Source organism: Thiothrix litoralis, assembly GCF_017901135.1.
In the GTDB taxonomy this organism is placed as follows: Bacteria; Pseudomonadota; Gammaproteobacteria; order Thiotrichales; family Thiotrichaceae; genus Thiothrix; species Thiothrix litoralis.
Genome location: NZ_CP072801.1, coordinates 457487 through 918859, shown reverse-complemented (window position 1 = coordinate 918859; position 461373 = coordinate 457487). Strand labels below are relative to the sequence as shown.

The 461373-nt window shown below is 53.1% G+C and carries 433 protein-coding genes, 6 tRNA genes and 6 pseudogenes (2 of these 445 only partly in view); 201 read left to right on the top strand and 244 right to left on the bottom strand.

Features of this window, described 5'->3' with window-relative positions:
* Positions 1-648 carry the 3' end of a TRZ/ATZ family hydrolase gene (locus J9253_RS04420; RefSeq protein WP_210224534.1) on the top strand. Its footprint begins 660 nt before the window's first position, so 648 of the gene's 1308 nt are visible here — the last part of the coding sequence; its start codon lies off the left edge, out of view; it ends in the stop codon at positions 646-648.
* Positions 649-651: 3 nt separating this feature from the next.
* Here the strand turns inward: J9253_RS04420 and J9253_RS04415 are convergent, their stop codons facing one another.
* Genes J9253_RS04415 through J9253_RS04405 form a run of 3 tightly spaced genes read right to left on the bottom strand, consistent with a single transcriptional unit; the run spans position 652 to position 3169 of the window.
* Positions 652-1341: an SGNH hydrolase domain-containing protein gene (locus tag J9253_RS04415; RefSeq protein WP_228291503.1), complete on the bottom strand. Its 690-nt coding sequence runs from the start codon at positions 1339-1341 to the stop codon at positions 652-654.
* Positions 1332-2678 carry an IS4 family transposase gene (locus tag J9253_RS04410; RefSeq protein ID WP_210221796.1) on the bottom strand — a complete coding sequence of 449 codons (1347 nt, stop codon included), beginning with the start codon at positions 2676-2678 and terminating at the stop codon, positions 1332-1334. The genes J9253_RS04415 and J9253_RS04410 overlap by 10 nt, the downstream gene beginning before the upstream one ends.
* A 23-nt stretch (positions 2679-2701) precedes the next feature.
* Entirely contained in the window at positions 2702-3169 is a 468-nt protein-coding gene (locus J9253_RS04405; RefSeq protein WP_210223470.1) for an acyltransferase family protein, read from the bottom strand.
* 87 nt (positions 3170-3256) lie between these two features.
* Here J9253_RS04405 and ubiG point away from each other — a divergent pair, with 87 nt between their 5' ends.
* Positions 3257-3967 carry a bifunctional 2-polyprenyl-6-hydroxyphenol methylase/3-demethylubiquinol 3-O-methyltransferase UbiG gene (gene ubiG, locus J9253_RS04400; RefSeq protein WP_210223469.1) on the top strand — a complete coding sequence of 237 codons (711 nt, stop codon included), beginning with the start codon at positions 3257-3259 and terminating at the stop codon, positions 3965-3967.
* A gap of 3 nt (positions 3968-3970) precedes the next feature.
* Positions 3971-4546 (top strand): hypothetical protein, encoded by a 576-nt coding sequence (locus tag J9253_RS04395; RefSeq protein ID WP_210223468.1) that lies wholly within the window; start codon positions 3971-3973, stop codon positions 4544-4546.
* On the opposite strand, the gene J9253_RS04390 is transcribed toward J9253_RS04395, so the two are convergent.
* The 3 genes from J9253_RS04390 to J9253_RS04380 all read right to left on the bottom strand — a co-directional run bounded on the left by J9253_RS04390 (position 4543) and on the right by J9253_RS04380 (position 7063).
* Complete coding sequence (locus tag J9253_RS04390; protein WP_228291502.1) at positions 4543-5202, bottom strand: 2OG-Fe dioxygenase family protein; 660 nt, start codon at positions 5200-5202, stop codon at positions 4543-4545. The two genes, J9253_RS04395 and J9253_RS04390, sit on opposite strands and share 4 nt — an antisense overlap.
* Positions 5203-5303: 101 nt before the next feature.
* Positions 5304-6284 (bottom strand): tRNA 5-methoxyuridine(34)/uridine 5-oxyacetic acid(34) synthase CmoB, encoded by a 981-nt coding sequence (cmoB, locus tag J9253_RS04385; protein ID WP_210223467.1) that lies wholly within the window; start codon positions 6282-6284, stop codon positions 5304-5306.
* The gene (locus J9253_RS04380) at positions 6281-7063 is read right to left on the bottom strand and encodes an SDR family NAD(P)-dependent oxidoreductase (protein WP_210223466.1); all 783 of its coding nucleotides are present in this window, start codon (positions 7061-7063) and stop codon (positions 6281-6283) included. The genes cmoB and J9253_RS04380 overlap by 4 nt, the downstream gene beginning before the upstream one ends.
* A 146-nt stretch (positions 7064-7209) precedes the next feature.
* Between J9253_RS04380 and purH the strand changes: the two genes are divergently transcribed.
* A complete protein-coding gene (purH, locus tag J9253_RS04375; protein ID WP_210223465.1) occupies positions 7210-8796 on the top strand; it encodes a bifunctional phosphoribosylaminoimidazolecarboxamide formyltransferase/IMP cyclohydrolase in 1587 nt (528 codons plus the stop codon).
* A 55-nt stretch (positions 8797-8851) separates the two neighbouring features.
* On the opposite strand, the gene J9253_RS04370 is transcribed toward purH, so the two are convergent.
* The 6 genes from J9253_RS04370 to J9253_RS04345 all read right to left on the bottom strand — a co-directional run bounded on the left by J9253_RS04370 (position 8852) and on the right by J9253_RS04345 (position 13318).
* Positions 8852-9211 carry a hypothetical protein gene (locus J9253_RS04370; RefSeq protein ID WP_210223464.1) on the bottom strand — a complete coding sequence of 120 codons (360 nt, stop codon included), beginning with the start codon at positions 9209-9211 and terminating at the stop codon, positions 8852-8854.
* 87 nt (positions 9212-9298) lie between these two features.
* Positions 9299-10030, bottom strand: coding sequence for an arginyltransferase (locus tag J9253_RS04365; protein WP_210223463.1), 732 nt, complete (start codon positions 10028-10030; stop codon positions 9299-9301).
* A 3-nt stretch (positions 10031-10033) separates the two neighbouring features.
* Positions 10034-10738, bottom strand: a complete 705-nt coding sequence (locus J9253_RS04360; protein ID WP_210223462.1) for a Crp/Fnr family transcriptional regulator — start codon at positions 10736-10738, stop codon at positions 10034-10036.
* 116 nt (positions 10739-10854) lie between these two features.
* Positions 10855-11511: a Tll0287-like domain-containing protein gene (locus J9253_RS04355; protein WP_228291501.1), complete on the bottom strand. Its 657-nt coding sequence runs from the start codon at positions 11509-11511 to the stop codon at positions 10855-10857.
* A 126-nt stretch (positions 11512-11637) separates the two neighbouring features.
* Positions 11638-12960, bottom strand: a complete 1323-nt coding sequence (locus J9253_RS04350) for a hypothetical protein (RefSeq protein WP_210223461.1) — start codon at positions 12958-12960, stop codon at positions 11638-11640.
* 82 nt (positions 12961-13042) lie between these two features.
* Positions 13043-13318 (bottom strand): DUF3817 domain-containing protein, encoded by a 276-nt coding sequence (locus J9253_RS04345; RefSeq protein WP_028488841.1) that lies wholly within the window; start codon positions 13316-13318, stop codon positions 13043-13045.
* Between the two features lie 223 nt (positions 13319-13541).
* Here J9253_RS04345 and petA point away from each other — a divergent pair, with 223 nt between their 5' ends.
* The 4 genes from petA to J9253_RS04325 all read left to right on the top strand — a co-directional run bounded on the left by petA (position 13542) and on the right by J9253_RS04325 (position 16461).
* Positions 13542-14147, top strand: coding sequence for a ubiquinol-cytochrome c reductase iron-sulfur subunit (petA, locus tag J9253_RS04340; RefSeq protein WP_051543114.1), 606 nt, complete (start codon positions 13542-13544; stop codon positions 14145-14147).
* The gene (locus J9253_RS04335) at positions 14144-15046 is read left to right on the top strand and encodes a hypothetical protein (RefSeq protein ID WP_210223460.1); all 903 of its coding nucleotides are present in this window, start codon (positions 14144-14146) and stop codon (positions 15044-15046) included. Before petA ends, J9253_RS04335 begins: the two co-directional genes overlap by 4 nt.
* A complete protein-coding gene (locus J9253_RS04330) occupies positions 15046-15906 on the top strand; it encodes an alpha/beta hydrolase (RefSeq protein WP_210223459.1) in 861 nt (286 codons plus the stop codon). Before J9253_RS04335 ends, J9253_RS04330 begins: the two co-directional genes overlap by 1 nt.
* 90 nt (positions 15907-15996) lie before the next feature.
* Entirely contained in the window at positions 15997-16461 is a 465-nt protein-coding gene (locus J9253_RS04325; RefSeq protein WP_210223458.1) for a peroxiredoxin, read from the top strand.
* A gap of 136 nt (positions 16462-16597) precedes the next feature.
* Here J9253_RS04325 and J9253_RS04320 read toward each other — a convergent pair whose 3' ends face one another.
* Genes J9253_RS04320 through J9253_RS04310 form a run of 3 tightly spaced genes read right to left on the bottom strand, consistent with a single transcriptional unit; the run spans position 16598 to position 20371 of the window.
* A complete protein-coding gene (locus tag J9253_RS04320; protein WP_210223457.1) occupies positions 16598-17323 on the bottom strand; it encodes a cytochrome b/b6 domain-containing protein in 726 nt (241 codons plus the stop codon).
* On the bottom strand, positions 17310-18059 hold the full coding sequence (locus tag J9253_RS04315) for a 4Fe-4S dicluster domain-containing protein (RefSeq protein ID WP_210223456.1): 750 nt from the start codon (positions 18057-18059) through the stop codon (positions 17310-17312). The genes J9253_RS04320 and J9253_RS04315 overlap by 14 nt, the downstream gene beginning before the upstream one ends.
* Before the next feature lie 11 nt (positions 18060-18070).
* Positions 18071-20371: a molybdopterin-containing oxidoreductase family protein gene (locus J9253_RS04310; protein ID WP_210223455.1), complete on the bottom strand. Its 2301-nt coding sequence runs from the start codon at positions 20369-20371 to the stop codon at positions 18071-18073.
* Positions 20372-20625: 254 nt separating this feature from the next.
* Between J9253_RS04310 and J9253_RS04305 the strand changes: the two genes are divergently transcribed.
* On the top strand, positions 20626-21027 hold the full coding sequence (locus J9253_RS04305; RefSeq protein ID WP_210223454.1) for a NifB/NifX family molybdenum-iron cluster-binding protein: 402 nt from the start codon (positions 20626-20628) through the stop codon (positions 21025-21027).
* A gap of 4 nt (positions 21028-21031) precedes the next feature.
* On the opposite strand, the gene J9253_RS04300 is transcribed toward J9253_RS04305, so the two are convergent.
* The gene (locus J9253_RS04300; protein WP_210223453.1) at positions 21032-21499 is read right to left on the bottom strand and encodes a hypothetical protein; all 468 of its coding nucleotides are present in this window, start codon (positions 21497-21499) and stop codon (positions 21032-21034) included.
* 204 nt (positions 21500-21703) lie between these two features.
* Between J9253_RS04300 and J9253_RS04295 the strand changes: the two genes are divergently transcribed.
* From J9253_RS04295 to J9253_RS04275, 5 genes are all read left to right on the top strand, one after another.
* The gene (locus J9253_RS04295) at positions 21704-22936 is read left to right on the top strand and encodes a TsoY family (seleno)protein (RefSeq protein WP_210223452.1); all 1233 of its coding nucleotides are present in this window, start codon (positions 21704-21706) and stop codon (positions 22934-22936) included.
* A gap of 162 nt (positions 22937-23098) precedes the next feature.
* Positions 23099-23746: a peroxiredoxin gene (locus J9253_RS04290; protein ID WP_210223451.1), complete on the top strand. Its 648-nt coding sequence runs from the start codon at positions 23099-23101 to the stop codon at positions 23744-23746.
* A gap of 156 nt (positions 23747-23902) precedes the next feature.
* On the top strand, positions 23903-24298 hold the full coding sequence (locus tag J9253_RS04285) for a DUF6858 family protein (RefSeq protein WP_210223450.1): 396 nt from the start codon (positions 23903-23905) through the stop codon (positions 24296-24298).
* A gap of 1 nt (position 24299) precedes the next feature.
* Complete coding sequence (locus J9253_RS04280) at positions 24300-25274, top strand: SLAC1 anion channel family protein (protein ID WP_210223449.1); 975 nt, start codon at positions 24300-24302, stop codon at positions 25272-25274.
* Between the two features lie 77 nt (positions 25275-25351).
* Positions 25352-27019 carry a glutamine--tRNA ligase/YqeY domain fusion protein gene (locus J9253_RS04275; RefSeq protein ID WP_210223448.1) on the top strand — a complete coding sequence of 556 codons (1668 nt, stop codon included), beginning with the start codon at positions 25352-25354 and terminating at the stop codon, positions 27017-27019.
* A gap of 196 nt (positions 27020-27215) precedes the next feature.
* On the opposite strand, the gene J9253_RS04270 is transcribed toward J9253_RS04275, so the two are convergent.
* Entirely contained in the window at positions 27216-28109 is an 894-nt protein-coding gene (locus J9253_RS04270) for a formylglycine-generating enzyme family protein (protein ID WP_210223447.1), read from the bottom strand.
* Positions 28106-28555: an endonuclease domain-containing protein gene (locus tag J9253_RS04265; RefSeq protein ID WP_210223446.1), complete on the bottom strand. Its 450-nt coding sequence runs from the start codon at positions 28553-28555 to the stop codon at positions 28106-28108. The genes J9253_RS04270 and J9253_RS04265 overlap by 4 nt, the downstream gene beginning before the upstream one ends.
* Before the next feature lie 409 nt (positions 28556-28964).
* Here J9253_RS04265 and J9253_RS04260 point away from each other — a divergent pair, with 409 nt between their 5' ends.
* On the top strand, positions 28965-29231 hold the full coding sequence (locus J9253_RS04260; protein ID WP_210223445.1) for a BrnA antitoxin family protein: 267 nt from the start codon (positions 28965-28967) through the stop codon (positions 29229-29231).
* 38 nt (positions 29232-29269) lie between these two features.
* Here J9253_RS04260 and J9253_RS04255 read toward each other — a convergent pair whose 3' ends face one another.
* From J9253_RS04255 to guaB, 6 genes are all read right to left on the bottom strand, one after another.
* Complete coding sequence (locus J9253_RS04255; RefSeq protein WP_210223444.1) at positions 29270-32365, bottom strand: formylglycine-generating enzyme family protein; 3096 nt, start codon at positions 32363-32365, stop codon at positions 29270-29272.
* A complete protein-coding gene (locus J9253_RS04250; protein WP_210223443.1) occupies positions 32366-33331 on the bottom strand; it encodes an AAA family ATPase in 966 nt (321 codons plus the stop codon).
* The gene (locus J9253_RS04245) at positions 33328-34836 is read right to left on the bottom strand and encodes a trypsin-like peptidase domain-containing protein (RefSeq protein WP_210223442.1); all 1509 of its coding nucleotides are present in this window, start codon (positions 34834-34836) and stop codon (positions 33328-33330) included. The genes J9253_RS04250 and J9253_RS04245 overlap by 4 nt, the downstream gene beginning before the upstream one ends.
* Complete coding sequence (locus J9253_RS04240) at positions 34836-35159, bottom strand: trypco2 family protein (RefSeq protein WP_210223441.1); 324 nt, start codon at positions 35157-35159, stop codon at positions 34836-34838. The genes J9253_RS04245 and J9253_RS04240 overlap by 1 nt, the downstream gene beginning before the upstream one ends.
* A 349-nt stretch (positions 35160-35508) precedes the next feature.
* Entirely contained in the window at positions 35509-37086 is a 1578-nt protein-coding gene (gene guaA / locus J9253_RS04235) for a glutamine-hydrolyzing GMP synthase (protein WP_210223440.1), read from the bottom strand.
* 57 nt (positions 37087-37143) lie between these two features.
* On the bottom strand, positions 37144-38604 hold the full coding sequence (gene guaB / locus J9253_RS04230) for an IMP dehydrogenase (protein ID WP_028488014.1): 1461 nt from the start codon (positions 38602-38604) through the stop codon (positions 37144-37146).
* Positions 38605-38750: 146 nt separating this feature from the next.
* On the opposite strand from guaB, the gene J9253_RS04225 reads away from it, so the two are divergent.
* Entirely contained in the window at positions 38751-39134 is a 384-nt protein-coding gene (locus tag J9253_RS04225) for a hypothetical protein (RefSeq protein ID WP_210223439.1), read from the top strand.
* A gap of 67 nt (positions 39135-39201) precedes the next feature.
* Entirely contained in the window at positions 39202-40404 is a 1203-nt protein-coding gene (xseA, locus tag J9253_RS04220; protein ID WP_210223438.1) for an exodeoxyribonuclease VII large subunit, read from the top strand.
* On the opposite strand, the gene J9253_RS04215 is transcribed toward xseA, so the two are convergent.
* The 11 genes from J9253_RS04215 to J9253_RS04165 form a co-directional block, all read right to left on the bottom strand.
* Entirely contained in the window at positions 40397-41398 is a 1002-nt protein-coding gene (locus tag J9253_RS04215) for a hypothetical protein (protein WP_210223437.1), read from the bottom strand. The two genes, xseA and J9253_RS04215, sit on opposite strands and share 8 nt — an antisense overlap.
* 30 nt (positions 41399-41428) lie before the next feature.
* Positions 41429-41505 (bottom strand) — tRNA-Pro (locus J9253_RS04210).
* A gap of 50 nt (positions 41506-41555) precedes the next feature.
* Complete coding sequence (locus J9253_RS04205) at positions 41556-41936, bottom strand: MerR family transcriptional regulator (RefSeq protein WP_028488011.1); 381 nt, start codon at positions 41934-41936, stop codon at positions 41556-41558.
* Complete coding sequence (locus J9253_RS04200) at positions 41914-42222, bottom strand: integration host factor subunit alpha (protein WP_028488010.1); 309 nt, start codon at positions 42220-42222, stop codon at positions 41914-41916. Before J9253_RS04200 ends, J9253_RS04205 begins: the two co-directional genes overlap by 23 nt.
* Before the next feature lie 15 nt (positions 42223-42237).
* A complete protein-coding gene (pheT, locus tag J9253_RS04195) occupies positions 42238-44625 on the bottom strand; it encodes a phenylalanine--tRNA ligase subunit beta (RefSeq protein ID WP_210223436.1) in 2388 nt (795 codons plus the stop codon).
* 13 nt (positions 44626-44638) lie between these two features.
* Positions 44639-45658, bottom strand: a complete 1020-nt coding sequence (gene pheS, locus J9253_RS04190) for a phenylalanine--tRNA ligase subunit alpha (RefSeq protein ID WP_028488008.1) — start codon at positions 45656-45658, stop codon at positions 44639-44641.
* A gap of 116 nt (positions 45659-45774) precedes the next feature.
* Positions 45775-46134: a 50S ribosomal protein L20 gene (rplT, locus tag J9253_RS04185; RefSeq protein WP_028488007.1), complete on the bottom strand. Its 360-nt coding sequence runs from the start codon at positions 46132-46134 to the stop codon at positions 45775-45777.
* 17 nt (positions 46135-46151) lie between these two features.
* Positions 46152-46352: a 50S ribosomal protein L35 gene (gene rpmI / locus J9253_RS04180; protein ID WP_028488006.1), complete on the bottom strand. Its 201-nt coding sequence runs from the start codon at positions 46350-46352 to the stop codon at positions 46152-46154.
* Between the two features lie 85 nt (positions 46353-46437).
* Complete coding sequence (infC, locus tag J9253_RS04175) at positions 46438-46965, bottom strand: translation initiation factor IF-3 (RefSeq protein ID WP_038140393.1); 528 nt, start codon at positions 46963-46965, stop codon at positions 46438-46440.
* A gap of 4 nt (positions 46966-46969) precedes the next feature.
* Complete coding sequence (gene thrS, locus J9253_RS04170; RefSeq protein ID WP_210223435.1) at positions 46970-48898, bottom strand: threonine--tRNA ligase; 1929 nt, start codon at positions 48896-48898, stop codon at positions 46970-46972.
* A gap of 50 nt (positions 48899-48948) precedes the next feature.
* A tRNA-Val gene (locus J9253_RS04165) sits at positions 48949-49025 on the bottom strand.
* 100 nt (positions 49026-49125) lie between these two features.
* On the opposite strand from J9253_RS04165, the gene J9253_RS04160 reads away from it, so the two are divergent.
* Positions 49126-50127, top strand: a complete 1002-nt coding sequence (locus J9253_RS04160; protein WP_210223434.1) for a GDP-D-glucose phosphorylase 1 family protein — start codon at positions 49126-49128, stop codon at positions 50125-50127.
* Between the two features lie 77 nt (positions 50128-50204).
* Positions 50205-52094, top strand: a complete 1890-nt coding sequence (gene htpG, locus J9253_RS04155; RefSeq protein ID WP_210223433.1) for a molecular chaperone HtpG — start codon at positions 50205-50207, stop codon at positions 52092-52094.
* 154 nt (positions 52095-52248) lie between these two features.
* Here htpG and J9253_RS04150 read toward each other — a convergent pair whose 3' ends face one another.
* Positions 52249-52992, bottom strand: a complete 744-nt coding sequence (locus J9253_RS04150) for a sialate O-acetylesterase (protein ID WP_210223432.1) — start codon at positions 52990-52992, stop codon at positions 52249-52251.
* Positions 52993-53072: 80 nt separating this feature from the next.
* On the opposite strand from J9253_RS04150, the gene tsaD reads away from it, so the two are divergent.
* The 3 genes from tsaD (at position 53073) to J9253_RS04135 (ending at position 55699) form a co-directional block, all read left to right on the top strand.
* A complete protein-coding gene (gene tsaD, locus J9253_RS04145; RefSeq protein WP_210223431.1) occupies positions 53073-54074 on the top strand; it encodes a tRNA (adenosine(37)-N6)-threonylcarbamoyltransferase complex transferase subunit TsaD in 1002 nt (333 codons plus the stop codon).
* A gap of 91 nt (positions 54075-54165) precedes the next feature.
* On the top strand, positions 54166-55434 hold the full coding sequence (gene glgC, locus J9253_RS04140; RefSeq protein WP_210223430.1) for a glucose-1-phosphate adenylyltransferase: 1269 nt from the start codon (positions 54166-54168) through the stop codon (positions 55432-55434).
* Between the two features lie 70 nt (positions 55435-55504).
* Complete coding sequence (locus J9253_RS04135; RefSeq protein WP_210223429.1) at positions 55505-55699, top strand: hypothetical protein; 195 nt, start codon at positions 55505-55507, stop codon at positions 55697-55699.
* A gap of 63 nt (positions 55700-55762) precedes the next feature.
* Here the strand turns inward: J9253_RS04135 and J9253_RS04130 are convergent, their stop codons facing one another.
* From J9253_RS04130 to J9253_RS04120, 3 genes are all read right to left on the bottom strand, one after another.
* Positions 55763-56920 carry a GNAT family N-acetyltransferase gene (locus tag J9253_RS04130; protein ID WP_210223428.1) on the bottom strand — a complete coding sequence of 386 codons (1158 nt, stop codon included), beginning with the start codon at positions 56918-56920 and terminating at the stop codon, positions 55763-55765.
* Between the two features lie 162 nt (positions 56921-57082).
* Positions 57083-57280 (bottom strand): Alvin_2107 family globule sulfur oxidation protein, encoded by a 198-nt coding sequence (locus tag J9253_RS04125; protein WP_028487893.1) that lies wholly within the window; start codon positions 57278-57280, stop codon positions 57083-57085.
* Between the two features lie 46 nt (positions 57281-57326).
* On the bottom strand, positions 57327-58448 hold the full coding sequence (locus J9253_RS04120; RefSeq protein WP_210223427.1) for an anthranilate phosphoribosyltransferase: 1122 nt from the start codon (positions 58446-58448) through the stop codon (positions 57327-57329).
* A gap of 153 nt (positions 58449-58601) precedes the next feature.
* Here J9253_RS04120 and J9253_RS04115 point away from each other — a divergent pair, with 153 nt between their 5' ends.
* Positions 58602-59045: a tetratricopeptide repeat protein gene (locus J9253_RS04115; protein ID WP_028487891.1), complete on the top strand. Its 444-nt coding sequence runs from the start codon at positions 58602-58604 to the stop codon at positions 59043-59045.
* Positions 59046-59048: 3 nt separating this feature from the next.
* Entirely contained in the window at positions 59049-59459 is a 411-nt protein-coding gene (locus tag J9253_RS04110; protein WP_210223426.1) for a hypothetical protein, read from the top strand.
* 321 nt (positions 59460-59780) lie between these two features.
* Here J9253_RS04110 and panD read toward each other — a convergent pair whose 3' ends face one another.
* The 4 genes from panD to J9253_RS04090 all read right to left on the bottom strand — a co-directional run bounded on the left by panD (position 59781) and on the right by J9253_RS04090 (position 62211).
* Positions 59781-60161: an aspartate 1-decarboxylase gene (gene panD / locus J9253_RS04105; RefSeq protein WP_210223425.1), complete on the bottom strand. Its 381-nt coding sequence runs from the start codon at positions 60159-60161 to the stop codon at positions 59781-59783.
* A 50-nt stretch (positions 60162-60211) separates the two neighbouring features.
* Positions 60212-61078, bottom strand: coding sequence for a pantoate--beta-alanine ligase (gene panC, locus J9253_RS04100; protein WP_210223424.1), 867 nt, complete (start codon positions 61076-61078; stop codon positions 60212-60214).
* Between the two features lie 11 nt (positions 61079-61089).
* Entirely contained in the window at positions 61090-61899 is an 810-nt protein-coding gene (gene panB, locus J9253_RS04095; RefSeq protein ID WP_210223423.1) for a 3-methyl-2-oxobutanoate hydroxymethyltransferase, read from the bottom strand.
* A 75-nt stretch (positions 61900-61974) separates the two neighbouring features.
* On the bottom strand, positions 61975-62211 hold the full coding sequence (locus tag J9253_RS04090; protein ID WP_210223422.1) for a hypothetical protein: 237 nt from the start codon (positions 62209-62211) through the stop codon (positions 61975-61977).
* A gap of 176 nt (positions 62212-62387) precedes the next feature.
* On the opposite strand from J9253_RS04090, the gene J9253_RS04085 reads away from it, so the two are divergent.
* Positions 62388-63344, top strand: a complete 957-nt coding sequence (locus J9253_RS04085) for a helix-turn-helix domain-containing protein (protein WP_210223421.1) — start codon at positions 62388-62390, stop codon at positions 63342-63344.
* Positions 63345-63346: 2 nt separating this feature from the next.
* Here J9253_RS04085 and J9253_RS04080 read toward each other — a convergent pair whose 3' ends face one another.
* Positions 63347-64327, bottom strand: a complete 981-nt coding sequence (locus J9253_RS04080; RefSeq protein WP_210223420.1) for an MBL fold metallo-hydrolase — start codon at positions 64325-64327, stop codon at positions 63347-63349.
* Positions 64328-64456: 129 nt separating this feature from the next.
* On the opposite strand from J9253_RS04080, the gene rfbA reads away from it, so the two are divergent.
* The 17 genes from rfbA to J9253_RS03995 all read left to right on the top strand — a co-directional run bounded on the left by rfbA (position 64457) and on the right by J9253_RS03995 (position 80618).
* Complete coding sequence (rfbA, locus tag J9253_RS04075) at positions 64457-65341, top strand: glucose-1-phosphate thymidylyltransferase RfbA (RefSeq protein WP_028487883.1); 885 nt, start codon at positions 64457-64459, stop codon at positions 65339-65341.
* Complete coding sequence (gene rfbC / locus J9253_RS04070) at positions 65338-65886, top strand: dTDP-4-dehydrorhamnose 3,5-epimerase (protein WP_210223419.1); 549 nt, start codon at positions 65338-65340, stop codon at positions 65884-65886. The genes rfbA and rfbC overlap by 4 nt, the downstream gene beginning before the upstream one ends.
* Positions 65883-66758, top strand: a complete 876-nt coding sequence (rfbD, locus tag J9253_RS04065) for a dTDP-4-dehydrorhamnose reductase (protein WP_210223418.1) — start codon at positions 65883-65885, stop codon at positions 66756-66758. Before rfbC ends, rfbD begins: the two co-directional genes overlap by 4 nt.
* On the top strand, positions 66755-67825 hold the full coding sequence (gene rfbB, locus J9253_RS04060) for a dTDP-glucose 4,6-dehydratase (protein ID WP_210223417.1): 1071 nt from the start codon (positions 66755-66757) through the stop codon (positions 67823-67825). Before rfbD ends, rfbB begins: the two co-directional genes overlap by 4 nt.
* A complete protein-coding gene (locus tag J9253_RS04055) occupies positions 67825-68781 on the top strand; it encodes a class I SAM-dependent methyltransferase (protein ID WP_210223416.1) in 957 nt (318 codons plus the stop codon). The genes rfbB and J9253_RS04055 overlap by 1 nt, the downstream gene beginning before the upstream one ends.
* A complete protein-coding gene (locus J9253_RS04050) occupies positions 68778-69248 on the top strand; it encodes a glycosyltransferase family protein (RefSeq protein WP_210223415.1) in 471 nt (156 codons plus the stop codon). The genes J9253_RS04055 and J9253_RS04050 overlap by 4 nt, the downstream gene beginning before the upstream one ends.
* On the top strand, positions 69245-69718 hold the full coding sequence (locus J9253_RS04045) for a glycosyltransferase (RefSeq protein WP_210223414.1): 474 nt from the start codon (positions 69245-69247) through the stop codon (positions 69716-69718). The genes J9253_RS04050 and J9253_RS04045 overlap by 4 nt, the downstream gene beginning before the upstream one ends.
* Positions 69715-70998 carry an oligosaccharide flippase family protein gene (locus J9253_RS04040; RefSeq protein ID WP_210223413.1) on the top strand — a complete coding sequence of 428 codons (1284 nt, stop codon included), beginning with the start codon at positions 69715-69717 and terminating at the stop codon, positions 70996-70998. Before J9253_RS04045 ends, J9253_RS04040 begins: the two co-directional genes overlap by 4 nt.
* A gap of 8 nt (positions 70999-71006) precedes the next feature.
* Entirely contained in the window at positions 71007-72317 is a 1311-nt protein-coding gene (locus tag J9253_RS04035; RefSeq protein WP_210223412.1) for a hypothetical protein, read from the top strand.
* Positions 72314-72772, top strand: coding sequence for a DapH/DapD/GlmU-related protein (locus J9253_RS04030; RefSeq protein WP_051542646.1), 459 nt, complete (start codon positions 72314-72316; stop codon positions 72770-72772). Before J9253_RS04035 ends, J9253_RS04030 begins: the two co-directional genes overlap by 4 nt.
* Positions 72773-72774: 2 nt before the next feature.
* Positions 72775-73701 carry a glycosyltransferase family 2 protein gene (locus tag J9253_RS04025; RefSeq protein ID WP_210224531.1) on the top strand — a complete coding sequence of 309 codons (927 nt, stop codon included), beginning with the start codon at positions 72775-72777 and terminating at the stop codon, positions 73699-73701.
* Positions 73701-74528 carry a glycosyltransferase gene (locus J9253_RS04020; protein ID WP_210223411.1) on the top strand — a complete coding sequence of 276 codons (828 nt, stop codon included), beginning with the start codon at positions 73701-73703 and terminating at the stop codon, positions 74526-74528. Before J9253_RS04025 ends, J9253_RS04020 begins: the two co-directional genes overlap by 1 nt.
* 327 nt (positions 74529-74855) lie before the next feature.
* Positions 74856-76256 carry an undecaprenyl-phosphate glucose phosphotransferase gene (locus J9253_RS04015; RefSeq protein WP_210223410.1) on the top strand — a complete coding sequence of 467 codons (1401 nt, stop codon included), beginning with the start codon at positions 74856-74858 and terminating at the stop codon, positions 76254-76256.
* 15 nt (positions 76257-76271) lie between these two features.
* Positions 76272-77360, top strand: a complete 1089-nt coding sequence (locus J9253_RS04010; RefSeq protein WP_210223409.1) for an acyltransferase family protein — start codon at positions 76272-76274, stop codon at positions 77358-77360.
* Between the two features lie 54 nt (positions 77361-77414).
* Positions 77415-79604, top strand: coding sequence for a GumC family protein (locus tag J9253_RS04005; RefSeq protein WP_210223408.1), 2190 nt, complete (start codon positions 77415-77417; stop codon positions 79602-79604).
* A gap of 64 nt (positions 79605-79668) precedes the next feature.
* The gene (locus tag J9253_RS04000; protein ID WP_210223407.1) at positions 79669-80127 is read left to right on the top strand and encodes a CopD family protein; all 459 of its coding nucleotides are present in this window, start codon (positions 79669-79671) and stop codon (positions 80125-80127) included.
* Positions 80124-80618, top strand: coding sequence for a hypothetical protein (locus J9253_RS03995; RefSeq protein ID WP_210223406.1), 495 nt, complete (start codon positions 80124-80126; stop codon positions 80616-80618). The genes J9253_RS04000 and J9253_RS03995 overlap by 4 nt, the downstream gene beginning before the upstream one ends.
* Here the strand turns inward: J9253_RS03995 and J9253_RS03990 are convergent.
* Genes J9253_RS03990 through ilvB form a run of 4 tightly spaced genes read right to left on the bottom strand, consistent with a single transcriptional unit; the run spans position 80593 to position 84620 of the window.
* Positions 80593-81354, bottom strand: coding sequence for a heparan-alpha-glucosaminide N-acetyltransferase (locus J9253_RS03990; protein WP_210223405.1), 762 nt, complete (start codon positions 81352-81354; stop codon positions 80593-80595). The two genes, J9253_RS03995 and J9253_RS03990, sit on opposite strands and share 26 nt — an antisense overlap.
* Positions 81355-81361: 7 nt before the next feature.
* Positions 81362-82372: a ketol-acid reductoisomerase gene (ilvC, locus tag J9253_RS03985; protein WP_028487867.1), complete on the bottom strand. Its 1011-nt coding sequence runs from the start codon at positions 82370-82372 to the stop codon at positions 81362-81364.
* A 44-nt stretch (positions 82373-82416) separates the two neighbouring features.
* The gene (gene ilvN, locus J9253_RS03980) at positions 82417-82911 is read right to left on the bottom strand and encodes an acetolactate synthase small subunit (RefSeq protein ID WP_210223404.1); all 495 of its coding nucleotides are present in this window, start codon (positions 82909-82911) and stop codon (positions 82417-82419) included.
* Between the two features lie 8 nt (positions 82912-82919).
* On the bottom strand, positions 82920-84620 hold the full coding sequence (ilvB, locus tag J9253_RS03975) for a biosynthetic-type acetolactate synthase large subunit (RefSeq protein WP_210223403.1): 1701 nt from the start codon (positions 84618-84620) through the stop codon (positions 82920-82922).
* Positions 84621-85030: 410 nt separating this feature from the next.
* Here ilvB and J9253_RS03970 point away from each other — a divergent pair, with 410 nt between their 5' ends.
* The 3 genes from J9253_RS03970 to J9253_RS03960 are packed head-to-tail and all read left to right on the top strand — an operon-like array spanning position 85031 to position 87193.
* Complete coding sequence (locus tag J9253_RS03970) at positions 85031-86386, top strand: tyrosine-type recombinase/integrase (RefSeq protein ID WP_210223402.1); 1356 nt, start codon at positions 85031-85033, stop codon at positions 86384-86386.
* Positions 86387-86420: 34 nt separating this feature from the next.
* Complete coding sequence (locus J9253_RS03965) at positions 86421-86696, top strand: type II toxin-antitoxin system TacA family antitoxin (protein ID WP_210223401.1); 276 nt, start codon at positions 86421-86423, stop codon at positions 86694-86696.
* On the top strand, positions 86693-87193 hold the full coding sequence (locus J9253_RS03960) for a GNAT family N-acetyltransferase (RefSeq protein WP_210223400.1): 501 nt from the start codon (positions 86693-86695) through the stop codon (positions 87191-87193). The genes J9253_RS03965 and J9253_RS03960 overlap by 4 nt, the downstream gene beginning before the upstream one ends.
* A 35-nt stretch (positions 87194-87228) precedes the next feature.
* Here the strand turns inward: J9253_RS03960 and J9253_RS03955 are convergent, their stop codons facing one another.
* Entirely contained in the window at positions 87229-88380 is a 1152-nt protein-coding gene (locus J9253_RS03955; RefSeq protein WP_210221241.1) for an RNA-guided endonuclease InsQ/TnpB family protein, read from the bottom strand.
* Between the two features lie 141 nt (positions 88381-88521).
* On the opposite strand from J9253_RS03955, the gene J9253_RS03950 reads away from it, so the two are divergent.
* On the top strand, positions 88522-88695 hold the full coding sequence (locus tag J9253_RS03950) for a hypothetical protein (RefSeq protein WP_210223399.1): 174 nt from the start codon (positions 88522-88524) through the stop codon (positions 88693-88695).
* A gap of 124 nt (positions 88696-88819) precedes the next feature.
* Here the strand turns inward: J9253_RS03950 and J9253_RS03945 are convergent.
* From J9253_RS03945 to J9253_RS03935, 3 genes are all read right to left on the bottom strand, one after another.
* Positions 88820-88896 (bottom strand) — tRNA-Met (locus tag J9253_RS03945).
* 69 nt (positions 88897-88965) lie between these two features.
* Entirely contained in the window at positions 88966-91293 is a 2328-nt protein-coding gene (locus J9253_RS03940; RefSeq protein WP_228291500.1) for a coiled-coil domain-containing protein, read from the bottom strand.
* A gap of 111 nt (positions 91294-91404) precedes the next feature.
* Entirely contained in the window at positions 91405-93804 is a 2400-nt protein-coding gene (locus J9253_RS03935; RefSeq protein ID WP_210223398.1) for a DNA internalization-related competence protein ComEC/Rec2, read from the bottom strand.
* A gap of 51 nt (positions 93805-93855) precedes the next feature.
* Here J9253_RS03935 and J9253_RS03930 point away from each other — a divergent pair, with 51 nt between their 5' ends.
* Positions 93856-94380, top strand: a complete 525-nt coding sequence (locus J9253_RS03930; protein ID WP_210223397.1) for a DUF2062 domain-containing protein — start codon at positions 93856-93858, stop codon at positions 94378-94380.
* On the opposite strand, the gene lolD is transcribed toward J9253_RS03930, so the two are convergent.
* Genes lolD through J9253_RS03915 form a run of 3 tightly spaced genes read right to left on the bottom strand, consistent with a single transcriptional unit; the run spans position 94366 to position 97544 of the window.
* A complete protein-coding gene (lolD, locus tag J9253_RS03925; RefSeq protein ID WP_028487861.1) occupies positions 94366-95046 on the bottom strand; it encodes a lipoprotein-releasing ABC transporter ATP-binding protein LolD in 681 nt (226 codons plus the stop codon). The genes J9253_RS03930 and lolD overlap by 15 nt on opposite strands.
* Entirely contained in the window at positions 95039-96304 is a 1266-nt protein-coding gene (locus J9253_RS03920; protein ID WP_210223396.1) for a lipoprotein-releasing ABC transporter permease subunit, read from the bottom strand. The genes lolD and J9253_RS03920 overlap by 8 nt, the downstream gene beginning before the upstream one ends.
* On the bottom strand, positions 96297-97544 hold the full coding sequence (locus tag J9253_RS03915; RefSeq protein ID WP_028487859.1) for a lipoprotein-releasing ABC transporter permease subunit: 1248 nt from the start codon (positions 97542-97544) through the stop codon (positions 96297-96299). The genes J9253_RS03920 and J9253_RS03915 overlap by 8 nt, the downstream gene beginning before the upstream one ends.
* A 60-nt stretch (positions 97545-97604) precedes the next feature.
* Here J9253_RS03915 and J9253_RS03910 point away from each other — a divergent pair, with 60 nt between their 5' ends.
* On the top strand, positions 97605-97865 hold the full coding sequence (locus tag J9253_RS03910) for a hypothetical protein (protein WP_210223395.1): 261 nt from the start codon (positions 97605-97607) through the stop codon (positions 97863-97865).
* A 5-nt stretch (positions 97866-97870) separates the two neighbouring features.
* Here J9253_RS03910 and J9253_RS03905 read toward each other — a convergent pair whose 3' ends face one another.
* A complete protein-coding gene (locus J9253_RS03905) occupies positions 97871-98260 on the bottom strand; it encodes a type II toxin-antitoxin system VapC family toxin (protein ID WP_210223394.1) in 390 nt (129 codons plus the stop codon).
* Positions 98260-98505 (bottom strand): AbrB/MazE/SpoVT family DNA-binding domain-containing protein, encoded by a 246-nt coding sequence (locus J9253_RS03900; RefSeq protein ID WP_210223393.1) that lies wholly within the window; start codon positions 98503-98505, stop codon positions 98260-98262. The genes J9253_RS03905 and J9253_RS03900 overlap by 1 nt, the downstream gene beginning before the upstream one ends.
* Before the next feature lie 152 nt (positions 98506-98657).
* Here J9253_RS03900 and parE point away from each other — a divergent pair, with 152 nt between their 5' ends.
* The 3 genes from parE (at position 98658) to J9253_RS03885 (ending at position 102794) form a co-directional block, all read left to right on the top strand.
* Positions 98658-100556, top strand: a complete 1899-nt coding sequence (parE, locus tag J9253_RS03895; protein ID WP_210223392.1) for a DNA topoisomerase IV subunit B — start codon at positions 98658-98660, stop codon at positions 100554-100556.
* On the top strand, positions 100553-101020 hold the full coding sequence (locus J9253_RS03890) for an MEKHLA domain-containing protein (RefSeq protein ID WP_210223391.1): 468 nt from the start codon (positions 100553-100555) through the stop codon (positions 101018-101020). The genes parE and J9253_RS03890 overlap by 4 nt, the downstream gene beginning before the upstream one ends.
* 91 nt (positions 101021-101111) lie before the next feature.
* Positions 101112-102794: a hypothetical protein gene (locus J9253_RS03885; protein ID WP_210223390.1), complete on the top strand. Its 1683-nt coding sequence runs from the start codon at positions 101112-101114 to the stop codon at positions 102792-102794.
* Here J9253_RS03885 and tadA read toward each other — a convergent pair.
* The 3 genes from tadA to J9253_RS03870 are packed head-to-tail and all read right to left on the bottom strand — an operon-like array spanning position 102771 to position 103786.
* Positions 102771-103361, bottom strand: a complete 591-nt coding sequence (tadA, locus tag J9253_RS03880; protein ID WP_210223389.1) for a tRNA adenosine(34) deaminase TadA — start codon at positions 103359-103361, stop codon at positions 102771-102773. The two genes, J9253_RS03885 and tadA, sit on opposite strands and share 24 nt — an antisense overlap.
* Before the next feature lie 12 nt (positions 103362-103373).
* Entirely contained in the window at positions 103374-103568 is a 195-nt protein-coding gene (locus J9253_RS03875) for a hypothetical protein (protein ID WP_210223388.1), read from the bottom strand.
* Positions 103565-103786: a hypothetical protein gene (locus tag J9253_RS03870; protein ID WP_210223387.1), complete on the bottom strand. Its 222-nt coding sequence runs from the start codon at positions 103784-103786 to the stop codon at positions 103565-103567. The genes J9253_RS03875 and J9253_RS03870 overlap by 4 nt, the downstream gene beginning before the upstream one ends.
* A 179-nt stretch (positions 103787-103965) precedes the next feature.
* Here J9253_RS03870 and J9253_RS03865 point away from each other — a divergent pair, with 179 nt between their 5' ends.
* The gene (locus tag J9253_RS03865) at positions 103966-105336 is read left to right on the top strand and encodes an ISNCY family transposase (RefSeq protein WP_210222466.1); all 1371 of its coding nucleotides are present in this window, start codon (positions 103966-103968) and stop codon (positions 105334-105336) included.
* Positions 105337-105411: 75 nt separating this feature from the next.
* On the opposite strand, the gene J9253_RS03860 is transcribed toward J9253_RS03865, so the two are convergent.
* Positions 105412-106632: an RNA-guided endonuclease InsQ/TnpB family protein gene (locus J9253_RS03860; protein ID WP_210223386.1), complete on the bottom strand. Its 1221-nt coding sequence runs from the start codon at positions 106630-106632 to the stop codon at positions 105412-105414.
* Between the two features lie 173 nt (positions 106633-106805).
* On the opposite strand from J9253_RS03860, the gene J9253_RS03855 reads away from it, so the two are divergent.
* A protein-coding gene (locus tag J9253_RS03855; protein ID WP_228291401.1) for an ISNCY family transposase occupies positions 106806-108279 on the top strand; the annotation gives its coding sequence in 2 pieces (ribosomal slippage) (positions 106806-107269 and positions 107268-108279; 1476 coding nt in all).
* A gap of 323 nt (positions 108280-108602) precedes the next feature.
* Entirely contained in the window at positions 108603-108977 is a 375-nt protein-coding gene (vapC, locus tag J9253_RS03850; RefSeq protein ID WP_210223385.1) for a type II toxin-antitoxin system tRNA(fMet)-specific endonuclease VapC, read from the top strand.
* Here vapC (J9253_RS03850) and tilS read toward each other — a convergent pair.
* The 13 genes from tilS to J9253_RS03785 all read right to left on the bottom strand — a co-directional run bounded on the left by tilS (position 108912) and on the right by J9253_RS03785 (position 124350).
* A complete protein-coding gene (gene tilS, locus J9253_RS03845; RefSeq protein WP_210223384.1) occupies positions 108912-110198 on the bottom strand; it encodes a tRNA lysidine(34) synthetase TilS in 1287 nt (428 codons plus the stop codon). The genes vapC (J9253_RS03850) and tilS overlap by 66 nt on opposite strands.
* Before the next feature lie 9 nt (positions 110199-110207).
* A complete protein-coding gene (locus tag J9253_RS03840) occupies positions 110208-111161 on the bottom strand; it encodes an acetyl-CoA carboxylase carboxyltransferase subunit alpha (protein WP_028487855.1) in 954 nt (317 codons plus the stop codon).
* A gap of 71 nt (positions 111162-111232) precedes the next feature.
* Positions 111233-112003 carry a ferredoxin--NADP reductase gene (locus J9253_RS03835; protein WP_210223383.1) on the bottom strand — a complete coding sequence of 257 codons (771 nt, stop codon included), beginning with the start codon at positions 112001-112003 and terminating at the stop codon, positions 111233-111235.
* Positions 111972-113606 (bottom strand): NAD(P)/FAD-dependent oxidoreductase, encoded by a 1635-nt coding sequence (locus tag J9253_RS03830; protein WP_210223382.1) that lies wholly within the window; start codon positions 113604-113606, stop codon positions 111972-111974. Before J9253_RS03830 ends, J9253_RS03835 begins: the two co-directional genes overlap by 32 nt.
* Before the next feature lie 79 nt (positions 113607-113685).
* Positions 113686-113776, bottom strand: a tRNA-Ser gene (locus J9253_RS03825).
* Between the two features lie 53 nt (positions 113777-113829).
* Complete coding sequence (gene csrA, locus J9253_RS03820) at positions 113830-114030, bottom strand: carbon storage regulator CsrA (RefSeq protein WP_210223381.1); 201 nt, start codon at positions 114028-114030, stop codon at positions 113830-113832.
* A 274-nt stretch (positions 114031-114304) separates the two neighbouring features.
* Positions 114305-115537, bottom strand: a complete 1233-nt coding sequence (locus tag J9253_RS03815; protein ID WP_210223380.1) for an aspartate kinase — start codon at positions 115535-115537, stop codon at positions 114305-114307.
* Positions 115538-115570: 33 nt separating this feature from the next.
* Complete coding sequence (gene alaS, locus J9253_RS03810) at positions 115571-118183, bottom strand: alanine--tRNA ligase (RefSeq protein WP_210223379.1); 2613 nt, start codon at positions 118181-118183, stop codon at positions 115571-115573.
* Complete coding sequence (locus J9253_RS03805) at positions 118180-118620, bottom strand: regulatory protein RecX (protein WP_210223378.1); 441 nt, start codon at positions 118618-118620, stop codon at positions 118180-118182. The genes alaS and J9253_RS03805 overlap by 4 nt, the downstream gene beginning before the upstream one ends.
* Positions 118620-119666, bottom strand: coding sequence for a recombinase RecA (gene recA, locus J9253_RS03800; RefSeq protein ID WP_210223377.1), 1047 nt, complete (start codon positions 119664-119666; stop codon positions 118620-118622). Before recA ends, J9253_RS03805 begins: the two co-directional genes overlap by 1 nt.
* Positions 119667-119873: 207 nt before the next feature.
* On the bottom strand, positions 119874-121130 hold the full coding sequence (locus J9253_RS03795; protein ID WP_210224529.1) for a replication-associated recombination protein A: 1257 nt from the start codon (positions 121128-121130) through the stop codon (positions 119874-119876).
* A gap of 17 nt (positions 121131-121147) precedes the next feature.
* The gene (gene lolA, locus J9253_RS03790; RefSeq protein WP_210223376.1) at positions 121148-121783 is read right to left on the bottom strand and encodes an outer membrane lipoprotein chaperone LolA; all 636 of its coding nucleotides are present in this window, start codon (positions 121781-121783) and stop codon (positions 121148-121150) included.
* A gap of 17 nt (positions 121784-121800) precedes the next feature.
* Positions 121801-124350: an FtsK/SpoIIIE family DNA translocase gene (locus J9253_RS03785; protein WP_210223375.1), complete on the bottom strand. Its 2550-nt coding sequence runs from the start codon at positions 124348-124350 to the stop codon at positions 121801-121803.
* A gap of 116 nt (positions 124351-124466) precedes the next feature.
* Between J9253_RS03785 and trxB the strand changes: the two genes are divergently transcribed.
* From trxB to J9253_RS03755, 6 genes are read left to right on the top strand one after another with little or no spacing between them, the layout of a single operon-like run.
* A complete protein-coding gene (gene trxB / locus J9253_RS03780) occupies positions 124467-125429 on the top strand; it encodes a thioredoxin-disulfide reductase (RefSeq protein ID WP_210223374.1) in 963 nt (320 codons plus the stop codon).
* A 9-nt stretch (positions 125430-125438) separates the two neighbouring features.
* Complete coding sequence (aat, locus tag J9253_RS03775; protein WP_210223373.1) at positions 125439-126188, top strand: leucyl/phenylalanyl-tRNA--protein transferase; 750 nt, start codon at positions 125439-125441, stop codon at positions 126186-126188.
* A gap of 23 nt (positions 126189-126211) precedes the next feature.
* The gene (locus J9253_RS03770) at positions 126212-126865 is read left to right on the top strand and encodes a YceH family protein (protein WP_210223372.1); all 654 of its coding nucleotides are present in this window, start codon (positions 126212-126214) and stop codon (positions 126863-126865) included.
* A 33-nt stretch (positions 126866-126898) separates the two neighbouring features.
* A complete protein-coding gene (locus tag J9253_RS03765) occupies positions 126899-127780 on the top strand; it encodes an AAA family ATPase (RefSeq protein WP_210223371.1) in 882 nt (293 codons plus the stop codon).
* Positions 127777-128469 (top strand): 7-cyano-7-deazaguanine synthase QueC, encoded by a 693-nt coding sequence (gene queC, locus J9253_RS03760; protein WP_210223370.1) that lies wholly within the window; start codon positions 127777-127779, stop codon positions 128467-128469. The genes J9253_RS03765 and queC overlap by 4 nt, the downstream gene beginning before the upstream one ends.
* 21 nt (positions 128470-128490) lie before the next feature.
* Positions 128491-129075, top strand: a complete 585-nt coding sequence (locus J9253_RS03755) for a Uma2 family endonuclease (RefSeq protein WP_210223369.1) — start codon at positions 128491-128493, stop codon at positions 129073-129075.
* Between the two features lie 187 nt (positions 129076-129262).
* Here the strand turns inward: J9253_RS03755 and J9253_RS03750 are convergent, their stop codons facing one another.
* A complete protein-coding gene (locus J9253_RS03750) occupies positions 129263-129511 on the bottom strand; it encodes a hypothetical protein (protein ID WP_210223368.1) in 249 nt (82 codons plus the stop codon).
* Between the two features lie 240 nt (positions 129512-129751).
* Between J9253_RS03750 and J9253_RS03745 the strand changes: the two genes are divergently transcribed.
* Both J9253_RS03745 and J9253_RS03740 read left to right on the top strand, forming a co-directional pair.
* Positions 129752-130099 (top strand): element excision factor XisH family protein, encoded by a 348-nt coding sequence (locus J9253_RS03745; RefSeq protein WP_210223367.1) that lies wholly within the window; start codon positions 129752-129754, stop codon positions 130097-130099.
* Positions 130084-130422 (top strand): XisI protein, encoded by a 339-nt coding sequence (locus tag J9253_RS03740; RefSeq protein WP_210223366.1) that lies wholly within the window; start codon positions 130084-130086, stop codon positions 130420-130422. Before J9253_RS03745 ends, J9253_RS03740 begins: the two co-directional genes overlap by 16 nt.
* Here the strand turns inward: J9253_RS03740 and J9253_RS03735 are convergent.
* Positions 130419-130895: a DUF3368 domain-containing protein gene (locus J9253_RS03735; protein WP_210223365.1), complete on the bottom strand. Its 477-nt coding sequence runs from the start codon at positions 130893-130895 to the stop codon at positions 130419-130421. The two genes, J9253_RS03740 and J9253_RS03735, sit on opposite strands and share 4 nt — an antisense overlap.
* On the bottom strand, positions 130895-131149 hold the full coding sequence (locus J9253_RS03730) for a UPF0175 family protein (protein WP_210223364.1): 255 nt from the start codon (positions 131147-131149) through the stop codon (positions 130895-130897). Before J9253_RS03730 ends, J9253_RS03735 begins: the two co-directional genes overlap by 1 nt.
* A gap of 169 nt (positions 131150-131318) precedes the next feature.
* Here J9253_RS03730 and J9253_RS03725 point away from each other — a divergent pair, with 169 nt between their 5' ends.
* Positions 131319-132323: an IS481 family transposase gene (locus J9253_RS03725; RefSeq protein WP_210223363.1), complete on the top strand. Its 1005-nt coding sequence runs from the start codon at positions 131319-131321 to the stop codon at positions 132321-132323.
* Positions 132324-132365: 42 nt separating this feature from the next.
* Entirely contained in the window at positions 132366-132638 is a 273-nt protein-coding gene (locus tag J9253_RS03720) for a cold shock domain-containing protein (RefSeq protein ID WP_210223362.1), read from the top strand.
* Positions 132639-132843: 205 nt separating this feature from the next.
* Here the strand turns inward: J9253_RS03720 and J9253_RS03715 are convergent, their stop codons facing one another.
* From J9253_RS03715 to J9253_RS03695, 5 genes are read right to left on the bottom strand one after another with little or no spacing between them, the layout of a single operon-like run.
* A complete protein-coding gene (locus J9253_RS03715; protein ID WP_210223361.1) occupies positions 132844-135669 on the bottom strand; it encodes a valine--tRNA ligase in 2826 nt (941 codons plus the stop codon).
* A gap of 48 nt (positions 135670-135717) precedes the next feature.
* Positions 135718-136068, bottom strand: coding sequence for a hypothetical protein (locus J9253_RS03710; protein WP_228291499.1), 351 nt, complete (start codon positions 136066-136068; stop codon positions 135718-135720).
* A gap of 12 nt (positions 136069-136080) precedes the next feature.
* Positions 136081-136509 (bottom strand): DNA polymerase III subunit chi, encoded by a 429-nt coding sequence (locus tag J9253_RS03705; RefSeq protein ID WP_210223360.1) that lies wholly within the window; start codon positions 136507-136509, stop codon positions 136081-136083.
* An 8-nt stretch (positions 136510-136517) separates the two neighbouring features.
* On the bottom strand, positions 136518-138005 hold the full coding sequence (locus J9253_RS03700) for a leucyl aminopeptidase (RefSeq protein WP_210223359.1): 1488 nt from the start codon (positions 138003-138005) through the stop codon (positions 136518-136520).
* 51 nt (positions 138006-138056) lie between these two features.
* Positions 138057-138776 (bottom strand): class I SAM-dependent methyltransferase, encoded by a 720-nt coding sequence (locus J9253_RS03695; protein WP_210223358.1) that lies wholly within the window; start codon positions 138774-138776, stop codon positions 138057-138059.
* Positions 138777-138985: 209 nt separating this feature from the next.
* Between J9253_RS03695 and J9253_RS03690 the strand changes: the two genes are divergently transcribed.
* Genes J9253_RS03690 through J9253_RS03680 form a run of 3 tightly spaced genes read left to right on the top strand, consistent with a single transcriptional unit; the run spans position 138986 to position 140498 of the window.
* Positions 138986-139510: a hypothetical protein gene (locus J9253_RS03690; RefSeq protein ID WP_210223357.1), complete on the top strand. Its 525-nt coding sequence runs from the start codon at positions 138986-138988 to the stop codon at positions 139508-139510.
* A 15-nt stretch (positions 139511-139525) separates the two neighbouring features.
* Positions 139526-140116, top strand: coding sequence for a DUF1007 family protein (locus J9253_RS03685; RefSeq protein ID WP_210223356.1), 591 nt, complete (start codon positions 139526-139528; stop codon positions 140114-140116).
* Between the two features lie 7 nt (positions 140117-140123).
* Positions 140124-140498 (top strand): YchJ family protein, encoded by a 375-nt coding sequence (locus tag J9253_RS03680; RefSeq protein WP_210223355.1) that lies wholly within the window; start codon positions 140124-140126, stop codon positions 140496-140498.
* A 10-nt stretch (positions 140499-140508) separates the two neighbouring features.
* Here J9253_RS03680 and J9253_RS03675 read toward each other — a convergent pair whose 3' ends face one another.
* The 3 genes from J9253_RS03675 to J9253_RS03665 all read right to left on the bottom strand — a co-directional run bounded on the left by J9253_RS03675 (position 140509) and on the right by J9253_RS03665 (position 145234).
* On the bottom strand, positions 140509-141483 hold the full coding sequence (locus tag J9253_RS03675) for an alpha/beta fold hydrolase (RefSeq protein ID WP_228291498.1): 975 nt from the start codon (positions 141481-141483) through the stop codon (positions 140509-140511).
* Positions 141375-144017: a bifunctional lysylphosphatidylglycerol flippase/synthetase MprF gene (gene mprF, locus J9253_RS03670; RefSeq protein WP_210223354.1), complete on the bottom strand. Its 2643-nt coding sequence runs from the start codon at positions 144015-144017 to the stop codon at positions 141375-141377. The genes J9253_RS03675 and mprF overlap by 109 nt, the downstream gene beginning before the upstream one ends.
* Positions 144018-144082: 65 nt before the next feature.
* Positions 144083-145234, bottom strand: a complete 1152-nt coding sequence (locus J9253_RS03665) for an RNA-guided endonuclease InsQ/TnpB family protein (RefSeq protein ID WP_210221241.1) — start codon at positions 145232-145234, stop codon at positions 144083-144085.
* Between the two features lie 414 nt (positions 145235-145648).
* Here J9253_RS03665 and J9253_RS03660 point away from each other — a divergent pair, with 414 nt between their 5' ends.
* The 7 genes from J9253_RS03660 (at position 145649) to vapC (J9253_RS03630) (ending at position 151995) form a co-directional block, all read left to right on the top strand.
* Positions 145649-146434, top strand: a complete 786-nt coding sequence (locus J9253_RS03660) for a hypothetical protein (RefSeq protein ID WP_210223353.1) — start codon at positions 145649-145651, stop codon at positions 146432-146434.
* A gap of 19 nt (positions 146435-146453) precedes the next feature.
* Positions 146454-147374: a cytochrome d ubiquinol oxidase subunit II gene (locus tag J9253_RS03655; RefSeq protein ID WP_210223352.1), complete on the top strand. Its 921-nt coding sequence runs from the start codon at positions 146454-146456 to the stop codon at positions 147372-147374.
* A 9-nt stretch (positions 147375-147383) separates the two neighbouring features.
* The gene (locus tag J9253_RS03650) at positions 147384-148850 is read left to right on the top strand and encodes a sensor histidine kinase (RefSeq protein ID WP_210223351.1); all 1467 of its coding nucleotides are present in this window, start codon (positions 147384-147386) and stop codon (positions 148848-148850) included.
* A complete protein-coding gene (locus tag J9253_RS03645; RefSeq protein WP_210223350.1) occupies positions 148843-150273 on the top strand; it encodes a sigma-54-dependent transcriptional regulator in 1431 nt (476 codons plus the stop codon). Before J9253_RS03650 ends, J9253_RS03645 begins: the two co-directional genes overlap by 8 nt.
* A 196-nt stretch (positions 150274-150469) precedes the next feature.
* On the top strand, positions 150470-151183 hold the full coding sequence (locus J9253_RS03640; protein WP_210223349.1) for a YfdX family protein: 714 nt from the start codon (positions 150470-150472) through the stop codon (positions 151181-151183).
* A 216-nt stretch (positions 151184-151399) separates the two neighbouring features.
* The gene (locus J9253_RS03635; RefSeq protein ID WP_210223348.1) at positions 151400-151597 is read left to right on the top strand and encodes a type II toxin-antitoxin system VapB family antitoxin; all 198 of its coding nucleotides are present in this window, start codon (positions 151400-151402) and stop codon (positions 151595-151597) included.
* Positions 151594-151995, top strand: coding sequence for a type II toxin-antitoxin system VapC family toxin (vapC, locus tag J9253_RS03630; RefSeq protein ID WP_210223347.1), 402 nt, complete (start codon positions 151594-151596; stop codon positions 151993-151995). Before J9253_RS03635 ends, vapC (J9253_RS03630) begins: the two co-directional genes overlap by 4 nt.
* A 6-nt stretch (positions 151996-152001) precedes the next feature.
* Here the strand turns inward: vapC (J9253_RS03630) and J9253_RS03625 are convergent, their stop codons facing one another.
* Positions 152002-152754: an RNA methyltransferase gene (locus J9253_RS03625; RefSeq protein ID WP_210223346.1), complete on the bottom strand. Its 753-nt coding sequence runs from the start codon at positions 152752-152754 to the stop codon at positions 152002-152004.
* A 72-nt stretch (positions 152755-152826) separates the two neighbouring features.
* Here J9253_RS03625 and J9253_RS03620 point away from each other — a divergent pair, with 72 nt between their 5' ends.
* Complete coding sequence (locus J9253_RS03620) at positions 152827-154194, top strand: sodium-dependent transporter (RefSeq protein WP_210223345.1); 1368 nt, start codon at positions 152827-152829, stop codon at positions 154192-154194.
* A gap of 114 nt (positions 154195-154308) precedes the next feature.
* Here J9253_RS03620 and J9253_RS03615 read toward each other — a convergent pair whose 3' ends face one another.
* Together J9253_RS03615 and smpB are read right to left on the bottom strand one after the other, a co-directional pair.
* Entirely contained in the window at positions 154309-155658 is a 1350-nt protein-coding gene (locus tag J9253_RS03615) for an alanine/glycine:cation symporter family protein (RefSeq protein ID WP_210223344.1), read from the bottom strand.
* Between the two features lie 104 nt (positions 155659-155762).
* The gene (smpB, locus tag J9253_RS03610; RefSeq protein WP_028487958.1) at positions 155763-156245 is read right to left on the bottom strand and encodes an SsrA-binding protein SmpB; all 483 of its coding nucleotides are present in this window, start codon (positions 156243-156245) and stop codon (positions 155763-155765) included.
* 117 nt (positions 156246-156362) lie between these two features.
* Here smpB and J9253_RS03605 point away from each other — a divergent pair, with 117 nt between their 5' ends.
* Positions 156363-157406: an AAA family ATPase gene (locus J9253_RS03605; protein ID WP_028487957.1), complete on the top strand. Its 1044-nt coding sequence runs from the start codon at positions 156363-156365 to the stop codon at positions 157404-157406.
* A 39-nt stretch (positions 157407-157445) separates the two neighbouring features.
* On the opposite strand, the gene J9253_RS03600 is transcribed toward J9253_RS03605, so the two are convergent.
* From J9253_RS03600 to J9253_RS03555, 10 genes are all read right to left on the bottom strand, one after another.
* Positions 157446-158417 carry a bifunctional methionine sulfoxide reductase B/A protein gene (locus J9253_RS03600; protein ID WP_210223343.1) on the bottom strand — a complete coding sequence of 324 codons (972 nt, stop codon included), beginning with the start codon at positions 158415-158417 and terminating at the stop codon, positions 157446-157448.
* 100 nt (positions 158418-158517) lie between these two features.
* The gene (gene acnB, locus J9253_RS03595) at positions 158518-161121 is read right to left on the bottom strand and encodes a bifunctional aconitate hydratase 2/2-methylisocitrate dehydratase (protein ID WP_210223342.1); all 2604 of its coding nucleotides are present in this window, start codon (positions 161119-161121) and stop codon (positions 158518-158520) included.
* A 28-nt stretch (positions 161122-161149) separates the two neighbouring features.
* Positions 161150-162454 (bottom strand): citrate synthase, encoded by a 1305-nt coding sequence (locus J9253_RS03590; RefSeq protein ID WP_210223341.1) that lies wholly within the window; start codon positions 162452-162454, stop codon positions 161150-161152.
* A 68-nt stretch (positions 162455-162522) separates the two neighbouring features.
* On the bottom strand, positions 162523-163398 hold the full coding sequence (gene sucD / locus J9253_RS03585) for a succinate--CoA ligase subunit alpha (protein ID WP_210223340.1): 876 nt from the start codon (positions 163396-163398) through the stop codon (positions 162523-162525).
* Positions 163395-164564, bottom strand: a complete 1170-nt coding sequence (sucC, locus tag J9253_RS03580; protein WP_028487952.1) for an ADP-forming succinate--CoA ligase subunit beta — start codon at positions 164562-164564, stop codon at positions 163395-163397. Before sucC ends, sucD begins: the two co-directional genes overlap by 4 nt.
* A gap of 111 nt (positions 164565-164675) precedes the next feature.
* On the bottom strand, positions 164676-166112 hold the full coding sequence (gene lpdA / locus J9253_RS03575) for a dihydrolipoyl dehydrogenase (RefSeq protein ID WP_210223339.1): 1437 nt from the start codon (positions 166110-166112) through the stop codon (positions 164676-164678).
* A gap of 11 nt (positions 166113-166123) precedes the next feature.
* Entirely contained in the window at positions 166124-167350 is a 1227-nt protein-coding gene (odhB, locus tag J9253_RS03570; RefSeq protein WP_210223338.1) for a 2-oxoglutarate dehydrogenase complex dihydrolipoyllysine-residue succinyltransferase, read from the bottom strand.
* A gap of 249 nt (positions 167351-167599) precedes the next feature.
* Positions 167600-169693 carry a polyribonucleotide nucleotidyltransferase gene (gene pnp, locus J9253_RS03565; RefSeq protein ID WP_210223337.1) on the bottom strand — a complete coding sequence of 698 codons (2094 nt, stop codon included), beginning with the start codon at positions 169691-169693 and terminating at the stop codon, positions 167600-167602.
* A gap of 187 nt (positions 169694-169880) precedes the next feature.
* On the bottom strand, positions 169881-170150 hold the full coding sequence (gene rpsO / locus J9253_RS03560; protein ID WP_028487948.1) for a 30S ribosomal protein S15: 270 nt from the start codon (positions 170148-170150) through the stop codon (positions 169881-169883).
* Between the two features lie 91 nt (positions 170151-170241).
* The gene (locus tag J9253_RS03555; RefSeq protein WP_210223336.1) at positions 170242-171984 is read right to left on the bottom strand and encodes a SulP family inorganic anion transporter; all 1743 of its coding nucleotides are present in this window, start codon (positions 171982-171984) and stop codon (positions 170242-170244) included.
* Between the two features lie 162 nt (positions 171985-172146).
* Here J9253_RS03555 and J9253_RS03550 point away from each other — a divergent pair, with 162 nt between their 5' ends.
* Both J9253_RS03550 and J9253_RS03545 read left to right on the top strand, forming a co-directional pair.
* A complete protein-coding gene (locus J9253_RS03550; RefSeq protein ID WP_210223335.1) occupies positions 172147-172899 on the top strand; it encodes a hypothetical protein in 753 nt (250 codons plus the stop codon).
* A gap of 19 nt (positions 172900-172918) precedes the next feature.
* Positions 172919-173386: a c-type cytochrome gene (locus tag J9253_RS03545; RefSeq protein WP_210223334.1), complete on the top strand. Its 468-nt coding sequence runs from the start codon at positions 172919-172921 to the stop codon at positions 173384-173386.
* 21 nt (positions 173387-173407) lie between these two features.
* On the opposite strand, the gene J9253_RS03540 is transcribed toward J9253_RS03545, so the two are convergent.
* The 10 genes from J9253_RS03540 to J9253_RS03495 form a co-directional block, all read right to left on the bottom strand.
* Positions 173408-174541, bottom strand: a complete 1134-nt coding sequence (locus tag J9253_RS03540; protein WP_210223333.1) for a YeeE/YedE family protein — start codon at positions 174539-174541, stop codon at positions 173408-173410.
* A 112-nt stretch (positions 174542-174653) separates the two neighbouring features.
* A complete protein-coding gene (locus J9253_RS03535) occupies positions 174654-175331 on the bottom strand; it encodes a cytochrome b/b6 domain-containing protein (RefSeq protein WP_210223332.1) in 678 nt (225 codons plus the stop codon).
* Positions 175331-176134 carry a 4-hydroxy-tetrahydrodipicolinate reductase gene (gene dapB / locus J9253_RS03530; protein WP_210223331.1) on the bottom strand — a complete coding sequence of 268 codons (804 nt, stop codon included), beginning with the start codon at positions 176132-176134 and terminating at the stop codon, positions 175331-175333. Before dapB ends, J9253_RS03535 begins: the two co-directional genes overlap by 1 nt.
* Entirely contained in the window at positions 176134-177297 is a 1164-nt protein-coding gene (dnaJ, locus tag J9253_RS03525; RefSeq protein WP_210223330.1) for a molecular chaperone DnaJ, read from the bottom strand. The genes dapB and dnaJ overlap by 1 nt, the downstream gene beginning before the upstream one ends.
* Positions 177298-177375: 78 nt before the next feature.
* Positions 177376-179298 carry a molecular chaperone DnaK gene (gene dnaK / locus J9253_RS03520; protein WP_210223329.1) on the bottom strand — a complete coding sequence of 641 codons (1923 nt, stop codon included), beginning with the start codon at positions 179296-179298 and terminating at the stop codon, positions 177376-177378.
* Between the two features lie 105 nt (positions 179299-179403).
* On the bottom strand, positions 179404-179949 hold the full coding sequence (gene grpE, locus J9253_RS03515) for a nucleotide exchange factor GrpE (RefSeq protein ID WP_210223328.1): 546 nt from the start codon (positions 179947-179949) through the stop codon (positions 179404-179406).
* Positions 179950-180055: 106 nt separating this feature from the next.
* Positions 180056-180922, bottom strand: coding sequence for a thioredoxin (gene trxA, locus J9253_RS03510; RefSeq protein ID WP_210223327.1), 867 nt, complete (start codon positions 180920-180922; stop codon positions 180056-180058).
* 6 nt (positions 180923-180928) lie between these two features.
* On the bottom strand, positions 180929-182530 hold the full coding sequence (locus J9253_RS03505) for a DUF945 family protein (protein ID WP_210223326.1): 1602 nt from the start codon (positions 182528-182530) through the stop codon (positions 180929-180931).
* A gap of 60 nt (positions 182531-182590) precedes the next feature.
* Positions 182591-184147: a murein biosynthesis integral membrane protein MurJ gene (gene murJ / locus J9253_RS03500; RefSeq protein ID WP_210223325.1), complete on the bottom strand. Its 1557-nt coding sequence runs from the start codon at positions 184145-184147 to the stop codon at positions 182591-182593.
* 82 nt (positions 184148-184229) lie between these two features.
* Positions 184230-185060: an SGNH hydrolase domain-containing protein gene (locus J9253_RS03495; RefSeq protein WP_210223324.1), complete on the bottom strand. Its 831-nt coding sequence runs from the start codon at positions 185058-185060 to the stop codon at positions 184230-184232.
* Positions 185061-185171: 111 nt separating this feature from the next.
* Between J9253_RS03495 and J9253_RS03490 the strand changes: the two genes are divergently transcribed.
* Both J9253_RS03490 and nhaR read left to right on the top strand, forming a co-directional pair.
* On the top strand, positions 185172-188057 hold the full coding sequence (locus J9253_RS03490) for a UvrD-helicase domain-containing protein (protein WP_210223323.1): 2886 nt from the start codon (positions 185172-185174) through the stop codon (positions 188055-188057).
* A gap of 3 nt (positions 188058-188060) precedes the next feature.
* Positions 188061-188960, top strand: coding sequence for a transcriptional activator NhaR (gene nhaR / locus J9253_RS03485; RefSeq protein WP_210223322.1), 900 nt, complete (start codon positions 188061-188063; stop codon positions 188958-188960).
* On the opposite strand, the gene J9253_RS03480 is transcribed toward nhaR, so the two are convergent.
* The 7 genes from J9253_RS03480 to J9253_RS03450 all read right to left on the bottom strand — a co-directional run bounded on the left by J9253_RS03480 (position 188961) and on the right by J9253_RS03450 (position 194729).
* Positions 188961-189416 (bottom strand): tellurite resistance TerB family protein, encoded by a 456-nt coding sequence (locus tag J9253_RS03480; RefSeq protein WP_210223321.1) that lies wholly within the window; start codon positions 189414-189416, stop codon positions 188961-188963.
* A 20-nt stretch (positions 189417-189436) separates the two neighbouring features.
* Entirely contained in the window at positions 189437-190477 is a 1041-nt protein-coding gene (locus J9253_RS03475) for a DUF475 domain-containing protein (RefSeq protein ID WP_210223320.1), read from the bottom strand.
* Between the two features lie 88 nt (positions 190478-190565).
* On the bottom strand, positions 190566-191144 hold the full coding sequence (locus J9253_RS03470) for a TerD family protein (protein ID WP_210223319.1): 579 nt from the start codon (positions 191142-191144) through the stop codon (positions 190566-190568).
* 37 nt (positions 191145-191181) lie between these two features.
* Positions 191182-191760, bottom strand: a complete 579-nt coding sequence (locus tag J9253_RS03465) for a TerD family protein (RefSeq protein WP_210223318.1) — start codon at positions 191758-191760, stop codon at positions 191182-191184.
* Between the two features lie 25 nt (positions 191761-191785).
* Entirely contained in the window at positions 191786-193000 is a 1215-nt protein-coding gene (locus tag J9253_RS03460) for a TerD family protein (protein ID WP_210223317.1), read from the bottom strand.
* Positions 193001-193010: 10 nt separating this feature from the next.
* The gene (locus J9253_RS03455; RefSeq protein WP_028487927.1) at positions 193011-193613 is read right to left on the bottom strand and encodes a TerD family protein; all 603 of its coding nucleotides are present in this window, start codon (positions 193611-193613) and stop codon (positions 193011-193013) included.
* Positions 193614-193703: 90 nt separating this feature from the next.
* On the bottom strand, positions 193704-194729 hold the full coding sequence (locus J9253_RS03450; protein ID WP_210223316.1) for an ATP-grasp domain-containing protein: 1026 nt from the start codon (positions 194727-194729) through the stop codon (positions 193704-193706).
* 132 nt (positions 194730-194861) lie between these two features.
* Between J9253_RS03450 and J9253_RS03445 the strand changes: the two genes are divergently transcribed.
* The 8 genes from J9253_RS03445 (at position 194862) to J9253_RS03410 (ending at position 202499) form a co-directional block, all read left to right on the top strand.
* Positions 194862-195206: a hypothetical protein gene (locus J9253_RS03445; protein ID WP_210223315.1), complete on the top strand. Its 345-nt coding sequence runs from the start codon at positions 194862-194864 to the stop codon at positions 195204-195206.
* Positions 195199-195987, top strand: a complete 789-nt coding sequence (locus J9253_RS03440; RefSeq protein WP_210223314.1) for an IS4 family transposase — start codon at positions 195199-195201, stop codon at positions 195985-195987. Before J9253_RS03445 ends, J9253_RS03440 begins: the two co-directional genes overlap by 8 nt.
* A gap of 141 nt (positions 195988-196128) precedes the next feature.
* Positions 196129-197262 (top strand): trypsin-like peptidase domain-containing protein, encoded by a 1134-nt coding sequence (locus J9253_RS03435; RefSeq protein ID WP_228291497.1) that lies wholly within the window; start codon positions 196129-196131, stop codon positions 197260-197262.
* A gap of 15 nt (positions 197263-197277) precedes the next feature.
* Positions 197278-198618, top strand: a complete 1341-nt coding sequence (locus tag J9253_RS03430) for a VWA domain-containing protein (RefSeq protein ID WP_210223313.1) — start codon at positions 197278-197280, stop codon at positions 198616-198618.
* Positions 198615-199721 (top strand): phosphoribosyltransferase domain-containing protein, encoded by a 1107-nt coding sequence (locus tag J9253_RS03425; protein ID WP_210223312.1) that lies wholly within the window; start codon positions 198615-198617, stop codon positions 199719-199721. Before J9253_RS03430 ends, J9253_RS03425 begins: the two co-directional genes overlap by 4 nt.
* Positions 199718-200452 carry an HAD family hydrolase gene (locus J9253_RS03420; protein WP_210223311.1) on the top strand — a complete coding sequence of 245 codons (735 nt, stop codon included), beginning with the start codon at positions 199718-199720 and terminating at the stop codon, positions 200450-200452. The genes J9253_RS03425 and J9253_RS03420 overlap by 4 nt, the downstream gene beginning before the upstream one ends.
* Positions 200449-201528, top strand: coding sequence for a cysteine protease StiP family protein (locus J9253_RS03415; RefSeq protein ID WP_210223310.1), 1080 nt, complete (start codon positions 200449-200451; stop codon positions 201526-201528). The genes J9253_RS03420 and J9253_RS03415 overlap by 4 nt, the downstream gene beginning before the upstream one ends.
* Complete coding sequence (locus tag J9253_RS03410; RefSeq protein WP_210223309.1) at positions 201525-202499, top strand: HpcH/HpaI aldolase/citrate lyase family protein; 975 nt, start codon at positions 201525-201527, stop codon at positions 202497-202499. Before J9253_RS03415 ends, J9253_RS03410 begins: the two co-directional genes overlap by 4 nt.
* Positions 202500-202522: 23 nt before the next feature.
* Here J9253_RS03410 and J9253_RS03405 read toward each other — a convergent pair whose 3' ends face one another.
* Both J9253_RS03405 and J9253_RS03400 read right to left on the bottom strand, forming a co-directional pair.
* Positions 202523-206338, bottom strand: a complete 3816-nt coding sequence (locus tag J9253_RS03405; protein WP_210223308.1) for an HAD-IC family P-type ATPase — start codon at positions 206336-206338, stop codon at positions 202523-202525.
* A gap of 131 nt (positions 206339-206469) precedes the next feature.
* Positions 206470-207237, bottom strand: coding sequence for an IclR family transcriptional regulator (locus tag J9253_RS03400; protein WP_210223307.1), 768 nt, complete (start codon positions 207235-207237; stop codon positions 206470-206472).
* A gap of 198 nt (positions 207238-207435) precedes the next feature.
* On the opposite strand from J9253_RS03400, the gene J9253_RS03395 reads away from it, so the two are divergent.
* The 3 genes from J9253_RS03395 to J9253_RS03385 all read left to right on the top strand — a co-directional run bounded on the left by J9253_RS03395 (position 207436) and on the right by J9253_RS03385 (position 212273).
* Entirely contained in the window at positions 207436-209682 is a 2247-nt protein-coding gene (locus J9253_RS03395; RefSeq protein WP_210223306.1) for a phosphoketolase family protein, read from the top strand.
* Complete coding sequence (locus J9253_RS03390; protein WP_210223305.1) at positions 209679-211001, top strand: four-carbon acid sugar kinase family protein; 1323 nt, start codon at positions 209679-209681, stop codon at positions 210999-211001. Before J9253_RS03395 ends, J9253_RS03390 begins: the two co-directional genes overlap by 4 nt.
* 90 nt (positions 211002-211091) lie before the next feature.
* Positions 211092-212273: a pyridoxal-phosphate-dependent aminotransferase family protein gene (locus tag J9253_RS03385; RefSeq protein ID WP_210223304.1), complete on the top strand. Its 1182-nt coding sequence runs from the start codon at positions 211092-211094 to the stop codon at positions 212271-212273.
* 46 nt (positions 212274-212319) lie between these two features.
* On the opposite strand, the gene J9253_RS03380 is transcribed toward J9253_RS03385, so the two are convergent.
* From J9253_RS03380 to J9253_RS03370, 3 genes are read right to left on the bottom strand one after another with little or no spacing between them, the layout of a single operon-like run.
* A complete protein-coding gene (locus J9253_RS03380) occupies positions 212320-212748 on the bottom strand; it encodes a protein YgfX (protein ID WP_210223303.1) in 429 nt (142 codons plus the stop codon).
* A gap of 6 nt (positions 212749-212754) precedes the next feature.
* Positions 212755-213492 carry an S-methyl-5'-thioinosine phosphorylase gene (locus J9253_RS03375; protein WP_210223302.1) on the bottom strand — a complete coding sequence of 246 codons (738 nt, stop codon included), beginning with the start codon at positions 213490-213492 and terminating at the stop codon, positions 212755-212757.
* Positions 213493-213495: 3 nt separating this feature from the next.
* Positions 213496-214050, bottom strand: coding sequence for a hypoxanthine-guanine phosphoribosyltransferase (locus tag J9253_RS03370; protein ID WP_228291496.1), 555 nt, complete (start codon positions 214048-214050; stop codon positions 213496-213498).
* A 184-nt stretch (positions 214051-214234) separates the two neighbouring features.
* Between J9253_RS03370 and J9253_RS03365 the strand changes: the two genes are divergently transcribed.
* Positions 214235-215011 carry a hypothetical protein gene (locus tag J9253_RS03365; RefSeq protein WP_210223300.1) on the top strand — a complete coding sequence of 259 codons (777 nt, stop codon included), beginning with the start codon at positions 214235-214237 and terminating at the stop codon, positions 215009-215011.
* Positions 215012-215043: 32 nt separating this feature from the next.
* On the opposite strand, the gene J9253_RS03360 is transcribed toward J9253_RS03365, so the two are convergent.
* The 7 genes from J9253_RS03360 to J9253_RS03330 form a co-directional block, all read right to left on the bottom strand.
* A complete protein-coding gene (locus J9253_RS03360; RefSeq protein WP_210223299.1) occupies positions 215044-216060 on the bottom strand; it encodes a quinone-dependent dihydroorotate dehydrogenase in 1017 nt (338 codons plus the stop codon).
* 42 nt (positions 216061-216102) lie between these two features.
* Positions 216103-216990 carry a protease HtpX gene (htpX, locus tag J9253_RS03355; RefSeq protein ID WP_210223298.1) on the bottom strand — a complete coding sequence of 296 codons (888 nt, stop codon included), beginning with the start codon at positions 216988-216990 and terminating at the stop codon, positions 216103-216105.
* 73 nt (positions 216991-217063) lie between these two features.
* The gene (parC, locus tag J9253_RS03350) at positions 217064-219301 is read right to left on the bottom strand and encodes a DNA topoisomerase IV subunit A (RefSeq protein ID WP_210223297.1); all 2238 of its coding nucleotides are present in this window, start codon (positions 219299-219301) and stop codon (positions 217064-217066) included.
* Positions 219302-219334: 33 nt separating this feature from the next.
* Complete coding sequence (locus J9253_RS03345; RefSeq protein ID WP_210223296.1) at positions 219335-219751, bottom strand: type II toxin-antitoxin system VapC family toxin; 417 nt, start codon at positions 219749-219751, stop codon at positions 219335-219337.
* The gene (locus tag J9253_RS03340) at positions 219738-220007 is read right to left on the bottom strand and encodes a hypothetical protein (protein ID WP_210223295.1); all 270 of its coding nucleotides are present in this window, start codon (positions 220005-220007) and stop codon (positions 219738-219740) included. The genes J9253_RS03345 and J9253_RS03340 overlap by 14 nt, the downstream gene beginning before the upstream one ends.
* A 150-nt stretch (positions 220008-220157) precedes the next feature.
* Positions 220158-221237, bottom strand: coding sequence for a prephenate dehydratase (pheA, locus tag J9253_RS03335; RefSeq protein WP_210223294.1), 1080 nt, complete (start codon positions 221235-221237; stop codon positions 220158-220160).
* Complete coding sequence (locus J9253_RS03330; protein WP_210223293.1) at positions 221234-222397, bottom strand: phosphoglycerate dehydrogenase; 1164 nt, start codon at positions 222395-222397, stop codon at positions 221234-221236. The genes pheA and J9253_RS03330 overlap by 4 nt, the downstream gene beginning before the upstream one ends.
* A gap of 203 nt (positions 222398-222600) precedes the next feature.
* On the opposite strand from J9253_RS03330, the gene J9253_RS03325 reads away from it, so the two are divergent.
* Together J9253_RS03325 and J9253_RS03320 are read left to right on the top strand one after the other, a co-directional pair.
* A complete protein-coding gene (locus J9253_RS03325; RefSeq protein WP_210223292.1) occupies positions 222601-223689 on the top strand; it encodes an RNA-guided endonuclease InsQ/TnpB family protein in 1089 nt (362 codons plus the stop codon).
* A 149-nt stretch (positions 223690-223838) separates the two neighbouring features.
* Positions 223839-225311: pseudogene (locus tag J9253_RS03320) on the top strand (ISNCY family transposase).
* A gap of 274 nt (positions 225312-225585) precedes the next feature.
* On the opposite strand, the gene serC reads toward J9253_RS03320, so the two are convergent.
* The gene (gene serC / locus J9253_RS03315; RefSeq protein WP_210223291.1) at positions 225586-226671 is read right to left on the bottom strand and encodes a 3-phosphoserine/phosphohydroxythreonine transaminase; all 1086 of its coding nucleotides are present in this window, start codon (positions 226669-226671) and stop codon (positions 225586-225588) included.
* Between the two features lie 7 nt (positions 226672-226678).
* Positions 226679-229288, bottom strand: a complete 2610-nt coding sequence (gyrA, locus tag J9253_RS03310) for a DNA gyrase subunit A (protein ID WP_210223290.1) — start codon at positions 229286-229288, stop codon at positions 226679-226681.
* Between the two features lie 214 nt (positions 229289-229502).
* On the opposite strand from gyrA, the gene J9253_RS03305 reads away from it, so the two are divergent.
* The 3 genes from J9253_RS03305 (at position 229503) to J9253_RS03295 (ending at position 231347) form a co-directional block, all read left to right on the top strand.
* Positions 229503-230612: a cytochrome-c peroxidase gene (locus J9253_RS03305; RefSeq protein WP_210223289.1), complete on the top strand. Its 1110-nt coding sequence runs from the start codon at positions 229503-229505 to the stop codon at positions 230610-230612.
* An 86-nt stretch (positions 230613-230698) separates the two neighbouring features.
* Positions 230699-230956: a ribbon-helix-helix protein, CopG family gene (locus J9253_RS03300; protein ID WP_210223288.1), complete on the top strand. Its 258-nt coding sequence runs from the start codon at positions 230699-230701 to the stop codon at positions 230954-230956.
* Positions 230931-231347, top strand: a complete 417-nt coding sequence (locus tag J9253_RS03295) for a type II toxin-antitoxin system VapC family toxin (protein ID WP_210223287.1) — start codon at positions 230931-230933, stop codon at positions 231345-231347. The genes J9253_RS03300 and J9253_RS03295 overlap by 26 nt, the downstream gene beginning before the upstream one ends.
* On the opposite strand, the gene J9253_RS03290 is transcribed toward J9253_RS03295, so the two are convergent.
* A complete protein-coding gene (locus tag J9253_RS03290) occupies positions 231336-231722 on the bottom strand; it encodes a hypothetical protein (RefSeq protein ID WP_228291495.1) in 387 nt (128 codons plus the stop codon). The two genes, J9253_RS03295 and J9253_RS03290, sit on opposite strands and share 12 nt — an antisense overlap.
* Positions 231723-231769: 47 nt before the next feature.
* Between J9253_RS03290 and J9253_RS03285 the strand changes: the two genes are divergently transcribed.
* Positions 231770-232198, top strand: a complete 429-nt coding sequence (locus tag J9253_RS03285; RefSeq protein WP_210223286.1) for a hypothetical protein — start codon at positions 231770-231772, stop codon at positions 232196-232198.
* 8 nt (positions 232199-232206) lie between these two features.
* Positions 232207-232914, top strand: a complete 708-nt coding sequence (locus J9253_RS03280) for a DUF599 domain-containing protein (RefSeq protein ID WP_210223285.1) — start codon at positions 232207-232209, stop codon at positions 232912-232914.
* Here J9253_RS03280 and J9253_RS03275 read toward each other — a convergent pair.
* Entirely contained in the window at positions 232911-233837 is a 927-nt protein-coding gene (locus tag J9253_RS03275; RefSeq protein ID WP_210223284.1) for a LysR family transcriptional regulator, read from the bottom strand. The genes J9253_RS03280 and J9253_RS03275 overlap by 4 nt on opposite strands.
* A 158-nt stretch (positions 233838-233995) precedes the next feature.
* On the opposite strand from J9253_RS03275, the gene J9253_RS03270 reads away from it, so the two are divergent.
* The 6 genes and pseudogenes from J9253_RS03270 to J9253_RS03245 form a co-directional block, all read left to right on the top strand.
* On the top strand, positions 233996-235417 hold the full coding sequence (locus tag J9253_RS03270) for a form I ribulose bisphosphate carboxylase large subunit (protein WP_210223283.1): 1422 nt from the start codon (positions 233996-233998) through the stop codon (positions 235415-235417).
* Positions 235418-235451: 34 nt separating this feature from the next.
* Positions 235452-235808: a ribulose bisphosphate carboxylase small subunit gene (locus J9253_RS03265; RefSeq protein WP_210223282.1), complete on the top strand. Its 357-nt coding sequence runs from the start codon at positions 235452-235454 to the stop codon at positions 235806-235808.
* A 129-nt stretch (positions 235809-235937) separates the two neighbouring features.
* A complete protein-coding gene (locus J9253_RS03260; protein ID WP_228291494.1) occupies positions 235938-236198 on the top strand; it encodes a hypothetical protein in 261 nt (86 codons plus the stop codon).
* Between the two features lie 31 nt (positions 236199-236229).
* Positions 236230-237042 carry a CbbQ/NirQ/NorQ/GpvN family protein gene (locus J9253_RS03255; RefSeq protein ID WP_210223280.1) on the top strand — a complete coding sequence of 271 codons (813 nt, stop codon included), beginning with the start codon at positions 236230-236232 and terminating at the stop codon, positions 237040-237042.
* Positions 237043-237063: 21 nt separating this feature from the next.
* Entirely contained in the window at positions 237064-239406 is a 2343-nt protein-coding gene (locus J9253_RS03250; RefSeq protein ID WP_210223279.1) for a VWA domain-containing protein, read from the top strand.
* 64 nt (positions 239407-239470) lie between these two features.
* A pseudogene (locus J9253_RS03245) lies at positions 239471-239686 on the top strand (HVO_A0114 family putative DNA-binding protein); the annotation flags it as partial.
* Between the two features lie 2 nt (positions 239687-239688).
* Here the strand turns inward: J9253_RS03245 and J9253_RS03240 are convergent.
* From J9253_RS03240 to J9253_RS03230, 3 genes are all read right to left on the bottom strand, one after another.
* Positions 239689-240078, bottom strand: coding sequence for a type II toxin-antitoxin system death-on-curing family toxin (locus J9253_RS03240; protein ID WP_210223277.1), 390 nt, complete (start codon positions 240076-240078; stop codon positions 239689-239691).
* Positions 240075-240299: an AbrB/MazE/SpoVT family DNA-binding domain-containing protein gene (locus J9253_RS03235; protein WP_207251415.1), complete on the bottom strand. Its 225-nt coding sequence runs from the start codon at positions 240297-240299 to the stop codon at positions 240075-240077. Before J9253_RS03235 ends, J9253_RS03240 begins: the two co-directional genes overlap by 4 nt.
* Before the next feature lie 90 nt (positions 240300-240389).
* Positions 240390-241313 carry a LysR family transcriptional regulator gene (locus J9253_RS03230; RefSeq protein WP_210223276.1) on the bottom strand — a complete coding sequence of 308 codons (924 nt, stop codon included), beginning with the start codon at positions 241311-241313 and terminating at the stop codon, positions 240390-240392.
* Positions 241314-241479: 166 nt separating this feature from the next.
* Between J9253_RS03230 and J9253_RS03225 the strand changes: the two genes are divergently transcribed.
* The 3 genes from J9253_RS03225 (at position 241480) to J9253_RS03215 (ending at position 246099) form a co-directional block, all read left to right on the top strand.
* Complete coding sequence (locus J9253_RS03225; RefSeq protein ID WP_210223275.1) at positions 241480-242859, top strand: ribulose-bisphosphate carboxylase; 1380 nt, start codon at positions 241480-241482, stop codon at positions 242857-242859.
* A gap of 87 nt (positions 242860-242946) precedes the next feature.
* A complete protein-coding gene (locus J9253_RS03220; RefSeq protein WP_028488883.1) occupies positions 242947-243750 on the top strand; it encodes a CbbQ/NirQ/NorQ/GpvN family protein in 804 nt (267 codons plus the stop codon).
* A gap of 93 nt (positions 243751-243843) precedes the next feature.
* Positions 243844-246099: a nitric oxide reductase activation protein NorD gene (locus J9253_RS03215; RefSeq protein ID WP_210223274.1), complete on the top strand. Its 2256-nt coding sequence runs from the start codon at positions 243844-243846 to the stop codon at positions 246097-246099.
* 110 nt (positions 246100-246209) lie between these two features.
* Here the strand turns inward: J9253_RS03215 and J9253_RS03210 are convergent, their stop codons facing one another.
* The gene (locus tag J9253_RS03210) at positions 246210-247541 is read right to left on the bottom strand and encodes an Lcl domain-containing protein (protein WP_210223273.1); all 1332 of its coding nucleotides are present in this window, start codon (positions 247539-247541) and stop codon (positions 246210-246212) included.
* Positions 247542-247764: 223 nt separating this feature from the next.
* Between J9253_RS03210 and metG the strand changes: the two genes are divergently transcribed.
* Together metG and J9253_RS03200 are read left to right on the top strand one after the other, a co-directional pair.
* Positions 247765-249798 carry a methionine--tRNA ligase gene (gene metG / locus J9253_RS03205; protein WP_210224524.1) on the top strand — a complete coding sequence of 678 codons (2034 nt, stop codon included), beginning with the start codon at positions 247765-247767 and terminating at the stop codon, positions 249796-249798.
* Positions 249799-249826: 28 nt separating this feature from the next.
* The gene (locus J9253_RS03200) at positions 249827-252088 is read left to right on the top strand and encodes a DUF349 domain-containing protein (protein ID WP_210223272.1); all 2262 of its coding nucleotides are present in this window, start codon (positions 249827-249829) and stop codon (positions 252086-252088) included.
* Here the strand turns inward: J9253_RS03200 and J9253_RS03195 are convergent.
* The 6 genes from J9253_RS03195 to J9253_RS03170 all read right to left on the bottom strand — a co-directional run bounded on the left by J9253_RS03195 (position 252057) and on the right by J9253_RS03170 (position 258566).
* Positions 252057-252977, bottom strand: a complete 921-nt coding sequence (locus tag J9253_RS03195) for a recombination-associated protein RdgC (protein WP_210223271.1) — start codon at positions 252975-252977, stop codon at positions 252057-252059. The two genes, J9253_RS03200 and J9253_RS03195, sit on opposite strands and share 32 nt — an antisense overlap.
* A 57-nt stretch (positions 252978-253034) precedes the next feature.
* Positions 253035-254153, bottom strand: coding sequence for a DUF1501 domain-containing protein (locus tag J9253_RS03190; RefSeq protein WP_210223270.1), 1119 nt, complete (start codon positions 254151-254153; stop codon positions 253035-253037).
* 48 nt (positions 254154-254201) lie between these two features.
* A complete protein-coding gene (locus J9253_RS03185; protein ID WP_210223269.1) occupies positions 254202-255491 on the bottom strand; it encodes a DUF1800 domain-containing protein in 1290 nt (429 codons plus the stop codon).
* 90 nt (positions 255492-255581) lie between these two features.
* Positions 255582-256601: a hypothetical protein gene (locus J9253_RS03180; protein ID WP_210223268.1), complete on the bottom strand. Its 1020-nt coding sequence runs from the start codon at positions 256599-256601 to the stop codon at positions 255582-255584.
* 9 nt (positions 256602-256610) lie between these two features.
* Complete coding sequence (gene metA / locus J9253_RS03175) at positions 256611-257696, bottom strand: homoserine O-succinyltransferase MetA (RefSeq protein WP_210223267.1); 1086 nt, start codon at positions 257694-257696, stop codon at positions 256611-256613.
* Positions 257697-257717: 21 nt separating this feature from the next.
* The gene (locus tag J9253_RS03170; protein WP_028489155.1) at positions 257718-258566 is read right to left on the bottom strand and encodes an ATPase; all 849 of its coding nucleotides are present in this window, start codon (positions 258564-258566) and stop codon (positions 257718-257720) included.
* Between the two features lie 87 nt (positions 258567-258653).
* Here J9253_RS03170 and dusB point away from each other — a divergent pair, with 87 nt between their 5' ends.
* The 3 genes from dusB to J9253_RS03155 are packed head-to-tail and all read left to right on the top strand — an operon-like array spanning position 258654 to position 260503.
* The gene (gene dusB / locus J9253_RS03165) at positions 258654-259661 is read left to right on the top strand and encodes a tRNA dihydrouridine synthase DusB (RefSeq protein ID WP_210223266.1); all 1008 of its coding nucleotides are present in this window, start codon (positions 258654-258656) and stop codon (positions 259659-259661) included.
* Between the two features lie 42 nt (positions 259662-259703).
* Positions 259704-260027, top strand: coding sequence for a type II toxin-antitoxin system prevent-host-death family antitoxin (locus tag J9253_RS03160; protein ID WP_210223265.1), 324 nt, complete (start codon positions 259704-259706; stop codon positions 260025-260027).
* Entirely contained in the window at positions 260024-260503 is a 480-nt protein-coding gene (locus J9253_RS03155) for a hypothetical protein (protein ID WP_210223264.1), read from the top strand. Before J9253_RS03160 ends, J9253_RS03155 begins: the two co-directional genes overlap by 4 nt.
* Positions 260504-260505: 2 nt before the next feature.
* Here the strand turns inward: J9253_RS03155 and J9253_RS03150 are convergent, their stop codons facing one another.
* Positions 260506-263253: a 2-oxoglutarate dehydrogenase E1 component gene (locus tag J9253_RS03150; protein WP_210223263.1), complete on the bottom strand. Its 2748-nt coding sequence runs from the start codon at positions 263251-263253 to the stop codon at positions 260506-260508.
* A 102-nt stretch (positions 263254-263355) separates the two neighbouring features.
* Between J9253_RS03150 and J9253_RS03145 the strand changes: the two genes are divergently transcribed.
* The 3 genes from J9253_RS03145 (at position 263356) to hflD (ending at position 265641) form a co-directional block, all read left to right on the top strand.
* Positions 263356-263814 (top strand): NUDIX hydrolase, encoded by a 459-nt coding sequence (locus J9253_RS03145; protein ID WP_210223262.1) that lies wholly within the window; start codon positions 263356-263358, stop codon positions 263812-263814.
* 1 nt (position 263815) lies between these two features.
* A complete protein-coding gene (gene mnmA, locus J9253_RS03140) occupies positions 263816-264928 on the top strand; it encodes a tRNA 2-thiouridine(34) synthase MnmA (RefSeq protein ID WP_210223261.1) in 1113 nt (370 codons plus the stop codon).
* Between the two features lie 77 nt (positions 264929-265005).
* On the top strand, positions 265006-265641 hold the full coding sequence (gene hflD, locus J9253_RS03135) for a high frequency lysogenization protein HflD (RefSeq protein ID WP_028489161.1): 636 nt from the start codon (positions 265006-265008) through the stop codon (positions 265639-265641).
* An 18-nt stretch (positions 265642-265659) separates the two neighbouring features.
* On the opposite strand, the gene pyrF is transcribed toward hflD, so the two are convergent.
* The 6 genes from pyrF to aroA all read right to left on the bottom strand — a co-directional run bounded on the left by pyrF (position 265660) and on the right by aroA (position 271789).
* A complete protein-coding gene (gene pyrF, locus J9253_RS03130) occupies positions 265660-266346 on the bottom strand; it encodes an orotidine-5'-phosphate decarboxylase (RefSeq protein ID WP_210223260.1) in 687 nt (228 codons plus the stop codon).
* Positions 266347-266363: 17 nt separating this feature from the next.
* Positions 266364-267512 carry a tetratricopeptide repeat protein gene (locus J9253_RS03125; protein ID WP_028489163.1) on the bottom strand — a complete coding sequence of 383 codons (1149 nt, stop codon included), beginning with the start codon at positions 267510-267512 and terminating at the stop codon, positions 266364-266366.
* Positions 267513-267580: 68 nt separating this feature from the next.
* Entirely contained in the window at positions 267581-267886 is a 306-nt protein-coding gene (locus J9253_RS03120; RefSeq protein WP_210223259.1) for an integration host factor subunit beta, read from the bottom strand.
* A gap of 140 nt (positions 267887-268026) precedes the next feature.
* A complete protein-coding gene (gene rpsA / locus J9253_RS03115) occupies positions 268027-269694 on the bottom strand; it encodes a 30S ribosomal protein S1 (RefSeq protein WP_028489165.1) in 1668 nt (555 codons plus the stop codon).
* Between the two features lie 122 nt (positions 269695-269816).
* Positions 269817-270470 (bottom strand): (d)CMP kinase, encoded by a 654-nt coding sequence (gene cmk / locus J9253_RS03110; RefSeq protein ID WP_028489166.1) that lies wholly within the window; start codon positions 270468-270470, stop codon positions 269817-269819.
* Positions 270467-271789: a 3-phosphoshikimate 1-carboxyvinyltransferase gene (aroA, locus tag J9253_RS03105; RefSeq protein WP_028489167.1), complete on the bottom strand. Its 1323-nt coding sequence runs from the start codon at positions 271787-271789 to the stop codon at positions 270467-270469. The genes cmk and aroA overlap by 4 nt, the downstream gene beginning before the upstream one ends.
* A gap of 128 nt (positions 271790-271917) precedes the next feature.
* On the opposite strand from aroA, the gene J9253_RS03100 reads away from it, so the two are divergent.
* Complete coding sequence (locus tag J9253_RS03100; RefSeq protein WP_228291493.1) at positions 271918-272868, top strand: alpha/beta hydrolase; 951 nt, start codon at positions 271918-271920, stop codon at positions 272866-272868.
* Here the strand turns inward: J9253_RS03100 and J9253_RS03095 are convergent.
* Positions 272843-273718, bottom strand: coding sequence for a prephenate dehydrogenase (locus J9253_RS03095; RefSeq protein WP_028489168.1), 876 nt, complete (start codon positions 273716-273718; stop codon positions 272843-272845). The genes J9253_RS03100 and J9253_RS03095 overlap by 26 nt on opposite strands.
* Positions 273715-274845 (bottom strand): histidinol-phosphate transaminase, encoded by a 1131-nt coding sequence (gene hisC, locus J9253_RS03090; RefSeq protein WP_210223258.1) that lies wholly within the window; start codon positions 274843-274845, stop codon positions 273715-273717. Before hisC ends, J9253_RS03095 begins: the two co-directional genes overlap by 4 nt.
* 171 nt (positions 274846-275016) lie before the next feature.
* Between hisC and J9253_RS03085 the strand changes: the two genes are divergently transcribed.
* From J9253_RS03085 to J9253_RS03065, 5 genes are read left to right on the top strand one after another with little or no spacing between them, the layout of a single operon-like run.
* Complete coding sequence (locus J9253_RS03085) at positions 275017-276345, top strand: SWIM zinc finger family protein (protein ID WP_210223257.1); 1329 nt, start codon at positions 275017-275019, stop codon at positions 276343-276345.
* Between the two features lie 2 nt (positions 276346-276347).
* Positions 276348-277892 carry a DUF5691 domain-containing protein gene (locus J9253_RS03080; RefSeq protein WP_210223256.1) on the top strand — a complete coding sequence of 515 codons (1545 nt, stop codon included), beginning with the start codon at positions 276348-276350 and terminating at the stop codon, positions 277890-277892.
* 16 nt (positions 277893-277908) lie between these two features.
* Positions 277909-279003: an ATP-binding protein gene (locus tag J9253_RS03075; protein WP_028487467.1), complete on the top strand. Its 1095-nt coding sequence runs from the start codon at positions 277909-277911 to the stop codon at positions 279001-279003.
* Between the two features lie 10 nt (positions 279004-279013).
* On the top strand, positions 279014-281275 hold the full coding sequence (locus J9253_RS03070) for a DUF5682 family protein (protein WP_210223255.1): 2262 nt from the start codon (positions 279014-279016) through the stop codon (positions 281273-281275).
* Positions 281265-282431 (top strand): VWA domain-containing protein, encoded by a 1167-nt coding sequence (locus J9253_RS03065; protein WP_210223254.1) that lies wholly within the window; start codon positions 281265-281267, stop codon positions 282429-282431. The genes J9253_RS03070 and J9253_RS03065 overlap by 11 nt, the downstream gene beginning before the upstream one ends.
* Positions 282432-282461: 30 nt before the next feature.
* Here the strand turns inward: J9253_RS03065 and J9253_RS03060 are convergent, their stop codons facing one another.
* The 6 genes from J9253_RS03060 to J9253_RS03035 all read right to left on the bottom strand — a co-directional run bounded on the left by J9253_RS03060 (position 282462) and on the right by J9253_RS03035 (position 287042).
* Entirely contained in the window at positions 282462-283808 is a 1347-nt protein-coding gene (locus J9253_RS03060) for a DEAD/DEAH box helicase (RefSeq protein WP_210223253.1), read from the bottom strand.
* Positions 283809-283815: 7 nt separating this feature from the next.
* Positions 283816-284301 (bottom strand): CYTH domain-containing protein, encoded by a 486-nt coding sequence (locus tag J9253_RS03055; protein WP_210223252.1) that lies wholly within the window; start codon positions 284299-284301, stop codon positions 283816-283818.
* The gene (locus tag J9253_RS03050) at positions 284301-285269 is read right to left on the bottom strand and encodes a beta-ketoacyl-ACP synthase III (RefSeq protein ID WP_323128869.1); all 969 of its coding nucleotides are present in this window, start codon (positions 285267-285269) and stop codon (positions 284301-284303) included. The genes J9253_RS03055 and J9253_RS03050 overlap by 1 nt, the downstream gene beginning before the upstream one ends.
* Entirely contained in the window at positions 285266-286294 is a 1029-nt protein-coding gene (gene plsX / locus J9253_RS03045) for a phosphate acyltransferase PlsX (RefSeq protein WP_210223251.1), read from the bottom strand. Before plsX ends, J9253_RS03050 begins: the two co-directional genes overlap by 4 nt.
* Before the next feature lie 70 nt (positions 286295-286364).
* Positions 286365-286559: a 50S ribosomal protein L32 gene (rpmF, locus tag J9253_RS03040; RefSeq protein ID WP_210223250.1), complete on the bottom strand. Its 195-nt coding sequence runs from the start codon at positions 286557-286559 to the stop codon at positions 286365-286367.
* Between the two features lie 6 nt (positions 286560-286565).
* Positions 286566-287042 carry a YceD family protein gene (locus J9253_RS03035; protein ID WP_228291492.1) on the bottom strand — a complete coding sequence of 159 codons (477 nt, stop codon included), beginning with the start codon at positions 287040-287042 and terminating at the stop codon, positions 286566-286568.
* Between the two features lie 147 nt (positions 287043-287189).
* Here J9253_RS03035 and J9253_RS03030 point away from each other — a divergent pair, with 147 nt between their 5' ends.
* A complete protein-coding gene (locus J9253_RS03030) occupies positions 287190-287819 on the top strand; it encodes a Maf family protein (RefSeq protein WP_210223248.1) in 630 nt (209 codons plus the stop codon).
* A gap of 35 nt (positions 287820-287854) precedes the next feature.
* Here J9253_RS03030 and aroE read toward each other — a convergent pair whose 3' ends face one another.
* Positions 287855-288688 carry a shikimate dehydrogenase gene (gene aroE / locus J9253_RS03025; RefSeq protein ID WP_210223247.1) on the bottom strand — a complete coding sequence of 278 codons (834 nt, stop codon included), beginning with the start codon at positions 288686-288688 and terminating at the stop codon, positions 287855-287857.
* Positions 288681-289688 carry a porphobilinogen synthase gene (gene hemB, locus J9253_RS03020; RefSeq protein WP_210223246.1) on the bottom strand — a complete coding sequence of 336 codons (1008 nt, stop codon included), beginning with the start codon at positions 289686-289688 and terminating at the stop codon, positions 288681-288683. Before hemB ends, aroE begins: the two co-directional genes overlap by 8 nt.
* 130 nt (positions 289689-289818) lie before the next feature.
* Between hemB and J9253_RS03015 the strand changes: the two genes are divergently transcribed.
* The gene (locus J9253_RS03015; protein ID WP_210223245.1) at positions 289819-291360 is read left to right on the top strand and encodes an ATP-binding protein; all 1542 of its coding nucleotides are present in this window, start codon (positions 289819-289821) and stop codon (positions 291358-291360) included.
* Position 291361: 1 nt separating this feature from the next.
* Here J9253_RS03015 and pgl read toward each other — a convergent pair whose 3' ends face one another.
* Genes pgl through gnd form a run of 3 tightly spaced genes read right to left on the bottom strand, consistent with a single transcriptional unit; the run spans position 291362 to position 294962 of the window.
* Complete coding sequence (gene pgl / locus J9253_RS03010) at positions 291362-292018, bottom strand: 6-phosphogluconolactonase (RefSeq protein ID WP_228291491.1); 657 nt, start codon at positions 292016-292018, stop codon at positions 291362-291364.
* Positions 292018-293517 (bottom strand): glucose-6-phosphate dehydrogenase, encoded by a 1500-nt coding sequence (gene zwf / locus J9253_RS03005; RefSeq protein WP_210223244.1) that lies wholly within the window; start codon positions 293515-293517, stop codon positions 292018-292020. Before zwf ends, pgl begins: the two co-directional genes overlap by 1 nt.
* Positions 293514-294962, bottom strand: coding sequence for a decarboxylating NADP(+)-dependent phosphogluconate dehydrogenase (gene gnd / locus J9253_RS03000; protein ID WP_210223243.1), 1449 nt, complete (start codon positions 294960-294962; stop codon positions 293514-293516). Before gnd ends, zwf begins: the two co-directional genes overlap by 4 nt.
* Before the next feature lie 121 nt (positions 294963-295083).
* On the opposite strand from gnd, the gene J9253_RS02995 reads away from it, so the two are divergent.
* Both J9253_RS02995 and J9253_RS02990 read left to right on the top strand, forming a co-directional pair.
* Positions 295084-295863, top strand: a complete 780-nt coding sequence (locus tag J9253_RS02995; protein WP_210223242.1) for an ATP-binding cassette domain-containing protein — start codon at positions 295084-295086, stop codon at positions 295861-295863.
* A gap of 68 nt (positions 295864-295931) precedes the next feature.
* The gene (locus J9253_RS02990) at positions 295932-296702 is read left to right on the top strand and encodes a hypothetical protein (RefSeq protein ID WP_210223241.1); all 771 of its coding nucleotides are present in this window, start codon (positions 295932-295934) and stop codon (positions 296700-296702) included.
* A gap of 14 nt (positions 296703-296716) precedes the next feature.
* Here the strand turns inward: J9253_RS02990 and J9253_RS02985 are convergent, their stop codons facing one another.
* The 4 genes from J9253_RS02985 to J9253_RS02970 all read right to left on the bottom strand — a co-directional run bounded on the left by J9253_RS02985 (position 296717) and on the right by J9253_RS02970 (position 301973).
* On the bottom strand, positions 296717-298276 hold the full coding sequence (locus J9253_RS02985; protein WP_210223240.1) for a methyltransferase regulatory domain-containing protein: 1560 nt from the start codon (positions 298274-298276) through the stop codon (positions 296717-296719).
* Between the two features lie 31 nt (positions 298277-298307).
* Entirely contained in the window at positions 298308-298796 is a 489-nt protein-coding gene (locus J9253_RS02980; protein WP_210223239.1) for a hypothetical protein, read from the bottom strand.
* Positions 298797-298891: 95 nt separating this feature from the next.
* Positions 298892-300265, bottom strand: a complete 1374-nt coding sequence (locus J9253_RS02975; RefSeq protein WP_210223238.1) for a leucyl aminopeptidase family protein — start codon at positions 300263-300265, stop codon at positions 298892-298894.
* A 10-nt stretch (positions 300266-300275) separates the two neighbouring features.
* A complete protein-coding gene (locus J9253_RS02970) occupies positions 300276-301973 on the bottom strand; it encodes a hypothetical protein (protein ID WP_228291490.1) in 1698 nt (565 codons plus the stop codon).
* A 144-nt stretch (positions 301974-302117) separates the two neighbouring features.
* On the opposite strand from J9253_RS02970, the gene ndk reads away from it, so the two are divergent.
* From ndk to bamB, 7 genes are read left to right on the top strand one after another with little or no spacing between them, the layout of a single operon-like run.
* Positions 302118-302549: a nucleoside-diphosphate kinase gene (gene ndk / locus J9253_RS02965; protein ID WP_210223237.1), complete on the top strand. Its 432-nt coding sequence runs from the start codon at positions 302118-302120 to the stop codon at positions 302547-302549.
* A gap of 29 nt (positions 302550-302578) precedes the next feature.
* Positions 302579-303682 (top strand): 23S rRNA (adenine(2503)-C(2))-methyltransferase RlmN, encoded by a 1104-nt coding sequence (rlmN, locus tag J9253_RS02960; RefSeq protein ID WP_210223236.1) that lies wholly within the window; start codon positions 302579-302581, stop codon positions 303680-303682.
* A 6-nt stretch (positions 303683-303688) separates the two neighbouring features.
* Complete coding sequence (pilW, locus tag J9253_RS02955; protein WP_210223235.1) at positions 303689-304426, top strand: type IV pilus biogenesis/stability protein PilW; 738 nt, start codon at positions 303689-303691, stop codon at positions 304424-304426.
* A 17-nt stretch (positions 304427-304443) separates the two neighbouring features.
* The gene (locus tag J9253_RS02950; RefSeq protein WP_210223234.1) at positions 304444-305505 is read left to right on the top strand and encodes a RodZ domain-containing protein; all 1062 of its coding nucleotides are present in this window, start codon (positions 304444-304446) and stop codon (positions 305503-305505) included.
* 2 nt (positions 305506-305507) lie between these two features.
* On the top strand, positions 305508-306794 hold the full coding sequence (hisS, locus tag J9253_RS02945; protein WP_210223233.1) for a histidine--tRNA ligase: 1287 nt from the start codon (positions 305508-305510) through the stop codon (positions 306792-306794).
* 31 nt (positions 306795-306825) lie between these two features.
* Positions 306826-307452 carry a YfgM family protein gene (locus J9253_RS02940; protein WP_028487565.1) on the top strand — a complete coding sequence of 209 codons (627 nt, stop codon included), beginning with the start codon at positions 306826-306828 and terminating at the stop codon, positions 307450-307452.
* A 10-nt stretch (positions 307453-307462) separates the two neighbouring features.
* The gene (gene bamB / locus J9253_RS02935; protein WP_210223232.1) at positions 307463-308623 is read left to right on the top strand and encodes an outer membrane protein assembly factor BamB; all 1161 of its coding nucleotides are present in this window, start codon (positions 307463-307465) and stop codon (positions 308621-308623) included.
* On the opposite strand, the gene J9253_RS02930 is transcribed toward bamB, so the two are convergent.
* Both J9253_RS02930 and J9253_RS02925 read right to left on the bottom strand, forming a co-directional pair.
* A complete protein-coding gene (locus J9253_RS02930; RefSeq protein WP_210223231.1) occupies positions 308597-309235 on the bottom strand; it encodes a uracil-DNA glycosylase family protein in 639 nt (212 codons plus the stop codon). The two genes, bamB and J9253_RS02930, sit on opposite strands and share 27 nt — an antisense overlap.
* Entirely contained in the window at positions 309232-310431 is a 1200-nt protein-coding gene (locus J9253_RS02925; protein WP_210223230.1) for an iron-containing alcohol dehydrogenase, read from the bottom strand. The genes J9253_RS02930 and J9253_RS02925 overlap by 4 nt, the downstream gene beginning before the upstream one ends.
* 64 nt (positions 310432-310495) lie before the next feature.
* Between J9253_RS02925 and J9253_RS02920 the strand changes: the two genes are divergently transcribed.
* The 3 genes from J9253_RS02920 (at position 310496) to J9253_RS02910 (ending at position 314831) form a co-directional block, all read left to right on the top strand.
* Positions 310496-314143 carry a hydantoinase B/oxoprolinase family protein gene (locus J9253_RS02920; protein WP_210223229.1) on the top strand — a complete coding sequence of 1216 codons (3648 nt, stop codon included), beginning with the start codon at positions 310496-310498 and terminating at the stop codon, positions 314141-314143.
* Positions 314144-314215: 72 nt separating this feature from the next.
* Positions 314216-314467: an AbrB/MazE/SpoVT family DNA-binding domain-containing protein gene (locus tag J9253_RS02915; protein WP_210223228.1), complete on the top strand. Its 252-nt coding sequence runs from the start codon at positions 314216-314218 to the stop codon at positions 314465-314467.
* Entirely contained in the window at positions 314457-314831 is a 375-nt protein-coding gene (locus J9253_RS02910) for a type II toxin-antitoxin system VapC family toxin (RefSeq protein WP_210223227.1), read from the top strand. Before J9253_RS02915 ends, J9253_RS02910 begins: the two co-directional genes overlap by 11 nt.
* Positions 314832-314864: 33 nt before the next feature.
* On the opposite strand, the gene arfB is transcribed toward J9253_RS02910, so the two are convergent.
* The 5 genes from arfB to J9253_RS02885 are packed head-to-tail and all read right to left on the bottom strand — an operon-like array spanning position 314865 to position 321224.
* Positions 314865-315275, bottom strand: coding sequence for an alternative ribosome rescue aminoacyl-tRNA hydrolase ArfB (gene arfB, locus J9253_RS02905; RefSeq protein WP_210223226.1), 411 nt, complete (start codon positions 315273-315275; stop codon positions 314865-314867).
* 1 nt (position 315276) lies between these two features.
* A complete protein-coding gene (locus J9253_RS02900) occupies positions 315277-316974 on the bottom strand; it encodes an AAA family ATPase (RefSeq protein ID WP_210223225.1) in 1698 nt (565 codons plus the stop codon).
* Positions 316971-318293 carry a restriction endonuclease subunit S gene (locus tag J9253_RS02895; protein WP_210223224.1) on the bottom strand — a complete coding sequence of 441 codons (1323 nt, stop codon included), beginning with the start codon at positions 318291-318293 and terminating at the stop codon, positions 316971-316973. The genes J9253_RS02900 and J9253_RS02895 overlap by 4 nt, the downstream gene beginning before the upstream one ends.
* The gene (locus J9253_RS02890; protein WP_210223223.1) at positions 318286-319920 is read right to left on the bottom strand and encodes an HsdM family class I SAM-dependent methyltransferase; all 1635 of its coding nucleotides are present in this window, start codon (positions 319918-319920) and stop codon (positions 318286-318288) included. The genes J9253_RS02895 and J9253_RS02890 overlap by 8 nt, the downstream gene beginning before the upstream one ends.
* Entirely contained in the window at positions 319914-321224 is a 1311-nt protein-coding gene (locus J9253_RS02885) for a type I restriction endonuclease subunit R (protein WP_210223222.1), read from the bottom strand. The genes J9253_RS02890 and J9253_RS02885 overlap by 7 nt, the downstream gene beginning before the upstream one ends.
* 37 nt (positions 321225-321261) lie before the next feature.
* Here J9253_RS02885 and J9253_RS02880 point away from each other — a divergent pair, with 37 nt between their 5' ends.
* The gene (locus tag J9253_RS02880; RefSeq protein ID WP_210221796.1) at positions 321262-322608 is read left to right on the top strand and encodes an IS4 family transposase; all 1347 of its coding nucleotides are present in this window, start codon (positions 321262-321264) and stop codon (positions 322606-322608) included.
* Here the strand turns inward: J9253_RS02880 and J9253_RS02875 are convergent.
* Entirely contained in the window at positions 322537-323178 is a 642-nt protein-coding gene (locus J9253_RS02875) for a type I restriction endonuclease (protein ID WP_228291489.1), read from the bottom strand. The two genes, J9253_RS02880 and J9253_RS02875, sit on opposite strands and share 72 nt — an antisense overlap.
* 169 nt (positions 323179-323347) lie before the next feature.
* Here J9253_RS02875 and J9253_RS02870 point away from each other — a divergent pair, with 169 nt between their 5' ends.
* Positions 323348-324496, top strand: a complete 1149-nt coding sequence (locus J9253_RS02870) for an ISAs1 family transposase (RefSeq protein ID WP_210221251.1) — start codon at positions 323348-323350, stop codon at positions 324494-324496.
* Positions 324497-324518: 22 nt separating this feature from the next.
* Here the strand turns inward: J9253_RS02870 and J9253_RS02865 are convergent, their stop codons facing one another.
* A complete protein-coding gene (locus J9253_RS02865; protein ID WP_210223221.1) occupies positions 324519-324947 on the bottom strand; it encodes an RNA-guided endonuclease InsQ/TnpB family protein in 429 nt (142 codons plus the stop codon).
* Positions 324948-324999: 52 nt separating this feature from the next.
* Here J9253_RS02865 and J9253_RS02860 point away from each other — a divergent pair, with 52 nt between their 5' ends.
* Together J9253_RS02860 and J9253_RS02855 are read left to right on the top strand one after the other, a co-directional pair.
* On the top strand, positions 325000-325488 hold the full coding sequence (locus J9253_RS02860; RefSeq protein WP_210223220.1) for a hypothetical protein: 489 nt from the start codon (positions 325000-325002) through the stop codon (positions 325486-325488).
* A gap of 18 nt (positions 325489-325506) precedes the next feature.
* The gene (locus J9253_RS02855; RefSeq protein WP_228291488.1) at positions 325507-326892 is read left to right on the top strand and encodes an IS4 family transposase; all 1386 of its coding nucleotides are present in this window, start codon (positions 325507-325509) and stop codon (positions 326890-326892) included.
* Here J9253_RS02855 and J9253_RS02850 read toward each other — a convergent pair.
* The gene (locus J9253_RS02850; RefSeq protein WP_210221817.1) at positions 326856-327809 is read right to left on the bottom strand and encodes an IS110 family RNA-guided transposase; all 954 of its coding nucleotides are present in this window, start codon (positions 327807-327809) and stop codon (positions 326856-326858) included. The genes J9253_RS02855 and J9253_RS02850 overlap by 37 nt on opposite strands.
* 263 nt (positions 327810-328072) lie before the next feature.
* On the opposite strand from J9253_RS02850, the gene J9253_RS02845 reads away from it, so the two are divergent.
* From J9253_RS02845 to J9253_RS02825, 5 genes are all read left to right on the top strand, one after another.
* Complete coding sequence (locus J9253_RS02845; RefSeq protein WP_210223219.1) at positions 328073-328264, top strand: hypothetical protein; 192 nt, start codon at positions 328073-328075, stop codon at positions 328262-328264.
* A gap of 45 nt (positions 328265-328309) precedes the next feature.
* Positions 328310-329791, top strand: a complete 1482-nt coding sequence (trpE, locus tag J9253_RS02840; RefSeq protein WP_210223218.1) for an anthranilate synthase component I — start codon at positions 328310-328312, stop codon at positions 329789-329791.
* A gap of 14 nt (positions 329792-329805) precedes the next feature.
* A complete protein-coding gene (locus J9253_RS02835) occupies positions 329806-330390 on the top strand; it encodes an anthranilate synthase component II (protein WP_210223217.1) in 585 nt (194 codons plus the stop codon).
* Between the two features lie 76 nt (positions 330391-330466).
* On the top strand, positions 330467-331048 hold the full coding sequence (locus tag J9253_RS02830) for a Uma2 family endonuclease (RefSeq protein WP_210223216.1): 582 nt from the start codon (positions 330467-330469) through the stop codon (positions 331046-331048).
* On the top strand, positions 331045-331476 hold the full coding sequence (locus J9253_RS02825; protein ID WP_228291487.1) for an RDD family protein: 432 nt from the start codon (positions 331045-331047) through the stop codon (positions 331474-331476). Before J9253_RS02830 ends, J9253_RS02825 begins: the two co-directional genes overlap by 4 nt.
* Before the next feature lie 9 nt (positions 331477-331485).
* Here J9253_RS02825 and J9253_RS02820 read toward each other — a convergent pair whose 3' ends face one another.
* Positions 331486-332031 (bottom strand): NUDIX hydrolase, encoded by a 546-nt coding sequence (locus J9253_RS02820; protein ID WP_210223215.1) that lies wholly within the window; start codon positions 332029-332031, stop codon positions 331486-331488.
* A gap of 60 nt (positions 332032-332091) precedes the next feature.
* Here J9253_RS02820 and der point away from each other — a divergent pair, with 60 nt between their 5' ends.
* Positions 332092-333513 (top strand): ribosome biogenesis GTPase Der, encoded by a 1422-nt coding sequence (der, locus tag J9253_RS02815; RefSeq protein ID WP_210223214.1) that lies wholly within the window; start codon positions 332092-332094, stop codon positions 333511-333513.
* Between the two features lie 44 nt (positions 333514-333557).
* Here the strand turns inward: der and J9253_RS02810 are convergent, their stop codons facing one another.
* The 3 genes and pseudogenes from J9253_RS02810 to J9253_RS02805 all read right to left on the bottom strand — a co-directional run bounded on the left by J9253_RS02810 (position 333558) and on the right by J9253_RS02805 (position 335538).
* Positions 333558-334490 carry an RNA-guided endonuclease InsQ/TnpB family protein gene (locus J9253_RS02810; RefSeq protein ID WP_228291486.1) on the bottom strand — a complete coding sequence of 311 codons (933 nt, stop codon included), beginning with the start codon at positions 334488-334490 and terminating at the stop codon, positions 333558-333560.
* Between the two features lie 83 nt (positions 334491-334573).
* Positions 334574-334618: pseudogene (locus tag J9253_RS21265) on the bottom strand (hypothetical protein); the annotation flags it as partial.
* A 182-nt stretch (positions 334619-334800) separates the two neighbouring features.
* On the bottom strand, positions 334801-335538 hold the full coding sequence (locus J9253_RS02805; protein ID WP_210223212.1) for a TSUP family transporter: 738 nt from the start codon (positions 335536-335538) through the stop codon (positions 334801-334803).
* Between the two features lie 114 nt (positions 335539-335652).
* Between J9253_RS02805 and J9253_RS02800 the strand changes: the two genes are divergently transcribed.
* The 10 genes from J9253_RS02800 (at position 335653) to J9253_RS02755 (ending at position 349233) form a co-directional block, all read left to right on the top strand.
* Complete coding sequence (locus tag J9253_RS02800; RefSeq protein WP_228291485.1) at positions 335653-336858, top strand: NnrS family protein; 1206 nt, start codon at positions 335653-335655, stop codon at positions 336856-336858.
* Positions 336859-336860: 2 nt separating this feature from the next.
* Entirely contained in the window at positions 336861-338057 is a 1197-nt protein-coding gene (locus tag J9253_RS02795) for an efflux RND transporter periplasmic adaptor subunit (protein WP_210223211.1), read from the top strand.
* On the top strand, positions 338054-341191 hold the full coding sequence (locus tag J9253_RS02790) for an efflux RND transporter permease subunit (RefSeq protein WP_210223210.1): 3138 nt from the start codon (positions 338054-338056) through the stop codon (positions 341189-341191). Before J9253_RS02795 ends, J9253_RS02790 begins: the two co-directional genes overlap by 4 nt.
* 103 nt (positions 341192-341294) lie before the next feature.
* Entirely contained in the window at positions 341295-342350 is a 1056-nt protein-coding gene (locus J9253_RS02785; protein WP_210223209.1) for a thioredoxin family protein, read from the top strand.
* Between the two features lie 142 nt (positions 342351-342492).
* Positions 342493-343053 carry a GspH/FimT family pseudopilin gene (locus tag J9253_RS02780; RefSeq protein ID WP_210224517.1) on the top strand — a complete coding sequence of 187 codons (561 nt, stop codon included), beginning with the start codon at positions 342493-342495 and terminating at the stop codon, positions 343051-343053.
* Positions 343050-343532: a type IV pilus modification protein PilV gene (gene pilV / locus J9253_RS02775; RefSeq protein WP_210223208.1), complete on the top strand. Its 483-nt coding sequence runs from the start codon at positions 343050-343052 to the stop codon at positions 343530-343532. Before J9253_RS02780 ends, pilV begins: the two co-directional genes overlap by 4 nt.
* Positions 343529-344521, top strand: coding sequence for a PilW family protein (locus tag J9253_RS02770; RefSeq protein ID WP_210223207.1), 993 nt, complete (start codon positions 343529-343531; stop codon positions 344519-344521). The genes pilV and J9253_RS02770 overlap by 4 nt, the downstream gene beginning before the upstream one ends.
* The gene (locus J9253_RS02765) at positions 344518-345084 is read left to right on the top strand and encodes a pilus assembly PilX family protein (RefSeq protein ID WP_210223206.1); all 567 of its coding nucleotides are present in this window, start codon (positions 344518-344520) and stop codon (positions 345082-345084) included. Before J9253_RS02770 ends, J9253_RS02765 begins: the two co-directional genes overlap by 4 nt.
* 2 nt (positions 345085-345086) lie before the next feature.
* Complete coding sequence (locus J9253_RS02760) at positions 345087-348782, top strand: pilus assembly protein (RefSeq protein WP_210223205.1); 3696 nt, start codon at positions 345087-345089, stop codon at positions 348780-348782.
* Positions 348783-348792: 10 nt separating this feature from the next.
* The gene (locus J9253_RS02755; protein ID WP_210223204.1) at positions 348793-349233 is read left to right on the top strand and encodes a type IV pilin protein; all 441 of its coding nucleotides are present in this window, start codon (positions 348793-348795) and stop codon (positions 349231-349233) included.
* Positions 349234-349263: 30 nt separating this feature from the next.
* Here J9253_RS02755 and dsbD read toward each other — a convergent pair whose 3' ends face one another.
* Positions 349264-351165: a protein-disulfide reductase DsbD gene (dsbD, locus tag J9253_RS02750; protein ID WP_210223203.1), complete on the bottom strand. Its 1902-nt coding sequence runs from the start codon at positions 351163-351165 to the stop codon at positions 349264-349266.
* A gap of 156 nt (positions 351166-351321) precedes the next feature.
* On the opposite strand from dsbD, the gene J9253_RS02745 reads away from it, so the two are divergent.
* The 5 genes from J9253_RS02745 (at position 351322) to J9253_RS02725 (ending at position 355195) form a co-directional block, all read left to right on the top strand.
* Positions 351322-351777, top strand: a complete 456-nt coding sequence (locus tag J9253_RS02745) for a universal stress protein (protein WP_210223202.1) — start codon at positions 351322-351324, stop codon at positions 351775-351777.
* A 10-nt stretch (positions 351778-351787) separates the two neighbouring features.
* Positions 351788-352675 carry an AEC family transporter gene (locus tag J9253_RS02740; RefSeq protein ID WP_210223201.1) on the top strand — a complete coding sequence of 296 codons (888 nt, stop codon included), beginning with the start codon at positions 351788-351790 and terminating at the stop codon, positions 352673-352675.
* Positions 352676-352774: 99 nt separating this feature from the next.
* Positions 352775-353452: a thioredoxin family protein gene (locus tag J9253_RS02735; protein WP_210223200.1), complete on the top strand. Its 678-nt coding sequence runs from the start codon at positions 352775-352777 to the stop codon at positions 353450-353452.
* Complete coding sequence (locus tag J9253_RS02730; protein WP_210223199.1) at positions 353436-354419, top strand: TolC family protein; 984 nt, start codon at positions 353436-353438, stop codon at positions 354417-354419. The genes J9253_RS02735 and J9253_RS02730 overlap by 17 nt, the downstream gene beginning before the upstream one ends.
* Positions 354416-355195 carry an efflux RND transporter periplasmic adaptor subunit gene (locus tag J9253_RS02725; protein ID WP_210223198.1) on the top strand — a complete coding sequence of 260 codons (780 nt, stop codon included), beginning with the start codon at positions 354416-354418 and terminating at the stop codon, positions 355193-355195. Before J9253_RS02730 ends, J9253_RS02725 begins: the two co-directional genes overlap by 4 nt.
* On the opposite strand, the pseudogene J9253_RS02720 reads toward J9253_RS02725, so the two are convergent.
* The 3 genes and pseudogenes from J9253_RS02720 to J9253_RS02710 all read right to left on the bottom strand — a co-directional run.
* Positions 355196-355414: pseudogene (locus J9253_RS02720) on the bottom strand (HVO_A0114 family putative DNA-binding protein); the annotation flags it as partial.
* Between the two features lie 46 nt (positions 355415-355460).
* A complete protein-coding gene (locus tag J9253_RS02715) occupies positions 355461-356612 on the bottom strand; it encodes an RNA-guided endonuclease InsQ/TnpB family protein (protein WP_210221241.1) in 1152 nt (383 codons plus the stop codon).
* 95 nt (positions 356613-356707) lie between these two features.
* Positions 356708-356887 carry a hypothetical protein gene (locus tag J9253_RS02710; RefSeq protein WP_210223196.1) on the bottom strand — a complete coding sequence of 60 codons (180 nt, stop codon included), beginning with the start codon at positions 356885-356887 and terminating at the stop codon, positions 356708-356710.
* A 67-nt stretch (positions 356888-356954) separates the two neighbouring features.
* Here J9253_RS02710 and J9253_RS02705 point away from each other — a divergent pair, with 67 nt between their 5' ends.
* Positions 356955-358019 (top strand): GIY-YIG nuclease family protein, encoded by a 1065-nt coding sequence (locus J9253_RS02705; protein ID WP_210223195.1) that lies wholly within the window; start codon positions 356955-356957, stop codon positions 358017-358019.
* A gap of 27 nt (positions 358020-358046) precedes the next feature.
* Here J9253_RS02705 and tumE read toward each other — a convergent pair whose 3' ends face one another.
* The 3 genes from tumE to mtgA all read right to left on the bottom strand — a co-directional run bounded on the left by tumE (position 358047) and on the right by mtgA (position 359435).
* Positions 358047-358427 carry a toxin TumE gene (gene tumE, locus J9253_RS02700; protein WP_210223194.1) on the bottom strand — a complete coding sequence of 127 codons (381 nt, stop codon included), beginning with the start codon at positions 358425-358427 and terminating at the stop codon, positions 358047-358049.
* Complete coding sequence (tumA, locus tag J9253_RS02695) at positions 358414-358644, bottom strand: antitoxin TumA (RefSeq protein ID WP_210223193.1); 231 nt, start codon at positions 358642-358644, stop codon at positions 358414-358416. The genes tumE and tumA overlap by 14 nt, the downstream gene beginning before the upstream one ends.
* Positions 358645-358709: 65 nt before the next feature.
* Positions 358710-359435, bottom strand: coding sequence for a monofunctional biosynthetic peptidoglycan transglycosylase (gene mtgA, locus J9253_RS02690; protein ID WP_210223192.1), 726 nt, complete (start codon positions 359433-359435; stop codon positions 358710-358712).
* Positions 359436-359520: 85 nt separating this feature from the next.
* On the opposite strand from mtgA, the gene J9253_RS02685 reads away from it, so the two are divergent.
* From J9253_RS02685 to J9253_RS02675, 3 genes are read left to right on the top strand one after another with little or no spacing between them, the layout of a single operon-like run.
* Entirely contained in the window at positions 359521-360447 is a 927-nt protein-coding gene (locus J9253_RS02685; RefSeq protein WP_210223191.1) for an ABC transporter ATP-binding protein, read from the top strand.
* Positions 360444-361217 carry an ABC transporter permease gene (locus J9253_RS02680; protein WP_210223190.1) on the top strand — a complete coding sequence of 258 codons (774 nt, stop codon included), beginning with the start codon at positions 360444-360446 and terminating at the stop codon, positions 361215-361217. Before J9253_RS02685 ends, J9253_RS02680 begins: the two co-directional genes overlap by 4 nt.
* Positions 361214-362467, top strand: a complete 1254-nt coding sequence (locus J9253_RS02675) for a TIGR03862 family flavoprotein (protein WP_210223189.1) — start codon at positions 361214-361216, stop codon at positions 362465-362467. The genes J9253_RS02680 and J9253_RS02675 overlap by 4 nt, the downstream gene beginning before the upstream one ends.
* Here the strand turns inward: J9253_RS02675 and J9253_RS02670 are convergent.
* The gene (locus J9253_RS02670; protein ID WP_210223188.1) at positions 362436-364706 is read right to left on the bottom strand and encodes an NADP-dependent isocitrate dehydrogenase; all 2271 of its coding nucleotides are present in this window, start codon (positions 364704-364706) and stop codon (positions 362436-362438) included. The two genes, J9253_RS02675 and J9253_RS02670, sit on opposite strands and share 32 nt — an antisense overlap.
* A gap of 209 nt (positions 364707-364915) precedes the next feature.
* On the opposite strand from J9253_RS02670, the gene aceK reads away from it, so the two are divergent.
* On the top strand, positions 364916-366661 hold the full coding sequence (gene aceK / locus J9253_RS02665) for a bifunctional isocitrate dehydrogenase kinase/phosphatase (protein WP_210223187.1): 1746 nt from the start codon (positions 364916-364918) through the stop codon (positions 366659-366661).
* 48 nt (positions 366662-366709) lie between these two features.
* Here aceK and fusA read toward each other — a convergent pair whose 3' ends face one another.
* Complete coding sequence (fusA, locus tag J9253_RS02660) at positions 366710-368746, bottom strand: elongation factor G (RefSeq protein WP_210223186.1); 2037 nt, start codon at positions 368744-368746, stop codon at positions 366710-366712.
* A 120-nt stretch (positions 368747-368866) separates the two neighbouring features.
* On the opposite strand from fusA, the gene recG reads away from it, so the two are divergent.
* Positions 368867-370951, top strand: a complete 2085-nt coding sequence (recG, locus tag J9253_RS02655) for an ATP-dependent DNA helicase RecG (protein ID WP_210223185.1) — start codon at positions 368867-368869, stop codon at positions 370949-370951.
* Between the two features lie 228 nt (positions 370952-371179).
* Positions 371180-372653, top strand: a pseudogene (locus J9253_RS02650) (ISNCY family transposase).
* A gap of 192 nt (positions 372654-372845) precedes the next feature.
* On the opposite strand, the gene J9253_RS02645 reads toward J9253_RS02650, so the two are convergent.
* The gene (locus J9253_RS02645) at positions 372846-374060 is read right to left on the bottom strand and encodes an RNA-guided endonuclease InsQ/TnpB family protein (RefSeq protein WP_210223184.1); all 1215 of its coding nucleotides are present in this window, start codon (positions 374058-374060) and stop codon (positions 372846-372848) included.
* A gap of 164 nt (positions 374061-374224) precedes the next feature.
* Here J9253_RS02645 and J9253_RS02640 point away from each other — a divergent pair, with 164 nt between their 5' ends.
* A complete protein-coding gene (locus J9253_RS02640) occupies positions 374225-374827 on the top strand; it encodes a Uma2 family endonuclease (protein WP_210223183.1) in 603 nt (200 codons plus the stop codon).
* A 15-nt stretch (positions 374828-374842) separates the two neighbouring features.
* Positions 374843-374968 carry a hypothetical protein gene (locus J9253_RS21100; protein WP_266097370.1) on the top strand — a complete coding sequence of 42 codons (126 nt, stop codon included), beginning with the start codon at positions 374843-374845 and terminating at the stop codon, positions 374966-374968.
* Positions 374969-375002: 34 nt separating this feature from the next.
* On the opposite strand, the gene J9253_RS02635 is transcribed toward J9253_RS21100, so the two are convergent.
* The 5 genes from J9253_RS02635 to J9253_RS02615 all read right to left on the bottom strand — a co-directional run bounded on the left by J9253_RS02635 (position 375003) and on the right by J9253_RS02615 (position 379210).
* Entirely contained in the window at positions 375003-376703 is a 1701-nt protein-coding gene (locus J9253_RS02635) for an AAA family ATPase (RefSeq protein WP_210223182.1), read from the bottom strand.
* A gap of 97 nt (positions 376704-376800) precedes the next feature.
* Positions 376801-377196 carry an HRDC domain-containing protein gene (locus J9253_RS02630; protein WP_210223181.1) on the bottom strand — a complete coding sequence of 132 codons (396 nt, stop codon included), beginning with the start codon at positions 377194-377196 and terminating at the stop codon, positions 376801-376803.
* A 203-nt stretch (positions 377197-377399) separates the two neighbouring features.
* Positions 377400-378197 carry a formylglycine-generating enzyme family protein gene (locus tag J9253_RS02625; protein ID WP_228291484.1) on the bottom strand — a complete coding sequence of 266 codons (798 nt, stop codon included), beginning with the start codon at positions 378195-378197 and terminating at the stop codon, positions 377400-377402.
* Positions 378198-378386: 189 nt separating this feature from the next.
* On the bottom strand, positions 378387-378926 hold the full coding sequence (locus tag J9253_RS02620; RefSeq protein WP_210223180.1) for a toll/interleukin-1 receptor domain-containing protein: 540 nt from the start codon (positions 378924-378926) through the stop codon (positions 378387-378389).
* Positions 378927-379003: 77 nt separating this feature from the next.
* Complete coding sequence (locus J9253_RS02615) at positions 379004-379210, bottom strand: hypothetical protein (protein ID WP_210223179.1); 207 nt, start codon at positions 379208-379210, stop codon at positions 379004-379006.
* Between the two features lie 130 nt (positions 379211-379340).
* Between J9253_RS02615 and J9253_RS02610 the strand changes: the two genes are divergently transcribed.
* Entirely contained in the window at positions 379341-381128 is a 1788-nt protein-coding gene (locus J9253_RS02610) for a PHA/PHB synthase family protein (RefSeq protein ID WP_210223178.1), read from the top strand.
* Here the strand turns inward: J9253_RS02610 and pncC are convergent.
* From pncC to J9253_RS02590, 4 genes are read right to left on the bottom strand one after another with little or no spacing between them, the layout of a single operon-like run.
* Positions 381125-381601, bottom strand: coding sequence for a nicotinamide-nucleotide amidase (pncC, locus tag J9253_RS02605; RefSeq protein ID WP_210223177.1), 477 nt, complete (start codon positions 381599-381601; stop codon positions 381125-381127). The genes J9253_RS02610 and pncC overlap by 4 nt on opposite strands.
* Positions 381602-381603: 2 nt before the next feature.
* Positions 381604-382548 (bottom strand): S49 family peptidase, encoded by a 945-nt coding sequence (locus J9253_RS02600; protein WP_210223176.1) that lies wholly within the window; start codon positions 382546-382548, stop codon positions 381604-381606.
* A complete protein-coding gene (locus J9253_RS02595; RefSeq protein WP_228291483.1) occupies positions 382545-383222 on the bottom strand; it encodes an HAD family hydrolase in 678 nt (225 codons plus the stop codon). Before J9253_RS02595 ends, J9253_RS02600 begins: the two co-directional genes overlap by 4 nt.
* A 1-nt stretch (position 383223) precedes the next feature.
* Complete coding sequence (locus J9253_RS02590) at positions 383224-384180, bottom strand: RluA family pseudouridine synthase (RefSeq protein ID WP_210223175.1); 957 nt, start codon at positions 384178-384180, stop codon at positions 383224-383226.
* Between the two features lie 540 nt (positions 384181-384720).
* On the opposite strand from J9253_RS02590, the gene J9253_RS02585 reads away from it, so the two are divergent.
* Positions 384721-388026, top strand: coding sequence for an Rne/Rng family ribonuclease (locus tag J9253_RS02585; RefSeq protein ID WP_210223174.1), 3306 nt, complete (start codon positions 384721-384723; stop codon positions 388024-388026).
* Positions 388027-388043: 17 nt separating this feature from the next.
* On the opposite strand, the gene J9253_RS02580 is transcribed toward J9253_RS02585, so the two are convergent.
* On the bottom strand, positions 388044-388523 hold the full coding sequence (locus tag J9253_RS02580; RefSeq protein ID WP_210223173.1) for a low molecular weight protein-tyrosine-phosphatase: 480 nt from the start codon (positions 388521-388523) through the stop codon (positions 388044-388046).
* 88 nt (positions 388524-388611) lie between these two features.
* Here J9253_RS02580 and J9253_RS02575 point away from each other — a divergent pair, with 88 nt between their 5' ends.
* Entirely contained in the window at positions 388612-390471 is a 1860-nt protein-coding gene (locus J9253_RS02575; RefSeq protein WP_210223172.1) for a 3'-5' exonuclease, read from the top strand.
* On the opposite strand, the gene J9253_RS02570 is transcribed toward J9253_RS02575, so the two are convergent.
* The 3 genes from J9253_RS02570 to J9253_RS02560 all read right to left on the bottom strand — a co-directional run bounded on the left by J9253_RS02570 (position 390468) and on the right by J9253_RS02560 (position 393104).
* Positions 390468-391481, bottom strand: coding sequence for a potassium channel family protein (locus tag J9253_RS02570; RefSeq protein WP_228291482.1), 1014 nt, complete (start codon positions 391479-391481; stop codon positions 390468-390470). The two genes, J9253_RS02575 and J9253_RS02570, sit on opposite strands and share 4 nt — an antisense overlap.
* A complete protein-coding gene (locus J9253_RS02565) occupies positions 391478-391810 on the bottom strand; it encodes a hypothetical protein (protein WP_210223171.1) in 333 nt (110 codons plus the stop codon). Before J9253_RS02565 ends, J9253_RS02570 begins: the two co-directional genes overlap by 4 nt.
* 142 nt (positions 391811-391952) lie before the next feature.
* Entirely contained in the window at positions 391953-393104 is a 1152-nt protein-coding gene (locus tag J9253_RS02560; RefSeq protein ID WP_210223170.1) for an RNA-guided endonuclease InsQ/TnpB family protein, read from the bottom strand.
* 214 nt (positions 393105-393318) lie between these two features.
* Here J9253_RS02560 and J9253_RS02555 point away from each other — a divergent pair, with 214 nt between their 5' ends.
* Together J9253_RS02555 and J9253_RS02550 are read left to right on the top strand one after the other, a co-directional pair.
* Positions 393319-394182, top strand: coding sequence for a hypothetical protein (locus J9253_RS02555; protein WP_210223169.1), 864 nt, complete (start codon positions 393319-393321; stop codon positions 394180-394182).
* A gap of 145 nt (positions 394183-394327) precedes the next feature.
* Positions 394328-396265, top strand: a complete 1938-nt coding sequence (locus J9253_RS02550) for a peroxidase family protein (protein WP_210223168.1) — start codon at positions 394328-394330, stop codon at positions 396263-396265.
* Here the strand turns inward: J9253_RS02550 and J9253_RS02545 are convergent.
* The 8 genes and pseudogenes from J9253_RS02545 to J9253_RS02515 all read right to left on the bottom strand — a co-directional run bounded on the left by J9253_RS02545 (position 396243) and on the right by J9253_RS02515 (position 405611).
* A complete protein-coding gene (locus J9253_RS02545) occupies positions 396243-397016 on the bottom strand; it encodes an HAD family hydrolase (protein ID WP_210223167.1) in 774 nt (257 codons plus the stop codon). The two genes, J9253_RS02550 and J9253_RS02545, sit on opposite strands and share 23 nt — an antisense overlap.
* 84 nt (positions 397017-397100) lie before the next feature.
* A complete protein-coding gene (locus J9253_RS02540; protein WP_210223166.1) occupies positions 397101-397805 on the bottom strand; it encodes a Crp/Fnr family transcriptional regulator in 705 nt (234 codons plus the stop codon).
* A 73-nt stretch (positions 397806-397878) separates the two neighbouring features.
* Entirely contained in the window at positions 397879-399636 is a 1758-nt protein-coding gene (cydC, locus tag J9253_RS02535; protein ID WP_210223165.1) for a thiol reductant ABC exporter subunit CydC, read from the bottom strand.
* The gene (cydD, locus tag J9253_RS02530) at positions 399633-401393 is read right to left on the bottom strand and encodes a thiol reductant ABC exporter subunit CydD (protein ID WP_210223164.1); all 1761 of its coding nucleotides are present in this window, start codon (positions 401391-401393) and stop codon (positions 399633-399635) included. The genes cydC and cydD overlap by 4 nt, the downstream gene beginning before the upstream one ends.
* A 94-nt stretch (positions 401394-401487) precedes the next feature.
* The gene (locus J9253_RS21095) at positions 401488-401610 is read right to left on the bottom strand and encodes a hypothetical protein (protein ID WP_266097369.1); all 123 of its coding nucleotides are present in this window, start codon (positions 401608-401610) and stop codon (positions 401488-401490) included.
* A 130-nt stretch (positions 401611-401740) separates the two neighbouring features.
* Positions 401741-402100, bottom strand: a pseudogene (locus tag J9253_RS02525) (AAA family ATPase); the annotation flags it as partial.
* 137 nt (positions 402101-402237) lie between these two features.
* The gene (locus tag J9253_RS02520; protein ID WP_210223162.1) at positions 402238-403926 is read right to left on the bottom strand and encodes an AAA family ATPase; all 1689 of its coding nucleotides are present in this window, start codon (positions 403924-403926) and stop codon (positions 402238-402240) included.
* Positions 403923-405611 carry an AAA family ATPase gene (locus J9253_RS02515; RefSeq protein WP_210223161.1) on the bottom strand — a complete coding sequence of 563 codons (1689 nt, stop codon included), beginning with the start codon at positions 405609-405611 and terminating at the stop codon, positions 403923-403925. The genes J9253_RS02520 and J9253_RS02515 overlap by 4 nt, the downstream gene beginning before the upstream one ends.
* A 450-nt stretch (positions 405612-406061) precedes the next feature.
* On the opposite strand from J9253_RS02515, the gene tnpC (J9253_RS02510) reads away from it, so the two are divergent.
* Entirely contained in the window at positions 406062-407474 is a 1413-nt protein-coding gene (gene tnpC / locus J9253_RS02510; RefSeq protein WP_210223160.1) for an IS66 family transposase, read from the top strand.
* A 279-nt stretch (positions 407475-407753) separates the two neighbouring features.
* Here the strand turns inward: tnpC (J9253_RS02510) and J9253_RS02505 are convergent, their stop codons facing one another.
* The 3 genes from J9253_RS02505 to J9253_RS02500 are packed head-to-tail and all read right to left on the bottom strand — an operon-like array spanning position 407754 to position 410432.
* Complete coding sequence (locus tag J9253_RS02505; RefSeq protein WP_456121743.1) at positions 407754-408698, bottom strand: IS4 family transposase; 945 nt, start codon at positions 408696-408698, stop codon at positions 407754-407756.
* On the bottom strand, positions 408613-409098 hold the full coding sequence (locus tag J9253_RS21425; RefSeq protein ID WP_456121742.1) for an IS4/Tn5 family transposase DNA-binding protein: 486 nt from the start codon (positions 409096-409098) through the stop codon (positions 408613-408615). The genes J9253_RS02505 and J9253_RS21425 overlap by 86 nt, the downstream gene beginning before the upstream one ends.
* 23 nt (positions 409099-409121) lie before the next feature.
* Entirely contained in the window at positions 409122-410432 is a 1311-nt protein-coding gene (locus J9253_RS02500) for an IS4 family transposase (RefSeq protein ID WP_210223159.1), read from the bottom strand.
* Positions 410433-410615: 183 nt separating this feature from the next.
* On the opposite strand from J9253_RS02500, the gene J9253_RS02495 reads away from it, so the two are divergent.
* The 3 genes from J9253_RS02495 to tnpC (J9253_RS02485) all read left to right on the top strand — a co-directional run bounded on the left by J9253_RS02495 (position 410616) and on the right by tnpC (J9253_RS02485) (position 412820).
* Positions 410616-410918 carry a hypothetical protein gene (locus tag J9253_RS02495; protein WP_210223158.1) on the top strand — a complete coding sequence of 101 codons (303 nt, stop codon included), beginning with the start codon at positions 410616-410618 and terminating at the stop codon, positions 410916-410918.
* Between the two features lie 119 nt (positions 410919-411037).
* Positions 411038-411220: a PIN domain-containing protein gene (locus J9253_RS02490; RefSeq protein ID WP_210223157.1), complete on the top strand. Its 183-nt coding sequence runs from the start codon at positions 411038-411040 to the stop codon at positions 411218-411220.
* A 103-nt stretch (positions 411221-411323) separates the two neighbouring features.
* The gene (tnpC, locus tag J9253_RS02485) at positions 411324-412820 is read left to right on the top strand and encodes an IS66 family transposase (RefSeq protein ID WP_228291480.1); all 1497 of its coding nucleotides are present in this window, start codon (positions 411324-411326) and stop codon (positions 412818-412820) included.
* Positions 412821-412985: 165 nt separating this feature from the next.
* Here tnpC (J9253_RS02485) and J9253_RS02480 read toward each other — a convergent pair whose 3' ends face one another.
* The 4 genes from J9253_RS02480 to proV all read right to left on the bottom strand — a co-directional run bounded on the left by J9253_RS02480 (position 412986) and on the right by proV (position 417113).
* Positions 412986-413636, bottom strand: a complete 651-nt coding sequence (locus J9253_RS02480; RefSeq protein ID WP_210223156.1) for a class I SAM-dependent methyltransferase — start codon at positions 413634-413636, stop codon at positions 412986-412988.
* A gap of 160 nt (positions 413637-413796) precedes the next feature.
* Positions 413797-414810 carry a glycine betaine/L-proline ABC transporter substrate-binding protein ProX gene (proX, locus tag J9253_RS02475; protein ID WP_228291479.1) on the bottom strand — a complete coding sequence of 338 codons (1014 nt, stop codon included), beginning with the start codon at positions 414808-414810 and terminating at the stop codon, positions 413797-413799.
* Positions 414811-414835: 25 nt separating this feature from the next.
* Positions 414836-415918: a glycine betaine/L-proline ABC transporter permease ProW gene (proW, locus tag J9253_RS02470; RefSeq protein ID WP_210223155.1), complete on the bottom strand. Its 1083-nt coding sequence runs from the start codon at positions 415916-415918 to the stop codon at positions 414836-414838.
* A 1-nt stretch (position 415919) separates the two neighbouring features.
* The gene (gene proV, locus J9253_RS02465; protein ID WP_210223154.1) at positions 415920-417113 is read right to left on the bottom strand and encodes a glycine betaine/L-proline ABC transporter ATP-binding protein ProV; all 1194 of its coding nucleotides are present in this window, start codon (positions 417111-417113) and stop codon (positions 415920-415922) included.
* 204 nt (positions 417114-417317) lie between these two features.
* Here proV and J9253_RS02460 point away from each other — a divergent pair, with 204 nt between their 5' ends.
* Positions 417318-418352: a porin gene (locus tag J9253_RS02460; RefSeq protein WP_210223153.1), complete on the top strand. Its 1035-nt coding sequence runs from the start codon at positions 417318-417320 to the stop codon at positions 418350-418352.
* A 93-nt stretch (positions 418353-418445) separates the two neighbouring features.
* Entirely contained in the window at positions 418446-418949 is a 504-nt protein-coding gene (locus J9253_RS02455) for a MarR family winged helix-turn-helix transcriptional regulator (protein WP_210223152.1), read from the top strand.
* 1 nt (position 418950) lies between these two features.
* Here the strand turns inward: J9253_RS02455 and J9253_RS02450 are convergent, their stop codons facing one another.
* Positions 418951-419916 carry an ABC transporter ATP-binding protein gene (locus J9253_RS02450; protein ID WP_210223151.1) on the bottom strand — a complete coding sequence of 322 codons (966 nt, stop codon included), beginning with the start codon at positions 419914-419916 and terminating at the stop codon, positions 418951-418953.
* Positions 419916-420653, bottom strand: coding sequence for a peptidoglycan editing factor PgeF (pgeF, locus tag J9253_RS02445; RefSeq protein ID WP_210223150.1), 738 nt, complete (start codon positions 420651-420653; stop codon positions 419916-419918). Before pgeF ends, J9253_RS02450 begins: the two co-directional genes overlap by 1 nt.
* A gap of 143 nt (positions 420654-420796) precedes the next feature.
* Between pgeF and J9253_RS02440 the strand changes: the two genes are divergently transcribed.
* Positions 420797-421948: an RNA-guided endonuclease InsQ/TnpB family protein gene (locus J9253_RS02440; RefSeq protein WP_210223149.1), complete on the top strand. Its 1152-nt coding sequence runs from the start codon at positions 420797-420799 to the stop codon at positions 421946-421948.
* 66 nt (positions 421949-422014) lie between these two features.
* Here the strand turns inward: J9253_RS02440 and J9253_RS02435 are convergent, their stop codons facing one another.
* The 3 genes from J9253_RS02435 to rluD form a co-directional block, all read right to left on the bottom strand.
* Positions 422015-422368, bottom strand: a complete 354-nt coding sequence (locus tag J9253_RS02435) for a DUF5615 family PIN-like protein (protein WP_210223148.1) — start codon at positions 422366-422368, stop codon at positions 422015-422017.
* Positions 422369-422370: 2 nt separating this feature from the next.
* Positions 422371-422610, bottom strand: a complete 240-nt coding sequence (locus J9253_RS02430; protein ID WP_210223147.1) for a DUF433 domain-containing protein — start codon at positions 422608-422610, stop codon at positions 422371-422373.
* A 71-nt stretch (positions 422611-422681) separates the two neighbouring features.
* Positions 422682-423623 carry a 23S rRNA pseudouridine(1911/1915/1917) synthase RluD gene (rluD, locus tag J9253_RS02425; RefSeq protein WP_210223146.1) on the bottom strand — a complete coding sequence of 314 codons (942 nt, stop codon included), beginning with the start codon at positions 423621-423623 and terminating at the stop codon, positions 422682-422684.
* A gap of 63 nt (positions 423624-423686) precedes the next feature.
* Between rluD and J9253_RS02420 the strand changes: the two genes are divergently transcribed.
* The 6 genes from J9253_RS02420 (at position 423687) to J9253_RS02395 (ending at position 428205) form a co-directional block, all read left to right on the top strand.
* Positions 423687-424484 carry an outer membrane protein assembly factor BamD gene (locus tag J9253_RS02420; RefSeq protein ID WP_210223145.1) on the top strand — a complete coding sequence of 266 codons (798 nt, stop codon included), beginning with the start codon at positions 423687-423689 and terminating at the stop codon, positions 424482-424484.
* 117 nt (positions 424485-424601) lie between these two features.
* Positions 424602-425234 (top strand): outer membrane beta-barrel protein, encoded by a 633-nt coding sequence (locus J9253_RS02415; protein WP_210223144.1) that lies wholly within the window; start codon positions 424602-424604, stop codon positions 425232-425234.
* 49 nt (positions 425235-425283) lie between these two features.
* Positions 425284-425976: an outer membrane beta-barrel protein gene (locus J9253_RS02410; RefSeq protein WP_210223143.1), complete on the top strand. Its 693-nt coding sequence runs from the start codon at positions 425284-425286 to the stop codon at positions 425974-425976.
* 14 nt (positions 425977-425990) lie between these two features.
* Positions 425991-426611 carry an outer membrane beta-barrel protein gene (locus J9253_RS02405; RefSeq protein WP_210223142.1) on the top strand — a complete coding sequence of 207 codons (621 nt, stop codon included), beginning with the start codon at positions 425991-425993 and terminating at the stop codon, positions 426609-426611.
* 92 nt (positions 426612-426703) lie between these two features.
* The gene (gene rpe, locus J9253_RS02400) at positions 426704-427402 is read left to right on the top strand and encodes a ribulose-phosphate 3-epimerase (protein ID WP_028487627.1); all 699 of its coding nucleotides are present in this window, start codon (positions 426704-426706) and stop codon (positions 427400-427402) included.
* Positions 427403-427533: 131 nt separating this feature from the next.
* Positions 427534-428205, top strand: coding sequence for a phosphoglycolate phosphatase (locus J9253_RS02395; protein ID WP_210223141.1), 672 nt, complete (start codon positions 427534-427536; stop codon positions 428203-428205).
* Between the two features lie 192 nt (positions 428206-428397).
* Here J9253_RS02395 and J9253_RS02390 read toward each other — a convergent pair whose 3' ends face one another.
* Entirely contained in the window at positions 428398-429423 is a 1026-nt protein-coding gene (locus tag J9253_RS02390) for an RNA-guided endonuclease InsQ/TnpB family protein (protein WP_210223140.1), read from the bottom strand.
* Positions 429424-429883: 460 nt separating this feature from the next.
* Between J9253_RS02390 and uvrB the strand changes: the two genes are divergently transcribed.
* The gene (gene uvrB / locus J9253_RS02385) at positions 429884-431908 is read left to right on the top strand and encodes an excinuclease ABC subunit UvrB (RefSeq protein ID WP_210223139.1); all 2025 of its coding nucleotides are present in this window, start codon (positions 429884-429886) and stop codon (positions 431906-431908) included.
* On the opposite strand, the gene J9253_RS02380 is transcribed toward uvrB, so the two are convergent.
* The 8 genes from J9253_RS02380 to crcB form a co-directional block, all read right to left on the bottom strand.
* Positions 431855-432307 (bottom strand): hypothetical protein, encoded by a 453-nt coding sequence (locus J9253_RS02380; protein ID WP_210223138.1) that lies wholly within the window; start codon positions 432305-432307, stop codon positions 431855-431857. The two genes, uvrB and J9253_RS02380, sit on opposite strands and share 54 nt — an antisense overlap.
* A 66-nt stretch (positions 432308-432373) precedes the next feature.
* The gene (locus J9253_RS02375; RefSeq protein WP_210223137.1) at positions 432374-433282 is read right to left on the bottom strand and encodes a selenium metabolism-associated LysR family transcriptional regulator; all 909 of its coding nucleotides are present in this window, start codon (positions 433280-433282) and stop codon (positions 432374-432376) included.
* Between the two features lie 265 nt (positions 433283-433547).
* On the bottom strand, positions 433548-433751 hold the full coding sequence (gene ccoS, locus J9253_RS02370; protein WP_210223136.1) for a cbb3-type cytochrome oxidase assembly protein CcoS: 204 nt from the start codon (positions 433749-433751) through the stop codon (positions 433548-433550).
* 43 nt (positions 433752-433794) lie between these two features.
* On the bottom strand, positions 433795-436224 hold the full coding sequence (locus tag J9253_RS02365; protein ID WP_210223135.1) for a heavy metal translocating P-type ATPase: 2430 nt from the start codon (positions 436222-436224) through the stop codon (positions 433795-433797).
* A gap of 20 nt (positions 436225-436244) precedes the next feature.
* Positions 436245-437069 (bottom strand): FixH family protein, encoded by an 825-nt coding sequence (locus tag J9253_RS02360; RefSeq protein WP_210223134.1) that lies wholly within the window; start codon positions 437067-437069, stop codon positions 436245-436247.
* A gap of 6 nt (positions 437070-437075) precedes the next feature.
* The gene (gene ccoG / locus J9253_RS02355) at positions 437076-438476 is read right to left on the bottom strand and encodes a cytochrome c oxidase accessory protein CcoG (RefSeq protein ID WP_210223133.1); all 1401 of its coding nucleotides are present in this window, start codon (positions 438474-438476) and stop codon (positions 437076-437078) included.
* A gap of 117 nt (positions 438477-438593) precedes the next feature.
* Positions 438594-439865, bottom strand: coding sequence for a serine--tRNA ligase (gene serS / locus J9253_RS02350; protein WP_210223132.1), 1272 nt, complete (start codon positions 439863-439865; stop codon positions 438594-438596).
* 76 nt (positions 439866-439941) lie between these two features.
* The gene (crcB, locus tag J9253_RS02345) at positions 439942-440316 is read right to left on the bottom strand and encodes a fluoride efflux transporter CrcB (RefSeq protein ID WP_210223131.1); all 375 of its coding nucleotides are present in this window, start codon (positions 440314-440316) and stop codon (positions 439942-439944) included.
* Positions 440317-440404: 88 nt separating this feature from the next.
* Here crcB and J9253_RS02340 point away from each other — a divergent pair, with 88 nt between their 5' ends.
* Genes J9253_RS02340 through glcF form a run of 3 tightly spaced genes read left to right on the top strand, consistent with a single transcriptional unit; the run spans position 440405 to position 444200 of the window.
* Positions 440405-441874 carry an FAD-linked oxidase C-terminal domain-containing protein gene (locus J9253_RS02340; protein ID WP_210223130.1) on the top strand — a complete coding sequence of 490 codons (1470 nt, stop codon included), beginning with the start codon at positions 440405-440407 and terminating at the stop codon, positions 441872-441874.
* Between the two features lie 13 nt (positions 441875-441887).
* Entirely contained in the window at positions 441888-442961 is a 1074-nt protein-coding gene (glcE, locus tag J9253_RS02335) for a glycolate oxidase subunit GlcE (protein ID WP_210223129.1), read from the top strand.
* Positions 442962-444200 carry a glycolate oxidase subunit GlcF gene (gene glcF / locus J9253_RS02330; protein ID WP_210223128.1) on the top strand — a complete coding sequence of 413 codons (1239 nt, stop codon included), beginning with the start codon at positions 442962-442964 and terminating at the stop codon, positions 444198-444200.
* 3 nt (positions 444201-444203) lie between these two features.
* Here glcF and ispD read toward each other — a convergent pair whose 3' ends face one another.
* From ispD to J9253_RS02305, 5 genes are all read right to left on the bottom strand, one after another.
* Entirely contained in the window at positions 444204-444920 is a 717-nt protein-coding gene (gene ispD, locus J9253_RS02325) for a 2-C-methyl-D-erythritol 4-phosphate cytidylyltransferase (protein ID WP_210223127.1), read from the bottom strand.
* The gene (locus J9253_RS02320) at positions 444910-445242 is read right to left on the bottom strand and encodes an FtsB family cell division protein (RefSeq protein ID WP_210223126.1); all 333 of its coding nucleotides are present in this window, start codon (positions 445240-445242) and stop codon (positions 444910-444912) included. Before J9253_RS02320 ends, ispD begins: the two co-directional genes overlap by 11 nt.
* Before the next feature lie 78 nt (positions 445243-445320).
* Positions 445321-446601 carry a phosphopyruvate hydratase gene (eno, locus tag J9253_RS02315; RefSeq protein WP_210223125.1) on the bottom strand — a complete coding sequence of 427 codons (1281 nt, stop codon included), beginning with the start codon at positions 446599-446601 and terminating at the stop codon, positions 445321-445323.
* Positions 446602-446619: 18 nt separating this feature from the next.
* Entirely contained in the window at positions 446620-447453 is an 834-nt protein-coding gene (gene kdsA, locus J9253_RS02310; RefSeq protein WP_028488213.1) for a 3-deoxy-8-phosphooctulonate synthase, read from the bottom strand.
* Entirely contained in the window at positions 447450-449105 is a 1656-nt protein-coding gene (locus J9253_RS02305; RefSeq protein ID WP_210223124.1) for a CTP synthase, read from the bottom strand. Before J9253_RS02305 ends, kdsA begins: the two co-directional genes overlap by 4 nt.
* 109 nt (positions 449106-449214) lie before the next feature.
* Between J9253_RS02305 and J9253_RS02300 the strand changes: the two genes are divergently transcribed.
* The 4 genes from J9253_RS02300 (at position 449215) to J9253_RS02285 (ending at position 453118) form a co-directional block, all read left to right on the top strand.
* Complete coding sequence (locus J9253_RS02300; protein WP_228291478.1) at positions 449215-450300, top strand: polysaccharide lyase; 1086 nt, start codon at positions 449215-449217, stop codon at positions 450298-450300.
* A gap of 20 nt (positions 450301-450320) precedes the next feature.
* The gene (locus J9253_RS02295) at positions 450321-452651 is read left to right on the top strand and encodes a mechanosensitive ion channel family protein (protein ID WP_210223123.1); all 2331 of its coding nucleotides are present in this window, start codon (positions 450321-450323) and stop codon (positions 452649-452651) included.
* 19 nt (positions 452652-452670) lie between these two features.
* Positions 452671-452745, top strand: a tRNA-Arg gene (locus J9253_RS02290).
* 145 nt (positions 452746-452890) lie between these two features.
* Positions 452891-453118 (top strand): hypothetical protein, encoded by a 228-nt coding sequence (locus J9253_RS02285; protein WP_210223122.1) that lies wholly within the window; start codon positions 452891-452893, stop codon positions 453116-453118.
* A gap of 71 nt (positions 453119-453189) precedes the next feature.
* On the opposite strand, the gene J9253_RS02280 is transcribed toward J9253_RS02285, so the two are convergent.
* Positions 453190-453522, bottom strand: a complete 333-nt coding sequence (locus tag J9253_RS02280) for a hypothetical protein (RefSeq protein ID WP_210223121.1) — start codon at positions 453520-453522, stop codon at positions 453190-453192.
* 163 nt (positions 453523-453685) lie between these two features.
* Here J9253_RS02280 and J9253_RS02275 point away from each other — a divergent pair, with 163 nt between their 5' ends.
* The 5 genes from J9253_RS02275 to J9253_RS02255 all read left to right on the top strand — a co-directional run bounded on the left by J9253_RS02275 (position 453686) and on the right by J9253_RS02255 (position 456541).
* A complete protein-coding gene (locus tag J9253_RS02275) occupies positions 453686-453919 on the top strand; it encodes a Uma2 family endonuclease (protein ID WP_323128874.1) in 234 nt (77 codons plus the stop codon).
* Between the two features lie 123 nt (positions 453920-454042).
* Positions 454043-454486, top strand: coding sequence for a hypothetical protein (locus tag J9253_RS02270; RefSeq protein ID WP_210223119.1), 444 nt, complete (start codon positions 454043-454045; stop codon positions 454484-454486).
* Positions 454487-454489: 3 nt separating this feature from the next.
* Positions 454490-454861 (top strand): toll/interleukin-1 receptor domain-containing protein, encoded by a 372-nt coding sequence (locus J9253_RS02265; RefSeq protein ID WP_210223118.1) that lies wholly within the window; start codon positions 454490-454492, stop codon positions 454859-454861.
* A gap of 1 nt (position 454862) precedes the next feature.
* Positions 454863-456071 carry a multidrug effflux MFS transporter gene (locus J9253_RS02260; protein WP_210223117.1) on the top strand — a complete coding sequence of 403 codons (1209 nt, stop codon included), beginning with the start codon at positions 454863-454865 and terminating at the stop codon, positions 456069-456071.
* Positions 456053-456541, top strand: coding sequence for a SixA phosphatase family protein (locus J9253_RS02255; RefSeq protein WP_210223116.1), 489 nt, complete (start codon positions 456053-456055; stop codon positions 456539-456541). Before J9253_RS02260 ends, J9253_RS02255 begins: the two co-directional genes overlap by 19 nt.
* A 4-nt stretch (positions 456542-456545) precedes the next feature.
* On the opposite strand, the gene ychF is transcribed toward J9253_RS02255, so the two are convergent.
* From ychF to lolB, 7 genes are all read right to left on the bottom strand, one after another.
* Positions 456546-457640, bottom strand: a complete 1095-nt coding sequence (ychF, locus tag J9253_RS02250; protein ID WP_028487672.1) for a redox-regulated ATPase YchF — start codon at positions 457638-457640, stop codon at positions 456546-456548.
* 12 nt (positions 457641-457652) lie between these two features.
* On the bottom strand, positions 457653-458228 hold the full coding sequence (gene pth, locus J9253_RS02245) for an aminoacyl-tRNA hydrolase (RefSeq protein WP_210223115.1): 576 nt from the start codon (positions 458226-458228) through the stop codon (positions 457653-457655).
* Positions 458229-458327: 99 nt separating this feature from the next.
* On the bottom strand, positions 458328-458948 hold the full coding sequence (locus tag J9253_RS02240; RefSeq protein ID WP_210223114.1) for a 50S ribosomal protein L25/general stress protein Ctc: 621 nt from the start codon (positions 458946-458948) through the stop codon (positions 458328-458330).
* Between the two features lie 88 nt (positions 458949-459036).
* Entirely contained in the window at positions 459037-459993 is a 957-nt protein-coding gene (locus tag J9253_RS02235) for a ribose-phosphate pyrophosphokinase (protein WP_210223113.1), read from the bottom strand.
* Positions 459994-460021: 28 nt separating this feature from the next.
* A tRNA-Gln gene (locus tag J9253_RS02230) sits at positions 460022-460096 on the bottom strand.
* A gap of 7 nt (positions 460097-460103) precedes the next feature.
* Positions 460104-460985 (bottom strand): 4-(cytidine 5'-diphospho)-2-C-methyl-D-erythritol kinase, encoded by an 882-nt coding sequence (gene ispE / locus J9253_RS02225; RefSeq protein ID WP_407701784.1) that lies wholly within the window; start codon positions 460983-460985, stop codon positions 460104-460106.
* Positions 460967-461373 carry the 3' portion of a lipoprotein insertase outer membrane protein LolB gene (gene lolB, locus J9253_RS02220; RefSeq protein ID WP_210223112.1) on the bottom strand. 229 nt of this gene lie beyond the right edge of the window, so 407 of the gene's 636 nt are visible here — the last part of the coding sequence; its start codon lies beyond the right edge, outside the window — the gene reads right to left on this strand; it ends in the stop codon at positions 460967-460969. Before lolB ends, ispE begins: the two co-directional genes overlap by 19 nt.

Genomic DNA, 461373 nt, shown 5'->3' with positions numbered 1-461373 from the left:
ACCGCTTTCGAGGTCGGGCAAGCCCAAGAACAATCCGGGATGCGCCCCCTTGAGCGTCTGGAAAAACTTGGCCTGCTCGACAAACATTTCCTCGCCGTCCACATGACCCAACTGAGCGACGCAGAAATTGCTTTACTGGCGCAAAAAGGCACGCACGTTATCCATTGCCCGGAGTCTAACCTGAAGCTTGCCAGTGGTTTTTGCCCGGTCGCCAAACTGACGGCTGCCGGGGTCAACGTCGCGCTGGGCACAGACGGCAATGCCAGTAACAACGACCTCGACATGCTCGGCGAGATGCGCACGGCCGCCCTGATTGCCAAAGCCGTGGCACAAGATGCCAGCGCTATCCCCGCGACTCAAGCCTTGCGCATGGCAACCATCAACGGCGCGAAAGCACTGGGGTTGGATGCCGATATTGGCTCACTGGAAGTCGGCAAATTCGCCGACATGATCGCGGTTGACCTCGGCACACTGGAAGCCAGCCCTTTGTACGACCCGGTTTCACATCTGGTATATTGCACCAGCCGCGAACAGGTCACGCACACGTGGGTGGCAGGCAAGGCGCTAATGGCAAACCGCCAATTGACCACACTGGATACAACCGCCCTGATTGCCAAAGCCCGCGACTGGCAACAAAAAATCAGCTAATCATCACCGATCCTGCTTCATTGTTTCAAAAGCAGGGCGTAACATTTCTGTCAGCAACAAAGCGCCGCTGGCGGAAAGATGATTATCATCAACATACACTGCCTTTCCTTCGTGGGCAATACGACACTTACCATCTATTCTACAAAGGTACGGAAGCGGATCGAGTAAATGAACACCATATTGTTGGCTTAAGTATTCAAAGAACATGTGTAAATTAGTCGCATTTTCAGAATGAGGATTATCGATCCATACATCTGACTGATTAGCAGCGTGGAGCGCTAGCCATCGAGGTATCTGCCTATCCATAGAGGGAACTTGCAACACAATCCAGACTCTTTTACCTTTAGAAACTAACATAGAAACAGCCTTTTCCATCCCTTCTTGAAAAGCACTCATAGAATCAAGGCTATTACTGGAAAATAAACCTGATCTAATATACCCATCCCAATTTCCTGCTAGAAATATGTTTTTTATAGATTTTTCCTCAATAACCCGTAACATTGACAAGTCAAATTCTTCGCGTTTTTCGTTTGTTGATGACGAAGCCTGAGAAAATTGTACGCTGATTAAAAAAGGAGAGGAACTTGATGATGCCTGAATTCCTTTTAATGCATATTGATCAGCTAACATATTAAAAACTGGAACAATAGAGTTAGCATGACTCCCTCCTCTAACCCATCTCTTTATACACAAATCAGTCCTTCCCCCAATTCACTAGCCATCTGAATCCCATAAATACAGTCCAGCACCCTTGAGTAGCCCAACCAGATACTTTTAGCTCCCGGTTCGCCATCGCATTTTCTGCCCAGAAAGCCCCCCAGTTCTGCCAGATTGCGGATCACTTGATTGAGGGTAGGTATGCCATCGGGCAGTGCTTTTTTGCCGAGCCGGAAGGATACTTTCCATTCCAGCGGGTCAAACACCAGCTCAGCCGGAAGTTCTGGGCAGGTACGCCCCAACCGCATCAGAAACATAATCCGCCAGGCCACCATGATGTAGAGCGCGAGGGCTTTTTCGATGCGCTCTTTAGTGTCCAGTTGCAGTTTTTCGACGCGACAGCCAACTTTCAGGACATCAAAAAACATTTCGATTTCCCAACGCGCCCGATACCAGTCGATGAGTTCACAAGCGGCATCGGCGGTCTCTACACAACGGTTGGTGACTAAACGCCAAATGAGGGGCGATTTTCCGGCGGGTGGGTTGATTTCTTTGGCTTGAACCAAGGTCAATAGCATCGGGTGCTTGCTCTTGGGACGCAGGGTATAACGTAACACCTTGATTTCCTGTACCACTTTGCGGGCTTTTTCACCCTGCTTGCGCGGTTTGGTAAAGGTGATGCGGGTCAACGCCTGTTGTTGCTCAATGGCATCCCACAGTTTGAGGTCATCTCCTAAGGCACGGTTATGTTGCGCCCGTATCAGCAGGTCAGCCGGGTAATCCAAGGCTTGTGCCCGTTTGAGCAAGTCGTAAAAGTCGCTTTCACGGTCGCCCGTATAGATGAGCCGGTGTCCGGGGCAGCGTGCCGCCAGTTCGGCTACCCGTTCATACCCTTCGATCCAGCGACGGCTTTCTTTGATGCTGGGGTTCGCTTGGTCGGCGGCTTTGCTCAAGCCCCGTGACCACATCCACGTATCGGTGATGCCCAACGGCAGGCGTTCCGGGGTGATACACAAGGTCGGATGCAGGTACATCCCGCGTTGCTTATCGTAGGATAACCGCCCCAAGCCCTCGGTTTCCTGTCCATTGAAGTCCAATTCGGTGGTGTCTTGAATGCACAGGATAATCTTCGAGTCTTGTTGACGGATTCGGCACTCTGTCGCTTCAAAGTGGGATGCCATCAAAGCATCATGGCTCACCGCCTCATTCCAGAAGAAACGGTACGTCGCCAAGGTACTTGACCAACTCTGGCAAGCCTTGGGGAGGCTGGATTGGGGCGCTTTCAGCATGGCATTGAGAATATGGGCGGCGCGTGTTTCGAGGCGCTTGTCTCCCAAATCAAGATCGGTGAGTTCGCTAGATGACCAGTTCATAGGTGAAAATTGCTTATCTTACATCAGCTTGGGACTTGTGTATAAGGAGATGCTCCCAATGACCATAGATCTAGCAAAGGATTCGCATCGACTGTTGGGGCAAAATAGTTTCTTGAAGAATGCCAAATACTCATATTAGGTATCATCAAGACAGTTGCTGCCACATGCCGTCCCAAGAGTTTAAAATCCTCTGGGAGTAATACAAACCAACTCAAGCCCACCGTCCCTATCAACATAACAGCCAAGGCAGGCAAGATACGTCGGAATCGGCGCAAGTAAAATGTGCGAAAAGAAAATTTGCCTTCCTGAATTTGCCGTAAGATGATGCCTGCAATCAGAAAACCTGAAATCACAAAGAAAATATCGACACTAACAAAACCACTTGCAAAACCCGGCACACGGGCTTGAAACAACAATCCTGCCAACACCGCGATTGCCCGCAAACCATCAATATCAGGCCGATAGTACGAAAGCCCCGTCTTTGCTACCATGAGACACCCCAGACACCCACTGAAAAATTTCTGGCCAACAATACCGCACATGAACAAGTGAAATCTATATTTATCAGGAAAAACTTGATGATGAACACAACACCCAATGTCGACCCCAATGAAATCCGTAAGTTTGAAGACCTTGCCTGGCGCTGGTGGGATCGCGACAGCGAATTCAAACCGCTGCACGACATCAACCCCTTACGCCTGAATTACATCGACGACCGCGCCCCCTTAAATGGCAAACAGGCCATCGACATCGGCTGCGGCGGCGGCATCCTCGCTGAAAGCATGGCACGGCGCGGCGCACACGTAACCGGCATCGACATGGGCGCAACCCCGCTCGAAGTCGCCGAGTTACACGCCCTCGAATCACAGGTCGACGTCACCTACCGCCAGATCAGCGCCGAAGTCATCGCCGCCGAAGCCCCCGAGCAATTCGATGTCGTGACCTGTATGGAAATGCTGGAACACGTCCCCGACCCAGCGTCAGTGATTGCCGCGTGCGCAAAGCTGGTCAAACCGGGCGGTGATGTATTCTTTTCCACCATTAACCGCAACCCCAAAGCCTTCGCACTAGCCATACTGGGGGCAGAATACATCATGAACATGCTGCCCAAAGGCACGCATGAATACGCCAAATTCATCAAACCTTCTGAATTAGAACGCTGGGCGCGTTCCGTCGGGCTGGAACTACGCAATATCTCTGGTATGACATACAATCCGCTGTTCCAGAGTTATCGTCTGGGAAAAGATATCGACGTGAATTACCTGATGTATTTTAAGAAGGAAATCTGATTAATGCTTGATGCTAAACGACTAATTGGCTTTTTATTAGTCTTGTTCATGATCAATGGCTGTGCTGTTAAGTATGACAACGTAACACTTGCCCAAGATGGCAGCCCGCGCCTGCAACAACTAACCCCTGAGATGAAACAGCGCATTGACGAATTGACCACCGCGCTGATTGCCCTTGACCCCAGCATCATCGACCGGCAGGAAGCACAATCCGTTGCACACGATGCGTTCGTGTACCCTATGTACCTCGCCAACGACTGGGGATTAACTTGGCCGCCGGTCATCCACAATACCTTGCGTAATTCCAAGCAGCGCAAAGCGGGTTTATGTGTCGACTGGGCACGGGCGATGCGGGCAAAAATGCGCACCAAAAACCTGAAAACCTTTGACCTGTATTGGGGTGTGGCTTACAAGGGCAACCCATGGCGGGAACACAGCACCCTGATTGTCACCGCCAAAGGCAAGCCGTTCAAAACGGGCATCCTGCTCGACCCGTGGCGCAATTCTGGCGACCTGTACTGGAATACGATTGAAAAAGATCTCCAATACCCTTGGAAATACTTTGAAGGCCCCGGTTAAACCTTCGCCTTATGGAAGGTCAGTACCAGCACATCCCGCCACGCGGGCTGTGTTGGGTCTGCTGGGCTAATTTCCGTGACACCGTGATACACCGCGTGATCATTCACCAACACCAGATCCCCCGCCTGTTCCAGCGTCCCTTCCCCCAGGGGGTGCATCGTATTGTCGTAAATACGGCTGACACCACCGCTGATATTGTGGCGATCCATCATCATGATCAGGATATATTCCGCACCATCCTTATGAACCCCCTCAGGCGTCGGCTTACCTTGCTGATCCGGGCGAGCAATAATGCGGAACTGGTGAGCCTGAATCCGCCATAACTCCGTAGGACTACGAGAAAATTGCTGCGTCGACCAGCGGATAATTTCTGTCAGCACGGGATTATTCAAAGTCGTTGGCAACCAACCCCGAAAGTGACGATTAAAACCACCGTGAACACGGTTGTAATGGCTACTTTGATAATGTGGCTCATGAGGAAGAACCTCCAACTCATTATCTTTCCAATGAAAAACAGAATAGCGCCGATAACGGTAATTACCACCATCCCGTAAATAGGGGTCGAGCAACAACCCACTCCAACTTTGGCGGAAGCGCTTGTAGGCTTGTCCCATCCGACAAGTCAATTGTTGCTGCAAGCGATTGGTTTCTCCCATCGCGAACATAAACCCAGGTTTTTGCAATAGCGTATCCACTTGGCTCACTTTAATTTCAATGCTTAATCATATTGTAATTTAGTGATATTCCCTTGACCAGATCACGCAGGGGTATTGGCGATAAGCGTCGCACGCCGTGGGGCGGGATACCTCTCCACAGTACGGCAACTATCTAATGGATCAAGGAAATCAGCCAATGACTCCCCCTTACTCCAATCAGTGCAACGTTGTTCCTGCGTACTGGTAAGCGTCACATCAACCACACGAATATGGGTGAAACCCAATCGTTTCAACCACAACGCCAGCATGGGCACGGATGGGATGAACCACACATTACGCATCTTAGCGTAACGGTCATGCGGCATTAGCGCCGTATGCTCATTCCCTTCCACCACCAGCGTCTCTAATACCAATTCGCCACCGGCACGTAAGGCGCGGCGCAATTCCTGCAAATGCCCCAGCGGATCACGCCGGTGATACAACACACCCATCGAAAATACCGTATCGAAACCCTTCTGGCGCAAATCTGGCAAGTCTTCACTCTTCAAAGGCAGCATCCACACCGGGTGATGTTCCCCGGCATAACGTTTCACCAACTGAAATTGCGTCAGAAACAGCAAAGTCGGGTCAATGCCAATCACCGCCTCAGCACCTGCACCGTGCATACGCCACAGGTGATAACCACTGCCGCAGCCCACATCTAATACCAAGCGCCCTTGCAACGGACTCAGGTGCGGCACTATCCGCTCCCACTTCCAGTCAGAACGCCATTCCGTATCCACCTCAACACCAAACAGTTCGTAAGGCCCTTTACGCCACGGAATCAACGCTTGCAGGGATGCCAGCAGTTGCGCACGGGCAAGCGCATCCACCTCCGTTGCTGCACCAATTTGCACCGCACGACTGTTGAAGTCCACGTTATCGGTCTGCAATAGCGGCGCATCAACCAAGGCTTGCTGCCATTCCTGCCATTTGCCGTGCGCCTGTTGCCCGGCAGCTTCCAGTTGCTGTGGCAAACGATCCAGCCAAGGCGCAAGGCGTGAGCCTTCTAGAAAAGGGTATAAGGAATCGGTATCAGTCACATTTCCCCCGCCCACTGTGCATCCGCAGGCTGGCGCTCGAATACCACATGTTCACCGGTACGCTTACCCGCATCAGCACCCAGGAAAAACAAATAAGGCGCAACCAGTGCTTCCGGGCGTGCCACGCTATTGGGGTTTTCGCCGGGGAAATTCAGGGTGCGCATACTGGTGCGTGCTGGCCCCGTATCCACGGTATTGACGCGGATAAAATGTGCCGGGTCTTCATGTTCTGCCGCCAGAATATCGCAGAAGGCATCCATCCCCGCTTTTGCCACACCAAACGCACCGTAAAAGGCTTTATTAGATTCATGGCTAGCGTACACCAGCGCCGGGTCAGCGGACTCTTGCAGCAACGGCAAGCAGGCAGTGGTTAACAGGAAATTAGCGTGCAGGTTCACCATGATCATTTTCGACCATAATTCGGTGTCGTAATGGCTGAGCGGCGTAAAGGTGGAAAGCCAAGCCGCGTTCAGCATCAGCCCATCCAAACGACCCATTTTTTCACGGATAGTCTCCGCAAGGTCATAATAATCCTTGGCTGTTGCACCCTGCATATCCAGCGGGTACAAGGCTGGTTCAGGGTAGCCTGCATTAACGATTTCGTCGTAGGTTTCTTCCGCGCGGCGTACTTCCTTGTCAAGCATGACAATGGTTGCACCGTATTGTGCACAGGCTTTGGCAATCGCCTTGCCCATACCTGCGGCGGCGCCCGTTACCAGAATCACACGCTCTTTCAAGGCATTTTCGGATGGCACATACGCCAGTAAATCTTGCTGCATTCCTGTCTCCGCTGGGGGTTCAAGCTGGAAAAAGGCAGAGTTTAACGCTTATCGGCGCGGGGGTGTAGGGCAAAATGTTGATGTATGACAAGCGATAGTTGTATTGCTACAATAACGGGTTTTTCCACCCCCTGAGACCCCATACGATGACAACTGCCTCCAATCTGCCTGTCACCCGCGCTTTATTGAGTGTTTCTGACAAATCCGGCGTCCTCGAATTTGCCCGTTTCCTGCACAGTCAGGGGGTACATCTTCTGTCTACTGGCGGTACTGCCAAGCTGCTGGCGGATAATGGCGTGCCTGTCACCGAAGTTTCTGACCATACCGGCTTCCCGGAAATGATGGATGGGCGTGTCAAGACCCTGCACCCTAAAATCCACGGCGGCATTCTGGCGCGACGCGGCATGGATGATGTGGTCATGGCAGAACATAATATCGGGCGCATCGACCTAATCGTCGTCAACCTTTACCCGTTTGAATCCACCGTTTCCAAACCCGGTTGTACCTTTGAAGATGCCGTGGAAAACATCGACATTGGTGGCCCCACTATGGTTCGCGCCAGTGCGAAAAACCATGCGCACGTCACTATCGTCACCGAACCCGGTGATTACGCCCGCATTCAGGCTGAAATGGAAGCCAGCGCAGGTTGTGTCACCCCTTCTACCCGTTTCGACCTAGCCATCAAAGCGTTTGAGCATACCGCACGTTACGACGGCATGATTGCCAACTACTTCGGCGCACGGGTCGGCACAGCCAGCCATGAACAACCCGCCACCTTCCCGCGCACCTTCAGCCTGCAAGTCGAAAAGAAGCAGGATTGCCGTTACGGTGAAAACAGCCATCAAGCAGGCGCGTTCTACGCCGAATACAATGCCCCGGCAGGCAGCATTGCCACCGCGACCCAGATTCAGGGCAAGGAACTGTCTTACAACAATATCGCTGACACCGATGCGGCGCTGGAATGCGTCAAGCAATTCGACGGTGCACCGGCTTGTGTGATCGTCAAACACGCCAACCCTTGCGGTGTGGCCGTCGGCGCGAACTTGCTGGAAGCCTATAACCGCGCTTACAGCACTGACCCTGAATCCGCCTTCGGTGGCATTATCGCCTTCAACCAGCCGCTGGATGGCGAAACCGCCAAAGTCATCGTCGACCGCCAGTTTGTTGAAGTGATTATTGCACCGGGCGTCTCCCCTGAAGCCGTTGCAGTCGTAGCTGCCAAGAAAAATGTGCGCCTGTTGACTATCGAGCAGTGGAGTGGTGAAGTTCCCGAGCGTCTGGATTTCAAACGGGTAAACGGCGGCCTTCTGGTACAAACCGCTGACCTTGCGTTGCTGGATGAACTGAAAGTCGTGTCTACCCGCCAGCCCACTGAAGCGGAATTATTGGATCTGCAATTTGCCTGGAAAGTTGCCAAGTTCGTCAAATCCAACGCGATTGTCTACGCGAAAAGCAATATGACGATCGGCGTGGGCGCAGGACAAATGAGCCGTATCAACTCAGCGCGGATTGCAGGCATTAAAGCCGAACATGCGGGGCTGGTCGTACCGGGTTCAGTGATGGCATCGGATGCGTTCTTCCCGTTCCGTGACGGTATCGACAGCGCAGCAGCAGCAGGTATCAAGGCGGTGATTCAGCCGGGTGGCTCCATGCGCGATGAAGAAGTCATTGCAGCAGCAAACGAGCATGGCATGGCGATGGTGTTTACTGGGATGCGCCATTTCCGCCATTAATAAAATCAATAACAAGGTGGGGGGGGTGAATGATTTCCCCTCTACTTTTAAGCCATCAGAACGGTGCGTGGAAAAGCTGGCGGATGCCTTTTTTCATACGCTCACTCGCCGTTTCGGACTGGTGTTGCGTAGCAGCGAACACTTCGCGAGGGGTATAGCCAAAGGTTTCATTGAACATGGCGAAGTCGATCCTGAAGCTTTCGCCTTCCACATAATAAGACAGCAACTCTACCAGAGGCATTTCCCGGTCATTGTGTGGCCTAACGGTTTTGATGAAACCTTGACGGCTTAGTTCAGTCGTGGCTTTGATCAGGCGCTTGCGGTTATTTTCATCCACTACATGCCAGACAATCAAACCACTTTCAGGTGTTGCTTGATCATGATCAATCGCATTCAGGGTAAATGTCTTAATCATCGTTGTATTCCCGTGACCCGCCAATAGCAGCAAGCTATCATAAAATTTATGAATGATACAGTTTTTTAATGAACCAACGATGAACAACTATGCGCCTGCGGGTGGTAATCTCACCCAATTGCCATTAAGCAAACCCTCAATGGGCTGGAAGCGGGTTTTGTAACACATTTTCGGGGACTCGGCGATCCAGTAACCGGGGTAAACAAACGCCAAACCACGCTGGCGTGCATACTCAATTTGCCACAACACTGCAAACGTTCCCAAGCCCCGAGCCTCCCCGGCTTCAGGGTCGAAAAAGGTGTAAACGGATGATAGCCCGTTTTTCAATTCATCTACTGCTGCAACCGCCAGCAGGCGCTGATTATCCCAAAATTCGACCAGCGCTGTCTTACACCAGTCAGCCAGCAGAAAACCGGCAAACGTTGTAATGCTATCGGTATCCATGCCACCGCCTGCATGGCGCTGGCCGATATAGCGACGGTACAAGTCATGGTATTCGGGTTTGAAACGGTAGCGGTGAATAATCACCTGCAAATCTTGATTGTGTTGCAGGTTACGCCTCTGAGAACGGTTGGGCTTGAAATCGTTAACCGGGATCCGGCTGGAAACACAGGAACTGCAACCTTTACAATGCGGGCGGTAAACATCCGTCCCACTACGCCGGAAGCCGCTGTCCAGCAGCCGCCCGTACAAGTCGGCCGTCATGTGGTAACACGGGTCAACCAGCAGGTTCACCGCTTCACGATCAGGCAAATAAGGGCAAGGATGCACAGCGGTGATGTACAGGTTAAGGCTTGCTTCCGCTGACATCCGGTTCATGACTTAGCAGCTCCCATTAGCACAAACGGCTTTACGCAAGCCATCAACATTTTCCAGTTGGATACTGCCGCGCTGTTCATTGAGAAAGCCCTGACGCTTCCAGTCAGACAAAAAGCGGCTCACGGTTTCAATCGTCAAGCCCAGCAATTCACCCACTTCTGCCCGCGAGAGCGGTAACGGAACCCAGCCACCGTTATTGTTTTCACACCAGCGGATCAGGAAAGAGGCTAGGCGCTCAGCGGCTTTTTTCGCCCCCAACTCCAGCATCATGTCTTCAGCCTCACGCAAATGTTGAATCCAGCGCTTCATCATGGTGTTTTCAATTTCAGCGTTTTGTTTTTTCAGCTCCGTCAGTTCAGCCAGCGGCAAACGGCACACTTCAATTTCACTCAAGGGGATGGCGGTATGGTTATAAGATTCCCCGGCAAAACCGTCGAAACCAAACAAATCGCCAGTACGCAGCACCCGCACAATCTGGGTACGCCCATTCGGCAGGGTTTTAATCAGCTTAACCAAGCCTTTGCGCAAGGTGAAGGCATTCAGGGAGGCATCCCCCTGATAGTAAACCGTTTCATCGGCAGCATAAGTCACCACAGACGGCTGAAACGCCTGTATTTCAATCAAACGATCCATCGGCAATTGGGCAAAAATGCTCAAATGCCGGATCTGGCAGGATTGGCAGTGTCCCCTGCCTTTAAGATTTGACATACCCTCTCCTTAGTTTTGTGCTTCCGCCACGGTCAAACGGCCAGTGTCAATATTACTGTGTTCGACCTTGAGAACAAAGACTAAGTGTATGGAGAGGGTATAGCAAGAAGCCAGCGTTACTGCGTGAGATTTTTCACAACAACAAATGCACCGCGCAAATCACCGGCATTGTAACCTGTGGCTTTGTCTTCAGGGTACAATTCAGTCAATTTGGCTGTTACCGCTGGGCTAAGATCTGTGCCGTGGCACTTCAGGCATACTTCAGCCGTCGGGATAGCTTTCATGAAACGGAATTCACCGCCCACGACTTCAGCATGAGCCAGCGTTGCCGGGTCTGCACCAGCGGCTTTCTTGGCTTCAAAATCATTCAGCACGGCGGTTTGCCATTCGTTGGGCTTGCCCATGACCGGGTTGCGGTTTTTCAGGCTGACACGGCTGACTTGCAGACCTTTTTCCGCAGAGACTGCCTTGGCAATTTCTGGTGCTCGGGTATTGCAAATACTCATCGCTTCTACTGGGCCACCGGCTTTCATGGCGGCTTCCAGTTCACCCTTGAGTGTGCCGCCCAAAGCTTGTACGGCTGACTTGGCTTCTTCTGTCAGGGCAGCCTGATCAACCGCTGGGGCAGCCGCTTGCTGTGCAGTCGGAGCTACTTGCTGTGCTTGTTCAGCCGCTTTTGGGGCTTCTGCCGGAGCTTCAGCTTTCTCGGCTTTTTCGCCACATGCGCTTAGCAATACTGCCAAGCTAACCATTACTACATACTTGTTCATCATGATACCTTTTAGAAAAACAACCTAAAACATTGCAAACAAACTGCCTAAAGCGCGGCTTGCTTGCATTGAAAAAAATCAAAAATTATCCACTATCCCAGCTTCATCCGGGATGAACAGCAGGTTAATTCAGTGATTGTGATGCTCATGCCCGCTATCCAAACGCCACTGGTATTGCAGCATAAATTGGTCAAACGTTTTGTTGACGGCTTCAGTACGCCCATCGCCATTGGTGTCTTCACCCACATCAACATTATTATGCGCAATCTCCAACCGTAGTTGATGCTGTTTAGCAGCCTGCCATGTTGCTGCAACTGTATTGCGCTTCATGTCATTGAAATAGCTGGTCTGAGTCGGGAATGGTGCAACACTGGGGCGACGCGCCTCATGCGTACCGCCTACCCGTTCATGGCGCAAACCTACCTGCCACTTTGGCGCAATCTGGTACGTACCTTGTACCGAATAAGCGTCTACATGCAAATCACGGGGCTGCCCCAGCAAATTCGGTTTGTCCTCATGAAAATTGAGTGTCAACGCCTTGTTCTGGTAGAGGTATTCCCCCTCAACCTTGAAGTTGCCCACGTCGCCAGCTTTACCAGCAGCGTGTGCATACGCTGCACTGGCACTCCACATCTTGGCCTTACCACTCAGCCCGTGGTCGGCCTCGTTAATGCCGGGGTGGTATTGGTGTAATTCCTGATGCTGGCTGGATTTCAGGTAAGACACCCCGCCGCTCAGGGTATTTTTCTCATTCAAGTCTTTTTCTGCCTTGAGGTAAACATGCGAAACTTGAGGGAAATCAGGCTTTTCCGGGAAATTGATGTCGGCGATTCCACCTTTACTGGTAAGGTAAGCAGTGACGCTCGCTTCCTTGGCAGCGACGCCACGATTACCGCCATCCAACAGCTCCACGCCTGTTGTCAGGTGCGTTCCCGCAACGTCTGGCTGCCATTCCAGTTGTATCCCTTTTTCGACCAAACCGCCATCCAATAACATCTGCATTGGCAGGTTTTGCTGCACAAAATCAGCCTCATGCGGGTGGATATTGTTCGCGCCAAAAGCACTCAACAACTTGCCCGCTTTGATGCTGGTATTGGCGGGCAGGTGGTAACGTGCCCATGCTTCTTCCAGCTCAGCCTCACCTGTTTCCGGCAGGATCACCCCCTTGATACTCCCATCCAGCTTGTCGCTGGCTTCCCAAGTCAAACCAGCCTCGATACTGCGAAGATGTAACCCTTGTTCCAACCCACTGCCGTGCGAATGGCCTTCATGTCCTGCCCCGCTATCGCTGTGCACGTTGTAAATACCAAGGGCTTCTGATGCGTAATTGCCTGCATCACCGCCTTCCGAATCACCATACAGCACAGAATCAACATACAGCATGGGTTCAAGCTCCAGCGCTGAAGCATTCGCCGATAACAGCAATAAACCTGAAGCGATTTTTCCTTTCATTTTTCCACTCTCTTATTTGCAACCAAGTTGCGCTTTATAGCATGGAAAAATCGAAAAAGGACTTGCGATTTCGCAATCGATGTCAGAGTTTGCGAGGTTTCAACACTTTGTGCTCAAACACAAAACTGCCGAAGGGAATGAACGCAGCAAACAAGCCCATCCCCAGTTGTGACACATTCAGGTGCTTGCCCGCGAAAAAAGCCAGCAGGGTCACGACATAAATGATGAAAGCTGCACCGTGGATGGAACCCATCAGTGTCACCGCTTCAGGATAACCAAACAAACGTTTGGCAGGAACAGCCAGAAATAGCAGCAATAACAAGGTACTGCCTTCCAAAATAGCAATTTTACTCAACATAAGAACTCCCATTAGCCCTGATTAAACGTTCAGAGTGCAGATTTTCCGAGTATTTTACGTTGATTTTTCTAAATATGTGCAAAATCAAAGCATACGCTCATGACAAAAATCAATCGAAAAAATCTTTGCACCAGTTTGCCATTTTTCAATGCGGGTGATGACGTAACTGAGTAGTTTGCTTGGTTATTACCTTATTTACAGCATTTTCTGGAGCCTTTTGCACATGACAACTATTGCCATCAATGAATTCAACCCGACACGTCGCCGCCTGCTGGTCGCGGCTACTTCCGTCGTCGGAGCCGCAGGCGTAGCCGCTGTTGCTACCCCTTTTATTTCCTCATGGCAGCCTAGCGCCCGTACCCTCGCGGCGGGCGCTCCCGTGGAAATCAACATCAGTAAAGTAGAGCCGGGGCAATTGCTGCGTGTTATCTGGCGCGGCAAACCCGTTTGGGTCGTGAATCGCACCGATGAAATGCTGGCAAACCTGCCGGGTAACGATGCCAATTTGCGCGATCCCTCCTCAGAGGTTGTCGGACAGCAACCGGCTTACGCCCAAAATGCACACCGTTCCATCAACCCGAAATATCTGGTACTGGTCGGCATTTGCACCCATTTGGGCTGTTCCCCTACCTACCGCCCGGAAGTTGCGCCCGAAGACTTGGGTGCGGAATGGAAAGGCGGCTGGTATTGCCCTTGCCACGGTTCACGCTTTGACCTTGCCGGGCGGGTTTACAAAAACGTCCCTGCTGCGACCAATCTGGTTGTACCGCCTTATTACTTCAAGGATGACTCCACCTTGTTGGTCGGCGAAGACGGGAAACTTGCATGACATTATCCAGCAGCCAATCGCTTGCGCTTGCTGGTATTGCATGGGCAAGCGCCTTGCCCGCTCATGCGCTGGAATTGCGCTACGGCAGCGGTGATTTCGACATGGGCATGGCTGCCCCCTTGGTCAGCATGGATGCCACGCTGTCCGTGGATACTCTGACCCTCGCCGAGCCGCATAAAAATCTGGGTGATTCGCGCCTGTATTACCAGTTCCGCGCCGATTATTTCGATTCGGATACGGTCAACAAAATGACAGACTTTTCTAGCCTGCCGTTACGCACCAAACTCCCCGGCGTCAACAGCAGCCTTACCGATCTGGTGGCGGATAACACCCCGTTACCCGTGCCTGCGGATTACCGTATCCACGGCCTGAATGTGGATGTGGGCATGGGCTATGATATGGTCAAAACCCCCAAAGGGCATATTGGGATGGGCGTAAATACCGGCGTTAGCACACCTTTCATGGAAGTGCGCAACTTCAAGCTGGCGACCGCCAACTTCGTCATGGATGCGCTGGATACCTTTGACACCGACATTACCACTTACAAAGCCGGGGTCAGCGTGCAAGGCAGTTATCAAGCTACCCCCTGGCTGGAAGTTGCTGGTGGCGCATCCCTCAACCATCAAACCGGGGAAATGGATAACGGCATCATCGGCTCAGGCATTGATATGGAGGGCACTTATCGCACCGTCGAAGTGTCCGCCAAAATCAGACCAGCAGCATTACTGCACCAGCCGACACTGAAAAATGCTTTCATCAGCATCGGGCATACCCAAAGCCGCTGGGATTACGATAGCGCCGAGGTGACTACCCCGGTCGGTGCCTTCAATGTTCCCGGCGTGATGGATGCAGACTTTGAGCATTCCAGCACCTTTATCGGCGCGGGTTACGACTTCTGATGACCTTGGCGTTGCTAGCCGTCGGGGTCATTGCCCTGTTCATGCTGGTGATCCACTGGGGGTTCCGCGCACCGCGCCAACGGGAACAGGGAACCCCGCAGGATCACGGCTTTGCCTTTGAGCAGGTGTGGATTCCCAGCGTCGCGGGCAAACGCTTGTTTGCGTGGTTCCTGCCTGCCGGGAATGCCGAGCAAACCATCATTATCCTGCACGGCTGGGGCAGCAATGCGGAATTGATGTTACCCATCGCCGCGCCTTTGCGCCGCGCAGGTTTGAACGTGCTGCTGTTGGATGCGCGTAACCACGGGCAAAGTGACGCACACAGCTTTTCTTCCCTGCCACGCTTTGCCGAAGATTTAGGGCACGCTATCGACTGGTTGCAAACCACGCACCCGCAAGCCTGTAGCAAGCTGGCGTTGTTGGGGCATTCGGTGGGCGCTGGGGCGGTGTTGCTGGAAGCCTCGCGGCGTGCTGACATTAGTGCCATTATCAGCCTTTCCGCTTTTGCGCACCCGGAATGGGTTATGCGCCGCCATTTGCAGCAAATCAGGCTACCCGGTGCAATCATCTGGTTGGTGAATCGCTATGTCCAGTGGGTCATCGGTCACACGTTCAGTAGCATCGCCCCCATTAGCAGCATCTGCAAAATACACTGCCCCTTGCTGTTGGTGCATGGCACGGCTGATCAGGTTGTCCCTCTCGCTGATGCGCACGCCATGCTTGCCCATTGCAGCCGCGACAACATTTCCCTGCTGGAAGTAGCAGACGCCGGGCACGCATCCGTCGATAAAATAGAGCAACATGCAGCGGACTTGCTGGTGTTCTTGCAACGCGCCGGTTTCAACGTCTCGGCCGACTAAAAACCCCATCGCGCACCTCCGCATTCGTCCACGGAAGCTAGGTCTTATACAATGCGGCGAATTCCCCTGTCTGTATACGGAGATTCCCTGATGTTACTAACCAACCAGCCCGCCCCTGCTTTCAGTTCCCCCAACCAGCACGGCGATACTGTGTCACTGGCCGATTTTGCAGGCAAACAACACGTCGTGCTGTACTTCTACCCGAAAGACGACACCCCCGGCTGTACCATCGAAGCCAACGAATTCACCGCACTGGCGGCTGAATTTGCCGCGCATGACACCGTTGTGATCGGCGTGAGCAAGGATGATTGCGGCAGCCATCAGGCATTCATTGAGAAGTTTGGCTTGAAAGTGGATCTGTTAGCCGATACTTCTGGCGAAGTCTGTAACGCTTACGGTGTGTGGCAGGAAAAGGAAAAGAACGGGGTGAAAAAGATGGGCATTGTGCGCTCCACCTTCGTCATCAACAAGGCGGGAATGCTGGTCGAAGCGCTGTATCAGGTTAACCCACCGGGACACGCCCAAGCCATGCTCGATGTGGTGAAACAGCTTTAGGATGTTTCCCTTTTTTCGCCGCCCTACGCCGCGCCTGACGCATATCTACCTTACGGCTCAGGGTGGCGGGGAAATTGTACTCAACAGCCTGATCAAAGCTCACCACCCCAATCAGGCTAATCCGAAAAATCCCGGTTCAGACTTTCCCTTCGCGCTGCAACTCCGCATACCACAACGGATTATGATGCTTGATGAAAGCCACTTCCGCCTCACCCGACTTCATTGTTTCCAGCGATTCCGGCTCCTCCACCACGGCGAAATAAATATGCGCCACCAGCCCCAGCAACACCAGCAGCACCGCCGCCACATGGATCACCAATGCCCAGCGGAACGCCAGCCCAAACAGTGCTGAACTCGAAAACTCAAACAGCATCGGTGCAAAGAACAGATACAACCCGGTCACAGCAATCCCCACCGAACAGACAATAATCATCGTTCCCAACAGCCGCTGCGCCCCATTGTAACGCCCCTGCGGCGGCACGGATTTGTTCTTCAACAAGCCAAACAAATGCGCCAGCGTAATGGTCATGGAACTCAAATCCGCAATGGCCGCTTTCGGCGTCAGTACCAGCACGTTTTTCAGGAAGGGCAGCACCACCCGCTTGAAATTCAGCAGCGCATAGAGTGCAATCACCCCTGACCAGACAATGCCGCCAATCGCGTGCATCAAGGCCAGATTGTCATTGCCACCCAACAGGTTCTGCATGAACGTCGGCCAGAACGCCGGAGCCAGCCGCACAAAGTCACCGGAGATAATCCCAAACCCGGTCAGCACCAGCGCCAGCCAGAAAAAAGCGTTGAACCAGTGGATGAAAATCACATCTTTGGTGCGAACCTTGATGGTCGATTTAGTGCTGTTCATGGCTACTCTCCTTTGCACTCACATCTTTGCGGCGGTCGACCAGTTTCTTGATACCTGCGCCGAGGAATACCGCCATCATCCCGCCGATACCGATCGTACCGAGCGGATTCACAATGTTTTCAATCGCCTTACCTGCCAGATGACGCTCTTTCAGTTTCGGCATCACGTCGGCAGGAATCGCCTTGCCAGCGGTGTAGTAATAATGGTTGGGGCCGATGTTGACCTCATCCGTCACCAAACGCTGCCATTCCTTTTCCTGCAACAGTTTGGAAACCTCGGAGTTCGGGTCATTGGCATCGCCGAAAATCAGCGCATGACCCACACAGGTCTGCACGCAAGCAGGCTGCAAACCCTTGTCGATACGCGGCTGACAGAAAGTGCATTTGCTGATGGTGTTAGTCACAGGGTTTAACCAACGGGCATCATACGGGCAAGCCGGAACGCACAACTCGCACCCGGAACAAGTGCTGTCGTCCACCAGCACAATGCCGTCTTCACGTTTCCACGACGCGCCGGAGGGGCAAACCTCGACGCAAGGCGGGTCGTCACAATGCTGGCAACGTCCGGGAAAAACCTGTAATTCTGGCATCCCTTTATCGTTCAGGTATTCGACCTGTTTGACCCAATCGCGGGAATAGCCCAGCGGGGTATCCCACTCGGCACGGCAGGCGACTTCGCACGCCTTGCAGTCGATACAGCGGGTGGTATCCGCCAGCATGACATATTTCGCAACCATGATATTTCTCCTTATGCCTTGCTGAGCGTGACCATGGATGTGCCCATGGAAATGCTGCCAATGTGTTTTTCGCGGGTGTCCGAAGCCAGCAATGAATCTGACAAGCCTTTACCGACCGCCGTGGTCATGCGCTTGTCCCAGTGACCAAAACCGTGCACCGTGAACACCGTATCCGGGCGGATGCGGGGCGTGACCTTAGCCTTGATCTTGCCGCCGCGCCCTTTGGTGTCCTGCACATCCACCATGTCGCCGTTGGCAATGCCGAGTTTTTCAGCCGCTTCGGGGTGTATCCACAACACGTTTTCCGGCATGAAATAGTTTAGCCAGATATTGTCCTGAGTACGCGCATGGGTGTGGTAGCCGACCCGCCCGAAAGTGAAATGGAACTGCCCCTCTTGAGGGCGTGGCTGCTCCTCCCACTCAATCGCGTCTTCCATGCCCAAGGCTTTCAACTGGCTGGGAATCAACTCGACCTTGCCGCTTGGAGTCGGGAAGACTGACTTACCGCCGTTTTCACGCGGGAAGTTGATGGCCGGGTCAGCAGGTTTTTTGATGATGCCTTTTTCCCTCAGTTCAGCCAGCGAATACCCGGCTTTTTTCAGGCGGTCATCCAGCATGTCGGCGACGGTTTCGTGTGGGAAATAGGCTTCCAGACCCATGCGCTTGGAGAGTTCCTTGCAGATGTCCCACGAACCTTTGGTGCCGTGCAACGGCTGCATCGCCGGTTCGCGCAGGGCAATGAAACCTTCGCGTGCGCCGCCAATTTGCAGGTCATCGTAGCGCTCCAGATAGCTGGCTTCCGGCAGCAGGATGTCGGCGTAGCTGTTCATTTCGTTGGGCATCACGTCGGCGGCGACGTAAAAATCCATGTTCACCAGCGCTTTGCGCACGGTGTCGTAGTCGGTGCTGTTGGTGAAACCGTTACCGCCTGCGGTCAGCAGTGCCTTGAGCGGATACGGGTCTTGTTCCGCCATCGCCCGCCACATTTCGTTGGTAAGGCCGTATTGCGGGTTGGCGAGTGGCCAACGGCCTTGTACGCCTGCACCGTCGGCGCGTTGCACCTTGCCTTCTTCATCGGTAGCGAAGGGGTTTTGTGCGAAATCGAAATCGCCGCCGGTTTCGCTGCGAGCTACGTGGGCGTGCGGGAATTCCGGCAGATCAATTTCCGGCACTTTGATGGTTTGCGGGGTGAAAATGCCGCCCTTGCGATCCCACACCCCGAACAGCGTGTTGAGGATGGTGATACTCATGCCAGTGCCGAGATCGTTAGCGCTGCGGGTAAGACGGCGCGGGCTGTAGACGAAGACGGCGGGGGCTTTCTGCGCCATTTCCAGGGCAATACGGCGCACGGTTTCTGCCGGGATGGTGGTGATTTCTTCCTGCCATTCCGGGGTGTATTTCTCGACCCTAGCGGTCAGTTCATCCAGCCCGTCAACGTATTCAGCAACAAACTGCTTGTCGTACAGTTCACCTTTAATGACGGTATGAATCAGCGCCAGCAGGAAAGCGTGGTCGGTCAACGGGCGAATAGCCAGCCATTCGTCAGCCTTGGAGGCGGTCACGGTGTAACGCGGGTCGGCATAAACCACTTTCGCGCCATTGGCCACCCCGTCGATCCAGCCGAGGGTTTCGCCGTTGTGCAGCGATTCGGTGACGTTGCGCCCCATCATCAGGAAGTATTTGCAGTTTTCCAGATCAATGGTTTCGTTGCCGGTCAGGTTGCGCCCGGTAATGACCGTATTGGAAACACCACGCGGCCCACAGCACAGGCCGAAAACCGGGCTGGTGGTATTGGGTGTGCCGAAGGCGTGGGAAAGGCGGTGATAAGGCTTTTCCCACGTACCGTGACCGATCATCACCAGCGCCTGCGGGCCGTATTTTTCCTTGACCTTATTGAGCTCGTGCGCCACTTTGTCGAGTGCTTCGTCCCACGGAATCGGTCGCCAGTTGTTGTCACCGCGAGCACCGACACGTTCCTGCGGTTGTTTGAGACGGTTGGGGGCAAACGCGACCTGAATACCGGCGTTACCCTTACCACACACGACGCCACGATTGAGCGGGTGCTCCGGGTTACCGTCAATCTTGAAGGCTTTGCCGTCGCGGGAACGTACTTTCAGCCCGCAGCGCCAGTAGCACATGTCGCAGAAACCCCAATGTTCCTCGTAATCTTTCAGGGTTTCGAGGTCATGGGGTGCGTTAATGCGTGCTTGCGCATCAGTGGTGAGGGCAGCGGCAGATAATGCGGTAGCGCCCGCCATGCTTTTCAAAAAACCACGGCGCGAAACACTACCCGGCTTGTCAGGGTTGTGCACAATTTACTCCTAGCGAACTGTTTAGCGGTTGTAATATGGTTATTTTGCACTGATACAAACCCCAGTACTTTGATCAACTTCAAATAATGCACACTATTCATTTGACTTAAATCAAATAACCTATGGTTTTCTGAGAAAAATTGAGAAAAATCAATCGAATCATTCAATTCCAGATTTTGCTTTTGATCAATGCCGTGCTGCGGCATAACCTAGTAAGTTAATCGGAATTGAATAACCTTAATGAGGCAACTCCCATGAATATTGGTCCACTAAAAATTGGTGTCAGCAGCCAGAACTTCCGTACAGTTACCGGTCATGCAGGCAAAGGTCGGCGTTTTATGGTGTATGAAACCACTAATGCTGAAGAAATACTGGAAATCGGGCGGCTGGATTTACCCAAGGAAATGTCATTGCACGAATGGAACGGTCAGGGCGAACACCCACTGTTTGATCTCGACATCCTGATCACGGGCAGTTGTGGCGACGGTTTTATCCGCAAGATGGGCAGCCGTGGCGTGCAGGTCAGAGCCACTTCCGAAACTGATCCGATCACAGCAGTCAAAGCCTTACTGGCTGGCACTCTGCCGGAAGCGGCACCACATGATCATGCACACCAGCATGGTGATGACGATCATCACCATAGCCAGCCTCATTAAACACTCAGAAATGCTGTGCCAACGTGGCTTCATCGTTAACGAACAGAATTTTCTCGACCTTGCCTGCCTTCACTTTCAGTAAGGTAACGTGATCCTTCTGGCGCGGCATGAAGGCCGTGTCCAGAGCGTCATGCGCCAGCAAAATGCTGTAAGGACGTTCCTGCATTTTGGGAATGGCAAACATTTGGGTGATCATGCTCGGCATCCCGCTGATGTCAGCCAGGAAATAGGCTTTTTTACTATCGAGAAAAGCCTTGTCCTGTTTAAGCAGGTAAGTATTCACCAAATCAGACGCAGGCTTTTCAATCGTAAATAACAAGGTCTGTACATCTGCGGCGACCGTGACCGCTTTATCGTGCTGATCTTTCAGCGTAATCGTGGGCAGACTATCACCCACCTGCAATTCTGCCGCGAACACGCCGCTATTCATGCCAAGGCACAACAGTGCCACTAATAATAATTTCTTCAACATAAAAACCTCTAAAATCTAAGGATTAACATTAACAGTGGATAAGCAGCAAGCATGGGGCTTATCCGACTGTATTGCTTTGATATTTTTTAAAAATTCACGCTTTTGTTGCCTATTCATGGGTAGTTTTGCGATTTTACAAAACAACGTCGATTGGAAAAAATTATTATTCCCACATCTTTGATTTTGTGACTGGAGAACATAGACATGTTCAAATTACGCAGTAAATTAGGGGAAGAGTATTCCCCTCTCTATTTTCTATCCGCATTAGGGGCAGGTGGTGCGGTCATTACCTTCTTCATGTACCTGATGTTCATGACCCCGCACGAGGGTTTGCCGCTACCGACATGGGAAACCCTGCAAGCCATCCTTCAGGGCAACAACCCTGTGATGCAGACATTGGTAGTCATATCCATGTTGGGTGTCATCCTGCTTGCGCTGCTGCATGTGCGCCTGCTGGTGTGGAACATCCGTGAATACCAGTATTTCAAGCGCACAGAAGCCTTTCGCAAATTGATGAGCAGTAATGCGGAAGTGCAATTGATGGCGATTCCCTTGACGCTGGCCATGACCATCAACGTCGGCTTCATCGTCGGGGCACTGTTTGTACCGGGGCTGTGGTCTGTCGTGGAATACCTGTTCCCGCTCGCCATCCTCGCGTTTGGTATCGTGGGCTGGTACGCCGCCCGCATTTTTATCGACTTCATGAGCCGGGTGTTGGTGACAGGCCATTTTGATTGTTCCAGCAACAATAACCTGAGCCAGATGCTGGCGATCTTTGCCTTTGGTATGGTGGGCGTTGGCTTTTCGGCATCCGCCGCGATGAGTACCGTTCCGCTCACTTCCGGGATTGGCTTCATGCTGTCACTGCTGTTCATCAGTACGGCGGGGCTGTTGGCAGCCACCAAACTGATCCTGGGTTTCCGAGCGATGTTGGAATACGGGATTGATCGTGAATCTTCGGTGACGCTGTGGGTCATTATCCCCATCATCAGTGTCAGCGGAATCGCGCTTTACCGTCTGTCGATGGCCATGCACCACAATTTTGGCCTGCATATTGAACCCATCCAGAGTCTTGGCTTGCTCAGTGTCCTGATCAGCGTACAAATACTGTTTGCACTGCTGGGCTACGTGGTGATGAATAAAATGGGCTATTTCAGCGCTTATGTGTTCGGCAAGGAGAAAAGTGTTGGTTCTTTTGCCCTGATTTGCCCCGGAGTAGCGGGTTATGTGCTGGGCTTCTTCTTCATTCACATTGGCTTGGTGGGCACTGGCTTACTGGCAAAGAACTCGCTGGCCTACTTCTTTCTGCTGGTTCCGCTGGTCGTGTTACAGATCCAGACCTTGATGACAATGTTCAACCTCAACAGCAAGTTGTTGACACGGGAAAAGACGGTTCAAGCCTACCCTGACGTTTCCAGTCGGCCAGAAAACGGCTGACATGAAAACAAAAAATAGATCGTTTCGATTCAATTATTCCATTTTACAAAAATATCAGCATTTAATAATATGCTTATCAACAACAGTGAAATGCCTGAAACCCAGAGCATCGCCACTGGATATTCTTCACCTGAAACATTTGAACTAACAAGGAAACAAGACATGGAAACGACAAACACAACACCTTCAATGCCACGCATCAACGAACCTGCGCCAGCTTTTGAAGCCCGCACCACGCACGGTGTCAAAAATCTGAATGATTACAAAGGCAAGTGGTTGGTACTGTTCTCGCATCCGGCGGATTTCACCCCGGTATGTACCACTGAATTCACTGCATTCGCCAAGCGCCATGCGGATTTCCAGAAGCTGAACTGCGAACTGTTGGGTCTTTCCATCGACAGCTATTACAGCCACGTCGCATGGGTGCGCAACATCAAGGAAAAATTCGGCGTTGAGATTAAATTCCCGATCATTGAAGACCTGAGCATGAACGTTGCCCGCGCTTACGGCATGATCCACCCCGGTGCTGGGGATACTTCAGCAGTACGTGCGACTTTTATCATTGACCCGAATGGCATCATGCGGGCAATGGTTTACTACCCGATGACCAATGGGCGTTCCATTGATGAGTTTTTGCGGCTGGTCGCTGCCCTGCAAACCTCTGATGAACATAAGATCGCCACACCAGAAGGCTGGCAGCCAGGTGACAAAGTTATCGTTCCGCCACCACAGGATGTGGACGCTGCCGAAGCTCGCATGAACGAAGGCTACGAATGCACTGACTGGTACTTCTGCAAGAAGAGCTTGTAATTTATACTTGAGACATTGAACTCATCTTACTCAAGCCCGCTTACCCAAAGCGGGCTTTTTTAATACTTGACTACTTTACTTTGTTATTTCTCAATGCTTTACCCTCTGACAATCTTTATACTTTTACCTTACGTTATGAACCTTTAGGAAGTACCTATGAAACAGACCATGCTAATGGAAAAATACCCGATCTACACGTTGGAAATCGGTAAAGACGAAATTGCCCACAAGACGATGGATGCCATTCTGGACTACTTCCTCGCCAAGATTGATGCGCACCCGATTGCTCAACGTATCGCCCTGTTTGACCATTACGCCCACACCAAAGCACTGGGTGACAAGGGTGAAATCAACCCTGAGATTCTGGATGCCCGTGATGTGGTCTTCTGCTTCGGTCAGAAACTGCCAACCCCACAAATGCTGGCTATCCGCCCGCGTTCCATCGGTGTGGCAGAAATGGCTGACAAATTCGTGATCAGCTTTTTGGAAACACCCATGCCGCACGCTAACGAAGCGATGGAAGCCTGGGTCAAAGGGCTGGCTGCTGTCTAAGATGGAAAACACACTGGCACAACCGCAAAGCCGTCTGGCTTTTTTCCCCGTCTCGTTCTTTTCAGTCATCATGGGCTTGTCTGGTTTAACCATTGCGTGGGAAAAAGCCCAGCATGTGTTCAACGTGGATTTAGGCATTAATGTGTGGCTGGTGACATTCACTGCCAGCGTCTTTGGTCTGTTGTTGTTGCTTTACCTTGGCAAGGTTGTGCGTCACCCGCAAAGCGTTACTCAGGAATTGTCACACCCGGTCAAACTCAGCTTTTTCCCGACGATTTCAATCAGTTTGCTGCTGCTTGCGACCGCCTTGCAGGGGTTGAACGTCAGTTTTGTCTTGCCGGTGTGGGCAGCCGGGGCGCTGTTGCATCTGGTTTTTACGCTGTATGTGGTGAATAAATGGATGCACCATGCCCATTTCCAGATTCAACACATTAACCCGGCGTGGTTCATCCCGGCGGTTGGTAATGTGGTCGTGCCGATCACTGGCGTGACCTTGGGTTATGTCGATGTATCGTGGTTTTTCTTCAGCGTCGGCATGTTCTTTTGGCTGATTCTGATGACGCTGGTGTTTAACCGCATGATCTTCCATCAGGCGATTGATGCGTTTTTGCTGCCGAGCCTGTTTATTTTGATTGCGCCCCCTGCCGTCGGCTTTATTGCTTATATGCGGCTGGAAAATGAGCTGGATGCGTTTGCGCGGGTGCTGTATTTCTTTGGGCTGTTCCTGACGATGCTGTTGTTCAGCCAGTTCGGGCGCTTTGCCAAATTGAAGTTTGGCCTGCCGTGGTGGGCGTATTCGTTCCCTTTGTCAGCCATCACCATTGCCAGTTTTGTGATGTATGAAAAGTCGCACGTAGTCGCGTACCAGTGGATAGCCAGTGGTTTATTGGTGTTGCTGACGGTATTGGTGACGTTGTTGGTGGTATTAACGCTCAGGGCAGTTTTCCGCAACGATGTTTGCAAGCTGGGGCATTAACATTCAGGGGATGCTGGACATCAGCGGTGCTTAATAGTCTAATTCCTGCATTGCAATAATTGACAAGAACTACCCCCATGAGCGAAGAAACCAGCAAACCCCTTAATTTTATCGAGCGTATCGTCAAGGAAGACCTCGCTAGCGGCAAAACCCCCGCCATTCGGACGCGGTTCCCCCCCGAGCCGAATGGCTATTTGCACATTGGCCATGCCAAATCCATCTGGCTGAACTTCGGTCTGGCACAGAAATTCGGCGGCAAGTGCAACCTGCGGATGGATGACACCAACCCCGAAAAGGAAGACGAGGAATACGTCGAGTCCATCAAGGCTGACGTGCAATGGCTGGGCTACCAATGGGATGGCGAGGTGCATTACGCCTCCGATTATTTCGAGCAGTTGTATGACTGGGCGGTGCACCTGATCGAAGCGGGCAAGGCGTTTGTGTGCGACCTAAACGCCGAAGAGATGCGCACATACCGGGGCAACCTGACCGAAGCGGGCAAAGATAGCCCGTTCCGCACCCGTTCCATTGAGGAAAACCTTGATCTGTTTGCGCGGATGCGTGCCGGGGAATTTGCCGATGGCAGCCGTACCTTGCGTGTCAAAATCGACATGGCATCGCCCAATATCAACCTGCGTGACCCGGTGATTTACCGCATCAAACGCGCTACCCATCACCAGACCGGCGACAAATGGTGCATTTACCCGTCCTACGACTACGCACACGGGCAAGGCGACGCGCTGGAAGGTATTACACACTCGGTGTGTACGCTGGAATTTGAAGTACATCGCCCACTGTACGACTGGTTTATCAATAACCTGCCTGTCCCCGCGCAACCGCACCAGTACGAATTTTCACGCCTCAACGTCAATTACACCATCACCAGCAAGCGCAAGCTCAAGCAACTGGTGGATGAAAAGCACGTTGACGGCTGGAATGACCCACGTATGCCCACCGTGTCGGGGATGCGCCGCCGGGGTTACACCCCCAAAGCCATCAACGACTTCTGCGAAATGGCAGGCGTGACCAAGGTCGAAGGCGTGGTCGATGTGGGAATGCTGGAATTCGCCATCCGCGAAGACCTGAACGAGATTTCGCCGCGTGCCATGTGTGTGTTGCGCCCGCTCAAAGTCACCCTGACCAATTACCCGGAAGACCAAGTGGAAACCATGACTGCGCCGGTACACCCGCAGCATGAGGAAATGGGCACGCGTGAAATGCCGTTCTGCCGCGAGGTTTTCATTGATCAGGACGACTTCCTCGAAGAAGCCAACAAGCAATTCAAGCGACTGGTCTTGGGCAAACGGGTACGCCTGCGTAACAGCTACGTGATCGAAGCCGACGAAGCCATCAAGGACGCTGACGGCAATATCATCGAAATTCGCGCCCGCGTGATCGAAGGCACGGTCGGTAACAACCCGGAAGATGGCGTGAAACCGAAAGGCGTGATCCATTGGGTATCAGCGCGTGACAATGTGGACTGCGAAGTACGCTTGTATGACCGCCTGTTCAACGACCCAGCACCGGATGCGGGCGGCAAGAACTTCCTCGATTCCATCAACCCCGGCAGTCTGGAAATCCTCAGCGGCTGCAAGGGCGAGATTGGGTTAGCGCAAGCGACGTTGGAAGACCGTTATCAGTTTGAACGCGAAGGGTATTTTGTGTTGGATTCCAAGTACTCCACCGCCGAGAAGCCGGTGTTTAACCGGGTGATTGGGTTGAAGGATACTTGGGAGAAGAAGTAGAAGCCTCTCATCTCCTACGCCCCCTCTCCCGGCCTTCGGTGATGACTTGCTTGAAATTGCTTAGGCCGTAGGGGATTTTCATCGGGTGCTCGTGAGGTTACGCGTTTATGGAGGGAGTTTAGCACAAGGCCGCTCCCGGCACTGCCACGGTCTGGCGCGGCTTCCCGCCACGCCTGCCCGCGTCAGAGCCGTCCGCTCACTTTTTCCCTTGGGGCGCACCGCGCCCTGCGGCTCCGCCGCCCTGCTGGGCTGGCTGTAGCTCAAGACCTAGGGCAAGCCGGAAGCCAATGCCGTTGTCACGGTAAGCGGGATCGTCCCTGAGACGGATGGCAGAACGCACGCCCCCGCCGATGCTGTCCCACGAACCGCCGCGAACGACGCGCTCAACGCCTGCTTTATCGCCTCCGGCGATACCCTCCGGGTCTATAACCGGCGAAGCCGTTAATTTTTCTTGCCACACATCCTGACACCATTCCCACACGTTACCGTGCATTTGGTATAAGCCCCAAGCGTTGCAGGGGTAGGTTTTTACGTCAACCGTTGATTTTTTAGCTTTATCATCATAGCCAGACTCGCTCCATTTGCCCGAATAATTTACTTTGTCCAGCGTCAATTCTTCGCCGAAGTTGAACGGGGTTTGAGTTCCGGCGCGGCAGGCGTATTCCCATTCAGCTTCCCATGGCAGGCGCACGCTTAAATCGGGGTGGATTTGGTTGAGTTTGTCGAGGAAGGTTTGGGTATCGTCCCAGCTTACTTGTTCGACAGGACGGTTATCGCCTTTGAAGCTGCTGGGGTTTGCACCCATGATGGTTTGCCACAAGACTTGGGTGACAGTGGTTTCGGCGAGCCAGAAGCCTTTGCTGAGGGTGACATGGTGCAAAGTTTCATCTTCCCAACGACCTTCTTCAGCGCCTTCTTCTCCACTCCCGTCGGGTGAACCCATCTGGAAAGTGCCGGGTGGAATCCAGCGGAAGGCGTGGCGCACGTCTTGGTAGGTGAAGGCTTGCCATAGGCCATAGCGGTCTTCGCCCCAGTCGGATGCCCAAGCGTAGGGGAAGGTGGGTGGGGAGAGGTGGTTGCGGTAGGTCATGAGAAGACCCTCACCCCAACCCCTCTCCCAGAGGTAGAGGGGCTAAGAGAAGATGTGGATTCTTGCTCCCCCTCTACCTCCGGGAGAGGGGGCTGGGGGGTGAGGGTCTTCAACACTAGGTGGATTTTATCTAAAACGCTTGGCATGGATTCTTCGATTTCAGTATTCCAGAAACGCAGAACTCGGAAGTTCTGCGCAGTAAGAAATTGGGTACGGATTTGGTCATATTCTGCCTGATCAGCTTCTACATGGTGGATACCATCCAATTCCACAATGAGCTTTTCCGTCCGGCAGACAAAATCCACAATGTAGTGACCGATAGCATACTGGCGATGAAACTTGTAACCATCCAATTGGCGATTCCGCAATTGCTGCCATAAACATTGCTCTGCCGGTGTTTGCTGTTGCCGAAGCAGACGGGATTTCTCACGGTTTGTTGTCGTCATGGCCTTCTACTTCTTAGCCCCTCTACCTCCGGGAGAGGGGTTGGGGTGAGGGTCTTCGGTCATGCGGTGAGCGTTCACGGGGCATCCACCCCATTACTAGCGCACCGCTGACCTTGCTTTTTGCTTACGGCGAACCGCAAGGCAGGATGACGATCTGTTATTACGGATGGCAAAACGCACATTTATCACCCAGTGTTATCATACCGCCAAGGCGGCTTCCATTGCCACTTGCACCAGCGTATTATGTAACTACACTTTTGTAAGGATTAAGTGATGGAGTATCACTTCAGTTGGCGTGATGCCAAAGCAGAAATCAATCTGCGCAAGCATCATGTTGATTTTGAAGACGAAGTAACCCACATTCACATTATATCAGCGCGAAAAGCCACCAAACACGAGAGGAAGTTTTATGAAAACCGAGGCAGATAAGGAATGGGAACATCTGGTGAATATGCCAGATGAGGACATCGACTTTAGCGACATCCCCAAAACAACAGCGGAGATGTGGAAAAATGCCGAAGTTGGCAAGTTTTATCGCCCTGTGAAGAAGCAGGTTACGGTTAGGATTGATGCTGATATTTTGGCGTGGTTGCAAGCTGATGGGGCTGGGTATCAGACGCGGCTGAACCAATTGTTGCGAGAGGCAATGCTGCAATCTCTAAAAAAGGCAGCCTAATTTAAAAAAAACGGCTCAGATAATGAAAAACTTGTGCTTCATTTTTTCTTCCTGAATAAATTCGTCAAGCCTTTAACTACTTCGCCAAAACGCTCTGCTGGGGTGGGTTGGTCTATGTCATCCACACTCAGCCCCCCTTGTGGACGCTGGCTTTCCAGCCATTCATTCATTTCTTTACTGGAAAGCACATCATGGGTCGGCACCGCCAAACCGCCGCTCCCGACGCTGCCACGGTCTGCCGTGTCGCCCGCGCCACGTCTGCCCGCGTCCCCGTCGTCCGCTCTTTCCTGTGTTACGGCTCCGCCGCCCTGCTGGTCTGGCCTGAGCTCAAGACCTAGGGCAAGCCGGAAGCCAACGTCGTGGCCACGGCCAGCGGGATCGTACCTGCCACGGATGGCAGAACGCACGTCCCCGCCGCTGCCGTCCCACGAACCGCCGCGAACGACGCGCTCAACGCCCGCTTCAAGACCCTCCGGGTCTACTGTCGGCTCCGCCGACATTTCCTGTTGCCACCAATCCTGACACCATTCCCACACGTTGCCGTGCATTTCATACAAACCCCACAGATTGGCTGGAAGGGATTTGACGGGAACGGTCTTCTGTCTATATAGACCTTTTTTGCCGTTGGCGTAGGGATAATTTCCGTCGTAATTCACCTGTTCTGGGGTGATATTATCGCCGAAGGAAAATACGCTGGAAGTTCCCGCACGGCAGGCGTACTCCCATTGCGCATCCGTCGGCAAACGGGCATCCAGTCCGGGAATAAGCGCTTGAAGTTGGGTAAGGAATTTTTGTGTGTCTTCCCAATTGACTTGTTCGACTGGGTGATTAGCACCGTCCACGTAAATGGATTTGCCGTCTATTGTGACCGCTCCGTTGAAGTGGCTGGGGTTATTGCCCATGACCGCTTGCCACAAGGCTTGGGTAACGGTGGCGTCTGCCAGCCAGAAGCCTTGGGTTAGGGTAACTTGATGTTGGGTTTCTGTACCTTTTAGTGATTCATGGGGTTCACGCTCTGCTTCGTCTGGTAGGGAACCCATGAGGAAGGAGCCGGGTTCGATCCAGCGGAAGCGCTGGGTAATCCCTTTTATGTTGAGATCGGCGTAGAGACCATACTCATCAAACCCAACACCCTCATTAGCATTGCATACCCATTGACCAGCAAACCCATTACCAGAACGTGAATATTCACCTGCCCCCCAAAAGAATCGGTAAGACTTGCCTGCGAACGGCATCACCGCTTCCAAACCTGTCGGGGTGCGGATAATGTCAGATGCCCAACTGGGTTTGGCCAACGGCGTTATCACCAGCTTTTCCAAACCCGTATCCAGCGTTACCGCCTGACCTTGCAGATGATAAATTCTCACCCCCTGCCCCACGTCTTGTAACCGGAACCGAGAAGCCTGTTCTGCCTGAATCATTAGCGTGTCATGACGCATTTCAAACTCAGCCAAACGCGCCCATGTGACTAAAGCCGTCGGTTCAAGATTGGTTTCCCGAACTTCTAAATATTCACCCCGCTGTATCAACCCATAACGCCTTGGCTCGACCCGCTGCCGCACTACCGCCAACACTGCATCCGCGTCATATGCGGCTGGTACCTCCCCGCCATCACGCAACTGCTCATGGTATGCCAACCCCTGCAAGGCATTAGCGTAACTATCGCGATAAAATGCCTTATCCGCAGCATCTTTACCCAACCGCTGCAAATGCCGCTGCGCAAACTGCGCCATCCCCTCATGCCCGCCCTGCCCCGCAAAACTGCGCGTAAACCGCACCATGAATTGCTCTGCCCACGCGGCCTCTTCCAACGCAAACGCGGTCAGCGGTTTGGTATTTAACACCGTTTCCGCCCACACTGCCGGAAACTGCCCGATATGCTGCTGGCGAATCAGTGCCAACACCTGCCGCTGCAAACTGACTGGCTCTTGCCGGAATAGTGCCTGATACGCCGCCCGCTTTTCTGCTCGCAAGGTCATCGCGGTATAGCCCCACACCACATCCGAGTGCAGATACACCGCTGCTTCCACGCCACTATCCGCCTGAATCGCAGGCAAACACCCCAAAATAGCCCGCAACAATTCCGGCTCAACATGCACCGCTACCGACAACAAACCCAACACCCGCTGCACATGGCTGGCATGTTCTTGCTGTTGTGAATTAGGCTTTTGCGGCTGAAAACGACTCAGCTTCCCCCACGGTATTTGATCCAGCACTGCTGTAAAAGGCGCGTATTGCTGTGCAGGTGACACCGGGCTTAACACCAGCGGGCGGATGCCTTGCCGCGCTAATTGCTGGGCAAAGCGCAACCAACCTTGGCACACTACACTGCCTTGCGCACTGAGTTGACCCAGATCGCTGATCACCAGCACCACACTGGGGGCTTTCAAGGGTTGCCACGCTTTCACGGCTTGTTGCTGATCAAACCAATCGTAATAACGCCCACCCGGCTGATCTTCCAATACGCGAATGTCCAAACCATTTTTGCCCTGTTTACGGGTGAGCAAATCACACAAATCATGCGCATCTTGCCAAAACGGTAACAGGCGTTTATTCAAATCCAGCAATACATACACCCGTCCAGCGGGTAACACTTTTGAACGACGCGGGATACGCTGCAAGGCTTGCAAGCGGGCAACTTGCTGCACCAATCGGGGAACATCCAGCTTTTGCCCCAAGGGGTAGGTCAAGGCTTGGCGCAAAAAAGGCACTAACCGCTGTTGCGGCACAAGTGGCTGATGCGCTAGCGGCTCGCCCTGTTCAAGCGGGCGTAAATCTGCTGCTGACAGCGGCTCGACACCGCGTAAACAATCGGGTAAATCATCGTCCGGGGTATCAGGATCAGCGTATTGTTCGCGGTGTTTGAGGGCATAGAACGCTTCGGGTGGGCGCGTTATTGCAGCGGGTTCGTCATCTTTCCCTAGTTGCGGATGCAGCGCCTCATCATCTTGTGAATCAGGCTTGGAATCGCTCTTACCTCCGCCACCAATAGCAATCTTGAGGTTTACGTCAGCTTGCGGCTCTAACCATTCATAGCCCAGTATCTGTGCTGCCAGTTGTTTGTCAGCGGGCGTATGACAACGCCGCATCCAGCGTAACAGGTCAGCACGGCTGGTCTGGCTGGTGGGCTGCATTCAGATTGCTTTCCTGAGTACAAAATCACGAATATCGTCGAGCAATGACTGCTGGTATGCAGTACGCGCCTCATTTTGCAGACCGACATCCGTCATTTCGTGCAACGCGGTCAGCAGATCGAGGTATTCCGCCAAACCTGCTTTCACCATGCCATGTTTCTCGGCTTCATCACGGTCTTTTTTGAGTTCTTGGGCAGCGTAACGTTTGATGGCCTGGCTACATTGCGCATTGCTGACATGCACATCGGCACGTTCGATCAACCAATCTTCAAAACGGTTTTCTTCCACTTTCAGGGATAACACCAAACAACGCCGCAAGAATGCGGGCGGCAATTCGCGTTCGTCATTGGTGGTAATGATCACTAATGGCGGCTGTTGCTGCGGCTCACTGCCAACCGTTTCACCTAGCATGGGGACTTCAAAGCCACCGTTACCCAACACTTCCAATAAGCTATTGGGGAGCGAAGGTTCGGCTTTGTCGATTTCATCAATCAGCAATACGATGCCCTTGTCCAAACTTCCATCGTCGGAGACTTGTGGGAGATAAACTTTGTGGCGGCAATCGTTGTACTGTTTGGCGGCACTGTTCCAACCGAATGCCCACCACAATACACCGGGGTTGAGATAGTGCGCGGGATTTAATCCACTCCCTTTACCACCGGATTGGGCATCATTCAACCGAGCCACAGGGTCGTAACGCCACAGCAAATCTTGCCCTTCGGTATTGATATTGATGACTTCGGCGACAAACTTGCGCTCCAACTTGGCAGCAGCAGCGCGAGCCAGATAGCTTTTGCCCATACCGGGTTCGCCTTTCACCAACAATGGGCGACGGGTTGCCAACGCCATTTCCAGCGCAAACGCAGAAGGCTTATCCAACAGGTAATTGCCACCTTGCCATGAACCACAGGTTTTGAAGTCGATGATGTCGCCGGGGTGGAAGGTTTTTAGGGTTGAGGTTGTCATGCGCTATACCCGTGTTGTTGCAGGATGGTAAACAGATCTTCCATTTTGGCACTCAAAGCCAGTTCCAATTTCAAAGTTGCATCCATATCCACTTCGCCGTAATGAATAATGGGCAAATCGGGCAAACAGTCACCTGCATTCAATGCCTGACAATAAGACAGATTGCTCAAGGGATTACCTGTCAATGCGTCATCGCTACGATTCAACTCAAAACGATGTAACTGGTTCAAATTCCTATTCTGACGTTGCTTGATTTTCTCATTCAGCTTCCATAGTTCAATGGCATTGACCACCTTGGGTGCATCCTTGCCATTAACCCCCTTGAAAATGATCTTGGTAGCCTCATTTTTGAAATCATCTTGTTCCCAACCTATTTCACGAGTAAAAACAGAGGCATCTATCGAATACCTTCCTTTCAACTCACCATCCTCAGCCGTCGTAAAATCAGGGTTAGTCTCATACAGCGGGGCAAGATGAAGCTCGGAAGCCATTTTTGAATAGACCGACAACTTGATGTAACTTTGTCGGGCAACCAAGCTGGTAGAGGCCATCAGGCTGGCAAACAGGCAAAACAATGTTCGGACATTTTCCAAGGTATCCTTGCTGATATCCTGCTTAAGAACACTGGAACTGGTTTGCAACAGCCAATCAAACAACGCCAAACAATCCTTGTCGAAAAGCGCAAACAGTTTTTCATACACACTATCCGGCGTAATGTTTGGCTGCGGTATCGGTAATTTTGCCGCCAACGCCTGAAATAGCTTGCCCTGCCTCATGTCACACAGCAATTCGAGAATTTGCTGTTTTTGTCCATCAAAAAATTGCTGGATGGCGACGGCGTTATCATCCAACCCTACCGCCTGACGAAAACCCAAATCCTTGTCTGCCAACAAATAAGGAATAGAAACCGCCTGTAACTGCTTTTCCATCCATAAGTTATGCACGGTGATCACAGCCTGTAGCTGCCCACTCTCCAGACTGAACACAGGTGCACCTGACATCCCGCCCCACCCAGTATCAACCAACTCTTTCGGAACTTGATCTCGACCGTAAGTATCTGCCAACGTGAGATTGAAAGTCGGATCACTCAAATCAACCCCAAACTCACCCGTGGCATCTTTGAGTTGAGACTGGTTAATTTTGGGGTAGCCCGCACTCTCCCAACGCTTACAACTAGCCACCTTGCTTACCGCCAGTTTCGGTAAATCCAGAAGATGCGCCTTTAGCAAATCAGGCATAACACACGCCAACACAGCTACATCATGCTTAGCCCAAATCACATCCGTCATTTGTGCCTTACATGGAGAGTTTTCCTTGGATAGTTTTGTCCATTCCAACTGAATAGGCTGACTCTTATCCCGCTCCGCAAACTCAACGACATGATGAGCGGTAAGAATCAGGCCATCAGCAATAACATATCCAGTTCCCGTCCTTTCCCGCTGCTTCCCATGTTTATCCTGATCAGTCCGAAATACGGTGATTTTGACGATCGGGTAAGGGTTCATTAGCTATCGCCACCCACCTGAGCCAACGGTGACTTGCCATCTACGGCTGGTTTACTGGTATCCACAACTTTCAATGTGAGCTTGATCTTTTGGGTGACAGCATCCTTGTACTCGCCACTGGCTTTGGTATCCGCATCCAATACCCAAAACCTGACTTTCCCACCTGCCTCACCTGCCACTTTTTTTTCAACGACGGTTTGCAGTTCCACTTCCACATTATCAATATTAAAACGTAAGTCATGCCCATCACCTTCGCGCTTGGCAAGGTTCAATTCTCCTCGTAATGCTTCCAGCACTGCTGCCAGTTCAAGTTTCTGCCCCATCTTCATTTCTCCAGCCCGTAAAAATTATTTTTATTTATAACGGCTGAACAAAGGATGCGCAAGCAATAATAACTTGAAGTTGACACTACTCACCGTCAAGGCAAGGCGATGAATACCTAAGGAGCGTGCACGAAACAACTTCCCAAAGAGGGCGTATGCAATACGCCCCTACAAAGACCATCCGCTGTAGGGGCGTATTGCATACGCCCTCTTCACGGTTGCGCCGAGTCAGGGATGTTGTTCGTGCATGTTCCTAACCATCATCGCCTTCCGCTACCACTACGACTAACACTCACCGTCTCTTACTCCCCCTCTACCTCCGGGAGAGGGGGCTGGGGGGTGAGGGTCTTCACTCCCACTCAATCGTAGCCGGTGGCTTCCCTGAAATATCATAAACCACCCGAGAAACCCCGCGTATTTCATTGATAATTCGACGAGAAAGCAGATCCAGCAACTCATAAGGCAAATGCGCCCAACGCGCCGTCATGAAGTCAATCGTCTCCACCGCCCGCAACGCAATCACGTAATCATAACGGCGACCATCGCCCGTCACACCTACCGACTTCACCGGCAAAAACACCGCAAATGCCTGCGAAGTCTTGTCATACAAGTCATGCTTGCGCAATTCTTCGATGAAGATGTGGTCAGCCAGACGCAGCAAATCCGCGTATTCCTTCTTCACTTCGCCCAGAATCCGCACACCCAAACCGGGGCCGGGGAACGGGTGGCGATACACCATTTCTGGCGGCAAACCGAGCTCCACACCCATCACGCGCACTTCGTCCTTGAACAATTCGCGTAACGGCTCGACCAGCCCCAGCTTCATGTTTTCCGGCAAGCCACCCACGTTATGGTGCGACTTGATCAAATGCGCCTTGCCGGTTTTCGCGCCCGCTGACTCGATCACATCCGGGTAAATCGTGCCTTGCGCCAACCATTTCGCATTGGTCAGTTTGGAAGACTCCTCATCGAAAATATCAATGAACAACCCGCCAATGATTTTGCGCTTCTTCTCCGGGTCAGTGACGCCCGCAAGGGCTGACAGGAAACGCTCCTCCGCATCCACACGGATGACTTTCACGCCCATGTGTTCGGCGAACATGGCCATCACCTGATCGCCTTCGCGGTAACGCAACAGGCCGGTATCCACGAACACGCAGGTCAATTGCGTACCAATCGCCTTGTGCAATAACGCCGCAACCACCGACGAATCCACCCCGCCAGACAAGCCTAGCACCACCTCATCCGAGCCGACTTTTTCGCGCACCAGACGGATATTTTCGTCGATGATATTCGCCGTCGTCCACAAACCTGCGCAGCCGCAAATGCCCTGCACAAAACGTTGCAAAATGCGCTTGCCTTGCTTGGTATGGGTCACTTCCGGGTGGAATTGCAGCGCGTAGAAATGCCGTGACTCATCCGCCATCCCCGCAATCGGCGCGGAATCGGTGCTCGCCATCAGCGTAAAACCGTCCGGCAACGTGATAACTTTATCGCCGTGCGACATCCACACGTCCAGCAAGCCAAAGCCATCCGGGGAAACGTGGTCTTCGATTTCGCGCAATAATTCGGTGTGACCCCGCGCCCGCACTTGCGCGTAGCCAAATTCACAGTGGTCAGAGGTTTCCACCGTGCCACCGAGTTGCACCGCCATGGTTTGCATCCCGTAGCAAATGCCCAGCACCGGCACGCCCAGCGTGAACACATTATCCGGGGCTTTCGGCGACTCATTGCCCGTCACAGACTCAGGGCCACCGGAAAGGATAATCCCCTTAGCACCGAAGTCGGCGACGGCTTGCGCCTCCACATCCCACGGGTAAATTTCGCAGTAGACGCCCACTTCGCGCACCCGCCGCGCAATCAACTGGGTATATTGCGAACCGAAATCAAGGATCAATACACGATCCGCATGAATATTCTGTGTCATAAAAACTCTCTTGCTCCCCTCGCCCCTTGAGGGAGAGGGGTTGGGGGTGAGGGGTACTTACACCCGGTAGTTTGGCGATTCTTTGGTAATGGCCACGTCATGGACATGGGATTCACGCATACCTGCGCTGGAAATACGCACGAATTGCGGCTTGGTGCGCATTTCTTCCATATCCTTGCAGCCCACATAACCCATGCTGGAACGTACCCCACCCATCATCTGGTGGATAATCGGTGCCAGTGGACCTTTGTAAGGCACACGGCCTTCGATACCTTCCGGCACCAATTTGTCAGCAGCGTTTTCAGAGCCGTCCTGGAAGTAACGGTCGCTGGAACCTTTCGCCATCGCGCCCAAAGACCCCATGCCACGGTAAGATTTGTAAGAACGCCCTTGGAACAATTCCACTTCGCCCGGCGCTTCTTCCGTGCCCGCGAACATGCCGCCCAACATCACGGTATGCGCACCCGCTGCCAAGGCTTTGGCAATGTCGCCGGAATAACGGATACCGCCGTCAGCGATCAAGGGTACACCCGTGCCTTCCAGCGCTTTCGAGACGTTCATGACCGCAGAGATTTGCGGCACGCCTACGCCCGCGACGATACGGGTCGTGCAAATAGAACCGGGGCCGATGCCGACTTTCACCGCATCCGCACCCGCTGCAACCAGCGCCAACGCTGCTTCACCCGTGGCAATATTGCCGCCAATGACTTGCACTTGTGGGAAGTTTTGCTTTACCCATGACACGCGATCCAAGACGCCTTGGGAATGCCCGTGCGCGGTATCGACGATGATCACGTCCACGCCTGCCTCGACCAGCGCACGTACCCGGTCTTCTGTGCCATAGCCTACACCGACGGCTGCACCGACCAGCAATTGACCTTGGTCATCCTTACAGGCATTCGGGAAATCGGTGGATTTCTGGATGTCTTTTACCGTGATCAAGCCACGTAACTGGAATTTGTCATTGATCACCAGCACTTTTTCAATACGGTGCGTGTGCAGCAATTTGCGGATTTGCCCTTTGCTTGCACCCTCTTCCACCGTCACCAAACGCTCTTTCGGCGTCATGATCGTGCTGACAGGCTCATCCAGCTTGGTTTCAAAGCGCAGGTCACGTCCGGTAACGATACCAACCAAATCTTCACCAATCACCACTGGAACGCCAGAAATATTGTTGGCACGGGTCAAAGCCAACACGTCACGGATGGTAGCATCAGGTCCAACGGTTATCGGGTTTTTGATAATGCCACTTTCGTATTTTTTTACGGTACGCACCTGGTCAGCTTGCGCCTGAATGCTCATGTTTTTATGGAGGATGCCCATCCCCCCTTCCTGGGCGAGTGCAATCGCCAAACGGGCTTCTGTTACCGTATCCATCGCTGCCGATAGCAAGGGGATATTCAAGGTAATCTCGCGAGTCAGGGGAGTCCGCAAATTGGCATCAGCGGGCAAAACGGTGGAATGGGCTGGAATCAAGAGAACGTCGTCGAAGGTAAGAGCTTCCTGAAGGATACGCATGGGGCTTATGTCCATCTGTGAGAAAGAAGCACCTCATTATAGAGTTTGACCTTGAGTCGGTAAACTGCTATCAATACCCCTCAGAGTAATTCAAGCAATTTGATTTATCTCATTGACGTAATCTAGGAGAGGAGGAACCTATTTTGATGAACTTAAAAACACTGTTTGCTGTTACAGCACTGTCCCTAATGACTGCTACTGCTATCGCTGCTGATGACAAAAAAGCAGATAAAGCACCAAAAGAAGACAAAGTTGAACTGAAAGCCAAGGTCGATGCTGACGTCAAAGCGGCTATTGAAGCGGCTGGCACTGCAAATACTGCTGCCAAAAAAGCCGGATTTGAATGGTATTGGGACGATGCAACGGCTTCCGAACATCTGGACGCTGCCATCAAGGCAGCGAACGATGGCAAGAAAGATGATGCCATGAAAATCGCCAAAGCCGTTGAAATTGCTGGCACGCAAGGTTTGGAACAAGCTGAGAAAGCCAAAAATGCTGGCCCTGTCGCAGCACCAGAAGCGAAAAGCTAAATACTTTTCACAAAGCCAGTTCAAAAAAAGCCGGGCAATGTCTCGGCTTTTTTTATACAGTGATGTTATGCAAACAGAACGTATCATCCTCAGTATTTCCCAACTCAACGCCGAAGTTGGCCAGTTGCTCTCGCAAGGCTTCCCTGCCTTGTGGGTGGAAGGCGAAATCTCCAACTTTATCCGTGCCTCGTCTGGTCATTTATACTTCAGCCTGAAAGATGCCAGTGCCCAAGTGCGTTGCGCCATGTTCAAGGGACGCGCCTCAACCTTAAAGCTTGCCCCCAAAAATGGCCTGAAAGTATTGGTACGCGGCAAAGTCGGCCTTTACGAACCACGCGGCGAATACCAGTTCATCATCGAGCATATGGAAGATACCGGGGTGGGCGTATTACAACGCCAGTTCGAGGCACTTAAACGCCAATTACACGCGCAAGGTCTATTTTCCAGCGAACACAAACAGCCACTCCCCGCCTTCCCACGCTGTATTGGGGTTATTACCTCGCCTACTGGTGCGGCGATCCGCGACATCCTCAATGTACTGAAACGCCGTTGCCCACAAATTCCCGTGATGATTTACCCGGTGCTAGTACAAGGCGAAGGCTCCAAGGAACAGATTGTTAACGCCATTCGCCAGGCTGACCGCGAGCAACGTTGCGATGTACTGATTTTGACGCGCGGCGGCGGTTCGATCGAAGACCTGTGGTCGTTTAATGAGGAAGTGGTGGCTCATGCCATCCACGCTTGTTCTTTGCCGATCATCAGCGGGGTCGGGCATGAAATCGACTTCACCATTGCCGATTTCGTCGCCGATCTTCGCGCCCCTACCCCATCAGCAGCAGCGGAATTGGTCAGCCCGGATATGGCGGCGCTGCAAACCCATACTCAACGGCTATTCTCCCAATTACAGCGCAACCAGCAACGCCGTTTACAACTCGCGGGCGAACACCTGCGTCGCTTACGGCAGCGCCTTGAAAACCAGCGTCCTACCAATCGCTTACAACAAAAAGTTCAACGGCTGGATGAACTGGAGATGCGTTTGCAAGCGGCTATCCAACGTTACTTTGGGCGGCGACATGACAAGCTGCAAATTCAGGCGGGAAAACTTCATGCACTCAGCCCACTTGCGGTGCTGGAGCGGGGTTACGGCATTACCCGCATGGCAGAGTCTGGGCAAGTGGTACGCAATACCAACACCTTACGGCTGGGCGAAACGGTTATCACCCAAATCAAGGATGGCCGTTTCGAGAGCATTGTCACCAGCGTCAGATAAGCTGATCCCAATTCGCAGCACGGGTTTGCCAGAATTTCCAGGCGGGTGATGCTTGGCAATGCAGCAAACGCCCGTCGCAAGCACTAATGCTGATGTCGAACTTACCCGATTTCATGCCCACCAGTGCTGGGGCAAACCAGTGCGTTTCCAGCTCGGCGAGGGCTTGTTCCCAATGGTGCAGATCGTCAGTAACGCTGGGGATGTGCAAGTCTTCAAGGATGATCGCGTAGTTGCCTGCGTCGACCTGACAGTCAGCGAACGTGGTGACGGGGTGATACGGGGTGTTAGTGGCTGAAGCCATGACTTCGGCGGTTGTGCTTGAGCCGAGAAATCCCCCCCAGCCTCCCTTTTGCCAAGAGGGAAGTGAAGAACTGGATGCCCCCCACAGCCACAGGGCGTTGACGGCGGGGATTTCACTGGTGTGCAGCAGCATCTGGATTTCATTCAGCAAGCGATGCCAGTAGCGTTTGTCGCCTTGGGGTAGTAGCGCGAAAATGCTTTGTCCGAGGGCTTGCGAGAGCGGCACAGTGCACAAGGGTGTTGTGCCCTGCACCCTTTCACCTAGCAAATACCAGCGTTGCGGGTGTTTTGCCACCAGTTGCAGACCATCTTCTGCCAGATGGCTGTTCAGCAAGGTCAGCAAGGTTGCCATTTCCTGCTCAGTGAGGTGCGGCAAGCTAGGTTGCATGACCACGCTATCCTGCCCACTTTTTAACAATACCGGGTCAGCACACAGCAAGGCTTGCGGTGGTGGCACGCCAAAGTCGAGTAAGTAGCGGCAATAGGCAAAAGGAAGTTCGGTATCAGCGGGATGTCCGGCTTGGTGGAACAAGGTATTTTCTAGCCCTTGCACAGGCAAGGTCTCGACAGTGGCACCAGCACACAAACGCAACAAGTTTTCAGCGACAGGCTGAAAGGCAAAATCTTTACGCCAGAGTGCGAGCGGCTGAAATAAACCGGGTAGGAAGAAATGAATGTGGGACTTGTTTGGCAAAACCAATAACATTGATTTGAAAAGAATAGTTGGTCGGGACGATAGGATTCGAACCTACGACCCCCACACCCCCAGTGTGGTGCGCTACCAGGCTGCGCTACGCCCCGACCGAAGGGATGAGAGCATACCGTAATCGTCTGGTAAGCTCAAGCTTAAATCAGCATTTAAGGATATACAAAATACGTTCCAGCTCTTCTACCAAAGGTGCAACGTCGTGTCCGTTGACCACAATAGGCTCCAATGGCAATACTGCTGCTGGTGGTGTATGCACCTCGTCCAGCAATTTCTGACGCGCACCACTGATGGTATAACCCTGTTCATACAACAAGGCGCGAATCTGACGAATCAGCAACACATCTTCACGCTGATAATAACGGCGGTTACCCCGCCGTTTCATCGGCTTGAGGGAAGGAAACTCCTGTTCCCAATAGCGCAATACGTGCGTTTTCACGCCGCACAAGTCGCTGACCTCACCAATGGTGAAGTAGCGCTTGCTCGGAATGGGTGGCAATTGGCTATTGGGCGTTGTTGCTTCCATATTCCTCTACCCGTTGCTTAAGCTTTTGCCCCGGACGGAAAGTAACCACACGTCGTGCTGTTACCGGAATTTCCTCGCCCGTTTTGGGGTTACGCCCTGGACGCTGGGTTTTATCACGCAACATAAAATTACCAAACCCAGATAATTTTACGTTCTTGCCTGTTTCTAAGGCATCACGGACTTCTTCAAAAAACATCTCGACCAAATCCTTGGCTTCGCGCTTATTCAAGCCCAATTCTTCAAACAGATGTTCAACCATGTCTGCTTTGGTTAATGTTGTTGTCATGCACTTTCTCCCTGTTTAACGCAAAATTGCGCCGACTTCTTCCTGAAGCGAGGCAACCACTGCGTCGACGATCCGATTGATTTCTGCGTCCTCAAGCGTGCGCGAAAAGTCTTGCAAAATCAAGCTTAAAGCTACGCTTTTTTGACCTTCCTGTATGCCTTTACCCGTGTAGACATCGAATAAATAATAAGACATTAGTTGTGGAATTGCTGCTTTTTTCACAGCATTTTCCAAAGCAACCGCTAACGTATCTTCCCTGACCAACAAGGCCAGATCACGACGAATTGCTGGGAATTTGGAAACCGCCTGATACTTTGGCAGCGCCCGCTGCATCAACAGCGCCATATCCAGTTCAAACAGGTAAGTCGGTTGTTCCAGACCAAGCTGTTCCTCGATCCGGGGATGCAACATACCCATCCAGCCAACCACCGCATTATCCGTCATGATTTCCGCTGACTGACCGGGGTGCAATGCCGCATGGGCAACCGGGGCAAAATGGAAGCGCGAGCCGCTCACTTGTGCCAGCAAGGTTTCCACATCCCCTTTCAAGTCGTAAAAATCGACGGATCGGTTCACCTGTCCCCACTGTTCCGGGTAAAGATTTCCGGTCAATACCCCAGAAAGCATGGTTTTTTGCTGCGGCTTGCCGTCTTCGCCTTGGAAAAACGCTGGGCCGATCTCAAACAAACGCACCCGGTTTTGCTGGCGGTTCAGGTTATAAGCCACCGAACGCAATAAACCTGACCACAGCGTGCTGCGCATGACGCCCAAATCGGCTGAAATCGGGTTAGCCAACGCAATGCTCTCGGTGGTTGGTGCCAGCGTCGCTTCCATTTTGGGGTCAACGAAACTGAAGGTCACTGCTTCCTGATAACCACGCGCCACCAATAACTGCCGCAAATGTTCACGCTTGACAGCCGTTTCGCTGGGCTGGGTAATGCGCGGCGCACGCGGACGCAATTCCGCCGGGATCGCATCGTAACCACGTACCCGCGCCAACTCTTCGATCAAATCTTCTTCGATATTCAAATCGAAACGTGCCAAAGGTGCTTGCACCTGCCAACCGGCATCACTCTGGCTGAATTCGCAGTTCAGACGTGCCAGCACGCCTTCGACTGTTGCTGCATCCATCGTCACACCGAGTACGCGGCGGATGCGTTGCGGGCGCAGCAAAATGGCTTTGCGTTGCAGCAAGCTGGGGGCTGCAAGGGTATCCACCACGGTTCCCACTTCCCCACCACAGATGTCCACGATCAGTTGGGTAGCACGTTCCATCGCCTTGACCGGCATATCCGGGTCGACACCACGCTCGAAACGGGCAGCAGAATCGGTTTGCAGGCCATAGCTACGTGCCTTGCCCATGATTTTGTGCGGGCGAAAATGAGCGCTTTCCAGAAATACATTACGGGTAGCATCCGTCACCGAGGTTGGCTCGCCGCCCATAATGCCTGCCATTGCTACGGCTTTGTCAGCATCGGCAATCACCAGCGTGTCGTCACGCAAGGTGGCGGTTTGTCCATCGAGCATTTTCAGGGTTTCGCCAGCTTTGGCGTAGCGCACCACAATGCCGGATTGCAGCGTATCGAGGTCGAAAGCGTGCATCGGCTGACCGAGTTCCAGCAACACGTAGTTGGTCACATCCACCGTCGCGGAAATGCTACGGATACCCGCGCGGCGCAGCTTTTCCTGCATCCAGATCGGCGTGGTAGCTTGCGGGTTGATATTGCGGATAATGCGCCCGACGTAACGTGGGCAAGCATCTGTTGCCTGCAAATCAACCGGGAAGGTATCGGTATGTTGGGGCGTCTGTGCGGGGATTTCCGGCACGTTCAATGGCACATCCATCACCAGCGCGGTTTCACGCGCCACGCCGATCATGCTCATGCAATCGCCACGATTGGCGGTGATGGCCAGTTCGATGACTTCATCGTTGAGCTTGAGGTAATCGCGGATGTCCGCACCGACAGGCGCATCTTCCGGCAATTCCAGCAAGCCATCGGACTTGTCAGACATGCCCAGTTCGGTGGAAGAACACAACATGCCGAAGGATTCTATCCCACGCAGCTTGCCCTTTTTGATCTTCAGATCCGCACCGTCGGGTAATGGCAGCACTGCGCCGATTAATGCCAACGGCACTTTCAGGCCAGCCCGTACATTGCTAGCACCACAAACGATTTGCAGGATTTCGCCCTGCCCGCCATCCACTTTGCACACGCTCAGCTTGTCGGCGTCGGGGTGTTTTTCACGCTCCAGCACATGGCCAACCACGATGCTGGTAAAAGCGGTCGCTACCGGGTCGCGGGATTCCACTTCACAGCCAGACATGGTGAGTTTGTCGGCAATGGCATCCAGCGTCTGCGGCGTATTAATCCACTCACGCAGCCATTTTTCACTGACTTTCATAAGGTTACTCCGTTCAGCCGAATTGCTTTAAGAAACGCACGTCGTTATCAAACATCACGCGTAAGTCATTGATCTCATAGCGCAGCATCGCCAGGCGTTCAACACCGAAACCGAAGGCGAAGCCTGTGTATTTTTCGCTGTCGATGCCGACGTTTTTCAGCACATTGGGGTGAACCATGCCGCAGCCCATGACTTCCAACCAACCTGTGCCTTTGCACACCCGGCAACCTGCACCACCGCAATGCACGCACTGGATGTCAGTTTCCGCCGAAGGTTCGGTGAACGGGAAGAACGTCGCCCGGAAACGGGTCGGCAATTCATCCACTTCAAAGAATGCTTTGAAGAAGGCTTCGAGAATGCCCTTCAAGTCAGCAAAGGTCACATCTTCATCGACCATCAAGCCTTCCACCTGATGGAACATGGGGCTGTGGGTCATATCCGAGTCACAACGGTAAACCCGACCCGGCGAGATAATACGCAGCGGTGGCGGGTTGTTTTCCATGTAACGGACTTGCACGGATGAGGTATGCGTGCGTAACAGCAAACCACTGTCCATGTAAAAAGTGTCGTGCATCGCACGCGCCGGATGCGACTCCGGGATATTCAAGGCGGTAAAGTTGTGAAAATCGTCTTCAATTTCCGGGCCTTCTGCCTGACTGAAACCCAATTGTGCGAAAATCTCGCTAATGCGTTGAATGGTCAGGGTAACGGGGTGAAGGCTGCCGGTATCCATGCGTCGCCCCGGCAAAGTCACGTCGACTTTTTCGGCTTGCAAACGGGCATTCAAAGCTTCAGCTTGCAGACTTTGCTTGCGGTCATCCAGTGCCAGCGTCAGGGCTTGTTTGGCCGTGTTGATCTCAGCACCCGCTGCTTTGCGCTCTTCATGCGGTAACTTACCCAGTTGCTTGAGTTGCTCGGTCAACAAACCTGTCTTGCCTAGATACTGCACACGCACCTGATCCAACGCGGCGAGGCTGACGGCTTGCGAAATCTGCTCATGGGCTTGGCCCATCAGTTCCAGCAAACTTTGCACGACGATTTCCTTTATTTGTGGGGTTATCGGTAAAAAGCAAAAGGCGGGGAAAGGTAAAAAACCTTCCCCGCCTTGCTCACCCGCTTACGGGTATTTTCAGCGCATCTTAATGCAGCTTAAGCAGTCAGGGCAGCTTTTGCCTTTTCTGCAACTGCACCAAACGCAGCGATGTCATGGACGGCCAAATCAGCCAGAACCTTACGGTCAAGACTAATGTTAGCTTTCTTCAGACCATTCATCATGCGGCTGTAAGACAGACCGAACAGACGAGCACCGGCATTGATACGCACGATCCACAGAGCGCGGAATTGGCGTTTCTTTTGACGGCGGTCACGGAATGCATATTGGCCAGCCTTGATGACTGCCTGATGCGCAACCCGATAGACCCGGCTGCGGGCACCGTAGTAGCCTTTTGCCAGCTTGAGGATTTTCTTGTGACGGGCATGTGCCGTTACACCACGTTTAACTCTTGCCATGTTTCAAATCCTCCTGATTATGCGTAGGGCAACATTTTTTGCACATTAGCGTGATCCGCAGCCACAACAAAGTTGTCGCCTGAACGCAAATGACGCTTACGCTTGGTGGATTTCTTGGTCAAGATATGACGCAGGTGTGACTGCTTGCGTTTAAACAAGCCACTGCCGCTCTTCTTGAAACGTTTGGCCGCAGCACGGCTACTTTTCATCTTAGGCATCTTGGTCTCCTTTTCATAAGGTAGATAAAACATCCTGCAAGAGTGCCTTGCCTTAACAGGATGGTGTTCCGGTGTTGTATTAAAACTAAACCACCGGTTTCTTTTTCGCGCCGAGCATCATGACCATTTGACGGCCTTCGAGACGTGGGAACTGTTCGACAACCGCCAGTTCTTCCAGCTCTTTCTCAACGCGCTTGAGGACATCCATCCCCAGCTCTTTGTGGGCCATTTCACGACCTTTGAAGCGCAGGGTGACTTTAACTTTATCGCCCTCTTCCAGAAACTCTTTGAGCTTACGCAGTTTGATCTGGTAATCGCCTTCATCCGTCGCCGGACGCATCTTGATTTCCTTGACCTGCACTTGTTTCTGGTTCTTACGGGCTATTGCGGCTTTTTTGCTTTCATCGAAACGGAATTTGCCGTAATCCATAATGCGGCAAACCGGCGGCTTCGCATTGGGTACGATTTCCACCAGATCGAGTTCAGCTTCAAAAGCCATTTCCATTGCATCACGCAAGGAAACGACACCGTGATTTTCACCTTCCGCATCAATCAGACGAATCTTAGGTACATTGATGTCGTCATTAATACGATGTTCTTTTTCGAGAGCGATAAGTTTAATCCTCAGATAGTAATAAGCGCCGCGATGCAATTTCGGCCGTCAGACGTTGTTGGACTTCCACCAATGGGAAGGTTCCCAAGTCTTTACCGGAACGTGTGCGCATAGCTACAGATTGTGTTTCCACTTCGCGATCCCCAACTACCAACAGGTACGGGACACGCTGCATAGTGTGTTCACGGATTTTAAAGCCAATTTTTTCATTTCTCAAGTCTGCTACGGCGCGGATACCCGCTTGCTGTAGCTGCTTGACTGTATCTTGCACGAAATCAGCCTGTTTGTCAGTGATATTCATCAAGACAGCTTGCACTGGTGATAACCACAGCGGGAATTTGCCTTCGTAATGCTCAATGAGGATGCCAGTAAAGCGTTCCAGTGAGCCAAACAAAGCGCGATGCAACATAACCGGACGTTTACGGGTATTGTCTTCCGCCACGTAGGTCAGGTCAAAACGCTCGGGCAAACTCATGTCAACCTGCAAAGTACCACACTGCCAGTCACGCCCGATGGCATCACGTAATACAAATTCCAGCTTGGGGCCGTAGAACGCGCCTTCGCCCGGAAACAGTGTGTATGGCAAGGCCATGCTTTCCAGCGCATCACCGAGTGCGTGTTCGAGAATATCCCAACTTTCATCCGAACCGATGCGGTTCTCTGGGCGGGTAGACAGTTTGATGTGGACATTTTCAAAGCCAAATTCTTTGTAAATGTCGAGCACCAGCGCCACTACGTCTTTGCACTCTTGCGCCATCTGGCCTTCGGTGCAGAAGATATGGGCATCATCTTGGGTGAAATGGCGCACACGCATCAGGCCGTGCAACGCACCGGAGGGTTCGTAACGGTGTACCTTGCCAAATTCAGCCATACGCAGCGGTAGATCGCGGTAACTTTTCAAGCCCTGTGAAAACATCAACATGCCACCGGGGCAGTTCATGGGTTTCAGGGCGAAAACGCGCTCGTCTTCGGTGGTCGTGGTGAACATATTGTCACGGTAATTGAACCAGTGACCGGAGGTTTCCCACAGGCTGCGATCCATCACGTCCGGGGTGTTGACCTCGACGTAACCAGCGCGTTGCTGACGTTGGCGCATGTAACCAATCAGTTCCTGGAATAATGCCCAGCCTTTTGGATGCCAAAATACTGCACCGGGCGCTTGTTCGTCGAAATGGAACATATCCAATTGACGACCCAGTTTGCGGTGGTCGCGCTTTTCAGCCTCTTCCAACATGGTCAGATAAGCTTGTAGCTCTTTCTTGTTAGGCCATGCGGTGCCGTAAATGCGTTGCAGCATTTCATTTTTGGAATTGCCGCGCCAGTAAGCGCCCGCAACTTTCATCACCTTGACAGAGGGAATTTTGCCAGTGCTGGGGACGTGTGGCCCACGGCACAGGTCGATGAAATCGCCTTGGCGGTAGAGTGACAGCGTTTGGTCGGCGGGAATGCTTTCGATGATTTCCGCTTTGTATTTTTCACCCATGTTCAGGAAGAAGCTGATGGCTTCGTCGCGTGACAGGGTGCTGCGCTCGACCGGGATGTCCTGTTTGATCAGATCTTGCATCCGCGCATCAATCGCCACTAAATCTTCAGGCGCGAAGGGGCGTGAGGAAGCAAAGTCGTAATAGAAACCGTTTTCGATCGTCGGACCGATGGTGACTTGCACATCCGGGAACAGTTGTTTCACGGCTTGTGCCATCAGATGCGCAGAGGAATGTCGGATAACATCCAAGCCTTCGGCATCTTTCACGGTAATAATACTGAGGGAAGCATCTTGGGCAATTATGTGGCTGGCATCAACCAATTCGCCATCAACTTTTCCTGCAAGCGTAGCTTTAGCAAGACCTGCGCCGATGTCGGCAGCAACTGCTAGTACAGATAAAGGGGCTTCGTAGGAACGTTGACTTCCGTCAGGGAGGGTAATAACTGGCATATTGTGCTCCAGTGGTGACCTATACGAGGGATCACATGGTTATATAAAAGTGGTAGGCGTAATTGGACTCGAACCAACGACCCCCACCATGTCAAGGTGGTGCTCTAACCAACTGAGCTATACGCCTGTCGCTGAAGGAGGCAGATTATAGCGATAATCTAGGGTAAAGCAAGATTTTTTTGCGAAGAAAGGGCTGTTACACTATAAAAAACCTGCAAGGATCTTTCATGTTCATCGCCCCTGACCTCCTCAGTTTCAAAACCCACTTCGCCACTGGCCTGAAAAACATGCTCACCACCGATGGCTTGGGTGCTCTCATTCTGGTACTTGCCAACAGTATGCAAGACCCGGAGTTGTTTGAACTACTACAGGACGACCTGCGCCGTAACTTCGACGAACTGCAAGACCGGCAAGCCACTGGCCCAGAAGACGATCTTTCGGTCTTCACTGCCCTTACCACCACGGGCATCCAACAGTTTTCCGGGTGGGAACATCACGCCCTTGAACCTTGGGAGTTAGTGGTAAACCCACTACGTTCGTTGCGCCCGGCGCGGGTTTCCAGTGAGGTTTTCAAGGACATTCACCAGCCGTTTGCCCCGGACAAATTCCACTTCAACAAACCATTCCTGCGCCCGGAAATCTTGTGGGAAGGTGACTGGCATGGCTCGCCACTACGAGTGTTGTACAACAAGTTTCCGTTCGCACCCTGGCATTTGCTGGTCGTGCCCGAACCGGCGCAAACACTGCCGCAATTCCTGAGCCAGACGCACCACGCCCGCATGATGACGCTGGTTGCCGAACAAGCCAGCGTGCTGCCGGGGCTGGGCATGGCGTTCAACAGCCTTGGCGCTTACGCTTCGATCAATCAGTTGCATTTTCAGGGCTTTGTGCGCGAAACACGCCTCCCGGTGGAATTACCGCGCTGGCAACACCGTGGTGGGGACGAAGCCTACCCGCTGGAATGCTGGCATACCGCTTCGACGCAGGATGCATGGCAAATGATCGAGTCCCTGCACCAAGCCAAGCAGCCGTATAACCTGCTGTATCGGGCGGATGGCTGCTATATCCTACCGCGCAAAGGTCAAGGCAGGGTGGAACTGCCAAACTGGGCGCAAGGCATTGCCTGGCATGAAGCCTGCGGGGTTTTCACCTTGGCTGAGCGGCACATGCTGGAGGGAACAGGCGCTGAAATTTCCCAACAATTGGGCAAACTTCACCATCAAGGCTAAGCATTACCCTTGAAATCACGCCATGTTCCCCCATCTTGCCGACATTGAATGAACATAGATGTGAGGAATAACAACCCATGACGGCAACGACCAACAAAGAAAACATGCAATTTCAGACCGAAGTGAACCAGCTTCTGCACCTGATGATTCACTCGCTGTACTCCAACAAGGAAATTTTCCTGCGCGAACTCATCTCCAACGGTTCGGATGCCTGCGACAAGCTGCGTTTTGAAGCGATTGGCAATGACAGCCTCTACGAAAATGACAGCGAACTGCGTGTAGAAGTCGAGTTCGACAGCAAGGAAGGCACTATCACCGTGCGAGACAACGGCATCGGCATGAGCCGCGACGAAGTTGTCACCAATATCGGCACGATTGCCAAATCCGGCACCAAGGAATTCCTCAGCAAACTGACCGGCGATGAGAAAAAAGACTCACACATGATCGGGCAGTTCGGGGTCGGTTTTTATGCCTCCTTCATCGTTGCGGATAAAGTCACCCTGACGACTCGCCGTGCCGGTGCTGCGGCCTCTGAAGGTGTACGTTGGGAATCCGACGCGCAATCCGGTTACTCATTGGAACAAGTCGACAAAGCAACGCGTGGCACTGAAATCGTCCTGCACCTTAAGGAAGATGAAAAGCTGCTGGCAGACGGCTGGCGTTTGCGCAATATCATCCGCCAATATTCTGACCACATCCCGCTGCCGGTGAACATGTACAAAACCGAAGCAGGCGAAACCAAAGATGAATGGGAAACCGTCAACAAAGCCAACGCGCTGTGGACTCGCCCCAAGTCCGAAGTCACGGCAGAGGAATACCAGGAATTCTACAAGCACGTTTCCCACGACTGGGAAGACGCGCTGGCGTGGAGCCACAACCGCGTCGAAGGCAAATACGAATACACCTCGCTGCTGTACCTGCCTGCCAAAGCGCCGTTCGACCTATTCGAGCGCGATAACACCCACGGCCTGAAACTGTACGTGCAGCGCGTCTTCATCATGGAAGACAAGGAATTCAAGCTGATGCCACGCTACCTGCGTTTCGTGCGTGGTGTGCTGGACTCCAACGACCTGCCGCTGAACGTGTCGCGTGAAATCCTGCAAGGCAACAAAGTCATCGAGAACATGAAAAATGCCTCGGTGAAAAAAGTCATCGGCTTGCTGGAAAACATGATTGCCAACGAACCCGACAAGTACCAGAAGTTCTGGAAAGAGTTCGGCAAAGTGCTGAAAGAAGGCCCCGGCGAAGACTTCAGCAACCGCGAGCAAATCGCCAAGCTGCTGCGTTTCTCCTCCACGCTGGATGACAGTGCTGAGCAAAGCGTTTCCCTGCCCGACTACATCGCCCGCATGAAGGAAGGTCAGGACAAAATCTACTACATCACCACCGACAGCCACACTGCCGCGAAAAACAGCCCGCATCTGGAAGTCTTCCGCAAAAAAGGCATCGAAGTGCTGCTGCTCTCCGATCGCGTAGACGAATGGCTGGTACAGCATTTGATGGAGTTTGAAGGCAAATCGCTGCAATCTGTCGCCAAAGGCCAGCTTGACCTGTCCGCCCTCGAAACCGAGGAAGACAAAAAGGCACAGGAAAAAGTCGAAGCCGAAGCCAAAAATATGGTCGAACACATCAAAACAGCACTGGGCGAAAAGGTCGGTGAAGTACGTGTTTCCCACCGTTTGACCACTTCCCCATCCTGCATCGTGTTGAATGACCAAGATATGGCACTCTACATGCAGCAACTGATGAAGCAGGCTGGCCATGAAATGCCCGATACCAAACCTGCGTTGGAAATCAACCCGACGCATCCCCTGCTCCAACGCATGGAAGCTGAAACCGACGACGAGCGTTTCAGCGAATGGTCAAGCATCCTGCTGGATCAAGCAATTCTGGCCGAAGGTGGACAATTGGATGATCCGGCGGGCTTCGTCAATCGTCTGAATAAGCTGATGCTGGCGATGAGTTAAGAGGGTGTCGTGAACCCCCGGTTTGCCAAAATCTGGTGAAATCGGGGGTATCCCGCCAACACGACGATCCGGCTCTCAAACTGGTGATACGATTGGTGCAGATGGCGCTGTCGTTCGCCTTGCTGAATAATCGCTCGGACTACCCACCCCTCCACTATTTCATGTGCTGGATATAAGCTTTAGCAAAACGCTTCCCCAATTCCATCTGCCCGATAGCGTTGTAATGGATGCCATCAGCCTGTTTACCCAAGCCATCGGTAGACACCATCAACGCACGCGGCAATTCACGTTGCGCGGCTTGCTGCTGTTGACGCACGGATTTGATCCCGGCGGCGTAGTCAGGGTGTTCCAGATTCACCTGCCCGTAAAGGAACAGGCTATCAGGCGCTTGCAAGTCTTCACGCAAATGCGTCACCAAGGTGTCAAAACGCTTGCCGTATTGCTGGGCAACACTGATATTGCTTTGCGCATCGCTTTCACCCTGCATCCACAAGATAGCGTCGACCTGCCCTTCCCCTTCGGCCTTTTCCGCAAAACCGACCTGACGCAACAAGCCTTTGTACAGCGCCTGCCCCGGCTGCCACTGCTGGATCAGACTGCCAGAAGCCGCCTGTTTGACCAGAATAATAGTATCCTTGGGGAAAGCCCGTGCCACATCGTGGGCAAAGCTGACTTCGGGGCCAAACCACGCAAATTTTGCCAGCGGGTGTTCGCGCCCCTGATAGAAATATTTCACATTGGCGGGGGTGGTTTTGTAAGTCGCGGGTAACTCGCTGACCTTGCCGCGCCCCATCATATTGGATTGTCCGGCGAGAATAATCAGCCGATCTTTTGCCCAAACAGTAGGCGTCTGCGCGAGCAGCAAGATAGCCAGTAACGGCGTCCAGAATAATCGCATGTTTCCAGTACCTTGTTTTGTCATGGCGCGACTTTAGCATATATACTGCCGTTCATCCTCATTAACCCCTGAAGACCCTTATGCGCGTGCTTGGAATTGAAACCTCTTGTGACGAAACTGGCGTCGCCCTTTATGACACTGACAAGGGGCTGCTGGCGCATCGCCTGTTCAGCCAGATTGCGATGCACGCCGAATACGGTGGTGTCGTGCCAGAACTCGCCTCCCGCGACCATATCCGCCGGGTATTGCCCCTGTTACGCGAAGCGTTGGCCGATGCTGGCATGAGCATGAGCGATATTGACGGCATTGCCTATACCGCAGGGCCCGGATTAATCGGTGCATTGCTGACGGGTGCGTCGATTGCACGCTCAATGGCATGGGGCTTGAACATCCCCGCTGTGGGCGTACACCACATGGAAGGCCATTTGCTCGCGCCGATGCTGGAAGAAAACCCGCCCGAACTGCCCTTCGTGGCCTTACTGGTTTCCGGCGGGCACACCATGCTGGTGGATGTGCCACGCATTGGTGAATACCACATCCTCGGTGAAAGTGTCGATGATGCAGCGGGCGAAGCTTTCGACAAAACCGCCAAGCTGATGGGGCTGGATTACCCCGGCGGCCCCTTGCTGGCAAAACTCGCGGAACAGGGGCGCGACGGCATTTACAAATTCCCGCGCCCGATGGTGGATCGCCCCGGCTGTGATTTCAGTTTCAGCGGCCTGAAAACCTTCTCTCTGACCACTTGGCAAAAGTCCGATCAGACCGAACAAGACAAAGCCGATATTGCGCGGGCATTTGAAGAAGCGGTGGTGGATACGCTGTTCATCAAATGCCGCCGCGCCTTGGAACAGGCCGGGCGCAAACGGCTGGTGGTGGCAGGCGGTGTCGGTGCAAATCAACGCTTACGGGCACGGCTGGCGGAGCTAAAAGCGCAAGTGTATTTCCCGCGTCTGGCGTTTTGCACAGACAATGGCGCAATGATTGCGTATGCCGGAGCCTTGCGCTTGCAAGCCGGGGCGAATGAGGCAGCGGTGATCAATGCACGACCGCGCTGGCCATTAACCGAGCTGGCAGCGATTTAAGAGCAGATTTATTGACCCGACGTAATGAAAGTGTAGGCAATGCAGCGTACAGTAGTCAGCATCACTCACTGACGTCTGGAGCGCATAATATATGACAACCAATAATCCCCGCTTTGTCAGCCTGCTAACGCGGGAGACTTTAGCTTTAGTACTGGCGGGCGGACGCGGCTCACGCTTGTATGAACTCACCGATCGCCGCGCCAAGCCTGCGGTGTATTTCGGTGGCAAATTCCGCATTATCGACTTCCCCCTCTCCAACTGTGTCAATTCTGGCATCCGCAAAATCGGGGTATTGACCCAATACAAAGCGCATTCCTTGATCCGCCATCTGGTGCATGGCTGGTCAAACTTCCGCACCGAACTCGGTGAATTCGTGGAAGTGTTACCCGCCTCCCAACGTACCACCGGCAACTGGTACGCCGGGACAGCCGACGCCATTTACCAGAACCTCGACATCGTGGAAACCTTGCGCCCCAAATACGTACTGGTGCTGGCAGGCGATCACGTTTACAAAATGGACTACGGTGAAATGCTGGCGTACCACGTCGAAAAAGGCGCGGACATGACCGTGGCTTGCGTGGGTGTTTCCCTCGAAGAGGCCAAAGGCTTCGGGGTGATGACCGTGGACGATAACAATCGCGTGGTGGCTTTCGATGAAAAGCCAGACAGCCCACAACCGATGCCAGGCTCAGACGATACCGCGCTGGCGTCGATGGGCAATTATATTTTCAACACCGATTTCCTGTTTGAGCAATTGCACAAAGATGCAGAGAATAAGGAATCCAGCCGGGATTTCGGCAAGGATATTATCCCTTCCATCATTGCCGAACACGCGGTGTATGCCTACCCATTCCGCGATCCTGTCACTGGCAAACAGCCCTACTGGCGCGATGTGGGCACGATAGATGCTTTCTGGGAAGCCAATATGGAATTGGTGTCGGTCGAGCCTGAACTGAATTTATATGACGAAACCTGGCCTATCCTCACTTACCATCGCCAACTGCCCTCTGCCAAATTCGTGTTTCAGGATGAAGGCCGCGAAGGCAAAGCGCTGGATTCGGTCGTTTCCGCCGGTTGCGTCATTTCCGGAGCAGCCGTGATCAATTCACTGCTATTTTCCAATGTCAAAGTACACTCTTACAGCACGGTGAAAGAGACAGTGGTATTGCCGGAAGTCCAAATCGGGCGGAATTGCCGCATCAGCCGCGCGGTCATCGACCGGGGTTGCCAGTTGCCAGAAGGCACTATCATTGGTGAAGACCGTGAGCTGGATGCCAAGCGTTTCCGCGTAACCCCCAACGGTATTACGCTGGTCACGCCGGAAATGTTGGGGCAGAAAGGTTCTGCCAGCGTTGGTTAGTAGCGGCTAGCGCAGCAAACTTTTAAAGTCCTTTGCTGCCCACCGGGGCTGGGTTTACCCTGAACCGGCGGTGCAGCATCCTGTTCAACCTGTGCAAGCGGGCAATCTGGTCGGACTGTTCCGAATGAAGCCACGTTCTTGCTTGATGCCTTTGAGCTGCTTTTGCAAGTCGAATGCACTGATGTTGTTACGTATCCAACCCACGCCCGGCACGGGAATAGAACACCACTCGGCGGTTTCCGCATTGGCTGCATTCCAGATTTAGGCGTGAGTGACAACAGGGAAATAGCATGAAAGGTGGGAGATACACCACCAACGGATAGATTAGCTAAAGACACTTATATCCCCGACCTGAAGGACGGAGCTTTACGCGATATTGGTAATATTGGTAAGCGGTTTTTACTAGCTGCATGGTATGTAGTAAGGGTTTGCTCAACGCACGCGGTGTACTGAGGTGGAAGTTGACCATTTTACGGCGTTCCGCCCATAAATGGTTAATCATCGGATGATTGGGGATGGCACACGAATCCATCCACGCCAGCGGGGTGTCATCCAGCGTGCGGTAAATATTTTCCAATTCCAGCAATACACCGGGCGAATACGCGGCATAGGCCTCGTGGTAAGCAATTTTGAGCGCGTAGCTGCCTTGGGTAGCACTGGTCAGGTTGAGTTTGATGGCGATGGTTTGCCCATCCAGCAGCATTTTCAGCATCATCAACTGACCGCGTGCCGCCGCATTGCGGATCAGGTCTTCCGCAAAATCGCGCTCCCCCTGATGGCAGCTCATCGCGGTCAATGCCTTGCCTTTCCAACCACGCTCTTCCAGATGCAAAAAATCATTGATCCAGTCGCTCAAGCCATGGTTTTGCCCCGGCAACAGTGCCTGAAATTCCAGTTCACCGAGATCTTCGAGGCGGCGACGCAAGCGGCTATACTCCTTGAGTTTCTTCTTGCGCTGATGCGTGGACACATAGTCTTCACCGGAAGCACCCGCTTTCAGCAAGGCGCGTTCCCATGTATCGCGTTCATTCACCAACCCCCCATGTTGTTGGGCAAACAACCGCAAGTGATGCGCAAACTCACCTTCCGCCGGAACCTTGTTCAGCGAAAACGCCAGCGCACCGGAATGGTCACGCAACCACGCAAATAATGCTTGAAAGGCTTCAGCAGCATGGCGCTGGTGTACCAGCGGCGTACCCAAGGGGCAATGGGGGTGCAGCCAGTTCAACCAATGACAGGCGGGAAACTTTTGGTAAGTTTGCTCCTGTACCAGTGGGAACAGGCCAATCAAGCGCGAATGCGCGGTATCTGCCCACACCAGTAATACTGCTACACGGGGATTTTTAGCAGCCAAGGCTTCCAGCGCTGGCAGCAGTGCCCAACTTTCATAAAACACGTTGGGTTCAAGCGATTGGCGTGTGAGTACATCCCAAGCTGGGACAATATCACGCAGTTCACGTGTAGCGGTTACAAGTTGCGTAGTCAAAACGAATACCCGTTTATAGTTATTGAATTAACATATGAGGGTGATTGTGCGCTTAATGAGAAAGATCGTTTAAGCCAATACCAGATGAACGTAGCAAAATCAGCGACAACAAAAAAGCGGGTCAAGCCCGCTTTTTTGTATCTTCACCAGAATGGGAAACGCTTAGGCAGCGAGCCACTCTTTATAGGCTTCCATGTCTTTTTCTTGACCGGCCGCATAACCTGCTTCATAGGCTTCAGTCAGACGCTGCTCTTCACGCATGGGGTTCAGCAGGTAGCCACCTTGCCAGCCTTGCAGGAACTCAGCGTCAACGCCAGCTTTTTCCATTTCTACGACAGCGTTGTAATACTGCATATTCATTTGTCATGTCCTCTTAAAATCAAAAATGAAAATAAACGTGATGCGCTTATGCCGCAGCACGCAGTGTGTCCAGTGCCTTACCGCTATCAAGCGTGGCACGTACCGCATCAGCGGCTTCCTGTATCGAACCGTAACGCCCCAGATGTGCCAGACAGATTGAAGCCGAGTATACCAGACTGTCGTACATCAAACCTTTTTCACCACCCAGTGCCGCAATGCCCATTTCAGCCGCTTTTGCTGCGAGAGCGTCACTGTCAACCGTGGTGGCAATCTCATCACCAATCATCGGGGCGGCGGGTAAGTCTTCCGGCAAAGGCACTGCCCGCACGCTGGCTTGAAGCCCAAATTCTTTGGGGTCAAGGTCACGCTGTTGCTCTTCGCCCTGCCCGTAGTAATAAAACAGCTTGCCAGATTGTTGCAGGGAAGGAATCACGCCACCTTCCACACCACGCACAAACATAGCGCTGTCAAAACCTGCCTGACGTGCCAGCGACGCATAAATCGGCGGGTATGCCTTGTGAACATAACCCCCCATGCAGTGGGTTTTCAGCTTGCCACGGATAGGCCCCAACATGGTTTCTACCGTGGTCAGCACCTGACGCTTGATCATCCGCTGACGGATGGGGATCAAGTCATGCAAACCGGGCGCAAACTGGCGCTGATCAAGGTAAGTCCAGCCGATGCGTTCCAGTTGTGCTACCGCTTCAGCCGGGGTCAAATTGACCTTGATACCTGCCGCTTTCAGTACCTTGTGGTGGGTAGCGCCAAACTTCGGCCCTACCTGTTCCAGACCGTGCAGGACAGCGTGTACGCCCATCGCCGCCAAGACCACCGGCACAAAGGTGGAAGCCGGTACACCGCGCGTATAACCATCATACGGGTCAGACACGTCGAGCACTTCATCCACCGCTGCGGTGCTGATGGCGGACATATCAATCAATGCCTGCAACGTGCCTCGGTTTTCCTCATCGGTCTCGCGTTTCATGCGCAACGCAATAAAGTAAACCGCCACCTGCACAGGGTCGGCCTCGCCACTCAAAATGTGACGCATGGCGTAATAGGCATCCTCGTAGTTCAGATCCTTGCTGTATTCAGGGCCTGTCGCTACTTTTTGGATGCATTGGCGCATGTGCAATTTTAAATTGCGTTCGGTATTTGTTTCAGTCATCGTGGCATTTTCCATATCGCGAAAGTTTAAGAAGCACGCCCCCATTTCTGAATATCCCTCTAGGGGTAAAACTCACGCCCCGGCGGGCTATTTCGGAAGTAAGGGCAGAATGCGCTAAGATTGGAACCCGATTTTACGTTCAAGGAGATTCCCGTGTCACAAATCGATAATGACTCTATGGATTTTGCCAGCGGCATGGCAGCGTTTGAAGCCAAGCATTTTTCCCGCGCCATGCAACTGCTTTCCCCCTTTGCCGATCAAGGCGACCAGATTGCGCAGCACCTGTGCGCCATTATGTGCCAAAACGGCCTTGGAGTGGTGCGTAATGATGCCAAAGCCTTTGAGTTGATGAAAGCCTCTGCCGAACAAGGCTACGGTCTGGCACAACACGGGCTGGGTTTTATGTACATGGAAGGCGAATGCGCCCCCAAAAGCGGTGAAGAAGCAGCCAAATGGTTCCACAAGGCCGGTGAACAAGGGCTACAAGGCTCGCTGACCACGCTGGCGATGATGTACCAGCAAGGCAACGGCGTTCCGCAGGATGAAGAAGAAGCCAAGCGCCTATATAAACTCGCTGGCTTCGACGATCTGGGGTAAACCATGCGACAAGCAGGCAATAAACTTCACGTGGTGGTCAACGCTGTTCCTGTATTGGAATTCGATCGCAGCCAACCTATTCCCGGCCACCAACGCCTTTATCTGGATAATATGGATGCCAAAATGGATCAGGGCATCCAAATTAACGGGGAATTTCATCCAACACCTGACCCGATCTTGCGCTCCCAATTTGTCGCCAACTCGATGGTCAATGCTTTATTTGCAGAAAACTATTCGCTGGCAATGGCGCTGTGTACATGGCTGGCAAACCGCATCCCTGATTTACAGATGGTCAAGGCAGCAGGTGATATTGAAGCCGATATGGATGTAGAACTGATTTTCGACCGTGATTACGAGAAGGCCAAAACTGAACAGGGGATTAAGTTCTATAAGCCTGAAAAATCAGATAAATAAGCATATAAATATAACTAATGAATTAAGTACTGATTCAGCCCAAACCCGTAAGATGCAGCGCATGGACGAAGGGCACACAGCAATAACAATAAGCCCGGCTAACGATGGAACTGTTATGAGAAAGCCAGTCGGCTCAAGCGTTATTGAACGCCAAGCCGACCTTGAAATTTAACCATCTGCAAGGGTGAGCAGACCCGCAACAGATGAGAATCATAACAATAAGCGATGTATCGCAACCAACACCGAGCGACAACCATAACAAGAAATGCTCGGTTTTTCCTCTTTTTCCGACCAACAGCACGTTCCTTGTGCAATCTTCCCTTAAGCAGCCTGTACCGCAATTTGTTTTGAGGTATGCGTCACCCGATTCTGTGGGTCGACATACACCAACTGCGGCTTATGTGCACTGGCTTCTGCTTCCGCGAAACCCGCATACGTACAAATAATAATAAGATCGCCGGTACTGGCTTTGTGCGCAGCCGCACCATTGATCGAGATAATTCCACTGCCTGCTTCAGCACGGATGGCATACGTTGAAAAACGTTCGCCATTGGTAATGTTGTAAATATGCAGTTGCTCATATTCTCGAATATTACCGGTACGCAGCAAGTCATCGTCAATCGCACAGGAACCTTCGTAGTCCAACTCAGCGTGAGTGACGGTAACACGGTGCAGCTTGGATTTGAGAAGCGTCAGCTCCATGGGGCGGTTCCTCCGTAACGTTCAATCAAGTATGCAACAAAGCAATACTATTATGATGTTTCTGTTACTTTTTTCAATGTTAAGGGAATATTATCGATCAGTCGCGCCTTACCCAGCCATGCTGAACCAAGCACCACTACATCTGTATCCTCTACCTGAGCGGGAAGCAAATCAACCGCGCGGCGAATTTCCACATAATCGGGACGAAAACCACGTGATTCCAACGACTTCGCTGCCTCAATCTGTAAGGACGCGTAATCCTGCCTTCCTTTGTGCAGCGCGTCAACCACTTCACGCAGGATCAAATGAAAGCTGGGCGCAAGTTTACGCTCAACGGTTGTCAGGTAGCCATTGCGCGAACTCATTGCCAACCCATCGGATTCACGTACCGTGGGCAAACCCTCGATATGAATATCCATATCCAGGTCGCGCACCATCTGGCGAATCAGCATCAATTGCTGAAAATCTTTCTCACCAAACACCGCCACATCGGGCTGCACCATGTGAAACAATTTGCAGACCACGGTGGAAACGCCCGTGAAATGCCCCGAGCGCGAAGCACCTTCCAACCATTCGCTAACGCCCGGCACTTCCACTTTCGTGGCCAAACCACCGCTGGGGTACATCAACGCCGGGGTTGGGGTAAAGATCAGATCCGCCCCAGCCGCTTGCAGTTTGGCACAATCTTCCGTCAGGGTACGCGGGTAAGCGGCAAGGTCTTCTTGGCGATCAAACTGAGTAGGATTGACGAAAATGGATACCACCACTTTGCTGCCTAATGCCTGCGCCCGTTTGACTAGGGCAATATGGCCTGCGTGCAAATTACCCATCGTCGGGACAAAGGCGATGGTTTCGCCTGCCCGCCGCCAGCTTTTGAGTTCTTCACGCAAGGCATCAATGGCTTGAACAATAATCATGGAGTGCTCTTTTAGAAAAAACAGTGTTGATCTTCAGGGAAATTTCCGGCTTTTACCGCTTGTACATAAGACGCTACCGCCTGCGGAATGGTTGCCCCCGCACCGATAAAGTCGTGGGAAAACTTCGGCGCACGCGGGGAAATGCCCAGCATATCGTGCAAAACCAACACCTGCCCATCGCATTCGCGGCCTGCACCAATACCGATAGTGGGAATCTCCAGCGCTTGGGTAATCTGTGCTGCCAGCGCAACGGGTACACATTCCAGCACCAGCATATCTGCCCCGGCATCTTGCAAGGCTTTGGCATCTTCCAGCATTTGTTTGGCAACGGCTTCATCACGCCCTTGCACCCGATAGCCGCCAAGTTTATGCACAGATTGTGGCTGCAAACCGAGATGCGCACACACCGGTACACCGTGATGGGCAAGCTGGGCAACGGTAGCCACTTGTGGCGCACCGCCTTCCAGCTTCACCATGTGAGCACCGCTTTCCTGCATCAAGCGAGCGCTGTTACGCAAAGCCTGTTCCGGCGAGGTATAACTCATGAAGGGTAAATCGCCGATGACCAGCGCGTGCTGGCAGTTTTTCGCCACCGCACGGGTGTGGTAAACCATGTCATCCATCGTCACCGGAACAGTGGTTTCATGCCCTTGTATCACCATGCCCAAGGAATCGCCGACCAGAATCACATCCACCCCCTGCGCGTCCAGCACCTTGGCAAAACTGGCGTCGTAAGCGGTCAACATGACGATCTTTTCCGCCTCGCGCTTCATCTTGCGCAAGGTGGTGACGGTCACACGAGGATTAGGTTTGGTGCTCATGCAGGCTGGCTCCCGAAATCAGTTAAATGTTGCAGTGCAGTTTAACACGCCAGCCATCCCCGTGCGCCAGTAGTGTTACCCCCGCGTAAGCAAGACCGTAAAAATGGGAACAAACACATCACGCAAAATTTCAACCATCAGTTCGGTCGATACCTTTTCAGTGCTTTCTGGCTGTGCGACTTCCGAATCTACCCCACCAGCCTCCGCTAATTGCATAGGCTTAGCTTTGAGGGTTGTGTCCGACAAAATAACGCAGCCCTGAAGAGAGAGGGTCAGCAGGGAAACGTTCAAGATCATTGCAAGCGTTTTCATGGGGTTTGCTCCATATTTTGTTGTTTATCAGCAAAACCCATACTACTTATCGGTCATAACAAAAACTAATCATTTCGTTCATTTATCGTTCAGCTAATGCACCATGCAAAATTTGCATATGGCATAAAAATAGTGCATATTATTTGGCCTAATCCATATTAATAATAAGTAAGCCAATGCGTAATAACATAATTCAAGAAGGGCATATACCGCAGGACGGCAAGCAGTTACACGCTTTACGCAAAACCGCCCATCACAGCCAGGCTGATATGGCATACCTGTTACAGACATTCCTGAAGCCGCACATGAAGGCTGGCTTCTCGGTGTTACAACCGGATATTTCACGGCTTGAATGCGAAGAAACCGCGCTGGATGTCCCTAAATTGCTGGCCTATGCCAGTCTGTTTAAGGTCGACATCAGCACGCTGCTGAAGCCGCATTTTCAAACATTTTGCCAAAGCGAATTTCGCCTGCAACATTTCGCCACCAATGCAGAAGCTGACCAGCACCTCTGCCAGCTAGAAAATGAAGGCCGTATTCTGGCGTATAGCCAGTTCCCTTCGTCGTTCTTTGTAAACCCGCATGATGGCAGTGAACGCTTCCAGCAGATTGCCCACCCGGACTACGCGGAAACCCATATCCACACGCTGGATTCACTGCTTAATTTTATTTTTTCGCCCATCAGCCGTCACAGTTACGCCGCAAGGGGTGATATTCTCCGGCATTATCTGGCGTATTTCCGCCAGCGCTCCAAGCACTTGCACTTTTTTTCGCGGGCAGACTTCGCCTGCACCAGCCTGTTTCCCAGCCTGATTCTGCTACCCAAAAAGTCCACGCTGATCATGATGGCACCGGTCATGCAACATGACCAAGGTGACGTGTTTCTGGAAATTCGCAGCCCACGTTTGTGCAAAGAAATCCATGAGTTTTACTTTCACAAAGTTAACACGCTGGATGTGGACATTAGCCTGCTAAAAATTGGGCTGGACACACTGGAATTGCTCCAGCAAGGTGTTAGCCTAGAAAGTGCGGTACGGTTTTTCTACGATGAAGTCCAGAAACGCAGCCCCGAAGACAGTGCTGCGATTCTGGAAAACTTCAGTGTGGATATTCAGGAAATGTTGGGCGAGTAAACTTAGAAATCTTCCTGCTCGGCTTCCAACACCGACAGGCTGATGTGCTTGCCCAGCTCTTCATCCAGACCTTGCCAATCTTTGTAATCGGTAAGTTTTTCCTCGATTTTGGGCTTCATCTCGAACGCCTCCATGTCTTGTTCGCGCAGATCCTTAACCGAGCTGTAGACTTTATTCAGGTAATCGCGGTAATAGGTCAGCACATTTTTGCTACCAGTGTGGCCATGCCCCGGAACGATTTTGTCGACACCCAGCGTCAGCGCGTAATCTGCCGCTTTGATACCACCGGCGAAACTGCCGTCATCCATGCGCACAATGCGCTTGTTGTTGATAGTATCGCCCGTGAACAGCACTTTTTCTTCAGGCACTTCAAACATCACATCGGTGTCAGTATGCGCCTTGCCTTCGATCAAATGGGCTTTCAGCGTCAGGCCGCCCAGATCGAAACTTTGTCCATCAGTCAGTGCTTCCGTCGGAATGATCGCTTGCGTACCCTCGGTGGCTTTTTCGGTCATGGAATCCATCGTACCAATCCACTCTTCGGCGGCACCGTTTTTGGCCTCTTCTATCATCGCCGGGTGCGCGTAGAACTTCACATCAGGGTTTTCTTCCTGAAATGCCTGATTGCCTAACCAATGATCGCCATGAACGTGGGTGGTAAACACTTGGGTAATCGGCTTGTCAGTAATTTTACGAATATGCGCCAACACTGCCCGCCCAATGGCTGAACTGGAACCGGGGTCAATAACCGCCACTTCCTTGTCGGTCACAATGAAACCGGGATTGTTCATAAAACCCTGATTTTCCTTGTCGGGGTAACCCATGGGGCCATGGATGACGTAAACATGCCCGGATATTTTCTCCGGTTGGTACTTATCCAGCAAACCTTGATGCACTTTTTTATCTTCCGCCCCCGCAGTCAGGCTCAAACCAACCAGCAAACTGGACGACAGCAGCAACAGCTTCTTGGGTACTTTTTTCATAATGATCTCCTCTCAACGGTGTTTTTGGCAAACATGAGTGTATCCGATTACCGGAATTAGCTGAAATTTCTGTGGATTTGTCTACAATTGGCGACTTTATCGCAAGCTACACGGGTTCACACAGCACTCATGCAAGACGACAACACCAAGCGCAAAGGCATTATCCTCGCGGGCGGCAGCGGCACACGCCTCTACCCACTGACCCGCGCCGTCAGCAAGCAATTGATGCCGGTCTATGACAAGCCGATGATTTATTACCCGCTAACGGTGCTGATGCTCGCCGGTATTCGCGACATCCTGATTATTACCACCCCGGAAGATTCTGCGCAATTCCAGCACCTACTGGGCGATGGCGCACAATGGGGGCTAAACATTGAATATGCGGTGCAGCCCTCCCCGGATGGTTTAGCCCAAGCCTTCATCATTGGTGAGCAATTCCTCGGCAACTCCCCCGCCACGCTGATTTTGGGTGACAATATCTACTACGGCGAAGGGTTATCCAGCCGTTTACAAAGCGTTGCCCAACAAACCTCTGGCGCTACGGTATTTGCTTACTACGTCAAAGACCCCGAACGCTATGGCGTCGCTGAATTCGATGCGTATGGCAAAGCCCTGAGCATCGAGGAAAAACCGGAAAAACCCCGTTCTAACTACGCGGTAACAGGTCTGTATTTCTACGATAATCAAATTGTGGATGTGGCGCGTGAAGTCCGCCCCTCCCCGCGTGGCGAGCTGGAAATTACCACCGTCAACCAGATGTATCTGGAACGTGGGCAATTGCAGGTAGAAATGCTCAAACGCGGCACGGCGTGGCTGGATACGGGCACGCACGCTTCCTTGCTGGATGCCTCCAACTACATCCGCGTCATTGAAGAGCGCCAAGGGCTGAAAATCGCCTGCCCAGAAGAAGTCGCCTGGCGCATGGGTTATATCGGTGACGAACAATTGCTGACACTCGCGGAACCCTTGAAAAAAAGCGGTTACGGCCTGTACCTCACGGAATTACTGAAATGAAGATTATCCCCACCCATATCCCAGATGTGCTGATCCTCGAACCACAAGTATTTGGCGATGCACGCGGCTTTTTCATGGAAACCTGGAATGCCAAAACCTTTGCCGACGCGGGGCTAAACCTGAATTTTGTGCAGGACAACCACAGCCGTTCCCGCCAAGGCACCCTGCGCGGGATGCATTACCAAATCAAACACCCGCAAGGCAAACTGGTGCGCGTGACCAGCGGCAAGGTGTTCGATGTGGCGGTAGACTTGCGCCAATCCTCCCCAACCTTCGGGCAATGGGCAGGCGCGGAATTGTCAGATGAAGACCACCGCATGTTATGGGTTCCACCCGGTTTTGCGCACGGCTTCTACGTCATGAGCGAATCGGCAGATTTCCTCTACAAATGCACTGACCTTTACGCCCCCGAATACGACCGTAGCTTGCACTGGAATGATCCCAGCATTGGCATCGAATGGCCGCTGGTCAATGGCGCAGCACCCACCATTTCCGCCAAAGATGAAGCGGGCAAAAACTGGCAAGAGGCGGACAAATTCGCATGAAAATACTCTTAACTGGCGCAAACGGGCAACTGGGTTCAGAACTGCAAGCCACCTGCCCCACCGCTATTACCCTGATCCCGACTGACTACCACACGCTGGATATTACCCAGCCACAACCAATCGCTGCCGCACTGGCGCAACATCAGCCGGATGTCATCATCAATGCCGCCGCCTATACCGCCGTGGACAAGGCCGAAAGCGACGTGGAACGCGCTTACGCCATCAACCACTTGGCTGCCGAAACCTTGGCGCGTGAAAGTGCCCAACGCGGGATTTACCTGCTACAGGTTTCCACCGATTTCGTGTTTGATGGGCTGCAATCCACCCCCTACTTGCCGGAAGCCAACGCCAAACCACTCGGTGTCTACGGTGCTAGCAAACTGGCAGGCGAACAGGCCGTACAAGCCCTTTGCCCCAGTGCTGCCATTGTGCGTACTTCTTGGTTGTATTCGGCTTACGGCAATAATTTCGTCAAAACCATGCTGCGCCTGATGGCAGAACGCGATTCCCTCGGCGTGGTCGCCGACCAGATCGGCACACCGACATGGACAGGTACACTGGCGAGCACTCTTTGGTCATTCGTCGCCCAACAGCCGCAGGGCATCTTCCATTGCGCCGATAACGGCGTGGCAAGCTGGTACGATTTCGCCGCTGCCATTCAGGAAGAGGCATTGGCGCTGGGGTTACTGAGCAAAGCCATCCCCATCAAGCCGCTGCGTAGCGACGAATACCCGACACCAGCGCGTCGCCCGGCCTTCAGCGTCATGGACAGACGCGCAACTGAACAGCAACTGGGCTACACTCTACCGCATTGGCGGGTTAGCCTGCGCCAGATGCTTACTGAATTGAAACAACAAAGCGTAACAGCATGACAACGACATATACCCCCCACAAGCTGCTCGTCACGGGCGGTGCTGGCTTTATCGGCACAAACTTCGTCCACTACTGGTTGCAACAGTACCCTGATACCCGGCTGGTAGTATTGGATGCGCTCACCTACGCAGGCCGTTACGAAAACCTGCAACCGCTGGAAGGCCAAGCCAATTTCCGTTTTGTGCACGGCGACATCCTCGACCAGCCCTTAGTGGAGCAATTGCTACGGGAAGAAAACATCGACACCATCGTGCATTTCGCGGCCGAATCCCACGTTGATCGCTCAATTTACGGCCCAGATGCCTTCCTAAAAACCAATATCGACGGCACACACAGTTTGCTGAAAGCGGCGAAAACCGTCTGGCTGGATGAGAAGCCGGGGTTTGTACACCGTTTCCACCATGTTTCCACCGATGAAGTGTATGGCACGCTGTCAGCGACTGATCCGGCTTTCACCGAAATCACACCGTATGCACCGAATTCACCGTATGCGGCGAGCAAAGCAGCTTCTGACCATGTGGTGCGGGCGTATCAGCACACTTACGGTTTGCAGACCACCACCAGCAATTGTTCCAACAATTACGGCCCGTATCAGTACCCGGAAAAGCTGATCCCGTTGGCGATTTCCAAGCTGCTGCAAGGCCAGCCTGTGCCGATTTATGGCGATGGGCAGCAAATCCGCGACTGGCTGTACGTGGATGACCATAACCGGGGCATTGACCTGATTATCCGCAGCGGACGCATTGGCGAAACCTACAATATCGGCGGCAATAACGAGCAAGCCAACCTGAGCCTGATCCACGAACTGTGTGCCCTGCTGGATGCACGTTTCCCGGATTCGCCACAAGTGCCACACAATCAGCACATCATCTACGTGGCTGACCGACCGGGGCATGACCGCCGTTATGCCATCGACAACCGCAAGATTTGCAGCGAGTTGGGCTACGAACCGGCTGAAACCTTCCAGTCAGGTTTGGCAAAAACGCTGGATTGGTATCTGGCGCACCCGGCTTTCTGGCAGGATGGCACGATCAAGCTGTTCGGTACTCACGAGGGCAATGCCTGATGCAGTGCCGTATCTGTGGTAGTGAAGGCGAACACCGCAGCTATGTCGCCAAAGAAATGATGCTGGGGCTGCGGGATGAGCACCACTACTTCCAGTGCGCGGATTGTGATTGCCTGCAAATCGAAAAGATTCCTGCCAATATCGCTGATTATTACCCGGAAAATTATTATTCCTACAGCGATGCCAGCAAAGCAGGCAACCCCTTAAAGCAAACCATGACGCGGTTGCGCGATACGTATGAAGTGACTGGCACCAACCTGCTGGGGCGTGTCATGCACCTCTTGATGCCCAATGCCAAACTGGCGACTTTACGCCCGGTCAAGCTGGCGCGGGATGCTCGCATTCTCGACGTAGGCTGTGGTGCAGGCCACTTGTTGCACTCCCTGCGTGAACTAGGCTTTCAGAACCTGCTCGGTATCGACCCTTTCAATCAGGCAGACATTGCTTACCCGAATGGCCTGCGCATCGAGAAACGCGATATTTTCAGCGAACAGGGGCAGTGGGATCTGGTGATGTTTCACCATTCCTTTGAGCACTTGCCTAACCAGCGTACCAATCTGGGGCAGGCGTTCAATATCCTGAAACCGGGTGGGGTCGCGCTGGTGCGTATTCCTACCGTGTCGTCTTATGTGTGGCAGGAATACGGGGTGAATTGGGTGCAACTGGATGCGCCGCGCCATTTGTATCTGCATTCGGTCAAGAGTATGCAGGCACTGGCGGAACAGGCCGGTTTCATTACCGAACAAGTGGTGTATGACTCTAACGCCCTGCAATTTTGGGGCAGCAAGCAGTATGAGCAGGATATTCCGCTGCGTGACCCGCGTTCGTGGGCAGAGTCGCCGGACAATTCTTTGTTTACTGCTAAACAGATACATGAATTCGAGCAGCGGGCGCGGGAATTGAATGCGATCAATCAGGGGGATCAGGCAGCATTTTATTTGAGGAAGCCTGCGTGAGTGATACGCCTAAGCTACCCAAGTTACTGGCGATTTCGTCGCCGGGTGGGCATTGGATTCAGTTAACCCGGCTGAGTGCAGAACTGGAAGCGCGTTACCAAGTGGTTTACGCCATGCCTGCCGCCCTGTTCACTGAGCGTAACCGAAGTGAACGCAAGGTGTATTCGGTGATGGATGTGAGTGCTGATGATAAATGGCGCTTGATTCCTTGTGCCTTACAGGTGCTGTATATCCTCTTGAAGGAACGTCCCAAAGCCATCCTCTCAACCGGCGCGGCACCGGGTGCAGTAGCGATTTGGCTGGGCAGTTTTCTGGGTATCCGCACCATTTGGGTGGATAGCATTGCTAATGTGAAACAGATTTCCCGTGCGGGCAAACTCGCCAAAAAACGCGCTGACGTTTTCCTGACGCAATGGGAACATTTGAGCAATGGTCAAGACATCCTCTTCAAAGGGGCTGTGTTGTGATTTTCGTCGCTGTCGGTACACAGTTTGCGTTTGATCGCCTGATCCGCTACGTGGATGAATGGGCAACACAACACGCAGTCGCGGGCATTGCCCAGATAGCGGGTGGCGAATACTTGCCGCAACACCTGCAATGGGAACGCTTCATGACCACGGCAATCTTCAACCAGCATTTGCAGGCGGCTGAACTGATCATTTCGCACGCGGGCATGGGTAATATCATTACGGCGCTGGAAAGCCGTAAACCCATCATTGTCATGAACCGCCAACACGCGCTGGGCGAACACCGCAACGATCACCAACTCGACGGTCTGGCCTGGATGGGCAAACTGCCCGGCGTGTATACCGCCACCACCCAAGCCGAACTGGTGGCACTGCTGGAACGGCGGCATGAATTGCAGGCAGCACCCTTGGCGGCAGATTCCCGACGGCAAGCGCTGGTGGATTTTATTGATCAAGCCATCCGCACATGAATCTAAAAAACCCATCCCTGCTACTCACCAGCGTATTGTCGACCATCGCCCGATTTGCGGGTGTCGGCTTAAATTTCGCCGTGGCTATCGTGTTGACCCGCACTTTGTCGATGGCTGAAGCAGGCATGGTGTTTATGCTGATGACGCTGGTCACGGGCGTTTCCCTGTTCAGCCGCTTGGGTGTGGAACAATGGCTGGTGCGCGATGTGGCGCGGATTCAGGACACTGAAACCGCTCAGCAAGGCGTACATCTGCGCGATGCCTACCGCATGGTGTTGATCAGCAGTGGTATTTTCATGCTGGGTTGGTTGCTACTTGCACCGCTATCACGGCATTGGCTGTTTGATGATGCTATCCAGATACTGCCCTTGATGCTGGCGGGTAGTGGCATTTTATTCTTCAATTTGGTGATGTTGAATTCATCATTCCTGAAAGCGATCCGCCATACTTCCGAATCGATTCTGGTGCAGAACTCGCTGCCTGCGGTGGCTTATATGCTGCTGATTGTGCTGTTCTGGTGGGGATTCCGGGAAAACCAGCATTATTTGCTGCTGTATGTGGCTTCGCTGGTACTGGCGGGGTTGGCTTCGTTTTACTGGGTGCGCCCGTGGTGGCGAAGCTTGCACCCGGCAGCGGCAACACAGTTCAGCATTAAACAGGTATTGCAACAGTCCTTGCCACTTGCGCCGGTGTCGTTCTTTTCGTTTTTGATGTTGTGGGCGGATACCTTGCTCACGGGCTTGCTGCTATCGAATGAGCATGTGGCCTTGTTTACAGTGGCGGCACGCTTGTCGTTTGTCAGCCTGTTTTTCTTGGGGGCGCTGGATGCCACTATTTACCCGCGTTTGCTGCGCATCCACCAACATCAGCCGGAACAATTGAGGCGGTTTTTTTGGCAAGCAACTGGGCTGGTGACAGGTATTCTGGGTGGTGTCACCCTGTTGCTGTTATTGCTGAGTGATACCTTGCTGGCAGTTTTCAAACCGGAATACGTGCAGGCTGGGGCAACGCTGGCGATTCTGTTGGTGGCGCAATGGGTGCGGGCAATGAGCTTGACCTTCTCCTTCCTATTCATTATTCAGAAACAGGTGCGTTATTTGAATATCATGCTGGGGGCTGCGTTAGTGGTGAACATTATGGCCAATCTGGTGTTGATTCCACTCTACGGTACCGAGGGAGCCGCTGGCGCAACACTCATTGCCAACCTCGTATTGACGGGTGGCGTAATGCTGCTTTTCTTCAAAAAGCGCCTGCTGGATACGCATGAAGGGCTAGAATAGGACGTATCATGCTAAGAATTATTGCCTTCCTGTTTATTGTGTCGATGTTTATCCCGCTGGAATTTTACGTCATGCTGGGGTCAATACGGCTTGAAGCCTACCGCGTGGTACTAGCGCTGGCTTTACTGTACGCCCTGTTCAATTTCCGGCAAGCCTTACAGCAAGCGGATGTCGTCGATGTGTTATTGATGGCGCTAACGGGCTTGGTGTTTGCGAGTTTCTGGCATAATCACGGTCTTCAGAAGGCTATCGAATCGACCGGTATTTTCGCCATCGAAACCCTTGGGGCGTTTTATCTGGCTCGGTTATTTATTACCACGCCCCAACGCTTTTACTGGGTAAACCAGACCTTCATTACTGTGCTGGCTTTGCTGACCGTGGTGACGTTTTATGAAGCCTTTACCCAACACCGTATCCTGCATGAAATCGCGGAAAAAATAACCGGACATCAGGCGCTAGACCCACGTTTATACACACATTATTACATCCGCAATGGCATCATGCGGGCTACCAGCCTGTTTGCCCACCCTATTTTGTATGGCACATTGATGGCCTTGTTTTTCCCGTTTGCTATCCTGTTGGTCTTGCGTTACCGCACCACCGGGCATGTGTTGAAACTGGGTTCGATAACAGCCTCCATGATCCTAACCCTGTCATCAGCGCCGCTGCTCGCGATTATTTTTCAGGGCTTTACCGCGATTTTGGTGAAGTTCTGGCAAAACGCCCGACAATTCTGGTTGTCGATGTTCTTTGGTGGCCTCGCGACAGCTTTGCTGATTGAAGCATTTTCCAACCGGGGATTTTTCGGCATCCTGATTTCTTACCTGACCTTTAACCCGAATACGGGCTACTTCCGCATTTTGCAGTGGGAATACACTGCGGATGATATTAGCGATAACTTGATTATGGGAATTGCCCACCACGACTGGACGCGCCCCTACTGGATGGAGTGGATGGGTAACAGTATCGACAGTTTCTGGCTATTACTGATCCTGCAACACGGCCTGTTTGCTTTGATTTTGTTACTGCTGGCTTGCTTGTATACGGTTTTTAATACCTTGAACCTTGCGTATCGGCATGGCGACCAACACCGCTGGATGGTAGCTGCGTGGATCATGTCGTTCATGTCGCTGATTTTGATTGGTTTTACCGTGGATTATTTCGGTAAGTTACAACCACTCTTTTTCTTCATGCTGGGCGCTATCGGTTGGGCAAAATACTATCCTTTATGGAACCGTCAGGCAGAAGAATTGGCAATGGCGGGGCACTCCGTCGATACTGACACACCTGCAAACAGTGACAACGGCAATAAAACATGAGATTACGTTTCGTCAACCAAAGAGTGTTCATGTGGCTGGTCGGATTCCGCGACGGCCTGTTATGGCTGCGCACTTGGTATTTCCGCACGGTGTACGGCATGAATATCGCGCCGGATGTGCGCATTTCCTTCAAGGCACGCCTGGACAAAACCAACCCGCGTTGTGTTGAAATTGGTGAGAAAACTTACATTGCGTTTGATGCCATCATTCTGGCGCATGACTACGCTACCCGGCGGCATGGTGGACAATTCGATCAAAAAACACACATTGGTGCTAACTGCTTTATCGGTTGTGGTGCTATAATTTTGCCCGGCGTCAGTATCGGTGATCAAGTGATTGTGGGTGCAGGTAGTGTCGTCACCAAAGACGTACCCGCGCAGTCGATTGTGGCGGGAAATCCGGCAAAAGTGGTGCGATCCGGCATCCAGACCATTGCTTACGGGAGACTGGCTTGAATATGACAACGCCGGAAGTCAGCGTCATTCTGGTTTCCTACAACACGTCCAGCTATATTCGGCGGGCGCTGGAATCCTTGTTCCGCGAAACCCAATTGACTTCAATCGAGGTCATTGTGGTGGATAATGCGTCCAGCGATGACTCGGTTGCCATGATTCGCCAGTTTTTCCCGCAGGTGACACTGATCGAATCCGGGGCAAATCTGGGGTTTGCCGGTGGCGTACAACTAGGTGTGAAACAGGCAATAGGCCAATACCTACTGCTGCTCAATCCCGATACGGTCATCATTAATGCGGCTGTTGACCGTTTGCTGCATTTCGCCAAACTCCACCCGGCTAACGGTATCTGGAGTGGTGTCACCCTCAACAATGACATGAGCCTGAATACCCAACATGCTTGGAGCAAACCCACACTTCATGGCCTGCTTTACAGCGCCTTGGGTTTGAGCAAATTGTTCAGCAAAACCTGTGTGTTCAATAACGCCAATTACGGCTGCTGGAAGCGGGATACCGTCAAGGAAGTCGATATTGTGTCCGGCTGCTTTTTCCTGACCACCCGCGAACTGTGGGATAAGCTGGGCGGGCTGGACGCCAGCTTTTTCATGTATGCCGAAGAAGCGGATTATTGCTTACGCGCCAAAGCACTGGGGTATCAACCCATTGTCACCCCGGATGCCCGCATCATTCATCACGGTGGTGTCAGTCATAGCCATTTTTCCGGCAAGCAAATCAAATTATTGAAAGGCAAGGTGGAGCTGGTCAACCGCCACGTAACGGCGTGGCAACGCCCTGCTTACAAAGCCTTGCTGTACTTGTATGTGCTGAACAAGTTTGCCTTGCACACCTTGTTCAAACCCCGTTCCGCGCAACGCCGTGAATGGCAAATCATTTTCGCGCAACGTGCTGACTGGTTGCAGGGGTATCGTTAATGGCCAGCGTGATTGTGCCTGCACACAATGAGGCGAGCGTCATCCGCCGCTGTCTGGATAGCCTGCACGGACAAGCCGGGCTAGATACCCTGATCGTCGCCTGCAATGGCTGCACCGACAATACGGCGGAGATTGTGCGCAAGGAATACCCCAATGCCATCTGTTTGGATATTGTCACCCCATCCAAAGTCAATGCATTAAATGAAGCAGAAAAGTGGGTGACGACGTGGCCTGTCTTTTATATTGATGCTGATACACGCCTGTCAGACAATGCTATTCAGACCATCATGCAAGCTTTGGAGAGCAACCCGACTCTGTTGCTGGTAGCCCCCGAACCCGTTATTGATACCTCCCAGTCATCTTGGTTAGTACGGCAGTATTACCGGACATGGTTGCAACTGCCTTACATCCGCGATGGCGTGGTAGCAACCTGTAGTTACGTGATCACCCAAACAGGGCGGGAACGCTTTACGGAATTTCCAGCCATTATTAACGACGATGGCTTTGTACGATGCCAGTTTGAACGTCAGGAACGCGGCAATATCAGCGGTGCAGAAATTTTTATTACTGCTCCACAAGACCTGCATTCCCTGATTAAAATCAAGACCCGCGCACGTCTGGGCAATATGCAGCTAGCCGCTGCCAACCTCTGCACCAAAGCGGACAAAAAACCTTATTCCAGTATTTTACTCAACAAACTGATGAGCCGGGAATTTGTGCCAGCACTGGCCTACTTGTCCATTGCAAGTTTCATCCGCTGGCGGGCTGCGCGGCAGTACCACAACCTGCGAACCTATACGTGGGAAAAAGACCAGTCTTCACGCTAAAATCTGCCACTTCAAGAGAATACCGAATGCGCAACACAAAACACCGCTTGTATTTTTTTTACGACAAAACTGGTCAAGATACGCTATATTAAGAGCAGTTTCTGGGAGCCTGAGTGTTTCAAGGCTACGCAGTAACACCAAAGAACTGTTGGTATAACAAATGGATAATAGCCATATGCCGTTTGTTATCTTGCTTGTTGCCAAAAGCATAGCGTGTTGTTTTCATGCATCACACTACCCTTAACCCGCTTACGCAACAAGTTTACATATTGACAACAAACTCCATGATGGTTTCTGGTGCAGCCATCGTCAGAGGATAACGGTTGAATGGAAAATTTGAAGGTGGACAAGAAAATCAGCTCTGAACTGATCTACCGTAGCGTAGATACGCTCATTATTTTGGGCATCCTGATTCTCGCCTCCCTGCATTCCAGTGACTACAACATTCAGGGTTACCTGATTGTAGGTTTGGGCGCATCCCTCTTGTTTGGTTTAGTAGGCCGCTTCACAGACATTTACACTTCATGGAGCGGGCGTCCGTTTTTACGCGATGAGGTCATCCGTATCATTGTGACCTGGTTAGTGACGTTTTTGTTCCTCATCTTTATCATTTTTGCGGTAAAAACCTCTGAAGAGTTTTCGCGCTTCGTCTTGATTAGCTGGTTGTTCATCACACCCCTACTACTGATTTCCAGCCGCTATGTCCTGCGTAGCCTGCAAGCCTCTCTCAAACGCATCGGTATCAATAACCATAACATTGCCATTGCTGGCATCACCGAACAGGGCTTGCGCTTTGCTGACATAATCAATAGCCAACCTGATTCAGGGTTCCAAATTGCCGGTTTTTACAGTCTGGAAGAGGACACTGACATCATTGAGCTACCCCGGCAATACGCCCACATCGGCAATGCCCAAGCCATGATGGAAGCAGCCCGCACCGGCGAATGGGATCAAATCTACCTTGCACCCTCATCAGGACAGTCAGCAGCGTCGATGCGCCTGATCAACGAGCTGGCTGATACCATCACGCCCATACGCCTGATCCCCGATAACTTCACCAATTCACTGCTGCACAGTCGCTACATGGAAATTGCTGAAACGCCTATTTTACGTATTTACGATGCCCCCCTATCGGCTCAACGCGCTTTTATCAAACGCGTGGAAGACATCTTTCTGGGTATCCTGTTATTGTTACTGGTAGCCCCACTGATGCTGGGAATTGCCATCGCCATCAAACTGACGTCACGTGGCCCCATTCTCTTCAAACAAACCCGCCACGGCCTACGGGGTGAAAAATTTCAGGTACTGAAATTTCGCACCATGACCGTATGTGAAAATGACGGCAACATCAAACAGGCTACCCGTAACGATTGCCGCATCACCCCGGTAGGCGCATTCCTGCGTAAAAGCTCACTGGACGAACTGCCCCAGTTTTTCAATGTCCTGCAAGGCCACATGTCGATTGTCGGCCCACGCCCCCACGCTGTGGCCCACAATGAAGAATACCGTCAACTGATCCCCGGCTATATGCGCCGCCACTTGATGAAACCCGGTATCACCGGCTGGGCACAAGTGAATGGCTGGCGCGGCGAAACCGATACCTTGTTCAAAATGGAAAAGCGGGTAGAACTGGATATGGAATACATCCGTAGCTGGAGCCTGACGCTGGATCTCAGAATCATTCTGGTCACTGCCTTCAAAACCTTGTACGACAAAAATGCTTACTAAGGTAATAGCAAGCCTGTGAGAATCGAGCAGCTTACCTTTACCCGCTATATTGCCGCGTTAACGGTTGTTTTTTTCCACTACGGGGCAACAGTCTTCCCTGCCAACCTGCCGTGGCTCAACCCGATCATGACCGCAGGCCCGATTGCCGTCAGTTACTTTTACGTGCTGTCCGGTTTCATCATGGCAATTGCTTATTACCGTGCTGGGGAACAACAACGCCCCTTCGATACCCGGCGTTACTGGTGGGCGCGGGTCGCCCGCATTTACCCGGTATACCTGCTGGCGTTGTTACTGATGATCCTCGCCAAATACCACAGCACAGGTAGCGAACCGCTTACCGTTGCCCTCAGCCTGAGCATGTTACAGGCGTGGATACCCGGCTACCCCCTCACCCTGAATGCACCCGGCTGGTCACTGTCGGTCGAAGCCTTTTTTTACCTGTGCTTCCCGCTATTAATCCTGCTGGTAAAACGTCACCACCTGACACACCTCAGCATTGCCGCCGCTGGCTTATGGGTCGTGACGCAAACAGGGCATACGCTGCTGCTCAATTCCGAGTATTACACCCCGCGTGGACTGCTGCACGATATGATTTATTACAATCCCTTAATGCATCTCAATACTTTCCTCATCGGGTTTATCGCAGGGGCATGGTTGCAGGAAGGCAAACTGCAACGCCTGGCTAGCCCAAATTTGAATACGCTGGCTTTGCTGAGTGTTGCGCTGCTCGCCATGGCATTATTGGTAGTGCGCCAGCCCCTGATGACGCACAGCGGTATCCAGTTTGACTACACCAATGGTCTGATTGCCCCCTTGTTTCTGCTGTTCATCGTCTTATTGGCGTTGAATACCGGGAAAATCAGCGCCTTGTTGCAGCATCCGTGGCTGGTGCTGCTCGGTGAGGCCAGTTTTTCATTGTATATCCTGCAAAAACCCTTGCATGGCATCTATGAAAAGCTGATGCCCGCCAGCATAGACCCGGCAGGTATGCTGCATTTCTACCTATTTGTCATCTTATTGACCCTAAGCGCCGTGTTTTCCTATTGGTTTTTTGAAACGCCACTACGACGCTTCATCAACAACTTTGTTAACCGCGCCCCATAAGAGTTGCTACAATCGGGCGCTAAACTTTAATCTGGCCTACAGACTATTCATACCATGCAAAACGACAAACAGAATAATAGCCATCCGGCTCAGCGCAGCCCCGCCTATGTAGCTGACTCATTGAAAGTGGCAGATACACTCGATTTACGCGGATTCGGACGCACCCTGTTCCGGCGCAGGCGCATGATCTTGTTGGTCACCGGCATCATCCTGCTGCTGGCACTGCTCATCACCTTGTTTAGCAAGCCCGTTTACCGTGCCACCGCGACTCTGCAAATTGAGCGTGAATCGACCAATGTGGTCGGCATAGACTTCCTCGGTGCTGGTGACATCCGCGACACCCGCGACTTTTACCAAACCCAGTTCGAGTTGATACGCAGTCGGGCATTGGCAACACGAGTCATCAATGAGCTAAAACTGGAACAAAAACTTTCCAGCACATCGCTACTGGGTCAGCTCAAAGCATGGTTTAGCAGCGCCGATGAGGATAGTCGGCAAACCGCCCTCGAAGACTTGCTGCTGGAAAACCTCACCGTCGAACCTGTCAAAAATTCTCGTCTGGTTGCGGTCAGTTACACCTCCTCCACCCCCGAACAAGCGGCTGAAATTGCCAATGCAGTCGTCGGCACATTCAAAGACATGAATACCGACCGACGTCTGTCAGCCACCACGGATGCACAGGCCTACCTGAATAAAACCGTGCAGGAGACCAAAACCCGTCTGGATGAATCCGAACAACGCCTAAATCAGTATGCCCGCGACCACGAAATTTTCCAGCTTGATGGCCAAGACTCCACCACTTCCTCACTCGCACTCAAACAGCTATCTGAAGAACTCATCAAAGTCCAGAAGCAACGCATTGAGCAGGAAAGTAAGTACGAAATTCTAACCGATACAAAACGCCCGCTAACAGACCGTACCGGGGTACTGGAAAAGGACGCGCCCTATCTACAAGCTTTGGGACAAAAGCTTGACACTCTCAAAGCTCAACAAGAAAAGCAACCGAGCGCCACTATCACCGCACAAATCAAAAAGCTCGAAAATGATATTGAAATCGAGGTATCCGCCAAACGTGACTCCTTGAAAGGTGAATTTGAAACGGCCAAACGCAAGGAGTCTCTGATCCGTGAAGGCATTGCCAAAGCCAAAACCGAGGCCATGCAAGAGCAGGATACCGCCATTGCCCACAGCACCCTCAAGCGGGAAGTTGCCACCAATCAGGAACTCTACCAAAACCTTCAGCAGCGTTTGAAAGAGGTCAATATTGCCGGTGGTGTGGCTGCCAATAACATCGCTATCATCGACCCGGCGCAAACCCCGCTCAAAAAATTCAAACCCAACCTTTCCACCAACCTGTTGTTTGGTACTTTGCTGGGTTTGCTCTTGGGTGTATCGGCAGCCTTCATGCGCGAATTTCTGGACGATACCGTCAAGGACATCAACGAACTGGAACGCAGCACCCGCTTGCCTGTCCTCGGTGTCATGGCCGACACAACAGATGCGACTGCCAGTCAATTAGCCACGATCACCATCAGCAAACCGCGCTCTGCCATTGCCGAAGCCTTCCGCTCGCTGCGCACCGCCTTGCGCTTCCTGCATGAAGACGGCAATACCCCGGTTATTTTCGTCACCAGTGCCAGCCCCAATGAAGGCAAAACCACCACCGCCAGTAACCTTGCCTGCGCCTATGCCTCGGCTGGCAACCGGGTATTGCTGATAGATGCGGATTTGCGTAACCCATCGTTGCATAAAACATTAGGGGCGCACGCCTCCAACGGCTTAGCCAATTACCTTTCCGGGGCAATGGGTAGCCGTGAACTGATCCAGAACACTGATATTTCCAACCTGTACCTGCTTCCGGCCGGTAATCTGCCGGATGACCCTGCCGAACTGCTGTCTTCACCCCACATGCAAGCCTTGCTGGAAGGTGCCAGACGTGACTTTGACCAGATTATCCTTGATGGCCCACCCGTGCTGGGTCTAGCGGATGCATTGATACTGGCATCGCTATCTTCTGCCACTCTGTTAACGGTACGCGCAGAACATACTCGCATGGTCATGCTGGAAAATGCCCTAACCCGCTTACGGCGCTCACAAGCACCACTGGCAGGCATTTTGCTCAACCGAGTAGACCTGAATAACGGGTATGGCGATGATTACGGCGGCTATGTGTATCAAGCTGAAACCCACACAAGCCAGCCCAGCACGGCGAGCAAACTCATCGCCGCACTGAAAAAACTGTAATTACCACTGGGCACAGGTAACATGGCACGATTAGATCGTATTTGAATCATTAGGAGCACCATCAGTGTCAATCGCACTCGCTTTACACGTTTTAGCTATCGTCATCTGGGTTGGCGGTATGTTTTTCGCCTACACCGTTTTACGCCCTGTTGCTGCTAGCGTCCTGGAACCACCACAGCGCCTGACCGTGTGGGCGGGTGTCTTCGGGCGTTTTTTCCCGTGGGTATGGGCATCCATTATTATTGTTCTGGCGTCAGGTTACTGGATGCTGCTGGGCCCATTCGGTGGTTTTGCCAATGCGCCGGTTTTTGTCCACATCATGAACGGGCTGGGGCTTATCATGATGCTGATTTTCATGCACGTTTATTTCGCCCCGTACCAAAAGCTGCGCAAAGCAGTGGATGACCAGCGCTGGCCTGATGGCGGCAAAGCACTGGCACAAATCCGGGTATTGGTGGGCATTAACACGCTTATCGGCCTCCTCACCATTGTGATCGCTGCGGGCGGTAAGTACCTCCTGTGAGTGAAGTATTGCGTTTACGGGATGTCGGGGCGGAATCACTTACCGCCCTGCTCTCACGTTACGGCCTGCAACTGGAAAGTGTACCAGATTCTCAGCCTATTCCCGGCAGTTACTGGCATGAAGACGAAGCAGGCATTATCGGCTTGAGCGTATTTGTGCGGCAGGACACGCCGCTGCATTCCATCTTGCATGAAAGTTGCCACATCATCTGTATGGATCAAGAACGCCGCGCCGTCTTGCACACAGATGCTTGCGGCGAATACAGCGAAGAGGATGCGGTTTGTTACCTGCAAATTTTACTGGCAGATTTCGTCGAAGGATTTGGACACGAACGGGCATGGCAAGATATGGATGCCTGGGGTTACACCTTCCGCCTCGGCTCGGCGCAACGCTGGTTTGAAGAAGATGCGGAAGATGCCCGCGCATGGCTAGTGCAGCACGGCTTGCTCACACCGAACGGGGAAATCAGCTTCCAGTTACGTCAGGTATAACATTCGACAGCGCCCAGAATACCGCCATCAACAAAGGCTGGTGTAACAAGTAAACAGCAAGGCTGTGTTTGCCTAGCCACAACAAACCCCGCACAACAGGCCAACGCGGTAACGGACGGTGGCACACCAAACAATCCTCTACATAACGCCCGACAGAAACCCCCAGCAACAAAATCCCAAACCACGGTAACAACGGCGCATAATCTTTCGTATCCGCCACTACGTCTCCCAAGCCTACCCATTGCCAACCCGCTGCATTGAAAAAAGGGTCGGTAAACCACCAAGGCAACGCCAAAAACCAGACACCCAGCAGTACATTCCACCCACCAAGGCGCAAGAATGGCACAGCCAACAAACTGGCAAGCACCATAAAATGCAGGATGCCGAAAAATATCCAGCTCGTGGGAAATAGCCAATAACTGCCCGCACTCACCAACGCAGCACTGGCAAGCAACAGCGCTTCACGCTGCCAAAAACGTGGCCATTTCAGAGCCTTGCGGCTGGCCAATGCCAGACTTACCCCGGCAACACCCACAAACAAGGTCATGATGACTTTCTGGAAAGCAGGCCAGAAATCACTGTGCAATAAATCGAGTGGGAGAATAGTGAAGTAATTCAGGTCATACGCACTGTGGAAGACCATCATCAGCAGAACAGCCAAGCCGCGCAGGGCATCAGGCCAATCAAGGCGGGAAACCTCCCCCCCCACGGGAGAGGAAGGCTTTGAAAGCAACAAGCGAAGCTTAGTTCTTAGACTTGTCCACGATCTTTTGGATCCAAGGCATCATGGAACGCAGTTGGCCGCCCGTGACTTCGATCGGGTGTGCCGCATTGTTACGACGGTAAGCCGTCATGGATGGGTAGTTGGAAGCACCTTCCAGAATGAAGTTCTTGGCGTATTCACCGTTCTGAATATCTTTCAGGGCTTGGCGCATCGCTGCACGAGATTGCTCATTGATGACTTTAGGGCCCGTCACGTACTCGCCATACTCCGCATTGTTGGAGATAGAGTAGTTCATGTTGGCAATGCCGCCTTCGTACATCAGGTCAACGATCAGCTTCAGCTCGTGCAAGCACTCGAAGTACGCCATTTCTGGTGCGTAACCTGCTTCAGTCAGGGTTTCAAAGCCCATTTTGACCAGCTCAACCGCACCACCACACAGAACAGCCTGCTCGCCGAACAGGTCGGTTTCGGTTTCGTCCTTGAACGTGGTTTCGATGATACCCGTGCGGCCACCGCCGATAGCAGAGGCATAAGACAACGCTACCGCTTTAGCATTGCCAGAAGCATCTTGCTGGATAGCGATCAGGTCAGGGATACCGCCGCCTTTGACAAACTCGGAACGTACTGTGTGACCCGGTGCTTTGGGCGCAACCATGATCACATCCAAGTCAGCGCGTGGCACAACCTGGTTGTAATGAATCGCAAAACCGTGCGCAAACGCCAGCGTTGCGCCTTGCTTCAGGTTTGGCTGGATTTCATCACGGTACAACTGGCTTTGGAACTCGTCCGGGGTCAGGATCATGATCACATCAGCCGCTGCTACTGCTTCAGCAACAGGTGCGACTTTCAGGCCAGCATTCTGTGCCTTGGCAACAGAAGGAGAATTGCTACGCAGACCAACCGTAACGTCCACGCCAGAATCTTTCAGGTTGCAAGCATGGGCGTGCCCCTGTGAACCGTAACCAATGATGGCTACTTTCTTGCCGCGAATGATGGAAAGATCAGCGTCTTTATCGTAATAAATGTTCAGTGCCATAAAGCCTTTTACCTTAAAGTCCAAAATATCATAGTCAATTAAACGTGCAGGGATGCTTCACCGCGTGCGATGCCCATACTGCCGGAACGTACCACTTCAATAATGCGGTACTCTTTTAATGCATTCACAAACGCATCCAGTTTGCTGCGTTCGCCAGTCAATTCAATGGTGTAGGTCTTGTCGCTCACATCAACGATGTTGCCACGGAAAATGTCAGACAGACGTTTGACCGCTTCACAGGCCGCGATTTTATCAACACCGACTTTGACTAACATCATTTCGCGCTCAATGTGCGAATACTGGGCGAGATCCATAACCTTCACCACGTCAATCAACTTATTGAGTTGTTTGACGATCTGTTCCACGATTTCTTCACTGCCGCGCGTCACCAGCGTCAGGCGTGAAAGGGTTGCATCATCCGTGGGTGCAACCGTCAAGGACTCAATATTGTAGCCACGTGCCGAGAATAACCCGGCTACACGCGACAACGCACCCGCTTCATTCTCCATCAGGATGGAAATTACATGCCGCATTTTGTCACCTATACCAGAATCATTTCATTTTGGCCTGCACCGGCAGGGATCATCGGGAATACGTTATTTTCCCGCTCGGTGATGAAGTCCATAAAGACCAAGCGGTCTTTCATGGCCAAGGCTTCTTTCAGTGCACCTTCAACATCACCCGGCTTTTCGATACGCATACCAACGTGACCATAAGCTTCCGCCAACTTGACGAAATCAGGCAGGGCTTCCATATAGGACATGGCGTAACGCTTCTGGTAGAAGAATTCCTGCCACTGACGCACCATCCCGAGGTAGCCATTGTTCAAGGAAATGACCTTGATCGGCATGTGGTACTGCAAGCACGTTGCCAATTCCTGAATACACATCTGGATACTGCCATCGCCCGTGATACACGCCACGGTTTCTTCTGGGAATGCCATTTGCACGCCCATTGCCGCTGGTAAACCAAAGCCCATCGTGCCCAAGCCACCGGAGTTAATCCAACGGTTCGGCTGGCTGAATTTGTAGTATTGCGCCGCCCACATCTGGTGCTGACCAACGTCAGAGGTGATGTATGCGTCACCGTTAGTGGCTTCCCACAATTTTTCGACTACAAATTGCGCTTTGATCGCGGCATTCATGTCCTGATTATATTTCAGGCAATCCATGCCCCGCCATTCCTCAATCTTCTTCCACCAGTCAGCCAGCGCGGCAGCATCGGGGCGTTCATTGCGGCTGCGGTATTCTTCCAGCATATCAACGATGACGTTTTTGACATCGCCGACGATAGGCACATCAACCTTCACGTTCTTGGAAATCGACGCAGGGTCAATATCAACGTGAATGATCTTCGCATGTGGGCAGAATTTTTCGATATTGCCCGTTACACGGTCATCGAAACGCGCACCAATGGCAATCACCAAATCGGCATTGTGCATGGCATGGTTGGCTTCATACGTACCATGCATCCCTAACATGCCGATGAACTGCCGATCCATTGACGGATAACCGCCCAGACCCATCAAGGTATTGGTGATCGGAAAACCTAACTCCTTGGTCAGCTCGGTCAATTGATGTGCAGCCCCTGACAACACCACGCCACCACCGGTATACAGTATTGGGCGTTTCGACTCCAACATCAGATCAATAGCGCGGCGTACTTGACGCTTGTTACCCTTGACCGTCGGGTTGTAGGAACGCATGGTAATTTCAGCGGGGTAATGGAACTCGCAACGCGCTGTAGTGATGTCCTTGGGAATATCCACCAGAACCGGGCCAGGACGACCTGTGCTAGCGATATAGAAGGCTTTCTTGATGGTCGTGGCTAATTCATTAACGTCAGTGACCAAGAAGTTGTGTTTGACACACGGGCGAGTAATGCCCACGATGTCTACTTCCTGAAAAGCATCATTCCCAATCAGATGGCGTGGCACTTGCCCGGTGAAAACCACCAATGGCACAGAGTCCATGTACGCATCTGCAATACCTGTCACAGCGTTAGTCGCACCGGGGCCCGATGTTACCAGCGCCACACCAGGCTTATTGGTTGCTTTGGCATAACCTTCGGCTGCGTGTACAGCCCCTTGCTCATGTCTTACCAGAATATGGTTGATGTTGTCCTGCTGTTTGTACAGTTCATCGTACAAAAACAAGACAGCTCCACCAGGGTAACCGAAGATGGTATCAACACCTTCTTCCTTAAGACACTCGACGAATATCTCGGCACCAGTCAGTTCCACAGTAAACTCCGTAAATCGCTAATGGCGAAGGAAAAGACTCGCATCATAATACGAATGCATGAGGGATTACACCCCAAAAAGCGTGCGAGTATTGATTTTTTCAGAACGAAAACAGGGGATACAAAAAAGCCACGTTAGGTAACGTGGCTTTTTATATTTGGTGGTACACCTAGATTCGAACTAGGGACCCCATCATTATGAGTGATGTGGGATGACTAAATCAATGACTTACATTGAACAGGAATGAACAAGCCAAGTCACACGACAATAAGGGCTAGAGCGTGTTGTGTCATTTTAGCGTGTCCAATAATGCACAATACACACCAATCCTAGCCAGCAAATCGCGTGACTAAGCGCGTGACTAAGAACTAGAATGATGTGAATTAGTCACGAAACGGCGGTTTAGTCACATGGCATTCACTATCAAATTGCTCGATTCACTCACTCCACAAGCAAAACCCTATCGGAAATTTGAAGGCAAGCAGCGGGCGGGCTTTGGGGTGCAAGTATCATCCGGTGGCAAAATCACCTTCATTTATCTGTACCGTGAACCGATAGACAAAAAGCAGCGTGTGATGACTTTGGGCAGCTATTACGGCGTAGATCGTGACGGACAAGCTAAGAACGGCGGTCTATCCCTGAAAGAAGCCTATTCTGCGTATGCTGATGCAAAGCGCATCCACGAAGAGGGCAGAGACCCGCAAATAATCCGTGATGAAAAGCTGGTGCAAGAAAACGCGGCTCGACGTGCCGAACTCGACCGGCTTAAGCGTGAATCTTCTATGGGCAATATTCAGCAATTGCTCAATGCCTATGTTGCCGATATGAAGTTGCAGGGTAAGCGCTCTTGGTTCGATGTAGAGCAATGCCTAAACAGCAACGTCTATTCCGCCATTCCAGCCACCACCAAAGCGAAAGACGTTTTACCGACTGACATTAGGGCGGTATTGGCGGCAATCATCAAGCGCGAAAAAATGACGATGGCAAACAAAGTACGGGCATACCTAAGCGCGGCGTTTGCTTTCGGTATCGAATGGGATAACGACGCTAAACGGCATTTTGAGGCGTTACGCTTTGGTATCAGCACAAACCCCGTGCGCGATGTGCCGAAGCCTGACAAACGCACTCACGCACGGGATAGGGCATTATCCGGTGAAGAGGTGAAACACCTTTGGGATTTGCTTGATGATTGCGGCTTGCATCCCAAAACAGAGGTAGCAATACGGCTACTGTTTGCTTTGGGCGGTCAACGTGTTGAGGAAATATTAGGGCTTCATGCTGATGATGTGGATATGCAAAATCAATACGTGACCTTGTTGGATACGAAGAATGGAAGCACTCACCTTGTGCCGTTTGGGGAAGTTGCCATTCCTCTGTTGCAAGAGCGCTTGTGTGATACCAGCACCAGCGGCGCATTGTTTGGCAAAATCAAAGGCAATGCCAGTGAGGATATGGGCTATCACACCCTTAGTCGGGCAATTAATCGCATTTGCAAGCGCACGGGAATGAATCCGTTTGTGCCCAAAGATATTCGACGCACCGTCAAAACGCTCATGGGTGAGGCGGGTATCAGCAAAGAAGATCGTGACCGCTTTCAAAATCACGCACTAACCGACGTATCCACCAAACACTATGACCGCTATTCGTACCTTGCCGAAAAACGGCGCACTAGCGCGGTATGGGATGCGTATTTGCAAAACATCCTTGCAGGCTCACCAGAGATCAATGTTTTGCCATTTCGTGCAACCGTCAAAACAACGCGCTAGACTGTACGGTATTAATCCGTATGAGGAAAAGAACATGCAAGTTGAAACCATAGAGCGGTTTGACATCCGCTTACCTTCCAGCACTAAAAACATGCTGGCAAAAGCCGCAGAAATCAACGGCAGTACGCTAACAGCCTTGGTGCTAGGTGCTGCAATGGACAAAGCGCGTGAAATCCTGCAAGCGCATCAGCTTTTCACCCTGAATGCCCAAGACTGGCAAGCATTCATGGATACCCTAGAGAATCCACCAGAACCTAATGAGGCATTGCGGAAAGCATGGATTGACTACCACGATGCGGGGCTTGAATGAGAATAGAGGCATTCGACGCGACACAGCATGACCGCAAGGAATTTGAATCAGGCAATGCAAAGCTCGATGAATACCTACAGCGCCACCTATCGCAAGGGGTAAAAAAGGGCATTGTGCAAGCCTATGTTGCTGTTGACGATAACGGCAAAGTATTGGGCTATTACACGCTATCGGCTGCACACATCCTGCATGATGATTTTCCAGAAAGTGTTGCAAAGAAGTTGCCCCGTTATCCCGTTCCGGCTGCATTACTGGGCAGAATGGCGACTGATTTGAAAGCGCGGCAATCAGGGCTGCATATCGGCTCAAAGTTGCTGATTCATGCCATGAAACAAACCTTGAAAGCAGGAAGTACCCTAGGCGTGGCGTGTATTGTGGTGGATGCGAAACCCGAAGCCGTTGGATTTTATCGACGGTTTGAATTCTTGCCACTCAAACAGGAAGACGGATTACGCCTGTACTTATCCGTGGACACCATCAGGAAAATGCAGCGTTGACTACTCCCCACGGCTAAAGCCGGGGGATTCCTAATTCACCGAGAACAGGACGACGACACCGAAATGCCATCGCCACTAACATTCTCTCCAAAGGCTAACACCGCCAGCCCGGCGGCTAAAATGTTACGTGCTGCATTCACGTCACGGTCGTGGGTTGTGCCGCATTCGGGGCACTCCCACGATCGCACGTCCAGCGGCATGTTTTCTTTCACGAACCCACAGCAGGAACAGCGTTTAGTGGACGGGAAGAATCTCCCTATCTCAACGTATGTCCTCCCGTACCAGCCAGCTTTGTACGCAAGCTGGCGAGTGAACTCACCCCAACTTGCATCCGCAATGTGCTTGGCTAACGTTGGGTTCTTAATCATGTTCTTCACGGCGAGGTTTTCAGCACAAACCACTTGGTTCTCGTTAATCAGTTTGCGGGACAACTTGTGCAAGTTGTCCGAACGGTCATCGGAAATTTTCGCGTGAACACGGGCGACCTTGCGTTTAGCTTTCAACCGGTTCTTGCTGCCGAGTGTCTTCTTGGCAAGACGGCGTTGGTACTTCGCGAGTTTAGCCGCGTGTTGTGCGGTGTGGCGGGGATTACCGGATTTAAAACCGTCAGAGGTAACGAACAAATCCTTGATGCCCACGTCAATGCCTGCCTTTTTATCGGTGACGGGCAACAGCGTGGGTTCAAATTCACACAAGCAAGACACAAAATAGCGTCCGGCCTGATCTTTGGAAACAGTAACCGTGGTGGGGTCAGCCGGAAGTGCCTGACTCCACTTGATATTCAGCGGTTTATCGCACTTCGCCAGTTTCAATTCACCGTCACGGTAGCTGAACGCGCGGTACGTGAATTCAGCCGATTGGCGGTGCTTTTTAGATTTGAAGACAGGGTATTTTGCCCGACCTTCAAAGAAGTTTTTGAACGCCGTTTGCTGATTCCTCAAGCATTGTTGCAGCGGAACACTGGAAACGTCGTTCAGGAAAGTAGCTTCAGGCAGTTTTTTGATGGCAGTCAGTTGGGAACTCGCTTTCGTGTACCCAACTTTTTCCTGAGCCTGATAGTAGGCATCCGTGCGGTAACGCAAGATGCTGTTGTAAACGTAGCGCACACAACCGAACGTCTGAGCCAGCAACGTTTCTTGTTGTGGGTCTGGGTAGAATCGGAATTGGTAGGCGCGTTTAGTTTTCATTATTCACAAAATATCGTATATTTCGTGAAGAGTCAACAACCGAAGATAGCAAACCAAACGGAGGAGCGAGAAGAGGGTCGGCTGTCGCCGACGCGCTATCCCTCCCCATGCCTAAAGGCAGGGGTATCTCGCGCACGACTGATGAACGATCTTCCTAAATGGTTAGGCTGGTTGCAAGTATCGCTCTTTGCCATTGCAGCGGGTTTGATATTCCCGAAGGCGAAACACTTTGAAGAATTGAGTAGTGACTGGCAGCAATTCATGATCGGTGGGTTCGTGTGGGGTATCGCCTTGTTTATGTCACTGTGGCGATAGCGGGAAGAGGGTTGTCCAATCCTAGCAAACAAATTGCGTGACTAAACCCGTGACTAAGAAAGCAATAAAAATAACCAAAATAAAAAAGGGCTGCACCTATAAGGACGCAACCCTTTGTTTATACTGGTGGCTACACCTAGATTCGAACTAGGGACCCCATCATTATGAGTGATGTGCTCTAACCAGCTGAGCTATGTAGCCAAGAGGCGCGAATATTAACGACAGCCGTACAAACTGTCAATCCCCTTTTCAAGGAAAATAGCCATTACGTTAGAAAATAGCCATTAGTCTCAAACCCAACACAAACACCAAGGCGGCCGCCAGACCCGTTATCGCACCTTTGATGAACACACTTTGCGCCCCCGCCGTATACTTGACCACACTTTTATCGAGTTTGTCGATTTGGCGGTCACGCTGAGCAATGATCAGGTCACGCTGATGCAAGGCTTCATCACGATTCTGCAACTGCTGTCCCTGCTCTTTCAAAGCATTTTCCAGATGTTGGATACGCAAGGTCAGTTCCTGAAGCCGTTCATCACGGCGGCGGATATGCGCTTCCTTGGCAACAATCGTCTGGTCGCGATCATGCAGGCTGATATCACGCTTGTTGATTTGTTCGTCACGCGCATTCAGATGAGCATCACGTTGCGCAATCGTAGCATGGCGTTCATGCAGGCTGGCATCGCGCTTTACTACCTCGGTGTCACGCAAATGGATTTGCTGATCCCGCGTTTGTAAGGCTTCTTCCTTATGCTGGAGGTGCAAATCACGCTGTTCAAGTTGGGCATCGCGTTCCGCTACCGTCGCATCGCGTTCGGCAATGGTCTCTTCACGTTCCGAAAGGAATTCATCGCGATCCTGCACCGTCTGGTCACGGAGCTGCAACTGCACATCGCGTTCGGCAATGCTTTGGTCACGCAAGTGGACTTCGAGTTGCAAGTTACGCACCTGATCATCGCGGGCGGCAATTTCGGTATCACGCACTTGCAGGCTGGTATCACGCTCGGTGATAAATTCGCTCAGTGTCTGGACTTGCAGATCACGCTCATGCAGCGAGGTATCGCGCTGCTGAAGACTCTGATCACGCTCAGTGAGTTGGAAGTCACGTTCCCGCACCGTATCGTCACGTTGCTGGATAGCCGCATTGCGCTCGGTCAGCAGCGAGTCACGCGCATGGATGGTTTCATCGCGTTCCTGCATCTGCCCGTTTAGCTGGGAAATATGCCCGTCACGCTGCTTGATGCCGTGGTCACGTTCGCCGATGGTGACATCGCGACTTTGCAACTGGGTATCGCGTAATTGCAACTGCTTGTCACGTTCCCGCAGTTGCAAGTCTTGCCCGCTGATACGGGTGTCACGTTCGCGCAAGGAAATATCGCGTTCCTTGATGCGACGGTCGCGCTCGGTGATTTGTACGTCGCGCTCTTCCACGGTGCGGTCGCGACTGGAAAGACGGGTATCACGGTCGCGTAAATCTTCGTCAGCCTTATTGATACGCTCATCACGCATCGACAATTGGCGGTCACGGTCAGTTAACTGGGTATCACGTTCCTGCAAATGGTCTTCGAGTTCGCGGATGGTTTGCAGAAAATCCAGCCCCTGCTGGTCACGGCTGCGGATGGCTTCTTCGCGCAAGCGCAACTCATCATCGCGTTCACCGATGGTGCGGTCACGTTCGCTGAGTTCGCGGTCGCGCTGACCCAGGGTAAGGTCACGCTTTTCCACCTGCTGTTGCTGGATGCCGATGCGCTGGTCACGCTCCTGCAATAAACTGGCTTTTTCCTTGAGTAATTGCTCGCGTGTCTGAATTTGCTGGTCGCGCTCGGCAATGGTGCGGTCACGGGATTGCAGATGCTGGTTGGCAAGATCAATGTGCCCGTCACGCGCGGCAAGCTGGCGGTCACGTTCTAACACATGGTTGTCACGCTCGCTCAGGTGCTTGTCACGCTCCTTGAGCATTTTTTCCTGTTCCAGCGTCTGACGGGTACGCTCTTGCAGCAAAGTTTCGCGATCGACCAGTTGCTGGTCTTTCTTGATGATACTGTCATCACGGCTTTGCAGCAGCTTATCTTTGCTTTGGATGGCCTGATCAATACGCGACAACGAACGGTCTTTGTCTTCCAGACTACGGTCGCGCATCTGGATTTGCAGCTCTTTTTCCTGCAACAGTTTTTCGTAGTGGGCGAGGTTTTGTTCCAGACTACTCAGGCGTGATTCGCGGTCTTCCAGCATGGTGTCACGCTGTTGCACGGCACGATCACGGGAAACAACACTTTCATCACGGGCACGTAAGGCTTTTTCCTTGTCTTCCAGTAACTGGTTTTGCTGGTTCAGCAGTTTTTCTTTTTCACCCAGTAAACGTGCCAAGGTTTCCATACGCTTGTCACGTTCGTCAATGCGGGCATCACGTACCCGGATATGACCATCCTTTTCCAGCAGCAAGCCTGACATTTGCTGCAAACGCTGATCGCTCTCCACCAAGCGCAGCGCCAATTCATCCACACTGGTTTTCAACGCCTGCTTATCATTGAGGGTTAGATAAACGTTTGAATCCAGTTTTTTGAAAATGTCGAGATCCTTTTCTTCCAATTTCATCATTGATTCCTGAACACTACTCGCTTGAACCACGGGCAAAAAATACCCTGTTCAATATGCAAACCCATTGGGAAATGCCTTGGATTCTGGCATAAATAATAATGTTTCGCCACGTTACTTTTTAGTGTAACGGTTCCACAAGTGCTGATGCTCGATACGCCACTCCCTAACCTGCATGATTTCACGGGTTTCAGGAAAATCCAGCCGCAATTCACCGCTATCAACCGTGTTGAGTAATTTTATGTTGCGAACCGCATAACGCTGAACCACGTCAGGGTGTGGATGATGAAAACGGTTACGGTAACCACTGGTCACAATACCCAAGGTTGGTGCAACCGCCTGAATAAACGCCGGGCTTGAAGATGTCTTACTACCATGATGTGGCAACACCAAAACCTCAGCCCGCAAATCAACCAAATCAACAGGCTGTTTGAGCAACCACTTTTCTGCAATACGCTCAATATCTGCCGTCAATAAAACGCTATGATAGCGGTTCATTATTTTTAACACACAGGAACGGTTATTTTTCTTCTGATCAGGAAAATCCATTGCCGGGTGTAATACACTAAATTCTACCCCATCCCACTGCCATGACTGGCCTGCCATACATAAATCAACCTGATGACTTGTTAGTATATCAGGGCTACTAGCCAATACCTTGCCCACAGGCAATGCTGCCAATAACGCCCCCGCACCGCCGCTATGATCATTATCCGCATGGGAAACCATCAAGGTATCAATGTTTACCACGCCCTGCCCCCGCAGCCACGGCAATACCACCAATACCCCGGTATCAAAACTGTCCGACACCTTGGGGCCTGTATCAAACACCAAGGTATGGTGCGCGGTTTGTACCACGCTTGCCAACCCTTGACCTACATCCAGCACACTCACACGAAACGCCCCGGCATCCAGTTGCGGCGGCTGATACAACACCAGCGGCAACATCAACAACGCCCCCAACCAACGCCCCGGCATTCCGCGTGGCAACCACAGCAACACAAACCCAAGCCCCGCCAACAACAGCCATGGTAACGGAATCAATGGCATGTAAACGGTTGACAGCGACCACGAGGCCAACCAATCCAACACCCACATCAACCATTCCAACAATTTTGCTGCTCCCCACCACATCCATGCAGCGCCAACAGACCAAACCCCCACCAACGCCATGCCCAACAACACCAGCGGCGTCACCACAAACGTTACCAGCGGAATCGCAATCAAATTAGCCAGTGGTGAACTCAGCGACACCATGCCGAAAAAGCCTGCCGCCAGCGGAATCGTGCCCAATGACAGTACCAACTGCATCCACAGCACCGCCGATTTACCCACCTTACGCTGGCGCATTCCCAGAAAAGCCAACAAAGCCACCGTCACAAACGATAACCAGAACCCCACCGACAAACCCGCCAGCGGATCGAGCAACAACACCAACAGCAAAGCCACACTCATGGTGACACTGAACGGCACTTGCCGTCGCCACACCAAACCCGCCAACACCACCAGCAACATGATCAGCGTGCGCTGGGTCGGAATATTAAACCCTGCCAGCAAGGAATAGCCGGTCGCCAATACCCCACCCGACACCCCCGCAGCGACCCGCAACGGCAGCCACAAATACAACATTGGAAACAAGCGCCAGATACCCCACACCGGCAAAATCCCCAAACTAGCCACCATCGTAATGTGCAAGCCCGAAATCGCCAGCAAATGAATCGTACCCGTGTTACGCAATACCCCCCATTGCTGCTGCGAAATCCCCTCGGTATACGCAATCGCCAACCCCTGCACCAGCCCAGTCATGGGCGAACCTTGCAAAGCTGTTGCGATCTTTTCCTGCAAATGCTGACGCCAGCTATCCGGTTCCCACCACGGTGCTGCTGCCACGCGCTGATTATTATTAGACTTACGCACATAGCCACTACCGCCAATGCGTTGCGTAAACAACCATTGCTCATAATCAAAGCCATTGGGATTCATGAAACCATTCGGACGCTTGCCGCGTACCAGCAACTGCCAACGTTCACCAGCACGGACATCGGGCGTATTATCCTCATACCAAGCCACTCGCAAACGCCCGGTGTATTCCGGCACAGCGACATCCAATAAAAAATGCAACCCATCGGCACTGCGTTCCGGCACATCCACCACCGTACCCGTCAACAGCTTGTCTTCGCCTTCCCACGCGGTGGGCAGCCACGCATTCCGCACATCACTTGCCACCCATATAGCGTAACAACTGCCCAACAAGATGCCCAACAACACCTTGCCCAGAAGAAAATCCTCCCCCAACCCCTCCTTTTTCAAAGGAGGGGTGCTAGAAGTGCTATTTTGCCTCCCCCTTTGAAAAAGGGGGATTGAGGGGGATTTTCTTCGTCGCCATTGAAGCACCCCCAACACACACCCTGCCAGACAATAGCCTCCCCAAAACAATGCATCCATCACCGGCAGGCGCGGCAATACCAACAGCACCAGCGTGCCGATAAAAAAACTCACTGAAAAGGTGCGCATGTTTCACAAACCATGGATAATGAATGACCTTATTGTTGTTATTGAGGCTTCATGCCACGAAAGTTACTGCGTAAACTGTTCCCCAACCCTGAAAGACTCAAAGAGCATAAGCATCTTCAGTTTCTGGGGGACACGTTGCATTTGCCCTGCTTATGGCATTTGAACCGCCACAATGTAGCAGCCGCGTTTGCGATTGGGCTGTTTTGCATGTGGATTCCAGTACCTTTCCAATCCGTGATTGCAGCACTGTTAGCCGTATTTTTTCGAGCCAACTTGCCTTTAGCCGTGGTGCTGGTGTTTGTTACTAACCCGGTGACGATGCCGCCGATGCTTTATGGTGCGTATTTGTTAGGGGCAGCTATTGTCGGACATCCAACGGCTGGCTTCAACTTCGCCCCTAGCCTTGACTGGCTAATGAATGGCCTGATCCTTATCTGGAAACCATTCCTATTAGGCATATCCCTGATGGCCGTATTCTCCTCCGTAGCAGGTTACTACGGCGTCCACCTACTGTGGCGTTTGCATCTACTCAGACGTATCAAAGCCCGCCGCAAACGTAAATTACGCCGCCCCTAATACCCCATCCGTCAAGCGATACACCGTATCCATTTTCGCCGCCAATTGCAGGTCATGCGTGACCACCACAAACGCCGTTCCTAAGGAATCATTCAAGCTTTGCATCAAATTAAACACGTTTTCAGCCGTGTTGTGGTCGAGGTTGCCGGTCGGTTCATCTGCCAATACCGCTTTCGGGCGCGACACCAGTGCGCGGGCAATCGCCGCACGCTGACGTTCCCCCCCGGACAATTGCGCTGGCTTATGGTCAAGACGTTCTTTCAGCCCCACTTTTGCCAGAATATCAGTCGCCTGAGCAGTAGCATCCGCCACTTTCACACCACGGATCAGCAACGGCATCGCCACATTTTCCAAGGCCGTGAATTCTGGCAGCAAGTGATGGAACTGGTAAATGAAGCCCATCGACTCGTTACGCAGCACGCCGCGTTCCGTATCCGACAACTGATCCATGCGCTTGCCCAGCACTTCCACGTGCCCGGAAGTAGGCAAATCCAGCCCGCCCATCAAGTGCAGCAAGGTACTTTTACCACTACCGGAACTGCCCAAAATCGCGACTTTTTCACCGGCTTGTATTTGCAAATCCACACCGCGTAGCACTTCCACATCCAACCGACCTTCGGTGAAACGCTTGCTCAATTGCTGGCAAGAAATAATCACATTACTCATAACGCAGAGCCTCCGCAGGCTGGACTTTGGACGCACGCCAAGCAGGGTAAAGCGTCGCGAGAATAGACATAAACAGCGCACTCAAGGCAATCACGAGGACATCGCCCGGATTCACCCGTGATTCGAGTTCGCTGATAAAATAAACATCGGCATTGATGAAATGGGTATCAAACAAACGTTCCAGAAACGGCACAATCACATCCAGATTGGTCGCCAGCAACACACCCGCCACCACGCCGATCAGCGTACCGAACACCCCAATCAACGTACCCTGCACCATGAAAATCTTCATCACCCGCCCCGACGACAGCCCCAAGGTACGCAATATCGCAATATCGCCTTCCTTGTCCGTCACCACCATCACCAGCGTCGACACCAGATTGAAGGCTGCCACCGCAATGATCAGCATTAGAATAATAAACATCACCGACTTCTGTGCCTGAATCGCAGCAAACTGATTTTTATTCAGATTCGTCCAATCATTTGCCCACATATCCGGCCACGCTTGCCCCATACGCTGCAAAATAGCTTGGGCAGTTTTGGGCGCAAGGTATAAATCATCTAACGTCATCCGCAAGCCGGTCACATCCCCGCCCATTTCAAAGGTCTTTTCCGCATCTTCAAGGTTCACGTAGGCCGAAGTGGTATCAAACTGCTGCATATCCACCCGGAAAATCGCCACAATGGTGAAACGTTGCAACGCAGGCATTTGCCCGGTTTCCAACGCATTTTCACTGGGGCTGACCAGCGTCAGCGCGTCACCCACATCGACTTTCAATTCCTTCGCCATGGTTGCGCCGATGGCAATATTAAAACTGCCCGCTTGCAGCTTTTGCATATCACCCTTGACCACATGATCGAAAACCGTGCTGACCTTGCGTTCTTCCTCCGGCAAAATACCTTGCAACACTGCCGCCCGCGCTTCATCGCCCTGATTCAACATCGCAGGCTTTTCAATAAACGGCGACACCGCTTTCACATGCGGAAAATCCAGCAAGTCTTTTTGCACTTTCTGCCAGTCAGACACCATCAAATCGTTTTCAGAAACAGTGACGTGCGCCAACATACCCATGATGCGCTCGCGCATGGTTTGCTCGAAACCATTCATCACCGACAGCACGGTAATCAGCACCAGCACACCAATCGCAATCCCGATAATCGACGCTAACGAAATGAACGAAATGAAATGCTTCTGACGCTGTGAGCGCGTATAGCGCAAGCCGACAAACAGCTCCATCGGCTGGAACATCTTACTCATAGCGCAATGACTCCGCAGGCTGGATTTGTGAGGCACGCCAAGCGGGGTAAACCGTTGCCAATACCGAAGCAATCAGCGAGGCAATACCGATCCAGATCACATTACCCCAACGCAGATCCGAGGGGATTTCACTGATGTAGAACACATCCGACGAGAAAATCTTGAATCCGAAAGTATTTTCCAGAAACGGAATCACCGTGTGGATATTCAGCGACAGCCATACACCCAGCCCAATCCCCACCAGCGTGCCAAACACCCCGATGATACTGCCTTGAATCATGAAAATCCGCATGATACGTTTTCCCGACATCCCGAACGTTCGCAGGATGGCAATATCCGATTCCTTGTCATTCACCGCCATCATCAAGGATGCGACAAGGTTAAACAACGCCACGCACACCACCAGAAACAGGATCAAGGTCATCACAATACGCTCGGTTTTAACGGCGCGGAAAAAGCTGCCGTGTTCCTGACTCCAGTCAACCACCTCAAAGTCTTTGCCCAGCTTGGTCTGTAAATCGTGCCCAATCGCGGGTGCTGCGAACATATCATCCAGTTTCAGACGTATCCCCCCGACGTTTTCACCCAAGCGGAACAGCCGCGATGCATCGCTCAGCTCAATAAAGCCGGTCATGCCATCGTATTCAGGATGCCCAATCTGGTAGATACCCACCACGGTAAAGCGTTTCAGGCGTGGCAAAATACCGGCGGGTGTGACTTGCACTTGCGGCACAATCACCGTGACTTTATCGCCGGGAATCACCCCAAGGTTAGCCGCGACTTCCACCCCCAGCACAATGCCGTATTCGCGCGGCTTGAGGTTGCTGAAGTTGCCTTCCAGCATTTTGAAATTCACGTCGCTGACCTGACTCTGGCGAGCCGGGTCTATGCCCTGCAATACCACGCCGCGCATCAGGTTGCCGTTGGTCAGCATCACCTGTTTTTGCACATAGGGGGCAGCACCGATGACGTGTTTTTCAGCCTGCAAACCGTCCAACTTTGCCGTCCAATCAGAGAGTTGCCCATTTGTCCCCGAAACCGTGACATGGGAAACCACTCCCAGTATCTTGTCCCTGAGTTCCTTTTCAAACCCGTTCATGATCGACAAAACCGTGATCAGCACCATAACCCCCAGCAAGATGCCGAGCATCGAGGCGAACGATATGAACGAGATGAAACGGTTACGTCGCCGCGAGTGCGTGTACCGCTGTCCGATGAATAATTCGAGTGGTGTAAACATGGGTGGCGATTGTACAACTGATTGAGTGTCATTTAATAGTAAAGTATCGGGAGATCAGACATGCGTTTGCCCAAATGGTTTAGTAGCGTACTCAGTACTGCGTTACTGGCTATCCCTTTTTTCGCCACTACCGCCTTTGCCGACTACCCCAGCCGTGGCATGAGCATGAATAACGTCAAAGCACACTACGGCCAGCCATATTCCGTGAGCCAGTCCGCCAACCCCGTCAAAAAGCGCTGGCCCCGAATTACGGTGTGGAATTATGGCGGATTTTCAGTGTATTTTGAACACGGTAAAGTGCTGCATACGGTAGTGCATTAACCAAACTAGCGGATAGAGAAAACGGGGACTGACAAGTTCAAATCCTTCCAAACTTTATCCGCTGTTACAATTTCCATTCCCAATGCCTCACCTGTTGCCACACAAGCCCGGTCTGCCAATGACAAGCCCATGGGAGCAGCCTGCTGCCACAGTGTCGCGGCAAGTTCTGCCTGTTGCTCGGAAAAGGGTACGACCTCAAGCCCCAGACTTTGTAACAATTGCCCGATACGCGCCGCATTCAACTCTGCCCGCTTCAACTTTTGCAGTACTTCTGACCAATTGACGCTAGAAACGACGGATTCTTCAAGCAAGGGCTTGACCTTATCCGCTCCCGTTTCTTTATGGATAACAGCCAACAATGCCGATGCATCCATCACATAACGTTTATCAATCATTATTCTCTGCCTGCACTTTCGCGACGCTCATCTATCAATTCCTGGGCAAGATCAGTTTTCGCTGGTATCGCACTCATTTCTTGATAGATTTTCTCCCACAGCAACTCTTTTGGCTCAAGAATCAGACGCCCATTTTCCAGATGAGCCATCAGACGCGAACCTGATTTCAACCCCAGTTGCTTGCGCAATAGGGATGGAATAACCATACGGCCTTGTTGGGTAACAGCTATTTCAAATGCTTGCATGGGTTAAAACCTCATTTTTTGGCACATAGATAGTATTATGCCACAAATGGGAAGATTCACCAGAAAGACTCGATGAGGAATATTTTAGGGCTTTACGAACACGCCCTAACCCGCTATTTTGACGCGCATCCAGACCAGAACTGACGAGAATAATGAGCAACAACACCTACGACGCCTCTTCCATCGAAGTCCTCACCGGACTCGACCCCGTGCGCAAGCGCCCCGGCATGTACACCGACACCACGCGCCCCAACCACTTGGCGCAAGAAGTGATCGACAATAGCGTGGATGAAGCCCTCGCCGGGCACGCCAACCAGATCGACGTAACACTACACACCGATGGCTCGGTTTCCGTCACCGACAACGGGCGCGGGATGCCGGTCGACATCCACCCCGAACAAGGCAAACCGGGAATCGAAGTCATCCTCTGCACCCTGCACGCGGGCGGCAAATTTTCCGACCAGAATTACCAGTTTTCCGGTGGTTTGCACGGTGTGGGCGTTTCCGTAGTCAATGCCCTCTCACGCAAGCTCGAAGTCACCATCAAGCGCAATAGCCAGCTTTACCGCATGGCTTTTGCCGACGGTAACAAAGCCAGCGAACTCGAAGTGATCGGCAAGGCAGGCAAGCGCGAAACCGGCACCACCGTGCATTTCTGGCCGGACGCCAAATACTTCGACACAGTGAAATTCAGCGTCAGAGCGCTCAAACACAATTTACGAGCAAAGGCGGTACTCTGCCCCGGTTTACGCATCCGTTTCACTGATGCCTCCACCAGCGAACCCGAAGTCACCGAATGGTATTACCAAAGTGGCTTGCGCGATTACCTCAATGAAGCCATCAGCGAATTCATCACCCTGCCCGAAGACCCGTTCACCGGCTCACTCACCGCGCCGCGTGAAACGCTCGACTGGGCCTTGCTGTGGCTACCCGAAGGCGGCACAGCCATACAGGAAAGCTACGTCAACCTGATTCCCACGGTGCAAGGCGGTACGCACGTCAACGGCTTGCGCACGGGTGTGACCGATGCCTTGCGCGAATACTGCGAATTCCGCAACCTGTTGCCACGCGGCCTGAAGTTGACCCCGGATGACGTGTGGGAAAACATCGCGTTTGTGCTGTCGTTCAAGATGCAAGACCCACAATTTGCCGGGCAAACCAAGGAACGCCTCTCCTCCCGCGAAGCCGCCAGTTTCATCAGCGGCGCAATCAAGGACGCCTTCAGCCTCTACCTCAACAACAACACCGTGATTGGTGAACAACTCGCACAATTGGCAATTAACAACGCCACCAAACGCCAGAAAGCCAGCAAAAAAGTCATCCGCAAACGCATCACCGCAGGCCCCGCCCTGCCCGGCAAACTCGCGGATTGTTCCTCGCAGGACATCACCCGCACCGAACTGTTTCTGGTGGAAGGCGACTCCGCAGGCGGCTCGGCAAAACAAGCACGCGACCGCGAATTTCAAGCCATCATGCCCTTGCGCGGTAAAATCCTGAATACGTGGGAAGTCGATTCGGAACAAGTGCTGGGTTCACAGGAAGTCCACGACATTTCCGTGGCGATTGGCGTAGAGCCGGGGCATTGCGACCTCAATCAGCTACGTTACGGCAAAATCTGCATTCTCGCCGACGCCGACTCGGATGGCGCACACATTGCCACCCTGCTTTGCGCCTTATTTCTCAAGCACTTCCGCCCATTAGTTCAAGCGGGTCATGTCTTTGTTGCCATGCCGCCGCTGTACCGCATCGACATCGGCAAGGAAATTTATTACGCGCTGGATGAAGCCGAAAAACAGGCACGTCTCGACATTATCACCGCCGAGAAAAAACGCGGCACGGTATCCGTCACCCGCTTCAAAGGCTTGGGTGAAATGAACCCGCTACAATTACGCGAAACCACTATTTCCCCGGATACCCGCCGCTTGGTCAAACTCAGCATCGACGACGGTGACGAATCTGCCGACATCGTCATGGACATGCTTTTGGCGAAAAAACGCGCTGGTGACCGCAAGCACTGGCTGGAAACCAAAGGTAATCTGGCCAGCATATGATGACACCGGCACAACTGACCGCACACTTGCATTTGCTACACAGCAGTTTCCGCCACTACGTCGGGCGAGATCTGGCCGAGCTGCCCTGGCAAGGCGTAAACACCGCGCAGGCGCTCGACAACGCACCATTTGTGCTACTATCACACAATACTGCCGCTGACCCCATTTTCACTTACGGTAACAAGAAGGCGCTGGAAGTCTTTGAAATGGATTGGGAAACCCTCACTAATCTGCCATCACGTTATTCCGCCGAAGCACTCGCCCGCGAAGAGCGCGAGCATTTGTTGCAAACCGTCAATCGCCAAGGCTATATCGACAACTATGCAGGGATACGCATTTCCAGCAGCGGGCGGCGCTTCCTGATCCGACAAGCCATTGTGTGGAATTTGCGGGATGCGCAAGGCCATTACGCCGGGCAAGCCGCTTATTTCGACCAATGGGAATATCTGCCCGAAAATAGCTAGAACAGGCTATATTCAAGGCAGGGAAGAATCATTTAACCTAGTCTCATTGACACAGGGCAACCCGCCAAGCAGCGGACAAGGAGCAATTACCATGCCTACGACTATCGAACAGCAAATCAATGCTGATCTTGAAGCATTTGCGAAAGACCCCAAAGCCTTCATGAACCGCCAACCACCGAAAACGGATGCCGCTGGCAACCCCGTAGACGGTGCGACGCTGTTCCCACAAGACGCGATTGACAGTCTGGATTACATCGAAGCGCGAGATTCCCAGCGGATGCACATCCTGCAACCGGGCAGTGGTGAGCCAGGCGGCCTGTCCACCCGTGCAGCCATTGCATCCAACGACAAACCCGCCAACTTGGTGGATACCCTGAGCTACAGCAAGCTCAGCGACATGGAAACGGCTGGCCTCAAACAAGCCTCCTTGGCAGAATCACCGTGGTCAGACGATTACTGGGGCATTTACAAAGGTATCCTCGGTGCACGTTATGCGGACTCCAGCTTCCCAAAATCGAGTGACTGGCAAAAGAATTTCGATTACGTGCGCAACAACCCATCAGCGGCTATCCTCGCCAGTGGTAATGCCACCAAGATCAACCAGCTTTCCCCGGCGGAAAAATACGACGCGCTGGTGGGTGATACCAATGAATCCTTGACTAAAAAAATGTGGGCAGAAGGTAAATCCTATTACGACGCACATGGTTCGGTAGAAATGTGGATGGGCATCTGCCACGGCTGGGCACCTGCGGCCTATATGCTAGCCAGACCGACCAAAAGCGTGACGCTGAAAACCCCGAGTGGCGTTGCCATCAAGTTTTACCCCTCCGACATCAAGGCATTGGCGTCTTTGCTGTGGGCAAACGCCGCCAGCCCTACCCGCTTTATCGGTGGGCGCTGCAACGACAAAGACCCTGCGACTGACGCTGTAACCGGGCGCGTCAAGTCGGCAGACTGTTTTGACACCAACCCCGGTACTTGGCATCTTGCCATCGTCAACCAGATTGGCGCTTCCAAACGCAGTACCGTACTGGATGTTACCTTCGATTACGAAGTCTGGAACCAACCGATCTACGCGTACGAATACCGCTACTTCAACCCACAAACCAATAACTACGCCAGTAGTATTGCGGAGGCAACGGTTAGCAAAGCCGCGTTTACCAACGACAAATTCAAGGCTTACCGCAGCTCCCAGACCCAATCTTTTGTCGGCATCCGCATGGATGTTTCTTATGTGGTTGAGACATCACCCAGCCAACGCGAAACGGATAGTCCTTCGCAAGACGCCATCCAGAAAGTCACCTATTACTATGATCTGGAGCTGGATGCTGCAAACACTATCGTGGGCGGTGAATGGTATACCAACAAGCACCCAGACTTCTTGTGGACACCGAGCAAGGGGCTTCACGCCAAAACGTCTTACGAGTCGCAGGCGACTGGTACATGGCAAGCGGGTACTGCTGTCCCGGCCGCGTGGCGCACAGCGGCGCAATCAGCCGCCACCAAGCAAAGCGCACCGCTCGCAGCGATTGTGGAACAGCTCATCCGGTTCGCCAATGGTACGCAAACAGCCACGCCAGCATCAACACCTACCCCAGCACCTGTGCCTGTGCCAACACCCAGCCCAACACCCGCACCTGTGCCAGCACCCAACCCAACACCTGCCCCTGCGCCGACACCAAGGCCGACGCCAGTACCAACGCCGACCCCAACGCCAGCACCGGCTCCGACTGATTCTTGGTTAACGCGCTTACTCCGCCGCTGGTTTGGCTGAAGCTGCTGCCCGCCGCTCACGGAAGAATGCCTGCAATAACGCAGCGCATTCTTCCTGTAACACCCCACCCTGCACCGCTAGCACCTTGTGGTAGTGGCGTGGGTCTTGCAGCAGATTAAACGCACTGCCTGCTGCCCCGGTTTTGGGGTCATAAGCACCGAATACCACCCGTTCCACTCGTGCGTGCAGCATGGCGCCGACGCACATCAGACAGGGTTCGAGCGTGATGTAGAGGGTTGTGCCGGGTAAACGGTAATTACCAACCGTTTGGCCTGCTGCCCGCATAGCAAGCATTTCGGCGTGGGCGGAAGGGTCATGCAAGGTAATGGGTTGGTTCCAGCCTTCAGCGAGGATTTCGCCGTCGCGGATGAGGACAGCACCGACGGGGACTTCGCCTTGCTGCCAGGCGTTGCGGGCAAGGGTAAGGGCGTGGCGCATCCAGTGTTCGTCGGATAAAGAAACCCCTCCCGGCCTCCCCTTATCAGGGGAGGAGTCAAGAGGTGTGGTGCATTCTTGTCCCTCCCCTGATAAGGGGAGGTTAGGAGGGGTTTCTTCTGCGGCATTCATTAACAAATTACTCTATAACAGTGGATTTACACCATCCACCCAACAAGCGCCCAACTTCTTCCAGCAAGCGGCTGGCATGTTCAAAGCGGCGCGTGTCCAGTAGCGTTCGGTGACAACAAAACGTTGGGTGCGGGGGAATTTGACGGTTTGGGGGATCAGCCAGCGGATGAAATCATAGCTTTTGGCAAATAACGGGGATTCTTTCATGCAGCTTTGCGCACCGCTGAAGAGGGCGTATGCAATACGCCCCTACGTGAACCTCCCTCTGTAGGGGCGTATTGCATACGCCCTCTTCCCGCCGTTCTGAGCGGAACGGGCTTAGCAAACAGGCTACGACGCTTGCCCTTCGCGGCTTTTTGCCAAGCTGCGTACAGATTGCTGAATTCCAGCAATTGTGGGTACAAATTGTCGAATACTTTTGCCATACATTTTGCGCGTCGCCGCTACGCGGCGTTCTTTGCGTAACTTCACCATTATCTCACTTATTCTAGCAGCCTGCCAAGCTGAACGTTTTAGTATCAGCAATTCTCATTTTGCCCCTCACCCAATAAAATGGCGTAAACTAAACCTATCCCATTGAGATCTGTTCCGGGAGGTGAAGTCGATGAGCTACCCAACCGTTACTGCTGCTGCGCTAACCGCACCGCTCACTTTTGCGGGTATCGTGGAGCAATTGCGCGATACATTCCGCGCCTTCCCCGACTGCCGCAAACCCGGCAATAATACCCGCTATACCTTGGAGGATACGGGTTTGAGTGCTTTTTCGGTGTTTTTCATGCAGTGTGCGTCCTTTCTGGAATACCAGCGGCGCATGGTGGAGAACCAAGAGCGGAGTAATGCACAGACGTTGTTCGGTGTTCATGCCATTCCCTGCGACAATCAAATTCGCCATTTGCTGGATAGCGTGCCGCCGTCAGCCGTTGCGCCTGCTTACCGTTATCTTTTCAATGGGTTGCAACAGAATGGTTATTTGGATAAGTGGCGGGTGCATGACTACGGTTATTTGTTGGCACTGGATGGGACACAGCATTTTTCGTCATCCCACATCCATTGTGAGCAGTGTTTGACGAAGACGCATCACAACGGGACAGTCACCTACTCACACCAAGTGCTGACCCCGATTTTAACAGCACCCGATAAACCACAGGTGATCCCGTTACCGCCAGAGTTCATCAGCCGCCAAGATGGGCAAACCAAGCAAGATTGTGAAATCAACGCCGCTAAACGCTGGCTGGCTCAGTGGGGCGCGGATTACATCCCGCTGGGCATCACGTTTCTGGGGGATGATTTGTATTGTCACCAGCCCTTTTGCCAAGCAGTCCTGGACGCTGGCGCACAGTTCATTTTCAACTGCAAACCCACGTCCCACACGACCTTATATGAAGAGTTGGAAGGGCTAGAGAAAATCGGCGCGATACGCACCCATCTTGTACAGCGGCGGATGGGAAAGCATTCTGTCACGGATACCTACCGTTTTGCGACGCAGATGCCCTTACGTGATGGGGACGATGCCCTGCGTGTCAACTGGTTCAGTCTCACGAGTGTGCGTGATGATGGTAAGTGCTTATACCATAAAGATTTCGCCACCTCTCACCCTATCACCACCGGCAAGGTCGTCGATCTTGTGAAGGCTGGGAGGTGTCGCTGGAAGATTGAGAACGAAAACAACAACACCCTGAAAACCAAAGGCTACCACTTTGAACACAACTTCGGGCATGGGCAGCAACACCTCGCCAACTTGTTGGCCGCATTAGTGTTATTGGCTTATCTCGTCCATACCGTGATTGACTTGATGGATGAGCGTTTCCGAACTTTACTTCAGAAAATGGGGTCACGCGAACGCTTGTTCGATGACATCAATACGCTCACGACCTTTTTGTGCTTCAAAAGTTGGACGGCTCTGCTGGATTTTATGCTCGTCGGCTTAGAGCGGCGGCATCAAGCGGATGAGATTGAGCAGTGGGTGGTAAAATGAGAATTGCTGTTTTAGTATTCAGAAGAACAGGATTGACATCCTCCCCTCCCTAAAGGAAGGGGATTCCTACTGCATTCAGCTAGATAGCTGACTGACTTCGGTGGGTTCCTGCTTCATCGAGCGGCTTAAGGCCGCATCTCCACAGGCTAACAAGCGGTATCCCCGCTCTTTGACATTGATCGCGCCGACATGATCGGCATGATCGGCATGATTTTCATAGTGGCATTTCACGCACACAAACCGTGCTTGCGTCTGGCGGTTATCTGCCGATACATGATGACATTCTGGGCATTCTTGACTGGTATAATGCGGCGGCACAGCGAACAAAATGCCGCCTTTCCATGCCATTTTGTAGTCGAGTTGCCGTCGAAATTCTCCCCAACCTTGATCGAGAATGGCTTTGTTTAAGCCAGATTTCTGGGCAACGTTCTTGCCGGGGTTTTCTGCTGTGCCTGCCGCTGACTTCGACATATTACCGACCTGCAAATCTTCGATGAACACGAGCGCGTGGTTTTGGCTGAGCGTGGTCGTCGCCTTGTGCAGGAAATCGCTGCGGGCGTTGGCGATTTGCGTGTGAATTTTTTGAACGTTGGCTTGTGCTTTTTTCCAGTTGTTGCTGAACTTTTGTTTGTGCGCCATGCGCCGTTGATATTTGGCGAGTTTCGCTTGCTTGCCCTTGAAGCTGTTACGCGATTCCATCCATGTGCCATCGGAGAGCGTCGCAAAACGCGCTATCCCAAGGTCAATACCGATAGCAGTGGTTGCGGGTGTGGCTGGCAATTCCACTTCGCGCTGGGTTTGGATGCTGACAAACCATTTGCTGCCTTTGCTGGAAACCGTGACATTGCGTAGTTCTCCCAACACATCGCGGCTATTGCGGTAGCGTATCCAGCCCAGTTTCGGCAGAAAAATTCGGCTATTGCCTGGGTCGAGCTTGATTTGTTTGGGGTCGGGGTAACGGAAACTGTCACCGCTGCCTTTGCGCTTGAAACGGGGGAAGTCGGCACGTTTGGCGAAAAAGTTTTGGTAAGCCTTGTCGAGATCTTTGAGCGCGTGTTGCAGGGGATGGACAGGGGAATCTTTCAGCCACGGGGTTTCCACACCGTTGCGCCATGCGGTCAGGTGCTTGGCCATTGCGACGTAACCGATGAATTGTTCACCCGCTTCATGATTGGCTTGCTGCAACGCTAACGCCCTGTTGTACACGAAGCGACACGATCCCGCGTAACGGCGCAGATGACGCTGCGTCTCACCATTGGGCATAAGTTCGTATTTGAAGGCTTGTAGTCGTTGCATCTTCGGAGTGTAGCTAGTGTCTGACCGGAAACCCTAAAACCCTTTTCCGATCAAGATGCTACGCCCGTTTTCCTTGCCCTAAGATTTCCCGGAAGCAGGCCAGAAAGCTGCAAAAGCGCCCAAAATAGGGCAAAATAGGGCATCCATCCGCCAAACTTCGCAGGAGACACACGATGCGTGAAGTGATCGCCCGCCAACTTCGCCTGGGTCACGCTGACATCGGCAGGCTGACCTTCAACCCACGTTCGCGGGACGACATCCCGCAGGTGTTGCAAGGGCTGCAATACATTTATGTGACAGACGAACTGCGTGAGGCGGTGTTTGCGGTGCTGGAAAAGCGGGTTCCGGCGGAGGTGGACGCCAGCCGTGGACGCCCCGGCATGGATCTGTGGAATGCGCTGGTGCTGGCGACATTGCGGGTGAACCTGAACTGGGACTATGACCGGCTGCTGGAGATGGCGAACCAGCACCGCAGCATCCGTCAGATGCTGGGGCATGGTTTCTGGGATGATGACGATGAGTACAAGCTGCAAACGGTCAAGGACAACGCCGCTCTGGTGGACGAAGCCAGCCTGCAACGCATCAACCAGTTGGTGGTGGAGGCCGGTCACAAGCTGCTAAAAAAAAGCCGCGCCGCTGAGCGCCCGTTGTGACTCCTTCGTGGTGGAAAGCAACATCCACTACCCGACCGACATCAACCTGTTGTACGACGCGGTGCGTTGTTCGGTGCGCACGGTGGCCGATTGGTGTGAAGGGCACGGCGACAGCCGCTGGCGGCAATGGCAGTACAATCTCCGCCAGGTGAAGAAAGCCTGCCGTCATGCGCAGAAGCTCAAGCACTCCAGCTCCCAAGACCCGGACAAGCAGGCCACCCGGCAACAGGCCATCCGTGACGCCCACCACACCTACCTGGGCCTGTGCGCCGCGCTGTTGTCGAAAGTGGAGGAAACGGTGGCTGACCTGCCCCTCAGCCTGCTGGACAGCCGGTCGGGCAACGACCTCCAGCGCTGGCTGGGGTACGGGTGGCATCAGGTTGACCTGGTGCGGCGGCGGGTGCTGGACGGGGAAACCATCCCCCACGGCGACAAGATCTTCTCCCTCTTCGAGGATTACAGCGAATGGCTCAGCAAGGGCAAAGCCGGTGTGCCGGTGGAGCTGGGCCTGAACGTGTGCGTGATGGAATCGGCTGACGGCTTCATCCTCCACCACCAAGTGATGCAACACTGCCCCGACAGTGAGATTGCCGTGACCATGGTTAAGCAAGCCAAAGCGCTGTTCCCCTCCCTGAGCGCGTGCAGCTTTGACAAGGGGTTCCACTCACCGGCCAACCAGCGCGAACTGGCCGAACTGCTCGACCGGGTGGTGTTGCCGAAAAAGGGCCGCTGGAGCCAGGCGGACACTGCCCGTGAAACCGACCCGGCGTTTGTCCAGGCCAGACGCCAGCACTCAGCGGTGGAATCCGGCATCAACGCACTGGAAGTCCATGGGCTGGACTATTGCCCCGACCGGGGGCTGGAACGCTTCAAGCGCTATGTGGCACTGGCGGTGGTGGGCAGGAACCTGCAAAAGGTCGGGGCCATTTTACAGGCCAGGGCGTTGGAGGCCTTGCAGAAGGATGAACGCCGACGACAGCGCCAAGCCGCCTGAACCACCCCACAACGCCGACCGATGAGGGAAAATGCCGGGAAGGCAGGGCAGCCCCTGCACCGAAGGCAAGCCTGCGCTGCCAGCCATGCCTTGAAACCCAGCGTTTTACCCTCGTGCTTGCCAGAAGGTGGCGGGGAAAACGGCTGCATGGACTAAAATTGGGCACTCGTGGCGGCAGGAAGGCTTTTTCGGTCAGACACTAGCTAAAAAAGAGCGGCTTGAGTGGGTATTCTGCGTTAAACTGCGCGGATTATCAGACAAAACTACCGAACATAGGGCGGCTTCGCCACCCGCGCTATCCTCCCCGACCTGAAGGACGGGGTTTGCCGCGCAATCTGATCAAAAACCGCCCAGCGCACGTTGCCGAGCGTTTCCGCACTCTAAAAATGGAACAACTCTGTATATCTGTAATCACATACGCAGAACTGCTATACGGTGTGGAACGCTCATCCTCAGAACGGGTCAATCGCCCCATTATCGAAAATTTCGTCGCGCATTTGGATGTATTGGATTGGGATAAAGAGGCAGCCGATCACTATTCCCGCGTTCGCACCCAATTGGAACGAAGTGGCACACCCATCGGCGGTATGGATATGCAAATCGGCAGCCATGCCCTCAGTCAAGGCATGATTCTAGTCACCAACAATACGCGGCACTTTGAACGGATTATCGGCCTGAAACTCGAAACTTGGGTGTAAGCCGATCAACAGCTCCCCCACAAACACCAACGGCAAGCGCTCCCGCTCCCACGGTGGAACACCCCATTCCTGAAACAGATGCTTAAGCGCATGATGCCCACCCCGCTGCGACAGATACACGCTTTCACCACCTTGCCGAAAGCGCACCGTCACGGTTTCAGGATACCCCGACTCCGCCACCAAAGTACGCCCCAACGAGGCAATAAATAACGGCTCGCGGGTATTCCACACCAATACCTGCTTCGGGTCGTGCACCGACAATGGCGGCATAGCATACACATCATCGCGGTAACGGCGGATTTCGCAGCCTTCCCACTGTACGCAAGGCGTCGCGTCCGGGCGGCAGTGCAACACGTCATGCAGCACTTGCAGCAACTTTTTTTCTTCCGGCAAACGGAAACCGCGCTGTGCCAGCCATTCTCGCAGCAAGGCTTTTTGCATCACGGCATCCTCTGCCAGCAACTGGCTAACCGACAAAGTACCGGGCTTACTGCCGTGCATACTCGGCAGTTTTTCGCGCAAAAAGCCTTCCAGTAACTGACGGTTTTCCCCCTGCAAACGCGCTGCCCGCGCTAACGTTTTACCCAGTGCAGGCCAACGCTGTTCGAGCACGGGTACCACCTGATGGCGCAGGAAATTGCGGTCGAAACGGCTGTCCTGATTGCTGGGGTCATCAATGACATTCAGCTTATGCTGTTTGGCATACGCGCTCAGTTCCGCACGACTACAAGCCAACAAGGGTCGCCCCAATACACCTTGCGCAAACGGGCGGATCTCCGGCATTGCCGCCAGCCCATCCACCCCACTGCCGCGTACCAGATGCAGCAACAAGGTTTCAGCCTGATCATTCTGGTGATGCGCGGTCAGCACGATTTCACCGGGCTGCAAGTGCTGGCTGAAGGCTGCATAACGCGCAGTCCGCGCCACCGCTTCCAGACTTGCCCCCGCCGGAATCACCAGTTGCAAGGTTTCACTATGCAGGGGAATCCCAAGTGCCGTACACACCGCACGGCAATGTTCCGCCCACGCAGCCGACACTGCCTGCAAACCATGATCAATGTGCAGGGCGCGAAAACACAGGTGGGGATATTGCCCGCGCAGACTAGCGCAAGCATGAAGTAATACGTGCGAATCCACCCCGCCACTGAAACCTATCAGGTATTCCGTGGCAGGGTGTTGCTGGAAAAAGCGTAACAGGTGATCCGTCGGGGCGCATGACATACGCCCTCCTTACTCCTCGAACTGCCCGAATGCCATAATGCGCTGGTAACGTTTGTCGAGCAGCTTGTCGATATTCGTGGCATTCAGGGTGCGCAGATTGGTTTCCAGTGCCTCGCCAATGTGTTGGGCAGCGGCTTCCATGTCACGGTGCGCACCCCCCAATGGCTCAGGAATAATCTGCTCAATCAGGCCAAGCGATTTGAGACGGTCGGCAGTAATGCCCATCGCATCTGCCGCATCTGCCGCTTTTTCAGCACTTTTCCAGAGGATTGAAGCGCAACCTTCTGGGGAAATAACCGAGTAAGTGGCATATTGCAACATCATCACGCGGTCGCCGACACCAATCGCCAACGCGCCACCGGAGCCACCTTCGCCTACTACCGTGCAAATGATCGGGGTACGCAATTTCGCCATTTCGTAAAGATTACGGGCGATGGCTTCGCTTTGACCGCGCTCTTCCGCACCAATGCCGGGGTATGCGCCCGGTGTGTCGATGAACGTGATCACCGGCAGGTGGAATTTTTCGGCCATGTGCATCAAGCGCAAAGCTTTGCGGTAGCCTTCCGGACGCGGCATTCCGAAATTGCGTTTGATGTTTTCGTTGGTGTCACGGCCTTTTTGATGACCGATCACCATCACCGCTTGACCGCGAAAACGTGCCATACCACCGATAATGGCTTTGTCATCAGCAAAGGCACGGTCGCCATGCAGCTCCTTGAAATCCGTAAACAAATAGCGGATCAAGTCGAGCGTGTACGGACGTTTAGGGTGACGCGCAAGCTGGGAAATCTGACGGGGTGTCAGTTTGGAAAAAATGGAGCGGGTCAGCGAAGCGGCTTTTTCTTCCAGCTTGCCAATTTCTTCGCTCAAGTTAATTTCCGCGTCACCCACGTAACGCAGTTCTTCAATTTTCGCCTGTAACTCGGCGATAGGCTGTTCGAAATCAAGAAATTCCGGGTTCATATTCGTTGCTTGTCCGTCACCCATACAATAGAAGCGGCTGATTTTACAGTGCTTGCCAACAGATTACGACTCTAAAAATACTGTTCCGTGGTGATATGACCCGGCTTGTGACGCAAATGACGTTGCATCCCGCGTTTTGCTAGTAATTCTTTCATGTCATTCAGCATATTGTGGTTGCCGCACAGCATAACGTGCGTGTCTTCCGCACTGATGTGAGTGCCTGCGGCCTGTTCAAGTGCACCGGATTCAAGGTTGGTGGTAATACGCCCTTCCAAGCCTTCCGGGTTAGCTTCGCGGGTGACGCAAGAGATGAAATGGAACTGTTGCGGGTGCTCGGCCAGCAAGCCTTGAATCAAGTCGGGATACGCCAGTTCGTTGACCAACGGCACGCCATGCACCAGCACGATTTTCTGGAAACGTTCCCACGGCTGGGCAGTTTTGAGGATCGAGAGGTAGGGGCCAAGGCCGGTTCCCGTGGCAATCATCCACAAATTAGGCACTTTAGGGATTTCATCCAGCACAAAAAAGCCTTTGGCTGGCTGAGAAATTTCCAGACTATCGCCCGCCTGCAAGCCAGCCAGAGCGTTGGAAAGTTTGCCATTGGGAACGATATTGTAGAAAACTTCCAGCACCGCCTCCTCAGGCGCATTGATCAGGGAATAGGATTTTGCCACCAGCTCGGTATTACCATCCGTGGTGATGGGCAAGCGCAAGGTCACAAACTGTCCGGCGATGAACGGCAAAGGCTCGGTTTTAATGCGTAAGGTTAGCAGGCGCTCGGTCCAACGCTGATTGCTTAATACCTCAGCGTTATGCCAGCTTGTGCGGATAATTCCGGTCATGATTTGCCTCCGTTAATTGGGTAGCCAATGCCTCGGCGACGCGAATGCCATCCACGCCTGCCGAGAGAATACCCCCAGCATACCCCGCGCCTTCGCCAGCCGGAAAAAGCCCTTTAACGTTTAGGCTTTGCAGGTCTTCGCCACGAGTGATACGCAACGGTGAGGAGGTGCGGGTTTCCACCCCAGTCAACACGGCATCATACATCGAGAAACCTTTGATTTGACGCTCAAAAGCAGGCAGTGCTTCACGGATGGCTTCAATCGCATATTTCGGTAGGCTGGTCGCCAGATCGGTGAGGTGTACGCCGGGTTGGTAGGAAGGTTCCACCGAACCCAGTTGCGTTGACGCAATGCCTTTGATGAAATCGCCCACTAACTGCCCCGGCGCTTCGTAATTGCCGCCGCCGAGTTCGTAAGCACGCGATTCCCATTGACGCTGGAATTCGATGCCCGCTAGCGGATTACCGGGGTAATCTTTCGGGGTGATGCCGACCACAATCCCTGCATTGGCATTACGTTCGGCGCGGGAATATTGGCTCATACCATTGGTGACCACCCGCCCCGGCTCGGAAGCCGCCGCCACAACTTGCCCGCCCGGACACATGCAGAAACTGTACACATCGCGTCCATTTTTGGCGTGGTGTACCAGCTTGTAATCTGCCGCGCCCAGCAATTCATTGCCCGCATGTTTGCCGAAACGCGCCTGATCAATCAGGGTTTGTGGGTGTTCAATGCGGAAACCGAGCGAAAATGGCTTCTGTTCCATGAACACACCGCGCTCATGCAGCATCTGGAACGTATCCCGCGCACTGTGCCCCAGCGCGAGAATAACGTGATCGGTGCGGATTTGTTCACCCGTTGCCAACATCACCCCACGTAGATGCCCATCTTCGATCAGCACATCGGTTACTTGCTGCTGGAAACGGATTTCGCCACCCAGTGCTTCGATCTGGGCACGCATATTTTCCACCATTTTGACCAGACGGAAAGTACCGATGTGCGGCTTGCTAACGTAGAGGATTTCTTCTGGCGCACCGGCTTTGACGAATTCAGTCAGCACCTTGCGCCCGTAATGCTTAGGATCTTTGATCTGGCTGTAGAGCTTGCCGTCGGAAAAAGTACCGGCGCCACCTTCACCAAATTGCACGTTGGATTCGGGGTTTAGCTGGTTTTTGCGCCATAGCCCCCAAGTATCCTTGGTGCGTTCGCGGACTTTTTTACCACGTTCCAGAATGATTGGGCGGAAACCCATTTGTGCCAGTACCAAGCCTGCCATTAACCCACACGGGCCAAAACCCACGATCACCGGACGCAAATCGGGTGCTTCTTGCAGATGTGCGACAAAACGGTAAGTAGTATCGGGGGCAAGCTTGATGTGCGGGTCAGCAGAGAATGTCACCAGAAGCGCCACCTCATCCTGCACCGTCACGTCAATGGTGTAGACCAACACGATGGCATCGCGCTTGCGGGCATCGTAACCCCGTTTGAATACGTTAAAATCCAGCAACTCAGCAATCGTAATGCCTAAGCGTTCCGCAATGGCAGTAGATAGGGAATCGGCAGGGTATTCTAGGGGTAGACGCAAGTCGGTAATACGTATCATGGGGCTTGATCAGTAAAATGGCATAAAGTAATACAAAAAAGCCCTCACAGAACTTAACCTGTCAGGGCTTTTTAAAATATGGCGGAGAGTGAGGGATTCGAACCCTCGATGGGCTTTTGACCCATACTCCCTTAGCAGGGGAGCGCCTTCGGCCACTCGGCCAACTCTCCAAATCTTCAATGAAGGCGCGAAGGATACCTTCAAAAAGGTCTAACGTAAAGCTCTAATTTATATTTTCTTCGATAGCAACCGCTTCAATTTGTTCATGACGGATGCGTTCAAAGATTTCTTCGCGGTGTACGGCAACATCTTTAGGTGCATTAATACCTAAACGTACCTGATTGCCTTTAACCCCTAATACCGTAACGCTGATATTATCCCCAATCATGAGAGTTTCTCCCACCCTCCGTGTCAGAATCAACATATCGCATAATCTCCATATTGCTGCATTTATGTGCCCAAAAGCCCCGTGATACCCCTAAAGCATCACCGATAGTTGTTGGTAGCACCAACAATCCCATATCAGCACTTAACTGAGGCTTAACTATTCAACCAGCAGTGGTATTTTTACCAATGTATGATTTACACAACAAGCATTAAAAAAGCCACCTAACCCCTTCATGTTTAGACAAAAAAAACCCACTGCACAAAACTGTCACAGTGGGTTTTTCCCCAACAATTTATTGTCGATTTCAGAATCAGGCCGTTGCTTGAGCCAAGCCAAATGCGTCGTGCAAGACACGTACCGCCAATTCCAGGTATTTCTCATCCACCACCACTGCAACTTTGATTTCAGAGGTGGAAATCATACGGATATTGATGCCTTCATCTGCTAATGTTTTAAACATTTTGCTGGCGACCCCGGCATGGGAGCGCATCCCTGCCCCGACAATCGCCACTTTGGCAATATTTTCATCACCAGTACATTGCTTTGCACCCAAGGCTTTACCGGTCTTGCAGAGGATGTCACGCGCTTTGGCGTAATCGTTCTTGTGAATCGTAAAGGTGAAATCAGTGGTCGCGTCAGAGCCAATGTTCTGCACGATCATGTCCACTTCGATATTGGCATCGGAGATCGGCCCCAGAATCTGGTAAGCCACACCGGGGCGATCAGGCACGCCCGTGACAGTCAATTGGGCTTCGTCGCGGTTAAACGCAATACCACGGACGGATACTTCTTCCATTACATCTTCCTCACGAGTGACCAGCGTGCTGTTGCCTTGATCAAATTCATCAAAACTGGATAGCACGCGGATAGGCATATCATATTTGTAGGCAAATTCGACCGAACGAATTTGCAGCACTTTGGAACCTTGGCTAGCCATTTCCAACATTTCTTCCAGCGTCAGGCGCGGGATGTGGCGGGCTTTAGGTTCAACACGTGGGTCGGTGGTATACACGCCGTCCACATCGGTGTAAATCTGGCATTCGTCTGCTTTGAGAGCAACCGCCAGCGCCACACCAGTGGTATCGGAACCGCCGCGCCCTAAGGTCGTAATGCTGCCATCTGCCGTCACACCCTGAAAACCGGCTACGACCACGACTTTGCCTGCCGCCAGATCCTTGCGGATGGGTTCAGCATCAATATCACGGATACGTGCCTTGGTGTGCGCCTCATCCGTCAGGATGCGAACCTGCGCCCCAGTGTAGGAACGGGCTGGCTGACCTTGCTTTTCTAGCGCCATCGCCAACAGGCCAATCGTGACTTGTTCGCCCGTGGAGAGAATCGCGTCTTTTTCGCGCTCGGAACCTTGTGGATTGACGGCATTGATCAGCGCCACCAGTTTATTGGTTTCGCCCGACATCGCGGAAACCACCACGATGACATCATTGCCCTTTTGTCGCCAGCGAATCACCCGCTCTGCCACCGCCGCGATGCGTTCGGGTGAGCCTACGGATGTGCCGCCGTATTTCTGTACGATCAGTGCCATTGTTTACTGTTTACCTTCAAAACACTTCAAAAATTAAACCCGCTCGCTAACCCAGCCAGCGACTGCTGCCAGTGCTGCTGGTAATGCTGCCACGTCAGTGCCGCCACCTTGTGCCATGTCCGGGCGACCGCCGCCCTTGCCACCGATTTGCCCAGCAACAAAGCCGAGTAACTCGCCTGCTTTGACTTTGGCGGTTTCGTCTTTGGTGACACCGGCGACCAAACTGACTTTGCCATCGGCAACAGCCGCCAGAATAACGACTGCTTTACCCAGCTTGTTTTTCAACTGGTCAACCGTGTCACGCAAGGATTTAGGGTCAGCACCTTCGAGGTTTGCTGCCAGCACCCGTATCCCGCCGATGTCCACCGCTTGGTCAGCCAGGCCAGAACCGGCTTGGGAAGCCATTTTGCCTTTGAGTTGCTCCAGCTCTTTTTCCAGTGCGCGGTTCTTTTGCAGCATAGCGTCGAGCTTGTCAGTCACTTCGACAGGGTTGGACTTCAGCAAGCGGGCAACGCTATCCAGACGGTTGGTGACATCGCCAAACCATGCCAGCGCGTTAGCACCTGTTACCGCTTCGATACGCCGAACACCTGCTGCCACACCACCTTCACTGATGATTTTGAACAGACCAATATCGCCAGTACGATTGACGTGGCAACCACCACACAATTCCGTAGAGAAACCGATTTTCAGCACCCGCACTTCATCGCCGTATTTCTCTCCAAACAGCGCCATGGCGCCGGATTTTTTGGCGTCTTCCATGCTCATGACTTGTGCCAAGGTTGCGGCATTGCTGCGGATTTCGCGGTTAACAATGGCTTCAACAGCGGCCAGCTGCTCTGGTGTAACGGCATCCGGCTGGGAAAAGTCGAAACGCAGGCGCTCAGGCGTCACTTGCGAACCTTTTTGCTCAACATGCTCGCCCAGCACTTCGCGTAACGCAGCGTGCATCAAGTGGGTCGCGGAATGGTTGAGGATAATGGCCTGACGACGTTCGGCATCGACTTCCGCCACGACCGCTGTACCGACGGACAGTTCGCCGAATTCCACCTTGCCGGTGTGGATGAAGGTTTTGCCCTGCTTGCGCGTATCTGCAACCCGGAAGACCGCCGTATCGGTATGCAAAACCCCGGAATCGCCCACCTGACCGCCAGATTCCGCGTAAAATGGGGTGTGATCCAACACGATCTGACCTTCAGCGCCTTCCTGCAAACACTCAATAGCAGTACCTTGCGAGAACAGTGCGGTAATACTAGCGGTTTCCGTCAAAGTGCCGTAGCCGTGGAAAGCAGTTTCGCCACTGACATCCAGCTTGTCGCCGTAGTCGGCACCGAATTTGCCTGCCGCACGCGCACGCTCACGTTGCGCGTTCATCGCTGTCTCGAAGCCTGCTTCGTCGAGCTTGAGGTTACGCTCGCGGGCAATATCGCCTGTTAAATCTACGGGGAAGCCGTAAGTATCATAGAGCTTGAAAACGGTTTCGCCATCAATCGTATCACCTGACATCCCCGCAATGGCGTCTTCCAGAATCTTCATGCCCTGTTCCAGCGTCTCGGCGAAACGGCGTTCTTCTTTTTCCAGCGCTTGTTCAACTTGAGGCTGGGCTTTGGCGAGTTCAGGGTAAGCCGTGCCCATTTCATCCACCAGCGGCTGTACCAGCTTGTGGAAAAATGGCGCTTCCATCCCCAGCTTATAGCCATGACGGATAGCGCGGCGAATAATGCGGCGCAAGACATAGCCACGCCCTTCATTCGACGGCAACACGCCATCGACAATCAGGAAAGAGCAAGAGCGGATGTGGTCAGCAATCACTTTCAACGACGGGTTATTCGCATCAGCATTTTTCGCGAGGGACAACCCTTTGCTCAGCAAGGTTTGGAACAGGTCGATTTCGTAGTTGCTGTGTACGCCCTGCATCACCGCTGCCAACCGCTCCATGCCCATGCCAGTATCGACGGAAGGCTTGGGCAATGGAATCATCGTGCCATCTTTGGTGCGCTCGTATTGCATGAACACCAGATTCCAGATTTCGATGTAACGGTCGCCATCTTCCTCTGGCGTTCCCGGTGGGCCACCCCAAATATGCTCACCGTGGTCATAGAAAATCTCGGTGCAAGGTCCACACGGCCCGGTATCGCCCATTTGCCAGAAATTATCGGACGCATAAGCTGCCCCCTTATTATCACCGATACGGGTAATGCGGTCGGCAGGCACACCAATCTGCTGCGCCCAGATAGTGTAGGCTTCATCATCATCGGCATACACCGTGACCCACAGCTTGCCCTTAGGTAACTTCAGGGTTTCAGTCAGGAATTCCCACGCATACTTGATAGCGTCTTCCTTGAAATAGTCACCGAAACTGAAATTACCCAGCATTTCAAAAAACGTGTGGTGACGCGCGGTATAACCGACGTTTTCCAGATCGTTGTGCTTACCGCCCGCCCGCACACAGCGCTGCGACGTGGTAGCGCGGTGATAGCTGCGTTTATCCATGCCAAGGAACACATCCTTGAATTGCACCATGCCCGCGTTGGTAAACAGCAAGGTCGGGTCATTGCCCGGCACTAAAGAGCTGGACGGGACGATTTCATGGCCTTTGCTGGCAAAAAAATCGAGAAATTGTTGTCTGAGTTCAGCAGTATTCATTGGAAAGCAGCTTTAATCGCATCGGTATAAAAACCGCGCCCGGCGAGAAATCGAGACTGCCGGGCGCGTTCCTTGTAATCCGCAGGGATTTCCCTGCCAAATTTTTTCTCGCGCTGTTCACTGGCCAGCACATGCCAATCCACATCGGCTTCCGCCAATGCTTGTGAAGCAATGGCATTATCCACGCCCTGCTCACGTAATTCATAGCTAATTCGCTGCGCCCCACGCCCTCTTGAAATGGATGAACGGATGAATGCAGCCGCATAACGGGCATCATCCAGATACCCCATGTCCTGCAATTTATCCAACACCTGATCCAAGCTCGCCTGATCACACTCGCAGCGCTGGCGCACTTTTTGCGCCAGCTCATAACGGGAATGCTCACGTTGTGCCAACAATCGCACCGCAACCGCTTCACAGCCCCGCTCGTCAGCCATTATACCTCGTCGTCCTCTACATCCGATTCTTCAACAGCAGAGGGGGCAAAATCGGGCGTACTAAATGCGGCTTCGCGGATCGCTTTTTCAATTTCAGCCGCAGCGGCCGGGTGTTCTTTCAGGTAATTACGCGCATTGTCCTTACCTTGGCCAATTTTATCACCTTTATAACTGTACCATGCACCTGCTTTGCCAATCAGTCCTTGTTTAGCACCCAAATCAACCAATTCGCCTTCGCGGGAAATGCCTTCACCGTAGAGGATTTCAAACTCAGCTTGCTTAAACGGTGGCGCCACCTTGTTCTTGACCACTTTCACGCGGGTTTCAGAACCGGTGATTTCGTCGCCCTTCTTGATCGCACCAATGCGGCGAATGTCGAGACGTACCGAAGCGTAGAATTTCAGCGCATTACCGCCGGTGGTGGTTTCCGGGTTGCCAAACATAACACCGATTTTCATCCGAATCTGGTTGATGAAAATCACCATGGTATTGGAACGCTTGATGTTCCCGGTCAATTTTCTCAAGGCTTGTGACATCAGACGCGCTTGTAAGCCAACGTGTGAGTCGCCCATATCGCCTTCGATTTCAGCTTTCGGGGTCAAAGCCGCTACCGAGTCCACCACTACAATGTCAACTGCGCCGGAACGCACCAGCATATCGGTAATTTCCAACGCTTGCTCACCATTATCCGGCTGAGAAACCAGCAGGTCATCCACGTTTACGCCGAGTTTTTGCGCGTAAATCGGGTCAAGGGCGTGTTCCGCATCCACGAATGCGGCTGTACCGCCGAGCTTTTGGCATTCGGCAATCACTTGCAGGGTCAGCGTGGTTTTGCCGGAAGATTCCGGGCCGTAAATTTCGACCACACGGCCTTTGGGCAAACCACCGATACCTAGGGCAATATCCAGACCCAATGACCCGGTGGAAATCGATTCAATATCACGGGAGGCGCTGGAATCACCCATGCGCATCACAGCGCCCTTACCGTATTGGCGCTCAATCTGACCTAAGGCGGCGGCTAAGGCTTTCTTTTTGTTCTCGTCCATTCGGACACTCCTTTATGTTTCAATCCACTCCCGATTAACAAGCCGGGAGAACATGCTGAAAGCGAGGATTATTCCATAATGGATAGCAGCAAGCCAATGCCGCAAGATGAAACCAGCGCATTTATGCTGGAATCAGCGACATACTTAAACATTGGCCACAGATTGCTGTTTACCGCTGCTTCTGAGGAGTACCTTTGTGCACCACTCTCACCCCCGCCGCAACGCCCCCAGCTTCTCGCGAATCTTGATCTCCAACCCGCGTTCCACTGGCTCGTAATAACGCCGCCCCTTCAGCGCATCCGGGAAATAAGTCTCCCCCACGGCAACCGCATCTTTTTCATCGTGCGCATAACGATAACCCTTGCCGTAATCCAGCGCTTTCATCAGCTTGGTTGGGGCATTACGCAAATGCATCGGCACATCCAACGAACCCGACTGCTGCGCATCCGCCCGCGCCAGCTTGTACGCCGTATACACCGCATTGCTCTTGGGCGCACACGCCAGATACACCACCGCCTGCGCAATCATCAACTCACCTTCCGGGCTACCCAACCGTTCAAACGCATCCCACGCATTCAGCGCCAGTTGCAAGCCACGTGGATCAGCATTGCCAATATCCTCACTCGCCATACGCACCACACGCCGCGCAATGTACAGCGGGTCACAACCACCATCCAACATCCGACAAAGCCAATACAAAGCCGCATCCGGGTCAGTGCCGCGCACCGACTTGTGCAAGGCTGAAATCTGCTCGTAAAACAGGTCGCCACCCTTATCGAAACGCCGCAACGATTCCGCCACCACTTCCTTCACCGTGGCATCGGTAATCTGCAAACCTGCCGAAGTGTCTTCCGCCAAATCCGCCGCAATTTCCAGCCAGTTCATCGCCCGACGTGCATCACCATCAGCCGCCGCCGCCAGCGCTTCCAACACACCCTCACTGGCTTGTACGTGCAAATCCCCCAGCCCCTTCGCTGTGTCCTGCAAAGCGCGTTGCAACACTGCCGTAATGTCATCCACCGCCAGCGCCCGCAGCACGTAGGTACGCACCCGCGACAACAGCGCGTTATTCAGTTCAAAGGAAGGATTTTCGGTGGTCGCACCAATAAACAGCAGCGTGCCGTCTTCGATATGCGGCAAGAAAGCATCCTGCTGCGCCTTGTTGAAGCGGTGGACTTCATCGACGAACAGCACGGTTTTACTGCCAAACTGATCGCGATTTTGACGCGCCACCTCCACCGCCGCCCGGATTTCCTTTACCCCCGCCAATACTGCCGACAAGGTAAGGAATTCAGCTTCCCAGTAATGGGTAATCAAACGCGCCAAAGTGGTTTTGCCGGTTCCGGGTGGCCCCCAGAAGAGCATCGAGTGTGGGCGGGATTCTTCGATGGCTCGCCGCAGCGGTTTGCCGACAGCGAGCAGGTGAAGCTGCCCGGCGTACTCATCGAGCAACGCCGGGCGCATACGTTCTGCGAGTGGGATCAAGAAGCCTTGCCGATCACGTCTGCCCCTTTGGGTGGCGTGAAATTGAAGCGGCTAGCGTCGATATTAATGTCCGTGCGCAACCCTTGGAACTTGATGTAAGTCTGCTGACCAAACTTGTCACCGAGGATCATTTCCTCAACACCTGTGGCGCTGATGCCCAAATCCATACTGGTGAAATCAGAGTCTTTTTTCTTCGGTGTCAAGCGGAACCACTCCAGCGCACTGCCTTCGGCTTCCATTTCCTGCACGTTGAATTGCTTATCGACCGGTTGCTTCTGGGTCAGCATCCCGACAGGTGCGGATGACAGCGCTTGAGTCATTGGTTTGACCGTGACCTGATCCAATTCCACATCGTAAATCCAAACGTTTTTACCATCGGCCACGATCTCGTGTTTATCGGGTGCGGCATATTCCCAGCGGAATTTGCCGGGGCGCGACAGGAACACATTACCGCTGGATGATTGGCGCAAGGCACCTTTGTCATCCACCACTTGCTGGGTAAAGGCCGACTGCATAGTCGTTACTTTGGTGAAAAACTCATCCAGCTTTTCACGTCCCCCTGCCCATGCACTCGTGCTCATCAAGCCCATTGCCACGACGACTGCCAGTGTTTTGGTAAAACTTATTTTCATCGTTAACCTCATGTATTTCAATCCTTTGCAGGGGCAGAAACCAGCACGTCGCGGGAGCCATTGCTCAACACCGGGCTGACCACACCTGCGCTTTCCATGTCCTCTATCATCCGTGCCGCCCGGTTATAGCCCACTTTGAGGCGGCGTTGCAGATAAGAGATCGACGCACGTCGGGATTCGATAACCACCGCCACTGCTTCGTCATACAGCGGATCTGATTCACCTTCCCGTTCCGCCAGCGGCTCCAAGCCGGGTATGGCATCAGACGCAGACGTTGTATCAGCTAAGACATCCAGGATGTAGTCCGGTTCCCCTTGTAGCTTGAGGTAATTGGCAACATCTTCCACTTCGCGGTCAGTCACCAGTGCACCGTGTACCCGTTGCGGCAACGACGTACCCGGCGGCATGTACAACATATCACCGTAACCCAGCAACTGATCCGCCCCGCCCTGATCCAGAATGGTGCGCGAGTCTATCTTGGTGGAAACTTGGAAGGCAATTCGCGTCGGGATATTGGCCTTGATCAAGCCCGTAATGACATCCACCGAAGGCCGCTGTGTCGCCAAAATCAAGTGAATGCCAGAAGCCCGCGCCTTTTGTGCAAGACGCGCAATCAGCTCTTCCACCTTTTTGCCGACCACCATCATCATGTCGGCGAATTCATCCACGATCACCACGATGTAAGGTAATGGCTTCAATGGCTGCGGATGGCCATCCACACTGGTCAGCGGGTCAAACAAGGGGTCGAGGATTACTTCACCCCGCTCTTGCGCTTCACGGATTTTTTCATTGAAACCGGCAATGTTGCGCACCTTGAGCTTGGACATCAACAGGTAGCGCCGCTCCATTTCAGCCACGCACCAGCGCAGAGCATTGGCTGCGTGCTTCATGTCAGTCACAACCGGCGCTAGCAGATGCGGAATATCCTCGTAGCTGCTTAATTCCAGCATTTTCGGGTCGATCATGATCATGCGCACGTCGTCCGGCGTGGCCTTGTACAGCAGGCTCATCAATACCGCGTTGATGAATACCGATTTGCCCGAACCTGTTGTACCGGCGACCAGCAAATGCGGCATACGCCCAAGATCTGCCACAATCGGATGCCCAGCAATATCCTTGCCCAGTGCCAGCGTCAGCGGCGAATGGTTTTTCTTGTAAACCTGCGAGGCCAGCATTTCGCTCATAAACACCACATCACGGGCATCATTGGGCACTTCCACCCCAATCGTCGGTCGCCCCGGAATAACTTCCACCACACGCACACTGGAAACGCACATGTTCCGCGCCAGATCAGAGGCCAGACCGGAAATCTTGGAAGCCTTCGTACCGTCCGGCAATTCCAGCTCAAAACGGGTAATCACCGGGCCAGGGTCACGCGCCACGACTTTGACATCACGCACGCCGTAATGCCCCAGAGCCTCCACCAGCTTGTCTGCTAGCTCGTTCAAACGCTCTTTAGGCTGCGTAACCCGCTCCTTCGGTGGTGGGTTCAACAGGCTCATGGGCGGCAACAGCGTCTTGCCTTTGACTTTACGGATGGGTGGCACACGCAAGTCCACAGGGGGACGTTCAGCCTCATCCTGAATATTCTGAATATCGGGAACATCGGGAACCTGCCCGACAGCGGGGGGGCTTGCCTCCGCAAACGGGGAGGCTACCGTGCCGGTAACGCTTTGTTTGCCACGGGATAATTCATCAAAATCCGGCGTGCCCAGTGGCAACGACTTGGCAGTTCTGGGGGCATGTAAGTCAGTGACATCCACCCCGTCAAATTCCGGCTCCCCTTGCTTGCCACCGAATACATCGCCGACGCCACCCACGGTACGGTTCATCCAGCTACTGGCTTTGTCCAGTGTCCCGGAACTGCCTTGCAAATAGCCTTTGCCACGGCTCATGGCATTGGAGACATGCCCGAATATCCCGCCACTGGTAGTACTGGAAACGCTGTCAGGCATTTCAAGTCCCTGTAACTTGTTGAACAAGGTCAACATCCAGTCACCAACTTTTTCCGTCACTTTTGCCCAGGAAATGTCTGCCACCAAGGTAATGCTGCCCAGAAACAGCGACAGCAAAAACAGGACTGACCCGAAAAACCCCAGAAACGAACCCATAAACAAACGTGCCACTGCCTGACCCAGTACCCCGCCGCCAATGCCCTGAGGGTATGGTTCAAACAGCAGATGCGCCAAGCCAGCACCCGCCAGCAGGGTAAACAAAGCACCGACGCTGGTGATAATATCGTTGATCCCACCTACCGGGTTATTGGGGTTTTTCATGTGCGGACCAATGCGGAACGCCGTCAAGCCCATCACCACCAAGACCACTGGCAAGGCATAGGCCAGATAGCCCAGCAGACCCAGCAAGAAATCTGCCAGCCAGCCACCCTTACAACCTGCCAAATTTTTGCAAGCCCCTACGTGATTGCCATTATCATGAAACGGCCCCGGATCAGCCGGGTTGTAGGAAAGCAACGCCAGCAGAATAACCGCCGCGATGCCCATAAAGATGATGACACTTGCCTGTTGCAAGCCCAGGCGCTTTTTCTGATTGAGAATAACCTTAGCCAAACCAATATCCCTGTCTGTTTGATCCCAATATTATAGGGATTGTTTTTCCGATTACTACTTTACCCGGCACGGTATGTCACATAGCATTACCCGATTCGGAAATTAGGGAATTATACATGAACACGACGAAACATTGCCGTTTACTCATCCTCGGTTCAGGCCCGGCTGGCTATACAGCCGCCGTTTATGCTGCCCGCGCCAACCTCAACCCGGTTCTCGTTACAGGTATGCAACAAGGCGGACAGTTGATGACGACCACCGAAGTCGACAACTGGCCCGGCGATGACGCGGGTGTTATGGGGCCGCAACTGATGGAGCGGATGCAAAAACACGCCGAACGTTTCGACACCGAAATCATCTTCGACCAAATTAATAGTGTAGACCTGAAAAACCGTCCGTTTACGCTAAATGGTGACAGCGGGCAATATACCTGCGACGCTCTGATTATAGCCACTGGTGCATCCGCCATGTATCTGGGTTTGGAATCTGAGGAAAAATTCAAGGGCAAAGGGGTTTCAGCCTGCGCCACCTGCGATGGGTTTTTCTACCGCAATCAGAAAGTTGCCGTCATCGGTGGTGGCAATACCGCTGTGGAAGAAGCGCTTTACCTCGCCAATATCGCTTCCGAAGTGATTCTGGTGCATCGCCGTGATGAACTACGTTCCGAAAAAATCCTGCAAAAACACTTGTTTGAAAAAGCTGAAGAAGGCAAAGTCAAACTGATGTGGAACAATACCCTGGAAGAAGTGCTGGGCGACAAAACCGGCGTCACCGGGATGCGTATCAAGAATACCCAGACCAACGAAACACAAGACGTTGATGTACATGGCATTTTCGTCGCCATCGGCCACAAGCCCAACACTGGCATCTTTGACGGGCAACTGGAGATGAAAGGCGGTTATATCAAGGTCAACAGCGGCGCAGAAGGCAACGCCACCCAGACCAGTATTGCAGGGGTATTTGCAGCAGGCGACGTAATGGATCATGTTTATCGCCAAGCCATCACTTCTGCCGGGACAGGTTGTATGGCAGCACTGGATGCTGAAAAATACCTGGATCAACTGGCCAAAACCCAATAAAGGAGCGGCGTGTTACCACGATCCCTTAGCCTGACATTACTCAACCCCACGTGGTCGGAAGAACCCTTCCCGCCCGTGGAAATTGCGTGGGAAGAACCCAACGGTTTACTGGCAGTCGGCGGCGATCTAAGCATCGCCCGTCTCAAGAATGCCTATCGTTCCGGCATTTTCCCGTGGTTTGGTCCGCGTGAGCCGATTTACTGGTGGTCGCCTGACCCACGCACTGTGCTATTTCCCGAACACATCCGCATCACTCGAAGCTTGCGTAAATCCTTGCGCAACAAGGGCTATCGCATCACCTTTGACACCCGTTTCGCGGAAGTGGTGGATGCGTGCGCCGCACCGCGTGCGTACACCGCCGAAACGTGGATTACCCACGAAATGCACACCGCCTACTGTATGCTGCACGCCCATGACATTGCGCATTCGGTGGAAGTGTGGAACCCGGCGGGCGAACTCGTCGGCGGCTTGTACGGCGTGGCAACCGGCGGGGTATTCAGTGGCGAATCCATGTTCAGCCGCGAACCGGATACCTCCAAAATCGCCATGGTGGCGTTGGCTTGGCATCTGCAATATTGGGGATTCGCCGTCATCGACTGCCAGATCGAAAACCCGCACCTGATGAGTATGGGCGCAGAAAACATTTCCCGGCGTGCCTACCACCAGATTTTACAGGAAAACCTGCACGTTCCCCCGCCGCCACGCTGGGAAGCAGACCCTCATGCCGACCTCTCAAACTGGCAACCACAACCCACCTAAACACAACCACAAAGGGCTTTAACATGTTTGACGATGAACAACCCAGACCACCTTTCAGCGCCGAAGAACTCCGCATTCTCGGTTGCCTGATGGAAAAACAACTCACCACACCCGCCAGCTACCCACTGACTTTCAACTCCCTGACCAATGCCTGCAACCAGAAAAGCAGCCGCGAACCTGTGATGAATTTGACCGAAGGCGTCGTCGGGCACACCGCCAAAGTCTTGGTGGAAGGCGGTTGGACAGCGATCCAGTACAGCGAACGCGCCCAGCGGGTCGAACATCAGGTCGAACGTCGCCTGAAACTAAACCGCAAACAGCAAGCGATCCTTTGCGTGCTATTACTGCGTCGCCCGCAAACTTTGAACGAAATCAAAACACGCACTGACCGCATGGCAGACTTTGCCAGCACCGACGAAATCCGCGAGATACTGGAAGCGTGGATGGCAGATGCCAAACCCATGGTAGTGCGTTTACCCGCAGGTGGCGGACGGCGTGAAGACCGCTATTTTCACACCCTCGGCACAGAAACGCTGGATGAATTGCAAACCACCGAACCCGCAAGCCCTAGCACCAACCATAGCGGTACGGCACGTCAAGACTATTACGCCCAACTGGAAGCGCGGGTAGCCGATCTGGAGCAGCGGCTGGCGTCGCTGGAAAGCCAATTATGCTAAAATGGCAGCATTCCTTAGCTTGGCAGTAACACCATGATTACTTTCCCCTACGGCAACAGTGATTTTCACGCCATTCGCACCGACGGGCACTTATACCTCGACCGCACTCAGCACATTCCCGCGCTGGAAGCAGCAGGCAAACAACTGGTGTTCCTGCGCCCGCGCCGTTTTGGGAAGTCGCTGTTGTTATCCACTCTGGCGAATTACTATGACATAAGCCGTACTGCTATTTACCTCACCCCTAAATTCAACGGCTTATGTGGGGTTACGAGCACGGAATTAACGGAACTGGTCACAACAATCACCGCAGCCTGTCAACAACCCAATGACAGCACAGCCACCACGCTGGAAACATTACGGGTGTTTTACAATGGCTACCGTTTTTGCAGCGACATCGCACAGCCCAAGGTTTACAACCCGACCTTATGCTTTTACTACTTGCGCCATTATCAGGAATATTGCGTTGCACCCGACCAAATCCTCGACGGCAATCTGGCGATGGATGCCAACAAAATCCGTTACATCGCCAATTTGCCACAGGGTAAGGCAGTCATTGCTGACATCCTCGATGTGTCATGTCCCATGGATTCAGAAACCGCGCTGGAACGGCGTTATAGCGACCTGACCCTGATCGTGCGCCCGAACATGCGCCAGTACGCGCTACTGGATATAGTGATGGAATTCAAATACCTGTCGCTGACTGACCTCAATCTGACAGGCGAGCAAGTCCGGGCGCAAAGCCGGGAGGAATCCCGCACTATTCCAGCGGTACAATCGGCTTTACAGGTAGCAAGCGAGCAATTACGGCATTACCCGCAAGTACTAGCCGACAAATACCACGAACCGCAGCGGTTGCGCTGTTTGGCTGTGGTCGCATTAGGGTTTGATCGGTTGGTATGGGAGATATTGTCATGAACAAAGCAGTCATCCTTCTCAGTGGCGGACTCGATTCCACCACCGTCCTCGCCATTGCCAAAGCACAAGGCTATGAACCTTACGCGCTCTCATTCCGTTACGGGCAGCGCCACAGCGTCGAACTCGAATCCGCGCAACGGGTAGCGCAAGCCATGCAGGTCAAGGAACATGTCATCGCCGACATCAACCTTCGCGCTTTCGGCGGCTCAGCCCTCACTGCCGACATCGACGTACCCAAAGGCCGCGATACCGCCACGATGGAAACCAGCATTCCCGTCACCTACGTACCTGCCCGCAACACCATTTTCCTCTCGTTCGCGCTGGGCTGGGCAGAAGTGCTGGAAGCGCAACACATCTTCCTCGGCATCAACGCGCTCGACTATTCCGGCTACCCCGACTGCCGCCCGGCATTCATCGCCGCGTTTGAAACCATGGCCAACCTCGCCACCAAAACCGGCGTCGAAGGCAATAAACTCAGCATCCATTCCCCGCTGATCCAGATGAGCAAAGCCGACATCATCCGCAAGGGTCTGGAACTGGGTGTAGACTATAGCCTCACCAGCAGTTGCTATGACCCCGCTGCTGACGGCAAACCGTGCGGGCAATGCGACTCCTGCCAGCTTCGCGCCAAAGGCTTTGCGGAAGCTGGCATTGCTGATCCGTTATTGCGGCACTATGATCAAGCCTAAGGTAGCAAGCGGAACGACACCATGCTGGCAATAAAAAACACGTCCGAAAATACTGCGTACATCACCGAACAGGATTATCTGGAGGGTGAGAAAATCGCGGAAGTACGCCATGAATACGTGGATGGCGTAGTGTATGCGATGGCGGGTACTTCGCTACGGCATAACGATATTGCCATTAATATCACCTCACTGTTGCGCCCGCTCACGCGCGGCACACCTTGCAAGGTTAATGCCTCTGATGTCAAAGTCCGCGCCCAACGTTCTAAGGTGTTTTTCTCCGACGTAAAGGTGCGGGTGTCGAAGTACAAAACCTATTATTACCCTGATGTGGTGGTGAGTTGCTCGGCAGACGATGAGGTTGATGAATACTATTTGGAAAAACCGTGTTTTATTGTTGAAGTTGCCTCTGACTCGACTATCCGTAAAGACTATATGGAAAAGTCCTTGGCATATCAGAGTATTGCCTCCTTACAAGCTTATTTGGTTGTGGCGCAGGACAAAGTGCAAGTGGATATGCTGGTGCGCTTGGAGGATGGTAGCTGGGGGGTGCGGCAGTTTGATCCACATTACGGGTTACTAGAATCAGACCATGCTGATAAGCGGTAGCTGCAATCATGCCATCGGCAAATGCGGGCGATTGTCCCATTGCTATTAAGCGAACCCGTTCTGTGGCGTGCCATTCCGCTGCTGCTTGCGTGTAGGGCAGAATGATCAAGCCAGAAAGTAGTAGGTCTTGAAAGTATGTTTCAAGTCGGCTCCGACAGGATATTGGTATCCAATAAATAGCGGATACTCACAATGCTACCTCTCGCCCTGTCGGGCGGTCGCGGACATTGGCAAAAATGTCTTCATTATCAGGGTAATCTGTCGGGTTCATACTCTGGCGGAAACGCTGGATCGCTTGCCATATATCGGTAGATTCATTGGCGGCATCCACCTCACGCACAGAAACTTCAATGGTTTTTCCACTGAAAAGCAGTTGCAAGGCTTGCAGGAAATTTTCGTTAAAGTCAGCCGGATTGAGTTTGTATAAGGTGTACATGGCTGTTGCTCCTGTGGAGTGGATACAGTAACGATCTTCCTCACATTACTGTATTCGCCGTAAATCTTCCAGTTCCGCGTCCAGCTCTTCCGGTGCGAAATCAACCAGCGGGATGTTGTGCTGCTGGCATCCGGCGATGAAGGTATTGATCGGGAATGTCTAACGTGATTTGCATGGTGTGTTCCAGCATGAAGCAATTAGGTAATCGTAGCATGTTCGCCTCAAAGCGTTTCAATCGGGATGGCGACGGTTTGTCAGCCGTGCTATGTTCAACGTAATGATGGTTGCAGCAAAGAAATGCTCCTCAGTGCAGAAAAAGGCACACGCCGAATTGCGGTTGAGATCAAGAGCTTTACGGGCGCGTCCGATGTCAACGATTTGGAACAGGCTATTGGGCAATACGTTCTGTATAAACAAATCATGCTGCAAACCGAGCCTGATCGGGAATTGTTTCTGGCTGTTAGCAAACGAGTAGCGAATAATATTTTCTCTGTTGAAATTGGTCAGATATTACTAGATGGTAAGGTTATTAAAGTTCTGGTATTTGATCCTGAAAGCGAGGTCATCACACAATGGCTACCGAATTGAATTACCCTGAAATCATCAAAAAAATCCTGCTGGAATACCTCAAATACGATTCCGCAGATGATGTTATCAAATCCAGTGTTAGTTTTGATGATGAACATGGCAATTACGTTTTATTGCAAGCGGGTTGGCGTGGGGATGATTATTTGCAAGGCGCGGTTATTCATGTCCAGTTGATTGATGGTAAGATTTGGGTGCAGTACGACGGCACAGAATATGGAGTTGCCAATGAGTTGGCGGATGCGGGAATTCCTACTGCGGATATTGTTTTAGGATTCAGGCATCCTTCGGTAAGGCAATACACAGGATTTGCTGTGGTGGTCTAGTCTTCGCCCGCTAACTCCAACGCATGTTTCACTACCCGATCACTCAAATACACACCGGAACGCTGGATAGCTGCAACGTGTGGTTTGATGGTTGGAATCAAGCCCCTTTCCTTAGCGCGTAGCAAAATACCAACGCTGCCAATAGTGCTTATCCCGTTCAGATTGGCAACTTTCTTTGCACGTTGGTCGTCAACCAGAAATCTATCGGCGTGTAAGTAGCGGTAAAGTGCCATTGCGTGCAGTTCGCCCCGTCCCAAGCCATTGATCGAAAAGATATAAGACGAAAGATCAATGTCGATGGTTTTATCGGCGAGGTATGCAGCCAAACGGCTGGCATGTGGTTTGCCGGGAAATGTGCATTCCTCAAACACAGGGCGCGGAACACGAACTTCCTGAAACAGCACGTCCAACAAGTGCAACATATCGCATTCAGCGAGCGCGACCAGTGCGGATGAATCGGCAATAATCAGCATCAGGCAATCTTCCGCAGGTCTTCGAGTTCTGCATCCAATTCTTCCGGTGAGAAATCAACCAGCGGAATGTTGCGTTTCTGGCATTCAGCGATGAAGGTAAAGCGATCAACACCTGCAAACTCAGATGCAGCACCCGCCGACAGGCTACCCTCTTGGAACATCATCAACGCAGCGTACAACTTGATGCGTTTGCCGAATTCTTCGGGGGATTGGTCGATAAGGTATTGATCGGGAATATCTAACGTGATTTGCATAGTAGATTTTCCTGCTTTTGTTCGCTCTTAGGGTAACACACACAGTACGTATTTGCTTTATTTGTCATGTCCCATGGGATCATATTCCCTCAAGGAGCTACCCATTATTCAAAGCACGGGCTATCCTTGAAGGCATCTTATCCACCCATGGCTACAAGGCAAAGCGTACATGAAACTGCATCCCGAAGCACGGACAACCCCGAAGTTACGCAGTGAAATCAAGGCATCGCCGCTCACGCAAACAGCGCTGGCGAAGCAATACAATGTCAGCCGCCTGACGATCCGCAAATGGCAGAATCGTGAGGAGATGACCGACAAATCGCACCGTCCCGATACGCTGCACACCACGCTGACAGAGGCACAGGAGTGGTTGGTGGTGGAGCTACGCAAGACCCTACTGTTGTCGCTGGATGACCTGACCCACATCACCAAAGAATATATCAATGCCGCCGCCAGCCGTTCGGGTATAGACCGCTGCCTGCGTCGCCATGGGATCGCCAACCTGGCGGTAATGAAGCGGGAACTGTATGGCGAGGAGCCGCCACCGAAAAAGGTGTTCAAGGACTACGAACCCGGCTATATCCATATTGACATCAAATACTTGCCGAAGATGCCCGACGAAAAGGAACACCAATACCTGTATGTCGCCATCGACCGTGCCAGTCGTATGGTGTGCCTTGCCATTTACCCCGACAAAGCGGCTGCCAGTACAGCGGATTTTTTGGGTAAAGTAGAGCAGCGCTTCCCCATCAAGGTGCAATACGTGCTGACCGACAATGGGAAGGAATTCACCGACCGCTTTACCCGTAAAGGGGAACGTGACCCCACAGGCAAGCATAAATTCGACAAAGCCTGTGAGCGCATCAAGGCTGAACACCGCCTCACCAAGCCACGCCACCCCCAAACCAACGGCATGGTAGAACGCTTCAACGGACGTATCAGCGACTGGTTGCAAACCACCCGTTTCGCCTCATCCAATGAATTGGCTGACGCGATCAAACATTATGAACGGCTCTACAATCACTGCATTCCCCAGAAAGCACTGGGATACAAAACCCCTATTCAAGCACTCAAGGAATGGCAGAAAAAGAAGCCAGATTTATTCAAAAAGAAAATATATGATCTATCGGGACTTGACATTTATTGTGCTACAATTAAAACCACATTTGGCTAAATGTCATGTTAATACTGGTTGTTATATTTAAGGATGTTTTTTATGGACGACAAAAAGCAAGTTGGCGTTGTCAAATTCTTTAATCCCAAAAAGGGCATGGGTTTTATCTGTCTTACAACTCAACATGGCACGAAAGATGTTTTCTGTCATATTAGTGCTCTTTTGAAGGGTTGTCATGGTTGCTTGAATGAAGGTGATAAAGTTAAGTTTTTGATAGTTAAGGGGAAAAAAGGTTTTGAAGCCCAATGCGTTGAATTGTTGAATGAAGGCGACAAAGTTGAATTCAAAGATTTTGAAGCTCAAGACGTTGAATGATAAAAAGATTCTGTCGTATCCTCTGGTTAAGAACGTCTCGTTACGCACATCTTTATGTTTCCAGTAGATTCGTTCTTCATGTTTCCCTGTCTTGCGGATAGAAATAACATGGTCATCATCTAAACGGGGCGTGTGTACCACGAAGACCACCACCCCGTTCCATTCCAACGTATACAAGCGCAATTCACCGTAAGCATTCAGTCAATCACAACGCTTTAATCTTCTCCAACTGCCCCACCAACTGCCCCAACGCTGCCCGCTGCTCATCCGCCTGCTTGCGCGTCTGTTCCAGCACTGCCGCTGGTGCTTTATCCGCAAACGCCGGATTATTCAGCCGACCTTCCAGTCCGCCGAGGTTCTTTTGCAGCTTCTCGATTTCCTTACTCAGACGCGCAATTTCCGCATCCTTGTCGATCAGCCCCGCCAGCGGGATGAGGATTTGCATTTCGCCAACTAACGCAGTAGCCGATTCCGGCGCATCTGCACCCGTTTCCAGCCACGTCACACTGCCAACTTTTGCCAAGGTACGCGCAAACGCTTCACTGGTGGCGTACATCGCCTTGTCGGTGTCGCTCCAGTTTTGCAGCAGCACGTCGAGCACTTGCCCCGGCTTGATGTCCATCTCGGAGCGGATGCGGCGGATGCCCATGATGAAAGCTTTCACCCATTCGATTTCCGCCAGCGCTGCCTGATCAATCAGCGCAGTGTCTGCGACAGGGTAGGGTTGCAGCATGATGGAGTCGCCAGAAACACCCGCCAAGCCTTTGATGCTTTGCCAGATTTCTTCGGTAATGAACGGCATGATCGGGTGCATCAGGCGCAACGCTGCTTCCAGCACGCGCACCAAGGTTTGGCGTGTGCCACGTTTGGCGGCTTGGTTGTCGTTGGCTTTGCCCAAAATCGGCTTGGTCAGCTCCAGATACCAGTCGCAGTATTCGTGCCAAGCAAATTCGTACATCGCTTTGGCGGCAAGGTCGAAGCGGTAGTTGTCGATGTGGTCAGCGACTTCAGCCTCGGTCTGTTGCAGCAAGGAAATGATCCAGCGATCTGCCGCCGACAATTCCACCGGCAAAGTATCATCCAGTCCGGTATCCTGCTCTTCGCACTGCATCAGCACGTAACGCGCTGCGTTCCACAGTTTGTTGCAGAAATTGCGGTAGCCTTCCAGCCGTTGCATGTCGAAACGGATGTCGCGCCCAGCGGTGGCGAACGAGGCAAATGTCATGCGCAGCGCGTCCGTGCCGTGCGGGGTAATGCCATCGGGGAATTGCTTGCGGGTCGCCTTGTCGATTTTCGCGGCAAGTTGCGGCTGCATCATGCCGCTGGTGCGTTTGGCCACCAGCGCTTCGAGGTCGATGCCGTCGATAATGTCGAGCGGGTCGAGCACGTTGCCCTTGGATTTGGACATTTTCTGCCCGTCCGCATCCTTCACCAGCCCGTGGATGTACACGTCGCGGAACGGCACGTCGCCCATGAATTTCTTGCCGAACATGATCATCCGCGCCACCCAGAAGAAGATGATGTCGAAGCCCGTCATCAGCATTTGGGTCGGGTAGAAGGCTTTTAGCGCTGCATCGTCCACATTCGGCCAGCCGAGGGTAGAAAACGGCCACAACGCGGACGAGAACCACGTATCCAGCACGTCCTCATCCTGACGCAACACGAGGTCAGCCGCCAGCGCGTATTTGCTGCGTACTTCGGCCTCATTACGTGCCACGTAAATATTACCCGCGTCGTCATACCACGCCGGGATGCGATGTCCCCACCACAATTGGCGTGAAATACACCAGTCGTCGAGGTTGTTCATCCAGTGATTGTACGTGTTCACCCAGTTGCCCGGAATGAAGCGCACTTCGCCGTTTGCCACTACGTCAATCGCGGGTTGCGCAATCGCGGTTTTGCCACCGGGTCGCCCGTCATCCAGCGTTTCGCGGGTCAAATCCACATACCACTGGTCAGTGAGGTAAGGTTCGATCACTGTGCCAGAACGGTCGCCACGCGGAACCATCAGCTTGTGGTCTTCGATTTTATCGAGCAGGCCGAGCGCATCCATATCCGCGACGATTTGCTTACGCGCCGCAAAGCGTTCCAGACCCTGATATTTTTCCGGTGCAATCTCGTTGATGCAGGCATCAATGGTGAAAATATTAATTAAGGGCAAGTGATGGCGTTTGCCTACTTGGTAATCGTTGAAATCGTGTGCTGGGGTGATTTTAACGCAACCCGTACCTTTCTCCGGGTCAGCGTAATCGTCGCCGACCACAGGGATCAAACGATTCACTAGCGGTAACAGCACATTTTTACCGATCAAATGCTGGTAACGTTCATCGTTCGGGTTAACGGCCACCGCTGAGTCGCCCAACATGGTTTCCGGGCGAGTAGTGGCAACAGTAAGGAATTCGTTGGTTGGCTGCCCCCAGGTATCAGCCAGCGGATAGCGGAAGTGCCACATATTGCCGTTTTCTTCTTCAGAAACGACTTCAAGGTCGGAAACGGCGGTGTGCAGTACGGTATCCCAGTTCACCAAACGCTTGCCGCGATAGATCAAACCTTCTTCATGCAGGCGCACGAATACTTCGCGCACCGCTTCCGACAAGCCTTCGTCCATCGTGAAGCGTTCGCGTGTCCAGTCCGGGGTTGTTCCCAAACGGCGCAATTGGTTGCAGATGGTGTCGCCAGATTGGCCTTTCCATTCCCAGACTTTTTCGAGGAATTTTTCACGGCCTAAGTCGTGGCGGGTCACACCTTGCGCGAGTAATTGGCGTTCGACCACCATTTGGGTGGCGATGCCTGCGTGGTCAGTGCCAGGTTGGTAGAGGGTTTTGTCGCCCTTCATGCGGTGGTAGCGGATCAGGGTGTCGATCACCATCTGGTTGAAACCGTGCCCCATGTGCAGTGTGCCGGTGACATTCGGCGGCGGGATCATGATGCAATACGGCTTGCCGTCGCCTTGTGGCGCGAAATAGCCGCTTTTTTCCCAATGCTGATACCAGCGTTGTTCGATGTCTTGAGGTTGGTAGGTCTTGTCCATGTGCCGCTACTTTTTGAAGTCGGAAAAGAGCGGCATTATAGCGGGTTTTTAGCGCTTCAACATCCCGGAAAGTTCACGAATGAGTTCGTCGCGTGCCTGATCAATGTGCTTTTCCACGGAAGGGTCGATGCTGGAACGGTTAGAAGGGGAGGCTGCCTGCTGATTACTTTCCGAACGGATGGCATGGGCACGCGCCAGCCCGGAATATTCGTCCTGCCCGGTGGCGGATTTCAGCTCTTCAATACGCTCTTTCAGGCGTTGCTCAAACATCTGGCGGCGCTGTTGGCGGGCGCGTGGGTTCTTGACCTGTTCAACCAGTGTAGCGTCACCTGCGCGTACCACGTCAGTGATGACGGGAATGCGAATGGTTTTGTCGAAGTCTTGGTCTTGGCGCATCATTTTCCGGTTTATTTAAATCTTGAGTTGATGGTAGTCCAGATTATAGCCCCGGTCACGATAAAACTGGTAGCGTTTACGACCAGCGTGTAGTACGGGTTCCTCCTGATCCAGAATCTCGGCTAATCGCTCAAAACGTGAGAAAAACGCTGGTATTTCGTTGGATAAGTTGATGAGCAGCCCGCAATTTTCCATCGGTTCGTGCTCATGACCGATCAAAATGCGGGTATTTTGATCGCGGACAGGGGCAAGCGCATGAGGAATGAAAGCGAGTTCGTTGAATGTCCACAACAAGTCATCCAGTTTGCCGCTCGTGGTCGGGGCATCGGTGTGGATGTAGGTGTGCATCTGCTGCTGGTGCGCCTTCATGATAACCTTGCAGGCGAGTAATAAACGCGCCTGCAAGCTGTTGGTTTTTCCGACGTAAAAATCAATCTTGGTCATTACGAGAGTTAAGCACCCGCACGGTTAATCAGGATTTGGCAAAGCAGTGGAACAGGGCGTCCGGTAGCACCTTTGGCTGCGCCGCTTTTCCATGCTGTTCCGGCGATGTCGAGATGCGCCCACGGGTAGCTTTCGGTAAAGCGTGACAGGAAGCAGGCTGCGGTAATGGTACCGCCCGGTGGCCCGCCGATGTTCGCCATGTCGGCAAAGTTGCTTTTGAGCTGATCATGGTATTTTTCACCCATCGGTAAGCGCCAGGCTTCGTCGTTGGCTTGCTTGCCCGCCGTTAGCACTTCATCTGCCAAGGTGTCGTTATTGCTTAACAGGCCGCAGATGTGATGCCCCAGCGCGGTGATGCACGCACCTGTAAGGGTGGCAATATCCACTACCGCGACAGGGTTGAAACGTTCCACATAGGTGAGCGCGTCACACAATACCAAGCGGCCTTCGGCATCGGTGTTGAGGATTTCGATGGTCTTGCCGGACATGGTGGTTACGATGTCGCCGGGTTTGCTGGCATTGCTGCTGGGCATGTTTTCCGCAGCGGCAATCACGCCAATCACGTTCATCGGTAATTGCATGGCAACGCAAGCCGTGAGTGTGCCCATGACACTGGCAGCGCCGCACATGTCGTATTTCATCTCATCCATCGCGTTACCGGGCTTGAGCGAGATGCCGCCGGTGTCGAAGGTGATGCCTTTACCGACCAGCACAAACGGGGCTTCGCCTGCCGTGCCGCCATGGTATTGCAGGATGATCATTTTGCCGTCTTCGGCGCTGCCCTTGGAAACCGATAGGAATGAACCCATGCCCAGCGCTTCCATATCCGCTTCTTCGAGGATGTTGACGTCCACCTGATTGGAAGAATTGGCTAGCTCTTGTGCAATGTCTGCCAGATACGTCGGGGTGCAAACATTGCCGGGGCTGTTGGCGAGGTCACGGCTGACTTGCATCCCTTCGGCGATGGCTGTCCCTTGCTTGAGTGCGGTGCTGAACTCACCTGCGATGGTGTGCGCAACTGTCCAGCTTTCCAGTGCCGGGCGCGGGGTCTCGTCTTTTTTGCTCTTGTAAGTGTCGAAGGTGTAAAGCACATCGGCCACTGCCATCACCGATTGGCGTACCGCTATCGCGATGCATTCCGAAGCCATTTCATCCGTAAGGAAGCTGACGGCATTGCTGACTTTGGCTGTTTTCAAGGCATTGACGGCGGCTTGGGTCATGGACACCAAGGCTTCCTGAGTCAGTTTGTCTTTGTCACCCATGCCGACCAGTAGCACCCGTTTGGCGCTGACACCGGGCAGTTTGTATAACAGGCTGGTGCGCCCTTTTTCGCCGGTGAAATCACCAAAATCCAGATGAGCTTGTATGGCGCCTTGGCTGGCAGTGTCGATCTGTGTGGCGGCTGCGGAGAGTTTGGCATTTTTGTAAACACCTACTACCACGCAATCCGTGTGCAGTTCCGCCGCATTGGCAGAAGAGTCAAAATGGTAATTCATGCGGTATCCTTATGATGGTTTTGGCCGTTGCAAACAGTTTTACACGACACTTTACAAAGCACAATAAGGCTTACGTAACACATCGAAACGGGCTGGGTTCTCGAAACGTGCGCCTTCTGCGCCAATATGTACCTCGAAACGGGCTTTAACGGTCTGGTAGAGCGCGTCATCGAGTTGGTGGTTGGTGTGCGTTACTTGAATAATGCGCTGGTCGAATTCGTTGAAATCGGCAAAACGTGATTCGGTGTTACAGAAAATTTGTTCCACCAGTGCCAGCGTACCCGCATTTACCGCGTCGCATACGGCTTGGAAGGCCAGTTCGCGCACCACTTTTTCATCGTGGAATAGGCGCAGTATCTCGTTGAATTCGCCTGCATACACGGGTTCTGAAATCCACGCCAGCCCGCCGGGTTTGAGGACACGGGCAATTTCCTGCATGGCTTGCGCCATCAGTTCGCGGGGAACGTGGTGCAGCGATTTGAACATGAATACTACGTCCATGCTGTTGTCGGGTGCGTCGATCGCCTGTGCGCCGCCTGACTTGAATTCGATACTGGGCGAGTGATCACTGGCAAGGTTATTGGCGTGTTGGATCTGGTCGACTTCAGTGGCGATGAGGCGGGCAACCGGGAAGCGTTCGGCGATGCGGCGTGTCATTTGAGCCTTGCCGCAGCCGAGTTCCAATACGGTGGCATTTTTCAGCGGCAAGTGGGTGGCAATCAGGTCGAGTTCGTTGCAGCAGGTAGTGGTGGTTGGGTTCTGAATTTGCATAGCTGTCACATTACAATGGGTTAATGTGCTTATTTTGGCATGAATGCGGACTGGATACCCAAGCTTTTTGGGCTACAATCCGGGCGTATTCATTTCTGGCGTTAACAGGAAAACTTTATGGCTCCATTATTCAAACAGATTGGCAAGGTGTTGTTGCATTTCACTGGCGGGTGTCGGTTTCTTGACAGGTTGGTTGGCAGCATAAACTCATGATGAATTTTTTCATTCAGGGGATGGGAACGCCCTGGCAGATTCCGGCGCATATTGTGGTGCTTGTGGGGCTGGGTTTGTTGCTTGGCCAGCAAGGGTTTGCGGCTGTGCGTGCCGGTCTCTTGGTGTTTGTATTGTCGGTGTTGATTGGCTTGGGCTTGACCCGTGTGCCTGCGTTAACGTGGGATGGCAGCATGGTGTTGCTGACATTGGCGGGGGTGACGGGCATATTGCTGGCCTTGCGGCTTGAGTTACCCTTGTGGTTGGGTGCGGTGTTGACGGGTGTCGGTGGCGTTCTCATCGGGATGGGTTCTGCACCCTTGATGATTCCCGGCCTCAATGCTCTGAAAATTTATACCGAATTGGCAGGGACAGCCGTCAGTACTAGCGTGACCTTGTTAGCGCTGGCGTTGCTGGCTTCCTTGTTGCGTACTTTATTGAATGGCATCGTGCTGCGGGTATTGGGGTCATGGGTGGCCGCGAGTGCGTTAATGGTGCTGGCTTTGTTATTTGTTCCTCACTAAAAAGGAAATGATGTTATGCGTATCCTGAATTTGTTGAAATTTTCACTGGTATTGTTCGCGGGCTTGAGCGGGCAAGAGGTGCTTGCCCACGGCTTTCATTACAACCTTGATGTTAGCTCCCAATTGCAAGAAGACAGCACGGGTAAGCTGACCGGTGTACGGATAAACTGGTTTTACGACACTGAAGTGTCCAAAAGCTTGCTCGCAGGCGAAGATATGGCGGCAGACAAACAAGCCCAAACCTTGCAAGAAATTGCCCAGCGTGCCATTGCTGATTTGGGTACATTACATTATTTCACCAACCTGAGCCTTGGCGGACAGACATTAGCCACCCTCCCGGTGACCGATTACCATCTGGACTTATTGCCGGATGGGCATTTGAACCTCAACTTCGTGTTACCGCTCAAGGTTCCGCAGGATATGACGGGTAAACGTCTGGATATTTCCATGTCTGATTCCAGCGGTAGCGCGATCCTAATATTCGAGAACGCCAGCCGTATCAGCATGGGGGAAAAGCTCGCTGCTGCTTGTGCAGTCACGCTGGAAGAAAAAGCACAATATGCGGATGCTGAAGCGCCCCAGATTGTGCATTTACAGTGCAGGTAACTAGCCTATGAGTTGTCACTGTCAGTCAGGTAAAACCTATAACCAGTGTTGCCGCCCCTACCATGACGGCAAGGCAGCGCCCACGGCGGAAGCATTGATGCGTTCGCGTTACAGTGCTTACGTGCTGCGCAATGGTGCGTACTTGCATCGCAGTTGGCACAGCAGCACGCGCCCGAATAAAAAGGGTTTGATGCAATTGCCACCGCTGGCATGGTTGGGGCTGGAAATTGTGCGTGCGGAGCAGGGCGGGGAACAAGATACGGCAGGTATCGTCGAATTCAGCGCCCGTTATCGGGAGGGGGAGCAAACCGGCGAGTTGCATGAAACCAGCCGGTTTGTGAAGGAAGGTGGGAAGTGGTATTACGTGGATGGAAACTACTAATTCCGTAACGCTACTGCAAAAACGCCACCACCAACCCATCCACCGCCGCCGCGTGCGTCACTGGCGCTGAATGCCCCGCCCCCTTGATCACCGCCAACTCACCATCCGCCAACCACTGCGCCAATTGCGCCGAATGTTCCAGCGTGATCATGTCGCGCTCCCCCACAATCACCAAAACTGGTGCATGGATAGCCTGCAAATCGGCTTGGGTAAAACGCGGTTCTGTACGCCACAAATGGCGGATTTTGCTCGCCAGCGTTGGGTAATGTTCCCCCGCCCCCGACCACCAACCTTGCAACCACTGCCATACACCACCGGAAGGCGCGGCGGCTTCCACCTGCAACCCTGCACCCGCGTCCGACGTCAGCCCGGAAGGGTCGAAATTGGCGCTGATGGCAACGATCTTGCCCACCCGTTGCGGCGTGTCACGCCCCAACAGCAGGGCAATGATGCCACCATCGCTCCAGCCGATAATGTCGGTCTGAGCGATGTCCAGTTTATCCAACACCTGTATCACATCCTGCGCAAACAGGTGGTAACTCAGCCCGGTATGACCGAGCGTGGATTCGCCATGCCCACGCGTATCCACCAGTATCACCTTGCGCCCAGCCTTCACCAACCACGGCACTTGCGAAAACCAGCTCAGCCGATTGCTCAGACCGCCGTGCAACAACAAGACCGGCTTGCCCGCGCCATACGTCACGTAATGGATCTGCGCCCCGTTGAAGTTGATATTGCCGGTTGCCACTGGCGCACGGGTAGTCAGCCGCCAGCTCAGGTAATACACGAAATTGCCCGGCACAGGCCAGAACCAGCCAGCAGTCACCGCCCCCGTCACCAGCGCCGCAGTTAACACCTTCAGTAACCAGCGCCGCATCATTTCATCAACACCTGCCGGTAGCCACCCGCCACCAGCGCCGCCACGTCCAGCAGAATCGAGGCCAACGATGCCCGGCGCGGATACGCCAGATACAAACTGCGCCACTGTGGGTTAAACTTGTTTTTATAATCGCGCAAGCCTTTGAAATTATAGAAATGGTTGCCGTACTGGTACACCAACCGGATCAACCGCTCCTCACGCGGCGACCACACGCTGTCGCCCACCCCCGCCAGCGGTGCAACCCCGAGGTCAAACCAAGCGTAACCGGCCTGTGCGGCGTGTTGCATCAGGCTAACGAACAGAAAATCCATCGTCCCGTTAGGCGTATCCGCCAGATGCCGCATCAGGTCAATGCGGTATTCATCCCGCTGCCCGAAATCCGGTGTCACGCTGGCGAAGGCCACCACCCGCCCGTGCTGCTTGACCAATGCAAACCCGGCGCATTGTTCCAGAAACGCCCGCTCAAAACGCCCCAGCGAAAAGCCTTTTTCCGCCGCCTGCTTGTCATCTAGCCAAGCGTCCGACACTGCCTGCAATTCCTGCCATAGTGCTTCCTCCAACGGATACTGTACCACCTCGAAGCTTAGCCCGTCGCGTGTGCCATGATTCAGCGCCGTGCGTAGTTTCTGCGATTTCTTGCCTACCAGGGTGAAATCTTCCAGTGGCACTTGCGCCTTTTCCCCCAGCTTCAGCAACGCAAACCCGGCATTCAGGTAGTAATGCAGATTGGCTTCATCCACCTGATAAAATACCGCCACCCGGTTGTAATCCTCCGCCATGCTGCGGAAGGCGCGGATGCCTTCCGCCACTCCCGCACTATCTGCCGCCGCCGGGTCGCCCAGCGCAATCAGGTGGTTGCGTTTGTGACCGTACTGGATCAGCGCCGTTTCCTGATCGGTCAGAAACAGGTATTTGTCGCCCAGAAAGCTCAGGTAGGCATACCCCGTATGGCCAATTTCTGTGTAAAAACGCCGCGCCCGTTCCAGCAAACCCCGCTCCGGCAGTGTCATACTGGCAGGCAAGGGCATCGAAAACCACGTCCACCCCAGCCAAGCGAGGAAAGTCAGCAGCATCACGATCAGCGCCCGTGCATACCGCGCCGCATCCGCACCGTGACCAAAAGCCCCCAGCCGCACCGTAAATTGTGTCGAGCCGTACAGCATTTCACCCAGCCCCGCCGCCAGCAACAAAGCCAGCAAACCCGCCACCAACCAGCGCAAACTGCGGCGACTGATCAGCGGATAACCCCGGTGACGGAACGCCGCCTTGTTAGCACGCAGCAAGGTGGCTAACACCAGCAGCAGCAAGGCTTCCTCATAATCCAGCCCCTTCAGCAGCGTCATCACAATCCCCAGCAGCAACACGCTCTGGGTCGTGTGGTAAGCGCCGCGCATTCCCGCGCTAATTCCCCGTGCCAAGCCCAGCAGCAACGCCCCCGCCACCACGCTGGAAAGATGAAACCCTTCCCGCAATACCAGCGGCACATACGGCGAGAGGCTTTCCAAGCGTATTGCCATTCCGGGAAACGCCGCCGAAACCAGCAACACCACCCCCGCCGCAAACGTCAAATACGCCAACACCTGCGTGCTGACCTGCCCCAGAAAGCGCAGCGGAACCTGTCCCAGCCGCAACAGCGGATGCGCCTGAAAACGCTGGATGAACTCATCCACCCCACCGCCTTCCTTCACCAGCGGCAAACCGGACAACATCTGCACCCCGAACAAAAACGGAATGAAGTAATACACCACCCGAAACAGCAGCAAAGCCGCCAGCATCAGGCTCGCATCATTCACCACCCCGCCCAGCAGCGCCAGCATCGTCCCCTCAAACACCCCCAGCCCACCCGGCACCATGCTCACCCAACCCAGCGTTGCCGCCACGGTAAAGGCCGCCAGCAAGACATCCAGCGGCAATTTCACCCCCACCACCCACAGGCACAAATCCAGCAATAGCACGACCGCCAGCCAGTCCAGCAAGGACACCAGCAATAAGCCCACCCGCTGCGGGAACGCCAGTGGCGGCGTATCCGCCAATAAACGCCGGTGCAAAACACCGCCCCCCGCCACCAGCAGAAATAATACCCAGTACAGACTAACCAGCCCCAGCACCCCCACCGCCAGATTGGACGGCATCGCCAGCTTTACCAGCATGTCGGTATGCAACACCAGCACCGCCGTCGAGAGTACCGATAAACCCACCGGCATACTGAACAGCACCAACCCCGCGAAAGCCACCGCATCACGCGCCGCCACCCCAGCATTGCCCAGCCCCAGATAGCGCACGCCTGCGCCGGTCATGCCCGCAAAACCCGCCACATTATTCAGCACACTCGCCAGCCAAGCATAACGCGCCACATACGCCGCATTCGCTTTGATCCGCAACCAGCGCAGCAACAACACGTCATACAGCGCGTTCAGGCTGACCACCAGCAACCCCACCACAATCAGCAACAAGGTATTAAACAGGCTGACCTGCTTGAAAGCCGCGTGGACAGCCACCATGTCGACCTGACGGAATTCCCGTGAAGCCGCCAGCAGCGCCAGCAACAATGCGAGCAGCGGCAACAGCCACCGCCCCCAGCGCAGAATGCCCGCGACAGGGAATCTGGATTTGGAGGCGGTTTTATCCTGTACAGTCATCAGATACCCACTTTTGTTTAACAGACTTGACTACTCCCCACGGCTAAAGCCGGGGGATTCCTAATTCACCGAGAACAGGACGACGACACCGAAATGCCATCGCCACTAACATTCTCTCCAAAGGCTAACACCGCCAGCCCGGCGGCTAAAATGTTACGTGCTGCATTCACGTCACGGTCGTGGGTTGTGCCGCATTCGGGGCACTCCCACGATCGCACGTCCAGCGGCATGTTTTCTTTCACGAACCCACAGCAGGAACAGCGTTTAGTGGACGGGAAGAATCTCCCTATCTCAACGTATGTCCTCCCGTACCAGCCAGCTTTGTACGCAAGCTGGCGAGTGAACTCACCCCAACTTGCATCCGCAATGTGCTTGGCTAACGTTGGGTTCTTAATCATGTTCTTCACGGCGAGGTTTTCAGCACAAACCACTTGGTTCTCGTTAATCAGTTTGCGGGACAACTTGTGCAAGTTGTCCGAACGGTCATCGGAAATTTTCGCGTGAACACGGGCGACCTTGCGTTTAGCTTTCAACCGGTTCTTGCTGCCGAGTGTCTTCTTGGCAAGACGGCGTTGGTACTTCGCGAGTTTAGCCGCGTGTTGTGCGGTGTGGCGGGGATTACCGGATTTAAAACCGTCAGAGGTAACGAACAAATCCTTGATGCCCACGTCAATGCCTGCCTTTTTATCGGTGACGGGCAACAGCGTGGGTTCAAATTCACACAAGCAAGACACAAAATAGCGTCCGGCCTGATCTTTGGAAACAGTAACCGTGGTGGGGTCAGCCGGAAGTGCCTGACTCCACTTGATATTCAGCGGTTTATCGCACTTCGCCAGTTTCAATTCACCGTCACGGTAGCTGAACGCGCGGTACGTGAATTCAGCCGATTGGCGGTGCTTTTTAGATTTGAAGACAGGGTATTTTGCCCGACCTTCAAAGAAGTTTTTGAACGCCGTTTGCTGATTCCTCAAGCATTGTTGCAGCGGAACACTGGAAACGTCGTTCAGGAAAGTAGCTTCAGGCAGTTTTTTGATGGCAGTCAGTTGGGAACTCGCTTTCGTGTACCCAACTTTTTCCTGAGCCTGATAGTAGGCATCCGTGCGGTAACGCAAGATGCTGTTGTAAACGTAGCGCACACAACCGAACGTCTGAGCCAGCAACGTTTCTTGTTGTGGGTCTGGGTAGAATCGGAATTGGTAGGCGCGTTTAGTTTTCATTATTCACAAAATATCGTATATTTCGTGAAGAGTCAACAACCGAAGATAGCAAACCAAACGGAGGAGCGAGAAGAGGGTCGGCTGTCGCCGACGCGCTATCCCTCCCCATGCCTAAAGGCAGGGGTATCTCGCGCACGACTGATGAATACGGTAGTAGCAAAAACCATTCCAGACGCTTTATTTCATGACAATCAGTCACTTGAAAATAGTCACATACCGACACCCCAAACGATTGGGGAATATTCCCCACAATACCCATTATCCCGGCAATGAATATGGAATATCCACCACCAGCCTTACTCTTTCGCCAACACAAATGAAAAAATCTATTTTAAACAAACGTTTATGTTAATGGCATGAAATGTGCTTGGTGCTTGATAGGTAATTCATCATGTATCAAGGAGCAAACCTGTCATGAACACACATACTCCCCGCAACCGTCTGGTCAGCGCCGTCATTACTGGCATCAGCGTATCGCTACTGGTGGCTGGCCTCGCCCGCGCCGATAATAGCGCTGTCCCGATCACGCCAGCCCCGGCTGCCAACGTCGACCTGACCCCGGTGCAGGCTGATTCCCCCAATATTCCGCCTGACTACAACACCTATCTGTTGACTCAGGGCAGAGATGTCTACGCACAATTGCAAATCGCCCGGCACGCAGCCTTGAATCACAACCAGGCGGGCTTCATCAACGCACTCGGACAGGCACGCGAAGCCCTTGACAAGGATGCCTCCACCTACAATCTGGGCGTCTTCCCACTGACCAAGGTCAAGGAAGACCTCGACTCGGCCTCGGCGGCAGCAGACAATAACACGCCCTATTGGCCGGGTGCGCTCGAAGCGGTGCAGAGTGCACTGGCGACCTTCCACTGGTATGGCCAAGTACCTTCCCACGGCCTGCTGGCGGCTTACACCGATGCAGTCAACGCCTATACGCTGGCTAGCTCACCGAATTTCCTGCCCGAGCAGCGTCAGGATGTACTCAACCAGCTTGGCAAGGCCGCCGAGGAATTGCAGAAATCCCCCGGCACCGCCGAACTGGTGACGGAAACCCGTCGCCTGATCGACAAAGTGACGCCCGAAAACCACGCCATCAAGTTGTTGTTGCAACACATCCAGCAGCAAATTAACGACCAGCGCCAACAGTCGGAAGACCAATATTTACAGAACATTGCCGCCGATGTGGTCAATAACCCATAGGGGTTGAAAGGGGCTAGCCATGAACGAATTGCACACTTTCCTCGCGACCGTCTGGTTCGTACTGCTAGGCATTATTATCGCGCTGTACGTGCTGCTGGAAGGCTGTGATCTTGGGGTCAGCATACTGTCATTACTCGCCTATAAACCTGCCCTGCGTCACCAGCTACGCGAATATTCAGGCAGGACAGGGCAGGCCAACGAACTGTGGCTGGTGCTGGCGGGCGGGGTGTTGTTCGGTGCTTTTCCAACCGCTTACACTTTGATCCTGCATACCTTGTATATCCCACTGATCCTATTGCTGGGTGGGCTGTTGATGCGGCGGGCAGGTTTCGCCTCGGGTAGCTTGCTGGCAGCAGTGGCGCAGGGGCTGATTCTGGGCGAGCTGATGGGCAGTATGTCCGGCGGGTTAACGCCTTTCACGCTGGTGGTCAGCCTCGGGGTCGTGTCAGGTTACGCGCTATTGGGTGCTAGCTCTTTGCTTAACCATCCTCATGGCTCTATCAAAACCTTGGCAAAACGCTGGGCCATGGCGTTTGCGGTCGGGGCGCTGGCAACGTTGGTCACGGTGTTGTTATGGATACCCGCCATTCACCCTTACCTCAGCACTCGCTGGCAACACCCGGCCACCGTGGTGCTGCTGGGTGGTTTATTACTGGCAGTGCTGCTGGTGAGCATAGCCCTGTTGCGCAGTCTGCGTGGGCATGGGCGTTATTCGCCACTGAAGTGGAGCCTGACCCTGTTCCTGCTGACGTTTACTGGGCTGGCAGCCAGCCTGTACCCCGACATTATTCCCGGCCATTTGGGGCTGGAACAGGCTGCTGCTTCCAGCAAAACCTTGATTTTCATGAGCTTCGGTGTAGGTCTGCTGCTACCGTTGCTATTGGCCTATAATGGCTTCCAGTATTTGCTGTTCAACAAAAGTTCCGAACAGAAAAATTAAGGAGTCGCCATGTCGTTTTTGCCAAACTCAACAGCACGCACTATCCAGCCGCTATGGATACCGGTGGCGGTGCTGGGCGGTTTGTTGCTGGTTTCACTGTTGGCGCAACTGACGCTAGCATGGCTATCTTATAACCGCCTCCTACCCGCCAACCAACACGTCGATCATCTGGAACAGTTGCAACAAACCCTGACTCAGGTCGAAACCACGCTGGCTAAACAGTTGCCAGATGATAGTATTCTGCCGGTGGCTACCCGCCAAAACCTGCACCAAATCTTGCAGGACTTGCTGACCCGCCAAGATTATCTGGCTGGAAATACCCCCACCAATATCCAGCAGGCACAGCAGGTACTGGACGTGGACAATAAGCACCCCCGCGACACCTTGCTCACCATCATGAACATCCTGCGCGAAGTCTTTCGGGAAGAATCCAGCGTCCACAAGGAACTGACCCACAGCATTTTTGAAGCTGCCCGCTTTGAACTGGAACTGGGGGTATTGATTGTACTAACCCTCCCGCTGTCAGCCGTCATCCTGCTGACCCTGATGCGACGGCGCATCCTTACCCCCTTGCAACACATGGGCTACCTGATGGAGATGCTGGGCAAACGTCACTATCAGCGCATCCCACCGGACAATGTAGACCCCATGTTTCAGCCGCTGATGGAAAACTATAATGGCATGGTAATACGCCTGTCTGAGCTGGAAGCCGAACACCTGCAATACGAGCAAGCGCTGGAACAACAAGTAGAAAAAGCCGCCCGCACCCTGATCGCCCAGCAACGCAGCCTCGCCGATACCGAACGCCTCGCCGCCCTCGGCGAAGTCATGGCACGGCTGGCGCATGAACTACGCAACCCACTGGCGGGTGTCAAAATGGCCTGTAGCAATATCCGCCAAGAAATCGCTGAAAGTGGCGAGGATGTCCCGTACCGGGCACGCCTCGATCTGGTTGGGCAAGAAATCGACCGCATGATCCAGATGCTCAACCGACTGCTGGATCAGGCACACCACCAACCCGAACAAATCAGCACTGTCCACCTGCATAAAACTGTGGATGACTTGCTGACATTGGCGCGTTATCAGATTCCCACGCATATCAGCTTGCGCCACGCCATTCCCACCGACATCGTGTGTCGCCTGCCGGATACTGAACTACGCCAAGCCTTACTCAATTTGATCCTCAATGCGCAACAAGCCATGGCTGACCAGCCCGGCACGATTACCCTGCAAGCAACGCTGGAAAACACGCTGCTCTCCATCAGTGTCTGCGATGACGGCCCCGGCTTTCCGCCCGATATGCTGGAAAGCCATATCCGCGCCTTCAACACCCACCGCGTCGGCGGCACGGGGCTGGGGCTGTCGATCGTACAACGTTTCGTGCGTAACCACGCGGGCAAACTGTTGCTGCGTAATGAGCAACCGCATGGCGCTTGCGTCACCCTGCAACTCAACTGTGTGAGCAAACATGTCTGAAACCATCCTCATCATCGAAGACGAACGCCTGCTGGGCAGCGAACTCCAGCACCATTACCGCAAACAGGGCTACGAAGCCATCTGGGTAGAAAACTGTGCCGACGCCCGCCGCAAGCTCAAAAGCCGCAGCGTCGACCCGTTGCTGGTGCTGTCCGACCTCAACCTGCCGGACGGTAACGGCATGGATTTGCTGGAAGAAAACGCGGGCAACCTGAACGGCTGTGAATGGGTATTCCTCACCGGCTACGGCGACGTGCCCGATTCTGTCCGCGCCTTGCAACTGGGTGCGTTTGACTTCCTCACCAAACCCTGCCCGCAGGAACAACTGGACATGACCGTCCACAGCGCCTTGCGCAGCGCTCAGGCACAACGCCGCCTGCTGGCTGGGGCGCATGACTCCAGCCAGCGTTACCAGCCGGACAGTTTCATCGGCAGCAGCCCGGCAGCAGCGCAAACCCGGCAGATGTTGCAACAACTTAGCCAAGTTCCCTACAGCGCCCTGATCCTGACCGGCGAAACCGGCACGGGCAAAGGGCTGGCGGCGCGTATCCTGCATTACTCCGGCAGCCGCGCCAAACAACCGCTGGTGGAACTGAACTGCGCCGCGTTGCCCAAGGAAATGATGGAATCGGAACTGTTCGGACACGAAGCGGGTTCTTTCACCGGTGCCAAAGGCCGCCATCGCGGACTAATGGAACAAGCTGACGGCGGAACCTTGTTTCTGGATGAAATCGGCGAAATGCCCGTGGATTTGCAAGCAAAACTGCTGAAAGCGTTGGAAGACCGCAAAGTGCGGCGTTTGGGTGGTGAGCGTGAAATTAGCGTGGACATCCAGATCATTGCCGCCACCAACCGCAACCTGCAAACCGACATCAGTGAAGGCCATTTCCGCGCTGACCTGTACCACCGCCTGAGCGTGTTTGAACTGCGCCTGCCAGCCTTGCAAGAACGCCCCTCTGACTTGCACGAACTGGTTCCCAGCTTTTTGGCCGAGTTCAACGCCAAATCCGGCAAAAAGGTCAGCCAGTTGTCGCCACGCGTGTGGGGGATGCTGGAACGCTATCTCTGGCCGGGCAATGTACGCGAACTGCGCAATGTGCTAGAACGCTGCGTGATGTTATCCACCTCCAACGTACTGCCCGAACAATGGCTGCAACTGCAAAGCGCCCCATTGCCACCCGCCACTGCCATACCTGTCAGCCCAACCAGCACAGCATATTCCCCCTCTGTACCCGACAAGCAGGATGACGACGACCTCATCTGTTTCCGGCTGGATGGCAGTCTGGGGCTGGATGACATGGTGGGCGACATCATCAGCCGCATGTTGGAAAAACACGAAGGCAATGTCACCGAAGTGGCGCGGGTATTGAATACCACCCGCGAAAAAGTCCGCTACCGGATTGAGAAATTCCAGTTACGCTGATACCACTGGGGAATATTCCACACCACCCAAACAAAAGCCGGGCACAAATACCCGGCTTTTTTATTGATCTCAGTCAAATAATAAAAAATTCTTAAAAAACAGACTTTTAAAAAATTGGCACAGATTATGCTTTGTAACAGGTGGAAACAGCAAAACACGCTGTCAACTGATAACAACCTGTCAAGGAGATCATGCAATGAAACCCGTATCCTCACACAAGCCAACCGCCATCATGCTGAGCGCCCTGCTGCTGGCATCCACTTCCACCTTCGCTTTCGCCGCCACAGAAGCTGCCCAGCCGCCCAACTCTTTGGTGGAAACCGTCACCGCCCCCGGCTGGGATAGCCCCAATCTGAGAAAAATTGCCGCGCATACTGGCAATGAAATTGTCCGCCATCTGAATGCTGCCCACGCCGCTATCGAACAAGGTGACAGCGGCAAGGCACTAGGTGAAGTCGAAGCCGCCAACCATCTGAATGATTCGGTCATGCAGTCCATGCCCTACACCGATGTCAAGGAAGATGTCTTCAACGCCAAAGGCAAACTGGCCATGGAAGAAACCGCACGCTTCTATGACGACCTGCTCCCCCTCTATGCAGAGCTGGATGACATGCAGGTGTATGCGCCGCAAGTAGCGCAAAAAGCACGCGGCAAGGTCAAGGAAGCCGAAGCCATGAGTCGCAAAGGCCAAAACAAGGAAGCCGCCGACAAACTGAAAGAAGTCATGGATGACATTTCCGCTACCGCCGTGTTCCTGCCGGTTGGCTATGTCCACGGTCAACTGCAAGCCGCACAGAATGCTTTGAGTGAACAACACCGCGATGTCGCAACCGCTAAAACCGCGATCAATAACGCCCTGAAAAGTCTCGGCGCATTCACCGAAGACGTGGTTTTAGAACCTGCTGCCTGAATAGTTTGACACTCCCGCTCCTATTCTGCCCCGCCTATTGTCCGCGTTAGGGCTTTGCAGGAATAGCTTGGTCATGCGCTCCAGCAGTTGCTCCGCATCGATGTGACGGTTGAGCAGGTTAAACGCTTGGTTTTTAATGATGATAAAAAACCATTTACTACCCCCACCCATTTCAATAGAATGTGTATCATCATAAACAACTATACACACCGAACCATGCGAACCAATATCGTCATTGATGAAACGCTGATGCGTGATGTCCTCCAAGCAACGGGGCTGCAAACCAAACGCGAAGCGGTGGAACGCGGCCTGCAACTGCTGTTGCGCCTTACGCGGCAAGCCCGCATCCGTGAATTTCGCGGAAAACTGCACTGGGAAGGCAATTTGGATGAAATGCGCGTAGATAAAGCATGATCTTCGTCGATTCCAGCGTCTGGATTGATTATTTCAACGGTAAATCAACCCCGCAAAGTGACTGGCTCGACCACCTGCTCGGCACACAACCCGTTGCAACCGGGGAACTTGTCTTAACCGAAGTACTGCAAGGTTTCAAACAGGACAAGGAATACGCCCAAGCCAAAGAACTGCTGTTGACGCTGGATTATTTCACCATGCTCGACCAATCCATTGCCTTGAAAAGTGCCGACAACTTTCGGGCTTTGCGCAAACGCGGCATCACCGTGCGAGAAACCATTGATGTGCTGATCGCCACCTTCTGCATCGAGAAAAACTTGCCTCTGCTAGAATCTGACGGTGATTTCACTCCATTCCACGAATACTTTTCATTAAAAAATGCCCTTCCCCATCATTAAACCTTCTTAATCGCGACTCTGGAACTTCCGTCCCGCAAACGCTGCTAACATCCCCCGCAAGATATTCATCTCGCTCACCGTCACGCCCGCCCTTCCGAACAATCGCCGCATCCGCCGCATCAACAAGCGCGGGTTTTCCGGGTCAAGAAAGCGCGTCTCAATCATCGACTGTTCCAGATGCGTATAGAACCCTTCCAACGCCTCCGCACTCGCCAACACTTCATCCGGGTCAGCCGCTACTGGCTGCACAGGTGTTGCCATTCTAAACGCAGTCGCACATTCATAAGCCAATACCTGAATCGCCATCGCAATATTCAGCGACAGGAAATCAAACGCCATCGGGATATGCACCAGCGTATTGCAATGATCCAGCTCTTCGTTGGTCAAGCCGGTACGTTCACGCCCAAACACCAACGCGATTTTCTGCTGCTGCGGCAAATGCTCGGCGACGAAAGTGCCGCATTCCCGCGCATCCATCTGCGGCCATTGCAGGGTACGTTCGGAACGCGCACTTGCGCCGATCACGATCTGACAATCCGCCACAGCATCCTGCAAGGTTGGCACGATTTTCGCCTGCTCGATAATGTCATTCGCGCCAGAAGCCAGTGCAAAGGTTTCCTGCGAATACGGTTTGCGTGGCGAGACCAGACGCAAGTCTTTCAAACCCATGACCTTCATGGCACGTGCTGCCGAGCCAATATTGCCAGGGTGCGAGGTTTCCACCATGACGATGCGCAAGTTGTCGAGAAGTTGGTTCATATTTCCATTCACTATCAGAGTAGGTAGCTAATAGTGCTAGACTTTAGCACTGGATAAAAGCAGGAGGATAACATGTCTAATCAAAAAGCCGCTCATGAGCAGTGGTCATCACGATTCACTTTTGTACTGGCAGCCACAGGTTCCGCTGTCGGTCTCGGTAACATTTGGAAATTTCCGTACATCACGGGTGAAAATGGTGGGGGTGCATTCGTGCTGGTGTACCTGCTGTGTATCTGCCTGATCGGCATCCCCATTATGATGGCCGAAATCCTGCTGGGGCGACGTGGGCAACAAAGCCCGATTAATTCCATGCGCACGCTCGCCCTTGAATCTGGCACTTCCGGGGCGTGGGCATGGTTGGGCGGAATCGGGGTACTGGCTGGTATTCTGATCATGTCCTTTTACAGCGTGATTGCCGGGTGGGCTGTTTCCTATGTTATTGAAGCTGCCAGTGGTCATTTCAACGGTCTGACCGGGGAAACCGCCGGAGCCAAGCTAGGGGCGTTATTGGGCGACCCGCTGCAATTGACCTTATGGCACACCATTTTTAGCGTCATGACAGCAGTGGTGGTGGCGCGGGGCGTGCGTTCCGGGCTGGAAAAAGCGGTGCGTATCCTGATGCCTGCCTTATTCGTGTTGCTGCTGGTCATGGTGGGTTATGCGCTGTCAACCGGCTACTTCATGCAAGGGGTAAACTTCCTGTTTGCAGTCGATTTTACCAAACTGACCCCGGAGGCAATTCTGACCGCATTAGGGCACGCCTTCTTCACGCTCAGTCTGGGGATGGGCGCCATCATGGCCTATGGTTCTTACATGCCCAAAGAGGCTTCCATTGCCAAAACTACTTTCGCGATTGCCATCATGGATACGCTGGTAGCATTACTGGCTGGCATGGCGATTTTCCCGCTGGTGTTTGCCAATGGTCTGGAAGCAGGCGCAGGGCCGGGGCTGGTATTCGTCACCCTGCCCATTGCCTTTGGTGAAATGTTTGGCGGGGCGTTCTTTGGCACAGTATTCTTCGTACTGTTGGTATTTGCAGCCTGGACTTCTGCTATTTCCCTCATCGAACCCGCCACCGCTTGGTTGGTGGAAAATCGGGACATGAAACGTTCAACAGCCGCCTATAGCATTACCACCGTAACCTGGTTGCTCGGGCTGATAACCGTGATGTCATTCAGCCATTGGTCATTTGGTTTTGAATTCGCTGGGGCGCAAAAGACCGATGGTATGTTTGATGTGCTGGATATTCTGACTTCCACCTTCATGCTGCCCTTGGGTGGTTTGGCGATTGCCCTTTTTACCGGCTGGGTGATGAAGAAAGCCTATGTGCAGGATGAACTGGGGCTAAGTCAAGGTGGGTTCAATTTCTGGTATCAACTGCTGCGCTGGGTGTCACCCCTATTACTGGCGTATCTGTTTATTCATTCACTAGGGTTCTGAAACTCAAGCAAGAAAGAAACCCCTCCCCAACCCTCCCCTTATCAAGGGAGGGAGTAAGAAAAATGCTGTAACAGCTTGTTCCTCCCCTGATAAGGGGAGGCTAGGAGGGGTTTCTTAGGCGTGCTTCCGCGCCCAATACTCTTTCGACAGTTTGAATACCATCGGTGACAGGATCAGCAAACCGATAATGTTTGGAATCGCCATCAAACCATTCAACGTGTCGGACAGGTTCCAGATGAAATCAATTTTCTGGTTGGCAAACCACAGAATTGCCCCAACCCACATGACCCGGTAAATGATCACCGACTTTTCGTGGAACAGGAACTGCCAGCAACGTTCACCGTAATAACTCCAGCCCAACAAGGTAGTGAAGGAGAAGACTGCCAGTGAAATGGCCACCACGTAATTACCACCCATGAAGCTGTTGGCAAATGCCATTGAAGTCAGCGGTGCGCCACTTTCACCGGACATCCACGCGCCAGAGGTCAGAATGCACAATGCAGTCATGGTACAAATAATAATGGTGTCGATGAATGTCCCCAACATGGCGATATTGCCTTGACGTACCGGGTCGTTGGTTTGTGCCGCACCATGCGCAATGGCTGCACTACCCAAGCCGGATTCATTCGAGAATACCCCACGTGCAACCCCGTAACGGATAGCGGCTGCAACCGCCGCACCCGCAAAACCACCCGCAGCCGCCGCAGGCTCAAAAGCACTTTTAAAAATCAGCGCAAACGCAGCGGGAATTTCAGCTACATTGATGACCAGCACCATCAAGCCACCGAACAGGTATAGCAGGATCATCGCAGGCACCAGTTTGGCTGCCACTTCGGAAATGCGTTTTACCCCGCCAAGAATCACAAAGCCCACCAGCACGGCCGCCACAACCCCGGTAATATAAGTCGGCACACCGAAGTCAGTACGCAACACATCCGCCATCGAGTGGATTTGTGCACCATTACCGATGCCGAACGCTGCAATTGCACCAAAAACGGCGAAGGCGTAAGCAAGGAATTTACCCAACTTTGGCATTTTCGCCCCGACACCATTTTTCAGGTAATACATCGGGCCACCAACGTGTTTGCCATCATGGTCAACTTCGCGGTATTTGACCGCACAGACCGCTTCAGCATACTTGGTTGCCATGCCGATGAAGGCAATCATCCACATGTAAAACACCGCACCAGGGCCACCCAAGGCAATGGCAGTTGCCACACCTGCGATATTGCCAGTACCCACGGTAGCAGACAGAGCTGTCAGTAACGCATGGGTTGGGCGAATATCACCTTCGCCAGTGGATTCGTTTTTAACCATCAGGCCGAAGGCGTAACCAATTTTACGCAAGGGCAAAAAGCCCAGCCCGACCATCAAATATACCCCCGTCACCCCCAACAGGATCAGCATGGGTGGTCCCCACGCGAAACTGTTGATGTCATTGATTATGGCGTTAATGGCATCCATTCATATCTCCTTTGTTGCTAAAGTGGTGTTGTACCGTTATAAACAATAGCAGAATGAATGCAGAAAATGCGCCAAAGCCTGCTTTACCGGCGATATATTTCTACTCAATGGCGTTTCATGATGCGATCTTTTTCACGCCCCCAATCGCGGGCTTTCTCAGTATCGCGTTTGTCGTGTTGCTGTTTGCCTTTGCCGAGGCCGATTTCGAGTTTGACGCGGTTATTTTTCCAATACATCGCCAATGGCACAACAGCATAGCCTTTACGGTCAACCGCGACGTTGATTTTGAAAATTTCATTGCCGTGCAGCAATAGCTTACGGGTACGGGTGGATTCGGGGATGATGTGGGTCGAAGCGGATAGCAGAGCGCTGATATGTGCGCCAAACAGGAACACTTCACCCTTCTCCAGAATCACGTAGCTTTCTTTGAGTTGCACCCGCCCTTCGCGCAGGCTTTTGATTTCCCAACCCTGCAAGACCATGCCAGCCTCGTAGGTTTGTTCAATGTAAAATTCGTGGCGTGCCTGTTTATTCAGGGCAATGGTTTTCTGACCGGGAGTACTTTTCTTTTTGGGTGTCTTTGCCATGATCTTGTTAAAGGTGACGAAAACGGTAAATGATACGCGGGTTTTACGCCAATTTGCACACCTTTGTCAGCAAGCCGTATTATCGGATGCTTTGTGACGACAGAATAAGGATTTCCTATGCGCCCAGCATCGCTCAGTTCCATCCTCGATAAAGAGTTTCTCGGTACTTTAGAAGGTCATCATACCCCGGTCATGCTGTGGGGGCCGCCGGGCGTAGGCAAGTCGCAAATCGTCGCACAAGTCGGCGTGCGCCACGGTACGCCAGTGATTGACGTGCGTCTGTCACAGATGGAACCCAGCGATTTGCGCGGCATCCCTTTCCGCGACAAGGAACTGGTGGAATGGGCGATCCCCTCCATGCTGCCGGATGAGGAACGTCACGGGCCGATGGGCATCCTGTTTCTGGATGAAATCACCTCCGCCGTGCCCAGCGTATCGGCAGCGGCGTATCAGTTGATCCTTGACCGGCGCTTGGGTGATTACCGCGTACCGGATGGCTGGGCGATTTTCGCAGCAGGCAACCGCCAAGGCGACCGGGGCGTGACCTACACCATGCCCGCACCATTGGCGAACCGCTTTTCGCACTTTGAAGTCGACCTGAATCTGGATGACTGGGTGGCGTGGGCGTACAAAAACAATATCGACGAACGCATTATCGGTTTCCTGCGCTTCCGCCCGGAACAGCTGTTTAACTTTGACCCCGCGCATAATCCGGTCGCTTTCCCGACCCCGCGTTCGTGGGAATTTGCCCACCGTGCCTTGCAGAAATTTGGTGACTCCCCTGCCCTGTTGCTGGGTACACTGCAAGCCTGTGTGGGGCCAGCAGCAGGTATCGAGCTGAAAGCCTTTGTCGACAGCCTTGACCAAATGCCGGATCTGGATGCGATTTTGCGTGGTGAAGACATCAAAGCGCCTAAGGAAGTCGATTTGCAATACGCGGTGGCGTCGTCACTGGTCGGGCGGGCGATTCGAGCCAAAGGTACACCGCAAGCGGCAGAGGTTTACGGGCATATCCTCAACTACGCGAAAGCTTTCCCGTTGAAGGAAATGGGCGTGATGCTGGTGTCTGATATGCTGCGGGCGATTGGTGATGAGATGTTTAGCGTTCCGGCTTTCGGACAATGGGCGCAATCCATTGGCGACATTATGCTGTACGATTAAGCAGAAAAAAGCCCCGCATTGCGGGGCTTTTTTAAAGGGCTAGGAGGCCAGTTTTGCCTTGAATTTCTCGCGGAATTTGCGCAGTTTCGGGCTAATCACCGCCTGACAATAACCCGCACTGCCATTCAGGTTGTAATAGTCCTGATGGTAGTCTTCTGCTTTGTAGAAGGTTTCCAGCGGGGCAACTTGCGTCACGATGGCGTCACGAAAACCATCCTTCAGGGATGCCAGCAAGTCTTCTGCTATTTGCCGCTGCTCATTATTATGAGTAAAAATAATGCTGCGGTACTGGGTTCCCCGGTCTGCGCCTTGCTGGTTTAGCGTGGTCGGGTCATGGGTCAGCATGTGGATTTCCAACAGTTCCCGGTAGCTGATGATAGCCGGGTCAAACAGTATCTGGATGACTTCTGCATGACCGGTGGAACCACTGCATACCTGCCGGTAATTGGCGTTGTCGACAGCCCCGCCGCTGTAACCGCTTTCCACGGAATGCACGCCATCCAGTTCACGGAAAATAGCTTCAGTACACCAAAAACAGCCGCCGCCGAACGTGGCTTTTTCCAGACTCGCCGCCTGTTTTTTTAGAGCAACCGCATTCATGCAGTAACGCAGGCCGCTAGGCGCTGGGCCATCTGGGAAGACATGACCCAAATGTGCTCCACAGGTATTGCAGGTGGTTTCCACACGTGTCATGCCGTGCGAACGGTCGGCATGGTACGCAATCGCGTTAGCCTTGACTGGCTGGGTAAAGGAAGGCCAGCCTGTGCCCGACTCAAATTTTTCGTTGGCGTCAAACAGTAAAGTGCCGCAGCAAACACAGCCATACAGCCCCGGCTCAAACAGGCTACACATGCCTGAACTGAACGGGCGCTCGGTACCTTTGCGCCGGGTAACGTGGTATTGCTCATCGCTCAGTTGCGCCTTCCATTCTTCTTCGGATTTCCTGACAACGCGGTCGGGCGTCGGATTACCGGTATCGGCAAAGCGGAGAACGTCGTTCCAGTTAAGCATCTCTACAACTCCCTTGGTGATTTAGTCCAACACTAGCACTAACCATTCTGAATACAAAAAAAAGCCCCGCAATGCGGGGCTTTTTAGAGAAGTGGGACTATTACCCAGCAACTACCGGAATCGGCACAACTTTCGCCGCCGCATGTTGGTAGCTTTCCATCTTGTCGAAGTTCAGGTAGCGGTAGATGTCAGCCGACATGCTATCCAGCTTGTTGGCGTATTCCATATACTCGGCAACTGTTGGCAGTTTACCCATGACCGCAGCCACGGATGCCAGTTCAGCAGAAGCCAGGAACACGTCAGCGCCTGTACCCAAACGGTTCGGAAAGTTACGCGTAGAGGTGGACACAGCGGTGGATTTCTCAGCGATACGCGCCTGATTACCCATACACAGTGAACAGCCCGGCATTTCCATCCGCGCACCGGCACGACCGTAGATGTTGTAGTAACCTTCGTCACTCAACTGGGCTGCATCCATCTTGGTCGGTGGTGCAATCCACATACGGGTGGGGATTTGCGTGTTGGCAGCATCCAGCAATTTACCCGCAGCACGGAAGTGACCGATGTTGGTCATGCAAGAACCGATGAAGACTTCATCAATCTTGCGACCAGCCACTTCAGACAACAGACGTGCATCATCTGGGTCATTCGGTGCGCACAGGATAGGCTCTTTGATCTCATCCATATTGATTTCGATCACAGCCGCGTATTCTGCATCCGCATCCGCACGCAGCAGGCTTGGGTTAGCCAGCCATTCTTCCATCTTGCCAATGCGGCGTTCGATGGTACGTACATCGCCGTAACCTTCGGACAGCATCCACTTCAGCATGACGATATTGGAACGCAGGTATTCCGCCACAGAGGCTTCAGACAGCGCAACCGTACAGCCCGCCGCAGAACGTTCCGCAGACGCATCCGACAATTCAAAGGCTTGCTCGACGGTCAGGTGATCCAGACCTTCGATTTCCACAACGGTGCCATTGAACACGTTCTTCTTGCCTTTCTTTTCCACCGTCAGCAGACCCATCTGGATCGCTTTGTGTGGAATGGCATGAACGAGGTCACGCAAGGTAATACCCGGCTGCATTTTGCCCGTGAAACGTACCAGCACGGATTCCGGCATATCCAATGGCATAACGCCCGTCGCCGCCGCAAATGCCACCAAACCAGAACCTGCCGGGAAGGAAATCCCCATCGGGAAACGGGTATGCGAGTCACCACCGGTACCAACGGTATCTGGCAGCAACATGCGGTTCAACCACGAGTGGATAATGCCATCACCAGGGCGCAAAGAAACACCGCCACGGGTCATGATGAAATCAGGCAGCGTGTGATGCGTCGTTACGTCAACCGGCTTAGGGTAAGCCGCTGTATGACAGAAAGACTGCATAACCAGATCCGCCGAGAAACCCAGACAAGCCAGATCTTTCAGCTCATCACGAGTCATCGGGCCAGTAGTATCCTGAGAACCCACCGTGGTCATTTTCGGTTCGCAGTACATGCCAGGGCGTACACCCGTCATGCCGCAAGCCTTACCGACCATTTTCTGTGCCAGCGTGAAACCTTTGCCGGTATCAACAGGCTGCTCAGGGGTACGGAACAGGTCAACCGGCGGCAGACCTAGTGACTCCCGCGCTTTGGCCGTCAAGCCACGCCCGATAATCAGGTTGATACGACCACCCGCACGGGCTTCGTCCAACAACACTTGGGTTTTCAGGCCGAAGGTGGAAATGACTTCATCTGTACCGTGACGCTTAGCAACGCCTTCATACGGATACACATCAACCACGTCGCCCATGTTCATTTGGGCAACGTCCATTTCGATTGGCAGTGCACCCGCATCTTCCATGGTGTTGAAGAAAATAGGCGCAATCTTGCTACCGAAGCAGTAACCGCCTGCACGCTTGTTAGGAATCCCCGGCATATCATCGCCAAAGAACCACAGCACGGAGTTGGTCGCTGATTTACGTGAAGAACCTGTACCTACCACGTCACCGACGTAAGCCACTGGGAAGCCTTGCGCCTTCATTGCTTCGATCTGCTTCAACGGGCCAACGGAACCGGGCACTTCTGGCTCGATACCGTCGCGTGCCATTTTCAGCATCGCGTTAGCATGGAGTGGGATGTCAGGGCGTGACCATGCATCCGGTGCAGGCGACAAATCGTCAGTGTTGGTTTCGCCGGTTACTTTGAAAACGGTAACGGTGATTTTCTTAGCCACTTCAGGCTTGGAAGTGAACCATTCACCCGCCGCCCACGATGCCATAACCTGCTTGGCAGCAGCATTGCCCGCTTTGGCTTTTTCTTCCACATCATGGAAGGCATCAAACATCAGCAGTGTGTGTGACAAAGCAGTTGCCGCTACCGCTGCGGTAACGTCACTATCGAGTGCTGCAATCAATGGCTGCACATTGTAGCCACCCAGCATCATACCCAACACTTCAACTGCACGAACCTGACTGATCAGGGCGCATTTCACTTCACCACTGGCAACCACCGCGAGGAAGCCAGCTTTTACATAAGCTGCCTCATCCACCCCCGCCGGTACGCGGTTTTCCAGCAGGTCAACCAGAAACGCTTCTTCGCCCTTTGGTGGGTTCTTCAGCAAATCCACCAGTGCGGCAGTTTGTGCAGCATCCAGTGGCTTGGGTGGAATGCCTTGAGCGGCGCGTTCCGCAACGTGTTGGCGATATTCTTGCAACATTCAATAGTCTCCTCAGAACAAACAAATCTTATCTTTCATCTACTGGAACATAGTCACGAGCCGTTGCACCAACGTACAACTGACGTGGACGCCCGATACGTGACTCTTCGTCACCCATCATTTCATCCCATTGCGAAATCCAGCCAATGGTACGCGCCAGCGCGAACATGACCGTAAACATACTGACTGGAATCCCCATGCTCAGGAAAATAACACCGGAATAGAAGTCGACATTCGGGTACAGGTTACGTGCCTTGAAATATTCATCGCTCAATGCCACCTGTTCCAGCTCACGCGCAATCGCGAACAGCTTCTGGTTCGGGTCATTGGCAGGCAAGCGGTCGAGAATTTCATTGGCCAGCTCACGGATGATTTTAGCGCGTGGGTCGTAGTTCTTGTAAACCCGATGCCCAAAGCCCATCAAACGGAAACGGTCATTCTTGTCTTTGGCACGATCTACCCAATGTGACAGTGGCAAACCGGATTTCTCGATTTCACGTAACATGTTAATCACAGCCTCATTCGCACCACCGTGCGCAGGCCCCCACAAGGATGCAATCCCCGCAGCCACCGCTGCAAACGGGTTCGCTTCCGAACTGCCCGCCAAACGTACTGTGGACGTGGAAGCATTTTGCTCATGATCGGCGTGCAAAATCATAATGACTTCCAGCGCCTTGGCATGTAATGGGTCAACCTTGTACGGTTCGGTCGGCACAGAGAACATCAGGTGCAGGAAATCTTCCGCATACGACAAGTCATTGCGCGGATAAACGAATGGCAAGCCAACCGAATAACGGTAGCTCCATGCCGCAATGGTCGGCATTTTAGCAATCAAACGGTGCGCAGAACGCTTACGCTGTTCCGGGTCATGGATATTCATGTCATCGTGGTAAAACGCTGACAACGCCCCGACCACACCCACCACGGTTGCCATCGGATGCGCATCCCGACGGAAACCCCGGAAGAAATACTGCACCTGATCATGCAACATGGTATGGCGGGAAATCATGTACTCGAAATCTGCCAATTCTTGCTTGTTCGGCAAGTTTTTATTCAACAAAAGGTAGCAGACTTCCAGAAAGGTGCTGTGTTCTGCCAATTGCGCAATCGGATAACCACGATAGAGCAGCGTGCCCTCATCCCCATCCAGATAGGTGATCTCACTGGAACAACTGGCGGTTGACATAAAACCGGGGTCATAGGTGAAATAACCCAACTCTTTATAGAGCTTGCGGATGTCAATCGTCTTGACACCCACACTGGGTTCTAGGACATCCAGTTCAACCTGTTTACCCGTGGCGTTATCCGTAAGGGTTACGGTCTGTTTGGTCATGGGGCACTCCAAAGCAAAAAATCAATAAGAAAACCAATAGTCTATGGCAAAAACAAGCCTCGCCTTATTTATTTGGAGAGACTGGCAAATGCAGCGGCAACACCCTTCCCTAGTTCAGCCGGAGACTGAACAGTATACACACCCGCGTTTTGCAGTGCAGCATACTTTTCCTGCGCAGTACCTTTTCCGCCTGCAATAATCGCACCAGCGTGACCCATGCGCTTACCCTTGGGTGCAGTAACGCCTGCAATGTAGGAAACCACAGGCTTGGTTACGTTGGCTTTAATGAACTCTGCCGCTTCTTCTTCCGCCGACCCACCGATTTCGCCACACATCAGGATCACTTCCGTTTGCGGATCAGCTTGGAACAAGGTCAGCGCATCGATAAAACTCATGCCCGGAATCGGGTCGCCACCGATACCGATACAGGTGCTTTGACCCCACTCGCCGGTTTGCTTAACCGCTTCATACGTCAAGGTACCGGAACGAGAAATGATACCCACCTTGCCAGGTTTGTGGATGTGACCCGGCATGATGCCGATTTTGCATTCACCCGGTGTGATGATACCAGGGCAGTTTGGCCCGATCAGACGCACGCCAAGGCTGTCGACCACGACTTTAGCATCCAGCATATCCAGTGCCGGAATGCCTTCAGTAATGCACACGATCAGCTTGATACCGGCGTAGGCCGCTTCAATGATAGAATCTTTGCAAAATGCGGCGGGTACATAAATAACGCTGGCTTCTGCGCCGGTGGCTTCGACCGCTTCACGCACGGTATTGAATACCGGCAAACCCAAATGCGTTGTGCCACCTTTGCCCGGCGTAATACCGCCAACCATTTTAGTGCCGTAAGCAATCGCTTGTTCGGAATGGAAAGTACCTTGCTTGCCAGTGAAACCTTGGCAAATAACTTTAGTGTCTTTATTGATTAATACGCTCATGCGGCTTCTCCTACGGCAGCGACAATTTTCAGGGCAGCATCACCGAGATCGCTCGCAGCAATCACAGCCAAGCCACTACTAGTCAGCAATTCAGCACCTTTTTCTGCATTATTGCCTTCCAAACGCACTACAACAGGGACAGAAACATTCACTTCTTGAACCGCTTTGATAATCCCTTCAGCAATCAGGTCGCAACGCACGATACCGCCGAAGATATTGATCAGAATGCCTTTAACAGCAGAGTCTGACAGAATGATTTTGAAAGCTGCCGCGACGCGTTCAGCCGTTGCGCCACCGCCCACGTCGAGGAAGTTGGCAGGTTGACCACCGGACAGCTTGATGATGTCCATAGTCGCCATTGCCAAGCCTGCGCCGTTAACCATGCAGCCGATATTGCCTTCGAGTGCAACGTAGTTCAGTTCCCATTCGTCTGCTTCGATTTCACGCGCATCTTCTTGGGATTTGTCACGCATTGCGACCAAGGCTGGCTGACGGTAAAGAGCATTGCTGTCCACATTTACTTTGCCATCGAGACACAGCAAGTTGCCTTCAGCCGTTACGACCAATGGATTGATTTCTACCAAAGACAGGTCTTTTTCCTTGAACATTTTGCCCAAGCCGACCAGTAATTTGGTGAATTGTCCAATTTGTGCACCTTCTAAACCCAAGCCAAACGCCAGATCGCGCCCTTGGTAAGGCATAACACCAACCAATGGATCAACCATTGCTTTAAGGATTTTTTCTGGGGTTTCATGGGCAACCGTTTCGATTTCCATGCCACCTTCAGTAGAAGCCATGATGACGATACGACGTGTAGCACGATCGAGAACAGCACCGAGGTACAGTTCACGGGCGATATTGCACGTTTCTTCCACCAGAATGGTATTGACCGGCTGACCGTTTTTGTCAGTTTGGTAAGTCACCAAATTTGTGCCCAACAGGCTAGCAGCAAACGTACCGGCTTCTGCTGGTGTCTTAACCAGTTTCACGCCACCTGCTTTACCGCGACCACCGGCATGGACTTGCGCCTTAACGACAACCGTCGCTGTCGACAACGAGGCTGCCGCTGCTTCTGCTTCTGCCGCAGTAGACGCAACTTTGCCATTAGGCACAGGCATCCCGTATTGGCTAAATACAGATTTGGCCTGATATTCGTGTAGATTCATCCTCAGTTCCTTTGGTAATTCACCGCTAAAACGCGGGTTATATTCGTACAAACGCCACGTATCTGCATACAGCAGACCGTGGCGTTAAGCGTATTCTATTAGAAAGATGGCTTACTTACGCTTTTTGCCAACGGCATGAAGTGCCCGCCCATCTACTGCCAACATGGCTTCGTGAATCGCTTCTGAAACAGTTGGGTGCGCAAAGGTCATGCGTGCAAGATCTTCCGCCGAACATTCGGTTTCGATCGCAATCACGGCTTGTCCCACCAGTTCAGAGGCCAATGGCCCAACAAAATGCACGCCTAGAATCCGGTCAGTGTTGGCATCTGCCAGTACTTTCACCAGACCATCAGCTTGATCCATCGCTTTAGCGCGACCATTAGCAGCAAACGGGAAGCTACCAACGTTGTATTCAACACCCGCCGTTTTGAGTTCGGCTTCGGTTTTGCCTACCCACGCAATTTCCGGGTGAGTATAAATAACCCACGGAATAGCGTCATAGTTGATATGTGGCTTTTGGCCTACGATCTGTTCGGCAACCAGCACACCCTCTTCCGAGGCTTTGTGTGCAAGCATCGGGCCAACCACGCAGTCACCGATGGCGTACACGCCCGGTACGGCTGTTTGCAGGTGGCCGTCAATCACTACGCGCCCACGCTCATCGAGTTGCACGCCACAATCATCAGCGAGAACACCCGCCGTGTTGGACTTGCGCCCGACGGCAACGATCAAACGGTCAACCAGCAAGGTTTGCTCGCCTTTAGGGTCGTTGTAGGTCACGGTGATGCCGTTATCGCCTGCTTCAACCTTAGCAACTTTCGAGCTGAGGCGGATGTCCAGCCCCTGCTTCTTGAATTGCATTTGCGCTGATTTGGCGACATCACGGTCAGCCGTGCCGAGGAAATCATCCATCGCTTCGATGACAACCACTTCAGAGCCGAGGCGACGCCAGACGCTGCCCATTTCCAGACCGATAACACCTGCGCCGATCACGCCGAGTTTTGCAGGAACGGTTTCCCAATCCAACGCACCCGCCGAATCGACAATGCGCGTATCCAGCCATTTGGCAATCGGCAGTTCAATCGGGGTAGAACCAACCGCAATGATCACGTTGTCAGCAGCGTGAGTCGCAACCGTGCCATCATGCGCAGTGACTTCTACTTGCTTGCCTGCCAGCAACTTGCCACGACCTTGTAACCAAGTGATGCCGTTAGCCTTGAACAATTGCTCAATGCCCCCCGTCAATTGGTTGACGATTTTGTCCTTGCGGGCAACCATTTTGGCAACGTCAATCTGCAAACCGTCAACCGTAATGCCATGATCAGCATTGTGTTTGGCGATTTCCTCAAAACGCTCGGAGCTTTCCAGCAAGGCTTTGGAAGGAATACAACCGACATTCAGGCAAGTGCCGCCCAAGGCTGGCTTTTGCTGTTTGTTGATCCACTCTTCCACACACGCGGTTTTCAGGCCGAGCTGGGCGCAACGTATGGCTGCCACATAACCACCGGGGCCTGCCCCGATGATGATGACATCATATTTATCAGTCATGACGTGTTACCTCAAACATCCAATACCAAGCGAACCGGATTTTCGACCAATTCCTTGATGGTTTTCAGGAAGGTAACAGCACCTTGACCGTCAACGATGCGGTGGTCATACGACAGAGCCACATACATCATCGGGCGAATAACAATCTGATCATTGACAACGACAGGGCGCTTCTGGATCGAGTGCATCCCCAGGATCGCGCTTTGAGGAGGGTTGAGAATTGGGGTTGATAGCAACGACCCAAAAACGCCCCCGTTGGTTATAGTGAACGTACCACCAGTCAGGTCGCCCATATCCAGCTTGCCTTCACGGGCTTTGGCTGCGTACCCGGCAATGCCGGATTCGATGTCTGCCAGACCCATGTTTTCGGTGTTGCGCAGGATAGGCACGACCAAACCGCGATCAGATGACACGGCAATCCCAATATCGCAGAAGCCGTGGTAAACAATGTCATTGCCATCAATGGAGGCATTGACTTCAGGGAAGCGTTGCAGCGCTACAGCGGCCGCTTTGACGAACAGGGACATAAAGCCCAATTTCGCTTTGTGTTTTTTCTCGAAGGCGTCTTTGTATTCGGCACGCATATCCATCAACGGTTTCATGTCGATTTCGTTGAAGGTAGTCAACATCGCGGTGGATTGCTTGGCGTACATCAGACGTTCGGCGATGCGTGCACGCAGGCGGGTCATAGGGACGCGCTGTTCCATGCGAGCACCAGAAGCGGCAACAGCAACTGTTGGCGCAGGTGCACTAGCAACAGTGGCTGGCGCAGCAGCAGGTTTGCTGGCAACCGCAGCTTGTACGTCTTCCTTGAGGATGCGGCCTTGCTTGCCGGAACCTTCGACATCAGTCGTAGAAAGATTGTTTTCAGCCATCAACTTGCGGGCAGCGGGAGCTGTTTGAGGTTCAGCATTAGCGGCTGGAGCGGCAGCAGGTGCTGCTTCGGCGGCTGGAGCGGCAGCAGGTGCTGCTTCGGCGGCTTTAGGAGCGGCGGCTACTGCACCTACTGTCATACGACCCAGCAATTGGCTGCTGATGACAGTTGCTCCGGCTTGTTGGACAATTTCAGTGAGGACGCCATCAGCAGGCGCAGGCACTTCCAATACTACTTTATCGGTTTCAATTTCAACCAGAACTTCGTCCTGCTTGACGCTATCACCGACCTGCTTGCTCCATGTCACCACGGTAGCATCAGCGACGGATTCCGGTAGTACCGGGGTCAGAATCTCACTGCTCATCTGCACACATCCTCTTGGTATTGTCTCAATTAGCACCCGATTAGATGCTTCCTTTGATGATCTTATGAATTGTCGACATTATAGGGTTTTTTATGGCTAAGGTCAACCAGATATGGTTCACATTGTCGACATTACGCGCCTATCTGCACGCTTAATGTACGGATAAAAGTATACAAGGAATCTTTTGTCGACACCAAAAACAAAAGACCCCTCAGGGTCTTTTGTTTGGTATCAAAGAAGGAGGAAAGCTTACTCGCCTTCGCCTACTGCTTTCATGCTCAAACGCATCCGACCCTGACGGTCGATTTCGATGACTTTAACTTTGACGATATCGCCTTCATTCACGAAATCCGTAACTTTTTCCACACGGTCATTGCTGATCTGGGAAATGTGCAACAAACCGTCTTTACCCGGCAGGATGGTCACGAATGCACCGAAGTCCATCAAACGTACCACTTTACCGGTGTAAACTTTGTCCAGCTCGACTTCAGCAGTGATCGCTTCGATCATGCTACGCGCTTCATAGGCAGCTTTCGCGTCAATGGCGGCGATTTTGATGAAACCTTCGTCATTGATGTCAACACTTGCGCCCGTTGCAGCAGTAATGCCACGGATGGTTTCGCCACCTTTACCGATAACTTCGCGGATTTTGTCCGGGTTGATCTTCATGGTGACGTAACGGGGTGCGAATTCAGACACTTCGTCACGTGGCGCTTCCAGACCTTTGGCCATTTCGCCGAGGATATGCAAACGACCTGCTTTGGCTTGTACCAGGGCTTGCTGCATGATGTCCTTGGTGATGCCCGTGATCTTGATGTCCATTTGCAGCGCGGTAATACCGTCGGAAGAACCGGCTACTTTAAAGTCCATATCACCGAGGTGATCTTCATCACCAAGGATGTCGGACAGAACAGCAAAGCGCTCGCCTTCCTTGATCAGACCCATCGCGATACCCGCAACCGGTGCTTTCAACGGTACGCCTGCATCCATCATTGCCAATGAACTGCCGCACACACTCGCCATGGAGCTGGAACCATTGGATTCAGTGATTTCAGACACGCAACGGATGGTGTAAGGGAAATCGTCAGTGCTTGGCACCATCGCCTTCACACCACGTTTAGCCAAACGACCATGACCGATTTCACGACGCTTCGGTGAACCAAAACGCCCGGTTTCGCCTACGCTGTACGGCGGGAAGTTGTAGTTGAACAGGAAGTTATCTTTGTATTCACCCGTAATCGCGTCAATGACCTGTGCATCACGTTCTGTACCCAGCGTGGTGACAACCAGTGCCTGTGTTTCACCACGGGTGAACAGTGCGGAACCGTGTGCACGTGGCAATACGCCAACGCGAACAGTAATTTGACGTACTGCGTCAAGGGCACGGCCATCAATACGGGGCTTACCATCAAGGATAGTACCGCGCACGACTTTCTTCTCAGCGTTTTTGAATTCACCTTTGATTTCGTCAGCGCTGAAACCTTCTGCGCCTTCTTTCGCTGCCAGCTTTTCAACCAGTGCACTCTGCACTTCATGAATACGGGCATAACGCGCTTGCTTATCAGCAATCTGGAAAGCTTCAACCAGATCAGCAGAACAAGCCGCTTCCACCGCATCTGCCAGTGCAACATTCGCTACAGGAGCAGACCAGTCCCACGCCGGAGTGGCGACTTCTGCCGCCAGTTCTTTGATGGCATTGACCGCAACTTGCATTTGCTCGTGACCGAACATGACCGCGCCCAGCATCACCTCTTCGCTCAGCTCTTTCGCTTCAGATTCAACCATCAGCACCGCAGATTCAGTACCTGCAATCACCAGATCCAAATCAGACGTGAGCAGCTCTTCTTTGGATGGATTCAGCAAATAACCACCATCGCGGTAGCCAACCCGTGCTGCACCGATAGGGCCTTGGAATGGCATACCAGACAGCGCCATCACCGCAGAAGCACCCAGCAATGCTGGAATATCAGCGCTGACTGCCGGGTTCATGGAAACCACCGTCGCAATCAATTGCACTTCATGCGTGAAGCCTTCTGGGAACAGTGGGCGCAAAGGACGGTCGATCAGACGGGCAACCAATGTTTCCTCTTCAGTAGCACGCGCTTCGCGTTTGAAGAAACCACCGGGAATGCGGCCTGCTGCGTAGAATTTTTCTTGATAATCCACCGTCATGGGGAAGAAATCACGACCCGGAACGGTTTCTTTGCTGCCAACGACGGTAACCAGAACACTGGTGTCGTCCATGGTGATCAGGACGGCGGCGGTAGCTTGCTTGGCGATTTCGCCAGTTTCGATAGTGACGGTATTATTACCGTATTGGAAAGTCTTGGTGATTTTTGCCATGACGTTGGGATGTCCTTTTAAGCGATTTTATGGGGAGAGAGGTATCACGGGCAGGCTGTTGAAAAAGATTCGGTAGGTTGTACAAAGCCTTTTCAACAACCTTCCTGCGTGACGAGTAATGATAAACAATGAACTGACACATAACGAAACACCGCACAAAGGCGGTGTTTCGTCGTGCTGCACCTACTTAGCGGCGCAGACCCAAGCTGGAAATCAGGGCTTGATAACGGCCCAGATCCTTGCGCTTGAGGTAATCCAGCAGCTTACGACGCTGGCTAACCATTGCCAACAATCCGCGACGGGAATGGTGGTCATGCTTGTGGTTTGCAAAATGGTCCGTCAGATGCTGAATTCGCGCTGTTAACAGCGCAACTTGCACTTCCGGGGACCCGGTATCTGTGTCTGATTGGCGGTATTGTGCAACAACACCAGCCTTTACTTCTGCACTCAGAGACATATTCGCCTAGGCTCCAGATTTAAGGTTGCTAAAAAGGGGCGAATTATACACCCGCCCCTTTAGACAGTACAGCCTTAGTTTATGCAGATCCTCAAGCCTTCGGACTCGGCAAACCCGCGCATTCACGGAAAATGCGCTTGTGGCACTGGGCACAAATACCGCGATCTAAACGCCTACTCAGGGATTTGATGGCAGCTTCCTTGCTGCCAAAAACATTGCCTTCGCCAAAATCAGCCACAAAGTCGATACGATCCATAAAGTCATAGACTTTGTTTTTCGCCCCTTGCAGGTATAAACCGCCGCCCAGTGACTTGAGACGCTTGGCTTCCTGCACCAGCATTTCCGCCCCGGCAAGATCAATGAAATTGATGCTTTCACCAATCATCAGAACGTGCTTAATGTGCTGTTTCTCTACGATCTTGCCCAATTCACGCTGAACCTTGTCCAGTGAACCGAAATAGATCGACATATCGACCCGTATCATTTTCAACTGCGGGCATTCTTGCAGGTTGTATTCCTCCACTTCCGCGAGCTTATGGTGAACTTCTTCAGGATTGGGTGCCAAACTGACAATACTGGGCATGGATGTGCGCATCAGGAAAATCATCAGGGACAAGATGACACCCATGTAAATGGCGAATTCCAGCTCCATAAACAAGGTCGCGAAAAAGGTTGTCGCCAAAATCGAGGTTTCGGAACGGCTACTTTCAATAATGTGCTTGATATGATGCATGTCGATCAAGTTATAGGCTACCAACAGGATAATCCCCCCCATCGCCGCTACCGGGAGATACTTGGCTAACGGTGCAACCAGCAACACGATCAGTGCCAACAGAATGGCTGCAAATACTGCGGCCAACGGGGTTTGCCCACCCGCAGCGTAGTTGATACCAGAACGGGTAAACGACCCAGAACCCGCGTAGCTGGAGAAAAAGCTGCCGACAATATTCGATAAACCTTGCCCAACAAACTCCTGATTACCATCCAGCCGCTGCTGGGATTTGGTCGCAATCGAACGGGCAATCGACACTGCTTCAATCAAGCCCAGCAATGCTACGGCAAACGCCCCGGAGGCCAATTCACGTAACATGGCGAATGACAGTTCCGGCACAGAAAACGGCGGTAAATGCCCCGGAATTTCACCGACATATTTAAGGCCGTGTGCTTCGCCCCCCACTGCAAAACTGGCAAGACTGCCCATCACCATCCCAAACAACAAATGCGGCATTCTGGGGAAAAACCGTTTCAGCAACAAGGCAGACAGCATGGTAAAAACAGCCACAAGCAGGATGTACGGGTTAATCCCGCCAATGTTTGTAATCACATCCATCCAAGTATGCAGGAAAGATTCACCTTTGGGGATGGCAATACCCAGCACGTATTTCATCTGGCTGGTAGCAATCAGGATGGCAGCCCCCGCAGTGAAACCAATAACCACAGTATGCGAAACAAAGTTAACCAGCATTCCCATGCGCATCAGGCCAAATACCAACTGGTACACACCAGCAAGGAAGGTCAATGTCAGCACCATCTGGATGAATTCTGCTGAACCTGGCTCTGAATAACGGCTAATAGTAGAAAAAACCACCAAGGAAATTGCCGTGGTCGGACCAGAAATAAGGTGTAATGAGGAACCGAACAAACCGGCAATGATCGGTGTCACCATCGCAGTATACAAACCGTATTCTGGCGGTAGCCCGGCAATCGCAGCAAACGCTACACCTTGGGGCAACACCACCACAGCCCCGGTCAATCCTGCAAAAAAATCCGCCTTAAGTGTCTGGCGATTAACCATCCCAAACCATACCAGAAAGGGGAGGAAAAATTGTTTCATTGACGACGACATCCTGAAAACCCTAAAAAGAATCGGAATGTTACAACATTAACAAACACTAATACATGACGAAAAAGCAAAAACCTTCCATTCATCAGCTTTCAGCCCATTAATCCTTGCCGATAACTTAGAATAGGCTAAAAACAATGATTAATAGGTATTATGAGAGTCAAAAGTAACTGCTACGGCATCCCCATCCAGAAGTATTACTTCACTCAACCACAGCACCCTAATTGGCATGATTTACTGTTGCCCACCGCCTACATGGACTGCTATTCCCCGGCAAAGCCGCGCCTGTTCAACACTGAATACCGCCATACCCTGCTGACTGACCTGACCCCGGACGAAACCAGCATTTTCCAGAATTTCCCCAAAGATACCCGCAACCAGATTCGCCGTTGCGAGCAGGAGCAGCGCTTTACCCTCAACCTGAACACCCCGCTCGAACAATTCATGCCGCTCTACAATGCCTTTGCACAGACGCGAGGCTTATCCCTGTTCACTGAAGCTGATGCGAATAGCATCGGGCGTAATAACTACGCCATTTTCAGCGCCGATTACGCAGGCAGCCCTGTCATTTGCCACTTCTACCTGATCTCGGCAGCCACAAGCTGTACCAACTTGTTGATTTCAGCCAGTTCGCAAGCCTATAAACATGACCCTGACATGCGGCGCGCTATGGGCTTTGCCAACCGTTGCCTGCACTGGCAAGGAATGTGTCATTTCAAGAAAGCAGGCTTCCGTACCTACGATTGGGGTGGCTACGTAGAAAATACTAACGACCCGATCATGCAAGGCATCAATCGCTTCAAACGGACATTCAATGGGAAAAAAGTTCCGCTTTACAACTATTACTCCCCTGCATACGGTTTTATTGAATTAGCACGCCAAAAGCTGCGAGAATTACGGGCTTAACCATAAGGAGCTAACTAGCATGAACCGTTTTCAACAGTTGCTGACTATCGTACTGGCAACCGCCAGCTTTACTGCTGCATCCAGCGCGATGGCAGATGAAGAAAAATCACCGGAAGAACAGGCGATTAGTTACCGTCAAGGTGCTTTCACCATGATCAAACACCACTTTGGCCCAATGGCTGCCATGGTCAAAGGTGATGTCGAATTCAATGCGGCAGAATTTACTAAGAATGCCGAAGCCGTTGCAGCATTAAGCAAATTCCCAATCAATGGCTTCGTTGCAGGCAGCTACAGTGGCGAAACCGAAGCCAAAGCTGATATTGAATTGAACGCTGAAGATTTCAACAAGAAAATGGAAACCTTCCAAGTAGAAGCAGCCGCTCTGGTTGAAGCCGCCAAAGGTGGCGACATGGCAGCCATCAAACCGCAATTTGGCAAAGTTGGCGAGTCCTGCAAGGCGTGCCACAAGGAATATAAGGAAGATTAAACGCTTCCCGATTCCTGCCTCTTAGTTTGCCACCTGCACCACTCCCGGTGCGGTGGCAAACGGGGGCATACTATCAACCGTCGTTTTTGCGGATTCCATTGCAGCTTTGGCTTCATCAGCCTTGCGGTCCACCAGCCAATCAGTCACGCCCGCGCCAATCCACATGCTGAACAGCGCAACCCAAGCCGTAATAACCAGCACTACACCACCAGTCACACCTGCGCCTACTGCACAGCCGCCTGCCAGCATACTGCCAAATCCCATCAACGCCGCCCCGATAAAGAACCGCGAAAAACCACTGTCCTGCGTGAACTGCTGCCACTTGAATTCACGGGTCACCAATGCTGCTACCAAAGAACCCAGGAATACCCCCGGAATAAGGCCAACATCAAAACTCAGTGGCAGGTCAGGCTGATTGATCAACCCCATCAAGGTATCGGCAGAAGGGCCTGTAAAACTGACGCTCTTGACCGCCACAATATCGAACGAATTAGCCGCATGCCAACTGGTCAACAACCAGCCCAGTGCAATACTGAAACCCGTAATAATGGCAGCAAAGCCCCACCATTTATTCACCTCATGACGCTTCGCGAACCACAATGCGAACAGCAGGAAAGCAACACCCAGCATCAAACCACCGTGTGGCGGTAGCCAGTGTGCAAAACCACGCGCACTGCCATCCACCATCCACCACGAAGAAATATTTTCACGTAACGGCGACAAGCCACCGCGCAACGATGCCTGAGCAACAATAGTAACCACCAGCCCAGCGACCATGGTGCGCATATTACCCGTCGCGGATAACACCAGTAAGCGACTAGCGCAGCCACCGGCCAACACCATGCCACCACCAAACAGCAAGCCACCCACAATTGCCCCTGACATTGACCCGGCATTCGTCAACTGCCGAATTTGCCCGGTATCAATCGCACCCGTCTCGATAAAATATTGCGTGCTGATCATCGCAGCACCGAAAGCCAGCAACCAGATAGCAAACTTCTTACCCGTCTGCCCGCGCCAGAATTCCACACAGGCGGCACGCAAACAAAAACGGCTTTGCTGGGCGAAAATACCGAAGGTCAGACCCACGGCTAGCCCAATGATGGCGGAGATTTCCCCGGTACTGAGTTGCCCAAACACTGCTTCAAAATTCATTTCACTCTCCCTTCCCCGTGAGAACATCACGCAGAAGTCATGCCTATTTAATGGAGAGCATTTTATTCAGTATATAATTAAACGCTAATGATCTGTATCAAGATAAACGCAATCAACCCGCCAGAAATTTAATCCCAAAATACACACCCGCGTAAATCACCGCGAACACGACCAACCCCAACCATGCGGGTTTGAAAGCCAATGCAGGCGGCGGTGATTGCGTAACAGGCCAATCAGCCTGCCCGACCACCATCGCCTTAATCAAATTGGTGCGCTTCACCACGCGATAATACAACACCGCCGCAACATGAACAGCCACCAGCAACAGAATGATATTAAAGGTTAAATGATGGATGGTGGTCAGTGTGTCAGCCGTACTGCCTGACACCAGACCGATCAACGGCCCTTCGGTCATGATGTCATCCGTCGCGAACAAGCCTGTTACGCCCTGAAACACCACTATCAACAACAAGGCCACCACCATCCATGCACCTAAAGGGTTATGTCCTGCATGAAATGCCGTACCCTGCCCCATTAGTTCACGTAAATGCTGGAAAGCATGGCGTGGCGACGTCATAAAACGGGAAAATCGCGCAGTATCGCTACCAATAACGCCCCACACCACACGGAATAACACCAACGCCAGCAGGAAAACCCCGCTACGCTCGTGCCATACCATCCAGTTGCCACCGGTTTCTGCGCAAAACCACGAGAAACCGATACCTACTACCAATGACCAGTGGAACAAACGTGTCGGCAAATCCCACAGGCGTACAGGTGTCGTTTGCATCACTTAAACCCCAACACATCCTGCATATCAAACAGACCAGATGGCTTGTCACCCAACCAACCCGCCGCACGTACCGCACCTTTCGCAAAGGTCATACGGCTGGAAGCCTTATGAGTAATTTCCACCCGTTCGCCAATATCAGCAAACAGCACCGTGTGATCGCCGACCACATCACCGGCACGCACCGTGGCAAAACCAATCGTCTTGCGGTCACGTTCGCCAGTCACGCCTTCACGCCCGTAGACAGCGCATTCTTTCAAGTCACGCCCCAACGCCTCGGCCACCACTTCACCCATGCGTAACGCCGTGCCGGAAGGCGCATCAATCTTGTGACGATGGTGTGCTTCAGTGATTTCAATATCCACTGTATCGCCCAGTACCCGCGCCGCCATATCCAGCAGCTTCAGGCACAGGTTAACGCCGACACTCATATTGGGCGCAAAGACCACCGCAATTTGCTCGGCAGCCTTGGCAATCGCAGCCTTGCCGTTGTCGTCAAAGCCGGTCGTACCAATCACGATTTTCTTGCCCTTGGCCACGCACCAGTTGAGGTGCAGCAAACAAGGTTCGGGGCGGGTAAAGTCGATCAAGACGTCGAAATCGTTGGCAGCTTCATCCAGTGTTGGAGAAATGATGACGCCATTTTTGCCAATACCGGCAACTTCGCCCGCATCAGCACCGATCAAAGAACTAGCGGGGTGTTCCGTCGCCACTGACAGTTCCAGCCCTTCTGTTTGGGTACAGACTTCAATCAGCGCCTTGCCCATGCGCCCACCGGCACCTACGACTGCAATTCTGGTCATTACTTGTCACCTTCAAACAGGTCTTTAAAGAAACTCTTGGCCTTGTCTGCCCAACCGTGCTCTTGCGGGCTGTGCCGCTTACCACCTTCGTGCATGGAAGCATCCAGTTCTTCCAGTAATTCGCGTTGGCGTTTGGTCAGATTGACCGGGGTTTCCACCATTACCCGACAAATTAGATCACCTACCGAAGAGCTGCGCACCGACTTCACGCCCTTGCCACGCAAGCGGAACTGCTTGCCCGTTTGGGTTTCAGCGGGAATTTTCAGGGTCATTTTATTGCCGTCAAGGGTTGGTACTTCAAAATCACCGCCCAAGGCTGCCGTGCTGAAACGGATAGGCACTTCACAATGCAGGTTGTCACCTTCACGCTGGAATAGCGCATGGGGCTTGACGAAGACCTGTACATACAAATCACCCGCTGGCCCACCGTTAACACCCGCCTCACCTTCGCCCGCTAAACGTACCCGGTCGCCATTATCGACACCCGCCGGAATGCGTACTGACAGGGTTTTCTGCTTTTCCTTGCGGCCTTGCCCGTGACAATCATTGCAAGGGTCGCTAATGATTTTGCCCTTGCCGTGGCAATGCGGACAGGTTTGCTGGATGGCGAAAAAGCCTTGCTGGATACGTACCTGACCATTGCCGTGACAGGTTGGGCAGGTTTGCGGATGCGTGCCCGGTTTGGCACCACTACCACTACAAGTATCGCAGGTCTGCATAGAAGGCACGCGAATGTCGGTGGTCGAGCCAAAAACAGCCTCTTCCAGCGTCAACTCCAGATTGTATTGCAGGTCGCTGCCCCGATAGGCACGGTTTGCACCGCCACCACCACTGCGCCCACCGCGTCCACCACCAAAGATGTCGCCGAAAATATCTTCAAAAACGTCACCGAAGCCGCCCTGCCCACCGCCGCCGCCGCCAAACCCACCGCCTGACTGATCGACTCCGGCATGACCAAACTGATCATAAGCCGCCCGCTTTTGCGGATCGTTGAGGATTTCGTAAGCCTCTTTCGCTTCTTTGAATTTGGCTTCAGATTCCGCGTTGTCAGGGTTGCGGTCAGGATGGTGCTTCATCGCCAAACGGCGAAAGGCCTTTTTCAAGTCATCTTCGCTGACATTCTTTTGTACACCAAGGACTTCGTAATAATCCCGCTTGGACATAAATTCAATTCCCACTTAAACGCAAGCAGGCACAGCAGGAAAATCCTGCTGCGCCTGTATTTTTAGAGAATGGCGAGCTTACTTTTTGCCATCTACTTCTTCAAACTCGGCATCAACGATGTCGTCATCGCCCGGCTTGCCGCCACCCGCTTGTTGAGCGTCTGCACCCGGTGCTGCGCCGCCTTCTGCGCCGCCAGCCATTGCTTGCATCAGTTTGCCAGAGGCTTCCATCAACGCTTCGGACTTGCGCTCGATCACGTCTTTGTTGTCGCCTTTGATCGCGTCACGCAGTTCGCTGACCAAGGATTCAATGTTAGCACGGGTCGCGCTATCCACTTTCTCGCCGTATTCTTTCAACGACTTTTCAGTGCCATGAATCATGCTGTCAGCTTGATTACGTGCATCGACCAGTTCGCGTTGCTTGCGGTCGTCTTCCGCATGAGCTTCGGCATCTTTGACCATTTGCTCAACTTCTTTGTCAGACAGACCAGAAGAAGCCTTGATGACGATGGTTTGCTGCTTCCCAGTAGACTTGTCTTTCGCGCCCACATTCAGGATGCCGTTGGCGTCGATGTCGAAAGTGACTTCAACCTGTGGCATACCACGTGGCGCAGGCGGGATGTCTTGCAGGTCAAAACGTCCCAGTGACTTGTTGTCACGCGCCATTTCGCGTTCGCCTTGCAGTACATGCACGGTAACAGCGGTCTGGTTGTCTTCTGCTGTGGAGAACACTTGTGATGCTTTGGTTGGAATCGTGGTGTTCTTCTGGATCAGCTTGGTCATGACACCACCGAGGGTTTCAATACCCAACGACAGTGGAGTAACGTCCAGCAGCAGGATGTCTTTTACGCCACCACCCAATACGCCGCCTTGGATTGCAGCGCCCACAGCAACCGCTTCGTCAGGGTTCACGTCTTTGCGTGGCTCTTTACCGAAGAAGTTTTTAACCGCTTCCTGTACTTTCGGCATACGGGTTTGACCACCAACCATGATCACGTCATTGATCTGGGCTGCGGACAAACCAGCGTCTTTCAGTGCCACTTTGCAAGGGGCAATGGTGCGCTCGATCAGGTCATCCACCAGTGATTCCAGCTTGGCGCGGCTCACTTTGATGTTCAAGTGTTTCGGGCCAGAAGCATCGGCGGTGATGTACGGCAGGTTGATATCAGACTGTTGGCTGGTCGACAGTTCGATCTTGGCTTTTTCGGCGGCATCTTTCAGACGCTGCATCGCCAGTGCATCACCTTTGAGGTCGATACCGCTGGTTTTGCGGAATTCGTCTGCCAGATAGTCGATCAGGCGCATATCGAAGTCTTCACCACCGAGGAAGGTGTCACCGTTGGTGGACAGTACTTCAAACTGCATTTCGCCATCAACGTCAGCGATTTCGATAATGGAGACGTCGAATGTACCACCGCCCAAGTCATATACAGCGATTTTGCTATCGCCTTTGGATTTGTCCATCCCGTAAGCCAGTGCCGCAGCGGTTGGCTCATTGATAATACGTTTGACTTCCAGACCGGCGATTTTACCTGCGTCCTTGGTTGCTTGACGCTGGGAGTCGTTGAAGTAAGCCGGAACGGTAATGACCGCTTCAGTGACAGGTTCACCGAGGTAGTCTTCAGCGGTTTTCTTCATTTTCATCAGTACACGGGCAGAAATTTCTGGCGGAGCCATTTTCTTGCCACGCACGTCTACCCACGCATCGCCGTTGTCAGCTTTGACGATTTTGTAAGGCACCAGCTTGATGTCTTTCTGTACAGCATCTTCCTGAAAACGCCGACCGATCAGACGCTTGATCGCGTACAGGGTATTTTCCGGGTTGGTGACAGCCTGACGTTTGGCGGTTTGACCAACCAGTACTTCATCATCCATAAAGGCGATGATGGACGGGGTGGTGCGGTCGCCTTCAGCGTTTTCGATGACCCGTGGCTTGTCGCCATCCATAACAGCCACACAAGAGTTGGTTGTACCAAGGTCAATACCGATAATCTTTCCCATAATGTATCTCCAGAATTCTTTTGTTTGAGTATGAGGTAAGTTTCACAATTGGCTTGTTTATGTGGGGTTAAGTGCCCGTTTTCAAGAGCCAGCGTGACAGAATTTTTACTTTTTGCTAATCATCACCATCGCAGGACGCACCACACGCCCGTTGAGCAGATAGCCTTTTTGCATGACCATTGACACGGTATTGTTAGCAAAGTCAGGGTGTGGCTGCATCGACATGGCTTGGTGATGTTCAGGGTTAAAGGTATCACCCAGCTTGCCAACGGCTTCGATATTGAATTTTTCCATCACAGTCTCAAATTGCTTGAGGGTAAGTTGCATCCCTTCGCGGATTTGTGCGATGTCACCTTCAGCCTGCACGCCCATTTCCAGACTGTCGATGACCGGAATAATGGATTCGAGGAATTTCTGGGCGGCGAATTTATGGGCATCTTCGACCTGCTTTTCGGCACGACGGCGTTGGTTGGCCAGTTCGGCCTGGGCACGCAATAATTGTTCATAATTATCAGCGGCTTCAGTCTTGGCTTTATCGAGTTCGGCTTGTAATTCTTCAGTGTTTAATGGCTCAATATCCGTCACTTCGACCACAGCGTCTTCTGCATCGTTTGTCGCTGCGTCTGGCAGGTTGTCTTTTGGATCATTCATTTTGCTACTCCACGGCGATAAAAATCATTTCGCCGTGGAAAGTAAGGTTTAGTTTGGGGATTTCAAGGGCAGCACAAGAGAAATGCTGCGAATACTGTGCTAAATATCAATACAACAAGGCAAATAGCTTATTACGGTATTTTTTCACCAGGGGATTGCCAGAACCGATCAGCTCAAACGTGCTGAATAAGCCTTTCTTGCCTGCACCATCCTGAAAATTGCTGTCTTTTTTGTGGACAGCGAAATACAGCTCCAAACCAGCTTCAATTTCATCCATTCCCACGCGAATGTTTGCTAACTCCAGCATGGTGGCAAGATCGTCAGGGTTTTCTGCCAGACGTTGTTCCAGTGCCGAGGTATCCACACCCACCACTTGCGCCTGCAACTTGGCACGTTTCACCTCAGCCAATAACTGACTGATAACCTGATTGTCGATGGCATCCGGGGGAATGCCTTGCAGCATCACTTCGGCCTCTTCCGCCCGCTCTTGCTGAATCAGCATTCCCGCCAGCTCAATCACCGCCTCGTAGAAGTCAGGCTCGTGTTGCACGACCTGTTCCATCAGTTGGGTCGCCCCCGGCAAATCACCGTTGTTGTACATTTCCAGCGCTTGCTGACGGTACGGCTCGGTCTTGCGTGCCCGGTGGCGGTCGATCAGTTTGCGGATTTCGGACTCCGGCTGTACCCCCATGAATTCATCAACAATCTTGCCATCCTTGATAACTTTGACTGTCGGCAGGTTACGCACACCGAATTGCGCGGCGAGTTGTTGTTGCTCGTCACTGTTGACCTTGACCAGAATGAAAGCACCCTGATACTCATTCGCCAATTTTGCCAACATCGGCATCAGCGTTTTACACGGTTGACACCAGTCAGCCCAGAAATCCACCAGAACAGGCACTTGGTAAGAACTTTCCATGATTTGCTGGAAATTCTGCGGGGTCGCGTCAAAAATATAGGGGGAATCAGCCATTGTCATTTACTCCTTTTTACCTTCATCCATTTGCTGCTGCATTTGTTGCAACTGCTTCATGAGCTCAACGGTTTCTTTAGAAACGTCATCACTTTCCTCCAGTAACTGGATGATTTCTGGGGTAATACCTTCAGCCTCAATTTGCTTCATCAAGTCTTCAGGAATACCCATATCCGCAGAATCTTCTGGTGCTGCTTCACCCATACCCGCCGGAGCTAGCATTTTCACCAGATCCTCGAAACTCATTTGCGTGCCATTGAGGGTAACATTATCACCCGCCAAGTCGATGTTACTTTTGATTTTCTCACCCTCCAATTTGATCAAGCCTTGTTGTGTCAGCGGTGTCAACATGATCTCGGTACCGGCAGGCAACATGCCTTTATCAGCATCCAGCATCACCTTGCCTTTCAGCATTTTTGCCCAGTCATTCGCGCCATAACTCGACAATGCCATCATGTCCGGTACTTCTTTGCCCGTGTAGGTCAGGTCGATGTCGGCATTCAACTTACCCTTGGGGCTTTCTGCCAACAGGGTGGTGTGCAAACGGCTTTTGTCCGTTTTTAGTACTTTGCCAAACAGGGTTTCGACCACTTTGCCGCTGGTTTCCGTCAGTCTGGTCATCAGTTCCTGTTGTTTTTGCTGGCCTTCGGGGGTTTCGGTGGCATCGGCACTCCAGATCATCTGGTTTTGGGCACTTTGTAACTCAGCCTGAAGTTTGCCCATTTCCTCGAGACCTGCCACATCCAGCCCGTGGACATCCACTGTGTAATCCAGCTTGCTCACGGCATCGTTAACGCCCTGGATATTCGCAGCTTGTACCGCCATTTTACCCGACACAGCATTGTCGGTAATGCCACTGTCACTTTGTAAGGCCAGATCGAAGCTCATGGGGACGGTAGTACCTTCCGCCAGAATCGACACACCCGGTGCTTTCAGATCGAACTTGCCCAAGACTTGCCCACCAATCATGCCGGTAATATCACCGTCCAGTTGCAAGGAAGGCAGGGTAAACTGGGTCGTTGCATCCTTAATATCAACTTTACCCGCCCGCAGGCTGATGTCACCCATATGGTCAGCCACAGATGTGCCGGAAAAGGTAATGCCTTCCACCGTCGCTATCGTGCCACCTTGATCCACTTTTAAAGGATTGGTGTTAAAAGCGTAACTTGCGTCACCACCGAACCCGATAACCGTATGGCCTTCCAACGGTGCTTTGCCATCAAACGCCGTGGTCAGCCACTGACGCTTTTCTGCATCCAGCGCCTCCAGATCCAGATGGGTGTCGATACGGGCACTACCAAACTGTACGGCACGGCCACCACCAAACAGTATTGGCCCATTGCTGACATCATTGATGAACTGAATATCCCCCAATTCACTCAGGGGTGGCTCGCTACCGCTCAACTTGGTCACGGCTTTTGCGCCAAAGGGGGTTTTTTCGTAGCTAACCAATTCTTGTTTGATGCCGCTTTGCGCCGAGGCCTGATTCTGTTGTTCAATAAACTGCTTCAAAGAGGCTTCGGTTTGCTGCCCGACATACCAACTGGAGCCACCCCATGCCACCAGTAAAACCACTGGGACAGATAACAGCGTCGCTAATTTTTTCAAAATAGATTCCTGTATTTTAAGTATTCTGACACTCGCACGAGTGTAACAGAGAAAAAAGTTTCAGCGCCCCAGCATTTGCCTGAACGGCATTCCCAACAAACGCAGGGTTGCGAAATAACTGCCCAGTGCCAATACCATCAAACCCGTCAGCCAGCTCACCTTCAGTGATACTGCCGAGGTTTGCCACCACAGATCGTTCGGTGATACCAACCCAACCAACCCGCCCATGACCACACAAGCCAGGCCGATTTTGCTTAAAAATACGCTCCAACCCTTCTCCGGGTCAAAAATCTGTTGTTTATGCAGGTTATAGAACAACAACCCGGCATTCACATACCCCGCCAATGCCGTCGCCAAGGCCAAACCCGCGTGCGCACCCGGCGTACCCGAAAAATACCACGGCAGCACAATCACCACATTCAAGGCCATATTTGCCAAGATCGAGATGATACCGATTTTGACCGGCGTTTTAGTGTCCTGACGCGAATAAAAACCCGGAGCCAGCACTTTCACCAAAATGAAACCGCTCAAGCCCACTGCGTAAGTCATCAGACTCAGGGATGACATTTGTACATCTTTCCACTCGAATGCACCGTGCATCATCACCGTCGCCAGAATCGGCTTTGCCAACAAGATTAAACCTAGCGTCGCTGGAAGCGAAATCAGCAAACCCAAGCGTAACGCCCAATCCATTGTATGCTGGAATTGCGTAGCATCGGCCTTGGCATGGTCGCTCGACAATTTAGGTAAGATCACCGTCCCCAGTGCCACTCCCACAATCGCCAAGGGCAATTCCACAAAACGGTCGGAATAATACAGCCACGAAATACTGCCCACCGCCAAAAACGAGGCCAGCAAGGTATTAATCAGCAAATTCAACTGCGCAATCGACGAACCAAACAAGGTCGGCAGCATCAGCTTCATAATACGGCTGACCCCCTCATGTTTACGGCGGATACGGAAGCGCGGCAACAAACCCAAGCGGGTAAGCGTCGGCAACTGAAACACCAATTGCGCAATCCCCGCGAAAAATACGCCCCACGCTAACACCAGCACTGGCTCTTTAAAATAAGGTGCACCCCACACTGCCGCCGCAATCATCACCACGTTCAGCAGAGCAGGCGTCAACGCAGGAATCGCAAACTTGTGGAAGGTATTGAGGATACCGCTGACAAACGCCGTCAACGAAATGAACAGGATGTAGGGGAAGGTAATCCGCAACATCTCCACCGCCAGATCCGGCCGAGCATTCGGCTTATCGCCAAACCCCGGCGCAAACACCCACATCACCACCGGCGCGGCCACCACCCCGATGACCGTGATCACCAGCAGGATCAGCGCCAGATAACCCGCCACATGGTCAATCAAGTCTTTAAGCGTCGCCTGATCTTGCTTGGTCTTGTATTCCGACAACACCGGCACAAAAGCCAGCGAAAAAGCCCCTTCAGCAAACAAACGTCGCAACAGGTTGGGTATCCTGAACGCGACGTAAAACGCATCGGTTGCGCCATCCACCGGAAAATAGCGGGCAACAATCATGTCGCGCAGCAAGCCCAGCACGCGGGAAATCATGGTCATCGCACTGATAACAGCACTGGAACGCAATAAACGGCTCATAGTTCAGGATGGTTTCCATAAATGAAGCCGCGATTTTGCCCGAATCACGTGCAAAGGTCATGCAGGAAATGTGGATTCAGCGTCACATTTGCCCTAATGCCGAATGCTCGAATAACACCTTACCCACATACCGTGCCCCATCCTTGGTCAAATGCCTGCCATCATACGAAATTAGCTTCAGGTCATCGGTAAACAAAGGGCAACGCGCACCCTCACCGCACAACAGCGCGTGGGGGTCGACAAACGCCGCCTGATTGCCCAGATTCTTCGCCAGTGTCGCATTGATGGTTTTGGCTTCGGCAATGTCCACCGTATTCTTCAATGCCTTCAGCTCGGCATCTGACATCCGCAGGTATTCACGCACCGAAATTTTGCCGAAAAATTTGCTACCCACTACCACGACTTTCTGTTGCGGTTTCAAACCCAAGTTTGCCAACGTGCCGGGCAATTCCTCGGCAATCTCAGGTTTCCAACGGGCAGAAAAAATCACCAGGTCGGCTTCCTGTATCTGCACCTTGGCACGTTCCAGGCTATCCGCCCGCTCCGGTTTGGCACAAAAGGCACGATCTTTAGCGTCAATAAAGTGCTCTGATCCTTCACCTAACACCGTCTGGCAGCTATAGGGGATAAAACGTACCCTGATTTGGTAGTCTTTCAGATAACCGTTTTCCAAAACACTATTGAGGAAATCGCAACCATAGCTATCGCCGACGATCAGGGCTTTTTTCTTCTGGGTGTTGCTAGCAAAAGGCTTGCCTTGCAAGGCACGGCATTGTGAAAATGCGTATTCGCCGCTGACTTTGGGGTCAGCCGCCCCCAACAAATTGCTACGCGCAGCAGAGCTAGCTGCCATTACGTTTGATACCAACAAAACAACCAGCCCGGTCAACAAAAACAGGGGAATTTTAGACATATCATCTCCTTCACGCTGTCAAATGCGTTAAATTATGATGACTTACTATAGAACAGCCCTGAAATTTTGTCTGCATTAGCCAAAACCTGACCCCATACGTAACAATAGCCCATGCAAATCTTGCTCTACAACGAACTCAACCCCGCTGCCATCACCGGCTTCGCCAAGTGGCGCTCGTTCATGGAAGCCGATGACCTCAAATCGGCAGATGTCAAAAAGATTGGCGACAACCTCTACCGTGCCCGCCTCAACCGCAGCGACCGCCTACTGCTGGCGTTTTACCACTATCAGGGGGAACGTTACGCGCTGGTGCTGGAATACCTAAAAAGCCACGATTACCAAGGCTCGCGCTTCCTGAATCACGGCGTGGTGGTAGACGAAGACAAAATCCCGCTGCTGGAATACCCTCCTGAAGACTCACCCTCTCTAGCTTACATCAACCCGCAGCACGGGCGTTTCAACCTGCTGGACAAAATCATCTCATTCGATGAAACCCAGCAAACCGTGTTTGAGCTAAGCCCGCCGCTGGTGATTATTGGTTCGGCAGGCAGCGGCAAAACCGCCTTGACGCTAGAAAAGCTCAAAGCCTGCCCCGGCGACGTGCTCTACGTCACCCTCTCGTCTTATCTGGTGAAAAACTCCCGCGACCTGTATTACGCCCACGGCTACCACAACCCACAGCAACACATTGATTTCTTATCGTTTCAGGAGTTTCTGGAAAGCATCCAGATTCCCGTGGGCAAACCAGTCACTTTCCGCGACTTTGCCGACTGGTTCAGCCGCTTACCACGCCCCGCCATCAAGGATGCGCACAAACTGTTCGAGGAATTCAAAGGTGTCATTACGGGCCCTTCCGTAGAAACGGCGTACCTCAGCCGCGCGGAATACCTCAACCTCGGTATCAAGCAATCCATTTTTCTCGAAGACGAACGCGCCGCCGTCTACGACATTTTCAGCCGTTACCTGACGTTTTTGCAGGAAACCAAGCGTTACGATAGCAACCTCCTTAGCCACCAATACCTGAAACGGGTCGAACCCCGCTACGACTTCGTGGTGGTGGATGAAGTGCAAGACCTGACCAATATCCAGCTTTTCCTGATCCTCAAAGCGCTGCGAGACCCGACGGGTTTCCTGCTGTGTGGCGATTCCAACCAGATTGTCCACCCCAACTTCTTTTCGTGGAGCAAGCTCAAAAGCTTGTTCTACACCCACGGGGAATTACAGGGTGACACTGACCTGATCCGCATTCTCAGCACCAATTACCGCAATTCGCCGCAAGTCACCGCGCTGGCAAATCGCATTCTGTTGCTGAAAAATGCTCGCTTTGGCGCCATCGACCGCGAAAGCAATTATCTGGTACACAGCAACGGGCATGTGCAAGGCGACGTGGTATTCCTGCAAGACCGCGACACTATTCGCCGCGAACTCGATGCCAAAACCCGCACCTCCACCCGCTTCGCCGTAGTGGTGATGCACGCCGAACAAAAAGCCGAAGCCCAGCAACATTTCAATACGCCGCTGGTATTTTCCATTCAGGAAGCCAAGGGTCTGGAATACGACAATATCATCCTCTACAACTTCCTCAGCAGCGAAGCCAAACGCTTCCACGAGATCAGCAAAGGTGTCAGCCACGCCGATTTACAGCAAGACCTAAGTTACGCCCGCGCCAAAGATAAAACCGACAAATCACTGGAAACCTACAAGTTTTACATCAACGCCTTGTACGTTGCCCTCACCCGCGCCGTCCGCAACCTGTACTGGATCGAAGCCGATGCCAAGCAACGCCTGCTCGATTTACTGGGGCTGGACAACGCCCTCGATACCCTGAACCTCGACAATCAAGGTTCCAGCCACGCCGACTGGCAACGGGAAGCCCACAAGCTCGAACTACAGGGCAAACAGGAACAAGCCGACCGCATCCGCCGCGAAATCCTCCAACAACAAGTACCGGATTGGAACGTTTACAGCGGCGCAACCCTCGATGCGTTGCACCATCAAGCCATCCAATCTAACGACAAAAAAGCCCGCCTTGCCCTGTTTGAAATCGCGCTGGTCTACGAAGACCGCCAGTTCCTGCACGACTTGCTGTTAGCCGAATTCAAACCCGCCCGCCACCCGGACAATGGCATCAAACAACTTCAGCAGAAATACTACCTGCCCTATCAAGCCAAAAACCCGGTCGCCCTGCGCAACCAGCTCAACAAATTTGGGGTGGATTTCCGCAACCCCTTCAACCAAACCCCACTCATGGTCGCCGCTTGGCTCGGTAACTCTACGCTGGTGCAGGAACTCACCGAACGTGACGCCAATACCGCCCTAGTCGACAATAATGGTTTCACCGCCTTCCAGATTGCCTTACAACAAGCCAGCAAGGATGAAAAATACGCCCGGCAACACTTGGGCAGCATTTACCAGCAACTCGAACCGGACAGCCTCAGCATCCAGATCGACGGGCGCTTGCTGAAGCTCGACAAAAACTGCATGGAATTTTTCCTGCTTAACCTGCTGATTGCGCTGTTTTACCGGGTAATACCCACCACTTTGGTCAAAAAAGGCGCGTTCACTACCCAAGCCATCATCGACGCGGTAGAACACTTCCCCAACAATGTACTGGCTCCGCAGCGTAAACAACGTGCTTACCTATCGAGTATTTTGTCCAAAAACGAAATGTCCCGGGTTGACCGCTATAACCGCAAACTGTTTTACCGCCTGCGCCAAGGGCATTACATCTTCAACCCCACCCTGATGCTACTGGTCGAAAACAACTGGGTGAATATTTACGACCTTCTCAAAATAGACAAACTGGCTTATCGACCCGAAAACATGACAACATGGTGGGATAATCGCCATCAGGAGTACTGGGATAATGAACTTGCCCAAGGACGTGCCTACCTGCACCAGGAACTTCAGCGCGTGCGTACTCTGCTGCTGAATGACGCGCTGGCCATGTTAAAAATCCTGTGCGAACAAGAGCTACACAAGATTCGAGACAACTAAACCATGTTGAATTACAAACACTTGTACTATTTCCGCGAAGTAGCCACCCTGGGGAGCATTGCCCGTGCCTGTGATAGCCTCAACCTGACCCCGCAAACCATCAGCGGACAATTGCAACTGCTGGAAGAATCACTGGGTGTAAAATTATTGCGCAAACAAGGCAGGAATCTGGAACTGACCGAAGCCGGACAAGTTGCCCGCCGTTATGCAGATGAGATTTTCCAATTGGGTAGTAGCATGGAACAAGCCTTGCGCAGCCACCCTTCGCAGCAGGCACGACTGTTTCGGGTTGGAGTCGTGGATGTTGTGCCCAAAACCATTGCTTACAAACTTCTCGAACCGGCGATGGAACTGACGCCACAAATCCATATTGTGTGTACCGAAGGGCCTTTATCAGACCTGCTAGGGGAACTCGCCATGCACCGTATTGAATTGGTGATTGCCGACCGCCCTTTGCCCAATAATATGCCCATCAAAGGCTTTTCCCATCGGCTGGGTTCTAGTTGCATCAGCTTTTTTGCGCACACCTCGGTCAAGGAGCAGCTACAAGGTGAATTTCCACTCTGCCTGAATGACGCGCCGCTGCTAATCCCCAGCGAAGGGACTTCAGTACGTAATGAATTGGAACAGTGGTTTCATCAGCAAAAGCTGAGACCAAAAATCATTGGTGAGTTTGATGATAGCGCCCTGATGCGGGCATTCGGGCTGGCAGGCTCGGGGATATTTGTTGCGCCTTCCGTGCAGGAGGCAACCTTCACCCAAGAACCCAATATGCATTGCATTGGGCAAGCAAGCGATGTGGTGGAACAGTTTTTTGCCATTTCAGTGGAACGGCGCATAAGCCACCCTGCGGTGCTGGCAATCACCAAACACGCGCAGGATTGGCTACAGACGAAGCTCTAATTACAAGCCGAAATCGTCTGCCGGGATGTTCAAGTCACGGCACATTTCGCGCACCATTTGCTTTTCTTTATCATCAAAGTCACCGTCAGCACTGCCAATAGCGCAGCAGACACGCACCATCAGGCGAGCGGCGTCCGGTTTGCTACGCAGCTTACCGATCACTTTCAGGGCTTCGGCCTTACCGATTTCATTATCAAACTCAAAGTTGTCGGCAATTTTGCTGAAAAAGGTGATGACATCCTTGGTGTCAAAGACTTTCAGCTCATCCGATTGCTGGATGAATTTCATCATCTTTTGCTTTTCAGACGAATCAATACTGCCATCAGCAGCGGCAACTAAAGCACAACCGGCCACACAGGCTTCCATAAACTCACGGTTCTTGAATTTACCGATTTCTGTTGTCAATTTAGCGCGGGCTTCCCCGGCTTTCTCTTTCAATGTATCAAAAAATGACATGTATAATCTCCTTATTTCACTTAGGCTTCAGCCAACTGTTTCTTTTTGTAACGCAGTGATGACACAATCGACAACACAATAAACGTTACACCAATTAATCCGGTAATCACTTCAGGTATGTGGTAATGAATACTGAATAGCATAATGACAGCCAACGCACCGATACCATAATGTGCGCCATGTTCCAGATAAATGTATTCATCCAACGTGCCTTTATGCACTAAATGTACGGTCAGGGAACGCACAAACATCGCACCAATCGCCAGACCCAACATAATGATAACCACGTCTTTGGTAATGGCAAAGGCGCCAATCACACCATCGAACGAGAAGGATGCGTCCAACACTTCCAGATACAAGAAACCGGCCAGACCATTACGAGTCACTACTTTTACGGCGGCGTCGCCTTCTGCCTTATCTTCAAAGAAGACATCCAGACTGCTGACCGCAATATACAGGACAATCCCACCCAGACCCGCAATCAATATAGTCAAGCGCTTAGCATCATCTATCGGCAACAAGGCTTGCAAAGCAAACAAGGTCGCCAGCGCAATCAAAATACTGATCACATCCAACTTACCCAACTCACTCATTTTATGCTCAATCACCTCAAGCCAATGCACTTCTTTTTCATTGTCAAACATGAAGCTCAGGAAGACCAATAACAGGAACATGCCGCCGAACGCCGCAATCCCCGCGTGGCTTTCCATCAAATGCCGTGAGTATTCTTGAGGATTATTCAAGGCCATCTGCATGACATCGACTGTACCCAGCCCGGTCGCAATAGCAACGATCACAATCGGGAACACTAAACGCATCCCAAAAACGGCAATCAGAATACCGACCGTCAGAAACATCTTCTGCCAGTACTCATCCATTTCTTTGAGGACAGAGGCATTCACGACCGCATTGTCAAACGACAAGCTGACTTCCATGATACCCAATACCAACACCAAAAAAATGGCAGTGGCGATGCCCATCGAGGTGGTTGCCCCCCACCAAATAGCCACCCCCACACAGAGGAAAGTCACTAAAAACGAATATTTAAAATCTTGGAACATAGAACTTCTAACTTTACCTGATGAACAAACAAAACAGGCATCCTGAATAAGATGCCTGTGGTAAACCAAGCGCATTGTTTACAATGCTTTAACCAAGATTGACGCCCATGGATGCAGCCATCGGCCCTAAACCACCGGCAAAGCCTTGACCAACCGCCTTGAACTTCCACTCAGTGTTATGGCGATAAATCTCACCAAACAACATCGCTGTTTCAACACTGGCATCTTCAGACAGGTCGTAACGGGCAATTTCTTTGCCATCAGCGCTATTCACCAAACGGATGTAAGCGTTGCTGACTTGACCAAAGTTTTGCTTACGCGCTTCTGCGTCATGGATAGTGACCGAAAACACCAGTTTCTTCGCGGTTTCCGCCAAGCCAGCCAGATTTACTTTGACTTGCTCGTCATCGCCATCGCCAGCACCGGTCTTGTTGTCGCCCATGTGCTCAACATTCCCGCAAGCGGATTTCTTGTTGTTGTAAAAGATGAAAGAATCATCTGACAACACTTTGCCATCTTCGCCCAGCATGAAAACGGATGCATCCAAGTCAAAATCAGTACCATCAGTAGCACGGGTATCCCAACCCAAGCCAACGGTAACATCAGTCAAACCAGGTGCTTCTTTCGATAAAGAGACGTTGCCGCCTTTTTGTAAACTAACAGCCATTATAAAACTCCATTCTTTTCGTCATTGAATCATCACATTAACCAATTTGAATACCAAACTGGTCACACATTGCTTTTAAACCACCCGCATAACCTTGCCCCACGGCACGGAATTTCCATTCCTCGTTATTGCGGTATAATTCACCGAATACCATCGCGGTTTCGGTAGAATAATCTTCTGCCAAATCGTAACGCACGACTTCAGTGCCCGTCGCATCATTCACCACACGAATGAACGCATTGGCGACTTGCCCAAAGTTTTGGCGACGCGCTTCTGCATCATGAATCGTCACCGTGAAGGCAACTTTCGTAATCTCGGCAGGTACTTTGCTCAAGTCCACTTTCATCGACTCATCGTCGCCATCGCCTTGCCCGGTGCGATTATCGCCCGTGTGTTCCACGGAACCATCGGTCGATTTCAATTGGTTGTAGAAAATAAAATCTGCATCACCACGCACTTTACCGCTGGCAGTCAGCAGAAAGGCACTGGCATCAAGGTCAAAACCTGCCCCATCTGTGCTGCGTTCATCCCAGCCTAAACCAATCAGGATTTTAGTTAAACTGGGGTCAGTTTTGCTTAATGAAAGGTTACCACCTTTTTGTAAACTTAAAGCCACGTCTCTTCTCCTTTGATTTCATCACTTATTTTGAACCTGATCGCCAGTTTAATCCCCAGCGATAGGCTTGATCCATTTCCTGATGCCCCTTGAAGTAACGTACTTCGCGGTTCACCTGTAACGTACCATTGATGTTTTCCAGCAAGACCACGGCGCACATGCCGAGCGAATTGCCGCCTTCGGTCATGCGAATTTCCAACGGGGGTTCGTTCGGCACGTAAATGGTCACGACACCATCGGTTTGCGCCCAGTTTGGCGCACCTTCGTAGATAAAGGCATACACCAGCACACGCTTGAAGGTTTGCCATTGCTGCCCATTGATATGCAGCCATTCGCCCTCACTGATCGCGCCGGTGCGGTCATCGCCTTTCAGCTCGATAAACGGGTCGCTGCGGAATGAGCCAAAACGGTTGCCCAAGGCTTGAATCGCGCTGATTGTACCGTCGCGCTGTTCGTACAAACAGCCAACATCCAGATCCATGCCTTTGTTGCCACCACCGAACAAGCCACCCAACAAACCACCACTTTTGGCGGCGGGGGCTGTCTCACGATTCCAGTTCAGGTTGATGCGGATTTCGCCGAAGCCTTCGGATTTCTTTTCCAGACTAACGCGCGGCTTTCCCTTATCCAACGTGACTTTGCTCAGGGAAATGGGCTTCTTCGCAGGGCTGGGTGCGGGTGGCGGCGGCGCGGCTGCCGGAGCTGGCGCATCACTAATATCCACCCCAAAATGCTCGGCCAATGGCTTTAAGCCACCAGCGAAGCCTTGCCCTACGGCACGGAATTTCCACTGCCCTTGGCGTAAATACAATTCACCCAAAATCAGCGCCGACTCCACCATGCCAGTAGCAGGTAAGGTGGCAACGAGTACCGCTTGCCCCGCTGCATTTTTCACCGTGACTTGCAGGCTGGTGAACGCGCCAAAAGTCTTGCGGTTTTCGTGAATTGTCGCAGTAAATGCAATTTTTTCGGTGCTGGCCAGCAGTTTCGGGATGTCGACGCTGAACTCAGCACGCCCGGCACTATTCGCCAGAAACGCCACGCTGCCATTACCGGGACGCGGCTGACCATAGAATACCATGTCATCATCGCCACGCACTTTGCCACTGCCAGTCAAGGCAAAGGCGGAAATATCCACCTCCGCCCCGCTGATTTGTGCAGGCGACAACGTGACCTCAACCTGAAGTTTTTCAGACGGTACTGGGCAATTTGCCCCAGCAACCAATTGTGTCACTGACATTGCAGTACTCCTAGATAGCCGCCAAAATCGCTGGCATCATATCGTTCGCAACAGCACCAGCCGTGGGTGTACCGACTGCTTTCATCTGCCAACCTGCGCCGTCACGGCTGATAATCGCCATGACTACACCCGTGTGGACACCTTTTTCGGACAGGTTGAATTTCGCCATTTCGCTATTATTGGTGTCGTCGACCAAGCGGCAAAACGCGCCTTCAACTTCATTAAAGGTTTGCCCACGGAAAGAACACACCGTAAAGGCCAAATGTGCAACATTGCCCGGCAAGCTGCTCAGATCAACGAAAATGACTTCATCATCGCCAGAACCTTCGCCCGTCAGGTTGTCGCCAGAATGCTTGATCGAACCATCGCGGCTTTGCAATTGGCGGAACCACACCACATCCAGCAGGTTTTTTTGTGCATCCAGCAGCAAGCAAGAAGCATCAAGGTCAATGTCTTCAGCACCACCACCGCCGCCAAACATGCTACCGAAGAAACCACTTTTCTTAGGTGCTTGTACCGGATCCCAGCCCAAACCCATGCGAACTTTACTCAAGCCAGCGCCATTGCTTTTTTCCAAAGAAATGCGTTGCCCTTTGCTTAAACTAACAGCCATGAATATGTATCCTATTTGTATTATTGACTACCAACATCTTAGAGAGTCGCCTAAATGCAAGCAACACTCACCTAGAATTGTCAGGTTATTTCAGACCAATGATGGCAAAACGACTGGTGTACTGACTTCACCAACCCGCAAGCCATAGCGAATAGGGGGTATTACTACCGTCTCACCCACCAGACTTTGCAGGAAAACCTCCGCCAGATTCACCCCTGCCAAACACGCCATCCCGAAGCCACCAGCGGGACGCGGATTGATTTCCAGCAAACTCGGCTCACCATCTGCCCGCGCTTTGAACTGGATATTGAACAAACCATTCAAACCATAATGTGCGGTTAAACGCTCCACCATGCCCTGAATATCTGCATTATTATCGATTTCCTGCCCGTAGCCTGCCAACGGATGTTTTTTACGCTGGATGCCGCATAACAGCTCACCGTTACGCCCAGCACAATCCACGCTCCATTCTGCGCCAGACAAATGCTCCATCACCAGTAGCTCAGGAAACGTTGACGTGTGTTCCATACCTGCCCGCAATTCGGTCAGTGGAATTTCGTATTCCACGCCTTTTAGCAAGTGCGTAATACTGTCGCGTTGCGTATCCAGAATGCGGAACCCTAAGCCAAATACCGAGACCGCTGGTTTAACACACAGTGCCGCATAATGTTGCGACAGTTCTGCCACCGCCCGATCAAAGCCTGCTGTATCAGTGACCGCAATACAAGCCATTGCCTGAGCCACCTCAGGCGGCAACGTGCGGTAAAAGTCGCCTTTGTGGTTTAACAGCGCCAGCGTTTCCGGCGTCGCAACCGCAATGAGCTGCGTCCCCACCCGCGCAAAATCAGCTTGATGCTGCACAATCAACACAGACTCTTTGGCAGGCCAGAAGTAATCAATCCGGTGTTGCTGGCAAAAGCCCAAACACCAATCCAGATACGCTGCCCCTACCAAACCAGCGGGCTCAACCATTGCTTCATCCGCTGCCAGAAATGCCGAAGCAGCCGGGTTAGTATGGGTATAAATAACAGTCACTCCACCTGCGATACGCGCTTGGCGCAGGTTGTGAAACACGGAACTGATGCTGGAAAATGTCTTGTTAAACCAAATACGCATGGTATGCCCTGTCTAAAAATTTTCTCTGTACACGACAAAACCACTAACCCCTTGATTTAGCTAGGCTGTCAGTTCATTAATGAAAGTCCATCACCCCTATGTTCCACTCTCAAGTCTACACAGGAGAGCGGAATGGATCTGAGCGACGGACTGAGGGACAGTTTAAAAGCCCATCTGGGTTGGGGCAAGCCCCGGCTTGATTGTTTTGTTGGCATGTTGCTGGGTTTATTCCGGCTCAAGCAGATCAACCTGACGCAACTCGCGTTGGCGTTTGCCAGCGATGCAGACCCCCGCTCCCGCTACCGTCGCCTGCAACGGTTTTTTGCCCTCGTCTGGTTTGATTATGATGCCATTGCGCGGTTACAGATGGGATTCTTCGGCTTTCCGGGAAAAAAATACCACCTCACCCTCGACCGGACGAACTGGCAGTGGGGCAAAGCCAACCTCAACATTCTGACGTTTGGGTGTTGTGTATAAAGGGACAGCGATCCCGGTGTATTGGCTGGTGCTGAACAAGAAGGGCAACTCTAACCAGCGTGAACGCATCGCCTTGTTGAACCGCTTCATCAGCCAGTTTGGGCGGGATAACATCCTCGGTATCCTGGGCGATAGGGAGTTCATCGGTGAACACTGGTGGAAATGGCTGACCCGGCATCAGATACCTTTCTTGATGCGGATCAAGGAAAACCAGTTGATGACCAACCGCCAAGGGCATCAGCAAAATATGCACTCACGTTTCAAGGACTTGAAGCAAGGGCAGCACCGTTTCCTGAGAAAAACCTTCCGCGTCAGCGGGCAGTGGGTTTGGCTCAGCGGCATGAAGTTAGACAGCGGGGAACTGCTGGTGTTGGCGGCGAACCAACCGTTTCGTGACCCTTTCGGCACTTACCGCTTGCGTTGGGAGATCGAAAACCTGTTCCAATGCCTGAAAGGGCGCGGCTTCCATTGGGAAGATACGCGCTTGACCCACTATCGCCGTATCAAGAAAGTCATGGCCTTGCTCGCCATTGGATTCTGCTGGGCGCACAAGGTGGGCGAATGGAAACACCGCTTCATCAGGCCACTGACCATCAAAAAACACGGGCGGCCTGAACAGAGTTTGTTCCGCTATGGGTTGGATGTTTTGACCAACAGTTTGTTGCATGGCTTTCGCCGGACAGAGGATGCCATCAGGTTATGGGTGCTGTTTTTATGGCCTCCTGACTTGATCACTACCCAAGATGGAAGGGTAATTTTGATCTTGAAAATCGAGGATTAGGAAAATTGTCGTGTACAGAGAAAAATTTTAATAATGATGACAAGCGCTAGTATGCCCGATCTACGGTAAAAATTTCAGGCATTTTTAACACCATTCTTGCTATCATGCTGACCATAACAATACAGCTCGGTAACAATAATTATGATGAATTTACCCGTAGGCGCAAACCTGCCGCTGACTGGCACACGCTGGGCAACGACGATCACTTTTCCACAAGACATTCACCACGATTTAGGGCTGGCTATTTTGCCCGTCAATGAAGCGAAACAATTAGTTAGCCAACCTTATTTGGCTCATGCCAAGGCTCCAACATGGGCAACCGCAACCCTCAATGAAGCAGGTACCCGCTACGCGTTGACGCTGGATGTAGCCCAGCTTTCCGATGCCACGATTACCCACCTCTACTTAGTGCTGTACCGTTACGGCGCACGCGGCCCCATCGATGTTGGCAAGCACGTTGCCCTACAGATGGATGAGGTATTCAACCATCACATTGCTTTGCAGGAAATCCCGGCCTCAGCGCTGATGGTTGCTGAATTCTACTTGCGAGGAGGGCAATGGAAAGTCCGCGCTCTAGCAGAAACCTCCGCGTATGGATTGGCAGCGCTTGGGCGTAGAATGGGTATGGACATAGATGAGCGCTCACCATTCGCAACCCCCGGCAATACCGAACAACGCCCCGGTAACTGGACAGGCACCGCTTTTCTGGTTGCCCCCAATGTTTTCATGAGCAATGCACACGTGGTAGATGGTGCTAACCACATTCGTTTGAATTCCCTGCAAGGCAAGCTGGATGCTGAACCCATTATCAGCGACAGCACCAACGACCTCGCCTTATTACGGGTCACAACGCCCGCTCAACTGCAACCCCTCCCGTTTCGGAGCAGTAATATTGGTTTGGCGCAAGCGATTACCACGTTAGGTTATCCGCTGGCTGGTTTGATGGGGAATGGTATTCAAGTCACTCAAGGCGTCATTTCCGGCTTGTTTGGAGCGCATAACGACATTCGTTTATTGCAATTTACCGCGCCCATCCAACCCGGTTCGAGCGGTAGCCCGTTACTGGATGAAACCGGCGCAGTATTGGGGGTCGTATCTTCCACCTTCACCCATGCGCAGAACATGAATTTTGCCATCCGTCATGTATTAGCAATTGCCTTGATGGAAGCCGCTAATATTCAATACCTTCAACAAACCAACACCCAAACACTATCAGCCGCACAAATGGTGCAACAAACGCAAAATGCCATCTGGCGAGTAGAATGCGCGGGTTAAATAAAGAGGTAATATATGCACATAAAAAAAGGGCAACGCCTGAAACTAGATGAGATCATCCCTAATAACAGCCCTTTTTTACTACAAAGTACCTGTAGTAGTGCAAATCTAACCTTAGACTTTGCCTGTTTTGGTTTAGATAGCGCTGGATTACTCTCTGATGATCGCTACATGATCTTTTTCAATCAACCCAGTACCCCGTGCGGCAGCGTAACACTGCAAAATAGCACCGCCAATACAGCAACCTTCGGGTTTAACCTCAAGACACTGCCTAACACGCTTGAACGCTTGGTACTGACGGTAACGATTGATGGTCAAGCGACACTGAGCGCTCTTCACAGTGGCGCACTCAGTGTGCAGGTGCAGGGCAAAACCGTGGCACAATTCAGCTTTACCGGCAGCGACTTTCAGCAAGAACGTGCGGTGATGCTGGTGGAACTGTACCGCAAAGCAGGCATTTGGCGACTCAGTGCCACCGCACAAGGCTTTAATGGTGGGTTGGATGCCTTGGTCAAACATTTTGGTGCCAGTGTCGCCGAACCCTCTGCCCCGGTCACCCCCCCACCGCCGGTTGCCAACCCCTCGCGCATTTCCTTGGAAAAGCGGCTGGAAAAAGAAGCACCGCAATTACTCAGCCTCGCCAAGAAATCAGCCATTTCCTTGGCAAAGGTTGGGCTGGAAAGCCATCGTGCCAAAGTGTGCTTGTGTCTGGATATTTCTGGCTCCATGAGTCGCTTGTATCGGGATGGCTTGATTCAAGCATTTTCAGAACGGATTTTGGCACTGGGTTGCCGCTTCGACGACGATGGCGAAATCGACGTATTCCTGTTTGGCAAGGATGTCCATCAACCCGCCCCGATGGGCATTGGCAATTACGCAAGCTACATTGCTCAGACCATCCAACAACACCCGTTGGAAGGTGATACCCGTTACGGGCGTGCCATGCAAGCAATCCGCCAACACTACTTCCCCGATACTGCCGGTGGCGAACGCACGACACCATTACAGGCAGCGATGCCAGTCTACGTTATGTTTGTCACCGACGGCGGGACTTCCGACAAGGGCTTGACCGAAAAACAGCTACGCTGGTCAAGCTATGAGCCTATTTTCTGGCAATTCATGGGCATAGGCAAAGGACGAAAATCCCTCTCTAAGCTGCTGCTGGCTTTCGCTGATTCGGATTTTCCATTTCTGGAAAAGCTGGACGAGCTATCGGGGCGACTGCTGGACAATGCCAACTATTTCTCCGTCGCATCACCCAATGAACACAGTGATGAAACCCTGTACGACCTCATGATGAGCGAATACCCCGGCTGGATAACACTCGCTAAACAACAAGGAATACTCCCTGCATGACCTTAACCGTTAACCTTGAACAGGGTACGCTCAACCTCACCATCGAATCCGGCACACACGCGCCCGACGAACTCTTCGGCTTTGCGCAACGTCGCAACCCTAAACGCGCCTTCCTGTTTGTATCCAAAGTATTGGGTAGGCACATTCCCGTCTCGCCTGCCGTCATGCGCAAGGCCACCGATACACTTGCCGCACAAATCCCCGCCGATTTACCGGGGCCAATGGTCGTGATTGGCATGGCAGAAACCGCCATTGCGCTGGGCGCAGGTGTCCAACAAGCGCTCAGCCGCAACCGTGACGACACGCTGTATCTGTGCACAACTCGTCACCCGCTGGATGTGCCAGTCTTGGTCGAATTCCGCGAAGAACACAGCCACGCCACCCAACAAGTGTTGCATTGGCCGCAACACCCGGCTGATATTGAACTGCTGCGTACCGCCCGGACATTGGTATTGGTCGATGATGAGGCCTCCACCGGCAAAACTTTTTCCAACCTGCTGGAAGCTTTGCAACAAGCGGGGCTGGATCAGTTTGAACACATTATTGCTGCCACCCTCACCGACTGGTCAGGTGGTGCTGCCGCCGAACGTTTGGGCAAACGCGCCCGCGCCGTTTCGCTGCTCGCCGGGCATTGGGACTGGCAAGCCAACGACGCGCCCCCACCGGACATGCCACAAGTCGATGTACTGGGAACCGGGGAATGGCACGCCAACCCTGCCAATGACTGGGGACGTTTAGGCGTAAGCCAACACCCATTAACCCCACTGGCTCAGCAACTCACTGTCACACCGGGTGAACGCATCCTCATATTAGGCACAGGTGAATTTGTCTGGCCGCCCTATCTGCTCGCAGAATACCTCGAACAGCACGGTGCGAACGTGCATTTCAGCGCCACCACGCGTTCGCCGATTGCCTTGGGACACAGCATCCAACAGCGCTATTGCTTCCACGACAATTACGGGCAAGGCATCCCCAACTTTCTCTACAACGTCACTCCCGGCGATTACGACCGTATCCTGCTGTGCAGCGAACCGCCCGCACATTTGTTGGATAAAGCGTTGATCAGTGCTTTGAATCCCACCTGTTTGGAGTTTTACCCGTGAAACCGTTGCTACTCACCGACCTTGACGACACCCTGTTCCAAACGGCGCGAAAAATGCCGGAGGATGCAGACAAAATCCCCGCTGCCCAAGGCTTAAACGGCGAAACCATCAGCTTTATGCACCCCTGGCAACAGGATTTCATCCACTGGGCGCTGGGCTGCATGACTGTCATCCCCGTGACTGCACGCGGGATTGATTCCCTCCAACGAGTACACTTACCGTTCCAACAGGAAGCTGTTTGCGTCCACGGTGCGGCGATCCTGACCCCCGAAGGAACGCTGGATGCCGACTGGCATTCGCAGATGCAACAACAACTTACCCCTTACCAAAGCCGTCTGCCAGAGATGCTGGCAACCGCGCTACAAACAGGTGAAAACATGGGGTTATCTTTACGTGGCTGGCTGGAGTCGGTAGAAGAGACCGCAGCGTACTTGGTAATCAAAAGCAACGACTCACGGGCGGAAGACCTCCAGCAGTTACTGCATACCTTACGTGAAACCATTGACTTGCAAGGCTTTTACATCCACATGAATGGCAATAATCTGGCACTACTGCCTGACGTTGTAAACAAACGGGCAGCGGCAGTAGAAATTCTGCGACGGCATACCGCCAAACACGGACGCACTCCGGTGTTTGGCATGGGCGATAGCGTGTCGGATTTGGGCTTTATGCGCTTGTGTGATTTTGCAGCATTCCCCCCCAATAGCCAACTGGGCGGGAAATTGCCATGAGTACACCCGACCTGCAAGGTTTCCACGGCTCCTATCCCGCCAGCGATGTCACGTTTTTACTACGTCTGACCGACATGGAAGCCACGCCTGTAGAGGAGAAAGAGCGCCTGATCCAAAGCGGGCAACGCCATTACTCGGAAATGATCAGCACCGAATCAGCCCCTTCCCCAGAACACCAAGCGTTATTCGCGCAAGCCCTGACGGACGGTTTGCCACGCTTGGCAACGGAAGTACAAGCTCTGGCACTGGCACTCCAGCAACGCCGCCCGAACCGCCCGATTGTACTGGTCAGTTTTGTGCGGGCAGGCGTACCGCTAGGGGTCTTGCTGGTACGGGCGCTACGAGATTTAGGCGTAGAAAGCACCCATTACGGCATCAGCATTATTCGCGACAAGGGCATTGATCAGGCAGCAGTGGACTGGATTGAGCAACGCCACGCCTTCGCCGACATTGTGTGGGTGGATGGCTGGGTTGGCAAAGGCGCGATCCATACCCAATTACAAGCCTCACTCGGGGCGCGTTACCCCGGCACGGAAATTCCCTTTGCGGTGCTGGCTGACCCGACGGGCAAAGCGTGGCTATCGGCATCCGGGGAAGACTGGCTGATTCCGTTCGGTATTTTGGGAGCAACCGTGTCGGGGCTGGTGTCACGTTCCATCCTTACCCGTGATGGCGGTTGGCACGCTTGCGTCAGTTACCAGCACTTGGCAGAACACGATGTCAGCAACCACTTTATTGAGGTGGTGGATAATTATCGACGTGACTTGCCCGCGACCGCAGCGACGCAATGGCTCGCAGCGCAGCGTCAAGACTTGCAGGCACTTTCACACGCCACCATCCAACGCCTTGTGGAAACCTATCAGATCAGCAACCTTAACCGCCTCAAGCCGGGGATTGCCGAAGCCACCCGTGCAGTCATGCGCCGCGTACCGGAACACATTCTGGTGCAGCGGCTGGATGACCCGAATATCCGCCTGTTACGCCACCTCGCCGAATCGCGGGGAATTCCTCTGCAAGCTATGGGGGCTGCACTTGAGCCTTACCGTGCCATTACCATCATCAAGAAGACCTCATGACCACACGTATTTCCCCGTATCAGTTAGGCGCTACCTTGTACATGCCTGCCACTCGCCCGGACTTGCTCGACGTTATTTTGCACCAGAAAATCCCTGATCTACGCTCGATGGTGATTTGCCTGGAAGATGCGGTGCGCGAAGACGAAGTGGCTGCCGGGCTGGCAAACCTGCAACAGTGTTTGCACACCTTGCGCCAACAAGATCGCGGTGCAAGCCCATTGGTTTTCATCCGCCCGCGCCACCCCATGATGGCGTTGGAATTGTTAGCCATGACCGGAATTGAAGCCATTGACGGCTTCGTGTTACCCAAGTTTGATAACCACTCGTTTGCCGCTTGGTATGCAGTGGTACAAGCCGCCCCGCCACACATGCTGTTTATGCCAACGCTGGAAACTGCCCAAATGCTGGATGCACTGGCAGTACGCGAATTGTGCGCACGCTTGCAGGATGAGGGTATTAAAGCGCGGATATTGGCTTTACGCATTGGCGGCAACGACTTACTGTCTTGTTTGCGCTTGCGTACTCACCATGCTCACACCTTGTACGATGGCCCGTTGGGGTATGTGGTCGCGATGTTGGTGACACACTTTGTTCCGGCAGGTTTTCACCTCACCGCGCCCGTGTTTGAATATTTTCAGGATCACACCGTCTTACAGGCAGAATTTCAGCGGGATTTGCTGCACGGGCTAGTTGGTAAAACCGTGATCCACCCCAGCCAGATTGCGATCATCCATCAAGCGCTGAAAGTAAACAGCCATGATTACGAAGCAGCCCTGCGGATTCTAGATGACACCATGCCAGCAGTTTTCCAGTTTGAAGGCGCAATGTGCGAACCCGCAACCCATCACCATTGGGCGGTGCAAGTCATCGAACGTGCCAAGCATTTTGGCTGCCACTTACACGCAGTGGCAGTCGATGAAGAGGCGGATAACGCACATAAGGACAATTTACACAGAACAGCCAGCAAATGAGTTGCTGGCTGTCTGTCCTGTCATCATCCCTCGCGCATCAGGGTACCCAAATCGATCAAGGCAGCGTTGGCACTTGAAATTTGCGCCGCTAACACCAAAGAATGGTTGGCGACAAAACTGTAGCCGCTGCCGTTGAGAATGATCGGACTCCAGACATCTTGCTGCGTGTCTTCCAGCTTATTGATAATTTGCCTCAGGCTGACCAAGGCGTTTTTCTGGCGCAATATATCCTCGAAATCGATTTCGATAGCTTTGAGCATATGCAGGAGCGCCCAAGCCTGACCCCGTGCCTGATAGAACACATCATCCACTCTCAGCCGAGGGGTTTTGATGATAACTTCTGATGGGTCGTCGTCTGCCTTTATAACCTCCGCTTGAACCTTAACGCCCGGAGCCTGAGTGGAGCCATCTTGAATACTCGTAGCGGCACCTTTCTCACTCACTTGGCGGACGCCGACACTGGCACTCAGCGCAATGGATAATGAACCCATTTGCCGTTGTACCTTGTTGAGCCAGTTATTGAGATTGTCAGCACGGGTATAGAACTGGGCTTGACCATTTTGCAAGCGTTGTAAGTAACTTTCGAGAGATTCCACTCCCTCGCGGTACTGTGTTTCAGCAGGTGGGAATAGCCACAACTGGCTATCAGTATTGAAACGAATTTGCGCCGTGACCAGATCGGGGTCGGCAGAAGACTGGGACTGCGAACGGCTGAGATCGTCACGCATTACCAGCGTCATATCCCTCACCTGGGTCAGCACCCCGAACTCCCAGTTGGGAATATCGGGCACGACCAGCATATCCTCGATAACCATACCGGGCAAAGACATATCATTGCTGGTATAGCCACCGGGCTTGTCCAGCAGTGTTTCGGAAATACGCGCCAACGTCGCCGTTGTCACGACACCGGGACGTAGCGTTTCCCCCGCTGGTGCTTGAACCATTTCCCGCGCTGTTGCTTCCACATCAAAGGTATCCGGCTCACGGCTCCAGAGAAACAGTAACGTCAGTTGCCCTAGCAGGAAGAGTACGGCGAAGAATTGTAGCGTCCAGCGTAAGCCTTTCTCTTTCCAAACTCTCGGATTAAAATAGTCGACTCCCCGTTTCAAAACGGACTGTGCCCAACCTTTGGTATTACGTTGCATGGCTTTTTCAAACTCCACAATGATGAAGACTAGGGAGCCGACCAGCAAAATCCAGCTCCAAGCATAAAAATCAATCGCACTGGTATCAAACAAGCTGTTAAACGGTGTCCAGTAGGTAAACAGGATTTGTAGTAGCAAAACGCCACCAATCGCCATCCATACCCAGCGATTGTCGAAGAGGTTGGCACGCCGCCAACTGGGTGCGACTGAGTGGCGCACACTTAACAGGTAGAAAATCTGCGCAATCACCAAGGTATTAATGGCTGCGGTATGAGCGGCTTCCAGTGTTTCACCCCGGTGTAGCTCCCACATGAAAATTGACAGCACACTGACCAGTAATACTGCGGAAACCAATAACAGTCGCCACAACAAAAAACCACTGAACAAGGATTGCACGGGTTTGAGTTCAAAGCTGTGTAGGGTGATATCCGGTTCGGCTTTCTCAAATGCCAAAGTCAGGCCAAGGATGCCCGCTGTCACCAGATTGACCCACAGCACTTGTGCCGGTGTAAACGGCAAGGCCAGTCCAAATAGCACGGCAACCATGACCGCGACAGCCTGCGAGCCGTTACTGGGGAGCATAAACTGCACGATCTTGTAGAAATTCTGGTAGAGCAAGCGACCTTCACGGATAGCATCCACCAGACTAGGAAAATGATCTTGTATCAGTACAATTTCTGCTGACTGGCGAGCGGCTTCTGTACCACGAATACCCATTGCCACGCCGACATCGGCCTGTTTTAGCGCAAGCGCGTCATTGAGGCCGCCACCGACCATCGCTACCCGTTCGCCCTGTGCTTGCAAGGTTTTCACCAGCCGCCGTTTTTGATCTGGGCTGGTGCGGGCGAATACCTCAACTTCCCTAAGTTGTTCAGCCAGTGTTGCTTCATCCATCTCGTCCAGTTCGGTACCGGTCAGCACGGTTTCACCGTCGCCAATGCCGACCCGTTTTGCCAGGGCGCAGGCTGTCTGGGCATGATCGCCAGTGATCATTTTTACCCGGATACCGGCTTGTTGACACAGTTTTACTGCTTCAGCGGCTTCTTCTCGCGGCGGATCGCTGATACCGACAATACCCAGTAACGTCAAGCCATAACTGACATCTTCATGTTCCAAGCTGGTCATGGGTTGATTAACCGGTTTACTGGCAATGACCAAGATCTGCATTCCCTGCTCTGCCAGCTTGCGTACCCTGTCTTCCCAGACCACTATTTCGATAGGCTCCAGCCCCTGATCAGTCAGAACGTGGGAACAGCGCGGCAGTAACGATTCCGGTGCACCCTTGACACTCAGATATTGACGATGATCTGCCGCATTGCTGAGGGTCGCCATGTAACGGTAGGTACGGTTGAACGGGATGCTCGCCTGACGCACGAATTTTTCCCGGATTTGCGCCGGGTCGATACCACATTTATGCGCCATCACCAACAGCGCAGCTTCCAAAGTATCACCCCGTGCTAGCCACTCGCCGTCTTGCTCTAACAAGCGGGCATCACTGGCAAGCACGGCGGCTTGTGCCAAGGCTTGAACATCCAGACGATCATCGTGCGCGGGGTCGTCGAAGCTTTCACGCAGCAGTTCACCTTTGGGGGTATAACCTTGCCCCTGCAACAGTATGCCGCCACGCGCCGTCAGCACTTTATTCACGGTCGGTTCGTGCCGAGTCAAGGTATTACTCTTGTCGGTGAATAGGGTAGTGATCGACCCCAGAGCTTCCACTGCCGCCAGTTTGCGCACCATGACGTGCCGTTTTGCCAGCCGGTGCATACTGATGCCGAGGATAAGCGCAAACAGGGCAGGCAAGCCTTCAGGAACAGCGGCAACAGCGAGGCTAGCGATGGATTGCAACAAGCCACTAAGCGTATGCCCCTCCATGCCCGGTGTCAGCAGGCCGAAACCAAACACCAGTGCCGCCGCTGATAACAGTACGATGGCCACGCCATTGATCAACCATTTCAACTCTTTGCTGAGCGGGGTAATGTATGAATCGTTGTCTTCCAGAAAAGTATTGATGCTGCCTAATTCAGTATAAGCACCGGTCGCGACCACCAAGGCGCGTGCCTGACCATCAAGTACCACCGTACCGGCATAGGCCATGTTGCTGCGATCCACCAGTGGCATGTCTGCATCCAGTGATGCGGAGTTTTTCAGTATTGGCGCAGAGTAGCCAAGCAATACCGCTTCATCTACTTGCAAGCCAGCGGTTGATAACAAGCGGAGATCTGCCGGAACCTGATCGCCTGCCTGTAACAACACCACATCACCGGGCGTTAGTTGTTCAGCGGAAATCGTCTCGGTTTTGCCATCACGTACCACCTGTGCCGTCGGCGACAGCAACCCGTGCATGGCTTCCAGTGCTTTTCGTGCACGCCCTTCCTGCGCCAAGCCAGATAACGCGCTGATCAGGATGACCGTCAGAATAAGTACGGTATCCAGCCAAAGCTGCATAACGCCTGTCAGAATAGCAGCAACCAACAGAATGTAGATAAAGCGATCATTGAATTGGCGCAAAAAGCGGGCGACCAGATTATTCTTGCTGGCGAAATCCAAACGATTATAGCCATGGGTTTTTAGCCGTTTGGTGGCTTCTTCATGACTTAGGCCGTGAGGTTGGCTGTCGGATAATCTGAGCGCCTCCTCTGTATCCACGCCATGCCAGTTAATGGTTCTGCCGTGTTCTTCTTCATGGGGCATGACTACACTCCTAATTAACAGTGACTTCATGAAACAGTTTTCTTATTTCCTACCAAAACGCTTAGGAATTGCCTGAAATAGTAGAAGTAGCCTTGTCTGCTTTCAATAAACCCTGCTGTTTTGGGGTAGGCTTAGCCTGAGGGCTGACAACCCAATTGCGCTGAAATCGCCTGCCCCGCTGCTTTCACCGCATCCACCCAGGCCAGTTGCCGTCGTTCCATCGGCGCGGATACTGACAAGCCTGCCACTGCCCGCCCGGTGCTGTCGTGAATCAGCACGCCGATACAACCCACGCCGATTTCGGCTTCCTCATTATCCAGCGCGTAACCTTGCTGTGAGGCTTCGCGGCATTCATGCAGCAATTGCGGCAAGGTCGACAGCGTATTGCGAGTGTACGCGGGCAAATTGGTGCGTTGCGCATAACTGCGGATGTCGTCTTCGCTGCCCGTCCCCAGCATCAGTTTGCCGACGGCGGTGACGTGTAAGGGCGCACGACTGCCCACCACTTGTTGCACATGCATCATGCGATTAGGAGTGGCTTTTTCGAGGTAAATCACCACGTCGCCCTCGCGCAAGGTCAGGTTGACCGATTCGTTGAGTTGGTCGCGCAAGGCTTCCATGTAAGGCAAAGCCACCGAACGCAAGTCGATCTTGTTGTGCAAACGTACCCCGAGTTGCAGCAAGTGAATCCCCAGCCGGTAACGGCCTGAAGGGTCACGTTCCACAAAGCGATTGTCGATCAGCGAACTAAGAATCCGGTGCGCTGTGGAGGTGTGCAACCCCGTTTCAGCACTGAGGATTTTCAAGTTGACGGGTTCCGGGTAACGGGCGATAGCATCGAGCAACGCGGCGGCGCGGTCGATGACTTGAATACGATTGGTGTCGGTTTCTGATTTCATGGCTGAAGTATAACGTCATTTTCCCACAATGTGAAAACCAATAAAGATAAATACCATATTGTGAATTTACCAATATAAAAACAATCACTTAACGTAAACGACATAGCGAATTCCCGCATTGTGGGATTCATCCTGTATTGCGGTAAAAAAGCATATCCCCTACTGTTGAGGCATACCAATATTTCAGGAGACACGGACATGACAGCACCCAGCACCAACACTAGCAATAACACCCCGGCGTTCTGCGAAGGCATCCTGCATTTCGGAGCAACCGCGCCCGATTTCGCGACCTTAGCCAGCAGCCCGGCGATTGCAGAAGGCCAGTCAGCCATTGCCAGCATCGACGACAAGGCCGTTTTCCAGTGCCGCATGATCGTTGATGCGCTGCGTTACGCGACCTTGCAGCTTTGTGCTTCCAAGGAATCCGGGCATCCGGGCGGTTTCGCCAGTTCTGCCGATGCTTACGCGGCGCTGGTCATGTTGGGGCACACCAACATCGTCACGGAAGTCGGGCATCATGCGCCGGGTTTCTACAGCGCGATGTTCCTCGATGGCTCGTTGGAAGACATGGGCATCAGCACCATGACCGATTTGCAGACCCGTTTCCGCGAACGCGATGGTTTGTTGGGGCATTTGTCCGGCGCGATTCCAGGCTTGTTGGCACCTGCTGGCCCTCTAGGTCAGGGGCAACATTTTGCGATGGCGGGCGCGTACCTCAACCGTGACAAGCTGTTCCCTTGCACTATTGGCGATGGCGGTTTGGGCGAACCGTATATCTTGTCTGCGTTCAAGCACTTCCACACCAGCTACCCGGATGTCACCAACTTCCTGCCGGTACTGGTTTGGAACGGTTTCAGTCAGGAACACCATTCGATGGTGTCGCTGATGGATAATCAGCAAATGACCAACTACTGGACAGCACATGATTTCGGCAATGTTGTGCTGATTGATGCGAAAGAGTTCGACGACGCCGGGCAGAGTGGCGCGTATGTTGATAGCACTCTGTTCAGCGATGCAGCGCGTACTGCCTTCACCCGTGCGATTATGGAAGGTGCGAAAACGGCAGCCGACTCTGCCATGAATGGCACGATGTCCGTGCTCATCATCAAGCAGCTCAAAGGCGCTGGCGTGCATGTTCACGGCGCGAAATCGCACAACCTGTACCCCGGCGACAATCCGCAAAAAGACACCATCGCGGCTGCCTTGCAACGTGGCGCACTCGCCCCGCAAGCGTGGGAACTGGTTCGTACCAATATGCAACGCGCCGGGGGTGGTTCCGCCAGCCGCACGGTTGTCACCGAGTTTGAGCGCAAAGGCGCTGACATCGGCAAGCTGCCCATGCAGGATTTCGCCGTTGGTGAAAAAGCCGTTCCCGCTACCGCGATGGGGAAAATGGTGGCGGAACTCGGCAAGCGTGACCCGTATTTCGTTGTCACCAATGCGGATGGCAACGAAGCTTCCAACATGAAAGTCATCAATGATGTGCTGAAAATCCGTCACCCGACCGAAGACGCGCTCTACAACCAAAGCCCCACCGGGCAAGTTTACGAGCCGCTCAACGAAGACGCTTGCGCCGGGTTCGCCGCAGGTTTGGCGCTGTTCGGCGGGCGTTCGCTGTGGTTGTCGTATGAAAGTTTCGCCATCAACGGCTGGCCGATCATCCAGACCGTCGGGCAAGCAATGGCAGAATTGCGCCGCAAGACTCCGGCAGTTGTCACCATGTTCACCGCAGGCGCGTTGGAGCAAGGCCGTAACGGCTGGACGCACCAACGCCCTGAAATCGAAAACTACATCGGCGGGCAAGTACGCAATGGCAACGTTTACCTGCTGTACCCGGCGGATGCCAATATGATTCAGGCGGCCTACGGTTGGGCAGTTGATCAGGTAAACAAAAACATCAGCATCATTGCCTCCAAGTCGCCACTGACGGTTTACACCACGCCCGCGCAGGCAAAATCAGCGATCGAGCAAGGCGCTGTGACCCTGTATGAATCGCGGGACAGCAGTTGGGAAACCATTGTATTTGCCGTCACCGGCGACATGATTTACCAGCCAGTCTTTGAAGCAAAAGACAAGCTGGAAGCCTCAGGCTACCGGGTACGCATTGTTTGCGTTGCCAACCCGCGCCGCTTGTATCGCCCGTCCGACGTAGCCTGGCAACATGCCTCAGAAGCCGATGGCAAGTTCATGAATGATGCCGATTTCCAGCGCCTGTTTGATGGTGATGCGCTGATCTGCGTCAGCGGTGGCGGCACGATTGCACTGGAGCCAGTCATGTTGCGCAGCCGTGCACCGAGCCGTGACCTGTTCGGCTGGCAACGTGGCGAAACCACCGCCAGCGCCAACGAACTCATGGCCTACAACGGCATTACCGCTGACAAATTGGCAGCGTGTGCGCTGGGCATGGTTGACAGCAATGCAGCGGCAACAAGCGAGGCGGCATGAATACCCAAACCAAAATCATTGCCATCGACGATGACCCAACCGGCTCGCAGACCGTGCATTCGTGCCTGCTGCTGACCCGCTGGGATGTGGCAACACTGCTGGAAGCCTTGCAGGACGCTTCCCCGCTGTTCTTCGTGCTCAGCAATACGCGCGGCATGGATGCGAGTAGTGCCGCAGCGGTCACGCGGGAAATCTGCGTGAACTTGCGCGAAGCGCTGGCGCAAGCGGCGCAACAGGGTACGCACATTCAGCCGGTCGTGGTCAGCCGTTCCGATTCCACCCTGCGCGGGCATTACCCGGTGGAAACCGACGTGATCGCCGAGGAGCTGGGGCCGTTTGATGCGCATTTTCTGGTGCCAGCCTTCTTTGAGGGCGGGCGCGTTACCCGCGACGCTACGCATTACCTGTTGGTGGATGGCGAAGCTGTGCCCGTGCATGAAACCGAGTTTGCCAACGATTCGGTATTCGGTTTCAGCACGGCGTTTTTGCCGGATTACGTGGCGGAAAAGACTGGCGGAAATATTCCGGCAAGCGCAGTCGAACGCTTCAGTCTGGCGGATGTGCGCGGTGACATTGGCGGACGTTTGCAGGCATTGCACGGCAATGCTTGCGGGGTGGTGGATGCGGAACAGCAAGCCGATCTCGACAGTTTTGCCCGGCAGGTGTTAGCGGCGGCGCAGACCGGCAAACGTTTCCTGTTCCGTAGTGCGGCCAGTTTATTGACAGCGTTTGCAGGGTTGCCACCACAACCCGTTGCAGCAGCGGATATGGCGCAGTTTGTGCGTAACGGCAAAGCGGGCGTGGTGTTGATGGGTTCGCACGTCGGCAAGTCGACCTTGCAGTTGCAGTATTTGCTGGAACATTCCGACGTATTGCCGATTCATATCGACCTTGATCGGCTGGTGGCGGATGAAGAAGAGTTGTTTAGCGCGATTCAAGGGCAGTTGCAGGCAGCCAGCCGCAAGAATCGTGGGGTGGTGCTGTATACCAGCCGGGGCGAAAAGCAGTTTGCAACCAAGGCGGAACGGCTGGCGTTTGGTGATCGGGTAGCGGCGTTTTTGGTGCGGTTGACGCAGAACTTGCCGGAGGATATTGGCTTTTTGATCAGCAAAGGCGGGATTACTGCCAACGATACCTTGAGCAAGGGGCTAGCATTGCGTACTGCACGGGTGTTGGGGCAAATTCGTGCCGGGTGTTCGGTGGTGCGTTGCCCGGCGGATCATGCGCGTTTTCCCAATCTGCCGGTGGTGATTTTCCCCGGCAATGTGGGGGGCGATGAGGCGTTAGCAGAAGCTTATTCGATACTGACCAAAGGATAAACCCATTCAAACCAATTACCTTACATTTGCCCTGTTACTATTCCATAGTATGATTCCGGTTTTACCCAATTCAGTAGAGAACTTTGACGCATGACAGTGAAATCCTTCCACCCGCCCGTCCGTACCCTTATGGGGCCTGGTCCTTCCGATGTCAGCCCACGTGTATTGGGCGCGATGGCTCGCCCAACCGTGGGGCATCTTGACCCGGCATTCGTCAATATGATGGATGAAGTGAAGGCGATGCTGCAATACGCTTTCCAGACCAAAAACGAGCTGACGATGGCGGTGTCTGCCCCCGGTTCGGCGGGGATGGAGACTTGTTTCGTCAATCTGGTCGAGCCGGGTGACAAGGTAATCGTTTGCCAAAACGGTGTATTCGGCGGGCGTATGAAGGAAAACGTTGAGCGTTGCGGCGCAACCCCGATCATGGTGATGGATGACTGGGGCAAGCCGGTTGACCCTAACAAGGTTGAAGCCGCGCTGAAGGCCAATCCTGATGCCAAAGTGGTAGCGTTCGTCCACGCGGAAACCTCCACGGGTGCACAATCCGACGCGCAAACGTTGGTCAAGCTGGCGCACGATCACGACTGCCTGACCATTGTGGATGCGGTGACGTCTTTGGCCGGTACGCCACTGAAAATGGATGAGTGGGGAATCGACGCGATCTATTCCGGCACGCAAAAATGCTTGTCGTGCGTCCCCGGCATTTCCCCGGTGAGCTTCGGCGAACGGGCGATTGAACGCATCAAAAACCGCAAAACCACCGTGCAAAGCTGGTTCATGGACATGAATCTGGTCATGGCTTACTGGGGTGGCACGGGTAAACGCGCTTACCACCACACCGCAGCGGTCAACACGCTGTACGCCCTACACGAATCGTTGGTGATGTTGCAGGAAGAAGGTCTGGAAAATTCCTGGGCGCGTCATGCGCGTAACCATCAAGCCCTGAAAGCGGGTATCGAAGCAATGGGCTTGCGTTTCGTGGTGGATGAGCCTTACCGCTTGCCCCAACTGAACTCTGTCACCCTGCCAGAAGGCGTGGATGAAGCGGCGGTACGCACTGCCCTGTTGAACGATTACAGTCTGGAAATCGGCGCAGGCTTGGGCGCATTGGCAGGCAAAATCTGGCGCATCGGCCTGATGGGCTTTGCTAGCAATGAGAAGAACGTGCTGAACTGTTTGGGTGCGCTGGATGCGGTGCTGTCCGGGATGAATGCGCAGATTCATTCGGGCGTGGCAGTTCGTGCGGCGAAACAGGCTTACGCGAAGTAACGTTTAAAGAAACGGTAGTGGGTCAGACTCACTACCGTTAACCGTTTCAGCCAGAAAATTTCACCCGTACCCGCAACTGCCGCAAACTATCCGGCGGCACACTGTCTGGCAACAAAATCAAGGTATGCAACTTTCCCGCCCGAGTCCGCAAATTCAACACACACAACCGTGGCTGCAAGAAACTGCTGTCATCCAACCGCGCGAACACACCCGCTGCCGTCAGGCGCACCAGACAATTATCCACCTGATAAAAGCGCACCTCCTGAACCGCATTGGCGGCAACACGGGAAATATGCAAACGCCAGAAATAGCGCAACGAAAACGCCACCAACAACCACAAAGGGATTTTCCACCCCAGCGCCAAGGCAGGCATCAGCAACACCACGACGGCTGCCAACCCATGCGTCACCACCATGAAAACAGCCAGTTGGCGCGAAGCCACTGGCTGCAAATACAAGGGCGGCTGATTATCCAAAGCGGCTTAGCAGACCAAGGCACGCAACAAGGCACGCGCACTCGCCATGCCAAGCAATAGATTTTCCTCAATCTCTGCCATCGTGATTTCGTCGGTATCTTTGCCTGCCGCCCAGTTTGCCACTACCGCACAACTGGCATAGCACAAGCCTAATTCCCGGGCGAGTGAGGCTTCCGGCATCGCGGTCATCCCCACCAAATCGCAACCGTCACGTTCTAATCGCGCAATTTCTGCCGCTGTTTCCAGCCGGGGGCCTTGGGTAGCTGCGTAAGTACCGCGTGGCACAACATCCAGCTTGGCGCATTCAGCCGCAGCCAGCAAGGCATTGCGCACTTCAGGGCAATACGGCCACGAAAAATCAATGTGAGTAACGTCAGTCAGCCCTTCCTCGAAAAAGGTATGCGCCCGCCCGTAGGTGTAGTCGATAATCTGGTCGGGAATCACCAAGCGGGTGGGTTTCATCTCGGGGGTAATCCCGCCCACGGCGGCCATTGCCACAACTTTTTCCACCCCCAGACTTTTCAGCGCCCACAGGTTCGCGCGGTAATTAACCTTGTGTGGCGGAATATTGTGGGTGTAACCATGCCGCGCCAAAAACGCGATACGCTTGCCCTCAATCATGCCATGCGTCACCGGGCCAGAAGGCTCCCCATAAGGGGTATGCACCACTTCGCGATGGATCACTTCCAGACCCTCGATAGCGGTCAGACCCGTGCCGCCGATCACGGCAAATTCAATTGTCATGTGTTAGAGTCCCTTTGCTGCGTAGATACCGTTGGCGTTGCGCCAGTATTCCTTATAATCCATCCCGAAGCCGAACACATAGCGGTCAACCAGTTCGATGGCAGAAAAATCGCGGTGGATACCTTCCACCCGACGCTCATGCTGCTTGTCTGCCAATACTGCCACGTTGACCGAAGCCGCACCCTGATCCCGACACCAGTGGCTGATTTCGCGCAAGGTATAACCTTCGTCCAGAATATCATCCACCAACAAGATGTGACGACCTGCCAATGACGTGTCTGGTTTGTGTAGCCAAGTAATGGTCTTGCTGCCACTGGTCGCCCCCCGGTAGCGGGTAGCGTGCAAATAATCCTGTTCCAGCGGGAACCCTAGGCGCGTCAGCAAATGCCCGGTCACGATAACGCCCCCGGTCATCACACACAGCACCAACGGGCTTTTGTCCGCAAGTTTTGCGGTAATTTCCGCTGCCATTGTATCCAGCATGGCGCTCACTTCTTCAGGAGAGTGTAACAGGTCAGCCTCTGCCAATACGCGAGCAGCTTGTTCCGATGTGATCATGTGTTCATCCATTGTTCAAACGATGCTGTTATTCTAATCGCAAATCAAGAAATGATCCTGAAAAAAACCGGAAACACGGCCAATGAGTCTTGCATTTCGATGATCAGTATATTATGATTTGCTTATATTAATTAAACCCTTTTTACGCGCTGAAGGGCGCTTTAATTCGCTAGAGGAATATTTCATGAAACTTACAAAAATCGCACTGATGGTTGCTCTGCTGGCTGCTTCCGGCGTTGCTTCTGCTGAATTCTTCGATGGATTCGACAACGGTAGCGGTACAGGTCAAGGCTACGGCTCAGGCCAAGGCAGCACCAGTGGTCAAGGCCAAGGCTACGGCACTGGCGCTGGCGACGTAAACGGCTGGGGTCGTGGTAAAGGCGACGCAGACGGCGAAGTTGATTTCACCATCACTTTCAAAGGCAAAGGCAATACCGCAATGGACTCTGACGTTGCAGGCCAAGGTCGTGGCGATGGCGCTAGCAACCTGCAAGGTAGCGGCTATGGTTACGGCAATGCCTACAACAACCTGTACGGCTACAGCAACACGTCCAAGAATGGCTATGGCAACGGCTATGGCAACAATCCTTGGGCTGGTTACGGTATGCCAAACATGATGCAAGCACCTGCTGCTCAAGGCCAAATGCCAACAGCACCTGCCATGCAAGGTCAGATGCCAATGATGCAACCACAAATGCCTGCTCAAATGATGATGCCTGGCTACTCCATGCCACAAGCGCCTAGCTTTGAACAAGTAATGAAGCAAATGGAAATGCAACGTGCACAAGCGGATGCTTTCTTCAAGAAAGTAGAAGAGCAGCGTCAAGCAATGGCTGCACAACAGCAAAAAGCCGCTGAAGCTGCCAAAGCTGCTGCGCCTGCTGCCACTGCACCTGCTACGACAGCAACTACTCCAGCCGCGCCTGCTGCTGAAGCAACTGCACCTGCTGCTGCAAAATAATCAGATTTAACATCTGAAGAAAAAGGCCGGTCTTAACCGGCCTTTTTTGTGGCCTCCACACATTCACGTACCAGCGCTGGCCCACGGTAAATGAAACCGCTGTAAACCTGCACCAGACTCGCACCCGCTGCCAGTTTTGCCTGCGCATCCGCACCCGACAAAATTCCCCCTACCCCGATAATCGGAATCTGGCTAGCCATGTCAGCACGGAACTGACGGATCACTTCGGTCGAATGCTGCGTCAACGGCTTACCACTCAAACCGCCTTGCTCTTCACCGTGTGGCAAACCTTGCACCGCCGCTTTATCCAGCGTGGTATTGGTCGCAATCAAGCCATCAATCCCTACTGACGAAAACACCTCCGCCATGTCACGGATTTCCGCCTCATTCAGATCGGGCGCAACCTTGATCGCCACCGGCACGTAACGCCCGTGTTCCTGCGCCAGTTTTGCCTGTTCTTCACGCAGCGTCACCAGCAAACGCTTCAGCTCATCGCCGTATTGCAAGCTGCGTAAACCGGGCGTATTCGGGGAAGAAATATTGATGGTGACGTAATGCGCGTGAGGGTAAGCCTTACGCAAGCCGATCAGGTAATCATCCGCAGCATTTTCCACCGCCGTATCAAAGTTCTTGCCGATGTTAATCCCAAGAATGCCTTGATACCGCGCCTTGCTGACCTGTTCCAGCAGGTAATCAATCCCGTGGTTGTTGAAACCCATGCGGTTGATAATGGCCTGTGCTTCGGGAAGCCGGAACAAACGCGGCTTGGGGTTGCCCGGTTGCGGGCGTGGTGTAACTGTGCCGATTTCGACAAAACCAAAACCCAAGGCTCCCAGCGCATCCATGTAGTCGCCGTTCTTGTCCAGCCCTGCCGCCAGACCAATCGGATTGGGGAACTCAATGCCCATCACCGTCACAGCGTTGCCCGGCAAAGCCACCGGTTTACCCAACAGGCCGGTTTTACCCGCCAATTTCAGGGAATCGAGCGCAAGGTGGTGGGAGGTTTCGGTGGGAAGGAGAAATAACAGGTCGCGTAGGAGCTTGTACACAAAAAATCCCCGATTCAGGATGAAACCGGGGATTATAAAGGTTTAGCGAGCGTTTTCCAGCGCAGCAATACGATCTTCCAGCGGTGGGTGGGTCATGAAGATCTTGCGCAGACCTGTTCCCAAACCGCCCGCGATACCAAACGCCGCCATTTCACCGGGTAAATCCTGCGTAGCATGGCCTTGCTGTAAACGCTTCAGCGCATTGATCATCTTCTGGCGGCCTGCCAAATCAGCACCGGCAATGTCAGCTTTGAATTCGCGGTAACGTGAGAACCACATCACAATTGCGGTCGCGGCAAAACTCAGGAAAATTTCAGCGACGATCGAACCGATGTAATAACCCCAACCTACCCCGCTGCTTTCATCATTGCTACTACGGAAGAAGTTATCAACCACCAAGCCAATCAGACGCGCAAAGATAATGACGAAGGTATTCAACACACCCTGCAATAAGGTTTGCGTCACCATGTCACCGTTGGCAACGTGCCCGATTTCATGACCCAAAACCGCTTCCACTTCATCCGCCGTCATATGGTCGAGCAAGCCTTGGCTGACGGCAACCAGTGCATTGTTACGGCTCGCACCTGTGGCAAACGCATTCGGGTCAGGGGAATGGAAAATACCCACTTCAGGCATACCGATGCCGGATTTTTCAGCCTGTCGGCGCACGGTTTCCACCAACCAACGCTCTTGCGCGGTCTGCGGGTTTTCAATGATTTGCACGCCCATGCTGCGCTTCGCCATCCATTTGGACATCAGTAAGCTCACGAAGGAGCCGCCGAAACCGAAAATGACCGCCATGGTCAGAATGCCGCCCATGCTGCCAGCACTCATATTAATACCAAACAATTTGCCGATGATGCTCATCGACACAAACAACACTGCCATAACCGCAAAGTTGGTCATCGCCAGTAAAATAATTCGCATCATGTCTATCAACCTCTGTGTTAGGTGTTATGCCGTGAATAGTAGGTTAGCTGCACCGGGATTCAAGTTATCCCTACTAATTGCTGCTGATCTCCAGACCAGTGACATTTTGGTAACCTTTTGGTAACAATTTACCGCGTTTGGCGCGTTCACTGCGGTATTCATCCAGTTCATGACCCTTGATGGTTTTGAATTGCTTGCCTGCATGGATCATCAAGCTACCCGCTTGCGGCAGAATCGCAGCAAACACCAAGGACTCATCGGCAACATCCAAGCCACCTTTTTTCAGGCTGATCAACTTGTTGCCCTTGCCCTTGGAAAGCTGCGGCACCTCCGCCAAGCCGATCACCAGCACGTAACCAGACGATGACACCAGCACCAGCGCGTCGGTGGCAATATTCGACACCTGCAACGGTGGCAAAATATCCACGCCCTCGCCAGTGGTCAAGGTCACCTTGCCCGCTTTGACGCGGCTTTGCATATCGCCGAGAGTGCAGAGGAAACCGTAACCTTCGCCCGAATACAGCAAATAAGCATCGCTATCCTTCCCCATTAGCGCGTACTGGAATTTCGCGCCAGCAGGTGGTGAGAGTTTGCCGGTCAGCGGTTCGCCTTGCCCGCGTGCCGATGGCAGCCCATTAGCTGGTAGCGAATAAGTGCGCCCACTGCTGTCGAGCAGCACCACTTGCTGACTGGAACGCCCGCGTACCGAAGTGAGGAATTCATCGCCCTGCTTGTAGCTGAGTGAAGTCGGGTCAATGTCGTGGCCTTTGGCGGAACGTATCCAGCCCATTTTCGAGACCACCACGGTGACAGGCTCGGAAGGCGTCAGCGCAGTTTCATCCAGCACTTGCGCGGCGGCACGTTCTTTGAGCGGCGAACGGCGCTCGTCACCGTAGAGCTTGGCGTCTTCCTTGAGTTCCTTGCGGATCAGGCTGGTGAGCTTGGTGTCGGAACCGAGCAGGGAGAGCAGGTGTTCGCGCTCTTTTTCCAGCTCATCCAGTTCGCCCCGGATTTTCATTTCTTCCAGCCGTGCCAATTGGCGCAGCTTGGTGTCGAGAATGTAATCGGCCTGAATCTCAGTGAGGTCGAAACGTTGCATCAGCACCGCTTTCGGCTCGTCCTCGGTGCGGATAATGTGGATCACTTCGTCGATATTGAGGAAAGCGGTGAGCAAACCTGCCAACAGGTGCAGACGTTTTTCCACTTTATCGAGACGCCATTGCAGGCGGCGAGTCACAGTCTGGCGGCGGAAACTCAGCCATTCGTTGAGGATAGTGAGCAAGCCCTTGACCCGTGGCCGCCCATCCGTGCCGATCATGTTCATATTGACGCGGTAGCTGCGTTCCAGATCGGTACTGGCGAACAGGTGCGACATCAGCATGTCGACATCGACACGGTTGGAACGCGGCACGATCACCAGACGCACCGGCTGTTCGTGGTCGGATTCGTCGCGCAAGTCTTCCACCAGCGGGAGCTTTTTCGCCTGCATTTGCGCGGCAATCTGTTCGAGAATCTTGCTACCGGACACCTGATACGGCAAGGCGGTGATGATAATGTCGCCGTCTTCGACCTCATACCGCGCCCGCATCCTGTAGCTGCCATTGCCCTTTTCGTAGAGGCTGAGGAAATCTGCCGCCGGGGTGATGATTTCCGCTTCGGTGGGCAAATCGGGCGCGGGGATGTAGCGGCACACATCCGTCAGCGTAGCGTTGGGGTGATCGAGCAGGTGGATGCAGGCATTCACCACTTCGCGCAGGTTGTGCGGTGGAATGTCGGTGGCCATGCCGACCGCAATGCCGCTGCCGCCGTTGAGCAGGATATTGGGCAAACGCGCAGGCAGGATAGTCGGTTCTTCCAACGTGCCGTCGAAATTGGGTTGCCAGCTCGCCGTGCCCTGCCCCAGCTCTTGCAGCAACACTTTGGCGTAAGGCGTGAGGCGCGATTCAGTGTAACGCATCGCCGCGAACGATTTCGGGTCATCCTGCGAACCCCAGTTGCCCTGCCCATCCACCAGCGGGTAACGGTAGGAAAACGGTTGCGCCATCAGCACCATCGCTTCGTAACAAGCCGAATCGCCGTGCGGGTGGAATTTACCCAGCACGTCACCGACGGTACGTGCCGATTTCTTGTGCTTGGACGCGGCGGTCAGGCCGAGTTCCGACATCGCATAGACGATACGACGCTGTACGGGCTTGAGGCCATCGCCAAGGTGCGGCAGTGCGCGGTCGAGGATGACATACATGGAATAGTCGAGGTACGCCTTTTCGGTGTATTCTTGGAGCGGGAGGGTTTCGATGCCTTCGTAATTCATGGGGGTCTCTTATTTTTTGCCTTCGGCTAATTTTTATGGCAATAGCAGGTTTTCAAACGGCTGGTGATTCTTCCAGCGGTAGGTATTGAAATCGCGCTGATCGGTGGAGAGTATACGTCCATGACCCAGCGCTTCCGCCAGTAACACCATTGAAGCATCCGCCAAATCCATTGGCAGGTCGGCGTATTTCTGCATCAGGGTTTCCATTTTCACAATCTGACCTGTTGATATATCCGCTATATCTACCATGTCATGACGGAGCATTTGCAGGAAAATCATCTGGCTTTCCACACTGACATCACGCCCCAACAGGTAGCAAGCTTCCGTCATAACCGGCCAGGTTGTCAGCAACGGTTCCCTGCACGCAGCCATGAAAGCCACTGCCCGGTCATGATGCTTATCGCGCTTGTTAATCAGGGCAAGCCAGAACCCCGTATCAGTCAAGACCATGTTTTTCCTTCAGACCTTTGTAAAGGTATTCCTTGTAGTTAGAGGAAAGGTCTTCTGGCCCGTCGCCTATACCCGCCAGCATCTTCAGGATACGTTGGTTTTTTTCCCATGCTGCTTGCTCATTCGCCTGAAGCTTGCGGGCGAAGTATTCATCCAACGCTTCTTTGAGGATGTCGGTACGGTTTTTGTGCTCCTGCTGCTGGACGAGCAGGAATTTGCTTTCGTAGCTGTCTTCCAGCCTTGCGTTGATTCTCATGGGGACATACTCCGCGTATGACAGGTCATACTGGCATATTACAGAGGATGGGAAGAGGGAACAAGGCTTGGGGGAAAACCCACCCCAACCTCTAGAGAACAAATTGGGTACAGCACGGCGGGGCAACCCACGCCGAACCGGGAATTGGTATCACATGACGGCGACGGGGTAAGAACCCAGCACCCGTACCACTTCCGCTTCTTGCCGTAGCGCTTCCAGCGCCCCACCAATCGCGGCGTCTTGCTCATGCCCACGTACATCCAGAAAGAACGAATATTCCCAGTTAGTGGTACGCGACGGGCGCGATTCGATGCGGGTCATATCCACGCCGTTTTCAGCCAGCGGTTTCAGCAAGTGATACAAGGAACCGGGGCGATTACGGGTGGATACCAGCAGCGAGGTACGGTCATTACCACTCGGTGACACCACCTGATCACCGATGACCAAAAAGCGCGTGGTATTGTTAGGGTTATCTTCGATGCTGTCCTGCATGATCTGCAAGCCGTAAATCGGCGCGGCCTGACGGCTACCAATCGCCGCTGCGGTATCATCCAGCGAGGCCAGACGCGCCGCTTCGGCATTACTGCTTACCGGAATGCGTTCGGCTTGTGGCAAGTTTTTATCCAGCCAATAGCGGCATTGCGCCAGCGATTGTGCGTGCGAATACACTTTTTGCACACTCTGCCAGTTTGCGTGGCGGCACATCAGGTTTTGATGGATGCGCAGGGAAATTTCCCCGCAAATCCGCAAGCCCGATTGCATGAACATATCCAGCGTATGCGTGATCACGCCTTCGGTCGAATTCTCGATGGGCACAACCCCGTAACGCACCCTGCCCGCTTCCACTTCACGGAACACCTGCGGGATAGAATCGACAGGTTGGGTAGCAACATTCAGCCCGAAGTGCTTGAAAGTAGCCTCTTGTGTGAAAGTGCCTTCTGGCCCCAGATACGCAATGCGCATGGATTCTTCCAACGCCAGACACGAGGCAATGATTTCGCGAAACAGGTGCGTAATTTGCTCATGGCGTAAGGGGCCTTGATTCAGCGACTGCATCCGCGTGAGAATTTGCGCCTCGCGTTCCGGGCGGTAAAACTTCGCCTTCGGGTCTTCCGCCAATTTGGTGTGCGCTACTTCTTCAGCACAGCGGGCGCGTTCATTCAACAACGCCAGCATCTGGGTGTCGAGCGCATCAATACGTTCACGCAAGGCAGCAAGCCTTTCACTCATAATAACCTTACCTTCAAAACGCCGGGAATAGCCGCCAAGGCTACCCGTGTATTTTCATTCACCACTGAATCCACATCCATCAGCGTATAAGCCATATTGCCTTTGGAATCGTTCATCATGTGGGCGATATTCACGCCAGCCTGCCCCAGAATATGGGAGATTTTACCCAGCATATCCGGGTTATTCTGGTTGACCAATGCAATACGCGCTAGCCCAGTGCGGCGCAGTTTTACATTCGGCAAGTTGACGGAATTGCAGATATTACCGTTTTCGAGGTAATCACGCACCTGATCAACCACCATGATGGCACAATTTTCCTCCGCCTCACGGGTGGAAGCCCCCAAATGCGGCAGTGTCATCACGCGCGGATTGGTACGCAGCGCATTGCTGGGAAAATCGCACACATAAGCATACACCTTGCCACTTTCCAGCCCAGCCAGCACCGCGCTGTCATCGAGGATGCCGTTACGCGCAAAATTGAGCAGCACCACGCCATCCTTGAGGTTTTTCAGGCTGTCAGCATTGATCAGGTGGCGGGTGCTCTCAATCAGCGGTACGTGGAAGGTGATGAAATCGGACTGTGCCAGCAATGTATCCAGATTCGGCGCAGCTTCCACGTCAGAATCGAGCTGCCAGGCACGTTCGATGGTAATGGTTGGGTCGTAGCCAATAACATTCATGCCCAGATGACGGGCAGCATTGGCAATTTTTACACCAATCGCACCAAGGCCGATGACACCGAGTGTCCTGCCCGGCAGTTCAAAGCCACCGAAGTGTTTTTTGCCTGCTTCGACCGCGACGCTCATTTCAGCATCCGTGCCTTGCAAACCGCGCACAAAATCCATTGCGGGGCCAATATTGCGGCAGCCCATCAGCATCCCGGCGATAACCAGTTCCTTGACGGCATTGGCATTCGCCCCCGGTGCGTTGAAAACCACCACGCCACGCTCAGACAAAGCTTGCACGGGAACATTGTTCGTGCCCGAACCCGCGCGGCCTACGGCTAGCAGATTGTCCGTAAACGGGTAATCGTGGAGTTTGAAAGAACGCAGCAACATGGCATCGGCAGCAGCGGCGTTATCGGAAACAGCGTAGTGGTCGGCGGGGAAACGGTTCAAGCCTTTGGAAGAAATGGCATTGAGGGTTTGAATATTGTACATGGTGGTATCCTTTCCTGTGGTGGAGGACTGCCGGACTAAAGTCCGACATTTTGATCAGGTTGCGCGGCAAACCCCGTCCTTCAGGTCGGGGAGGATAGCGCGGGTGGCGAAGCCGCCCGATGTTCGGTAGTTTTGTCGGATAATCCGCGCAGTTTAACGCAGAATACCCACTCAAGCCGCTCTTTTTTAGCTACACTCCGAAGATGCAACGACGCCAAGCCTTCAAATACGAACTTATGCCCAATGGTGAGACGCAGCGTCATCTGCGCCGTTATGCGGGTTCGTGTCGCTTCGTGTACAACAGGGCGTTAGCGTTGCAGCAAGCCAACCATGAAGCGGGTGAAAAATTCATCGGTTACGTCGCAATGGCCAAGCACCTGACAGCATGGCGCAAAGGCAGCGGTGACAGTTTCCGTTACCCCGACCCCAAACAAATCAAGCTCGACCCAGGCAATAGCCGAATTTTTCTGCCAAAACTCGGCTGGATACGCTACCGCAATAGCCGCGATGTGTTGGGAGAACTACGCAATGTCACGGTTTCCAGCAAAGGCGGCCAATGGTTTGTCAGCATCCAAACCCAGCGCGAAGTGGAATTGCCAGCCACACCCGCGACCACTGCTATCGGTATTGACCTTGGTATAGCGCGTTTTGCGACGCTCTCCGATGGCACATGGATGGAATCGCGTAACAGCTTCAAGAACAAACAAGCGAAACTCGCCAAATACCAACGGCGCATGGCGCACAAACAAAAGTTCAGCAACAACTGGAAAAAAGCGAAAGCCAACGTCCAAAAAATTCACACGCAAATCGCCAACGCCAGCCGCGATTTCCTGCACAAGGCGACGACCACGCTCAGCCAAAACCACGCGCTCGTGTTCATCGAAGATTTGCAGGTACGGAATATGTCTAGGTCAGCGGCTGGTACAGTAGAAAACCCCGGCAAGAAGGTTTCCCAAAAGTCCGGCTTAAATAAAGCCATTCTCGACCAAGGCTGGGGTGAATTTCGACGGCAACTGGATTATAAAATGGCATGGAAGGGCGGCATGTTGTTCGCTGTGCCGCCGCATTATACCAGTCAAGAGTGCCCAGAATGTCATCATGTAGCGGCGGATAATCGTCAGACGCAAGCACGGTTTGTGTGCGTGAAATGCCACTATGAAAATCATGCCGATCATGTCGGCGCGATCAATGTTTTAGAGCGGGGATACCGCTTGTTAGCCTGTGGAGATGCGGCCTTAAGCCGCTCGATGAAGCAGGAACCCACCGAAGTCAGTCAGCTATCTAGTGTCTGACCGGAAACCCTAAAACCCTTTTCCGATCAAGATGCTACGCCCGTTTTCCTTGCCCTAAGATTTCCCGGAAGCAGGCCAGAAAGCTGCAAAAGCGCCCAAAATAGGGCAAAATAGGGCATCCATCCGCCAAACTTCGCAGGAGACACACGATGCGTGAAGTGATCGCCCGCCAACTTCGCCTGGGTCACGCTGACATCGGCAGGCTGACCTTCAACCCACGTTCGCGGGACGACATCCCGCAGGTGTTGCAAGGGCTGCAATACATTTATGTGACAGACGAACTGCGTGAGGCGGTGTTTGCGGTGCTGGAAAAGCGGGTTCCGGCGGAGGTGGACGCCAGCCGTGGACGCCCCGGCATGGATCTGTGGAATGCGCTGGTGCTGGCGACATTGCGGGTGAACCTGAACTGGGACTATGACCGGCTGCTGGAGATGGCGAACCAGCACCGCAGCATCCGTCAGATGCTGGGGCATGGTTTCTGGGATGATGACGATGAGTACAAGCTGCAAACGGTCAAGGACAACGCCGCTCTGGTGGACGAAGCCAGCCTGCAACGCATCAACCAGTTGGTGGTGGAGGCCGGTCACAAGCTGCTAAAAAAAAGCCGCGCCGCTGAGCGCCCGTTGTGACTCCTTCGTGGTGGAAAGCAACATCCACTACCCGACCGACATCAACCTGTTGTACGACGCGGTGCGTTGTTCGGTGCGCACGGTGGCCGATTGGTGTGAAGGGCACGGCGACAGCCGCTGGCGGCAATGGCAGTACAATCTCCGCCAGGTGAAGAAAGCCTGCCGTCATGCGCAGAAGCTCAAGCACTCCAGCTCCCAAGACCCGGACAAGCAGGCCACCCGGCAACAGGCCATCCGTGACGCCCACCACACCTACCTGGGCCTGTGCGCCGCGCTGTTGTCGAAAGTGGAGGAAACGGTGGCTGACCTGCCCCTCAGCCTGCTGGACAGCCGGTCGGGCAACGACCTCCAGCGCTGGCTGGGGTACGGGTGGCATCAGGTTGACCTGGTGCGGCGGCGGGTGCTGGACGGGGAAACCATCCCCCACGGCGACAAGATCTTCTCCCTCTTCGAGGATTACAGCGAATGGCTCAGCAAGGGCAAAGCCGGTGTGCCGGTGGAGCTGGGCCTGAACGTGTGCGTGATGGAATCGGCTGACGGCTTCATCCTCCACCACCAAGTGATGCAACACTGCCCCGACAGTGAGATTGCCGTGACCATGGTTAAGCAAGCCAAAGCGCTGTTCCCCTCCCTGAGCGCGTGCAGCTTTGACAAGGGGTTCCACTCACCGGCAGACCAGCGCGAACTGGCCGAACTGCTCGACCGGGTGGTGTTGCCGAAAAAGGCCGCTGGAGCCAGGCGGACACTGCCCGTGAAACCGACCCGGCGTTTGTCCAGGCCAGACGCCAGCACTCAGCGGTGGAATCCGGCATCAACGCACTGGAAGTCCATGGGCTGGACTATTGCCCCGACCGGGGGCTGGAACGCTTCAAGCGCTATGTGGCACTGGCGGTGGTGGGCAGGAACCTGCAAAAGGTCGGGGCCATTTTACAGGCCAGGGCGTTGGAGGCCTTGCAGAAGGATGAACGCCGACGACAGCGCCAAGCCGCCTGAACCACCCCACAACGCCGACCGATGAGGGAAAATGCCGGGAAGGCAGGGCAGCCCCTGCACCGAAGGCAAGCCTGCGCTGCCAGCCATGCCTTGAAACCCAGCGTTTTACCCTCGTGCTTGCCAGAAGGTGGCGGGGAAAACGGCTGCATGGACTAAAATTGGGCACTCGTGGCGGCAGGAAGGCTTTTTCGGTCAGACACTATCTAGCTGAATGCAGTAGGAATCCCCTTCCTTTAGGGAGGGGAGGATGTCAATTCTTTGAAGTATTAACGAGTTACCCGTTCTTCTTCGCAAAGTCTTGCATGAAGCTAACCAGCGTATCCACGCCTGCTTCCGGCATGGCGTTGTAGATGCTGGCACGCATCCCGCCGACCGAACGATGGCCTTTAAGGGTCGTCAGGCCGTGTTGCGCCGCTTCGCTGAGGAAGGACTTATCCAGTTCCGCATTGGCAAGCGTAAACGGCACGTTCATCCACGAACGGCAGTCAGCCGCAACCGGGCTATTGTAGAAACCGCCTGAAGTTCCGATCGCCGCGTAGAGCTTTTGCGCCTTGCGCTCGTTGAGGGTTGCCATGCCTGCCAAGCCACCTTGCTGCTTAATCCACTTGAACACCAGACCTGCCAGATACCAGCCATAGGTTGCCGGGGTGTTGTACATGGATTCATTGTCAGCGTGGATTTTGTAATCGAACATGGTCGGCGTACCGGGCAGGGTTTCGCCAATCAGATCGTCACGCACAATCACAATGGTCAGACCCGCCGGGCCAATGTTTTTCTGCGCACCCGCGTAGATCAGGCCGAATTTGCTGACATCCAGCGGACGCGAAAGGATGGTGGAAGACATATCCGCCACCAATGGCACATCACCCGTTTCAGGCACCCACGCGAATTCCACCCCACGGATGGTTTCATTCGGGGTGTAGTGCAGGTAGGCCGCATTCGCATCGCACGTCCAGCTATCAAACGCCGGAACGCTGGTGTAATTGCCCGCTTTGGTAGAAGCGACCACGTTGACATTGCCGTAACGCTTGGCTTCCTTGATGGCCTTGGCTGACCAGTCGCCAGTATCCACGTAATCCGCAGTGCCTTTGCCACGCAGCAGGTTTTGCGGAATCATCGCAAACTGGCTGCTCGCGCCGCCTTGTAAAAACAGCACTTTGTAATTGACGGGAATACCCATGATTTCACGCAAATCCGCTTCGGCTTCGGCAGCGATGGACATGTATTCCTTGCCACGGTGACTCATCTCCATCACCGACATGCCACTCCCGTTCCAGTCCAGCATTTCCGCTTGGGCCTGTTCAAGGACAGATTGGGGCAACATGGCAGGGCCTGCGCTGAAATTGAATACTCTTTTCATAAGTGCTTTATTCCTGATCGTCAGTTATGTTGGTAGCATTATTAGCTTCGGTCATATCGGTAAGCTCGGCAGCATCAAGGTCTTCATCGCTAACATCGGTCAAGATTGGCGCAACCTGCACCAATTTTTCACCCTCACTGAGGCGAATCAAGGTGACGCCCTGCGTATTGCGACCCACGATGGAAACGTCTACCACCGGCGTGCGTACTAGCGTACCACCGTCGGTAATGAGCATGATTTGACATTCCTCACGAACTTGCACTGCGCCTATCGCATTGCCGTTACGATCGGAAGTCTGGATGGCGATTACGCCCTGTCCACCGCGACCTTGTTGCGAAAATTCTTCGGCGCGAGTACGTTTGCCGTAGCCATTTTCGGTGGCAATCAGCAATTCACCTTCGCCCAGAATAATCAGCGCATTCACTTCCTGACCTTCTTCCAAACGAATACCACGCACGCCAGCGGCAGTACGCCCCATCGCCCGCACGTCGGATTCGTGGAAACGGATGGCTTTACCGGAAGTGCTGAACAGCATGACTTCGTTGTCACCGTTGGTTACGGCGACATCGACCAATTGGTCACCATCACGCAGGTCAACGGCAATGATCCCAGCAGTACGTGGGCGCGAGAAATCAGCCAGTGAGGTTTTCTTTACCGTACCTTCTGACGTTGCCATGAAGATGTATTTGTCTTCGGCGTATTCGCGGATCGGCAGCACCGCATTGATGCGTTCGCCTTCTTCCAATGGCAGCAAGTTGACCATCGGTTTGCCGCGTGCACCGCGTCCGCCCATTGGCAACTGGTATACCTTCAACCAATACATGCGCCCCCGGCTGGAGAAGCACAGCAAGGTGTCGTGCATACTGGCAACGAACAGCTTTTCGATGAAGTCTTCGTCTTTCATTGACGTGGCGGCTTTGCCACGTCCGCCGCGTTTTTGCGCACGGTAAGTGTCGAGGGTTTGCGCTTTGGCGTAACCGGCGTGCGAGAACGTGACCATGACTTCTTCGTCAGCAATCAGGTCTTCCATGCACAGGTCTTCGCCGACCACGTTGATTTCAGTGCGGCGAGCATCACCGTAAGTGTCACGGATCAGCAGCAATTCATCACGGATCACTTGCAGCAAGCGGTCAGGATTACTAAGAATTTCCAGCAAATCGGCAATCTTTTCCAGCAATTCACGGTATTCGGCAATGATCTTGTCTTTTTCCAGCCCAGTCAGGCGGTGCAGACGTAAATCCAGAATCGCTTGCGCTTGTACTTCAGACAGCCAGTAACCGTCTGGGCGCAAACCGTATTGCTCTGGCAAATCGTCCGGGCGACAGGTATCCGCACCGGAACGGCTGAGCATGTCGCTAACAATGCCTGCATTCCAAGCACGCGCCACCAAACCCAGTTTCGCATCGGCTGGGCTGGGCGCAGATTTAATCAGCGTAATGATGTCGTCGATATTCGACAACGCCACCGCCAAACCTTCAAGGATATGAGCACGTTCACGCGCTTTGCGGACTTCAAAAATGGTGCGGCGGGTCACGATCTCGCGGCGATGACGCAGGAAGGCCGAAAGGATGTCTTTTAGGTTCAGTAAACGCGGTTGACCGTCCAGCAGCGCCACCATATTGATGCCGAACACGCTCTGCATCTGGGTTTGCTTGTACAAGTTATTGATGAGAACGTCGCCGGATTCACCGCGCTTGAGTTCGATCACCATGCGCATCCCGTCCTTGTCGGACTCGTCGCGCAACTCGGAAATGCCTTCGATCTTTTTCTCTTTCACCAGTTCGGCGATTTTTTCCAGCAAACGTGCCTTGTTGACCTGATACGGTAACTCGGTGACGATGATGGTTTCGCGACCCGTGCGGGCATCGACTTCGACATTGGCACGGGCGCGGACGTAGATGCGGCCTTTCCCTGTCGTGTAGGCTTCGCGGATACCGCGTGCGCCGTTAATGATACCGGCCGTCGGGAAATCTGGCCCCGGCAGGTATTCCATCAAATCGCTGATGTCCATATCCGGGTCGGAGAGCAATGCCAGACAAGCATTGACCGTTTCGGTCAGGTTGTGGGGCGGAATATTGGTCGCCATACCGACCGCGATACCGGAAGAACCGTTAACCAGCAGATTGGGAATGCGCGTGGGGAATACGCTGGGTTCTTTTTCGTTGCCATCGTAGTTGGGGACGAAATCGACGGTTTCTTTGTCGATGTCCATTTGCAACTCATGAGCCACCTTGGACATACGCACTTCGGTATAACGCATCGCCGCTGGTGAGTCACCATCCACGGAACCGAAGTTACCCTGCCCGTCCACCAGCATGTAGCGCAGTGAAAACGGTTGCGCCATCCGCACCATCGTATCGTACACAGCCGTATCACCGTGCGGATGGTATTTACCGATCACGTCACCAACGATACGCGCAGATTTTTTGTAAGACTTGTTCCAGTCGTTGCCAAGTTCACTCATGGCAAACAACACGCGACGATGTACGGGTTTCAAACCGTCGCGCACGTCTGGTAAAGCACGCCCGACGATGACACTCATCGCGTAGTCCAGATAGGACTGACGCATTTCATCTTCGAGATTAACCGGGATAATTTCCTTGGCAAATGTGGCCATATTATTGTTCGATCACCTAAATCATGAAGTGCGCGATTATACCAGAAAAAGTAAGGATGTGCGCATTTGCGTAAGCTGACATCACCCTGACGGATGGCTGTTGTTTTAGGGATTTGTGCATGTAAAGTTGATCTATTCCAAAGTAGCGATTATCGCCTTCTGATAAACTGTTCGTATCGACCAACCATCACGGTCAATAACAGCAGGGTTACACATGAAAATCCATTCTCTTGCCAGCAGCTTGTTGCTTGCCACGCTTTGCAGCGCGTGTGGCGACAGCAGCACCAGCACTATCCTGTCAACCGACTCAGCCCTTGCCAGCAAGGAAGCCTTGGGGCAGAAACTGTTTTTTGACACCAACCTCTCTTCCCCGGCGGGACAAGCCTGTGCAAGCTGCCACGACCCTGCCCATAGTTTTGCTGACCCTGACACGCAATTCCCCACCTCGGAAGGTGCTAATGCTGGGCGTTTCGATGAGCGCCATACCCTCAGTATCGCTTACGCCTTATACACCCCGGCATTTCACTTTGATGACACCACTGGCGGCTATGTAGGCGGGCAGTTTAGCGACGGACGCGCGAAAAATCTGCTTGCCCAAGCACAAAGTCCGTTTCTTGATCAGATGGAAATGGCGAATCCCGACCCTGGCAGCGTCATTGCCAAAGTACAAGCCTCCACCTACGCCAGCCTGATGGAGCAAGTGTACGGGCAAGCCATTTTCAGTGAGGTTGCTACCGCTTACACCAGCATAGCGGATGCTATCGCAGCCTTTGAACGCACCAGCTTATTTCACCCGTTCGACGCCAAATACGACCATTATCTGGCAGGAAAAGCCACGTTAAGCACGCAAGAAGCCTATGGACTGCAATTGTTTAACGACCCCGGCAAAGGCAATTGTGCCACCTGTCATACCTCCACCGCCGCTAACGACACGCCACCATTATTCACCAATTTCACTTACGCCAATCTGGGCTTGCCAACCAACCACGACATCCCCCTACCGCCCGATCTGGATGCAATGGATTTCAGGGATTATGGTTTGGGTGGCAGGCCGGATATGCCGCCCAGCGAACGCGGTAAATTCAAGGTTCCGACCTTGCGCAATACCGCCAAAACAGCACCCTACGGGCATAACGGCCTGTTCAAGGACTTACGGGAAGTGGTCGATTTCCACAACACGCGAGATGTATCCGCAGGCCGCTGGGAATTGCCGGAAGTGGCGGAAAACCTTGATACCCGCGTCGGCAATCTGGGGTTAACGGATGCAGAGGTGGATGCCATTGTCGCTTTCCTGCAAACCTTGAGTGATGGCTATACGCCGTAAACATTGTGAAGGCGGGTCAAAATGGTTTCCAGATTTTACCCTACTCCTGCTACACTGATGCCATCTTGTATTACGGTATGACAGCCATGACAATTTCTGTACGACTTCCACCGGAAGAGCAACACATGCTGGAGATGGTAGCGCGGCGCATGGGGCGCGGTAAGAGCGATTTAGTGCGCCAAGCGGTGCGGGAATTATGCCAACGCCTGTCAGCCGATAACCGCACCCCTTACAGTTTAGGGCAAGATTTGTTCGGCGCGGGTAGCCTTGCCGCCGCCCCCACTGACCCGATGAAACGCCAAATCTGGGAGAAACTGCGTGCCAAGCACCACCGCATGGGTTGATACTGGCTTTTTAGTCGCACTGTTCGCCAAGGATGATAAACATCATGCTTCTGCCCAACAGTTCCTCCAGAGTTTGGGCAGGATCGAACTGCATTCCATCTGGCCGGTGGTGGTGGAAGCCTGCTTTTTTCTGGATACTGCTGGCAAACTTGCCCTGCTGCAATGGCTAGAGCGCGGTTCAATGACCCTACACGATGTCAGTACCCAAGATTTGCCGCTGGTACGCAGCACACTGGAAAAATACCAAAACCTTGAGCCAGATTTTACCGACGCAGTATTGGTGACATTGGCGGGAATGCTCAAAATCAGGCATATTCTGACGGTGGATGAGCGGGATTTTTCAGTCTATCGCCTCGCCGATGGCAGTTGTTTTGAACGGCTATGGGTGTAACGACAACACCCGCTCAAGATCAGCTTCGGCAATCGGAAAAGCCAACGTCACCAACGGAAAACGCTCTTCCAGCCGCGCCAACTGATGCGCGTATTCGCGGTCGTAAAACACCACCACCCGCGTATCCGTAAAGCGTTGCACCACCGCCATCATGGATTCGAGGCTACTGGTACGGTCACGAAAATCCGACTGGAAATTAAACTCCGCCACGATCACCGCCGGGGTGTTTTTTTTCAGGAATTGCAGCACCTTACGCATACTGGTTTCCCGCGCCACGTTGTAGCCCAAACGCTGGTACAGGGGGGTAAAATCGGGGTAGCCACCCAACTCCACCACACTCAACAATAGTCTTTCCGGTTTTTCGGACATTGGCATTTGCGCCTCTCCTGTTTCACAATAAGCTCAGGTAACGGAGCTAGATCATGCCACAATACGAAAGTTTTTATCGCGGCGACGTGCTTGGGTCTGAAACCCGCACCTTGTCCGCCAGTCACTACAATGCGATGCGCTTGCTGCTGGATTTCAGCGGCAAACCGTGTGTATTTGTCCCCATCCGCACCATGCAAGTCATGGCAGTGATTGACCGCGAGGAAGTGATTTTTGTCGCTTCCCACCACAAGGCCGAAGTTGAATTTGCATGGCGGTATTTTCACCCGCAAACCCGCGAAGCCCTCAGCGACCCCGTGCCATACACGCTGGAATATTATAAACCTGATGCATTGGAAAGCATGAAACGGGCGCAAGGGGAATTTTTCCAGCATGTGCAATTGCTGGCGGGACGGCTACGCCAACAAGAACCCACCAGTAAACCAGAACAGCGGGTAGTCGCCTTTCCAACCCATAAAACTTGATATTAGCTATGAATACAACCGAAATTTATCTACTTGCCAGCTCCATAACGCTGTTGACAGTCTATCACCTCTATCTCATCTGGATGATAAAACACCACCCGCTGCGCACCGATCTCGGCATCAATTCCTGTGCACGCGGCGCGTGGGTACGTAATATGATGCGCCGCGCACCCGATGTACTTGTCATACAAACCCTGCGTAATTCCTTAATGTCAGCCAGCTTTCTGGCATCAACAGCGATCCTACTGGTAGCCGGTTTGTTGAGTTTTACCCTGACCAACAAGAATAATTTGGAAAATTTCGACCATGTATTGAACGTCCTGAGCAATGGGCATCCGCATGTAGCCTTGTCGCGGCTACTGTTGCTGGTCTTGACGTTTTTCTTTGCGTTTTTCAATTTTGTCTTGGCGGTGCGCTATTACAGCCATGCCGGTTTTCTGCTAAATGCTGCCAACAACGAAGATGGACACGCGCTGCCGGAACAATTCATGATTGCCTCATTAAAACGGGGCGCTTTCCATTTCACGTTGGGAATGCGGGCATTTCTGTTCTCGCTGCCCTTCGGGCTGTGGCTGTTGGGGCCTGTGTGGCTACTGCTGGGAAGTATCCTGTTGGTATTGGTACTATGGAAAATCGACTTCCCCAAGCATACTGGCATTCCTTCCAATGAATGCTTTGTTGGCAAAGGTTATTGTGAGCCAGGCAAAGCCGATTAACCCCCCGTAGAGGCTGTCATGTTCTGCACAAAGCGCGGTGCTTCCGCCATCACAAAGCGTTTGAATTCGCGAGCAATCGGCGATAAACGTTTGCCCTTGCGCATGACGATGTGCCAGTGACGCTGGATCGGGAAATTTCCCACATTCAATACCACCAAGCGTCCGCTATCCAGTTCCGGCTGGATGGTGTGCATCGACACAATCCCCAAGCCCAAACCCGCTTCCACCGCGTGTTTGATGGTTTCGTTGCTGCGCATTTCTAGCGTATTTTTGCAACTGGCACTGTGTTTATGCAGGTGACGCTCGATTGCGCTACGTGTGCCTGAGCCTTTTTCACGCACGATAAAACGCTCTGCCAACACGTCAGAGAGCAACAAGGGGCGGTCGATACTGACCAGCGGATGATTAGGCGCGGCAATCACTACCAACGGGTTTGCCATCAAGCGCTCAGATTGCAAACCGTGGCCTTTGGGGGGTTCGCCCATGATCACCATATCGGGTTCGTGATTTTCCAACTGATCCAGCAAGGTGTGACGGTTGGTCACATCCAGGGTGATATTGATGCCTTCGTGTTGCCGGGAAAACTCAGCCAATAATTGTGTGACAAAATAGTTAGCAGTTGTTGCTACCGATACAATCAAATGCCCACCCTTTGTCCCCTTGAGTTCTTTCATTGCTCCCAGCATATCGTTATGCGCCTGTAATACGCGACTGGCATACTGTTGCACTTCCCTACCTATTGGGGTCAGGCACATCTTTTTTCCTTGGCGCTCAAACAATGCCAACCCGCTATGTTCTTCCATCTGTTTGATTTGCATGGAAACAGCGGGTTGGGTCATGAATAGCTTTTCAGCGGCTCGGGTATAACTTTCGTACTGCGCGACCGCTTCAAATATGCGTATCTGACTCAGTGAGTACGGCATATGCTTCTCCTAAAAACATAAGTATTGCTTATATTTGCATGTTTCATTATTGAGTTTCAATTATACCTACAGTTTGCCATACTTAGCCCCATCAACAAGGTCTGCTTGTTGTTTGCACAGAAAATTTTTCAATCAAGCTCGTTGGAGGCACTTACTTCATGGCAGTTAAGAACTATAGCGCTGGTGTTAAAGAATACCGCGAAACTTACTGGATGCCGGATTATACACCGAAAGAAACCGACATCCTCGCTTGCTTCAAAATCACTCCACAAGCTGGCGTACCACGTGAAGAGGTTGCCGCAGCGGTTGCAGCAGAATCTTCCACCGGTACCTGGACAACGGTTTGGACTGACCTCCTGACCGACCTGGATTACTACAAAGGCCGCGCTTACGCGATCGAAGACGTACCCGGCGATGACACTTGCTTCTACGCATTCGTGGCTTACCCCATCGACCTGTTTGAAGAAGGTTCCGTCGTCAACGTACTGACCTCACTGGTGGGTAACGTATTCGGCTTTAAAGCCCTGCGTGCGCTGCGTCTGGAAGACATCCGCTTCCCAATTGCTTACGTTATGACTTGTAATGGCCCACCACAGGGTATCCAAGTTGAACGTGACATCATGAACAAGTATGGTCGTCCACTGTTGGGTTGCACCATCAAGCCGAAACTCGGTCTGTCTGCAAAGAACTACGGTCGTGCGTGTTACGAAGGTCTGCGCGGCGGTCTGGACTTCACCAAGGACGACGAAAACGTTAACTCACAGCCGTTCATGCGCTGGAGACACCGTTTTGACTTCGTTATGGAAGCGATCCACAAAGCTGAAGCCGAAACGGGCGAACGCAAAGGTCACTACCTGAACGTTACAGCACCGACTTCTGATGAAATGATGCGCCGCGCTGAATACGCGAAAGAAATCGGTGCACCGATCATCATGCATGACTACCTGACGGGCGGTCTGTCGGCCAACACCCAGTTGGCGCAATGGTGCCAAAACAACGGCATGTTGCTGCACATTCACCGTGCGATGCACGCGGTTCTTGACCGCAACCCGCACCACGGCATCCACTTCCGCGTGCTGACCAAGATTTTGCGTCTGTCAGGCGGCGACCACCTGCACTCCGGTACCGTTGTGGGTAAGTTGGAAGGCGACCGTGAAGCCACTCTGGGCTGGATCGACATCATGCGCGACTCTTTCATCAAGGAAGACCGTTCACGTGGTATCTTCTTCGACCAAGATTGGGGCTCCATGCCGGGCGTCATCCCGGTTGCCTCCGGTGGTATCCACGTCTGGCACATGCCTGCGCTGGTTAACATCTTTGGTGATGACTCCGTACTGCAATTCGGTGGTGGTACTCTGGGTCACCCTTGGGGTAACGCAGCCGGTGCAGCAGCCAACCGTGTCGCGGTTGAGGCTTGCGTCGAAGCGCGTAACTCTGGTCGTGAACTGGAAAAAGAAGGCAAGGACATCCTCACTAACGCAGCGAAGTCCAGCCCTGAACTGAAAATCGCCATGGAAACCTGGAAAGAAATCAAGTTCGAGTTCGATACCGTTGACAAACTTGACGTATCACACAAGTAATTGATTATCTGAAACCTATTTTGGAGTAACTCACATGAGTGATGTACAAGACTACAAATCAAGCTTGAGCAATGCCGACAGCCGCAAGTTTGAAACTTTCTCTTACCTGCCATCGTTGGATGCGGATCAAACCCGCAAGCAGATTCAGTACATCGTGAACAAGGGCTGGAACCCTTCGATCGAGCACACTGAACCAGCTAATGCGTTCGGCAACTACTGGTACATGTGGAAACTGCCCATGTTCGGTGAAACCAACGTTGACGCCATCCTGGCAGAGCTCAACAACTGCCACGCCGCACACCCGAACAACCACGTTCGTCTGCTGGGTCTGGACAACTATGCACAATGTGCAGGTGCCTCCATGGTTATTTACCGTGGCAAGACCGTATAGTATAAAGCCTTAGTTTTATATTGGAACACGGTGCTGGTTTTCTGGCACTGTGTTCTCCATCCCTATCAGGAGCGCATCATGAACAAACCCAGTATATACGTAGGCCTTGACAAGGATATCCAGGGTGGTATGACCACTATCGGTAAAATTATCCGTGACGCCTGGGTATTTGGTGTTTTACCCGAAACGCAAACCTGTGAAGGCTGGAACCTAGCCGGGATTGACTCTGTACTGCAAAAAGTCAATGCCGAGTGGGACAAATATGGCTGCCTGGTCAGCCGCTTACCGCCCGAACTTGCCGAACGTCACCAACGCATTCACGGGGCTGCGATCGAAAAGGCCCGCGAACTTGGCTGGTGTGGCGAACACGAACTCGAAGACGATAAATAAATTCCCAGCATAATTTCCAAGAGGACTTCCCATGTCTGCATCTGTTGATCCAAACCAGTACGTCGTAAAAAACGAGCCTTACTACGAATCGGTCGGGGATGAAATTACCCTGTACGAAGCCGCTTACAGCGCACGTATGCCGATGATGTTGAAAGGCCCAACCGGTTGCGGCAAATCACGTTTCGTCGAACACATGGCATGGCGCTTAAAGCGCCCACTGATCACCGTGGCGTGTAATGAAGACATGACGGCATCCGATCTGGTGGGGCGTTTCCTGCTGGATAAAGATGGCACCAAATGGCAAGACGGCCCGCTGGCAACGGCGGCTCGCATGGGCGCAATCTGCTATCTGGATGAAGTCGTGGAAGCCCGTCAGGATACCACCGTTGTTATCCACCCACTGACTGACCACCGCCGCACCCTGCCGCTGGATAAAAAAGGCGAGCTGATCGAAGCGCACCCCGATTTCCAGTTGGTCATTTCCTACAACCCCGGCTATCAAAGCCTGATGAAGGATTTGAAACAATCCACCAAGCAGCGTTTCGGTGCACTCGACTTTGACTACCCGCGCGAAGCGATTGAAGTGGCTATCGTTTCCAAAGAATCCGGCGTTGACGAAAAGACAGCCGCGAAGCTGGTACAAATTGCCCACCGTGCGCGTAACCTCAAAGGTCACGGTCTGGACGAAGGCATTTCCACCCGTTTGCTGGTTTACGCAGGACAATTAATCGGCAAAGGCGTTGCACCGCAAGCCGCTTGTACCATGACCATGGTAACACCGCTGACTGACGACCCAGACATGCGCGATACGCTGAATGCAGCAGTACAAACGTTCTTTGGGTAAACAGTAAAATGGTGGCAGGTTATGGCGATTCATCTTGAAGAGTATCAGGAATTTCTGGAAAAAATAACGCCGGAAGTGCGTGTGGTGCTGGATGCCTCCTATCAGGAAGCCTCTCGCATGATGTCGCCCGCTGGCGTGAAAGACTATCTGGATGGTGCGAAAGCCCTGTGCCAATTGGGTCGCGGCAACGATGTGGTGTTGACCTATTTGCAGGAAATCCCTCAAGTTGCCAAAGAATGCGGCGAAGACATTATCCCCGATTGCGTCACCGCCGCACTGAAACTGTCGTCGATGGCCTCGGGCGAGGTCATTGCCCTGCTGCTGTCGAGCTTGCCAACGGCTTCGCGTCATTTGGGTGATGCGGAACTGGTGCGTGGTTATTTAACCCTGATCCACCAACTTTCCTCTACTGCCGCACGCGGGTTACGCCCGATGTTTGGGCATCTGGATGAATTGCTTTCCAAGTTGACCTTGAGCGGCCTGCGCCGCTGGGCGAATTTCGGGGCGCAAGCTTATCGCCGTGATTTCAATAACCTAACGAAGTATTTTAATCTGGAATCGGCGGATAGTCGCGCCACTTTGCAGAAAGAACGGCGCGGGGTGCTGTTCGTCAAAACCCAGCGCAAACTGAATTTTTACCTGCGAGCATTGTGGGCGCGGGATTTCTTTTTACGCCCGACGGGTGCTGATTACACCGACTTCCGCCCATACATTGAGCACCGGATTTTCCACATGCCGGATGCGGTGGATGACATCGGCGATATTCCGGGGTTGGAATTGTACCGCGCCACCGCCGCGCACATGGCTGCGCATTTGATGTACACCAACAAAGCATTGTCGGCAGAACAGTTAAGCCCGGCACAGATGTTTTTCATCGGCTTTGTGGAGGATGCGCGGGTCGAATACAAGGCAGCGCAAGCCTTCCCCGGTCTGAAAACCTTGTGGAGCCGCTTGCTGACCGCAGAATACGACGGCAAGGTAGAACACCCCACCATGCTGTTGCTGGAACATCTGGCGCTGATGCTGTTGGATGCTAACGTGCGCGGTGATGACCCTGAATTGCAGCAATTTGCGGAGAACTTCCACGCTAACATTGCTGAAAAACAGGATGACCCGAATTTTGCATGGCGCATGGGGGTTGAGCTGTTTAACCTGTTCACCAGCCGCCGCGAAGTGCCGAGTTTGCGGATTTTGGAGCGGATTCGCATCCCGTTCCGCGACGATAACCGCTTCGTGTGGGTCTATGAGGAATTTGCGTGGGAAACAGGCTTTGAATACGTGCCTGCCAGCCAACAGCAAGTACGCCGTCAGGTCAGCGTGATCGAAATGGCCAATGAAGTCGATTGCGAACTCGCGGGGGATGACGCGCAGGAAATCTGGACGTGTGCCACCGAAATGCGCCCGTATGAAGATGATTTGACCGATAACACCAAAACATTCAATCAGATGTGGGGGAGAGAGCCGATTTCTGACCCATTCCACTACCATGAGTGGGATTACCACATCCAATTGCACCGCCCGGACTGGGTGACGCTGTACGAACGTCGCCAGAAACGCGGCGACCCGGACGATATTCGCGATATTGTGGATGCTTACCGCCCCGTCGCGCACCGCATCAAGCAGATTATCGACTTGCTGACTCCGGCAGGTGTGCAACGTCAACGTGGTCTGGAAGACGGCGACGAAGTGGACATCAATGCGGCAGTCGATGCGATGATTTCCATCCGCATGGGCGAGCAGCCTAACCCGCGTATCACCATGCGTAATGTGCTGAAAAGCCGTGATTTGGCCGTGGTGGTCTTGCTGGATTTGTCTGAATCGACCAATGAACCGATGCAGGGTTCTGACAAAAGCGTGCTGCAACTGACCCGCGAAGCCTCGACGCTGGTGGCGACGGCGATGGAGGGAATCGGCGACCCGTATGCGATTCATGGCTTTGCCTCTGATGGGCGGCATGATGTGCAGTATTACCGCTTGAAAGATTTCAACCAGCATTTTGATGATGAAGCCAGATCACGACTGGCAGGCATGAAAGGTGGATTGTCGACCCGTATGGGTGCGGCTTTGCGCCATGCCGCACACCATTTGTTCAAGCAACCGGAACGCCGTAAGCTGATCCTGCTGGTCACGGATGGCGAACCGGCGGATATTGACGAGCGCGACCCGCAACATCTGCGCCTTGACACCAAGAAGGCGGTGGAAGAGTTGTATACGCAAGGTGTGTTGACCTACTGCCTGACGTTAGACCCACATGCGGATGATTATGTGAAAAGGATTTTCGGGCAGAACAACTACACGGTTATTGACCATGTGGATCGTTTGCCGGAACAGTTGCCGTTGTTGTTTGCGAGTTTGACGAAGTAATGAGGTGGCGCGATGAACACAGTCATACTTGATGTCCGCACGTTGAAAGACTCACTGGCAGACCCTAACAATCAAACGTTGGGAAATCCTCAAAGCTATGACCGGATGCGGCGTTCTATCTATCCGTGAAGTGGCGCGGCGAGTGAACCGTGATGTGAAAGCCGTACACGGCGACATTCACACCTTGCTCAATGCTGGCTTGTTGAAAAAATCAGACGATGGCGTGCTATTCCCCTATAGCAGCATCCACGCTGATTTTATGCTGCAAGCTACTGCCTAAAGCTACTCAATTACACATGATCGCTCAAACCACTCAGCAAGCGCTGCCTCTGCAATATTTCCCGCTGCTAATTGCTCAAACATGATGACTGCTTCGGGTTCGGGAGCATCCAGCTCAACACCGTTGAGTTCCAGAAAAACCGCCCCCACTGCCAAGGCTACCCGCTTGTTGCCATCAATGAACGGGTGATTTTTAGCAATGCCGAAGCTGTAGGCAGCGGCAAGTTCAAACAATGTTGAATCCGGTTCGTAAGCTAACCGTTGCTGGGGGCGGGCGAGCGCAGAATCCAGCAGCGACTTGTCACGAATACCCGGACTACCGCCGTGTTCTGCTAGCAACAGTTGATGCACTGCCAGCGTAACCTCCGCCAACACCCATCTCGGTTCAGTCATTTTGCCAACTCATGGAAAGCATTGCGGTATTTCTTCAGCACTTTTTCGGCGATCTGCATTTGCTCATCGAAATCCTGCTGATAGGGGGTCAGGGTGAAACCTTCCGGGCTTTCCACCAGATACAGGTTATCGCCTTTGCCCACTTTCAGTTTTGCCAGTGCTTCCTTGGGAAGGACAATGCCAACAGAGTTGCCGATAGCGGTGAGTTTGACTTGGAGCATGATGTAGTTGTCCGTTAGTACGAATGTAATAACGCCAGTGTAAGTATAGGCTGGGTGGAGCGCAAGCGATATGTCGCTCAAGATGGATCATTAAACCAACAAAAGCCGCTGGTAATCCTGCGAATAATTCGCCGCTTCCGCAATCACATACTCCTTAAACGCCTGCGCCGCTGGGGAAAGCCACTTCCCCTCCCGCGTCACAATATGCCAATAACGCTGGATCGGGAAATTTTCCACATCCAGTATGCTCAGCGAATGGGTTTCCAGTTCCAGCCGGATGCTGTGTAATGACACAATCCCCAACCCCAACCCAGCAATCACCGAATATTTGATCGACTCATTGCTGCCCATTTCCAGCGTACTCGAAAACGTATGCCCGTGTTCGGCAAAGAAACGTTCAATCGCTGCCCGCGTTCCCGACCCCGGCTCACGCACCACAAACTTTTCGCCGATAATGGCAGATACCGGAATATCTTTCTGCCCCGCCAGCGGATGATTCGCCGGTGCAATCAATACCAGCGGGTTACACATCAGCCGCTGCGAATGCAGGTCAAGGTTGGCGGGTGGTTCGCCCATGACCACCAAATCCGCGTCATAATTCTGCAACTGTTCCACCAGCGTTTTGCGGTTGGTGATATTCAGGGAAACGGTAATACCTTCATTTTGCTCGGAAAAGCCCGCCAGCATTCGAGTAATGAAGTAAATCGAGGTGTTCGCCGCCGATACCTTAATATACCCCTGATGCACATTCTTCAACTCTTCCAGCGTTTCCACCATGCCCTGATACTTGGCGGAAATTTCGCAAGCGTAAGTGTGCATCGCCCGCCCTGCTGCCGTCATCACAATGCGTTTGCCTTGGCGCTCAAATAACGACAAACCCACGTTTTCTTCTAATTGTTTGACCTGCATCGATATGGCGGGCTGGGTCATGTGTAACAATTCTGCTGCCCGGGTGAAATTCTCCGTCTGGGCAACGGTCTGGAAGATCTGGATCTGGCGGAAGGAGATGTGCATCTTGACTCATTTACTCGGAAATTCAGGGTTTCTTGCCATCAGCATAACATAACAAAGACTGATGTTTAAGTAAGAATAAATGAGTTTCACTTATCTTAAGTATCACTTATAGTTGTGGACATCGAAAGTTATTGCAGCATTTTTTACTCACATTGAGGAGAGAGTCATGGACCAATCTGGACGTTACGCAGATCTTAGCCTGAAAGAAGAAGATCTGATCGCGGGTGGTAAGCACATTCTGGTTGCTTACAAAATGATGCCACAGCCGGGTTATGGCTATTTGGAAGCGGCTGCGCATTTCGCGGCTGAATCTTCTACCGGCACTAACGTTGAAGTTTCCACCACGGATGACTTCACCAAAGGCGTTGACGCACTGGTGTACTACATCGACGAAGCCACTGAAGATATGCGTATCGCGTACCCACTGGACTTGTTCGACCGTAACATCACCGACGGTCGCATGATGGTCGTATCACTGTTGACGCTGATTATCGGCAACAACCAAGGCATGGGCGACATCAAGCACGCCAAAATCCATGACTTCTATGTGCCTGAGCGTGCTATCCAGTTGTTCGATGGCCCATCCAAAGACATCTCGGACATGTGGCGTATTCTGGGTCGTCCAGTGGTTAACGGTGGTTACATCGCGGGTACAATCATTAAGCCTAAACTGGGTCTGCGCCCTGAACCGTTTGCAGCGGCTGCTTACCAGTTCTGGCTGGGTGGCGACTTCATCAAGAACGATGAACCACAAGGCAACCAAGTTTTCTGCCCTGCCAAGAAAGTTTACCCACTCGTTTATGATGCAATGAAACGTGCACAAGACGAAACTGGTCAAGCGAAACTGTTCTCTGCCAATATCACCGCTGACGATCATTATGAAATGTGCGCCCGTGCTGACTTCATCCTCGAAGCGTTTGGCCCGGATGCGGACAAAGTTGCTTTCCTGGTTGACGGCTTCGTTGGCGGCCCTGGCATGATCACGACAGCACGTCGCCAGTACCCTAACCAATACCTGCACTATCACCGCGCGGGTCACGGCATGATCACTTCCCCCTCTGCACTGCGTGGTTACACTGCGTTTGTACTGGCGAAACTGTCACGTCTGCAAGGTGCTTCCGGTATCCACGTAGGCACTATGGGCTACGGTAAAATGGAAGGCGAAAACAGCGATAAAAACATCGCGTACATGATCGAACGTGACGAGTGCCAAGGGCCAGTCTACTTCCAAAAATGGTATGGCATGAAGCCAACCACGCCCATCATCTCGGGCGGTATGAACGCGCTACGTCTGCCAGGCTTCTTCGAGAACCTCGGTCACGGTAACGTTATCAACACTTCCGGTGGTGGCTCTTACGGTCACATTGACAGCCCAGCGGCTGGTGCAATTTCCTTGCGTCAATCGTATGAGTGCTGGAAAGCCGGTGCTGACCCAATCGAATTCGCGAAAGAGCACAAAGAATTTGCTCGCGCATTCGAGTCATTCCCTGGCGATGCAGACAAGATCTACCCAGGCTGGCGCGAAAAGCTGGGCGTACATAAATAAGTCGCAAGCAACCACAGTAAGGTGGGGGGTGCAAACGCACCCTTCGCCCTTTCCACTCTTCCCAACATGCTGTCAGGAATCCCACCCATGACCGACGCTACCCAATACACCATCCAGCAAGAGCCTTTTTATCAAGCCACCGGACGCGAAGTCGAACTGTACCAAGCCGCGTACCGTTCCCGCCTACCCGTGATGGTGAAAGGCCCGACGGGTTGTGGTAAGTCGCGCTTCATCGAACACATGGCGTGGAAACTCGGCAAGCCACTGATCACCGTGGCCTGTAACGAAGACATGACCGCCTCCGATCTGGTCGGACGCTATTTACTCGAAGCCAATGGCACACGCTGGTTGGATGGCCCCTTGACCACCGCCGCCCGCATTGGCGCGATTTGCTACCTCGATGAAATCGTTGAGGCACGCCAAGATACGACCGTCGTCATTCACCCCCTGACCGATCACCGCCGCACCTTGCCGCTGGATAAAAAAGGCGAACTGGTGAATGCGCACCCTGATTTTCAGTTGGTAATTTCCTACAATCCGGGCTATCAAAGCCTGATGAAAGATTTAAAACAGTCTACTAAACAACGTTTTGTAGCCTTTGATTTTGACTACCCGTCAGCCGAGCTGGAATCCAGCATTTTGCAGCAAGAGGCCAGTGTGGATGCTGCAATGGCTGATAAGCTGGTGAAAATTGCCCACACCGCGCGTAACCTGAAAGGCCACGGGCTGGATGAAGGCATTTCCACCCGTTTGCTGGTGTACGCCGCGAATTTGATGCGTGATGGAATTGACGCAGGCGATGCTTGCCGCATGGCACTGGTCAGCCCGATTACCGATGACGCGGACATTCGCAGCACCTTAAACCACGCGATTGACGCGATTTTTGGGTGATTAAAATAACCCAAGAGGGCGTATGCAATACGCCCCTACGGGAATCGCCATCTGTAGGGGCGTATTGCATACGCCCTGTTCGGGAGTCATTTTATGCACACCACTGACGACACCATCGCCCGTTATCGCACCCAACTAAGCTGCAACTTCAAGCAGTTAGATGAAGCCTTTGCCGCTTGTATGCAGGATGCCATTGCCCTGTTGAGTGAGGAAGGCATCAACGACTACCTCGACGGTGCGTCGTTGGTGTGCAAAATCGGGCGCGGTTTCGACCCCGTGCTGACTTATCTGGAAGAAATGCCGATGTTGGTGCACCGGCTCGGCGATGAAGGCTTGCTGGGCAAAGTCAGCCAAGCGGTGTGGAAAATGTCGCGCACCCCGAACGGGCGTTCCATTCCCGCCTTCCTACAAGCCTTGCCGGAAGCCTGCCGCCGTATGAGCAGCGCCGAATTGGTGGAAAATTACATCGCCATCGTGTTCGACATGATGGAACGTACCACCGGCTCGATCCACGGTTTCCACACCACCATTCCCAGCCCCGGCTTGCCCAAACTGCTGGGGCAAATGCCCTATTTGATGAGCCAGTTGGCTCTGGGCGGCTTGAAAAACTGGATCGAATACGGCATCCGCAACTACGGCAGCCACCCGCAACGGCAGGAAGAATATTTCGCGCTGGAATCCGCCGACAGCAAGGCGATGTTGCAGCACGAACGCCACGGCACACTGTTTACCCACCACGAGCGCAAGCTGAACCTGTATTTGAAAGCCTGCTGGGAAAATACTGAATACTTAGTGCCTTATTCGGTCGATTTCCGCGATATGCGCCAGCAACAACCGTATTTTGACGACTTCGGGATACGTATTCCTGACGTATTCGACGACGCGCAGGGCGTAAGCGGTATTGACCGTTACCGCGCGGTGTTGGCACACATGGCAGCACATCAACGCTGGACGAAAAAAGTGGTGGCGGACAATTTCAGCCCGCAACAGCGCATGGCAATTGAGCGGCTGGAAGATAGCCGGGTGGAATACTTGGCGATGCAGGAATACCCCGGTTTACGGCGGCTATTCATGGCCTTGCACCCGATTCCACAGGAAGATGAATGCAACACGCAAACGGAATCGTGCTTCCGGCATCGGTTGGCCATGTTTTCGTGGGCGCTGTTAAACCCCGCACATGGCTACCAGAACGTGCAGATCAATGAGTTTGCGGGCAAATTCCGCGCAAAGATGTTGGAAGGTAATGCCACCACTGCCGATATGGTGCAACTGGCGATTTCGTTTGTAGCACGCACGCGCTTGCAATCTGACCAGTTGCCGAACGTGTATTTTAACAATACCGCGATTGGCTACCGCGATGACAACCGCCATTTGTGGCAATTCATCGAGGAAGGCGACGAGGAAGAAGCCTTCGAGGAACGCAAGCAATCTGAGCAAAATCAGGAAATTCAGGGCTTGCCACCCCGCCATTACCCGGAGTGGGATTATAGCACCCAAACCTACCGCCCGGATTGGACAAGCGTGTATGAAAGCCTGCATCCGTCTGGTAATCCGGCGGTGATTGATGCGCTGTTGCAGAAACACGCGGCGCTGGCGAAGCGTTTGAAACAGATTGTGGATTTGTTGAAGCCGCAAAATTACACGCGGGTACGCTATCAGGAAGAAGGCAGCGAGCTGGATTTGGATGTGGCGATCCGTTCCCTGATTGATTTCAAGGGTGGGGCGAATCCTGATCCGCGCATCAACATGAGCCACAAACATGACGGGCGCAATATTGCGGTGATGCTGTTGCTGGACTTGTCAGCCTCGATCAGCGAAGTGCCGGAAGGCGCGACGCAAAGCATTCTGGAGCTGAGTCAGGAAGCGGTGTCGTTGCTGGCGTATGCGATTGAGGCGTTGGGCGACCCGTTTGCGATTGCGGGGTTTGCGTCCAATACGCGGCACGAGGTGCGCTACCAGCACATCAAGGGTTTCAAGGAACATTGGAACGATGAGGTGAAGGGGCGACTGGCGGCGATGCAGGCGGGGTATTCGACGCGGATGGGCGCGGCGGTGCGTCATGCGGCGCATTATCTGGAGCATCAACAGGCGGATAAAAAGCTGCTGCTGATTTTAACCGATGGCGAACCGTCGGATATTGACGTGGATGACCCGCAATTATTGACGCAAGATACGCGCCAAGCGGTGAAAGAGCTGGATCAGAAAGGCATTTACAGCTATTGCATTAGCCTTGATCCGCGAGCGGATGAATATGTGCGGGATATTTTCGGCAAGCGCGTGACCGTGGTGGATAATGTGCAGCGGTTGCCAGAGCGGATGACGCAGGTGTTTGTGACGTTGACGGGGTAGTATTTTTTCTATCACAAATAGGGATGGTTGATGTATGGTTGCCAGCAAGCCAAAAAAGGCGATCCGTTAACCACGAACCGCCCTTTTCTTTATTACCTCAAGCCATTATCTTAATTGCTGCTCATCAAACGGGTATAGCAAATCCAGTTGGAGGCATTGCCTGGGTTATCAAGCAAGCCATCTTGAATTTCGCCGTAGAACCGTAAAGGCACAAGGATACTCACCCCGAGAACGTTAGCAGGCGATTCATTCGGGAATGAGCTATAGAGAATCGGCAACCCAAAATCAACGCCCTGATAATTATGTTCAGCACCATCGACGTTCTCAGTGCAATACGCCCCTTTGGTAGGAATATTGGCAGTTTCCGGGAAGAAATTTGTGTCAATATGGGGTGGCGTTGAACCTGAATTAATCTGGGCAATGGTTCCTAACTCTTTCGGAAGGGGAATTCGCCAAGTATTCCGGCCACACAGACCCGTGCCGTTAACCGCATACATATAAGAATAAGCATCACATGCCCCTAATCCCTGACACAAGGTCTGACCATTGGTATCTTTAATGCCACCATAACCACCGTAGTTATGCATGTGGCGGTAACGCCAGTCTTTATCACGTAAACCGCTATCATTGGTTTTTTCTTCCCAGACATAACCCGTTGTTTTATCTTGTACGCATGACCAAGAGGTCGCCGAGGATGGCAGCGCATTTCCACCCGCGTCCAGCTTGGTGTAACGTCTAGATGCTTGGGCAACCACCACTTCATCAGCAACTTTCTGAGCCGCCGTGCGGGTAGAGGCTAACGCCTCTTCAGCCGCTAACCGTGCTTTCTTCGCAGTCGCTACGGCGTCTTGCGCCTGTTTCTCAGAATCAGCCATTGCTTCAAGATCCTGTGCACTCTCAGCATCTGCTTTTGCCTTGGCGACGATTTCTTTTTGGGCTACAGCGCGTTCTGCTTCCGTTTTCGCTTGTGCCGCAGAGGCGTTAGTGCTTGCCAGTGATGCCGCCACTTCATCATACCCGGACGCTTGTTGCCCAGCCTGTACCGCTAGAACGCTCGCTGCACTGCTGGCACTTTGTGCAGCTTTTGCTTCTGTATCAACATCGCTAACTGCAACGCTAATCTGTTGGCGAGCAGCTACAAGAGCTGCTTGACGATCAGCCACCGCTTGGGCTGCCGCTTTGTCTGCCGCCGCCTGGGCTGCCGCTTTATCTGCCGCCGCTTGAGCAGCCGCTTTATCTGCCGCCGCTTGGGCTGCCGCTTTATCTGCGATGATTTGAGCCGCAGCGGCAGATTGGACAGCCAGCTCTTCTGCTGATGGGCCACTGCTGCCGCCACAAGCGCTCAGGAGTGAGGACATAACGATGCCTGCCAACAACAGGTGGCCTTGTTTTGCAATCAAGGTTTTATTGGAGGTATGAACGCTGACACTGTTCATATTCATGACTTATTACCTAATTAGTAGTTAAATGGGGTTTATGACAACAATTAGTAATTATATGTTGCTAATGCTGAAAAAGTTCATCAAATTTACTAATGGTAGTTTTATGACGTTAAGTTGCATGGCAAATCAGCAGTCGCTGCACCATTCTGGCTTCCGGCAGTGGCACAAACCCCCACAACCTGATACTTTACAACGTCAAAATCAGGACTACCCAGACACAGCCATGCAGCCAAGAAAAATCCTCATTACCAGCGCCCTCCCCTATGCCAATGGCCCGATCCACATTGGCCACATGGTCGAATACATCCAGACTGATATTTGGGCACGTTTTCAACGCTTACGCGGCAACGAATGCCATTATGTGTGCGCTGATGATACCCACGGCACCCCCATCATGTTGCGTGCCCAGCAAGAAGGCATCACCCCCGAACAACTGATTGCCCGTAGCAGCGAAGAACACCAACGTGACTTTGCGGGTTTCAATGTCGCCTTCGATAACTACTACACCACGCACTCTGATGAAAACCGTCACTTTGCGGAATTCATCTATAAAGCGGCACGTGAAAAAGGGCATATCGAAAAGCGCACGATCCGTCAGGCTTACGATGCGCAGGCACAAATGTTCCTGCCCGACCGTTTTATCAAAGGTGAATGCCCTCGCTGTGGCGCGGCTGACCAATACGGTGACAATTGCGAAGCCTGTGGGGCAACCTATTCCCCCACAGATTTGAAAAACGCGGTTTCCGCCATTTCCGGCACCAAGCCCATCGAGAAAGAAACCGAACACTATTTCTTCAAGCTCGGGCATTTTGAAGCCTTTCTGCGCGAGTTTCTCGCCAGCGGTGCGGTGCAAAAGGAAATTGCCAACAAGCAAATGGAATGGTTCGAGTCTGATCAAGGTTTGAGCGACTGGGATGTGTCCCGTGATGCACCTTACTGGGGGTTCAAAATCCCCGATACTGACGACAAATATTTCTACGTGTGGTTGGATGCACCCATCGGTTATCTGGCGAGTTTCAAAAACCTGTGTGAGCGCACTGGGCTGGATTTTGATGCCTACTGGAAGCCCGATTCCACGGCTGAAGTTCACCACTTTATCGGCAAGGACATCGCCTACTTCCATACCCTATTCTGGCCTGCCTTATTGCATGGCGCGGATTTCCGCACACCGACGGCGGTACATTGCCACGGCTTCCTGACCGTCAATGGCGCAAAAATGTCCAAGTCACGCGGCACGTTCATTCAGGCTGAAAGCTACCTCAAACACCTCAACCCGGAATGGTTACGTTATTACTTCGCCAGCAAACTCAGCAGCGGCGTGGATGACATCGACCTGAATCTGGAAGATTTCATTGCACGGGTCAACAGCGACTTGGTGGGTAAAGTTGTCAATATTGCCTCGCGGTGTGCAGGTTTCATCAATAAGCGTTTTGCCAATACGCTGTCAGCCACCTTGCCAGACCCCGCTTTGTATCAAGCATTTAGCGATGCATCCGAACACATTGCCGAACTCTACGAAAATCGCCGCTACAATCAAGCAATGCGTGAAATCATGGCGTTAGCAGACAAAGCCAACCAATACGTTGACGAACAAAAGCCGTGGGTATTAGCCAAAGACCCGGAACGCCTAGCAGACGTGCAAACCGTTTGCACCCAAGGCATCAACATGTTCCGTGCCATTGTCACCTACCTAAAACCGGTATTGCCACAACTGGCAGCAGACACCGAAAGTTTCCTGAATGCCGGAGAATTAAACTGGAACAGTGCCAAGAAACCACTGTTAAACCACGAAATTGGCACCTTCAAAGCCTTGATGACTCGTGTTGAAAGCATCATGGTAGAAGCCATGCTTGAAGATAATCGTCAAGCTATGCCAGCACCTGCCGCAGCACCAACCATCACGGGTGCATTGGCCGACGCCCCCATCAGCCCAATGATTGAATACGATGATTTCGCCAAAATTGACCTACGAATTGCTAAAATTGTGAAAGCAGAGCACGTCAACGGTGCAGACAAACTGGTACAATTGACCCTTGATCTGGGCGGAGAAACCCGCAATGTCTTTGCCGGAATAAAATCAGCCTACGATCCCACTGATCTGGAAGGGCGCTTGACTGTCATGGTTGCCAATCTTGCACCACGCAAAATGCGTTTTGGGATGTCGGAAGGCATGGTATTGGCAGCAGGCCCCGGCGGTAGCGATCTGTTCATCCTGACGCCAGATAACGGTGCTGAGCCGGGAATGCGCGTAAAATAAAACACTCAACAAGACGATAATAAAGACGATGTTAGGGAAGTTTTTCAAACCAAAATGGCAACATAATGATGCCAACGTCCGCCTGAAGTCACTATCCAGTCTGGCGAGTGATAGTGTAGAACTGATTAGGATTGCCCAAAGCGATCCTGACAGCAATGTGCGCATGGAAGCGATTACCCGCCTATCGCACCTGCCCACGCTGGTGCAACTAGGGCATACCTCCGGTTCCATCGGCGAACGTTCCCGGCAGCGCGTGATTGGTTTGGCAGCAAGCGACCATCACCATGACCACTTGTTGACGGATGTGTTTCATTGGCTGCAAAATCCGGCGCTGCTACGTAGCATTGCCCGCGACTCCCTGCGTGGCATTAAGCTACGCCATCAGGCCATCGCCAAACTGGATGATCAGGAGTTACTGTTTAGTATTGCCAGCAATGACACCTTCAAAGAAATCCAGTACGTCGCCGCTAAACAAATCACCGATCTGGAAAAACTCAAAACCCTTGAGAAAGCCCACGGCAAGAGCAACAAACGCCTGCGTCAGCTACTGAAGGAACGTCTCGAAACCGAACAGCGTATTCAACAGCAGCAAGCCGCCATCAACGACCTCTGTGCCGAAACCGAAAACCTCGCCAATACAGGTGCATGGGAACAAGACAAGACCCGTGCCAAAGTACTGGAACAACGCTGGCAAAAACTGGCTACCCAGCCATCCCCCGAGCAGCAGGCACGTTTCCAGCAAGCACTGGAACACTTCCGGCAACAATTGAGTGGCTGGGAAACCGAACAGGCACAACGCACCCAGCAACTTGCTGCCCAAGCTGAAGCACAAGCCCGCTTACAATCCGAAGCCACCCAACAAGCAGAACAAGCCGCCCAAGCTGCCCGCGAACGGCTGGAACATGAACAACAAGCGCAAGCTGAAGCACGTCAACGCCAGCAGCAACAAAAAGTCCAACAGGAAGAAAAGCTCCAAAAGTTGCATGACACCCTGAAAACACTGGAAGCGCACCTCGATGCCGAGCAATACAGCGAAGCCATCGACGCACACAAAGCCCTCACCGCAGACCTCAAGGATGCCCCGGAATTACCGGGCAAAGACCTCGCTTTTTTCCAACGGCGGCTGCACGCTTTCGCTCCCATGTTGCGCGAACTGCAAGACTGGCGGCGCTGGGGAACCGATCAGGTACGTAAACAACTGATCGAAACAGCAGAACACTTACGCACCGACGATGAAATCGCCCCACAGGAACGCGCCAAAAAAATCCACTCCCTGCGTGAAGAATGGCGCAAATTGTCACAGATGGAACCGGGGCAACAACGCGCCTTGTGGCAAGCCTTCGATGCCAACGCCACCGCTGCTTACGAACCCAGCAAACAATACTTCGTCGAGCAAGCCCAGCAGCGTGAAACTCACCTGCAACAACGCCACGACATTTGTGACAAGCTCGAAGCACTCCATAGCGCGACCGATTGGGGAAATGTCGACTGGCGCAGCCTGCAAGCAGACGTCAACCAGCTTCGCAAGCAGTGGAAAGATGCCGGAACCGTCAGCCACAAAGACTGGAAAAACATCAACGAACGCTTCAACGCCGCGATGGATTCACTGGAAGCCCACTTCAAGGCTGAACGTAGCCGCAACTGGCAGGAACGCACCCAACTCGTCGAACAAGCTCAAGCCTTGCTGGAGCACCCCAATACCGCGCAAGCAGTCGAGCAAGCCAAGGCACTGCAAACTCAGTGGCTCATTACCCTGACATCGCGCCCCTCAGACGAGCAGCGCCTGTGGAAGCAATTCCGCGAACCGATGGATACCCTGTTTGCCCGCGCCCGTGACGAGCGCCAGCAACAACAGCAGGAACGCAACGCCCAGCTTGCCGAAGAAGCCCGCCAGGCAGCCGAGCAACACCAACGTGAACTGGAACGCCAGCAACAGAAAGTAGTGGAACTTGAAGCGCTCGCCGCACAATCTCTCGAACACAAGCAGGCGGAAACCAGTGCTGATGCACAAATTGCCAACCGCACGGCGGGCGAATTACTGTGCCTGCAACTGGAAATCCTGCTGGGTCTGGAAACGCCCCCGGACTTCCAACAAGCTCGCCTCAAATATCAAGTCGCACAACTCTCGGAAACCATGCGCAGCCGTAAAGACGCCTATGAACCAAGTTCACACGCGCTGCCGTTATTGAAACAATGGTATGCACTGGGTGGAATGCCCGCTGCCGCACTGGCAAGCCAGACGGCACGGATCGAAAAGGTTAAGGAAGCGCTTCCTCAGGCTCAGCAATAAAGCAGCGCAGCAGGTCGGTCAACAGTTTGTTGACCTCCCCTGTCATCAGGGTGAATTCGATGTCGAGCTTTTCCGCGTGTGATTGCGGATCAGCATCCTTGAGGTTTTCTTCCAGCACATCGAGGAAACGCACCCGGCGGATGCCCAACTCGTCGGTCAGCATGAAGCTGATTTTGTTATCCCACACCAATGCTAGCTTGGAGACTGTCTTGCCCGCTGCAAGGTTGGCTTGCACCACCTCGGCATTCAGCTCATGGCGCTTGAATACCGCAACACTGTTTTCTTCGCCTTGGCCTTTCAGCTCGCACTCTTCACCCAAAGCAAACGGCGCAGGCAAGGTATGATCATCCGCCAACCATTGTGTCATCATCACGGCCGGGGACATATCCGTTTTAGGCGGTGTCACTGGCAAACTACCGATGGTGCTGCGCAATAAATGCGTCAGGCGTTCGCCTTGAGTGTTGGAGGAGCTATTGATGATCATCCAACCGTTGGGCACGTCGATCCAAGCATCCATTTTTTTGGTGCGGGTGAAGGCTTTGGGTAACAACTCAAATTCGATCTCGTCACGCAAATCCTGCTTTTCGCGCTTACCCACCTTACGGGCGTCTTTTTCTTCGATTTCAGCCACCAGCGCATCCAGCTCTTCGCGGATAACCGAGGCAGGCAACAGCTTTTCCTGATGCGCCAAGGTCAATAATAAGCAGCCATTGGCAGCGTGAACCAGTTGTTCGCTGTTGCGTCCAAACGGGGAAACCCAGCCGCTGGCTTCGCGCAGCTCATTGCCGCAGCCCAGAAAGGGTTTGCTTTCAAGGGCTTCGTGCAGTTCTTCAGGGGTAAGGGTGAAATCACTGCTCAAACGCAGCAGGTAGAGATTCTTGAACCACATGGGAAAGCCTTTCTATGATGGATAGGAAGGCGGATTATGCCGGAAACCCTGCCAGACTTAAACAAACGGCAGTGTACCAAATGGCTTCCACGGGCTGGCCTGCTTCAGCCACTGCTGGGCAACCGTGCCATAAACCTTACGGAAGTCGACACTGTGCGACAAATTACCCTCCCCATCCAGATGACTCAGATCAGGTTTATCGCCGTAAATGCCGCCACGTACCTTGCCGCCCATCACCAGTTGTACGGAAGCCGTGCCGTGGTCAGTGCCTTTAGCATTGTTTTCCTGTACCCGTCGCCCGAATTCCGAATACGTCATCAGCATGACATCATTCCAGCGTCCACCGCGTTGCATCGCTTGCGCAAAGGAATCCAGCCCGCCTGCCAGTTGGTATAACAAATTACTTTGCACGCCCGCCTGATTGCTGTGGGTATCAAAACCATCCAATGTGACCATGTACACGGTGGCATCCACCCCCGTGAGAATCATTTTTGCCACTGATTCCAACTCACGTCCAAAACCACTGCTGGAAAAATTAACCCCTAATGCTGCGGGATGCTGTAGTTTTTTACTCAACTGCTCCCCGGCGGCATACAACTGGTGGTGTACATTGGTCAAATGTGCCAACACGGGATTCGTCGTGACGGGCTGAATGTCTTCCAAAAGACTGATCTGGCTAAGAAAACTCTGCGGGCTTTGCATCGCAATAGTATTGCAATTTTTCCCCGTTATCGGCACAGCACTATCACCGATAGCAATGCCATGTAAACCCGGCTTGCACCCCGGTAGCAATGACCCTAACCAACCAGTATCCGAATAGTTGCTGGCATCAACAGCGGTTTCCCAAATATCAAGCGAACGGAAATGCGACAGACTTCCCTGCGGATAACCCACACCTTGCACCCAAGCCATATTGCCTTTATCCCACCACGGTTTGAGCGCCTTAAGGTAAGGGTTCAAGCCATAGCTCTCGCCAATATCCAGCACCTGATGTTTAGGGATGCCTAGTGTAGGACGGGCTTGGTAATACAAGGGGTCAGTGTAAGGAACTAGCGTATTCAAGCCATCATTACCACCCGCTAGTTTCACCAACACTAAAATGCGCTGCTGTGGGCGGGGAGTAGCCGCCAGCACTTCAGCAGGCAACGCACTCAGCCACGGCAGCAATGCTGCCATTCCTAGAAATTCTCGACGGTTCATATGAGCTGCATCCACATCATGGGGTTAGGATACCTGAAAGGCAGGGTCAAGCAGCAAGGAGCGCACTAAGCGCCGCGCACCGGGCGTGGTGGGCAAGGGCTGCAAGGGTTTGACAGGCAGTAACCATTCCACCAATTGCTCCTCGGAAGCATTGGGTAATTTCACGCCTGCTGCACTTTTATCATTCAAATCGCCGCGTGACAATTTGGAAAGGTAGGCATTACGTACCAGTAAGGTTTGGGTATTGATCCAGTGTTCACCACCGACCCAGCCTTTGACGTTAGGTGGGTCAAATAACTCCTGCCCCAACAGGCGGCACAAGTTCAGCAAATCCTCAGTGGATTCACGCGGGTATGGCAACGTCCGTAGCGTACCGATCACCAGCTCCACGGGCGATTTCACCAGCGTCCCACGATTTTGTACCGCCCAGAAAGGCTCGCTGGCGAGTAGCGTATGCATGAGACTCTGGATGTCATAATTGGATTTCCGCAGTTGCTGCGCCCAAACACTAACCAAAGCCGGATCAGGGCGATTGCTGACGAATTCCAGCCAAAACTTTTCGGTAAGACGTTCGGCAGTGCGCGGATGTGCCAGCAAGATTTTGATGATGTCATCACCCGTAAAACTGCCCGTTTTCCCCAGAAAGGTGACCTGACCGGACGCGTGTTCCTCTGGGCGGATAATGAACTTGCCAGTATTGTTATCCACGCCCCACCCCGTAAAGGCTTTGGCAGCGGCTTTTACATCAGATTCGCGATACTGCCCGCGCCCGATGGTAAACAGCTCCAGCAACTCACGGGCGAAATTTTCATTGGGTTGGTCTTTGGTATTCTGATAGCCATCCAGATACACTAACATGGCCGGGTCACGCGCCATTGCCCGCAGCAATTCAGCAAAATTCCCCCCCGCATGGCGGCGCAACAGCAGATTTTGTTGGTAAAGCAAACTGGGTTGCAGGGTTTTCTGGATGGAGGAAGTAAAATGGTTGTGCCAAAACAAAGTCATACGTTCAATGAACGGCGTGCGGGTGGCAAGCATTTGTTTAACCCACCACGCTTGCAGAAGCTTGCCCTCACGTTGTGAAATTGACCAGGCCGAGTTGCGGGTTTTCATGTCATTCAAACGCATCGGTTCCAGCTTTAACCACGGCGTCATGCGTGGCGCAGGCTGCAAACCGGACGCAGCAGAATGCAGCACCAAGTTGATCGCATCCTCTCGGCTACGGCCTTCCAGTTGTTTGATCGCATCCCATTCCGCACCTAAACCGGTACGTGATACGAGGTGTACTGCATCCTTAAAAACAAGTAATCCCATAACCTTACTGCGTTAAAAATAATATTAATAATAACGTAACCAAACAGTAAGTTTAGCTTAAAGTTTAAACTAAACGGCAGGTTTAAAAGATCAATTTTTCAATCTTATACTGCCAAACGAAACGATAAAAGCGATGAACGACACTAGCGAGGCTAATGCACTGATCAGTAATCCTACCGACTTGCGCAATGTCCGTACAGTGCCAATGGCTCCCTTCCCCAGCAACTTCATAATGCCTTTGGTTTGTGTGCCATATTTAAGGCTGAGTTTTTCCAGCCGCAATAAATCATCACCATTTTCAACATACTGCAACAAGTGTACTACATCAACGGTGGAGCTTGCTTTACGAATATTGTTCACCTGCTCTGCGGTTTGCTGGATGGCTTGAGTCGCCTGCGGGTTGTAAGCCTTAATGGCTGCCTTACTGATACCATCCAGACTTTTCTCGGCACGCGCCGCCGATAAAAATCCTTTATAATTGAAAACCTCTGAACCCTGCCTGAGCAAAAGTTTCTGGAAGCGCGCGGTCAATCGCCCGCCTTTTGCCGCCAGCTTGGTGGTAGAAACGCCACCTTTCACGGGTGTTACCGTGCCCGCACTCACCACCGTAGCCGCCGTCAAACCCACGCCAACCCCCGCCAGCGTTACAATCAGCTCATTGACGGGTTCGTCTTTGGCATACAGTTGGTACTGTTCCCACAAGTCCCGCGCATCACCAACCACAGTGAAATCCGAGGTCAACGCCCCTGCTACACCTGCACCGCTGCTCGCATTGCCATTCAAAAAACCGGCAGTAAAATCATCCACGGTACGACGGGCGGTATTCAGGGGGGACTCCAGCCGTTGCAGTTCAGCCTCGAATTCAGCCGCTGGTACAGCATAGCCAAACGTACTGGCAAGGCTCAGGTACATGCGAGCATCAGCGGGATTATTGTTGGCAATGGCTTCCTGAACTTGCTGGCGTACCTCGACGTCACTGACTTGATGCAACAGCATTTGTGCTACATCTGCTGCTATTTCATCGTATTGCCAGTAATCCAGCAACGCTTTGAGGCTACCGACCAGCAGCACAACCGAAACCAAGAACACGGTAAAATTCCACGTTTTCATACCTTAAGTCTAGCCCATCTCCAGTTGTTTACGCAGCCCCAGCGGGTCGTTGAGGTCAACCCCTTCCATGAAGGGTTTGCTACGGTCGTTATTAGTGATCTGGTAAACCTTACCGATCCAGTTGCTGTAAAACACTTTGGCGGTGTCACGCCAAGTATTGTGCAACATCGGTAACAACAAGGCTTCCGGGAAATCCGGTAAAGGCTTGCCCTGACGTTTAGCAAGACGCTGTGTCAGCCGGTATTCGTTGAGGATAGCCTTGGCCTTGGGGCGCAAGTAGTTTTCCGGGAACGGCGGGTAATCGTCTCGCGCCCCCTCAAACCAACGCATGGTTTCACGGCGGTATTCCTTCAACAAGCTGACCTGATCGTATTCCGGGTGGCCTTGCAGGAAAATCATGCGGAACAAATCGGGGCTGACGGCCATGTGTACGCCTGCTTCATCGCTTTCCACCAGCACTTGCACCCCGACGGCTTCCAGTTGCGCCCGGTCGATTTGGTTGAAACGTGAATGCGGCACATCGAAACGGGTATTGAGGTCGTTAACCAGCGGATGTTCTGGCATCGTTACCGCATGGCTGTAAACGCCCCAGCGTTTGAAACCCAAGGAGCGACGCCGAATTCCCCACAAATGCTGCACCAGTGCATGGCTGGCGAGGCAGGAACACAGCGTGGACGTGACATTTTCCATCGCCCATGCCGCCACTTCGCACAGCCCTTCCCAGAACGGCTCGTCCTCCAGATGCGCCGCTGACGGGTTTGCGCCGGTAATAATCAACGCATCCAGCCCTTGTTTCCGCAAATCTTCAAATTTTTCGTAGTGCTGGTCAATGTAGGCTTGCGCCTTGTCACTGCGCGGCAAGCTATCCAGCGTAAACGGGTGGATGTGGAATTGCGCAATCAGGTTAGATTCGCCCACCAGCCGGAAAAACTGGCGTTCTGTGGCTGCCAACGCTGCATCCGGCATCATGTTCAAAAAACCGATATGCAGTTCGCGGATGTCCTGATTGAAAGCGTAATCTTCACTCAGAACAGTCTGGCCTTCCTGGCGCAAGCGTTCAAACGTTGGCAGCGCGGTATGTGCGACTAATGGCATGGATTCCCTTCACCTCCCAGCTTACGTATGGCGTGCAATCGCCATTTCGATCAATGCATTGAAATCATCTTCGCTGCGGACTTGCGCGGCTTCCTCTGACGTGACGGTGTAGCCGTAGTCGCGGGCAATGGCTTCGTAACGCGGCAAACGGGAATGGAACAGGCGCGGAAATACCCAGCGGGTAAAGTCGTCTGGCACCATTTCAGCGGCGTATTGCAAACCCGTTTCCTGCAAGTAAACCGCCAGATGTTCGCGCAGGAAATTGGGGCGGTAATACAAGGGTTTCGGGTCGCTGCGGGCGCGGTCGATGAGTTTCTGCTCCTCATCCTTGGTAGTCACCTTGATGTACAGAATCAGGGTTTGTTCCGCCAATACTTCAAATACGGAAGGCTCTTCCAATTCGCACAAACTGCCGCCTGCGTCGTTGACGAAGTGCGAATAGCCGTAAATGGTTTGTGCTTTGCGGATGAATTCTGGCACGTCGCGCATGGCGGCAATTTCAGCTTCGCGGTATTGCGCCTGACGCTGGATAAAATCATCCAGTGGGACGCCGCCCAACTCCGGGTTGCCCAGCTTGCCGACGAAGGAGAGCACTGGCCCCAAATCATCCACGCGGATATTGTTGCGGATGTAAATCCAGTCATTACGCAACAGTTCGCGCAAAAACGGCACTTTCATCGCCTGTTCCTTGATGAGATCCATAATGTCCTCATCCAGATAGCGCGTGCCGATGCGGTAATCGCCGGAATAATGGAACCAGTCATGGTCGCGCAACAGGCTGGAAATATGGGTTTTCCCGACGCCGGACATGCCCAGCAAAGTCACTTTTTTGTGTTCCCAGTGACGGTATTGTTCTACGTTCAGACGCACAATGGTTCTCCGTGCAGGTGGTTGCTTAATGGCGGGATACTTTACCACAACCTTACGATTTTGCTGTGGTAAACTCTCCCACACACTATGAAAATTGGCTCTTACTCCCTCGACAATTCCCTGATTGTTGCCCCTATGGCAGGGGTAACGGATCGCCCTTTCCGCACGCTCTGCAAACACTTTGGCGCAGGCCATGCCGTCAGCGAAATGATGACGGTGGATGCCACCCTGTATGCCAACAAAAAATCCCTTTACCGCGCCAATTTTGACGGGGAACTTGCGCCCATATCCGCCCAGATTGCCGGTTCTGAACCGGAAACCATGGCCGAAGCTGCGCGTTATCAGGTCGCCAACGGAGCGCAGATCGTAGACATCAACATGGGCTGCCCGGTACGCAAGGTTTGCCGCAAATTGGCAGGTTCTGCCCTGTTGAAGGATGAAGATTTGGTGGCGCGAATTCTGGATGCAGTGGTTTCCGCCGTCGATGTGCCCGTGACGCTGAAAACCCGGCTGGGCTATGCCGATGGCGAGGAAAATATCCTGCGAGTCGCGGCAAGAGCGGAGCAGGCAGGCATTGCGGCACTGGCGATTCATGGGCGTACCCGCGAACAGATGTATACCGGGCAAGCGCGTTATGAGTTGATCCGCGAGGTTAAACGCAACGCCAACATCCCCATCATTGCCAATGGCGACATCGACAGCCCGCAGAAAGCCAAACTCGTGCTGGATGCAACAGGTGCGGATGCCGTCATGATCGGGCGGGCAGCACAGGGGCGACCGTGGATTTTCCGCGAAATGAGCCATTACCTGCAAACCGGGGAATTGTTGCCGCCGCCGGAGGTTGCCGAAGTCCGCGAGGTATTACTGGGGCATCTGGATGATTTGTACCAGTTTTACGGGGAATATTCCGGTTGCCGCATCGCCCGCAAGCACATTGCTTGGTATACCAACGGGCTGCATGACAGCAATGCGTTCCGGCAGGCGATGTATGCGCAAGACTCAACGGCGGGTCAGGCGCGGGTTGTGGATGCTTATTTCAAGGTGCTGCTGGAGCGGGATGAACGGTTGAGTTATATGGAAGAAAATCTATGCTAAGATAACCATAGTTCCCACTTCAGGGAGCACTTGGAGATCACCATGCAAACAGTCGGTATCAAAGAACTCAAAACCAACCCTGCCGTCTTGATGAAAGCGGTCGAAGCAGGCGATTACCTGTTGATTTCAAAACGAGGCAAACCCTTTGCGTTAGCTACCTCACTGGAAAACCCCATGTTTGACCTCGGCATGAAAACATGGTTGCTGACCCGTGCTTTTGCTGATGGCGGCATATCGTTAGGTCAGTTGGCTCGATCCTTGGACAAATCCATATCCGATATAAGCAAACTGCTTGCTGTCTTAGGCATTCCCGTCCTAGATTACGATCTCGCAGATGAACTGGACACACTGGAAAGCCTGTCGTGAGTGCAGCCATTATCAGCGATAGCAGCAGCCTGATCATGGTTGGTAAACTGGAACGGTTGGACTTGCTGACTAACCTGTTCCAGCAAATCATTATCCCCCAACGAGTTGCCGAAGAAATCACCGCCAAAGAAGATGGTGTAGCCAAGCATGTGCTAACTCATCCTCTTTTTGTCATATCAGCTACTACTAACCATGCGTTATTAGCCTTGCTTGACGGCACACTGGATTACGGCGAGGCGGAAGCTATCGCTCTCGCCAAAGAGCGCCAGATGATTTTGCTGGTCGATGAGAAAAAAGCCCGCAAGATAGCCAAAAATATGCATTTGAAAATCATTGGCTTACTGGGCGTTTTGATACTGAATCGAAATCACGGATACCTCACGAAAGAGGAAGCCATCGCCTTACTTGAACAAGTCAAGGCAATGGACTTCCGTTTGTCTGCAAAGCTGGAAACAGACTTCCTCTCCCGTCTCTAGAATTACCCCTCCAACCCCAACGCCTCACGCACCAACGCCTGCTGCATCCGCTGATGCATATACAGCGAACCTACCGCCGGAGCCGCCATCGCTGGGCGACTCACACACGCCACATTGGCATAGTCATAGGCTTCAAAGCGATGCTTGATGCCATTCCACGCACCCTGATTGACAGGCTCTTCCTGACACCAGATAGCTTTTTCGATATTCGGGTAATACTCCATCACGTCCACCAGTTCCTGTGCCGGGAACGGGTAAAGCTGTTCAAGGCGAATAATCGCCACATCGGTCAATTCATGCTTGCGGCGTTCTTCCAGCAAATCGTAGTAAACCTTGCCGCTGCACATAATCACGCGTTTAACCTTTTCCTTCGCGGCGATGTCAGTAATATCCACATCATCCAGCACCACCTCAAACTTGCCCGAGGTGAAATCTTCCAGAATGCTGACCGCCAGCGGATGCCGCAACAAGCTTTTCGGGGTAAACACAATCAGTGGCTTGCGGTATTTGCGCATCATTTGCCGCCGTAACATGTGGAAAACCTGCGCGGGGTTGGATGGAATGCAGATGTGCATGTTTTCCTGTGCCGCCAGTTGCACGAAACGCTCCAGCCGTGCAGAGGAGTGCTCCGGTCCCTGACCCTCCATCCCATGCGGCAGAAACATGACCAACCCGCACAAACGCTGCCATTTCTGTTCGCCGGAACTGATGAACTGGTCGATCACCACCTGCGCCCCGTTCACAAAGTCGCCGAATTGCGCCTCCCAGATTACCAACGTATTCGGCTCAGCACTGGCGTAACCGTATTCAAACGCCAGCACCGCCTCTTCCGACAGCACCGAGTCAATCACAGTAAATTTAGCTTGAAAATCGGCCGTATGTTGCAGCGGAACCCACTGCTCACGGCGCTGCTGGTGGTGCAGCACAGAATGGCGATGCGAAAAAGTGCCGCGCCCGCAGTCCTGCCCCGACAAACGCACCTCGAAACCTTCCTCGACCAGCGTGGCATAGGCCAGTGTTTCACCAAAACCCCAGTCCGCCGCTTGCTCACCACGCCCCATCGCAACCCGCGCCTCCAGCACTTTGAGAACACGTGGGTGCACCATGAAATCTTTGGGGATATTGCTGACCCAGCGTTCACTGATGCTTTGGATACGTTCTGCGGTACAGGTTGTGTCAATCGCCTGACGCCACGGCTGCCCCACAAAGGCTTTCCAATGGGTCTGCAATTCGGCAGGCAGGCCAGAACGGGTCTGGCTGTTGCAGCAGGTAATCCCGCCATTCGACAGCTTGGTGCGGTAAGCGTCGATCAAGCCTTTCCCACCGCCTTCACTGACCACGCCTGCTTCTGCCAGACGCAACGCGTATTTGGCTCGCGTGGTTGGCAAACTACGGATAATGCCGTACATGACCGGCTGGGTCATATTCGGTTCGTCAGCTTCGTTATGTCCCAGACGGCGATAACACACCAAGTCGATCACCACGTCTTTCTGGAACATCTGACGGTATGCCAACGCCACCTGCGTGACATAGACCACGGCTTCCGGGTCATCGCCGTTCACGTGGAAGATCGGTGCATTGATCATTTTTGCCACGTCGGTCGGGTAGTAAGTCGAGCGACTATCTGACACGGTACTCGTGGTAAAACCTACCTGATTATTGATGACAATGTGAATAGTGCCACGGGTGCGATAGCCACGGGTTTGCGCCATATTGAAGGTTTCCATTACCACGCCCTGCCCCGCAAACGCAGCATCACCGTGAATGGAAATCCCCAATACCTGATCGCCATCCTTGTCTTGACGGCGATCCTGACGGGCGCGTACCGAGCCTTCCATCACTGGGCTGACAATCTCCAGATGCGACGGGTTGAACGCCAGCACCAAGTGCATTGGGCCACCTTCAGTACCCACATCGCAGGAAAAACCTTTGTGGTATTTCACGTCGCCCGTGTAGGTTTCGTCGATTTTGCCTTCAAATTCCTCGAACAATTCGCCCGCAGGCTTGCACAGTACATTGGTCAATACGTTGAGACGGCCACGGTGCGCCATGCCAATGACGATTTCCTGCAAGCCTTGTTTGCCGCCTTCGTGGATCAAGGTTTGCAACATAGGGATAAGGCTTTCACCACCTTCCAAACCAAAGCGTTTTTGCCCGACGTAACGGCGGTGCAGGTATTGCTCGAAACCTTCGGCGGCCGTGAGTTGTTCCAGAATCTTGCGGCGTTCGGGGTGGCTGAGTTTCGCCCGACCCTTATCCAACTCGATACGTTTTTGAAGCCAACGCTTTTCCTGTATATCCAGAATATGCATATACTCAAAACCGATGTTGCCCACATAGGTTTCGCGCAAGGCATTGATAATATTACCCAGCGTCGGTTTGGCGGTAAGATTAAAGGAACCGGGGTCAAATACCGTGTCGAGGCTGATATTTTCCAGCCCGTGGTGTTCCAGCATCAATTGCGGCACACTGACTTTATAAGCGTAATCACCCAACGGGTTGGTATTCGCTTCCAGATGCCCCAAATAGCGATAAGCATTAATCAGACGGGAGACGTGCAATTGCTCGCTGCGTTGTGCCAATACCTGACCATTCAGTGGAGCCGCTGCCATCGTAGGTTCTGCTGCATCCAGCCGCTGGAAATATGCCTGCCATTGCGGGTCAATACTGTGCGGATCTTGTTGGTATTGTCCGTAAAGCTGCTCAAGAAAAGCGGCGTGTTCGCCATCGAGGAAAGATTCGTCCGTCATACCCGTACCCTAATTGTCGACTTATTTTGATCGGGGGATTATAGACGAATGCAGTAACATTGTGTGTAGAATACGCTTCTTTCGCCTCACAGGATGTCAATCATGGTTTGGAAACCCCGCGTCACCGTCGCCAGCGTCATTGAGCACGATAACCGCTTTTTGATGGTGGAAGAAATGCACTATGGGCAACTCACCATCAACCAGCCAGCCGGACACATGGAACACGGTGAAAGCTTGCTCGAGGCAGTACGCCGTGAAACGCTGGAAGAAACCGGCTGGCGCTTTGAACCCACCGCTCTGCTGGGCATTTTCCACATGCACCGTGATGACCCTGACCGGGTATTCCTACGCTTCACCTTTACCGGCACGTTGCTCGAAGCCGTTCCCAACTACCAGATTGACGCGGATATTACCGCCGTCCACTTTCTGACCCGCGAACAAATCCGCAACCAGCAACCGCGTATCTGGCGCAGTGAACTGGTGGGGCGCTCACTGGACATGTACGAATCCGGGGTACGCCATTCCCTTGATAGCCTGCAATACTTCTTGGCTGATGACTGAAATGAACGCAAAACGTGTGATTGTTGGCCTATCTGGCGGGGTAGATTCCTCGGTTGCCGCCCTGCTATTGCTGGAACAAGGCTATCAGGTCGAAGGCTTGTTCATGAAAAACTGGGAAGAAGACGACACCGAAGACTACTGTTCCGCTGCCGTTGACCTTGCCGATGCGCAAGCAGTTGCCGACCAATTGGGTATTAAGCTGCATACCCGCAATTTCGCCAGCGAATATTGGGATCGGGTGTTCACCTATTTTCTGGATGAATACCGCGCCGGGCGCACCCCCAACCCCGACATCATGTGCAACAAGGAAATCAAGTTCAAAGCCTTCCTCGATCTGGCGCTGGAGCTGGGTGCAGACTACATCGCCACCGGGCACTACGCCCGCATTGCCCGCGACCCCGACGGCACGGTGCGAATGCTCAAAGGTGTGGATGCCAATAAAGACCAGACCTATTTCCTCTACACCCTGCAACAGCATCAACTGCAACGCAGCCTGTTCCCTGTCGGTGAATGGCAAAAAAGCCGGGTGCGTGAACTGGCGGAAAAGGCTAACTTCACCACTGCCCGCAAAAAAGACAGCACCGGCATTTGCTTCATCGGCGAACGTAAATTCCGCGAATTCCTGCAACGCTTTTTGCCCGCCCAACCCGGCAATATCGTCACACCCGACGGTGAAACCATTGGCAAACACCACGGCCTGATGTACTACACCCTCGGCCAACGTCAGGGTCTAGGGATAGGTGGGCGCAAAGATGCCGATGACTCGCCGTGGTTTGTCGTCGAAAAAGACATGACCCATAACCAACTGATTGTCACCCAAGGCCACCAGCACGAGTTGCTGATGAAACATTTCCTGCTCGCCTCGCAACTGCATTGGGTAGCAGGCCATCCCCCCGCCCAATCCTTTGAATGCAAAGCTAAAATCCGTTACCGTCAAATCGAAGAAAGTTGTCAGGTAACCATTCTTGAAGGCGGACACTGCGAAGTGTGTTTCCCCAAAGCACAACGCGCCATCACGCCCGGACAATCCATCGTGTTCTATCAAGCAGATATTTGTCTGGGCGGCGGGATCATCGACGCGATGGCGCAAGACTGCTCGAAGCCGTCGAATTAAGTAGGGCTAACTTGAATTATTTCCCCAAAGCCTTATGCTCTTTACACACACACCAGAACCGGACTCGATAAAAACCCGTGGAAGCCAATAACCGTAACCGAACCATCGCCCTCGCCGCCCTGTTTCAGTGTGTCGAAGGTGTTACCCAAATCGCCGCCCGTGGCAGGGTAGACAGTGAATTGTTTAACGCCTGCATGAACAGCGTGCTGACGGAGGATGACCATTCCCCCGAAGCCTTATACGGCGGCGTTGCAAATCTAAAAACGGGCTTGAAGGTGCTGATGTACCAGCTTGGTGCAGGCAACCTGACCCCGGATGGCAAGCCCAAAGACATTGAAGCCACCCGTTACGCGGTCAATTTGCTGTATCTGGAAAAGAAGCTCGCTAATGACCCGGATATGTTCAAGGCATTGCTGAAAAATATCGAAAATGCCCAGCAGCAACTGGACTTTTTCGCGATGACACACCCGAATATGGTGGCACGTCTGGCAGAAATCTACACCACCACCATCAGCAAACTGGGGCCACGGATCATGATCAAAGGTGATCAGAGCCACCTTGCCAACCCGGAAAACGCGGCAAAAATCCGCGCTTTGTTGCTAGCCGGGGTACGTGCCGCGCTATTGTGGCGACAGGCAGGTGGCAGCCGCTGGAAACTGATTTTCGCGCGCGGTGCTATGCAAAAAGAAGCACAACACCTGCTAAATGCCTGAGGAAACGCGGATTTTCTTCTACAAATCCGCGTTAATCTGCGTAATCACCGCCTGCGGATCGGCCGCTTGCGTAATCGGCCTACCCACGACAACATAGCTAACGCCCGCTTCCCGCGCCTGAGCCGGTGTCATCACCCGCGACTGGTCGCCTTGATCACTGCCTGCCGGGCGGATACCGGGTGTGACCAACAAGAAGTCATCGCCCAAGAGCTGGCGCAACATGACCGCTTCCTGTGCCGAACACACCACCCCATCCAGCCCGCTGTTGGCTGCTAATTGCGCCAGATGTTGCACTTGTTGTGCCGGTTCTGACGTTACACCCGTACCTGCCAGTTGTACTTTGTCCATTGAGGTCAATACGGTCACGGCAATCAATTTCGGCGGTTTATCAAAACCTTGCAAAGCCTCACGCGCGGCCTGCATCATTTTTACCCCACCCGCTGCATGGACGTTAATCATCCAGACCCCCAACCCTGCCGCCGCTTTGCACGCGGATGCGACCGTATTGGGAATGTCGTGGAATTTCAGATCCAGAAACACCTCGAAACCACGCCCGGTCAATTGCCGCACAAAGTCAGGCCCAGCCGCCACAAACAACTCAAAACCAACTTTGAGCTTACACTCGGCTGGGGAAAGGGGTTCCACAAACGCCAATGCCTGTGCGGCAGTGGGGAAATCAAGGGCAATAATCAAACGGCTAGACATGCAATATTCCTGAAAAGTTAAACGTTACTGACGGTATCCCACTGATGGCACGCGGGGCAACGCCATAAATAGCCATGCATTTTATACCCACAATGGGCGCACTGGAAATCGGGTTGGCTGGCAGACAGGCGTTGCAAAGCCGTTTGTAGCTGGGCAATGTCGCACACCTTGTTTTCTTGCCACAGGTATGACAGCACGTCGGTCGAATGCACCAAGGTATTCAGGGTCGGCTTGCCCTTGGTAAGATGCTCTTCCACCTGCGTCTGCATATCTTGGAGCTTGCCCAACTTACGCGCCAATTGCAGCAAATAGCCGAACAATTTGGCATCCTGCGTTTTGGCGAAAGCCTGCTGGATAAACCCATAGAGGCGTTCCAGTTCCTCTTTCTGATTAAAATTATTGAGTAACTGATTGAATAACATGCCAATCAAGCGGGTGTCTTTTTCAATAGCCTGCCGATAAAGTTCTTGTGCTTCCTCACGTTGACCACGCGCATAGGCCAAATCGCCTTTTAATACCAGCACCCGCGCCGAGGCAGGATAGGCTTTCGCAGCCTTTTTAATGGTTTCTTCCGCACGGAACAGGTTTTGCTTTTGCAATTCCTGAATCGCCAGTTCGCAATAGTAATGCGCAATCAAACGGCTACGGTCAACCTTGTTGCGTTGTTGGGCGTACTGGGTGATGTCAATCGCTTTGTCCCATTCGTGCAATTGCTCGTAAATATTGCGCAAGGGTTCGCACGCATCCGCGTGTTTCGGGTCATCTTTAAGCAATTCGGTGAAAACGCTTTCGGCTCGATCCAGCAACCCCGCAGCAAAAAAGTCTTCGCCCAGCGCCAGCATCGCCGCCGTGCGTTGCGCTTTGCTCAGGTCGGAACGTGCCACCAGATTCTGGTGTATCCGCAATGCACGGTTGATTTCGCCCCGGTTGCGGAACAAATTACCGAGTAACAGGAAGGTATTGGCGGTGTATTCATCAATATCCGGGTAATTGAGGAAGACATCCAGCGCCTTGTCAGGTTCTTCGCTCAATAAGTAGTTGATGCCTTGCACAAACCGCACAGAGATTTCTTTGCGCTGTTCCTGACGTTCTTTATAGCGCTTACGCGCTGCTTGCCAACCGGAATAAAAAGCGATGGGCAATAGTAAAAATAGGATTTCTTGCATAGAACCTTAGACGTAAAAAAGGAGGCTTAGTGCCCCCCTTTTATGATTAGCGTGCGCCAACAGGCGTGTTAATCCTGAATCGGAAAACCGACCCGTGATTCATTCACGCGCTCCCGCAATTCCTTACCGGGTTTGAAGTGAGGCACATGTTTCGGCGGCAGTGCCACCTGATCGCCCGTTTTGGGATTACGGCCTTTACGCGCTGCACGATGATGCAGGGAAAAGCTTCCGAATCCACGGACTTCAATACGTCCGCCATTGGACAAAGACTCACTCATTTTGTCGAGCAATAGCTTTACGGAAAGTTCTACATCCCGGCTGCTTAAATGGCTTTGTTTGCGTGACAGAATATCAATGATTTCAGATTTGGTCATCCATTCCACTCCTGAACAAGCGACGGGGTTGTCATACTCGTTGTTACAGTTTTCCAGTCTTGGAAAACGGTGCAGAAGACATCTGCACCGCCTGAACTATAGGTCATCCTTGACCTGCTTACCGTCCTGGTGGGTGAAAATTACTCGCCCATTTGTTCCTTGAAGATGTCACCCAATGACGTACCAGAGCTGGTAGAACGCCCGGTGTACTCACGCATCAAACGTGATTCATCTTCATCATCCTTGGCCTTGATGGACAGGTTGATGGAACGGGTTTTACGGTCAACGCCCATGAATTTGGCTTCAACAGTGTCGCCTTCTTTCAGCAGGGTGCGAGCATCTTCAACGCGGTCGCGTGACAGTTCGGAAGCACGCAGGATGCCTTCGATGCCTTCGCCCAAGTCGATTTTCGCTGCTTTAGGGGTAACTTCAACCACAGTGCCTTTCACTACGCTGCCTTTAGAATGGGCTGCCACGAAGTTGGAGAACGGGTCTTGTTCCATCTGCTTGATGCCGAGGGAGATACGCTCACGCTCAGGATCAACAGCCAATACGACGGCTTCAACTTCGTCGCCTTTCTTGTAGCTACGCACGGCTTCTTCGCCAGGCACGTTCCAAGAAATGTCGGACAAGTGAACCAGACCGTCGATGCCGCCGTCCAGACCGATGAAGATACCGAAGTCAGTGATAGACTTGATCTTACCGGAAACGCGGTCGCCTTTGTTGCGAGTGCCTGCGAATTCATCCCAAGGGTTAGCTTGGCATTGCTTCATACCCAGAGAAATGCGGCGACGTTCTGCGTCGATGTCGAGGATCATGACTTCCACTTCATCGCCCAGTGTGACCACTTTGGCTGGGTTGACGTTCTTGTTGGTCCAATCCATTTCGGATACGTGAACCAGACCTTCAACACCGTCTTCGATTTCCACGAAGCAGCCGTAGTCGGTCAGGTTGCTGACCTTACCAAAGATGCGCGTGCCAGACGGGTAACGACGAACCAGATCTTGCCATGGATCTTCACCCAATTGCTTCAGACCCAGTGATACGCGGTTCTTGTCGCGGTCGAACTTGAGGACTTTAACGTCGATTTCGTCACCGATGTTAACCACTTCGGAAGGATGCTTGACGCGCTTCCAAGCCATATCGGTGATGTGCAACAGGCCGTCGATGCCGCCGAGGTCGAGGAACGCACCGTAATCGGTAAGGTTCTTGACCACGCCTTTGATGACTTGACCTTCTTGCAGGTTTTCCATCAATGCATCGCGTTCTGCACTGTATTCTTCTTCAACGACTGCACGGCGTGAAACCACGACGTTGTTGCGCTTCTGATCCAGCTTGATGAGCTTGAATTCCAGTTCCTTGTTTTCCAGATAGGAAGTATCGCGGACTGGACGTACATCAACCAGTGAACCCGGCAGGAAGGCACGGATGTCGCTGAGTTCAACAACAAAACCACCTTTAACCTTGCCAGTGATGATACCGGTAACGATTTCATCGTTGGTGAAGGCTTCTTCCAGAATTTCCCAAGCACGCAGGCGGCGCGCTTTTTCGCGGGAGAGGCGAGTCTCACCGAAACCGTCTTCTACGGTATCAAGGGCAACTTCGACCAGATCGCCGACTTTAACGTTGATTTCGCCGCGTTCATTTTTGAACTGCTCAGCAGGAATAACGCCTTCGGATTTCAGGCCAGCGCTAACGATAATGAAATCGGAGCGGACTTCGAGAACTGTTGCATTCAGCAGAGCGCCGGGCTGCATTTGGGTGTAGGAAAGGCTCTCTTCAAACAGTTCAGCAAAACTTTCAGTCATGAATAAAAATACCTGTTAACAAAATGGTTTATCGTCACAGCATCCTGCATTGACGGGTTAAAACGCAAAAAGCCCAGACTTCCTGTCAGGGCTCCCTAAAAATGATCTGATCTATCAAGTGTTTAAGTAATGTAGTGCAACACTGTGGCAAAAACCTCGGTTTGATCCAACGAACCGGTGTCGATAACCAACGCATCAGCGGCAGGTTTTAAGGGAGCTACCGGGCGGTTGGTATCGCGTTCGTCGCGAGCGTTGATGTCTTGAATCAGGTCGCAAAGTTTAGCACTAAGTCCTTGTTGGCTCAACTGTTTTAGACGGCGTTCTGCACGTATTTCAGCACTGGCGGTCAAGTAGAACTTGTGGGTCGCCTCCGGGAACACCACCGTTCCCATGTCGCGCCCATCGGCAACCAAGCCCGGCAACTGGCGGAAATTGCGTTGCAGCACCAGTAATGCGGCACGTACCGCAGGCAACGCCGCGATTTGTGAGGTGGCGCTGGCGCAGGTTTCATTGCGGATTTCGCCGGTGACCATTTCGCCATTCAGCCAAGCTTCGCCATTGTTGAATTCGATATTCAAGGTGGGAAGCAGCGCAGCCAGCGCCTTTTCGTCGCCTAAACCCACGCCACTGCGCAGCGCCGCCAAGGCTGCCACGCGGTAAATGGCACCGCTGTCGAGCATGTGCCAACCGAGTTTATCCGCCAGCATACAAGCAATCGTGCCTTTGCCTGCACCCGCCGGGCCATCAAGGGTAATCACGGGGGATGGGGTATTCATGCTGCACTGATCCTCACGCCTGCGCCTGCCGCCAAACCCACAAAGCCGGGGAACGAGGTATTGACGTTGGCGCAATCGTTAATCGTAATCGGCTGGGTTGCCCGCAATGCTGCCATCGCAAACGACATCGCAATGCGGTGATCGCCGTGGCTATCAATCGTCCCGCCAGTGAAGTTGCCGGGTTTGATGATAATGCCGTCCGGGGTCGGTTGCGCATCCACACCACAGGCAATCAGGCCATCGGCCATGACTTGAATGCGGTCGCTTTCTTTCACGCGCAATTCTTCCGCACCTGTTAGCACCGTTTGGCCTTCGGCAAAGGCAGCAGCGATAAACAAGGCCGGGAATTCATCAATCGCCAGCGGAACCAGCGCTTCAGGAATCTGGATACCTTTCAAAGGCGCAGCACGCACACGCACGTCAGCAACGGGTTCGCCGCCGACTTCGCGCTCGTTGAGGATTTCAAGGTTTGCGCCCATCAGCCGCAAAATGTCGATCACGCCGGTGCGGGTCGGGTTCATGCCGACGTGTTCAATCGTCAGGTCGGAACCTGCCGCAATGCTGGCGCCGACCATGAAAAAGGCTGCTGAAGAAATATCGGATGGCACATCAATATCCGTCGCGGTGAGCTTGCCACCACCTTGCAGGCTAATATGGTTGCCGTCGGTTTTCACCGCATAGCCGAAGCCGCGTAACATACGCTCGGTATGGTCACGGGTCGGCGCAGGCTCTATCACCGAGGTTTCGCCTTGCGCATACAAACCCGCCAGCAACAACGAGGATTTCACCTGTGCGCTGGCAACCGGCATGTCGTAATGGATGCCTTGCAGCTTGCTTCCGCCATGCACCAACAGCGGTGGCGTGCCTATTTCAGTTGCATCAATGACAGCGCCCATGCTCGCCAGCGGCACAGTCACGCGCTTCATTGGACGCTTGGACAAGGAAGCATCGCCCGTCATGCGCACATCAAAGGCTTGCCCACTCATCAAGCCCGACATCAAGCGCATGGATGTGCCGGAATTACCCATCTCCAGATCGCCCGCAGGTGCTTGCAGGCCGTGCAGCCCTACGCCGTGGATGGTAACTTTACCGTCATCCGTAGGCCCATCAATCGCCACGCCCATGCTGCGAAACGCATTCAAGGTGCATAAGCAATCTTCGCCTTGCAGGAAACCGCTGACGTGGGTCGTGCCTTCCGCCAACGAACCTAACATGATGGAACGGTGCGAAATGGATTTATCGCCGGGAACGCGCACAGTGCCGTGCAAACTGCCACCGGGCTGGACGTTAAATTGTAGATTGGTGCTGGAATGGCTCACGCGGGTTTTCCTGTATCGTGTGTAGTCGTGCGGGCATTCAATCATACCCACCAACAGGGTGCAACACCCACGCAATGCGGCATAATACCGCACATTCAAACATGACAACCCAACTGAAGGAACCCAACATGCCACTCCAGCAAACATGGCGGCACAGGTACACTGTTCAAACCGTTTTGATGCTGCTCATCACACTGTCCGGCTGTAGCACCGCCCCCATGCCATTGGGTATGCATCACGTTCAGCCACAACTCCTGCAACAACCCCTGTTTCGCGCCAGTGATGGCACTGATTTAGTCATGACGCATTGGCAACCCAAGGGGAAATCCCGCGCCACCCTGATCCTGTTGCACGGTTTCAACGAATACGCAGGTGCGTTCGACAGCGTAGGCAAGCAATTCGCCCAACGCGGCATCGACGTCTGGGGCATTGACCAACGCGGTTTCGGGCGCTCAGCCTATCGCGGACAATGGGCAGGCGCACAACGCATGGCCGCCGATGCGCGGGAACTCGCCGCCTTGTTACGTCAACAAGATCCGCAACAACCGCTGTACCTTTGGGGCATGTCGATGGGCGGAGCGGTCACGCTGGTCGCGGCTGAAGAGGGCAAACTCGACGTGGATGGCATTATTCTCGAAGCCCCCGCTGTCTGGACACGCGATACCCAACCGCTTTACCAACGGGTCGCGCAAGACATTGCCGTGAAGCTCGTCCCCGGTTGGAAACCGACCGGCGAAAGCCTCGGCATCCGCGCCACCGACAACCGCGCCTTGTTACGGGAAATATGGAAAAGCCCGTGGATGATCAAAGGCGCACGCATCGAAACGGTCGCCGGACTGGTCGATCTCATGGATAAAGGCTATGCCGCCGCAGAGCATATCCGCGTTCCCACCCTGCTCCTGTACGGCGGCAAGGATGAACTGATTCCCGCCAAACCCATTGAACGCTTGTGGCAACGCTTGCCCAAAAACGGCAAAACCCGCTTCATCCGCTACCCCAATGGCTGGCACATGCTCACCCGCGACTTACAAAGCGCCAAGGTGATTAGCGATATTACCCAGTGGATCCAACAGCAATAACGTAATTGTCGCGGGCTTGCTTGGCTTTTGCCATGCGATTGTGCAGGGCTTCACCGTCCTGCGCGTCGATCATGGCGGCAAATTCGCCCAGATTGTGCTGGAAAGCGGCAATTACATCCAAGATCGCCGGTTTGTTGGTCAGGCAAATATCCCGCCACATCACCGGATCACTCGACGCAATCCGGGTAAAATCGCGGAATCCACCCGCTGCATAGCGCAAAATATCTTCACGCTGCGGCATGTTCAACAAGGTATCCACCAGCGCAAATGCCAGCACATGCGGCAAATGGCTGGTCGCCGCCAACACCTGATCATGCAAGGCTACCGGCATCCTTTCCAGCAATGCGCCTGTCGCTTTCCACATGGCTTCCACTTTGGCGGTCGCTTGCGGGTCAGTATGCGGCAACGGCGTCAGGATCACCCGACGGTCGATATAAAGGTCAGGAATTGCCGCTTCCACCCCGCTCTTTTCGCGCCCAGCAATCGGGTGTCCGGGCACGAAACGGCTGAAATCAGCACCAAATACCTGCTCGACTTCCGCCACCACACTGCCTTTGGTACTGCCCGCATCGGTAAGGATCGCATCAGCAGGCAATACCGGCTTGATCTGTTGCAGCAAATGCCCCATCGCCCCCATCGGCACTGCGAGTAACACCATATCGGCATCACGCACCGCTTCCGCCGGGTCAAGGGTGAAGCTGTCGATCACTCCAAGATCAACCGCTTTTTGCAGATGCACCGCGTTACGGCTACAACCCACGACGGTTTTGCAGAAATGCGCCTCACGCAAGGCCAGCGCCAGCGAACCGCCGATCAAGCCGACCCCAAAGATGACAAGTTTATTGATCACGCGCTAAGAACCTTCTGTAATGCCTTGATACAACGGTCATTCTGCGCTTGTGTACCAATCGTGATACGCAAGTGTTGCGGCAAACCGTAGCCACCAATGGGACGCACAATCACCCCTTCGCGCAGCAAAGCATCGTATAAAGGCGCAGCGGGTCGCTTCATGTTCACCGTAATGAAATTACCCACGGTCGGGATGTATTCCCAGCCATTCTCAGCGCACGCCGCAAACCATTGCTGCAAACCCGCCGCGTTGGTGGCAACACTTTGCTGGAGGAAAGCCTCATCGCCCAAAGCCGCTTGCGCCGCCGCCAAGGCCAGTGAATTCACATTAAAAGGCTGACGTACCCGGTTGAGCATATCGGCAATATCTGCGCCGGAAGCCGCATACCCCACCCGCAAACCTGCCAGCCCGTAAATCTTGGAAAACGTCCGGGTAACAATCAGATTCGGGAATTCCGCCAGCCATGCCAACGCATTCGGGAAGGTCGGGTCATTCACGTATTCGGTGTAGGCTTCGTCGATCACCACGATCACATCACTGGGCACACGTTGCAGGAAAGCGTGCAAATCTGCCTTGCTCAGCCACGTCCCCGTCGGGTTATTCGGGTTGGCGATGAACACCACGCGGGTATTATCCGTGATTTTCGCGGCAATATTCGCCAGATTATGCCCGTAAGGCATGGTGTCATGTTCGGGAGAATTCGCCTTGGCAACGCGCAATTCCGCCCCAACCGCCTGAATAACAATGGGGTAAACGGCAAAGGCGTATTCTGAAAACACCGCTGCACGGCTATTATCCAGAAACGCACGGGCAATCAATTCCAGCACATCGTTGGAGCCGTTACCTAAGGTAATCTGTGCGCTTTGCAGGCCAAACTTATCGGCAATCGCAGCTTTCAATTGGTAGCCACTGCCATCGGGGTAGAGTTCCAACGTTTTCAACGCGGCAGCAATCGCCGCCTGTGCATTGGGGCTAGCACCCAGCGGGTTTTCGTTGGAGGCCAGTTTGAGGATATTGCTAATCCCCAGTTCGCGCTCCAGCTCTTCGATAGGCTTGCCCGGCTGGTAAGGGTGCAAGGCTTGTACCCCGGTCACGGCAAGTTTTTTGAAATCAACGGTTGATTGCATGATGAGCCTGCATAAGCAAAAAATCAGTCAGGCATTCAATCACAGCCAGCCGGTCTTGCCAAGACGTTAACGAAACTGCTGGTAAATAAACAGCTTGTCAGCCAGCCTTGCAAAGGCCACAAGCTGTTCTTACACTAGGCTGCATTATTCACCAATAATAACAAACGACCTATGACGACATGGACAACGGCGCAAGTTGCAGCACTTTCCCCCGATGCCGCCTCACTCAAGGCAGGCGAAAAACTCAGCCAGCCGCACCAATGGCAAACCTTGGGGCAAGCCGACGGCGTATTGTGGGGTGAAATCAAAGGCAGCGGCAAAAATCCTTACCAGACCGCCATTGCCCTTGCAGAACCTGCGTTCAAATGCTCCTGCCCTAGCCGCAAATTTCCCTGCAAACACGGCCTTGGCCTCGCACTGGTATTCGCCGCCCACCCTGACAAACTCACCGGCAACGAACCACCCGTCTGGCTACAGGAATGGCTGGAAAAACGCGGGCAACGCGCCCAGAAACAAGCCGACAAAGCTGCCGCCAAAGACGAGCCGGTTGACGAAGCCACCTTGCAAAAACGGGCGGCTGCCCAGCAAAAACGCAACGCCGCCCGCGAAGACAAGGTAAACGCAGGCATTACCGAGTTGCAACGCTGGCTGTCCGACCTGATCCGCCAAGGCTTAGCCAACAGTGACGATAACCAATGGCAACGCATGGCAGCGCGGATGGTGGATGCGCAAGCCCCCGGCCTTGCCCGTAGCCTGCAAAATGCCGCCAGCCTCCGTTACCAAGGCGGCGCATGGCAGGAAAAATTACTGGCAGAACTGGCGCGTCTCCACCTGCTGCTGGAAGCTTGGCAACGTCGCGACAAGCTGCCCGCCGACGTACAGGCTGACGTGCTGGCACATATCGGTTTCAACCTGAGCAAGGACGACGTGCTGGCACTCGATGGCATCACGGATCACTGGCAAGTAGTCGGGCAACGCCAAGAAGACGACGGACAAATGCGCACGCAACGCACTTGGTTATACGGGGTGGAATCGCAGCGATACGCGTTGTTACTGGATTTTGCAGTGCAGAACCAGCCAATGGCTTTGTACCCCGGCCTTGGTGGCAATCTGGAAGGCAAAGCCATTTATTACCCCGCTGCCATACCCTTGCGGGCATTACCCCCCATCCCCAGCGATTCCCCCACAAGGGGTGAAGGGAGCAAAGCAGCCGCCTTTATACCGCTAGCTGCCAACTTCGCAGCCTATGGTACGGCACTGGGCAAATGCCCCTGGTTGGGGTATTTCCCGTTTGCCATTGCCAACGCCATCCCCGCCCGCCATGATCAGCAATGGCTGTTGGTTGATGCTGAACAACACGCGGTTCCCTTGCGCATCAGCGATGAACAGGGCTGGATACTGCTGGCGGAAAGCGGCGGGCATCCGCTGCATGTGTTTGGGGAGTGGGACGGCAACACCCTGCAAGTTTGCGGCACCTTCCAAACCAACGAGGCTGCGTAACCATGCCACTGCAACAAACCCTGCTCAAAATCGCCCTGTTGGGCACAGAACGCCAAACCCAAGTTCCACTAGGCAACACCGCCCTGCAACCCTATCTGGCGCAACTTTACCCGCAAGGGCAAGTGCCGACGGACAGCAGCCGCGAAAGCGCTTTCCTCGGTGCGGCAGCCTTAGCGCTGCAATACCGTGCGGCGGGTAACTTGCCAGCCGTGTTCACTGGCACATTAGCAAGCCCGGACGTTAAACCGGATTTTCCCTTGATCCCACCTGCCGCTGAAATGCACCTGCGGCGAATGCTGGCAGACAGTCATTTGCACCCCCTGCTGCATGGCTGGCTGGAACGTGTCGCAGCCAAAAGTTTGCGCGTACCAACAACCTTCATTCCTGCCCTGATGGAGCAAGCCCAACAAAGCCGCGCCATTCGCCCGGCTATCAGTGCGGTGATCGGGCAACGTGGGCACTGGCTTTGCAACCAGCATCCCGACTGGCAACGCCTGCTGACACTGACGCTGGAAACTGCCGACCACGACGTCAGTATTTGGGAAGAAGGTAACCCCGCACAACGTGCCGAATACCTACGCCAATTGCGCCCCCACCAGCCAGCGGAAGCCCGTGAGCTATTGCAAGCGGTGTGGAAACAGGAAGCTGCGCCAGTACGGCAAGAATTGCTACAAGCACTGCAAACCAATCTCGGCATGGCAGATGAAGCATGGCTAGAAACCTGTCTCGATGACCGCAGCAAAGGCGTGCGCCAATTAGCCGCCGAACTGCTGGGCGCATTACCGGATTCCGCCTTCAGCCAGCGAATGCAAACCCGGCTCGTCCATTGGCTGGCAATACAAACCAAAACCGGCTTGCTCAATAAACTGGGGGGCAAAAAAACCTTGCAGGTCAATCTGCCGGAAACATGGGACAAAAGCTGGTTACGCGACGGCATTGAAGAAAAACCACCGCAAGGCAAAGGTGCGAAGGCATGGTGGCTGGAACAGGCGCTCTCCTTCGTTCCGCCTGTCCGGTTGGCACAGCGCTGGCAGGCCACCCCCGATACTTTATTATTGTTAAGCTGCCGCAGTGATTGGAGCACAACTTTTAGAGCTGGCTGGGAGCAAGCATTGCACCGTTACCCGAATACTGATTGGAGTACAGCGTGGTTCACTCATATAAATCCTGGTGACAATGTATTGTGGCAACAACTTTCACCTCCTTTGGCAGAGCAAACGGCTAGTGCTCTGCTGAGCAGGGATGATAGCCCACAGTTACTGAATCTCCTTCCATCTTTGCAGCATCCGTGGTCAACAACTTTTTCTAGGCAAGTCCTGCCTGCTGTAGCAAAACAAGTGCAAACCACACTCCTCAGTTACGCCACGCACACAGTAGTACGTCATTTTGCTATCCATGCTGCCCCAGTGTGTGCGGAAGAATTTGCCACTCTTCTCCATGAACCTTTGCAGGCAGACCAATCCAATGGCATAAAACGCCTGCTGACCGAAACCCTGTTCACCCTGCGCTTTCGAGCCGACATGCTCACCGCGCTGGAAAATGCTTAACACCAAGGATAAAAACATGAGCGACAACACCCTCAAAGCCGTTCTGCGCCAACATGCTGAAAACGAATTTGCCCATGAACTCGCCGCCCTGCGCGAAGCCGATACCCATGCCCGCCCACCCAATTGGGTGTTGTCACCGTGGGCGGTGCGTACTTATTTGCTTGGCGGCAAACTCGATGGCGGCATTGAGATCAGCCCCAAATACATCGGCAATGCCCGCCTGATGGAAATTGCGATTTCCACGTTGGCGACTGACCGGGCGCTGCTGCTATACGGCCTGCCGGGAACCGCCAAATCGTGGGTATCGGAACACCTCGCCGCTGCCATTTCCGGGCGTTCCACCCTGATCGTGCAAGGCACGGCAGGTACGGGCGAAGAAACCATGCGTTACAACTGGAACTACGCACAACTGATCGCCAAAGGCCCCTCGCATGACGCGCTGATTGCCAGCCCCATCATGCACGCGATGCAGCACGGCCTGATTGCTCGGGTGGAAGAACTGACCCGTATTCCGGCGGATGTGCAGGATACGTTGATCACCATCCTCTCGGAAAAAATGCTGCCGATCCCCGAACTCAATACCGAATGCCAAGCGCAAAAAGGCTTCAACCTGATTGCCACCGCCAACAACCGCGACAAGGGCGTGAACGAGCTATCGAGTGCGCTGAAACGCCGTTTCAATACCGTGATTTTACCGATCCCCGACACGCTGGATGAGGAAGCCGCCATCGTCGACCGCCGCGTTGCCAGCCTCGGGCGAGCGCTGGAATTGCCTGCGGAAAAACCCGCACTGGCTGAAATTCGCCGCATTGTCACGATCTTCCGCGAATTGCGCAGTGGCGTAACCGCTGATGGTAAAACCAAACTCAAAATACCCACCGGCACACTGAGTACCGCCGAAGCGATTTCTGTCGTTGGCAGCGGCATGGCGCTAGCTGCCCACTTTGGTGACGGCAGCCTGACCGCGCGGGATATAGCTTCCGGCATCATCGGCGCGGTCATCAAAGACCCGGTGCAAGACAGCGTGGTGTGGAAGGAATACCTCGAAACAGTGGTGAAAGAGCGTTCGGATTGGAAAGATTTGTACCGGGCTTGCCGCGAAGCATTGTGAGGTAAAACCCATGCCACATCACGTTTTCGGCATCCGCCACCACGGCCCCGGCTCCGCTCGCAGCCTTGTGCAGGCATTAAGCGCCTTGCAGCCGGACTGCATTCTGATCGAAGGCCCGCCCGAAGCCGACAGCATTCTGCCGCTGGCGGCGCATGAGCAAATGCAGCCGCCGGTTGCCCTGCTGCTGTACGCACCGGATGAGCCGCAACGCGCCGTGTACTACCCTTTCGCCGACTATTCCCCGGAATGGCAGGCAATCCGCTACGCATTGGCACAGCAGATTCCCGTGCGCTTTATGGATTTGCCCGTGGGGAACAGCTTCGCCCGCGACAAAGCCGCCGAGTCTGTTGAATCCGCCGATGAGCCAAACGCTTCCGCCGTTATTCGTCGTGACCCGCTGGCCTTGCTGGCAGAGGCGGCAGGTTACGCCGACAGCGAGCGTTGGTGGGAACACATGGTCGAGGAACGCCAGGATTCCAGCCAACTGTTCCAAGCCATTCTTGAAGCAATGACTGCCCTGCGCAATGAAGTCGATACCGATTGCCCGCGTGACACTGCCGAATACGAGCGCGAACAACTGCGCGAAGCCCACATGCGAAAAACCATTCGTCAGGCCAACAAAGACGGATTCCAGACCATTGCCGTGGTGTGTGGCGCATGGCACGCCCCCGTACTGCAAACCTTACCCGCTGCCAAAGCCGATGACACCTTGCTCAAAGGCTTACCCAAACTCAAAACAACGGCGACTTGGGTTCCGTGGACGCACGAACGCCTCAGTTCCGCCAGCGGCTACGGTGCGGGCGTGGATGCCCCCGGTTGGTATGCGCATCTCTGGAAATGCAGTGAAGCGGGCGTATGCCATTCGCCCCTACAAACCCGCTGGCTGACGCGGGTAGCGCACACTTTCCGCGCTCAAGGACTCGACATTTCTTCCGCCCACATTATTGAAACCGTGCGTTTGGCGGAAACCCTCGCCGCGATGCGCAACCGCCCGCGCCCCGGTCTGGCAGAACTGAACGAAGCGGTGCAAAGCGTCATGCTCTTCGGCGATGCTACCCCCATGCAACTGCTGCACCGCAAGTTACTGGTCGGCGAAGCCTTGGGTAGCGTACCCGATGAAACCCCGCAAACCCCGCTGCAACAGGATTTGACACAGGAACAAAAACGCCTGCGCCTCAAACCTTCCGCCAGTGACGCCGACTTGCTACTCGACCTGCGTAAATCCACCGATCTCGAACGCAGTTACTTGCTACGTCGCCTCCAGCTTCTCGGCATCGACTGGGGTAAAGGTGGCAAACGTGCCAACGGCAAAGGTACCTTCAAGGAAAGCTGGCGCACCTTGTGGCAACCCGAATTCGCCATCCGCCTGATCGAAGCCGGGTTCTGGGGCAATACCCTTGCGGAAGCGGCCACCCACAAGCTGGTCAAACAGGCACAAGACACGCATTCGCTGGAACAGCTCGCCAGCATGGCGCATGAATCCCTCTACGCCAACCTGCCCAACGCGGTGGATGTCCTGATGCAACGCCTGCAAGCCGAAGCCGCAATCAGCAGCGACATCGTACACCTGATGCAAGCCTTGCCAGAGCTGGCTCGCCTGTTACGTTACGGCGATGTACGCAAAACCTCGGTCGAACAGGTCAGCCACGTTGTCACTGGCATGGTGACGCGCATCTGCATTGGCCTGCCCAATGCGTGCAGTGCGCTCAATGAAGAAGCTGCCGAAGCCATGTTCAAACACATCCAATCGGTGCAGGAAGCGGTCAACTTGCTGGATGACGACAGCTTCAGCCAGCAATGGACACAAACCTTGCAAGCCCTGCTCGACCAACACGGCTTGCACACCTTGCTGGCTGGGCGTTGTTGCCGTCTGCTGCTGCAATCCGGTGCGGTGGCGGAAGATGAAAGCGCACGCCGTTTCGGGTTGGCACTGTCGACCGCCAATGACCCCGCGCAAGCCGCCGCTTGGATCGACGGCTTCCTGCGTGACAGTGGGCAATTGCTCATCTACGACGAAACCTTGTGGAACCTGATTGACCACTGGATCAGCACGTTGGGCGATGAGACTTTCCAGCAATTGCTGCCGGTATTACGCCGTACCTTTGCCACCTTTACCGCACCGGAACGTCGGCAAATGGGCGAACGGGTCAAACAAGGGCAAGCGGCCTTGCCTGTCACAAGCGCAACCAATGACATGGATGCAAGCCGCGCCGAGGCAGCCTTGCCATTGGTCGCGATGATTCTGGGACTGGAGGTAGTACATGCAAGCTGAAACCCGCCAAAAACGCTGGCGCTTGATTCTCGGTGGTGGCGAAGCCGACGGCATCGGCTGCACCCTCAGCAGTATGGAGCAAGGCATGGATCAGTGCCTCGCCGCCGTCTACGGTGATGGTGCAAACACGGGCGGACGCCGTGGCAGTTTGGGTGCTTCCGCCCCCAACGTCACCCGCTGGCTGGGCGACATCCGCCAGTATTTCCCCGCTACCGTGGTGCGCGTCATCCAGCAGGATGCCATCGAACGCCTTGGCTTGCGCCAATTACTGCTGGAGCCGGAAGTCTTGCAGGCAGTTGAAGCCGACATCCATCTGGTCGCCACCCTGATTTCACTCAAAAACGTGATCCCCGGCAAAACCAAGGACACCGCCCGCCAAGTCGTCGCCAAAGTGGTAGAGGAATTGTTAAGCCGTCTGCAACAGCCGATGCAGCAAGCCGTCAAGGGCGCACTCAACCGTGCCGTGCGTAACCGCCGCCCACGTTTGCAGGAAATCGACTGGAACCGCACCATCCGCGCCAATATCAAAAACTACCTGCCGGAATACAACACCATCGTACCGGACAAGCTGATCGGCTACGGGCGCAAGCGTTCAGCCCTCAAGGAAGTGGTGTTGTGTATCGACCAAAGCGGTTCGATGGCTCCGTCGGTGGTGTATTCGAGTATTTTCGCAGCGGTAATGGCATCCATGCCCGCCCTGAGTACCAAAATGGTGGTATTCGATACGGCTATCGTCGATTTGACCGATGAATTGCATGATGATCCGGTGGATTTGCTGTTCGGCTTGCAACTCGGCGGCGGCACCGACATCAACCGTGCGGTGGGTTACTGTCAGAGCTTGATTTCACGCCCGGACGATACCGTATTCATCCTGATCAGCGACTTGTACGAAGGCGGGAATGCCAAGGAAATGCTCAAACGGGTGGCAACACTGGTGGCGTCTGGCGTACAGGTGATTTCCCTGCTGGCATTGAGTGACGAAGGTGCACCGTTCTACGATCATGATATGGCGGCGAAATTTGCGGCGTTGGGGATTCCGACCTTTGCCTGCACGCCTGACCAGTTCCCGGCACTGATGGCCAATGCGCTGGGCAAGCAGGATTTAGGGGTATGGGCAGCGAAGGAAGGGATTGTGACACAACAAGGGCAACGCTAAGGTTGCCCTCTACATCTGGCTGGAACCAGCTTACGCGACGCCTGCTTTCGGCTTATTAGGGCGACGGCGACGCGGCTTGCTGGCAGCACCTTCGGCTTTTTTCACCGGCGGTAAACCAGCCGCTTTGCGGACATCACTCTTCTGCGAGCTGCTACGGCGATTCGCAGGACGATGCTGGGCAGGGCGCGGGCGATCAGCTTCCGCATCCTTGGCAATCTCGGCGGCGGTCAATTGACGGGTCGGTGCAACACTGATGGTTGGCAATGTTTCACGCGGCAATTGCTGCTTGATGAGTTTTTCGATGCCTTTCAGGAAACCGTATTCTTCCGGCTCCACCAGTGAAATCGCTTCACCCGTTGCGCCTGCACGCCCGGTACGCCCGATGCGGTGTACGTAATCTTCCGAGACATTCGGCAGCTCGAAATTGATAACGTGCGGCAACTGTTCAATGTCCAGACCACGTGCAGCGATGTCGGTTGCCACCAATACACGGATATTGCCTTGCTTGAAATCGGCCAGTGCTTTGGTTCGCGCCCCTTGGCTTTTGTTGCCGTGGATAGCGGCGGCGGTAACACCATCACGCTCAAGCTTTTCAGCCAAACGGTTCGCGCCGTGCTTGGTACGCGAGAAGACCAGCACTTGTTCCCACTGATTCTCACGAATCAAATGACTCAATAAGGACGTTTTACGGGCTTTATCAATCAGGTAAACCGACTGTGTAACCGTCTTGGCTGCTGCATTGCGCGGGCTAACCGAGATTTGTACCGGGTTATTCAACAAGCCCTTGGTCAGTGCAACGATGTCATCGGAAAACGTGGCAGAGAACATCAGGGTTTGACGACGCTTCGGCAGCAACGCCAGAATCTTGCGGATGTCGCGGATGAAGCCCATGTCCAACATGCGGTCAGCTTCGTCCAGCACCAGCATTTCCACTTGGGAAAACCTCACGGCATTCTGGTCGTACAAGTCCAGCAAACGCCCCGGTGTTGCCACCAGTACATCCAACCCACGGCGCAAGGCCATCATTTGCGGGTTGGCACTCACGCCACCAAACACCACGGTAGAGCTGATCGGCAGATGCTTGCCGTAGTCACGCACGCTTTCGCCAACCTGTGCCGCGAGTTCGCGGGTTGGGGTAAGCACGAGGGCGCGAATATGATTGGATTTAGGCTGGTTGCCGTTAGCCGAAAGCAAGTGCAGCATCGGTAAGGTGAAACCAGCAGTTTTGCCTGTGCCCGTTTGCGCAGCAGCCATGATGTCACGACCAGAAAGGACGGCAGGGATACCTTGTGCTTGAATGGGAGTTGGGGTGTCATAACCCTGTTCGCTGATGGCACGCAACAGCGGCTCGGACAAGCCGAGTTCAGAAAATAGCATTGTTTAATTAACCTCGTTCCTCAGCCAACCATTGGCTGTAGGGATATTGGGTAAGACGGACGTTGTAATAGCGTTCCAGATGTGAAACTTCCCTACCTGCCCAAGTGGGCATGGGAATTACGTCGTCCGGCGCATCGAGTTCGACTTCCGCGACAATTAAGCCTGCGTTGTCACCGTGGAATTCATCGATTTCCCACAGTTTGCCGCCAAACTCGACGAAATGGCGGGTCTTTTCAATCAGCGGGCGGGTGCATAGCTGATCCAGTAATTCCGTCGCATCAGCCAACGGAATCGCGTATTCGTATTCAGGGCGCTGTACGCCAAGCGTCATGCCCTTGATATTGAGCGTTGCGGTGTCATCGGCAATGCGTACCCGTACTGAAGCGTGTTTGCTACTGCTCAAATAGCCTTGCCGGAAAGTTTCTGAACGGCTGATCAAAGCCCGCCATGCATCCGACACCAATAAAAATTTACGTTCGATTTCAGTTGCCATTAGAACTTCACTAAGGCAGAACCCCAGGTAAAGCCGCCGCCGAAAGCTTCCAGCAAGACGATTTCACCGCGTTTAATGCGTCCGTCACGCACGGCAGTGTCCAAAGCCAGTGGCACGGAAGCAGATGAAGTATTGCCGTGTGACTCGACCGTCACTACCACGTGATCCATCGGCATATCCAGTTTTTTGGCGGTGGCTTGAATAATGCGGATATTGGCTTGATGTGGTACTAACCAGTCCACATCGGCTTTGGTCATGCCGTTAGCTTCAAGGGTTTCATCCACAATGCGCCCTAAGGTATTGACGGCTACTTTAAATACTTCGTTGCCGCGCATTTGCAATTGCGGGCCATCGCGTTGCAGTACGTCTAAATCCCGCGAAATGCCACCATTCACATTCAATAATTGGTCGTAAGCGCCATCGGCGTGAACGTGCGTGGACAGAATGCCCGGTTCCTCACTCGCCTCGATAACGATAGCACCTGCGCCATCGCCAAACAAAATGCACGTCCCGCGATCTTCCCAGTTCATGATCTTCGACATGGCTTCTGCACCCACTACCAGAGCGCATTTGCTCGTGCCAGTGCGCACAAACTTGTCAGCAATACTCAAGGCAAAGACAAAGCCAGCACAGGCTGCATTGACATCAAACGCCGCCGCCCCGTTGCGAATGCCGAGCTTGCGTTGCAGCAAACAAGCGGTACTCGGAAACACTAAGTCGGGGGTGGATGTGCCGACAATAATCAGGTCAACATCTTCAGGATTTTTACCCGCCATTTCCAAGGCACGACGGGCAGCATGTTCTGCCATATCGGAGGCGCTTTCCATCTCGACAACGTGACGTTCACGGATACCAGTACGTTCAAAAATCCACTCATCCGTGGTGTCGACCATTTTTTCGAGGTCTTTATTGGTCAGGATTTTTTCCGGCAAGTAACTGCCAGTACCCGTAATACGCGAATACATCATGCTTTCTGCCTCTGTGCGAGCAACTGTTCTAACTGCTTGTGAATACGCTGCGGGACTTTTTCGATAATTTCGGTGCGGGCAATGCCAATGGCGTTGGCAAAGGCCACACTATCAGCACCGCCATGACTTTTGACCACGATACCCTGCAATCCCAACAAGCTTGCCCCATTATAACCTCTGGGATCAAATTTGCTGCGAAATGATTTGAGCACGGGCATCGAAATGAGCCCCGCCAATTTGGTGAACAGGTTGGCTTTAAAGCCTTGCTTAAGATGAGCAGAAATCATTTTTGCCAAACCTTCGCTGGTTTTGAGGGCAACATTACCGACAAAACCATCACACACCACCACATCGACATTACCGTGGTAGATGTCATCCCCTTCCACATAGCCGATGTAATTCAACGGGCTACCTTGCAACAAGGCATTAGCGGCTTTGACTTGCTCGTTACCTTTGATGGCTTCTTGCCCGATATTAAGCAAGCCAACTCGGGGGTTAGGGTTGTTGTCGATGGCTTTGGTCAGTTCTGAACCCATCAAGGCAAATTGGTAGAGGTGCTCTGCTTCCGAGTCGACATTCGCCCCTAAATCCAACATGTGGGTGTGGCCTTTCATCGACGGCAGGATGCTGCAAATCGCCGGGCGATCAATACCGGGCAAGGTTTTCAAGACAAAACGGCCGGTTGCCATGAGTGCACCGGTATTGCCTGCACTGACCGCAGCACCCGCTTCACCGGTTTTTACCAAATTAATGGCAACGCGCATCGAGGAATCTTTTTTATTTTTCAGGGCAATGGCGGGTGCTTCATCCATCAGCACCACTTGGGAAGCGTGGTGGATGGTTAAATGATCCGTAGGCGTTACGTTATGCTGACTCAGGGCTGCCTTGACCTGGGTTTCATCACCCACCAGGATCAGCGCAATGTCATTGTATTGTTTCAAGGCTTCCAATGCGGCAGGAACCACCACCGATAACCCATGATCTCCGCCCATCGCATCCAGCGCGATGCGATACCGTTCAGCCATGCTATCCCCTCTCCTGAAAAAAAATCGCGGGTCAAGCCCGCGATTTTGTACGATTTCTACAACTGACCACTTAGGCTTCGTCGTCCACTTCAACCGCTGCTTTGATGATCTGACGACCACGGTAGAAACCGTCTTTAGTCATGTGGTGACGCAGGTGAGTTTCACCAGACGTTGCATCAACTGACAAGGTAGGGTTCTTCAGCGCATCGTGTGAGCGACGCATACCGCGTTTTGAACGAGTCATTCGAGCTTGACCGACTGCCATCGTCTGTTACTCCGTTTTTTTCCAATCTTTTAAAACTGCAAAGGGATTTTTTTTGGCACTTGCCGCAACATCATCCACTTGCTCACTTTCTGTGACAGGCTCATCCGACGGCAAAGCTTCAATCAGCTTGCGTAACGGTTCACACTGCTCGTGCTTTGCCACTAAGGGCAAGGCCAGAAGAATTTCATCTTCAACGAAATCCTGTATAAACAGCCGTTCATCCTCGATCAGCCAAGCTTCTAAGCCTTCCTGTTCGGGACGTTCATCCGACTCAAACGTTGTCAGTGCTACTTGTAGGGGTGCATCAAGGGCAATGGTTACCGGCTGCATACAGCGTTGGCATTCCAACACGATATTACCACGGATATGACCCTTGATCATGGGACGTTTCCCAACACTGCGGGTAAAGTCCAATGTCACCTCGACATCTTCTGTGCCAGCCAAGGCAATCTCTGCCAAACGCGGCAATTTTTGCAACGGCATAACACCGGCTAAGCATCTTTCTTGCTCAACCAGTTTAAAAGGATTAACGTCTACGGGTAGTCTATTCAACATAAGCGCGGGATTATATGAATCCAGCCTATGATGTGTAAAGAAATTTCTGTTTTTTTATTGGGATACTCTTCAACGATGACGATAACGCGAACATTAGTCCTTGGCTCCACTTCCCCTTACCGGCGCGAATTAATGCAGCGCCTGCATACCCCCTTCGAGACTGCCGCCCCGGATATTGATGAAACCCGGCTGCCAGGCGAAAGCGCCCGCGACATGGTATTGCGCCTTTCCTTGCAAAAAGCCCAAGCGGTAGCCGCGCAACACCCTGATGCCCTGATCATTGGCTCTGACCAATGCGCGGTCTTGCACGAGCAAATCATCGGCAAGCCCGGCAGCCATGAAAATGCCGTCAAACAATTACAGAATTCTTCGGGGGAAACGGTCGCATTCCTCACCGGCTTGTGCCTGTATGACAGCCGTGATGGCAGTTACCAACTGGATGTCGTGCCGTTTTCAGTGGATTTTCGCGAATTGACGGGTGCTGAAATTGACGCTTACTTACGAAAAGATCAGCCGTATAACTGTGCAGGCAGTTTCCGCTCGGAAAGCTTGGGGATTACCTTATTCAAGCGGATGCACGGCGACGACCCCAGCGCATTGATGGGGCTGCCGCTGATTCGTCTGAGCGAAATGCTCAAACAGGCAGGTATCAACTTACTTGAAGAAACCCCTCCCCAGCCCTCCCCTTATCAGGGAAGGGAGTAAGAATACGATCTTGTTCCTCCCCTGATAAGGGGAGGTTAGGAGGGGTTTCTCTTCAACTCTTCCCGCAGTTGCGCCAAGACCGGGGCGGTTGACGGGCGGACACCACGCCAGATAAAAAATGCTTCGGCGGCTTGTTCCACCAGCATCCCCAAACCATCCAGCGATTGGGCAGCGCCTTGCGCCCTGCCCCATGTCACGAATGCGGTGGGCTTCGCGCTGTACATCATGTCGTAAGTACACCCATCCGCAGCCAAACAGCCAGCAGGCAGTGGCGGCAACTCCCCCTGCAAGCTGGCAGCCGTGCCATTAATAATCAGGTCAAACTGACCGTCAATATCCGCAAAACCACCACCGGACACCTTGCCGAATTCAGCAAAATCCTGTGCCAGTTCCAGCGCCTTGCTGGCAGTGCGGTTGGCGATGAACAGGCTGGCAGGCTGTGCTTCCAACAAAGGCTGCAAGACACCGCGCACTGCACCACCTGCGCCCAACAGCAGGATACGTTTGCCTTGCAGGGCAATACTGTGGTTCTGCTGAAGGTCACGCACAATCCCGATGCCATCCGTGTTATAGCCAACCATCGTACCATCTTCACTAAACGCCAGCGTGTTGACGGCTTTGGCGCGGGCTGCGTAGTCGGAAAGCTCATCCGCCAGTTCCCACGCTTCCTGCTTATAGGGCACGGTGACGTTGCAGCCTTTGCCGCCTGCCACGAGGAACATCATCACATCCTGCGCGAATTCTTCCGGCTCGGAACAGATCGCGCCGTATTCGACCGCGCCGCCGGTTTGCTCACCAAACAGGGTGTGGATGCGCGGGGATTTGCTGTGGGCAATGGGGTTGCCGAAGACCGCGTAGTTATCAACCATGTTTCAACCACTCAGCAACCTGCTTGGCGTAATACGTCAAAATACCATCCGCCCCGGCACGCTTCATGCCCAACAAGGCTTCGAGCACACAAGCCTTTTCGTTGATCCAACCATTCATGCCTGCCGCTTTCAGCATCGCGTATTCGCCGCTGACGTGGTAGACGTAAGTCGGGGCTTTGAACTCTTCTTTAATGCGGCGCACGATGTCGAGATACGGCATTCCCGGCTTGATCATCACCATATCCGCGCCTTCCTGCAAGTCGAGGGCGACCTCCCACAAGGCTTCATCGGAATTGGCAGGATCCATCTGGTAGCTGTATTTATTGCCACCCTTCAAGTTGGTCGCCGAACCTACCGCATCGCGGAACGGCCCATAAAAACTGGAGGCATACTTCGCGGAATAAGCCAGAATGCGCGTATTCAAATGCCCGTGCTGTTCCAGCACATCGCGGATTTCACCGATACGCCCGTCCATCATATCGGAAGGGGCGACCACATCCGCGCCCGCTTCTGCGTGAGACAGCGCCTGCTTGGTCAACGCCGACACGGTTTCATCGTTGAGGATATAGCCGTTCTCATCCATCAAACCATCCTGCCCGTGGGAGGTGAACGGGTCGAGCGCCACATCCGTAATCACGCCCAACGCTGGCACGGCGGCCTTGACCGCCCTTACCGCACGTTGCGCCAACCCATCCGGGTTCCACGCCTCCTCGGCTTTATCGGTTTTGGCTTCCTGCGGCGTGACCGGGAAAATCGCTATCGCCGGAATACCCAGATCAAAGGCTTCCCGCGCTTCTTTTACCAACAGATCAATACTGATGCGCTCCACACCCGGCATCGAGGCAATCGCTTCACGCTGATTCTCGCCTTCCATCACAAAGACCGGCCAAATCAGATCATTCGCGGTCAGTACATTTTCGCGCATCAAACGGCGGGAAAAATCATCACGGCGCATCCTGCGCATACGGGTATAAGGGAACATTCCGGGGTAAATTGCCATTACAAGCCCTGTTGGTGGGTGAAAGATCGCTTATTTTGCCCGTTTGTCGGGGGAATGCCAACTATTCGGCATGATCACCACTGGGTGCTTCCGCTATACTTGGCCTGTATTCCCGAAAGGTACGGCAAAAATGAAAAAACTCCCCATTGGCATCAGCACCCTCAGTAGCATCCTCAACGATGATTGCGTCTACGTGGACAAAACTGCGCTGATTCACCAACTGGTCAACAGCGGCACGTATTACTTTCTCTCCCGCCCGCGCCGCTTCGGTAAATCCTTGCTGGTCGACACCCTCAAAGAACTGTTCGAGGGCAATGAACCACTGTTTCAAGGATTAGCGATTCACCCGTTATGGGACTGGACGAAAAAACACCCCGTCATCCACATCACCTTCAACGACGGCGTACATACCGACCGGGCGCAACTGGACACATTCATAGTAGGGCAACTCAAAAAGAATGCCGAACGGCTAGGGATCAAACTACAAGAAGGACTGATTTCACAACAATTTGTGCAGTTGATTGAAGACAGTGTACAAGCCTACTCACAGCCCGCCGTGGTACTGATCGACGAATACGACAAGCCCATCCTCGACCAAATCAATAACCCTGCCCGTGCCGCCGAACTGCGGGATAGCTTGAAAAACCTCTATTCGGTGCTGAAAGGGCGCGACAAGCTACTGAACTTCGTACTTCTCACCGGCGTGTCCAAATTCTCCCAAGTCTCTCTCTTCAGCGGACTAAACAACCTCAACGATATTACGCTGGATGCCCGTTACAGCGCCCTGTGCGGCTACACCCAACGCGAACTGGAACATAACTTCCGTGAACACCTAGCCGGGGCAGATATGCCGCGAGTACGTGAGTGGTATAACGGTTACAACTGGTTAGGTGAATCGGTCTACAACCCGTTCGACATCCTGCTATTCATTGACAAAGGCCAGCAATTCCGCAGTTATTGGTTTGAAACAGCCACACCCAGTTTCCTGCTGAAACTGTTAAAAAGCGGACGCTATTACCTGCCAGAACTGGAACGTTTCAAGGTACATGAAACCCAACTAGGCAGTTTTGACGTGGATAAGATGACAGCCGAGGTATTGCTGTTTCAAACAGGCTACTTAACCATCCACAAAACGCTTCAGATGGGCAACCAACTTGGCTTTGAATTGGGCTATCCTAACATTGAAGTAAAGCTCAGCCTCAACACGCATTTACTGAGCGAACTCACTCCTACATCCAGTCATGCCGCCCAAGTAGGCTTCAAAATCTACCAAGCCTTAGCAGATGGCGAACTGGAAGCCTTACACCACATTTTGAACGCCTTTTTCGCCAGCATTCCTTATCAGTGGTATACCAATAATGCGCTTGACCAATACGAAGGCTATTACGCCAGCGTATTCTACAGTCACATGGTCGCGTGCGGAGCACAAACCATCGCCGAAGACAGCACGCATTTCGGGCGCATCGACCTAACCGTAATAGTGGAGAATAAAGTATTCATTTTCGAGTTCAAAGTGCTGAATAGCGAACAGAGTGACGGAAGTGCAATGGCACAAATCAAAGCCAAACACTACGCCGACAAATACCGTGACGGGCGCGAGTTATACTTGGTAGGCATCGAATTCAGCAAACAAACCCGCAATATCGTCGGGTTTGAATGGGAGAAAATCTAACTCACACCGACGATTCACCGTATGCCGCTGCATCCACCAGCACACAAGCATCGGCACGTACCGCCGCCGCAATCGGCAAGTGCTCACCGTTACGCCATTGCGCCATTGCCTCAGCCTTGCCCTGCCCCGTTACCAGCACCAATTGCTGCCGACAATGTTGCAAAGCCTCCACCGTCAAGCTTACCCGATCAGGCGGCGGCTTCGGCGCATTGTGTACCGCAGTCGTTAAGCCAGCAGCAACCGCGAACCCCGGAAACAAACTCGCGGTATGCCCGTCTTCACCCATGCCCAACATCACCATATCAAACGGCAACTTGTCGTGGATGGTCTGCGCATAAGCCGCCGCCGCTGCTTCCGCCCCCAATTCTGCTGGAATCGGGAAACGGTGCGGGGTAGGCAAGCTCATCTGCGAATTGCGTTCCAGATGATCAACTGGCAAGCAACGCTCATCGCCCCAGAAAATTTCCCACTTATCCCAATCCTGCACGGTTGCCGCCAGCAAAGTATACGCCCGCTGCGGCGTGCCGCCCCCCGCCATCACCAACCGGAACACACCACGCTCGCGAATCGCCGCCTGCGCTGCTGCTGCAATTTCAGCACACGCTTGTTGTGCCACTGCTTCCGCATCCACCAATACTTGAGTATCCACCGATAACATTATTCGCTTCCTTTACCATTGCACGACAGCGAATGCCGCCATCCTCTATCCGAATCACCAAAAATCTTTTCTGCCGCTTTGGGCCCCCAGCCACCTGCCGGGTATTGCAGCGGCAATTGCTCATCTTCCGCCCAACGTTGCATCACCGGGTCAACCACCGTCCACGCTGCCTTTACTTCATCGTAGCGCAGGAATAGCGAACGGTCGCCCTTGATCACATCCAGCAACAATTCCTCGTAGGCTTCCGCCTTGCGCTCACCGGGCGTACTGACCGAGGCATCCATCACGATCTGGCGGGTATGCATTTCCAGCCCCGGCACTTTCGCGGAAATTTCCATGCGCACCGCGTCTTCCGGCTGGATACCAATCAGCAACCAATTGGGATGCGGCTGATAAATGCCGCTGCCCTGAAACAGTTGCATCGGCGGCTGCTTGAAACGCACCGCCACCATGGAACGGCGTTCCTGCAAACGCTTGCCGGTACGCAGGTAAAACGGCACATCCTTCCAGCGCCAGTTGTCGATGTAGAGCTTCATAGCCGCGTAAGATTCGGTATGACTCCCCGCCGCGACGCCCTCTTCCTGCAAATAACCGGGAACAGCGACACCTTTAACCTCACCTGCCGCGTATTGCCCGCGTATCGCATGGGTCGCAAGCTGTTCCAGATTCACCGGGCGGATGGATTGCAGCACCTTAACCTTTTCATTGCGCAAGGCTTCAGCCTCCATCGACACCGGCGGTTCCATTGCCAGCAAGGCCATGACTTGCAGCAAATGGCTCTGGATCATGTCGCGTACCGCGCCACCGCTATTGTCGTAATAGCTGGCACGCCCATCCACCCCCACGGTTTCGGCATGGGTAATCTGGATATGATCAATGTGGTAACGGTTCCACAAGGGTTCGAGGATCAGGTTGGCGAAACGCAGCACCAGCAAGTTTTGCACCGCCTCTTTGCCGACGTAATGGTCGATACGGTAAATCTGCTCTTCCTTGAGCTGGTCACTGAGGCTATGCTGCAATTCGCGGGCGGATTCCAGATCGTGTCCGAAGGGCTTTTCGATCACCATGCGCCGCCAGCCGTGGGATTCTTCCAGCAATTGCGCTGCTGCCAAGCCTTCCGTGACCGTCACGTACAATTCCGGGCTGACCGATAAATAGAAAACCACGTTATTGGCACATTCGCCATCGTTGCCGATCCAGTCACCCAGCGACTGATAGAACGCCGCTTCTTTCAAGCTACCCGACAAATAATCCAGACGCTGAATGAAGCTGTCGAGTGAGGCATCTTCCGCGATGCCACTCTCAACAAACTGCTTGCGCACCTCTATCTGCCAGGTTTCCTGCGTAAACGGGGTGCGCCCACAGCCGAGGATTTCCACATCCTCCGCCATGTGCCCCATGCAATGCAGTTGGTACAGTGCTGGCAACAGCTTGTTTGCCGCCAGATTGCCGGTTGCGCCGAAAATGACGTAGGCGTGGGAAATACCGCAACAACTCATGCCATTTGCTCCTCGGAACCATCGCCGTTCCAATGTGTATGGAAAGCCAGCGCCGGGTCACGGTCAGTACGCTGATAGGTATGCGCCCCGAAGTAATCGCGTTGCGCCTGCAAAATATTGGCAGAACCCGCCGCACAGCGATAACCGTCATAGAAAGATAATGCAGCAGACAATGCTGGGGCAGGCACACCCTGCATCACCGCCAGCGCCACGGTTTTACGCCAACCCGCTTCCGACCGTTTCAGCTCCCCGATAAAAAACGGGTCTTGCAGCAAGCTTTGCGGCACAGGCTCACGCGCAAAACTGGCCTTGATGTCGCCCAGGAAACGGCTACGGATAATGCACCCGGCACGCCACAACAAAGCAATATCACCGTAGGCCAGATTCCAGCCGTATTCCTGCGCAGCAGTTTGCATCAGCATGAAACCTTGCGCATAAGACACCAACTTAGCGGCGTAAAGCGCGTCGTGGATAGCTTCCAGATACGCCTGATGCTGCTCGGCGGAAACAGGTTCCGCTAAGCCACCCAGTAATTTGGCGGCGGCGACGCGCTCATCCTTACGGGCAGAGAGCATCCGCGCATGGACAGCTTCCGTCACCAGCGTAAGGGGAACCGCGTGTTCCAGTGCATCCTGTGCCGTCCACAGCCCCGTGCCTTTTTGCCCGGCGCGGTCGAGGATTTTGGTCACCAACGCACTACCGTCAACATCTTTGTGGCGCAAAATTTCGCTGGTAATTTCGATCAGGTAGGATTCGAGCTTGCCCTTGTTCCATGCCGCGAACGTGTCCGCCATTGCGTCGAAATCCATCCCCAGTGCGTGTTGCATCAGGTGGCAGGCTTCCGCGATCAGTTGCATATCGCCGTATTCGATGCCGTTGTGCACCATCTTGACGTAGTGACCGGAACCGCCTTCGCCCAGCCATTGGCAGCAGGCTTCGCCATCCACTTGCGCGGCGGCTTTCTGGAAAATGTTGCGAATCTCAGGCCAAGCCTCAACAGCACCGCCGGGCATCATCGAAGGGCCGTGACGTGCACCCTCTTCTCCGCCAGAAATGCCCATACCAACGAAAAGGATGCCTTCTTTTTCAGTGAGTTCTTTCCAGCGGCGGCTAGTGTCTTTGTAGTTGGAATTGCCGCCGTCGATAATGATGTCATTGGGGTTAAGCAGCGGCAGCAGTTGCTCGATCACTGCATCCACCCCGTGGCCTGCGGTAATCATCAGCAGTACAATACGCGGGCTATCGAGCTGGTTGACGAATTCGGACAGCGTTTCAGCGGAACGAATGGCGCGACCTTGCGCATGTTCCTGCATGAATTGTTCGGTGAGGGAATAGGTGCGATTGTAAACGCTCAGGGAATAGCCTTTGTCGTTCAGGTTCAGCGCCAGGTTGGAACCCATGACGCCAAGGCCAATCAAGCCGAGATTGCTAGTAGTGGTATCCATGCCTACCTCGTTGTAGTGTTAATGTGTGGTGGTTGGTTGGGATAAGGATAGCAGAAGAACCTGCAACGTTGGAAACAGGTATTATTTTACAATATTTTTGAGAGTTGAGGATAAGCATCCATTGACACCGTTATTATTCATCGAGGCACTCTCCATCCGCTTCAATACCCCGGAGGGTAGTGTCGAAGCCGTGCGCGGGGTAGATTTGCAACTCGCAGCGGGCGAAACCCTGGCAGTGGTAGGCGAATCCGGGGCGGGCAAAAGCCAGTGCTTCCACGCAGTGATGGGCTTGTTACCACGCAATGCCCACACCAGCGGTCGCGTAACCTTTGCCGGAACGGAATTGCTGGGTCAGCCACCACGCATCCTGAACCAGTTTCGGGGCAAACGTATGGCGATGATTTTCCAAGATCCGATGACGGCGCTGAACCCGCTGCTCACCATCGGGCGGCAACTCACCGAAGTGTTGGAAGTGCATCAAGGCATGAACGCGAAGCAAGCACGCCATCACACCATCACCATGCTGGAACAGGTGCGCATTCCCGATGCTTCCCGGCGTTTCCACAGCTATCCGCACGAACTTTCCGGCGGAATGCGCCAGCGGGTGATGATCGCAATGGCCTTGCTGTGTGAGCCAGAATTGCTGATTGCTGACGAGCCGACTACCGCGCTGGATGTGACAGTACAATCGGAAATCATGGCATTACTACGTGACATCCGTGCCCAGCGCGAGATGGCTGTCGTGCTGATTACCCACAACCTGCCACTGGCGGGGGGGTTGTGTGACCGGGTAGCCGTCATGCGCCACGGACAGGTGGTGGAAACGGGCGAAGTCAACGCCCTGTTCCAGCAGCCACAGCACCCTTACACCCGCACCTTATTACAAGCTGCACGGCACTGAACATTTCACAGACATAAGAGTCTGATACTGGGAGCTATCGTCAAAAGAAACAACAAAGGGGGTACATAATGAGTCTATCAACTTACAGCGCACCGGCATGGCTACTACTTATCGCCAGCCTGTTGCCTGCCAGTGGCTGCGCGGATACCGCAGCGCTCGCGCGGGCAGCCACTACGCCTACCAATACATTCGCCGCACTTTGGCAACCAGGCTGGGCTTGCGGAAAAACGGCAAACGTCAACCGCGCATTCTTGCGCTCCCTCACCGACAATAATGCCTTGCATGGTTATGCTTTGAACGGTATTCCCCTACCCATTTTGCTGGGACAAAACCCTGAGCAGTCGGGCGCTATCCTGTTCGCCAAGTACAACGGAAAATGGCAGGCTTACCCGATTGCCGATGGCAGCGTGGTGCTGGCAGCGTACAGCACACCAGCCTTCAACCGCCTGATGCTGTTTGCCACCGGAGGACGTGAAGGGCCGGGCAACGACTATCTGGTACTGTACGGCAAAAACCAGCTCCGTGACTTCGGCTGCGCGACAGCACCCTTCCCGGCAGAATTGAGCCGCCCGAACTGGGGTAACACTTATCCCGGCTTGCACGATTTCAATATGGATACCCAAGGGCGCGGCACACTGATTGCCGCCGCAAATATTGTAGAAGGCAACACTGATAGCAAACACTGGTATCAATATACCAGCAGTGATTGGGGAAGAAGCTGGGGTAAAGCACTGAATTTAAAGGCTCTGCCGCCCCCCAAACAGGGAATTTTCCTGCCGCTTCAAGAAGTGCCTGCGTCACCGTGGTTATTGAATAACCTGTTGAACAGCACACCGTAACGGTTTTTGCTACTTTAATGCTGTACTAGACCATGCCGCGCAAACACATTCAGCAAGTGCTTGACGTTAGCGCTGATCTCCTTCTCCAGACCCTTGCCGCTGGTTTGCGCCTGCCTGCCACCGGGAATGGGCACGTTTCCCGCGACAACCTCGGCAATCAGGTAACTGACCAGTTCTGGAACTGTGCGGCTACCATCCAACTCTTGCAACAAGTAACTGGAAAAGCTATCCAGACTCATCACCTGATGACGAATACTCGCCACACATTCCCACCCTTGCGCGGCCTGTAAACGTGCCAGCGCTGTCGCTTGTGGGTGCTCAGGCCATTCGGGGCGGTGCAAGCAGGGTGTCAGATGCGCATAGACTGCCCGGTAGCTGTACAGGCTAAACAATTCACTCACCAACTCGCTACGCGCTTCGGCAAATGCCTTGCCGCCTGCTTGCCGTACCTTGGTAGCAGCCTTGGCATACAATTCCTCAAAATCCGGGGTGTAAGGGTGCACATCCTGTAAATACAATAACGCCGCCTTGCTCAAGGGGTGTGTAACGCTCAACTCATTATTATCTGCCGTCAGGAAAATGACGGGCTTGGTATTGTTGAGGTTTTCCTTGCCCTTGAGACGCAAATTTGCGCTGTAAAAATACGCAGTAAACACGTCAATATCAATGGCACGTTCCAGCGGCAAATCTGCCCGGCACAACACACTCTTGCGGAAGGCACGCATTTGCACAAAATCCATCCATTGTTCATGCTGCAAGGGGTCTTCAATATCGGCAAGGGCTGTTTGCGCGGGCTGGCTCAGGGTGGTATCGAACAGGGTATGCAGGTCGGTTTCACACACGTATTGCAGCTCATGCCGCCCAGCATCCGCGAGGAATTCACTGAACAGGAAAGCATTGTTTTCACCCGCCAAATACTCGTGCAGCAGATAACTGGGGTGGGCAGCCAACAGGTAGGTAATTTCTTTTTGCACGTAATGCTGACTATCGGCTGCCGCCCCTTGCAAAGCCTGCTGCAAGCGTTCCAGTGCGGCAATCGCGGTATTGTATTTAGCTGCTGCCCCTGTTACCTCGCGAGTAGCGTGCAGCAACAGATCACGTAAACTGCCGCGCATCCGCCAGCCGGGTAACAGGTTGTAGCTGATGTAGGCCAAGCCATGCGGTGTCAGGCAATCCCGCGTCAGTTGCAGGATTTTTTCACGCACGAGAGGCGGAACCCACGAATACACCCCGTGCGCAATAATGTAATCAAATTGCCCGATTCGGGCTGCGTCGAGTTCGAGAATGTCGCCCACTTCCAGCCGGATATTGGGCAATTCCAGCGTGCTGACAATGCGTTGACCAATGTCCACTTGGGCGGCGGAAAGCTCTACGCCCACAAACTCACTTTGCGGCAAGTGCCAAGCCATCGGGATAAGATTACCGCCAGTGGCCGAACCCAGTTCCAACACCCGGCATTGCTGCGGGGAAGTAGTCTGGATACCAAACAAACGCCCTAACGCCGCCAGATTACCGGGATGCGTCTCGGGAAACGGGTTGGTTTCGTAGGTAAGCTCATCATAAAAATCGACCATACAAACAAATTCCCAGCATCAAAGGTGTGAGTCAGCGGATAGGTAATGCCACAACCATCCTGAATTCCAGACGCACCTTACCGACATCTTTCAGCCAAAAGTTCTGCACCGCCAATTGATGAGTCGGCGTATGAGTAAACTGCATAAGATAGCTATCATTCACGCCAAGACCATCAACGCGCAAAGACGTTGCTGCGGCGCTCCAAACGATTTTACCATTGCCGAGGTTGAGGATATAAGCGACACCCTCGCGACCATTCAGACGGTTATTCATCAACAATCCTGCTAGTTTATGCCGCATAATAGGATCGTCAATTACCTCAAAACGACCATTAGCGCTGTATTCCAGACTCCCTAATAAATCATAAAGCAACTCCCCCTGTACTTCTGGGTTAGCGGCCAATTTGTACGGGAACACCAGCAAAGTTGCTGCCAAAAATGTTAGTGTCAACCCCATCAGCGCAATCCCCAAAGCAAAATGACGGGCAATATGAGGCTTAACAGCTAGCCGTCTTTGCATGTTATTCCAACCTTTTTCTAAATACTCGAATCCTTTGATTATAGATCACAATAAGAAAAATGAATTGAAACTGAACAGATTTACCCAAGCAACGTTCATTGATTCCGATAAACGGTTTCCAAATAGTGGTAAATGGCGAATAATCCCATCGCCTCACCACCCGTCGGACGTCCGGCACGCTCACGGTTGTTCCAAGCCATCACGTCAAAGTGCGCCCACGGAATATTCTCGGGCACAAATTCATTCAGGAACAAAGCGGCTGTAATCGCCCCACCGTAACTGCCACCGCTATTGGTAAAGTCAGCACAAGCGCTTTTCAATTGCTCAAAATAAGCCTTGTGCAAAGGCAAGTTCCAAATCAGCTCTTCGGAAACCTCTGAAACCGCCTGAAGTTTTGCTGTCAATGATTTGTTATTACTGAAAAAAACTGGGATTTCCGTGCCAAGCGCCACCCGCGCAGCACCTGTCAGCGTGGCAAAATCCAGCAGCACATCAGGCTTGTGGTTGACCGCATCTGCCAAGGCATCGCACAACACCAAACGCCCTTCGGCATCGGTATTGTCCACTTCCACCGACTTACCCGCACGGGTAGACAGAATGTCACCGGGGCGGAAGGCATCGCCACCGATGGCATTATCAACCGCCGGGATCAGCACCCGCAGTTGCACGGGCAATTGCAACTGCATGATCAACTGCGCCAGACCCAAGACGTGCGCCGCACCGCCCATGTCCTTTTTCATAAAACGCATGTATTGCGAGGGTTTAATATCCAAGCCGCCGGTATCAAAACACACCCCCTTACCCACCAACGTCACCGCCGGATGCTCAGGGTTTCCCCAGCGCAAGCTCAGTAAGCGCGGCGCATGTTTACTGGCACGTCCCACCGCGTGGATTGCCGGATAATTTTGCGCCAGCAATTCATCACCAACCAGTTCACGGAAATCTGCTCCAAACGTCTCTGCCAATTGCGCGGTAGCGGCTGACAAATGCTCAGGCATCATGTGATTGGCGGGCTGATTGATCAGGTCACGCACCAGCGTCACCGCTTGCACGAAGGCTTGCGCACGTTTCTGCTGAGCGCTTGCCAAGTACAACACAGGTCTGGCCTTGTTATCCGGCTTGGTGTACTGCTCAAAGCGGTAATAACCCAAACCCCAGCCGATACTGGCTTGCAAGGTTTCAGCCTCTGACCAGTCGCAAACCAGATGGTAATGCCCGCGTGGCAACTTGTTGGGCAATGCCGCCACCGCCCAACGCACCCCTTCCGCCGCATCATAGCCCACCAACACTTTGCTGATGCCGCCCTGCCCGTCCGGCAGCAAGCAAAGCTGACCAGCTTTTGCGCTGAAATCGTGCAGTGTTGCCCACTGGTATTCGGCAGCAGACAACGCATCAGCCAGCACCCTCCACGTCTGCGGGGTCAAGGGATGCAACGCAACCGAGTCTGCGGGTTTTTCTTGTGTAAACATAGCCTTCCCCTTAACGCTTGCAACCATCCCACCAGCACGGCGTGCTACGGATAAAGTCCAGCAATGCCTGATACTTGGGCGCTTGACTGATCGGTTGGGTAATGTATTCCTTGGTTCCCCATGGCCCATGCTTGGTGAACGTGCGGGGTGCGGTGTAGTGCATGAATAATGTACCGCCTTCAGCCTTCCAACCACTCAGCAAACGCGCATAAACGTCACGCATACGCGGGTCGCGGTTGGCAGCAAACAGCATCGGGTTGGGCATTTCATCATCGGTGGTGGTTTTGAAATCGGCCAAACCTTGCCCGGCCTCATACGCAATCAAGCGCAAACCGTATTTGTCGGTAATGGCTTTTTGCATCCGCACATAACCCAGTTCTTTTTCGAGGGAATGGCGATACACCGGGTTATTGATCAGATCAAAGGCTTGATCCACACTTCTGACACCCCGAATTTCCTCATGACCACCAAACACATAAGGGCCAATCGCAAAGGTATCAGCATGTTTGTAAGCATCCTTGTGGGTTAACACCACTTCCGTCAGCTTGTCATTCACCGTCCAGCCCGACAGGATACGCACCAAACGTTGCGACCCACCGTAAACACTTTCCCAGATATTGAAGATTTCGACGGAACGTTGCGAATAATAGCGATAGCCTGCCCGCACGGCATTGGTATCCAGACCCAATCTCATCCCCATGTCGATCATGTAACCGCCCTGAGAAAAGATGGTGTTCCACGTTTCGTTGCTGTATTCGATGTGCGGCTTGAGGTTGCTGTTCAAATGCTGTTTCACGTAAGACGCATACTGGCGCACATAGTTATCATCGGCTGCATGAGGAAGCGTGAACCACGGGTCAGCATTCAAACGGTTGGCGAGTTCCACTTGAATTTCCAGCGGTGCGCCGCGCGAACCTTCTTTACCGCCCCACACGGCTTTGCTAAGGGTATTACGGTCAGCCCATGTACGCTCGGTGCTGCGGGTAACACCACTAAAGTTCATGAAGCGGATCGCGCGGAAATCCTTCATGAAGTTCATGAAATCAGGGTTGAAGACAATACTGCCTGCATTTTCCACAAATGACTGGTAATTCCCACCACAGGCCGAGGCCGAAGTGACCCGCTGGAACGGGTTATTGGCGCAAATACCACCTGGTGGCAAGATGCGGATATTACGCACATAATTTTGCGGGTTGCTGCGGGTAATCAAGAATGAAGCATTCAGAATGCCGTCACTGCCAGCATCAAGGTTAATCAGGTCAACACCCGGCTTGTGTTCTGTCAGGGTAACGTCATTCATGTACTGAATGTCACCATCGCCGTCATACAACACCGTGTAAGTTCCGCCCGGAATCACCGCAGCAGGCAAATTGGAGAGGAAACGTGTCCCCGCCTGACCACCATTCAGGTTATTAGGCCAACCATTGGCATCATAAGTCACATTGCCCTTGGTCAACCACGGGCTGGCTTCCTGAAAAGGCAGCGCTGCCCGCATCAGGTCAATGAAGGGCATACTGGCATCACTTTCCATGATCTCATTGGTATTCATCCCCAGTGATGAGGCTGAATTTCCAGTGGATAAGGCACCTTTAGCGCCTGAAAGTGAGGTTGTTGAGGGTGTAGTACCACAACCTGTTACGCTCAGTGACAAAATGCCACTGATGATCATCCATTTGCTCAATTTAGCCAGCATAGATAGTCCTTTCATCAATTATTACTTGTGATTTCACAGTGTCTTTAGAGTCTAGCACGGGGTTTACGCTAGATGCGACGAATATGCTTTGCCTGTGTGGGGCACACCCATTACAATTGCGCCCTCATTACAGCTTTAACCTTTTATTGGAGTATCCACATGGCGATCGAACAAACTATTTCCATTATCAAACCCGATGCCGTTGCCAAAAACGTGATTGGTCAAATCTACAGCCGCTTTGAAAACGCTGGCCTGAAAATTGTCGCTGCCAAAATGGTACACCTGAGCCAAGAACGTGCTGAAGGTTTCTACGCGGTGCATAAAGAGCGCCCTTTCTTTGCTGACTTGGTTGCATTCATGACATCCGGCCCTGTCATGGTTCAAGTGTTGGAAGGCGAAAATGCTGTCACCAAAAACCGTGAACTGATGGGTGCTACTAACCCTAAGAATGCAGACGCTGGTACAATCCGTGCTGATTTCGCTGATTCCATTGACGAAAATGCCGTTCACGGTTCTGACAGTCTGGAAAATGCTGCCATCGAAATTGCCTACTTCTTCGGTGAAGAAGGTCTGTGCCCGCGCACTCGTTAATAGCACTCAATTCAAGGTAAACGTCATCTGTGTCTGACACTGTAAAACAAGTTAATCTGCTCGATTTTAGCCATGAAGGGCTGAAGGCGTATTTCACCTCCATGGGTGAAAAGCCTTTTCGTGCCACTCAAATCATCAAATGGCTGCATCAGTTGAGCGTCGACAGTGTTGACCAGATGACCAATATCAGCAAACCGTTGCGCCAGTTTTTGACGGAAAACACCGTCATCCGCGCCCCGGAAATCGTGATGGAGCAACAATCCGCCGACGGAACATACAAATGGTTACTGCGGCTGGACGATGGTAATGCCATCGAAACGGTGTTCATCCCGGAAGACGACCGGGGAACGCTTTGCGTTTCCTCGCAAGTCGGTTGTGCGCTGGACTGCACCTTCTGCTCCACCGCTCGCCAAGGCTTCAACCGCAACCTCACCACTGCCGAAATCATCGGGCAATTGTGGGTCGCCAAACGCGCCTTGCAAGCTGACCCCAAAGGCGCTCGCGTCGTCAGCAATGTGGTAATGATGGGCATGGGCGAACCCTTGCTCAACTTCGACAACGTGATCAATGCTTTACGGCTGATGATGGATGACAATGCTTACGGCCTGAGTAAACGTCGTGTCACCCTCAGCACCTCCGGCGTTTTGCCTGCGCTGGATCGTCTGGCCGATACGCTGGATGTCTCGCTGGCCGTCTCCTTGCACGCACCCAATGACGAACTGCGTGACCAACTGGTTCCTTTGAACCGCAAATACCCGATCAAGGACTTGCTGGCCATGTGCCGCCAGTTTTTGGATAAAAAAACCACCGAGCGTAATCACGTTACTTGGGAATACGTGATGCTGGATGGCATCAATGACAGCGATGAAAACGCTCACCAACTGGCGAAAATCCTCAAAGGCATTCCCTCGAAAATCAACCTGATTCCGTTCAACCCGTTCCCGGAAACGCGTTACAAGCGTTCCAGTAACAACCGGATACACCGCTTCCGTGATATTCTCGCAGAAGCAGGATATACTGTGATCACCAGAAAAACACGAGGTGATGATATTGACGCGGCCTGTGGGCAATTAGCTGGTCAAGTCAACGACAAAAGCCGCCGAGAGATACATTTCGCCCGCATCGAACGGTAATGAACAATGAAAATAATAAAATATGCTTTTTTTCTTCTGTTAATGGGCAGTATCACAGGGGGCTGCTCAAACACATCTTCCTCTTCCGAAAGCGATAAGGCTGGTAGTTATTACACCCAGTTAGGGGTTGGCTACTTGCAAAAAGGTCGGCTGGATTTAGCCAGCATGAACCTGAAAAAAGCCTTGGCGCAAGAACCCAATTCCGCCCCTGCCAACCACTATTATGCCTTGTTGCAGGAACGGCTGGGTGATGATGATAAGGCAGGCAAACACTTCCGCAAAGCATTAGGAATTACCCCTAAAGACCCCAACTTGTTGAATAACTATGGATCTTACTTATGCCATACCGGCAAATACGCCGAAGCAGAAAGTGCTTTTTTGAAGTCGCTCAGTGACCCGCTCTATAAAACCCCTGAATTTGCTTATACAAATGCAGGCATTTGCGTCAAAAAGACCGGCAATGCTACCCAAGCTGAAACGTATTTCCGGCAAGCACTGGAAAAAAATAATCGCTTCCCGGCGGCCCTTTACCAGCTAGCCAGACTGCACTACGAAAAAGGTGAGTCTGCCAAAGCAGAAGCATTCCTTTACCGCTATAATGACAGTGCGCCTGCAACCCCGGACAGCCTGCTGCTGTGTTATCAGGTGCAAACACGTTTAAATGAAGCGGATAAAGCGGATGCCTGTGCAATTGAGCTGCGGGAAAAATTCCCTGACAGCAAAGCTGCCAGTCAAATTAATTGATAATAATTGGAGGACACGTGACAGAGACAGCCACCTCAGTCGAAGAAAGGACATCTTCTGCCGTACAGCCGGGCGACCTGACCATCAAACTGGCAGAGTGCCGTGAGAAAGCTGGCCTTGACATTGAGCAGGCAGCCGAAGAGTTACACCTGTCTACCCATATCCTGCGGGCATTGGAAACCGAAGACTTCGCCCATTTACCCGAGCCACCCTATGTGCGTGGCTACTTGCGCGGTTACTCCAAACTGGCTGATATGGATGCCAAGGAACTTATCCGCACCTATGAAGCCTTACGTGGCGCGAAGCCTGATGAGATTGCCCATCACTTTGCCCCGGCTCGCCCGCTGAATAAAGTGGCGCAACCTGCCATCTCAACCTCTACCCTGAAATTTATCGGTTTTGGGGCATTGGTATTGCTACTGGGACTGTTTTCCACGATTCCGGGGGTACGCAACTGGGCAGACCATACATGGTCATCCTTCTCCGCACAGACTAACCCGCCTGACGTACCACGCCCACCCTCAGCGATGGAAGCCTACGTTGCCCAGAAAAAAGCCATGGAACAGGAAAAAGATCAGGCGGCTCAGCAAGCGCAACAACAGGCAGCGGCAGCCGCTGCTACACCAGCCCCCCCTGCGGAACAGGCGTCTGCTAGCAGCACACAAGATACCGCAGCTACCGCAACCACGGCTGATACAACTGCGGTTACCCCGGAAACACCGACCGCTGCACCTGAACCAACAACCGCACCAGCAAGCGCCGCTGCCGCGCCAGCAGCAGACACGAGCATCGCTGCTACCGATGCCGCCGCCGATGCCGCCGCAACAGCACTGACACCGGGCGAAATCAGCATCCGCATGGAGTTCACCGAAGAAGTGTGGATGCAGATCAAGGGTGAGGACAAAAAAACCTTGTTCGAGTCACTCAACACCGCTGGCAATATCAAAGAATTCAAGGCAACACCCCCCCTGAACGTCAAAATTGGCAATGCCCCCGGCGTGAAAATTTTTGTCAACGGTCAGCCGTTTGATTTGGCACCGCACACCAAAGGCAGTGTTGCCCGTTTTAGAGTCGAGTAAGCATGAGCAAAAACATTCAATCCATCCGGGGCATGAACGACATACTCCCTGATGCTACCCCCGTATGGCAATACCTCGAAAGCACTGCTCGTCAGTTGCTGCACCGCTATGGCTACAGCGAAATCCGTATGCCTATCGTGGAACAGACTGACCTGTTCTCACGAGCCGTGGGCGAAGTCACCGACATCGTTGAGAAGGAAATGTACACCTTCGCCGACCGTAACGATGACAGCCTGAGTTTGCGCCCGGAAGGCACGGCAGGCTGCATCCGCGCCGGTATCCAACACGGTCTGTTACACAACCAGCAGCAACGCCTGTGGTATACCGGCCCGATGTTCCGCCACGAACGTCCGCAAAAAGGCCGCTACCGCCAATTTCACCAGATCGGCGTGGAAGCCTTCGGAATGCCGGGGCCAGATATCGACGCCGAACTGATTGCCCTGACTGCCCGTTTGTGGAAAACCCTCGGCCTGCGCAACCTACGCCTAGAAATCAACACACTCGGCACACCTGCCTCACGTCACGCTTACCGCGACTTGCTGGTCGAGTACTTTTCCGCGCATCACGATAAGCTGGATGAAGATTCCAAACGCCGCTTGCACACCAACCCGCTACGGATTCTGGATACCAAAAACCCCGACCTGAAAGACATCGTAGCCGCTGCACCCAGCCTCCACGACCATTTGGATGACGTTTCCCGCGAGCACTTCGCCATGCTGTGCGCCTTGCTGGATGGCATGGGCATTGCCTACGAAGTCAACCCACGGCTGGTACGCGGGCTGGATTACTACACCCACATGGTATTTGAATGGGTAACGGACGACCTCGGCGCACAAAGCACCGTGTGTGCAGGCGGGCGTTATGACGGTCTGGTCGAACAACTGGGCGGCAAACCGACCCCCGGCGTCGGCTTCGGCATGGGCATGGAACGCCTGATCCTGCTGCTGGAAACCCAAGGCATTGCCACACCCGTCACCGCGCCGGATGCTTTCCTCATTATGGCAGGCAAAACCGCCATCCAAACCGGCCTGGCCTTGGCAGAAACCCTGCGCGATGCTCTGCCAGCACTGTGCCTGACCAGCAATGGCGGCGAAGGCAGCTTCAAAACCCAAATGAAACGCGCCGACAAATCCAACGCCCGTTTCGCGCTGATTCTGGGTGAAAACGAAGTGGAACGCGGTGAAATCGGCCTCAAACCCTTGCGTGATGGCGGGGAGCAGATTACCCTTCCGCTCAGCCAAGTGGCACAACAACTTTCCGTTTTTCTTGAAAAAACACAACAAAACTAACCGTAAATAAGCTAAATTCAGGGGCAAACTGATGTCTGATTACAAAACTGACGACGAAAAAGTCGAAGACCTTAAAAACTGGTGGAAAGAGAACGGCACGTCCGTCATTGCCGGGATCACCCTCGCCATCGGTGGTATGTTTGGCTGGCAGTACTGGAAAGACTATCAGATAAACACCGCTGCTGAAGCCTCTGCACTGTATGCCAAAGTCGATAAAGCCAGTGAAACATCGTTAGAACAGGCACAACCCGATATTCAAACACTACAGAACAACTATGCTTCCACCCCGTATGCCGCGATTGCCACCATGAAAGCCGCTCAGTACTACGCTGAAAAAGGTGAATACCAACCGGCAGTCACTGCACTACGTTGGGTCATCGACAACAGCAAAGAAACTGACTTCAAAAATCTTGCCAGCATTCGTCTTGCACGGGTATTCATCGCCATGAAAATAGTCGATGAAGCGCTGAAACTCACTAACCAAACTTACCCCGTAGCCTACCAGCCACTGATCGATGAACTCAAAGGCGATATATACGTCGTCCAAAACAAACCCATCGAAGCGCGTGCAGCTTACGATAAAGCGATGTTAAGTGCCGGTGGTAACGCCAACGAACTCATCAAGCTGAAACGTGACAATCTGGGTAAAGGAAGCTAAAAAGGACACCATGAAACACACTACCACTGCCTTGCTGATGGCTCTTGCCCTATCGGGTTGCAGCACATTTTCACAAATGACTTCAGCCGTCATGCCAGCCAACACTGGCACACCGCCCAAAGCCTTGAAAGAACTCAAGCCGACGGCAAATGTGCGCACTTTATGGCAAGTCAGCACGGGCAGTGGTGCTGGCAAAGACTACGTGCGGATTCACCCGCAAATCGATGAAAGCGCCGTGCTGGTTGCCGGTGGCAGTTCCGCCAGTGCATGGAGCAAAGTCAATGGCGGGCGCATCTGGCAAACCACCGTGGATGGCACAGTCACCGGCGGCGTCAGCAGCGGCGAAGGCGGCGTGTTCCTCGGCACTGACAAAGGCAATGCCATCGCGCTGGATCGACAAACCGGCAAAGTCCTCTGGAGCACCCCGCTAGGCAGCGAAGTCCTTGCGGTATCCCCGGCCAAAAACGGCATCGTCGCCTTCCGTACCGGCGACGGCAACCTGCAAGGGTTAGCGGTAAAAACAGGTCAGCGTCTCTGGCAGCAGGAACGTAAAAGCCCAACGCTGTCCCTACGCGGTGCAAGCACCCCACTGGTAGTGGGCGGCATGGTCATTGCGGGATTCGACAACGGTGTCGTCACTGCTTTCGACATGCAATCCGGCAAAGGCTTGTGGGAAGTTACCCTTTCCGTGCCACGCGGCAGCAGCGACCTCGACCGCATGACCGACGTAGACGGCGAAATGAAAGCCCTCGGCGAAGCACTGTTTGCCGCCAGCTACAACGGACGCATTGCTGGAATCAATATGCGCGACGGCAACGTAGCGTGGGCAGCCCCCTACTCCAGTTATACTGGCGTGGATGCTGACCCTAACGGCCTGTACACCAGCAACGATGCCGGTGATGTCTGGAAGCTCGAACCACTCAGTGGCAACCCAGTCTGGAAACTGGACGACCTCGAACGCCGCCAACCCACTGCCCCAACCTTACTGGGTCAATTCCTCGTGGTTGGCGACTACCAAGGCTATTTGCATTGGGTCAATACCAGCAACGGGCAAATCGCCGCCCGCGTACAAGGTGATAAATCAGGCTATACCGTCGCCCCTGTAAAAGACGGCAATACGGTCTACACACTGGGTAAGTCCGGGTTACTCTCGGCTTTCAACATCCAGTAAACTAAGCCAAGCGGGGTGTGCTGCCATGACTTGCAGCGCATCCTGCAACAACGTTTTACCCGGCTCCATCCGTGGCCATGTCGATAGACCGGAAGGGTGCGGCAGCGGCAACAAATCCACCTCACGCCCCTCAATGACGGTGCGATGGCACTTTCCCACCACCTCATCCAGCTTTTTTGCCACCAGAAACTGGTTAATCGCCAGCTTGCCAATCAGGATGATCAGTTGTGGGCGCAACAGCCGGATTTCAGCCTGCAACCAACGCGAACAGTTGGCAACTTCCTCAGCCGATGGCACACGGTCGCCGCCTTTCGGATGCTTACCCGGAAAACAACGGCATACCGCCGCCATGTAAACCCGTTGACGAAAAGCAGCTTCATCCAGCCCGATGCCCTCGAACCACTTGAACAAGGTTTTGCCTGCTGTCCAACCGAAGGGGCGCATGACCTTGGCTTCGTGGATACCCGGCGCTTGCCCGATCGACATGACCGGTGACAATACCGCCTCCCCAGTAATCACCGGGCCGATCATCTGCGGGCACAAGGTGCATTGGCGCAAGGCTTGCTGATGCTGCACCAGACTCGCGGGTAGCAAAATTCGCTGTGTACTCATAAGCAGGCTCGAATCAGGTTGGCAATATCACTGTCCGTCAGCTCAACCGGGTTGGTTTTCATGCTGGAACCGCGTGAATTCGCCACGAGTTTCGGAATATCCGCCTCCGTCACCCCGAAGTTGGACAAGCGTGGCAGATGAAGGTGTTTCGCCCACGTTTCCAGCGTGTGAATCACGAATACTCGCGCTCCTACTGGATCAACGTGACTACGCCCCCGGAACAACTTGCCGATGGCAGTATATTTTGCCAATGCTGGGCTATCCGCATCGCGTGCTTCCAGCAGATCAATATTCAGGCGAGTGGCTTCTGTGACCAACATGCCGCAGCCGACGCCATGCCCAATCGGGTGGAATGCGCCCAACGGGGCAACCACACCATGCACCGAGCCAAGACCCGTTTGCGCCAGACAAATCCCCGACAGCAGCGAGGCGTAAGCCATTTTGCCACGCGCAACGCTATCCGCCGGATCACGGTAAAACGCCAGCAAGCTATCCCGCACCGCCTCCATCCCCGCCAGCGCCAACGCATCAGTCAACGGGTTGGAGCGGGTAGAAACGTAGGCTTCCATCAGTTGCGTGAAAGCATCCATGCCATTGGCTGCAATCTGCGCGGGCGGGCAAGTGGCCAGCAAATCCGGGTCGATGATGGCATATTCCGCCACCAGCTTGTCGTCGCGGAAGGATTTCTTGAAACCGTGTTCGCCCGACACAGAAAGCACCGCGTTTTTGGTCGCCTCGGAACCCGTTCCCGCCGTCGTCGGCACGGCAATGAATGGCGTGGAGGAGCCTTGATAGGGCAATTCAGGGCCAACGCCTTCGAGATGATCCATTACCGAATTGCCCGGTTTGAGTAAACCCGCGACAGCTTTAGCGGCATCCAGCGGACTACCGCCGCCAATACCGATCACGGCATCGAAGCTATCGCCTTGCAGACCTGCCACGGTTTCATCCACCCAGTGCGGGGAAGGCTCATGCGTTACGCGGCAAATTTCCCAGGTAAAACCTGCCGCTTGCAATGCGGTGAACAGGGTTTTGCCCGCCTCAGAAGCGGTGAAAGAACTTGCGCCCGTAATAATCAGCAAACGTTTGCCGTACTGAGCAGCAATGGCGGGTAGTTTACGAAGAGCACCTGCACCGAATTCGATGCGCGGCAAGCGGGCGATGGCAAAGGCAGGGAAACCGGGCTGTGATGACATATTTGCGTCCTTGTTTTGGGCTGTGCAAAGATGGGTAGTTTATCGCATTGGAGCAGCAGACAGTATGACCAACCCGCGCTGGCAATTCTGGATCGACCGTGGTGGCACGTTCACCGACATCGTGGCACGCACACCCGAGGGTGAATGGCGCACTCACAAGCTGCTCTCGGAAAACCCGGAACGTTACCCCGATGCCGCGCTGCAAGGTATCCGCGATTTGCTGGGCGTGAAGGCGGGGCAAACGATTCCCACCGAACGCATCGACACGGTACGCATGGGCACAACCGTCGCCACTAATGCGCTGCTGGAACACAAGGGCGAAGCCGTGTTGCTGGTAACGACACTCGGTTTCGGCGATGCCTTGCGCATTGGCTACCAGCAACGCCCCCACCTGTTTGCGCTCGACATCGAACTGCCGCAAATGCTCTACACCGACGTGCTGGAGGTGGAGGAACGCATCGCGGCCGACGGTGAAATCCTGCAAGCGCCGGATGCGGCGGTTATCCGACCTGCCCTGCAAGCCGCTTACGCCAAGGGTTTGCGCTCGGTGGCGATCCTGTTCATGCACGCTTATCGTTACCCGCAGCACGAAACGCGGGTGGCAGCGATTGCCCGTGAAGTCGGTTTCACCCAGATTTCTACCAGCCATGCGGTTAGCCCGTTAATCAAGTTTGTCGGGCGGGGGGATACCACGGTGGTGGATGCTTACCTATCACCCGTGCTGCGCCGTTATGTCGAGCAGGTGGCGCGGGAATTGCCGGACACCAAGCTGTTTTTCATGCAATCCAACGGCGGGTTGACGCACGCGGATCACTTTCAGGGCAAGGATGCGATTCTGTCGGGGCCTGCCGGTGGCGTGGTCGGCATGGTGCAAACCGCACAGGCAGCCGGTTTCGACAAGCTGATCGGCTTTGACATGGGCGGTACGTCGACGGACGTGTGCCACTTTGCGGGTGAGTACGAACGCACGCTGGAAAGCCATATCGCCGGGGCGCGGATTCGTGCGCCGATGATGCAGATTCATACCGTGGCGGCGGGCGGTGGCTCGATTTTGCATTTCGATGGGCAACGCTTCCGGGTCGGACCCGACTCTGCCGGGGCGAATCCGGGGCCTGCGGCGTACCGGCGCGGTGGCGAACTCACCATTACCGATTGCAATGTGATGTTGGGGAAATTGCAGGCGGCGTATTTTCCGCAGATTTTCGGGGCGGAAGGCAAGGAAGCGCTGGATGTCGATACGGTTTGTGCGAAGTTCGCAGAGTTGGCTTCGACTCCGCTCAGCCAACGAAGAGCGTCCCCGTTGGCTGAGCGTAGTCGAAGCCTAAGTCCCGAGCAGGTGGCGGAGGGGTTTCTGGCGATTGCTGTTGAGAATATGGCGAATGCGATCAAGAAGATTTCGGTGCAGCGCGGCTATGATGTGAGTGAGTATGCGCTGTGTTGCTTTGGCGGGGCGAGCGGGCAACATGCTTGCTTGGTGGCGGAAGCGTTGGGGATGCGTAAGGTGTTTTTGCATCCGTTCGCGGGGGTGTTGTCGGCGTATGGGATGGGGCTGGCGGATGTGCGGCAGATTTTGACGCGGAGTGTGGAAGTGGAGCTGAGTGAAACTATGTTGGTGGGTTTGCAGCAACAGCAGGCGACACTCGCGGCGGAAACGGCAGCGCATATCCAGGAGCAAGGCGTCAGCACTGAATATTTGCGGCATGAGACGCGGCTGCATTGCCGCTATGCGGGGTCGGATTCGAGTTTGCTGGTGGCTTGGGATGGCGAGGATACAGCAGCGATTCGGGCGACGTTTGAGGAGGCACATCGGCAGCGGTTTGGGTTTGTGGCGGCGGAGAAGGCGGTGGTTGTGGCTAGTTTGGAGGTTGAAGCCATTGCGGGGAAAGAAAATCCCCCCCAGCCCCCCTTTTGCAAAGGGGGGAGTGAAGAGCGGGAGACCTGGCATTCTGTGTTTATGCGGGGGGAATGGCGGGATACGCCGTTTTACCAACGGGATGCTTTGACGGTGGGACAAACAATTACTGGCCCGGCGGTTATTTTGGAAAGCACCGGGACGGTGATTGTGGAACCAGGTTGGGCGGTGCAATTGAATGAGCAAGGCGATCTGGTGATGGAACACCGTAGGGTGGGTGGAGCGGAACGCGATACCCACCATTCGACTTCCACCCCAAAACCCGATTCCGCCCCCGACCCCATCCGCCTAGAAATCTTCAACAACCTGTTCATGTCCATCGCCGAGCAGATGGGTTTTGTGCTGGAACAGACCGCTGTGTCGGTGAATATCAAGGAGCGGCTGGATTTTTCCTGCGCAATCTTCGACCCGGCTGGCCATCTGGTGGCGAATGCGCCGCATATGCCGGTGCATCTGGGCAGCATGAGCGAGAGCATCAAAGCGGTGATCAGCGCCAATGCAGGGGCAATGCAGCCGGGCGATGTGTTCGTGCTCAATGACCCTTACCACGGCGGCACGCATTTGCCCGACATTACCGTGGTCAAGCCAGTGTTTGAGGAAAGCGGTAATGCGATTATTTTCTACGTCGCCACCCGTGGGCATCATGCCGATGTGGGCGGGATTACCCCCGGTTCGATTCCGCCACAAAGCCGCACGATTGATGAGGAAGGCATCCTGCTGACCAACGTCAAACTGGTGGAGGGCGGACATTTCCGTGAGGAGGCCATTCGCGCCCTGCTCGCTTCGGGCGCGTTCCCTGCCCGCAATATTGACTACAACATTGCCGATTTGAAGGCGCAACTGGCGGCTTGTGCTCGCGGCGAAGCCGAACTGCGGCGCATGATCGGGCAGATGGGGCTAGCGACCGTGCAAGCCTACATGCGCCATGTGCAGGATAATGCGGAAGCCTCGGTGCGGCGCGTGATCGGCAGCTTGCGCGATGGCAGTTTCCAATATGACATGGACGATGGCAGCCGCATTTGCGTGCAGATTACGGTGGATGCAACAAACCGGTGCGCCACACTGGATTTTACGGGAACCAGCCCGCAGCACCCCGGCAATTTGAATGCGCCGACCGCGATTACCCGCGCGGCGGTGCTGTACGTGTTCCGCTGTTTGGTGGCTGACAATATCCCGCTCAACGAAGGTTGCCTCAAGCCGCTTAATATCATTATTCCGCCCGGCTCGATGTTGAACCCGCAATACCCGGCGGCGGTGGTGGCGGGCAATGTGGAAACCTCGCAATACGTGGTGGATGCGCTATTCGGCGCACTCGGCATCATGGGCGCGGCGCAAGGCACAATGAACAACGTCACCTGGGGCAACGCCCGCCACCAGTATTACGAAACCTTGTGCGGCGGCGCGGGGGCAACGGCGAATGCGGCTGGGGCGAGTGCGGTGCATACCCACATGACCAATTCGCGCCTGACTGACCCGGAAATCCTTGAAACGCGCTTTCCGGTACGGCTGGAAGCATTTCACATACGCCCGCATTCTGGCGGCAGAGGCTTGCAGCGCGGTGGCGATGGCGTGGTGCGCAAGACCCGCTTTCTGGAGCCGATGACGGTGAGCCTTGTGTCGGGGCATCGTAAGGTCGCGCCGTATGGCATGGCAGGCGGCAGGAACGGGCAGTGCGGTGTTAACCGGGTGCTGCGGGTGGAGGGCTATTTGGAAACGCTGGAGGGGATTGCGCAGGTGGAGGTGGAGGCGGGTGATGTGCTGACGGTGGCTACACCGGGTGGGGGTGGATATGGTCAATAAAAAAATTGCCATTTATTAGATTTACCATTATCTTTAGGTGACACACTCATCTAACTTGTCAAGGTAATTGCCATGCAAGAATGTACCATCGCGATCGGACAAAATGGCCGCATCGTCATCCCCACAGCCATACGCAAAGCCCTGAACTTGCAGGAAGGGCAGCGTTTGCTATTAAGGCTTGATAATCAGTCCATTATCATGGAAAAACCGGCTGATATTGTGAAAAAACTGCAACACCGTTTCCGCAAGATTCCTGTGAGTCTGGCGGGTGAGCTGATTCAGGAGCGCCGTCAGGAAGCGGCAAAGGAAAGTCATGATTCTTGATGCTTCAGCGCTGCTGGCTTTGCTGCAAGGTGAGCCGGGAGCAGACAAGGTGCAGGCCGTGCTACATCAGGCCACAATCAATACGGTTAACTGGTCAGAAGTTATACAAAAACTCTCGGTGCATGACCCTGATGCGGCGGATATTCGCCCGGAAATGGAATTAACTGGCCTGAAAATCATGCCCTTCACAGTCGAACAGGCTGAGATCTGCGCAAGCCTTTGGGTGAAATCCAAACCGTTTGGCTTGTCACTTGCCGATCGTGCCTGTATTGCGACGGGTATTGACCGTAAGATGCCCATCATGACAACGGACAAAATTTGGCAAGAAATGGAATTACCAATCAATATTCATGTCATTCGGTAGGTCATTATCGCCTGCAAGGCAGGCTCCTACAGGTCAGTAATCCACCTTGCCGCGCCCGGCTTTGGTCTGGCTGTGCTTTTTCTTGCTATCCAACCGCTTGGTTTGGGAGCTGCGGGTTGGGCGGGTCGCTTTGCGCTTTTTCTGCACTTTGGTAGCGTCGAGGATGAGTTGGCGCAGGCGTTCCAGCGCATCCGCACGGTTTTTTTCCTGACTGTTGTGGGTTTGTGCCTTGATGACGATCACGCCTTCGCTGGAAATGCGCTGATCAGCGTAGGCTAGCAGCTTTTCCTTGTAGGCTTCGGGCAGGGATGAGGCGCGGATGTCGAAACGCAGGTGAATCGCGGTCGACACCTTGTTGACGTTCTGCCCGCCGGAGCCTTGGGCGCGGATGGGCTGAAGGTCGATTTCTTCGGGGGGGATTTGGGTGTTGTTGGATAGTTTCAATTCACGTTACCTGTTCTACCAGCACTTCCTCGCCATCAGTGAGCATGACCCAGCAGGATAGCTTGTCCAGTTTCTGAATATCCGGCAACTGCTGATAGCCCTGCACCTGCTGAATACCTTCAGCGCGTTTGTCGTCCCACACCTGCGGTTGTTTTTGCCGTTCGGACTTCTTGCAATATTTCAGCTCGATCAAATGCTGGTGCTGGACAGCATACGGGCTGCGTTCCAGCAACAAAATGTCCGGGTATTTGCGATTCATTTCCGGCTCGCTTTTGATGTAGTAAGCCGGAGATTGATACAGCAAGGTGGTCAGTAAAACCTTCAGGTGCTTTTCATCCATCCGCATAAAATCACGGTTGGACAGGATTTGTAATAACTGCTGCACCTCTAGCCGCAAGGGTTCAATATCATTATGCAGCGCCAAAGCGACCACGGCTTTATGGATGGTTTGCGTCGGTATTTGCAAAGTATTGCGCCGTTCAATCTCAACCTTGAAATACTCGAAGTAGAGTTTCTTGATCACATAATTGGGGATACGAAAACGCTGTGAACCCAGTTCCTCGCCCGCCAGCGAGACGAACCCCATGTAATAAAGCAGGCTGATGAAATCCTCGCGGTCAAAGCCTTTGTCAAAGTCGAATTGGCGACGTTGTTGGGTGGTAATTTCACCTGTACTGATCAGCTCTTCCAGCACGGCATAATTAACGTCCCGATCACCAATAGAAAACATGCGGAGGATTTTACCGTAGTCCGATGCGATGTTTTCATCCAGCATATTCGTGGGAAAGGCACAACGCTCTTTGTCAAAGTTTCCCAAAAAATACAGTAACATATTCGCGTTGTACATCGGCTGACCACGGTACGCAAACACATAACCGTTGTACCAATCCTTCAGCGTACCCATCAGATCAACCGTAAGATTGCATTGTTCTACCAAGGGCTGGATCAGGGACAACGTTTCCGGGCGGCTTAGACCAATCGCCTCATTAAAAGCTGGCAACAAGGATAGGTTTTTAACCATATTAAAACCCGAAGTCAGGCTATCGAGCATGATGGGCGTAACACCTGTAATGAACAGACGATCAATGCTGCCCTGTTGTGTGGCGGCCTTGATGGTTTCATAAAAGGCGCGGACAAAGCCGCCCTTGCCCATAATCCGGCGGAAATAGGTCAGGTTATCCGCCAGTAACGCATTGGCGAAATGGTCGTATTCGTCAATAATCAGGTAGATGGGCTGTTCGCCTTGTACGGTAAACAGGGCTTCCATTTTCCCGGCTGGGGTATTGGCGGCGGCGATTTGCACCCCAACCTGTTCCGGGTAGTCGTACTTGAGCAAAAAACGTTGCAGCAGGTTGTCGATTTTGCGGGTGAAATCCGCTTCGATGGTTTGCGGGTCATCCGTGCTGATGCCGCTGAATTCCATAAACAGGACTTGGTAGCGGTTCTGGTTGCCAGTGGGATTCTGACCGATGGCGAGATGACCAAACAGGCGCGTGAAATCATGCTTGGCCTTGATGTCGTAGTAATACGCTAGCATGGAGACAAACAGGCTTTTCCCGAAGCGGCGCGGGCGCATGATCAGGTTGTAGCGGCTGGTGTCTTCGATGGTTTGAATCCAGCCGGTTTTGTCGAGGTAGGTGTAGCCTTCCTCGATGACCGTTTTGTAGTGGCTGATGCCGTAGGGGAGTTTCAGTTTCATGGTTGCCTCATTCCTGCGTCGTGCTGTTGTGAGTATAGATCATCCGCCGCGCTCTCCACCCGCACCTGCCCATTCATCAACATCGGCAACAACCAATCCCGCAACGCCACCAACCGCTGATTTTCTTTCGAGCAATTCAATATTTTTTCAAATAGCGGCTCTATAACTTCACTGTAAGTCTGAATTGCTTGATTGTCAGGTATGCACATTTGAGTGAACTTAATATCATTAGACACTATCGACTTGAAGACAGAACCGGAAGACTTTATTTTAAGATGATGAATGAGTTCCTGAGTCAGAAAATATACAAATTCACCGCCACAGCCAGCTTTTGGTTTTAGTGCGTAACAAGATTGATTCATTGCCATTTTTCGTGCTGTTAATGCGAGTTTTCCGACAGAACCCCTTGCTGTTATAAACACTGTACCTTTATCAAACAATAAGCTACTACAACTCTTCAAGCCATCTTCGGTAATATGTTCTTCTGTATCGAGTTGAAATACGCCTTGGCTTGTATCTGTTGGTGTAAAGAAAGGTATTTCACCGTTCCAAAATGACAGGTCATTTTTGCTTGGAGTGCCACCTCCAAATAATTCCGCGACCTTCAAAATATTTGAAACTTCCCATCCCGCTGGAATCTCCCGCTTCAACTCCTTGCTATACAGCATCTTCCCGCCCGACGACTTATACGGCTTGCCGTTTTCATCGGGGAAATCGAACTGCACAAACCAGTAGTCGTAGAGGGTTTTTGCCATTGCTTCGAGTTCGGCGTTAATGCGATTGTTGACTTCGATTTTTTTATCAATAGCAGAGAGAATATCAGCAATTTCTATTTGATGGTTTTTACTAGGCAATCTCAGTGGAAGATTGAAAAGAATTTTTGTATTTAAGTTCGGCATAGTAATGCCAACAGAGTGATTGATTAACCACTCTTTACTTTCTCTAGCTCCCAAAAAATAAGTCAAAAATCGTGAATCAACATTATTTCCGGGGCGAATTAGAATGCAACCAGTCCCACAGAAAAAACCATTATCAGCATCATGTATTAGTACTTTCTGGGTTATATCGCCTCGTCTACTATAAACAATATCCCCCGGCTTAACCAAATGCTGAGAAAGACGCTGTGCATCTTTAACAGAGATACGGGCTATACCTGAAAGATTAACTCGGCTTTCCTTCATGTTGGCTGGCATTATGCAGGGGATACCATTTTCAACATAATCGGAAGCATGTAGTTGACTGCCAAATGGGCCGGTTTGAATCAACCCGTTACCTTCAGAAACCACCTGCCCCAAAGTTGTCCGCTTCCACTTAATCATAGCGGAGGCTCGCTAGTTGGGTTTTGATCTCGGTTTCGAGGGTGCGGGATTCGGCGAAAAGGGTGTCGAGGTTGTCGGTGAAGCCTTGCATTTTGGCGGTGAATTCGGCGGCGGTGATGTCGGTGTATTCGATTTTTACGTCGAAGTATTGCCCTGCACTGAAGGAGTAGTTTTTGGCTTTGATCTGGTCGTAAGTGACCGCAACTGAAAAATCATCGACCGCCGTTTTGGTGTTGAAAGTGTCGATGATGTGTTGTTCTTCGGCAGCCGTCAGCACGGTTTTCTGGTTTTTACCGTCTTTGACCGTTTCACCCAGATTCGAGGCATCAATCAGGATTACCTTGTCCCGGTTGCCCTTGTCGATGAACAGGATAGAGACATTCGTGCCCGTAGTAGCGAAAATATTGCTCGGCATCGACACCACGCCCGCCAGCATTTTCTGGTCGACCAGCTTTTCACGGATTTTCTTGTCAATGCCCGACTGAGCAGTAATAAACCCGGTAGGAACGACGATGGCAGCCTTACCGCCCGGTTTCAGCGAAAACATGATGTGCTGGATAAACAGCAGGTAAATCGCCATTTTATCCTTGGCCTTGCCCGGCACATTGGGAAGCCCCGCAAAGAAGCGTTCCTTGTTTTCCTTGGTATCCAGATCGTTGCGGAAATCGCTGAAATCCATCTTGAACGGTGGGTTGGAAACAATATAGTCAAACTTTGCCAGCGACGCCCCATCCTTGTGGTAAGGCGACAAAATGGTATTGCCCTGAATCACATTAGGGATGGAATGCACCAGATTGTTGAGGATCAGGTTCAGCCGCAACAACCCGGACGACTTTTGCGAAATATCCTGCGAATAGATACTGCACCGATTTTCCCCAATCGCATGAGCCAGATTCATCAGCAACGTCCCCGACCCGGCCGATGGATCGTAGCACTTGACGTTCATCACCTTACCCCGGCTTTCAGCAGGGACAAGAATCGCCGCCATGATCTTGGCGACCGCGTGCGGCGTGTAATATTCCGCATACTTGCCGCCGCTGTCCTTGTTGTAGTCCTTAATCAGGTACTCAAAGATGTCGGCAAAGAAATCAAAGCCCTGTGTAAAAATATGCTCAAAGCTGAAATTCACCAGTTTGTTGATTATTGCCTTGCAAAAGTTGTCGCGCTCACCGGGGTCAGAAATGAACTGGCTGATCTCATCAAACAAGCGGATTTGCGCCCCGCCCCCGGTTTTGACCGAGAAAATATCACTGTTGACGATGGCAATCTGGCGTAAGGTATCATCAAACAGCTTGGCGAAATTATCCTCATTTTGCCGCGCAAACAGGCTGGCAAGCAGGTGTTCCGGGCGCAAATAAGCTGTGCCTTCGGGAAGCATCATGACCAACATCTCGTAAGCGTCGATGTCCATATTGGCGATGTGCTGTTCCCAGTTTTCCGCCTTGGCAGTGGCTTTATCGGCTTTTTTCAGCTCATACGCCAGCTTGTCGCACAGGAACTTGTACAGGAATACCTGCGTAATGATTTTGAACTCATTACCATCATTACCCAGCCCGTAAGCGGCGCAAATGTTTTTCAGGTTGTCGATCAGTTCGGTGGTGCTTTTCTTGAAATCGAGGGCTACCAAGGGGTTACTCCATTAAATTCATCCAGATACTCTTTAACGACAAGCTGGTTGATGTAGCGCGTGCTATCGGGGGTTAGCTTGATGTTTTGCGCCAGATGGAACTGTTGTACCACGCTCCGCTGTATCATGCGCTCAAAATAGCTTTCGTTATCGAGGATGTTCCTGTTCTGCATCACACTCTCGTCGGCTTGCTGTTTGACCTGATGCAATGCCTCGAAAATGCGACGCTCATTATCAGAGATCGAGCCATTCTCTACCAGCCGTTTATGCACTCTGGTGAACTTTATGTCACCGCTGTATTTGCTCTGGAGCAGGCGGTTCTTGCGATTGATTTCCCGCACCTTGTCCTGAATTTTGTTCAGGGTGAGCATATTGTGCTTCATCTCATCCTGAGTGACCTCTTTGAGGTTACGGTTCTTGAACAGGCGTTCCAGCTCCTCTTTGAGTTGGATGAACTCCGGGTCTTTGGGGTCAACATTGCTGGTCATGGATTCGCGGGCGCGACGCAGGGCGTCTTTCAACTCATTCGCCAACTTGAGTTCTTCCTCGCCAATCTTGACGAACTTGAACAGCACTTCCTCCAGCGCCATGTTCAATAAGCCACTGGTGTCGGCCTGATTTTCAAGACGGTCTTTGAGGTTAAGCATCGCCAAGTGGTTATCGACTTCGTTGTACAAAGCGTTAATCTGGGCGAATGGCAGTCGTTGCAACAAATCGTCGTACCCGAATAATCGGCACAAGTTGTACAAGCTGCGGGCATCCGCCAAGGCTTTTTTCAACGCCAACACTTGCGCCCGATCCTGCATTTCCGTGACTTGCCGCGAGAAGATTTCCTTGTTCAGCGTGTCATATTGGAACAGCACATCCTTAACCGCTTCAAATTCTTCCTTGATTTCCTCGGCGGATTTAAAGAGCTTGGAATAATGTTCCATCTCATCGCCTAATTCATTCTGTAGCTCGTCGAAATAAGCTTTATTGGTCTTGTCAAACTCACTGCGAATATCGGCAAAATCCACCACATAGCCATAGCGGTGTTTGCCGTAGGTACGATTGACGCGGGTCAGGGCTTGCAGCAGGTTATGGTCTTTAATCACCCGCCCCAGATAGAGCTTCTTCAGGCGTTTGGCATCAAAACCCGTCAACAACATATTGTACACAAACAGCAGGTCAATGTTGCCCGCCTTGAAATCTTCCACCCAGTCGTCACGCTCTTCCTTGGAGCCAACATCATGCAGAATCAGTGCGGCTATCTTTGCCTTGTTTGCCAGCGGCACACCTGCGCCATAACCCATCTCCTTATACACAAGTCCCAAGCTGATGTAAGATAAGCAATTTTCACCTATGAACTGGTCATCTAGCGAACTCACCGATCTTGATTTGGGAGACAAGCGCCTCGAAACACGCGCCGCCCATATTCTCAATGCCATGCTGAAAGCGCCCCAATCCAGCCTCCCCAAGGCTTGCCAGAGTTGGTCAAGTACCTTGGCGACGTACCGTTTCTTCTGGAATGAGGCGGTGAGCCATGATGCTTTGATGGCATCCCACTTTGAAGCGACAGAGTGCCGAATCCGTCAACAAGACTCGAAGATTATCCTGTGCATTCAAGACACCACCGAATTGGACTTCAATGGACAGGAAACCGAGGGCTTGGGGCGGTTATCCTACGATAAGCAACGCGGGATGTACCTGCATCCGACCTTGTGTATCACCCCGGAACGCCTGCCGTTGGGCATCACCGATACGTGGATGTGGTCACGGGGCTTGAGCAAAGCCGCCGACCAAGCGAACCCCAGCATCAAAGAAAGCCGTCGCTGGATCGAAGGGTATGAACGGGTAGCCGAACTGGCGGCACGCTGCCCCGGACACCGGCTCATCTATACGGGCGACCGTGAAAGCGACTTTTACGACTTGCTCAAACGGGCACAAGCCTTGGATTACCCGGCTGACCTGCTGATACGGGCGCAACATAACCGTGCCTTAGGAGATGACCTCAAACTGTGGGATGCCATTGAGCAACAACAGGCGTTGACCCGCATCACCTTTACCAAACCGCGCAAGCAGGGTGAAAAAGCCCGCAAAGTGGTACAGGAAATCAAGGTGTTACGTTATACCCTGCGTCCCAAGAGCAAGCACCCGATGCTATTGACCTTGGTTCAAGCCAAAGAAATCAACCCACCCGCCGGAAAATCGCCCCTCATTTGGCGTTTAGTCACCAACCGTTGTGTAGAGACCGCCGATGCCGCTTGTGAACTCATCGACTGGTATCGGGCGCGTTGGGAAATCGAAATGTTTTTTGATGTCCTGAAAGTTGGCTGTCGCGTCGAAAAACTGCAACTGGACACTAAAGAGCGCATCGAAAAAGCCCTCGCGCTCTACATCATGGTGGCCTGGCGGATTATGTTTCTGATGCGGTTGGGGCGTACCTGCCCAGAACTTCCGGCTGAGCTGGTGTTTGACCCGCTGGAATGGAAAGTATCCTTCCGGCTCGGCAAAAAAGCACTGCCCGATGGCATACCTACCCTCAATCAAGTGATCCGCAATCTGGCAGAACTGGGGGGCTTTCTGGGCAGAAAATGCGATGGCGAACCGGGAGCTAAAAGTATCTGGTTGGGCTACTCAAGGGTGCTGGACTGTATTTATGGGATTCAGATGGCTAGTGAATTGGGGGAAGGACTGATTTGTGTATAAAGAGATGCCCTCAATCGGCTCTGGCGACTCATTGTCATATTCCATATTATTGGAAAACAGCATCAACTGGGTGATGTTGATAAAGCGCCGGAATTTCTTGTTCTGAAAGCGGGCATTGATACGGCTACGCTCAGCCAGAACACCATCGCGGTTATTCGGCTTTTTGACTTCGATGAATACCAGCGGCATCCCGTTGATCAACAGGGTAATATCGGGGCGGAACTCGTCATCACCGTTCTTGTAGGGCAGCTCGGTAACAACATGGAAGCTGTTATTATCGAAGTTCTCAAAATCAATTAGACGTGTACCCGAACGCCGTGTTAGTTGCTCGTAAAACGCTTTTCCCAAGTCCTCATTGTCCAACAAAAGGCTGACATCTTCCCGCAAACGCTCGATTTCATCGGGGTCAAGATCAGAATTGATACGACTGATGCCTTCACGAAACAAGGCTGGGAAAATATTGGTGTTTTCATCACATTGCGCCTCTTTCAGAGACAGATAGGTATAACCCAGGCGGGTCAGGTGCAGGATGGTAGGTATTTTTACCCGCGTATCTTCATTAAAGCTCATGTGTTATTAGCCCCCAACACAAAACCCAAGCCCATAAAATTTGTTTACATTATGACCTCTAGCCCAGCATTCGTATATAAGAACAGCTACTTAACCTAGGGCAATCGCATTAAAATACTCTTGACAAAACCACGATAAGCCCGTTTCCTATCAGGCTTTTTGTAGCCCCATGAAACAACTCCATTCAACGGCGTCGATAGTCGACCATTTTGCTTCAATCCCTGATCCGCGAATGGATCGTCGCAAGCGGCACAAACTGAGCGATATTTTCTTCATCACCTTGTGTGCTGTGATTTGCGGTGCGGATGACTGGGCATCCATCGAACAGTTTGGCAAAGCCAAAGAAAAGTGGTTCACCGCCGTACTGAATTTGAAACAAGGCATTCCGTCACACGACACGTTTGGGCGGATTTTTGCGCTGATCGACACCCAGAAGTTCAGTGAGTGTTTTAGCCGTTGGGTGGCAGACCTGTCCGGTCTCAGCAGCGGCGAGATCATCGCGATTGACGGTAAATGCCTGCGCCGTAGCCTCGATCGTGCCTCCGGCAAGTCCGCCATTTACATGGTCAGTGCATGGGCAAGCCAGAATCAGCTAGTGCTGGGTCAGCAGCGGGTGGATGACAAGTCCAATGAAATCACCGCCATCCCTAAGTTGTTGATGCAGCTTAATATTGCGGGTGCGGTGGTGACCTTGGATGCGATGGGCTGCCAAACGGCGATTGCCCAGCAGATCGTGGATCAGGGGGCTGATTACCTGCTCAGCCTGAAGGGCAACCAAGGCACACTCCATCAGGACGTGAAACTGTTTTTTGAATCCGCCAACACCTGCCCGCCGAGTGGGCACACCAACGATGACGGCGGGCATGGGCGAATTGAAACCCGCATCGTGCGGGCTACCTCAGACATTAAGTGGCTAAAGAAAGACCATCCCCATTGGACTAAGCTCACCAGCATCATTGCCGTCACCGCCATCCGCGAATGCAAAGACAAAACCACTGAGGAAACCCGTTACTTCATCAGCAGCATGGATGCTTCCAACCCTGAACGTTTGGGGCAAATCGTGCGGGCGCATTGGGGCATTGAAAACAACCTGCATTGGGTGTTGGACTATGCTTTTCGTGAAGACGACCAACGGATGCGCTCCGGCAATGGCGATGCCAACATGGCAGTTGTCCGGCACATTGCCCTCAATTTGGTCAAAACCGAGAAAACCGTCAAGCTCGGTGTAAAGAACAAGCGTCTCAATGCGGGCTGGGATGAGGACTATCTGCTAAAAATCGTCACAGGCAGACCGGGGGCTACCAAGCCTAAAATTTAGAGCTTTGTAAAACAAGATATTTTTAATGCGATTGCCCTGGTATCCAGCCCAGTTTGGGCAGAAAAAGGCGGTTGTTGGCTGGGTCGAGCTTAATTTGTTTGGGGTCGGGGTAGCGGAAACGGTCACCGTTGCCCTTACGTTTGAAGCGGGGGAAGTCGGCACGTTTGGCAAAGAAGTTTTGGTAGGCCTTGTCCAAGTCCTTCAGGGCGTGCTGCAACGCCTGTGAGGGGGAATCTTTTAGCCACGCCTGCCCCGCCTCCCGTTTCCAAACGGGCAGCTTGGCTGCCATGGCCACGTAACCGATGAACTTTTCACCCGCTGCATGGTTGGCTTGTTGCAACGCTAACGCCTTGTTGTAAACAAAGCGGCACGATCCCGCGTAGCGGCGTAGGTTGCGCTGTTGCTCGCCGGTGGGCTTCAGTTCGTATTTAAAGGCTTGGCGTCGTTGCATGAGGTTAAGGATAGGTTAAAATCTCTGCCTTGTGCGTCTGAATCCACCGTAAATGCGGGTTTCAGCCGACAAACGGAAGAGGCGCAGCGATGCTGCCCTCGCTCTGCATCCTCGCCCTGAAGGACGAGGTTTTACGCGAAAGACGGATAAAGCCTTCTGCTACCCCGGTGTGGAGTCGGACGGCTATACCCTCAAGCAACACCAAACCCAAGCAGTGTATGACATGGCCTTGCTCACGCAGACTATTGATGCACGCTCCCTGTTAAGTCAGAAACAAGCACAAACCGCCGCCATTACCACGCTGGAACAACGCAAACTCGGCGAATGGTTAAGCGGTACTGCGCCACGCAAACAATCACACGTCGGCTTACAGCATTTTATCCAAACGCCTGCGATGGCATTGAACGATCATCACGCCAAACACAACCGCTTCCGCCGCGCTCACAGCAACTTGTTATGCTGGATGGACGAGGAAAAGCAGTGGTCTTGCCGTGAGGAGGTTAACCGCATCTCCTTATACACAAGTCCCAAGCTGATGTAAGATAAGCAATTTTCACCTATGAACTGGTCATCTAGCGAACTCACCGATCTTGATTTGGGAGACAAGCGCCTCGAAACACGCGCCGCCCATATTCTCAATGCCATGCTGAAAGCGCCCCAATCCAGCCTCCCCAAGGCTTGCCAGAGTTGGTCAAGTACCTTGGCGACGTACCGTTTCTTCTGGAATGAGGCGGTGAGCCATGATGCTTTGATGGCATCCCACTTTGAAGCGACAGAGTGCCGAATCCGTCAACAAGACTCGAAGATTATCCTGTGCATTCAAGACACCACCGAATTGGACTTCAATGGACAGGAAACCGAGGGCTTGGGGCGGTTATCCTACGATAAGCAACGCGGGATGTACCTGCATCCGACCTTGTGTATCACCCCGGAACGCCTGCCGTTGGGCATCACCGATACGTGGATGTGGTCACGGGGCTTGAGCAAAGCCGCCGACCAAGCGAACCCCAGCATCAAAGAAAGCCGTCGCTGGATCGAAGGGTATGAACGGGTAGCCGAACTGGCGGCACGCTGCCCCGGACACCGGCTCATCTATACGGGCGACCGTGAAAGCGACTTTTACGACTTGCTCAAACGGGCACAAGCCTTGGATTACCCGGCTGACCTGCTGATACGGGCGCAACATAACCGTGCCTTAGGAGATGACCTCAAACTGTGGGATGCCATTGAGCAACAACAGGCGTTGACCCGCATCACCTTTACCAAACCGCGCAAGCAGGGTGAAAAAGCCCGCAAAGTGGTACAGGAAATCAAGGTGTTACGTTATACCCTGCGTCCCAAGAGCAAGCACCCGATGCTATTGACCTTGGTTCAAGCCAAAGAAATCAACCCACCCGCCGGAAAATCGCCCCTCATTTGGCGTTTAGTCACCAACCGTTGTGTAGAGACCGCCGATGCCGCTTGTGAACTCATCGACTGGTATCGGGCGCGTTGGGAAATCGAAATGTTTTTTGATGTCCTGAAAGTTGGCTGTCGCGTCGAAAAACTGCAACTGGACACTAAAGAGCGCATCGAAAAAGCCCTCGCGCTCTACATCATGGTGGCCTGGCGGATTATGTTTCTGATGCGGTTGGGGCGTACCTGCCCAGAACTTCCGGCTGAGCTGGTGTTTGACCCGCTGGAATGGAAAGTATCCTTCCGGCTCGGCAAAAAAGCACTGCCCGATGGCATACCTACCCTCAATCAAGTGATCCGCAATCTGGCAGAACTGGGGGGCTTTCTGGGCAGAAAATGCGATGGCGAACCGGGAGCTAAAAGTATCTGGTTGGGCTACTCAAGGGTGCTGGACTGTATTTATGGGATTCAGATGGCTAGTGAATTGGGGGAAGCAACTGTCTTGATGTTATGTCAAGCATGTTGTTTCCCTTGTGGGTTCCAAGGTTGATTATCCCTGACCATTGCATTCAGGATGGTCAGGATTTTTCTCATGCAGGCAGTGAGTGCAACCTTCTTGGGTTTGCCTGCCTGAACAAGTTTTTCATAAAATTTCTTGATGGTATTGTTACTCCTTGATGCTACTAACGCCACCATATACAGCAAACTCCTTACTTCAGCCCGTCCACCCCAGATAGCACGTTTTCCGCGCATCGTGCCACTGTCACGGTTGAAGGGCGCGAGACCTGCCAAGGCCGCTATTTCTTTCCGGTCGAGCGTCCCCAGTTCCGGTAGGGAGGCTAGCAAGGTGAAACTGGCAATACGTCCCACACCTTTGAAACTCTTCAGCAGGTCTTCCTTCGCTTTCCATACGGGGCTGGCCTGCACGAATTGCCCCAAGTCTTTGTCCACATCGTCAATGTGCTGCTTGAGCCATTCAAGGTGCTGTTCGATATTCCCACGGACGCTACCTTGTGCCATAAACCAACGGTTTTGTTCGGCAACTCGTATCTCCACCAACTGACGGCGACGTGCCAGCAATTGGCTAAAAAGTTGCTGCTCAGCATCTTTCAAAGGACGGACTTCGGGGCGGATACGTTCTCCGAATAAGGCCAGTAATCGCGCATCCACTTTGTCCGTCTTGGCGAGTTGCCCCATTGCTTTAGCAAAATCCCGTGCTTGCCGGGGATTCACTACGGCAACGGGTAAGCCAGCTTCCATCAAGGCACAGGCAATGGGCGTTTCCAATCCACCTGTCGCTTCCATGACAATCAGGCTGGCATTCCAAAGCAACAACTTTTCGACCAATCCGGTTATTCCGGTGCTGGTGTTATCTGCTTGCCATGCTTCGCCAGAAGGCAAACCATGAACATCCAGATGTGCTTTGGAAACATCAATGCCGATAAATGTTTCTTGGGTTTGTTCCATGTTCCTGTACTCCCATCCTAGCCGATGATGCGGGTTGTTCCCTGGCAACTGTTCGGGTTCTTCAAGAATTGGATGTGGCGACCCAAGCTTCCCCACGGGGTTCACCCAAAGGGCTGGCGGCCTGCCACATCCTGAAAACTCCTTGTTTAGTACATCCGGGATGATTCTTCCCAGATACTAGGACTGATTTGTGTATAAAGAGATGGGTTAACCGCCAATTCGAGACAGTGACAGTCAAACCGCCCGCGACGGAAACCATTCCCATGAATCGCTATATTTGCCAGTGGGATATAGAAGAACTGTATGCAGACCTAAAAACCAAACTCTTCGCCGACAAGGAAGAAACGCTCATCCGCCAGCAACTGATGAGCATCGAAAGTGCCTGTTACAGCGACACTGACAAAAACCACACCTTGCGTTACCACCCCTTACTCGGCGTGTATCGCCTGCGCTAAGCGTATGCTAGACTTTGCCCCCTTATTCAACCTGAAATGCACACGATGAATCAGGAAATTTTTGATACCTATATCGCCCAAGGCTACAACCGCGTTCCTGTCCGCCGTACCATTCTGGCAGACCTTGATACCCCGTTAAGTGCCTACCTCAAACTCGCTGATGCGCCCTATTCCTACCTGTTCGAGTCCGTACAGGGCGGGGAAAAATGGGGACGTTATTCCATGCTCGGCCTGCCAGCCAAAACCATCATCAAAGTGTTTGGCCTGCGGGTGGAAGTGCACCGCGCCCATCAGCCCATCGAAGCCTTTGACGTAGCTGACCCGCTGGTGTGGATCACCAAATTCCAGCAGCAATACAACGTACCCGACATAGAAGATTTGCCGCGATTCAACGGCGGGCTGGTCGGCTATTTCGGCTACGAAACCATTCGCTACATTGAAAAAAAGCTGGCGCAGGGGCGTGAAAAGCCCGACCCGATTGGCACGCCCGACATCGTGCTGATGGTGTCGGATGAAGTCGTGGTGTTCGACAACCTGCGCGGTGAATTGCACTTGATCGTGCTGGCGGAAGCGGGCGGTTTCCAGCAATCTCAGCAACGCCTCGACGCACTCGAACGCCAGTTGCAGGAAGCCCGTCGCCTCTACCAACCCGCCCCCACAGCGACCAAGGTGGAAGAAAGCGACTTCATTTCAGGCTTCACCGAAGACGGTTTCAAGGCTGCGGTACTGGCTGCCAAGGAATACATCAAGGCCGGGGATGTGATGCAAGTGGTGCTGTCGCAACGCATGAGCATCCCGTTTGCCGCGCCGCCGCTGGATTTGTACCGTGCTTTGCGCCGCCTCAACCCCTCGCCGTACATGTACTTCCTGAATCTGGGCGATTTTCACATTGTCGGTTCCTCGCCGGAAATTCTGGTGCGCCTCGAAGATGACATTATTACCGTGCGCCCGATTGCAGGCACGCGCCGTCGTGGCGACACCGAACAGCGTGATCAGGCACTCGAAACCGAACTCCTCAACGACCCCAAAGAACTCGCCGAACACCTGATGCTGATCGACCTTGGGCGCAACGATGCGGGGCGTGTCAGCAGCATCGGCTCGGTAAAACTCACCGACAAAATGATTGTGGAACGCTATTCGCACGTCATGCACATCGTTTCCAACGTCACCGGGCAACTGCTGCCGGGGCTGGATGCGATGGACGTACTCCGCGCCACCTTCCCCGCCGGAACCGTCAGCGGTGCGCCGAAAATCCGCGCGATGGAAATCATCGACGAACTCGAACCCGTCAAACGCGGCGTGTATTCGGGCGCGATCGGCTATCTGGCGTGGAACGGCAATATGGATACCGCCATCGCCATCCGCACCGCCGTCATCAAGGATGACGTGCTGCACATCCAAGCGGGCGCAGGTATTGTCTACGACTCCGTGCCGCAATCGGAATGGGACGAAACCATGAACAAAGGCCGTGCGGTATTCCGTGCCGCCAGCGCTGCCCTGTCCGGCCTGAATGGCAAACACAAGTGAGAAAGGAGTAGACTATGCGCGTCTTAATGATTGATAACTATGACTCTTTCACTTACAACATCGTGCAGTATCTGGGCGAGTTAGGGGCGAAAGTTCAGATCGTGCGCAACGACGAAATCCCCGTCGAAGCCATTGATACCATCGCCCCCGACAAAATCGTGCTGTCGCCGGGGCCTTGCACACCAACGGAAGCGGGTATTTCCATCCCCACGCTGCTGCGTTTTGCGGGCAAAATCCCCATCCTCGGCGTATGCCTTGGGCATCAGTCCATTGGGCAAGCCTTCGGCGGCAAGATCGTCCGTGCCAAAGAAATCATGCACGGCAAAACCTCGATGATTCACCATAAAGGTGTCGGCGTATTCAGCAGCCTGCCCAACCCACTGGAAGCCACCCGTTACCATTCGCTAGTGATCGAACAAGCCAGCCTCCCCGACTGTCTGGAAATTACCGCCTGGACAGAAACCGCCGATGGCAAGCTGGATGAAATCATGGGCGTGCGCCACAAAACCCTGCCGGTGGAAGGTGTGCAATTCCACCCAGAATCCATCCTCACCCAATACGGGCATGACATGCTGCGGAATTTTCTGGATGGAAAATGAAGAAACCCCTCCCAACCTCCCCTTGTCAGGGGAGGTGAGAAAAGGCATTCTCACTGCAACGTGATACGGGAGTCGCATGATGTCGCAGCCACAGATACAACACTACACAACGGAAGCCGAATACCTCGCGTTTGAAAACGACGGGGAGATACGTCACGAATACGTGGATGGGCAAATTTACGCAATGGCAGGGGCAAGCGATAAACACAATCGTGTCACGATGAATGTTGGCTTCCATCTGCGCCGCCAAACGCGTGGCACGCACTGTACGACGTACCTCAGTGATATGAAGTTGCGACTGGACAGTGGACGTTACTTCTATTACCCCGATGTCATGCTGTGCTGTGATCCTGATGACAATATCGGCGGGTATTACCGTGAACAGCCGTGCATCATCGTTGAAGTCGCCTCACCCTCCACAGTCAGTACCGACCGCCGCGAAAAATTACGCAATTACCAGCGCATCCCCAGTCTGCGTTATTACTTGCTGATTTCACCCGAACACGTTCAAGTGGACTATTACCAGCGCAATGCCAACAACCAATGGGAAAAAGCCGCGCTCGACACGGGCGAAGTGTTGGCTATACGTTGCGGCGATTCCACGCTGCAATTAACACTAGAAGATATTTACGAAGATATGGGATTTTTTCTTCAATGAGCAATATGACTGCTGAACCCGCTACTCTCCTCCGCCGCGTTGGCGCGATCATTTACGACACCGTGCTCGCAGGCTTCAGCGTGGTGATTATTGCTGCGATTCCCGCTTACGCTTTCACAGCGCTGACGGGGGTAAAAGTGCCCGCTATCATCATGATGTTGGTGTACACCGCCATGACCTACGGCTTCTTTGGCTGGTTCTGGACGCACGGCGGGCAAACGCTGGGAATGCGGGCATGGAAAGTGCGCGTGGTGACAGAAACAGGGCAAGCCATCAATTGGCCACAAGCCCGCTCGCGTTTTCTGTGGGCTATCCTCAGTTGGGCAGCCTTATGTATCGGCTTTCTCGTCTCATTATTCGACCCGGAACGCCTAACTTGGCATGACCGCTTTTCGCAAACCCGTTTGGTGAGAATCCACAAGAAATAGCCCTGCTAATCAGCCTGCTGGTTTCGGCGCTAAAAAGCCCAGATTACGCACCTGAAACGCCCCTTGTTTGCGGTCGTGGAAAAAGCACTCCAGCGTTTTGCGCACCGAGGGGAACGCCAGCTCATTCCAAGGGATTTCATGCTCATGGAACAATCGCGTTTCCAGACTTTCCACCCCCGGTGAAAAATCATCTGAGGCCAGCTCGCAGCGGTACAACATGTACACCTGATTGATGTGCGGGATGCTGATCACCGTGTACAAGTGCAAATCGCGCAGCTTGGCATTGGCTTCCTCATGCGCTTCGCGGGCAGCGGCCTGGTCGGTAGTTTCACCGTTTTCCATGAATCCGGCGGGTAATGTCCACAAACCGTAGCGCGGCGCAATCGCCCGGCGGCACAGCAGCACCTGTTCGCCCCACACAGGCAACGCCCCCGCCACGATTTTAGGGTTTTGATAATGAATCACCCCGCAAACATCACACACAAAGCGCATTCGTTCATCGTTTTCGGGAATCTTCAAACTGACTGCTGCACCGCACTCACTGCAATAATTCATGTTTTCTCCTGAAATAATGGTATCCTACCCGGCTTAATTTTCTGTTGTGCTGTTTATACCATGAAACCCGTTCTCGCACTGATTGGCCGCCCCAATGTTGGCAAATCCACCTTGTTTAACCGTTTGACCCGCTCACGTGATGCGCTGGTCGCGGATTTTCCCGGCCTGACCCGTGACCGTAAATACGGCACTGGCGAACTCAACGGGCGCAGCTACATGCTGATCGACACGGGTGGTTTAAGCGGTGAAGAAGTCGGTATCGACGAACACATGGCGAAACAAACCCGCGCGGCGATGCAGGAAGCCGATGCCATCCTGTTCATCGTTGATGGCAAGCAAGGGCTGACTGCCGCTGACCAGCAAATTGCGCAAGACATCCGCGTCATGAGCAAACCGGTGTTCCTGCTGGTCAACAAGATCGACGGCGTGGACGCGGATCAAGCCGCCACCGAATTTTACGGCCTCGGTTTTACCCAAGTCTTCCAGATTGCAGCGGTGCAAGGGCGCGGCGTCACCGTGCTGATGACCACAGTGCTCGACTCGCTCGGCGCGGGCTTCGATGAGGAAGAAGAAGAGGAAGACGATGGCAGCATCCGCATCGCCTTCGTGGGTCGCCCGAACGTGGGTAAATCCACCCTGATCAACCGCATCATGGGCGAAGAACGCGTCATTGCGTTCGACCAACCCGGCACAACCCGCGACAGCATTTTCATCCCGTTTGAACGCGATGGGCAACGTTACACCCTGATCGACACCGCTGGGGTACGCCGCCGCAGCCGCGTGGATGAGACCATTGAAAAATTCAGTATTATCAAAACGCTGGATGCCATTCAACGGGCGCACGTCGTCATCATGCTGGTGGATGCACACGACACCATCGCCGATCAGGATGCCCACTTGCTGGGGCTGATTCTGGATGCAGGCAAAGCGCTGGTACTCGCCGTCAATAAATGGGATGGCATGGAATCCGATGACCGCGACTGGATCAAGCAACAGATTGAGGTCAAGTTGCCCTTCCTGGATTTCGCAGAAAAGTATTTCATCTCCGCACTGCATGGCTCTAATGTTGGCTTACTGTATACCGCCGTGAAACGTGCTTACGATTCCGCCATGCTCAAGGTACCAACCCCACGTTTGACGCGGATTTTGGAAATGGCGGTGCAACAGCACCAACCACCGCTGACCCGTGGACAACGCATCAAACTGCGTTACGCCCACCAAGGTGGCAGCAACCCATTCCGCATTATTATTCACGGCAACCGTACCGATTATGTGCCGGATATGTACACGCGCTACCTGAGCAATTATTTCCACAAAACCCTCAAACTGGTGGGCAGTCAGGTGCGCATTGAGTACAAGGGCGGCGAAAACCCGTATGAAGGCAGACGCAATACCCTGACCCCACGTCAGGAACACAGCAAAAAACGTCTGGCTGCACGTATCCACAAAATCAAGAAAAGCGAGAAGAAGAAAAAGCGCTAAGTTGACATCCTCCCCTCCCTAAAGGAAGGGGATTCCTACTGCATTCAGCTAGATAGCTGACTGACTTCGGCGGGTTCCTGCTTCACAGAGCGGCTTAAGGCCGCATCTCCACAGGCTAACAAGCGGTATCCCCGCTCTAAAACATTGATCGCGCCGACATGATCGGCGTTATTTTCGTAATGGCATTGCACACACACAAACCGCGCTTGCGTCTGACGATTATCCGCCGCTACATGGTGACATTCGGGGCATTCCTGACTGGTGTAATGCGGTGGCACAGTGAACAACATGCCGCCTTTCCATGCCATCTTGTAGTCGAGTTGCCGTCGAAATTCACCCCAGCCTTGGTCGAGAATGGCTTTGTTTAAGCCAGATTTCTGGGCAACGTTTTTACCGGGGTTTTCCGCTGTGCCTGCCGCTGACTTGGACATATTCCGTACCTGCAAATTTTCGATGAACACTAGCGCGTGGTTTTGGCTGAGCGTGGTCGTCGCCTTGTGCAGGAAATCGCGGCGGGCGGTGGCGATTTGCGTGTGAATTTTTTGGACGTTGGCTTTCGCTTTTTTCCAGTTGTTGCTGAACTTTTGCTTGTGCGCCATGCGCCGTTGGTATTTGGCGAGTTTGGCGGCTTTGGTTTTGAAGCTGTTGCGCGGTTCGAGGTACGTACCGTCGGAGAACGTGGCAAAACGGGCTATACCAAGGTCGATACCGATGGCTGTCGTGGCTTGAGAGGCAATTTTTTCCACTTCCCGCTGAGTTTGGATGCTGACAAACCATTGGCTGCCCTTGCTGGAAACCGTGACATTGCGCCGTTCTCCCAGCACATCGCGGCTGTTGCGGTAGCGTATCCAGCCCAGTTTCGGCAAGAAAAGTCGGCTATTACCTGGGTCGAGCTTGATTTGTTTGGGGTCAGGATAACGGAAGCTGTCACCGCTGCCTTTACGCTTGAAGCGGGGGAAATCAAGGTGTTTTGCCATTGCCACGTAACCGATGAATTTTCACCCGCTTCATGATTGGCTTGCTGCAACGCTAACGCCTTGTTGTAAACGAAGCGGCATGACCCAGCAAAACGGCGTAGTTGACGCTGTGTTTCACCATTGGGCATGAGTTCGTATTTGAAGGCTTGTAGTCGTTGCATCTTCGGAGTGTAGCTAAACAAGAGCGGCTTGAGTGGGTATTCTGCGTTAAACTGCGCGGATTATCCGACAAAACTACCGAACATAGGGCGGCTTCGCCACCCGCGCTATCCTCCCCGACCTGAAGGACGGGGTTTGCCGCGCAACCTGATCAGGTGAGTAACAGTTTCAGCGATACCAACAGCGAAACGGTGACCAACACCGGGCGGATCAAGCGTGTACCGTGCTTGACCGCCATGTGTGAACCGATGTAACTGCCGATGATTTGCCCCACGCCCATCACCAAGCCTACCTGCCAGAGGATATGCCCGGACAGCGCGAAAAACAGCAGTGATGCAATATTGCTGGTGAAATTCAGCAGCTTGGTATTCCCGGTCGCTTTAGGCAAACCAAAGCCCAGCAGCGTCACATAACCCATGGTAAAAAACATGCCCGCACCGGGGCCAAAAAAGCCGTCGTAAAACCCTGCACCAAACCCAACCGTCATCGCGAAAATCGTGGGCGTGGTCACTTGATGCTTATCCATGTCGCTGATTTTGGGTGAAAACAGGAAATACAACGCAAACACAATCAACAGCGTCGGAATCGCTTTCGCCAACAGGCTGGAGTCGATTTGCTGCACCAATAAGGTGCCGCACACCGAACCGAAGAACGTCAGCGCAATTGCCAGCTTCTGGCCTTTCACATCCACCAGGCCGTGGCGGGTGTAATTCAGCGCTGCGGTCGACGAGCCAAAACTGGCCTGCAATTTGTTGGTCGCCAGCGTTTCCAACGGGCTAAAGCCCGCCCACAGCAAGGCGGGAATGCAGATCAGACCACCGCCGCCACCGATAGAATCTACCCAACCAGCAATTATGGCAATGACGAACAGGGCTAACAATAATTCCATAAAATACAGTAGTTTTTTGCTTAAGGAGAACGCAAGTGTATCCCTTTTCTCACAATGCAGCGTAAAATTGCTTCCCAAATCCCCAAGCCCGCTTAATCAACACGGATGTCACCCATGCTGCTGAATCTTGAAAAGCCCTACACCGGCAAATACGCCCTCCATCACCTCGGATTCCGCCCCTTCTTCCTCGGCGCAGGGCTATTTGCCGTGCTTGGCATGATCCTGTGGGCGGGCATTTACGGCTTTGGCTGGTCAGCCTTGCCCGCTGCTTACCCCGCCATCACATGGCACGCGCATGAAATGGTGTTCGGCTATGCCGTCGCCGTGGCTGCCGGTTTCCTGCTGACCGCCGTGAAAAACTGGACGAATCAGCAAACCCTGCACGAAACACCGCTACTGGTGTTGGCGGGCGTCTGGGCAACGGCGCGATTGCTGCCGTTTCTGGGCGTACCGTTAATCGTCATCGCCGTGGTCGATACGCTGTTTTTGTTATGGCTGACTATCGCGATGGCACGCCCGATTATTCGCAGCAAACAGTGGAAACAACTGGCGCTGGTGGGCAAAATTGCTCTGCTGGTTCCCGCCAATATCGCTTTCTATCTGGGTTTATTAGGCTATTGGCCGGAAGGCGTAAGCGTCGGCCTCTACTCAGGTTTTTACATCATTCTGGGGCTGATATTCACGATGGGGCGGCGCGTTATCCCGTTTTTCATTGAACGCGGCGTTGGTTGCCCCTTCACAGCACGCAACGATGTGTGGGTAGATCGCCTCAGTCTGCTGTTGTTTCTGGTGTTTGCGATTGCCGATGTAGTAGCCTTGGCAACGGGTAATGCACTGGCGGGATTACTCAGTGGCGTGCTGGCGCTGGTACAGGTCGTGCTGCACAGTTTCCGGCTATTGGGTTGGTATCACCCCAATATCTGGGGAAAGCCGCTGTTGTGGTCACTGTATCTGGCCTATGGCTGGCTGATTGCAGGCTTTTTACTGAAATTTGCCTATTTGGCCAGCGGCGGTGTACCGGTGTGGATTCATGCTTTCTCCTACGGTGGTATTGCGATGATGACCGTGGGCATGATGTCGCGGGTTGCCTTGGGGCATACCGGACGTGATGTGGCGGAACCACCGACGATTCTGGCGGTCATATTCTTGCTGCTGTTTGCAGGCGCCTTCATCCGTGTATTGAATATCTGGCTTGTACCAGAGTTCTACGCGATGTGGATTCTAAGCGCACAATTTCTGTGGATTGCCGCGTTTGTACTGTTTTTGTGGCACTATGCGCCTATGTTGATTAAACCACGTATAGATGGACGTTACGGCTAAATATGAAAAAAATCATCCTCCCCCTGCTAGTCATTGCCATTGCTATTGGCTTAGGCAAATTCATTATCGCCACAGGGCCGGAGGCTGATAAACAGCCGCAGGAAATACCGGCTACCGTCGTCGATGCGCAAACCTTGAAGTTGCAGGACTACCAAGTCGTCCTCAAAGCATCCGGCATTGTGCGGGCGCATACCCAAACCAATCTGGTCGCGGAGGTTTCCGGCAAAGTGCTGGAGATTTCCCCTAACTTTCAGGAAGGCGGTTACTTCAACCAAGGCGACACGCTGCTGAAGCTGGATGCTGCCAACTATACCAACGCCATTACCATTGCCGAGGGCGACCTTGCGCAAAAGCAACTGACCCTGCAAGAGCAACAGGCACAAGCCAAACTGGCGCAACAAGACTGGAATTTGCTGGATAGCAGCCGCAACCGTCCCCAAAGCGACCTCGCCGCCCGTCGCCCACACATTGCAGCGGCACAAGCGGCCATCAATGCCGCCGAAGCCAAGCTGCAACAGGAAAAGCTCAACCTTGCCCGCACCCGCATCACCGCACCTTACAGCGGGCGAGTACAAGAAAAGCGCGTGGACGTGGGTCAATACGTCAGCCCCGGCACCGTGCTGGGAATTATTTACGCCACCGACGCACTGGAAGTGCATTTGCCACTGTCACTGGCGCAACATGCCTTGCTCAATATGCCCGAAGCCTTCCGCAATAAAGCGGTTGATGCCGCACAGATGCCCACTGTCAGCTTCCACCCCACCACCGGCAATGCGCAGGATGAATGGCCAGGCCAAGTGGTACGCAGCAGTGCATCCCTCGATGAAAAAAGCCGCCAGATCACGGTGATTGCCCGCATCGACAACCCTTACGACGCCCGCGAAGGCATCAGCACTCCGCTGCGCATCGGCCAATACGTCAGTGCCGCAATTCAAGGCAAGCTGTTCAACAATGTCTACGTTTTGCCACCTTCAGCGGTGCGCCAAGGCAAAGAAATCCTGCTGCTGCAAGACGGCAAGGTGCTGGTACAAGCGATTGACGTGGTGTGGAGCACTGAAACCGACGTTGTGATCCGCAGCGCAACCGACCTGAACGGCAAGCGCATCATTACCACGCCACTACCGCAGGCTACCACCGGGCAAGTCGTGCAAGTAGCCGGGGAGAAACCGCAGAAACAAGCAGCCGAGGTCAAGCCATGATTGCCTGGTTCGTCCGCAACCCGGTTGCCGCCAATATCCTGATGATCATCATCATCGTGATGGGTACGTATTCCGCCCTCAAACGCATCCCGCTGGAAGTCTTCCCCGAATTCGCGCTGGATACCGTCAACATCACCGTGGCCTACCCCGGTGCTACCCCGTATGAAGTCGAGCAAGGGATTATCATGCGGGTGGAAGATGCCATTTCCGATCTGCAAGGCATCAAGCAAATCTTCAGCGATGGCTCGGAAGGCTCGGCGCAAATGCGGGTTGAAATTGACCCGCAATACGACGTAACCGAGTTGGTCAACCAGATCAAAACCCGCGTGGATGGTGTCACCAATCGCCTGCCCGCCGATGCCGAACGCCCGGTGGTCGAGCAACTCACCCGCCGACGCGAAGTCATCAGCGTCGCCATCGGCAGCAATGTACTCTCCGAAACCGAATTGCGCCTGCAAGCGGAAACCATTCGCGATGAAATGTTACGTCTGCCCGGCATTACTCAGGCCGATCTCGGCGGGGTACGCCCGTTTGAAATCAGTATCAGCGTCTCGCAGGCGACCTTGCGCCAATACGGCTTAACGCTGGATACGATTGCCCAAGCCATCCGCAACGCTTCCCGCGACATTCCCGGCGGCACGGTCAAAACCACCGGCGGTGACATTCTGGTGCGCAGTTTGGGGCAAGCCTACAAGCGCGATGATTTCGCCAATATCACCATCCTCAGCAATGCCAACGGCTCACGCATCCGCTTGGGGGATATTGCCAGTATCAACGACGGCTTCAACGAAGACGAACTTTATTCGGAATACGACGGGCAAAAAGCTGCCTTCATCAACGTGTACCGTGTCGGCGACCAGAACGCGATTACGCTTGCCAACACCATCAAGGATTACATCGTAGAACGCCGCCGCAGCCTGCCACCCGATGTCGTCTTAGACTATTGGCGCGACAATTCCAAAACCATCAAGGCGCGGCTTTCCACGCTGACCTCCAGCGCGATGCAAAGTGGGGTGCTGGTGTTCTTGGTATTGGCGTTGTTTTTGCGGATTGACCTCGCCTTCTGGATCATGCTGGGTATTCCGATCAGCTTCCTCGGCGCGTTGTGGCTGATGCCGGAACTGGGCGTCACCTTGAATCTGGTGAGTATGTTCGCCTTCATTTTGGTGCTGGGGATCGTGGTCGATGATGCCATTGTGACCGGGGAAAACATCTATTCTCACCTCAAACACAACCACAATGATTCCGTGCGAGCCGCCATTGAGGGCACTCAGGAAATCAGCGTGCCGGTCACGTTTGGGGTAATGACTACCGTGGCGGCATTTTCCCCGTTGTTGATAATGGCGGGTGATCGTGGGCCAATCTTTGCACAGATTCCGTTGATCGTGATCCCGGTGCTGCTGTTTTCATTGATCGAATCCAAGCTGATTCTGCCGGTACACTTGCGCCACCTGCATTTACGCCGGGATGATGAAATCGGCTGGCTGACCCGTTTTCAGCGCAAGTTTTCGCACGGGCTGGAGCAGTTTATCCTGAATTATTACCGGCCTTCGCTGGAAAAAGCCCTGAACTGGCGTTATCTGGTAATCAGTATTTTTATCTTGTTATTTATCCTCAGCCTGACCATTCCGATGAGTGGGCGCATGAAATTCACCTTTTTCCCACGTATTCAGGGCGAATACGTCACCGGCACGCTGCAAATGCAGGAAGGTACGCCGATTGAAGTGACGACACGTACCGCTGAGAAAATGGCCAAAACCGCGCAGGCATTACAGCAAAAATACATCGAACCCACCACTGGCGAGAGTATTATTGAACACATTCTCGTCACAGTCGGTGCAACTGGCTCGTCAGGCAGACGTGGCGAAAGCACCGGCAAATCGCACCTCGCCAGCGTCACCTTTGAAATCACCGCGCCGGAACAACGCACGCTGGCGGTTAGCGGCACGGCCTTGACCAAGGAGTGGCGCAATCTGATCGGCCCGATTCCCGGTGCACAAGAACTCAGTTTCCGCGCGGAAATCGGGCAAGGCGGCAGCCCGCTGGCGGTGCAATTACGCGGCAATGATTTCGAGGAAATGGCGGTGGTTGCCGACATTATCAAAGCCAAAATGGCGGAATACGACGGTGTATTCGACATCAAAAACAGCTTTGAAGGCGGCAAGCAGGAAGTGCAATTACGCATCCGCCCCGAAGCCGAACAGCTTGGCCTGACCCTTGGCACGCTGGGTACGCAAGTGCGTCATGCGGTCTTCGGCGCAGAAGCACAGCGGGTGCAACGTGACCAGTCCGAAGTCAAAGTCATGGTGCGTTACCCCAAGGAAGAGCGCTATTCCTTATCTGACCTGCAAAACCTGCTGATCCGCTCCCAGGATGGCGCTGAAATCCCCTTGAGCGAAGTCGCAGACATCACGCTGGGGCAAGGCACACCCAAAATTTCGCGGGTAGACCGCCAGCGCGTGATCGACATTACCGCCGATGTGGACAAAGGCAAGGTCAATGTCCCCAAAGTGGTCGCCGACCTCAAGGCATGGCTGCCGGAAATATTGGCACAACACCCCAACGTCGGCTATGACATGGAAGGCGAGCAGAAAGAACAGCGGGAGTCGATGGGTAGCCTGATGATGGGGCTGGGCTTCGCGCTGCTGGCGATTTACGTGTTGCTGGCGATTCCGCTGCAATCGTATGCGCAACCGCTGGTGGTGATGAGCGTCATCCCGTTTTCCATCATTGGCGCGTTGGGCGGACACGCCCTGATGGGTATGGATTTAAGCATCAGCAGTATGTTTGGATTGCTAGCGCTGTTCGGCGTGGCGGTGAATGACGCGCTGGTCATGGTTGACCGCATTAACCGCAAACTTCAGGAAGGTCTGGCGGTAGCGGATGCGGTACGCGAAGCAGGCGTGACGCGGTTCCGCCCGATCCTGTTGACCTCGCTGACCACCTTCGCGGGGATGACGCCGCTGATTCTCGACAAGACCACACAAGCGCAATTCCTAATCCCAATGGCGGTGACATTAGGGTTCGGGATTCTGTTTGCGACCTTCCTCGCGCTGTATCTGGTTCCGGCGCTGTATTTGGTGAAAGAGGATGTCGGGCGGGTGTTTCACAGGGGTACAGCCACACCCCATTAAACCCAAAACTCCTACTAGAAATATCAGCCCCTTAACCAGCATGTTAGACTGATGAAATAAGTCAGAACATCAATGCATTACCGCTGTTTGAGGAGGTCTTCCCATGAAATACATACTGCCTATCACACTGGCGTTGCTGGTTGGATCAGCCTATGCCGCCGAACCCGCTGGCACGCCCACCCAGCTCGAAGCTGGTCTGGTCAACCCCGGCGCTATCGACAAACCCGCGTGGTTTAAAGAATCCTTCCTCGACCTGCGTGACGACATCAAGGAAGCCAGCGCCGCCAACAAGCGCGTCGTGCTGTATTTCTACCAGGATGGCTGCCCGTATTGCGCCAAGCTGATTCAGGACAATTTCGGCAAACAAAGCATCACCGACAAGACCCAAAAGAACTTCGATGTCATCGCCATCAATATGTGGGGCGACCGCACCGTCACCGACGTGGAGGGCAAGGACACCACTGAAAAAACCTTCGCCGCCGACCTGAAAGTGCAATACACCCCCACCATGCTATTCCTTGATGAAACTGGCAAGGTCGTGCTGCGCGTCAACGGCTATTACGCCCCCGACAAGTTTGAACTGGCACTGGATTTTGTCGCCGGAAAACACGACAAGGCAGGCAGCTTTAAAGACTACTACACCCAACTCAAAGCATCCGGCAAGGCCATTACAACCGCCGCAACCACTTACACCCTGCCCGGCGCATTACCGCAACCGCTGCGCCTGCAAGGCGCCCACCAGGATAGCAAGCGCCCCCTGATGGTGGTATTCGCACAAAAAGACTGCGAAACCTGCGACGAACTCTACAACGACATTTTCAAACGCAAAGAGCTGGCATATTCCCTCAGCAATCTTGATCTGGCGCAAGCTGACCCGGACGACACCACCACCATCCAAACCCCGGATGGCAAGAAAATGACACTCGCCGACTGGGCAAAATCACTGGAAATCAAATACAGCCCCAGCCTGCTATTCTTTGATGCCGACGGCAAAGAAGTCTTCCGTACCGAAGCCTATTTCAAAGCCTTCCACACCCACGGCGCAATCGACTACGTTGTCTCCGGCGCATATCAGTGGATGCCCGAATTCCAGCGTTACCTGCAACACCGCCGCGAAGCCTTAGCAGAACACGGCTTCCCCGTCAACTTAATGGAATAGCGTATAACTCATTGAATTATATAATCATTGCATGGAAAATCATTGTTGATTTTATCAAAATAATCAATAGACAAACCCTTGCAAAATGAAGATAATAAATGATAATTGCATTAATCATTTAAAAAAATAATAAAGGTGTTATATGCGCTGTCCCCACGCCAAGTTTGGCACTGCTTACCAGACTAATGAACAGTCTGGCCTTACGCTCGTGGAGTTACTGGTTACTGTCAGTATTGCTAGCATTTTAATCACCAGTGCTATACCTTCACTGCTTCATGTTTACCGTAGTTATTTGCTGACGACACAGGCTAATGAAATGCTGGTTATGGTCAATTTCTCACGATCTGTCAGCATTACCCGCAATACATCCGTCAGGTTGTGTCGCACCATATCTGAAGTAAGCACGGGTTGTGTCACCTCATCGGGTGATTGGAAGTATTGGTTGGTGCTAACCAACAGCGGCGAAGTGTTACGACGCGGTGTTCTGCCAGAGGATAAGGGATTAACCCAAACGCTCAACATAACCAACGATACGATTACGTTTGGCGCAGATGGCTTAGCTCGCAGCAATGGCGACCTGATTAATGGCAAGCGCTTCCAGATTCAGGTCGATGCCGATACTGCCGGTGAGTCCCGTTGCCTAACCTTCGGTGCAGGCAGCCGTAGTAATATCATAAAAACAACGGGCAACTGCGCCTCATGAAAATACCTAACCAACATTTCCAACACGGGGTCGGGCTAATCGAAATATTAGTGACCGTCGTGATTTTGTCCGTAGGGTTATTGGGTATCGCTTCGATGCAAACACATGGATTAAAAAATAACAACAGCGCACTGGAACATAGTGTGGCCGTCATACAAAGTTACAGTATCGCTGAAGCAATGCGGGTGACACGTACTGCTGCCCTTGAGGGTGAGTTTAATCTTGGCCTTGATGAAGAGATCGCCACGAATGGCATACGTAACCTTAATAATGCGTCGGTAGACAATCATCAGACACACCCCTTTGCCCAAGCCTCCCTAAATGACTGGCGCTCTAGTCTGCGTGCCTTGTTGGGTGATAGTGCGACGGGTTCAGTCGCTTGTAGCGGACCAAAATGCACGATTATTGTCCAGTGGAATGACGGTCGTGCAACCGCCGGGAAAGATGTCCAAAATATCCAAGTAGAGATTTACTTGTGAAACAACGTGGCTTCAGTTTGATTGAGTTGATGATTTCCATGCTATTAGGGACAGTCTTGATGGCTGGAATCATCAGTGTCTTTGCAGCTAATCGTCAGGTTTACCGTAGTAACGATGGACTGTCTCAATTGCAAGAAAGCGCTCGGATAACGTTTGAAATGCTAGCTCGTGATTTACGCCAGACGGGAGCGGCTCCCTGCGGCAATGCGGATCGTATTGCTAATGTGTTGAAAGATCGTGGTAACAGACCATTATTAAATTGGCTAGGGTTTCAGGGATTTGATCCTACGCAAGACACTATACCGGGCGTGACGACAGGCACTGAGGTTGGGCAACGGGTTCTTGGCAGCAGTGCCATTCTGGTACAAAGCATGGCAGGCTCTGGATTTCCACTGGATAAGCATCTGGCAGCAACAGCCACGATGATGATCGCTTCCACTGCAACCGACATTGCCCAGAACGATATTGTATTAGTCTGTGATATAGAGCAATCATCCTTGTTTCAGGTGAACAGTCTGCTGGTTGCAGGTGGTGAAACAACCCTAACGCACAACGAAGAATCGGGTTCACCGGGTAACTGTTCTCAAGGGTTAGGCTTCCCCACCAATTGCACGACAACGCAGGGAAACCCTTACACTTATCCACCCAATGCCTATATTGGTCGTTTTTATTCCAGCGTTTGGTATGTCGGTAATAATGGGCGCACCAACGAGGGTAATCGTTCACTCTATCGGGCAAGAATGGATAAAGGCAATACCGTTTATGAAGAGATTGTCGCTGGTCTTAGTGGTTTACTCATTGAGTACCATGTACCCAGTGCAGACGCTTGGAGTGATGCCACAGCCATCACCAACTGGCAAGATGTGGATGCACTCAAGCTGACGATTACACTAGTGACGGCAGACACCCATCTTTCTACAAATTCAACGGGGGATGGGCGTTTACAACGCACGATTCCCCACATCGTTGCCTTGAGGAACCGCCTTTGAAAATACCTCATCAACCACGTCAGCCACAACAAGGCGCTACACTCGTTTTTTCACTGATATTCCTTTTGATGGTAACGGTGATGAGCTTGGCGAGCATTCAGGGCGTCAAACTTCAGCAAAGCATGGCAACCAACCTGAATGACCGGGAACTGGCTTTTCAGGCTGCCGAAGCTGCCTTGCGTTCTGTCGAGACAATCCTTGAATCCACCGCGACGACGTTATCGACGATCAATTGCAGCCTCGGCTCTAACATCACCTGTCCACCCGTGCCTGTCAATACCTTTTTGAACGACAATGCAGGCTGGGCAAACATTCCTGACGATTTTCGTACAAATATTGCGACGACAGTGGGTGTGCCGCAATATCACATTCAATTATTGGGGAGTGGTGTCAGTCGCAGTAATATTGGTCAGGACAATAACCTCAATAATACCCAATATGGTGTCAACAACGGGGTTCCTACCGAGCAGTTCTACCGGGTAACTGTCCGTAGCAGCAATCCTGGCATCAGTACTGGTCGTGCCATCGTGGTCTTGCAAACGACCATCAAACGGAATATTTAGCCATGATTCATGCCATTAGGCATTATCGACCACAGGGATGGAAAAGGTTAGCCAGTCTTGGTATCGCCTTATTCTTATCCTCTGCGTCTTACGCAGGGGTCGAGATTTCGCAAGCGCCGCTGGTCGTATCCGGTGGTGTGGCGGATAATCTCGTGTTGTTGCCTTCCGTTGAGTGGCCGACCATCAACAGTGTCGCTAACTTGGGGAATTATGCCCAAAATACAGCATACGTTGGCTACTTCGATGCTGGCAAATGTTATTCCTATCATTATTCCAACACCGAAAGTGATCGGTATTTTTACCCTTCTGACCTAGCTACCAACCATACCTGTTCAACAAGCGAGCAATATTGGAGCGGCAACTTCCTTAACTGGGCGGCGACCCAAACCATCGACCCGTTCCGCTCCAGCATGACGGGTGGGTATCGCGTCAAAGATACCACCACTGAAACATGGCTGGAAAAAGCGCGGCATGATGGTCAAGGTAGTAGCAGCATTTTCCCTGACCGTCGATTGCCAGTTTCTGGTAGCGACAATACCTTGGTTAAGAAAACGACCCCATTCGACAGTTATGTAGTCAGCAGTAAGAAGAAGCAGACGGTCACTGATGTCGATTACATACAGATGAGAATTCAGGGTTTAGGCAATAAAATGCGTTTCAGTCTGAATAACACGAATGCAACCTCAGCCAGCAGCGTCACTGCGTATGACCCCGCTACGCACACACGCACCACAGGCACAGACGCGAGCACCGTGTATGAAATCAGTATCCGCGTGAAGGTGTGTGTGCCGGGAATACTGGAAACCAACTGCGTGGCTTACGGTAACAACTACAAACCGGAAGGTTTGATGCAGGAATATGCCAGCCGCTTACGCTACAGTATTTTTGGGTATTTGAATGACAGCGTGACCTCTAGAGATGGAGCTGCCCTACGTACCAAGCAAAAATCCATCGGACCGATGCTAGCAAATCTGAATAGCGAAGTAGAAGAAGACAATCCGAATAAAGAATGGGATGCTGCAACAGGTATTTTAATCCAAAACCCCGATTCACAAGATGCCGCCGACACCAATACCAAACTCGGCATCAACACGATTAAAGACAGTGGCGCTATCAACTACCTCAATAAATTCGGGCAAATGACCAGCCAAAACCATAAAAGCTACGACCCTGTTGGTGAGATGTATTACGCAGGTCTACGCTATATCCGCAATCTGGGCAATGTTGCTGCGTACTCAACCATCAGCAGCTCGGCTAGCTCAACGGCTAAATATGATTATGCCGATGGTTTCCCTATCATTACCAACTGGGGAGATCCCTATCAAGCGTCCTGCCAAAGCACCGCGTTGTTGGGGATCGGCGACATTAATACGCACAGGGATAAAAACTTACCGGGCAATACCAGCTATCGAACAGATGAACCCACCATGCCCACGGAAGTGGCTGCTGATAACATCAACGTGGTGGCACTGACCAACAAAGTCGGGCAAATGGAAGGGCTGGGCAATATCGGTAACACCAACAGCTTTTCGGGCAGGAACAACTCGGCCTACATGGCGGGCATGGCTTGGTATGCCAACACCAAAGACTTGCGCCCAGAAACTAATATGCCGGGTACACAATCTGCCGCCACTTACTGGGTGGATGTGATGGAAGGACAGGTATTGGGTAGCATGAACGTCAACCAATATGCGCTAGCAGCCAAATACGGCGGGTTTAACGTGCCGGAAGGCGTGGATTTTAACCCGGATACTTGGAGTGGAGCATTGCCTGAGACCTGGTGGTGGACTAACGGACAAACCTTGACCCAGCCCTCTACCGACTTCAAGCGCCCAGATAACTTCTTCATTGCCGGTCAGGCAGCCGAAATGGTGGAAAACCTTAAGTTGGCTTTTGACCGCATCGTCAATGATATCTTGGGGTCTGGCGCATCGCTTGCTTCCGTCTCGTCCAAACTGACCACAGGTAGCCGGATATACCAAACCGTGTATTTCAGCCGTTCATGGAATGGTGATATATACGCCTTTGACATCAATCCGACTACCGGAAAATTTTCCAGCACCTCCACATGGAAAGCCTCACAACAGTTACCCGTCTGGAGTTCACGTAACATATTCATGCGTAATGACAAGCGGTTTCATTGGGATAACTTGAGCACAACCGAAAAAACGGCACTGGGCTCCGCTGAGGTAGTGGACTACTTACGTGGTGACGCATCCCACGAGCAAAAAAACGGTGGGTCATTACGCAACCGCGTCACCCCCCTCGGAGACATGATCCAATCCCAAGCAGTGATTATTGGCAAACCTGATGACAATTTGTATGTTGGCAAAATTTTCAGCGGTGCGGCTGACCACAAGGACTTTGCCGCTGCCAGATCAGGCCGTACAGGAACCCTTTATGTGGGAGGTAATGACGGCATGTTGCACGGCTTTAATGCCCAGACCGGGGAAGAGACTTTCGCCTTTGTCCCCTCAACCACGCTTCCCGCGATGCGAGAGTTGGCAAACAAGGCGTATGAGCATCGGTATTTTGTGGATGGAGAAGTGACAGCCGCCGATATTTACACGCAAGGCGCATGGAAAACCATTCTGTTAGCGACCTTGGGGCGTGGGGGGAAGGCAATCTTTGCGCTGGATGTGACCGACCCTGAAGATGTGAAGTTCCTCTGGGAAAAAAATGTGACTGACATACCCGCCTTAGGCAATAACCTGGGTAAACCCCTGATTGCGCAAACGGCTGATGGCACTTGGCAAGCTGTATTAGGCAACGGCATGAACAGTACCGGCGACAAAGCACAACTGATCATGGTTAATATTGAGACTAAAGACGTGACTGTCATGAATACGGGCGTAGGCAGCAATAATGGCTTAACCGCCGTGGCAGGCTGGAGCGCTTATGGCGATAGCATCGCCACCGATTTTTATGCGGGGGATATGAACGGTAACTTATGGCGCTTCCCTGCTAATGGCAGCAACAACAGTAGCCCAGTCAAACTGTTTACCGCTAAGGATAAAGACAATAATCCCCAACCCATCACCGCCGCGCCATTAAGCGGCAAAGACCCCTTAACAGGCAAGGTATGGGTGTTTTTTGGTACGGGTAAATACCTTGCCGAAGCGGATATTACTACTACCGCCCCGCAAACCTGGTATGGCCTCAAGGATGAAGGAAATCTTATTACCCGTAGCGATTTACTGGAACGGAAAACAGGCGTCGAAGGCGTGCTAGACGGTTACGATGTGCGCGTCATTGAAGCTGGGCTAGCTTCCGACGTTGATGAGTGGAAGGGGTGGTATATTGACTTACCCACGGAGGGTGAGCGTATCGTCGTGCCCAACTTCTTTCAGGCAGATGCTTTGGTTGGAACGTCGCGCATCCCCAATGGCACAGATATTTGTACTCCGACAGGTAAGGGATTCATTATGGCGATCAATCCGTTTCCCGGCGCGCGCTTGGGGCGGGTCTTTTTTGACCTTAATGATGATGCACTGTTCAATGATGAAGACAAACTCACCATTGATGAAATCCCAACCATTGTGTCCGGTGTCGGTTTCGGGAGCAGCCCACATAACCCCATTTTCATTGATAACTTGATGCAAGTCGTCAGTGATAACGGCTCTATTGCGGGCATCCTTACTCAAGGTTTTTCAGGTGTACCTACCCGGACATCCTGGCGTGAAATTATTAATCAATAAAAGGCAATCCATGCAATTTCCTATACATCCTAAAGCCCGTGGCTTTACCTTGATCGAACTCATGATCACCGTGACCATTGTTGCGATCCTCGCGGGTCTGGCATACCCGTCTTACACTGCTTATGTCACCAAAAGCTACCGTAGTACAGCCAAAGCCTGTCTGCTGGAATACGCCCAATTCATGGAACGCTTTTACGCCAGTAACTTTGCCTACGACAAAGACAGTGCAGGCACCGCCATAAGTCTTCCGACGCTAGCGTGTTCTACCCAAAGCAATATGAACCAGCGGTATGCCTTTAGTATGGATACACTGGCAGCAAAAACATACCGGGTCGTGGCAACGCCACTGGGTATCCAGCTTACGCTGGATACCCAGTGTGGGATATTAACCATTGATCAGATGGATACACGCAACGCCAGTGGTACAAGTGGTGTCAGTGGGTGCTGGTAACAAGCAAGTCTGACACACACATCATCTCCCTTACTGCAACGCCTTACTCACATGCCCTGCAAACGTCTCAGCAGGCATAAACCCAACCTGACGGAACGGGCGCAATTCCTCGCCATCCTTGTTGAAAAACAGGATGGCAGGCGGCCCCACAATCTGGAACTGCTTCAGCAACGCCTTGGTTTCATCCGTGGTTTTGGTCACATCTGCCTTCACCAGAATGACATTGCGTAACAACGCCTGCACCGCCGGGTCGCTAAAGGTGTATTTTTCCATTTCCTTGCAGGTCACACACCAGTCAGCATAAAAGTCCACCATTACTGGCTGGCCTTTGCCATCCTTGACCGCTTGCTGTAACTCCGCCAGCGTTTTCACCGTATTGAACTGCAAGTTGGAAGTAGCAGCACCACCGCCCGCCGCATTAGCAACCCCGCCCTGCCCGACACTCAAGCCCTTTAACGGCTGCCACAAGCCACCGCTGCCGGTAGCACTGCCCACCATCAATAAGCTGCCGTACAACAGCAACATGATGCCCGAACCTTTCAAGAATTTGCGCCAGCCATTGGTGTTTTCCGGTAAATGCGTCAAGGCACCGAGGAAAATTGCCGAAATCATGAACAGCGCCGCCCACAGCAACAAGGACACGGATTCGGGCAGGATACGTTCCAGCATCCAAATCGCTACCGCCAGCATCATCACGCCGAAAACCGCTTTGATCGCTTCCATCCACATGCCTGCACGCGGCAACCATTGACCGGCAGATGTGCCTACCAACAACAGCGGAATCCCCATGCCAATACTCAAAGCAAATAAGGCCATGCCACCCAGCACCGCATCCCCGGTTTGCCCGATATAAATCAACGCCCCTGCCAGCGGCGCTGCCACACACGGCCCGACAATCAGCGCCGATAACGCGCCCATGATGGCGACGCCAATCAAGCTGCCGCCTTCTTGTTTATTACTGAGGTTATTCAAACGGCTCTGGATGCCGGAAGGCATTTGCAATTCGTAAAATCCGAACATCGACAAGGCCAGCAGCACGAAAATCGCACTAAACGTCCCCAATACCCACGGGTTCTGGAACATCGCTTGCAGGTTTTCCCCAAACAGCCCCGCCAGCACGCCCGCGACGGTGTAAGTCAACGCCATTGCCAGCACATAAACCAGCGAGAGGATAAAGGCTTTGCGCCCGGTCATATTCTTCTGCCCGACAATAATGCCCGAAAGGATGGGGATCATCGGGAATACACACGGGGTAAACGCCAGCAATAAACCAAACCCCAAAAAGCCCAACAGGGTCAGCAATACATTGCCACCGGCAAGGCTTGCGGCGATTTCATCCTGCTCCGATAACATGGGGGCAGCGTCTTTAGGGACAGCAGACGCGACGGCTTCCGGCATCTTGGTTTCAGCCCACGTAACCGTCGCTTGCTGCCCGGCGGCGGGCGCGGGTAATATCACCTTGAAGGCTTTGAGTTCTGGTGGGTAACACAATACACCTTCCGCGCAGCCTTGCCAGCCCAGTTCCAGCACAAAGCTGCCTGCTTTGCCCGCACTGGTGCGCTGCACAGGCAAGCGGATGTCGGCAACATTATGCACCGCTTCGATCTTGCCAAAGAATTCGTCCTGCTTGACTTGAGCTTCCGGCAGTTGCGGCGCACCTACCGTGACACCCTGCGCATCAAACACTTTAACGAGAAATTTGTTTTTATACAGGTAATGGTCAGGGGCAATCACCCACTGCAAGCGCAAGGTCTCGCCTTCCAGCGTGGGTTTCCCCAAAGCGAAAGCCTGTTCGGATGGCAAGCTTTCATCGCCAAAATCAAATGCAGCCGTATCCGCAGCACTGACTCGCCCCCCCACTACCACCAACAAGCAGCATAGCGCCAACACGCCATAACGCAGGTAACGGGACAATACCTGTTGCATACCCATATCTACCTCTCCTCAAACCGTCTAATAATAAGCATAATTACGTGAGTGTATTGTAATTGGATGCAAATTGTCAGAACACCGAAAAATTGACCTGAATCATTCCAGCTCTGAGCAATCCACCACATGATAAGCCAGCCCACCAACAGGAGTAAGCCCATGCAGCCTTATAAACACATCCTTGTGCCGGTCGATTTTACCAGAATCAGCAATACCATCGTAGCGCGTGCCAATGAGCTAGCGAACTTTTACCAAGCCAAACTATTCCTCCTGAATGTGCTGGAAGATGTATCACTTGGTAACGTGGCCTTCGGTGGCACTGCCAAGCTGACCATGCACCCCACCATGAAACAGAATCAGGCCGATATTGCCGTGGAAAAACTCCGCAAACTCGCCAACAACCTAGGGGTTTCTGCTAATGTCGCGCTGGAAACCACCTACACCAACGGCAAACCCGGCGAAGCCATCATCCAATTCGTCAAGGACAAGGGCATTGATCTGGTCGTGGTGGGCAATAGCGGCAAGAAAAGCGTGCTGGGTTTCATGGGTTCCACCGCTGAAGCTACCCTCAAAGGCGTTCCCTGTGATGTAATGGCAATCCGAATAATGGACTAAGCCCTACTTCATGCTCGAAACAATCCTGCGCATTTTCAGCATCATATTTCCGGTGTTTGCCTGCTCTGCGCTGGGCGCTGCGTATGGCTATTACCGCCGCCCTGACATGGCGGTGGTTAATCGCATTAATATGGAATTTTTCGCGCCCTTTCTGGTGTTCTGGGCGTTGATGGACAAGCCTTTCGATTTTCTGGCTTTTCGCGATCTGGCGATTGGCGGGGTGGCTGTGGTGCTGGGTTCTGGGCTATTGCTGTTGCCGCTGGCGTGGTTGTTACGCATCAACCTGAAAACTTTTTTGCCGCCGATGATGTTCAATAACTCCGGCAATATGGGTATCCCATTGGTGCTGTTTGCCTTTGGGGAACAAGCCTTGCAAGCCGCTATCGTGCTGTTCATTATTGAGATGGTGCTGCATTTCACCGTTGGTTTTTATATTCTCAATCACCGCACCAACCCGCTGCAATTGCTGAAAATGCCAATGATTCAGGCCACTATTCTGGGGTTGTTATGCAGCAGTTTGCACATTACCTTGCCAGATGCGCTGGCGAATACTGTCAAGTTGCTGGGGCAAGTTTCCGTGCCCTTGCTGCTGTTTTCGCTAGGGGTGCGCTTGCTGGATGTGAATTTCCGCGACTGGAAACTGGGCACCCTGGGGGCGATTGCCGGGCCTGCGGCAGGGGTGGCGAGCGTCTTCCTGATCACGCCATTGCTAGATTTAAACACGACCCAATACGCGCAATTGCTGATTTTCGCAGCGCTGCCGCCTGCGGTGCTGAACGTATTGGTAGCAGAACAATATCAGCAAGAACCTGACCGGGTGGCATCCATTGTATTGCTGGGCAACCTCGCCAGTTTGATCATTATGCCTGCCGTGCTGTGGTTCGCGTTGCCCCATTAACGGCTAGGCAACTTTACTACTTGAATACCGTCTAAATTCACAATAGCATGTAGCTATAAATGAGCGCCCGCTAGCGCCTGTACAAAGGAGGATTTGAACGTGTTACGTAGTGTTTTATTAACGGGGCTACTGTCCCTGACCTTATCCAGCCCCACTGTTCTGGCAGAAGATGCGCCGGTAACAGCCCCCAACGCTTCACTGGCCGATAAGCCAGCCGATGCTGAAACCACCAAACCAACCGAAACGGCGGCTGACCCTGCCAAGGTTGAAATCCGCGACTCTGCGCAATTCTTCGACGAAACCTTCAATGATATGCAGGATGAACTCGAAACCGCCAAAGCCGACGGCAAAAAAGGCGTGCTGATGATGTTCGAGATGGATGAGTGCCCTTTCTGCCAACGCATGAAAAACACTGTCCTCAACCGTAGCGACATTCAGGACTACTACAAAGAAAACTTCCGCATTGTCACTGTCGATATTGAAGGCGATGTAGAGCTGACTAATTTCCAAGGTGAAACCACTACCCAGAAAGACTTTTCCCTGAAAGAATTCCGGGTACGCGCAACACCGGTCTTCCAGTTCATCGGGCTGGATGGCAAACCGGTGAAAAACGGGCGGCTGACGGGTGCAACCAAGGACTCCGCCGAATTCATGCTGTTTGGCAAATACGTTGCTGACAAAAAGAATGAGGAAACCCCATTCTCTAAATTCAAGCGCGAACCAACAGGTGATGCGACCACGGGTGACACAGCGAAAGCCGATGATGCGAAGAGTTAAGCTAGCGCTTGCCGCGTTCTTACTCACACCCTTCGCCTACGCTGCTGACGTTCCAGACCCTATCAGTCTGGAACAGGCACTCAATTACGCCGAAGGCCACCCACGTAGCCAGCTTGCGCCAGACATTGCGCAACGTTATCCAGAACCATTACCGCTGTATCTGGATTGCCATAGCCTGGCTTACAACAATAATACCAGCCCCGACAACCAGCGTGACCGTTCCGTAAGCGTACTGATTTCACCGCTTGAAAAACAGCGGCTGGACATCATGGAACGTTTTTTCGATGTATTGCTGGCGGACTCCAGCTCCGTGCGTGACAGCGAAAACATGGCGGTGTATTACATCCCCCTTGACCGCACCCGTACCCGCATGGAGTTGAAAGAGTTCTCCGAGCTGGATGTGGCAAAGCTGGATGCCGAATACCAAATAGTGCGCCAGCAAAGCGCTGCCAGTACGGCATCGCAACGCCTGACCCGTTCGCTGTTGGCGCAAGCCATCAACAACCCGCAAACACTGCCTCGTGACCTCAATCCACTCAACTTCGGTACTTTTCCAGCCACGATGCCAGCGTTGGATGAACTGGTCGAAACCAGCTTGAAAAACAACAAATGGCTCAAGGAAAGGCGTGATGATGCCAGTGCTGATGAACGCGCGGTTATTGACATGACCTTACGCCAGCAACTCATCGAATTGCTGCTGCGGCTGGATATTTTCAAGGTTGCCGAAGCACGTTCCCAGTCTGAAATTTCATGGCGCGACTACTATCTGGAGCTGAGCCGTACCCTGTACGAACAGGAGGTTAAATCCGATTTGGGTGATGCCATGACTCAGCAAAGCAAAGCCCGCTTGCAACAACAACAAATCCAGTTTTGCCGCGCCCTAACGTTTGCCCAACTCAATGCCCTGCAAGGCAACCCCCTGTGGCCATTGCCGCAACCCGAAAAGAAAGAGGAAAAGCCCGAATGAGACCAGTTCCGCCAAGCATCCGGCTCCTTTTACCTGCGTTATTGCTGTGCAGCCTGCCCGCCCACGCACTGGAACTCAAAGGGCGTTTAGAGTGGGTGCACAAGGTTGAGATGCGCATTGTCGAAAATGGCGTGGTAGAGCAAGTCAACATCACCGCCGGGCAACACGTCAACAAGGACGAGCTGCTGTTACGCATGGATCAGCGCAAGCAAAAAGCCAGCCTGCTCGAAGCCCGCGCCCGCGTTGCCCGCGCCAAACTCAGCATGGAAGATGCCGAACGTGAACAAGCCCGTACCCAGGAATTGTTTGACCGTGGCCTGATTGCCGAAGAAGAACTCAAGGATGGCGAACTCAAACAGGCTGTTGCCACCACCGAACTGGAATCCGCCAAAGCTGCTGAAGAAGCCGCGCAAGTCGCCTTGGGCTTCACCGAACTCAAAGCGCCATTTTCTGGCGTTATTGCTGCCAATACCGCCTGGCAAGGTGCGGTCATTTTCGCCGCCAAGCAGGATCAGCCCCTGATCAGCCTCGCGCCGGATGACCAAATGCTGGCAAGGGTACTGGTGACGGCGGATATGTTGCGCCGCTACCCGGTGGGTACTTCCGCGCAAATACTCATGAATGGTGGCTCCCGCAATGGCAAGGTTTACAGCCAAGGCGTGGAAGCGGTCAGAATTGAGCCGGAAGGCGCGATTTACGAACTCGATATTATCTTCAAGCGCAATGCCAAGGAATTGTTGAGGCCGTCGGAAGCGGTGAAGGTGATGTTGCCTTAATCAGGCAGCCAGCCCCAATTTGAAGTGGGTTTCTATTTCGTCCCAAGGAACGAACACCAGCCCGTTTTTGTCTTTTTGTACCAGCCCCAATTCATGCAGAGTTTGAATGTCGGTGTGCACATTTTTGTAATCGCGCCCTAACAGTTGTGCCAATTGGTTGATGTTTTGCTCGCCGCGCCGCTTTAATACATCCAACAACTCCCAACGCTTGGGAGTGAATGCCCGCTTGACTACTCCCCACGGCTAAAGCCGGGGGATTCCTAATTCACCGAGAACAGGACGACGACACCGAAATGCCATCGCCACTAACATTCTCTCCAAAGGCTAACACCGCCAGCCCGGCGGCTAAAATGTTACGTGCTGCATTCACGTCACGGTCGTGGGTTGTGCCGCATTCGGGGCACTCCCACGATCGCACGTCCAGCGGCATGTTTTCTTTCACGAACCCACAGCAGGAACAGCGTTTAGTGGACGGGAAGAATCTCCCTATCTCAACGTATGTCCTCCCGTACCAGCCAGCTTTGTACGCAAGCTGGCGAGTGAACTCACCCCAACTTGCATCCGCAATGTGCTTGGCTAACGTTGGGTTCTTAATCATGTTCTTCACGGCGAGGTTTTCAGCACAAACCACTTGGTTCTCGTTAATCAGTTTGCGGGACAACTTGTGCAAGTTGTCCGAACGGTCATCGGAAATTTTCGCGTGAACACGGGCGACCTTGCGTTTAGCTTTCAACCGGTTCTTGCTGCCGAGTGTCTTCTTGGCAAGACGGCGTTGGTACTTCGCGAGTTTAGCCGCGTGTTGTGCGGTGTGGCGGGGATTACCGGATTTAAAACCGTCAGAGGTAACGAACAAATCCTTGATGCCCACGTCAATGCCTGCCTTTTTATCGGTGACGGGCAACAGCGTGGGTTCAAATTCACACAAGCAAGACACAAAATAGCGTCCGGCCTGATCTTTGGAAACAGTAACCGTGGTGGGGTCAGCCGGAAGTGCCTGACTCCACTTGATATTCAGCGGTTTATCGCACTTCGCCAGTTTCAATTCACCGTCACGGTAGCTGAACGCGCGGTACGTGAATTCAGCCGATTGGCGGTGCTTTTTAGATTTGAAGACAGGGTATTTTGCCCGACCTTCAAAGAAGTTTTTGAACGCCGTTTGCTGATTCCTCAAGCATTGTTGCAGCGGAACACTGGAAACGTCGTTCAGGAAAGTAGCTTCAGGCAGTTTTTTGATGGCAGTCAGTTGGGAACTCGCTTTCGTGTACCCAACTTTTTCCTGAGCCTGATAGTAGGCATCCGTGCGGTAACGCAAGATGCTGTTGTAAACGTAGCGCACACAACCGAACGTCTGAGCCAGCAACGTTTCTTGTTGTGGGTCTGGGTAGAATCGGAATTGGTAGGCGCGTTTAGTTTTCATTATTCACAAAATATCGTATATTTCGTGAAGAGTCAACAACCGAAGATAGCAAACCAAACGGAGGAGCGAGAAGAGGGTCGGCTGTCGCCGACGCGCTATCCCTCCCCATGCCTAAAGGCAGGGGTATCTCGCGCACGACTGATGAAGCCAGCCATGCTTTCAAAACTCAAGCGGTTGACGGGGCTGGCGGGTTTGCCGCTTTTCCAGACTTCCATGAAATCTTGTAGCGCGTCCTCTGCTGTGCCGATGTAGACCAATAGTGTTTTATCGTTCATTTCTTGTCCTCCGAATTAGAGAAGCCTGTTTTAGGCACAAGTTGTTCATGATACCATCATTAATCTGATGAATTATTCACAACGAATTTATGGGGATAAACAAATGAAGGGCTGGGTTTATGTCATTTCCAACAAGGCTATGCCGGGTATCATTAAAGTTGGCTACTCGAACAAAGACCCAAAAGAACGCGCTGCCGAACTTGGTACTGGCGCACCGCATCCCTACAAAGTCGAATATGAAATACTCATAGACAACCCTAAACAGGTTGAGAAACTGGCTCATGACATGCTGGCTTTCGTCAACGCAGGGAAAGAATGGTTTGAATGTGATTTATCCATAGCTCTGAAAGCGATCAAGAAAGTTTGTGAAAACAGGACAGTGTATTTTGAGCATAAGCCCACTACAGAACAACCCGCGCTCACCACGATGGTGAATGAAAAGGCACAACCACATACGCCGCAGAACCTCGCGTTATTCCCACTGATACACAACCATAAAACCATACCTCATCAAAATGAAGCAGAAACCAAGTACACACTTGCATGTCAATACGACACAGGCAATAGGGTACGTAAAAATCTGAAAGAAGCATACCGCTTGTTTGTAGAAGCAGCAAATCTAGGACATACCTTAGCTCAAGTTGCGGCTGGCAAAGCACACTTGACGGGGCGGGGAGCAGAAAAAGACGAATATCAGGCAATCCCCTTTATGTTATCAGCCGCTAATAAACTAAATGCAGAAGCTCAGTATCACCTTGGTAAGCTCGCCTACATGGAGTACCTCAAACCAGCACAGCGCAACGGTATGAACCACGAAAAATTTAGCTTTTCAATAATCAAGCAATCTGCTGAACAAGGTTATGCACCAGCGCAATGCGAACTTGGCGCACATTACTCACTCGCCAATAAACATGAATTATCGTTCAACAGCTACAAAGCCGCTGCGGAACAAGGTCATGCTCAATCCTGTCGGTATTTAGCCGATTGCTATCTTGACGGGCGAGGGTCTAAAAGAGATTTGAATTTGGCACATCACTGGTACACAGTGGCAGCAAATGGCAAAGATAAAACAGCTATAAAGCGATTAAGTAACTGGGAAGAACACGCTTCTCAATTCTATCCAGAAGAGTAAGAGTTTTTGGAGTGGGTAATCAACCGCTTACACCCACCCTGCTGCCTCCTGCAAAACATCCAGCAAATTTGGCTTGTTATGAGCGATGACAGTATCCCGCGTGTGTTTGTGATGCGGAAAAGTAGGCAATGCCGGAAAATGCGGTGTGTCATCGTAACGAAACATCAAGACATTGGCATCATTCTGAAAATGGTAGCGGTATCCTAACGTGACAAGTGTGCTTTCTTCTGCCACCACTGCCTCGTTGATTTCAAGCAAGTAACCACTATCGAATCGCAGGCGAATACGCACATTTGCCCGTTCTGCTGTCAGAATTTCTTCGGCGTAGCTCTCTGCGTATGCGGGTAACTTTGCAACAGCAACCTCCAGCGAATTCAGGTATTTCTCCAGCAAATCATGCAGCCGCACGGAGCACCCTCTCCAACTGTTGACGAAGAGCTAAATAGTGCTGATAGTCGTTCGACCACTCAACAAAGGTAGCATCATCCGCTAATTGCCCCTTACGGTAACGGTCGATAAAGGCTTCTGAATCCATATGCTGTTGATTTTCATAAAGGCTCAAGCGCTTACTCACTGCAACCAAAGCATCCAGCGGTGAGGTGTAAAAGACTCGTTGTTTGCGCATACCAAACTCCTGCTATTAGCTTTTTATGTTGTCATCTTAGCATGGAAAAACGGGCAAATCCGAGGTCAATCCAAACGCTGCAAATACGCCGCCCCGCCAATCGAACGCATCTGCCGCATGATCCGGCTTTGGCGGGCACGCACATACCCAGAAGGTTTTACCACGCTGTATTTACTCGGCGCAGGCAACACTGCCGCCAGCAACGCCGCATCCGCCGCGCCCAGCTTCCCCACGGGTTTACGCAACAAATTCTGGCTCGCCGCGCCTACCCCGTAATCCGCTTTGCTGAACTGCGCGGTATTCAGGTAAACCTCCAAAATCCGCTCTTTCGACCAAAACACTTCCATCAGGCTGGCAATACCCCATTCCAGCCCCTTGCGCACATAACTGCGGCCTTCCCACAGGAACAGGTTTTTCGCCAATTGCTGGGTAATGGTACTGCCGCCGCCTTTGCCGCGCCCACGCATTTCCGCCTGAATCGCGGCCTGCGTCGCCACCATATCAATGCCCCAATGCTCGGCGAAACGCTGATCTTCCGAAGCAATCACCGCGATTTGCATCTGGCGCGGAATCTGATCCAGACTCACCCAGTCATGACGCACGAAAGACGTTTCCGCACTAAAGACCGCCACCACATCCTGCCGCAACATAAACGCGGAAGTCGGCACCGGCACCCAGCGGAAAATCAGCAGCCACACGCACAAAGCTAACAGCAATAGCAACGGGATACGCCACAGCCAGTGCGCCCAGTGCTTGGATTGTCCTATCATCAAGAGGTCATACAGTTTCATAATGCCGCGCATTATGTCACAACAAATCCCCACAAGTGAGATACGTGCTAACATCTTTGCTTTCATTTCAGTCAAGAAAAACGCTATGACGACGGCACTCGACATTCAAGGCTTACGCAAAACCTATGACAACGGCTTTACCGCCCTCAAAGGCATCGACTTGCGGGTGGAACAAGGCGACTTCTTCGCCCTGCTCGGCGCCAATGGTGCAGGCAAATCCACCACCATCGGCATCGCCAGTTCGCTGGTGAACAAGACAGATGGCAAAGTCAGCATTTTCGGCTACGACCTCGATACCCAGCGCGAGCAAGCCAAGGCACAAATCGGGCTAGTGCCGCAGGAATTCAACTTCAACATCTTTGAGCCAGTTGTCGAAATCGTGGTGAATCAGGGCGGCTATTACGGCATCCCGCGTGCCGAAGCTTTTGCCCGTGCCGAAGTCCTGCTCAAACAACTCGGTTTGTGGGACAAAGCCCGCGATCAAGCACGCAACCTTTCTGGCGGGATGAAGCGTCGCCTGATGATTGCGCGTTCCCTGATCCACCAACCGCGCCTGCTGATCCTCGACGAACCGACTGCCGGGGTCGACATCGAAATCCGCCGCTCCATGTGGGAATTCCTGCGCAAACTCAATGCCGAAGGCACCACCATCATCCTCACCACCCACTATCTGGAAGAGGCCGAAAGCCTGTGCCGCAACATCGGCATCATTGACCGGGGCGAGTTGATCGAAAACACCAGCATGAAAAAACTGCTCAACCGTCTCGATACCGAAAGCTACGTGTTCGACCTTGCCAGCCCGGTGACAGCACTCCCCGCGACCAGCAACCTGTGCCATTTCACCCTGCAAGACCCAACCACGCTGGAAGTCGTATTCCACAAAGAACACCATTCGCTTAATAAAGTGTTCGCCTTCCTCAATGAACACGGTGTCATCGTCAACAGTATGCGCAACAAAACCAACCGGCTGGAACAACTTTTCATGGATCTGGTGGAGAACAATAAACAATGAATGCACAGCAACAATGGACAGCCTACACCACCATCCTGGTCAAGGAAGTGCTGCGGTTTTCGCGTATCTGGGTGCAAACCATCATCCCACCGGTGATTACTACCGCGCTGTATTTCGTGATTTTCGGCAACCTGATCGGCTCGCAAATCAGTGACATGGGCGGGCACAGCTACATCAACTTCATCACACCGGGGCTGATCATGATGACCGTGATCACCAACTCCTACGCCAACGTGGTGTCATCGTTCTACGGCAGCAAGTTTCAGGGCAATATCGCTGAAATGCTGGTGTCGCCGACGCCAAACTGGATCATTCTGGCAGGCTTTATCAGTGGCGGGGTAGCACGTGGCTTGGCCGTGGGCTTGGCAGTTACACTGGTATCGTTGTTTTTCAGCTCATTGAACGTACAACATATTTTCGTCACCTTTACCATTGTGCTGCTGACTTCCATGCTGTTTTCACTGGCAGGCTTGATCAATGCGGTGTACGCGAAAAGTTTCGACGACATCACCATCGTGCCCACCTTTGTGCTGACACCGCTGACTTATTTGGGCGGGATATTTTACTCGATTGCGATGTTGCCACCTTTTTGGCAAAACGCGTCCTTGTTGAACCCGGTACTGTACATGGTGAACGGCTTCCGTTACGGCATCTTGGGCACATCGGATATGTCCATCTGGGTCAGTTACGCGGTGATTGTGGCCTTTATCTTGCTGCTGGGCGGGTTTAGCCTACATTTACTCAACAAAGGCATCGGGACTCGCAGTTGAAATCTGTCGTTATCATTGGCGGAGGTCCCACCGGGCTGATGGCTGCTGAACAGCTTACCAACGCAGGCTTCGTGGTGGATTTGTATGACGCCATGCCCACGCTGGGGCGCAAGTTCTTGCTGGCGGGGATCGGTGGGTTGAACATCACCCATTCCGAACCCTTCGCCGCGTTTTGCAGCCGCTATGCCGAACGCCAAGCCGAATTGCAGCCGCTGTTGGCAACCTTCGGGGCGGATGCATTACGGGCATGGTGCGCCGAATTGGGGGTGGAAACCTTCGTTGGCACATCGGGGCGCGTGTTTCCCAAAGAGATGAAAGCCGCGCCGCTGTTACGCGCATGGCTGGCACGCCTGAAGCGCAATGGGCTGCGAATACACCCGCGTCACCGCTGGATGGGTTGGGATGCACAAGGGCAACTCGTGTTTGAAACACCAGCAGGCAACGTAACCTCGCCTAGCCTCCCCCTCATCCTTGCCCTCGGCGGCGGAAGCTGGAAAAAACTCGGCAGCGACGGCGCATGGGTTCCGCTACTCGAAGCCTGCAACATCCCCATCGCCCCCCTGAAACCTGCCAACTGCGGCTTCCTGTGCGCATGGAGCGAACACCTCCGCAGCCGTTTCGCAGGTGCGCCGCTGAAATCCGTCAGCCTCAGCTTCACCGACCTTACTGGGTACACCGAAACCCGCAAGGGTGAAATGATCGTGACGGAACGCGGGGTGGAAGGCAGCCTGATCTACGCGTTTTCTGCCCGCTTGCGCGACAGCCTCGACTTACACGGCTCAGCCACATTTTATCTGGATTTACTGCCCAACCACGACCACGCACATATCGCAGCCGCCTTGCAAACCAAACCGGCTAACAAAACGCTGGGCAATTTTCTGAAAAGCCGTTTCAAGCTGGATGGTGTGAAAACGGCACTGCTGTTTGAAACGCTGGATAAAGCACACTGGCAGAACATTCCACTGCTGGCATCAACCTTGAAAGCGATTCCGCTCACCGTGACCGCAACCACGCCGATTGACGAAGCCATCAGCACCGCTGGCGGCGTGCCGTTTGCAGCGCTGGATAGCAATCTGATGTTAAGACAATTACCGGGAGTCTTTTGTGCAGGGGAAATGCTCGATTGGGAAGCGCCGACAGGAGGCTATCTCCTGACGGCGTGTTTCGCCAGCGGACGAGAGGCCGGAGAGGGCGTCATCCGCTGGTTGACACAGGGTGTCAGTGAGGAACGTCCATCTCCGCCGCACTAAAGCCCGGCATACGTGCTGCCATAATGGCATTCGTGAAGGTAGCACTTGGGCGCATCACCGCTTTAGTCAAGGCAGAATCGGCGAAGAAATGACCGCCAATATCAACCGGCTGCCCTTGCACGCTGCTGATTTCTGCAATGATTTTATCTTCGTTTTCCGTGAGAACGTTGGCCAGCTTGCCAAAATGCTCCGCCATTTCAGGCTCTTCAGTTTGCTTAGCGAGCGCTTGTGCCCAATACATCGCCAGATAGAAGTGGTTGCCACGTGTGTCCAACTCGCCGGTGCGCGGCTTCGGTGACTTATCGTTTAACAACACATTGCCGACAGCCTCATCCAGCGTTTCAGACAGCACTTTGGCTTTATTGCTGCCGTATTGTCTGGCCACCTGCTCAAAGGAAACCGTCAGTGCCAGAAACTCCCCTAAGGAATCCCAGCTTAGGTGGTTCTCTTCCAGCAATTGCTTCACCAATATCGGCGCAGTACCACCCGCCCCGGTTTCATACAAACCGCCGCCTTTCATCAACGGTACAACAGACAACATTTTGGCGCTGGTTCCCACTTCCATAATCGGGAACAGGTCAGTCAGGTAGTCGCGCAAAATATTGCCGGTCACAGAAATCGTGCTCTTGCCACGAATAATCCGTTCCAGACTGAAACGCATTCCGCGCAGGGGTGACATAATGCAAATATCGACACCTGTCAGGTCGTACTCTTTCAGGTAGGTTTTAACCTTCTTGATCAACTCATTCTCATGTGGGCGGTATTCATCCAACCAGAACACGGTGGGCAATTGTGATTCACGCGCCCGTCTGACCGCCAGACCTACCCAGTCACGTATCGGCAGATCTTTGGTCTGGCACATGCGCCAGATGTCGCCCGCTTCCACGGTTTGCTCGATCAGCACCTTGCCTTGATCGTCTACAATCCGCGCCACACCATCTTCTGGAATTTCAAAGGTCTTGTCATGCGAACCGTATTCTTCGGCTTTTTGTGCCATCAAACCGACGTTTGGCACAGAACCCAGCGTTCTGGGGTCGAAAGAACCGTGGGTTTTACAGAAGTTAATGATTTCCTGATAAATACGCGCAAAGGTACTTTCCGGCATTACCGCTTTAGTATCTTTCAACTTACCGGCTGGGCCATACATTTTGCCACCATTGCGGATCATCGCAGGCATAGAGGCATCCACGATGACATGGTTGGGGGAATGCAGGTTGGATATGCCTTTAGCGGAATCCACCATCGCCAGTTCCGGGCGATGTTCGTAGCAGGCATGAATATCCCGCTCAATTTCTTCACGCAACGAGGTTGGCAACGTGGCAATCTTTTCATACACGCTGCTCATGCCGTTGTTCGGGTTAACGCCCAATTCCTTGAACAACTGCGCGTGTTTTTCAAACAGTTCTTGATAGAAAATCTTGACGCAGTGGCCGAATACAATCGGGTGCGAAACTTTCATCATGGTGGCTTTTACGTGCAGCGAGAACATGACGCCGGTTTCCTTCGCGTCATCGATCTGCTGTTCATAGAACTCGCACAGGGCTTTTTTGCTCATGAACATGCTGTCGATGATTTCGCCTTCCAGCAGGGACACTTTCGGCTTGAGCACGATAGTCTTGCCGCTGTTAGTCACCAGATCCATGCTGACATCGCAGGCACGATCCAGCGTCAGGCATTTTTCACTGCTATAGAAATCACCGTGATGCATGTGCGACACGTGCGTCTGTGATGCTTGGCTCCATGCTTTCATTTCATGCGGATACGTTTGGGCGTAACGCTTGACGGCAGCGGGTACGCGACGATCCGAGTTGCCTTCACGCAGCACAGGGTTTACCGCACTTCCCAGCACTTTGGCGTAACGGCGCAGCAGTGCTTTGTCTTCTTCTGTTTGCGGGTCTTCGGGGTAATTTGGCAGTGGGTAGCCTGCGGCTTGCAGTTCTTTGACTGTCTCTATCAATTGCGGCACAGACGCGCTGATATTGGGCAGCTTGACAATATTGCTATCCGGTTCTTGCGTGAGTTGCGCCAGTATCCCCAGATCGTCAGAGACTTGCTGCGCTTCTGTCAGGTAGTCAGCGAACTCTACGAGGGTACGTGCAGGCAGCGACAGATCGTTTTTGGTGATTTCAATACCAGCGCCAGAGGCAAAGGTACGGATAATCGGCAGTAAAGAACACGTCGCCAGCAGCGGCGCTTCATCCGTCAGGGTGTAAATGACCTTGGGTGTTTCATTATTCATATAAATTCATTCCTCCTAGCAATATTGTCTTACAATTTTATCTAGTATAGGCGTTATAAGCCACAAAATCCGTATATAAAAACGTAAATTGTCGACAATTAAGAGTGAGGGTGATACCTATGTCATTGGTTTAATGCTTTTGTTGCGACGCACATAAACATTCCTGTAACATCACTGTCACTTTTTGGCTTCGTTGGAATCCGTTGGCTATGTCAGAACAGTCGCTGCACATCAATCAGCTTGCGCGTGGCATCGCCACCACCATTGTGCAAGGTTTCAACCGCCACTTTGAGATTTTCCAGCGAATCACGGCGGGTGCGCGGCAACGCTTCGAAGAGGCCGAGTGGCGGGCAGTGCAACTGGCGTCCCGCGAACGCATCATGCTTTACGATCATCGCGTCAAAGAAACCATTGCCCTGATTCGCGACTTGTATGAAATCAAAACGCTCGACCCCCAGTTATGGCGTGAAATCAAACACTGTTACATGCGCTTATTGCTGGATCACCAGCAGCCAGAATTGGCCGAAACTTTCTACACCTCCGTGTTTTGCCGCCAGTTTCCACGCCAGTACTACACCAATGACTTCATCTTTGTACGCAGCTCCATTTCCACCGAATACATTGATTCCGAAGAAACCAGCTACGTGAGTTATTACCCCGGCACGATTGGCTTGCGTGAATCCATCGTCAATATCTTGAAAAATGCCGGGTTTGTGCTGCCGTTTGAAAATCTGGGACGCGACCTGCGCAATATTTACCGCGCCATCGTCCAAAACTACCCCGGTAAGGCCAACCGCAAGGCACAACTGAATTTCCAGATTTCCGTGATCCGCCACCCGTTTTTCCGTAACAAAGCGGCGTATCTGGTCGGGCGCATGATCAACGGGCGGGATGACACCGCCTTTGCCCTGCCTATCCTCAACAATGAACAGGGTGGCTTGTACATCGACGCGTTGGTGTGGGGGGAAAAGCAGCTTTCGGTTGTCTTCAGCTACTCGCAGGCGTATTTCATGATGGAACACCAAGTGCCGTCGGCGGTGGTTTCCTTCCTGCAACAATTGTTGCCGCGCCGTGATACTTCGGAACTGTATTCGGCGATTGGCTTACACAAACAGGGCAAATCCGCGTTTTACCGCGATTTTTTGCACCACTTGCGCCATTCCAGCGACGAATTCGTGGTCGCACCGGGGATACGCGGCATGGTGATGATGGTCTTCACCCTGCCCTCCTACCCCTACGTGTTCAAAATCATCAAGGACAAGTTCGCGCCACAAAAGGAATTCACCCGCCAACAAGTCGAGGAAAAATACCATCTGGTCAAACGTCACGACCGCGTAGGCCGCATGGCGGATATGCTGGAATATTCCAACGTCGCCCTGCCGGTGGAGCGTTTTATCCCCGAGCTGTTGCAGGAATTGATCGAAACCTGTGACAGCAGCATCAGCTTCGACGGTGACAAAATCATCTTCCGGCACATCTATCTGGAACGCCGCATGATCCCGCTGAATATTTTCATCGAAACCGCCGACGATGAGATTCTGGAACGGGTCATCGAAGACTACGGCAACGCCATCAAGCAATTGGCAGGCGCGAATATTTTCCCCGGCGATTTCCTCTACAAAAACTTCGGGGTCACGCAACAAGGGCGAGTGGTGTTCTACGATTACGACGAAATCAGCTACATGACCGAATGCAACTTCCGCAAGATTCCGCCGCCGCGCTTCCCGGAAGATGAATTCCGCTCCGAACCGTGGTATTCGGTGGAACCCAACGACGTGTTCCCGGAAGAATTCGGTACGTTCCTGCTGTCTACGCCCAAAATCCGCAAAAGCTTCCTCAAATATCACCGGAATTTGCTGGATGCGCGTTACTGGAAGGAAAAGCAGGACAAGATCAAGGAGGGTCAATACGAAGATGTGTTCCCGTATCCAGAGGCATTGCGCTTCAAGAGATGAAGCGCCATGTCTCTCCTTTTTCCCTCTGTCAGGTGCGCTCAGTGCTGCTCAGTCGTCGGCTGCCTTGTACTGCGCCATCAGTACCTGTTGGGTCTTTGCCGTCGTTGGCTCATAGTGACTGAACTGGATAGCCCAGCTACCTTCACCCGCTGTCAGGGAATTCAGGCGGGAGGCATAATCCTCCAACTCTGCCAACGGCACTTTGGCCTGTATGACCATATTGACACCCGTTTCATCAGCTTGCGCATGGTGAATCTGGGCACGTCTGGTCGCCAAATCGCCGGAAATATCGCCCATTGCGGCGGCGGGAACCGTCACTTCCAGATCAACTACCGGCTCCAGAATGATCGGGCGGGCTTCGGCAACAGCCTGCATGAACGCCTTGCGCCCTGCCACCACGAAGGCAATCTCTTTGGAATCGACGGAATGCATTTTGCCATCCAGCAGCGTTACCCGCAGATCCATGAGCGGGTGTCCGCTAATCGCACCGGAGGCCAGAACCTGACGTACACCTTTTTCCACCGCCGGGACTAATGAGCCAGAAATTGCCCCACCCACAATGCGGCTGACGAATTCAAACCCCGCCCCGCGTTCCAGAGGTTCCACTTCAAGCTGCACTTCGCCGAATTGCCCTGCCCCACCGCTTTGTTTTTTGTGACGGTATTGAGCCTGCACCGATTGAGTGATGGTTTCTCGGTAAGGAATCCGGGGCGGGGCGGCATCCACTTCCACATGATATTGCTTATCCATGCGTTCCAGCGCGATGCGCAGATGCAAATCACCCAAGCCCCGCAGCACGGTTTCATTGGCTGCCGTGTCGTATTCAATCCGCAAACAGGGGTCTTCAGCGACCAACTTATGCAGCACATCCGACAGCTTCTGTTCATCACCACGTTTTTTGGCACGCAGCGCAAAGCCAACCAGTGGCGTTGGCAGCGTCATGCCAGACAGCTCGACACCATCATCTTCATGGCGTTCATGCAAAATGGTGTCTGGCTCGATTTCATTGATCTTGGCGACGGCGCAAATATCGCCCGCTACGGCCTGCTGAACAGGGATGCGCTCTTTACCCTGCAAGCGATACAGATGACCGATTTTGACGGGCTTACCTTCCGCACCCACTAATACCTGACTGCCCAGCTTCAAGCTGCCCTGATGCACCCGCAACAACGCCAGTTTGCCAACAAACGGGTCAAATTCCACATGAAAAACATGCGCCAGCAAGGGTTTGTCCAAGTCGGGAACAGCCCACGTTGCCACGGTTTTCTCGCCTTGGTGGCGGATAAACGGATGCGGGGTGGCTTCTAAAGGATTGGGCGCAAGTTTGGCGAGTATATCCAGCAGTTCAGCAATGCCTGCGCCCGTCTTGGCGGAGGTGAAGCAGACCGGTACCAGATGGTTTTCACGCAATGCCTGTTCAAAGGCTTCATGCAACTCCTCGGCAGGCACCTCACCCTCTTCCAGATAATGTTCCATGGCGGCTTCATTCGCTTCCACCACCTGCTCTATCAGTGAAGTATGGGCTGCCTCTACCGAAGAAAAGTCCGCCGTGCCTGATTCATGATCATACACGTCAACCACTTGCGCAGCGTGGTTGACGGGCAGTTCCAGCGGCAGGCATTCTCGACCGAATACATCGGTAATTTCCTGAAGGCGCTTTTCCAGTTTTTCAGGGGCTGCGTCAATCCGGTTGATCACCACCATGCAGGGCAAACGCTGATGGCTGACCCACTCCATGATTTTGCGGCTCATTGGCTCAATACCAGCCGAGGCATTGATGACCACCACGACCGTATCAGCGGCTGACAGGGCAGTTTGCACCTGCCCCTGAAAGTCGGGGTATCCCGGGGTGTCAATCAGGTTGATATGGCAACCGGCATGGTGAGCCGTGGCCACTGACAAGTACAGGGAATGCTGATGTTCTTGTTCCAGCGGGTCAAAGTCAGTGACGGTACTGCCTTTTTCAATGTCACCTGCTTGAGTGGTTTCACCTGCCTGAAACAGCAAGGCTTCGATCAGGCTGGTTTTGCCAGAACCTGTATGTCCGGTGAAGACAATGTTTCTGATGTCTTGGGTGGTATGCACGTTGACTCCTTTTTGGTATTGAGTTTTCCGCCCATTCTACTCCGCAGGAAATCCGCTTATCTGACCTATATCATGTGTTGAAAGGAAGCCGCGAGGGGTTTCTTTTAGTACACTCTAAGCATGAGTGAACTGAGCCACCCCGATTTCCTGCAACAACCTGTCACTGCCCTACGCGGTGTCGGTGATGCCTTGGCGGAAAAGCTGGCGCGGCTGGGCATCTTGCGGGTCGCTGACCTGCTGTTTCACCTGCCGCTGCGCTATCAAGACCGTACCCGCATTTACCCCATCGCCGACCTGAAAGTCGGGCAGGAAGTGCTGGTCGAAGGTGAAATTATTTCCACCGAAGTGGTGCAACGCGGGCGCACCATGCTGCTGTGCCACCTTAACGACGGTAGCGGCATTCTTACCTTACGCTTCTTCCACTTCACCTCCGCCCAGAAATACAGCCTGCGCCCCGGCGTATTGCTGCGCTGCTTTGGTGAAGTGCGCCAATCTGGTTTCAAGCTGGAAATGGCGCACCCCGAATACCATTACCTCAAAGCCGATGACCCCGAACCGATTGCGAATACCCTGACACCGACTTACCCCACCACCGAAGGCTTGCAGCAACGCAGCTTGCGCCGCCTGATTGATCTGGCGCTGGAACATGTGGATGAATTGCCAGATTTGCTGCCAGAAAGCGTGGTCAGAGAACACCGCTTTCCGCCACTGGCACACGAATTACGCACCTTGCATACGCCGCCGTCTGGTTCAACCATCGAAGGAATGCACCCCCACCGCCTGATTTTTGAGGAACTGCTCACCCACCAACTCGCGGTGCAGCAAGCTCGGCACGAACTCAAGCAAGTGCAAGCCCCATCCTTGCCGGAAAGCAATCACTACTGGGTAAAACTGCGCCGCGCCCTGCCCTTTGCCCCCACTGATGCTCAAAACCGGGTGATCAGTGAAATTACCAACGACCTGCAACAAGCCGTGCCCATGAATCGACTGGTACAAGGCGATGTGGGTTCGGGCAAAACACTGGTGGCAGTCGCCGCAGCCTTGCACGCGATTGCCAACGGCTATCAAGTGGCGTTGATGGCACCCACCGAATTGCTGGCGGAACAACATTACCAAAACCTGACCCACTGGCTGGAACCGTTGGGGGTGGAAACTGTGTACATTTCCGGCGGTCAAACTCCGCGCCAACGCCGCCGCAAGGTGGAAAACCTGCTGCTGGGTATCGGGCATATCGCGGTTGGTACACACGCGCTGTTCCAACGCACGGTTGAATTCCTGCAACTGGGGCTGATTATTATCGACGAACAGCACCGTTTCGGCGTGCATCAACGCATGTCGCTGCGCGAAAAGGGCAAGCAGGGCGACAACTACCCGCACCAATTGGTGATGACTGCGACACCGATCCCGCGCACCTTGGCGATGACCGCTTACGGCGATCTCGATTATTCGGTGATCGACGAATTACCGCCGGGGCGCACCCCGATTACGACTGTCGCGCTCAACAACGAACGCCGCGATGACGTGATTGAACGCATTGCCGATGCCTGCCGCGAAGGCCGCCAAGCCTACTGGGTTTGCACCCTGATCGAAGAGTCCGAAACCCTGCAATGCGAAACAGCGGAAGCCACCGCTACCTTATTGCGCGAACGCCTGCCCCACGTCGAAGTCGGGCTGGTACACGGGCGGCTGCACGGTTCCGAAAAGGAAAGCATTATGCGCCAGTTCAAGTTGGGGGAAATCCAGCTACTGGTCGCCACCACCGTCATTGAAGTCGGGGTGGATGTGCCGAACGCTTCGCTGATGATCATCGAAAACGCGGAACGCTTCGGCCTATCACAATTGCACCAGCTACGCGGACGGGTCGGACGCGGCAGTACCGCCAGCAGTTGCGTGCTGCTTTACCAGCACCCACTCGGCAAAACGGCGCGTAAACGGCTGGATGCGATGCGCAACAGCACCGACGGTTTCGTGATTGCAGATATTGACCTGGAATTACGCGGCCCCGGCGAAGTGCTAGGCACACGCCAGACCGGCGATGTACGGCTACGGATTGCCAGTTTGTTGCGCGATCAGCATTGGTTGCCAGCGGTGCAGATGGCAGCGCGGGAAGTGGTGGCGAAGTACCCGGAACGGGTGGAAGCGCTGACTCAACGCTGGTTGCAGCAGCCGGATGGCGAGACAGCGACGCAGTTTTTCCAAAGCTAGACACCTGCTATGCTAACTTGACATCCTCCCCTCCCTAAAGGAAGGAGATTCCTACTGCATTCAGCTAGATAGTGTCTGACCGGAAACCCTAAAACCCTTTTCCGATCAAGATGCTACGCCCGTTTTCCTTGCCCTAAGATTTCCCGGAAGCAGGCCAGAAAGCTGCAAAAGCGCCCAAAATAGGGCAAAATAGGGCATCCATCCGCCAAACTTCGCAGGAGACACACGATGCGTGAAGTGATCGCCCGCCAACTTCGCCTGGGTCACGCTGACATCGGCAGGCTGACCTTCAACCCACGTTCGCGGGACGACATCCCGCAGGTGTTGCAAGGGCTGCAATACATTTATGTGACAGACGAACTGCGTGAGGCGGTGTTTGCGGTGCTGGAAAAGCGGGTTCCGGCGGAGGTGGACGCCAGCCGTGGACGCCCCGGCATGGATCTGTGGAATGCGCTGGTGCTGGCGACATTGCGGGTGAACCTGAACTGGGACTATGACCGGCTGCTGGAGATGGCGAACCAGCACCGCAGCATCCGTCAGATGCTGGGGCATGGTTTCTGGGATGATGACGATGAGTACAAGCTGCAAACGGTCAAGGACAACGCCGCTCTGGTGGACGAAGCCAGCCTGCAACGCATCAACCAGTTGGTGGTGGAGGCCGGTCACAAGCTGCTAAAAAAAAAGCCGCGCCGCTGAGCGCCCGTTGTGACTCCTTCGTGGTGGAAAGCAACATCCACTACCCGACCGACATCAACCTGTTGTACGACGCGGTGCGTTGTTCGGTGCGCACGGTGGCCGATTGGTGTGAAGGGCACGGCGACAGCCGCTGGCGGCAATGGCAGTACAATCTCCGCCAGGTGAAGAAAGCCTGCCGTCATGCGCAGAAGCTCAAGCACTCCAGCTCCCAAGACCCGGACAAGCAGGCCACCCGGCAACAGGCCATCCGTGACGCCCACCACACCTACCTGGGCCTGTGCGCCGCGCTGTTGTCGAAAGTGGAGGAAACGGTGGCTGACCTGCCCCTCAGCCTGCTGGACAGCCGGTCGGGCAACGACCTCCAGCGCTGGCTGGGGTACGGGTGGCATCAGGTTGACCTGGTGCGGCGGCGGGTGCTGGACGGGGAAACCATCCCCCACGGCGACAAGATCTTCTCCCTCTTCGAGGATTACAGCGAATGGCTCAGCAAGGGCAAAGCCGGTGTGCCGGTGGAGCTGGGCCTGAACGTGTGCGTGATGGAATCGGCTGACGGCTTCATCCTCCACCACCAAGTGATGCAACACTGCCCCGACAGTGAGATTGCCGTGACCATGGTTAAGCAAGCCAAAGCGCTGTTCCCCTCCCTGAGCGCGTGCAGCTTTGACAAGGGGTTCCACTCACCGGCAGACCAGCGCGAACTGGCCGAACTGCTCGACCGGGTGGTGTTGCCGAAAAAGGCCGCTGGAGCCAGGCGGACACTGCCCGTGAAACCGACCCGGCGTTTGTCCAGGCCAGACGCCAGCACTCAGCGGTGGAATCCGGCATCAACGCACTGGAAGTCCATGGGCTGGACTATTGCCCCGACCGGGGGCTGGAACGCTTCAAGCGCTATGTGGCACTGGCGGTGGTGGGCAGGAACCTGCAAAAGGTCGGGGCCATTTTACAGGCCAGGGCGTTGGAGGCCTTGCAGAAGGATGAACGCCGACGACAGCGCCAAGCCGCCTGAACCACCCCACAACGCCGACCGATGAGGGAAAATGCCGGGAAGGCAGGGCAGCCCCTGCACCGAAGGCAAGCCTGCGCTGCCAGCCATGCCTTGAAACCCAGCGTTTTACCCTCGTGCTTGCCAGAAGGTGGCGGGGAAAACGGCTGCATGGACTAAAATTGGGCACTCGTGGCGGCAGGAAGGCTTTTTCGGTCAGACACTAGATAGCTGACTGACTTCGGCGGGTTCCTGCTTCATCGAGCGGCTTAAGGCCGCATCTCCACAGGCTAACAAGCGGTATCCCCGCTCTAAAACATTGATCGCGCCGACATGATCGGCGTGATTTTCATAGTGACATTCCACACACACAAACCGCGCTTGCGTCTGACGATTGTCCGCCGCTACATGGTGACATTCGGGGCATTCCTGACTGGTGTAATGCGGTGGCACAGTGAACAACATGCCGCCTTTCCATGCCATTTTGTAGTCGAGTTGCCGTCGAAATTCGCCCCAACCTTGATCGAGAATGGCTTTGTTTAAGCCAGATTTCTGGGCAACGTTCTTGCCAGGGTTTTCTGCTGTGCCTGCCGCTGACTTCGACATATTACCGACCTGCAAATCTTCGATGAACACGAACGCGTGGTTTTGGCTGAGCGTGGTCGTCGCCTTGTGCAGGAAATCGCGGCGGGCATTGGCGATTTGCGTGTGAATTTTTTGGACGTTGGCTTGTGCCTTTTTCCAGTTGTTGCTGAATTTCTGTTTGTGCGCCATGCGCCGTTGGTATTTGGCGAGTTTGGCTTGTTTGCTCTTGAAGCTGTTACGCGATTCCATCCATGTGCCATCGGAGAGCGTCGCAAAACGCGCTATACCAAGGTCAATACCGATAGCAGTGGTTGCGGGTGTGGCTGGCAATTCCACTTCCCGCTGGGTTTGGATGCTGACAAACCATTTCCCGCCTTTGCTGGAAACCGTGACATTGCGTAGTTCTCCCAGCACATCGCGGCTGTTGCGGTAGCGTATCCAGCCCAGTTTCGGCAAGAAAAGTCGGCTATTGCCTGGGTCGAGCTTGATTTGTTTGGGGTCAGGATAACGGAAGCTGTCACCGCTGCCTTTACGCTTGAAGCGGGGGAAATCAGCACGTTTCGCAAAGAAGTTTTGGTAGGCTTTATCGAGGTCTTTGAGGGCGTGTTGCAGGGGGTGAACCGGGGCATCTTTCAGCCACGGCGTTTCTTCCCCATTGCGCCATGCCGTCAGGTGTTTTGCCATTGCCACGTAACCGATGAATTTTTCACCCGCTTCATGGCTGGCTTGCTGTAACGCTAATGCCTTGTTGTAAACGAAGCGGCATGACCCCGCAAAACGGCGTAGTTGACGCTGTGTTTCACCATTGGGCATGAGTTCGTATTTGAAGGCTTGGTGTCGTTGCATCTGCGGAGTGTAGCTAAACAAGAGCGGCTTGAGTGGGTATTCTGCGTTAAACTGCGCGGATTATCCGACAAAACTACCGAACATAGGGCGGCTTCGCCACCCGCGCTATCCTCCTCGACCTGAAGGACGGGGTTTGCCACGCAACCTGATCAGCGGGTGACGTTATGGCAGCAGTGGCAGAAAAATTCGATTACCTTTCAGTAGAAAATTATCTGGCAGGTGAAGAAATCAGTGAAATCAAACATGAGTATGTGGAAGGTCAGGTCTATGCAAGGGCTGGCGCAAAGATCAACCACAACAAGATTGTCCGCAATATGTCATCACTCTTGTGGAATCATTTACGCCACCAACCTTGCGAACCCCTCAGCGGAGACATGCTGGTAAAAACACTGGGTAAACGCTTCCGCTACCCTGATGTCGTGGTGGTTTGTGACGATGACCCGTCGGAAGATGAGCGCGTCCTAGAAAGCCCGATACTCATCATCGAAGTGCTGTCCAAAAGCACCCGCAAAAAAGACAAAGGCGAAAAACGTCTGGAATACCTCGCCATCCCCAGCCTGTTGGAATATGTGCTGATTGAGCAGGATTTTGCGGAAATCGAAGTGCAACGCCGTAGTGCCAGTTGGCAATCATCCTATTACTTCTTGGGGGATGAGGTGGTGCTGGAATCGGTCAATGCCTCCTTGCCCGTCGAAGCCATTTACGAGCGGGTTAAGATTGACGACGTGTTGGCGTGGCTGGAGCAACAGCAGGCAGAAGGAGCATAACCATGAGTCTGGGTGATGGTGTATACGCTCAAGGACGACGGGCAATATGGCTTGCCGCGCATGTTCGGGATGGAAGAGCCGCTCACCGTGGGCTTGTTCCCGGAATTGAATATTGATTGGGCGTTTATGCAGGAAGCGTAGTTGCCTTCGGCTACGCTCAGGCAACGGGCTTATCTCACTTGCCAGTGACCCGTATAGCCTCAACGCGCTCCCCATCCGCCAGTAGCACCCATGCGCTGAGTTTAGGCAAAGCGGCAACCTCTGGTAACTGCAAATAGCCTTGTACTTGTGTAATGCCTTCCTGCCGCTTGGCTTCCCAACCTTTGTTGCCATCGCCCCGTTTAGCGTATTTCAACTCGATCAGGTGCTGATACTCGACCTCATAAGGGCTACGCTCCAGTAACAGGATGTCGGGATATTTGTGGTTCATTTCCCGCTCGCTTTGGATGAAATACACCGACGATTGGTACAGCAAGGTCAACGCCAAGGTTTTAACGTGTTTTTCGTCCATATTACTGAAATCACGGTTGGACAGCACTTGCAGTACCCGCTGCATTTCCGTTACCAGTGGTTGGATGTCATCATGCAGAGCCAAGGCTTCTACCGCCTGCAACAGGGTGTTGCCGGGAATGCTGATTTGATTACGGCGTTCCAACTCGACTTTGAAATAGTGGAAGTACAACTCCTGTATGGCATGGTTGGGGATTCGGAACACTTCACCGGAGAAGGTTTTTCGCTGTAATGACACAAACCCCATGTAGGCCAGCAGGCTGATGAAATCATCACGATCAAAGCCTTTGTCAAAATCAAACTTGCGGCGTTGCATCGCGGTCACTTCACCTGTATTGATAATTTCATCCAAGACGGCAAAATTGGTATCACGGTTGCCGATACCGAACATCCCCATGATTTTGCTGTAGTCAGAGGCGATGTTTTCATCCAACATTTGTTCGGGATAGCTGCAATCTTTAACACGAAAATGTTTCAGGAAATACAGCACCATATTGGGGTTATAAACCGTTTCCTCCGCTTGGGCATGGAAACGGTAGCCATTGTACCAACGCCTCACATCTGCCAGCAGTACATCGGCATCAAGTTGGCAAGCCTTCACAAGGGGTTGTTGCAGGCTTGCTACTTCGGTTTCGGTGAAGCCTATGGCACTGTTGAAGTCTTCGTGTAGGGAAATGTTTTCGCCAATGTTGAAACCGCTGGTCATGCTGTCGAGCATCAGCGGGGTCACGCCCGTGATGAACAGGCGGTCTAGCGTGCCTGTCAGCGTGGCGGTTTTGATGGTTTCGTAAAAACTGCGCACGAAGCCGCCCTTGCCAACCACATCCTGAAATAGCGTAAGGTCTCGCGACAAAATGGTATTGGCGAAGTGGTCGTACTCATCAATCAACAGCAGGATTTTTTGCCCTTCCACCAAACGCCAGAATGCTTTCATCTTGCTTTGGGGTGATGGCTCAGCCTCGATGACAGCCAATGTTTCATCAGGATAAGCATAGCGTTGCAGAAATCGCTTCAGGGAATTGGCAACTTCACGGTCAAAATCCTGATAAATCTGCCCGCGCCCACTGCCTTCGCCGCCAATCCCGCTGAACTCCATGAACAATACTTGATAGCTGCTGTTGAGTGGGGTCGGGTGCTGCCCGATGTGTAGCTGACCAAACAGTGTGTTGAATTCGGGGCGGTAGAACACGTCATAATAATGCCACAGTGTCGAAAGCATCAGACTCTTGCCGAAGCGGCGTGGGCGTAGCAGGATCTGGTATTTGCCCGCGTCTTCCAACGTGGCGATGTAAGCTGTCTTGTCGATGTAGGCGTAGCCGCCAGTGATCATATCTTTGAAATTGCTGATGCCATAGGGGATTTTCATGGTTTTTCCTGCGTGGCTGTATGGGATAATGATAGCACAGGAAAAAACCCCACCGGCAAGCGTTCGGCGCTGCCTCAGGGCGACCGCATATAAATTCTCACGCAAATACCTCCCCCAAGGCGGTTAGCGAAGTGGCACGGTTTGTCACCATATCTGCCATTTGGGCGTTGGAAAAGATGGCATAAACCGGGGCATTTTCGGCTTCGGAGATGGTTTTGCGCAAGTCCCGCAATTTGGCGTAGATAGCGAAATCTTCTGCCACCAGAATTTCGCGGTAATCGACCTGCCCGCGTTTATCGACGGCTTTTGTGGGTTTGCTGGATGAGGATGATGGCTCCAGATAGGTCACGCACACTGACCAATAGCAGAAATCCCCGCGCTCGACAAAGCGTTTGTCCACTGACACCAGCCGATGCCGGGTGCAGAAATCGTCGATCACGTCCTGATCGCTGTCAGGCTCCAGCGCATCCACGCTGAAAAACTGTAATTTCATAACCTCTCCCTTCCATGGGAAAAATAAGTTGATAATTGCTAAAAAATGCGCCGCGCAGGGGTAAACCCCTGCACCCCGAAGAGTGGCTCGGTCTGCTCCACCAAAGTCTGGCGCTGCCCGCAACGCGCCTGACTTCGGCTACGCTGCCCGCGCCACAAGAGCCGCCTCCGGCTCGCTGCCTATGCTACGCCCTGAGTAGCGGCTTATTGACCTGAGGCGAGGCGGAACCCGATGCCGTAGTACCGATTATCCGGCGTGCCGTCGCTGCGGTTAGCGGAACGCACATCCTGCGCACCGCCGTACCATGAGCCACCACGCAACACGCCGGAGGCGCTACCGCCAGATTCCCAAGCACTACCATCCGCTGGCGCACCTTTATAATCACTGTGCCAACTGTCCTCTACCCATTCCCACACATTCCCATTCATGTCATTAAGACCATAGCCATTCGCGGCAAAACTCCCGACAGGCGCGGTATACTCAAACTTGTCTCCACACGAACTATTGTCACAGTTAGCATTCCCTTTACCGATAGCATTACCCCAAGGATAAGCGGTATCTGCACCACCACGCGCCGCATATTCCCATTCCGCTTCGGTTGGCAAACGATAATGCTTACCCGTTTCCTGACTCAACCACGGAATGTATTTCTGGGTAATGTCATCCCAACTGACATTGATCACCGGGCGATTACCTCTCCCCCAGCCCTGATCTTCGGCATGAGGACAAGCTTTGGCTTTTTCACAGGCATCCCATTGATCAAAGGTCACTTCGGTTTTTGCCATTTTGAAGGCATTGAGGGTCACTTCGTGGGCGGGCTTTTCGCTGTCATAACACTTATCCATACCCTCCACCACATCACGGCTTTCTACGCAGCCCATCGTGAATGTGCCAGCGGGGATGTCCACCATGTCAGGCTCAGGAACAACAGAAGCCGGGGAAACGACTGTGGGAGCTTGCCCTACAAGCGATTCTTCCTCAACAGGCTTAGATTGATGCACAGAAGATTTCCAATAATAACCGCCTCCGCCCAAAACAGCAGTAGATAGAAGAAGGGCGGGAATCAACGGAAATTTTTTATCCGGTGGCACTCGGTCGTTGATTGTGGCTTGTTCGCGTTTTAGCTGTTCTTGCTTGGCTTTGGCTTGACGTTCTGCCTCTTCACGGGCTTTTTGTGCAGCAGCACGCTCTTATGCCAATTTCTTTTGCTTAACTGCTTCTTCCTCTGCGAGACGCGCTTGGGATTCATTCAGCCAGCGCTGGTGCTCGGCAGCTTCACGGTTTTTTTGGTCGGCGACAGCTTTTTCTTTCGCTAGCCGCTCTTGCTCGGCATCAGACTTTTCCAACAATGTCCTGATTTCACCCGCCAACCTGATGAATTCGGGGTAATCGACCCCTCCATTCCAACCGATGAAATCACCTGCTTGTGTTTCCCGAAAACCAAAGGGCGGTGACACATTATCCACACGGATAGGCAACAATACTTTACGGTTGCCACCCTCTGTAGCCTCTTCTTTCACCCACTTGGACTTAACTGAGTCTTCTGACCAGACCACGAGCACACAACGGCATTGGCAAACAGCTTCTTCAATGACCTCACGCCAGTCCTTACCAATCGGCACAGAACGGTGATCCCAAAACACTGACCAGCCTTGCTGCTCCAAAGCAACAACCAGCGGCAAAAGCCGCTCACGGTCTACTGTCGAATAACTCAGAAAAATGTCGTGCATATTGATAACTGATAAAGAAGCCCCGATAAACGGATAGTAACCGATATTTTGTGGGATTTCTGCTTTACCAGTAACGCCTATAAAACCCGGCGGGATTCCTGAAGCAATTCCTGATCATTCATCGCCAGCAAAGGAAAAACTTCATCCTGATAGCCAGCGGGAATATCCTCAAAAATGGGTGGAAGGGCATGGCGCAGGCTGTCAAGGATGATGGCTTCAGTCGGTTGATGGAACAAGGAAGCCGCCCGATGCAACTGCTGGTAAAGCGTATCCGATACAATCAACTGTTTCCTATCACACCATCCACAAGATTAGTGCAATGCAGCATTTTTTTGATGAAAACTGTCGACAATCACCCCATAAACTGGCTATTGTGATACACCGATGAATATTCCTAAGTGGAACCACTGACTTATGCAAAACCCAGCCCTAAAACCCATACCCTCCGTAGACCCTATTCTACTGCAAACCAATATGACGCAAGCAATGCTGTTGTGGCAACGCTTTGTAGCCCGCTTGCTGGGTAATGCGATGAATAAACCAGCCAATGAAGGCGGCCAAGGCGACAACAGTTTCGCGGAAGCCATTGCCAAGTGGGGCGTCAACTTGCTGTTGCACCCGACTGCCGTCATGCAGGCTAATATGGACTTGTTCAACAACCAAACCCAATTGTGGCAGCACACGACTACACGGGCGCTGGGTCTGGGGCATTTGTCACCGGGCGTTCCTGACATCACCGACAAGCGTTTCAAACACCCGGCATGGCAAGAACACCAATTCACTGAAGTGCTGCTCCAGTCTTACCTTAATATGTCGACATACTGGCGCACCCTGGCACAAACCGCCGGTGGCCTTTCAGCACAGGATGCGAAAAAAGCCGAATTTTTCATCAACAGCATGATTGATGCTCTTGCACCCAACAATTACTCACACACCAACCCACAAGTTTGGCAGACCATTGTCGAAACCAATGGTGAAAATCTCGTCAAGGGGATGGAAAACCTGCTGAATGATTTTCAGGATGGTCAATTGCGCATCCGCATGACCGACATGAAAGCGTTTGAACTGGGTCGGGATATTGCCACCACCCCCGGCAAAGTGGTGTTCAAGAATGAATTGCTGGAACTGATCCAGTACACCCCGACCACTGCCAAAGTGCGCCAACGCCCGGTACTGATTGTACCGCCGTGGATCAACAAGTATTACATCCTCGACCTGCGCGAAAAGAATTCGTTCGTCAAATGGGCAGTGGATCAAGGCAATACGGTCTTCATGATTTCTTGGGTCAACCCAGACAGCCAACACCGTGACCTGAATTTTGAAGACTACATGCAAGCCGCCATCAGCGCGATGGATGCAGTCGAAGCCGCTACCGGCGAACGTGACCTCAATGTGATCGGTTACTGCCTCGGTGGTACACTGACCGCCGCTACACTGGCTTACCTGAAAGCCAAGGGCGATGATCGCGTCAAAAGCGCCACGTTCTTCACCACCTTGCTGGACTTTGCCGAACCCGGTGAAATCGAAGTTTTCCTCAGCGAAGCACAAGTCGGCTCGCTGGAAAAGCGCATGGAAAAAGATGGCTATCTGGATGGCAAGGACATGGGCGCGGCTTTCAATATGCTGCGTTCCAACGATCTGATCTGGTCATTCTTCGTCAACCTGTACTTGCTCGGCAATGACCCCATGCCCTTCGACCTGCTGTACTGGAACTCCGACAGCACACGGATGCCTGCTGCCATGCACAGCTTCTACCTGCGCAATATGTACCTCAACAACTGCCTGAGCAAACCCGACTGCATCACCCTGTCAGGCACACCGATTGACTTGGGCAAGATTGATACGCCTGCGTATTTCGTTTCCACCCATGACGACCACATCGCCCCGTGGCACGGTACTTATAAGGGTGCGAAACTGTTCTCGGGCCCGGTACGCTTTGTGCTGGGGCAGTCTGGTCACATTGCAGGCATTGTTAACCCGGCAGCCGCCAATAAATACGGCCACTGGATCAACGAAGAACTGTGCGACGATGCGGATGACTGGTTGTTTGCAGCCAACAAGGTTGACCTATCATGGTGGCACGACTGGAATAGCTGGGTAGCGAAATTCTCAGAAACCGAAGTGGATGCGCGTATCCCCGGCGCTGGCAAACTGAAAATCATCGGCGATGCGCCGGGCACTTACGTGCGCCAGAAAGTCTAACGCAACGCCTGCAATACGCCACTGAGTGCGTATTGCACCGCTTGAGCGCGTACCGCTTCCCGATCACCCTGAAAGTGTCGGGTGGCAGTACGCACTTCCCCACCCTGCACTGCCCAGCCGAAACACACCGTCCCAACCGGCTTGGTCGCTGTACCACCGCCAGGCCCTGCAATCCCGCTGACCGACACTGCCACCTGCGCCCGCGAATGCTGTAATGCACCCGCAGCCATTTCAGCCGTCACTGCTTCGCTGACCGCGCCGTGTTGGGCAAGTGTCTCCGCCTTTACACCCAACATATCCTGCTTGGCTTCATTGCTGTAGGTGACGAAACCGCGCTCGAACCACGTCGAACTCCCCGCCAGATCGGTGCACAGTTTCGCAATCCAGCCGCCGGTACACGATTCCGCCGTTGCCAACATCCAGCCTTTGGCTTTTAACACATCAGCAAGCGCTGGCAGCACATAGTCCAGCATGATTAGTGCAACATCGTGTGTGGGGTTGAATCGTCCGACAGCATCAGGTGCAAAGAAGTTTGCACTCGGTCGCTCAAACGCTGGAACAGGTCTTTTTCGGTTGTGAAGTTCACCATGTCTTCAGCGCCAATCTTATCCCGTGCAACGAAAGCATCACTGCCTAGACCGTCGATCAAACCGAGCGTAAGGGCATCTTCACCCGTCCAGAACAGGCCAGAGAAAAGGTCAGGGTTATCTTGCAAACGCTTGCCACGCCCCTCTTTAACCACATTGATGAACTGCTGGTGGGTGGTCTCTAACATCTTATGTACAAACGCCGCCTGATCAGGATTTTCAGGCAGGAATGGGTCAAGCATCCCTTTATTCGCGCCCGCCGTGTACAAACGACGCTCGACACCCAGTTTTTCCATTAACCCAGTAAAGCCAAAGTTATCCATGCGCACACCGATCGAGCCAACAATACTGGCCTTGTCTGCATAGATCTCATCAGCAGCCACCGCAATGTAATAACCACCGGAGGCACACATATCAGACACCACCGCATACACCGGGATGTCCTTGTGCTCAGCTTTCAGACGACGGATTTCATCGTTGATCAAACCAGCCTGCACTGGGCTACCACCGGGGCTGTTGATGTGCAAAATAATACCCTTGGTCTTTTTGTTCTCGAAGGCATCTTTCAGACTGGGCAAAACCATCTCGGCACTGGCGGCAGCACCGTCCATAATCACCCCGTTGATGTCAACAACGGCCGTAATCTTGTCGGCACTCGCGAGCTTGCCATCGGGTTCCCCCATGCCAAACAAGGCAAACAGCGCAATCAACAAGTAAGCGACGAAAAACAGTTTGAAAAAGATCCCCCAGCGCCGCGCACGGCGTTGTTCCTTGATGCTTTCCAGCGCCACATCTTTGAGCGCCTGAATAGCCTGTGTATTATCTTCGTTCATGTGTAACCTTTTTGTGCGGCTAACCAGCCGGGAATATGCGTAACGTCGTCAACATGACCACGCGGCTGATGTTGCCGCAAGTGTTCAAGGCCATGCACGCCGTAACTGACAGCCAGTGAATCCATCCCGATGTTCAGCGCCATCTGCAAATCGTATTCACTGTCCCCAATCATCAGCGCATCATGCTTGCGGGTATCGCAGTCTGTCAAAATCTCTTCCAGCATTTGTGGATGTGGCTTGGAACGGGTTTCGTCCGCACAGCGCGTAATCGGGAACAATTCACGCAGCCCGGTTTCATCCAGCACCTTATCCAGCCCACGCCGCGATTTCCCCGTAGCGACTGCCAGCGTGTAACCCTGCTCCGCCAACGTGTAAAGGGTTGCGCGTGCGCCACTGAACAGTTCGCTGCCGTGCGTGGTTCGCACCAGAAACTCTTGGCGGTATTCGTCCGCAATCTCGCGAATCCGACTCGGCGAAAGGTTGGGGTAAAGGTGTTGAATGGCTTCATCCAGCCCCAAGCCGATGATATGGCGGATTTGCGCATCAGTACGCGGTTCCGCACCCACCACCGCAATGGCATTACGCATACACTGGGTAATGTGCGTGGCGGAATCCATCAGCGTGCCGTCCCAGTCAAAAATCAGCAGGGAATAAGGTTTCATCTTAACGGTCATATCAACGCTCTACCGCATTGATTTTGATGTTAATCAGCACTTCCTTCAACTCATCCGGCAGGGGTGCTTCCACCACATAACGCCGCCCGGTGGCACGCAAGGTAAAATCTACGCTGGCAGAATGCAAAAACAGTCGTTTCAGCCCCATGTCGCGGAATTTGCGGTTGAGCGCGAAATCGCCATAACGGTCATCACCGAGGATCGGATGCCCCAGATTCTGCAATTGCACACGGATTTGATGCATCCGCCCGGTAAGAATTTGCGCCTCTACCAGCGATGCACCATGCAGGTTTTTCAGCGAGGAGAAAATGGTTTCGGATACTTTACCCTCACCCTCTTCCACCACTTGCACCTTCTGGCGCGTGCCTTCTTCCTTGCTCAAATCCATCGTCACGTGTTGGCGACCGTGCTTCCAGCGCCCCGCCACCAGCGCCTTGTAGCGCTTATCAATCTTGCCGTCGCGGAACAAGGTGTGCAATTCAGTCAATGCCTGCCGTGACTTGGCGAGAATGACCACACCGCTGGTATCACGGTCGATGCGGTGCGCCAGTTCCACATAGGGCAAATTCGGGCGCAACTGGCGAAAGGCTTCAATCAACCCCAGTTTGTAGCCGCTGCCACCATGCACCGGCAGGCCGGAAGGCTTGTTGACGAAAATCAGTTGCTCATCTTCCTGCAACACCGCCGCTTCCAATACGCTCAGCAAAGAAGCAGAGGCCAGCGCAGGCTTGTCCGGCGGATTGACCTCGGCCTCCATTTTGATGGGGGGGATACGGATAATCTCACCCAAAGCCAGTTTCTTCTCTGGTTTGACTCTTTTTTTGTCAACCCGCACCTCACCTTTGCGTAAAATCCGGTAAAGTGCGCTCTTGGGAAGTTGCTTAAGATGGCGAATCAGGAAATTATCTATCCGCTGACCATCTTCATTTTCCGTAACCGTGTAGTATTCGACTGCCATAATGAAAAAACATACCAACTAAATTTAAATGCAAATTGAATATAATTAACCGAATTGATATATTCGCAGCAGGCAACGTTAGGATGAAAACCTGACACAATGGGTTCGATCAAATCTGAACACGATGATATGACCCATGCCTGATTGATTCAATCACAAATTCTGGCGATTAGAACATTCACCCTCAGAATTTGTGCCGGGGTAAACAGGATAAAAAAATCCATACCCTCATCATCCAATGCCTGTCATGCAGATCAAAAAACAAGCAGACAGGCTTGACATTAACAGCAGGACTTGTTGCTGATGTCTGTTGCAAGAATGCGCCAGCGGTTTACAATATTCATGCGCCCGCCCTTATGAGGCACTCCCATGACCCGTAATGACCGAACGATTCTTTCTGAAGGTAGGCCCGATTAAGGTTAATCCATAGCTTTGCGAAAAGAAAATTCCTAACGCTTTGATATTACTCGAAATAAACTGATCGACCCCACCTGAAACAAACAGGTAACAATTACTGCATAACCAAGGCTTATGTAGTACATGAAACGTATTCTAATTAATGCGACCCAACCGGAAGAAATCCGCGTTGCCATGGTTGACGGGCAACGCCTTTATGACCTCGACATTGAACATTCCCTGCGTGCCCAGAAAAAAGCTAATATTTACAAAGGTGTCATCACTCGCGTCGAACCCAGCTTAGAGGCAGTCTTCGTCAACTATGGCGCACAACGTCATGGTTTTTTGTCGTTCCGCGAAGTCGCGCCTGAGTTTTACCACCCGAATGCCAAGTACACCGGGCGTCCCGCCGTCAAGGATGTGATGCGTGAAGGCATGGAAATCCTCGTGCAAGTCGATAAGGAAGAACGTGGCAACAAGGGCGCAGCCCTGACCACTTACCTCAGCCTTGCCGGGCGTTATCTGGTACTGATGCCTAACAACCCGAAAGCAGGTGGCGTTTCGCGTCGCATCGAAGGTGATGACCGCCAACAAATCAAGCAAACCCTCAGTGAGCTAGACATTCCCGACAGCATGGGCGTGATCGTGCGTACCGCTGGTATTGAACGTGATGCTGAGGAACTGTCATGGGATCTGGACTACCTCAAAACCTTGTGGAATGCCATCCAGCAAGCGTACAGCCAGCACAAAGGCCCAACCCTGCTGTATCAGGAAAGCAACGTCATTATCCGTGCGCTGCGTGACTATTTCCGCCGTGACATCGGTGAAATCGTCATCGACAACGAAAAAGTCTTCCAGCAAGCACGTGATTTCATGCAGGCAGTCATGCCGCACAATATCCGCAAGCTCAAGGCATACACCGACGGCACACCACTGTTCAGCCGCTTCCAGGTTGAAAATCAGATCGAAACAGCCTATCAGCGCACGGTTGCCCTGCCCTCGGGCGGCGCGATTGTCATCGACCATACCGAAGCATTGGTTTCCATCGACATCAACTCAGCGCGTGCCACCAAAGGGCATGACATCGAAGAAACCGCCCTCAATACCAATCTGGAAGCCGCTGACGAAATTGCCCGCCAATTGCGCCTGCGTGACCTTGGTGGCCTGGTTGTCATCGACTTCATCGACATGCTGCCCAGCAAACACCAGCGCGAAGTTGAAAAACGCCTGCGTGATGCCATGAAACTCGACCGCGCACGCGTACAAGTCGGGCGCATCTCCCGCTTCGGCTTACTGGAAATGTCACGCCAACGCCTGCGCCCATCGCTTGGTGAATCCAGCCAAATCGTTTGCCCACGTTGCACCGGGCATGGTCATATTCGCAGCACCGACTCAATGGCGCTTTCCATCCTGCGTCTGGTCGAAGAAGAAGCCATGAAGGAAATGACCGGCAAAGTCATTGCCCGCTTGCCGGTTGCTGTCGCAACGTTCCTGCTGAACGAAAAGCGCCAAGCCATCACCGACATCCAAGCGCGTCGCAATGTTGAGCTGACCATCATCCCCAACCCTTACATGGAAACGCCGCATTACGACATCAGTCGCATCCGCAACGATAACCTCGAAGACGATGAAGCCCAAAGCAGCTACCTGTACATTCCAGCGCCGCCTAACATTGAAGAAACCATCCAGCAGGATGCCAATCACGCGCCAGTCCCGGTCGAAGCTGCCGTCACCAACGTCATGCCCAGCACTCCGGCACCTCAACACCAGCGCCATCAACGTGCTGATGAAGAAGTCTTAACCGCGCCTCCTATACCAGCAGCAGCTCCAGTCAAAGGCCCCGGCTTGATGCGCCGTATTTTCGGCAGCCTGTTTGGCAGCAGCCCAACCGTGGACAAAGCCGCAGAAGAAGCCGAAAACAAAGCCGAAGCCGCCACTCCGCAACCGCAACCACGCGGCGACCGCCGCAACGACCAGCGCAACAACCGCAACCGTAACAATGGCAGAAACGACGCGGTCTCAGACGCTGAACACCCCGCCACTGACGAGTCACGCAACCGCAACGCTCAGGATAACCGCCAACGCCAAAACCGCAATGGCGAGCGTAACAACGACCAACGTGACAATGACCAGTCCAGTAATAACGAGCGCCGTAACAACCGTAACCGCAATGAGCGAGACAACACGAGCGAGCAAAATCGCCGCCCGCCACGCGAGCAACGCCCACCCAGAACGCAGGAGCCAGACACGGCTTCAGCACAAGGTCATGACCAGACACCTGTCGAAATCACCCTGTCTGCACCGCGTGACACACGTGACAACAACCGCGACAACGGGCAACAGCCCCAAAGCCGCCGTGACCGTTCACGTCGTGACCCGCGTAACCGTCAACGCCCCGAAGAAACCAACAGCGATACGACACCAGCCAATAACAGTGTTCCGCAGGATGCCGCCCCACAAGAACGGCAACGCAACCCGCGTCAGCAACGCCCCAGAGGCAATGAAACAACACCTGTTAACGAAATAGACGACAACAACTTGCCACCGGATCAGCAACAAGCAGATACACAACCGCCCAACAGAAACCGCCGCAATCAGGTCGCTGCTCCCAGCCTTCCTGAAACCGATGCCAACGACTTCGATGATGACGCAATGGATGATGCGGACGCAGACGTTGAAAGCGGCGACAACACCACGGCAACCAGCAGCGACATCCAACCACGCGGCCCCCGCGAACGTCGTGGTCGTACTCGTCGCCCACGCGGCAGCCAAAACCGTCAGCAACGCCCGCCCCGCCCTGCATCTGCCGAACTGGAACCACTGCCTGCTGAAAATCTGGAACCGCTCATTATCGACCTGAGCGCCGCGCAACCTGCACAACAGCCCCGCTACGAGCGCCAACCACCTAAAACGGAAGGCAGACCCGTCCCTGTTGTCATTCAGGTTTCACCCCCTGAAACACCCCCTGAACCGCAGGAACGCAAGCCAAAAGCACCGGTTCAACCAGAACCCAAGCCAAAAGCCGAGGCCACGCCGGAAGTACAAGTTCAACCAGAACCCAAGCCAAAAGCCGAGGCCACGCCGGAAGTACAGGTTCAACCAGAACCCAAGCCAAAAGCCGAGGCCACGCCGGAAGTACAAGTTCAACCAGAACCCAAGCCAAAAGCTAAGGCCAAGCTAGAAGTACAGGCTCAACCAGAAGCAGCGCCCATTGCAAAACCTGTGCCTGCCCCGAAGCCTGAACCCGCACCTCCTGCTGACGCAGTGGCAGAAATTGTTGCTGACAAACCGGTGGCTCCACCAGAAGTTGTTGCTGACAAACCAGCGACTCCACCAGAACCTGTAGCTGAGCCAAAAATCCCCGAAACGGTCAGCGCCACAGAACCGAAACCAGCAGCACCTGCACCGATGAAACGGCGTCCATCATGGATGCACACCGAACCTGAGTGAGGGTAAAACCTGACTGACTAAAGATGGGTGCGGCGGATATGTTCCAATAAACCTGCCGCCGCATCCTCTACCATATCCAGCACGCGCTCGAAGCCGCTATTGCCCCCGTAATAAGGGTCAGGCACTTCATCCACATTCCAACGGCTCGCAAACGTCATAAACAAATGCAAACGTTCTTGCTGCGTACCATGAATCAGTGCCTGCAAATCTTGCAGATTATTCCGATCCATCGCCAGAATGTAATCAAAGCGTTCAAAATCAGCCACACTCACTTGACGCGCACGTTGCGCCGACAAATCCACCCCACGGTCTTTTGCCGCCGCCTGTGAACGCCGGTCTGGAGGATTGCCTACGTGATACGCATGAGTCCCCGCCGAATCAATCAGAATACGATCAGTCAACTGTTGCGAATTCACCAGCGCTTCAAACACACCTTGCGCCGTGGGTGAACGACAGATATTGCCCATACAGACAAACAGAACTTTAACTTTTTCCATAAAATCACACTGCCCTTAACATTTAAGGTTTTACAAAACCGAACAACCCTATAATCGGTCAACTGACAATAGAGTACAACATGACGGCATGGCACAACTATTAACACCTTTGCACGGCTATTTATCCAAAATACAGGCGGGCGAAAAGCGTTTCGCCAAGCGGCTGGAGCAATGGCTGGAAGACGATTACCTCTGCTGGTACGACCTGCCCGTCGGCAAACGTCAGCGTTACGCCGATTTTATCATCGTACATCCCTTGCGTGGCCTGCTGTTGCTGGAGGTAAAAGACTGGAAGTTGGATACTATCCACAGCATTGACAAGCAATTTGCTACTTTGCTCACCTCCAACGGCTTGAAGCAGGTATTCAACCCCTTGGAACAAGCACGGCAATGCGCCTACCAATTAGTCAATCAGCTCGAACAAGATCCTCAATTGCTCAGCCATACCGGCAGATACCGGGGCAAACTGGCTTTTCCCTATGGCTATGGCGTCGTACTCACCAACATTACCCGAGAACAGTTTGAGGCAACCGATCTGAAAGAGGTGCTGCCGTGGAACCGAGTACTGTGCAAGGATGAAATGTTCGAGTCCACCGCCCCGGAAGATTTCCAGCAATGCCTGTGGAACATGTTTGAGTACCAGTTTCCCAAACCGCTGACACTGCCCATGCTTGACCGGATACGCTGGCACCTGTTCCCAGAAATCCGTATAGGCGCAACACAGGGCTGCTTGTTTGAAGATAGCGCGGAGTCTTCAGAAGCTGATTCCGCCAGCTTGTTACCCGACATCATGAAAGTCATGGATATGCAGCAAGAGCAACTTGCCCGAAGTCTGGGTACTGGGCATCGGGTAATTCACGGGGTAGCGGGTTCCGGCAAAACCTTGATTCTGGGGTTCCGCTGCCTGTACTTGGCCAGCCTGTTACACAAACCGATTCTGGTGTTGTGTTACAACATTGCCCTAGCGGCACGGTTGCGGGTATTGATGCAGGAACAAGGGATTGCTGACCGGGTGAATGTTTACCACTTTCACGACTGGTGTGCGGAATTGCTGCGCCACCACCACGTTGACCCGCCTGCTTATGGCGCTGACTATCTGGGGAAACTGGTGCAAACCGTTATCCAAGCCGTCGCCAGCGGGCATATTCCGCGTGGGCAATACGGCGCGGTGATGATCGACGAAGGCCACGATTTCCAACCTGACTGGCTGAAACTGATCAGTGGCATGGTTGACCCAGAAACCGATTCCCTGCTGTTGTTGTACGATGATGCCCAATCCATTTACAGCAAAGACAAGGGGCTGAATTTCAGTTTATCCAGTGTCGGCATCAATGCACGAGGGCGTACCACCGTGCTAAAACTCAACTACCGCAATACCGATGAAGTCTTTAGTTTTGCCCATCACTTTGCCAGATCTTACCTGCAAGCCCTCGATAGTGATGAAGACCACATACCCCTGCTAACCCCACAATCTGCCGGGCGGCACGGACTCGAACCCGAACTGCGTCACTTCGACAGCTTTAGCAAAGAAACCAGAACCATCGCGCACTGGCTGCAACACTGGCACGACAACCGCAATATGGCATGGTCGGAGATGTGTGTTGTTTACCGCCACACACCACAGGGCAGGCAACTGCATGAGGCGTTACAAACCGCCGCCATCCCCTGCCAATGGTTGGATTCGAGCAAAACCAAAAAACAGTTTAACCCCCATGACGACAGCGTGAAGCTGATGACCATGCACAGCAGCAAAGGGCTAGAATTTCCACTAGTCGTGGTGGCTGGGCTAGGTTTCATGCCCGAGGAAGGCCAGGATGTGCAGGCGGAAGCCAAGCTGTTGTACGTTGCCATGACCCGCTCGACCGAAAAGCTGTTGCTGACATACCATCAGGAAACAGTTTTCACGCGTCTTATGCAAGGCCATCAAACAGAACTCGTCGCAGGCTAATGCTGCCGTTTGGCCGGGTGAACATGGATATGCCCCGGCGGATGTTTGATCACAATCGGCTGGGCACAATGCGGGCAGTTGGTATAGGTTTGCAAACGGGTTTCCTGCTTAACCTCTTCAAAGATCAAATGCGCTTCCGCCCGGCTGATGCCAATCGTGACCCGCATTTTTTCCAGATAACGTAGGCCGCCGAAATCCAACTTACCGTTTTCCATGGTACGCACCAACTCAGTACGAAAACGCTCCCCACGCCGCTTCAACTCATTGATCATGCCAGAGGCCAGAATAGCGGCTGGCAAAGCTGCCACTGCAATCCCGGTCACGATAATGATGCCACTGAACACCTTGCCGACTAAGGTTATTGGCACAACATCACCATACCCAACAGTTGCCACAGTAACGGCTGACCACCATAAAGCGCGTGGAATACTCCCGAATTTATCAGGCTGGATATGCCCTTCCACTAAATAAATACCTGTAGCAGACAGCAGCACCAACATACACAGAATAAACAGGGCAGACACCAAATTGTCTGCCTCTTGTCGCAACACCGTCAATAACAGATCCAGCGAATGGGAATAACGGGTTAGCTTCAACAAACGCAGTAGCCGCAAACTGCGCAATACCCGTAAATCTGCCACACCCCAAAAAAAACTCAGGTAAAACGGCACAATAGCCAGTAAATCAACCAAAGCCATCGGTGTTAGCATGTAACGCCCCCGCCCACTAATCGGATGCTGAAAGTGGAGCTGCTCAGCTTCGGTACAAACCCACAAGCGCAGCACGTATTCCAGCGTAAAAATACTGACAGAACTCGCTTCAAACCACGTAAAAAAAGGCTTGTAAGCCTGATATAGCGAGTGTTCAGATTCCGCCACCACTGCCAGTACATTCACCCCCACCAGCAGCATCAGAAAGCGGTTAATCAATAGCGCCCCTACACCGCCCTTTTGTTGCTCCAGCGCCAGATACAACCAGCGCTGGGCATTATTAAACGGTGCTCGACTCACAGATGGCGACGAATTTTCTGATACAACTCAGCGAGTTCCTCACCCAACTCATGCACCTCCTCCATCACTTCAAGACGAATATCTCCCACCTTGTCAGTAATTTTGTGTTGCAGCTTGTCCACATCTTCTCCCAAATCGTGGATTTCCGTCTTGGCTTTCAGGTTCCATTCCCAGCCAATATCGCGTAAACGCAACTGCATGTTTTGCCATTTGGTTTCAGCCTGCTCCAACTCTTCACGCGCTTCCAGACCCAGCAAATGCAGGCGTACCCGCAACTCGCCACGCTCACTGCCCAATGTTTCAAGCAATTGCTGTAATTTTTCTTTCATGATGCGACCTCCATTGATAATGTCAATTAACTATAACCTTCTCGCTCGAATTAGGCACTGCCATTGATCAAGGAATGGAACTTTTCAGCACGAGCAAGGCTCTTTGACTTCCTCCCCTCCCTAAAGGAAGGGAATTCCTAATTCATCGAGAACAGGACAACGACACCGAAATGCCATCACCGCTAACATTCTCTCCAAAGGCTAACACCGCCAGTCCGGCGGCTAAAATGTTACGTGCTGCATTCACGTCACGGTCATGGGTTGCGCCACATTCGGGGCACTCCCAAGACCGCACGTCCAGCGGCATGTTTGCTTTCACGAACCCGCAGCCGTTACAGCGTTTGCTGGAAGGGAAGAAACGGTCGATTTCGACATACGTCCTACCTGCCCAGTTGGCTTTGTATTCAAGCTGGCGGGTGAATTCCCCCCAACTTGCATCGGCAATGTGTTTGGCCAGTGTCGGGTTCTTAATCATGTTTTTCACGGCGAGGTTTTCAGCGCAAACGACTTGGTTCTCGTTAATCAGTTTGCGGGACAGCTTGTGCAAGTTGTCCGACCGGCAATCGGAAATCTTCGCGTGAACACGGGCGACCTTGCGTTTGGCTTTCAGCCGGTTCTTGCTGCCGAATTTCTTCTTGGCAAGACGGCGTTGGTACTTCGCCAGTTTAGCTGCGTGTTGGGCGGTGTGGCGGGGATTGCCGGACTTGAAGCCGTCGCTAGTGACGAACAAATCCTTGATGCCCACGTCAATGCCAGCCTTTTTGTTGGTGACGGGCAATAGCGTGGATTCAAATTCACACAAGCAGGACACGAAATAGCGTCCGGCCTGATCTTTGGAAACAGTAACGGTGGTCGGGGCAGCAGGAAGTGGCTGGCTCCATCGAATGTCCAGCGGCGCAGCGCACTTAGCCAGCTTCAACTCACCGTTGCGGTATGTAAAAGCACGGTAAGTAAATTCTGCCGACTGGCGGTGCTTTTTGGATTTGAAGACAGGGTATTTTGCCCTGCCCTCAAAAAAGTTCTTGAACGCGGTTTGTTGGTTCCGCAAACATTGTTGCAGCGGAACACTGGAAACGTCGTTCAGAAAAAGCAGTTCGGGCAGCTTCTTGATGGCTGTTAACCGCGCATTAGCATCCAGGTAACTGACTTTTTCCTGAGTCTGATCGTAAGCATCCGTGCGGTAACGCAAGATGCTGTTGTACACGTAACGCACACAACCAAACGTCTGCGCCAGCAACTTTTCTTGTTGCGGGTCTGGGTAAAACCGGAATTTGTAGGCGCGTTTCGTTGGCATGACTCACAGTGTAGTCCATGCCGTGTTCGTTGTGCCTGTTTAACCAAAATAGCGTAAACGAAAAGAGGAGCGAGAACAGGGTCGGCTCCGCCGACGCGCTATCCCTCCCCGACCTGAAGGACGGGGTATCTCGCGCAAGACGGATGAACCTGAATCCACGCAGGTATTCTGGCGTGAATACCTTTTCCATTTTACAAGAAAACAAAGGCTTATCATGAAAAAAATAGTATTGTCGCTGGCGATCATCGCTGGCTTGGGGTTATCTGCGTGCGCACCGATGAACCAGCAAGTTACCTCCCCCACTCCCAGCTCCATTCCCACTCCCACTCCCACCGTGGTTCCCGCCAAAGATCTGAACTGGATTGCGGACAAGGTTTACAAAAACGAAACCAGCGGCAATCCGACCTTGCTGGTGGTCTGGAACGACCGCGAAGAATTCGCCTCCCTCGGCATTGGGCACTTCATCTGGTATCCTGCCGGGAATCGTGGGCCTTACACCGAAACCTTCCCCGGCCTGATCGACTATACCAAAGCGCAGGGCGTACCCATTCCAGCATGGCTGACCAACCGCCCCGCCCGCAGCGCCCCCTGGATCAACAAAGCAGCCTTTGAACGGGCACGTAACGACCCGGAAATGCAACAATTGCGCTCATTCCTGCAACAGACCATGAATATCCAGGCCAATTACATGTCAGAACGTCTGACCCGCGCCTTGCCAACCATGCTGGCACAAGTCGCGCCACAGGATCGTGACCGGGTGCTCAACAATTATCAAGCCATCGCAAAAACCCAACGCGGCCTCTACCCACTGCTGGATTACGTCAACTTCAAAGGCGAAGGTACTAGCCCAACCGAACGCTACAACGGGCAAGGCTGGGGTTTGTTGCAAGTATTACTGGCCATGCGTCCGGTAACGGCAGGCCCTCAAGCACTGGATGAATTTGCCCGTGCAGCCGAAGAAGTGCTCACTCGCCGTATCGCCAATTCCTCGCCAGCACGTGGCGAAGCCAAATGGCTGCCCGGCTGGCGCAACCGCCTGAACACTTACCGCGCCCAAGCCTTATTGAGTGCTTACTAACGCTATTCATCAGTAACCGCTTATCTTCAAAACCTTAGCGGTGGGAGATGTCAACCTTGCTACGCCAGCCTCGTCTGGCGTATTTTTTGGGCACAATTAATTAAAGAATTTTTTCAACGGACTGAACCAAACAAGGACTGATGACATGCAAACCATTGACAATAATGCCCGCTCCTCATCGCAAGGATATGGGCAAACTTCCAGCTCTAGCAGCAAATCCAACCGTAACCAAACCGTAACACCACAGGCCATCGGTGCACTGTTTCAATTGCCCGACTACAACGGTGGCAACAAAAACCCGTTACAAAGTATTTTCAACTTGATCCAGCAATTGATTGCACAACTGCGCCAAAATTGCGGCAATGCATCCAATACCACTGAATACCGCAGCATAGATGGCACCGGTAACAACAAGAAAAATCCTGAATGGGGTTCCGCCAACCGCAGCGACTTGCGCAAAACCGTTCCACAGGACAGCAGCCGTGAACCCGGTGGCACAACTGAACAACGCCTGCCAAACCCACGCGATGTCAGCAATGCGGTTGTGGCACAGGACGGCAACACGGCTAATAGCAAGGGTCTGAGCGATTTGTTTTGGATGTGGGGGCAATTCCTCGACCATGACATAACCCTGACACCCACCAGCGCCGACCCGGCAGACTACGCCAATATTGCCATTCCCGCAGGCGACCCGTACTTTGACCCCAACAATAGCGGAACCGCCAGCCTGAACTTTGCACGCAGCATCAGCACTACCGATGCTAACGGGCAAAGCCAGCAAACCAATGCCATCACAGCCTTCATTGATGGCTCTAACGTTTATGGCTCTGATGCTGCCCACGCTGATGCACTGCGCTCTCATGAAGGTGGCAAACTACTGATGTCCACAGGCGACATGATGCCGATGGAAAATAACCAGTTTATTGCCGGAGATGAGCGTGCTAACGAAAACATCGGCCTAACCTCCATGCAGACCCTCTGGGTACGCGAACATAACCGTCTGGCTGACGAACTGGCGCAACAACACCCCAGGTGGAGCGATGAGCAAATCTATCAAGAAGCCCGTAAAACCAATGTCGCCGAGATGCAAGCCATTACCTATAACGAATTCCTACCTGCGCTGCTAGGTGATAATGCCCTCCCCCGATACACAGGCTACAAAGCCGATGTCAACCCTGAAATCGACAATGCCTTTGCTACAGCCGCGTTCCGTCTGGGGCATTCTATGCTCTCCTCCACGCTGCTACGACTGGATGAAAATGGTCAGGAAATTCCTGAAGGCAACGTAGCACTACGGGATGCCTTCTTCCGCCCGGATAAAGTGCAGGAAGCGGGTATTGACCCTATCTTGCGTGGTGCTGCCTCCCAAACCGCGCAAGCGGCCGACCCGATGATTGTGGATGATGTGCGTAACTTCCTGTTCGGGCAACCGGGCGAAGGTGGGTTTGACTTGGCTGCCCTCAATATCCAGCGCGGGCGTGACCACGGCTTGGCAGGCTACGGCGATACACGGGAAGCACTTGGCCTGACACCTGTCAACAGTTTCGACTCCAATGTCTGGCGTGAAGGCTTCGGCGCAAAACTGGCAAGCGTTTACGACAGCCCGGCGGATGTGGACTTGTGGGTAGCGGGTTTGGCGGAAAAACCGGCAGGTGATTCTCTATTTGGCGAAACATTCACTGCGATTCTGACTGACCAGTTCACCCGTTTACGTGATGGCGACCGTTTCTTCTACCAAAACCAGTTCTCGGGGCAACAGCTCAAAGACCTGAACAACCTAAAGCTGTCTGACATTATTGAGCGCAACACTGACTTCGACAACGTGCAGGAAAATGCGTTTGTGGCATCCAATAGTCACCTGAGTGTACAGCCACAAGCTGCAATAGCGACGACAACGACCAGCAGTTCCCAGCAGTCGCCGGTCACTCAACGTAGCAGCAGTGTCGTCCAATCACTCGGCGTGAATACCAACCGTTCATCAATGAGCGATATGAGCCAGCAAATGATGCAGTCTGACAAACCTCTGACTGCACAGCAAATCCGTGACCTGATGCAATCCGTCAGGAATGGGTTTCTTGGCTAAACACTTGCTGTAATAAGTCGATCATGACGCAGGTATGCTTGCCTGCGTCACCGCTCAATACGGTAAACGGCTTATCTGGCTCGCCAAACTGGTCAACCACCAAAACTGCCTTGCTGAAATCATGGTCACGGGTGTAGTCATTGATGGTCACAATGGTTTTCAGATTAGCCGCCGTGGAAGAACGGATGCCATTGTCGGAATCTTCAAACGCCAGACACTCTTCAGGCTGTAAGCCCATCATCTCCATCGCATACAGGTAAATATCCGGCGCGGGCTTTTTCTTCGGCACAATATCACCGGCAGCAATGCACTCAAACCAGCCGATAGATGCCTCACCCAAGGTGGCTTTCAACAGGTAAGTGACATTTTCCGGGGTCGTGGTGGTAGCAATTCCCAAGCGCAACCCGGCAGCACGCGCTTCACGAATCAGGCGTTCCGCCCCCACCCGCAATGGAATTTCACCCGCTTGCAACATGGCCAGATAGAAATGGGTTTTGCGCTTGTGCATCCGCGCCGCGAACTCGGCAATGCCCTCTTCCGGGGCGAAATCCGGCAGGTATTTTTCCACAAAATAGCGGATGCGCTCTTTGCCACCCGTTACCGTCAACAGGTCAGCATACAGCTCGACACTCCAATCCCAATCCAGACCGGCTTCACGGAAGGCTTTATTAAAGGCTGGGCGGTGTCCGTCACGTTCGGTGTCGGCGAGGGTTCCGTCTACGTCAAACAGTAGTGCAGTCAGTTGTGGCATGGTGGTTTCCCTTGGTTTACGTTAGGCAAGATTCTAGCCCAATGGCAAAACCGAAGAAAATAGCCCATGCGTGCTATGGCTGACTCAAGCCTGGCTGTCCGCCACCTGTTTCATTTTGTTGCGATCCATGATCTGGATGGCTTGCTGCCGTTCTTCCACCAGCCCCTCGCGTTTCCACTGGGCGAACAGGCGGCTGACGGTTTCGATGGTCAAGCCCAGCAACTGAGCGATTTCGAGGCGGGAAAGTACCAATGGTGTCCAGCGGCTGGCGGACGACGTGGTGTTACACCATGCTAACAGGAAAGAGGCCAAGCGTTCGTCAGAGCGTTTTGCACCCAGTTCCAGCAAGCGCTCATCTGCGTGCTGTAATTCCTTGATGCAGCGCACCATGATCAAACGTTCGACTTCAGGGCGACGCGCTCCCAGTGCATCCAACTTGTCGACAGCAATGCGGCAAACGGTAGCACGCTTCAGCGGCACGGCACTGTGGTTATAGCGGATGTCGACCAGCCCATCAAAGCCAAAAATTTCGCCCGCTTTGACAACCCGGATAATCTGGTCTTTGCCGCTGAACGTGGTTTTGAATAGTTTGACGTACCCTTCGCGCAATAGATAAATATGCTGCGCACTCACGCCCGCTGCGTAAATGGTTTCCCCCGCGTTGTACTCAATAATGTCGCTATCCACGGCCTTCAATGCCTCACTGAAAGCATCCCCCAGCTCTGCAAACAGGGCGAATTCGTGTACTGGGCAAGGTTTCAGTTGCCCGTTGTTTTGCTGTAAATGCATATCTAATCCTTCCTGTATCAGCCCTCAGTATTAGAGATTGCTGATACTGGCGCATTGCGCTTTATCAAGGATTTCAGGTTTTTATTTTTTCAACCAACAACTTGCCACTAACCGATAATTGTTGGTAATGACCCTTGGCTGCCAGCAATTGCGCGTGCGTACCGGACTCGATGATACACCCTGCGTCCATGACGTGGATGCTGTCCATCTGCTCCAACCCGTGCAAACGGTGGGTAATCAGTAACAGGCTTTGGCGCTGGGCAGTGGCGTGGACGACCAGATTTGCCATCACTTGTTGCGCGGTTTCCGGGTCAAGCCCTTCGGTGGGTTCATCGAGAATCAGCACCGCAGCGTTTTTCAGCACGGCACGCGCAATCGCGATGCGTTTCGCCTGCCCACCCGACAAACGCACCCCGGTTTCACCCGCCCAAGTATCGTAACCTTGCGGTTGACTGCTGATGAACTCGTGGATCAACGCCAATTGGCAGGCGGCATCGAGTGCTTCTTGACCCGCATCCGGGCGTGCTAACAACAGATTTTCACGCAGGGTGGTGTTGAACAAATGGGTTTGCTGCGATACGACTGCAATGTGTTGACGTAAAACTTCACCGTGATACTGCTGAAGCGGCTGCCCATCCAGCAGGATTTCGCCACTAACAGGTTCGCGAAAACGCAGCAACAAGCTGGCGAGGGTACTTTTGCCCGACCCGGTAGCCCCAACGATGGCCAACTTGTGCGCGGGGGGAAGGTCGAGCGAGATATTGTGGAGAACGTCAGTTCCCTCAGGCTGATACCGGAAATCCACATCCCGAAATGCAAAATGCAGCGTTTCCGGCACAGGCAACGGCTGTTCTGGCTCGGCCACCGCTGGCGGCATATCAGCCAGACTAAAAATACGCCGTGCTGCCGCGAGGGTTTCACCCAATGTCTGGAAAGCCAGTGGCAACGGCATCACCGCCTCAAAACTCGCCAACGCAAACAGCGCCAGCATCGCCAATTGCGGCGGCAACAATTTACCTTCCGACACCAACGGAATCGCCACCAGCAACATGCCCCACATCGCCAGATTGGCACACAACCCCAAAGCACCTTGCGCAATGCCTTGCAGGCCGCTCATTTTTTGCTGTTGCGCCGCCAAATCCTGCGACAACTGGCGAATGTGTGCCGCATGGGCATCCGCCGCGCCATACACCAGCAATTCGCCCATGCCCTGCAAGTCGTTGACCAACGCCGAACGCATCTGTGCGGCCGTCGTCACCATCTGCTGCCCGGTGCTTGCCCCCCAACGGTTCATCAACCACGGCACCATGACCCCGGCAACCATCAGCAAGGTGAATTCCACCAGCGCCAGCAACGGGTCGTAAAACCACAGCACCAGCACAAACACCAGCGTTGCCAACATTGCCACGACCACCGGCACTAACAGACGCAAGTAAACATTATCGAGCTTGTCGATGTCAGCACGAATACGGCTGAGCAAATCACCGCTGCGGTAAGCTTCCAGCCGTGCCGGGGCAAGCGGTTCCAGCTTCTGGTAAAACCACACCCGCAATTCGGAAAGGATGCGGAAGGTGGCTTCGTGCGTCACCAGCCGTTCCCCATAGCGCCCGGCAGTGCGGGCAATCGCCGCAAAACGAATCAGCCCTGCCGGGGTGAAATAATTCATGCTGACACCGGCAACGCCCGCCATCGCCATCGCCGTGATGAACCAGCCAGACACCGCCATCAGCAAAACATTCGCCATCAGGGTAACAAACGCCAGTAACATGCCCAGCAACATCCAGCCCTGATACGGTTTGAACAGGCGCAGTAAGCGGATCAGGTCTTTCATGCTTCACCTCCGTAGGCGTTCACCATCTGCTGGTAGACTGGCGAGGTTTGCAGCAATTCGGCGTGCGTGCCGGTTTGCACCACTTGCCCGTCATCCATGACGGCGATGCGGTCGGCATCCTGCACCGTGCGCAAGCGGTGGGCAATCATGATCAGGGTGCGCCCAACCGCGAGTTTTTGCACGGCTGCTTGCACCAGGGTTTCGCTTTCGCGATCCAGATTCGCGGTGGCTTCGTCGAGAATGACCAGCGGCGCATCCTTGAGGAAAGCGCGTGCCAAGGCAATCCGCTGGATTTGCCCGCCTGACAAGCCTTGCCCCGCTTCGCCGATTACCGTGTCGTAACCTTGCGGCAAGGCACGGATGAAGGCGTGCGCCTGTGCCTGTTCCGCCGCTGCTTGCACTGCGTCAAGGCTGGCTTGCGGCTGACCGAGACGGATATTGTCAGCCACCGTGCCGGGGAACAGTTGCGGCTTTTGCGGCAACCATGCGAACTGCTTGCGCCATGTTTCCGGTGCAATGGTGTTCAACGGTGTATCGCCGAGCAGGATTTGCCCGCTTTGTGCTTGCAAAAAGCCCATCAGCAAGTTGATCAGCGTGGTCTTGCCCGCACCGCTGAGACCGACCAGCGCGAGGGTTTCACCGGGGTGAATCGTTAGGTTCAAGTCCTTCACGCCTTGGCGACCGTCGGGGTAAGTGAAGGTGAGATTTTGCAAGTGAATAGGGGTATGAGTGTTGGCAGATATGACATCCCGCGTCCCATCCCGCGTCTCGACCGTTTCCCCCAATATCGCCACAATCCGTTCTGTCGCGCCGATGGCTTGCATCCGCGCGTGGTATTGCGTGCCCATATTGCGCAGCGGCAAGTAGAATTCAGGGGCAAGTAACAGCACGAAAAAGCCGTAGAAGAAGTCCATTTCCCCCCAAAACAGGCGGAAACCGATCAACACCGCGACAATCGCAATGCTCACGGTGGAAAAGAATTCCAGCACAAAAGACGACAGGAACGCGACCCGCAGCACCGACATGGTAGCCAGCCGGTGTTGGTCGGAAATTTGCGCCACCATCCGCGCTTCACGACGGCTAGCGTTAAATAGCTTGAGGGTGGTCAAGCCCTGAATCACGTCGAGGAAATGGGCGCTCATACGTGCCAGCGCTTGCCATTGCTGCTGGTTGCGCTTCTCCGTGCCTTTGCCGATCAGAATCATGAACAGCGGAATCAGCGGCGCAGTGCCGAGCATAATCAAGCCAGAAATCCAGTCATTGGCAAACACAAACACCAGTAAAGCCATCGGAATCAACGCCATCAACGCCATCGCAGGCACATAGCGGGCGTAATAGGCTTCCAGCGCTTCCACCCCGTCACTGAGGGAATTGATAATGTCGCCGGAACGTTCGCCACTCAACCACGCCGGGCCCAGTTGCTGCACCTTCTGGTAAAGCTGTTCACGAATGGCGAGTTTCACCTGAACCGCTGCATGAAACGCGGCCTGTTCCGATGCCCACGCCAACCCGGCACGGCATAGAAAAATGGCCAGCATTCCCCATAGCCACGGCATCACATCGGGCAATGTGGCCTTGCTGAAAACGACAGCGTTGACGGTTTTCGCCAATAGCCATGCTTGTCCAATCAGCAATAGGCCGGAAACGAGGCCAATGGCAACCGCCGCTTTTAGCCAGAAACCCGAGTGGGTTTTCCAGCTTTTCAGGGCATTGGTGATGGCGGGGTCGGGTTTGTGGGGTTTGTCTTGTGTGCTCATGGCGGGGAGTGTAGCAGTTACGAAAAGCTTATTGAATTTCCATAAAAAAGGCTGCGTGAACAGCCTTTTTGTATCAAGTGATAACGCGAGAATATTACATATTCGTCGTCAACAAACCCTTGGTCTCTTTCTTTGACTGCTTGGCGACTTTCTTTTCCTTCGCTGTCATGACCGGTTGTTTTTTCGTTTCTTTATTACTTTTCTGTGCTTTGCTCATGATCGTATGCTCCTAGTAATTTGTGGGTATTCCTGCTCAGTAAGGTACTGATGGTACGTAAAAATTACTGGATCCTGATAAAATAGCGATTTCTCATTCTACCACAAAAAACCCTTTGCTTATTGAACTTTCACCACGTAGTGCCTGTTGTAATGAGTTCATCCAGCACTTGGTAGTTGGCTTCACGGTCACCGCCTTTGCCCATCACGCTTTGAAACAGCTTCGGGTCATCCGCCAGCATTGAATTGGCGAAATGGTCGTATTCGTCGATCAACAGGAAGATTTTTTGCCCACGGGTCGCACTAAAAAAGGCTTCCATTTTTTCGTAGGAAGAATAGCTTTTATCAACACTGGCAATGGCTGCGGCTGGGTAAGCGTAGCGTTCTAGCGTGCTTTTCAACGCCACATCGACTTTATGCGTAAACGAACGCTCGACTGACTCCGCGCTATCCGGCGCAATCCCGCTGAACTCCATGAACAGCACCTGATAGCTGCTGCGCGTCGCGGTGGGGTGTTACCCGATGTGGAGTTGGGAAAAGATTGCGTCGAAATCGGCTTGGTACTTTACGTCGTAGACAAAGCCTTCGGTGATGACTTTCTTGAAATTGCTCAAGCCGTAGGGGATTTTCATTGTATTTTCACCACATTCAGTTGTTCACTATCGGTCAGCACCACCCACGCGCTGAGTTTGGGCAATGTGGCGATTTCGGGCACAGACAGATAGCCCTGCACTTGCGTAATACCCTCTTCCCGCTTGGCTTCCCAGCCTTTCACACCTTCGGATTTTTTGGCGTATTTCAGTTCGATCAGATGCTGATGCGGCACGGCATACGGGCTGCGCTCCAGCAACAGGATGTCGGGGTAACGGTGATTCATTTCGCGCTCACTTTGGATGTAATACACCGGCGAATGGTAGAGCAGCGTCAGCAGCAAGGTTTTGATGTGCTTTTCATCCATCTTCATGAAATCGCGGTTGGAAAGCACCTGTAGTACCCGCTGCATCTCATCCATTAACGGCTGGATATTGTCATCCGCAGCCAAGGATGCCACTGCCGATGCTAAGCCACGATTGGGAATCTCAATCTGGTTACGGCGCTCCAGTTCCGCTTTGAAATACTGGAAATACATCTCTTGCATCACATGGTTGGGGATAGCAAACACCTCACCAGCCAACTCTTCGCGTTGCAGTGACACAAACCCCATATAGGCTAACAAGCTGATGAAATCATCCCGAAAAAAACCTTTGTCAAAATCAAATTTTTCCGCCTGTCGTGCGATGACTTCGCCCGTGTTGAGCAACTCATCCAGCACCTTGTAATTGTCTTCACGGTCGCCGATGCCGAACAAGCCCATTAACTTGCCATAGTCGGAGGCAATATTCGCATCCAGCATTTTTTTCGGATAAGCACAGCGTTTTGTGTCGAAATTATCCAGAAAATACAGCACCATATTGGCGTTATAAACCGTTTCAGGGGCATCCGCGTGGAAGCGGTAGCCATTGTACCAGCGGGTCACATCATTCAGCAACACTGAGGCATCCAGATGGCAATCGACCGCTAAAGGCTGGAGTAAACCCGCTACTTCATCCTTGGTAAAACCGACGGCGGCATTGAAGTCTTCTTGTAACGACAGGTTTTTGCCGATATTAAACCCACTGGTCAGGCTATCCAGCATGATCGGCGTAACCCCCGTGATGAACAAACGGTCTACCGTGCCGCGCTGGGTGGCGGCCTTGATGGTTTCGTAAAAACTGCGCACGAAACCACCCTTGCCGACGATAGTTTTGAACAGCGGCATATTCTCCGCCAGTATCGAATTGGCGAAATGATCGTATTCGTCGAGCAACAGAAGCAGCTTCTGATTGGCTGTTACCCCAAAAAAATACTCCATTTTCTCGTAGGGAGAAGTCATTGCAGCAACTCCAGCCTGCGCTTGTTGCGGATACTCGTAACGTTTGAGGAAGTTTCGCAAAGCCACATCGACTTTGGTATTGAACGCACGGTAAACCGATTCCGCGCTATCCGTCGCAATCCCGCTGAACTCCATGAACAGCACCTGATAGCTGCTGCGCGTCGGGGTGGGGTGTTGCCCGATGTGGAGTTTGGAAAAGATTGCGTCGAAATCGGCTTGGTGTTTTACGTCGTAGTAATACTCCAGTGCCGAAATGAACAGGCTTTTACCGAAACGGCGCGGGCGCAACAGAAAGTGATACTGCCCATCATCCTCTAGCGCGGCGATGTAGGCGGTTTTGTCCACATAGACAAAGCCTTCGGTGATGACTTTCTTGAAATTGCTCAAGCCGTAGGGGATTTTCATTGTATTTTCACCACGTCCAGTTGTTCACTATCGGTCAATAACACCCACGCGCTGAGTTTGGGCAATGCAGCGATTTCGGGCAACTGCAAATAGCCTTGCACTTGCGTAATGCCTTCTTCCCGCTTCGCTTCCCAGCCTTTCACCCCCTCGGACTTTTTCGCGTATTTCAGTTCGATCAAATGCTGGTGCGGCACGGCATACGGGCTGCGCTCCAGCAACAGAATGTCGGGGTAACGGTGATTCATTTCGCGTTCGCTTTGGATGTAATACACCGGCGAATGGTAGAGCAGCGTCAGCAGCAGGGTTTTGATGTGCTTTTCATCCATCTTCATGAAATCGCGGTTGGAAAGTACCTGCAACACCCGCTGCATTTCATTCAGCAATGGCTGGATGTCGTTTTGCAACGCCAACAGTTCAATGGCTTGCGTCAAGGACTGGTTGGGAATGCTGATCTGGTTGCGGCGTTCCAGTTCCACCTTGAAGTAGTGGAAATAGAGTTCGCGGATCACATGGTTAGGGATGGCGAACACCGTTTGCGTCAGGGAGCTACCGCTAATGGTCACAAACCCCATGTAAGCCAGCAGGCTGATAAAATCATCACGGCTGAAATTTTTGTCCAGCTCAAACTTGCGTTGCTGTTGGGCTTTTACCGTGCCAGTCGTGACCAACTCATCCAGCACTTGGTAATTGGCTTCACGGTCGCCGATGCTGAACAATGCCATGATTTTGCGGTAATCGGAGGCGATATTCTCGTCCAGCATTTGTTCGGGGTAGCTACAATTTTTTACGCTGAAATTACGTAAGAAATACAGTGTCATGTTGGCGTTGTAGACCGTCTCGAGGGCTTTAGGGTGGAAACGGTAGCCGTTGTACCAATGCGCCAAGTCGTTCAGTAAAAGCCCCGCATCCAATTGGCAAGTATCCACCAGCGGTTGTATTAGTGCCGCGACTTCGGCTTGGGTGAAACCCATCGCTGCATTAAAGTCCTCATTCAAGGACAAATTCACCCCGATATTGAACCCGCTGGTCATGCTGTCGAGCATCAACGGGGTAACACCTGTGATGAATATTCGGTCTACTGTGCCGCGCTGAGTCGCTGTTTTAATGGTTTCGTAAAAACTGCGCACGAAACCACCCTTCCCCATCACGCTTTGAAACAGCTTCGGGTCATCCGCCAGCATCGAATTGGCGAAATGGTCGTATTCGTCGATCAACACAAAAATCTTTTGTTCTTCAGTCGCTTTGAAAAAAGATTCCATCTTTTCATAGGGAGACGGGCTTTGCGCAACACTGGCGATGGCTTCAGGCGGATAGTGATAACGTTTAAGGGTGCGTTGCAAAGCCAAGTCAACTTTATGGGTAAACGCATGGTAAACCGATTCCGCGCTATCGGTGGCAATCCCGCTGAACTCCATGAACAGCACCTGATAGCTGCTGCGCGTCGGGGTGGGATGTTGCCCGATGTGGAGTTGGGAAAAGATTGCGTCGAAATCCGCTTGGTGTTTTACGTCGTAGTAATACTCCAGTGCCGAGATGAACAGGCTTTTACCGAAACGGCGCGGGCGCAACAGAAAGTGGTACTGCCCATCGGCTTCTAACGCGGCGATGTAGGCGGTTTTATCAACATAAACAAAATCTTCGGTGATGACTTTCTTGAAATTGCTCAAGCCGTAGGGGATTTTCATGGCACGTCCTGCACGGTGGTGATGTGTCAGATGATAGCATATTGCTGTGAGTCGGGCGGTGTTGCCACCAACAAAGACGATGCCCATAAAAAATAATGCACATACCGTTCGTCGGCTGTATACTCTTGCGCAATTGATTAGCAAATGGGGAAATATGCCATGATGATGACAAGTTATTGCATAGCACAGGTGGTTTCGTATACTGAAAAACTGCTTTCGCATAGCTTGTTAGACATAGCTTCAGTTCAATAAACTGTTGACAGATGTATCACCCCAATATTTCTATTCCATAATTATTTACAGGAGTACTTAATGAATTATGAAAATAAAATAAAAAAATTGTGGGAAAATCTAAATCCTTCATCACCATCTGAAATAACACACTTATTCGTTAATATAAGAATATTTCGTAACTACTCAGTCTCCTGAAAAATCAGCTATGCTACCCGTATGAACCAACTCCCACGTCCGACACGAGAAAGTCTCCAGCAGTTAAGCCACGCCGATTTGGTGGAGTTGGTATTGATGCTATTTGAGCGCATTGATCAGTTGACTGCCCGCGTGAATGAACTGGAATCACAGGCCAACAAAAACAGCAAGAACTCGCATAAACCGCCGTCATCGGATGGACTGAAACGCCAGCCCGCACAGCCCCGCCAGCTAGGGCAACGCCCTAAAGGCGGGCAACCGGGTCACAAGGGCCATAGCCTCATGATGCACCCATCGCCTGATCATGTGGAACATTATGGTATCGAAGGGCATTGTGAATGCGGCTTACCCTTGTCCGAAGCCCTGCTCGACACAGGTGAACGCCGCCAGCAATGGGACATCCCGGCTCCGCAAATCGTGGTGACAGAATACCGCCAACTCATTGGCACTTGTAGCTGCGGCAACGTTCATAAAGGCAAGTTCCCAACGTCCCTGCCGCCTTACATCAGTTACGGCGCACGTCTGAAAGCCTATACGGTGGGTTTAGTACAAGGTCACTTCATTTCGCTGTCACGGGTAACGGAGATTGTGTCCGACCAATACGGAGTCAAGCCTTCCGATGGCAGTGTGCAACGCTGGATCGGTCAGGCGAGTGAAAACCTTGCGACAACGTACACGGACATTCGGGACACCATCAGCAGCAGTGCCGTGGCGAACTTTGATGAAAGTGGTATCCGAGCGCAAGGCAAGACCCAATGGCTGCATGTGGCAGCCACCCCGGAAGCCGTTTACTACACTGCCCATGCACGGCGCGGACAGGAGGCAATGACGGCGGCGGGAATCCTACCGGTATTTCAAGGCGTTGCGGTTCATGATCATTGGAAACCTTATTTCCGCTTTGATCATGTGGTACACAGCCTTTGCGTAACGCATCTGCTGCGGGAGTTGAACTACTTTGATGAAACCCTCAAGCATCAATGGCCAGCACAACTCAAACAAGTCTTGATTGATGCCAAAACAGCCGTGGCACAGGCAAAAGCAGTACAACAAACGTCACTGTCGCCGGAGCAAATTGCCGACGTGGAGCAGCGTTATGACCAATGGCTGAACCACGGACTGTTGATTTTCCCCGAACAACCCAAAACCAGCCCTACTAAACAAGGTAAAGCCAAACAAGACCCTGCCAGAAACTTGTTATGCCGTCTGCGCGATTTCAAGGATTCGGTGTTGCGATTCATTCAGCGGTTTGACATACCGTTTGACAACAATCTGGCTGAACGAGCTGTTCGACCCGTCAAAGTCAAACTCAAGGTGGCGGGTGGATTCCGGGCAATGGGCGGTGCTGATGCTTTTTGTGTCATTCGTTCTGTGTGGGAAACTGACAAACTTCAGGAACGAAATCCGTTTGAGTCCCTCAGAGCGGTTTTCGGATAGACTGAGTAGTTACATACATTCAAGCAAATCCCCTGAAAATTTGATTGGAAACAAATAACCTATGACACAACCCTATTCCCGAATCTTTTTACTCAGCCATATGCGAGCCTACAGCAGTACGTTGAGTCATATTATCGGCTCACACCCGCGTATCAATGGCTATTACGAAATGCACCAAAGCTACCTCAGCGCATCTCTTTATACACAAATCAGTCCTTCCCCCAATTCACTAGCCATCTGAATCCCATAAATACAGTCCAGCACCCTTGAGTCATCTCTTTATACACAAATCAGTCCTTCCCCCAATTCACTAGCCATCTGAATCCCATAAATACAGTCCAGCACCCTTGAGTAGCCCAACCAGATACTTTTAGCTCCCGGTTCGCCATCGCATTTTCTGCCCAGAAAGCCCCCCAGTTCTGCCAGATTGCGGATCACTTGATTGAGGGTAGGTATGCCATCGGGCAGTGCTTTTTTGCCGAGCCGGAAGGATACTTTCCATTCCAGCGGGTCAAACACCAGCTCAGCCGGAAGTTCTGGGCAGGTACGCCCCAACCGCATCAGAAACATAATCCGCCAGGCCACCATGATGTAGAGCGCGAGGGCTTTTTCGATGCGCTCTTTAGTGTCCAGTTGCAGTTTTTCGACGCGACAGCCAACTTTCAGGACATCAAAAAACATTTCGATTTCCCAACGCGCCCGATACCAGTCGATGAGTTCACAAGCGGCATCGGCGGTCTCTACACAACGGTTGGTGACTAAACGCCAAATGAGGGGCGATTTTCCGGCGGGTGGGTTGATTTCTTTGGCTTGAACCAAGGTCAATAGCATCGGGTGCTTGCTCTTGGGACGCAGGGTATAACGTAACACCTTGATTTCCTGTACCACTTTGCGGGCTTTTTCACCCTGCTTGCGCGGTTTGGTAAAGGTGATGCGGGTCAACGCCTGTTGTTGCTCAATGGCATCCCACAGTTTGAGGTCATCTCCTAAGGCACGGTTATGTTGCGCCCGTATCAGCAGGTCAGCCGGGTAATCCAAGGCTTGTGCCCGTTTGAGCAAGTCGTAAAAGTCGCTTTCACGGTCGCCCGTATAGATGAGCCGGTGTCCGGGGCAGCGTGCCGCCAGTTCGGCTACCCGTTCATACCCTTCGATCCAGCGACGGCTTTCTTTGATGCTGGGGTTCGCTTGGTCGGCGGCTTTGCTCAAGCCCGTGACCACATCCACGTATCGGTGATGCCCAACGGCAGGCGTTCCGGGGTGATACACAAGGTCGGAGCAGGTACATCCCGCGTTGCTTATCGTAGGATAACCGCCCCAAGCCCTCGGTTTCCTGTCCATTGAAGTCCAATTCGGTGGTGTCTTGAATGCACAGGATAATCTTCGAGTCTTGTTGACGGATTCGGCACTCTGTCGCTTCAAAGTGGGATGCCATCAAAGCATCATGGCTCACCGCCTCATTCCAGAAGAAACGGTACGTCGCCAAGGTACTTGACCAACTCTGGCAAGCCTTGGGGAGGCTGGATTGGGGCGCTTTCAGCATGGCATTGAGAATATGGGCGGCGCGTGTTTCGAGGCGCTTGTCTCCCAAATCAAGATCGGTGAGTTCGCTAGATGACCAGTTCATAGGTGAAAATTGCTTATCTTACATCAGCTTGGGACTTGTGTATAAGGAGATGCCCTTGAGTAGCCCAACCAGATACTTTTAGCTCCCGGTTCGCCATCGCATTTTCTGCCCAGAAAGCCCCCCAGTTCTGCCAGATTGCGGATCACTTGATTGAGGGTAGGTATGCCATCGGGCAGTGCTTTTTTGCCGAGCCGGAAGGATACTTTCCATTCCAGCGGGTCAAACACCAGCTCAGCCGGAAGTTCTGGGCAGGTACGCCCCAACCGCATCAGAAACATAATCCGCCAGGCCACCATGATGTAGAGCGCGAGGGCTTTTTCGATGCGCTCTTTAGTGTCCAGTTGCAGTTTTTCGACGCGACAGCCAACTTTCAGGACATCAAAAAACATTTCGATTTCCCAACGCGCCCGATACCAGTCGATGAGTTCACAAGCGGCATCGGCGGTCTCTACACAACGGTTGGTGACTAAACGCCAAATGAGGGGCGATTTTCCGGCGGGTGGGTTGATTTCTTTGGCTTGAACCAAGGTCAATAGCATCGGGTGCTTGCTCTTGGGACGCAGGGTATAACGTAACACCTTGATTTCCTGTACCACTTTGCGGGCTTTTTCACCCTGCTTGCGCGGTTTGGTAAAGGTGATGCGGGTCAACGCCTGTTGTTGCTCAATGGCATCCCACAGTTTGAGGTCATCTCCTAAGGCACGGTTATGTTGCGCCCGTATCAGCAGGTCAGCCGGGTAATCCAAGGCTTGTGCCCGTTTGAGCAAGTCGTAAAAGTCGCTTTCACGGTCGCCCGTATAGATGAGCCGGTGTCCGGGGCAGCGTGCCGCCAGTTCGGCTACCCGTTCATACCCTTCGATCCAGCGACGGCTTTCTTTGATGCTGGGGTTCGCTTGGTCGGCGGCTTTGCTCAAGCCCCGTGACCACATCCACGTATCGGTGATGCCCAACGGCAGGCGTTCCGGGGTGATACACAAGGTCGGATGCAGGTACATCCCGCGTTGCTTATCGTAGGATAACCGCCCCAAGCCCTCGGTTTCCTGTCCATTGAAGTCCAATTCGGTGGTGTCTTGAATGCACAGGATAATCTTCGAGTCTTGTTGACGGATTCGGCACTCTGTCGCTTCAAAGTGGGATGCCATCAAAGCATCATGGCTCACCGCCTCATTCCAGAAGAAACGGTACGTCGCCAAGGTACTTGACCAACTCTGGCAAGCCTTGGGGAGGCTGGATTGGGGCGCTTTCAGCATGGCATTGAGAATATGGGCGGCGCGTGTTTCGAGGCGCTTGTCTCCCAAATCAAGATCGGTGAGTTCGCTAGATGACCAGTTCATAGGTGAAAATTGCTTATCTTACATCAGCTTGGGACTTGTGTATAAGGAGATGACCTCAGCGACGCTGACTTAGCCCAGCAAATCGCGGACTACAGCCAACACGACAGCTTAAAACCCGACAGTCACTATCAGTTCGATAAACTGCTACACAACGATTATCGCCTAAATTTAAGCCTGCCCGCGTTGCAAAATGCCATCATTTTTATTGCATTGCGCCAACCTGAGCCAACCATTAAAAGCATCATCAAGTTATTTCGGCAAAAATCCACCGATGACTTGTATGCACAACCCACTGGCGCAACCGACTATTACCTTGAACGTTTAAAAACCCTTAGCAGCTTCGCCCAGCAACACCCACAACGTTATTACTATTTTGATACCGAAAAAGTCTGTACAGACACTGACCGCTTATTAAGCCAGTTACAGCAATGGATAGGGATAGCCGAACCGTTATCGCCTGAATACGGTAGCTTTGCCAAAACGTAACTGTTCACGGAGCAGCCCCCTTAAGCGGCAATAAGTCCAGTCACCGGATTCAATACTCGCGGAGGGGGAATAGGCCAACGCACCGTCACCGGCTTTTTAGCCAATGCCTGCTGACACGCTTGACACCGATGGAGTGTCCAGAACAGACTTGCACCCACCTGATTGCCTACGCCGAATTACGCGCAGCCTTCGCAAAAGCGCAGCGTATGCAAAGCCTGGATGCCACCCAAAAAGCCCAACTATTGCCCATTGTCGACAACGATTGGCAAAAGTATTCATCTGGCGGCGTCGGAGGCTATTAGCCTGCAAATCATGCCGCAAACGGTTAGCGTTCACGCCCTCTATTAGGCATTTCAGCGACTTTGTAGTAAATTCTCCCCATCCCAACAGCGAGTCATTTTCCCCTTGTTAGCCCCCGTTTCCCACTTACCCACGACACTGGATGAAGCGCATCAGGTAATCGTGCGCCAACAAGAACGAATAGCTGAGTTGGAGAAGCAAGTGGCACGGGTAGCAGTGCTGGAGCAACAAGTCGAAGCCCTGCAACAACATATCGAAGAACTAGTGGCTAAATTCGGCAGCAGTTCGCTCAACAGTTCCAAACCGCCCTCATCCGACAGTCCCGAACAACGGGCGTTGCGCCCTAAACGCAAGGGGAGTAGCCGCGCTCAGGGTGGCCAACCGGGGCATCCGCGTCACGAACGGGCGTTATATCCTGCCGAACAAGTGACGCGCACCGAACAGTATTTCCCTGAAAGCACCTGTCCCTGTGGCGGTGCAGTGGCGATTGACTGGGGAAACCCTTACTGCCATCAGGTCACGGATATTGCGCCGCCACCACCGCCGGATGTGACGGAACACCAGTTTTACCACGGTATTTGCCAATCCTGCGGCATCAAGCATCACAGTCAGTGGCCCGATTGGGTGCCGAGCGGTCAAATGGGCGCGGGCGTTATTGCATGGGTGGTGATCCTGAGCGGTCAGTTCCGCCTGTCGATGCGTCAGATTCAAGTGCTGTTGTGGGAAATGTGCCAGATACGTTTCAGCACGGGTGCAATCAGCAACGCCCAAGGCAAAGCGATTCCGTGGATGGGGCCGCTGTACCGTCAAGTGGGTCAGCATGTGCGCGAACAAGCAGTGTGCCATGCCGATGAAACCCGCCATTATCGGGGGACGAACACCTATTGGTTATGGGCATTGGCGGATAATACGGTCAGTTACTTCATGACCCATTACTCCCGTGGCAAGGCGGCGGCGGATGCGTTGCTGGGTAGCTTTAGCGGTTATTTAGTCACCGACCACTTCAGTGGTTACGGCAATGTCCCGCCCGAACGGCGGCAACTGTGTTGGGCGCATTTGATCCGGCACTTCCGCAAAATAGCAGGACGCTGTGGCGAAGGGGGAATCGTGGGCAAACGCCTGTTGTTACTCGCTTATGCCACGATTCGCACCCATCACCGTTGGCAACAACATCCCGACCAAGCCACCCGCTACCGACGGCGGATACTGCGCTTGCGCCGCAGCTTCCAAGCCACGCTCAACCAAGGTGTGGCTTTGCACAATTGCAAGCGCACCACCAACCAATGTAAGCATCTGCTCAAGGATGAGGCGATGTGTTGGACATTCCTCAAGGATGACCGGATTCCCCTCACCAATAACCGTGCTGAGCGGGTGATCAGGCCGTATGTGCAATGGCGCAAAACCAGCTTTGCCAGCCAGTCGGCACAAGGTGACAGGTTTCGTCCGACGGTGCTGACGGTGTTGGGAACGGCGCGTCAATTGGGCATGAATATGGCGACCTTGATGCGCGAAGTTTGCTCCCAAGGCTTGGCGCATAAGCCCGTCTCGGTGCGCTTCCCGTTGGATCAAGCCAGTGCCTGCAACCCGCTACAGATGGCGTGAACGCTAACCCGCAAACGTTAGTGTTTGCCTGTTTTGACAAACATTTGAATGAATCTGCCAAAATCTTGGGCATGATGGTCTTGAACTAGAATTTACGCTACTTGAAACCTGCTCCCTGAACTACACCTATTTGTGGAAAATCTCGCAATGGCAGACGGAACACCGCTAACGCGCATAATGTAAAATCTGCCCCGGAAACGGTTGCGCCAAATAGCCCGCCGTATCCGGCTTATTCTGGGTGTGTGCATACCCCAACCCAACCATTTTCTTACTGAAACTCGCATGTTGACCACGACCGGGGTCTACAATCACCACTTTACACTGGGGCTTGGCGTGCTGCTCGATGAAATCTGCCAGCAAGGCAATATGCTCGCGCTCATACAGCAAGTCACTGCCCACAATCAGGTCAAACTCACCCAGCCCGCTATCCGCATCCCCCCAGCCGGTACGCATGAAAGGAATGGCAGCCCCGTGGTTAAGCTCACTGTTTTCCAGCAAAAACGCGCCCGCTTCCGGGTGGTAATCCGTAGCGGTAATATCGGCATGGCGGTGGTTCAACACCAAACTGGTCAGGGCGATGCCACACCCTACTTCCAGAATCCGTTGCCCTTCCAGCTCATAGTCGAACATGTGATGGGCAAGCACCTCACCCGAAGCCCAGATGATCCCGAACAGCGGCCAAGTGGCAGATGAAATTCCCAGTTTTTCGGCGACACCATCGGCATCCGCGAATTGCTGGTTATCCCGCAAGGTACGTACATGAATATCCACATCACCAAACTCCAGTGTCTGGTAACGAAAGCGTAAAGGAGTCATAGCAGCCTGTAGGGTAATGGGCGGGAGACGCGCAGCATACCTGAAACCATCACCCTCAGGGGATAATTCGCAAAAATAGCCATTACAACAAGCGAAAGCCTGCATCGCATCAGAGATTTTCCCAATGCAGATGCAGGCACAATAATGGACTGGGAGGGAGTTACTTCTTCGCCGCAGTCATGGCTTCCTTGATCCAGCCATCGAAGGTTTCCTGATGCCCCTTGATCCAAGCATCGGCATGATTCCCGATATCCTTTTCGGACTTTTCACCATCACGCATTTTCAGGTTTTGCGCATTGATATCGCTAGCGCTGATGTTCATGATGGAAAACAGCTTGGCCGCCGCCGGGTTGGCATCGGTAAATTGCTTGTTGGCGATGATGCGCTGATTATTGGCTTGGAAACCGTAGTTGCTGCCGTCCGGCAGGGTGGTGTCCACATCCTTACGGTCGCCCGGCAGGGAGGAAAACGGCACTTGCAGCCAGACAGTATCCTTGCTCGGTACCAATACACCACTGACCCAGTAAGGTGTCCAAGTGTAGTACAGAACTGGCTTACCCTGCTGGTAGCGTGCAATGGTGTCGGCAATGATTGCTGAGTAGGTTCCCTGTTTATGGGTAATAGTGTCACGTAAACCATAAGTATCAAGCTGATGCTCAATAACGGCTTCACAGCCCCAGCCGGGGTTGCAGCCCGCTAAGTCGGCCTTACCATCACCATCGGCATCAAATAACTTGGCCAGTTTGGGATCTTTCAACTGGTCGATGCTCTTGATCTTGTATTCATCAGCCGTTTTCTTGTCGATCAGGTAGCCTTGCAGCGCACCACTGGCATAAACCCCTTCACGGAAAATTTTCTTGTCACCACCGGCTTTTTCAAAAAAATCAGTATGCAAAGGATCCCAATGGTCAGCCATGAAAGTACCGTCACCATTGCCAATCGCAACGTGGCCGGTAGCGTATTCGATTTCCTTGATGGGTTTTACATCATAACCCAACTTTTCCAGCGCCTTGTCAACCAGTAAGGTCTGGAAGGTTTCCTCGGCAATCGAGGACTGGAGCGGCTGTACTTCGACACCTTCCCCCGGCAGTTTATCCCCCGCCTGCACAGTGGTGCCTAGTGTCAGCGCCATTGCAGCGCTTAATGAAAGATTTTTCAGAGTGTGTTTAAACATGAGCATATTCCTGTATGACAGTGAGTTAGTTTTTGAATTGACGCACTACCAAGCCGATCGGGCCGGATTCATACCAGTGACGAGTTCCCCGCCCACGGGCATTCTGCCCCATTGCTTGGGTAATACGATCGAGAATAATGGCCAGCACCACGATGCCCACGCCGCCAATCGTTGCCAGCCCCATGTCGAGACGGCCTATGCCGCGCAGCACCATCTGACCCAGACCGCCGACAGCAATCATGGAAGCGATCACTACCATCGACAGTGCTAGCATCAGGGTCTGGTTAACACCCGCCAGTATGGTCGGCATCGCCAGCGGCAATTGCACGCGGAACAGCATCTGGCTCGGGCTAGCACCGAATGCACGACCCGCCTCGATCAAATCGGCAGGCACTTGACGAATCCCCAGATTGGTCAGGCGGATCAGCGGCGGCAGCGCAAAAATGATCGTCACCACCACACCCGGCACATTGCCAATGCCAAACAGCATCACAATGGGTACCAGATAGACAAAGGCAGGCGTAGTCTGCATCGCATCCAGCAATGGGCGTAATGCGCGGGCGGCACGTTCGCTGCGTGACAGCCATATCCCGGTCGGCAAACCAATCAGGACACAGAAAAATACTGACGTAATCACCAACGTCAACGTTATGACAGACTGATCCCAAGCGCCGATCAGCCCGACGAAAATCAGTGATAGCGTAGTTCCCAGCGCCAGCCGCCAGCCCGATACTTGCCACGCCAGCAAGGCCAGTAACACGATCAGAAAAGGCGCGGGAATGGCCTGAAAAGCAGCCTCAATGCCGCTCAGGGTAGCGTCGATCGGCCAGCGCACTGACTGGAAAAATGGCCGCAGATTATCCACAACCCAACCCAGCCCATTTTCGACCCACACATCCAGAGGAATCACCGCCTCATTAAACGGGTGCAGCCAGTCGAAACTGGCGCTTGGTGCGGCATCTCCCGCACTATTCAACCAGTCGGTATTGCCTGCCGCTGTGTCACTGCTCGGCTGAGCCGCGCTAGACCACGCATTGCCTGCGGCATCCGGCGTCGGTTGCGCCTGTTCGGTAGCCTCTGCGCTGTTTGTCCAAGGATTATCCGCCATTTTATTCCCCCCCCCTGTTCAAGGTTTCCAGCAGCAGCGTTTTGGTAATGGCTCCCTTGTAAATGCCTGCGTCGTCCACGACCGGCAAGCCAATATCCGACTGCGCCACCAAGCCAATAATCTCGCTCAACTGGGTACTGGCCTGTAGCGGCGTGACACCAACCAAAAAGGCATCATGCAGTTTCGCACCATCACGATGGTTGACTGCGGTCAGCGAATCAACCGATACCACGCCATGAAAATGTTTACCGCGATCCAGTACAAAGCCGTAATTCCGGTCGTTTTCACGCAGCCGCGTCGCTGCCGTGCGAATATTCGCGCCTTCGCGCTCAATAAGGGTCACCTGCTTCTTGCGGGCGACATCCCCAGCCGTCAGCACGGTGCTGACATCGACGCCACGGAAAAAGGAACGCACATAGTCATTGGCCGGGTTCGCCAGAATATTGTCAGGGGAATCCACCTGCACCACGCACCCGCCTTCCATGATGGCGATGCGGTCGCCGATGCGCATGGCTTCGTCGAGATCGTGGGAAATGAAAACAATGGTGCGCTGGTGTTCTTCCTGAAGTTTCAGTAATTCGTCCTGCATCTCAGTACGGATCAGCGGGTCGAGTGCGGAAAATGCCTCATCCATCAACAGGATCGCAGGGTCATTGGCCAGCGCACGCGCCAACCCCACCCGTTGCTGCATCCCGCCGGACAGCTCATCTGGGTAGGAATCCTCATAGGCGGACAGCCCCACCTGTTCCAGTGCGGAACGGGCGCGGACAACACGTTCCTCACGAGCCATGCCGTCCAGCTCCAAGCCAAAAGCAACATTGTCGATCACGCTCATGTGCGGCATCAGCGCAAACGATTGGAATACCATACTGATCTTCTTGCGGCGGGCTTCACGCAGCGCTTCGGCAGACAGCCCGGCGATATCCACATCATCCAGCAGCACCTGCCCTGCCGTCGGCTCGATCAGGCGATTCAGTAAACGCACCAGGGTCGACTTGCCAGAACCTGACAGCCCCATAATGACGAAGATTTCCCCCTCGTAAATATCAAAACCCGCATCCTGTACGCCTAGTGTGAGGCCGGTCTTTTCAAAAATAGCCGCCTTGCTCATTCCCTGCTCAAGCAATTCCCAAGCTCGCTCGGGTTCTTCACCGAAGATTTTGTACAGACCCTTTACGGAAAGTTTTACCTTCATTAACACCTCTAAATGACATCATGGACGCGAGGCGCGAGTGTAACATAGTTTGACATCTAATTAATCATCTAGGCAAAATGAATGTGTTTTCATGTTGATTTATCGAATATATTGGCATTTACTCAGACTAAGCAGAGTAGCTTATAAGCCAATAAATTGGTTTGACATGGAATATAAATTCACATTCAACCTAGAAGAGTAACCATGTTTCAAAAATCTGTATTTGTACTGCTACCTCTCGCCGCAATGGCACAAACCAGCGCCGCTGCCGAACTCAACCTGTACGGCTCACTGCGCACGCAGATCGAGTCCGTCTCACCGGATACCGTCACTGACGAAGACTACACCGGAGTACGCGACGCCTATTCCCGCATCGGAGCCAAGCTGACGCATACGCTCGACAATGATGTGGCGCTGGAAGCAAAAGTGGAATTACCGGTGGATTCAGCCAATGGTAAAATTCAGGGGCCTTGGGATCAGGAAAACGACATTTCCGACACGGCGGACATACGCATCGCCAAAGTGCAGGCCAGTTCACCAAAATACGGTACGGTTTGGGTTGGTCAAGACTGGCTACCGTATTACAACGATATTGCTTACCCGGTGGATTATTTCAGCTCCTATTACAGCGGTTTCGCAACCTTCACCACCTTCCGCAAGGATCAGACCATTGCCTATTCCAGCCCTGACATGAATGGCTTCACGGTTAATGCGGCGCATTCACGCGGCAACGGCAATGCGGATGCCAGCGGTAACAAGGATGACCGCAACCAAGCGACCGCCTCTTATACACGTGGTGACACCAAGGTGGCTCTCGGGGTTGATGACATTGGCGGAGCGGACAACCGGAAAATCATCGGCGCATCACTGGCACAGAAATTAGGTGATTTTTATGTGGGAGCCAAATACGAACAGCATCAGAGTGATGTAAGCGACCCAACTGTTTACGGCCATGACGGCTCCAGCGCGTCCAATCTGTTCGTGCAGCACAGCAAGGGCAAGCACACGCTCAAGGGACATATCGCCAAGGTTGACAACTACGGGGATGATATTTTCCATGTCGGCTATGATTACCAGCTCAACAAAAAGACCAAACTGTTTGCCGAATACTATTCCGAGGAAACGGGTGGAGCCATTACCACCGAACGGGGTGGCTACCGCGATACTTATTGGACAGGCGGTGGCAAAGCAATCGCTGCCGGGTTGCGTTACGACTTCGATACCAAACTCCCGAAATAATCGTACCAGCCTGTGGCGAAACATCGCCACAGGCTGTATACCTTTCTTGTATTTTCCCTGCATAATCGGACTTTTTCAGGCTGGGAAATATACATGGAAGAAGTCGTATTGCTTGATCAGGTTCTGATTGCCCTGCGACGTATTCTGCGGGCGACAGAATTGCATTCCAAGCATCTCAACAAGACAGTCAATCTGACCTTTCCCCAATTACTTATCCTGAAAAAACTGACCAATGAAAACAGAATCACCACCAGCCAGCTTGCAGATGAGCTCAGCCTGAGCCGCGCCACCATTACCTCTATCGTGGATCGACTGGAAAATCGGGGTTTAGTGACACGCGAACGCAGCGAAGATGACCGCAGAGTTATCTTCCTGATGCTAAGCGAAGCAGGTGCAAGCCTGCTGAAAAACGCCCCGCCCTCGTTACAGGAAAATTTCGTTCAACGCCTGCGCAAACTGGAAGAATGGCAAAAAACCATGATTCTCAGCTCCCTGCAACAGGTAGCAACCATGATGGATGTAGAAAAACTGGAAGCGTCTCCTTTACTAGTGAATATTAGTGCTCCAGACCGTAACATACCGAACGAGTTACACTGAATCAGCAGACAACATGGCAAGCAAGCTGCCGCCCGTTTCCTATCGCCTGCAACTCCGGCACTTGTTCCCGGCAAACCGCCTGCGCCTGCGGGCAGCGCGTATGAAACACACAACCCGACGGCGGATTCAACGGCGAAGGCAACTCCCCCGCCCCCACGGTAATCTTGGCCAACCGCGCCCGTTCTTGCTGCGGGTCAGGCAAGGGAATCGCCGCCAACAACATGCGGGTGTAAGGGTGCAAGGGGTTTTGATACAAGCTTTCCGCATCCGCGATTTCCATGATGCGCCCCAGATACAGCACCAGCACCCGATCACTGAGTTCACGCACCACGCTCAGGTCGTGGGAAATGAACAGCAACGTCAAGTGATGGTCACGCTGCAAATCCGCCAGCAACTTCACAATCTGCCCCTGAATCGACACATCCAGCGCACTCACTGGCTCGTCGCACAGAATCAGTTGTGGCTCGACACTCAAAGCACGGGCAATACCGATACGCTGGCACTGCCCGCCGGAAAATTCATGCGGGTAACGGTTGCCCATCGCACTTTCCAGCCCAACCGCCTGCAAGCCTTCAGCGGCACGTTGGCGGATGGCTGCTTTGCCCAATTCCGGGCGCAACGCCAGCAGCGGTTCCTGCAAAATATCACTGACCGTCATGCGCGGGTTGAGCGCGTCCAGCGGGTCTTGAAAGATGCATTGCACCGCACGGCGAAAGGCTTTCATCCCGGCTTTATCGTGCGGGTTCAACCGTTTGCCTTGCCAGCGAATTTCGCCCTGCGCGGGCGTAACCAGTTGCAGAATGGCGCGGGCAAGCGTGGATTTTCCACAGCCGGATTCACCCACAATCCCCAATGTTTCCCCGGCTTGCAGCTCAAAGGAAACCTCGCTCAGCGCCTGCAACACCTGCCCGGTATTGAGGCGAAAACGCACACTGAGTTTATCGACGGCGAGTAGCGGCGCTGCCATTACACCATCCAGATCAAGGATGCCATGCGCCCGGTCTGCCCATCACGGCGGTAGGAGAAAAAGCGTTCCGCATCGGTGTAAGTGCACAAATCGCCGCCGTAAATGTCGGCGACACCGACCGCATTCAAGCGCTGACGGGCAAGTGTGTAAATGTCCGCCATCCATTTGCCTGTGTTGCTGGACGGCTTGAATGCTGCTTGCGCCGACGGGTCGTGCTGCATGAACGTTTCACGGACTTCCGCGCCGACTTCAAACGCATCCGCACCAATCGCAGGCCCCAGCCATACCAACAGGTCAGCAGGTGGGCATTGCAAAGATTCGACAGTACGTTCCAGCACACCGTCGGCCAGCCCGCGCCACCCGGCATGAGCGGCGGCTACGCGGGTTCCTGCCTTGTCGCAGAACAGTACCGGCAGGCAATCCGCCGTCATAATGACGCTGACTTGCCCTTTGCCGAAAGCGGTGGAGGCATCGCCGGTCGGGTAACACGTTCCGGCATCCATGCCACACACATCGACGCCGTGTACCTGCTTCAACCACAACGGTTCGGAAGGCAGTTGCAAGGTATCGCCGACGATCATGCGGTTACGGGCAACTGCCAGCGGGTTATCACCGACGTGATCCCCCAGATTCAGGCTATCGAAGGGCGCGACGCTGACACCGCCGTGACGAGTGGTGCAAACAGCGCAGATGTTGGCGGGTGCAGGCCATGCGGGGGTAAGCCAGTTGGGGTTCATCCATCTTGCGCGAGATACCCCGTCCTTCAGGTCGGGGAGGGATAGCGCGTCGGCGGAGCCGACCCTGTTCTCGCTCCTCTTTTCGTTTACGCTATTTTGGTTAAACAGGCACAACGAACACGGCATGGACTACACTGTGAGTCATGCCAACGAAACGCGCCTACAAATTCCGGTTTTACCCAGACCTGCAACAAGAAAAGTTGCTGGCGCAGACGTTTGGTTGTGTGCGTTACGTGTACAACAGCATCTTGCGTTACCGCACGGATGCTTACGATCAGACTCAGGAAAAAGTCAGTTACCTGGGTGCTAATGCGCGGTTGACAGCCATCAAACAATGGCCTGAGCTGCTTTTCTTGAATGAAGTCTCCAGTGTTCCGCTGCAACAATGCTTGCGGAACCAACAAACCGCGTTCAAGAACTTTTTTGAAGGCCGGGCAAAATACCCTGTCTTCAAATCCAAAAAGCACCGCCAGTCGGCAGAATTTACTTACCGTGCTTTTACATACCGCAACGGTGAATTGAAGCTGGCTAAGTGCGCTGCGCCGCTGGACATTCGATGGAGCCAGCCACTTCCTGCTGCCCCGACCACTGTCACCGTGTCCAAAGATCAGGCCGGACGCTATTTCGTGTCTTGCTTGTGTGAATTTGAATCCACGCTGTTGCCCGTCACCGACAAAAAAGCTGGCATTGACGTGGGCATCAAGGATTTGTTCGTCACCTCTGACGGTTTTAAGTCCGGCAATCCCCGCCATACCGCCCAACACGCGGTTAAACTGGCGAAGTATCAACGCCGTCTTGCCAAGAAGAAATTCGGCAGCAAGAACCGGCTGAAAGCCAAACGCAAGGTTGCCCGTGTTCACGCGAAGATTTCCGATTGCCGTTCGGACAACTTACACAAACTGTCCCGCAAACTGATTAACGAGAACCAAGTCGTTTGCGCTGAAAACCTCGTTGTGAAGAACATGATTAAACACCCAACATTAGCCAAGCACATTGCCGATGCAAGTTGGGGGGAATTTACCCGCCAACTGGCGTACAAAGCCCACTGGGCAGGCAGGAAGTATGTCGAGATCGACCGTTTCTTTCCTTCCAGCAAACGCTGTAACGGCTGCGGGTTCGTGAAAGCAAACATGCCGCTGGACGTGCGGTCTTGGGAATGCCCGGAATGTGGCGCAACCCACGACCGTGACGTGAATGCAGCACGTAACATTTTAGCCGCCGGACTGGCGGTGCTAGCCTTTGGAGAGAATGTTAGCGGTGATGGCATTTCGGTGTCGTTGTCCTGTTCTCGATGAATTAGGAATCCCCTTCCTTTAGGGAGGGGAGGAAGTCAAGTTACAAGCATCTCCAGCAGGGAATGTTCAGGATTTATTGGCAAATCGGACACTGTTTTCTGTCACCACCGTAAACGTATCAGGCAAACGGTCGGCATAACGTTCAAGCAGTTGTTGAAGCGCCACAATTTTGGACTGTGCCCGCTCGTCCCCCAGCCTCAGAAAAACAATACCGCGATGGGGATGCCCTTCCCGATAAACCTTTTCACCAAAATCCTTGTCATTGGTGATCAGTACCCAGTTTTCGTCGCAGGCTTTCTGAATCAATTCAGCATCTGTGCTACCACGAGCCTGCTCGAAAACCGAGAACACCTCATAACCTTGGGTGCGCAAAAAGGCCGCTACTTTTGTGCCAGTACATTCATCAACCAAAAAACGCATATTCAAGCCACCATAGGCATGAAATACGTGCTTTCCAATGACTTCTGGGCAAACAAGAAGCAAGCCTTGATGTCGCTTTCCGTCAAACCCTCGTACTCTTCGAGAATGTCGGCAATGCTGGTATCGTGCGCCAGCAAATTAAGGATGTATTCGACAGTCAGGCGCGTACCACGCACAACGGGCTTGCCCGTCATAACTTGTGGATTGAGGGTGATGCGTTGTAACAGTTCCTGATCGGTCATGTGGTGGCTCCTGAATACCAATGGCTTCACTATGCCATTAGCCTCAGGAATTTGCAAAACCACCGCAATGCTTACTCCCGCAATGCCGCCAGCAATGCTGCCATATCGTCAGGAACAGGGGCTTCCCACGCCATCGCCTCGCCCGTTGCCGGGTGCGTCAACCCCAGCCGGGTAGCGTGCAATGCCTGACGCGGGAAGGTCTGGATTGCTGTGCGTAAGTCATTGGTTATCCCGACCGGCACACGCGGACGCCCGCCGTAAGTCTGGTCGCCGACAATCGGCATGTGCTTCCAACTTAAATGAACGCGAATCTGGTGGGTACGTCCGGTTTCCAACGATACTCGCAACAAGGTGTGATGCGGGAAACGCTCTTCCACCCGGTAATGGGTAATCGCTTCTTTGCCACCGTCGTGGACGGCTTGACGTTTGCGGTCAATGTGGTGACGGCCGATATTGCCTTCAATCGTTGTCCCTGCCACGACTTGCCCGGAAACCAGCGCGAGGTATTCACGGCTAACATCACGTTCCTGTAGCTGTTCGACCAGCTTGCCGTGGGCTTCGAGGGTTTTGGCGACCACCATCAGGCCGGTGGTGTCTTTGTCGAGGCGGTGGACAATGCCCGCACGCGGCAACATTTCCAGCGAACGGTCATGGTGCAACAAGCCGTTGACCAGCGTGCCCGACCAGTTGCCTGCACCGGGGTGAACCACCAGTCCGGCGGGCTTGTTGATAATGATGAGGGTGTCATCTTCGTAAACGATATTGAGCGGAATGTCTTCCGGCTCAAATTCGGTTTGCGGCTCATGCACCGTATTTAGGATTAATTCTTCGCCGCCGATTAAGCGCTCCTTGGGTTTGAGGATTTTATCATCCACTAACACGCACCCGGCTTTGATCCATTTTTGAATCTGGCTGCGGGAATATTGCGGGTACAGGTTGGCAACGGCCTGATCTAGGCGCTGACCTTCCATGTTGAGTGGCACTATGCTGACGATCTGTTGGTTTAGAGACATTCTTAATCCGGTTGAATACGCTATACTTGCAAACTCATTCTATCATCATGTGTTGTTAAGCAAATGTCGATAAGTACAAAAAGACTCAAAGCCAGCATTTATCTGGCGAGCATACTGACAATTTCGGCTGGTTTCAGCGGCTGTTCTATCTTTTCCCAAACGGAAAAAGACCTGACAGAGGGCTGGTCAGCCAATAAAATTTACACAACCGCACGCGAAGCGATGACAGCGGGCGATTACGAACGGGCCATCAGTCTGTACGAATCACTCGAAGCACGCTACCCGCTGGGGCGTTTTGCCCAACAGGCGCAACTGGAAACCGCTTATGCTTATTACAAGTTTGACGAGCCAGATTCCGCGCTGGATGCGATTGACCGTTTTCTGCGGATGAACCCGACCAGTGAAGACGCCGATTACGCACTTTACCTGCGCGGTCTGGTGAACTTCAACCGGGGTCACAGCATTGTCGACAAGGTGTTCCCGCGCAGTATTGCGGATCTGGATACCGTGCGCCAGAAAGAGTCCTTCCAAGACTTTTCACACCTGCTCACCCGTCACCCGAACAGCAAATACGCCCCGGATGCCAAAGAGCGCATCCAGCACTTGCGTAACAGTCTGGCACAATCCGAAGTGAATGTGGCAAGCTATTACATGGTACGTGGCGCATGGCTGGCGGCTTTCAACCGGGCTGAATACGCTGTCAGGCATTACGAGGGTTCACCTGCGGTAGTCGATGCGCTGGAAATCAAGATCAAGGCAGCCCACAACCTTGGCAAACCTGACTTGGTGGCTGACAACCTGCGGGTGCTGGAATTGAACTTCCCGCAACGTGCTGCTGCCCTCAAAGCGCAATTGCGCTAACCCCCCTCACGCATCCCCCGATTATCGGCTAATACTGGCAGGTTACCTGTCAGTCATTTACAGTGGTGTTAAAAGCTATAAAGCGACACAACAATAATAATCAGCGGGGCTATACACATGACGATTTCCAAGGCTACCTGTCTTGCCGGATACACCTTACTGGTGCTGACTTGCAGCGTCTTCGCGGAAGCATCTGCCAATTCAGCCTTTGCCAAAAGCGCACCCATGGCACCGATTGGTGGCTCCCAAACAGCCAAAGCACCCAATTACCTAGGTGCAAGCATTGGCAAAACCACCACTGACGGCTTCTGCCAAGACCTGACTGCCTGCGCAAGCACTGATAAAAGCTGGAAAGCATTCGCCGGGGTACGGATGAACGACAACATTGTGCTGGAAAGCAGCTATGTCAATTTTGGCAAGCAATCCGGCATGGATACCAGTGGTACTGTTAGCCAAAAAGCCAGCGCCTATACCGCAGCAGCCGTAGCGGGCATCCCCGTCAGCGACGCAATCGAAGCCTTTGGCAAAGCAGGCATGGCTCACTGGACAGTCGAGCACACCAATAGCAGCACGGTGGTTGAAAATACCGGCAACAATATCATGGTTGGCCTAGGCGCAAATTATGACCTTGGCGACAATATGGGCATCCGCGCGGAATGGGAACGTTACAAAGATGTCGGCACCACCACCACGCAACAAGCTGGCGATATTGACTTACTCAGTTTAGGTTTTACTTTTTCATCGTTATAACAATATCCCGCGCAGCGGGAATGCTTGGAAAAAATAGAAAGGGGCTTGTATGAAAACACTGATTTCCTGCTCATTGGCAGGCATGGCGCTATGGGCGAACGCGGCGTTTGCAGGCGGTATGGAAGGTTACGGCGTGCCATCCAACGTATCGTTGTACGCAGGGGCGAGTGCGGGCATGGCTAGCCAAGATGGTGCTTGCGTCGCTGACAGCACTTCCAGCAACTGCGAAGACAGCGCCACCGGCAGCAAGTTTTTTGCCGGGCTACGGGCGACGCCCAACCATAATGGCTTTTTAGCAACGCCGGGCGGGGTCATCCCCTCCGCCTCCTTGCCAACACTGGGCATCGAAGTGGGTCACATGGATCTGGGCGAAAGCACTGCCAACGGTACGGCCGGGCGCTCAGGCATTTACGACAGCAAACTCAGCAGCGAATTGTCCGCCAGCTATCTGGCAGGCGTCGGCTATGTGCCGGTTGCACCACGTACCGAATTGCTGGGCAAAGTCGGCGCAGCTTACTGGAAGCAGAATGGCAGCAAAACCGTGGCGGAAGATCCCAGCATGGATACTATTTCCACCAACAGTGGCCTTGGCATGTTGCTGGGCGGCGGGGCGCAGGTCCAAGTCAACCCTAATCTGTCGTTACGCGGTGAATACGAACACGTTTTCGGCACAGCAACAGACACGCCCTATGAATCAGACGCTGGCCTGCTGAGTGTGGGTGCAGTCTTTTCTACCTTTTAACACAGGGCAGCACTATGAAAATGCAACTGGCTTGGGGACTGCTCATTGGGCTGGCAAGTAATGCGCACGCAGGCGATTCCATGATGATGGGCAGCGATTTCACTAATGGCCCCAAACTGTACGTCGGTGCCAGCGCAGGCAGTTCCAAACTCGGCGACACTTGCAACGACCCCTTCTTTAGCGGCAACTGCAACGATCAGGACTTTGCGTGGAAAGCCTTTGGTGGCGCACGTTTTGACCCGATGGTCGGGGTGGAACTCGCTTACTACGACCTCGGCAGCAGCAGCATGAATGGCATCACGGGTGGCAGCACGGCCAAGCTCGACAGCAGCACTACCGGAACGGGCATTACCGGGGTCGGTTACGTGCCGATCACCCCGCAAATCGAAGCCTTTGGCAAAGTAGGCGCTATCGCGTGGAACAATAAAACCAGCAAAACCGTGGGCGGCGGCCTTACCCAACAGGAAGACTCAACCGGCATCAGCCCCCTGATTGGCGGCGGCGCACAGTTCCAAATGAACAGTAACCTGCACTTGCGCGGCGAATGGGAACATATGTTCAACATTGGTTCTGACTCTGCTTACGAAACCGATGCTGACCTGTATTCACTCGGTTTGAGCTATTCCACACTCTGAAAACCTATCTCCCTCGGAAGGGCTGTATTAGCACAGCCTTTCCGGTAAAGTGGCTGCAAATTTTGTCGCTACATTCTTGAGGAGAACGTTTCATGGCACGTCAAACTGATTTCATCGCACCATCCATCCTGTCCGCTGACTTTGCCCGTTTGGGTGAAGAAGTGGTTAATGTCCTGACCTCTGGCGCAGACATTGTGCATTTCGACGTGATGGATAACCATTATGTGCCTAACCTGACCATTGGCCCCTTGGTGTGCGAAGCCCTGCGCAAGCACGGCGTGACTGCACCGATTGATGTGCATTTGATGGTCAAACCGGTCGACCGCATCATCCCTGATTTTGCCGCTGCGGGCGCGTCTTACATCACCTTCCACCCGGAAGCGTCTGAACACGTTGACCGTACCCTGCAACTGATCCGCAACGAAGGCTGCAAGGCTGGCCTCGTATTTAACCCAGCTACCCCTTTGAATATTCTGGAATATTTGATGGACAAGGTAGACATGATCCTGCTGATGTCGGTCAACCCTGGTTTTGGTGGTCAAAGCTTCATCCCCTCCACGCTGACCAAGCTGCGTCAGGTGCGCAAGATGATTGATGATTCTGGTCTGGATATTCGTCTGGAAGTGGATGGCGGCGTTAAAGCCAACAATATTCGTGAAATCAAGGAAGCGGGTGCGGATGCATTCGTAGCAGGTTCAGCGATTTTCAACGTTGCCAACAAAGCTGACCCGAACCATTACAACAGCATTATTGCTGAATTCCGTAAGGAATTGGCAGCGGCTAAGGTTTAAGTTTTACAACCTTTTTAAAGAAACCCCTCCCGGCCTCCCCTTATCAGGGGAGGAGCTAAGAGGTGTACAGTTCTCTTGTTCCTCCCCTGATAAGGGGAGGTTAGGAGGGGTTTCTTTCAGGAATGCAGATTATGTTTAACCCGAAAATGGTGTTGATTGATGTGGATGGGACGCTGGTGGATAGCGTTCCCGATCTGGCATTTTGCGTCGATGAGATGATGCAGCAACTGGCTATGCCGGTGCGCGGCGAAGCTGCGGTGCGTCAGTGGGTGGGTAATGGCGTGCAACGTTTGGTGGAACGTGCGTTGACCGACGATCTGGATGGCTTCCCGGATGCTGCGCTATTTGAGCGTGCTATGCCCATTTTCATGGATTTGTACGCGGAAAATACCTCCAAGCGCAGCCGTTTGTATGATGGCGTGGTGGAAGGGCTGGACTTTCTGCAAAGCTGTGAAGGCTTGAAAATTGGGTGTGTCACCAATAAGGCGGCGCAATTCACCCTGCCCTTGCTGAAAGATTTGGGTATTTTTGACCGTTTCGAGATTGTCATCAGTGGCGATACCTTGCCGGAAAAGAAACCGCATCCCCTGCCGTTGCTCCACGCGGCTGAAGCGCTGGGCGTGAAGCCGGAAGATTCCATGATGCTGGGCGATTCCAAGTCTGACGTGAAAGCGGCGCGGGCAGCGGGTTTCCAGATCATTTGCATGACTTACGGCTATAATCATGGCGAAGATATTCGCAACTATTCGCCTGATGCGGTGATTGATTCGATGGCGGAATTACGCGACCTTATTCGTTGCTAACACCAACCTTCTGATCAGCTATGGGTGGTCAGAAGGAACCCATACGACAATTACCAGTTAACACCTCGTTAGGCATGTCTTCATGGAACATCTGCTAAGATACGTTACCCAATAATAAGGTAACACGTCATGGCTCAACCCAAAAAATCCACGCGCCGCAAAAGAAAACCCACCCACATTAGTATTGAACCGTTACTTTGAACTTATACAAACCTGAACATCGTCAAATTTACAGTCAAATTCCTGCTTCACAGGGGCTGGTTTCGCCTTTGGCTTACGCCCAAGACCAGAGCCATCCCCTCCACAGGCAGACACCGTGTAACTCACGGCGTAGTTGGCTAAGTTAATAGCCGCGTTCACATCCCGATCGTGGCTTACGCCACAGGTCGGACAATCCCACTGCCGGACTGACAGGGGCAGCTTTTCCAGCTTTTCACCGCAGGCGGAACAGGTCTTGCTGCTGGCAAAGAACCTGCCTGCAACTACCACGACACCACCGCGCCTATCGGCTTTGTATTCCAACTGGCGGCGAAACTCAAAAAAGCCCATATCACTGATTGCCCGAGATAGATGGCGATTTTTCACCATGCCAAACACGTTCAGGTCTTCGATGCCAAGGGTATGGAAACGGCGGGTCAAATCCGTCGTGAGTTGGTGCAAAGCGTTCTTGCGGATATTGGCAATACGCGCATGGAGTTTTGCCAGTTTGCGCTTGGCTTTAGCGCGGTTGGTACTGCCGTTGACCTTGCGGGATAGGCTGCGCGAGAGCCGTTGCAGGCGGGAAAGCAAGGCTTTATACGGCTTCGCACCCGTCACCACTTCCCCCGTTGACAGTGTTGCCAGTGCGGATACGCCCAAATCCACGCCCACTACGCCTTGGTTTTCGGCGGGTGGCACGTGACTGGAATCGGTATCCACCGTGATGCTGGCGAACCACTGGTCAGCGGTGCGGGAAACCGTGGCAGAGAGGATTTTGCCGGAAAAGCGTAACGTTTCCCGCATCCGCACTGACCCAAGGTGGGGGATGCGGATGCGGGAAGTGTCAACGGAAAATTGGTCGTTGGTCAGGGTGAAGCTGTCATGGCTTTTGCCTTTCTTTTTGAATTGCGGGTACTTGGCGTGACCTGCAAAGAAGTTCTTGAGGCTACGCCCAGTTGGATGATCGCCATTTGTGGGGCGTTTTTGGTGACTTCCAGCATCCACGGGAATTGCTCGCATTTGATGGCATTGAGTTGTTTGCGGAGTGAAAACTGCGAGGGTTTGGGGAGGTCGTTATCGTCTTTCCATGCGGCGTATTGGGTTTGCCATTCCGCTAACGCCCAGTTGTAGGTAAACCGTGCAGTGCCTGCGGCTTTAGCAAAGTAAGTGGCTTGTTTGTTGTTGGGGTCAAGGCAAAAGACGGGGCTTTACGCGAATATTGGTAAGACTGCGGTAAACTATACCGAAAGCCCCGTCCAATTGCTGGCTAAACTTCGATAGTCGACCATTTTGCTTCAATCCCTGACCCACGTATGGATCGCCGCTAGCGGCACAAAAATTGTATGTGATAGTTTGCGAAAACGACCCATTGGTTTTTCCTCCGGTTGAGGCTACTCTGGAACTGGCTTCGTGTCCGACAGGCTGCTAGGCTTACGCTCGCACCGCAATTATTGCAAACCATCCGCACAGGCATCCTGACATGACTGAACCAAACACTTTTCAGCTCCACACCGACTACCAGCCCGCTGGTGATCAGCCGGAAGCGATCCGTTCACTCGTCAATGGCCTGCATGATGGCTTGTTACACCAAACCTTGCTGGGCGTTACCGGGTCGGGCAAAACCTTCACGATGGCAAACATCATCCAGCAAACCCAGCGCCCGGCAATTATTCTGGTGCACAATAAAACGCTGGCGGCACAACTTTACGGCGAGATGAAGGAATTTTTTCCGAATAATTCGGTGGAATATTTCGTTTCCTACTTCGATTATTACCAGCCAGAAGCCTATGTGCCGTCCAAAGACGTGTACATCGAAAAAGATTCCGCCATTAACGACCACATCGAACAGATGCGCCTTTCTGCCACCCGCAACCTGTTCGAGCGCAAAGATGTCATCATTATCGCCACCGTTTCATCAATTTACGGCCTCGGCGACCCCGAATCGTATTTGAAAATGCTGCTAATTCTGGTGCGCGGTGACCGCATCGACCAGCGCACCCTGTTACGCCGACTCGCGGAAATGCAATACAGCCGCAACGACCTTGACCTGCAACGCGGCACATTCCGGGTACGTGGCGAAATCATCGACATCCACCCAGCGGAGTCCGACAAGGAAGCCATCCGCATCGAACTGTTCGACGACGAAATCGAAAACCTCAGCTATTTCGACCCGCTGACCGGCGAAGTGCTACGCCGTGTGCCGCGCCTCACGGTTTACCCGAAAACGCACTACGTCACCCCGCGAGAGGTGTTGTTGGCTGCCATCGACTACATCAAGGCCGAACTCAAGGAACGCCTCACCGTCTTGCGCGAAAACGACCGGCTGGTAGAAGCGCAACGTCTCGAACAGCGCACCCAGTACGACATCGAAATGATCGTCGAAACCGGCTACTGTTCCGGCATCGAAAACTATTCGCGCTACCTGTCGAAACGCCCGGTAGGGGAACCACCACCCTGTTTATTCGACTACTTACCGCGCAATGCCATCGTGTTCATCGACGAAGCGCACGTCACCATTCCACAATTCGGCGGCATGTACAAAGGCGATTATTCCCGTAAAAGCACACTGGTGGATTACGGTTTCCGCCTGCCCTCGGCACTCGACAACCGCCCGCTGCGCTTTGACGAATTCGAGAAACTGATTCCGCAAGCCATCCACGTTTCCGCCACGCCCGGCACCTATGAGCTGGAGCATTCCGACAATATCGCCGAACAGGTGGTGCGCCCGACCGGGTTAGTTGACCCGATAGTCGAAGTACGCCCTATCCTCTCGCAAGTCGACAACGTGATGTCCGAAATCAGCGAACGTGCCCAGCGCAATGAACGCGTGCTGGTCACCACGCTGACCAAACGCATGGCGGAAGACCTCACCGATTACCTGATGGAACACAATATCAAGGTACGTTACCTGCATTCTGACATCGACACCGTGGAACGCGTTGAAATCATCCGCGACCTGCGCAAGGGCGAATTCGATGCTTTGGTAGGGATCAACTTGTTAAGGGAAGGCTTGGATATACCGGAAGTGTCATTGGTAGCGATTCTGGATGCTGACAAGGAAGGTTTCCTGCGTTCTGAGCGCTCCCTGATACAGACTATCGGGCGGGCAGCACGCAATGCGGAAGGCAAAGCCATCCTCTACGCTGACAAAATCACCGATTCCATGCGCAAGGCAATGGACGAAACCAGCCGCCGCCGCACCAAGCAGCTTGCCCACAATGAACAACACGGCATTACCCCACAAACCATCCGCAAGCGCATTGCCGACGTGATGGAAGGCGCTTACGCCAATGCCAGCAAGGGCAAAGGGAAAACACGTGGGGAAAAGAAAGTTGCCGAGGAAGCGGCAGAATACCGCAGCCTGACGCCCGACCAGGCGCTCAAGCAAATCAAGAAGCTGGAAGAAAAGATGTTCCAGCACGCCAAAAATCTGGAATTTGAACAGGCTGCCTCAGTCCGCGATCAGCTTGCCCACATCCGCGCCCGTGTGTTCGGACTGGAGTAAAGCGGGAGGGGTTTCTTTCTCGAACTCAGCTTTCAGCGTGGTGTAATGCTGTGCAAACATCAGTTCAAGCTCTTCAATCACCACCGGGGCTGACTTGCCATGGATCACATGCGCTGTCATCAGGCTGGACGTTTCATTGAGCAAACGTTCACGCGGAACCATCGGATACGTCGCTGTCAAGCGCTTAATCGCCTTAACGACACTTTCCTGTTCGGGGCGCGGAATGTTTTCGGGGGTGGGGAATTCAGTCATGGGTTCAGCATCAAGTGTTGGCGAGCCTGCTAAAAACTCAGCAAAGCGCATCAGGGTTGCCTGATCTTGTGAACTCATGTCGCGGTATAGCTTGCGAAGACGCTTTTCTTCGGCAGAGCCGTTGGATTGTGGCATACCGGGTAACATGGGAAATATCCTGTGTGATGCAAATAATCCGGGGTACAGCAACATGAGCTGTACCCGCAGCGGATTTTATTTCTGCTTTTTGAGGTTTTCGCAATAGCTGCGGGCAAACTCCAGCAGTTCTTCCATCGCACGGACTTTGAACTTCTGGCGCTGACGCACGAAAGAGAAGTCACGGGTCAGGGGTGGATCCAGCGGGATAGATACCAGTGAGCCAAGGCGCAATTCTTTACCGATACTGGCGCTGGAGACAATGGAAACGCCCATGCCAGCTTCAACAGCACCTTTGACGGCTTCCGGGCTACCCAATTCCAGACAAGCATTCATGGCGTGCTTGTCCATACCCAGCGCATACAGATAATCCAGTACCACTTCACGTGTGCCTGAACCTTCTTCACGGCAGATGAACGGGTATTCCAACACGTCTTTCAGCTTGACAGCAGTTTTGCTTGCCAGCGCATGAGTTGGCGGCACAATCAGCACCAGCTCATCCTGACGGCAAACTTCTACCAGCAGGTTTTTATTGTTGACCATGCCTTCCACAACGCCTAAATCAATGACGTTGTTTTCCACCATGGAAACAATACCCTCGGTATTGGAAACACGTAAGCGCAATCTGACATCTGGGTTTTTGGAGTTGAACTCACCCAGCAATGACGGCAGCATGTATTCGGAAATGGTGGTACTCGCACCAATGGTCAGGGAGCCACTGATGTCGTTAGTCATTTCACGGATGGCATTTTCCATCTCGCTGTATTGCTCGAAAATACGCTCCGAATACTCGAAGGTAATCTTCCCAGCTTCTGTGAGGGAAACGCGATTATGCGTCCGGTCAAACAGACGGGTATCAAATTGGTCTTCCAACTGACGGATTTGGAATGTAACCGCCGGTTGTGTCATATGCAGCACTTCTGCTGCCTTGGTAAAACTCAATAATCGAGCCACCGCATGAAAGACCTGTAATCTTCTATCAGCCATATGATTACCTATTCTCCTATTACCAGTCCTAGCAAACCCCACAGGGAACTCATCCTTGCCATCCCTGTTCCGGTCATCCATTCCCGGATATTTACTACTGATCAATGATTAAAAAAAACTATCTAAAGACCTGCCAATTTTCACCAGAGGAATTTGTTATAGATAGCATAGAACAATTTTCGCATTATGGTTAATGATATGTTCAGCTTGATGAAGAAAATGATATAGAGGCACTAAGCAGCGATAAGCGGCATCTCTCTATTTATTAATCACGCTGACTATCTTTTTCCTCTGCTACTGGCGGCTTCTGGTTGCCAGGAATACGTGGATCGTCATCATCCATCAAGATACGGTGTGCAGGCCCTTCCAAATCATCGTATTGCCCACTTTTGACGGTGTAGATGAAGGCTATCACCACTACAACCATCACACCCAACGCAATAGGAATCAACAGGTACAAGGCATCCATTATGTTATATCCCGACTAAATCAGACATTATAGACCCAAATAGTTAGTTTTTCAGGCGCAATGCGTTCAGCACAACAACCAAAGAACTAGCTGACATACCGATAGCCGCCATCCACGGGGCAATCAGCCCAGTAGCCGCCAAAGGAATCGCGATCAAATTATAGACTATAGTCCAGAGAAAGTTTTGTTTGATAATGATTTGCATCCGCCGAGCAGTACGGACGGCAAAAGGCAGTTGCTGCAAGTTTTCTGATAACAGCACCATGTCGGCGCTGGCTTGTGCCAATTGTGAACCGCTGCCCATCGCAATGGATACCTGCGCCCCCGCCAACACAGGCGCATCGTTCACCCCGTCGCCCACCATCGCGACGACTTTGCCTTGTGCTTGTAAGTCACGCAAATACGCTAGCTTATCGTCAGGCAATTGCCCACCAAGGGCATGAGAAATGCCTAATTGCTGCGCCACTGTCGCCACCACATGCGGCGAATCACCACTCAACAAGGTTACTTCCACACCCAGGGCTTGCAACTCAGTGACCATGCCAGCAGCTTCAGCACGCAACTGGTCTGCCAAGCTGATGACCGCCAACCAGCCATCTTCCGACCCCAGAAAGACTTGTGAACGCGCCGCAGGCGGCAAAATACCTTGCGGGACTTCACACCCGGTCAGTTCCTGCACGAATGCTGGCGTCCCTATCCGATAACGTTTTTGCTGATACATGCCTTTGACCCCACGCCCTGACTCTGAACTCAGGTCATCGCAACGCAGCGGGCTGGTACTCAAACGCATAATGGCATGGGCAACCGGGTGTTCAGAGGCCGTTTCCAGCCCCGCTGCCACCTGCTTGCAGACATCCTCCGGCATTGCACTCAACACCTGAATATCCACGACTTCCAGATGACCATGCGACAGGGTTCCGGTCTTGTCAAAAATAATGTGGTTGATACGCGCCAGTGTTTCCAGCGCATGACCACGGGTAGTCAACACCCCTTTGGACGTCAGCAAGCCCGTCGCCGCCGTGAGCGCTGCTGGCGTGGCTAATGAGAATGCACAGGGGCACGTCACCACCAACACCGACAGGGCAATCCAGAAGGCTTGTGAAGGCTCATGCAGATACCACCATGCAAAAACACTCACCGCAATGACTAAGATAATGGGCACAAAGCGTGAGGCCACTTTTTCAGCCAACCGCGCCAGCTCCGGTTTCTCGGCCTGCGCCCGCTCCAGCAAACGGATAATGGCAGCCAACACGGTACTGTCGCCGACCTTTTCCACCTGCATGGTTAGCGGGCTTTCAATATTTAACGTACCGCCCACCAAGGCATCGCCTAGCTGTTTGTGGCACGGTAAGCTTTCGCCCGTCAGCAGGGATTCGTTGGTGCTGCTCGTACCTTCAAGCACCGAGCCATCCGCAGGCACCACTTCCCCCGGCTTAACCAGCAGGTGATCACCCAGCTCAAGCTGGCTGACCGGCACCACTTCCTGTTCGCCATCACGCAAGCGCGTAGCCGTAGCTGGCATCAGCCGCACCAGTTCTTCAGCCACCTGCCCGGCCTTGTGACGTGCTGCCATTTCCAGATAGCGCCCAGTCAGCAGGAAAAAGGTGAACATGCTTACCGAGTCAAAATAGACTTCGCCCTGTCCGGTCAAGGTCGCCCAGACACTGGCACTGAAGGCAACCCCGATCGCCAGCGACACCGGCACATCCATCCCGAAACGCCCGCGCCGCAAGTCTCGCCATGCCGAGCTGAAAAATACCTGTGCCGAATAGAACACCACCGGCGTGGTCATGATCAAACTGATCCAGCGCAGGAAATCGCGCATTCCCGTATCCATGTCGGAAACCGCACCGATATACATCGACACCGCGACCATCATGACCTGCATCATCCCCAGACCCGCCACGGCAATGCGCCGCAGGGCAATGGACTTTTCCTTTCTTTGCAGGGATTCAAGACGACCGGGGTCAAATGGATGGGCGTGATAGCCAATTTCTGAAATGGCTTGCAACACCGCACTGAGGTGCAGGCGTTCATTGTCCCATTTCAGGGTTGCGCGATGGGTGGAATAATTGATGCGGAAATCCAACACCCCGTCGAGTTGCTTGACGTGGTGCTCGTTCAGCCAGACGCAGGCTGCACACACAATGCCTTCCAGAATCAGCGAGGCTTCGCGGATATTGGCGCCGGTGTCGCGCACAAACGATTTCTGCAATTCCGGGGTATCGTACACCTGCAACTGACGCAAGGCTTCCGGTACCAAATCCTCCGGCTTGTCGCCGATTTCGGTGCGGAAACGGTAATAATCCGTCAGGTTATTATCCACGATGGCCGTCGCCACCGCCTGACAACCGGTACAACACATCTCGCGGGTATGACCATCAATAGTAACCGGATACAACGCCCCGGCAGGGATGGGTTGCCCGCAATGGAAGCAATTGCCTGACTCAACCTGAAAAGCAGTTTCTGTCATGCAGGCTCACTCATACCCGCTCACTGCGGCTCTTCTCCGACCCAGGTTTCACCTTTGATCTCATGGATTTCATCACCGCGCTGGATAGAAAGTACCATTGTCCACATACCGTGAACGGGCAGGCTGACCATTTGACCGTAGAAGCCGGGTTCAGATTCCAGCAATTCAAGGTTCACATCCTGCGCCTTATTGGAAGGGCGTAAAAACGACAATTGAACCTTGGCACTACTCACGGGTTGCCCTGCCTTATCCGTGACATGAATACGGAACTGGGTAGGTTTGCCAGGTTGCGGCTTTTCGAGCCAGCCATCTGCCACTTGCCAGCCGCGTTCCTTTTGGGTCTTCAATTGTGCGATGTAGTTGTTGTACTGGCTATATTTCTTCTGGTAGTCATTGGCAACCGTGCCGGGAAAAGCAGACACCACATTTTGCACGCCTTCACGGTGCGGCTGAGGCAAGAACTTGCGAATGAAGTCCGCGCTTGCCCCGCTGTTTGCCAAAGTGATGATGGTTGAATCCACAATCACCAGAATCATGAAAAACCCGATGATAATGCCCGGCCCCCAATGGAGCCTGCCCTTATCAGTATCGGAACCGCGCCGACTCCCGACAATGATACCCGGCACTATTGCCGCCATGGTAAAGAAGGAGAAATGGATCGCAAAGACATCCAGACCCGCCCAATGCAAGGACGCCACAGCGATGTAGACGGCCTGCACCACCAAAAAAGTCAACAAGGAAGCAAGCTTAGCGGGACGCTTCATTACCTTGTAAAACAGGAAAAACAGGGCAAGCGACGCAAGGACGCCTACCCCCAGAGTGAATGCAATATTTTGATTTTCCATGAAACCTTACGGGGTCATAAAGTGTGAAGGGATAATAACTGGCGCAGTCACCTTACCTTCCAGCGGCGTCAGCTTAAACTGGAACTCACGGTTTCCACCAGTATCACCGGGCTGCTTAGTATAACGGATTTTTGCCAGCACCCGCATCGTCGAATCCGGCTTCAGGCTCAAGTCATTGATATGCAATTCCATTTCAGCGCCTGGCAAGCCTTCCATTGTCAATGAATAGCGTGCTGCTTCCATGGTTTTGTTGTTGATTTTGACTTCGTAGCTGTTCTGAATACGCCCATCTGACAGGGTAACGTACAGCGGGCTGCGGATTTGTACCGCCGTCACCTCCAACAATTTACTGCTGGCAATGCTCCACACCAGATAAATCGTCGCCAATAACGTTGCTAAACCATAGCCAACCGTGCGCAATTTAAGCACTTTGGTCTTTTTGCCTTCCAAGCCGTGCTCGGAAGTGTAACGGATCAGGCCGCGCTTCCAACCTTGCTTGTCCATGATGTTGTCACAAGCATCAATACACAGAGCACAGTGGATACAACCAATCTGCAAGCCGTTACGAATATCGATACCTGTCGGGCAAACTTGTACACACAAGCCACAGTCGACACAATCGCCATGGCCTTTTTCCTGACGGTTTTGCTGATCACGCATCTCTTTCACCGGCTTAATCCGCCCGGTTGAGCCTTCACCACGGTTCATGTCGTATGACACAATCATGGTATCCTGATCAAACATAACACTCTGGAAACGTGAGTAAGGGCACATGTGCAAGCACACGTATTCTTTCGCCCAACCCGCCGTCAGGTAAGTGGTAGTCATCAGGATAATCACCGTGCCGTACACCGCTGCCGGAGCACTACCCGTAAAGAATTGCCCGGTCAGGGTGAACGCATCCCCCCAGTACAAGGCAAAGCTCAAGCCCGTCCACATCGCCAACAGCAGCCACAGGCCATGGGTCAAACCGATCTTGCGAATTTTCTCAACATTCCACGGCTGCTTCTCCAGACGCAAACGCGCTACCCGGTCACCTTGAATGAAACGCTCAATCCAGCGGAAGGCATCCGTCCACAGGGTCTGGAAGCAGAAATAGCCGCAGAACACCCGCCCAAACAGCGTCGTCACAAAAAATAGCAATACCGCCGCAAGGAACAATAAGGCCGTGAGCCAGAAAATATCCTGCGCGTGCATCACCAAATCAAACATGTAATAACGTCGACCGGGAATATCGAACAGGATAGCCTGATCTGGCCCGACCGCCCGCTCCCAGCGCACCCATGGCAGCAGAAAAAATACTGCATAGGCCACCACCAGAATGGCTGTTTTGATATTACGGAAACGGCCTTCCACCGAGCGTGGCTGGAGGGAAGACTTGGGCTGGATGACTTGTTCAGTACTCATAATGTTGCAATATCCAATCGTTCGCTGTGCCGGACGGGGTAAAAAAACTGCATCATACCCGACCCCACACACATTACATTGCGCAGAATCAAGTTAACGCAGTATTTCACTGATTTCTCAAAGATAGTCCGCATTACCCATGTAAGGGCGCAAGGCTTCCGGGATACGAATACGCCCATCCGCTTCCTGATAATTTTCCAGCACTGCCACCAAAGTACGCCCGACCGCCAGCCCAGAACCGTTCAGGGTATGCAGCAATTCCGGCTTGCCGGTTTCCGGGTTACGGTAACGCGCCATCATGCGCCGCGCTTGAAAATCGCCGAAGCTGGAACAGGATGAAATCTCACGGTATTTTTGCTGACCTGGCAACCACACTTCAATATCGTAGGTTTTTGTTGAGGAAAATCCAGTATCCCCCGCGCACAACACGATCACCCGATAAGGCAGGCCAAGCTTTTGCAAGATGGCTTCAGCGTGCCCGGTGAGGGTTTCCAACGTTTGCATGGAGTCTTCCGGGCGCACCAGTTGCACCATTTCCACCTTCTCAAACTGGTGCTGGCGAATGAGGCCACGGGTATCCTTGCCGTAAGAACCGGCTTCGGAACGGAAACACGGGGTGTGGCAAGCGTATTTCACCGGCAAATCAGCCGCATCGGTAATGGTGTCACGCGCCAGATTGGTGACAGGCACTTCCGCCGTCGGGATCAGGTAATAGCCCTGCTCGCCTTCCAACTTGAACAAGTCTTCGGCAAATTTGGGTAATTGCCCGGTGCCGCGCAAGCTGTCGGCATTCACCATGTAAGGCACATAGGCTTCGGTATAACCGTGTTCCAGCGTGTGAGTGTCCAGCATTAACTGGATCAGCGCCCGGTGCATCCGCGCCATTGCGCCGCGCATCACCACGAAACGTGAGCCGGTCAGTTTCGCGCCTGCGTCAAAATCCATCCAGCCATTCGGCAGACCGAGGTCAACGTGGTCTTTTGGCTCGAAAGCAAACGCAGCGGGTTCACCCCAGCGGCGGATTTCCACATTGGCGTTTTCATCCCTACCATCCGGCACGGAAGCGTCCAACAGGTTGGGGATGCCCATGACAATGGCATCAAGTTCGGTTTGCAGGCGAGCAAGTTCCTGCTCTTTTTCCTTGAGGGTGTCACCCATATTGGCGACTTCTGCCAGCAAAGGCTGGATGTCTTCGCCCTTGGCTTTGGCCTGACCGATCGCCTTGGAACGTGAGTTACGCTCGTTTTGCAGGTTTTGGGTTTCAATCTGAAGCGCTTTGCGGCGCTCTTCCACGCTGCTGATGGTGTCGACATCCAGTTTGAAGCCTCGCCGCGCCAATTGCGTGGCGATTTCATCCAGTTCTGATCGTAAGCGTTTTGGGTCTAACATAATTCTTGTTCCGTGTTCCGTGAGAGCATTCAGAAAGGCGTTATCTTACCTCAGATTGCCGCGTCACATAATCCCTTTAAACCAACCGCGCCACCGACACCCCTGCCCACACTGCCAGCACGCAAACCCCAACATTCAGCAACGCATTTAACCCCGCCCCCAACAACCTGCCTTGCTGAATCAGATCAAACGTATCCAAAGAAAACGTGGAAAATGTGGTAAATGCACCCAAAACCCCCACAATTAATCCTCGTGCCAACACCGAATTCAGCAACTCACGTTCCATGAAATACAACGTTAAAAAGCCAATAAAAAACGAACCAAATACGTTCACAACCAGCGTCCCGTAAGGGAATCCACGCCCTAACCACTGGTACACACCATTCGCCACCATGAAACGTAACAACGCACCGATTGCACCACCTAATAAAATTCCACCTATCTGATACATGCCAATTCCTTCGTAATTCAGCTAAAATCAATTTTTTGTTGGAAGTACGCTACAGTACCCATTCCCTAGTACAAGGTCATAATAGTTCGTGAAAACCAGTGCAGCCCCACACAACCTGTTATTCCAGCAGCTAGCTGACATTTTGCCACAGGACGCCATCCTGACGACAAAAGAAGACTTGCACCCCTATGAGTGCGACGGCCTAACTGCGTACCGCCATTTGCCTCTAGCAGTGGTATTACCCACCACCATCGAACAGGTGCAATTGATTGTCAAAACCTGTTCACGCCTGAAAATACCCGTGGTGGCACGCGGTGCAGGCACTGGCCTGTCCGGTGGCGCATTGCCACACGAAGGCGGTATTGTCTTGAGCCTTGCCCGCTTCAAGCAGATCATGGAAATCGACACCGTAAACCTGCACGCCCGCGTCCAGCCCGGTGTGCGTAACCTTGCCATCAGTCAGGCAGTCGACCACCTTGGCCTGTTTTACGCCCCTGACCCTTCCTCGCAAATTGCCTGCTCGATTGGCGGTAATGTTGCGGAAAACTCCGGCGGGGTACATTGCCTCAAATACGGTCTGACCGTTCACAATATCCTCGAAATCAAGGTTGTCACCATTGACGGCGAATTACTAACCATAGGCAACGACCGGCTGGATACCCCCGGTTACGACTTGCTGGCGCTGATGACCGGCTCGGAAGGCATGTTGGGGATTGTCGTCGAAGTGCTGGTCAAACTGACCGTCAAGCCCGAAACCGTGCAAGTGCTAATGGCTGATTTCTCAGAAGTAGCTGATGCCGGTGATGCCGTCGCTGCCATTATCAGTAAAGGCATTATTCCCGCTGGGCTGGAAATGATGGATAACCCCGCACTCCGCGCTGCCGAAGATTTCATCCACGCAGGCTACCCGATAGATGCCAATGCCATTTTATTGTGCGAATTGGATGGCACCGAAGATGAAGTAAGCGAACAGGTCGCCAGAGTCAGCGCCATTCTCAAAGAGCACCACGCTGGCACTATCCACATCGCCAAAACTGCCGCCGAGCGTGCTCGCCTATGGGCAGGGCGCAAAGCCGCCTTCCCTGCGGTGGGGCGCATCTCCCCCGACTATTACTGCATGGATGGCACGATTCCCCGCAAACACCTCGCGCAGGTGCTGCAAAAGATTAACGATTTCTCCCAAACCTACGAACTGGGCGTAGCCAACGTCTTCCATGCCGGTGATGGCAACCTGCACCCCTTGATCCTGTACGATGCCAACCGCCCCGGCGAACTCGAAAAAGCCGAACGTTTCGGTGCGGATATTCTGGCATTATGTGTTAAAGTCGGTGGTTCTATCACGGGTGAACACGGTGTCGGGCATGAAAAACTGGATTCCATGTGCGTGCAATTTGCCGAAGCAGAACTGGAAGTTTTTCACGCAGTCAAACGTGCCTTCGACCCTGACGAATTACTAAACCCCGGAAAAGCTGTTCCCACGTTGCACCGTTGCGCAGAACTCGGTGCAATGCACGTCCATCACGGGCAGCTTTCCCACCCTGAACTGCCAAGATTTTGATTCGGGCCTGAATATGATCGCAGATAACGATATAACCTCGACATTGCAAGAAAAAGTCGTCGCAGCACTTGCTGACCACCAACCACTGAACATCATTGGTGGGGGCAGCAAAGCTTTTTACGGTAATACCACGACCGGCACGCCTGTACAGGTAGCGCCGCATACTGGCATTATTGCCTACGAACCGTCGGAATTGTGCATTACTGCCCGCGCCGGAACCCGCCTTCAGGACATCGAAGCGCTACTCACCGCCAACGGTCAGATGCTGGCGTTTGAGCCACCCTGCTTCAGCCCCGAATCCACCATCGGTGGTGTGGTCGCCTCTGGCTTGGCTGGCCCGGCACGCCCGTGGTCAGGTTCGGTACGTGACCATGTACTGGGCGTCAAACTGATCACCGGCTACGGCAAAGTCGCCAGTTTTGGTGGGCAAGTGATGAAAAACGTCGCCGGTTACGACATTTCGCGACTGATTACCGGCTCAATGGGTACACTCGGCCTGATTCTGGACGTTTCCCTGAAAGTTATGCCACGCCCAGTCACCGAGCTCACCTTGACACTCGACATGCCCAGTCAAGAAGCTTTTGAGCTGGTTACCACCATGCGCAACTCTAACTTCCCCTTGAGTGCCACCTGTTATTTTGATGGGTGTTTATACCTGCGTCTCAGTGGCGTACCCAGCCATGTGTTTGCCTCACACCGCAAGATTGGCGGCGAACCGCTCAATAACCCCGATCAATTCTGGGCAGCGCTGCGCAACCAAACCCACGAATTTTTCCAACAATACGATCGTCCGCTGTGGCGTCTATCCTTTCCTGTTTCCGCCAATGTTATCAGCCGTCTGGAAGGTAATTCCCTGGTGGAATGGGGTGGTTCACAGCGTTGGGTATACACCAATATCCCGGTGAACTTGATCCGCAATATTGCGCACAAAGGCGAAGGCCACGCCACGGTTTATCGTGGCAGCTTGCCGGGCGTCAACCCGTTCCACCCTTTGCAACCCAATATGCTCACTGTCCAACAGCGCCTCAAACAGGCAATGGATCCAAGCGGTATTTTCAACATCGGTCGCATGTATAAGGATTGGTAAATGCAAACCCAGATACTCACCGCACTGCGGCAAACTCACGACGGCAAAGTCGCTGAAGACATTTTGCGCCGCTGCGTACATTGTGGTTTTTGCAATGCCACCTGCCCTACTTACCAACTGTTAGGCGATGAAAACGACGGCCCACGCGGACGCATTTACCTCATCAAACAACTGATGGAAGGCAATCTGGAAAATACCCCGGATAGCGGACGCAAAACCTTGCAACACCTTGACCGCTGCCTGTTGTGCCGTAGCTGCGAAACCACCTGTCCGTCAGGGGTTGAATACGGCAAACTGCTGGACATTGGCCGACACATTGCCGAGAAACACGTCGGGCGCGACCGTGCCGACAAAACCTTACGCAAACGCCTGCGCACCTACCTGCCTAAAAGCAATCTGTTTAGCATAGGCTTGACTCTGGGGCGTACATTCAAGCCCTTGTTGCCAGAAAAGTTGGCGAACAAAATCACTGCACCCCGCCCGGCAGGTCACTGGCCGAAAGCACGCCACGAGCGCTGGATACTGGTGCTGGATGGCTGCGTGCAACCCGCGCTTTCCCCTGACATCAATGCGGCGGCGGCACGGGTATTCGACAAGCTCGGCATCAGTCTGGTGACAGCCCCGAAAGCAGGCTGCTGTGGTGCTGTCAGCCAGCATTTGGGCGCACCCGAAGACGCGCTCGACTATATGCGTCGTAACATTGACGCTTGGTGGCCTTACCTGTCACGTAAAGAAGGTGCTGTCGAAGCTATCCTCACCACCGCCAGCGGTTGTGGGGTGATGATTAAGGAATACGCTCACCACTTGCGTCATGACCCCGAATACGCCATCAAAGCGGAACGGATTTCGCATTTGTGCAAAGACATTGCCGAAATCATCATCAATGAAAACTACCAGCAACTCGCCCCCGCCCAAGCGACCCGCGTGGCGTGGCATCCGCCCTGCACCCTCCAACATGGGCAAAAAGTCCGGGGCGTGGTGGAAAATATTTTGCTGGATTGCGGTTTTGTGCTGGTGCCAGTCGCGGACGAACACCTGTGTTGCGGTTCAGCGGGAACGTATTCCATCCTGCAACCGGAGCTTTCCCAGCAATTGCGCCACAACAAGCTGGCAAACCTGACCCAGCATCAACCAGAAGCGATTGTCACCGCCAATATCGGTTGCCAAACACATTTGCAGGAAGCGAGTGATTTACCCGTGATGCATTGGATTCATTTGCTCGATCAAGCAAATACCTGAGGTTTAGCCTGCGGCTTCTATCAGGAAAAAAGTCGCCAGCGCCAAATCTGCCGGGCGGGTAATCTTGATATTACGGGCATCGCCCTCGACCAGTAGGGGGTGCAAACCAAACTGTTCCAGCGCGGAAGCCTCATCTGTCACCGGCAGACCCGCGTGTAAGGCATGAGCCAACGCTTCCCGTAATACCCCAAGCCTTGCCAGTTGCGGGGTAAGCGCGTGCCACAAGCCATTGCGGTCTTCGGTGTGGGCAACCCGGGAGGTATCTGGCTGGGCGCGTTTCATGGTATCACGTACTGGCACTGCCAGAATCGCACCTGCCGCTTCTCCCATACCTTCTGCCAACAGTTTGTCGACATCGTGGCGGCTCAAGCACGGGCGGGCAGCATCATGCACCAACACACCAGTGTCAGCATTCACCTGCAAAGTATTGACCAGATAATCCAGCGCATTCAGCACCGAATCGGCACGTTCACACCCACCGGGAGCGGTGTAAACATTCCCCCGCTCACTGAGCGCAGTCGCAGTGAGTTCCGCCCAATACGGATCCCCCTCACTGATGGCGACGACAATCCCCGCCACTGCCGGGTGTGTCAGAAAGCAGGCAAGGGTATGTTCAATCACCGTCTTGCCAACTAAAGGCAGGTATTGCTTGGGGCGGTCAGCCTGCATCCGCGCCCCTACACCAGCCGCCGGAATCACGACCCAGAGCTTATTCAACATGCGGGGTCAGCTTAGCTTGCGATCCGGGTGCAGTTACTTGCTGGTCAGCCCGCAAGATCACCTGATAAAAGGTTTCACCTTGGCGCACCATGCCAAGTTCGCTGCGGGCGTGCTCTTCGACGGCTTCATCGTCTTTGGATAAGCCCACTACGTCCATTTGCAAACGGCGTTTGACTTCAGCCTGCTCATCATTGGCAGCATTTTGCTGTGCAATTTTTTCTTCCAGACGCTGCATATCGGGGTAACTGCCGGGGCCTACCCACAGGCGTACAAACAGCCCGAAAGCCAGTACTCCTAGCACTATAAATACGATGCGTGTCATGTTCATATGGTGGTATTTCAGAAATAAATATGGCGGGACAAGCCCGCCATAAGAGGATAGCAGATTTAAACTGAAAGGTTAGCCCAACTGTTTAAATGCTGATTTTCCCGCATAAATACCGTTGCTGCCCAATTGTTCGGCGATACGCAGCAACTGGTTGTACTTGGCAATCCGGTCAGAGCGTGACAGTGAACCTGTCTTGATCTGGCAAGCATTAGTCGCCACCGCAATGTCCGCAATCGTGGTGTCTTCGGTTTCACCGGAACGGTGAGAAATCACGGAAGTATAACCAGCCTTGTGTGCCATACCAATCGCTTCCAAGGTCTCGGTCAGCGTACCAATCTGGTTGACCTTGATCAGGATCGAGTTGGCAATGCCCTTGTCGATGCCTTCTTGCAAGATTTTGGTATTGGTGACGAACAGGTCATCACCCACGATTTGCACGCGGTTGCCGAGCACCTTGGTGAAATGCGCCCAACCCGCCCAATCACCTTCCGCCATTGCATCTTCAATGGTCAGAATCGGGTACTGGTTAACCCAGTTTTCGAGGTAAGCAGTGAACTCTTCAGCGCTGAATTGCTTGCCTTCGGATTCCAGATCGTACTTACCGTTTTTGTAGAACTCGGAACTGGCAACGTCCAGACCCAGCCAGATGTCTTGGCCTGCTTTGAAACCGGCCTTGTCAATCGCTTCCAGAATGACTTCGATGGCCTGTTCGTTGGAAGACAGATCCGGTGCGAAACCACCTTCGTCGCCGACCGCTGTGTTCATGCCACGCTTTTTCAGCACGGACTTGAGATTGTGGAATACTTCCGCACCGTAACGTACTGCTTCTGCCATGCTGGTCGCACCGACGGGCAGAATCATGAATTCCTGCATGTCCACGCTGTTGTCAGCGTGTGCACCACCGTTGATGATGTTCATCATTGGCACGGGCAACTTGTAAGAATCGGCTTTGCCGAGGTATTGGTACAGTGGCAGACCCTGCTCGTTAGCCGCTGCGTGTGCAGCCGCCATGGAAACAGCCAGCAGCGCATTAGCACCCAGACGGCCTTTGTTTTCAGTGCCATCTAATGCAATCATGGCGCGGTCCAGGCCACCCTGATCGGTCACATCCATACCTGCAACGGCTTTAGCAATTTCACCGTTGACGTTGGCAACAGCCGTTTGTACGCCCTTACCTAGGTAACGCGCACCACCGTCGCGCAATTCAATCGCTTCACGCGAGCCAGTGGACGCACCGGAAGGCACAGCAGCGCGACCCATCACACCACTGCTGAGGATAACATCCGCTTCTACGGTGGGGTTGCCACGGGAATCAATGATTTCACGCGCCCGTACTGATTTAATTTCAGACATGTTGTTTTCCCAATAAATTTACAAAGTATTTTCTAACAATTTTTGTGCTTTGATAACGCGATCCAGTTCGACCAGCGTTGTCAGCAATTCTTCCATGCGATCCATTGGCCAAGAGTTTGGCCCATCACTCAGTGCATTCGCCGGGTCAGGGTGTGATTCCATGAACAAGCCCGCAATGCCTACCGCGACGGCGGCACGCGCCAATACTGGCACATGTTCACGTTGCCCACCGGAGCAACTGCCCTGCCCGCCGGGTAATTGTACTGAATGAGTAGCATCAAACACTACCGGGCATTGAGTATCACGCATAATGGCAAGGCTGCGCATATCCGACACTAGGTTGTTGTAGCCAAAGCTATAACCACGTTCACACACCATGATCTGCTGGTTGCCGGTAGCGCGGGCTTTTTCGACCACGTTGCCCATGTCCCACGGCGCGAGGAACTGGCCTTTTTTGATATTGACCGGCTTGCCGGTACGCGCCACGCTTTGGATGAAATTGGTCTGGCGGCACAGGAATGCAGGCGTTTGCAACACATCCACCACGCTGGCGACTTCATCCATCGGGGTATCTTCGTGGACATCGGTCAGCACGGGCACACCAATCTCGGTTTTCACGCGTTCCAGAATGCGCAACCCTGCTTCCAGCCCCACACCACGTGCGCTGGTATGCGTCGAGCGGTTAGCCTTGTCGAAAGAGGATTTATAAATGAAAGGAATGCCCAGCCGCGTGGTCATTTCTTTCAATTTGGCAGCCGTTTCTAATGCCAGCTTTTCGGTTTCGATGGCACAGGGCCCGGAAATCAGGAAAAACGGCTGATCCAGCCCTACTTCAAACCCGCACAATTTCATGGTCGGCTTCCGTTTTTGGTTTCGTGATGCTGACGTGCCGCTTGGACAAATCCACTAAACAGCGGATGCCCCTGCCGCGGACGCGAGGTAAATTCAGGGTGGAATTGGCACGCCAAGAACCATGGGTGATCTTTCAGCTCCACCATTTCAACCAGATTACCATCAATCGACGTGCCTGACAGTATCAAACCATGCTGGGTCAACACTTCACGGTAATGATTGTTGAATTCGTAACGGTGGCGATGGCGTTCGACGATTTGTGCCGCACCGTAAGTTCCGCGTGCCAATGAACCCGCTTGCAACAAGCAAGGCTGACCACCAAGGCGCATAGTGCCACCCATATCGGAATTTTCTGAACGTTTTTCAATCGTTCCGTCTTCAGCTTGCCATTCGGTAATCAAACCAATGACCGGATGTGGGGACTTCGGGGCAAATTCGGTGCTGTGCGCCCCCACCAAACCGGCACAATGGCGTGAGAATTCGATAACAGCAACCTGCATTCCCAAACAAATACCGAGGTAAGGAATCTTATGTTCACGCGCATACTGCGCCGCACGGATTTTACCTTCGACACCACGCTCACCAAAACCACCGGGAACGAGGATGGCATCGGCATTACTCAAGATTTCCAGCGCGGCCTCATTGTCGGATTCGAGCCGCTCGGAATCGAGGTAGTGAATTTTGACCTTGGTGTGGGTCTGGATACCCGCATGGGTCAGGGCTTCGTTGAGTGACTTATAAGATTCGGTCAATTCAACGTATTTACCAACCATTGCCACGGTGATTTCCGCTTCCGGGAATTCCATCGAGTTGACCACATCTTTCCAGTCAGACAAGTCGGCTTCCGGCAGGTCATGCAGGCCGAATTTCTCAGCCACAATACGGTCGAGTTTTTGCGCGTGCAACCACAGCGGGATTTTGTAGATGTTATCCAAATCCACCGCAGAAATGACAGCGCGTTCTTCCACGTTGGTGAACAGGGATACTTTTTTACGCTCATTTTCGGGGAACGGGCGTTCGCTGCGGCACAGCAAAATATCAGGCTGGATACCGATGGAACGCAATTCCTTGACCGAGTGCTGGGTGGGCTTGGTTTTCAGCTCACCCGCCACCGCCACATAAGGCAGCAGGGTCAGGTGGATGAACAGGGCATTGTTGCGCCCCTCTTCCACACCCATTTGGCGAATGGCCTCCATGAACGGCATGGCTTCGATGTCGCCGACCGTTCCGCCGATTTCGACCATGGCGATGTCAGCATCACCGGCACCGGCACGCACGCAGCGTTTGATTTCGTCGGTAATGTGCGGGATCACCTGCACGGTCGCCCCGAGGTATTCGCCTCGGCGTTCCTTGCTGATAACGGTTTGGTAAATCCGCCCGGTGGTGAAGTTGTTGAGCTTGCTGGCTTTGAAACCGACAAAACGCTCGTAGTGCCCGAGGTCGAGGTCGGTTTCTGCGCCGTCTTCCGTGACGAAGACTTCGCCGTGCTGGAAAGGGCTCATCGTGCCGGGGTCAACGTTGATATAGGGGTCAAGTTTCAGCATGGTGACTTTGAGGCCACGTGCTTCGAGGATTGCCCCGAGTGAGGCGGCAGCAATGCCTTTCCCAAGAGAGGAAACCACGCCGCCAGTGATGAAAATATATCGAGCCATAGGAAGAAATACGCATCCGTGTGAGTCACAATTATGCGGGCGCATCCTAGCATAGATGGATGGGTTTTGCTAAGGCAAGAAGTTTACCATTGGTTTATTATACGCCCCCATGAACATACCAAAATACCTTGCGCGACTCTGCGCTACCCTGCTCACCGTGTTATTGCTGCCGAGTATCACGCTAGCAGCGCCGCAAGACGTGCGCACCCTCCCCATGAGCAACGCCGCGCAACCCTTCGAGCTAGCCGCCAAGTTGCAATGGAACCCCCACGACAATCAGTGGGACAAAGTGCTGGTACTCTACAACGGCAACCAAAGCCCGCCCGCCAACCATCCGGCCTGGGCCTACCTGGACAGCCTGAAAATCCCCACCCGCGCCCCCGCCAAAGCCGGTGAAAACCTCTACTACCAAGCCTTCCACCTCAACGCCTATTGCAGCGGCGACACCCCGCTAACCTCCGGCAAACCGCTGTACATAACCTTCGACCAGAACACCCTCGGTCATTACACCGAAAAAGATTATTTCCGCGACTGGAATTGCCCCGGCTGGAGCATGGGTCTCAACAACGTCAGCATCGTCGGCGGCAAGGAAGCCCGCAATGCCCACGGGCAAGCCTTACGCCTCAAACTGCCCAAAGGCGCATCCGGCTGCGTCAGTGAAAAAGACTGCGCCAACTGGAAACCGCACATCGGCGCACAACGCGACAGCCTGTATTATTCGTACTGGGTGAAATTCCCGGAAAATTTCGATTTCGTGCGCGGCGGTAAACTCCCCGGCATCGGCAGCGTTGCACCGCGCGTCGGTGGCGTCAAACCCAACGGCAACGACGGCTGGAGCGTGCGCGTCATGTGGGAAAAGGACGGCAAACCGGGGCAATACGTCTACCACCCCGACCAGCCGAAAAACTTTGGCGACTTCTTCCCGTGGGATACTCCCCCGCTGGAAAAAGGCAAGTGGCATCAAATCAAAACTTTCGTGCGCCTCAACACCCCCGGTAAGCGCAACGGCGTCATCACCACTTGGCTCAACGGCAAGCAAGTGCTGGACAAACGCGACCTGCGCTTCCGCAACAGCAACAACCTCCAGATTGAACGTTTCCTGTTTGCGGTATTTTTTGGCGGTACAGGAGCGGAATGGGCACCTAAACGTGATATGGTTTTATATCTGGATGACTTCACACTATCGACACAGTGATAATCACGCAAAAGGCTATTATGCAGGGCAAACTTCTCTATCTGGGGCGCACATTTCTACTGGTCATGTGTTTCCTCCTGCCGTTACAAGCGGCAGAAAATACCTTCACCGCTGAAGCACTGGATGCTCTCAGCAAACAACTGGATAGCGCTGAAAAAGAGTTTCAGCAATACGACACTGACATCACCCGGTTGGAAAGCCTGACCACGACCGCAACAGAATTGGGACAAAAAGCCCAAGCCTGCATCAGCCAGTACGAGCAGGAACAAACGCAAACCCAACAGGCAAGCGAAAGCCTCGGCACATCCACCGCCACTGACGATACCGAGGTCAAGCGCAAACGTACTGAGCTGGAAGCCCAGAAACAACAGGCTGATAAAACCCTGTCACAGTGCCGCCTGATCAGCTTACGCGCTAACACCCTACTGGAATCTGCCCGTAAATCCCGACAGGATTTGCTGAAACAGCAATTGTTCGCCCCTTCTGACTCGCTGTTCACCCATCTGTACATCATCCTGCTGGAACCGGACACCTGGAAACGGGAACTTGAGGGGCTGATCAACAAACTGCTTCAACCCCTTATCAACTGGTACAACTTGATAATAGCGCTCAGCTACGGGCTGGCTGGGCTGATCGTCGGGCTGTTCTGGAGCACCCACAAACGTCGCCAATACCGGGCACAAACGCCAGCCATTCATGAAACCAGCCCAACGCTGGCAGCCGTATGGCGCAGCTTGCTACGGGTCATGCCCTACGTGTTGTTTGCCGGGCTATCAGGGCTGTCGTTATATTTTCACCCGGCAGGAACCCCCATTATCCCGCAATTCATACAAACCTTACTGGTTTTCAGCCTGAGTTACGGCATCCTGCATTCCCTGTTGCGTACCACCGCCCAAGTGGATGGCATCATGCCCGCCGACAAGAAAGCGAGCAACAGGTTGTATATCTGGGCACGCTTGTTGCTATTTTCCACCATGACCGGAGTTGTCATCCATTCACAACTGTTTGATAGCACCTCGCTGGAAAATCCCGAACCCAGCCATTTGATTGCCTTGCTGCGCATCGCCTGTGGCACGTTGGTAGGTATTGCCCTCATCCGTCTGATCTGGTTAATGTCAACGCACTTCCTCTCGATAAAACGTATCCGTTTACACTTGCTCACCGCCCTTGTTATCACGCTGGCTATCGGCAGCCTGTGGCTGGGGTATCGGAACTTTTCCAGCTACCTGTTTACCGGCGTATTCGGCACATTATTCCTATTGCTGACAACCTTGCTCCTCATCAACATTCCCGCAGAAATCTTTGACGGGCTGGATGAAGGCAAGGTGGAATGGCAACAACGACTGCGCCATCAGCTAGGGCTAAAAGCGGGGCAGTTTGTCCCCGGCCTGATCTGGCTGCGCCTGACCAATACCCTGGTTATCTATGGCTTGCTCGTTATCTTGCTACTACGCCTGTGGGGAATGTCAGAGCAGAGTCAGATAACCTTGCTCAACCAGTTAAGTAACGGCATCCACATCGCCGGTTTTACGCTGGAACCTTTACGTATTATTGGCGGCCTGCTGGCACTGGCTCTTCTGGTCAGCCTGACACAGGTTTTCAAGAAACACTTCTCGGAAAGCTGGTTACGCCGCACTACCCTGAGCAGAGGGGCGCGGGAAGCCAGCACCACCATTAGCGGTTACATTGGCATCTTGCTGTCTATTTTGGTCGGTTTGTCGGTAGCGGGTATACAATTTGAGAAGCTCGCGATTATCGCCGGGGCATTGTCGGTGGGTATCGGTTTCGGCTTACAAAACATCGTCAATAACTTCGTTTCCGGCCTGATCCTGCTGTTTGAACGCCCGATTCGCCGGGGTGACTGGATCAAGGTCGGTACTGCGGAAGGCTATGTGCGCGAGATCAGCATCCGTTCCACCACCATACAGACCTTTGACCGTTCTGACATTATTGTGCCGAACTCGGAAATCATTTCCGGGCAAGTCACCAATATGATGCTCAACGATAATTTCGGCAGGCTCATCCTCCCCATCGGCGTAGCCTATGGCTCAGACACCGCACAGGTCATGGTGATTTTACGCGAAGCGGCCACGACACACCCCGCCGTGCTGAAAGAGCGTACCGACATGAAAATAAGTGTATTCTTCCGAGGATTTGGGGCTGATTCGCTGGATTTCGAGTTGCGCTGCTTCATCCGCGATATAGAATCGAAGCTCAGCGTCACCAGCGACATCAACCTAGCAATAGACAAAGCCTTTCGCCAACAAGGTATAGATATACCATTTCCACAACGTACCTTGCATTTGGCAAAAGGCTCAGAAGTACCTGCCAAATCCCCTGATTTAAGCTAGACTACGTACTCCTTGCAGTGGCTCCATAGTTTAATGGATAAAACGGCCCCCTCCTAAGGGGCAGCTATAGGTTCGATTCCTATTGGGGCCGCCACTTTTCCAGTTGCAGTAGCCGCTGTGCGCATAGCATCGCTGGGTGCATAATTCAACGTCACCACCTGCGGGCAACGCTGACAACCCGCCACACCTTCCTGTTGCCACCACCGGCACGTACTGCGGATAGGACACGGTGCTAACTTGTGTACCACCACCGGCACCAGACTCACCACATTAGCCGCCAGTTGGCAGGAGGATTGCTCCCCATCGAAATGCTGGCAGCCTGTTTTCGCACAAGGTGCAGCAAACCGGAAAACTTCTGTAGGGTCGAGGTCTCCGGCAAGCTGCAACACCTCATCGGTAATGGGCTGGACATGATCCAGATAGGCCGTTTCCGGTTTTTCCGCCGTACCACCAACCACTGCAAATAATTGTGCGCCCTGTTCTTTATGGTTGGCACTGGGGCAAAGTGTCTCAAGATTCATGGGCATCACCATTATTCTCAGCAAGTAGCAACAGGAGGATTGGTTGGAGCAGGCAAACCACCCGCAATAACAGGAGGTTTGATCGGCGCAGGCAAACTACCCGCAATAACAGGGGGTTGTGCAGGCTTTCCACCAGCAACGACAGGCGGCTTGGTCGGAGTAGCAGTTTTACCGCCTGCGATGATTGCACTGGAACAATCGTTCAGCATACTTCCCATATTACTGGTCTGTTTTGGATTGCTGGCCTCGCAGGTTTGGCGGGCACTCAGGGCGCGGGTACGACCTTGTTGTGCCAATTGCTGGATGTCTGTTGTCTCAATACAGATGGGGCGTTGTTGAATAGTCGTCATATCAGTTACTCAATAGCGGGTTTCAGAAAAGGATTATTAACTTTACAGAAAGACTAGTATTGAATAAGCCACGGCTTGTGATGATTACGACAAAAGTACAAGTTTTAATGATAACTGGCGATAACCATCTCAACGAAGGAATCAGCCATTTTGACGAGTTCCCATTCAATTTCTCCGTGACCTTGAAAACAATACTTCGGACATGACATGGCTCTATGAGCTGCATGGCGTGCAAGAATACTGGATTATCCACCCGACTGACCGCTGGGTGATGGTGTATACGCTCAAGGACGACGGGCAATATGGCTTGCCACGCATGTTCGGGATGGAAGAGCCGCTCGCCGTGGGCTTGTTCCCGGAGTTGAATATTAATTGGGCGTTTATGCAAGAAGCGTAGAGTAAAAACTCTGTCCACAATTACCAATTTTCCAGCAATGCGGGGTAGGAGTTCTACAAATACTTCATTTTGTTTATAAGATCTTGTAAGCTTGGGCAGTTTTCACTCACTCTGACAGGTATTATGGAACTCTTAAAGCAAATGATTGAGTATGTGCCATTATTTCAGACAATCACTTGGGCTCTGTTAGTTTTAATCGCAATTTTCTTATATGGAAGGCAAATTCGCTCCTTGCTTGATAGTCTTACCGATAGAATACATAAAGGTGGAATCAGCTTTGCAGGCATTGAAATAAAAGAAAAGATGATCACAAAAACATCTGATATAAAAGAAGAAATTGAGACTTTTGGCCAGCCAGACAAATTAAAACTTCTTTTTAAAGTTCAAGGAAAAACATGGCAAAAAAGCACTAAAGCCTTAGAGGTTCCTGGTGGTTGCGTTGTTCAGGTGACAACAGAACGCATGAGTATAGATGGTAGTTGGATTAATGCTGAGGCTCTTACGTTCGTTCCAAATGTTATTGTTTTAACCGATAAGGACGGTGCAAACATTCTTTCCAAGGGTTAATTAATGATATTTATTAGTTATTCATGGGTTGATAAAAAATTTGCCCACCGATTTGCTGAGTTTCTTCATCGGTCGGGAAATAACATATGGATAGACTATTTGTCTCTTGACCTGAATAAGCCAATAAAAAAACAATTATTTTTGGCTGTAAAAAAATCTAACTATATGATTCTTATTAGATCGACGGCTGCTATGAATTCAAGATGGGTAAGATATGAGTTGAAACAAGCCAAGAAGCTTGGTGTGAATATTGTTGATCTTCCTATTGATTTTTTAAAAAAACATTTGATCCTTCAGGAGCTCGCAGAGCTGCAAGCCAACCTGCTGTTGCTCGAACAAGCCGAAACCACCGATACCGACGTGGTTACCCATTAAAATGCCATCCAAACTTCCACGCTTCAGCGAATTCATCACGCTGATTGCGCTACTCAGTTCCCTCACCGCACTTGCCACCGACACCATGCTGCCCGCACTTGCCACCATCGGGCAGGAACTGGGCGTGACGCATGAAAACGAAGCGCAACTGATCATTTCTACCCTGTTTTTGGGGCTAGCAAGCGGGCAAATATTTTTCGGCCCGCTGTCGGATGCAACCGGACGCAAGCCGCTGATGTACGTCGGTTTGGGCATGTTCATGCTCGGTAGCCTGCTGTCGATGCTGGCGCAAGACTTTTCCCACATGCTGTTCGGGCGTTTTCTGCAAGGGCTGGGGGCTTCCGCACCGCGTGTCCTGACGATGGCGTTAGTGCGTGATTGTTATGCGGGAGCGGCAATGGCGCGGGTGATGTCGTTTACCATGAGCATATTCATTCTCGTGCCGATGATTGCGCCATCGTTGGGGCAAGGTATCCTGTTGTTCGCGGGTTGGCGCAGCATTTTCACGGTGTTCCTGCTGCTGGCAGTCATTGTCGCTGTCTGGTTCTGGTTGCGGATGCCGGAAACCTTGCCGCCCGACAAACGTAGGGCGTTCACGTTTCCTGAGTTCTGGCGGGGGCTGAAGGAGGTTGTCACCAACCGTACTAGCATGACCTATACCGCCACGGCGGGCATGGTGTTTGGTGCATTTCTCGGCTATTTGAGTTCGGCGCAGCAAATCCTGCAAATCCAGTACGGTCTGGGGGAACGTTTCCCGCTGTACTTTGCCCTGCTGGCGCTGTCGATTGGCGGAGCCTCACTCCTCAATGCACGGCTGGTCATGCGGTTTGGAATGCATTGGCTGGTGATGCGGGCGGTCATACTGTTTACCGTGCTATCCGGCCTGTTTCTGCTGGTCGCTTATGCGACGCAAGGGCATCCACCGCTGGAAAGCCTGATGGCATATTTCATGCTCACCTTCCTCGCGCTGGGGATGACGTTTGGCAACCTGAATGCGCTGGCGATGGAACCGCTGGGGCATGTCGCAGGCATTGCTGCATCAGTGATTGGTTCGCTGTCCACCCTCGTCGCGATTCCTTTAGGGACGTTCATCGGGCAAAGCTATAATGGCACCGTGCTGCCCTTGACTGGCGGCTTTTTTCTACTCGGGTTGCTGGCAACAGCCGCTCTGTTTTTAGGGGAGAAAACGACGTGGAAACCACAACACTGACCTTTTTGCGCCATGCCACCGCTCAGGATCGCGCCTTAGGGCTGCCCGACGAATCCCGCAGGCTGGTGGATAAAGGCAAAAAGCAGATGCAACGGGTAGCCGACTTTTGCAAGCAGCGCCAACTGATCCCCGCCTACCTGCTGTGCAGTCCGCTAGTAAGGGCACGAGAAACGGCGCAAGCCTTGCAGAAAAACCTGTCTGCTTGCCCAAACCCCAAAATGGTTTCTTGGCTGGCCAATACTGACCCGGATACCATGCAGGCTGAACTGGAAAAACTCGCGAATAGCGGCCTGAATGACCTTTGGTTGGTCGGTCATGAGCCGGACTTTTCCAGCCTCATCTCACAACTGCTCGGGCGGCGGGAAGCCATCATCAAAGTGAAAAAGGCGTCACTGATTCGGCTGGAAGTGGATTTTCAGACAGGTATTGGAGAATTGCAGTGGAGCATCCCCAACACCCTGATGAAGTGAGGTCTCATACGTTAAACAGGAAGTTCAGCACATCGCCATCCTTAACGATGTACTCCTTGCCTTCCGCCCGCATCTTCCCGGCTTCTTTCGCGCCCTGCTCACCTTTGTAAGCAATAAAGTCTTCGTAAGCAATGGTTTGTGCGCGGATGAAGCCACGCTCAAAGTCAGTATGGATCACGCCAGCCGCCTGTGGTGCAGTGGCTTTTTTCGGAATCGTCCAAGCACGTACTTCTTTCACGCCTGCGGTGAAATAGGTCTGCAAGCCAAGCAAATCGTAGCCTGCACGGATGACGCGGTTCAAACCCGGTTCGTCCAAGCCCATGCCCGCGAGGAATTCGTCACGCTCGGCATCTTCCAATTGCGACAGTTCGGATTCCATTTCTGCGCACACCGCCACGACGACGGCATTTTCACGCACGGCGATTTCGCGTACCTGATCCAGATACGGGTTGTTTTCAAAACCTTCTTCATCGACATTGGCAATGAACATCAGCGGCTTGATGGTAATCAAGTGGAATTCACGCACCGCCAGCTCACGTTCTTCGGGGGTCATTTCCATCGAACGCGCGGAATGGCCTTCGGAAAGGTGCGCAAACAAACGTTCTGCCAAAACTTTTTGTGCCACCAAATCTTTACTGCCGGATTTGGCAGAACGGGTCAGGCGATTGACGGCCTTTTCAGCCGTATCCAAATCCGCCAGCGCCAATTCAGTATTGATGGTGTCGATGTCGGAGGCCGGGTCAATTTTGCCAGCAACGTGAATGATGTCATCGTTGTCGAAGCAGCGTACTACTTGTGCAATCGCGTCGGTTTCGCGGATGTGCGCGAGGAACTTGTTACCCAAACCTTCGCCTTGTGATGCCCCCGCAACCAAGCCTGCAATGTCGACGAATTCCATCGTCGTCGGTAAGATCTTGATCGGCTTAACGATGGCTGCCAGCGCATCCAAACGCGGGTCTGGCATGGGCACGATGCCCACGTTCGGCTCAATCGTACAGAAAGGGTAATTCGCTGCCTGAATGCCTGCCTTGGTCAGGGCATTAAACAAGGTGGATTTACCCACGTTTGGCAAACCAACAATTCCGCACTTGAATCCCATGATCTCTTACCTTTATTTGGTGTGCAGCGCGTTCATCGCTTTCTGCATGTCACCTTGTAAAATTAACTCAATCTGGTCGGCTGCTTTGTCTATCGCCCGTGAGATGACGATTTCATCATCTAACGAAGGCCGTGACAGCACATAATCGACCACTTTGCTACGGTCGCCCGGATGCCCAACACCCAAACGCAACCGCCAATAATCTGCGCCCAAATGGGCATGACAATCGCGCAAACCGTTATGCCCGCCGTGACCACCCGCTTGTTTCAAGCGTACATCACCTGCATCAATATCCAGCTCATCGTGCGCGACTAAAATTTGTTCCACCGGAATCTGGTAAAACTGTGCCAATTGTTTCACTGCCAACCCGCTGCGGTTCATGAAGGTCATGGGCTTGAGTAGCCATACCGTAGCACTGCCGACTTGCAGTTTACAGGCTTCACCGGAAAAACGCTTCTCGACAGCAAACTTGCCGGAGTAACGCCTTGCCAGCTCATCAACAAACCAAAACCCGGCATTGTGCCGGGTTTTGTCGTACTGGCTACCGGGGTTGCCCAAGCCTACGATGAGGCGAATAGGAGTTCCCATCGGCATAAACCTTAGTAAATAACCATCGGTAATTGAGTTTTCGATTTCAACATTTTTACGGCCACCTAATTAGCAACGGCTTATGGATTTTTAAGAATCTTAATCTTCCGCTTCGTTATCTTTCGTATCTTCTTTTATCGCTATTTTTGCCGATATAGTCGCGATGGCATTATCGTGGTCTTCGCCCAATGCCAATTGCGGCAGGCTCACGCCTTCTGGCAATTTCAGGTCAGACAAATGCAGAACCTGACCTTTTTCAACGTTGCTCATGTCAACTTCAATGAATTCAGGCAGATCTTTCGGCAAGCAAGACACTTCAACTTCAGACATGGAATGGTTAACGACACCACCCTGTTCTTTTACGCCTTTCGCAGAGTCTTCATTGAGGAAATGCAGCACAACGTGAACGCGGATTTCCTGGTCATCGCTAATGCGCAGCAGGTCGGCGTGCATGATGATAGGCTTGGCTGGGTGACGTTGCAGGTCACGCAGGATCACTTTCTCTTTGTGATCACCGAAATCAACCGTGATGATTTGGGAATAGAAGGCTTCTTCCTGCAAGTTGCGGATCATTTCATTATGACGCAGCATGATGGAGCGTGCTTCTTTGCCTGCGCCGTAAATGACAGCAGGAACCATACCGGTATGACGCAGGCGGCGGCTCGCACCCTTACCCTGCAATTCACGTGTTTGCGCTTGCAAAACGTATTTCTTAGACATGTGTTAACTCCAAACAAAGGGTTACTGAACGCGACCGGACAGCAACCGAAAAAACCCGTCACTTCATTCAAAGCACGGGAACTAATATCTATAAGCCTTCAAACAGCGAGCTGACTGACTCGTCCTGATTGATACGCAAAATGGTCTTCGCCAGCACACCGGCTACCGAAAGCTGGCGAATCTTATCACAGTTTTTGGCAGCGTCGCTTAACGGAATGGTGTCGGTAACAACGACCTCATCAAGCTGGGAATTCTTGATATTGCTGACAGCCTTGCCAGAAAATACCGCGTGGGTAGCATACGCCCGCACGCTTAATGCACCGTGCTGCTTGAGTGCCACCGCCGCATTGCACAAGGTACCACCGGTGTCGATCAAATCGTCGATGATGATGCAGTTGCGCCCTTCGACATTACCGATGATATTCATGATCTCGGACTTGTTGGGTTCAGGGCGGCGTTTGTCGATAATCGCCAACTCTACTTCGCCCAAACCTTTCGCCAAAGCCCGCGCTCGGACTACGCCGCCCACATCCGGTGACACCACCATGATATTATCCAGCTCACAAGCCAGAACATCCTTGATTAGCACACCAGACGCATACACATTGTCGACAGGCAGGTCGAAGAAGCCTTGCACCTGATCCGAGTGCAAATCAATGGTGAGTAAGCGGTCAACGTGTCCGGTAGCAATCATATCCGCTACCAGTTTGGCAGAAATCGGTACACGCCGTGACCGTACCCGTCGATCTTGCCGCGCATAACCGTAATACGGTATCACCGCAGTAATACGCCCAGCAGAAGCACGATACAACGCATCAGCGATGATCAGCAATTCCATCAGGTTATCGTTGGTAGGCGCACAGGTAGATTGCACGATGAAGACATCACGACCACGCACGTTTTCCATAATCTCGACATGGACTTCGCCATCGCTGAAGCGTTCAGCTTTGATTTTGCCGGGGGGAATTCCGAGGTGATCGACGATTTTTTCGGTGAGTTCAGGGTTAGCATTACCTGTAAACACCATCATTCTATCGTCAGACATGAGCTATCCGCATTGAGTGGGGGGAAAATGGCAGGGCCGCCAGGGTTCGAACCTGGGAATGCTGGAATCAAAATCCAGTGCCTTACCACTTGGCGACGGCCCTTTTGAAACTAATTGTAAAGCGTTGGCGAGATTACCAGCTTTTGTTGCAAAGGTGAAATACTAACACCTGCTGCGACAAATCCGCACCACTTGTCAGGCAGGCTTTGCAGGATTATTTCACCTTCTTGCCGACTACTGACCGGAGCGAACAGGCAACTGCCTGAACCTGTCAATCTTGCGTTTGAATACTGGGATAGCCAGCTTATCGCTTCAGCTACTTCAGGATAACGCTTCTCCACGACAGGCTGGAAGACGTTGGCGCCTACCCCGTTGTGGAAGGCCGCTAATGTAATCGCAGGGCAGTCACGTGTCAAGTCTGATGCAGAAAAAAGTTCAGATGTGGGCACATGTACTTGCGGGTGGATCACCACATACCAACAAGCGGGCAAATCCACCGGGGTTAACTGCTCGCCCACACCTTCTGCCCATGCCGCTTGCCCGTGCACAAAAACAGGCACATCTGCCCCCAAGCGCAAGCCTAAGACAGCCAACTCATCATCGCTCAAACCACACTGCCACAAGCGATTCAAGCCTTGCAACACCGTCGCCGCATCCGAACTGCCACCGCCAAGGCCGCCACCCATGGGGATACGCTTAAATACCTGAATATCAGCCCCCAGCGGACAAGCCGTGACCTCTTGCAATAGCCGGGCAGCCCGCACTGTCAGATCGGCAACTTCCGGTACATCCACCGCCCCCACCGTCCGGTGGATAGCACCATCGCCACGCACCGTCAAGGTGATTTCATCGGCGAAATCGAGAAACACAAACAAGGTTTGCAGCAAATGATAGCCATCCGCCCGCCTGCCTGTAATGTGCAAAAACAGGTTGAGTTTGGCAGGCGCGGGGAGTGTCAGTGTTGGCATCGGCATCAATAACGGGTCTGCCAATCCTTCGCGATCACCTTGACCTTAGTATTGTCAGGCGCACGGCTCAGGTTGATTTTATCCGGCAAGGCTTTCCAGTCATTGCCTTGCCAGCCGGTGTATTCGATGAGCCAGCCTGCTTGCTGCAACACTTCCGGCCTGCCCAGTGCATCCAGCTTCACCTGCTCTACCGGGGAATCGGGGGATGGCACACCCCGCACCCAATACTTCATGCCTTCCAGCGGCAACGACACCCCAAGCTGCCCTTGCAACAAGCGCTCGGCATTCGCATCCTTGTAAGTCTTGCCATTGGCTTGCAAAGTCACGTCAGAACGATTGCCCTTGAGGTAAGCCATGATCGAACCCGTCAGCGGATTCTTGATATTCATCTCGTACTGATCCTTACCGTTCT

Excerpts from the sequence above, each read along its gene's own strand:
- J9253_RS03285 (WP_210223286.1), top strand. The coding sequence starts at position 231,770 with ATGCCACAATACGAAAGTTTTTATCGCGGCGACGTGCTTGGGTCTGAA.
- J9253_RS02910 (WP_210223227.1), top strand. The coding sequence starts at position 314,457 with ATGATTCTTGATGCTTCAGCGCTGCTGGCTTTGCTGCAAGGTGAGCCG.
- dapB (WP_210223331.1), bottom strand. The coding sequence starts at position 176,134 with ATGACCAGAATTGCAGTCGTAGGTGCCGGTGGGCGCATGGGCAAGGCG.
- J9253_RS04390 (WP_228291502.1), bottom strand. The coding sequence starts at position 5,202 with ATGGGAGAAACCAATCGCTTGCAGCAACAATTGACTTGTCGGATGGGA.
- J9253_RS21100 (WP_266097370.1), top strand. The coding sequence starts at position 374,843 with ATGGTGTATACGCTCAAGGACGACGGGCAATATGGCTTGCCGCGCATG.
- J9253_RS02435 (WP_210223148.1), bottom strand. The coding sequence starts at position 422,368 with ATGCGTTTTTTGGTTGATGAATGTACTGGCACAAAAGTAGCGGCCTTT.
- J9253_RS03430 (WP_210223313.1), top strand. The coding sequence starts at position 197,278 with ATGCACATAAAAAAAGGGCAACGCCTGAAACTAGATGAGATCATCCCT.
- J9253_RS03740 (WP_210223366.1), top strand. The coding sequence starts at position 130,084 with ATGGCTACCGAATTGAATTACCCTGAAATCATCAAAAAAATCCTGCTG.
- acnB (WP_210223342.1), bottom strand. The coding sequence starts at position 161,121 with ATGTTGCAAGAATATCGCCAACACGTTGCGGAACGCGCCGCTCAAGGC.
- J9253_RS02990 (WP_210223241.1), top strand. The coding sequence starts at position 295,932 with ATGAGTCTATCAACTTACAGCGCACCGGCATGGCTACTACTTATCGCC.
- J9253_RS04110 (WP_210223426.1), top strand. The coding sequence starts at position 59,049 with ATGCGACAAGCAGGCAATAAACTTCACGTGGTGGTCAACGCTGTTCCT.
- J9253_RS03950 (WP_210223399.1), top strand. The coding sequence starts at position 88,522 with ATGAACGATCTTCCTAAATGGTTAGGCTGGTTGCAAGTATCGCTCTTT.
- J9253_RS03815 (WP_210223380.1), bottom strand. The coding sequence starts at position 115,537 with ATGGCACTGATCGTACAGAAATACGGCGGCACATCCGTAGGCTCACCC.
- J9253_RS02545 (WP_210223167.1), bottom strand. The coding sequence starts at position 397,016 with ATGCCACAACTGACTGCACTACTGTTTGACGTAGACGGAACCCTCGCC.
- J9253_RS04345 (WP_028488841.1), bottom strand. The coding sequence starts at position 13,318 with ATGTTGAGTAAAATTGCTATTTTGGAAGGCAGTACCTTGTTATTGCTG.
- J9253_RS02300 (WP_228291478.1), top strand. The coding sequence starts at position 449,215 with ATGAACATACCAAAATACCTTGCGCGACTCTGCGCTACCCTGCTCACC.
- J9253_RS02705 (WP_210223195.1), top strand. The coding sequence starts at position 356,955 with ATGAATTATTCACAACGAATTTATGGGGATAAACAAATGAAGGGCTGG.
- J9253_RS02940 (WP_028487565.1), top strand. The coding sequence starts at position 306,826 with ATGTCTGATTACAAAACTGACGACGAAAAAGTCGAAGACCTTAAAAAC.
- pheA (WP_210223294.1), bottom strand. The coding sequence starts at position 221,237 with ATGAGTGAAAGGCTTGCTGCCTTGCGTGAACGTATTGATGCGCTCGAC.
- J9253_RS04380 (WP_210223466.1), bottom strand. The coding sequence starts at position 7,063 with ATGCAGCAAGATTTACTGGCGTATGTGCCATCCGAAAATGCCTTGAAA.
- J9253_RS02630 (WP_210223181.1), bottom strand. The coding sequence starts at position 377,196 with ATGAAATTACAGTTTTTCAGCGTGGATGCGCTGGAGCCTGACAGCGAT.
- J9253_RS02795 (WP_210223211.1), top strand. The coding sequence starts at position 336,861 with ATGAAAAAAATCATCCTCCCCCTGCTAGTCATTGCCATTGCTATTGGC.
- der (WP_210223214.1), top strand. The coding sequence starts at position 332,092 with ATGAAACCCGTTCTCGCACTGATTGGCCGCCCCAATGTTGGCAAATCC.
- glgC (WP_210223430.1), top strand. The coding sequence starts at position 54,166 with ATGACAACCAATAATCCCCGCTTTGTCAGCCTGCTAACGCGGGAGACT.
- J9253_RS03200 (WP_210223272.1), top strand. The coding sequence starts at position 249,827 with ATGTTAGGGAAGTTTTTCAAACCAAAATGGCAACATAATGATGCCAAC.
- J9253_RS04330 (WP_210223459.1), top strand. The coding sequence starts at position 15,046 with ATGACCTTGGCGTTGCTAGCCGTCGGGGTCATTGCCCTGTTCATGCTG.
- nhaR (WP_210223322.1), top strand. The coding sequence starts at position 188,061 with ATGTTGAATTACAAACACTTGTACTATTTCCGCGAAGTAGCCACCCTG.
- J9253_RS03190 (WP_210223270.1), bottom strand. The coding sequence starts at position 254,153 with ATGGCAGCATTGCTGCCGTGGCTGAGTGCGTTGCCTGCTGAAGTGCTG.
- J9253_RS03425 (WP_210223312.1), top strand. The coding sequence starts at position 198,615 with ATGACCTTAACCGTTAACCTTGAACAGGGTACGCTCAACCTCACCATC.
- J9253_RS03125 (WP_028489163.1), bottom strand. The coding sequence starts at position 267,512 with ATGCAAGAAATCCTATTTTTACTATTGCCCATCGCTTTTTATTCCGGT.
- gyrA (WP_210223290.1), bottom strand. The coding sequence starts at position 229,288 with ATGGCCACATTTGCCAAGGAAATTATCCCGGTTAATCTCGAAGATGAA.
- lolD (WP_028487861.1), bottom strand. The coding sequence starts at position 95,046 with ATGAGTAATGTGATTATTTCTTGCCAGCAATTGAGCAAGCGTTTCACC.
- tumA (WP_210223193.1), bottom strand. The coding sequence starts at position 358,644 with ATGCGCAAACAACGAGTCTTTTACACCTCACCGCTGGATGCTTTGGTT.
- J9253_RS03225 (WP_210223275.1), top strand. The coding sequence starts at position 241,480 with ATGGACCAATCTGGACGTTACGCAGATCTTAGCCTGAAAGAAGAAGAT.
- J9253_RS03030 (WP_210223248.1), top strand. The coding sequence starts at position 287,190 with ATGACGATAACGCGAACATTAGTCCTTGGCTCCACTTCCCCTTACCGG.
- J9253_RS03255 (WP_210223280.1), top strand. The coding sequence starts at position 236,230 with ATGTCTGCATCTGTTGATCCAAACCAGTACGTCGTAAAAAACGAGCCT.
- J9253_RS02420 (WP_210223145.1), top strand. The coding sequence starts at position 423,687 with ATGTCGATAAGTACAAAAAGACTCAAAGCCAGCATTTATCTGGCGAGC.
- J9253_RS03635 (WP_210223348.1), top strand. The coding sequence starts at position 151,400 with ATGCGAACCAATATCGTCATTGATGAAACGCTGATGCGTGATGTCCTC.
- rpmI (WP_028488006.1), bottom strand. The coding sequence starts at position 46,352 with ATGCCTAAGATGAAAAGTAGCCGTGCTGCGGCCAAACGTTTCAAGAAG.
- J9253_RS03860 (WP_210223386.1), bottom strand. The coding sequence starts at position 106,632 with ATGCAACGACTACAAGCCTTCAAATACGAACTTATGCCCAATGGTGAG.
- cydD (WP_210223164.1), bottom strand. The coding sequence starts at position 401,393 with ATGAGCACACAAGACAAACCCCACAAACCCGACCCCGCCATCACCAAT.
- J9253_RS02845 (WP_210223219.1), top strand. The coding sequence starts at position 328,073 with ATGAATCGCTATATTTGCCAGTGGGATATAGAAGAACTGTATGCAGAC.
- J9253_RS03435 (WP_228291497.1), top strand. The coding sequence starts at position 196,129 with ATGATGAATTTACCCGTAGGCGCAAACCTGCCGCTGACTGGCACACGC.
- J9253_RS02930 (WP_210223231.1), bottom strand. The coding sequence starts at position 309,235 with ATGAGTACACAGCGAATTTTGCTACCCGCGAGTCTGGTGCAGCATCAG.
- J9253_RS02760 (WP_210223205.1), top strand. The coding sequence starts at position 345,087 with ATGATTCATGCCATTAGGCATTATCGACCACAGGGATGGAAAAGGTTA.
- J9253_RS03275 (WP_210223284.1), bottom strand. The coding sequence starts at position 233,837 with ATGCCGTACTCACTGAGTCAGATACGCATATTTGAAGCGGTCGCGCAG.
- lpdA (WP_210223339.1), bottom strand. The coding sequence starts at position 166,112 with ATGACTGATAAATATGATGTCATCATCATCGGGGCAGGCCCCGGTGGT.
- J9253_RS03650 (WP_210223351.1), top strand. The coding sequence starts at position 147,384 with ATGTCGTTTTTGCCAAACTCAACAGCACGCACTATCCAGCCGCTATGG.
- J9253_RS02460 (WP_210223153.1), top strand. The coding sequence starts at position 417,318 with ATGTTTCAAAAATCTGTATTTGTACTGCTACCTCTCGCCGCAATGGCA.
- J9253_RS04035 (WP_210223412.1), top strand. The coding sequence starts at position 71,007 with ATGCTAAGAATTATTGCCTTCCTGTTTATTGTGTCGATGTTTATCCCG.
- J9253_RS03300 (WP_210223288.1), top strand. The coding sequence starts at position 230,699 with ATGACAATTTCTGTACGACTTCCACCGGAAGAGCAACACATGCTGGAG.
- dusB (WP_210223266.1), top strand. The coding sequence starts at position 258,654 with ATGAAAATTGGCTCTTACTCCCTCGACAATTCCCTGATTGTTGCCCCT.
- J9253_RS02390 (WP_210223140.1), bottom strand. The coding sequence starts at position 429,423 with ATGCGAGCAATTCCCGTGGATGCTGGAAGTCACCAAAAACGCCCCACA.
- J9253_RS04295 (WP_210223452.1), top strand. The coding sequence starts at position 21,704 with ATGTTCAAATTACGCAGTAAATTAGGGGAAGAGTATTCCCCTCTCTAT.
- J9253_RS02410 (WP_210223143.1), top strand. The coding sequence starts at position 425,284 with ATGAAAACACTGATTTCCTGCTCATTGGCAGGCATGGCGCTATGGGCG.
- J9253_RS02480 (WP_210223156.1), bottom strand. The coding sequence starts at position 413,636 with ATGACTCCTTTACGCTTTCGTTACCAGACACTGGAGTTTGGTGATGTG.
- J9253_RS02895 (WP_210223224.1), bottom strand. The coding sequence starts at position 318,293 with ATGATTAAGTGGAAGCGGACAACTTTGGGGCAGGTGGTTTCTGAAGGT.
- petA (WP_051543114.1), top strand. The coding sequence starts at position 13,542 with ATGACAACTATTGCCATCAATGAATTCAACCCGACACGTCGCCGCCTG.
- J9253_RS03120 (WP_210223259.1), bottom strand. The coding sequence starts at position 267,886 with ATGACCAAATCTGAAATCATTGATATTCTGTCACGCAAACAAAGCCAT.
- J9253_RS03545 (WP_210223334.1), top strand. The coding sequence starts at position 172,919 with ATGAACCGTTTTCAACAGTTGCTGACTATCGTACTGGCAACCGCCAGC.
- J9253_RS04335 (WP_210223460.1), top strand. The coding sequence starts at position 14,144 with ATGACATTATCCAGCAGCCAATCGCTTGCGCTTGCTGGTATTGCATGG.
- queC (WP_210223370.1), top strand. The coding sequence starts at position 127,777 with ATGAACAAAGCAGTCATCCTTCTCAGTGGCGGACTCGATTCCACCACC.
- rfbC (WP_210223419.1), top strand. The coding sequence starts at position 65,338 with ATGAAGATTATCCCCACCCATATCCCAGATGTGCTGATCCTCGAACCA.
- J9253_RS03750 (WP_210223368.1), bottom strand. The coding sequence starts at position 129,511 with ATGTACACCTTATACAAACTCAATCCGGCTGACTTTAACGAAAATTTC.
- J9253_RS03265 (WP_210223282.1), top strand. The coding sequence starts at position 235,452 with ATGAGTGATGTACAAGACTACAAATCAAGCTTGAGCAATGCCGACAGC.
- J9253_RS04315 (WP_210223456.1), bottom strand. The coding sequence starts at position 18,059 with ATGGTTGCGAAATATGTCATGCTGGCGGATACCACCCGCTGTATCGAC.
- serS (WP_210223132.1), bottom strand. The coding sequence starts at position 439,865 with ATGTTAGACCCAAAACGCTTACGATCAGAACTGGATGAAATCGCCACG.
- J9253_RS03900 (WP_210223393.1), bottom strand. The coding sequence starts at position 98,505 with ATGCAAGCATTTGAAATAGCTGTTACCCAACAAGGCCGTATGGTTATT.
- J9253_RS03345 (WP_210223296.1), bottom strand. The coding sequence starts at position 219,751 with ATGGTCTTGACTGATACGGGGTTCTGGCTTGCCCTGATTAACAAGCGC.
- J9253_RS04285 (WP_210223450.1), top strand. The coding sequence starts at position 23,903 with ATGAAACAGACCATGCTAATGGAAAAATACCCGATCTACACGTTGGAA.
- rplT (WP_028488007.1), bottom strand. The coding sequence starts at position 46,134 with ATGGCAAGAGTTAAACGTGGTGTAACGGCACATGCCCGTCACAAGAAA.
- J9253_RS02565 (WP_210223171.1), bottom strand. The coding sequence starts at position 391,810 with ATGAAAGAAAAATTACAGCAATTGCTTGAAACATTGGGCAGTGAGCGT.
- J9253_RS02870 (WP_210221251.1), top strand. The coding sequence starts at position 323,348 with ATGAAACAACTCCATTCAACGGCGTCGATAGTCGACCATTTTGCTTCA.
- htpG (WP_210223433.1), top strand. The coding sequence starts at position 50,205 with ATGACGGCAACGACCAACAAAGAAAACATGCAATTTCAGACCGAAGTG.
- J9253_RS02555 (WP_210223169.1), top strand. The coding sequence starts at position 393,319 with ATGAAAAAAATAGTATTGTCGCTGGCGATCATCGCTGGCTTGGGGTTA.
- glcE (WP_210223129.1), top strand. The coding sequence starts at position 441,888 with ATGATCGCAGATAACGATATAACCTCGACATTGCAAGAAAAAGTCGTC.
- J9253_RS03305 (WP_210223289.1), top strand. The coding sequence starts at position 229,503 with ATGAAAATCCATTCTCTTGCCAGCAGCTTGTTGCTTGCCACGCTTTGC.
- J9253_RS21425 (WP_456121742.1), bottom strand. The coding sequence starts at position 409,098 with ATGAACTGGTCATCTAGCGAACTCACCGATCTTGATTTGGGAGACAAG.
- J9253_RS02430 (WP_210223147.1), bottom strand. The coding sequence starts at position 422,610 with ATGACCGATCAGGAACTGTTACAACGCATCACCCTCAATCCACAAGTT.
- serC (WP_210223291.1), bottom strand. The coding sequence starts at position 226,671 with ATGAAAAGAGTATTCAATTTCAGCGCAGGCCCTGCCATGTTGCCCCAA.
- J9253_RS03160 (WP_210223265.1), top strand. The coding sequence starts at position 259,704 with ATGCAAACAGTCGGTATCAAAGAACTCAAAACCAACCCTGCCGTCTTG.
- trxB (WP_210223374.1), top strand. The coding sequence starts at position 124,467 with ATGAACACGACGAAACATTGCCGTTTACTCATCCTCGGTTCAGGCCCG.
- ispD (WP_210223127.1), bottom strand. The coding sequence starts at position 444,920 with ATGTTGAATAAGCTCTGGGTCGTGATTCCGGCGGCTGGTGTAGGGGCG.
- rpmF (WP_210223250.1), bottom strand. The coding sequence starts at position 286,559 with ATGGCAGTCGGTCAAGCTCGAATGACTCGTTCAAAACGCGGTATGCGT.
- lolA (WP_210223376.1), bottom strand. The coding sequence starts at position 121,783 with ATGAAAATAAGTTTTACCAAAACACTGGCAGTCGTCGTGGCAATGGGC.
- xseA (WP_210223438.1), top strand. The coding sequence starts at position 39,202 with ATGCAAACAGAACGTATCATCCTCAGTATTTCCCAACTCAACGCCGAA.
- J9253_RS03930 (WP_210223397.1), top strand. The coding sequence starts at position 93,856 with ATGCCACGAAAGTTACTGCGTAAACTGTTCCCCAACCCTGAAAGACTC.
- J9253_RS02900 (WP_210223225.1), bottom strand. The coding sequence starts at position 316,974 with ATGAAACTGAAACTCCCCTACGGCATCAGCCACTACAAAACGGTCATC.
- J9253_RS02805 (WP_210223212.1), bottom strand. The coding sequence starts at position 335,538 with ATGGAATTATTGTTAGCCCTGTTCGTCATTGCCATAATTGCTGGTTGG.
- proX (WP_228291479.1), bottom strand. The coding sequence starts at position 414,810 with ATGTTTAAACACACTCTGAAAAATCTTTCATTAAGCGCTGCAATGGCG.
- J9253_RS02320 (WP_210223126.1), bottom strand. The coding sequence starts at position 445,242 with ATGACACGCATCGTATTTATAGTGCTAGGAGTACTGGCTTTCGGGCTG.
- J9253_RS03470 (WP_210223319.1), bottom strand. The coding sequence starts at position 191,144 with ATGGCTGTTAGTTTACAAAAAGGCGGCAACGTCTCTTTATCGAAAGAA.
- pncC (WP_210223177.1), bottom strand. The coding sequence starts at position 381,601 with ATGCTGGACTATGTGCTGCCAGCGCTTGCTGATGTGTTAAAAGCCAAA.
- rfbD (WP_210223418.1), top strand. The coding sequence starts at position 65,883 with ATGAAAATACTCTTAACTGGCGCAAACGGGCAACTGGGTTCAGAACTG.
- J9253_RS03940 (WP_228291500.1), bottom strand. The coding sequence starts at position 91,293 with ATGATGAAATTGGAAGAAAAGGATCTCGACATTTTCAAAAAACTGGAT.
- J9253_RS03450 (WP_210223316.1), bottom strand. The coding sequence starts at position 194,729 with ATGCGTATTTGGTTTAACAAGACATTTTCCAGCATCAGTTCCGTGTTT.
- J9253_RS02715 (WP_210221241.1), bottom strand. The coding sequence starts at position 356,612 with ATGAAAACTAAACGCGCCTACCAATTCCGATTCTACCCAGACCCACAA.
- J9253_RS03730 (WP_210223364.1), bottom strand. The coding sequence starts at position 131,149 with ATGCAAATCACGTTAGATATTCCCGATCAATACCTTATCGACCAATCC.
- J9253_RS03600 (WP_210223343.1), bottom strand. The coding sequence starts at position 158,417 with ATGCTTAACTGGAACGACGTTCTCCGCTTTGCCGATACCGGTAATCCG.
- J9253_RS03475 (WP_210223320.1), bottom strand. The coding sequence starts at position 190,477 with ATGTTCCAAGATTTTAAATATTCGTTTTTAGTGACTTTCCTCTGTGTG.
- J9253_RS04015 (WP_210223410.1), top strand. The coding sequence starts at position 74,856 with ATGGAAAATTTGAAGGTGGACAAGAAAATCAGCTCTGAACTGATCTAC.
- J9253_RS03400 (WP_210223307.1), bottom strand. The coding sequence starts at position 207,237 with ATGAAATCAGAAACCGACACCAATCGTATTCAAGTCATCGACCGCGCC.
- J9253_RS02755 (WP_210223204.1), top strand. The coding sequence starts at position 348,793 with ATGCAATTTCCTATACATCCTAAAGCCCGTGGCTTTACCTTGATCGAA.
- J9253_RS04200 (WP_028488010.1), bottom strand. The coding sequence starts at position 42,222 with ATGACAACAACATTAACCAAAGCAGACATGGTTGAACATCTGTTTGAA.
- tsaD (WP_210223431.1), top strand. The coding sequence starts at position 53,073 with ATGCGCGTGCTTGGAATTGAAACCTCTTGTGACGAAACTGGCGTCGCC.
- J9253_RS04020 (WP_210223411.1), top strand. The coding sequence starts at position 73,701 with ATGGCCAGCGTGATTGTGCCTGCACACAATGAGGCGAGCGTCATCCGC.
- J9253_RS04350 (WP_210223461.1), bottom strand. The coding sequence starts at position 12,960 with ATGAAAGGAAAAATCGCTTCAGGTTTATTGCTGTTATCGGCGAATGCT.
- J9253_RS02975 (WP_210223238.1), bottom strand. The coding sequence starts at position 300,265 with ATGTTTACACAAGAAAAACCCGCAGACTCGGTTGCGTTGCATCCCTTG.
- J9253_RS02580 (WP_210223173.1), bottom strand. The coding sequence starts at position 388,523 with ATGGAAAAAGTTAAAGTTCTGTTTGTCTGTATGGGCAATATCTGTCGT.
- J9253_RS02500 (WP_210223159.1), bottom strand. The coding sequence starts at position 410,432 with ATGAACTGGTCATCTAGCGAACTCACCGATCTTGATTTGGGAGACAAG.
- J9253_RS04325 (WP_210223458.1), top strand. The coding sequence starts at position 15,997 with ATGTTACTAACCAACCAGCCCGCCCCTGCTTTCAGTTCCCCCAACCAG.
- J9253_RS04225 (WP_210223439.1), top strand. The coding sequence starts at position 38,751 with ATGAACTTAAAAACACTGTTTGCTGTTACAGCACTGTCCCTAATGACT.
- rfbB (WP_210223417.1), top strand. The coding sequence starts at position 66,755 with ATGACAACGACATATACCCCCCACAAGCTGCTCGTCACGGGCGGTGCT.
- kdsA (WP_028488213.1), bottom strand. The coding sequence starts at position 447,453 with ATGAAATTGTGCGGGTTTGAAGTAGGGCTGGATCAGCCGTTTTTCCTG.
- J9253_RS03490 (WP_210223323.1), top strand. The coding sequence starts at position 185,172 with ATGCAAATCTTGCTCTACAACGAACTCAACCCCGCTGCCATCACCGGC.
- J9253_RS02915 (WP_210223228.1), top strand. The coding sequence starts at position 314,216 with ATGCAAGAATGTACCATCGCGATCGGACAAAATGGCCGCATCGTCATC.
- ychF (WP_028487672.1), bottom strand. The coding sequence starts at position 457,640 with ATGGGATTCAAGTGCGGAATTGTTGGTTTGCCAAACGTGGGTAAATCC.
- J9253_RS02595 (WP_228291483.1), bottom strand. The coding sequence starts at position 383,222 with ATGACCGTTAAGATGAAACCTTATTCCCTGCTGATTTTTGACTGGGAC.
- J9253_RS02800 (WP_228291485.1), top strand. The coding sequence starts at position 335,653 with ATGCTGCTGAATCTTGAAAAGCCCTACACCGGCAAATACGCCCTCCAT.
- J9253_RS02265 (WP_210223118.1), top strand. The coding sequence starts at position 454,490 with ATGATATTTATTAGTTATTCATGGGTTGATAAAAAATTTGCCCACCGA.
- J9253_RS04160 (WP_210223434.1), top strand. The coding sequence starts at position 49,126 with ATGTTCATCGCCCCTGACCTCCTCAGTTTCAAAACCCACTTCGCCACT.
- J9253_RS03865 (WP_210222466.1), top strand. The coding sequence starts at position 103,966 with ATGAGCTACCCAACCGTTACTGCTGCTGCGCTAACCGCACCGCTCACT.
- aroE (WP_210223247.1), bottom strand. The coding sequence starts at position 288,688 with ATGGTTGATAACTACGCGGTCTTCGGCAACCCCATTGCCCACAGCAAA.
- pyrF (WP_210223260.1), bottom strand. The coding sequence starts at position 266,346 with ATGTCTAGCCGTTTGATTATTGCCCTTGATTTCCCCACTGCCGCACAG.
- J9253_RS02260 (WP_210223117.1), top strand. The coding sequence starts at position 454,863 with ATGCCATCCAAACTTCCACGCTTCAGCGAATTCATCACGCTGATTGCG.
- J9253_RS21095 (WP_266097369.1), bottom strand. The coding sequence starts at position 401,610 with ATGAGCAAAGCACAGAAAAGTAATAAAGAAACGAAAAAACAACCGGTC.
- sucD (WP_210223340.1), bottom strand. The coding sequence starts at position 163,398 with ATGAGCGTATTAATCAATAAAGACACTAAAGTTATTTGCCAAGGTTTC.
- recA (WP_210223377.1), bottom strand. The coding sequence starts at position 119,666 with ATGGACGAGAACAAAAAGAAAGCCTTAGCCGCCGCCTTAGGTCAGATT.
- J9253_RS04005 (WP_210223408.1), top strand. The coding sequence starts at position 77,415 with ATGCAAAACGACAAACAGAATAATAGCCATCCGGCTCAGCGCAGCCCC.
- J9253_RS02635 (WP_210223182.1), bottom strand. The coding sequence starts at position 376,703 with ATGAAAATCCCCTATGGCATCAGCAATTTCAAAGATATGATCACTGGC.
- csrA (WP_210223381.1), bottom strand. The coding sequence starts at position 114,030 with ATGTTGATTCTGACACGGAGGGTGGGAGAAACTCTCATGATTGGGGAT.
- J9253_RS02790 (WP_210223210.1), top strand. The coding sequence starts at position 338,054 with ATGATTGCCTGGTTCGTCCGCAACCCGGTTGCCGCCAATATCCTGATG.
- J9253_RS02920 (WP_210223229.1), top strand. The coding sequence starts at position 310,496 with ATGACCAACCCGCGCTGGCAATTCTGGATCGACCGTGGTGGCACGTTC.
- plsX (WP_210223251.1), bottom strand. The coding sequence starts at position 286,294 with ATGGCTGAACGGTATCGCATCGCGCTGGATGCGATGGGCGGAGATCAT.
- J9253_RS03370 (WP_228291496.1), bottom strand. The coding sequence starts at position 214,050 with ATGATCACATCGGAACAAGCTGCTCGCGTATTGGCAGAGGCTGACCTG.
- htpX (WP_210223298.1), bottom strand. The coding sequence starts at position 216,990 with ATGATGCGAATTATTTTACTGGCGATGACCAACTTTGCGGTTATGGCA.
- panC (WP_210223424.1), bottom strand. The coding sequence starts at position 61,078 with ATGATTATTGTTCAAGCCATTGATGCCTTGCGTGAAGAACTCAAAAGC.
- J9253_RS03915 (WP_028487859.1), bottom strand. The coding sequence starts at position 97,544 with ATGTTTACACCACTCGAATTATTCATCGGACAGCGGTACACGCACTCG.
- J9253_RS04410 (WP_210221796.1), bottom strand. The coding sequence starts at position 2,678 with ATGAACTGGTCATCTAGCGAACTCACCGATCTTGATTTGGGAGACAAG.
- J9253_RS02985 (WP_210223240.1), bottom strand. The coding sequence starts at position 298,276 with ATGGTCGATTTTTATGATGAGCTTACCTACGAAACCAACCCGTTTCCC.
- J9253_RS02590 (WP_210223175.1), bottom strand. The coding sequence starts at position 384,180 with ATGGCAGTCGAATACTACACGGTTACGGAAAATGAAGATGGTCAGCGG.
- J9253_RS03725 (WP_210223363.1), top strand. The coding sequence starts at position 131,319 with ATGAAACTGCATCCCGAAGCACGGACAACCCCGAAGTTACGCAGTGAA.
- J9253_RS03795 (WP_210224529.1), bottom strand. The coding sequence starts at position 121,130 with ATGCGCCCGGCGTTGCTCGATGAGTACGCCGGGCAGCTTCACCTGCTC.
- J9253_RS03550 (WP_210223335.1), top strand. The coding sequence starts at position 172,147 with ATGAGAGTCAAAAGTAACTGCTACGGCATCCCCATCCAGAAGTATTAC.
- J9253_RS02785 (WP_210223209.1), top strand. The coding sequence starts at position 341,295 with ATGAAATACATACTGCCTATCACACTGGCGTTGCTGGTTGGATCAGCC.
- J9253_RS02820 (WP_210223215.1), bottom strand. The coding sequence starts at position 332,031 with ATGAATTATTGCAGTGAGTGCGGTGCAGCAGTCAGTTTGAAGATTCCC.
- zwf (WP_210223244.1), bottom strand. The coding sequence starts at position 293,517 with ATGAGTTGTTGCGGTATTTCCCACGCCTACGTCATTTTCGGCGCAACC.
- J9253_RS03445 (WP_210223315.1), top strand. The coding sequence starts at position 194,862 with ATGGATCTGAGCGACGGACTGAGGGACAGTTTAAAAGCCCATCTGGGT.
- pilW (WP_210223235.1), top strand. The coding sequence starts at position 303,689 with ATGAAAATAATAAAATATGCTTTTTTTCTTCTGTTAATGGGCAGTATC.
- J9253_RS02295 (WP_210223123.1), top strand. The coding sequence starts at position 450,321 with ATGCAGGGCAAACTTCTCTATCTGGGGCGCACATTTCTACTGGTCATG.
- J9253_RS03665 (WP_210221241.1), bottom strand. The coding sequence starts at position 145,234 with ATGAAAACTAAACGCGCCTACCAATTCCGATTCTACCCAGACCCACAA.
- J9253_RS03840 (WP_028487855.1), bottom strand. The coding sequence starts at position 111,161 with ATGAACCCGGAATTTCTTGATTTCGAACAGCCTATCGCCGAGTTACAG.
- J9253_RS03390 (WP_210223305.1), top strand. The coding sequence starts at position 209,679 with ATGAATACCCAAACCAAAATCATTGCCATCGACGATGACCCAACCGGC.
- J9253_RS03770 (WP_210223372.1), top strand. The coding sequence starts at position 126,212 with ATGTTTGACGATGAACAACCCAGACCACCTTTCAGCGCCGAAGAACTC.
- J9253_RS03055 (WP_210223252.1), bottom strand. The coding sequence starts at position 284,301 with ATGGCAACTGAAATCGAACGTAAATTTTTATTGGTGTCGGATGCATGG.
- J9253_RS03415 (WP_210223310.1), top strand. The coding sequence starts at position 200,449 with ATGAGTACACCCGACCTGCAAGGTTTCCACGGCTCCTATCCCGCCAGC.
- J9253_RS03620 (WP_210223345.1), top strand. The coding sequence starts at position 152,827 with ATGTCTAATCAAAAAGCCGCTCATGAGCAGTGGTCATCACGATTCACT.
- J9253_RS03660 (WP_210223353.1), top strand. The coding sequence starts at position 145,649 with ATGAACACACATACTCCCCGCAACCGTCTGGTCAGCGCCGTCATTACT.
- tadA (WP_210223389.1), bottom strand. The coding sequence starts at position 103,361 with ATGAATGCCGCAGAAGAAACCCCTCCTAACCTCCCCTTATCAGGGGAG.
- hisC (WP_210223258.1), bottom strand. The coding sequence starts at position 274,845 with ATGCAATCAACCGTTGATTTCAAAAAACTTGCCGTGACCGGGGTACAA.
- J9253_RS03830 (WP_210223382.1), bottom strand. The coding sequence starts at position 113,606 with ATGATACGTATTACCGACTTGCGTCTACCCCTAGAATACCCTGCCGAT.
- trxA (WP_210223327.1), bottom strand. The coding sequence starts at position 180,922 with ATGGCTGATTCCCCCTATATTTTTGACGCGACCCCGCAGAATTTCCAG.
- J9253_RS02850 (WP_210221817.1), bottom strand. The coding sequence starts at position 327,809 with ATGGAACAAACCCAAGAAACATTTATCGGCATTGATGTTTCCAAAGCA.
- tnpC (WP_210223160.1), top strand. The coding sequence starts at position 406,062 with ATGAACCAACTCCCACGTCCGACACGAGAAAGTCTCCAGCAGTTAAGC.
- J9253_RS04085 (WP_210223421.1), top strand. The coding sequence starts at position 62,388 with ATGCGTAATAACATAATTCAAGAAGGGCATATACCGCAGGACGGCAAG.
- glcF (WP_210223128.1), top strand. The coding sequence starts at position 442,962 with ATGCAAACCCAGATACTCACCGCACTGCGGCAAACTCACGACGGCAAA.
- J9253_RS03960 (WP_210223400.1), top strand. The coding sequence starts at position 86,693 with ATGAGAATAGAGGCATTCGACGCGACACAGCATGACCGCAAGGAATTT.
- J9253_RS02360 (WP_210223134.1), bottom strand. The coding sequence starts at position 437,069 with ATGGAAAATCAAAATATTGCATTCACTCTGGGGGTAGGCGTCCTTGCG.
- ndk (WP_210223237.1), top strand. The coding sequence starts at position 302,118 with ATGGCGATCGAACAAACTATTTCCATTATCAAACCCGATGCCGTTGCC.
- ccoG (WP_210223133.1), bottom strand. The coding sequence starts at position 438,476 with ATGAGTACTGAACAAGTCATCCAGCCCAAGTCTTCCCTCCAGCCACGC.
- J9253_RS03100 (WP_228291493.1), top strand. The coding sequence starts at position 271,918 with ATGCCACTCCAGCAAACATGGCGGCACAGGTACACTGTTCAAACCGTT.
- J9253_RS03270 (WP_210223283.1), top strand. The coding sequence starts at position 233,996 with ATGGCAGTTAAGAACTATAGCGCTGGTGTTAAAGAATACCGCGAAACT.
- J9253_RS03455 (WP_028487927.1), bottom strand. The coding sequence starts at position 193,613 with ATGGCTGTTAGTTTAAGCAAAGGGCAACGCATTTCTTTGGAAAAAAGC.
- J9253_RS02645 (WP_210223184.1), bottom strand. The coding sequence starts at position 374,060 with ATGCAACGACACCAAGCCTTCAAATACGAACTCATGCCCAATGGTGAA.
- sucC (WP_028487952.1), bottom strand. The coding sequence starts at position 164,564 with ATGAATCTACACGAATATCAGGCCAAATCTGTATTTAGCCAATACGGG.
- J9253_RS02270 (WP_210223119.1), top strand. The coding sequence starts at position 454,043 with ATGGAACTCTTAAAGCAAATGATTGAGTATGTGCCATTATTTCAGACA.
- J9253_RS02925 (WP_210223230.1), bottom strand. The coding sequence starts at position 310,431 with ATGTCATCACAGCCCGGTTTCCCTGCCTTTGCCATCGCCCGCTTGCCG.
- J9253_RS04080 (WP_210223420.1), bottom strand. The coding sequence starts at position 64,327 with ATGAAAAAAGTACCCAAGAAGCTGTTGCTGCTGTCGTCCAGTTTGCTG.
- J9253_RS02560 (WP_210223170.1), bottom strand. The coding sequence starts at position 393,104 with ATGCCAACGAAACGCGCCTACAAATTCCGGTTTTACCCAGACCCGCAA.
- mprF (WP_210223354.1), bottom strand. The coding sequence starts at position 144,017 with ATGACTGTACAGGATAAAACCGCCTCCAAATCCAGATTCCCTGTCGCG.
- J9253_RS02855 (WP_228291488.1), top strand. The coding sequence starts at position 325,507 with ATGAACTGGTCATCTAGCGAACTCACCGATCTTGATTTGGGAGACAAG.
- proV (WP_210223154.1), bottom strand. The coding sequence starts at position 417,113 with ATGAAGGTAAAACTTTCCGTAAAGGGTCTGTACAAAATCTTCGGTGAA.
- J9253_RS03625 (WP_210223346.1), bottom strand. The coding sequence starts at position 152,754 with ATGAACCAACTTCTCGACAACTTGCGCATCGTCATGGTGGAAACCTCG.
- J9253_RS03150 (WP_210223263.1), bottom strand. The coding sequence starts at position 263,253 with ATGACGGACGAATCTTTCCTCGATGGCGAACACGCCGCTTTTCTTGAG.
- J9253_RS03015 (WP_210223245.1), top strand. The coding sequence starts at position 289,819 with ATGAAAAAACTCCCCATTGGCATCAGCACCCTCAGTAGCATCCTCAAC.
- J9253_RS02710 (WP_210223196.1), bottom strand. The coding sequence starts at position 356,887 with ATGAACGATAAAACACTATTGGTCTACATCGGCACAGCAGAGGACGCG.
- J9253_RS03240 (WP_210223277.1), bottom strand. The coding sequence starts at position 240,078 with ATGACTGAACCGAGATGGGTGTTGGCGGAGGTTACGCTGGCAGTGCAT.
- J9253_RS02740 (WP_210223201.1), top strand. The coding sequence starts at position 351,788 with ATGCTCGAAACAATCCTGCGCATTTTCAGCATCATATTTCCGGTGTTT.
- J9253_RS02620 (WP_210223180.1), bottom strand. The coding sequence starts at position 378,926 with ATGCACGACATTTTTCTGAGTTATTCGACAGTAGACCGTGAGCGGCTT.
- J9253_RS03250 (WP_210223279.1), top strand. The coding sequence starts at position 237,064 with ATGGCGATTCATCTTGAAGAGTATCAGGAATTTCTGGAAAAAATAACG.
- parC (WP_210223297.1), bottom strand. The coding sequence starts at position 219,301 with ATGAATTACGAAGGCATCGAAACCCTCCCGCTCCAAGAATACACCGAA.
- J9253_RS04205 (WP_028488011.1), bottom strand. The coding sequence starts at position 41,936 with ATGGAAGCAACAACGCCCAATAGCCAATTGCCACCCATTCCGAGCAAG.
- J9253_RS03290 (WP_228291495.1), bottom strand. The coding sequence starts at position 231,722 with ATGCCAATGTCCGAAAAACCGGAAAGACTATTGTTGAGTGTGGTGGAG.
- J9253_RS02730 (WP_210223199.1), top strand. The coding sequence starts at position 353,436 with ATGATGCGAAGAGTTAAGCTAGCGCTTGCCGCGTTCTTACTCACACCC.
- J9253_RS03495 (WP_210223324.1), bottom strand. The coding sequence starts at position 185,060 with ATGTCTAAAATTCCCCTGTTTTTGTTGACCGGGCTGGTTGTTTTGTTG.
- hisS (WP_210223233.1), top strand. The coding sequence starts at position 305,508 with ATGAGCAAAAACATTCAATCCATCCGGGGCATGAACGACATACTCCCT.
- J9253_RS02640 (WP_210223183.1), top strand. The coding sequence starts at position 374,225 with ATGGCAGCAGTGGCAGAAAAATTCGATTACCTTTCAGTAGAAAATTAT.
- J9253_RS02970 (WP_228291490.1), bottom strand. The coding sequence starts at position 301,973 with ATGAAAGGACTATCTATGCTGGCTAAATTGAGCAAATGGATGATCATC.
- J9253_RS03220 (WP_028488883.1), top strand. The coding sequence starts at position 242,947 with ATGACCGACGCTACCCAATACACCATCCAGCAAGAGCCTTTTTATCAA.
- J9253_RS02395 (WP_210223141.1), top strand. The coding sequence starts at position 427,534 with ATGTTTAACCCGAAAATGGTGTTGATTGATGTGGATGGGACGCTGGTG.
- J9253_RS03715 (WP_210223361.1), bottom strand. The coding sequence starts at position 135,669 with ATGGACAAGACCTACCAACCTCAAGACATCGAACAACGCTGGTATCAG.
- J9253_RS03735 (WP_210223365.1), bottom strand. The coding sequence starts at position 130,895 with ATGCTGATTATTGCCGATTCATCCGCACTGGTCGCGCTCGCTGAATGC.
- J9253_RS04395 (WP_210223468.1), top strand. The coding sequence starts at position 3,971 with ATGCTTGATGCTAAACGACTAATTGGCTTTTTATTAGTCTTGTTCATG.
- J9253_RS02305 (WP_210223124.1), bottom strand. The coding sequence starts at position 449,105 with ATGGCTCGATATATTTTCATCACTGGCGGCGTGGTTTCCTCTCTTGGG.
- J9253_RS02600 (WP_210223176.1), bottom strand. The coding sequence starts at position 382,548 with ATGAACGAAGATAATACACAGGCTATTCAGGCGCTCAAAGATGTGGCG.
- J9253_RS03965 (WP_210223401.1), top strand. The coding sequence starts at position 86,421 with ATGCAAGTTGAAACCATAGAGCGGTTTGACATCCGCTTACCTTCCAGC.
- alaS (WP_210223379.1), bottom strand. The coding sequence starts at position 118,183 with ATGAATACTGCTGAACTCAGACAACAATTTCTCGATTTTTTTGCCAGC.
- J9253_RS03655 (WP_210223352.1), top strand. The coding sequence starts at position 146,454 with ATGAACGAATTGCACACTTTCCTCGCGACCGTCTGGTTCGTACTGCTA.
- J9253_RS04290 (WP_210223451.1), top strand. The coding sequence starts at position 23,099 with ATGGAAACGACAAACACAACACCTTCAATGCCACGCATCAACGAACCT.
- panB (WP_210223423.1), bottom strand. The coding sequence starts at position 61,899 with ATGAGCACCAAACCTAATCCTCGTGTGACCGTCACCACCTTGCGCAAG.
- J9253_RS03060 (WP_210223253.1), bottom strand. The coding sequence starts at position 283,808 with ATGCTATTTTCTGAACTCGGCTTGTCCGAGCCGCTGTTGCGTGCCATC.
- J9253_RS02375 (WP_210223137.1), bottom strand. The coding sequence starts at position 433,282 with ATGGCTGATAGAAGATTACAGGTCTTTCATGCGGTGGCTCGATTATTG.
- J9253_RS04120 (WP_210223427.1), bottom strand. The coding sequence starts at position 58,448 with ATGACTGAAACAAATACCGAACGCAATTTAAAATTGCACATGCGCCAA.
- J9253_RS03375 (WP_210223302.1), bottom strand. The coding sequence starts at position 213,492 with ATGACAATTGAATTTGCCGTGATCGGCGGCACGGGTCTGACCGCTATC.
- J9253_RS03480 (WP_210223321.1), bottom strand. The coding sequence starts at position 189,416 with ATGTCATTTTTTGATACATTGAAAGAGAAAGCCGGGGAAGCCCGCGCT.
- J9253_RS03875 (WP_210223388.1), bottom strand. The coding sequence starts at position 103,568 with ATGAAAGAATCCCCGTTATTTGCCAAAAGCTATGATTTCATCCGCTGG.
- J9253_RS03645 (WP_210223350.1), top strand. The coding sequence starts at position 148,843 with ATGTCTGAAACCATCCTCATCATCGAAGACGAACGCCTGCTGGGCAGC.
- J9253_RS03280 (WP_210223285.1), top strand. The coding sequence starts at position 232,207 with ATGAATACAACCGAAATTTATCTACTTGCCAGCTCCATAACGCTGTTG.
- J9253_RS03365 (WP_210223300.1), top strand. The coding sequence starts at position 214,235 with ATGAAACTTACAAAAATCGCACTGATGGTTGCTCTGCTGGCTGCTTCC.
- J9253_RS03685 (WP_210223356.1), top strand. The coding sequence starts at position 139,526 with ATGCGTATCCTGAATTTGTTGAAATTTTCACTGGTATTGTTCGCGGGC.
- J9253_RS03230 (WP_210223276.1), bottom strand. The coding sequence starts at position 241,313 with ATGCACATCTCCTTCCGCCAGATCCAGATCTTCCAGACCGTTGCCCAG.
- pheT (WP_210223436.1), bottom strand. The coding sequence starts at position 44,625 with ATGAAAGTCAGTGAAAAATGGCTGCGTGAGTGGATTAATACGCCGCAG.
- J9253_RS02825 (WP_228291487.1), top strand. The coding sequence starts at position 331,045 with ATGAGCAATATGACTGCTGAACCCGCTACTCTCCTCCGCCGCGTTGGC.
- J9253_RS04250 (WP_210223443.1), bottom strand. The coding sequence starts at position 33,331 with ATGACAACCTCAACCCTAAAAACCTTCCACCCCGGCGACATCATCGAC.
- J9253_RS02680 (WP_210223190.1), top strand. The coding sequence starts at position 360,444 with ATGAATGCACAGCAACAATGGACAGCCTACACCACCATCCTGGTCAAG.
- rpe (WP_028487627.1), top strand. The coding sequence starts at position 426,704 with ATGGCACGTCAAACTGATTTCATCGCACCATCCATCCTGTCCGCTGAC.
- J9253_RS03720 (WP_210223362.1), top strand. The coding sequence starts at position 132,366 with ATGGACGACAAAAAGCAAGTTGGCGTTGTCAAATTCTTTAATCCCAAA.
- cmk (WP_028489166.1), bottom strand. The coding sequence starts at position 270,470 with ATGAATACCCCATCCCCCGTGATTACCCTTGATGGCCCGGCGGGTGCA.
- rpsA (WP_028489165.1), bottom strand. The coding sequence starts at position 269,694 with ATGACTGAAAGTTTTGCTGAACTGTTTGAAGAGAGCCTTTCCTACACC.
- recG (WP_210223185.1), top strand. The coding sequence starts at position 368,867 with ATGAGTGAACTGAGCCACCCCGATTTCCTGCAACAACCTGTCACTGCC.
- J9253_RS03905 (WP_210223394.1), bottom strand. The coding sequence starts at position 98,260 with ATGATTGATAAACGTTATGTGATGGATGCATCGGCATTGTTGGCTGTT.
- J9253_RS02865 (WP_210223221.1), bottom strand. The coding sequence starts at position 324,947 with ATGCAACGACGCCAAGCCTTTAAATACGAACTGAAGCCCACCGGCGAG.
- J9253_RS03835 (WP_210223383.1), bottom strand. The coding sequence starts at position 112,003 with ATGACCGGAATTATCCGCACAAGCTGGCATAACGCTGAGGTATTAAGC.
- J9253_RS03710 (WP_228291499.1), bottom strand. The coding sequence starts at position 136,068 with ATGATGCGCCAAGACCAAGACTTCGACAAAACCATTCGCATTCCCGTC.
- crcB (WP_210223131.1), bottom strand. The coding sequence starts at position 440,316 with ATGTATCAGATAGGTGGAATTTTATTAGGTGGTGCAATCGGTGCGTTG.
- J9253_RS02830 (WP_210223216.1), top strand. The coding sequence starts at position 330,467 with ATGATGTCGCAGCCACAGATACAACACTACACAACGGAAGCCGAATAC.
- thrS (WP_210223435.1), bottom strand. The coding sequence starts at position 48,898 with ATGCCAGTTATTACCCTCCCTGACGGAAGTCAACGTTCCTACGAAGCC.
- J9253_RS04280 (WP_210223449.1), top strand. The coding sequence starts at position 24,300 with ATGGAAAACACACTGGCACAACCGCAAAGCCGTCTGGCTTTTTTCCCC.
- J9253_RS04265 (WP_210223446.1), bottom strand. The coding sequence starts at position 28,555 with ATGACGACAACAAACCGTGAGAAATCCCGTCTGCTTCGGCAACAGCAA.
- rpsO (WP_028487948.1), bottom strand. The coding sequence starts at position 170,150 with ATGTCTCTGAGTGCAGAAGTAAAGGCTGGTGTTGTTGCACAATACCGC.
- J9253_RS03065 (WP_210223254.1), top strand. The coding sequence starts at position 281,265 with ATGCAAGCTGAAACCCGCCAAAAACGCTGGCGCTTGATTCTCGGTGGT.
- J9253_RS02610 (WP_210223178.1), top strand. The coding sequence starts at position 379,341 with ATGCAAAACCCAGCCCTAAAACCCATACCCTCCGTAGACCCTATTCTA.
- eno (WP_210223125.1), bottom strand. The coding sequence starts at position 446,601 with ATGTCTGAAATTAAATCAGTACGGGCGCGTGAAATCATTGATTCCCGT.
- J9253_RS02685 (WP_210223191.1), top strand. The coding sequence starts at position 359,521 with ATGACGACGGCACTCGACATTCAAGGCTTACGCAAAACCTATGACAAC.
- J9253_RS04260 (WP_210223445.1), top strand. The coding sequence starts at position 28,965 with ATGAAAACCGAGGCAGATAAGGAATGGGAACATCTGGTGAATATGCCA.
- J9253_RS03970 (WP_210223402.1), top strand. The coding sequence starts at position 85,031 with ATGGCATTCACTATCAAATTGCTCGATTCACTCACTCCACAAGCAAAA.
- J9253_RS03535 (WP_210223332.1), bottom strand. The coding sequence starts at position 175,331 with ATGCAAACGACACCTGTACGCCTGTGGGATTTGCCGACACGTTTGTTC.
- J9253_RS02515 (WP_210223161.1), bottom strand. The coding sequence starts at position 405,611 with ATGAAAATCCCCTACGGCTTGAGCAATTTCAAGAAAGTCATCACCGAA.
- J9253_RS02980 (WP_210223239.1), bottom strand. The coding sequence starts at position 298,796 with ATGCAAAGACGGCTAGCTGTTAAGCCTCATATTGCCCGTCATTTTGCT.
- J9253_RS02880 (WP_210221796.1), top strand. The coding sequence starts at position 321,262 with ATGAACTGGTCATCTAGCGAACTCACCGATCTTGATTTGGGAGACAAG.
- J9253_RS03185 (WP_210223269.1), bottom strand. The coding sequence starts at position 255,491 with ATGGGATTACTTGTTTTTAAGGATGCAGTACACCTCGTATCACGTACC.
- J9253_RS02380 (WP_210223138.1), bottom strand. The coding sequence starts at position 432,307 with ATGTTACCCGGTATGCCACAATCCAACGGCTCTGCCGAAGAAAAGCGT.
- J9253_RS04275 (WP_210223448.1), top strand. The coding sequence starts at position 25,352 with ATGAGCGAAGAAACCAGCAAACCCCTTAATTTTATCGAGCGTATCGTC.
- J9253_RS04360 (WP_210223462.1), bottom strand. The coding sequence starts at position 10,738 with ATGTCAAATCTTAAAGGCAGGGGACACTGCCAATCCTGCCAGATCCGG.
- J9253_RS04240 (WP_210223441.1), bottom strand. The coding sequence starts at position 35,159 with ATGGGGCAGAAACTTGAACTGGCAGCAGTGCTGGAAGCATTACGAGGA.
- rluD (WP_210223146.1), bottom strand. The coding sequence starts at position 423,623 with ATGTCTCTAAACCAACAGATCGTCAGCATAGTGCCACTCAACATGGAA.
- J9253_RS04305 (WP_210223454.1), top strand. The coding sequence starts at position 20,626 with ATGAATATTGGTCCACTAAAAATTGGTGTCAGCAGCCAGAACTTCCGT.
- mnmA (WP_210223261.1), top strand. The coding sequence starts at position 263,816 with ATGAACGCAAAACGTGTGATTGTTGGCCTATCTGGCGGGGTAGATTCC.
- J9253_RS02455 (WP_210223152.1), top strand. The coding sequence starts at position 418,446 with ATGGAAGAAGTCGTATTGCTTGATCAGGTTCTGATTGCCCTGCGACGT.
- J9253_RS02780 (WP_210224517.1), top strand. The coding sequence starts at position 342,493 with ATGCGCTGTCCCCACGCCAAGTTTGGCACTGCTTACCAGACTAATGAA.
- guaA (WP_210223440.1), bottom strand. The coding sequence starts at position 37,086 with ATGACACAGAATATTCATGCGGATCGTGTATTGATCCTTGATTTCGGT.
- J9253_RS03605 (WP_028487957.1), top strand. The coding sequence starts at position 156,363 with ATGCGCCCAGCATCGCTCAGTTCCATCCTCGATAAAGAGTTTCTCGGT.
- aceK (WP_210223187.1), top strand. The coding sequence starts at position 364,916 with ATGTCAGAACAGTCGCTGCACATCAATCAGCTTGCGCGTGGCATCGCC.
- J9253_RS02240 (WP_210223114.1), bottom strand. The coding sequence starts at position 458,948 with ATGTCTAAGAAATACGTTTTGCAAGCGCAAACACGTGAATTGCAGGGT.
- J9253_RS04055 (WP_210223416.1), top strand. The coding sequence starts at position 67,825 with ATGCAGTGCCGTATCTGTGGTAGTGAAGGCGAACACCGCAGCTATGTC.
- ubiG (WP_210223469.1), top strand. The coding sequence starts at position 3,257 with ATGATGAACACAACACCCAATGTCGACCCCAATGAAATCCGTAAGTTT.
- parE (WP_210223392.1), top strand. The coding sequence starts at position 98,658 with ATGAGCAACAACACCTACGACGCCTCTTCCATCGAAGTCCTCACCGGA.
- J9253_RS03085 (WP_210223257.1), top strand. The coding sequence starts at position 275,017 with ATGACGACATGGACAACGGCGCAAGTTGCAGCACTTTCCCCCGATGCC.
- panD (WP_210223425.1), bottom strand. The coding sequence starts at position 60,161 with ATGGAGCTGACGCTTCTCAAATCCAAGCTGCACCGTGTTACCGTCACT.
- J9253_RS03885 (WP_210223390.1), top strand. The coding sequence starts at position 101,112 with ATGCCTACGACTATCGAACAGCAAATCAATGCTGATCTTGAAGCATTT.
- J9253_RS04125 (WP_028487893.1), bottom strand. The coding sequence starts at position 57,280 with ATGAATATGCAGTATTACAACGCTGTCGTAGAAATGGAAAAAGCTGGC.
- J9253_RS02415 (WP_210223144.1), top strand. The coding sequence starts at position 424,602 with ATGACGATTTCCAAGGCTACCTGTCTTGCCGGATACACCTTACTGGTG.
- J9253_RS03050 (WP_323128869.1), bottom strand. The coding sequence starts at position 285,269 with ATGATGTATTCGCGTATTACGGGTACTGGCAGTTACTTGCCGGAAAAA.
- cydC (WP_210223165.1), bottom strand. The coding sequence starts at position 399,636 with ATGAAAGACCTGATCCGCTTACTGCGCCTGTTCAAACCGTATCAGGGC.
- J9253_RS03460 (WP_210223317.1), bottom strand. The coding sequence starts at position 193,000 with ATGTCAGTGACACAATTGGTTGCTGGGGCAAATTGCCCAGTACCGTCT.
- J9253_RS04040 (WP_210223413.1), top strand. The coding sequence starts at position 69,715 with ATGAATCTAAAAAACCCATCCCTGCTACTCACCAGCGTATTGTCGACC.
- J9253_RS02365 (WP_210223135.1), bottom strand. The coding sequence starts at position 436,224 with ATGACAGAAACTGCTTTTCAGGTTGAGTCAGGCAATTGCTTCCATTGC.
- pth (WP_210223115.1), bottom strand. The coding sequence starts at position 458,228 with ATGGGAACTCCTATTCGCCTCATCGTAGGCTTGGGCAACCCCGGTAGC.
- J9253_RS02280 (WP_210223121.1), bottom strand. The coding sequence starts at position 453,522 with ATGACGACTATTCAACAACGCCCCATCTGTATTGAGACAACAGACATC.
- J9253_RS03145 (WP_210223262.1), top strand. The coding sequence starts at position 263,356 with ATGGTTTGGAAACCCCGCGTCACCGTCGCCAGCGTCATTGAGCACGAT.
- J9253_RS03590 (WP_210223341.1), bottom strand. The coding sequence starts at position 162,454 with ATGACCAAACAGACCGTAACCCTTACGGATAACGCCACGGGTAAACAG.
- J9253_RS03035 (WP_228291492.1), bottom strand. The coding sequence starts at position 287,042 with ATGCCGTTGCAAAAATTGCCGCGTTTGGCAGAGATTGCCTTGGCTGGC.
- J9253_RS04090 (WP_210223422.1), bottom strand. The coding sequence starts at position 62,211 with ATGAAAACGCTTGCAATGATCTTGAACGTTTCCCTGCTGACCCTCTCT.
- J9253_RS04355 (WP_228291501.1), bottom strand. The coding sequence starts at position 11,511 with ATGATGAACAAGTATGTAGTAATGGTTAGCTTGGCAGTATTGCTAAGC.
- J9253_RS03910 (WP_210223395.1), top strand. The coding sequence starts at position 97,605 with ATGCGTTTGCCCAAATGGTTTAGTAGCGTACTCAGTACTGCGTTACTG.
- tilS (WP_210223384.1), bottom strand. The coding sequence starts at position 110,198 with ATGTCATGCGCCCCGACGGATCACCTGTTACGCTTTTTCCAGCAACAC.
- J9253_RS03870 (WP_210223387.1), bottom strand. The coding sequence starts at position 103,786 with ATGGCAAAAGTATTCGACAATTTGTACCCACAATTGCTGGAATTCAGC.
- J9253_RS02875 (WP_228291489.1), bottom strand. The coding sequence starts at position 323,178 with ATGAGCTTTAATGAAGATACGCGGGTAAAAATACCTACCATCCTGCAC.
- J9253_RS03955 (WP_210221241.1), bottom strand. The coding sequence starts at position 88,380 with ATGAAAACTAAACGCGCCTACCAATTCCGATTCTACCCAGACCCACAA.
- J9253_RS03690 (WP_210223357.1), top strand. The coding sequence starts at position 138,986 with ATGATGAATTTTTTCATTCAGGGGATGGGAACGCCCTGGCAGATTCCG.
- J9253_RS02810 (WP_228291486.1), bottom strand. The coding sequence starts at position 334,490 with ATGGCAAAACACCTTGATTTCCCCCGCTTCAAGCGTAAAGGCAGCGGT.
- J9253_RS02860 (WP_210223220.1), top strand. The coding sequence starts at position 325,000 with ATGCGGGTTTCAGCCGACAAACGGAAGAGGCGCAGCGATGCTGCCCTC.
- smpB (WP_028487958.1), bottom strand. The coding sequence starts at position 156,245 with ATGGCAAAGACACCCAAAAAGAAAAGTACTCCCGGTCAGAAAACCATT.
- J9253_RS04245 (WP_210223442.1), bottom strand. The coding sequence starts at position 34,836 with ATGAACCCTTACCCGATCGTCAAAATCACCGTATTTCGGACTGATCAG.
- J9253_RS03385 (WP_210223304.1), top strand. The coding sequence starts at position 211,092 with ATGACAGTGAAATCCTTCCACCCGCCCGTCCGTACCCTTATGGGGCCT.
- J9253_RS03395 (WP_210223306.1), top strand. The coding sequence starts at position 207,436 with ATGACAGCACCCAGCACCAACACTAGCAATAACACCCCGGCGTTCTGC.
- J9253_RS03615 (WP_210223344.1), bottom strand. The coding sequence starts at position 155,658 with ATGGATGCCATTAACGCCATAATCAATGACATCAACAGTTTCGCGTGG.
- J9253_RS03070 (WP_210223255.1), top strand. The coding sequence starts at position 279,014 with ATGCCACATCACGTTTTCGGCATCCGCCACCACGGCCCCGGCTCCGCT.
- J9253_RS04300 (WP_210223453.1), bottom strand. The coding sequence starts at position 21,499 with ATGTTGAAGAAATTATTATTAGTGGCACTGTTGTGCCTTGGCATGAAT.
- guaB (WP_028488014.1), bottom strand. The coding sequence starts at position 38,604 with ATGCGTATCCTTCAGGAAGCTCTTACCTTCGACGACGTTCTCTTGATT.
- metA (WP_210223267.1), bottom strand. The coding sequence starts at position 257,696 with ATGCCATTAGTCGCACATACCGCGCTGCCAACGTTTGAACGCTTGCGC.
- J9253_RS04365 (WP_210223463.1), bottom strand. The coding sequence starts at position 10,030 with ATGAACCGGATGTCAGCGGAAGCAAGCCTTAACCTGTACATCACCGCT.
- uvrB (WP_210223139.1), top strand. The coding sequence starts at position 429,884 with ATGACTGAACCAAACACTTTTCAGCTCCACACCGACTACCAGCCCGCT.
- J9253_RS03555 (WP_210223336.1), bottom strand. The coding sequence starts at position 171,984 with ATGAAACAATTTTTCCTCCCCTTTCTGGTATGGTTTGGGATGGTTAAT.
- J9253_RS03640 (WP_210223349.1), top strand. The coding sequence starts at position 150,470 with ATGAAACCCGTATCCTCACACAAGCCAACCGCCATCATGCTGAGCGCC.
- J9253_RS04030 (WP_051542646.1), top strand. The coding sequence starts at position 72,314 with ATGAGATTACGTTTCGTCAACCAAAGAGTGTTCATGTGGCTGGTCGGA.
- hemB (WP_210223246.1), bottom strand. The coding sequence starts at position 289,688 with ATGGCAATTTACCCCGGAATGTTCCCTTATACCCGTATGCGCAGGATG.
- J9253_RS02745 (WP_210223202.1), top strand. The coding sequence starts at position 351,322 with ATGCAGCCTTATAAACACATCCTTGTGCCGGTCGATTTTACCAGAATC.
- J9253_RS03330 (WP_210223293.1), bottom strand. The coding sequence starts at position 222,397 with ATGTACAATATTCAAACCCTCAATGCCATTTCTTCCAAAGGCTTGAAC.
- J9253_RS03080 (WP_210223256.1), top strand. The coding sequence starts at position 276,348 with ATGCCACTGCAACAAACCCTGCTCAAAATCGCCCTGTTGGGCACAGAA.
- pgeF (WP_210223150.1), bottom strand. The coding sequence starts at position 420,653 with ATGAACCCCAACTGGCTTACCCCCGCATGGCCTGCACCCGCCAACATC.
- J9253_RS02585 (WP_210223174.1), top strand. The coding sequence starts at position 384,721 with ATGAAACGTATTCTAATTAATGCGACCCAACCGGAAGAAATCCGCGTT.
- J9253_RS03700 (WP_210223359.1), bottom strand. The coding sequence starts at position 138,005 with ATGAATTACCATTTTGACTCTTCTGCCAATGCGGCGGAACTGCACACG.
- J9253_RS03260 (WP_228291494.1), top strand. The coding sequence starts at position 235,938 with ATGACCACTATCGGTAAAATTATCCGTGACGCCTGGGTATTTGGTGTT.
- dnaJ (WP_210223330.1), bottom strand. The coding sequence starts at position 177,297 with ATGTCCAAGCGGGATTATTACGAAGTCCTTGGTGTACAAAAGAATGTC.
- J9253_RS04150 (WP_210223432.1), bottom strand. The coding sequence starts at position 52,992 with ATGCGATTATTCTGGACGCCGTTACTGGCTATCTTGCTGCTCGCGCAG.
- vapC (WP_210223347.1), top strand. The coding sequence starts at position 151,594 with ATGATCTTCGTCGATTCCAGCGTCTGGATTGATTATTTCAACGGTAAA.
- J9253_RS02835 (WP_210223217.1), top strand. The coding sequence starts at position 329,806 with ATGCGCGTCTTAATGATTGATAACTATGACTCTTTCACTTACAACATC.
- pgl (WP_228291491.1), bottom strand. The coding sequence starts at position 292,018 with ATGTTATCGGTGGATACTCAAGTATTGGTGGATGCGGAAGCAGTGGCA.
- J9253_RS02440 (WP_210223149.1), top strand. The coding sequence starts at position 420,797 with ATGCCAACGAAACGCGCCTACAAATTCCGGTTTTACCCAGACCTGCAA.
- murJ (WP_210223325.1), bottom strand. The coding sequence starts at position 184,147 with ATGAGCCGTTTATTGCGTTCCAGTGCTGTTATCAGTGCGATGACCATG.
- J9253_RS02540 (WP_210223166.1), bottom strand. The coding sequence starts at position 397,805 with ATGCATTTACAGCAAAACAACGGGCAACTGAAACCTTGCCCAGTACAC.
- pilV (WP_210223208.1), top strand. The coding sequence starts at position 343,050 with ATGAAAATACCTAACCAACATTTCCAACACGGGGTCGGGCTAATCGAA.
- pnp (WP_210223337.1), bottom strand. The coding sequence starts at position 169,693 with ATGGCAAAAATCACCAAGACTTTCCAATACGGTAATAATACCGTCACT.
- J9253_RS04025 (WP_210224531.1), top strand. The coding sequence starts at position 72,775 with ATGACAACGCCGGAAGTCAGCGTCATTCTGGTTTCCTACAACACGTCC.
- rfbA (WP_028487883.1), top strand. The coding sequence starts at position 64,457 with ATGCAAGACGACAACACCAAGCGCAAAGGCATTATCCTCGCGGGCGGC.
- purH (WP_210223465.1), top strand. The coding sequence starts at position 7,210 with ATGACAACTGCCTCCAATCTGCCTGTCACCCGCGCTTTATTGAGTGTT.
- J9253_RS03340 (WP_210223295.1), bottom strand. The coding sequence starts at position 220,007 with ATGAGAATCAACGCAAGGCTGGAAGACAGCTACGAAAGCAAATTCCTG.
- J9253_RS03695 (WP_210223358.1), bottom strand. The coding sequence starts at position 138,776 with ATGCAAATTCAGAACCCAACCACCACTACCTGCTGCAACGAACTCGAC.
- J9253_RS02450 (WP_210223151.1), bottom strand. The coding sequence starts at position 419,916 with ATGGCAGCGCCGCTACTCGCCGTCGATAAACTCAGTGTGCGTTTTCGC.
- ccoS (WP_210223136.1), bottom strand. The coding sequence starts at position 433,751 with ATGGATGCCTTGTACCTGTTGATTCCTATTGCGTTGGGTGTGATGGTT.
- J9253_RS02405 (WP_210223142.1), top strand. The coding sequence starts at position 425,991 with ATGAAAATGCAACTGGCTTGGGGACTGCTCATTGGGCTGGCAAGTAAT.
- J9253_RS03210 (WP_210223273.1), bottom strand. The coding sequence starts at position 247,541 with ATGAATATGAACAGTGTCAGCGTTCATACCTCCAATAAAACCTTGATT.
- J9253_RS02520 (WP_210223162.1), bottom strand. The coding sequence starts at position 403,926 with ATGAAAATCCCCTACGGCTTGAGCAATTTCAAGAAAGTCATCACCGAA.
- J9253_RS03180 (WP_210223268.1), bottom strand. The coding sequence starts at position 256,601 with ATGAAAACGTGGAATTTTACCGTGTTCTTGGTTTCGGTTGTGCTGCTG.
- J9253_RS03755 (WP_210223369.1), top strand. The coding sequence starts at position 128,491 with ATGCTGGCAATAAAAAACACGTCCGAAAATACTGCGTACATCACCGAA.
- dsbD (WP_210223203.1), bottom strand. The coding sequence starts at position 351,165 with ATGGGTATGCAACAGGTATTGTCCCGTTACCTGCGTTATGGCGTGTTG.
- dnaK (WP_210223329.1), bottom strand. The coding sequence starts at position 179,298 with ATGGGAAAGATTATCGGTATTGACCTTGGTACAACCAACTCTTGTGTG.
- J9253_RS03075 (WP_028487467.1), top strand. The coding sequence starts at position 277,909 with ATGAGCGACAACACCCTCAAAGCCGTTCTGCGCCAACATGCTGAAAAC.
- J9253_RS02725 (WP_210223198.1), top strand. The coding sequence starts at position 354,416 with ATGAGACCAGTTCCGCCAAGCATCCGGCTCCTTTTACCTGCGTTATTG.
- J9253_RS04255 (WP_210223444.1), bottom strand. The coding sequence starts at position 32,365 with ATGCAGCCCACCAGCCAGACCAGCCGTGCTGACCTGTTACGCTGGATG.
- J9253_RS03325 (WP_210223292.1), top strand. The coding sequence starts at position 222,601 with ATGCAACGACGCCAAGCCTTCAAATACGAACTTATGCCCAATGGTGAG.
- J9253_RS03920 (WP_210223396.1), bottom strand. The coding sequence starts at position 96,304 with ATGAGTAAGATGTTCCAGCCGATGGAGCTGTTTGTCGGCTTGCGCTAT.
- J9253_RS02550 (WP_210223168.1), top strand. The coding sequence starts at position 394,328 with ATGCAAACCATTGACAATAATGCCCGCTCCTCATCGCAAGGATATGGG.
- J9253_RS04320 (WP_210223457.1), bottom strand. The coding sequence starts at position 17,323 with ATGAACAGCACTAAATCGACCATCAAGGTTCGCACCAAAGATGTGATT.
- ilvN (WP_210223404.1), bottom strand. The coding sequence starts at position 82,911 with ATGCGGCATGTAATTTCCATCCTGATGGAGAATGAAGCGGGTGCGTTG.
- gnd (WP_210223243.1), bottom strand. The coding sequence starts at position 294,962 with ATGGATACCACTACTAGCAATCTCGGCTTGATTGGCCTTGGCGTCATG.
- J9253_RS03405 (WP_210223308.1), bottom strand. The coding sequence starts at position 206,338 with ATGCCCCATGAAGAAGAACACGGCAGAACCATTAACTGGCATGGCGTG.
- J9253_RS03765 (WP_210223371.1), top strand. The coding sequence starts at position 126,899 with ATGATTACTTTCCCCTACGGCAACAGTGATTTTCACGCCATTCGCACC.
- J9253_RS03195 (WP_210223271.1), bottom strand. The coding sequence starts at position 252,977 with ATGTGGTTCAAGAATCTCTACCTGCTGCGTTTGAGCAGTGATTTCACC.
- proW (WP_210223155.1), bottom strand. The coding sequence starts at position 415,918 with ATGGCGGATAATCCTTGGACAAACAGCGCAGAGGCTACCGAACAGGCG.
- J9253_RS03540 (WP_210223333.1), bottom strand. The coding sequence starts at position 174,541 with ATGAATTTTGAAGCAGTGTTTGGGCAACTCAGTACCGGGGAAATCTCC.
- J9253_RS04405 (WP_210223470.1), bottom strand. The coding sequence starts at position 3,169 with ATGGTAGCAAAGACGGGGCTTTCGTACTATCGGCCTGATATTGATGGT.
- J9253_RS04270 (WP_210223447.1), bottom strand. The coding sequence starts at position 28,109 with ATGACCTACCGCAACCACCTCTCCCCACCCACCTTCCCCTACGCTTGG.
- trpE (WP_210223218.1), top strand. The coding sequence starts at position 328,310 with ATGAATCAGGAAATTTTTGATACCTATATCGCCCAAGGCTACAACCGC.
- J9253_RS03410 (WP_210223309.1), top strand. The coding sequence starts at position 201,525 with ATGACCACACGTATTTCCCCGTATCAGTTAGGCGCTACCTTGTACATG.
- J9253_RS03745 (WP_210223367.1), top strand. The coding sequence starts at position 129,752 with ATGGCGACGGTTTGTCAGCCGTGCTATGTTCAACGTAATGATGGTTGC.
- mtgA (WP_210223192.1), bottom strand. The coding sequence starts at position 359,435 with ATGAAACTGTATGACCTCTTGATGATAGGACAATCCAAGCACTGGGCG.
- J9253_RS03215 (WP_210223274.1), top strand. The coding sequence starts at position 243,844 with ATGCACACCACTGACGACACCATCGCCCGTTATCGCACCCAACTAAGC.
- J9253_RS02235 (WP_210223113.1), bottom strand. The coding sequence starts at position 459,993 with ATGTCTGACGATAGAATGATGGTGTTTACAGGTAATGCTAACCCTGAA.
- grpE (WP_210223328.1), bottom strand. The coding sequence starts at position 179,949 with ATGAATGATCCAAAAGACAACCTGCCAGACGCAGCGACAAACGATGCA.
- metG (WP_210224524.1), top strand. The coding sequence starts at position 247,765 with ATGCAGCCAAGAAAAATCCTCATTACCAGCGCCCTCCCCTATGCCAAT.
- J9253_RS02670 (WP_210223188.1), bottom strand. The coding sequence starts at position 364,706 with ATGAATAATGAAACACCCAAGGTCATTTACACCCTGACGGATGAAGCG.
- J9253_RS03705 (WP_210223360.1), bottom strand. The coding sequence starts at position 136,509 with ATGACCAAGATTGATTTTTACGTCGGAAAAACCAACAGCTTGCAGGCG.
- bamB (WP_210223232.1), top strand. The coding sequence starts at position 307,463 with ATGAAACACACTACCACTGCCTTGCTGATGGCTCTTGCCCTATCGGGT.
- J9253_RS03680 (WP_210223355.1), top strand. The coding sequence starts at position 140,124 with ATGAGTTGTCACTGTCAGTCAGGTAAAACCTATAACCAGTGTTGCCGC.
- J9253_RS04370 (WP_210223464.1), bottom strand. The coding sequence starts at position 9,211 with ATGATTAAGACATTTACCCTGAATGCGATTGATCATGATCAAGCAACA.
- J9253_RS03805 (WP_210223378.1), bottom strand. The coding sequence starts at position 118,620 with ATGGCTGACGAGCGGGGCTGTGAAGCGGTTGCGGTGCGATTGTTGGCA.
- J9253_RS03935 (WP_210223398.1), bottom strand. The coding sequence starts at position 93,804 with ATGCGCACCTTTTCAGTGAGTTTTTTTATCGGCACGCTGGTGCTGTTG.
- J9253_RS03235 (WP_207251415.1), bottom strand. The coding sequence starts at position 240,299 with ATGCTCCAAGTCAAACTCACCGCTATCGGCAACTCTGTTGGCATTGTC.
- J9253_RS03890 (WP_210223391.1), top strand. The coding sequence starts at position 100,553 with ATGATGACACCGGCACAACTGACCGCACACTTGCATTTGCTACACAGC.
- J9253_RS02575 (WP_210223172.1), top strand. The coding sequence starts at position 388,612 with ATGGCACAACTATTAACACCTTTGCACGGCTATTTATCCAAAATACAG.
- odhB (WP_210223338.1), bottom strand. The coding sequence starts at position 167,350 with ATGAGCAGTGAGATTCTGACCCCGGTACTACCGGAATCCGTCGCTGAT.